Origin of the sequence: Bacillus tequilensis (genome assembly GCF_012225885.1) — a bacterium.
GTDB lineage: Bacteria > Bacillota > Bacilli > Bacillales > Bacillaceae > Bacillus > Bacillus tequilensis.
The window spans coordinates 2,161,289-2,616,518 of record NZ_CP048852.1 but is presented as its reverse complement, the minus strand read 5'-3'; the positions used below and the strand labels follow the sequence as shown (position 1 = coordinate 2,616,518).

The following is a 455,230-nucleotide window of genomic DNA, read 5'->3' as shown; positions in this document are numbered from 1 at the left end:
CGGAACAATTGGAAGAAGCTTTGGCTTCTGTAGAAGATTGGGTGAAATCCGTTTTATAATTTGCCCATGTAGTGTAGAATGATGGTAAGATTAGGACCCCAGGCTGAACTTTGCCTGCGAATTTGGGAAAGAGGTGCAAAACGGTGAGCTCGTTTGATAAAACGATGAAATTTAATTTCTCCGATGATTCTGCTGAGACTAACGTAAATGAGGTGCTGATTACAGTATATGACGCGCTTCAGGAAAAGGGCTACAATCCAATCAATCAGATTGTCGGATACTTGCTGTCAGGTGATCCCGCTTATATTCCTAGGCATCGTGACGCTCGCAATTTAATTCGGAAACTTGAAAGAGACGAATTAATCGAGGAATTGGTGAAGTCTTATTTAGAACAGCATAAAGAGGCGTAAAGAATGAGAATATTAGGACTCGATTTAGGAACCAAAACACTCGGTGTTGCTCTGAGCGATGAAATGGGCTGGACTGCTCAAGGCATTGAGACCATAAAGATAAATGAAGCGGAAGGCGATTATGGTTTATCTCGTTTATCTGAACTGATAAAGGACTATACTATAGATAAAATCGTGCTCGGCTTTCCTAAGAATATGAACGGAACAGTCGGCCCGAGAGGCGAAGCCAGCCAAATATTTGCTAAAGTGCTTGAAACAACGTACAATGTTCCTGTTGTGCTGTGGGACGAGCGTCTTACCACAATGGCGGCTGAAAAAATGCTGATTGCAGCTGATGTCAGCAGGCAAAAACGAAAAAAAGTCATTGATAAAATGGCGGCTGTTATGATTTTGCAAGGATATCTTGACAGCTTAAATTAAAGCCAGAGGTGAAGAAAATGGAACACGGCGAAAAAAATATTACAATTGTTGATGAACAAGGAAATGAACAGCTTTGTGAAGTGCTGTTTACATTTGAAAACGAAGAGTTTGGCAAGTCTTATGTGTTGTACTACCCTATCGAAACAAAAGATGACGAAGAAGTAGAAATTCTTGCTTCCAGCTTCACGCCAAACGAAGACGGTGAAAACGGTGAGCTGTTCCCAATCGAAACTGACGAGGAATGGGACATGATCGAAGAAACACTCAACACGTTTTTAGCGAACGAAGACGAAGAATAAAACACCGCGTAAGACTAAAGCCGGAGCCAAAATGCTCCGGCTTTTTTTCTGCTGTATGAAGGCCTCTTTCGCCCTTTTTTTGTAATAAATTGCCGAAATACAATGAATCATGTAGTATAAGAGCTGATGGGAGGAGACCTAATGTATATCAATCAGCAAAAAAAATCATTTTTTAATAAAAAAAGAATCGTACTGTCTTCCATTATTGTGCTGCTTCTCATCATTGGCGGGGCATTTTTATATGGGAAATCATTGCTTGAACCTGTAGAAAAAGACAGTAAAACGACAGTGAACATTAACATTCCGAGCGGCTCGTCTGTTTCGGCCATCGCATCGATATTAAAGAAAAATGATGTTATAAAAAGCGAAAAGGCATTTCAGTATTATGTGAAATATAAAGGTGCCTCCGGGTTTCAGGCGGGATACTACCATCTGAATAAAGGGATGGATTTAGACGCGATTATTCATAAGCTGACAAGCGGGGCTACAAGCTACGCCTTTCAAATTACGGTGACTGAGGGAGCTCAGCTGACCCAAATCGCGGCCGCTATTGCTGATGAAACAAAATACTCTAAAAAACAAGTGTTAGCGAAGCTTGACGATAAAACATTTATCAATCAGCTGAAGAAAGAATTCCCGGACACTGTGACAAACGATGTTTTCAATAAGAACATTAAGCATCCGCTGGAAGGGTACCTATTCCCGGCTACATACCCTTTTAACGATCCGGACACGTCACTTGACGACATGATCAAGGCAATGATCGAACAGACAAATTCTTATGTGGAAACCTACAAATCAGAAATGAAGAAAAAGAATCTTTCTGTGCATAAGCTGCTGACGATGGCTTCTTTGATAGAGGAAGAAGCGACTGAAAAAGCCGACCGTCATAAAATTGCGAGCGTCTTTTATAACCGTCTGAAGAAGAAAATGCCGCTCCAAACAGATCCGACCGTCCTGTATGCGGCAGGCAAGCATAAAGATCGGGTTCTTTATAAGGATCTGGAACTCGATTCGCCGTATAATACGTATAAAAACACGGGACTGACGCCAGGGCCGATTGCCAACGCCGGCTTGTCATCATGGGAAGCGGCGCTGTATCCAGATCAAACGGACTATCTGTACTTCTTAGCAAAGTCAAATGGTGAGGTCGTATTTACAAAAACGCTAAAAGAGCATAATAAAGCAAAAGAAAAATACATTTCCTCAAAAAGTGAGAAATAAAAGGAGAGCAAGAAGCTCTCCTTTTATTCGCTTTCCGTAAGGATTTATGATAAAATATATCGGGTTGTTTACCGATGTATCATGATGCATTCAGAGAGTGTCCTGTGTAAAAGACTGGGGCACTCCTTTTTAGAACGGGAGGCTGTTTGTTGTGACTGACCGGTATGAACAAATAAATGACTATATAGAAGCATTATTGAAGCCTCGGCCGGAAAACGTGAAGAAGCTTGAAGCATATGCAGAAGAACATCATGTCCCGATCATGGAAAAAGCGGGCATGGAGGTGCTGCTTCAAATTTTGTCTGTAAAACAGCCGAAAAAAATACTTGAAATCGGAACGGCCATTGGTTATTCCGCCATTCGAATGGCGATGGAGCTGCCATCTGCTGAAATATATACAATTGAACGCAATGAGAAGCGGCATGAAGAAGCGGTAAACAATATCAAGGAATTTCAGCTTGATGACCGGATTCATGTTTTCTACGGAGACGCGCTTGAATTAGGCGACGCCGTTCATGTAACTGCGCCTTACGATGTCATTTTTATTGACGCTGCAAAAGGCCAGTATCAAAACTTTTTTCATTTATATGAACCGATGCTTTCACCAGACGGGGTGATTTTAACGGACAACGTGCTGTTTAAAGGTCTGGTGGCAGAGGATTACAGCAAAATAGAACCGAAAAGAAGACGCAGGCTTATCACAAAAATTGATGAATATAATCATTGGCTGATGAATCATCCGGATTATCAAACTGCGATTATTCCTGTCGGGGACGGACTTGCGATTAGTAAAAAGAAGAGGTGAACGTCATGAAAAAACCAGAGCTCTTAGTGACGCCGACGAGTGTGGCAGACATTTTGCCGCTGATACAGGCGGGGGCAACTGCGTTTTTAGTTGGGGAACAGAGATACGGCTTGAGATTGGCCGGGGAATTTTCTCGTGAAGATGTAACAAAAGCTGTGGAGATTGCTCATAAAGAAGGAGCAAAAGTATACGTTGCTGTAAACGCAATTTTCCATAACGATAAAGTGGGTGAGCTTGGCGAATATCTGGCTTTCTTAGCGAAAGCCGGTGCTGATGCGGCGGTGTTCGGCGATCCTGCTGTGCTTATGGCTGCCCGTGAATCTGCGCCTGACCTGAAGCTTCATTGGAGCACAGAAACGACAGGCACCAACTACTATACATGCAACTACTGGGGACGAAAAGGCGCGGCGCGTTCAGTGCTCGCCAGAGAATTAAACATGGACAGCATTGTGGAAATCAAAGAAAATGCTGAAGTTGAAATTGAAATCCAAGTCCATGGAATGACGTGCATGTTCCAATCGAAGCGTTCTTTGATCGGAAACTATTTTGAATACCAGGGCAAAGTCATGGATATTGAAGGAAAGAAAAAAGAATCAGATATGTTCCTGCATGATAAAGAACGTGATAATAAATATCCGATTTTCGAAGACGAAAACGGCACGCATATCATGAGCCCGAACGATGTGTGCATCATTGACGAGCTCGAAGAATTAATAGATGCCGGCGTTGATTCTTTCAAAATTGACGGTGTTCTAAAAACGTCTGAATACTTAATAGAAGTCACCAAAATGTACAGAGAAGCCATTGATCTGTGTGCGGAAAACCGTGACGAATACGAAGCGAAAAAAGAAGACTGGATTGAACGTATTGAAAGCATCCAGCCAGTTAACAGAAAAATAGATACCGGATTCTTCTTCAAAGAAACGGTTTATTAATCAAAAGGAGGTTAAGCTATGACTGCCGTAAATGATAAGATATCCAAAATCGTCAATGGTAAGCGTGTGATTACGAAAAAGCCTGAGCTTCTCGCACCTGCGGGTAATCTTGAAAAGCTGAAAATTGCTGTGCATTACGGAGCGGACGCAGTCTTTATCGGAGGACAGGAATACGGGCTCCGCTCGAATGCCGATAACTTTACGATCGAAGAAATTGCAGAAGGCGTTGAATTCGCGAAACAATATGGCGCGAAGATCTACGTAACGACGAATATTTTCGCCCACAATGAAAACATGGACGGGCTTGAAGAGTATTTAAAAGCGCTTGGAGACGCCAATGTTGCCGGCATTATTGTCGCAGATCCGCTGATTATCGAAACATGCCGCAGAGTGGCGCCAAACGTTGAGGTTCACTTGAGCACGCAGCAGTCTCTTTCCAACTGGAAGGCTGTTCAGTTCTGGAAAGAGGAAGGCCTTGACCGCGTCGTGCTGGCACGTGAAACGAGCGCTCTCGAAATCAGAGAGATGAAAGAAAAGGTAGATATCGAAATCGAATCCTTTATTCACGGCGCGATGTGTATCGCATATTCCGGCCGCTGTGTGCTGAGCAATCACATGACAGCGCGGGATTCAAACCGCGGCGGCTGCTGCCAGTCATGCCGCTGGGATTATGATCTCTATCAAACAGATGGTGCCAATGCCGTTGCTTTGTATGGTGAAGATGATGCGCCATTTGCAATGAGTCCGAAAGATTTGAAGCTGATTGAATCCATTCCGAAAATGATCGAAATGGGCATCGACAGCTTAAAAATTGAAGGACGCATGAAATCCATTCACTATATCGCAACAGTTGTCAGTGTATACCGCAAAGTCATTGACGCGTATTGCGCTGATCCCGATAACTTTGTGATTCAAAAAGAATGGCTTGAAGAGCTTGATAAGTGCGCCAACCGCGATACTGCGACAGCTTTCTTTGAAGGAACGCCAGGCTATGAAGAGCAAATGTTCGGCGAGCACGCCAAAAAAACGACGTTTGATTTTGTCGGCTTAGTGCTGAATTATGATGAAGACACACAGATGGTCACGCTTCAGCAGCGAAATTTCTTCAAAAAAGGCGACGAAGTGGAATTTTTCGGCCCTGAAATCGAAAACTTTACACACACGATTGAAACCATTTGGGACGAAGACGGAAATGAGCTAGATGCTGCCCGCCATCCCCTGCAAATTGTCAAATTCAAACTAGACAAAAAGATTTATCCGAGCAACATGATGAGAAAGGGGAAGTAACAGCCCATGGGTAAGAGTCCAGTAGTCATTGGAATCGCAGGAGGTTCCGGTTCAGGAAAAACGAGTGTGACACGCTCCATTTATGAACAATTTAAAGGACACTCGATTTTAATGATCCAGCAAGACCTTTATTACAAAGACCAAAGCCATCTTCCATTTGAAGAAAGGCTGAACACAAACTATGATCATCCGCTTGCGTTTGATAATGACTATTTAATCGAGCATATTCAGGATCTGTTGAATTACCGCCCGATCGAAAAGCCGATTTACGATTATAAGCTTCACACACGTTCAGAGGAAACGGTTCACGTCGAGCCAAAGGATGTTATTATCCTTGAGGGCATTCTGGTTCTTGAAGACAAAAGGCTCCGTGATCTGATGGATATCAAGCTTTACGTTGATACAGACGCTGACTTGCGTATCATCAGACGGATTATGAGAGATATTAATGAGCGCGGCCGCTCTATTGATTCTGTTATTGAACAATATGTGTCCGTTGTCCGCCCGATGCATAACCAATTTGTCGAGCCGACGAAACGATACGCTGATATTATTATCCCGGAAGGCGGACAGAATCACGTTGCAATTGATCTAATGGTCACAAAAATCCAAACCATTCTTGAACAAAACGCGATTTTGTAATACCATAGCATAGACATAAATAACTCTGACCATATTATGTATAGGCAGGAAGGGGATGTGTAAATTCCCTTCTTTCCCTGTTTATAAACGCGAAATATTTGCAGAACGACAAGAATCAGTTTAAGATAAACAGTACCTATATGGGAGAGAAGAACGAGGACTGCCCTGTGTTCTCATTCTTGTATTTTTTAGTTTATGCTCTCATACATAATCGAAGATGTTGAGGGACAACCAGAAGGAGTGAAGGGACATGGCACAAGAGAAAGTTTTTCCTATGACTGCAGAAGGAAAACAAAAACTTGAACAAGAATTAGAATATTTGAAAACGGTTAAACGAAAAGAAGTAGTAGAGCGCATCAAAATTGCGAGAAGTTTTGGAGACCTTTCTGAGAACTCTGAATACGATTCAGCGAAAGAAGAGCAGGCATTTGTAGAGGGCCGTGTGACGACTCTTGAAAATATGATCCGCAATGCGAAAATCATTGAAGATGACGGCGGCTCTAACGTTGTCGGTTTAGGTAAAACCGTCACTTTCGTCGAACTGCCTGACGGTGATGAAGAGTCATATACAATCGTTGGCAGCGCTGAAGCTGATCCGTTTGAAGGAAAAATCTCAAATGATTCACCAATCGCCAAAAGCCTGCTGGGCAAAAAAGTGGATGATGAAGTTACAGTTCAAACACCGGGCGGAGAAATGCTCGTGAAAATTGTGAAAATTTCATAATATCCGTTTAGTAAAGAAACACCTCGTCCACAATGTGGGTGAGGTGTTTTTTTATGAAGATATCAAAACGAATGAAGCTGGCCGTCATTACTTTTTTGATCGTGTTTTTTCTCCTTCTGCTGCGGCTGGCGGAAATCCAGCTGTTTTTCACAGAATCCTTTTCAAAAAAGAACATCAATTTGATCCAGGAAAGTGTAAACCAGCGGACGGAGGAAGTGCTCATTTCGGACGGAAGAGGCTCTTTTTTAGATCGAAACGGGCAGGCGCTCACAGGCAAAAGCGAGCCTGCCGTTGTTTTGTTCCCTTTTTTGCTGACGCAGGATTGGCCAATTAAAAAGGTTGCGGACATCCTTGGCATGTCTGAAGATGAACTGCATCAGGCACTTGCAAAGGCAAAAAAACCGGTCATTTTGCAGCAAAAGAAAATCAAAACACTTTCGAAACAATCCATCACAAAAATCAATTCTTTGAAATATCCCGGCATTTACGGCGTATATATGGAGAATGAAGACAAGCCCAGCCTTGCTTCACATACAATCGGTAGCACGAATCAAGATCCGGCGCTTCTCCGCAAAAAATATCCTGGTAAAGAGAGTCTTCCAATTACAACAGAAATCGGTACAACCGGTTTAGAACGGACATTTGATGAGTTTTTGCTTCCGGAACAGGACACAAAGCTTTTATATCATGTGGACGGAAAAGGAAACCCTTTGTTTGGCATGGACGTCAAATATACAGCTGAAGCCAATACATTTTATCCGCTCCAGATCAAAACAACGATCGACCAAAGCATTCAAAAAGCGATGGAGGAGGTATTGAATGAGCAGGGGCTGAAAAAAGGAGGAGCCGTGCTGCTGGATATCGAAAACAGCAGTATTATGGGAATTGTGAGCAAACCGGATGCCGATGCCTCACGACAAAACACGCTTCAAAACTATATGCTGACGCCAATCTACCCCGGTTCTGTTTTTAAAACAGTCATTGCCGCAGCTGCAATCGAAAATGATACGGTGAAGCCGAGCCAAACCTTCAATTGTAACGTAAACCTGTACGGAGAGCCGGGGGACGATAAAGGAACCTTGTCATTTGATGAGAGTTTTGCCCAAAGCTGCAATTACACATTTACGAGTCTTGCAGAACAATTAATGAAAAAAGACAGATCAGTCATTGAAGATATGTCAAAAAAACTGGGACTTACAGATCGGGCAGGCTGGGAAGGAAAACTATATCACGAAACGGATTTCCGCCAGTTGTATAACGAAAAAAGCGGCATGATTTGGGGGGATGAAAAAGACAAATCAGTCAAAAAAGCCATTGCACAAACAGCGATCGGGCAGAAAAACGTAAAGGTAACGCCGCTCGAGGTGGCTAACATGATGGCGACAATCGCCCGCGGCGGAGAAAAGCGACAGGTGAGAATCGCTGATCAGATTGAATATAAAAACGGCACAACCCTCGTTACGTTTAAAGATCAGAAGCTTAAAGGAGAAACGATAGACAAATATACGGCACAGCAGCTTCAAAAAATGCTGCGGCGAGTGGTGGAATCTCCTGCCGGAACGGGCAGAAGGTTTCAAGATCTTCCGTATACTGTAGCAGGGAAATCTGGCACAGCCCAGACAGGCAAGCTCTCACAAAAGAAAGAAACGCTCTATGAAAAATGGTTTGCCGGATATTTCCCCGCTGATAAGCCGAAATACGCTCTTGTCGTTTTACACATGGATACGCCGGGGGATAAGGCTCTGACAAATTCGGTGTTTTATGATATTGTTAAAAACGTACACGAAATTGAAAGCAATCAGAAATAGAACAACTTCTCAGCACATGGTAAAATATATGCTGAGCCAAGAGTTATAAAGGAGTGCAGAATTATTGAGCAATAATCAATCTCGTTATGAAAACCGTGATAAACGCAGGAAAGCTAATTTAGTGCTTAACATTTTAATCGCAATCGTATCCATACTAATTGTCGTAGTAGCGGCGAATCTCTTCATTAACAGTCCTTCCAGCAAAGATGTCAGCAAGGATTCTGAAACGGCGCAAAAACAGGAATCTCCGGCTTCAGGAAAGACGGAAAAGAAATCGGATGAGGATATAAAAGACAGCAAGAAAGACTCATCTGACAGCGAAAAGGATTCTGAGAAGTCTTCAGATTCCAAAAAAGATGATTCTTCTAAAAGTGATGATTCAGACTCAAGCTCAAATTCAGATGCCCCGCTTAAAGACGCCAAAGTAACAGAAGGCGGCTCATCAAGCGACGTGGAAAAAACGTATGAAAATTCTGACTGGAAAGCAGTCGGAACCGAGCAGACAGGCGAGCATGCCGCCACTTATGATTCAAGCTCACAAGACTGGGCTGAGATGCTGAAAGCCATGTCATATGCGACTGGTGTTTCAAAAGATAACATGACGGTGCTCTGGCTCGGAAATAACGGCAGCCCTCAGGATGCCAAAGGCAAGATTTTAGACAAGACGACTGGAGATAAATATCAAGTAACCATTACATGGGTTGATAAAAAAGGCTGGAAGCCGACAAAAGTAGAAAAACTAAAATAAACAAAAGCAGCCGGATGAGAGCCCGGCTGCTTTTGTTTTAGGCTTCAGCTGCGAAATGAACGACCGCGCTGTACAATATTCTTCCGTCTGCCACAGCGGTTTGGTGTGAAACAGATTTCACCCGGAGCATGATGGCTTTATTGTTTTCAATCTGTGTATTGATTTTCTTTTCAAGCTCCTGCAATGAAGCCGCTTCGAAAAATTCCACTTTGTCTTTTATCAGATCTAATTGAAAATTCATATCTCGGCCCTCCAGCTTTCACAAGTCATATGAAGTATAAGCTTTTTTGCGGTAAACGCGCAATATAGATGGCATAAAATACACAAAGTGTTTTAGTACCTGCTTTTTTAGAAGATGTGGTATGATAGGAACTGTTCCATCATTAATTCATAGTATACTTATGGGAATTATAAAATATGGAGTGTGACAAATATGGGACGTGAATTTATCCCTCTCTTTGAAGATTGGGCAGCAACTTATGATCAAACAGTCCAAGGTTTTGATATTCAGTATAAAGAAGCGTTCAGAGGCTATGATGATATCCTTGATGCCATCGTCAGCAGGTCTGGAACGCATGTGTTAGAATTCGGCCCGGGGACGGGGAATTTGACAGTGAAGCTGCTGGAGGCGGGCAAAGCTGTATTTGGAATCGAACCGTCTCCCGCAATGCGCAAATTGGGTTCTGACAAGCTTTCAGGCAGGGCAGAATTCGTTGACGGAGACTTCCTGACATTTCCCGAGCCGCCATTTCATGCTGACACAATTGTCAGTTCTTATGCGTTTCATCATTTGACAGACGATGAAAAAAGGACTGCCATAAAGCAATATGGCAAATACCTTCACTTGCATGATAAAATAGTGTTTGCCGATACCGTCTTTGAAAATGCAGAAGCGTATCAACAGGCTATTGATAAAGCCCGTTCTCAAGGCTTCTATCAGCTGGCAAATGATTTGGAGACGGAGCATTATTCCACATTGGATGCGCTGAAAGAGATGTTTACAGCTGAAGGTTTTGCAGTCCAATTCACTCAGCAAAACGACTTCGTGTGGATAATGGAGGCGATCAAACGGTAAAGTGAAGGGAATGTGAATAGATGAAACTAGCAGTCATCGGAGCAATGGAAGAGGAAGTCACCATCCTAAGAAACAAACTTGAAAATGCAAAAACAGAAACAATCGCATACTGTGAATTTACAACAGGTGAATATGAAGGAACCGAAGTAATTCTTTTAAAATCTGGAATTGGAAAAGTAAATGCTGCTATCAGCACAACGCTTTTGCTTGACCGCTATAAGCCTGATTATGTGATTAACACAGGCTCAGCGGGCGGATTTCATCATACACTGAATGTAGGAGATGTCGTCATTTCAACTGACGTTCGCCATCATGATGTAGATGTAACTGCCTTTGATTATGAATACGGCCAGGTTCCGGGTCTTCCGGCTGCTTATGCCGCAGACGAAAAGCTGATCAGCATCACTGAAACTGCGATTTCTGAACTTGACGGCATTCAGGTTGCAAAAGGAACGATCGCCACAGGTGATTCTTTTATGAACGATCCGAAGCGGGTTGAAGAAGTGCGTGCGAGATTTTCTGATCTGTATGCGGTTGAAATGGAGGCAGCGGCAGTGGCTCAAGTGTGCCATCAATTTAAGACGCCGTTTGTCGTCATCAGAGCGTTATCTGATATCGCGGGAAAAGAATCACATGTATCATTTGACCAATTTTTAGAGCAGGCGGCTGTCAATTCCACAGAGCTTGTGTTAAAAGTGATCAAACGAATTCATTAAACGGGGGAGAGTTCTCCTCCGTTTTCCCTAAAAACAACCTCTATCAAGGAGGAGGACATATATGACTGTTATTACGGACATTACCGAGCTGATCGGGAATACGCCGCTTCTCCGTCTGAAGAACTTTGATGTTCCGGAAGGAGTTGCAGTGTATGCCAAGCTTGAAATGATGAATCCCGGCGGAAGCATCAAAGACAGACTGGGAGATATGCTGATCCGTGACGCATTGGAATCGGGCAAGGTGAAGCCCGGCGGCGTGATTATCGAAGCTACGGCAGGCAATACAGGAATTGGTCTCGCGCTGAGTGCCAGAAAATATGGCTTACAAGCGATTTTCTGTGTCCCTGAACATTTCAGCATGGAGAAACAGCAAATTATGCAAGCGCTTGGCGCATCGATCATTCATACACCGCGTCAAGACGGAATGCAGGGAGCCATTCAAAAAGCCATTCAGATGGAGACGGAAATTGAAAATTCTTATTGCGTTTTGCAATTTAAAAACCGAGTAAATCCATCGACTTACTATAAGACGCTTGGACCCGAAATTTGGGAAGCGCTTGACGGCAATATTCATACATTTGTCGCAGGGGCAGGGTCAGGAGGCACATTCGCAGGAACTGCTTCCTTCTTAAAAGAAAAAAACCCAGCCGTTAAAACGGTGATTGTCGAACCGGAGGGCTCCATTTTAAACGGAGGAGAGCCTCACGCTCATCAAACAGAAGGCATCGGTATGGAGTTTATCCCTGATTATATGAATAAGAGCCATTTTGATGAGATCTACACCGTAACAGATGAGAATGCATTCAGGCTTGTGAAAGAAGCGGCAGAAAAAGAGGGCCTGCTGATCGGAAGCTCTTCAGGTGCAGCGCTTTATGCAGCATTGGAGGAAGCGAAAAAAGCATCCGCAGGCACAAATATTGTCACAGTATTTCCTGACAGCAGTGATCGATATATCAGCAAACACATATACGAAGGAGGCATTTGATATGAAGAAAAAAACTTTGATGATTCACGGCGGAATCACGGGTGATGAGAAAACAGGCGCAGTGTCCGTGCCTATTTATCAAGTGAGTACGTACAAGCAGCCGAAAGCAGGACAGCATACGGGTTATGAATATTCAAGAACGGCCAATCCGACCCGAACCGCTCTCGAAACACTTGTGACAGAGCTTGAAGGCGGAGAAGCAGGCTATGCGTTCAGCTCAGGAATGGCAGCCATTACAGCGGTGATGATGCTGTTTAACAGCGGAGATCATGTCGTGCTGACTGATGATGTGTACGGCGGAACATACCGCGTCATGACAAAGGTACTCAATCGTCTTGGCATTGAATCAACATTTGTCGATACAAGCAGCAGGGAAGAAGTTGAAAAAGAGATTCGTCCTAACACAAAAGCCATATATATTGAGACACCGACAAACCCGCTGCTCAAAATCACCGACTTGGCGCTCATGGCTGATATCGCAAAAAAAGCGGATGTTCTGCTTATCGTAGACAATACCTTTAACACGCCTTATTTTCAGCAGCCGCTTGCTTTAGGCGCTGATATCGTGCTACACAGTGCGACAAAATATCTTGGCGGGCACAGTGACGTCGTCGGCGGTTTAGTTGTGACAGCTTCGAAAGAGCTTGGGGAAGAACTGCATTTTGTGCAAAATTCTACTGGCGGCGTGCTCGGTCCTCAAGATTCCTGGCTGTTAATGAGAGGAATCAAAACATTGGGACTCAGAATGGAAGCGATCGATCAAAATGCGCGGAAAATCGCAAGCTTTCTTGAGAATCATCCTGCTGTTCAAACGTTATATTACCCCGGTTCTTCAAAGCATCCCGGACATGAGCTTGCAAAAACGCAAGGGTCTGGGTTCGGCGGCATGATTTCCTTTGATATCGGCAGTGAAGAGCGAGTTGATGCGTTTTTAGGAAGCCTGAAACTGTTTACCATTGCTGAAAGTCTGGGCGCGGTGGAAAGCTTAATTTCTGTTCCCGCAAGAATGACACATGCCTCTATTCCGAGAGAGCGCCGGCTTGAACTCGGTATTACGGACGGACTGATCAGAATTTCTGTAGGGATTGAAGACGCGGAGGATTTGCTGGAAGATATCGGGCAAGCACTTGAAAACATATAACAAATGGATAGAATTACTTTCTCTGTAAGCTGCCAGATTATATTATAATAGTCGTATCCTATGAATCTGGCAGGTGATTCTTTTGAATAAAAATCGAATGAAGTCTTTAAAAGAAGACTACAAACATTTTGCTTTTACATTGCTTGCAGTCTGCACTTTTTTATATATAGGCGCAGTTCTCCCCGATCAAGGCTTAACGTTAGGCCAGAAATCGACGATGTTTTTAGCGGATTGCGTATTTTTAGCCGGCGCCTTCTTTTGCGCTGATCGTTCATTGATTTACAAGAAGCGTTTGGAGGAAGCTGACGAATAAAAAACAGCTATCTTCAATAGATGGCGGTGTGCCAAGAATAGGCGAATCTGATCGCTTGGCTTATCAAAAAATACCAGACAAAAGATAAAGAAATGAAGTTAGAGGAGCAAACCGTATGTTTGCTCCTCTTTTTTTCTGTTAATAAAAGGATTGTTATGGATAGCATCAAGTGATGCTAAATATGAGCATATATCGGAATGATCAGAGGGGTATTCGACATTTTATATTAAAACTATTTTGACATTTTAATGAAAATGCTTTATATTATTATATGAGCATATGATCATATATAGGTATGTATCATGTTAGAGTGCTTATTAACAGATAAGAAATAATAAATGCGTATGTATCAAGAAGCTTTAGTTAAGGAGGAGATCTTTATGGGGCACAATCATACTGAAGGATCCAACAAAAAGGTTTTATTAATCTCTTTTATCATCATTACAGGTTATATGATAATAGAAGCTGTAGGCGGATTTTTAACAAATAGTCTGGCGCTCTTATCGGATGCGGGCCATATGCTAAGCGATTCAATCTCATTAATCGTTGCCCTGCTTGCTTTTAGAATAGCTGAAAAAAAGGCAAGTCACAATCATACATTCGGCTATAAACGATTTGAGATTCTTGCAGCTGTGATAAACGGGGTTGCATTAATTCTTATTTCTCTTTATATCATTTATGAAGCAATCGAACGTTTCTCTCATCCACCAGAAGTAGCAACAACCGGCATGCTTACGATTAGTATTATCGGGTTAGTTGTGAATATATTGGTCGCTTGGATTATGTTGAGAGGCGGAGACACAGAGAATAATCTGAACATAAGAGGAGCTTATTTACATGTGCTAAGCGATATGCTTGGCTCTGTAGGCGCCATTTTAGCTGCTGTACTTATCATCTTCTTTGGCTGGGGCTGGGCAGATCCATTGGCTAGTATCATTGTGGCTATTCTTGTTTTAAGAAGCGGTTACCATGTGACAAAAGACTCCATTCATGTATTAATGGAAGGAACTCCGGAACATATCGATGTCACTGACATCATTCATACCATTGAAGAGACAGAGGGAATTCAAAACATTCATGATTTACACATATGGTCTATCACAAGCGGATTAAATGCTCTTTCTTGCCACGCTGTTGTTGACGATCAACTGGCAATTTCAGAAAGTGAAAATATTTTACGCAAAATTGAACATAAGCTTGAGCATAAAGGCATTACGCATGTAACCATTCAAATGGAAACAGCAGCGCATCATCACGACAATACGATCCTTTGCCAGGCCAAAATTGAAAAGCGGTATGATCACCATCATCATTAGACAGATTTATGCCTTCTAAATGAAAAGGCATTATAGCTAGTGTTAGACTATCTCTCGTGTAAACAAAATTGGCGGGGTGAGAATATGTACGACACAATAGTAATCGGAGCTGGCCAGGCAGGAGTTTCAATAGGATATTATCTTAAGCAGTCCAAACAAAAATTTATCATTTTGGATAAAAGTGATGAGGTGGGGGAAAGCTGGAAAGATCGGTATGACTCATTAGTTTTATTTACTTCTCGAATGTATAGCTCTTTGCCTGGAATGCATCTTGAAGGAGAAAAACATGGATTTCCTTCAAAAGAAGAAATTGTTGCTTATCTAAAGAAATATGTTGAAAGATTTGACATTCCAATCCAATTACGGACAGAAGTGATAAGTGTCCTAAAATTAAAGAATCATTTCTTAATCAAAACAAATCAGCAAGAATATCAAGCGAAGAATCTTGTAATTGCTACAGGCCCTTTTCATATCCCTAATATTCCATCTATATCAAAGAATTTAGCCGCTCATATTCATCAAATACACTCTTCACAATATAAGCATCCAAAACAACTGATACCCGGAAATGTACTAGTTGTTGGTGGCGGGAATAGCGGTGCTCAGATAGCTGTTGAATTATCCAAAGAAAGAGTTACATATTTAGCTTGTCGTAATCAATTAATTTATTTCCCTTTAGTGGTTGGAAAAAGAAGCATCTTTTGGTGGTTTGATAAATTAGGAGTCTTAAATGCAAGCAATACATCAATATTAGGCAAATTCATGCAAAAGAAAGGTGATCCTATTTTTGGGTGTGAACTAAAACATGCAATAAAACAGAAGGAGATCATCTTAAAAAAAAGAGTCATATCCGGAAAGCAAAATGAAATTATTTTTGAAGATTCATCTACATTAGAGGTAAACAATATTATTTGGGCTACCGGTTTTAGGAATCCTTGTTGGATGAAAATAGAAGGTGTTTTTGATAAAGAAGGCCGAATCATACATCATAGAGGTGTTTCGGCTGTAGAGGGATTGTACTTTATTGGTTTGCCTTGGCAGCATAGGCGGGGTTCAGCGCTCCTTCAAGGTGTAGGAAATGATGCTGAATACATTGTAAAACGAATGAACGGTAAATAAACTGAGCAGTAACTCACATGTTACTGCTCTATTTTTTGTGTTGAATAAGTCTGGCTATGTTACTGTGTAAAGCCGCAAAAGTATCGTTCATGTATCTCTTGTCTTATGAATGAGGAGAACCTGGTTCTTGTGCAACCTTCCGCCATACTTTCCCGTGCTAAATGCGTAGCGCGTAATGTTGCCTCTTAAATAGCTGGATTAATTGCAGGATGACTGACGTCTACCGATGACGCGATTGTTGATCAGATGCTCTTTGCTGGCCTGCTACAGCGCAAGGAGGTTTGGCCATAAAATAGAAACCAATCATACAGCCTGCCAAAGAAGGAAATGAGGGGTCCGTCGTTGTCCGGAGGTTAAAAGCTCAGCTGCACCTAAGACAGAATACACGTGATGACTCAATGGAGTATACAATATGAAGTTCACATAACCTCTAGGTTTCTGGAAGACATCTGAATTCTGAACTCATACCACATCTCAGAGCAAGAGCCCTGCTAAAAACTCTCAGGGTTTCACACTGTTTAGGACTTGGGAAGAGGGGGAGTGTATTGGAATGTGGTGAATAGTAGATAAAAGGCTTCGTATTTCATTATTTGCCTGACTTAAATCATAATATTGCACTTTCGTAATCCTTTTACTTACGCAGTAGCGGTGTTAACTAGTGTTCTGTCCTTTTCAGTTTTTGATGTAGGGAATCTATAAAGATTGCTTCGGATAGAGTGGCAGCATAAATAAAAAATCCTTCAAACGTTCCCATTGAACGAAAGAAGGATTTTTTAATACTCACCAATTGTACTCCAAAACAGGTGAAAAAATATAAAAAACAAGAGATTTAAAAGCAAAAAATGCCTTAAAAGCCAATATAATTAACTATTTGAACCCATATACAATCATAAGTGATGGCTGTTTTTTGTTATTTCTCTTGCAATTCTTTTCCCATGCCTTTTAAAAACTGAAGGCCAAAGCCGACGGCTCTGTTGATATCAGGATCGTTCATTGCTTTTAAAAGGTCGAAAATCCCGACTTTCTTGTCTTCTTTTAAAAAGCTTTGCGCCTGTTCAGTTCCAGCCATCACACTTTCTAAAAGTTTTGCTGTAAACTCAGGATCTGCTTTTGTTAATGCGCCTCCGGCGGCCATCATCGTGTTAATGAGGTTGGTGACGGGCTCACGTGAAACCTGGCCGAGCGCAATCTTAGCGATGTCTTCCTTCGCTCTCAGCATGCTTGTTGCCGCGTCAAAAATTCCAAGTTCATTAAGTTCATTCATGATTGTCATCGTTTTAGAGACGGCATCCTCATTTTCCGCCAGAAGTTCTTTCAGCTCTTCTATTTTTTCAAGCTTCATTTGCTCGGCTGTTTTTGTTTCTTTTTTGATTGTCGTAATCGGAGCAGCCATTCGTTTTTCCTCCTTTCGTTTAATCAGTCAGATGGACATAGCCCGGACGGTTCCATTTTCTTTCGGCTTCGACTCCGTTTTGCGGGTGCCGCTTTTTGTTGCGCGGATTTGTTTTCGGAAGCGGCGTTGTTTCACAGCCTCCAAGCACCTCCATGCGGACCTTTGTCTGTTTATACGCAGGCGTGTTCGTCCGTTTATCAGCCGCAGGCCCTGTCAGGAAATTAATCGCTGACTCTTTGTCTGTAGAGTTCATTGGCAGATAGAGTTCGTTTTTTCGTACACGGTCTGTGATCAGCGCGTTTAATTTGACTGCCCCGAACGGAGAAACGAGCCGGACAAGCGAACCGTCACAAACACCTCGTTCCTGTGCAAGCTCAGGCGAGATTTCAACAAATACATTCGGCACTTTTGCTTGAATGCCTTTTGATTTATTTGTCATGTTTCCTTCGTGGAAATGCTCCAGCATCCGGCCGTTATTGATATGAAGGTCATATTCTTCCGGAAATGCCGCCGGCTCAGTCCAATCAGAAAGGGCAAAGCGGGCTTTTTTGTCAGGGAAATTAAACCCGTCTTCATACAGAAGCGGTGTGCTTTCACCTGTGAAACTGCCCCATAGGAAGCTGTTCCAGCCTTCAAGCACCTCATAGCTTGCTTTGCCAAACAGAGGAGAAAGGCTAACCATTTCTGAGAAAATGTCACTCGGATGGCTGTAATTCCAGTTTGCTCCTAAGCGGTTCGCCACCTCTTGAATAATCCACCAGTCCGGTTTCGCATCACCAAGCGTTGGAAGCGCCTGATACAATCGCTGCACGCGGCGTTCTGTATTGGTAAATGTCCCGTCCTTCTCAAGAGAAGGAGTGGCAGGCAAGATGACATCGGCATATTGAGCTGTTCTTGACATGAAGATGTCCTGAACGACAAAGAAATCAAGGCTTGATAAAATATCATGCACACGGTTTGCGTTTGAATCGACAAGCGCCATATCTTCACCGACAAGGTACATTGCTTTCATATTGCCATCTTCAATGGAATGAAGCATTTGAATATTATCTAAACCAGGCTTACCGTCAATTGTGACACCATATGCCTCTTCAAATTTTGCACGGGCCATGTCATCCGTAATATGCTGATATCCCGGCAGCCAGCCTGGCAGTGTACCCATATCACAAGCGCCTTGGACGTTATTATGACCGCGCAAAGGATAAGCGCCTGCGCCAGGACGGCGATAGTTGCCTGTAGCGAGAAGCAGGTTTGAAATCGCTGCTGATGTATCAGAACCGCCTGTATTTTGTGTGACACCCATTCCCCAAAGGATACAAGTGCCGTCAGCGTCACGAATCATTTCAGCCATTTCAATCATGTTTTCTTTTGAAAGGCCTGTGACGCGCTCTGCATATTCAAGTGTATACGTTTTAAGCGTTTCTTTATAATCTTCAAAGTAATTCACGTTCTCATCAATAAATGCCTGATCGTGCCAGCCTTGGTCAATCATATATTTCGTCACAGCCATGAGCCAAACTTGATCTGTGCCTTGTTTAGGGCTGATGAACAAATCAGACCGCTCAGCCATCTCGTTTTTACGCAGATCGGCCACAATCAGTTTTTGCCCATGGAGCTTGTGAGCCCGTTTGACACGCGTTGCAAGCACTGGATGTCCTTCCGCTGGATTGGCGCCGACGATGATGACGAGGCCGGCTTTGGCAATATCTTTAATCGTGCCTGCGTCACCGCCCATGCCGACAGTGCGGAATAATCCGTCTGTAGCAGGAGACTGGCAGTAGCGTGAGCAGTTATCGACGTTGTTCGTCTCAAATACCTGCCGCGCTAATTTTTGGATAACATAGTTTTCTTCATTCGTAATTTTAGAAGAAGAAATAAATCCGACAGAGCCATTGCCGTGCTGCTCTTTAATCGTTCCTAATCTGCTTGCGACAAGGTCAAGGGCTTCTTCCCAAGAAGATTCAACAAAAGCTCCGTTTTTACGGATTAAAGGTTTTGTGATCCGCTCTTCAGAATTGACAAAATCCCATCCGAATTTCCCTTTGACACATGTGGAAATTGCGTTCACCGGAGCATCAGAAACAGGCTGGATTTTTAAAATATCCCGTCCTTTTGTCCATACTTCAAAAGAGCATCCGACACCGCAGAACGTACATACCGTTTTTGTTTTCTTCGTTCTTGTTTCGCGCATTGCCGCTTCGACCTCAGAAATGGCAAAAATGCTGCTATACCCCGGTTCAACGTTTTTTACGAGGTCAATCATCGGCTCCATGACATCTTCTTTGATGCCTGTCATAAAGCCAGCCTGTCCGAGCATTGATTTTTCCATCAGCGCATTACATGGGCATACAGTGACACATTGGCCGCAGCTGACACAAGAAGACTCATTAATCGAAACTCCCTCATCCCAAATGACGCGCGGACGTTCGCGCTCCCAGTCAATTGAGAGTGTTTCATTTACCTGAAGGTTTTGACATACCTCAACACACTGGCCGCAGGCAATACATTGGTTTGGATCATAGCGGTAAAACGGGTGAGACATATCAACCGCGCAAGATGGATCTTCTTTTGGCGTATAAGGGTATTTTTGATGCTCGATTCCCATCATTTCCGCTGTATTATGCAGCGTACAGTTCCCGTTGTTATTATCGCAAACCGTGCAATATAGCAAATGATTTTCAAGAAGGCGGTCCATTGCTTCCGTTTGCGCTTCTTTTACCCGGTTGCCCGAAAGGTCAATTGACATTCCGTTTTCTGCGACAGTAGAACATGAACGAACCAGTTTGCCGTTCACTTCTACAATACAAGTATCACAAGTTTGAATTGGATCAACCTCTGGGACGTGGCAAATCTGCGGGTACTCAATCCCATTTTCATTTAAAATATCTAAAATTGTGGCCCCTGCCCGTGCTTGGATTTCTGTTCCGTCTACACGGACACTGATCGACTTAACGTCCATCATATTCATATTCCCCTCCATCTTTCTTCCAAGAAGTCAAAAAAGCCATGTATAGATACACCTGTCTTTTATTCTGAGAAGGTGTAAACACACATGGCGGAATAGTTCACTAGCAAGTCTTACTAACAGACCAATCCTTGATTTTTATAAAACGATAGACTCATAACAAGACCTATTACAAATCCATCAACACTGCTTTTATTATAAAGTGATATTTATTATAATACAATATAGCAGGAAAATTTTAACCAAGTGAAATGTCCTGAGGGGAACCGGGAAAAACCTTATGAGGCAATGTCGGAAGGGGTAACCAGCATGTCTAAAAAAATTCATGAGTTTAACGATATTATTCGAAAACTTCGCAAAGAACTGTTCGGAAAAGGACCTGAAAGGATTCATACTGTATTTGTAGAAAACATGGCTGTCTCCACATTATATGGAAATTTGAGTGCAAGCGAGCAATTTATCGCCCGCACACCAGAAGGAAGAGAAATGGTGCATGCGGCCCGGACAAGCCTGATTCAAGATCTTTATTCCAAACAAACGCCTGAAGGAATGGAGGAACTGATCGGGGCTAAGCTTGTCCATTTGTTTTCTGATATCAAAATTGAGGAAAATATCGCTGTATCTGTGTTTGTCTTTGATCAAAAAATAGATGATCAAAAAGAAGCTCTGCAAAGCTAGCATATTTGTCATTGACACAATTTTGTCACATTTGATATGATGTTTCTACAGTTATAGAAGGCTTAAAGCAATGGAATGTATGCACGAACTGTATATATTCTCTTTCAATATCTTACATTCTGCTTGATATTGTTGTATGGGTATGCATACAAGTTAGGCAGCATTCAAACGCCTGGATCGCACAGGTTATTTGAGTGCTGCCTTTTTTATTGCCTTTTTGCTGTAACTGGAGAATAGAAGAAATAATGGAGGCGTTTTAGTATGGCTTTTCGGAAACCGGATGAAATAGCAGATGCAGCAATTGAAGCAGGGATGAATAAAATAAAGCTCCCGCTGCCGTCCCTGCTTGTGCTGGGATTTTTAGGAGGCGCATTTATCGCGCTTGGGTACTTGCTTGATATCAGAGTCATTGGCGATCTTCCGAAAGAATGGGGAAGCCTGTCCAGCTTGATTGGAGCTGCAGTATTTCCCGTCGGTCTGATCCTTGTGGTTCTTGCTGGCGCTGAACTGATCACAGGAAATATGATGTCAGTTGCGATGGCTTTATTTTCGAGAAAAATATCAGTCAAAGAATTAGCGGTTAACTGGGGAATCATCACGATTATGAACTTAATCGGCGCATTGTTTGTTGCTTACTTTTTCGGGCATTTGGTTGGATTGACTGAAACAGGCCCTTATTTAGAGAAAACAATTGCCATTGCGCAAGGAAAGCTTGATATGAGCTTCGGCAAGGTTCTCATTTCCGGCATCGGCTGTAACTGGCTTGTATGTCTTGGTGTGTGGCTTTCTTTCGGCGCTCAAGACGGAGCGGGAAAAATCCTTGGTATTTGGTTCCCGATTATGGCTTTTGTGGCAATCGGATTTCAGCACGTTGTCGCCAACATGTTTGTGATTCCCGCTGCGATTTTTGCAGGCTCATTCACGTGGGGGCAGTTTATCGGAAACATCATTCCGGCTTTTATCGGGAATGTCATCGGCGGAGCGGTGTTTGTCGGTTTTATTTATTTTATCGCATATCATAAGAAAAACAGCTCCAGAAAAGAAATGAAGCAGGTGTCATGACCAACGTGCAAATCCATTCGATGATTCGCACAATTTCTGTCCATTTTTAGAAAAAGATGTTTACAAAATGGAATTTCGTGGATATACTTACAAAGTAAGAAAAAGCAAAGGAGGCTGAACAAAATGACAATGAGACAACAACGTCAACCTGTACGTGATACACAAGTAACAGTTCATGATTCATTCAGCCTGTGGAAGAGTTTGTGTCCTTCCTTAACCGATGCTTATCGCACGCATTAAATTCGGAATAGTCGGACATACGCAACTCCCCGCAGGCAGCAGAGACATTTGTGTCTTCTTTTGTCTGCGGTTTTTATTTGCCCGCGGCAGAAAGAATGATGCCGCGGGCTATTTCGCTTGAAGCGGACTTTGAAAGGGGGTGAGCGATATGACGATAAACCTATTCTTTTTAACATTAACGATTAACAAACGGGTTAAAAGCCTGGATGAAATCGAACGAGAACAGCAGATTGAGCAGATTTATGATGAATTGAAAGAGTCTCAGCTAAAGCATCTTTATTTAACAAACTGGCGCTAAAAACAATGAAAAAAACTGAAGGAGGAGATGGCATATGTTTAGAATGGAATTATTGATGCATTATACGATGGAGAAGGACCAAGTTTAGCGAAACAGCTGTCAAGAAAATGCCGGCCTGCATATGATAAATCAACGTTACGGTAAGGCAGGTGATGGCATGATGAACGATGATCAAAAAAGGCTGCCGTCGATAGGCCATGGTTATGCGTCCATCCCGCATTCCTTCAAACATGGTTATGGAAACCCATTCCGACAGCAGAGGCTGATGGCCATGCAGCAGCAAAGGCTGTATGTATCCCCTTATCATTGGTATTAGAACGAGGGCAGAAAACATGTTGTTTTCTGCTTTTTTTTTGCGAAAAAATGAAAAAGTTCAGTTCTATTGAAACATTTTTAAACACATTGCCGTCTAGTTGATACCTTCATTCACTTTTAGAAAAGAAGGGAACATTTATTTTTTGAATATAATAAATAAACATAGGAAACCAAAAGCAGGTGTTTAAAATGCTAGAAAATAGACTCTATAAACGATCGGTTTTTTGGAAATTATTTTCTCGGAAATATAAGCAAGCTAAAACAATTGAGCATATGATGATTGACTCTATAGACATACAAGGAAATGACAGAATTTTAGAAATTGGAATCGGAAATGGCACTGTCTTTAAGAACATAACCGACAAACTGGATAAGGGAAGCCTAAAAAGCATTGATCCTTCAAAGCGAAAGGTAAGACAGATATCACGTGCGACTCGAAAAAACATGGGGAAAGGGGAAGTTTATCATGGCTATCCAGAGAATATTCCCTTTGCTGACCGTACCTTTAATAAAGTGTTTTCTTTACATACGGTTCAGAGCTGCACTGATATTAAGCTTGCATTAAGAGAAATTTACCGGGTGCTTCAAATTGACGGCCGGTTTTATATCAATATTGATGAAAACACCGGTGAGAAAGAGAAAATGTATATTCAACTGCTGAAAGACCAGCATTTCAGGGATCTTTCTGTCGTCAGACGTGATACTTGTCTTTGTATTGTGGCCGTTAAATAAAATCATTTCTCGGGAAATATATCCAGATCGCCTCTTTTTGGGATTTGGGTATATTTTCTTATTTTTTTATTTTTTGCATATTCTTTATATTAAAAAAAGTTTTTTTCATATAAACTGATAACATAAGAACGGGCAAAGAGGTGATAGCGGACGATTAGACAGACATGATGAACAAGCGGAATGAATATTCATTCCGCAAGAAATCGGAGGTTGTAACATTACATGTTATCCGCATCCAGCAGTAAATACGACATGATTATGAAAGCGTCGGTTTCACTATTTACGGAAAGGGGATTTGACGCTACCACTATCCCAATGATAGCTGAACGAGCCCGTGTGGGGACTGGAACGATCTACCGCTATTTTGACAGCAAAGAAACACTTGTCAACGTATTGTTTCAAGAAAGCATCCAGCGCTTTACGGAAAAGCTAAAGCAAGATTTTTCGGAATTGCCTGTCAGATCAGGCTTTCACCACGTATTTTGCTGCCTCGTTCAATTTACAAATGAGAGCGACTATGCGCTTTTTTTTCTTGAAATGAAGAAAGACGCTCATTATTTAAATGACACAAGCAGAAAAATGATTGAAAATCTGATGCACATGCTTGATGACTATTTTAACAAGGGAAAAGCGGAAGGCGTGATTCGCAGCCTGCCCTCTAATGTGTTAATAGCGATTGTGTTAGGGGCGTTTCTCAAAATATATCAGCTTGTTCAAACGGGCGATATACAGATGGACATGGATTTAATGACCGAATTGGAACAATGCTGCTGGGACGCCATTAAGCTTCATTCATTTACTTCACAAAAATAGGAAAGGAAGATGTTAATGAAACAGGCAAGCGCATTACCACAGCCCAAAACATACGGACCTTTAAAAAATCTTCCGCATCTGGAAAAAGAGCAGCTTTCGCAATCCTTATGGCGGATCGCTGATGAATTGGGGCCGATTTTCCGGTTTGATTTTCCAGGCGTATCCAGTGTTTTTGTATCCAGCCACGATCTTGTGGCGGAGGTGTGTGATGAAAGCCGCTTTGACAAAAACCTTGGCAAGGGCTTGTTAAAGGTGCGCGAGTTTGGAGGAGACGGCTTATTTACAAGCTGGACCCACGAACCAAATTGGCAAAAAGCCCACCGCATTTTGCTGCCGAGCTTCAGCCAAAAAGCGATGAAAGGCTATCATTCTATGATGCTGGATATCGCGACCCAGCTGATTCAAAAATGGAGCCGGCTTAATCCCAATGAGGAAATAGACGTAGCGGACGACATGACCCGTCTGACGCTTGATACGATCGGGCTATGCGGGTTTAATTATCGCTTCAACAGCTTTTATCGTGATTCTCAGCATCCGTTTATCACCAGCATGCTTCGTGCTTTAAAAGAGGCAATGAATCAATCGAAAAGATTGGGCCTGCAAGATAAGATGATGGTGAAAACGAAGCTGCAATTCCAAAAGGATATAGAGGTCATGAACGCCCTTGTCGATAGAATGATTGCGGAGCGAAAAGCGAATCCGGATGAAAACATTAAGGATCTTTTATCACTGATGCTTTATGCAAAAGATCCAGTAACGGGTGAAACGCTGGATGATGAAAACATCAGATACCAAATCATTACGTTTTTAATTGCAGGGCATGAAACAACAAGCGGTTTGCTTTCATTTGCGATCTACTGTCTGCTTACACATCCCGAAAAACTGAAAAAAGCTCAGGAGGAAGCCGATCGTGTGCTAACGGATGACACGCCGGAATATAAACAAATCCAGCAGTTGAAATACATTCGAATGGTTTTAAATGAAACGATCAGGCTGTATCCAACAGCTCCGGCCTTTTCTCTCTATGCTAAGGAAGATACTGTTTTAGGCGGGGAATATCCGATCAGCAAAGGGCAGCCTGTCACCGTTTTGATTCCAAAGCTGCACCGAGATCAAAACGCATGGGGGGCGGATGCGGAAGATTTTCGCCCGGAACGGTTTGAAGACCCTTCGCGTATTCCTCACCATGCGTATAAGCCGTTTGGAAACGGGCAGCGCGCTTGTATCGGCATGCAGTTTGCTCTCCAAGAAGCGACGATGGTCCTCGGTCTTGTATTGAAGCATTTTGATTTGATGAACCATACTGGATACGAACTGAAAATCAAAGAGGCATTAACAATCAAGCCTGATGAATTTAAAATTACGGTGAAACCGCGGAAAACAGCGGCAATCAATATACAGAGAAAAGAACAGGCTGACATCAAAACAGAAATAAAGCCAGAAACAAAACCTAAGCACGACACACCTTTACTCGTTCTTTACGGTTCAAACCTAGGAACAGCAGAAGGAATCGCCGGTGAACTGGCTGCCTACGGCCGCCAGATGGGCTTTACAGCCGAAACAGCCCCGCTTGATGATTATGTCGGCAAGCTTCCTGAACAAGGCGCAGTCGTTATCGTTACCGCTTCTTATAATGGGGCGCCGCCTGATAATGCGGCCGGCTTTGTAGAGTGGCTGGATGAGCTTGAGGAAGGACGATTGAAAGGCGTCTCATATGCGGTATTCGGCTGCGGAAACCGGAGCTGGGCCGGCACGTATCAGCGGATTCCCCGCCTCATAGATGACATGATGAAAGCAAAGGGCGCATCACGTTTAACAGCGATTGGGGAAGGCGATGCGGCTGATGATTTTGAAAGCCATCGCGAATCGTGGGAAAAGCGCTTCTGGAAGGAAACAATGGAGGCATTTGATATAAACGAAGTATCTCAGAAAGAAGACAGGCCTTCATTATCAATTACTTTTCTTAATGAAGCGACGGAAACACCGCTTGCCAAAGCCTATGGCGCGTTTGAAGGGAATGTTTTAGAGAACCGGGAGCTTCAAGCGGCTGACAGTCCGCGTTCCACCCGCCATATTGAATTGCAGCTTCCTGATGGCAAAACATATAAAGAAGGCGATCATATCGGGATATTGCCAAAAAACAGCCAAAAGCTTGTTCAGCGGGTCCTCAGCCGATTCGGTCTGCAGTCTAGTCATGTGATAAAAATAAGCGGAAGCCTTCATATGGCTCATCTTCCGATGGATCGGCCCATTAAAGTGGCAGATTTGTTGTCGTCTTATGTGGAGCTGCAGGAACCGGCTTCAAGGCTTCAGCTTCGGGAACTGGCTTCTTATACAGTCTGCCCGCCGCATAAAAAAGAGCTGGAACAGCTTGTGTCAAATGATGGGATTTATAAAGAGCAGGTATTGGCAAAACGTCTCACCATGCTTGATCTTTTAGAGGATTACCCTGCCTGCGAAATGCCGTTTGAGCGGTTTTTAGAGCTCTTGCCATCACTTAAACCAAGATATTATTCCATTTCAAGCTCCCCGAAGATCCATGCCAATATCGTGAGCATGACGGTAGGCGTTGTGAAAGCCTCAGCATGGAGCGGGCGAGGCGAATACCGGGGCGTCGCCTCTAATTATTTAGCAGAGCTGGGTACAGGTGATGCAGCAGCCTGCTTTATCAGAACGCCGCAATCCGGATTCAAGATGCCAGATGACCCTCAAACGCCTATGATTATGGTCGGGCCAGGTACAGGAATTGCGCCATTCAGAGGTTTTATTCAGGCAAGATCTGTTTTGAAGAAGGAAGGAAGCACGCTTGGTGAAGCACTTTTATACTTTGGCTGCCGCTGCCCAGACCATGACGACCTTTACAGAGAAGAGCTGGATCAAGCGGAACGAGATGGCTTGGTTACAATCCGCCGATGCTACTCACGCGTTGAAAACAAACCAAAAGAATATGTACAGCACCTGCTCAAACAAGATACGCAGAAATTGATATCGCTCATTGAAAAAGGGGCTCACATTTATGTCTGCGGTGATGGATCGCAAATGGCTCCTGATGTAGAGAATACGCTGCGACTGGCATATGAAGCTGAAAAAGGAGCAAGCCAGGAAGAATCAGCCGAATGGCTGCAGAGGCTGCAATCCCAGAAACGTTATGTAAAAGACGTTTGGACAGGTATGTAAAAAACAAAATCCCGCCATCAGATTGGCGGGATGTTTTTGTATGTGTGAAAACCGGCACGATAATGAAATCTACTGAAAAGGATGTTATAGGGAGTATCGCGCCGGCCTTACTGTTAATATCGACATATAGGGACAAAAGTTTAGGTTTTTTCCTTGTTTTTTAGAAATTTTATAGTTCTAAAGACTTATTTTCAATTCGGATATTTTGTTTTCCACTATTCCTTAAAACCGCCCACCTCTTGGTGATTGATGTTTCAATTGACTTTCTACATGTTTTCGATAATGGAAGTCATGAATCAGCCAAATCGTGGGCTGATTAACAGCATGATGCTTTCGATCACAAACAGCCATATCCCTGCCGATATTAATCGGTTATAAAACCCCGACGAGAAACAAAGCTCCAATGATAACATGTTTACTGTATAAAGAACCTTATATCGTTTTTTTAGCTCGTATCGATCGAGTTTGTTTTTGATCTCGTTTTTTGCGTGAGGTGCAATTATTATTCCTCCATTCAATCATTCCTTACCCCTGCTATAAATTCTAGGTAAACATAACAGATGAAAGGAAATCACCTTTATTTCTTTTCTAGCAGGCATTAAAACTTGAGCAGAAACCCTGCGTACTCACCAACTGACCGCGATGGCTACCCTTTATATAATTGAAATCGTTTGTCGGTTCAATGCAGACAGAATGCAGGATAAACAAATGTCCCACAGCTGTGTAATAGACTGATCAATCTGTAAAAAAGGGGCAAAAAAAGCTTGCCGAAAAAACATAGTTTTCTCAGGCAAGCCCTATGACTTTGGTTAAATGATGGCTTGAAACACCATCGCTCTATTCCAAATAATGTTTTTTGAAATCAGAGTGGATAGAAAATTTGCGGCGCAACTTGATGAGATTTTCTCCAAAGCTTTCTTCTAAAAGCCCTCTATGCTTTTTCAGAATTTCCATAAGGTACAGATCATGAATAATGACTTCAGTAATAGGCATGACCAAACCTACATGCATTGTCCATGCAGCACGGCTGTCGCTGCCAAGAGAGACAATACCCGCTACTACTTCTGAATCATCTCCGCTATAGACAAGCCACCGCCCGTCATACTCCTCTGTAATTTCACTGCTCATATCATGAAGGTAAACAGCCGCAAAATCAGATATGATGTCGCCGTATGCAATAATGGTGACGATTACACCTTGATTTGCCGCCTGCCTCAGCTCTGATTCTATCTCTTCATAATCTTCTTTCCATATTTCTAAAAGAATTCTTTTTTTGGCGGATAAGATACAAGCTTTCACCTTTTCTAGAATGTCACTGCGTCCGGTGATATTCCAGATATTTTCCCGGTCATTTGCAGTATGCTCGAATTTTTCAAAGTATTTCTCAGCCTGATCAAAATGCTCTTCCGCTTTGAGCCGGCGGTTTTTAATCAGTTCCTTAGCGGGGACAGGGACATACTGAGGCGTATTTCCGTGACTTACAAAAACATCTCCTCTTAGAACAAGACTTTCCAATACTTCATAAATTTTAGAGCGGGGCACTCCGGATTTTTTGGCGACGGCATAGCCAGTTAAAGGTGATTCTTGCAATAAGGCCAAATAAGCTTTTGATTCATATTCTGTAAAATTAAGGTTTTTTAAAATGTCTAACATGTTTTCCTTCATACATCCTCCAATATAAAAACAGTCGCTGTCTTTGTAATCGCTATTTTAACAAACCATATTGATTTATTCCAAACGCATTGATACAATTTTATAAGTAGTTACTATTGTAGTCACTATATGAAGGAGGAGAAGAAATGCACAGCTTACTCGCATACATACCAATCGCTGCCATGATGGTCATTATACCGGGTGCAGATACGATGCTTGTTATGAAAAATACCCTTAGATATGGCGCGAAGGCTGGCCGTTATAACATTCTCGGATTGGCAACAGGGCTTTCCTTTTGGACGGTTATTGCCATTTTAGGTTTATCAGTTGTTATTGCAAAGTCGGTGTTTCTTTTCACTACAATCAAATATTTGGGAGCGGCATATTTGATTTATTTAGGAATCAAAAGTTTTTTTGCCAAAAATATGTTCTCTATCGATGACATGCAATCCCAAGCAGCAACCGCGGAAAAGTCTCCGAAACGTTATTATAAAACGTCCTTTATGCAAGGGTCACTTAGTAACATTCTCAATCCTAAAACTGTTTTGGTTTATGTGACAATCATGCCCCAATTTATCAATCTGAACGAAAATATAAACCAGCAGCTCATCATTTTGGCTTCGATCTTAACTTTATTAGCGGTGCTGTGGTTCCTTTTTCTCGTTTATATCATTGATTTTGCAAAAAAATGGATGAAAAACTCGAAGTTCCAAAAAGCTTTTCAAAAAGTAACCGGAATGATATTAGTTGGTTTTGGCATTAAAACGGGCTTGAATTAATCCCCGTCTTCTTTTCGTTTCGGCAGTGTCATTTTATCAGTGTGTGGTGACAAAAAAAGACAAGGGAGTGAGGGACTGACCCCCGTTTTTGAGACAGGGATCAAAACACCTTTTAAACAGCCAATTGCCGATAGTTTATCGGTGATTGGTTGTTTAGTTTAGTTTGGATACGAATATTGTTATAATAATGAATGTATTCTATGACAGTGCGTTCTACGATGGCGGTCGTAGTTCGATCAATGCTGTTAAGATAGAACGTTTCAGACTTTAGTGAGGAATGAAACGATTCGATGGAGGCATTATCAGCGGGCGTCCCTTTGCGGGACATGCTCATGGTAATGCCTTTTGTTTTAACAGCTTTTTGATACTCGTAAGATGTATACACAGAACCTTGGTCACTATGTAACACGCAGTTCTCAGGCAACATTGGCAGCTGATCAAGTGTGTCTAAGACAAAGGCTGTATCCTGCTTATCCCCAATCGTAAAAGCAATCACTTCTCCATTGTATAAATCCAATATACTGGAAAGGTACAATTGTTTCTGTCCATAAGGCAAATACGTAATGTCCGTTACTAGTTTTTCAAGAGGGCGATCAGACTGAAAGTTCCGATCCAATATATTATCGACCACGGCATATGGCTGCCCATCCTTCTTGCGCTTTTTCACCTTAACCCGGCACTGCCATTGATTTTTCTGCATAATACGTTGAACCGTTTTATGGTTAATATGCATACTCTTTTTTAGTATAGCTGTGATTTTTCGATATCCATATCGATACTTGTGCTCTCGGCACAACGTGCCGATTTGTTTTTCCAAATGGCGCTTGGGATGATCCTTCATCGGATTCTTCTTCCAGCGATAATAAGACGCTCGAGAGATACCTAAATGAATACAGATATCCTGTATGGTCATTGTGCTGTTCAATATTTCTACAAGTTCGACTGACGTTTCGCTATCAACTTCCTTTCCAATTCGTTGTACTTTTTTAAAACTTCATTCTGTTGTCTCAGGTAACGAATCTCTGCCTGCATTTTCTCTAATTCGGAAGAATACTCCGGACCTTTTCCGTAAGTGTATTGCTTTCCAACAGGCTGTTCGAATCGATGTGTATCCCCAGCCTTATGCCATCTAACCCATGTCTGAACCTGTGTCTTATTCTTAATATTCAACTCCTGCATGATCTCTTTCATAGGTACGCCTGCCAATCTCATTTCTACAGCCTTCTGTTTCACTTCAACCGGATAACTCACTCTTGTCCCCATAGAAAAAACACCTCCAAGTCTAATTTCGGATAACAATCATCCGTATTCAAACTTGAAGGTGTTTTTTATTTGTCTCATCTTATGGGGTCAGTCCCGTGAGCCCTTGTCTTTTTATTATTTTTGTCCTCTCATGGTCAGTAGCTTATACATCATCATCAATAAAATAAACCAGACTGGAGTGACAAACAAAGCAACACGCGTATCATTCGCCAATGCCAATATGACAAGAATAAACGCGAGAAAGGCGAGAGTGAAGTAGTTGGATAATGGGTAAAAAGGCATTTTAAATTTGCTTTTCTTCGCTGCTTGCGGCCTTGTTTTTCGATATTTCAAATGGCAAATTAACGTAATGCCCCAAATAAAAATGAAGCATATTGTAGAAACACTTGTAATCAGTGTAAAGACTTGCTCCGGCATCACATAATTCAGACTAACGCCAATCAGAATGGCGATGGTTGAAAAAAACAGCGCATTACTTGGCACTTTAGAGGAAGTCAGCTTCTTCAATAATCCAGGTGCGTGATGATCCTTTGCGAGAGAATAGACCATTCGGCTTGTGCTGAATAAAGCGCTGTTAGCCGCTGATGCCGCTGAGGTTAGTACAACAAAATTGATCATACTGGCAGCGGCAACGATGCCTACTGCAGAAAAGACTTGAACAAATGGGCTTTCATTTGGATTCAAAACATTCCAAGGATAGATACACATGATCACAAAAAGTGCGCCGACATAAAAAAGTAAAATCCGGACAGGAATTTGATTGATAGCTTTAGGGATCACTTTCTGGGGATTATCTGTTTCACCTGCTGTCAGCCCAACAAGTTCAATTCCCACAAAAGCGAAGACAACCATTTGAAAGGAAAGGATAAACCCATGCCATCCATTTGGAAACATGCCGCCGTGGCTCCAAAGATTTGTGAGGCTGGCTGAGCCGGAAGCCGCGGAAAATCCTTTCGCAATCAAGACAATACCAGTTACGATAAGAGCCAGTATGGCAATGATTTTGATTAATGCAAACCAGAATTCTAATTCCCCGAACAGTTTAACCGTGGCAAGATTCATGATCAGCAGGATGATAAGCGCAAGAAGACCCGGCAGCCATTGAGGCACATCGGGAAGCCAATATTGCGTATAAATCCCGACGGCCGTTAAATCAGCCATTGCGAGAGAAATCCAGCAGAACCAGTAGGTCCAGCCAGTAATAAACGCTGCCATATTGCCTAAATAGTCCCTCACAAAATCAACGAAAGAGTGATAGCCTGAATTTGATAGGAGCAATTCTCCGAGTGAACGCATAATGAAAAAGCAAAAGACTCCAGTGATCAAGTAAGCAAATAAAATGGATGGCCCCGCAAAGTGGATGGATTTTCCTGAACCCAAGAATAAGCCTGTTCCGATTGCCCCCCCAATCGCCATTAGTTGTATATGCCTGTTTTTAAGGCCTCTAGACAATTTTTGCTGTTGTTCCAAATTGTCTTTGTTAGAATTGCCTGTCAATTTTCTTTTCCCCCAAGAATTAAAGTTTTTATCGGATATTATAACATTTAAAAGAATAGATTGTTTACATTTTAAATTTTAAAAATATTTTTAAGTTTATTACTAAACTTCAAGGGGTTCCGATTTTGATGAAAAGATGACAATGATCTGAAAGGTTGTTTTGACGATGTCTTTTTTGGTTTGCTAGGATATATGATGACCGTATGCTAATTATAGGATACAGGTGAAATGTATGACACGAGGCAGGGCATAGAATGAAATTACAAACAGCACAGCTATTCACCATCTTATCAGAATATCAGTTTTTTGATTGGGAGGACCATGAGAATAATAAGCATCTCATGATGATAGGGCTTCCGGAGAATACGCTTGAGATAAAAGGTTTTTATCAATCATTCGGTTTTGATTCAGTCGAAAATCCGTTTTCGAACATAAAAATCTCGAAAAAACAGTGGGTCCAAATGGAGGATTTATTTTTTCCATGGGTATCTCCTTATCTATCGACTTTCGGCCAAACGGTAGTTACGCCATTTTTAAGTAATGACTGGGAAGGAGAATGTGACCTGGACGATATAATGGATGATGAGTTTGCTCACGCTTATAAAGCGTATAAGGCTTTTCTAATAAACAACGATTTGTATGTTCATGGGCCCGCTTTGATTGAGACCAGCAGGGGGTATCAAATCGATCATATCGGAGATTTTTCAATTCTGGGCAGGATGGCCGCAAGAAATCATCGTTATTTATTCTTTGCTGATGAAGATAAAGTTTTTATGTTTACAGATTCATTGACTTTGCAGATGTATTGTAAAGATGAAGAAGTTCTGCATCAAGAAAAGAAAAAAATCAAGCAGATGCTGCATCCTGATTTTTTATCATGAAATGGCGGACACATAGATGTCCGCCATTTCTTTATTTTCAGATACTGCGGGAATGCTTTTGGGTAAATAGTCCTGATCTTTATGATTCATTTTTTGGCATTCATGATTTTGCCATCATTCGATTCCTTAAGAATGATAAACTGTTTACTGATTATTACTTTGGAAGGGGACCGGCCTTGAAGACTTCGAATCTAAAATACTAATATAAGACGTAAATGATTCGGAATAATATACAATTAAGCATAAGAGGCAACGTTGTCAATCTGCTATAGAGACCTTTTTGGCAGTATCAATAGATAAAACCATGCTGTCCGCCATAAAGTTTCGGAATATTCTTGTTAAGGGCTTATCTAATAAGGACAAAGGATGATAGATGTGAAAAGGATAGACAAAATATACCATCAGCTCATACATAATTTTCGTGACTCCAGCTTAGATCATCTGTTAAAAGTACAGGGAAACTCAGCAAAGGAAATTGCTGAGCAGCTGAAAATGGAGCGGTCCAATGTCAGTTTTGAATTAAATAATCTTGTTCGGTCCAAGAGGGTCATAAAAATCAAAACGTTTCCAGTGCGATATATCCCGGTCGAAATAGCGGAAAGATTATGCAACAGGAAATGGGATACAGAGATGATGGAAGTGAAAGACCTGAAGCCGTTTTCCGGGGATGAAAAACAGAATCATCAATCGATTTCCACGAATCCTTTAGAGCTTATGATTGGGGCAAAAGGCAGTTTGAAGAAAGCAATCTCCCAGGCGAAAGCAGCTGTCTTTTATCCGCCGAATGGCCTGCATATGCTCCTTTTAGGGCCGACGGGTTCTGGTAAATCCCTTTTCGCGAACCGGATTTACCAGTTTGCCATATACTCTGACATTTTGAAGGCCGGCGCACCGTTTATTACATTTAACTGTGCAGATTACTACAACAATCCTCAATTATTGCTTTCTCAATTATTCGGACACAAAAAAGGTTCGTTTACAGGTGCCGGCGAAGATAAGGCGGGGTTAGTCGAACAGGCCGATGGGGGCATTCTTTTTATGGATGAAATCCACCGTCTCCCTCCAGAGGGACAGGAAATGCTGTTTTATTTTATTGACAGCGGCTCTTATAACAGGCTTGGCGAATCTGAACATAGACGCACATCGAACGTATTGTTTATTTGCGCCACTACGGAAAATCCAAGCTCTGCACTATTAAAAACATTTCTGCGAAGGATTCCAATGACCATTCATATCCCTTCGCTTGAAGAACGATCGCTAAAAGAAAGAGTGGATCTGACGACGTTTTTATTAGGGAAAGAAGCAGAGCGAATTAAGAAAAACCTGAGTGTGCACATCGATGTCTATAATGCACTTATTCATTCCGCCAAATTAGGGAATGTCGGACAGCTGAAATCAAATGTCCAGTTAGTCTGCGCACACGGGTTTTTACATAATCTCGATCGAAGTGAGATGATTGAACTGACTGTTCGGGATCTTCCAGATGAAATCAAGCAAGAATGGATGTCCAGCAGTAAAAACATGCAAAGAAGCAAAGTCATTTCTGAATATGTCAATATTACAACGATCATATCTCCGATTGTAGAAGATGAAACGACAAAAATTGACGAAGACCTCTCGTTTAACTTATATCACTTGATCGAGGAAAAAGTGAAAACCCTCAAGAAAGAAGGATTATCCAAAAAGGATATTAATCAATACATCCTGACTGATGTCCATTTGCATGTCAGAAGTTTTTTTCATCACCGGGCGTTTCAAAAGGACAGCCTGCTGACATTCGTTGAAGACGACGTGATTCAATTGACAAAACAGTTAAAAGAAATAGCTGAACATGAGCTTGATTGCACGTTTGACCGTAAATTTATTTATTTCTTAAGCATGCATATTGACGCGTTTTTAAAGCGCGGAAAGCAAATTGATGTTTTAAATACACAGGAAACTGATGAAATCCGTGAGACTCATGTAAATGAATATCGGGTGGCGATGATTTTTAAAGATAAAATTCAAGAACATTTTAAAGCAGCCATCCCGGAAATAGAGGTCATCTACTTAACGATGCTGATTCATTCCATCAAATCGTTAAGGGAGAACAAAAGAGTCGGTATTATTGTGGCTGCGCATGGAAACAGCACAGCGAGTTCAATGGTTGAAGTCGCAACAGAGCTGCTGGGGAGCACTCCGATTGCGGCAGTCGATATGCCGCTTACGGTTTCACCTTCAGAAATCACAGAATGCTTAGCTGAAAAAATGAAGCAGGTTCATGAAGGCGAAGGTGTTTTAATGCTGGTAGACATGGGGTCACTTGCGATGCTTGAAAGCAAACTGGAGGAAAAGACAGGCATTCCCATCAAAACCATCAGCAATGTTACAACATCAATGGTGCTTGATGCTGTCAGAAAGGTGAACTATTTGAATTTGAATTTGCATGCGATTTATCAATCGGTCACGAAGGATTTTATTGAGTTATGGGAGCGGCAGCCAGCTGCATCCGGTAAAAAGAAGGCATTGGTCTCCATCTGCACGACAGGCGGCGGAACGGCCAAAAAGCTGGAAGACATCCTGACAACGATCGTAAACAAGGCTTCAGATACCCCGATTCACATCTTGACCGTTTCATCTCTTAAATTAGCAAACAGCATAAAAGAAATCGAAAAAGAATACGAGATCCTTGCGACAGTCGGAACGAAAAACCCTAAAATCAATGCTCCGCATGTCTCTTTAGAAGTATTAATTGAAGGGGAGGGGGAGAGGCTGATTCAACAGGCGATTACAAAGGGCAGCATTCCGTTGAGCAAAGGGTTAAACGAAGCGAATATTATTGTCAGGGAGCTTTGTGAGGACAGCTTGAAAAAGTACCTTGTCTTCTTAAATCCCCACCATATGATCGCCATGTTATTAGAATGGCTGCAAGCCGTTCAGGATGAGCTCGGAGTCATTTTCAATAATGCCGTTTTGATTAAAGTGATTATACATACGGCGTTCGCCTTTGAAAGGGTGATTAAGCAGAATCCGATTGCTTTCACAGAGGAAGAAGAAATCAATGATCAGCTGTATGAAATGGTGAAGGTGGCAAATCGGACATTAGCTCCGTATGAAGAAAAGCTTGGACTTCGCATAAGTGATGATGAAAAATTATTTATAGCCGCCATATTCGCTGAAGAAATGCATGGCCAGCTGTTTTAAAACTGATTTTTTTATATGAACCTGTATTAAATAGAAACCCATTTTAATACAGGTTTATTTTTTTTGTTTCAAGTGTTTCAACAACAAACTGTCATTTGCTGAAATATAAATGAAAGCGCTTAACACAACTATGTTGGCACGATTCTTGCATGATATATGGATGTACAAAACAAAGAAAGGAGCAATGGATATGATTTCAGTTATTATCAGCGGTCATGGAGATTTTCCTGTAGCATTAAAAGAATCTTCAGGGATGATATTCGGTGAAGAAAATAGCTTGATTGCAGTGCCGTTTTTGAAAGGGGAAGGCATTCAAACGCTGCAAGAAAAATATCATCAGGCGCTCAAAGACATTCCGAAAGAAAATGAAGTGCTTTTTTTAGTTGATATTTTTGGAGGAACCCCATACAACGCGGCCGCTTCCTTCATTGCCGAGAGTGAAAGAATGGATATGGCAGCCGGCGTCAACCTGCCGATTCTGCTGGAGGTATTAAGCCTGAGAGAACATGTGACACTGAAAGATTTATTGAACAACTTAAAAACAATGAGCCAGCAAAGCTTTCAAGTGTGCAGTGAACATTTAGAAAAAGTAAAAACAGCCAATCAAGAAACAAGAGAGGATGAATTGTAATGAACATTGTGTTAGCAAGAATTGATGACCGCTTTATTCACGGCCAGATCCTGACAAGATGGATTAAAGTCCATGCGGCAGACCGAATCATCGTTGTCTCCGACGATATTGCACAGGACGAAATGAGAAAAACACTGATCCTTTCTGTTGCGCCTTCAAATGTAAAGGCGAGTGCCGTCTCGGTTTCAAAAATGGCAAAAGCGTTTCATAGTCCGCGTTATGAAGGAGTAACGGCAATGCTCTTGTTTGAAAATCCGTCGGATATTGTATCTCTTATAGAAGCAGGCGTGCCGATCAAAACAGTAAACGTCGGAGGTATGCGTTTTGAAAATCAACGCAGGCAAATCACAAAGTCAGTCAGCGTCACAGAGGAAGATATAAAGGCGTTTGAAACATTAAGCGGCCTGGGTGTCAAACTGGAATTGAGGCAGCTGCCTTCAGATGCCAGCGAAGACTTTGCACAGATTTTACGGAATGTAACAAAATAATCAAGGGGATGAGAATATGTCTTCAATACAAATTATTTTGTTGTTAATCATTGCAGCAATCACCGGCATTGCAAGTGTATTGGATGAAGGGCAGACACACCGGCCGCTTGTAGCCTGCACGCTAGTTGGCTTGGTGCTGGGAGATTTAAAAACGGGAATTATTCTCGGAGGCACACTGGAACTGATGGCGCTGGGCTGGATGAACGTCGGCCTTGCGATGGCGCCTGATACAGCGATTGCCTCTGTCATCTCAACCATTTTAGTGATTACCGCTGATCAGGGAATTGGCGAGGGCATTGCCGTTGCTGTTGCTTTGGCAGCTGCGGGCCAGGCGCTGACGATTTTTGTGCGGACGATCACTGTCTTTTTCATTCACCGGGCAGATCGATATGCAAAAGAAGGGAATATAAAAGGAATTGAAATTATGCATATTACTGCGATGGTGTTTCAAGCCCTGCGCGTCATGATCCCGACATTGATTGTCGCATTGATCAGTGTCAGCGCTGTTCAGGCGTTCTTGGGCAATATTCCTGATGTCATTACAAAAGGACTGCAAATAGGCGGAGGCATTATCGTTGTTGTCGGGTATGCCATGGTGATCAATATGATGAATATCCCTTATTTAAAGCCATTTTTCTATATTGGATTTTTATTAGCGGCGTTTACCGATTTCAACTTAGTCGGATTTGGAGCACTTGGTCTCTGTCTGGCGCTTTTATACCAGCAGGTGATGCAAAAACATACCGCTCACGGAGCAGTCGCCGCCGCATCAGACAGCGGCAGTGTCGCTGTTTATGATGACGATGATGATGACCTTGATGCCTAAACAATGAGGGGGGATGAAAAGATGGAAAAAGAAAAACGATTAACGAAAAAAGAAATTTTCAGCATGTTTATTCGTTCAAATTTTTTGCTCGGCTCCTTTAACTTCGAACGTGTGCAGGCCATGGGATATTGCTATGTCATGATACCGGCAATCAAAAAATTGTACGGTCCCGGAGCGAAAAGAAATGAAGCATTGCAGCGGCATTTGGAATGGTTTAATACACACCCGTGGCTGACAGCGCCTATATTTGGCGTGACAGCTGCCATGGAAGAAGAAATGGCGAACAATAAAGGAATTGATGGAAAAGCGATAAGCGGGATGAAAATCGGTTTGATGGGCCCGATAGCGGGTGTAGGCGATCCGATTTTCTGGGGGACGGTTCGCCCGGTCTTAGCTGCGCTAGGGGCCTCACTCGCTTTAGGAGGTAACATTGCCGGCCCTTTGTTATTCTTTTTCTTACTGAACGCCATAAGATTAAGTACAAAATATTACGGATTAAAGTACGGCTATGTGAAAGGTATGGAAATTCTGCAGGATTTAGCGGGGAATCGCATTCAAAAGCTTACAGAGGGCGCTTCGATTCTCGGGTTATTTGTAATGGGAGCCCTCGTTTCCAAATGGACCACCATCAACATTCCAATCGTTGTGTCCAGAATTAAGGATGAGAGCGGAAAAGTGGATGTTCAAACCGTACAAAATGTGTTAGACAGCATCATGCCGGGGGCACTGCCTCTAGGGTTAACGTTATTGGTGGCTTGGATGCTGCGCAAAGGGGTGAATCCTCTTCTCATTATCTGCGGCATCTTTATCATCGGGATTCTTGGGTATTGGGCTGGTTTCTTAGCATAAGCTGTGTGATGTAAGAAAAAAAGAGGGAAGCTGCAGCATTCTATCATATATCAATCATTCGGTAACAGCAAAACAAAGGAGAATGGCCAGAAACGGTTCCAACTTGTGCAGCAGTCTCTCTTGGAGTGTTCGAACCTAAAGAGAGGAGCGAAGAAACAAATGAAAAAAAGACTTTCGCAAGTCAGCATCATGTTCACCCTGCTGTTCACGATGGCATTTCCGGTAAAGGCGGCAGATTCAGGCTACTATGATGAGGATTACCGTCCTCAATATCATTTCACGCCGGAGGCTAACTGGATGAATGATCCAAACGGGATGGTGTATTATGCTGGAGAATATCACTTGTTCTATCAATACCATCCATATGGGCTTCAGTGGGGCCCCATGCATTGGGGGCATGCCGTGAGCAAAGATTTGGTGACGTGGAAGCACCTTCCTGTTGCGCTGGAACCGGATGACAAAGGCACAATCTTTTCTGGAAGCGCAGTTGTAGACAAATATAACACAAGCGGTTTTCAAACAGGCGAAGAGAAGCCGCTTGTGGCCATTTATACACAGGATCGTGAAGGTCATCAAGTGCAGAGTATTGCCTATAGCAATGACAAAGGAAGAACGTGGAAGAAATACGCTGGCAATCCTGTCATTCCGAATCCGGGAGAAAAAGATTTTCGAGATCCAAAAGTATTTTGGTATGAAAAAGAAAATAAGTGGGTGATGCTGCTTGCGGCCGGTGACCGAATCCTTATTTATACATCCAAAAACCTGAAGCAGTGGACGTATGCAAGTGAGTTTGGACAGGGGCAAGGGAGTCATGGGGGAGTATGGGAGTGTCCGGACTTGTTTGAGCTCCCGGTAGACGGCAATCCGAATCAGAAAAAATGGGTGATGCAGGTCAGTGTCGGAAACGGAGCGGTTTCGGGAGGGTCAGGCATGCAATATTTTGTGGGGGACTTTGATGGAACACATTTTAAAAATGAAAATCCGTCAAACAAAGTTCTCTGGACGGATTACGGCAGAGACTTTTATGCCGCTGTATCCTGGTCTGATATCCCATCCTCAGACTGCCGGCGGCTGTGGTTAGGGTGGATGAGCAATTGGCAATATGCAAATGATGTCCCTACATCCCCATGGAGAAGCGCAGCGTCCATTCCAAGAGAGATAAAATTGAAAACGCTTACCGAAGGAGTTAGGGTCGTCCAAACTCCGGTAAAAGAGTTGCAAGCCATTCGCGGCACCTCTAAAAAATGGAAGAATCAAACCGTATCGCACGCAAGTCAAAATGTGTTTACGGGCTTATCTGGAGATGCATATGAATTACAAGCAGAATTTCAAGTGACCCCAGGATCAGCTGCCGAATTTGGTTTTAAGGTTCAAACAGGCGGAGGCCAATTTACGAAAGTCGGCTATGATCGAAAGAATGCCAAACTGTTCGTTGACCGGAGCGAGTCGGGGAACGTCACCTTTAATCCGACCTTCAACACCGGAAAACAGACAGCTCCGCTGAAGCCGGTAAATGGAAAGTTACAGATGCGCATTTTTGTCGACCGCTCTTCGGTTGAAGTATTTGGGAATGACGGACAGAAGGTCATAACCGATATCGTTCTCCCGGATCGATCAAGCAAAGGTCTTGAATTATATGCGGCGAAGGGCGGTGTAAAGGTAAAATCTTTAGCTATATACCCTTTAAAAAAGGTGTGGGGAACATCACCTTTCATTTCTAATTTAGGTGAGTGGACGGTTGTTAATGGCACGTGGGCCGACACAATTGAAGGAAAACAAGGGAGATCGGACGGCGATTCCTTTATCTTGTCATCAGCATCCGGATCAGACTTCACCTATGAATCTGATATGACCATTAAGGATGGCAACGGAAGGGGGGCGGGGGCGCTTATATTTCGCTCTGACAAAGACGCAAAAAATGCTTATCTTGCCAACGTCGATGCGAAGCATGACTTAGTGAAATTCTTTAAATTTGAGAACGGTGCTGCTTCTGTCATTGCCGAATACAAGACGCCGATAGACGTGAACAAAAAGTATCATCTGAAAACTGAGGCCAAGGGCAATCGCTTTAAAATCTATTTAGATGATCGTCTTGTGATCGATGCGAATGATTCCACATTCTCAGAAGGGCAATTTGGTTTGAACGTGTGGGACGCGACCGCTGTCTTTCAGAATGTAAACAAGGAGTCTTAACATGAACAAAGGCACAGACCAAAACAGTCTGTGCCTTCTCATTATTTCAATAAATTCAATGATTCGCGGTTAAATGCTTCCAAATCATCAGGTGTTCGGCTTGTGACAATGTTGTGGCTGACGACTACTTCTGCATCTTTGTAGTTAGCGCCGGCATTGATTAAATCTTTACGGATGCTGCGGTAGCCTGTGATATCTTTGCCTTTGAGAAGATCCGTATCAATCAGCACTTGCGGGCCGTGGCAAATTGCGAAAACAGGTTTATTGTTTTCAACAAATGCTTTCGCGAATTCACCCGGACGGTCATCGGCGCGAAGCAAATCAGGGGAGAATCCCCCAGGAATTAAAAGGGCATCAAATTCACTTGCCTCCACATCAGAGATGGCTTTGTCGATCTTTACTTTCTCACCATGCTTACCGGTTACTTCTTTGCCAGCTTCCAAATCGATAGTTGTGACACTATAGCCAGCTTCTTCGTATGCTTTTACCGGACTTGTATATTCGATATCTTCGAATTGGTCTGTAACGAGAACTGCAATTTTTTTGCTCATAAAAACCCTCCTAATCACTATCTATCCATAGAATAGCAGGAAGATGGCACGGTCTTCAAAATATTTGCTTAAAGAGCTCGTTTTTCATTCGTTTAACAGAAAAGCGGCTCAGCCTATGGAAGGAATAATCCATTTTTAAAAGGTTACAATGTGGAAATATCATTTCGGAGGACGTTCGGATATCTTCAATATTTTCCGCATCGTTACTCAAGTTACGATCTTGTCATCAAGCACCATAAGTATTGTGAAAAACCTTGTTGTTAAAAATAAGATCTAAAACTAAGGGCTCTGCGGGTTGCTTTTAAAATTTTACCAATGAACCTGAAATGTGATAGCAGCTTAAAAGAAAATAAAAAAATAGGAGGATGTAAAATGATCCTCTCTTTATATTTACCGCTGATTAGAACTGTGCCTCATGATAAGTTAATGACATAGCAAAACGCCATAAAAACTTCTTATGGCGTCTTCCGTACAGGAGGTATTTGCTCGCTTTGGATTGAAAAGCTTCAAGACTAATAAAGGAATGAAGCACCAACAATGATTAACAGAATGAATAGTACTACGATTAAAGCGAAGGTGCTGCCATAATTATTTGAGTTTCCCATATAGCTGCCTCCTTTAGTAGATTAGAAACATCTCAAGACTAATAAAGGAATGAAGCACCAACAATGATTAACAAGATGAATAGCACCACCACTAACACGAAGGAGCTGTTGTAACCATTTGACATGTTATCACCTCTTCCTTTGGAGATAGTATAAGATATGCAAAACAATAATTTTCGACATGGAGTTAAGTCTAATTAAGAAAAAATGAATATTTTGTCTAATTGTGTAATCAGAGAAATGTATAAGTATTAAAACAAACTCAAGTGTACCGTCTATGGAAAGAAAGCGATGGAACTCGCTTATGGGAGGATGATTTGCAATCGTAGTCTTTCAAAAACTAAAACTAGACGGCCTGTTTTTTAACAAGGGTCAGTTTCAATCCGCAATCTTTTTATTATTACTTTAGATTCAAAAATTTTGACAAAACAATGTATTTTCAACAATATCGCAGCCCCTTTATGTATACTGAGTCTATTATTACAATATGTAGAAGGGGGTTATAAAATGAAAATCAGTTTGAAGAAAAAAGCGGATTTCTGGAAGAAGGCAGCGATTTTATCCCTTGTTTTCACCATGTTTTTTACCCTGATGATGAGCGAAACAGTCTTTGCGGCGGGACTGAGTAAGGATCAAAAGCGCCGGGCGGAACAGCTGACAAGTATCTTTGAAAACGGCACGACGGAGATTCAATACGGGTATGTGGAGCCATTGGATGATGGAAGAGGCTATACATGCGGACGGGCAGGCTTTACTACGGCTACCGGAGATGCGTTGGAAGTTGTGGAAGTATACACAAAGGCGGTGCCGAATAACAAACTGAAAAAGTACTTGCCTGAATTGCGCCGTCTGGCCAAGGAAGAAAGCGATGATATCAGCAATCTCAAGGGATTCGCTTCTGCCTGGAAGTCGCTGGGGAACGATAAGGACTTCCGCGCTGCCCAAGACAAAGTAAATGACAGCTTGTACTATCAGCCTGCCATGAAACGATCAGATAACGCGGGACTGAAAACGGCACTGGCAAGAGCCGTGATGTACGATACAGTGATCCAGCATGGCGATGGCGATGACCCGGACTCCTTTTATGCCTTGATTAAACGCACGAACAAAAAAGCGGGCGGCTCACCTAAAGACGGAATTGATGAGAAGAAATGGTTAAATAAATTCTTAGATGTGCGATATGACGACCTGATGAATCCGGCAGATCCTGATACTCGTGATGAGTGGAGAGAATCTGTTGCGCGAGTGGACGTGCTTCGCTCTATCGCCAAGGAGAACAATTATCATCTAAACGGACCGATTCATGTTCGTTCAAACGAATACGGTAACTTCGTAATCAAATAAGCGGGGAGTGAAAAGAAACCGCTGCAGATGAACTAATCTAAAAGATACCAAGGATCTGGTATCTTTTTTTGTTTGCAGTAAAAAAGTATTCCATTTTCTCTATCATGATTAGGTCATGCGCAGATACCTTAAAAGATCTTAAGGTGTATGTCCGATTCGGTTTTTGGGAAGACCGCTGCTCCAAACCTCAACATGTTTGAAGCAGACAGTATAGGAAAGAAGCTGGATGATGTAAAGGGAGGCTTATTGCAGATTCCCCCTTCACATCATTTGGTAGTTGCGATGTGTATAAACTGCTCCGTTCATAATACGCCGTGCGGTACGGACGATCTTTATCCCAGAGGGCTCTAACATTGTTTCGATGATACCAGAAGAATGAGCTAGCCGAACCTTTGCAGAATGGATTTTTGCTAGTCTTGCAGGGATTGCACCTTCCAATGAAAGGGCTGTCGTCGTACATATCGCCCCAGTGACAGCCAGTGCTTGATGAGGCTTTTGCATGGACATCATCCTGATGTGTAAGTCCATCTCAACGTTTGAATGCCATACACCTGTACTATCCTTATATTTCTCTGGTTTTGATACTATAGCTAGTTTAGGGACAGCTGGTGATAACTTCGTAGCAGAAAATCGGCTGGCGAAGCCGCATTTCTCTGCAGCAATGGATCTTAATTCTTCAAATTGAGCCAGCTGCAGATCAGTAAATTCTTCTGCAAGTTCCGTTCCATTCAGGCCGATACTGCTTGCTTCCACAAAAACTAATGGATTTGCGTAGTCAATAATAGACACCTCTATTGGGCCTTGACTTGTATCTAAAAACTCCGAACGATTTCCAGTAGGCAATAATTGACCGGTAACCGAACCAGCAGCATCATGAAAGTTTAAATAGATTGGAGATCCAGATCCAGGCACTCCGGATATCGTAACGTCTCCGTCATACTTGACCTGACCGTCTTCCACCTCCACTTCCGCAATTATCATTTTATTCGTATTGGTATTCAGTATCCTTACCGCAGTCATTGGTTCAGTCGCTTTTACAAGTCCTTCTTCTATAGCAAATGGACCGACGGCGGCGGAGATATTTCCGCAGTTCCCCTTAAAGTCCACTTTTTCTTCCGAAATGCTGACCTGACCGAAAGTGTAGTAAACATCAATATCCGAAGGATCTGCTTTCTTTATTATTGCCACTTTACTAGTCAGGGAATTACCGCCACCCAAACCATCTATTTGTCTTTTATCAGGACTTCCCATGACATCAAGCAAAAAGGGCTCCCACTCGTTTTTATTGTGAGGCATGGCTGATTCATGGAAAAAAACGCCCTTGCTTGTTCCGCCTCTCATGATTGTTACATTCGTCTTAACCATCGTCATCATCCTCATCTTAAAGGTAGTATTTTATGTTTTTTAGTGTAGAAGGTAAAAAGGTGAAAATAAAATATAAATTTTCTTAATATTCAATATAAAAACTTTTATAATTGTGAAGAAGGGATGGAAAGGAAGATAAAAATGGATGAAAAAGATTGGGTTTTATTGAAAATTCTTCACGAAGAACAAAATGTAACAAAAACAGCAGAACGATTATTTACGTCACAACCTTCCATAACGTATCGATTGAATAAGATTGAAGAGATTTTCAACATTAAATTATTCACCAAAAGGCATAAAGGAATTACCTTTACTGCGGAAGGAGAACACTTAGTTACTTATGCAAAAAGAATGTTACAGGAACTCCAAGATACCAAGGATAATATCTCGAATCTAAGCAAAGAGGTGCAAGGGCATCTAAGGCTGGGGGTTTCAAGCAATTTCGCCCAATATAAGCTCCCTAAGTTACTAAGGGAATTTTCCATTATGTATCCTAAAGTCCAATATAGTGTGCAAACAGGCTGGAGCACAGATGTCATGAAATTATTAGATACTGGCATTGTACAAGTCGGTATACTGAGAGGAAGCCATCGCTGGAAAGGAGAGAAGGAGCGGCTGACACGGGAAAAAATACATATCATCTCAAAACAGCCAATAACGATAGATCAACTTCCTTTTTTGCCTTTTATAAAATATAAAACGGATGCTTCTTTAAAAACGATTATTGATGATTGGATGCATACGAATCTAAAACAAGCCCCCATTATTGCAATGGAAGTGGATCGACAAGAGACTTGCAAAGAGATGGTAAAGCATGGTCTTGGCTACGCCATAGCACCAGAAATTTGTCTGCGGGAATCTGATCATTTGTACACAATGGACCTATATAATGCTAAGGGTAAGCCGCTAATGAGAGATACTTGGCTAATGTACGATCAAAAATCATTGGGAATCAAAATCGTTAAAGCATTCATTGAGTTCTTAAAGGACGAACAAATCGTAACCATTTAATATGATGATAGAATTTTTTTTGCAACACAGTAAAAAAATATTTATTTAACTTATTACACCGTATAGGATATGCTAATCAAAATCCATTTGAAAGCGCATTCGCGGAGGTGTAATATGCTTACTATTTTAGGTTTTTCGATGGTAACAGTTTTTACAATATTAATAATGACAAAGAAAGTCTCGCCTATTGTTGCCTTGACCATCACGCCTATTGTTTTTGCTCTTATTGGAGGTTTTGGTAAGGATATTGGTGACATGATTTTAGATGGAATACAAACAGTTGCAAGTTCAGCGGCATTGCTATTGTTTGCCATTCTTTTTTTCGGAATTTTAATAGATACAGGTTTATTTGATCCACTAATAGAAAAAATCTTATCTATAGTAAAGGGCGATCCTGTAAAAATAGCGATAGGTTCTGCCGTCTTGGCAATGCTTATCGCTTTAGATGGAGACGGTACAACTACCTATATGATAACAGTCTCAGCAATGTTGCCTTTATATAAAAGAATTGGTATGAATCCCATGGTTATGGCGACATTAGCTATGCTGTCGTTGAGTATCATTAGCGGAATGACTCCATGGGGCGGACCAGCTACAAGAGCTGTTTCAGTGCTGGGTTTGGATCCTTCAGATTTCTTTGTGCCATTACTTCCGACCATGCTTGGAGGAATGGCATGTGTAATCTTTCTGGCCTTTTTAATGGGTAGGAAAGAAAGGAATCGAATAGGCATAGTGAAATTAGAGCATGGAAAAATAACAGAGGACAGCTCTCAATCTTATATGGCTGCTGCCTTGGATAGCGAGCAATTGAAAAGGCCGCGCCTCATATATCTTAATTTATTCCTCGTTATAAGTATCATGGTGTTTATTGTGCTTGGAACTAAGCATCCATCCGTTTTATTTTTAATTGGTTTTGTTCTTGCCCTTACTATAAATTATCCTAATGTAAACATGCAGAAGGAGCGAATCGCCGAGCATTCTGCTAATGCAATTACTGTAGTATTATTGGTATTCTCAGCCGGAGTATTTGCCGGCATATTATCCGGGACAAAGATGGTGGATGCCATAGCAGGATCATTAGTATCTATCATCCCCTCATCAATGGGTGAGTTATTCCCCGTTATTGTGGCACTCACCAGTATTCCGTTTACTTTTGTATTATCAAATGATGCGTATTACTTTGGAATGGTGCCTATCTTTGCAGAAGCTGCCTCAGCATACGGGATAGAACCAGTGGAAATTGCAAGGGCTTCAATAATGGGGCAGCCCGTTCATCTGATGAGTCCATTGGTTGCGTCAACACTGCTGTTAGTAAGCATGCTGAAAATTGACTTAGGCTCCTTTCAAAGGTTTGCCGTTAAGTCGGCTGTCATTACATCAATAGTTATTACGTTGTTAGCAATCATTACAGGGGCTATCACTATTTTGTAAAGAGACAATCGTTTAGACCGCAAGAAGAAAAGATCAAAACGGAGGAGACATGATGCGAAGCGAACAGGAAATGATGGATATATTTTTAGACTTTGCCTTGAATGACGGAAGAATCCGATTGGTCACTTTGGAAGGATCACGTACAAACAAAAATATTCCCCCTGACCCCTTCCAAGATTATGACATTTCATATTTTGTCACTGATATGGAATCTTTTAAAGAAAATGATCGGTGGCTTGAATCCTTTGGCACTCGCATTATGATGCAAAAACCCGAAGAGATGGAGCTTTTTCCTCCCGAATTAGGTAATTGGTTTTCATACATCATTCTTTTTGAGGATGGCAACAAATTAGATCTCACCCTTATTCCAATTCATGAAGCAGAAGCTTATTTTGCTGAGAGTGATGGTTTGGTTGAGGTCTTGCTTGATAAGGATACTTTCATCAAACATAAAGTGATTCCAAATGATCGTCAATATTGGATCAAAAAGCCGACGGCAAGGGAATTTGATGATTGCTGTAATGAGTTCTGGATGGTTTCGACTTACGTAGTAAAAGGATTAGCAAGAAAAGAAATCCTTTTTGCGATTGACCATGTAAATGAAATTGTCCGTCCTAATGTATTGAGAATGATGGCTTGGCATATCGCGTCGCAGCAAGGATATACATGTAGTATGGGGAAGAACTATAAATTTATGAATCGGTACCTTTCAAATAAAGAATGGGAAGAGCTAATGGCTACATATTCTGTGAATGGGTATCAAGAAATGTGGAAGTCTTTATTCAATTGCTATGCATTATTTAGAAAATATTCAAAAGCTGTATCAGAAAGTCTTGGATATCAGTATCCGGATTACGATGAAGGCATTACTAAGTATACGAAAAGAATTTATGAAACATTAAAGTGACTCCTTTTCCTTACAAACACTATCATTACAGGAATTTCATATGTAACGAAATACAATGAATCCACCACACTAGTTTGGGAGGCATATTCTATCGAATGTAAGACCTTACAGGGAGCGAAACTTTCGGTGCAGGGGCACTCGCTCATGCGTAAATAACAACACTTCAAAGGGCCGGCGGATATTTCCCTCGTTTAGAAACTATGTCAGCATATCATGAATGACATAAAAAAAACGCCATAAAAACTTCTTATGGCGTTTACCGGACAAGGAGGTGAAATTTAAAAAAGGCGGCTTTGGATGGAAATACCTAAAGACTAGTAAAGGAATGAAGCACCAACAATGATTAACAGGATGAATAACACTACAACTAACACGAAGGAGCTGTTGTAACCATTTGTCATGTTATCACCTCTTTTTCTTGGAGATAGTATAAGATATGCCAAACAATAAATTTCGACATGGATTTATGTTTAATTATGAAAAAATGAATATTTTGTCTAAAGATGTAAAAGAGAACGCATTAAAATCCGAAAGGGAAGGGCATTTGCAATGATAAGACGCAAAGGATCATGTTCGTGATAAGATCACATTCTGCTGTATCTTCTAAACATCCTTTTCAATATAGAGGTGCAGCACCGTTATTCTCAGTAACTGCTTCTATTTCAATACTCATTCTGCACTCTCCTTATTTGATCATATACACCCGCGGGTTTAAAAGCATGTTGGAGGGCGGTAATGACACTATGTCACAAATTCGTGCCCTTTATAAACATGTCGAGAGTCCTGTTCCTTTGTTCTATTTTTTGCCTAATATTTTGTTCTTTTTAACAGAATGGGGAACTATAATTGAATGATAGATTCATAAATCTACAAAAATTTTATAAGGAGGATTTTTGTGTTTCAAACCTTAGACCACTTTTTCCAATCTTGGGAGTTCGAAGCTGATGCCACACAGAAACTGCTAAATAGTCTAACTGATGAATCGCTTACACAAGAAATCACTTCACAGCATTGGACTTTAGGCCGTATTGCTTGGCATACTGTTGCGGCTATTCACATCATTACCTCAAACACAGACTTAACGTTTCAAGCTCCTGCTGAGGATTATCCTGTTCCTTCTTCAGCTCAGTTTATAGCTGACAGCTATCATGAAGCCAGTAAGGCATTTGTACAGGCATTAAAAAAACAATGGACTGACCATACCCTTCAAGAACGTATCAACTTTATTGGTCAGCAATTGCCAAATGGTTCACTTTTGATGTTTTTAATTCAGCATCAAGCTCATCATCGGGGACAAATGACTGTTCTTATGAGACAAGCAGGTTTAACTGTTCCGGGCATTTATGGTCCGGCAAAAGAGGAATGGGGAAAGTTTGGGTTGGAAGCCCCGTAATCAAACGCAAGCGATTACGACTTCTTTGATTTACTTTAAAAGGAATTCGAACTAACAAAGAAGATACAAAACGATAGTTTGTATTCTCTTTGTTTTTTCTTTTCAGAGTTTCTATGAAGAGGCATCTATGGCCACACGTTTCCTAATGAACGAAGGGAATTCAAAAAATAGCCATGCCGCATTTTGATGGCATATGATTGTATGTACGGAAGCTTAATATGAAGCAACATGAAAGTCGAGATGCAAAAGTGTTATGTCACATAATTCGACTGCCACTCAAATTGCAATCGCCTTCATGTCTATATGGTAAAATTTATGAGCGAAATCATCCCATTGTCTTGGCCGCGAAGCTTGTAGCAGGTTTAAACGAAAGCCTAATATAAGTTTTCAATCCAATCCTATACAGATGAAAAACCTCCTTAAAGACGACAATCTAAAAAATGGATAGAGAAGACACAACTTTTTTTATAGGAAAACGTCCAAAAGATGCAGGGATATCCAAATGAAATGGATTGTTGAACGGAGTTTCTTGTTGGAGGGGTTTAATATCAATAAAAACTTATTAAAAAGGGTAATGATTGTGCCAATATTATTCATCTGTTATGTTTTATTTTTACATCCTGAAGTTATACTTGAAGAGCAATGTCCTAATAAGCCTTATAGTTTCACAATCGTAAAGCACGGGACAGGGATATTCGATAAGAAAATTGTTTTAATATATTACAAGATCAACGGAAAAACAGTAGCTGTCGGAAATTTGGTGTTTTTTGAGAATTTCAGCAGAGATATAGATGTTATTTGGGATACGAATACGGATGATGGAACTTGGTGGATAGATAAAAGCGTACATTTAACCATGACTTATGCTGAAAATTTCAAGGGGGATTTAAACAAAAAAGATATTGATTTTGATTATGGTACTGTTCAATAAGAATGTAGCAGTTTGATTTAAAAGAGGAATATACACTTAAAGAACCGCCAGTCGCAGTTCTTCCTTTCCTGACAAATACCATGATTCCTGGGATGATCATAAGTGTAGCTGGTAATCAATACAGATAAGTTCTCCACTCCCTGAAATTCCAAAGAGGGTGAACAAAAAAGTTTCTATACAATGAATGAAATAGAGAAAGGACATCCTTAATAGAAATGATAGATCAGTAAAAAATAAAAGAGAGGATCTAAAGTGATCCTCTCTTTTATTTTTTAACTCTGATTTAGAAACTTTGTCCTGATTAATGAAACATAGCAAAACGCCATAAAAACTTCTTATGGCGTTTGTAGCATTACAGGAAGGTGATTCAAAAGGCTTTAGATTAACTCTGAGATTAGTAAAGGAATGTAGCACCAACAATAATCAACAGGATGAATAACACTACGATCAATACGAAGCTGCTGCCGCCTGAATATCCGCCGCCAGAGTATCCACCAGAATAGCCACCATAGAATCCCATAACGTCACCTCCTTTAGTGGAGATAGTATAAGGTATGCCAAACCATAATTTTCGACATAGATTTAAGTCTATAAAAAAAGAAATGAATATTTTGTCTAATAGCGCGACTGGGCACATCAACAAAAACTAGTAAAACAAACAGAAACTCAATGATGAGATCTAGAGGGGGATAAATGTAAAGCCGCTATTAAACGTAACAAGCAGCACTATCCGTAAATGGAAAGCAAACGGTAAGCGGGAAGAAAAATGAAAAGGAGCGCTCCTTTCATCCAGGCGCTCCAAAAGGGAACAAAAATGCAATAGGAAATAAAGGCGGTGCAGCTCCAGTCAGAATTCAACATGCTGTGACTCCCTTTATTTTGACCAGGTTACTTTTTACATCTTTGTATTCCTTCGCTTTGCTGCTGCGTTTCCGTCATAACAAAATATGACGGAAACGAACTGTTATGTGGGTTAAATGGCGGAAATGACTCGTTTAGGGTATAGAGCGATTCTTGAGGTCTAAAATTAGAAAAAGAAGTTAAGGAACGGCTAAAGGGAATTAAAGCTAACGTCGTTTATCGAATCAAACAAGGAATTTATGAGCAGGTGCTAGAGTTACATTTCGGGATGCTTCTTTCATTTCGCCATTTGACATAGATCCGAAAAAGGCAAGTCCGATTAAAACGGCGGATAAACTGATAAACAATTTAGATTTCATACATGCATTCCCCTTTCGATATTTGCTTTTGAGCATATACCATCTTCTTGAAACAGATGATACTATCCTCTATTTTTCCATTATAATCGAAAAGATTGCCTCCTAACAATGCCATCTCTTCCAGATAAGGGTATCCTTTGCCATTCTCTAATCGAGAAAAAATATTGAGGAGTTTAGGTGTATCGCCATTTCTTAAATAAAGAACGTCTAATGCTTCAAATAAGTTCATAAAAAGTTCGTCTTTAAAGGCTGCAGCACTTCTGATTCCCTTGTGGAAGCAATCCAATGCCAATTCTTTTTTGCCTTGTTTAAAATAAATCAACGCTAAATCATGATAGGCCTGCGGAAGTACGTCAGAGTTTATCTTTCTGTATTGAATCAAGGCTTGCTCAATATAACGTGCAGCCTTATTTAAGCTGTCCATTTTGTGATAGCAGTTGCCGAGATTGAAAAATGCAGTGGCATAGATGTGAGTATTTTTACTCTTAAGCAGCTCGGCACCCTGTAAAGCTTCTTGAAGGTGGGGAAGAGCTTTTTCATGATTTTCAAGGTCATCGTAGTTGCCGGCGATGACAAAATGGCACTGTATACGCCGGATAAGGTAAAGTTCATGTTTCTTATAGATATTGTATGAAAGTTCGGCGTAATGCATTGAGATATGTGTCATCTTCATATGATAATAGACTTCAGACAGTTTAAAATAAAACTCAGCCTTTTCAATCTTGTCGGAGATCGCAGGAATTTTGCGTTCAGCTTTTTTGTAATATGTAATGGCCTTTGTATATTTGCCATTTCTGAACTCATACATCCCGCGGAAGAAGTTATAATAATACGCGCGCATATTGTCTAGCTTCTTTTTATAGCCTTCGATTTTCTTTAAATATTCTGAAAGTTCCATTCGGTTTTCATCAGATGGCAACGTGTATTCCAGCATGATTTTATGGCGAAAGGCCATCAATTGATAATAAATAAGCAGATCTTGATCTTCTTCCATCACCTCTATGTCACGTTCTATTTCTGCCTTTAGCATTTCAGCATCAGTTACGTTGAACTTTTGAATATGCCTGTGCCATTCGTTAATCTTCATCCCCACTTCAGCAGATGTAATTGATATCAAGATATTCACCCTCCCCTTAACTCTACTAATAATGTAAATATTAACAAGTTTTCGTTTGCAGAAAAAGGCAATACGGCACCGCAATTAAAATTTTCGGTGAGACCGCAATAACTTTTTGGCTTCGTATTAGGAAGCTTGATTAACTGCAAAGGGTAACGAAACGAAGTTAGAGGAGTAAACCATGTGCTTGCTCCTCTTTTTCTGTTATCAGGTAGTCGTCGCGAGGTTGTAATCAAGTCGCAAATGTATTGAATTATTTGAATGCAAAAGAACCTTGCAGGGAGAACTTTCATAAAAAAATATTTTGACATTTCAGGAAAGGATATATATTCATATATGAACATGTAATCATATATCGTGTTGTTTATGTGAGTTTAGAAAGCCCAATAAAAGATAAAAAATAATAAACAGATAAAATCAAGAAGCTTTAGTTAAGGAGGAGATGTTTATGGGTCACAATCATACTGAAGGATCCAATAAAAAGGTTTTATTATTCTCTTTTATCATCATTACAGGTTATATGATAATAGAAGCTGTAGGCGGATTTTTAACAAATAGTCTGGCGCTTTTATCGGATGCAGGCCATATGCTAAGCGATTCAATCTCATTAATCGTTGCCTTGCTTGCTTTTAGAGTTGCTGAAAAAAAGGCAAGTCACAATCATACATTCGGCTATAAACGATTTGAGATTCTTGCAGCTGTGATAAACGGGGTTGCATTAATTCTTATTTCTCTTTATATCATTTATGAAGCAATCGAACGTTTCTCTCATCCGCCGGAAGTTGCTACAACCGGCATGCTTACGATTAGTATTATCGGGTTAGTTGTGAATATATTGGTCGCTTGGATTATGTTGAGAGGCGGAGACACAGAGAATAATCTGAACATAAGAGGAGCTTATTTACATGTGCTAAGCGATATGCTTGGCTCTGTAGGCGCCATTTTAGCTGCCATACTTATCATCTTCTTTGGATGGGGCTGGGCAGATCCATTAGCTAGTGTCATTGTGGCTATTCTTGTTCTAAGAAGCGGTTACAATGTAACGAAAGATGCCATTCACGTTTTAATGGAAGGAACTCCAGAACATATCGATGTCACTGACATTATTCATACAATTGAAAAGACAGAAGGAATTCAAAGCATTCATGATTTACACATATGGTCTATCACAAGCGGATTAAATGCTCTTTCTTGCCACGCTGTTGTTGACGATCAACTGGAAATTTCAGAAAGTGAAAATATTTTACGCAAAATTGAACATAAGCTTGAGCATAAAGGCATTACGCATGTAACCATTCAAATGGAAACAGTAGCGCATCATCACGACAATACGATCCTTTGCCAGGCCAAAATGAAGAAGCCGCATGACCACCATCATCATTAAATTTTTTATCTGAAGAGGTTCAGTTTTAGCAAGTCTCAAAATATCGGGACTTAATATGTATGACACTATAGGAATTGGAGTGGTCAAGCAGAAATTTCAATAGGGTAGATCTTAAGCAATCCGATCAAAAGTTTATCATTTTGAATAAAAGTCATAAGGTGTAGGAAAATTGTAAAACAAATGAATAAAAAAACTAAGCAAAATAGAGCAGTAACTCACATGTTTACTGCTCTATTTTTTGTGCGGATAAGTTTGGCTATGGTATAAAGCTGCAAAAGTATCGCGACTGTATCTCTTTCGTATTCATAAGAAGCTGCAGCCTTCTGCCGTACTTCTCATGTTAAATGTATAGTTTTTCATATGTATAAAATCCTTTGAGTAACAGAAACCTAATGAAAAAGGTTTTCTGAAAGGAGGCGTAATATGATGAAGAAAAAGAAAAAAATTGAAAACAAAACGTCCTTGATTTGGAAAATGGCGATTGCATCTGCTGTTTCTTGGGAAGCGGCAAAACTAGTGGGTTCTAACCACCCGTATTTAGCGCCTCTATCCGTTATTTTATGTTTGCAAACCACTATAGATCAGTCGATTCGATTTTCTCTTCATCGTATTGCGGGAACTGCAGTTGGAATCCTTTTAACAGCCTATCTCGTTAGTCATTTACATATCAACGGTTGGATGTTGGGTCTATTAATATTAGGCGGGACCTACATTGCAAAGTGGTTAAGATTAGATGAAACTGTTTTACATCAGGTAGCCCTCACCATTTTATTAGTATTTACGTTTGAAAGAAACTCTAAAGATTATGCACTTGATCGGATAGTCGATACGTTTATTGGAGTAATCATCGCTATTCTGGTTCATATGCTGCTTTTTCCGCCAGACTTTACAAAAAAGGCAGCGGAATCTTTTCAAACATTAGCCCAACAGCTTTCTGACATGCTTTTAGAACTTTCCAAATGGATTCAATTAGAGTGGGGGCAAGGAAAAGGGAGCATAATGGAGTATAAAACGAACAATCTCCTGCAGGAGTTGCATACGGCAAAAGAAATATTACAAACGGCCTCAAAGAGCTTAAAATTCAACCCAGTCAGTAAAAAGCATAAAATCATCCTTTCAAGATATCAAATAGAGATGCAAAAGATGAATGCAGGATATGAGTATGTATCCAATATAGTGAAAACGTTAAAAGATTGGGAAAAAGAAGGGGCTCTATCTTCAAGTGACAAACTGGAGTTGAGCAGTAATTTAAAAGTTTTAAGTGAATGTTTTGAAGATTTTAAAGGGATAGAACAAGGTGAAATAAACAATAGGAAACAGAAGGAACAGAACATGTTATTGGCATCTCTCCGTTCAAAAATGCTGTTATATCCACCGCCTAGTCATAAGGTCTATAAAGACTCTTTTTTTTTAGAAACAATGAAATTGCTGAGAAATTTATAATATTTCTTTGAAAAAAGAATATGGATATACAGATGTAGATATAACTTGGTAAAAGTGGGGAAATCAAATGGATGATATGCACAGAATTTTGGATGCAATCTCTAATTGCAAGGATGTTAAGGTTCTGGCGACCATAATTAAAGTAGAGGGGTCCGCTTATAAGAAAGAAGGGGCCTCCATGTTAATTTTAGGGGACAAAACAAGAGTCGGAATGTTATCCGCCGGTTGTCTGGAAGAAGATCTTGCTGAAAGGGCAGATCAGGTGTGGGCTGCGGGAGAGCCGTTGATTGTCCGCTTTGATATGAGCGCGGAGGACGATTTATCCTGGGGGCAGGGCGATGGCTGTAATGGTGTTTTGACGGTGTTGCTTGAGCCTGTAAAAGGAGAATTGGAACGAAATCTGATGACAGCCAAGACATGCTTAGATGAAAAAAAGTCTGTGACCCGAGTGAAACGATTCACTGAAATGTTAGAGCCAAAGGAAGATCTGTATATAGCAGAAGACGGCAGAGTGTTTGGAAGCATGGATGTTATGGAACAAGGCTGTATTCAAAAACTGAGACATAAGACGCCCCTTTACGAGACAGAAAAGGGGATCAAAAGGGATGAACATACATCTGATTTATTTTTTATCCATCAGATGGTCCCAAAACCTTGTCTATATGTCTTCGGAGCAGGAGAAGATGCGAAGCCGCTCGTTTCGTTGGCAGCTCGTGCGGGCTTTCATGTGACGGTGATTGACTGGCGTCCGGCTTTATGTCATCATGGCCATTTTCCTGAAGCCGGCCATTTGATAACAGGAGCACCGGAAGAAGTCATGGAAGGCCTGAGCATGACCAAAAGGGATTTTGTAGTCATTATGACGCACAGCTTTCAAAAAGATCAGATCATTTTACATACATTTAAAAACGAGAATGTGTTTTATAAAGGTGTATTAGGCCCCAGAAGGCGCACCGAGCGGCTATTAGGCGGAGCTGAGATCCCTGCGGATATTCATTCCCCCATTGGGCTTCCCATCGGGGCACAAGGGCCTGAGGAAATTGCTGTAAGTATTGTTGGCGAGATGATTAAAAAAATGCGAAAACAAAGGTCTGCTTCATGAAAACAGCGGCCATATACCTGGCAGCGGGTACAAGCAGACGTATGGGGACGGATAAGCGGAGTTTATTTCTCAATGGCGTCTCCCTCGGAAGTATGGCGCTTAAACATGCCCTGTTATCTGAAGTAGATCATATCTTCGTTGTAACGAGAAAGGGAGATTCACTGCATTGGCTTTCAGATTTTTTCTTTTTAAATCCCATCTCAAATAAGTGGAGCCAGGCAGAATGTGAGCAAGCGGGTAAGGGCCTGGGCCACTCTATACAATGCGGGGTAAAAAGAGTTGTAGAGTATGAGGCTGATGCCGTTATCATTCTCCTTGCAGATCAGCCGTTTGTCACCGCAGATATCATTAATACGTTAATTGATTCCTATCAAAGAGAGCGCCGCTATTCATTTATAGCTGCCGAAAATCAACATCTTCCTATGCCCCCTATATTATTCTCGAATCAATATTTTCCAGCATTGTATCAATTAAAGGGAGATCAAGGCGCTCGGCATGTCATCCGTGAAAGGATGATAAATAGGGGAAAATTAATCGACTTTCAAGACCCTTCGCTTTTTTATGACGTAGACACGGTTGAAGATTATACTTTCCTGCAGAATAAATTCGGGGAGTGAATGAGTTGGAGTATATCGGGAAAAGTGTGATTCGAAAAGACGCCCTTGAAAAAGTGACAGGTAAGGCGAAATATACAAATGATTTTGAAGAAACAGGTACATTACACGCAAAAATGCTGATTAGCCCGTATGCTCATGCCAATATTGCTTTTATTGATTTTTCAGAGGCTTGGAAAATTCCCGGAGTGAAAGCGATATTAGGTGATGAACCTTTTCCGCTTGTAGGTGAAGAAATTAAAGACAGGTCGCCGATTGCTTATAAAAGAGTCAGATACCATGGTGAGCCAGTTGCTGTTGTAGTTGCGGAAAATCCAATCATAGCCAAAAAGGCAGTGGATGCCATCAAAGTGTCCTATGAACCTCTTCCTGTCGTCAATTCCCCCCGTGAGGCCTTCCAAAAGAATGCCCCCCTCGTCCATGAACATGTGGACCGCTATGAGAAGAGGGAAGGTGTGTATCCTGTTCCGAAGACAAATATCGCAAACCTGGATAGAATCAGAAAAGGAAATATTGAAGACGGGTTTAGGGAAAGTGATGTGACAGCAGAGTTTCAAATTTCTTTTCATCCTTCTGATCACGCCGCCATGGAAACAAGATGTTCGACTGCTGAAATTCGAGCGGATGGGGAGATTATCATGACCACATCCTCTCAAGCTCCTTTTGCCATTAAAAGTTTAATGGAGTGGTATTTTGGAATTGAACCCGGAAAGGTTATCGTCAAAACGCCTTTAGTAGGTGGAGCATACGGGGGAAAAGCAGCCGTTCAGTTAGAGATTATTGCATATTTGGCATCAAAAGCAGTTGGTGGCCGGCCCGTCAAATTATTTAATTCGAGAGAAGAGGATATGATCACATCTCCTGTTCATATAGGATTGGACGCGATTGTCAAATTAGGGGCAACAAAGGATGGAATCTTAAAGGCGGCAGACATTCAGTTTTTATTTGATGGCGGAGCATATTCTGATAAAGGCGTTGACATCAGCCGTGCTGGAGCGGTTGATTGTACGGGTCCATACGCAATCGACCATATATGGTGTGATTCATATTGTATGTATACGAATCATCCATATCCCAGCGCATTTAGAGGCTACAGTCATGCTGAAGTGTTATTTGCCTTTGAGCGAACGATGGATGTATTGGCAGAAAAGCTAGACATGGACCCGTTAGAACTCAGATATAAAAATGCCATTCGTCCTGGTGATACGACACCCACTCAAGTTCTTCTCAATTCAAGCACGGTCGGAAATGTACCAAAATGCATTGAACGATTGAAGGAATTAATGAATTGGGACGAGGGACAGAGAATTGAAATCGATGGCCGGAAGATACGGGCGAAGGGGATCAGCTGTATTTGGAAAACGTCGACATTTGATACAAATGCAACATCCGGGGTGATTTTAACCTTTAATCCTGATGGAAGCATTAATTTGATGTCAGGGGTAGTGGAAATTGGAACAGGGACAAAAACAGTATTAGCCCAAATCTTAGCGGAACGAATGAAAATGGATATCAATAAAATTCACGTGAAAATGCTTGTAGATACACAAACAACACCTGAGCATTGGAAAACGGTAGGCAGCAGAGGAACGCTAATGGGAGGAAGAGCTGTATTACATGCAGCGGATGAAGCCATTCGAAAGCTTAAGGACGTAGCATCATGTGTGTTAAGAGTCCCTGTCGAGGAATTAGAAGTGGCTGATGGAAAGGTGTATTTTTTAGATCATCCAAATGTACATGTTGAAATAAAAGACATTGCTTACGGATATACGTTTCCAAATGGAAATACCATTGGCGGCCAAATCATTGCAAGCGGCAATTACACATTAACCCGGATGACTCATTTAGACCGGGAAACAGGAAAAGGAAAGCCGGGACCCGAGTGGGCTGTAGGTGCTCAGGGAATTGAAGTGGAGTTAGATAAACGGGATTATACGTATCGAATTACAAAAGCCTATTCTGTTGTGGATATAGGAACCGTCTTGAATGAAAAAGCTGCAAGGGGTCAAGTGATGGGGGCGATGAGTATGGGAATTGCATTTGGAGGAAGAGAAACCTTTGTATTCGATCCATATGGAAGAGTATTAAATCCTCAGCTTAGAACATACAGACCCCTTCGCTATGGAGAGCAGCCTGAATATATCATTGAATTTGTTGAAACCCCGCATATGATTGCGCCTTATGGGGCACGCGGCGGCGGGGAACATGGCTTGTTGGGGATGCCTGCAGCTCTAGGAAATTGCCTTTCTGCCGCGTTAGGTGTCCAATTGAATCATCTTCCTCTTATTCCTGAACAATTATGGAGGGCGCAAGAGGGGTGGAAAGATGATACCATTTGATTTTGACTATTTTAAACCGAAAACAATTCAAGAAACAATCAATCTATTTCACTCTCTTGCGGCTGGAAAGAAAACACCATTGTATTATTCCGGCGGTACAGAAATTATAACGTTAGGAAGGTTGAACCTCATCTATACGGATGCAGTTATAGATATGAACGCTCTTCCAGAATTTCATGCCATCCGTTTTGATGAAAACTACCTAGTGATCGGAGCAGGTGTGTCATTAACGAAAGTGGAGGAAGAAAATCCGTTTCCGTTATTAAGTCAAACAGTAAGTGAAATTGCGGATCGGACGGCTCGAAACAAAATCAGCCTGGGGGGAAATATTTGCGGGAACATCTATTACCGTGAGGCCGTTTTGCCGTTGTTAATTTCCGATGGTTTAGTAGGGGTTGCAGGGAGAGCAGGGCTTCGTTACCATCCTATTAATAAAGTATTTAACAAGGAACTACAATTACAAAAAGGGGATTTTTTATTCCATATCCTTATAGACCGAACATATGCGGACCTGCCATTTGTCAGTATAAAAAGAAGACAACAGTGGAATGTCGGGTATCCATTGGTGACAGTTTGTGCACTAAAAAAAGATGATGAGATCAGAACGGCCTTCAGCGGTGTCTGTCCATTTCCTTTTCGTTCTGCTGAAATGGAGGCTGTGCTTAACGATAAAAGCTATTCATTAGAAGATAGAGTGCGCAGGTCTTTACAGTATGTACCCAAACCCGTTCTTGATGATTCAGAAGGCTCAAGTGAATATCGGATATTTGTCTTGCAGCATACAATCTTAGATGCCTTACAAGAACTAGAAGGAGGTTCCAATGTCTGATTCTATTACGTTGAAAGTAAATGGCGAGGAAAGACAGATTACTGTCAGACCAGCCGATACTTTGTTATATGCTCTTCGTCTTCGGCTTGGATTAACTGGTTCAAAGCCGGGCTGCTTAAATGGGGATTGCGGCGCCTGTACGGTATTAACGGACGGGATACCGATGAAATCTTGCTTAATGCTTGCGGCAGAAGGTGAAGGAAAGGACATTACGACAATTGAAGGCCTTATCAATACGCCGATTCAAAAGGCTTTTATTGAAAAATTTGCGTTTCAATGCGGTTATTGTACATCAGGTTTTCTCATGAATTGCCATGCTTTAGTCAATACTGAACCGAATGCTAGTGATGAAACGATAAAAGATTGGCTGGAGTCCAATATTTGCAGATGTACCGGTTATAGGGAGATTGAAGAAGCGGTTAAATCTGTTTTACATGCAGCGAAAGGGACTCATTAGCCCGTGCACGCCTGTTACGGGAGAACTGTATTATATGGGGAAACAACCTGGCACTTCAATTGAAGAAATGAAAAGCCATTATTCATGCGAAAATGTGCTCTTTTATATTTTTTAAACTTAGGCCTTGATAAACGGTGTTTGATTGTGATGACTATACTATGACAGCTAAAGGTGTATTGCTCTCCTGTGTTCATCAAAAAATGCTTGAAACGAAAAAACAAATTCAGGGGGAATGCTTGAATGAATTTTAAAAAAGGCGTAATCATAATTCTTACTGCAGTTCCTCTTAAGTTTAGGTTTGGTTACTCCATTTACTGAAGAACACAGGGAAGCATATCATCAACTATCTGACCGGAATCAAACATGAAAGTTGATTAACCCCTCTAAAATGGAGGAGTTTTTATTGAATTGGTACACATTTGACAATTAAGTCAAAAGAGATGTTTATTTTTAAGCAGAGAAACAGATAATACTGCACTGCAATTTGCATTTTCGGTGTGGCCGAATAACCTTTTAGTACTCGTTCAATCAAAAAAGCTAAGAAAATTATCTTAGGACTTTTGCAAAGCTGAAATTCAGACAAACAGAAAAATGTTATGTGGGCTATATCGTTGTTTGTATTAGGACATATAGGTGAAAATAAAGAATGACTAACCTCGTTTGTGATGTTATGTAAATGTTTAAGAGCCATTTAGGAGCGAAGAATTTTGATCATTCATCATATAAAAGTGTCATCCGATGTATTGGATGATCTGTTAACAAAGGTCCGTGAAATTCAACTTGCAAAAAACAATTATAGGGTCGGCGATAAATTATTCATTCGTGAGTCAAACGGTGATCGAACAAAACGTTACTTAGAAGTAGATATTATAGAAGCATCTAATGTAAATAAAGCAGGGTTTATGAATATAGGTTTTATGAGAATTCATAAAGGAACTTACAAAGCAGATCTTTTTAAATGATTGTTTTACATCCTTTTAAGTACGTCCATTTTTATGTTCAATATAAATTTCCCTGATTTCGCACACTCTTTTAATAAGTGCATAGGATACTATCACAAAAATTTATAATTGTGGGGATCAAAAACATGTACTATATACCTTTTTCGCCTCAATGTTATTATTATGTGACTGTACCGATGTATAATGATGGAAGATCTGTTTATTGGACTGCTCCAAATGAGATGGAGCCTGCAAACAGATGTGATGAGTTGCGCTCTTCATACGAAGATAGAAACCCTCTCTTAAAGGATTATGGACCAAAACCATTTGTTGTTAATATCAATAAAGCCACAAAACAAAACAATACATTCCGTACTGCTTTATGGACAGGAAAACATTTTCAAATTACGTTAATGAGTATCGGTATTGGAGAAGATATTGGCTTGGAAATCCATCCTAACGTCGATCAGTTCTTACGGATTGAGCAGGGTCGAGGGATCGTTAAAATGGGAAAGAGCAAAGATAATTTAAATTTTCAAAGAAATGTCTACGATGATTATGCCATTGTTGTACCTGCTGGCACTTGGCACAATGTGATAAATACAGGTAATACGCCATTAAAACTATACTCCATTTATGCTCCTCCCAACCATCCATTTGGTACGGTGCATGTGACCAAAGCAGATGCAGCGGCTGCGGAAGGTGAGCGTGAAGATTCTGCAGAATTTTGAGCAATCTGGAGTGACGCATGGGAAGAAGCAGGATCACCATGTTTCTGCCAGTAGAGGATCGAGAGTGGTGCGTGAACCACTAGCAGAGCAAGTTTCTGAGTGAATGAGCAGCCCGGTACAATCGGCTTCTGAGTTATTTTGGTATGTACAATCGTCAGAAATGGTAATTAATCTAACAGCTCAAAGACATTCATTTTTGTTTAACTATATACCCCTAAGGGTATATAGTTATTTTGTTATTATTACATTCCTGCTTATTTTTCTTATTGTCATTACCATGTACAGACGTTATTATCCTGTAACAGGGGATTCACAAAGAAGAAATAGAGATGATTAACATGATAATATTAGATATTCGCCATTATAACGATGTGCCCAATTTTTCGGATGATAGAATGTTAAACATTCCATATGCTGGAACAATCATTCAATCTGTAAAACTGTCTTGTTGCATTTCCTGCGCGTGTGTCAGCGGCCACACTCGTTATGCTTCCAGCTGTGGGTATAATAAAATTCAATAGAGCTTATTAGTATGCAAAAACTGATTTTCATAACTCTTTCATCTATTCGTTCTCTATTTCTTTTAAAAGAAACTTTAGTGAAAATAGAGAAAAGCCGGAATGTCCGATCCGGCCTTTGCCAAGTTATTTCCCCTTCGCCTTCTTGCGCTTCTCCTTCTCCGCCCGATAAAACTCATGAAACATTTTCATCAGCGCCCGCTTTTCAATCCGTGATACATAGCTGCGCGAAATACCGAGTTCTTTGGCAATTTCACGCTGCGTTTTTTCCTTCTTCAAATCAAGCCCAAACCGCCCGACAATGACTTCCTTCTCACGATCATCCAAAATGTCAATGTATTGCTTCACTTTTTCAAGCTCCATATTGAGCTGGATCGTATCAATCACGTCTTCATTTTCTGATTTTAAAACGTCAATCAGGCTTATTTCATTCCCTTCCTTATCCTGCCCGATCGGATCATGAAGGGAGACGTCTTTTTTTGTTTTTTTCAATGCACGCAAATGCATGAGAATTTCATTATTCATTACAAAAGGGGGGTGCGCAGATTTCACGTCACTGATAAATGTTGAGTCAGCTTCCTGTAATAAATGCTCAAACGTTTCTTAGCAAATGGCTGTATTTTCAATTGCAGGTGATTGTATGTACGAAAGATTAATATTACGCAACATGAAAGTGGGAATGCAAAAGTGCATACCACGTTCAAAGCATATGTTATAAATTCCGCTGTGCTTAAGTGCGAAGCTTTAACAGGTTTAAATATCTAAGTATTATGATTTTAACACACATCTGGATTTCTCTAGAAAAGTAAAGGTCTTTAGGGATTTATGTCAAAATAATAGGAAATACCTTATGCAACAAATAGGGAGTTTGTTTGCTTAATAAGGAGGGGGAACTATGAAAAGAAATATTCACATATTGGGAGCCTCTGGTGTCGGAACTTCCACCTTGGGTGTTGCATTATCAAAGCGTTTGCCTCATACGCATCTTGATACTGATGATTACTATTGGAAAGATAAATTCACTAAAAAAAGAGAAATTCCTGAAAGAAGAAAGCTGCTTGAAAAAGACTTAACAATAAATGAGAAATGGATTCTTTCTGGCGCAGTGTGCCGCTGGGGTGATGATCTAAAAAGTTATTTTGACCTTGTCGTCTTCTTATGGATTCCACAAGATATACGGCTTGAGAGATTAAGGCATAGGGAATTTAAGCGTTATGGAAATGAAGTGTTAGCCGGCGGCAGTAAATATGAACAATCAAAAGCATTTTTAGAGTGGGCTTCTTTATATGACACTGCTGGAATGGAAGTTAGAAGTAAAGCATTACACGAACATTGGATGGCAGATTTATCTTGTCCAGTGTTAAAAATTGAAGGCGATTGCTCAGTCAGCGAAAGAGTTGACCGTGTCTTGGATTATCTGAATTCTAATTAAACTAACGGATAGCGATTGAAAAAGAAGAACACGCAGCAGATTCACTTGCTCTTGTTGGGGGCACCCTATTACTGGTTTAATTAAAGAAGGAGTATAAAACCTGTATCAAAGATGTTACTAGATATCTACGACACAGGTTTTATATGTAGGTAACACTAATATTCTTATGCATTTAACATTGCATGTTTTTATTATGCAATAGTCACTCTATTTCTGTTTTCAATTTTTCAAACCACTCTAAATTAACCAAGTGATGTGAACGGGAATTTTCGTTCATAAGGCGAAAGTAATCGATTGTGCCGGGAATTTCTTGAGTGATGGACAGGTATTCATCAAGGAGCTGGATTCGAGTTTTAGTCTGATCGATTTGTGATTGGATCAGATCCAGTAATTTATTTTTGTCGAATTCATCTGCAAAGAGTAACGCCCCATAAAATTGCAGGTTCACATATTCCGATTTGGTGCCGTATTTGATCATTAATTTTTCGAATTCTGCCCTTCCCGATTCAGTGACATTAAAGTTGCGAATTTCACGCCCGCTGGCTGAGGGTTTCTGCTGAATCTGTTCAATAAAACGCTTTTCTTCAAGTTGCTGCAGATTGTAATAAAATGAACCTTTCGTGAAGTTAACAATGTATTTGTAATGCCGTTTTTCCATTAAGGCCAGAAGTTCATAGCCGTGAGCTCCGGGGTTTTGAATTAGCAGGCCAAGGATAAGTAAGGGAATCATGGTTTCATCACCTTCGCCATCCGCGCCTCAAATTCCGCGTACGTAATTTTACCCGAAGCCAAATCCATACTATGAAGGTAAATCTGTTCTGTTTTAGAATAGTCACCATTCACTTCCAGTGATTGCTCCTCTCCCGAAATGGATTTCAGGATATGGTGCTTTTTCGAAAAAGCCTCGAAATAGCGGTAACCGAATTTGCGTTGTGAAGCTGCGTCTAAATGAATGCCATCAGGATTCGCAGTCAAACCTGCTGCAGTAACAAAATAACAATTCTGTTGTTCATTGGCGAAACGCAGCAATTGTTCATTAACCTGTCGAAATTCAGTCGCGTGCTGTCCAAAACCGGTCTTCCCAAGAAAGTCACCAAGCCCTCCAATAATCAACGGTACCTCATCAAGTTCCAGCTCGTTTCTTAGCGTCTCGATGATAAGAGTTAATTTCTCGTAATAAGTTTCATATAGCGAATGATAACTGTCACTCTCCCCTTGGTGCCAAAGGATTCCACAAATTTGACTGGATCGGAGGGCGAAGCGGGCTTCGGACAAAGCATGCTGAAAAAGGATGCCTTCCGGATGCCAGTCATTCAATGAACTGCCACCTTCGGCACAAGGGATCAAGCCAATTTCTTCATCGGGATGAGCTTTCGACCATGCATCTGCAAAAGATGCCGCCAGACCAACGCCGGAAACCGGACGATCGTAATTAATCGGCTCTGTCATCATCTGCCACTGTCCATTGCGAAGCATTTTTATTTTTTCATTATAGATAGGGTCTACTTCATTCAAAAATCCACGGCCCGCCATATTCGACTGCCCCAACATTAAAAAAGCCTTTATCATCTAATTTTTCACTTCTTCACATAAATATTTAGTCTAATTAGACTATAGTCGATTCAGTTTGTCTTGTAAAGGTGACCAGTTAGATCTTATGGTTCCAGAAGATATGGTATCGGAGGATGATTTTCTTTTGGGAAAGCTTTGCCCGCCGGACAAAGCTAGTGAATGGAAAGATACTTATTCAAAGCAGTGCGAATGTGTGAGGCGAAAGAAAATAGCCAGACTTATGGCAGCTAGTGGCATTACAGAAGAATTTGAAAAGCAACTCCATTACAGATGGTAAACCTGACATGATCAAAGACGTTTATGAGTGTGCAGTGGAATACTATAAAGAATTTCAAAAGATCAAAGGAGAAAGGCAAAACAGTATTCATTACTTGGACAGCCAGGCAGCGGCAAAACTCATTTGCTCACGGCGATTATGAATAATTTGATCAAGAAAAAATCAGTACACTGTATGTATTTCCCTTACGTAGAGGGCATGGGTGATTTGAAAGCTGACTTTGATAACTTAGAAGCGAAACTCGATGCCATGAGAAAGGTCGAAGTTCTATTCATTGATGACTTATTCAAACCAATAAACGGTCAGCCAAGGGCAATCGATTGGCAGGTTGAACAAATCCAGTCAGTCTTAAACTACCGGTATTTAAATCATAAGCCTTTGCTGATTTCTTCGGAGTTAACAATCGATGAGATTTTGGATATAGACGAGGCTCTTGGTTCACGGATTCACCAGATGTGCCGTGATTACATAGTGATTATTAAAGGCGATCGAATGCAATTAAATCATAGGTTAGGTGATTGGGAATAAAGGAGAAAACGAATGTAAAAGCAGCTGATGGACTTTATATATTCGGACCTCTCAGTACTACAGAAGGTAAAGATCTTACGCCAATTATCCGTTTACTTGAGGAAAAAATAAAGCAAATGGAGCGGATGCTGAGTGCTTAAAGCAGTCGTGTCTCTGCTGACAATTTTACTCTCCGAACCGAGAATAGAAAAAGAAATTCAGCTATGGGAACAGCTTGACGGGAGGTAAGGACAGTTGGATTGCATTAAGTTCACTGTTTATGGTGAGCCAGTCGCACAGGGGCGGCCGCGTGGATCAATACGAAATGGGAAGGTGCATATCGTGATCCAGCAAAATCAAAGTATTTCAAACAGTATGTAGCTTTGGTTGCGTCTCAGCATCGACCAGAAACAATTATTACTGGTCCTGTCTCAATGGATGTCAAAGTGTACAGACCAATGCCAAAATCAGTTTCAAACACATTAAAGAAGAAAGAGAAAGCTGAAAATGGTCTTCTGCGGCCTACTACAAAGCCTGATGTTGATAACTATGTAAAGGGTGAACCATCTTATTTATAAAGATGATAGTCAGGTTGTGGATCTGAAAGTTAGCAAGTTTTATAGCGAAGAGCCGAGAGTGGAAGTCATGATAAAAGAGATTTCTGCCTGAAAATAAAAAACACTGAAGCGCTTGGCCTCAGTGTTCTTGATATGAACTGGTACTTCTATCATAACACAGGGGGCGCTTTGAGTGTACAATCCAAGAGAAATAAACATCAAAAAAGACTTCACTATTCAGCAGAAGATTGACCCAGGAAAAGTTAAGATCATTGTTTTAGATGGGAATCAAGGCACAGCACATATCTTAGATGCTCCTGAGCACGGTAAAACGGTGATCCAGACGGTAAAGGGCAACTTTGCGTGGGTTGATCATGAGATAGGTTACAAAGTTAAGTAACAGGGTTTTTATCTGCGAGGGAGGAACGGACATGAAAGCGAAACTTGCAATGGTAGGGGCAAACATTTTATTCCTGCTATTGCTTAAATTAAAAATATTGAAAAGTATTTAGATCGAAAGAGGTAGTTATGGTGTGCTTAGTTGTGTTTAAGAAGGAATTGCTGATCCATATAAAACTATTAGATAAATATTATTACCTAAATTAAGTGAAACTTTTTATGTTTTTCTTCGTAGGAAGAATAGAGGTGGTGTAATACTATGGTGGATATAGATAATGAACTATTCGAGCTTTATAAGGAAGTGAGCAAGGTAAAGAAAATAAAATACTTCTTTATAGATTCCCCTTTTTTAGAGGAAGATGAAGAGAAAGTGCAAGAAAAAAACAAAATTTTTTTAAAGCTTTTATATAAAATAATTTTTTATTTACTTGTAGTATTATCTTGTGGTTTTTTCTTATATAAATGCCTTCATGGAAAAATGTTTTTAATTGTATTTGGGGCTATTTTCTTGCTTGTTTTTATTTTTGCTATTTTAAGTGTGAGTAAGGCTCTAACAAAATTTGCGAAGTTATCAGGATATAGTGGGTTTCATAAGTTAAGAAGAGAAATTATTTATAAAGCTTTTAAAAAAAATTTGGAAACTCGTAAATATTCTATAAACCAAATCGAAAATTATCTCTTGCCTTATCTGAAATCGATTAATGAAGATAGAAAAGCAGCTTCTATAACAACATATTTAAAAATTATCATCCCATCTATTTTAGTTTCCATGATTACCAGTTGGTTTACACTAATTATTAATACTGCTGTTGAAGAACCAAATCTAAAACAAGAAGAGTTTAATCAAGTCATGATTTTATGGTTATCACTAGGAATTGAAGTAATTATATTAGGAGCTTTTATATACTCAGCGATACATCAATTCCAAAATGGATCGAGTTACAATAAAAATTACAGGTTGCTGGAAACTCTTTTTTATAATTATCTTTTAGAACAGGGAGGGAATCCCTCAAACAAATCAAAAAAGAAATCTAAGAAGAAAAAATAGTTAAGTCCAAGACGGAAAGCCTGCGGACACTGAACTCACAGCATTTACGCAGTTTGTTTGGTGTCCTTTTTATTTTAATAATCAGGAGGTAAATATGAATCAATTAACATTAAACCTGCCTAAAATTGACGAAGAAGCCACTAAAGCAAAAGTAGAGCAATTGCTGGATCAATACCGGTTATATCTCTTACAGGTGCCAGATGATTTTTTACCAAGGGTTACATCTACTTACAGCATTGTTCCGCCAAGCATCACAAATGAGTTTCATTCTTCAACAGAAGAGGCAGCATTAAAGCGTTTTGATTGGGAGATTCAGCGTGACAAATTCTTAAAAAGGATTCAAAGGGCTGTTAACCGGCTTTCTCAAAGAGAACGGCAGATCATTGTCATGCTCTATATGCAATCGGAAGAAATGTATGATTATGAGGTATATGCAGAAATGGGCTTGAGTCAGCGCAGCTATTATCGTATAAAAGCAAAAGCTTTCTATCGGCTGGCGTTTGCTCTGAGAGAAGAAGTCTACAAGAAAGGGGGGGCTTCTTAATGAATTTTGTTCAGCCTATACGTGATCCGGAATGTATCTTCTACATCAAAAGATTTTTAAAAGAGCAAAACATGAGGAATGACATGCTATTCGTGATCGGTATCAACACAGGGCTCCGCATATCGGATATTCTGCAGCTGAGAGTAAGAGACCCAATCGTCCTTATTTCAATCTTATAGAGAAGAAAACGATAAAGAGAATCGACATGACGCCAGCTCTTCAAAGAGATTTAAGGCCTATGTCGAAGAGAAAGAGGATCAAGAGTTTCTCTTTAAAAGCCGTGAAGGGATTCACAAGCCAATATCCCGGATGGCATACAAGATCTCAGGGCGGCTTACGTGGGTTTAGATGACAATGGCACGCATACATTGAGGAAAACATTTGGCTATCACTTTTACAAACAACAAAGGACGTCGCTATGCTTCAGGAGGTATTTAATCACTCGGACCAACGCACAACCCTGCGGTATATGGGAATCAATCAAGACGCTATGAACACTATGAAGAAATTTAAAATATAACCAGGCTCATCCTAAACAACAAGGATGGGCCTTTTTCTTTGCATTTTTCGTCAATTCCTCAAAAATAACAAGCGTGTAATCATTTAGGGATATTGGTTAAAAACAGAGAGGCCAAGGGGTTGGCTCAGTTCGACGAGTTGCACTGTATAAAAAATACAGGTAATTTGTGGGTAATGTGGATTAATTTGTTTTTTGTCCTTATAATAGTATTGCTAATTTAAATTTGTTTAAAAGGAATGAAAAACATGAAAAAAAAGAAGTAGAAATCAACACTATAGGAGTGTCTCATCTCGTATATAACATAGTCATACTTGTTTTGTTAATGTCAGGATTTATAGTTTACTCATTCGGAGGGGACGCAGAGGCTGGGAACAAAATGAATTTAGCTGCTACTGTAACATCAATAATTTTGGCTGTAATTGCAATTGTACTTACATTAATAGATGTAGCTGGACAACGTCATTCTGTTATGGATCTTAAAGAAACTGCAGATAACTTAACAACTACTGCAGAATTATTAAAAGATTCGAACCAGTCAGCAAACGATTTAATAAAAGAAGCTATTCAAAGAATAGAAGAATTAGAAAATACAAAAAATGTTATGGGAAAAGCTATCGAATCAAATATGGCTTTTGTGGATGCAGTTAAAAATGGTCAAAGCAGCGATGTTTCTAAATTGGCAGATGAAATGAGCAAAAAGAATGAACTCTATATTAATAGGATTTTTAATGTAACAGGGCGTCCTAAAGTGAGAGATGAATTCCATAGAATCCGAAATGCAAGTAGATTAATTGAAATTTATTTAAGGGAACACTATGAACCTGGTGAATCGTGGACGGATGAAGGACTTGGTTGTGAAATAGAAGAGAAGTTCCCAGAATTAATCTTTAATAATAAAGTAATTAAAAACTTAATTGATCATAAGGTTCTTAAAGAAAAAATAGGAGATGACGTTATATGGTATACACTTTTGGCAGAAAAATGACACCTTAAAGGCACACCATTTTGTTTTCCATGATGTAATATGGTAATAGATAATAAGAGTAAAATGCATAAAGGCTTTGTCGGAATAGAAAGGGTGTCGTAATAGTGAATTGGGATTTTTTGAGGTTTATTATTATTCCAATAATTGTGGTCATATTAACTGCAGCCTTAAGTCATATCCTAACAACTAAGGCTGAGACGAAAAGAAGAATTTTTGACAAAAAATATGATTTGTATTTGGAGTTCGTTCAGATAATATCTTCAGCTGTAAGAGCGCAAGCCCCTGATAAGATGGCCCTGGCCAGTGATTTACTTGCAATAAAAATGAAAGTAACTTTGATTTGTAACAAAGAAATTATTGATTTGTTTCTAGACATTGGTGAATTGGATCTAAGAGATACTAAAAAGTTGAGATTATTTTATGAAGTTATGTTACTAATGAGAAAAGAACTTGGTCTAAGTAATGATTCACTTGATATACAACAGCTAGATAGATTATTAAACAACAAAGCAAATAGTTCTTTATAAAAGTTCTCAGCTACTAAATTATTGTTTTAACCGGAGCTGCACAAAAGGTTCGACAAATTCTGCAAATCATTCCTTTGTTCTCTTTGTTCACCGATAATAAAGGTAGGGGAGGAGACAAATGAAAAAAATTTGTTTTTTATTTATGTTAATTGGCATTGTAGCGGTAATTGGTGCATGTTCTTCAGAAGATCCGACTGACGATACATCGGTAAACTCTGTCGATTCATCAACAGATGATTTAACGGACGATACATCTGATGAATTAGATACAGATAATGGTGAATCTGATAGCTCAATTTATACTGAAGAAGAATTAGAGAGTGATCCAAAAGCACCTTCTTCAAATCCAAATGATTACAATGATGATGGAGAGTATGTACCAAAGAATGGGGTTTCAGATAACCCAGCTGATTATAATGCCAACGGAGAATATAAACCAGTTGAAGACATGACTCAAGAAGAGATTGAAAAAGAATTGGAAAGTATGGTTGGAGATAGCATAAATCAATAATTTTTTCATTGGGCACCTTATTAGGTGTCTTTTTTATGTTTAATCGTTCGACAAATTTTGCAAAATGTTCTTTGTCATAATCTCTTGCCGAAATTAAGGTGGGAGGGAATATAATGGCTAAGATAATTAATTATAGTATTCTTGGGATATTTACTATCTTAACAGTTGGATCATTATCTTATATAGCTTATACTGGGAAAGATCTAATATTTGCAAAGTACCTCACATCTTTAACCGCAAAATTTAGTTTGTGGTACTCTGTGTTACAAGCTCAAAGAGCAGCTAGAGAAAAAGAAGTCAAAGTTATAATTTCACTTTATTCAACAAGTTATGGAGTTGGTTTTTCTATAAAAAATAACTCCAATATTGATCTTTTGAATTTAACATTAAACTTATCAAAACCATTATTTTTCGATGAAGAGAACATCGAACTCTCAGTAGAAAATAGGGATATACATAAAGGAAAAGAAGATTCATGGATATTGAGTGATTCTAACCAAATTTCGTCAACGGATAAAGTCTCTTATATACTTTATTTTAATGACGAAAAAGGGGTTAGAAAAAAAATAAAAGGAAGAGTTGTAAACCGTTTAAGATAGCATTCCTTAGGGGATGCTTTTTTGATTTAATTTGGATTATATCAAAAAACTGGTTTTGTCCCGATATAAAAAAGGAAGGAGTTGAAAAAATAAAATGACAAAAGAAGATTTAGAAATTTTAATCTACACAAGTACTGAAAAAGATTCACTTAATTTTTTTTAAGAAAAATTTTGGTTTAGGTAATCCTTTAAGTGATTATAAAGACAGTCAATCACTGATTTATGAGTTAGATATTGAATGTCTCGAGTATGCAATAGGTCGTTTAACTACTATAGAAAGTAAGTATGACCATTCGAAGTTTTTATCTGCTTTAATTACACTGTTTGCTGGATATCTACAGATTTACAACAGTATTCAACGAAGCTACTTTGCTCTGTTTTATGCAGGGATAACGTTAATCAGTATAGTTTGGATAGTAAGCATTGAACGTAAAAAAAGAGTAAAAGCAGCATCAGTCCTAAAATTTTTTGAGTTAATTAAGATGAGAAAAGAAAAGGAGTATATGGTCAAGAATTAAAACTAAATCATAGAAAGTGACATTTTTTATTTACAATATAAGGATTGATTGAGGTGGGGAAAATGGAAAAGACCATTAATGTTAATCAGCAACATTTGCTTGAACAACTAGCAGGCGGATCGGTAAACTGTCAATGCACAATAGAAGCTCTAATTGATATTCTCATCGATAAAAAGGTGTTTACTGAAGAAGAAGAATTCGTTAAATATCAAATGCATCATTTAGAACATTCAGCTGATGAGCATTCTGCAGAGCTTTTAGGTATCAGTAAGGAAGATTACATAAAGAGCAGAAAATAAAGCATCCTGTAGGGTACTTTTTTTGCTTCAAATCTATATAAATCACTATTAAAATAAAAGTTGCTTGTTTTCTTCAAATTTCATTAGAATAAGGACAGGGGGCTATAATGAACAATATTGATATTTCTATGCTGAAAGAAGAAGAACTACGCAGATTTTATGAGATTTTACCACATATGGATGACCACGAAATAAACGTTTTATATCATTATACAAATATTAATGGATTAAAAGGGATATTAGAGCATAAGAAGTTTTGGGTTTCTCACGCTCACTTTTTAAATGATAAAACAGAAATTAATTATACATTAGATTTAAGCAATAAAGTCTTTGAGGAATTTTGTGAAAAACTCCCGAAAAAAAAGAATATTTCTGGAATAGATTTCTCAAAAAAAGATTTAACTGACTACTTAAAGGAATACTATGAGGCTATTATAGATTCTATTTTTCATCAACAAAATTACTCTATCTATACTTTATCTTTTTGTACAAATGGTGATTCTAATCTTTTATGGTCAAATTATTCTAATAATGATGGTTATTGTATACAGGTCAACTATCAAAAACTTATAGGATACTTAAATAAAAAATCAGAATTTAAAGATTTGGTGAATGCTGGACGTGTCATTTATGATAAGCAAGTACAAAAAAAGTTGCTCGAAGAAATATTTGAAAAATTGTTTGTTGTCATTAAAACCATTTTAAATCCACCTTTTGAACCATCAGAAGCTATTAGGCATATTGTTTTTCTCCTGAGGCAATACTCCATCTTCTTTAAGGATGAATGTTTTTCACAGGAAGAAGAATTTAGAATAGCCATCAGCTTACCTAATGATTTTGAAAATTATCTTTGTAGAGTTTCTAATGGTGTCTTTATACCTTACATAGAAGCAGATTTTGAAAAAGATTGTGTCGAAGGTATTACAGTTGGACCTAAAAATAATATGGATATCTCTATAGACGGTCTAAAACAATTTTTGAAGTTAAATCAATTTAACAGTATTCAAGATAAGAATATATTAAAGTCATCTATTCCATATAGGTATTAATTTTAATTACAGTTGAATACAATGCACATGAGGTAGGCAGTAAAATCGTTAACCATCGTTATTAAAAAGACACCGTAAAGGGTGTCTTTCTTATATTTCTGTAAATGGTTCCGCTAAATGTAAAGTCTTTTCCAAAACAACTCAATCAAAAAGGAGGCGGCATGAATGTAGATGGTTGAAAAGCACATACAGGCGTATAAGGATTACCTCAAAGGTATGAAATACAAGGAACTTGCCGAGAAATATGGAGTATCTGTGAACACCATTAAATCATGGAAACAGCGGCATGGTTGGCAAAGAAAAAAGGGTGCACCCTTAAAAAAGGTGTGCACACAAAAAAAGTTGGTGCACCATTCGGTAACAAGAATGCATTAGGTAATAAGGGAGGCGCACCACAGAGAAACCAAAACGCTGTGACTCATGGATTCTTCTCAAAGTTCTTGCCAGAAGAAACTCTCTCCATCATGGACGAGATTCAGGAATGCTCACCTGTTGATATGATATGGGATCAGATACAGATTCAATATGCTGCAATTATAAGGGCACAAAAAATCATGTTCGTTTCTGATAAGCAGGAAATGATTAAAGAACTGAAAAAGAAAAAGTCTGTTCTATCTGAGACAAACGAAGTCGAAGAGGAAGAATACGAATTCCAATTTTCTTGGGATCGTCATGCAACGTTTTTGAACGCTCAATCTCGTGCAATGGCAGAGCTCAGGAACTTAATTAAACAGTTTGATGAATTAGCCCATTCGGAAGACGAACGACGCCTTAAATTGGAGCATATTCGTTTAAATATCAACAAGAAAAAATTAGAGATTGAAGAACTTACAGAAGAAGATAAATCTTTTGAGATCACCATTGTGAACAAAGGTGATGACAGTGATTAAACAAGTAAATCCTCATTTTAAAGAATTTCTTTTTGACTGGAATCAAAAGTTTCAATTCTTAGTAGGCGATTATGGATCATCCAAAAGTTATCATGTGGCACTCAAGATTGTTCTGAAATTGCTAATAGAAAAGCGTACTGCACTTGTTATTAGAGAAGTGTACGACACACATAGGGACTCCACATTTTCTCTTTTTGATGAACTTGTAAGTGATCTGAAATTAGATCATATCGTTAGGTGTGTATCTTCTCCTATGCAGATTCGATTTTCAAATAGCAGCCGCATCATCTTTAAAGGGATGGATAAGCCAGCTAAATTGAAATCAATCAATAATATTTCTCTCATTTGGATTGAGGAGTGTTCTGAAGTGAAGTATGAGGGATTCAAGGAGCTGTTAGGACGTCTTCGTCATCCGTCATTGCCGCTTCACATGATACTTTCGACAAATCTAGTCGGAGAGGACAATTGGACTTTTAAACATTTCTTTAAAGATGATCGAGAGAAACGATTTGTACTGGATGATAAGGAGCTTTATGAAAAGCGGATAATCGTTAGCAATGACACCTATTATCATCACTCAACGGCAGACGATAATCTTTTTCTGCCAGAAAGCTATGTGCAACAACTTGAAGAATTGAAGGAATATGATCCAGACCTTTACCGAATTGCGCGGAAAGGTCATTTTGGCGTGAATGGAATTCGGGTACTGCCACAATTCGAAGAGCGACCGCATGAAGAGGTTATGACTGCAATCTCTAATATTAACCGTCCACTTAAAAGAGTTGGCATGGACTTTGGTTTTGTGGAATCGTATAACGCCGTTGTTAGGGTTGCTGTAGATCATGAAAAGAATATCTACTGGGAGTATTACAAAAATGGGCTGACGGATGATAAGACTGCCGAAGAACTCAAGGAATTTGCAGAGACTAAAGAATTAATCAAAGCGGATTCTGCAGAGCCAAAGACATTCCGTTATTTTCAGCAACACGGTTTCAATATGGTGGGTGCCCGTAAGTACCAAGGATCACGCCTCCAATACACAAAGAAGATCAAACGGTTCAAGAAGATCATTTGCTCTGACAGTTGCGAGAACACGATTTATGAACTTAAACCGCTCACTTATGCTACCGATAAACTGGGGAACATCATAGAAGACGAATTTACTATAGACCCGCATACACTATCAGCTATCTGGTACGCTCTCGATGATTATGAGGTAACTCATTTGAAAGAAGAATCTAAAGGAAGACCGCAAAGATCAAGACCAGGAAGGAGGTAGAGCATGTCAAAACAATCTGTTAAAGCACGGGTGGTCAAAGCTTCTCCACCTACTGAATCAACGAAACAAATTTATGAAGATGAATTTGCGGACAGTTATGACAGCAATATTTTGCCGCCTCCGTATACCCTTAAAGAATTAAAGATGATTGCTGAGTATTCAACCATTCTACAGCAATGCGTTGATGCTACAGGACAAATATGGTGGGCTTTGGGTTTGATTTTGAGTACTCGTTTGATGTGAATTCGCCAGATGTGACAAACAAAGAAAAAAATGAAGCTGAAAGTGAATGGACAACACTTGAAGAGTTCGTTAAATATCTTCACTTTGATGAGTCAGCTGAGACTTTACTCGGCTTTGTTATTGAAGACCGAGAAAAGACAGGGAATGGCTTTATCGAAGTGATTCAAAACGGTAAAATAAGCCAGCCGACAATTGAATACATGGATGTTCAAAATGTTCGGGTTTGTAATTGTCTGACCTAATAGAAGTGGATTTTACATACTTCTAACAAGGATAAATGAAATCAATCAGGGAGAAACGATTTCGAATAGTATGTTGCGTATGGTTTATTCAGCATATTTTAAGAGCAGCCCAAGAAGGAGTTGCGCTAACAAAAGAACAAAAGTCAGTTCCATCAACTAGCACAGTTAACTTAAGCACAAAAGAAGTAATTGCTGAAGTTACAATACCTCTGACACACTTGAAAACAACATCGAACAAGAAGCCGCATACAGATGCGACTTCTATCAATTTATATTAATAGAAAGTAACCTTAAGGACTTGCAGCCCTATAGCCGTATATAAACAAATTTAATCCCTCATAATATGTCATCAAACTTAGCATATTCAACATGGATTCCAATTTAGAAGTTTAAAAGCGATTGATGTGCTCATGAATATCTCTCACCTCTACCGGACAGTGGGTGAGTAAAATACGTCACTATGCATATGCTGTATTTTTTCCCAGTTGGCGGGGTTAGTTGTATCAGGAGAGCGGTGCTCCATAATGGCCTGATATAGGGCGGTTTTTTGTTCCAAATGGGCAATGTGCTGTTTGGCTTCTTCGAGCTGGGCGAGCGCATCTTCTTTATGCTCCATCATGAGTGTGTACCGTTGTGGAATGGTCGAATCTCCTTCAAGACAGAGATTCACGTACGTTTTAATGACTTCAATCGGCATCCCGGATTGCCTGAGGCATTTGACGCCAAACAGCCAGTTGATTGATTCTTCGTCGAACAAACGAATATTGTTTTTATTGCGCTGTACGCTCGGCACCAGGCCTTTATCCGTGTAAAAGCGCACCGCATGCTCGGTGAGTCCGGTTATCATCGCTGCTTCTTTGACTGTATGCATATGTAATCCTCCTTTAAAAAATTGTTAAAAAGTGCTTGCCTTCGTGTTACACGAAGGTAATAAGCTTATTATAACGCAAACCAACCGTAGCGGAATTCATTCTGCAGTGCCCGATTTTCGGGACGCGTGCCGTTTGTCGTTCTACATTTGAACAATAGGAGGAATTACAATGCAAACCGTAACATTAAACAATGGAGTGAAAATGCCAATTATCGGCTTCGGTGTATACCAAGTCCTCGATGCTCAAGAATGTGAAAACGCTGTATATGAAGCACTGATGGCCGGTTATCGCCTGATTGACACCGCTTCCGGTTACCTAAACGAGGAAGCGGTGGGACGTGCAATCAAGCGGAGCGGCGTGCCGCGTGAGGAGCTATTCATTACGACCAAGCTCTGGATTCAGGATGCCGGCTATGAAAGCGCCAAAATAGCATTTTCCAAATCATTGAGTAAGCTACAGCTGGATTATCTTGATTTATACCTTATTCACCAACCATACGGCGATTACTATGGCGCTTGGCGTGCGATGGAGGACCTGTACCGCGAAGGAAAAATCAGGGCAATCGGAGTCAGCAACTTCCACCCCGACCGTCTAATGGATCTCATCCTGCATAATGAAATCGTGCCAGCAGTCAATCAAGTCGAAACACATCCATTCTACCAGCAAAAAGAAAGTGCTGCTTTTATGAAAGAGCAGGGAGTACAACACGAGTCGTGGGCACCGTTCGCTGAAGGACGCAATAACATGTTCAGCAACGAAGTATTGACTTCCATTGCGGAAAAACACAATAAATCTGTCGCCCAGGTCGTGCTGCGTTGGCTTGTTCAGCGTGAAGTCGTTACGATTCCAAAATCGGTGCGCAAAGAACGGATTGTCGAAAACTTTGACATTTTCGATTTTGAGTTGAGCTTAGAGGATATCGAACAAATTTCCACTCTTGATAAAGGAGAAAGTCTTTTCGGATCGCACCGAGATCCTCAAATTGTAAAAACAATAAGTGCTATGAAATTCGATCTGTAACCTTTGTTTGTATCGTAAAGTCATCACTCATGTATCCTTATATTTATGAATAAAGGACAGAGGGCGCTCTGTCCTTTATTATTTGCTAGGGCAGAGGAGATAATTACCATTGTATGTAAGTGAACAAGATTCGCTTATCTTTCTAAGAAATAAGAAAAAGCCGTTATGAAACGGCTAAAGGGAATGAGAACTAATGTTGTTTATCGAATCAAACAAGGAATTCATGAGTAGGTGCGAGAGTTACATTCCGGGATGCTTCCTTCATTTTGCCATTAGACATAGATCCGAAAAAGGCAAGTCCAATGAAAACGGCGGACAAACTGATAAACAATTTAGATTTCGATATTTGCTTTTTAGTATATACACTATTTTTGGTAAGGATAGACCTACTGCTGTTCGCGCTACGCATATCATGTTGCACCTTTTATGATGAAAACATTTTCAGAATGTTTATGAATAGTATCATACTGTAAGTAATTCTATCATGAGGATTATCACAGTAAGGTGCAACAGATAAAATGCGTGAATAGCCAATTTCAATTGTTTAGTCCCTTTTTTTCATCATCTTTACAAATCTGAAAAAGTCATCATCATCCGGCAGGGGCTTGTCATCTTCGCGTCCATTGCGATGCATATGCGGATCAGAGTGATGTTCATTGTAGAACTCTACGATATGGAATCCACACTTATTCACATAGAAGTTGATATTTCGCTTTTCGAAATAAGGTGTCACGGTTTCCCAAAGCACAGTATCCGGATACTGTGCTTCAATAGCTTTCCAAGCAGAAAGACCAATCCCTTGGCTGTGATATTCTGGAGATATATAGAATAAGTCTAGCGAATTATGATGGGTTTGGCTGTTGATACGTACTACTGCACCGCCGACCTTCTTACCATCCTGAAGAATTTGATATACCACTGCTCCGGGAGCATTGAAAGACTCCTGAACCTCATTGTCCGATGGAATCGGTCCATCTTCGCAATCACCGAACGTTTCAATCACGGCGATCGCAAATGCTTCTTGTAATTTTTTTTGGAATTCTGGCAGATCAGGCTCCTTTGCTAGTTCCAGAATAACTTTTGGTTCCTTTTTTGTTTTCATGATTGCTCACTCCTTCATTTGCTGACATATCGAGTCCAGTCGTTCAGTAAAACATTCCAGCTGTTCTACGAGCCCTTTTCACAAAAAGTGATTCCATCGCTTTTTCTTCCGCAGTAAATTTGGCGTTAAAAGACTTGCTGCAAGGGATTAGTCATTCTTCTCAAATTTTTCCTATCACAAATCACATAAAATAGTCGAATGTGTTGCCCTTGACTATAGGCATGCGCAAAAGATTCATTTTAGATTCGATCACGAGCTATGCACATTGAGTAAACTCTGGTGAATTTTCTGTCAGAGTTAGCCCAAAGAAGCACTAAATAATATAAAAGTTTAATACCCACTTCCGTCAACAACTAATTTGAAGTCCGTGCAATCTGGGAAAAGGGGTTATTTCTGAATTGATTTTGCCGCATGTGGATTTGCTTTAGAGCGCTCGTTTACTTTGCCGTACGTCAGCTTGCGCCATATCAATTCCATCGGACCATACTTAAACCGTCTCAACCACAATGTACTAAAGATCATTAGCACGAAATACACGGCCAGGCTGAACATGAACGTGCCGGCAGATTGAATATGACCCGCAAGTCCGAATCCGTACCTGAGGAACAGAACTGTTCCAATGATAGAGTGAAGCAGATAACAGGTCAATGACATCCGTCCGACTTTAGTGAATATCATCATAGGGCCTCGCAGCTGAGGAACATACAGAAACAGCATTGCAAAAGTGCTCATATAAAACATACTTCCGGTTAAGCCGCCATTTTGACCCAAGACAGAGGAAATGTCCGCAAAATTAAACATGTCTAGCAATATACTGCTTTGTGTTATGAGAAAAGCGATTGTGCTAATGATCCAGATACGCTTCCATATAGGTTTTTTCGCTTCCATATCTTTGAAAAATTCCATCTTAACAAAGTACACGCCCAGCAGAAACATGAGAAACATGGAATAGATCATATGGAAGGAGCTAGCAGCCATTGTGACCATATCGGTCCACCGAGCGCTGATGGATTCTATGTAGGTAAGGCTGCTGTGGCTAAACAAAGTAAACTCTGAAAAATTCGGGTTTTTTTGCCCTGCAGGATTGATGACATTGTACAACATTGTGAAAACTGGAGTCAGGAATTGAAACACGATAAGTGCAATAATCCATCTAAGCACCGTTTTGGCTGTGCGTTTATAGAAGGCGAGTAGCAGGAAGCCGCTTACGGCGTAAAAGGTCAATATGTCACCGACCCAAACAAATGTGATGTGCAAAATGCCAAATATCAACAGGATAGATAACCTACGGGCAAACAGCTTGTTGGGACTATCTACCTTCTGCGCGGCTCGATCCATAAAGATCATAAACCCAACCCCGAAAAGGAAGGAGAATAACGTAACGAATTTCCCTTCGGCAAACCAGGAAACCAGATTGTGCAGTACGTCATCGGAGGTCATTTCGAATCCCTTTACTGAATCTACGATCAGAAAATAATTGACAATCATAATGCCCAGCAAGGCAAATCCACGTACGATGTCCAGAAAATGAACCCGTTCCTGCAGACTCACCGGTTGTCCGTATCCTTCTTTTTGTACAGTCATATCAACGCTCCTTTTCCATTTATCATCGCAATGTATGGTTCGGATCTGAAAAACCTGAGCCTTACAATGGATCACTATAAAGACCGAATCTTAACAATTTATGAAGAGTCATCATTTTTTTAGAAAATGTGACAAGTTTGTGGCGGACATCAGCTTTCATAAATTGTTAAGATTTACGTAGTATCTTATAACGTACTTAACTATGAACGATATATAGTAAGGACATACGAGAAATAACATCAAGAATCATGAGGTGAGAGAGACATGACCCATCGAATATTAGTCGTAGAGGATGATCAGGATATTGGTGATCTTTTGGAGGAATCCCTTATGCGTGCAGGCTACGAGGTGCTAAGAGCCAAGGATGGAAAGCGAGCATTGCAACTTGTGAATGACTCGCTTGATTTGGTTATTTTGGATATTATGATGCCAGGCATTTCGGGAATTGAAACATGTCAGCACATCAGGAAATCCTCTAACGTCCCGATTCTGTTTCTGACGGCCAGATCGAGTACACTCGATAAAACTGAGGGGTTACTCGCCGGCGGCGATGATTATATGACTAAACCATTCTCGGAAGAGGAACTTCATGCTAGAGTGATTGCTCAATTACGCAGATATACGATCTATCAGGAAAAGAAGGAGCAGGAAGAAACATTTCTTATCGGAGGCAAACTAAGAGTGAGCGAAGAATTTAATGAGGTCTGGAAAGAGGAGCAGCAAATCAAGTTGTCAGATCTGGAATATCGTATCCTGAAACTTCTGATGAGCAAACGCAACAAAATATTTTCTGCCCAAAATATATATGAGAGTGTGTGGGGACAGCCTTACTTTTACTGTTCCAACAATACGGTGATGGTGCATATTCGGAAGCTGCGCTCCAAAATTGAGGATGATCCGGCACGTCCGGTTTATATAAAAACTGAATGGGGAAGAGGATATCGATTTGGCGCATCGTAAATTTACGCTAACCAAAAAACTGGCTTTGCTGATCATGGTTGCTGCGATTGTGAGTGGTGTGATCTTTCTGACGTTGCAAAAGATCACAGATGATCTGATCGAGGGATATCTGAGTTCGGATGAGTATTATCACGAGGAGTCAGCAAGATACATTCAAAAATTCAGCAAGTACGTTTCAGAAAATGAGTTGTCTTCATCAGATAGAAAAGCGTTTGGCGAGTGGGTCAAAAAAGAAAATTACATTAACCTCACCATATTCAAGGATCAGGAGCTGAAATATGATTCCATTTATTCCGAATCGGATTATGGAAAGGAAAAGCTGACTCAGTACGCTCAAAATCATTCACATCCTGTCAAGTTTAGAGATGGTGAAGGACGAGTCATTATCGACGGTTTCTACTCTTCCCGATATTATGATCTGGCCTTTACATTGGAATTGCTCGGTGCAACCCTCATCTTTTTAATCATTGTTCTCTTGGGCATTCGCCAAAGTCTTCGCTACCTTAAAACGCTTCACCAAGAGATTCATATTCTTGAAGGGGGCCAACTGGACTACGAGATGACGATAAAAGGGCATGATGAATTAGCGATGATTGCAAAGAGCATTGAGGATCTGCGGAAAGCTTTCTTGGACAAACTTAAAGCTATCGAAGAATTGCAAGCAGAGAGCCGCAGCCTGGTTGCCGAAATGTCGCACGATATGCGCACACCGCTGACGTCGCTGATCATGAATCTGGAGTTTGCCAAAAAAGAAGGAGGCGAAGCGGGTACCAGCAAAGATCGGTATGTAGCCAATGCTTATAGTAAAGCACTGCAATTAAAAAGCTTGTCTGACAATCTGTTTGCGTATTTCCTGCTGGACAGGGAGTATGAGGCTGATCTGGAGACCGTTGCAGTGAAAGAAGTGATCTACGATCTAATATCAGATCAGATTGCTATCCTTCATCAGAAGCATTTCCGGGTCCGTATTTCAGGCGAGCTGCCGGAAACCTATATTAACGTGAATTTGGAGGAGCTTGGTCGTGTATTTGATAATGTGATGTCAAACTTATGCAAATACGCAGATCCGGAAGAAGAAATCAGCATCACGTTTGTATCGGATCAAGAGATATTTGAGATCCATGTTAGCAATACGATTAAACTTGCGGATATAACACCGGAAAGCAACGGACTCGGTGAAAGAAGCATTGCGCGAATGATGTCCCGCATGCAGGGACAGTTTCACAGTATACAAAAGAATTCTAAGTACTACATTGTGCTACGATTTTGGAACACCAAGATGTAGGCTGGAAATAAAAACCACGAATATATTGAAATAGGAGACAACATGATGAGATTTTCGAACAAATTCAAAAAGGTGCCTTACCTGTTACAAGCGCTTCTCAATGTCTGTCTGTTCTTCCTGGCGATAGCCTTAAGCGCACTTCTGATCAGCGAGACATGGTACATTGTGCAATTCGTATACAAGTCACTGTTCAACAAAGTGGACAGCTATTATGAGATGCTTGGAGAACTGCTTATATTTTTCATGTACTTTGAGTTCATTGCTTTGATTATCAAATACTTCAAATCAGACTTTCATTTTCCGCTTCGCTACTTCATTTATATTGGCATCACAGCTGTCATTCGTTTGATTATCATCGATCATGATCAAGCGATCTCAACGTTCTGGTGGGCGATGGCCATTCTTGCAATGATTTGTGGATTCTTTATTGCCAATAGACGGAATTCTGTTGTTGAAAATGAATAAATTAGTTCACTTTATGCCGATACGCCGCCGAAATGTCCTAATTGTGAATGGGAACTGGAACAGAATAAAAAAATTGATAATCGGTATTTATAAGTCTAGCTGTTTAATATCAGTTCAGAAATCTGTAGTGGATCAAAGTGGATATCTGAATGTATTTTTTTGCTACTTTAACAGACATGTCCCGATGCCATAGCATTACCTGTCTGGAAATGAAAAATAGCTTCTTTATTTTACAAGGAAGAGGGTTAAAATTCTTAATAAATAAGATGGGAAAAATCGGAGGCAAAAGCTCAGTCGTCTTCAGGCAGCTCTTCAGGATCCGGAATAACGTATACAGTGAAAAAAGGCGATACTCTTTCTGTAATTGCAAAAGAGCACGGGGTGAGTGTGGCAAGTCTTCAGAGCTGGAATAACATTAAAGATCCGAATAAAATGGAATAGATACTATGTACCTTCCTTATATTTTGGCATTAACATAAAGTAAGTTATAAGAAGTAAAGGAATTCCTGTGGAAAATCCCTTTACTATCCTTTTAAGACATTGTTTCATCTTTAGCCACTGGATGAGTTCTGATGAATAATCATACGATTTTTACAATCGTTCTCCCTCTTACTTGTCCTTCCAATATTTCAGGAAGAACGTTAGGAAGTTGATCTAAAGTAATTTCTTGTGAAATAAATTCCTCTAAATTAGATGGTTTAAAATCTGTTGCTACACGATGCCATGTTTTTAACCGTGTTTCCATTGGACAATATACAGAATCAATCCCAAGTAAATTAACACCTCTTAAGATGAATGGAAAAATAGTAGTTGGCAGTTTTGTTCCAGCTGTTAATCCACTAACAGCAACGGAACCTCCATATTGAATTTGGCTTAAGATAGAGGCAAGAGGTTCCCCACCTACAGGATCAACAGCTGCCGCCCATTTTTGTGACCCTAAGGCTTTAACCTTCCCTCCATAGGTCATATCCCGTGAAATAATTGTACTAGCTCCAAGTTTTCGTAAGTAATCATATTCTGATTCTTTACCTGTACTAGCTTCTACTTGATACCCGAGAGAGTTAAGGAATGAAACAGCAAAACTACCAACGCCACCTGTTGCTCCTGTTACCAGAACTTTTCCTTTTTCAGGAGATAGGTTATTTTCTTCTAGACGTTGAATAGATAGTGCCGCTGTGAAGCCAGCTGTTCCTACTATCATTGCTTCTTTGAGGGTCAAATTATCAGGTAAAGGTACAATCCAGTCTCCAGGGAGACTTGCATATTCGCTAAAACCGCCAAAATGAGAAACACCTATATCATAACTTGTGGCAATCACCTTATCCCCCTCTTTAAAGCGAGGATCATTAGAAGAAATGACTAAACCTGCTAAATCTATACCCGGTATAAATGGGTATTTTCTTACGATTTTCCCATTGGGGTTCCCTGCAAGTCCATCTTTGTAGTTAATTCCAGAGTAGTGTACTTGGATGTGGACATCACTTTCTGGTAAAAACGCTGGAGAAACATTCTTTACTTTAATTGAAAATTCATCATCAACTTTGTTTACAACTAGAGCCTTGAATTCGTCTTTCATTTTATAAATCCTCCAATATGCTATCTTGATGTGAAACCACTTTAAGTATACACAATTATTCTGACCGGTCAAATTATTTTGTCTGGTCAGAATAATTTTGTGTGGATTTCATGAACTGTTGTATACTAATTGAAGGTTAGCTTTCTGGAGGTTTATTATGAAGAAAAAAGCAGAAGAAAGAAAGAATCAAATATTAAGGGCAGCTTTCCAAGCTGTGTCAACACAAGGTTATAATTCAGTTACACTACAAAGTATTGCTGATCACGCAGGAGTTAGTAAGGGCGTCGTGCATTATTACTTTGATAATAAGGAAGATACCCTTTCTCAACTACTTGAGTGGATTACAAATAAAATTTATAAACATGAATTGAAAGCAGTGGATTCGGAATCTACGCCACTGGATAAGTTGAAAGCTTATGTAAATTCAATATTTGTCTCTCCCGAGGAAAATGAAAAGTTTTACAAGGTTTATTTAGATTTCTTGTCTCAGGCAACCCGAAATGAAACGTACAGGAAAATTAACCATAGCTTTTATCAACAGTGCTGGGGCATCACATCTAACATTATTATTTTTGGACAGGAAACAGGCGTATTTGACCAAAGTATAGATGTTGAAAAAGCTTCAAAAACAATGCGATCTATTGTAGATGGATTGCTCATTCAATGGCTAATGAGTGAAGATATAAATTCACATGAATATTATAAAGAGATTTGTTATCAGAGCTTTTTGAAGCATTTAAAGATCACTTAATTCTATTGGTTTATCTCCATTCTTACGTAATAGAAAAAGACATAACGAATCTATGTCCCTTAATTAAGAAGTTAAATATAACAAGCGTTGATGAAGTAAGAAGGGGGCTATAGTGTTATCTTTACAACCATATAATGAATGACTTCAGTGCTTCAAATAAAAGTTTTTTGTAATTATGATAAGCATCCACTTTATTGAGGGACTCAAACTAATAAAGAAGATACCAAACTGTATTGATATCCCTTTTGTTTTGGGAGTTTTATTAAATCTCCTTTATGAGTTCATGAATTGGCATCATTGACACATGCAATGTCATAAAAATATTCAGTGGTTTACATTTATTGAGGTACTTGAAGAATGAGGATACTAAATGAACAGGTTGGTATCTTTATCGTTTTAGCTCACCATTTTTTAACCATATTTCATATAAACGTATAGAAATGATGGCAAATAAATATAAGGAGTATAGTGAAAATAAGCTTTCATAACCAATGATATGCTTTTACTTTTTGAGGGCCTAGTCGATGTCGAAAAACCGATGGTTTTAACTATCGGTTTTCTTCAGTGCTTTTTTCGCACTCATTGAAAATCATCTCATTAGGACAAACAGTTATTACATAGCATTACCCAAGGGGTGATGCATTTAATGAAGGTGATAATCATCGAGGGACCGCAAGCCGACAAATGCATGAACGATTGCTATCATTATTTAATAAAACTTTATAGGAAGGAGATCCAGGGTGATAGCAATATATGTAAGGGTATCGACCGAGGAACAAGCGATCAAGGGATCGAGCATCGACAGCCAGATCGAGGCCTGTATTAAGAAAGCAGGGACTAAGGATGTGCTGAAGTATGCCGATGAAGGAATTTCTGGAGAGCTTTTAGAACGTCCGGCTTTGAATCGCTTGAGGGAGGATGCAAGCAAGGGACTTATAAGTCAAGTCATTTGTTACGATCCGGACCGTCTTTCTCGGAAATTAATGAATCAGCTTATCATTGATGATGAACTCCGAAAGCGAAATATACCCTTAATTTTTGTTAATGGAGAGTACGCCAATTCTCCAGAAGGACAATTGTTTTTCGCTATGCGCGGGGCAATCTCAGAATTCGAAAAAGCCAAAATCAAAGAACGGACATCAAGCGGCCGACTTCAAAAAATGAAAAAAGGCATGATCATTAAAGATTCTAAACTATATGGCTATAAATTTGTTAAAGAGAAAAGAACTCTTGAAATATTTGAAGAGGAAGCAAAAATCATTCGGATGATTTTCAACTATTTCACCGATCATAAAAGCCCTTTTTTCGGCAGAGTAAATGGTATTGCTCTGCATTTAACTCAGATGGGGGTTAAAACAAAAAAAGGCGCCAAAGTATGGCACAGGCAGGTTGTTCGACAGATATTAATGAACTCTTCTTATAAAGGTGAACATAGACAGTATAAATATGACACTGAGGGTTCCTATGTGTCAAAACAGGCAGGGAACAAATCTATTATTAAAATAAGGCCTGAAGAGGAGCAAATCACTGTGGCAATTCCAGCAATTGTTCCAGCTGAACAATGGGATTATGCTCAAGAACTCTTAGGTCAAAGTAAAAGAAAGCACTTGAGTATCAGTCCCCACAATTATTTGTTATCGGGTTTGGTTAGATGCGGGAAATGCGGAAATACCATGACAGGTAAGAAAAGAAAATCACATGGTAAAGGCTACTATGTGTATACTTGCCGGAAAAATTATTCTGGCGCAAAGGACCGCGGCTGCGGAAAAGAAATGTCTGAGAATAAGCTAAACCGTCATGTATGGGGTGAAATTTTTAAATTCATCACAAATCCTCAAAAGTATGCTTCTTTTAAAGAGATTGAGCAATCAAATCACCTGTCTGAAGAATTAGAACTTATTCAAAAAGAGATAGAGAAAACAAAAAAAGGCCGCAAGCGTCTTTTAACGCTAATCAGCCTAAGCGATGACGATGATTTAGACATAGATGAAATAAAAGCGCAAATTATTGAGCTGCAAAAAAAGCAAAACCAGCTTATTGAAAAGTGTAACGAAATTCAATCAAAAATGAAAGTCCTGGATGATACAAGCTCAAGTGAAAATGCTCTAAAGATAGCGATCGACTATTTTCAATCAATCGGTGCAGATAACTTAACTCTTGAAGATAAAAAAACAATTGTTAATTTTATCGTGAAAGAAGTTACCGTTGTGGATACTGACACCGCACATATTGAAACGTATTAAAGAGGGTATTGCCCTCTTTTTGTAATTACAACCTTTGTAGTAGATCCTAGACATCGAAGAAAACAGATAGCCCATCAAATTATAATTGCCTTTCTAAATGGGCTTATGAAAACGGTGCACACCACATGTATCACAAGTTATCCAAACAAATTATTCGGCAGTCGAGTATTCAAGTGCAGATTCTTTACTGTGCATGCTTTTTATGTGTGAGAAATAGACTTGGGATGAAGAGTACCGCAAGGACAATGGTTGATACTAAGAATCCGGCATGGTAACCTTTTAAACCATTGGCAATCGTTGGTTGCAATCCCTGCATGACAGTTGCGACTACAGTTGCGATAACAGCTGTACCAAAGCTTGAACCAAGGTTTTCAATAATATTAATACCGACACCTGCTTCTGGAAGTTGTTTGCTGTCAAGTCCTGTATAAGCATCACTTGTCAACGGAAGCATAATCCCTCCAAAGCTGGTCCCGCGGATGAATAATATGATAGAAATCCAAATCATACTTGTTTTATCGGTGATAAAGATAAGCGGAATAGATCCGATAAGCGACAGAACAAGACTGACCATAACCACGTATTTTGCACCAATCTTATCAATCATTTTTCCGATCATTGGCCGAGTAACGAGCATCCCAACTCCTTGAGGGATTAATGCAAGCGCAGCTTCGATTGCCGTGAAATGACCCCCGAAGTTTTGAAAGAACAATGGAAGTATTAACATGGGTCCCATGACGGCAATATTCGCTAATAATAACCCGATGCTGGATGCTAAGAAGTTCTTGTGTGCAAACAAATTTAAAGGGAGTACGGTTTGATTTTTTCTGATTCGATTATATACGATGTAAATTACAGCTAAAGCGAGGCCGACGCCCGCCCATAGGATTGTTTCGCTATTGTTAAATGATGCATGGTCCGCTGCTTTCGTAATTCCGTATATCAATGCTGCACTCATTAAGGATAAATCGATAATTCCAAAAATATCAAGTTTGCTATCTTTGTTGAATGGCTCAAAGTTTGGGAGAGTTTTCATCATCAGTGGTGCAGCAATCATAACAATGAACACGTTGATGAAGAAAATCCAATGCCATGATGCAGCTTGAACGATGAAGCCTCCGATTACAGGTCCTAAGATTGGTCCCAAAATCATAGGTGTGCTTACGATAGCCATAACTTTCCCTATATTCTCTGGACCTGCTGTTTTAACCAAGAGTGTTGACATAAGCGGAGTAATAATCCCAGCGCTAAATCCTTGAAGCAAACGGAATAAGATAAAGCTGGAAATATCCCAACTAATTCCAGTGAAAACGGAAATTACACCAAAGGCGATGACTGCCCCGATTAAGATTTTCTTTCCGTTAAATTTGTTCATAAGCCATCCGGATACCGGAACTGCAATAGCAAGAGCTAAAACATAACCTGTAATGGACCATTGAATAGTATCCAACGTCGTACTGAAATCCTGATTTAATTTGTCGATGGCAATGTTCACCATAGTTGAGTCAAGCATTGGGGCAATTGCTCCAAGTGCAATAGCCCAGGCAGCCATGAGGATTTCTTTTGGTATTCCTGGCTCCTTTACTTTGTCTTTTAACATATTATTCTCCTCTCAAAGGGTGTGTTTTTGTTTCCTTTTCAACAAAAAATAACACAATTTTGTTTCCTGGTCAACAAAATAACGGTAATAAAAAGGCAGCCGAAACTCCATAGAGTTGGCTGCCAGTGGTTGCATTTTCATTATTTGAATTTTATTCCGACTTAATATCAACACCATGTTTTTTGATTTCTACATCCAAATGTTTATTATACTTTTCCGCAAAGCTAATCATAAAGTCAAATTGTTCCTCGGTTACCTGTTCAAATACTGCCTTATCACGCTCTAGAAACTCTTTGTGAAGTTCATCATGGATTTTATAAATTTCTTTCCCTTGCTCGGTAAGTCTAAAGTGAATTTCTTTCTTGTTATCTGGCTTTTGATAGCTTTCAATTAAGCCTTTTTCTATGAGCTTTTTAGTCATTTTACTTATGGCGCCCCTCGTCATATAAAGGGCCTCAGCTAGTTTTGTCACATTAGTATTTCCGTGTTCAATGGATTCTACACAATGTACTTCAGAAGGCTTATACCCTTTAAGACAGGCTTCCATCTTTGGCTTATTAAGCCAAGCCATCTTGTTGAACAAATCCCTGAAATTCATTAGGAGCAGTTCTTTTTTGTTCATGGCGAGTCCTCCCACCTGTTGGTGCATCAGCAATAGTGTAATCGATTTTTGTTTCCGTTTCAATAATAAACCACGAGAGGAGAAGAGATCACCGAATATATGTAAACGTATTAAAGAGGAGTATGCACCCCCCTTTTGTCATTACAATCTCATTTTCAATACACCGCGCGGCATACGTCGCCAGCTTTGTCCCTTTTCCGGCGGAATAGCTTTCAATTCCTTTGATCAGCCCGATTGTTCCGATGGAGATTAAGTCCTCTGCATCTTCACCTGTATTTTCGAACTTTTTCACAATATGGGCGACCAAGCGAAGATTATGCTCAATCAGCATGTTTCTGGCATGTTCATCCCCTTTAGCCATTAGCTCTAAGTATTTTTTTTCCTCGCTGCTTGAAAGCGGTTGTGGAAAGGCATTGTTTTTCACGTAAGATACTAAAAAGACAAGCTCTTTAACAACAAAGCCGAGCGCTGCGAAAACACCTGTCACCATCGTCACCTCCACAAAAGTATGTAGGCAAAAGCCTATATGTAAATGTATGTGAGCGGGAGGCTGTCTGTGTCTGTACCGGGAAATTTCTCGCAGGGGAGTTTGGCTTTTGTTGCAGCAGGCCAGCTTCAAATTTTAAAAATAATCTTTGCCATCCCCCCATACATTGAAATGAACAAATGTATGGGGGGATGGGAATGAAAAAATGGCTGGCAGGCCTGTTTCTTGCTGCGGCAGTGTTGCTTTGTTTAGTGACACCGCAGCCGATCAAAGCGGCTTCTTTGTATGACAAAGTGCTGTATTTTCCGCTGGCTCGTTATCCGGAAACGGGAGATCATATTAGATATGCGATTGCAGATGGGCATTCTGATATTTGCACCATTGACAGGGATGGGGCGGACAAAAGGCGGGAGGAATCATTAAAAGGAATTCCGACGAAGCCGGGTTTTGATCGGGATGAGTGGCCGATGGCGGTTTGTGAGGAAGGCGGGGCAGGGGCTGACGTCCGATATGTGACGCCTTCAGACAATCGCGGGGCCGGATCGTGGGTAGGGAATCAAATGAGCGGTTATCCTGATGGCACCAGAGTGCTGTTTATTGTGCAGTAATAAGAAGAGGCTCTTTCTTGAGCCTCTGTTGCTATGATCCTTCGCGGTGCTGAATGTTCGGCTGATAGGTTGCTGCTTTTCGCCAATACTGGCGTGTTCCTTCGTCTCGGACAACGATGCCCAGCTGTGCAAGTTCGAGACGGAATTCTTCCACATCGTCTGTTTCCTCGCCTTTCAACGCTTTGTGACGAGCTTTCAACAACGCATGGGCGCCCGGCGAGAGGTCTGGTGCATCAGGTATCCACCTGCGAAATTGATCTTTAAACGGATCACCATCTGCTGCCCATTCGTAATGATGCTGTCTAAAGGCTTTCTCGACTTTTCCAGGTTTTTCATCAATTTCTTCCCGTACCAATTCATATCCGGCTGTTCCCAAGAGGACAAGCCGTTTGTGATCGATAAACACAAGAGCAATGTCGGCGGAACGAATCGTTTGCACGTTCTTTCCTTTAATTAATTCGACTGTGTCATCTGTAATTTTTACAGACAGCAGCATTGCCATAACAGTATGGGCGAACCATAACCCCGCAGACATGCCGAGCAGCGCAGTGATAAATGCAGCTGGTGATCCGTGAAAAGAGGTGACCAGCCGGAGCAGTCCTTCAAAAGGTATCCATGGAAGAAATAACGCCCATTTCGCAAACTGAGGGATAAAATATCCGATTGTAAGTCCAATGATTGCAAGTATGGCGTAAAAAAAATATACAGCGGTTTTCGTAACTCCAATGGTAGTGTGAGGTTGATCGTGCAACATGTCACCTTCTTTTACTGAAATATTCTATTTCTCTTCCCATATTTTAGCTTAATAAGTTGGAAAATCAAGGATAAGTTAATGGTTTTATAAAAGGATTCTCAGAATCGATGATGGGAGAATGCTGAAAACAGCCAATTTGATTTTGACGACGAAAAGGTTGCGAGACTGTGGAATCATGGCTCTGCCATTCGCTCTTGGCTTATGGGGCGCTTTCTCTAAAGGTGTGAAACTGGATCAGAGCAAAGGCATTCCTCAGATGAAGGGAAATGGACGTAGGAAACAGCGCTCGATCTGCAGACGGCAACTCCCGTGATCGCCATACCGCTCTTTAATAGACGGTACGTTTACAGGAAAGGCTGTCGCTGTGCTTCAAAATGAATGTGGAGGCCATGCGACAGAAAAAAAGTAAGGGGCGAATCGCCTCCTTACTTTTTTTGCACTTTCAGCAGATGTGGGAACTTTTTGTAAATGATCAGCATAATGATCAGAATATAGGCTCCGTAAATGCTGAAAGACAGTAATTTATTGCTGGCAAAATTGGCACCCGCAATCGTGACAACGACAATATTAGGGATTTTTCCTATGAAAGACGCGAGGAAAAAAACATGCCAGCGAACCTGACTCAGTCCGCATATCACATTCATTACAAGAGAAGGAATGACCGGAATGAGCCGTCCTAATAAAACTGCGGCAAAAGCATTTTTATGGAAGGAAGCCTCGTAGCTTTGAATGGCAGGATAGGCCTCAACTTTTTTTCTGGCCCAATCTCTAAAACTGTACCTTGCGAGAAAAAAAAGCATCATGGTACCAAGCATTGAGCCGGTCAGTGTAATCCAAATTCCATTTGCCATTCCGAACACAGCGCCATTTAAAGCGGCAACCAAAGCAAACGGCACAATGGGGAAAAAGACATCCGCGGCAATCAGCAGCATACTGAATAAAACAGAAAGCATCCCTCCTGCTTTGATCGCATCAAGCCAAGCTTCTTTCTGAAAAAAACCAACTGCAATGATCGTAATGATCACGGCGATACCTATTATCTTTTTTAACACTTTTCTATGGTCACTCCCAACTTAGGTGATGCCAGGAGCCAAAACCTCCGTCATCTAGAGTTAGTATAACTGGTGTTATTACAGCGGTTCAACTGAAAATCGTATTTGGGCTGGAGACACAATTCTTTTATATCTTGTAAAATAGCCCTTAATAGTCAAGGATTATCAAACTTACTTCGCCTTATCGAAAGGGCACAAAAGTCCTGCAGCTGCGCTATTTTCACCCTGATAGGGGAGCTGGAAATCATGGAATAGACGAAGTTTACGGATCGAAAACGGCGAATGCCGTCAAGCGTTTTCAGCTCATTCGTGGATTAACTCGAGACGGTATCTGTGGACCCAAAATAAAGGCCAAGCTTAAATCAAAGTTGAAGGTGAATATTGGGGGGAGGGATAACCTGTTTCCAGTCGGATTCAGGTTATACTCTTTCACATTGGTTTGCGGGTTTTTTCAATTGAGAAGAAGGGAATTTTAAAAAAATCACCTGATATGCCGAAAGAATAGCAGAATGATTTTGACTGAGAGGGACACGTTAACTTTAGGGAAAAACAGCGGCAAATGAAAAAACTCTTCGTTGAATGAAGGAAACCAGAGGTATAACATTAAGGTGAGGCTTTTGGGGGTGTAAAGATGAAGCATGTTTTCATTCTCTTCCTTCTGCTGTTCGTTACAGCAGGATGCGAGGGAAGGGGATACGAAGATGTTGTAGCATTTGGTGACAGCAATACGCGAGGCTCTAATTGGGATTATCGCGATTATCCAAAAGCACAGCAGTGGGTTAATATATTAAAAACAGCTGAACGCGGAAAGCTTGAAATACTCAATGCGGGGATCGGCGGACAGACGACAGAGGATGCACGTCTGCGGTTTCAGACAGATGTGCTGGATCAAAAACCGAAGCATTTGTTTATTATGTTTGGCACCAATGACGCCGCAATCCTGACTGAGGGGAAACCGAGAGTGTCGAAGCAGCGTTTTAGAGAAAATCTGGTTTATTTTATTAAAGAAAGCAGAAAATACGGGATCAAGCCAATTTTAATGACGTGTATTCCAATTATTGAAGGAAACAGGAAGCACCATTTGTTTTACTATTCCAGATATAAAGCAGCTGCCTTTGAACCGAAAGGCGGGGCGAGGAAATGGCACAACTCATACAACGATATTACAAGAGATGTGTCGAAGCGGCTTGATGTCCCTCTTGTAGACAACTGGAAGCATTTTATAGAAGCAGACGGCGGAAAAGCAACTGATGAAGCGCTAATTCAATCCGGTCTGATAGATCCTTCAGGCAATCATATGACACCTAAAGGAGCAAGGATCGTATATGAAGCGATACAAGATGGGCAGGTTCTGAAGCGCTGAGGCGGACAAAGGCCTAAACCGTTTTATTTCTTCTACATAGGCTGTATAAAACCTAATATAAGGAGGCGCTTCACCATGTGCAGCGGTTATTCCTATTCGTACCCTTTCGGCAGCTGGCCATATGGAGTTGGCAGAGCATATGGATACGCTTTTATCGTTGTTTTAGTTGTTGTTCTCCTGGTTGTGGGCGGCATATATTGGTTAGCATAGTAACCAGCCCTTTAAAACACCTCTTTTTAGGGGTGTTTTTTACTGAAAACAGTAGTAAAGCCCGTAACCGAAGTGATATAATATCAGTCATCTGAGTAAAAAAAGGAAAATACGCCCGGAAAAAATAGACAAATTCCTATTAAGAAGATACGGAAATAATATGTCCGAGCGATCTTCTTTTTATTTCGTTTTCAATTAATTCGATAAAGTCGCGGTTTAAATTCATTTCGGTGGCTTTGAAATAAGATTCTATGAGTAATTCATCAGACAGTTTTCTCATGCTAGGAACCCAATTAATGGGAGAGGCACCTCCTTAAAAGTTGGAATCATTCATGACTTTTATGCATACATTGGTAAGTTGCGTTTATCTGAGGCTGAAGTTATCTTTAATCTACCATGAATTCCATATAAGAACAATCGTTCTGTTATCCACACCAAAAAGTGGATAACTTGTGAGTATCATGTTTATAATTTGTCTAAAGAGTGATGTAATAAGAGTGGATAGTGTGTGTAATTTTATCCACACCTGGTGAAGAAACCCAATTTTTGTCGAAATTTTTTTGCTCAGTTTTTCTTTAATCGCAAGTTCGATTTTTTTCGACAATCATTTGAAAGAGAAAGAAAAGGGAAGGGTGCGGGTTTTGTTAAAAAAGTTTTTTTTACCTGACGAATTTGTAAAAAATATTTTTCATATTACACCTGAGAAATTAAAAGAACGAAATGTAAAAGGAATTATTACTGACCTGGATAATACGCTTGTTGAGTGGGACAGACCGAACGCGACGCCGCGTTTGATCGAGTGGTTTGAAGAAATGAAGGAGCACGGCATTAAAGTGACGATTGTCTCTAATAATAATGAAAGAAGAGTAAAACTTTTCTCAGAACCGCTCGGAATCCCATTCATCTATAAAGCGAGAAAACCGATGGGCAAAGCCTTTAACAGAGCGGTGCGCAATATGGAGCTGAAAAAAGAGGACTGCGTTGTCATTGGAGACCAGCTGCTGACCGACGTGCTCGGAGGAAACCGAAACGGCTACCATACAATTTTGGTGGTGCCTGTCGCTTCCTCTGACGGATTCATTACGCGTTTTAACCGCCAGGTCGAACGCAGAATACTGAGTGCTCTTAAACGAAAAGGGCACATTCAGTGGGAGGAGTAAGAAATGGAAAAGGTTGTTTGTATCGGATGCGGAGTTGCCATCCAAACCGAAGACAAAACAGGTCTGGGATACGCGCCGCCTGCATCGCTTACGAAAGAAAATGTGATTTGCCAGCGCTGCTTCAGACTGAAAAATTATAATGAAATACAAGACGTTTCCTTAACGGATGATGATTTTTTAAACATCCTGCACGGCATTGGGGAGACGGATTCTCTCGTTGTGAAAATTGTTGATATTTTTGATTTTAACGGCAGCTGGATCAATGGGCTGCAGCGTTTGGTAGGAGGAAACCCTATTCTGTTGGTTGGAAATAAAGCAGATATATTGCCTAAGTCATTGAAAAGAGAGCGTCTGATCCAATGGATGAAGCGGGAAGCGAAAGAGCTTGGCTTAAAACCGGTTGACGTATTTTTGGTCAGTGCCGGCCGCGGTCAGGGGATCAAAGAAGTGATTGATGCGATTGAGCATTATCGCAACGGCAAAGACGTCTATGTTGTCGGTTGTACCAATGTAGGGAAGTCAACCTTTATTAACCGGATTATTAAAGAAGTGTCAGGTGAAGAAGATATTATTACGACATCCCAATTTCCAGGCACAACCCTTGACGCGATTGAAATTCCGCTTGACGATGGCTCAGCGCTTTATGACACACCGGGTATTATCAATCATCATCAAATGGCGCATTATGTTAATAAAAAGGACTTAAAAATACTTTCGCCTAAAAAGGAGCTGAAGCCGCGCACATTCCAGCTTAACGATCAGCAAACACTATATTTCGGCGGACTTGCAAGGTTTGATTATGTATCAGGGGATAGAGCTCCTTTTATTTGCTATATGCCGAATGAGCTGATGATTCATAGAACAAAGCTGGAAAATGCAGCCGCGCTTTATGAAAAGCATGCAGGGGAATTGCTCACACCTCCGGGAAAAGACGAAATGGATGAGTTCCCGGAATTGGTCGCCCATACGTTTACGATCAAAGATAAAAAGACAGATATCGTTTTCTCTGGGTTAGGCTGGGTAACAGTGCATGACACCGATAAAAAAGTAACGGCTTACGCGCCAAAAGGCGTTCACGTATTTGTTCGGCGCTCACTAATTTAATGAAAAGGGGAGAGGAGTATGAAAAAGCTGTACGGGGTTATCGGCAATCCGATTGGCCATTCTATGTCACCTGATATTCATAACGCATCATTGAAAGACCTCGGTTTGGACGGACATTACCACGCCTTCAAAGTAGAAGAGGATGATCTGGAAGATGCGGTAAAAGGAATAAAAACACTTGGCATACAAGGAATCAATGTGACGGTGCCGCATAAGGTTTCCATTATGGATTACCTGGATCATATTGATGAGAGCGCAAAAGTGATCGGTGCCGTAAACACGGTCAGAAGAGAGGGGGACAAGCTTGTCGGATACAATACCGACGGGGAAGGCTTTGTGAAGTCATTAATGAAGGTATTGGACAAGCCCATCCCTGAACTGTCTTTCTTAATGATCGGTGCAGGCGGAGCAGCAAGAGCCATTTTCACAACAATTGCCCGTCACACTCCGAAAAAGTTTGACATTTGCAACCGGACGCTGGAAAAAGCCAAACAGCTCACAGAATTCACTCCCTCATTTCACAATAAAGAAGTGTTAAGCATAAAAGAAGCGGAAGAGCGGCTTGAGAGGTATGATGTTATTATCCATACAACGTCTGTAGGCATGCATCCGAACGTGGACGACGCACCGCTTTCATTACAGCGCGCAGCCCGCAGTGCCGTCGTATGCGATATCGTGTATAATCCAATTCAGACGGCTCTGTTAAAAGAAGCAAACCAAAAAGGCCTGAAAACACTCGATGGAGTGGGCATGTTTGTTGAACAGGCAGCATTGTCCTTCCAATTGTGGACTGGACAAGAGCCCGATATTGAAAAAATGAGATCAATTGTAATAGGAAAATTAGGAGGAACAGAATGTTAACTGGTAAACAAAAACGTTTTTTGCGTTCAAAAGCGCATCATTTAACACCGATTTTTCAAGTAGGAAAAGGCGGAGTAAACGACAACATGATTAAGCAAATTGCTGAGGCGCTTGAAGCGAGAGAGCTGATTAAAGTCAGCGTGCTTCAGAATTGCGAAGAGGATAAAAACGATGTTGCGGAAGCTTTAGTAAAAGGAAGCCGCGCTCAATTGGTGCAGACTATCGGCAATACGATTGTGTTATATAAGGAATCAAAGGAAAATAAACAAATCGAGCTTCCTTAAAGGTGGTTGAAATGAAGAAAATCGGAATTTTTGGAGGAACGTTTGATCCTCCTCATAACGGTCACCTCTTAATGGCGAATGAGGTGCTGTATCAGGCGGGGCTTGATGAAATTTGGTTTATGCCCAATCAAATTCCGCCGCATAAACAGGACGAAGACTATACGGACAGCTTTCATCGTATAGAAATGCTGAAGCTTGCCATTCAGTCTAATCCCTCCTTTAAGCTAGAGCTGGCTGAGATGGAAAGAGAAGGGCCTTCATATACCTTTGATACTGTTTCTTTACTGAAGCAGCGTTATCCGAATGATCAGCTGTTCTTTATTATCGGTGCTGATATGATTGAATATTTGCCGAAATGGTATAAGCTGGACGAGCTGATGAATCTCATTCAATTTATTGGTGTAAAGCGCCCCGGTTTTCATGTTGAAACCCCTTATCCGCTTCTCTTTGCAGACGTTCCGGAATTTGAGGTATCATCAACTATGATAAGGGAACGATTTAAAAGCAAGAAGCCCACTGACTACTTAATCCCTGATAAAGTGAAGAAGTATGTAGAGGAGAATGGTTTATATGAATCGTGAGGAGGCACTTGCCTGCGTTAAGCAGCAATTGACCGAACACCGGTATATCCACACGATTGGCGTGATGAACACGGCGATCGAACTTGCGGAGCGTTTTGGAGCCGACTCTAAAAAAGCGGAAACAGCGGCAATCTTTCATGATTACGCCAAATTCCGCCCAAAAGAAGAAATGAAACAAATTATCGCACGCGAAAAAATGCCTTCGCATTTATTGGATCATAATCCGGAGCTGTGGCACGCTCCAGTCGGCGCTTATTTGGTCCAAAGGGAAGCGGGGGTCCAAGATGAAGACATTCTTGACGCTATCAGGTACCATACCTCTGGACGGCCTGGCATGACACTTTTAGAAAAAGTGATTTACGTTGCCGATTACATTGAGCCCAACCGGGTGTTCCCTGGTGTCGATGAGGTGCGTGAGCTTGCTGAGACAGATTTGAATCAAGCGCTGATTCAATCCATTAAAAATACAATGGTTTTTCTTATGAAAAAAAATCAACCGGTTTTCCCAGACACATTTTTAACGTATAACTGGCTTGTGTCTGGCAACTGAACAGGAGGAATTTGTGAATGAACCAAAAGTCCATTTTAAAAATTGCGGCTGCGGCTTGCGATGATAAACGGGCAGAAGATATTTTAGCACTGGATATGGAAGGCATTTCTCTAGTTGCTGATTATTTTCTGATCTGCCACGGGAATTCAGATAAACAGGTGCAGGCGATTGCACGGGAAATCAAGGATCAGGCTGAAGAAAGCGGCATTGAAGTGAAAAAGATGGAAGGCTTCGATGAAGCGAGATGGGTGCTCGTTGACCTTGGTGATGTGATTGCGCATGTCTTCCACAAGGACGAAAGAAGCTACTACAACCTTGAAAAGCTGTGGGGAGACGCTCCGCTCGCAGATCTTGAGCTTGGAATGAACCAATGATTTACCAAGGCTTTGCAAGCGTGTATGACGAGTTAATGTCACACGCGCCTTATGATCAATGGACAAAGTGGATTGAAGAATCTCTCCCGGAAAAAGGCCGTATCCTCGATCTGGCATGCGGCACGGGGGAAATCTCAATTCGGCTTGCCGAAAAAGGCTTCGAGGTTACGGGCATCGATCTCAGTGAGGAAATGCTTTCTTACGCACAGCAAAAGGTCTCAAGTAACCAGCCGATTCTTTTTCTTCAGCAGGATATGCGGGAACTTAGCGGCTTTGACGGCCAGTTTGACGCAGTTGCAATATGCTGTGACTCATTAAATTATTTAAAAACGAAAAATGATGTGATCGAAACCTTTAAAAGTGTATTTCAGGTGCTGAAGCCTGAAGGCATTTTGCTGTTTGATGTTCATTCATCTTATAAAATGGCCGAAGTCTTTCCGAATAGCACATTTGCTGATCAAGACGAAGATATCAGCTATATTTGGCAGAGCTTCGCCGGAAGTGAAGAGCTTTCTGTCATTCATGACATGTCCTTTTTTGTGTGGAACGGAGAAGCGTATGACCGCTTTGATGAAACCCACGAGCAAAGAACGTTCCCTGTGGATGAATACGAAGCAATGCTGAAGAGCTGCGGCTTTCAGCTGCACCATGTGACAGCTGATTTTACGGATTCAGAGCCATCAGGTCAATCAGAACGCCTATTTTTCAAGGCGCAGAAGTCAAAAACCATCGTTTCCTGAAACGATGGTTTTTTAAAATGCTTTTTTATGCTTTTGCAGGACAGACAAAAGTATGGCATACTCATCTACACATGAAACTGCTTCTTCACTGCGGAAATATCCTCTTCATACTTCATATGAGTATTTTGAAAAACCCGGTGGAACATATCCTGTACACCGCTTTCGAGTGCTTTAATGCCTTCTCCTGTCACACCGCCTTTAACGCAAACCTTTTCCTGTAACGCAGGCAGGGTATACAATTCGGTTTCTAGCAGTTTCCCCATTCCGACAAGCATCTCCTTGCACATCACGATAGCATCATGTTTAGACACTGATGTTTCCGAAACGGCTGCATCTATGAACCGCTGAATCAAATAGCTCATAAACGCGGGGCCGCAGCTCACGATATCTGATGCGACTCTCGTGATGTTACTTTCAATTTGCAGCGGGTGAGAGATATGCCCCATCAGCTCATTGATTTTCACTTTTGCCGCTTCTCCGCAGCTTGCACCGAACGTGACGAGAGAAACGCCTGCCAGCGCCCTGTTCGTAATACTGGGGATCACTCGCGCCACTTGACACGGCACATACTCTTCGAGCTGTTCGGTTTGAACCGGGCTTGTAATAGAAATGAGAATATGATCCTTTCGTAAATGAGGCAACGCTCTTGCCAGTAAAGGATATATATCGAGCGGCTTAACACAAATGAAAATCATCTCGTTTTCAGAAACAAGCTTTTCCAGACTTTCTGTTACGTTTATGCTGTTATAGCGGTTTTTTATCTGTAACGCTTTTTCAATTGAGCGGTTTGTGATTGTCATATTTGAGGGAGCGGCTGCTTGTGATTCGATAAATGATTCTATAAGGATCGTACCCATATTTCCTGTGCCGATAAAGCCTATCTTCAATGGTTTTCCCTCCTTTGAGCTATTATCCTCTAAACCATATGTGAGATAGAAATAAAATATGACGAAAGCGGGGAATCTGCGCGATGAATTGGTTGAATCAGCATAAGACAGTAATTATTTTAACTGCTTCTGCGGCTGTTGTCATAACGATTATTTTCTTCTATGCCATCGGAAAAAACAAAGAGCCGGTGGAACACGCTGTATCAACTGAAACAGCAAATCCAGACGTAAAGCAGGAGGCGGCCAAAGACGAGTCAAAGGAAACAATTGTGATTGACATCAAAGGTGCTGTTCAGCGTCCCGGCGTTTATGAAATGCGAACAGGGGACAGAGTATCTCAGGCAATTGAGAAAGCAGGAGGGACAAGTGAACAAGCAGACGAACTGCAAGTGAATTTGGCAGAGCTGCTGCAGGACGGGACAGTTGTGTATATTCCGAAAAAGGGAGAGGAGAAAGCGGCACAGCAAGGAGCCGGGGTTGCTGTCAAAAGCGGTGGAGGGGAGGGAGCGCTGGTCAATATCAATACAGCAACTATAGAGGAATTACAAGATATCTCAGGGGTCGGGCCATCCAAAGCTGAAGCTATTGTTGCCTATCGGGAAGAAAACGGGCGTTTCCAGACAATAGAAGATATTATGAAGGTTTCAGGAATAGGCGAAAAGTCGTTTGAGAAAATAAAGTCTTCCATTACAGTAAAGTGATTTGACGGTCATGCATCATGATAGGTAAACTAAAGGTCAGGCAACACAACATTTGGAGGGAACACACGTGGAACGAATTTCATGGAATCAATATTTTATGGCTCAAAGCCATTTACTGGCGCTGCGCAGCACCTGTCCTAGACTATCTGTCGGCGCTACTATAGTCAGAGATAAACGCATGATTGCAGGAGGCTATAACGGGTCAATCGCGGGCGGCGTACATTGTGCAGACGAAGGATGCTTACTAATAGATGATCATTGCGCAAGAACGATTCACGCTGAAATGAATGCGATTCTTCAATGCTCTAAGTTCGGGGTGCCGACTGATGGAGCGGAGATTTATGTGACGCATTATCCTTGCATTCAATGCTGCAAATCTATTATTCAAGCGGGTATCAAAACAGTTTATTATGCTGAGGACTATAAAACAAATCCGTATGCACAGGAATTATTTGAACAGGCGGGTGTTACCGTTGAACAGGTTGAACTCGATGAAATGATCGTTGATCTGAAAAACAGGGAAAAGCTTTCATTTGTAGCAGGCCTTTTAGAAAAACTGGCGGATGCCGGTCTGGCAGAGGAAGATTTGAAGAAAATACATGAACAAGCGAATACACTATTCACGAGCTACGTGTGAGAATGCGTAATTCGCGTTTGTTATTGCCTCTGGCGGCAGCTTCAGCAACGGCTGGAATTTCTGCCGCCGTTTATTTCTCCGCTGTTATTCTTTTCTTCCTCTTTCTCCTCATCATTTTCATCAAAACGAGACACGCTTTTCTCATTTTTGTTTGTTTCTTCTCTTTTCTATTGTTTTTTGCACTGTATACGCTCACAGATTCTCGGAATGCCTCTTCATATCAGCAGGGCACCTATCATTTCAAGGCAGTGATTGATAGTATTCCTAAAATCGATGGCGACCGTATGTCTATGGTTGTTAAGACGCCTGATGGCGAAAAATGGGCTGCTTCGTATCGCATTCAGTCTGCTAATGAAAAAGATCGGCTGTCATACATAGAACCAGGAATGACATGTGAATTAACTGGTGCATTGGAAGAGCCTAAACACGCAACTGTGCCTGGCATATTTGATTATCACAACTATCTGTACAGGCAGCATATTCACTGGAACTATTCTGTCACATCTGTCCATAACTGCAGCGGACCTGTTAATTTCAAATATAGGCTGCTCAGCTTGAGAAAATACATCGTATCATTCACAAATGAATCGCTGCCCCCCGACTCGGCAGGGATCGTACAGGCTCTTACAGTGGGCGACAGATTTTATGTTGAGGACGATGTGCTTAATGCTTATCAAAAGCTTGGTGTCGTCCATCTCTTGGCGATTTCGGGGCTTCATGTCGGCATTTTGACAGCCGGGATGTTTTATATCATGATCCGTCTAGGCATCACAAGAGAAAAGGCGTCAATCCTGCTGCTGTTATTTCTGCCGCTTTATGTGATGCTGACAGGCGCAGCTCCTTCAGTGCTTCGCGCCGCTCTGATGTCGGGTGTTTATTTAGCGGGAAGTCTCGTTAAATGGCGGGTGCATTCAGCTGGTGCAATCTGTCTTTCATACCTTGTTCTATTGCTCTTCAATCCTTATCATCTCTTTGAGGCCGGTTTTCAGCTGTCATTCGCCGTCAGTTTTTCTTTAATTCTTTCTTCTTCTCTTTTTCTCCAGCTCAAAACCTCTCTGGGTCAGCTGTCAATGGTATCTCTGATCGCTCAATTGGGTTCACTTCCTATTCTTCTATATCATTTCCAGCAGTTTTCTATAATCAGCATACCGATGAACATGTTGATGGTTCCATTTTATACATGCGTTATTTTGCCGGGGGCTGTAGCAGGTGTTTTTCTGTTACTCCTATCCGCTTCGGCTGGCCGATTGTTCTTCAGCTGGTTTGATTTTTTGATGAGCTTGACCAACAGACTGATTACAAAAATTGCGGAGATTGATGTATTTACAGTTATTATTGCACGTCCCGAACCCGCTCTGCTCTTTTTATTCACAGTCACAATGATCCTATTGCTTATGGCGATTGAAAAACGTTCCTTCACGCACCTGATGGTAACTGGCGGTATGTGCTTCGCGGCGCTTTGTCTTCTCTTTGTTTATCCGCGGCTTAGTTCCGAAGGGGAAGTCGATATGATTGATATTGGGCAGGGGGACAGCATGTATGTAGGTGCTCCGCATCAGCAAGGGCACGTCTTAATTGATACTGGCGGCACTTTGTCTTACTCGTCAGAGCCTTGGCGCGAAAAACAACATCCGTTTTCACTGGGGGAAAAGGTGCTGATTCCGTTTTTAACTGCTAAGGGAATCAAACAGCTTGATGCTTTGATTTTGACGCATGCTGACCAAGACCACATCGGAGAGGCAGAGACTCTGCTGAGGCATCATAAAGTGAAGCGCCTCGTGATTCCGAAAGGGTTCGTTTCTGAACCAAAAGACGAGAAAGTGCTGCGGGCAGCCAGAGAAGAGGGCGTGCCAATTGAAGAGGTGATAAGAGGCGATGTATTGCAAATAAAGAATTTGCAGTTTCAAGTACTTTCACCGGGCACACCTGATCCGGAAAACAAAAATAATTCTTCTCTCGTTTTGTGGATGAAAACGGGCGATATGAGCTGGATATTGACGGGTGATCTTGAGAAGGAAGGGGAACAGGAGGTAATGAACGTGTTTCCGAATATAACAGCAGACGTGTTAAAGGTGGGTCACCATGGAAGCAAAGGCTCTACCGGTGAAGAGTTCATCAAACAGCTCCGGCCAAAAACGGCCGTTATCTCAGCGGGAGAAAACAATCGGTACCATCACCCCCATCAAGAAGTTCTGCAAATATTACAGAGACATTCCATCCGCGTGCTGCGCACGGATCAAAGCGGAACGCTCCAATATAGATATAAAAACAGAGTTGGAACCTTTTCTGTCTATCCCCCATATGATACATCAGATATAACAGAGACGAACTAAAAAAAGACTGCCGAGAAATCAGCAGCCCGGGCAGTCGCTGTTAGGAACCAACTAGGTGAATAACTGTTGCCATGACAAACAAGAAGGCGAAAAATCCGAAGGACACAACAAAACCAACAGCTGAATCTACAGCATCATTTCGTTTGCTTTGAACGTTTTTTTCAAAATCATTCAACCTTATCCCTCCTGACTGATTTAAGTATAATCGAATCGTTTTGAAAAATCTAGAAGCTAAGGTAACGTTTTCTGTTCTGGTGATTATCGCCTTTTTACAAGCTGTCCCGGGGGCTTGCGAATTGGCGTTTAATATAAATGGGGGAGCAGCAGTCAGGCTTCCTCTTTACTATTTTGCAAACTCAATTTAGGATAGAAGGGGATGATGAAAGAGAGGAAGTCGTACAATAATGGTATTTGATGTGTGGAAAAGCCTGAAAAAAGGAGATGTCCATCCGGTTTATTGTCTATACGGAAAAGAGACGTATCTGCTCCAAGAAACCGTCAGCAGGATTAGGCAGACGGTCATTGATCAGGAGACAAAGGATTTCAACCTATCTGTTTTTGATCTTGAAGAGGACCCGCTGGATCAAGCGATTGAAGATGCGGAAACGTTTCCGTTTATGGGGGAGCGCCGTCTTGTCATCGTGAAAAATCCATATTTTTTAACGGGTGAAAAGAAAAAAGAAAAAGTTGAGCACAACGTCAGTGCGCTTGAGTCATACATACAATCGCCTGCGCCTTACACAGTCTTTGTCCTGCTTGCCCCGTATGAAAAACTGGATGAGCGGAAAAAGCTGACGAAAGCGTTAAAGAAGCACGCGTTTATGATGGAGGCGAAGGAGTTAAACGCAAAGGAGACGACAGATTTCACAGTCAATCTGGCAAAATCCGAGCAGAAAACAATCGGGACTGAAGCGGCGGAACATTTGGTTCTGCTTGTGAACGGCCATCTGTCATCAATTTTTCAGGAGATTCAAAAGCTCTGCACGTTTATTGGAGATCGTGAAGAAATTACGCTGGATGATGTAAAAATGCTTGTTGCGAGAAGTCTTGAACAAAATATTTTTGAGCTGATCAATAAAATCGTCAACCGGAAACGGACGGAGAGTCTGCAAATTTTTTATGATTTGCTCAAACAAAATGAAGAACCGATCAAAATTATGGCGCTTATTTCGAACCAGTTCCGGCTGATTCTGCAGACAAAGTACTTCGCAGAACAAGGATACGGGCAAAAGCAAATTGCTTCTAATTTAAAAGTACACCCATTTCGGGTAAAGCTGGCGATGGATCAAGCAAGGCTTTTTTCAGAGGCCGAGCTCCGGTCAATTATTGAACAGCTTGCCGTTATGGATTATGAGATGAAGACCGGAAAAAAAGACAAGCAGCTCCTGCTCGAACTGTTTCTTTTGCAGCTGTTAAAAAGAAATGAAAAAAACGATCCCCATTATTGAGGATCGTTTTTATATTATGCAGAAAGTCCGTTCACTTTTTTCGCTAGTCTTGATTTGTATCGAGCTGCGGTATTTTTGTGTACAAGACCTGTTTTCACTGCTTTATCAATACGTTTAGCTGCTTCAGTAAGAGCAGTTTTCGCTTTGTCAGCTTCGTTGTTAGCAACAGAAGCTTCAACTTGTTTGATTGCAGTACGCATAGCAGATTTGATTGTCGCGTTATGAACGCGGCGTTCGTTGTTTGTTTTTGTACGTTTAATCGCTGATTTGATGTTTGGCATGTGTTTCACCTCCTAAGATACAACCTGTAGCACAGTGTCTTAAGGTTAAATCTTCTTCACAATAGAACAAATTGTATTCTATCAAACACATCTTTAGATTGCAATATAAATGTAAAGTATTTTTCGTTGAAGGATTACTTTTTAGCATGATTCATTCAGCAAATGGCAACAATATAGGTACTTAATGTGAAGGAGGCCCCTGTATGAAAAAGAGTGAGCTGGATGTGAATCAGTATTTGATACGTACCGATTTGGCAGTGGAAACAAAGGAAGCAATGGCCAATCAGCAGGCTGTGCCGACAAAAGATATTAAAGGATTTATTGAAAAAGAGCGTGATCGCGGCGGCATTAAAATCCGCACCGTTGATATTACAAAGGAAGGCGCGGAACTCTCGGGAAAAAAAGAAGGACGCTATTTAACTCTTGAGGCGCAAGGGATCAGAGAAAATGATTCGGAAATGCAGGAAAAGGTATCTGCTGTGTTTGCGGAGGAATTCTCGGCTTTTCTTGAAAGCCTTAAGATCTCAAAAGATGCGAGCTGTCTGATCGTCGGACTTGGCAACTGGAACGTGACACCTGATGCGCTGGGACCGATGGCTGTAGAAAATCTGTTGGTCACAAGGCACTTATTTAAGCTGCAGCCGGAAAACGTGCAGGAGGGGTACAGGCCTGTCAGTGCGTTTGCACCTGGTGTGATGGGGATTACAGGAATCGAAACAAGCGACATTATTAAAGGCGTGATTGAGCAATCGAAGCCTGATTTTGTCATTGCCATTGATGCATTGGCGGCGCGGGCGGTGGAAAGGGTCAACACAACCATTCAAATATCTGATACAGGCATTCACCCGGGATCAGGAGTGGGAAACAAACGAAAAGATTTAAGCAAAGACACACTCGGCGTCCCTGTAATCGCAATCGGAGTTCCGACAGTTGTTGATGCTGTGACAATTGCCAGCGATACGGTAGACTACATATTAAAACATTTTGGCAGAGAAATGAAAGATAACAGGCCGTCAAGATCACTTGTTCCGGCTGGTATGACGTTTGGGAAAAAGAAAGTGCTCACTGAAGAAGATCTTCCAGATCAAAAGGAGCGCCAATCGTTCCTCGGTATTGTCGGAACCCTTCAAGAAGATGAGAAACGGCAGCTCATTCACGAGGTGCTTTCACCTTTGGGTCATAACTTAATGGTGACGCCAAAGGAAGTGGACTCTTTTATCGATGATATGGCAAATGTGCTGGCGAATGGATTAAACACAGCGCTCCATGAAAAAGTGTCACAAGAAAACAAAGGCTCCTACAATCACTAAACAGTTCTACTTCCTCTAGCTTGTTCATAGAGTAATTACTAGACAAGCGCTGGAGGGATTCAATGAGAAACAAACGCAGAAACAGACAAATTGTTGTTACGATAAATGGCGGGAAAGCTGTAAAAGCCATCTTTCTGTTTGTCGCAAGCCTTATCGTGATTTTTGTTCTATCCGGTGTGCTGACGTCTCTCCGGCCGGAACTCAGGCCGTCGTCCGACTCTTTTTACGGGATTGCTGAAGAATTGCCGGGTGACGTGTTTGCGCACTTGCTGCGGATGGAAAACCATTATTTCGCTTCTGATCTTTCTCAAACTGACAGCTCATTTCATCTTTCGCGCCTTTCGCTGAAGCTCGCGACAAGCATTAACCTCGAAGATCCGCGGAGCTTTCTCGGCCGGGAGCTGCCGGGATTTGCGCAGTTTGATACCGAGATTCTGTTAGCTGGACGTGGCACGGACTATACGAATATGCCTGCAGAATCTCCGCCGCCGTCTAAAGTGATGGAAGAAGAAAGGGAAGCGAATGTGGCAGAGATTAAAAAGCAGCAAACACAATCAGACAATGCGAAAAAAGATCCGCCGAAACAAACAACCGGTGATAAAAAGGTTGTTTTTGTCTATCACACACACAATACGGAATCATATCTCCCTTTATTAAAAGGCGAGACCGACCCTGATATGGCGCGCCACTCTAAAGCCAACGTCACGCTCGTAGGAGATATGTTCGGAAAAGCGCTTGAATCCCAAGGCATCGGAGCCACAGTGAACAAATCCGATATACAGGGAAAATTGAACAAAAAAGGCTTAAACTATGCGAGATCCTACGATGAATCAAGGCCGGTCGTCAAAGATGCGCTCGCCTCAAACAAAAATCTGCAATATATCATTGATATCCACAGAGATTCACGGCGAAAGAAAGATACGACAACAACGATTAAGGGAAAAAGCTATGCCCGGGTAGCCTTTGTCGTCGGCAAAAAAAGCCAAAATTTCGAGGAAAACTATAAAATTGCGAGCGAGCTTCATAAGCTGATGGAGAAAAAATACCCCGGTCTCAGCACAGGTGTCTTTTCAAAAGGCTCATCAGGCGATAATGGTGTTTACAATCAGGATTTAACCGACAGAGCGCTTTTGCTCGAATTTGGCGGAGTAGATAATAATCTCGAAGAACTTCAGCGTGCGGCTGACGCGGCTGCAGACGTGTTCAGCGAAATGTACTGGGATGCTGAAAAGGTCAACGCGGACAACGGCGAGACGAAAAAACAATAAGAAATAGGTGGTTGATTTGATTGCTTACTTTGGCAAATGCCTGCTGATTGTCACGATTATGTTTTTCGGCGTCCTGCTCGGCATGCAGCAGGCAAATAACGGGATGCTCAGTATGAAAGGCTATCATGACCCTTCACTTAAGGGAGCGTTTACGCTTACAGACGGAAAAAATAATGAAAAAGAAGCCTCGATTTTAGGAGAAACAGTCACGGCAAAAAATGTAGAAGAAAAACAAAAAGAGCTGGAACAGGTGGAAACGTTCAATGTGTTCTCTAAAGCCGGAAAAGCGCTTTCTGACTCTGTAACCAGCACAGCCCAGTCGATGTATGAATGGATACGGGATTTGAATCAATAGGTGCGTAAAAGAGAAAAGCAGCCCAAGATTGACGGGGAACTTTTCTCTTTCTTGTTTTACATTGAATCTTTACAATCCTATTGATATAATCTAAGCTAGTGTATTTTGCGTTTAATAGTAGGAGTGATAGATTGTGACAGATAAAGAAAAGCGTTTAGAGAGGCAGTCGAGAATACGAAATTTCTCTATCATTGCCCATATTGACCACGGAAAATCGACCTTAGCGGATCGTATTTTAGAAAAAACGTCGGCAATCACTCAACGAGAAATGAAAGAACAATTGCTCGATTCTATGGATCTTGAACGTGAGCGGGGCATAACCATTAAATTAAACTCTGTTCAGCTTACATATAAAGCAAAAGACGGAGAGGAATATATTTTTCACCTGATCGACACGCCGGGACATGTCGACTTTACGTACGAAGTATCCCGAAGCCTTGCTGCCTGCGAAGGAGCGATTCTTGTCGTGGACGCGGCACAGGGAATTGAAGCGCAGACGCTTGCCAACGTTTACTTAGCGCTTGACAATGACCTTGAAATTCTGCCGGTCATTAACAAAATCGATCTCCCGAGTGCCGAACCGGAACGCGTGCGCCAGGAGGTAGAAGACGTTATCGGCCTTGACGCATCAGAAGCCGTGCTTGCTTCAGCAAAAGCCGGTATTGGGATCGAGGAGATTTTAGAACAAATCGTAGAAAAGGTGCCCGCTCCGACCGGAGATCCGGAGGCGCCGCTCAAAGCGCTGATTTTCGACTCGCTTTATGATGCCTATCGCGGTGTCGTGGCGTATATCAGAGTCGTTGAAGGAACGGTAAAGCCGGGGCAAAAAATCAAAATGATGGCAACCGGCAAAGAATTCGAAGTAACAGAGGTCGGGGTATTCACGCCGAAAGCGACTCCGACAAATGAACTGACGGTCGGTGATGTAGGCTTCCTGACTGCCTCAATCAAAAATGTCGGTGACACGCGAGTCGGTGATACGATCACGGGCGCTGCCAATCCTGCAGACGAAGCGCTGCCGGGATACCGCAAGCTCAACCCGATGGTGTACTGCGGCTTGTATCCAATTGATACAGCAAAATATAATGATTTAAGGGAAGCCCTTGAGAAACTTGAGCTGAATGATTCTGCTCTTCAATATGAAGCGGAAACGTCACAAGCGCTTGGGTTCGGCTTCCGTTGCGGATTTTTAGGTATGCTCCACATGGAGATTATTCAGGAGCGGATTGAGCGTGAGTTCAACATCGACCTGATTACGACAGCGCCAAGCGTTATTTATGACGTGTATATGACAGACGGCGAAAAGGCCGTTGTCGACAACCCGTCCAACATGCCTGACCCTCAAAAGATCGAACGGATTGAGGAACCGTACGTAAAAGCGACGATGATGGTGCCGAATGATTACGTCGGCGCTGTAATGGAGCTTTGCCAGGGCAAACGCGGCAACTTCATTGATATGCAATATTTAGACGCAAACCGTGTCAGCATTGTCTATGATATGCCGTTGGCGGAGATCGTGTATGAGTTTTTTGACCAGCTTAAATCAAGCACAAAAGGCTACGCGTCCTTTGACTATGAACTGATCGGCTACAAACCGTCTCAGCTTGTCAAAATGGACATTATGCTGAACGGAGAAAAAATCGATGCTCTATCCTTTATCGTGCACCGGGATTACGCGTATGAACGAGGAAAAGTGATCGTTGAGAAGCTGAAAGAGCTTATTCCGCGTCAGCACTTTGAAGTACCGATTCAAGCGGCGATCGGTCAGAAAATTGTGGCCCGCTCTACCATAAAAGCAATGCGTAAAAACGTATTGGCTAAATGTTACGGAGGGGACATCTCGCGTAAACGGAAACTTCTTGAAAAACAAAAAGAAGGAAAGCGCCGAATGAAGCAGGTCGGCTCAGTTGAAGTGCCGCAAGAAGCATTTATGGCAGTCCTGAAAATGGACGACAGTCCGAAAAAATAATAGAAGCCGCCGCAGTCTTGTACTGCGGCTTCTTTCTGTAAAGAAGGTGAATTCGTTGAAATCAGCTTATATCCATATCCCATTCTGTGAGCATATTTGCCACTACTGCGATTTCAATAAATATTTTATTCAAAGCCAGCCTGTTGACGAGTATTTAAATGCGCTCGAACAGGAAATGATAAATACCGTATCGAAAACAGGGCAGCCTGACCTCAAAACGATCTTTATCGGAGGAGGCACGCCAACCTCTCTGTCTGAGGAACAGCTCAAAAAGCTGATGGACATGATCATCCGAGTGCTGAAGCCTTCAAGCGCTTTATCGGAATTTGCGGTTGAAGCGAATCCGGACGACTTATCCGCTGGGAAATTAAACATTTTAAAAGAAGCAGGCGTCAATCGCCTTAGCTTCGGTGTCCAAACGTTCGAAGACGATCTGTTAGAAAAAATCGGCCGAGTGCACAAACAAAAGGATGTATTTGCCTCATTTGAAAGAGCGCGGGAAATCGGGTTTGACAATATCAGTCTTGATTTAATGTTCGGTCTTCCGGGACAAACCCTCAAGCATTTGGATCATTCCTTAAACACTGCTTTATCGCTGGATGCCGAGCATTATTCCATATACTCCCTCATTGTCGAACCGAAAACAGTATTTTATAATCTGATGCAAAAAGGCAGGCTCCATCTGCCGCCGCAAGAGCAGGAAGCCGAAATGTATGAAATGGTGATGAGCCGCATGGAAGCTCACAACATTCATCAATATGAAATCAGCAACTTTGCCAAGGCAGGTATGGAATCAAAGCACAATTTGACGTATTGGAGCAACGAGGAATATTTCGGCTTCGGAGCAGGGGCTCACGGATATATCAGCGGCACACGGACAGTAAACGTCGGACCTGTCAAACATTACATTGATCTGATAGCTGAAAAAGGCTTTCCGTACAGAGATACACATGAAGTGACAACAGAAGAACAAATCGAAGAAGAAATGTTTTTAGGTTTGAGAAAAACAGCCGGTGTCAGCAAAAAACGATTTGCACTAAAATACGGTCGTTCACTGAATGAACTTTTTCCAAGCATATTAAAAGACCTCGCTGAAAAAGGGCTGATTCACAACTCCGAGTCTGCCGTTTGTTTGACTCATCAGGGGAAATTATTAGGTAATGAAGTTTTTGGCGCTTTTTTGGGTGAGTTATAATTGACATTTTTCTTGTGGTTTGATACTTTTGTTATAGAATTAGCACTCGCTTATCGAGAGTGCTAACAGAGGTGATGATGATGTTAACAAATCGTCAGCTGCTGATCCTTCAGGTTATAATCAACGATTTTATTAAATCGGCGCAGCCTGTAGGATCAAGAACTCTTTCGAAAAAAGATGAAATCACATTTAGCTCTGCAACAATAAGAAACGAGATGGCTGACTTGGAGGAACTGGGCTTCATTGAAAAAACCCATTCATCCTCAGGGCGCGTTCCGTCAGAAAAAGGGTACCGGTACTATGTTGACCATTTGCTGTCACCCGTCAAACTGACAAAAAGCGATCTGGACCAAATCCACTCGATCTTCAAAGAGAAAATTTTCGAGCTGGAGAAGACAGTTCAAAAATCAGCGCAAATATTGTCCGATCTGACGAATTATACATCCATCGTCCTTGGACCGAAGCTGAGTGAGAATTACCTTAAACAGATTCAAATCATACCGATTCAGCCCGATATGGCGGTAGCGATTCTCGTTACCAATACGGGGCATGTGGAAAACAAAACGATTAATTTCCCAGCCAAAATGGATCTGTCTGATATTGAAAAACTGGTCAATATATTGAACGACCGTTTAACCGGTGTTCCAATGGATGAACTGAATGAGCGCATATTTAAAGAAGTCGTCTTGTACCTAAGACAGCACATTAAAAATTATGACAATATTCTTGACGCGCTGCGTTCAACCTTTCATTCCACAAGTCACGTCGAAAAGTTGTTTTTCGGCGGAAAAATCAACATGCTGAACCAGCCGGAGTTTCATGATATCACCAGAGTTCGGTCGCTGCTCTCATTAATCGAAAAAGAACAGGATGTACTAAAGCTCGTTCAATCCCCGCACGCGGGAATTTCGATTAAAATCGGAAAAGAAAACGACTATGAAGAGATGGAAAACTGCAGTCTGATTACGGCTTCATATACTGTTGATCAGAAACAGATCGGCTCAATTGCAATCATCGGCCCGACCCGCATGAATTATTCCAGGGTTGTCAGCCTGCTTCAGCATGTGACTTCAGACTTGTCAAAAGCATTAACAAATTTGTATGATGAGTAAGGGAATTTTGGCAAATTTTATCGAAGGGCGCCACCGCCCTTCTCTCTACACTTTGAGGGAGGTGAACACAATGTCAGAAGAAAAACAAACCGTTGAACAAAATGAAACAGAAGAGCAAGAAGTCATTGAAGAACAAGCTGTTGCTGAAGATCAGCAGGAAGAAACAAATGAAAGCGAACTTCTTCAAAACCAAATTAACGAATTGCAAGGTTTGCTTGAGGAAAAAGAAAACAAACTTTTGCGTGTTCAAGCAGACTTTGAAAACTATAAACGACGCAGCCGCTTAGAGATGGAAGCGTCCCAAAAATACCGTTCTCAAAATATCGTGGCTGATTTGCTGCCGGCTTTGGACAGCTTTGAAAGAGCGCTTCAAGTTGAAGCCGACAATGAACAGACGAAAAGTTTGCTCCAGGGAATGGAAATGGTCCACCGTCAGCTCGTAGAAGCCTTGAAAAAAGAAGGCGTGGAAGCCATCGAAGCTGTAGGGCAGGAATTTGATCCTAATCTTCACCAAGCCGTTATGCAGGCTGAAGATGAAAACTACGGCTCCAACATTGTTGTTGAAGAAATGCAAAAAGGCTACAAGCTGAAGGATCGTGTCATTCGCCCTTCCATGGTCAAAGTGAATCAATAATTACATAGCAGGAGGTTATTCAAGTGAGTAAAGTTATCGGAATCGACTTAGGAACAACAAACTCATGTGTGGCAGTGCTTGAAGGCGGAGAGCCTAAAGTTATTGCCAATGCTGAAGGAAACCGCACAACACCATCAGTTGTTGCATTTAAAAACGGCGAACGCCAAGTAGGGGAAGTGGCTAAACGCCAATCTATCACAAACCCAAACACAATCATGTCAGTTAAACGCCATATGGGTACTGATTATAAAGTTGAAATTGAAGGAAAAGATTACACTCCTCAAGAAGTGTCTGCTATCATCCTTCAACACCTTAAATCATACGCTGAAAGCTATCTTGGCGAAACAGTATCAAAAGCAGTTATCACAGTTCCTGCATACTTTAACGATGCTGAGCGTCAAGCGACAAAAGACGCTGGTAAAATTGCAGGTCTTGAAGTAGAACGTATCATCAACGAACCGACTGCAGCAGCGCTTGCATACGGGCTTGATAAAACAGATGAAGATCAAACGATCCTCGTATACGACCTTGGCGGCGGTACATTCGACGTTTCAATCCTAGAGCTTGGCGACGGTGTATTCGAAGTTCGTTCAACTGCCGGTGATAACCGTTTGGGCGGGGACGACTTTGACCAAGTGATCATCGATCACCTTGTGTCTGAATTCAAAAAAGAAAACGGCATTGATCTGTCAAAAGACAAAATGGCGCTGCAGCGTTTGAAAGACGCGGCTGAAAAAGCGAAAAAAGATCTTTCCGGCGTATCTTCTACGCAAATTTCTTTACCGTTCATCACAGCTGGAGAAGCAGGACCGCTTCACCTTGAACTTACATTAACTCGTGCTAAATTCGAAGAGCTTTCTTCTCATTTAGTAGAACGCACAATGGGTCCTGTCCGTCAAGCGCTTCAAGATGCAGGACTTTCTGCAAGCGAAATCGACAAAGTCATCCTTGTCGGCGGATCAACTCGTATCCCTGCTGTACAAGAAGCAATCAAAAAAGAAACTGGAAAAGAAGCGCATAAAGGCGTAAACCCAGATGAAGTTGTAGCGCTTGGTGCTGCGATTCAGGGCGGCGTTATCACTGGTGACGTAAAAGACGTAGTTCTCCTTGACGTTACACCGCTTTCTCTTGGTATCGAAACGATGGGCGGCGTGTTCACAAAACTGATCGACCGCAACACGACGATCCCGACAAGCAAATCACAAGTGTTCTCAACTGCTGCTGATAACCAAACAGCTGTTGATATCCATGTTCTTCAAGGTGAGCGCCCAATGTCTGCCGACAACAAAACACTTGGCCGCTTCCAGCTTACTGATATCCCGCCAGCACCGCGCGGCGTGCCTCAAATCGAAGTTTCTTTCGATATTGACAAAAACGGTATCGTAAACGTAAGAGCAAAAGATTTAGGCACAGGAAAAGAACAAAACATTACAATTAAATCTTCTTCAGGTCTTTCAGATGATGAGATCGAACGCATGGTAAAAGAAGCGGAAGAAAATGCTGACGCTGATGCGAAGAAAAAAGAAGAAATCGAAGTCCGCAACGAAGCAGATCAGCTTGTTTTCCAAACTGAGAAAACATTAAAAGATCTTGAAGGCAAAGTGGACGAAGAACAAGTGAAAAAAGCCAACGATGCCAAAGACGCTTTAAAAGCAGCGATTGAGAAAAACGAATTTGAAGAAATCAAAGCGAAAAAAGATGAGCTTCAAACAATCGTTCAAGAGCTTTCTATGAAGCTTTATGAAGAAGCTGCTAAAGCACAGCAAGCACAAGGCGGAGCGGACGCTGAAGGCAAAGCTGATGACAACGTTGTCGACGCTGAATACGAAGAAGTTAACGACGACCAAAACAAAAAATAAGTTCTTCTCAGAGTCAGTCCCGCTTCCGGGGCTGACCGAAAAGAACACATTTCATAATCTGATTCAATGATTAGAAAGTCAAAGTCAGGCATCTCTTGGCTTTGACTTTTTTTCTTGCCCGGGATAAAAGGAATTGAAAAATCATAATTCAAAATGATACAATCTAATTTATGTGAGAAATTCGGGAGAGTGAAGCGAGATGAGTAAGCGTGATTACTATGAAGTGCTGGGAGTAAGTAAGAGCGCTTCAAAGGATGAAATTAAAAAAGCTTATCGGAAGCTGTCAAAAAAGTATCATCCTGATATTAACAAAGAAGCGGGATCAGATGAAAAATTTAAAGAGGTAAAAGAAGCGTACGAAACGCTGTCAGACGACCAAAAACGTGCGCATTACGACCAATTTGGGCACACTGATCCTAATCAGGGATTCGGCGGCGGAGGTTTTGGCGGCGGCGATTTCGGCGGTTTTGGTTTCGATGATATTTTCTCAAGTATTTTCGGCGGAGGCACAAGACGAAGAGATCCAAACGCCCCGCGCCAAGGCGCCGATTTGCAGTATACGATGACTTTGTCGTTTGAGGATGCCGCTTTTGGTAAGGAAACAACCATCGAAATTCCGCGCGAGGAAACGTGCGATACATGTAAAGGTTCAGGTGCGAAACCTGGCACAACCCCTGAAACGTGCTCCCACTGCGGAGGTTCCGGCCAGCTAAACGTGGAGCAAAATACGCCGTTTGGAAAAGTTGTGAACAGACGGGTCTGCCACCACTGTGAAGGTACAGGCAAAATCATTAAAGACAAGTGTGCGGATTGCGGCGGCAAAGGAAAAATCAAAAAACGCAAAAAAATCAACGTGACAATTCCAGCCGGTGTAGATGACGGGCAGCAGCTTCGTCTCGCGGGTCAGGGTGAACCAGGAGTAAACGGCGGCCCTGCCGGGGATTTATTTGTCGTGTTCCATGTGCGTGCCCATGAGTTCTTCGAGCGTGACGGCGATGATATTTACTGTGAAATGCCGTTAACGTTTGTTCAGGCAGCTCTTGGAGATGAAGTGGAAGTTCCGACGCTGCATGGAAAAGTGAAATTGAAAATTCCAGCAGGCACACAAACAGGAACAAAATTTAGATTAAGAGGCAAAGGTGTTCAAAATGTCAGAGGCTATGGACAGGGTGACCAGCATATTGTGGTCCGTGTCGTCACGCCGACAAACCTGACAGATAAACAAAAAGACATTATACGCGAATTCGCTGAGGTCAGCGGAAACCTGCCTGACGAACAGGAAATGAGTTTCTTTGACAAGGTAAAACGCGCGTTTAAAGGCGATTAATTATTGGATGAGGAGTTGGTAGTTTTGAAATGGTCCGAATTAAGCATTCACACAACACATGAAGCGGTGGAGCCTATCTCAAATATATTGCATGAAGCTGGTGCAAGTGGGGTTGTGATAGAGGACCCGCTTGATTTAATTAAAGAACGTGAGAATGTGTACGGGGAAATCTACCAGCTCGACCCCAATGATTATCCAGATGAGGGTGTCATTGTCAAAGCATATCTGCCGGTTAACAGTTTTCTTGGCGAAACGGTGGATGGCATTAAAGAAACGATTAATAATCTGCTTCTTTACAATATTGATTTGGGCAGAAATCACATCACGATTTCTGAAGTGAACGAAGAAGAGTGGGCGACTGCCTGGAAAAAGTATTATCATCCTGTGAAAATTTCTGAAAAGTTTACAATTGTGCCGACGTGGGAGGAATATACGCCGGTCAATACTGATGAACTGATTATTGAAATGGATCCGGGAATGGCATTCGGCACAGGCACACACCCGACAACCGTACTCTGCATTCAGGCGCTTGAACGCTTTGTGCAAAAAGGTGATAAGGTGATTGATGTCGGTACAGGTTCCGGAATTTTAAGTATTGCGGCTGCAATGCTTGAGGCTGAATCGGTTCACGCCTACGATCTTGATCCCGTGGCTGTAGAAAGTGCACGCCTCAATCTCAAGCTGAACAAAGTGAGCGATATTGCTCAAGTAAAGCAAAACAATTTGTTAGACGGAATTGAAGGGGAACACGATGTGATCGTTGCCAACATTTTGGCTGAAGTCATTCTTCGCTTTACTTCACAAGCGTTCAGTCTGTTAAAAGAAGGCGGCCACTTTATTACGTCAGGAATCATCGGTCATAAAAAACAAGAAGTAAAAGAAGCACTTGAACAAGCTGGCTTCACCATTGTAGAAATCCTTTCAATGGAAGATTGGGTCAGCATTATTGCGAAAAAATAACAGTTAGTAGGTGTCACAGCGTATGCAACGATATTTTATCGAGCTCACGAAGCTGCAAATGGAGGAAGCGCCGGCTTTTTCGATTACCGGTGAAGATGTTCATCATATCGTGAACGTGATGAGAATGAATGAGGGAGATCAGATTATCTGCTGCTCTCAGGACGGCTTCGAGGCAAAATGTGAACTTCAATCTGTTTCCAAAGATAATGTGTCCTGCCTTGTTGTAGAATGGACGAATGAAAACAGAGAGCTTCCGATAAAGGTTTATATTGCGAGCGGCCTCCCGAAAGGAGATAAGCTTGAATGGATTATCCAAAAGGGGACTGAGCTCGGAGCTTATGCCTTTATTCCTTTTCAAGCCACCCGTTCTGTTGTCAAGCTGGATGACAAAAAGGCAAAGAAAAAGCGGGAAAGATGGACGAAGATTGCGAAGGAAGCGGCTGAACAATCTTACCGTAACGAAGTGCCGGAAGTAATGGATGTCCTTTCTTTTCAGCAGCTTCTTCAAAGGATGCAGGACTTCGATAAATGTGTCGTTGCATACGAGGAGTCATCAAAGCAAGGGGAAATAAGCGCATTCAGTGCGGCTATAAGCAGCCTTCCGAAAGGATCATCTCTTTTGATCGTATTTGGTCCCGAAGGCGGTTTAACAGAAGCGGAGGCTGAACGGCTCACAGAGAAAAACGGTGTGCTGAGCGGCCTCGGACCGAGAATTTTAAGGACAGAAACCGCTCCGCTATACGCGTTGAGTGCGATTTCTTATCAAACAGAGTTATTAAGAGGTGATCAATAATGGCAACTGTTGCTTTCCATACGCTTGGCTGTAAAGTCAACCACTATGAAACAGAAGCAATCTGGCAGCTTTTCAAAGAAGCGGGCTATGAAAGAAGAGATTTTGAACAAACCGCTGATGTATATGTCATTAATACATGTACGGTAACAAACACGGGAGATAAAAAAAGCCGCCAAGTGATCAGACGCGCCATTCGTCAAAATCCTGACGGTGTCATCTGTGTCACAGGCTGCTATGCGCAAACCTCGCCTGCTGAGATTATGGCGATCCCTGGTGTCGATATTGTAGTCGGAACGCAGGACCGGGAAAAAATGCTCGGCTATATCGATCAATACCGTGAAGAGCGCCAGCCGATTAACGGCGTCGGCAACATCATGAAAGCAAGAGTGTATGAGGAGCTCGATGTACCTGCATTCACGGACCGGACAAGAGCGTCATTGAAAATACAGGAAGGCTGCAATAATTTCTGCACATTCTGTATCATTCCGTGGGCGCGCGGCCTACTCCGCTCACGCGACCCTGAAGAAGTCATTAAACAAGCGCAGCAGCTTGTCGATGCCGGATATAAAGAAATTGTTTTGACTGGTATTCATACAGGCGGCTACGGCGAAGATATGAAAGATTACAACTTCGCTAAGCTTTTGAGCGAATTAGACACACGTGTTGAAGGTGTGAAACGGATCAGAATTTCTTCAATCGAAGCCAGCCAAATCACAGACGAAGTGATCGAGGTTTTAGACCGCTCAGATAAGATTGTGAACCATTTGCATATTCCTATCCAATCGGGATCTAACACAGTGCTTAAACGGATGAGACGTAAATATACGATGGAGTTTTTTGCTGACCGTTTAAACAAACTGAAAAAAGCACTGCCGGGCTTAGCTGTTACTTCTGATGTCATTGTAGGGTTCCCTGGCGAAACAGAAGAGGAATTTATGGAAACCTATAACTTTATTAAAGAACATCAATTCTCTGAACTGCATGTTTTCCCTTACAGCAAACGTACAGGAACGCCGGCTGCGCGAATGGAAGATCAAGTGGATGAAAACGTCAAAAATGAACGTGTGCATCGCCTGATTGCTCTTTCTGACCAGCTTGCGAAGGAATACGCATCTCAGTATGAAAATGAAGTGCTTGAAATCATTCCTGAAGAAGCGTTTAAGGAAACAGAAGAAGAGAACATGTTTGTCGGTTACACAGACAACTATATGAAGGTTGTTTTCAAAGGAACGGAAGATATGATCGGCAAAATCGTGAAAGTCAAAATTCTAAAAGCAGGCTATCCTTACAATGAAGGCCAATTTGTCCGTGTTGTTGAGGACGAAATAACGGAACATATGCGTTTGTCTTCTTAACCTAAAAACCGGTGCATTTACATGACATGTACCGGTTTTTTTATTTAGCTGGGATAAGGAAGTGAATGAAGCGGTAAAACAAGTTTGTAAGCGGAAGAAATAAAAGGGCTGTCACCACATTAAATAAAAGGCTGAAATGCGCGATCCTTTGTGCGGGATCAGCTGATAGCTGTTCTACATAACCTGTGGCTGCCGTCAGAAAAGGTAATACAATAGCTACCCCCAGTACGTTGAATACCACATGGGCATACGCTGTCTGCTTCGCCGCATATCCGCCGGATACAGCAGCCATGACAGCTGTCACGCATGTCCCGATATTTGATCCGAGAACAACGCTCATCGCCTGTGTCAATCCGATCATGCCTTCATTCATAAAGCTCATCAAAATGCCGATACAAACAGAGCTTGAGTGAATGATGGCCGTTAACACCATACCGATGAGCAAAGCGGACCAGTTTGAATCGTTCACGTGGTATAGAACCTCTGCTCCCGTTTTCAGCTTTGTCAGCGGCCCTGCAAGATGGCTGAATCCGCTGATGCAAAAAAAGATGATGCCGAGACCGAGAAAGCTTGTTCCCAGCTGTTTGAAAGGATATCTGCCCGTCAAAAAAAACAATGCCCCGCCTATCAAAAGAATCCAAATCAGAACATCCATTTTGATGGCAATAAATTCAGTAGTAAAAGTAGACCCGACGTTAGTTCCCAAAATCATCGGTATCGTCCGTTTAAAAGAAAGGACGCCCGCACTTACAAAGCCGATGACAATGACCATAAAGGCTGAACTGCTTTGAAGAATTCCCGTAAATACAATGCTGACAAGAAACGCTTTTAACGGATGGTCCGTAAACAAAAGCAAACGGTCTTCAATTTTTGAGTAAGCCATGGAAATTAAGCCTTTTCGAAGCATGTTCATGCCAGCGAGAAAGAATAATATAAGAGCAGTAAAACTGATCAGAATTAACATTTAATTCACCAACCCCTTTCCATCATTATATAGACAGGCAGTCACACTCATGACGGAAAAGTGAACTCACTTAGTTGACCTGACTCATGGCTTATATTATAATGTCAAAGTACATGTTTATATGTGTAACTTAAAGGTAGTCGATTGGTGTATTCGGAGGGAGGGAAAGAGAATGTCAAAAACGGTCGTTAGAAAAAACGAATCGCTTGAAGATGCTCTTCGTCGCTTCAAACGCAGTGTATCAAAGACAGGTACTTTGCAAGAAGCAAGAAAGCGTGAATTTTATGAAAAACCTAGCGTAAAGCGCAAGAAAAAGTCTGAAGCTGCTAGAAAACGCAAATTCTAAAAGAGGGTGGATTTATGAGTCTTCTTGAGCGTCTCAACCAGGATATGAAGCTGTATATGAAAAACCGTGAGAAAGACAAACTGACTGTCGTTCGAATGGTTAAGGCTTCACTTCAAAATGAAGCAATTAAGCTTAAGAAAGACAGTTTGACCGAGGATGAGGAACTCACTGTCCTTTCTCGTGAACTTAAGCAACGTAAAGACTCCCTCCAGGAATTTTCAAACGCTAATCGTTTAGATTTAGTAGATAAAGTTCAAAAAGAGCTGGACATTTTAGAAGTTTATTTACCTGAGCAGCTGTCAGAAGAAGAGCTGCGTACAATCGTAAATGAAACCATCGCGGAGGTCGGTGCGAGCTCAAAAGCGGACATGGGCAAAGTGATGGGGGCAATTATGCCTAAAGTAAAAGGTAAAGCTGACGGAAGTTTAATTAATAAGCTTGTGAGCAGTCAACTGTCTTAAATGGCAAAGAAAAGGACATCTTTCTAAGAGAGATGTCTTTTTTTATACATAAAAAAATGAAACCTTTGATACATTTGTTACGTATGAAGAGAAGGCAATGATTTTAAAAGGAAGGAGGGATACACCGCCCTTGCTTCACATCAAAGGATTCCGTGCTGCTCTGTTGAGCATATTTTTATTATCTTTATTAGGCGTACAGCTGAATGCAAAAGCAGAAAAACAAACGGTTTATGTGATCCCGGTTGAAAAAAATGTCGAACAGGGCCTTGTCTCATTTTTGTCCCGTTCGTTACAAGATGCAAAGGAAGAGCATGCAGATCATATTATTCTTGATATCAATACGCCGGGAGGCTTGGTCAAATCAGCTATTGATATCGCGGATTCGATAACTGAAAGCGAGATCCCAGTAACTGCGTATGTAAACAAACGCGCGTTGTCAGCTGGTGCATATATCGCCCTGCAAGCTGATCACATTTATATGGCGCCCGGCGGAAAAATGGGAGCGGCCGCGATTATTGACGGCAAAGGCAACGCCGCTGACCAAAAAACTGAATCACTTTGGCTGGCAGAAATGGAAGATGCAGCAGTGAAAAATAACCGCGATCCAAAATATGCGCTCGCAATGGCTGACCCGAATATAGATGCCAAGGAAGTCGGCGCACCGAAGGGAGATCTGCTGACACTTAACGCTGATAAGGCGATTGATGTAGGCTATTCAGAAGGCACTGCTGACAATTTATCTGCGCTCGTAAAGAAGCTTGGGTTTGAAAAAGCGCATATCAGTTATGCAAAGGAAAGCTTTGCAGAAAAGACAGCGAGATGGCTGACGAACCCGATTATTGTTCCTATTTTGCTGACCATCGCTTTTTTAGGTCTGACGGTAGAGCTCTTTTCCCCGGGCGTCGGCATTCCTGGAACGGTTGGATTCATCGCTTTGCTGCTGTTTTTTTACGGGCATCTCGCAGCAGGTCTTGCCGGATACGAGACGGTTCTCCTCTTTATAGCAGGGGTGATCCTCATCCTGCTTGAGATTTTCCTTCCCGGAGGAATCATTGGATTGCTTGGTTTGGGAGCGATTATTGCGAGCCTGTTTTTAGCCGCGGGGAGCTTCACTGTCATGGCGGTTTCTCTCTTGATCGCCTCAGCTGTTTCGATTACAGCTTTTATTTTACTGACAAGGGTGTTGGGAAAGCGTATGAAATTCTTTAAGAAATTGATATTAAATGATTCTACAAATACGGAAAGCGGTTACGTATCAAATCAAACACGCACGGACCTAATGGGCAAAGTAGGTGTCACCTTTACACCGCTGCGTCCTGCTGGCACCGTCATTATTGATGATGAACGTCTTGACGTTGTTTCAGAGGGATCATTTACTGAAAAAGATAAGAAAGTAAAAGTGATTAAAGTAGAAGGCTCACGCATTGTTGTGAGAGAAATTTAAATAGAAACGAGGAGAAGTTATATGGATCCGTCAACACTTATGATTTTTGCGATTGTCGCAGTCGCGATCATTGTCTTGGCTGTATTTTTTACATTTGTGCCTGTGATGCTTTGGATTTCAGCTTTAGCAGCAGGAGTAAAAATCAGCATTTTCACTCTAGTAGGGATGAGGCTTCGCCGCGTCATACCGAATCGGGTTGTTAACCCGCTGATTAAAGCGCATAAAGCGGGACTTAATGTTGGAACAAACCAGCTTGAAAGTCACTATCTGGCTGGAGGTAATGTTGACAGAGTTGTCAATGCGCTTATTGCCGCCCAGCGTGCGAACATTGAACTCACATTTGAACGCTGTGCTGCCATTGATCTTGCCGGCCGGGATGTATTGGAAGCTGTTCAAATGAGCGTTAATCCTAAGGTCATTGAAACGCCGTTCATTGCCGGTGTGGCGATGGACGGGATTGAGGTGAAAGCGAAAGCGAGAATCACAGTAAGAGCGAATATCGAACGTCTCGTCGGGGGAGCGGGGGAAGAAACTATTGTTGCCCGTGTCGGTGAAGGGATCGTCTCTACAATCGGTTCATCCGAAAATCACAAAAAAGTGCTTGAAAACCCCGACATGATTTCTCAGACGGTACTTGGAAAAGGATTGGACTCAGGAACGGCATTTGAAATTCTCTCGATTGATATTGCTGATGTTGACATCGGTAAAAATATCGGTGCGATTTTACAAACTGATCAGGCCGAGGCTGATAAAAACATCGCGCAGGCAAAAGCGGAAGAACGCCGTGCGATGGCTGTTGCCCAAGAACAGGAAATGCGCGCCCGCGTAGAAGAAATGCGCGCGAAAGTGGTAGAGGCCGAAGCGGAAGTGCCGCTTGCGATGGCGGAAGCTTTGCGTGAAGGAAATATTGGCGTCATGGATTACATGAATATCAAAAACATCGATGCTGACACAGAAATGCGTGATTCATTCGGCAAGCTGACGAAAGATTCGTCTGATGAAGACCGCAAATCATAATCTCTCTAAGAAGGGAGAACGCTGATGGAAGATATACTGACCAATCCGCTTATCATTGCAGCGATTATCGGAATTATTTCTGCGATTTTTGGCAAAAAAAGCAAAGAAGAAAAGAAGCACAGCCAAAACAGAAATAAGCCTCAGCAGGTGAAAACGGCTTCTCCTCAAAAGAAGCAGTCAACAGAAGAAGCTCCTATTCCTAACCGCATGGAACAGGTAAGCCGAGAAGCCGAAGAAAGACGCAGAGAAACAGAAAGAAACCTGAAAGGGCTGGAACGTGACCTTACTGCCGCTAAACAAAAAGCAGTATACACAAAACAAAAAATGCTCCAGGTGAATAAAGACACCGTGGTACAGGGGATCGTCTTAGGAGAGGTATTTGGACCTCCAAGGGCGAAAAAACCTCACCATACATTGCGCTCGGCCCGCAAAAATTAAAGTGTTAGAACCTCCTTTCAAATCATACATATGAGATGAAAGGGGGTTCTTTTTGTATGGGGCAAAGAAAGAATCGAGTGAAAGCTTGGCTGACAAGAGCATTGGAAATTCCCCCGGACGTTATGATGGATCTGCCGCGGATTACAATGGTTGGCAGACTTCATATCTACATAGAAAACCACAGAGGCCTTTTGCTTTTTAGTGAGAATGAAGTGAGGCTGATGCTGAAGCAGGGCCAGTGCATCATATCAGGAAAAAACTTTGTCATCAAGGCGATTCTACCCGAAGAAATTCTTTTGGAGGGTACGATTGATGTCGTTCGATATGTTGAGTCATAAAGCCGAGGGGGAAATGTTGTGAAAAATAAATGGCTGTCTTTTTTTTCGGGTAAGGTCCAGCTTGAATTGACGGGAAGAGGAATTGAACGGCTTCTAAATGAATGCATCAGACAGGGAATTCCGGTCTTTCATGTCGAAAAAAAGAAAGAAGCCGTATTGTTATATATACAGCTTCAGGATGTACATGCCTTTCGGCGGGTGAGAAGAAAATTTAAATGTAAAGCCCGATTTATTAACCGGAAGGGATTCCCTTTCCTATTGCTCAAATCAAAGCTGAATATAGGGTTTTCGATCGGTTTTGCGATGTTTTTTATCCTTTTGTTTTTGCTTTCCAATATGGTGTGGAAAATTGATGTGACAGGCGCTAAGCCTGAAACGGAACATCAAATGATGCAGCATCTTAAAGAAATCGGCGTTAAAAAGGGGCGTCTGCAGTTTTTAATGCTGTCACCAGAAAAAATACAAAAATCGTTAACCAATGGAATAGACAATATCACTTGGGTCGGAGTTGATCTGAAGGGGACGACCATTCACATGAAAGTCGTGGAAAAAAATGAGCCCGAAAAAGAAAAGTATGCCAGTCCGCGCAATATTGTCGCCAAAAAGAAAGCGACCATTACAAGAATGTTTGTCCAAAAAGGGCAGCCGATGGCACAAATCCACGATCATGTGGAAAAGGGGCAGCTGCTTGTTTCGGGGCTGATCGGCAGCGAAGAGCATCAGCAGGAAGTCGCCTCAAAAGCAGACATTTACGGAGAAACCTGGTACAGATCCGAAGTGACCGTCCCGCTTGAAACATTATTTAACGTTTATACGGGCAAAGTAAGGACAAAGCACAAGCTTTCTTTTGGCTCTTGGGCAATCCCGATCTGGGGGATGACGTTTAAAAAAGAGGAATTAAAGCACCCAAAAACAGAACAAGAAAAGCATTCGCTGAATTTTCTCGGATTTAAGCTCCCTGTATCCTATATCAAAGAGCAAACGAGAGAAAGTGAAGAGGCTTTGCGAAAATATACGAAAGAAGAAGCCGTTCAAGAAGGCATTAAAATGGGTAAACAGGATGTAGAGGATAAAATAGGCGAAAACGGCGAGGTGAAAAGTGAAAAAGTTTTGCACCAGACTGTTAGGAATGGTAAAGTAAAGTTGATTATTCTCTACCAAGTTATAGAAGATATCGTTCAAACCACACCTATTGTCAGGGAGACTGAAGAATGACAGAACATTTACTTGCGATGAATCAAAAACTGAAAAGTCCGGACGAGGCGCTTTCATTGTTCGGGAACCAAGATTCTTTTTTGAAATTGATGGAGAAAGATCTGAATGTAAATATCATTACGCGCGGCGAAACGATTTATGTTTCAGGCGATGAAGAATCGTTTCAGATGGCAGACAAGCTGCTGGGATCGCTCCTCGCTTTAATTCGCAAGGGGATAGAGATCTCTGAACGTGATGTGATTTACGCCGTCAAAATGGCAAAGAAGAATGAACTTGAATACTTTGAAAGCATGTATGAAGAAGAAATCACAAAGAACGCAAAAGGCAAATCAATCCGTGTAAAAACGATGGGACAGCGAGAATACGTGGCCGCTATGAAGCGGAATGACCTTGTATTCGGAATCGGCCCGGCGGGAACCGGGAAAACGTACCTGGCTGTCGTAAAAGCAGTCCATGCGTTAAAAAACGGACATATCAAAAAAATCATTTTAACAAGACCTGCCGTGGAAGCCGGTGAAAGCCTTGGTTTTCTGCCAGGTGATCTCAAAGAAAAAGTAGATCCTTATTTGCGCCCGCTGTATGACGCCCTTCATGATGTGCTTGGAGCAGATCATACAGAACGTCTGATGGAAAGAGGCATCATTGAAATTGCTCCCCTTGCGTATATGAGGGGACGGACGCTTGATGATGCTTATGTTATACTGGATGAAGCACAGAATACCACGCCGGCTCAAATGAAAATGTTTTTGACGAGACTGGGTTTTGGCTCTAAAATGATCATTACAGGTGACGTTAGCCAAATTGATCTGCCGAAAGGCGTCAAATCGGGACTTGCAGTAGCGAAGGAGATGCTGAAAGGAATAGACGGCATTTCTATGATTGAGTTAGACCAGACAGACGTGGTCAGACATCCGCTTGTTGCGAAAATTATTGAAGCATACGATAAGCAAAATTAATGCTTAATGACCCGATCGCGCGTTATCGGGTCATTTTTATGATTGCTTATGGGCTTGATGTTTCAAGAGGAGGTTCTTGTGTTGAAAAAAAAGGGGAAGACCGAAAGCAGACCAAACAAAAGGAGCAGCTTTAAAAACGCCCGCTCCATGAATGTCCTGCTGTATCTTCTGCTGGCTGCCATTATGTTTGCTTTGCTCTTTGTACATGTTAAGCCGGAAACACTTGATTTAGACCTGTTTTCAGTCAGCGACAAGACCATTTATGCTCCGGCAACCGTGGAAGACCAAAAAGCGACAGAGGAAAAAAAGCAAGCCGCTGAGGACGCGGTTGAAGATCAATATACATTGAAAAAAGAATATACAGACAATCGGATTGACCTTGTGTCATCTATATTCGACAGTATCAGCGAAGTGAAAAAATCAGCGGAAGAAGGCGGCAAATCACCATCCGAAAAATCAATGGTTAAGTCTGTAAAGGACAAATTGACTTCAGATGTGAATGATTCGATTTCAGAGGATTCCATCAAGACATTGCTGAAAGCGGACCGTGAAGACTTTTCTTTCGTCAGAGATACAGTCATAACGGCAGTGAATACGGTGATGAGCAGTGAAATCCCGTCGGATAAACTATCGGACGCGAAGGATAAAGTAGAAAAAGAGCTAAAGAGCAACTCTATCCCGTCTAAATACTTAGGAGCTGCAATAGAAATCGGGCGTTTTGCTATTATTCCGAATTACGTTTTTGATCCAAAAGCGACAGAGGCAAAGCGGCAGGAAGCGTCAGACAATGTCCAGCAGGTTCAGATCAAGCAGGGGCAGGTGCTTGTGGAAGAAAATGACCTCATTGATCGGGAAGTGTACAGAAAACTTGAACTGACTGGGTTATTAAATAACTCTAATCTCTTTAAGCCGATCAGCGGCCTTTTGATCATGATCGGACTTTTCATTGCAACCCTTGTGTATTATTTTGAAAAACAGAAACAAAATCTGAAATTTAAAAACCGATCCATCCTGCTGTTCTCTATTATCACAACGCTTTTGCTTGTGATCATGGAGGTCGTCAGTTTATTTCAAAAGATGGAATATAATAATATTGGTTATCTCGTTCCTATTGCGGCCGGTGCGATTTTAATCAAGCTGCTGATGAATGAACGCATCGCCATTTTGGGAAGTATCATTCTTGCGATTTGCGGAAGTATGATGTTTAATCAGGGTGTGACAGGTACATTCAATTATGTCATTGGGATTTATTATTTGATCAGCGGGATTTCGGGTGTTTTATTTTTAGGAAAACACAATGCCAGATCAAAGATTTTGCAGACCGGGCTTTTCGTGGCATTTATTAATATGGTTGTCGTTCTTTCCTTATTATTGATCCAAAACACCGCGCTGTCGGGTCTTGAAATTGGAACGCTAATGCTGATGGGCGTAGTGTCAGGGTTTGCTTCATCTGTACTGATCATCGGCTTGATGCCGTTTTTTGAAACTGGCTTTGGCATTTTATCCACTATGAGGCTGATCGAGCTGTCTAATCCTAACCATCCGCTGCTGCGCAAAATACTGACAGAAACACCAGGTACATATCATCACAGTGTAATGGTCGCCAATTTGTCAGAGGCAGCCTGTGAGGCAGTTGGGGCTAATGGTTTGCTTGCGAGAGTCGGCGCGTATTATCACGATCTTGGAAAAACAAAGCGTCCGCAATATTTTATTGAAAACCAAATGAATATTGACAATCCGCATGACAAGCTGTCTCCTCAGCTGAGTAAAAATATTATTATCTCGCATACGACTGATGGTGCGAACATGCTGAGAAGCTATAAATTTCCGAAAGAGCTTATCGACATTGCTGAGCAGCATCACGGAACCTCGCTTTTGAAGTTCTTTTATTATAAAGCGAAGGAAAAAGGCGACCAGATTACAGAAGAAGAGTTCCGTTATCCGGGACCGAAGCCGCAGTCAAAGGAAGCAGCGATTATATCTGTGGCAGACAGTGTTGAAGCGGCTGTCAGATCAATGCACAATCCAAACCCTGAACGAATTGAAAAGCTTGTCCGGGGGATTATTTCCGATAAGCTGCAGGACGGACAATTCAGTGAATGCGATTTGACATTTAAAGAGTTGGATACCATCGCAAAAACGCTTTGTGCCACATTAAAAGGAATTTTCCACTCCCGGATCGAATATCCGGAGGCTACTAAGAAGGTGAAATAGATGAGTTTACTGATTGATATCGTTGATGAAACGGGGAGTGTCTCAGAAGAGATGCTTAAAGAAGTAGAAAATCTGCTTCAATTTGCCGCTGAGCGTGAAGGCGTTCAGGATCAGGCTGAAGTTTCTGTCACGATCGTTACCAATGAAGATATACAACAGATTAATAAAGAATATCGCGGAAAGGATACGCCGACAGATGTCATCTCATTTGCTCTTGAAGAAGAGGGAGAAGGCGAGGTCGAGATCGTGGGCGCTGAAATACCGCCTGTTTTAGGTGATATTATCATCAGTGCAGATCGCACGAGAGAGCAGGCAGAGGAATATAATCATTCTTTTAAAAGAGAACTCGGATTTCTTGCCGTGCACGGATTCCTGCACCTTTTAGGATATGACCATATGACGAAAGAGGAAGAAGAGGAGATGTTTACTAAGCAAAAGGATTTGCTGGACGCCTATGGACTCAAGAGATCATAGAAATGAGCTGAGACGATTCTTCAAAAGCTTCGTCCATGCAGGCCGGGGCATCTGGGAAACAGCGCGGACGGAGCGGAATTTCCAATTTCATGCCGCTGCCGCCTGCGCAGTTCTCATTTGCGGCTTCCTCGTGGGGCTCAGTCCGATTGAGTGGGCGATTATTTTTCTTTTAATCGGAGGAATGTTTTCGCTAGAGCTTTTAAATACAGCCGTGGAACATACGGTTGATTTAATAACAGACAAACATCACCCTCTCGCTAAAGCGGCTAAGGACGCTGCCGCCGGGGCTGTTTGCGTTTTTGCCGTGATTTCGTGTATCATTGGTTTACTAATTTTTTTGCCAAAGCTGTAATAGCTGAAAATTCTTACATTTATTTTACATTTTTAGAAATGGGCGTGAAAAAAAGCGCGCGATTATGTAAAATATAAAGTGATAGCGGTACCATTAGAGGTAAGAGAGGAATGTACACATGAACAGACAAGAGTTAATAACAGAAGCTTTAAAAGCGCGAGATATGGCATATGCGCCCTATTCCAAGTTCCAAGTAGGAGCCGCTCTTCTTACCAAGGATGGAAAAGTGTACAGAGGCTGCAATATTGAGAACGCGGCATACAGCATGTGCAATTGCGCTGAGCGTACCGCTTTATTTAAAGCTGTTTCTGAGGGGGATACAGAGTTTCAGATGCTGGCCGTTGCGGCTGACACCCCTGGACCGGTATCTCCATGCGGAGCCTGCCGTCAGGTGATTTCTGAACTTTGCACAAAGGAAGTTATTGTCATACTGACCAATTTACAAGGACAAATAAAAGAAATGACTGTGGAAGAATTATTGCCAGGCGCATTTTCATCGGAGGATTTACATGACGAACGAAAGTTTTAAATCGGGATTTGTATCTATTATTGGAAGACCAAACGTAGGAAAATCTACATTTTTGAACAGAGTCGTTGGACAAAAAATCGCGATTATGAGCGATAAGCCCCAAACGACGAGAAACAAGGTGCAAGGAGTTTTGACGACAGGCACATCACAAACGATTTTTATTGACACACCAGGGATTCACAAACCTAAGCATAAGCTTGGGGACTTTATGATGAAAGTGGCGCAAAATACATTAAAAGAAGTTGATTTGGTTTTGTTTATGATCAATGCCGAGGAAGGGTACGGGAAAGGCGACGAATTCATCATTGAAAAATTGCAGAACATGTCTACGCCTGTATTTTTAATCGTAAACAAAATTGACAAAATTCATCCTGATCAATTGCTTCTGTTAATTGACGAATATCGCAAACGTTATCCTTTTAAGGAAATTGTTCCGATTTCTGCTCTAGAAGGAAATAATATCGAAACATTGCTTACGCAGATAGAAGCGTATTTGCCTGAAGGACCGCAATTCTATCCAAGTGACCAGGTGACAGACCACCCGGAACGGTTTATCATTTCTGAACTAATCAGGGAAAAGGTGCTGCATCTGACGAGAGAAGAAATTCCGCACAGTATTGCGGTGGCCATAGAGTCCATCAAAGGGCAGGACAACGGTTCCGTGCACGTAGCGGCAACGATTGTGGTCGAACGGGATTCCCAGAAAGGCATTGTGATCGGGAAAAAAGGAAGCCTGCTGAAAGAGGTCGGAAAAAGGGCGAGAGCGGATATTGAAGCGCTGTTAGGCTCCCGTGTCTACCTTGAATTGTGGGTCAAAGTGCAGAAAGACTGGCGTAATAAAATGTCCCAGCTTCGCGATTTTGGCTTTAAAGAGGATGAATATTAATTTCTTGCTGTGTCATGATCTCACAGGAACCGGGATACATTAGCAAATTTTGTTTAACATGAAATGGAGGACATCTGGTCAAGATAAAGGTAAGAATTTGGAGTTTAGGTAAGCTAGTTTAACTACAGAAAGGTGGGTTTCTTGTGTTGAATTTTACCTGGAACGTATTTTCTCAAACAGGAAATGTTGATACGTATCTTCTTTTTAAAGAACTGGAAAAAGAGAACATGGAAAGACCCGAAGAACTAGAAGATGAGCTAGCCCGATTTGATTATCCAATTTTATAGACCTCTTGGCCGCTCCTGCTTTAGGAAGGTGCGGAAATGCTGACAAAATGTGAAGGAATCGTTCTTCGCACAAATGATTACGGAGAGACGAATAAAATCGTTACTTTACTGACAAGAGAACACGGAAAAATAGGTGTGATGGCACGAGGCGCCAAAAAACCGAACAGCCGTTTATCAGCAGTCAGCCAGCCCTTTTTGTATGGTTCATTCTTAATGCAAAAAACAACGGGTCTCGGAACGCTTCAGCAGGGTGAAATGATCCTCAGCATGAGAGGCATTAGGGAAGATTTGTTTTTAACAGCATATGCTGCCTATATTGCTGAGCTAGTCGATAAAGGCACAGAAGAAAAGAAGCCAAACCCTTTTTTATTTGAATTTATTTTAGAGTCGTTTAAACAGCTGAATGAAGGAACAGATCCGGATGTCATCTTATTCATTGCTCAAATGAAAATGCTGGGTGTCATGGGGCTGTATCCTGAGCTGAATCACTGCGTGCATTGTAAAAGCCAGGACGGGACCTTTCATTTCTCTGTCCGCGATAACGGTTTTATTTGCCATCGCTGTTTTGAAAAAGATCCTTACAGGGTCCCGATTAAGCCGCAAACGGCAAGGCTGTTGAGGCTGTTTTATTACTTCGATCTTTCGAGGCTGGGCAATGTGTCCTTAAAACAGGAAACAAAAGCTGAATTAAAGCAAGTGATTGATTTATATTATGATGAATATTCAGGGTTATATTTAAAATCAAAGCGCTTTTTAGATCAAATGGAAAGCATGAAGCATCTTTTAGGTGAAAACAAAAGTTGACATCTGGTCCATCTTTTTATATGATCATTTATTATAAAATATGTTGCAGTGAGAGAAAGAAGTACTTGCGGTTACCTCATGAAAGCGACCTTAGGGCGGTGTAAGCTAAGGATGAGCACGCAACGAAAGGCATTCTTGAGCAATTTTAAAAAAAGAGGCTGGGATTTTGTTCTCAGCAACTAGGGTGGAACCGCGGGAGAACTCTCGTCCCTATGTTTGCGGCAGGCAAGCATAGAGACGGGAGTTTTTTGGTTGCCGCCGCAGTCATCTTATGAAAGAAAAGTGGAGGTGCTTGAAATGAATATTCAAGACATGATTCTAACCTTGCAAAAGCATTGGTCCAGTCAGGGCTGTGTGCTGATGCAGGCTTACGATGTAGAAAAAGGAGCCGGCACGATGAGCCCGTATACATTTTTGCGCAGTATTGGGCCTGAACCGTGGAAAGTGGCTTACGTGGAGCCTTCCAGACGTCCTGCCGACGGACGATACGGGGAGAATCCAAACAGACTGTATCAGCATCATCAGTTTCAGGTGATTATCAAACCGTCTCCGGATAACATTCAAGAGCTGTATTTAGATTCCTTGCGCGCACTGGGAATTGATCCGCTTGAGCATGATATCCGCTTTGTTGAAGACAACTGGGAGAATCCGTCTTTAGGCTGTGCGGGTCTCGGCTGGGAAGTATGGCTTGACGGAATGGAGATTACACAATTTACGTATTTTCAGCAGGTCGGAGGACTTGAGTGTAAACCGGTTTCAGTAGAAATTACGTACGGAATTGAACGTCTTGCGTCTTATATCCAGGATAAAGAGAATGTTTTTGATTTGGAATGGACGTCAGGATTTACAGTGAAAGATTTATTCATGATGGCGGAATATGAGCATTCCGTTTATACGTTTGAAACATCAAATGTCGATATGCTGTTCCAATTGTTCAGCACGTATGAAAAAGAAGCGATCAATCAAATGGACAACGGACTTGTTCATCCAGCATATGATTATGTGCTGAAATGCTCGCATACCTTCAACTTGCTTGATGCCAAAGGTGCGATCTCTGTTACTGAGCGGACAGGATATATTGCGAGAGTGCGGAATTTAGCGAGAAAAGTAGCAAAAACCTACTACGAGGAACGAGAAAAACTAGGGTTCCCAATGCTTAAAGGGGAGGGTTCTTCTCATGAGTAAACAGGATTTACTTTTAGAGATCGGATTAGAGGAAATGCCGGCGCGCTTTTTGAATGAAAGCATGATTCAGCTTGGCGAGAAGCTGACAGGCTGGCTTAAAGAAAAAAATATCACCCACGGTGAAGTGAAGCTCTTCAATACACCTAGACGTCTTGCTGTTTTCGTGAAAGATGTAGCAGAAAAGCAGGATGATATAAAAGAAGAAGCAAAAGGGCCAGCGAAAAAAATTGCCCTTGATGCAGACGGTAACTGGACAAAAGCGGCAATCGGCTTTTCAAAAGGCCAAGGCGCAGACGTAAAAGACCTGTACATCAAAGAAGTAAAAGGCATAGAGTATGTATTCGTGCAAAAATTCCAAGCCGGTCAAGAAACAAAGTCTCTTCTGCCGGAACTGGGCAGTTTAGTTACGAGCTTGCATTTCCCGAAAAACATGCGCTGGGGAAATGAAGATTTGCGTTATATCCGGCCGATCAAATGGATTGTTGCTTTATTTGGACAGGATGTCATCCCATTTTCGATCACAAACGTTGAGTCTGGACGGACAACACAGGGACACCGTTTCCTTGGACATGAAGTGTCAATTGAATCACCTTCAGCTTATGAAGAGCAGCTGAAGGAACAGCGTGTTATTGCTGATCCAGACGCCCGGAAACAAATGATTCAATCTCAGCTGGAAGCGATGGCTGCAGAGAACAATTGGAGCATTCCGGTTGATAAAGACCTTCTTGATGAAGTAAATCATTTAGTCGAATACCCAACAGCTCTTTACGGTTCATTTGAATCTGAGTTTCTGTCAATTCCTGAGGAAGTGCTTGTCACGACAATGAAAGAGCATCAGCGCTACTTCCCTGTCAAAGACAAGAACGGTGAATTACTGCCTCACTTTATCACAGTCCGAAACGGCAACAGCCACGCGATCGAAAATGTGGCCCGAGGCAATGAAAAAGTGCTGCGCGCGCGTTTATCTGATGCATCATTCTTCTACAAGGAAGATCAGAAACTAAACATTGATGCAAACGTGAAGAAGCTTGAAAACATTGTTTTCCATGAGGAGCTTGGTTCTCTTGCTGATAAGGTGAGAAGAGTCACTTCAATTGCAGAGAAGCTTGCCGTCCGTCTCCAGGCTGATGAAGATACAATAAAACATGTGAAACGGGCTGCTGAAATTTCTAAATTCGACCTCGTCACGCATATGATATACGAATTCCCTGAGCTTCAAGGAATTATGGGCGAAAAGTATGCGAGAATGCTTGGCGAAGATGAAGCTGTGGCTGCGGCAGTCAACGAACACTATATGCCTAGATCAGCGGGCGGAGAAACACCTTCTACTTTCACCGGAGCTGTTGTAGCAATGGCGGATAAGCTTGACACCATCGCGTCATTCTTCTCTATCGGCGTTATTCCGACAGGTTCTCAGGATCCTTACGGGCTGCGCCGCCAAGCGAGCGGTATTGTTGCGATTCTTCTTGACCGAAACTGGGGAATTTCGTTTGATGAGCTGCTTACTTTTGTACAAACAGAAAAAGAAAATGAACTGCTTGATTTCTTCACTCAGCGCCTGAAATATGTCTTGAATGCTGAGCAGCTTAGACATGATGTCATTGACGCCGTGCTGGAAAGCTCTGAGCTTGAGCCATATTCAGCACTGCACAAAGCACAAGTGCTGGAACACAAGCTTGGTGCGCCAGGCTTTAAGGAAACAGCGGAGGCTTTGGGCCGAGTGATCTCTATCAGCAAAAAGGGAGTCCGCGGAGATATTCAGCCTGATTTGTTTGAAAATGAATATGAAGCAAAACTGTTTGATGCCTACAAAACAGCGAAGCAAAATCTGCAGGACAACTTCAGCAAAAAAGATTACGAGGCGGCGCTTGCTTCACTTGCAGCCTTGAAAGAACCAATTGATGCTTACTTCGATCATACAATGGTTATAGCAGATAATGAGACATTAAAGGCAAACCGTTTGGCGCAAATGGTAAGCTTGGCGGATGAGATCAAGTCCTTTGCGAATATGAATGCCCTTATTGTAAAATAAAGAGAGAAAAGGCGGTTGCTGTGTGATCGGTAATCGTCTTTTCCCTATTTATAAGTTTTTTTGTTTGATGACAAGATATTTACGATATAATATGGATTATTATTTCTTTACATAGATATGAAGTGAAAAGGTGGTGAGTACGATCGAACTAAATAAACGGCAAGAACATATTTTGCAGATTGTAAAAGAAAACGGGCCGATTACAGGGGAGCATATTGCAGAAAAGCTGAACCTAACCAGAGCAACGTTGCGTCCGGATTTAGCCATACTCACCATGTCTGGATTCCTGGAGGCGCGCCCGAGAGTCGGTTATTTCTACACCGGGAAAACCGGAACCCAGCTTTTAGCAGATAAACTTAAAAAGCTTCAGGTGAAAGACTTTCAATCTATCCCCGTAGTCATTCACGAAAACGTTTCTGTGTATGATGCGATTTGCACCATGTTTTTAGAAGATGTGGGTACTCTGTTTGTGGTGGACCGCGATGCAGTTTTGGTCGGGGTGCTTTCACGAAAAGACTTGCTCAGAGCGAGCATTGGCCAGCAGGAGCTTACATCAGTCCCTGTTCATATCATCATGACAAGGATGCCGAACATTACGGTGTGCAGACGCGAGGATTATGTGATGGACATTGCAAAGCACTTGATAGAAAAACAAATTGATGCACTGCCTGTCATCAAAGATACCGATAAAGGCTTTGAAGTAATCGGCAGAGTGACAAAAACAAATATGACAAAAATACTTGTCAGTTTATCTGAAAATGAAATCCTATAAGATCGCAAACTAACGGGGGGATAATATGAATAACCGCATCATCTATGTTGTATCGGATTCCGTCGGGGAAACGGCTGAATTGGTCGTAAAAGCAGCGCTCAGCCAATTTAACGGATCAGCGGACGATACGCATGTAAGAAGAATACCTTATGTTGAAGACATAGGCACGATCAATGAAGTGATTTCACTTGCGAAGGCAGACGGCGGCATTATTTGTTTTACACTCGTGGTGCCGGAAATCAGGGAATATTTGATTGCCGAAGCGGATAAAGCGAATGTTTTATATTATGATATTATCGGCCCGTTAATTGACAAAATGGAAACAGCCTACGGCTTAACAGCGAAATACGAACCGGGGCGGGTGCGCCAGCTTGATGAAGACTATTTCAAAAAAGTGGAGGCCATCGAGTTTGCGGTAAAATACGATGATGGACGTGACCCGAGAGGAATTTTAAAAGCAGATATCGTTTTGATCGGCGTATCGAGAACGTCTAAAACACCGCTGTCTCAATATCTCGCCCACAAGCGCCTAAAGGTTGCCAATGTTCCGATTGTACCTGAGGTTGACCCGCCGGAAGAACTCTTCAACGTTGACCCGAAAAAATGCATAGGCTTGAAGATCAGTCCCGATAAACTGAATCATATCAGAAAAGAACGGTTAAAGTCACTTGGGCTTAATGACAAAGCGATCTATGCAAATATCAACAGAATTAAAGAGGAACTGGAATATTTCGAAAAAATTGTGGATCGGATCGGGTGCCAGGTTGTTGATGTTTCAAATAAAGCGGTTGAAGAAACAGCGAATATTATCCATCATCTTAAAACAAAGAACATGTAACTCAGGACGCTCTATCCTGGGTTTTTGGCTATGCCAAAAGGGAATAATGAAAAACAATAGCATCTTTATGAAGTTTGTATTATAATAAAAAATTGTGATAAAATGATTAATTTTAGGTTTAAGGTTCGTGTGATACGAATAAACTATTATGGGTAAGATGTCAAGAATTTCTCCCGGAAATTTTTCGACAAATCCATATAGACCCGTAATGATAATGGATGTGCGATTTTGCTTGCTTTTATGCAGGAGTTTAATGGAGGGATGGAGAATTACTCTTCTTAACGAACAAAAAAAGACGATTTTTGTCGATGCTGATGCTTGTCCGGTAAAAGATGAAATTTTACAAACGGCATCCGAATATGAAGTTCAAGTTCTTTTTGTCGCTTCATTTGAACATTTTCAGCTTTCCAGAAGTAAGGAAGAAAAATGGAAGTATGTTGATCCTCATAAAGAAGCTGCTGATTTATATATCGCAAATCATGTGAAAACGGGAGATATTGTTGTGACGCAGGACATCGGATTAGCATCCCTGCTGTTGAACAGAAATATCTCCGTCATGTCGGAAAGAGGGCGTCTTTACAAAGAAGACACTATTGATTTTGCGCTTGAGAGCCGTCATTTTTCCGGCAAACAAAGGAGAAAAGGCATATACGCCAAAGGGCCTAAAAAATTAAATAAAGAAGATCGAGAACGATTTATTACACTGCTGCAAAAAATCCTGTCGAACGATGAAGGGATTTTGCACTAATACATCGAATAATGTACGACGGAGTGTTATAAGATGGGAAATCGCATACCAGATGAAATTGTGGATCAGGTGCAAAAGTCGGCAGATATCGTTGAAGTCATAGGTGATTATGTTCAATTAAAGAAGCAAGGCCGAAACTACTTTGGACTCTGCCCTTTTCATGGAGAAAGCACACCTTCGTTTTCCGTATCGCCCGACAAACAGATATTTCATTGCTTTGGCTGCGGAGCGGGCGGCAATGTTTTCTCTTTTTTAAGGCAGATGGAAGGCTATTCATTTGCCGAGTCGGTTTCTCACCTTGCAGACAAATACCAAATTGATTTTCCGGATGATATAACAGTCCATTCCGGAGCCCGGCCAGAATCTTCTGCAGACCAAAAAATGGCTGAGGCCCATGAGCTCTTGAAGAAATTTTACCATCATTTGTTAATAAATACAAAAGAAGGTCAAGAAGCGCTGGACTATCTGCTTTCCAGGGGCTTTACGAAAGAGCTGATTGATGAATTTCAGATCGGCTATGCTCTTGATTCTTGGGACTTCATCACGAAATTTCTCGGGAAGCGGGGCTTTAGTGAGGCGCAAATGGAGAAAGCGGGTCTCCTGATCAGGCGCGAAGACGGGAGCGGATATTTTGACCGTTTCAGAAACCGCGTCATGTTTCCGATCCATGATCATCACGGAGCGGTTGTCGCTTTCTCAGGCAGGGCTCTTGGCAGCCAGCAGCCTAAATATATGAACAGTCCTGAAACGCCGCTTTTTCATAAAAGCAAACTGCTTTACAACTTTTACAAGGCCCGCCTTCATATCAGAAAGCAGGAAAGAGCAGTCTTGTTTGAAGGGTTTGCCGATGTCATATCGGCTGTCAGCTCGGGTGTAAAAGAAAGCATAGCCACGATGGGAACCTCTTTGACAGATGACCATGTCAAGATACTGAGAAGAAATGTCGAAGAAATCATTCTTTGCTATGATTCTGATAAAGCCGGTTATGAAGCCACTTTAAAAGCTTCTGAGCTTCTGCAAAATAAAGGCTGCAAAGTCAGAGTTGCAATGATTCCTGACGGATTAGATCCTGACGATTACATCAAAAGGTTCGGCGGGGAAAAATTTAAAAACGACATTATCGACGCCAGTGTCACCGTGATGGCCTTCAAAATGCAATATTTCCGAAAAGGAAAGAACCTGTCCGACGAAGGAGATCGCTTAGCATATATTAAAGACGTACTGAGAGAAATCAGCGCGCTTTCAGGGTCTCTTGAGCAGGAAGTTTATGTGAAACAGCTTGCTTCGGAGTTTTCGCTTTCACAGGAGTCTTTAACCGAGCAGCTGTCTGTTTTCAGCAAGCAAAACAAGCCTGCTGACAATAGCGGTGAAACGAAAACGCGGCGAGCGCATCTGACGACAAAAGCAAGGCAAAAGCGTCTGCGTCCGGCGTATGAAAATGCAGAAAGGCTGTTACTCGCCCACATGCTTCGAGATCGAAGCGTCATCAAAAAAGTGATTGACCGGGTAGGCTTTCAATTTAATATTGATGAGCACCGAGCATTAGCCGCCTATCTTTACGCTTTTTATGAGGAGGGAGCCGAGCTTACGCCTCAGCATCTGATGGCTAGGGTGACGGATGATCATATAAGTCAGCTCTTGTCTGATATTTTAATGCTTCAGGTTAATCAAGAGCTCAGCGAAGCCGAATTATCAGATTATGTAAAAAAAGTGTTGAATCAAAGAAATTGGTCAATGATAAAAGAAAAAGAGGCGGAGAGAGCCGAAGCCGAAAGGCAAAAAGATTTTTTGAGAGCTGCATCTTTGGCTCAAGAAATCGTTACATTGAACCGATCTTTAAAATAACCGCAAAATTGATGAGGAGCATGTATTGGCAATGATTCCTTGCGGAGGAGCAAATAGATCGCTTGACCTCATCATGAATTGTCATATCATTATTCGCACATTGTTAAAGGCAGCTCACAAAGAAAACGCCTGAATGGACCGAATAAGAATCATACCGCTTATAGAATTCGTTGCAAGCTTTGGAAGGAGGGATCCATAATGGCTGATAAACAAACCCACGAGACAGAATTAACATTTGACCAAGTAAAAGAACAATTAACAGAGTCTGGTAAAAAACGTGGTGTTCTGACATATGAAGAAATTGCCGAGCGTATGTCCAGCTTTGAAATTGAATCAGACCAAATGGATGAGTATTATGAATTTTTAGGTGAACAAGGTGTTGAATTAATTAGTGAGAATGAAGAAACAGAAGATCCTAATATTCAGCAGCTTGCCAAAGCCGAAGAAGAATTTGACCTTAATGACCTAAGTGTACCGCCTGGCGTCAAAATCAATGACCCAGTTCGTATGTATCTAAAGGAAATCGGCCGGGTTAACCTTCTTTCTGCAAAAGAAGAAATCGCCTACGCTCAAAAGATTGAGGAAGGTGACGAAGAATCTAAACGCAGATTGGCTGAAGCGAACCTGCGGCTTGTTGTCAGTATCGCAAAACGGTATGTCGGACGCGGAATGCTGTTCCTTGACCTGATCCAGGAAGGAAACATGGGTCTGATGAAAGCCGTTGAAAAATTTGATTACCGTAAAGGTTATAAATTCAGTACGTATGCTACGTGGTGGATTAGACAGGCGATTACTCGTGCTATTGCCGATCAGGCGAGAACGATCCGGATTCCCGTTCATATGGTTGAAACCATTAATAAATTAATCCGTGTACAACGTCAGCTACTTCAAGATTTAGGCAGAGAACCAACACCTGAGGAAATTGCGGAAGATATGGATTTAACACCTGAAAAAGTGCGTGAAATCTTGAAGATTGCCCAAGAGCCGGTATCTCTGGAAACGCCGATCGGTGAAGAGGATGACTCGCATCTTGGTGATTTCATTGAAGACCAAGAAGCTACTTCACCTTCAGACCACGCCGCATATGAGCTATTGAAAGAGCAGCTGGAAGATGTACTTGATACGTTAACTGATCGTGAAGAAAATGTATTGCGTCTTCGATTCGGTCTTGATGACGGCCGTACAAGAACTTTAGAAGAGGTCGGCAAGGTATTTGGAGTAACGAGAGAGCGTATTCGACAAATCGAAGCCAAAGCGTTGCGGAAACTAAGACATCCTAGCAGAAGTAAACGTTTGAAAGATTTCCTCGAATAAGATGGAACGGGTCGTGCAGATCCGTTCTTCTTTTTTTAAAAAAAGAGATATGGATAATATGCCTTTATTTTACTGAAAAATGATGTCATTTGCAAATGAACATTGTGGTAAAAAATTTCAAAATATGTTTCCATATTTTCTATTGTAAGCGTATACAATACATTATACAATAGTATAAAAAGGATATTAGAGAAATAGGCATGTTTCTATTCCATTTTGTATAAAGTGTGAATAAAAAACTTTTGTACAGCAATCCATTTACTTTATGTTAAAATAAGTTAGAATTAGAAGTGTTTACATAGGGGAAGGATCAAAAAGGGGGAAGGGAAATGAAATGGAATCCGCTTATTCCATTTTTACTGATCGCTGTTTTAGGAATTGGTCTGACTTTCTTTTTTTCAGTAAAGGGGCTTGATGACTCTCGAGAGATTGCAAGCGGCGGAGAAAGCAAATCTGCTGAAAAGAAAGATGCGAACGCTTCACCAGAGGATATATACAAGGCAAACTGCATCACGTGCCACGGTGAAAATTATGAAGGTGTTTCGGGTCCGAGCTTAAAGGGTGTAGGGGATAAGAAAGATGTCGCTGAAATTAAAACAAAAATTGAAAAAGGCGGTAATGGAATGCCTTCCGGTCTTGTTCCAGCCGATAAGCTGGATGATATGGCAGAGTGGGTATCAAAAATAAAATAAAAGATTATCTTTCTCCTTATATTGTACGTTCTCAGGCCGCCGAGATGATCTCGACAGCCTTTTATTTTTGTTTGCCGTATGAGAGCATTTATCAAAATAAAGTATCTGAAAATCATTCGCTCAGCTTGGATTCCTGGCTGATTTTTTATATGATAGAAAAGGAAAAAATGATTGAGAAAAGTTGTGATGACAAGTGAACGAATTAAAATTATCTAAACGGTTGCAAACAGTAGCGGAGTACATACCGAAGGGGGCGGTGATGGCCGATATCGGGTCTGACCACGCTTACCTTCCTTGTTATGCGGTGCTGAATCATAAAGCAAGCGGGGCAATTGCCGGAGAAATAACAGACGGGCCGTTGTTGTCTGCTAAGCGGCAGGTTGAAAAATCTGGCTTGAGCACACATATTTCCGTAAGGCAGGGGGACGGCCTCGAAGTGATTAAAAAAGGTGAAGCAGATGCCGTTACGATTGCAGGAATGGGCGGGTCTTTGATTGCTCACATTTTAGAAGCGGGTAAAGACAAATTAACAGGGAAGGAACGGCTTATTTTGCAGCCGAATATTCATGCTGTCCATATCAGGGAGTGGCTTTATAAAGAAGGGTATGCACTGATTGATGAGGTAATCCTTGAGGAAGACGGAAAGTGCTATGAGGTGCTTGTCGCCGAAGCGGGAGACAGAGACGCGGCTTATGCGGGTATTTCGGTAGCAGCCGGAATGCTCGTCGGCCCTTTCTTAGCAAGAGAAAAGAATGCTGTCTTCTTGAAAAAATGGACACAAGAGCTTCAGCATACACAAAACATTTATGAACAGATCAGCCAAGCTGCGAGTACAGAGCAAAATAAACAGAAATTAACGGAGCTCGCCGATCGAATGGAGCTGCTAAAGGAGGTTATTGATCATGGCTAAAAGCGTAAATGGGCAGCAGATTATCCAGCTGTTTGAACAATTTTCCCCGAAAGCCTATGCGGTTGAAGGTGATAAAATCGGCCTGCAAATCGGCACCTTAAACAAACCGATTAAAAATGTGATGGTTACACTTGATGTGTTGGAGAGTGTTATTGATGAAGCGATTGAAAAAGAGGTTGATTTGATCATTGCACACCACCCTCCGATTTTCAGGCCGCTAAAGCATATTGCAACAGACCAGCCTGCCGGAAGGCTCATTGAAAAGTGTTTGAAGCATGATATCGCTGTTTATGCAGCTCATACTAATTTAGACGTTGCGGACGGCGGCGTGAATGATTTGCTTGCTGAAGCATTAGAGCTGAGTGAGACGGATGTGCTGGCGCCTACTTATACTGATCCTCTAAAAAAGCTGGCCGTATACGTACCGAAGGAATATGAAGAGCAGGTCAGGGGAGCGCTCGGAAATGCCGGAGCCGGTCATATCGGCGAATACAGCCATTGTGCGTTTTCGTCTGAGGGAATCGGTAGCTTTAAGCCATTGGACGGCGCCAAGCCGTTTATCGGTGAAGTAGGGGAGCTTGAGCTTGTTCATGAAGTAAGACTTGAGACTGTGTTTCCTAAAAGCATCGAAAAAGCTGTAATAAAAGCAATGATAAAAAGCCATCCTTATGAAGAAGTCGCTTATGATATCTATCCTGTCGAGCAGTCTCCCGCCGAAAAAGGACTTGGCCGTGTGGGAACCCTTAAAAATGAGATGACACTCAAGGAATTTGCTTTATTTGTGAAAGACAAGCTTGACGTCAATGGTGTCAGAGTAGTGGGCGATGCTGACAGTATGGTGAAAAAGGTAGCTGTTCTTGGCGGAGACGGAAACAAGTATATTCATCAGGCGAAACGAAAGGGCGCTGATGTTTACGTCACAGGAGATTTATACTTCCATGTGGCCCATGATGCGATGATGCTTGGCCTGAATGTGGTTGACCCGGGCCATTACGCGGAAAAAATCATGAAAGAAGGCGTCACGAGAAAACTGACATCAATGTGCAACGATAAAAAGCTTGATGTAAATATCTTTGTTTCTGAAACAGATACTAATCCATTTATGTTTCTATAAAAAAACTGAGGCTTTTGCAGCCTCAGTTTTTTGCTTTTACTTTCGGAAGTATTTTTTTGAGCGGTACATTGTGTTCAGTTGTCCAAGTTGACGGATCTTCATGTTCGTACTGCTCCAAAAAGCGAATGACTTCTTTTGTGATGGGCGTTGGTGTTGAAGCCCCCGCTGTAACCGCAACGGTATTCACGCCTTTTAGCCATTCGAGCTTTAATTCGCTTAAGTCGCCGATCCGGTATGCTTTTGTGCCGGCTATTTCCTCTGATACTTGAGCAAGCCTATTAGAATTGTTGCTTTTCGGGTCGCCGACAACGATTGTTAAGTCCGCTTTTTTCGCCTGCTCTGATACAGCTTCCTGCCGCACTTGAGTAGCGAGGCAAATCTCTTGGTGATATTCGACATGGGGATATTTTTCTTTAACAAGCTCCATGATGTCGTGAACATCCCATTGAGACATTGTTGTTTGATTCGTCACGATTAACTTCTCTGCTTGGATATTCAGGTTTTTCACATCTTCTTCTTTTTCAACTAAGTGAACGATCTCTGGTGCTACGCCAACGGCTCCTTCAGGCTCTGGATGCCCTTTTTTGCCGATATAGATTACATGATATCCTTTTTCTTTCATCTCTAGAATTAAATTGTGAGTTTTCGTCACATCCGGACATGTCGCATCAATTGCGACTAATCCTTTTTCTTCGGCGATTCTTCTGACTTCGGGAGAAACACCGTGCGCAGTGTAAATGACGGTTCCTTTGTCAACCTGCTTTAGGATGTCCAGACGGTTAGCACCGTCCAATGTGAAAATCCCTTCCTCTTCAAAGGCATCAGTAACGTGTTTATTATGAACAATCATCCCGAGTATATAGATGGGCCTTGGCAAGCTTTTATCTAGTGCTGCGTTTTTGGCAATGACCATAGCATCAACAACGCCATAGCAATAGCCGCGCGGCGAAATTTTAATTACGTCCATTTTCGGTTGTCCTCCAATACTGAAGTGAGTAAAGGCAATATAAAAAGCCGTAATCAAACGGCTTTATTCTTGCATTCTTCTGATTTCATTATAGCCAATCTCACTTCAGATATCAAAGAATGTTAAATATATAATCTTGGTTTTGAACTGCCTGATGTTCTTTTCGGAGCAGGAGAAGCAGCTTCATTTTTCTTCGGGGCAGATGTTTTTGGTTCTTGTTCTTTATTGTCAGGTGTTTTTGATTTCTTTGGCAGAGAAGAACTTTTTGCTTTTGATTTTTTGTTTCCATCTGAGGTTTTTGTTTCATCCTCACCCTCTTTCTCTTTTTCTGTTGATTCTTCTGAATCTGTTTCTTTTTCACTTTCCTCATTGCTCTCTGTCTCTGTATCATCACTTTTACTTAATTGGCTGTACAGCTTCATTAATGACGGCAGATTGCGGACTAATGGGCCGTACTGCTGGATCATAGGGGTGACTTGCTGCGCCATGCCGAGCACTTTTTGCACATTCCCGAGCATACTTGATAAAGATGCAGGATTGGCGATATTTTGAATCCCTTGCAGGCCTGCACCTCCGCTCGCTGAGGCACCTGCTCCAGGAAAGCCGGCGCCCCCAGCGCCTCCTCCGCCGGGCAAGAACTTTGACAGCATTCCTTTTAAGCCTCCGCCTGCGCCATTTCTTGCTGCGGCATTTGCCTGAGGAAGAAATTGTCTGGCTTGCTGAAAACCTTGCTGCTGTGCTCCAAATGAAGGTCCTCGCATAGTAGGAAGTCCTCTACCCATCATTCGCTGATTTGGCATGGGGCGGGGCGGTCCGGGCCGTGGGAAATTTCTCATTGGCTGCTGCGGTGAAAACATACTTGTACCTCCTTTCAGCTCTCTCTGCTATTAGAATATGCATGGGCTGTGGTATTTGCTTTACAAAACTGAATAAACAAACGCCTTCCAAACGTGGTGTTTTTAAGCAAAATCGGGTATAATGTGATGATGGACACAGAATGTGCCGCTTTAAGGAGCTGGGAAAAATGAAAGAAACAAAATTTGAACTTTATGAATTGAAACCATTTATTATAGATGCAGTAAACCGCCTTGGTTTTTACGAACCGACTGATATTCAGAAAAGGCTGATTCCTGCAGTGCTAAAAAAAGAAAGCGTCATCGGCCAGTCTCAGACGGGTACAGGAAAGACGCACGCTTATTTACTGCCTTTATTAAACAAAATCGATCCTGCTAAGGATGTCGTTCAGGTTGTCATTACGGCTCCGACAAGAGAGCTTGCTAACCAGATTCATCAGGAAGCGCTTAAAATCACCCAGGGTGAAGAAGGCAGTCAGATTCGCTCGAAATGTTTTATCGGAGGCACAGATAAACAAAAATCGATTGATAAACTGAAAACACAGCCTCATCTTGTTGTCGGTACGCCCGGACGGATTGCCGATTTAATCAAAGAACAGGCGTTAAGTGTTCATAAAGCGGAAGCTCTAGTCATTGATGAAGCTGATTTAATGCTGGACATGGGATTTATTGCAGATGTAGATTACATTGGTTCCCGTATGCCTGAGGATTTGCAGATGCTGGTATTCTCTGCGACCATTCCGGAAAAGCTGAAACCATTTTTGAAGAAATATATGGAAAATCCGAAATACGCTCACGTTGAGCCAAAACAGGTGACTGCTGCGAAGATTGAGCATATCCTCATTCCTTCAAAACATCGTGATAAGGACAAGCTCCTTTTTGACATTATGTCTCACCTGAATCCATACCTGGGCATTGTGTTTGCCAATACGAAAAACACTGCTGATCATATCGCTCAATATCTGACTGAAAAAGGTATGAAAATCGGGCTGCTGCACGGCGGTTTAACGCCTCGTGAACGGAAAAAAGTCATGAAGCAGATCAATGATTTGGAATTTACTTATATCATTGCAACTGACCTTGCCGCAAGAGGGATTGACATTAAAGGTATCAGCCATGTGATCAACTATGAGCTGCCGGATGATCTCGATTTTTATGTTCACCGTGTGGGCAGAACGGCTCGCGCCGGCTCATCAGGGCAAGCGATGACCATTTACGAGCTTTCTGATGAGGATGCATTAGCCAGACTTGAGAAAATGGGCATCGAATTTGATTACTTGGAGCTTGAAAAGGGCGAGTGGAAAAAAGGCGATGACCGCCAGCGCCGCAAAAAGCGTAAAAAAACGCCAAACGAAGCGGATGAAATTGCACATCGTCTCGTGAAAAAGCCGAAGAAGGTAAAGCCTGGCTATAAAAAGAAAATGAGCTACGAGATGGAGAAAATCAAGAAAAAACAGAGAAGAAACCAATCTAAGAAAAGAAAGTAGGGGAACCTGTTGCTGAGAATAGGCTCACACGTCTCTATGAGCGGAAAACATATGCTTCTGGCTGCAAGCCAGGAAGCAGTCTCTTATGGAGCGAACACGTTTATGATCTATACAGGCGCACCGCAAAATACGCGCCGAAAGAAAATTGAAGATTTGAATATAGAAGCTGGCCGGGCACACATGCAAGAAAACGGCATTGACGAGATTATTGTACACGCGCCTTATATTATTAATATTGGCAATACGACAAATCCGTCCACTTTTGAGCTTGGTGTCGATTTTCTTCGTTCTGAAATTGAGCGGACAGCGGCCATCGGAGCGAAGCAAATTGTTCTTCACCCGGGCGCTCATGTAGGAGCGGGAGCTGAAGCAGGCATCAAGAAAATTATTGAAGGCTTAAATGAAGTAATTGATCCAAACCAAAATGTCCAGATTGCATTAGAGACAATGGCAGGAAAAGGATCAGAATGCGGCAGAAGCTTTGAGGAGCTGGCCCAGATTATCGAAGGCGTTACACACAATGAGCATCTCTCAGTGTGTTTTGACACATGCCATACACATGATGCCGGATATAACATTGTCGAAGACTTTGACGGAGTGCTGAATGAGTTCGATAAAACCGTCGGCATTGACCGTATTAAAGTGCTTCATATTAATGACAGCAAAAATGTCAAAGGCGCAAGAAAAGACCGCCATGAAAACATCGGCTTTGGCGAAATCGGCTTTGACGCACTGCAATATGTCGTTCACCATGAGCAGTTAAAAGACATCCCGAAAATCCTTGAAACGCCGTATGTAGGTGAAGATAAAAAGAACAAAAAGCCGCCATACCGTTTTGAAATTGACATGCTGAAAGAAAAACAATTTGATGGCACATTGCTCGAAAAAATTTTACAGCAATAAAAAATGGGGGATAGATCCCCCGTTTTTTTAGCTTGTAAATTGTTTGAATAGTTCATTAACGGTTTGGGCTGTTTGTTTTGATGTGATCGCCTCTACTTGTTTCAGCAGCCGCATTCGTTCACTATCATTAAAGATATTCACGTTTTTCCCGTATAACAGTTTTGCTACTTCTGTGGCTTGCGTTCTTGTCAAACTGATCCCGTATTGTTTTGAGTACTTCAGCAAGTCATCAGCAGTAGCCTGATTTAGCCGCTGTAAAATAATTCTTTGAAATAAAATCATCGCTCGTTCCACCTCCAGACTTAATGTATGGCAACTCAGTAAAATGTGTCAGTGTTTAATGGTAAAATAGATTTATAATATATTAAAAATAGTTATTGCAGGAAAGGAGATTTTATGACCCCAACAAAACAACATAAGAGAGAAACATTTTTCCACTTTATTTTCAGGGTATTCATGATTTTGGCAGGAGCTGCATCTGCGGCTGTAAGTATCGAATTGTTTTTAATCCCCAACGATTTTATTGACGGCGGGATTATCGGTGTATCGCTTATTTTAGACCACCTCTTTATATCAAACCCCTTTCTGAATTTCGCTTTTTTCGTTGTCGTTTTAAATATTCCTTTTATGATCTTCGGATATAAATATATCGGTAAGACTTTCCTTGTCTCTACAATGATTGGGATTGTCGGGCTTGCTGTTATTGAATCCTCGCTGCACCATGTAGATGCCATTACAACCCAGCCCATTTTGGCCACTGTGTTCGGAGGTCTTTTACTTGGCTTTGGAGTCGGGCTCGTGATCCGAAACGGAGGTTCAATGGATGGCACAGAAATTCTAGGTATTTTACTGACAAAAAAGCTGCCATTTTCAGTAGGTGAGTTCGTGATGCTCATCAATGTATTCATTTTCATTTGGGCCGGTTTTGTGTTTGGACCCGAGCAAGCGATGTACTCTTTCATGACTTATTATATTGCAATGAAAACCATTGATGCCGTGATTCAGGGGCTCGATGAAACAAAAGCTGTCATTATTGTGTCGGATCAGTACGACGAGATATCCGACGCGATTTTGCACCGTCTTGGACGGGGAACAACAAAGCTGAAAGGGAAAGGCGGATATACGGACGAGGAGAAGGACGTGATTTACGCCGTTGTCACAAGGCTCGAAGTGACCAAGCTTAAATCAATCGTGTTTGAAGTTGATATTAATGCATTCATTACGATTATGAATACCCATGAGACACGGGGCGGGAAATTCAAAAACGCAATCCACTAGGCTTTCATTTACTTTTATTCACTTTATGGGTATAATTTTATCTGCAGTAAAGAAAATGGCTTGCTGGTCAGACAGCTGCCATTTTCTTTTTCATACATGTCATACGTTCTTAAGCAAAGCGAAAAGGGGGACCCTTCATGAACGTACAAGAAGCGCTGAACCTGCTGAAAGAAAACGGATATAAATATACAAACAAACGGGAGGATATGCTGCAGCTTTTTGCTGATTCAGACAAATATCTTACTGCTAAAAATGTACTGTCTGCATTAAATGATGATTATCCCGGCTTAAGCTTTGATACAATCTACAGAAACCTTTCTTTATATGAAGAACTTGGTATTTTGGAAACAACCGAGCTGTCCGGTGAAAAGCTCTTCCGATTTAAGTGTTCATTTACCCATCATCACCATCACTTTATTTGTCTTGCCTGCGGCAAAACAAAGGAAATTGAATCATGCCCGATGGACAAGCTTTGTGATGATTTAGATGGCTATGAGGTCAGCGGGCACAAATTTGAGATTTACGGCACATGTCCTGACTGTACAGCGGAAACCCTTGAAAACACTACTGCATAATGAATTGCGTATATAAAAGAAAAAAGGGGCCCAGTTTTAAAGTGGGCTCCTTTTTCAGTTATTGACACGTATAAAATGATGTTTGTTTTTGTTTATCCATTGAACGGCTTCCAGCCAGTTGTTTACTCTGGTGATGTTTGAATCAATCGGGAGCTGATTATAAGGAGAATTGAACAAAATCACCGGTATGCCGGCTTCTTTCGCAATCATCATGGCGTTTCCGTGATGATCTTCAAAAAACAAGTCGATGTTGTGATTTCTGACTGCTTCAACTTTATGATGACCGCCAACGAGTTCGATGTGGTCGTAATGAATGTTTTGTCTGTCAAACCATTCATAAGTAATGTCTGTTAAATGAGTCCGTCTCGCTGTAATATAAATAAGCTTGTGCTCCTCTTTGAGGAGGTCAAGTGACTGTTTTGCATGCTGCGCAAGCAATGCTTCCTTATATATGATTGCTTCATGTTGATTCATCCAATCCCAAAATTCTTCCTGTGTAATATGTAACAGCTTTGTTAAATCATAATCCGTCATATCATTTAATGAAATGGAAAGATTAAACGAGCGGTTCAAATAAGGGACGAATGTATCCTGAGCCGTAATTGTGCCGTCAATATCTATTCCTAAGCGTAACATGCCCACACTCCTTCAGTTTCATCCCTTCAAGTGTAACATAAACAATTAACATTAACAGAAAAGTTTAGCAAACATGAATCAGGCAAAATAGATCAAACTATAAAAGCTCCTTTAATAAAAACAGAAGGGGGAATTGAAGGTGGCAAACGATTACGAAAATCGGGATAACAACAGCTACTATGTTGACCATGGTTCTGAGGGAACGAATATTACCCGCGACAATGATGATTTTTTTGAGGAAACAGCTGCTGAAATCGCTGAGCCTTACCGAGCTGCTGACCGCAGCAATGACCGAGATAAAGATCGCAGCGGCGGCAATGTCAATGAAGGACGGGGAATAGGATATATCGGTTTAGCCTTGTCCATTATTTCATTGTTTGTACTGCCTGTTTTATTGGGAGCTGCCGGTATTATTGTCGGCTATATCGCAAGAAGAAGAGGCGCCCAAGGCCTTGGCGCTTGGGCGATGGGCATCGGTGTCGTCTCATTAGTGCTTGGAATATTTATTATTCCATTTTTCTAACGCAAAAAGCTTGACGGGTTCCCGTCAAGCTTTTTGTGTCTCTTCTTTTAATTTTGCTTTTTCAGCTTCAAGCTTTGCATAGTGTTCCTCAGCAAGAATGTCAATTTCTTTCTTAAGTTCCTCTACCATTGTTTCCTCTGGAACCTTACGGACAATCTTCCCTTTCCGGAATAACAATCCTTCACCGCGCGCTCCGGCAATTCCGATATCAGCTTCTCTCGCTTCTCCGGGTCCGTTTACTGCACAGCCGAGAACAGCGACTTTAATCGGCGCTTTTATTTTAGAAATATATTCTTCCACTTCATTGGCAATGCTGATCAAATCAATCTCAATACGGCCGCAAGTCGGACATGAGATGAGCGTGGCAGCATTGGAGGCTAAGCCGAAAGATTTTAGAAGCTCCCTCGCTACTTTTACCTCTTCCACAGGATCTGCACTTAATGAAATACGCATGGTGTTACCGATGCCTTTGCTTAAAATCGCGCCGAGTCCAGCCGCGCTCTTTACTGTGCCGGCAAACAGCGTTCCTGATTCGGTGATCCCGAGGTGAAGCGGGTAGTCAAATGCTTTCGCCGCTTTTTCATAAGCCTCGATCGCAAGGTTAACGTCAGATGCCTTCATGCTGACAATAATATCGTGAAAATCGAGATCCTCAAGAATTTTAATGTGATGAAGTGCGCTTTCTACCATTCCGTCGGCAGTCGGATAACCGTATTTTTCTAAAATCCGTTTTTCGAGTGAGCCGGCGTTGACACCGATTCTGATCGGAATCCCTTTTTCTTTTGCCGCTTGAACGACCGCTTCGACTTTTTCGCGGCGGCCGATGTTGCCTGGGTTGATTCGGATTTTATCTGCGCCGCCTTCAATGGCTTTTAACGCAAGCTTATAATCGAAATGTATGTCAACAACGAGCGGAATGGAAATCCGTTTTTTAATATCGGCAATGGCGTTTGCCGCCCGTTCATCCGGACATGCCACCCGGACGATTTGGCATCCGGCTTCAGCCAAACGGTTAATTTCCGCAACCGTAGCTTCTACATCATGTGTTTTTGTTGTTGTCATGCTTTGGATGACAACTTCATTGTTGCCGCCTATTGTTAAAGGTCCCACTTTGACGGGACGCGTTTTTGTACGATGTGTGATTTCACTCACTTGCAATCGCTCCTTAATTGTAGTTGCCGCTTCTAGATATAACAATTCTAGTATGGTTTAAGTGAATTTATTTTACAAATTACATTGTAACAGTGTCTTCGCCGAACTGACAAGAAATTAACGCTAATTAAGGGTAGACTGGGAATTTGTACGCTGTTCCAGCTTGAATGGCGTTGGCTTTCACATTCGGATTCAGCGTTTCAAAATCCTTTACAATGTCGTCCGGTGAACCTGCTGATCCGACAATCGACATAACCGTATCACCCGGCTTTACCTTCACCGTTTTAAACGCAGGTTCCTGTGCAGCTGTTTTTGCTGATGCTTCATAGACAGGGAGGTCCTGAATGGGTATCGTTCCAATTTTAAGGTCATAAAAAAGAATAAAAAGAATAAAAACAATGCTGCATACTAAAGTGAGGCGCTTCATCGCTTTTCCTCCCGCATACGAAATTTTATACTATCGTATGCTTGTCCATTTGGATTCATGACAAAAGAAAAGAGACTGCGAATGCAGTCTCGGATTATACAGCAGCTTTTTTTGACGGAATCTCTTTTAAAACAAGGAATAGAATGACAAAGTTGACAAACCAGTTCAGCAAAAATTCACTTGGAACTGTCACTTCTAACGCACGCATGATCGTAAAGAATACAGTCGATAAGGTGACGGAATAGGCAGAAAGCCTCCAGAGCTGGTGATAGGACAGATGCTTTTTCTGTGAATTCTTAATGATTACTCCGATTAGCGCCAAGAATGATACTTCAATAAATTTTCCCGCGGCTGTTACGAGAAAAATGAGAATGGAAAGAACCGTTACGATCATCGTTTGATTTTGGTTTAAACCCGCAACAACGTCTTTTTTTGCCAAATCTGACGGCATCATGGAGTAAGGCATTTCTTGGGCTTGTCCGTCAATGGCCAACACAAATTTATCCTGAAGGATGCCGATCGCGTTTTGCTTCGCTTCAATTTGTTCGGTGCCGTAGGCGTCTGTCGGATCAAACACGATCACGAAACCATTTGCCTGTGATTCTGTGGCTTTTTTTTCATCCGTTTGAAGTTTGCCGTTTGAAATTGTGAAATCAGGGAAATCTTTGTTTACAACGGTTTTAAAACCGTTGATAGAATTTACGGTCCCTGCGCTTACATAATAAGCGGTAGGGATTGCAAAAAGGACAGAGAGCAAAAATACATAAAGAATCGCTTTCCCGATTCCTTGAAATCTTGTTTTTGCAATATCACGGGGAGAGTATGTACTTTTGATGAAAAGCTGAAATACATTCACTATCTTCACTTCCTAGCTATACTTAATATATGTTGCTTATTGTATCGTTGCCTGCGTGTGAATACAAGGAAGACATGAAGAAGATAGATGAAGAAAGGGAGGATGGATGCTATGGATTTGTTGTATTGGCTGTTGATTGCGGCGGTATTTATCATCGCTTTTGTCGGGCTGGTGTACCCAATTATTCCGAGTGTCGTATTTATTGTTGCCGGCTTTATCTTGTACGGATTTTTGTTTTCGTTCAGTCCGTATTCTTATATGTTCTGGCTCGTTGAAGCCGTTTTTGCCGCAGTATTATTCGCTGCTGATTACGTGTCTAATTTGCTTGGAGTAAAAAGATTCGGCGGAAGCAAAGCCGCCATATGGGGAAGCACGATCGGTTTATTAATCGGGCCTTTCGTCATTCCGATCGCAGGGATCATATTAGGTCCGTTTATCGGGGCTGTTTGTGCAGAACTGATCGTCCATCAAAAGGACGTAAAGTCAGCGTTTAAAATCGGTCTCGGCTCACTCATTGGTTTTTTGACAGGGGTTATCGCAAAGGGCATCATACAGCTCTTGATGATCGGATATTTTTTATGGACGGTCCTATAAGAATTGAGGGAGGCAGGTTTAAGGGCACGGATTATCGGTTAAAGTGAAATATGTTTGCTGAAATGGCCAACATGTGAGCTTTTTCATTGATTACAAAGCGTTCTTTTGTTACATTGAATGAAGAAAGGCTCGCTGTGAAGCGGCATTTCAGTACATATATATACTAAGGAGGAATTTATCATGTCTTACAAACTTCCAGAACTACCTTATGCGTACGATGCTTTAGAACCGCATATTGATAAGGAAACTATGACTATTCACCATACGAAACACCATAACACATACGTGACAAATTTAAACAAAGCGGTTGAAGGAAACACTGCCCTTGCAAACAAATCAGTTGAAGAGCTTGTTGCAGATCTTGATTCTGTTCCTGAAAACATCCGTACTGCAGTTCGCAACAACGGCGGCGGACACGCAAACCACTCATTATTCTGGACGCTTTTATCTCCAAACGGCGGCGGTGAGCCAACTGGCGCGCTTGCTGATGAGATCAACAGTGTATTTGGTAGCTTTGACAAATTCAAAGAGCAGTTCGCAGCTGCAGCAGCTGGACGCTTCGGTTCTGGCTGGGCATGGCTTGTTGTAAACAACGGCAAACTTGAAATCACGAGCACGCCAAACCAAGATTCTCCACTTTCTGAAGGCAAAACGCCTATCTTAGGTCTTGACGTTTGGGAGCATGCTTACTACCTTAACTATCAAAACCGCCGTCCTGATTACATTTCAGCTTTCTGGAATGTTGTGAACTGGGATGAAGTGGCTCGCCTATACAGCGAAGCAAAATAATGACTCAAGCAAGGTCCTCAATCAGGACCTTGTTTTTTTATGTCTTCTTTTTACATATCTCGGTTTGAGTGAGACAGACTAAGGGATAGTAAAGGGGAGTCAATAATGAGCAAACTAAAAAAAGTGATTGGCGATGTAGAAGTGAACAAAGGATTACTCTTTCTGCTGACCATTGGCGGGCTTTACTCGCTGGGAATTGCACTGTCCAATACATTTGTTAATGTGTATCTTTGGAAGCAGTCAGGGAAATTTATTGATTTGGCGATATATAATTTATCCATTGTGACAATGCAGCCGATAACCTTTTATTTGGCTGGACGGTTAGCCAAAAAAATAGACAGGGTGTTCATTTTAAGATTCGGTGTCATTTTTTTAGCTGCCTTTTATTTAAGTGTGCTTTTAGCCGGAGAAACGGCGGCCAGCCGGCTCGTGCTGATCGGCGCGGTGCTCGGAGTGGGCTATGGTTTTTATTGGCTTGCGTTTAACGTGCTGACCTTTGAAATAACAGAGCCGGATACGCGAGACTTTTTCAATGGATTTATGGGCATTCTGTCTTCCTCTGCAGGAATGATCGGCCCGATTGTAGCGGGATTTGTGATCTCAAGGCTTGAAAATAATACGGGTTATACAGTGATTTTCAGTCTCTCCCTCAGTTTATTTGCCCTGGCTGTCGTGATGAGCTTTTTCTTAAAACGGAGAGAATCGAAGGGGCGTTTTATGCTGAGCAAAGTATTTGGAGAGCGCCATAGCAATATGAATTGGCGGAGAATTACGAATGCGCATTTTTTTCAGGGTTTGAGAGAAGGGATTTTTGTCTTTTTAATCAGTGTATTTGTATTTATTGAGACAAACAGCGAACTGGCCCTCGGAACATTCGGTCTTGTCAACTCAGCTGTTTCCTTCTTTGCCTACTACTTTGCATCCAGGCTGATTAAGAAAAAGGCGAGAAAAAAATCAATTCTGCTGGGCGGACTTATTCTGTATGGCGCGCTGTTTTTAATTTTGTTTCATATGAGCTTTACAACATTATTGACGTACGGCGTTTTTATTGCCATCGGTTATCCTCTGCTGCTCGTGCCATATGTGTCCCTGACTTATGATGTGATCGGCCGGGCGAGGCACGCCAGAAAAGCAAGAATTGAATATATCGTGCTGAGGGAACTGTTTTTAAACGCCGGCAGAATTGTCTCCATATTATTCTTTCTCCTAATCGTGGTTCTTCTTAAAGAGGATGTGGGAATCCCTTTGTCACTTGCGATATTGGGCATAGGACATCCGCTGATTTATTACTTTGTCAAGGATATCCGTTTTAAGGAGAAAGAAGAGGAAAATGAGACCATGGAAGAAGACGGCCAGAAACGGGTAACTGAACCGAATCTTTTAAAAGGAGAAAGATAATTTTTTGTCAAAAAGGGGTTATCTGTAGAAAAAAGTCGAAAAAACCTTTAAAATGAAAAATGGCACTCTTACTTGAGTGTCTTTTCTTTCTGTAAATAGAAAAGGTGATGTTATGAGGAGAAATAAACCAAAAAAACAAAATCATAAAGAGAAAAAGAAGTCGCTTCCGATCCGGCTGAATATTTTATTTTTGGCGGCCTTTGTTATATTTACTTGGATCATTGTGGAACTGGGCATCAAGCAGATCGTGCAAGGCGATGATTACAAAAATCAAGCCAATAAGCAGGAACAAAGTGAAGTCAGCTCGGCGGTACCGCGCGGGAAAATTTATGATCGAAACTTTAATGCTATTGTGACAAATAAGGCTTTAAATGCCATCACATACACCAGATCTAAATCGACCACGCAAGACCAGCGCTTAAAGATCGCAAAAAAGCTGTCTGATATGATTAAAGTCGATACAAAAAAAGTAACAGAACGGGATAAAAAGGATTATTGGATGTTGACCCGGCCGAAAGAAGCCAAAAATTTGATTACCTCTGAAGAAAGACAGAAGGTAAAAGACAAAAAACTATCTGATGACGATTTATATCAGCTCCAGCTGAAGCGGATAACAAATAAGCAGCTGAATGAGCTGACGGATAAAGACATGCAGATCCTCGCCATCAAAAGACAGATGGACTCAGGGTATGCGTTGACCCCTCAATATATCAAAAATGAAGATGTATCAGCGAAGGAAATGGCAGTGGTGAGTGAACATTTAGACGATCTGCCGGGTGTTGATGTCACGTCAGATTGGGAACGTCAATACCCGTATAAGAATCTTCTCCGCTCAGTGCTCGGAAGTGTTTCCAGCTCTGATGAAGGCTTGCCGTCCAACTTGCTCGACCATTATCTGTCGCTTGGCTACAGCCGAAATGACAGGGTCGGAAAAAGTTATCTGGAATACCAATACGAAAGCCTGCTGCAGGGCCAGAAAGCAAAAGTGGAAAATATCACAGATTCAAAAGGCAATGTGACAGGAACGAAAACCGTATCTGAAGGCAAACCCGGTAAAGATCTCGTCCTTACGATTGATATTGATTTACAAAAATCAGTGGAAAAAATTATTGAAAAGAAACTTAAAGCTGCTAAAGCAAAACCGAGCACTGAATTGTTAGACCGTGCATTCGTTGTCATGATGGATCCAAGAAACGGTGAAGTACTGACAATGGCGGGTAAACAGATTAAACGAGAAAATGGAGCCTATAAGTTTGATGATTATGCATTAGGAGCCATGACTTCTTCCTACGCGATGGGATCAGCTGTAAAAGGTGCAACTGTCTTGACAGGTCTTCAAACAGGAGCCATTAACCTAAATACAGTGTTTCAGGATGAACCATTGTATATTGGTAGCCAGGATAAAAACGGTAAAAAGTCATGGAAGAACTTAGGAGCGGTAAATATTCAAAGAGCCTTAGAGCAGTCTTCTAACGTCTTTATGTTTAAAACTGCAATCGCGCTCGGAAAAGGTGAATATAAACCGCATCAAGCTTTACCTATTGATACGGCGGCTTTTGATACATTCCGTAATTACTTCAGCCAATTTGGATTGGGAGTTAAAACCGGAATTGATCTTCCGAATGAAATGACAGGCTATAAAGGAACAAACAGATTGACGGGATTCTTGCTGGACTATGCGATCGGCCAGTACGATACGTATACACCGCTGGAACTGGCGCAATACGTCTCAACGATTGCAAACGGAGGCTATCGCTTGAAGCCTCAGCTTGTAAAAGAAGTCAGACAGTCAGATGCGAAAAAAGGAATCGGAGCTGTCGTTGAATCTGTTCAGCCTGAAGTGTTGAATAAAGTTGATATGAAGAGTAGCTATATTGAAGAAGTCCAAGCTGGATTTAGACGGGTTGCCACTAAAGGGACTGCTGCAACCCAATTGGCTTCAGCATCCTATAAACCAGCTGCAAAAACAGGCACAGCCCAATCATTCTATGACGGACCGGATAAATCAAAAGCAGGCACAAGCACTTATAATACGACACTTGTCGCCTATGCACCTGCTGATAATCCTGAGGTCGCTATTTCTGTCGTAGTTCCATGGACTTACATTGATTATAATGATAGATACTCCATTACTAACGAAATCGGCAGAGAAGTATTGGATAAATATTTTGAGCTGAAATCGAAGCAGGACAAAGAAGATACCCAGCAAAAAAATAAAAACAAAATTGAAGAAAAAGCAGAAAACACAACGTCTTCTGATCACTAAAAAGAAACGCTCACATGATGTGGGCGTTTTTTTTATACAAAAAAACGCACTGATTTACAAAACCTTAACATTCGGTTCAAACCCTTTTTACATAGAACCTTTACGCTATACGTGTAGGACAAATTACACATTATACGCAGGGGGAATTCAGGAAATGAAAAAAAACAAATGGATGCTTATGTTTCTGACGGCTGCTTTTATGATGATTGCAGCTGCATGCGGAAATGCAGGAGAAAAAGAAAAATCGAATAGCGATTCTGCAAAAGGAGAAGAAAAGGCATCAGGTTCTTTAACCATTTCTGGTTCATCGGCTATGCAGCCATTAGTACTCGCGGCCGCAGAAAAATTTATGGAAGAAAACCCTGATGCTGATATACAGGTACAGGCCGGCGGCTCTGGAACAGGGCTTTCTCAAGTGTCTGAAGGAGCTGTTCAGATCGGGAATTCAGACGTTTTTGCTGAAGAAAAAGAAGGTATTGATGCAAAAGCGCTTGTCGATCATCAAGTCGCAGTGGTTGGTATGGCGGCAGCTGTAAACCCTGATGCCGGTGTAAAGGATATTTCAAAAGATGAATTGAAAAAAATCTTCACTGGCAAAATCAAAAACTGGAAAGAGCTTGGCGGCAAAGACCAAAAGATTACGCTTGTAAACCGTCCTGATTCTTCTGGCACACGTGCCACATTTGTGAAATATGCGCTTGACGGAGAAGAACCTGCTGAAGGCATTACTGAAGATTCTTCTAACACTGTGAAAAAAATCATTGCTGATACTCCAGGAGCGATTGGATATCTTGCATTCTCATATTTAACAGATAACAAAGTTACTGCTCTATCTATTGACGGCGTAAAACCTGAAGCGAAAAATGTTGCAACTGGCGAGTATCCGATCTGGGCTTATCAGCATTCTTACACAAAAGGTGAAGCGACAGACCTAGCTAAAAAATTTCTTGATTACCTAAAGAGTAAAGACATTCAAAAAAGCATTGTAACAGACCAAGGCTATATTCCGGTTACTGATATGAAAGTGACACGCGATGCTAAAGGGAAGCAAAGCTGATCTAAATAAAAAGAGGAGTGCGGGGACAGCCGTTTCTCCTCTTAACACATTCATAGGAGTGTAAAATCAATGATAAACAATAGAGAAAACATGTCTGTGAGCGAGCGTTTAATCAGCTCAAGGCAAAATCGGCAATTGGATGAAGTCCGGGGAAGAATGATAGTGACAGCTTGTGCGTTTATTATGATTGCGGCATCTGTTGCGATTACCATTTTCCTCGGCGTTAAGGGGCTGCAATCTTTTCTTGTAAATGGTGTAAGCCCAATTGAATTCTTAACGAGTCTACATTGGAATCCTACAGATGCTGATCCGAAATATGGCGTGCTGCCATTTATTTTTGGATCATTTGCAGTAACGATTCTTTCTGCTCTCATTGCTGCGCCGCTTGGCATTGCAGGTGCGATTTTTATGACAGAAATTGCGCCGAATTGGGGAAAGAAAGTGCTGCAGCCGGTAATTGAGCTTTTAGTCGGCATTCCATCTGTTGTTTATGGATTCATAGGTCTTACAGTATTGGTGCCGTTTATTGCCCAGTTCAAATCGAGCGGAACAGGGCACAGTTTATTGGCGGGAACGATTGTCCTTTCCGTCATGATTCTGCCGACCATCACATCGATCTCTGCCGATGCAATGGCTTCTCTCCCAAAGAGCTTAAGAGAAGGTTCTTACGCGTTAGGTGCGACAAGATGGCAGACGATCAGAAAAGTACTTGTGCCTGCCGCTTTTCCAACATTAATGACGGCTGTTGTGCTTGGCATGGCACGGGCATTTGGTGAAGCTTTGGCTGTTCAGATGGTCATTGGAAATACAAGAGTATTGCCGGAAAGCCTGTTTGACACTGCTGGAACACTGACAACGATCATCACGCTGAATATGGGCCACACGACATACGGCAGCGTTGAAAACAATACGCTGTGGTCAATGGGGCTTGTGCTTCTGCTTATGTCATTCTTGTTCATCCTGCTTATTCGCTACTTGTCATCTAGGAGGAAAGTGTAATGAACCGCAAACTAACAGATAAATTGGCGACTGGAATGTTTGGTTTGTGCGCAGGCATCATCGCTGCAATTCTCGTAGGCTTGTTTTCTTATATTATGATAAACGGTGTTTCTCAGCTCAGCTTTGATTTTATTACGACAAAATCGAGCGCCATTGCAGCTGGAGGAGGAATACGCGACCAGCTGTTTAACTCCTTTTACATTTTGTTTATTACGATGCTGATTACAATCCCGCTCGGTGTGGGCGGCGGAGTGTTCATGGCCGAGTACGCGCCTGATAACAAAGTGACTGATTTTATCAGAACATGTATAGAGGTGCTTTCATCTCTTCCGTCTATTGTCATTGGGATGTTCGGATTATTGATGTTTGTTAACTTAACAGGCTGGGGGTATACGATCATAGGCGGAGCGCTTGCTTTGACTGTGTTTAACCTTCCTGTCATGGTGCGTGTCACAGAAGACGCGATCCGTTCAGTCCCTAAAGATCTGAAAGAGGCTTCTCTCGCTTTAGGTGTATCACGATGGCATACCGTCAAAACGGTTTTAATTCCAAGTGCGATCCCTTCTATCATCACAGGAGCCATTTTAGCGTCAGGAAGGGTGTTCGGGGAAGCGGCGGCTTTATTATTTACTGCCGGTCTGACAACGCCGCGTCTTCATTTTACAGAGTGGAACCCGTTTTCTGAAACATCGCCGCTTAATATTTTCAGACCCGCTGAAACACTGGCGGTCCATATTTGGAACGTAAATACGCAAGGAATGATTCCGGATGCTGAGGCGATCGCCAACGGAGGTTCTGCAGTGCTGGTGATTTCTGTTCTTGTGTTTAATCTCGCAGCGAGATGGCTCGGCACGATGATCTACAAAAAGCTTACGGCAAATTAGAACGGAAAGAGGCGAAAAACATGTCTGAACAAATGGTAAAAGAAAAGCCTGAGCATGCTGTTTTCATACCGAAGCAGCACCACGTGCTCCAAGTGGAAGATTTGTCTATTTTTTATGGGAATAAACAAGCGGTTCACCACGTGAATATGGAGATTGAAAAGAATGCGGTGACCGCTTTGATTGGGCCCTCAGGCTGCGGAAAGTCTACTTTTTTGAGAAATATTAACCGAATGAATGACTTAATTCCTTCTGCAAGAGCGGAAGGTAAAATCCTTTATGAAGGATTAAATATACTGGGCGGAAATATTAACGTGGTCAGCCTGAGAAGAGAAATCGGAATGGTTTTTCAAAAACCGAATCCTTTTCCGAAATCAATCTATGCGAATATCACACATGCATTAAAATATGCGGGAGAGCGGAATAAAGCTGTTTTAGATGAGATTGTGGAAGAAAGCTTAAGAAAAGCGGCGCTCTGGGATGAGGTGAAGGATCGTTTACATTCATCTGCACTCTCGTTATCAGGGGGCCAGCAGCAGCGTCTATGCATCGCGAGAACGCTTGCGATGAAGCCCGCCGTTCTTTTGCTGGATGAACCAGCTTCAGCTCTAGATCCGATTTCAAATGCAAAAATAGAAGAATTAATGACAGAACTGAAAAGGGAATACTCGATTATTATTGTCACGCACAATATGCAGCAGGCACTGCGGGTTTCTGACCGGACGGCATTCTTTTTAAATGGCCAACTTGTAGAATACGGACCGACTGAACAGATTTTCACCAGTCCGAAACAGCAAAAGACAGAGGATTATATTAACGGGAAATTCGGATAGGAGGGCGGCAATGAGTATTGCTACTGAGGCTGTAATGAAACACGAAGTCTATCAAGTCAATGGAATGAACTTATGGTATGGACAGCACCATGCGTTGAAAAATATCAACTTGAGCATTCATGAACATGAGGTCACGGCGATCATCGGGCCATCAGGATGCGGGAAATCGACATTCATCAAAACCTTAAATTTAATGATCCAAATGACGCCGAATGTAAAGCTTGCAGGTGAGCTGAACTATAATGGCTGCAATATTTTAAAGGATAAAGTGGATATCGTCGATTTGCGAAAAAATATCGGTATGGTATTCCAAAAAGGGAATCCATTTCCGCAATCTATCTTTGATAATGTCGCTTACGGTCCGAGAGTCCACGGCACCAAAAATAAAAAGAAGCTTCAAGATATTGTGGAAAAGTCATTAAAAGACGTGGCGTTATGGGATGAGGTGAAGGATCGTCTGCATTCATCTGCACTCTCGTTATCAGGGGGCCAGCAGCAGCGTCTTTGTATTGCAAGAGCACTTGCGACAAATCCTGATATTTTGCTGATGGATGAACCGACATCTGCACTGGACCCAATCTCAACGAGGAAAATTGAAGAGCTCATTCTTGAGCTGAAAAATAAATATACCATTGTCATCGTCACGCACAACATGCAGCAGGCAGCAAGGGTCTCTGATCAAACCGCCTTTTTCTACATGGGCGAGCTTGTAGAATCCGGAAATACCAATAAAATGTTCTCTACCCCGCAGGATCAAAGAACTCTCGATTACATTACCGGAAAGTTTGGGTAAAAAAAACAGGCTGACAATCAGCCTGTTTTTTATCGTGTTAACGTTTTTACGATCTTTTTGAAACTCATATCTGATTTCACTTTAAACTCGCCGGCGCGGATTTCTTTGTGATAGCCGGCATCAATGACATAGTCATTAAAGTCTTGGGCAGAGGAGATGATGCCTTCTTTTTCAAGAATAGCTGATACATCTGCAGTGCTCATGCCGTCTTTAATTTTGAGCTTGTACGTTTTTACTTTGTCTGTTTTCGCGTCTGAGCTGCTGTCATTGGTCAGTGATTTCTCTTTTGAATCGAGAAGTTTTTGATATTCATCACGGTTCACAGAAACCATTTTTTTAGAATCAAGGTAATTGTTCACGTCTTGTTCGGTTACGGTTTTATTTTCTTTTACAGCAGCGGCCTGATCTTCATCTGTCAGATAAAACACAGCTGCAAGAACGGCAGTCGCTAAAATGATGCCGCCGGCAAATGCTTGAATGCCCCGTTTTGTCATACGAGCACCTTCTCGTTATCTTTGATAATCGTATTTACGTCTTCCACTGATACATGTTCAGCTTTAGCAATCGCTTCAGCGGACATGCCGTTGTTATATTTAGAAAGTATTTGTTTAGCGACCTTTTGATTGATATCGCTATGCTTTGATTTGCGGATGACAAGGTTGGTTTCCAATAATTCTTCCTCAAGCACTGTCATTTTCTTTTTGAGCTTGTAAATTTCCTGCATCGCAGAAAGCTGCAGGGTTTCGAGTTCCTGTTCTACATCTTTCATCGGATCTCTTTGAGAATATGAGAATGCAATTAGCGCTATACTGACGATAAACAACGCAATAATAGCAATTTCCACGTTTCATCACCTTCTATTCTTTTTTTATCCTTCTTTTTTATACCATAAAACCAATGGATTCTAAAGGAATTCGCGAAAAAAACGAGATTTTGTCGAGAAATCTTTCTTTGCTTCCTCTCTATGTAATGGTTTAATAGGAACACTGAGTGAACGATAGGAAAGGAGAGTGTTAGAAGTCCATGGATAAATACCCATTTCTCTATAATATACGGCATAGGCTTTCTTTTTTTAGGGACACATTCGACATGATCATTCAAAACGCTCACACCTTGACCGTACGCTGGGAAATTTCAGAAGAAACAATGCGGCTTGCTGAAGCTATGCTGTTCGAAAAATCGCAGGACATGATAAAAGAATTGCGCGTTGTCATCAAAAGACAAGGCATCGAAGCCGTCAGGACAAAACGCACAACGTATGATAAAGGGGAATGGACGATGAGCCAGGCGGCTGGTGATGCAGTATACCGGGCTGAATACAGAATGGTAAATGCAATGAATGTCTCTCTCAAGCTCACCGATACAAAGGACATTTATCTTGCTGAAAACGGGATTAGGGATATACACAGCTTTCAGAATGAGGACGCAAACACCAAGTGGGAGAAGCAATTTTCAGCCTACACCTGTTATGGGAGAGGGGAAAAAGAACGGTGAACATTCTCATGCTTTCCCTCGAACATCCTCATGAGCCGAAAAGCGGGCTTGGTGTCCATTTAAACCGTCTCATTTCTTATGTAAAGCCTTATATCAATGTTACCGTTTTTACGCCAAGCAGGCGGCTGATTTCATATGCGCAGTTTGAGGATTTCATAGCTGATGCCAACTTTACATTGGTTCAGCACGTCTTATCCTGCAAGGAACGTTTCGATTTGATTCATGCCCATGACGACATGACAGCCCCTGCTGCTCATTATTTGAAAGAACGGCTTGGCCTTCCGCTTGCTGCGACAATCCACGGTCTTGAAAGTGAAAGGAAGAAGGCGTGCCGAGAAGCACCACATCCATACAGACAGCAGACAGAACGGCTCCTTATAGAATCTGCTGATGAACTGATCGTATTAAGCACATTTATGGAACAGGCTTTTGATCAGGCAGCACATAAAAAAATAACCGTTATCCCGAGTCCTGCATCTATGGAGGAAGAAAAGGGGGAACTGCCACGGAGCATGAATAGAAGGTTCTTATTTTCGTTTGGAAGGTTTGTTCCGGAAAAAGGGTTTTCCCAGCTGTTAAAGGTGTTTGCCGTTTTGAGGCGGCGTCAGCCTGACCTGCATTTGGTGCTGGCTGGGGAAGGGCCGTCTCTCTCCTCCTATGAGAAATTATCTGCGGCATTGAACTTGAAGGAACGCGTTATCTTCCTGCCGTTTCTGCATAGAAGGGATATTAGAGCGTTGCTGTCTCAGTGTGAAATGTCGGTTTTCCCTAGTTTTTATGAGCCGTTTGGGCTTGCTGCGCAGGAAAGCATGGAACAAGGTGTGCTGACTGCCGTTTCTCAGTCGGGCGGTTTTTGTGACTACGCCGTTCATGACAAAACGGCAATTACCGTTGATTTTACTCGCGAACAGGAAGCGGCTGATCTGCTGGACAGGGTATTGAAAGACCGGGAAAAGGCCCGCCGCATAAAAGAAGCCGGCAGACAACAAGTAATCAAACTCCACAATCCCCGGGTCATTACAGGATCATATTTGCAGCTTTATAGGAGAATCCTCAATAATTCAGCAATTCATTGAAAAACAGCCTAGCATTCCGTCGATTATAGTGGTATTATATATAAGTCTGAATAAGTAAATGATTTTAGTTTGGAGGGAAAATAATGCGCGTTAATATTACTTTGGCTTGCACTGAATGTGGTGAGCGTAACTATATTTCTAAAAAGAACAAACGCAACAATCCAGACCGCGTTGAATTTAAAAAATATTGCCCACGTGATAAAAAATCTACGTTACACCGTGAAACAAAATAACAGCCCAGCTGTTTGAGGTGTGAGAAAGAAGCCAGAGCTTTGAAAAAGGTTCTGGCTTTTTTCTATTCCAAGGGGGGATGAGAGATGAAATCACAAGTAAGAAAAAAAACGATAGAGGCACTATCTGCTGTATCAAATGAAGAGCTTCTTCAAAAAACCGCACGAATATACAAGGATTTATTTTCCATTCCTGAGTGGCAAAATGCCAGCACCATTGCCGTCACCATTTCCAGAGGTCTGGAAATACCGACTCGTCCCATAATTGAGCAGGCTTGGGAAGAAGGGAAACAAGTTTGCATTCCAAAATGCGACCCGGAAACGAAGAATATGCAATTTCGCACATATCAGACCGATGATCAGCTTGAAATCGTTTACGCCGGACTTCTTGAGCCGGTGATTGAAAAAACAAAAGAAGTAAAGCCCTCACAAATTGACCTGGTCATTGTTCCGGGCGTTTGTTTTGATACTGCCGGGTTTAGGATCGGCTTTGGCGGCGGATATTATGACCGTTATTTATGCGGGTATAAAGGGAAGACAGTCTCATTGCTTTTGGAGTGTCAGCTGTTTGCACATCTTCCCCGTCAGTCCCATGACATCCCGGTACATAAGCTGATAACAGAGAATCAAATGATTTCTTGTTTTTCATAACTTTCCTGCTCCTTATTCAAGAATAAATAAGAAAGAATAACAAATCCTATTGACAGGAGGGATATGATGAAAAAATTTATGATTTATGCCATTTTCGCCGTTTCTGCCGTCATGTTTTATCAAAACCGCTACCGGCTTATGAATACTGTACTCAGCCAGCCGGGAATCAGACGGTCTTTTATTCATCTCTTTTTAAGAATTCCGTTTATCCGCAATAAGTTTATACAGCAAGCTTTCTAAAATCCCGTCAAACGGGATTTTTTGCTTTTAGTAGGCGTTTTTTAGCGCCAGCTGTTATAATGAGAAAAAACCATTGGAGCGGTAAACATGTATTTGCTGGAGTATACATACTGGAACATCGCGGCTCACCTAGTGAATAGCGGGTATGGCGTCATACAAGCCGGTGAGTCTGATGAAATATGGATGGAAGCACCGGACAAGTCCTCTCATGATCTGGTTCGCCTTTTTAAGCATGACCTTGATTTCCGTCAAGAAATGGCAAGAGATATCGAAGAGCAGGCTGAACGGGTAGAGCAAGTCAGAAAGCAACTTGGCAGACGGAAGATGAAGCTGCTGAATGTATGTTTTTCACAAGAAGCCCCTGTCGATGACTGGGAAGAGATTGCCGAAAAGCCTTTTGAGAAGGGCACTGTGTCAGTTGAACCGGCGATTGTGAGGGGGACAATGCTTCGTGATGACCTTCAAGCTGTTTTTCCATCATTTCGTGCAGATGCCCGCGATTCGTTTGAAGACGCGCAAATGGCGAGAGAACGCTTCCTGTCGCTCGTGCTGAGACAAGAGGAACAGAGAAAAAAGGAAGCGGCGTTTTTTCAAAATGGAAAACCGATCTTTACATATGTATTCATCGCGCTTCAGATCTTGATGTTTTTCTTGCTTGAACGAAACGGAGGCAGCACAAATACGGAGACGCTGGTCGCCTTTGGAGCGAAGGAAAACAGCCTCATTGCATCAGGAGAATGGTGGCGGCTTCTGACTCCGATCGTGCTTCATATCGGCATTGCGCATTTAGCGTTTAACACACTGGCTTTATGGTCGGTCGGTACAGCCGTTGAGCGGATGTACGGATCGGGCAGGTTTCTGCTGATTTATCTGGCGGCTGGCATTACGGGTTCGATCGCAAGCTTTGTGTTCAGCCCGTATCCTTCAGCAGGAGCTTCGGGAGCCATATTTGGATGCTTAGGCGCATTGCTGTATGTTGCTTTGTCAAATCGGAAAATGTTTTTAAGAACAATTGGCACCAATATTATTGTCATTATTATCATTAACCTGGGCTTTGGTTTTGCAGTTTCGAATATTGATAATTCGGGACATATCGGCGGCTTGATTGGCGGCTTTTTCGCAGCAGCCGCACTTGGATTGCCAAAAGCCGGAGCCTTTGGAAAAAGAGTGCTGTCAGCGGTTTTGCTGATCGCTTTGACGGTCGGGTTTTTATATTACGGATTGCATTCGCCTTCTCATCAGGAGTCAGCGCTGATTCAGCAGGCAAGCGAGCTTTATCAGGAAGGAAAATATGAAAAAGTAACGGAATTGCTGAATGGAGAAGCGGAGCAAAAAGATGCTTCAGCCGATCTGTTGAAAATTCTGGCTGTTTCAGATATTCATATCGGCGAATATGACCAAGCGATTTCTCTTTTGGAAAGAGCAGTGAAAAAAGACCCTAAAGACCACGCCTCATATTATTATTTAGCCTCGTTGTATGCTGAAAAAAATGAGCTGGGTCAAGCTGAAAAGGCGATCAAATCGGCTCTGAACTTAAAGCCGAAGGAGCAGCACTACAAAGAGCTGCAGCAGCAAATTGAACACAGTAAAGAATCATAAACGGAAATGCCTAAGAGGGAGGCTTTGCTGTTTGTCAGGGGTTTCTACTTGACTGGCCGCTTCCATATGAATACGCTTAAGATAGTTAAAATCAAGAATGGTGAAGAAAATGAATACATTTTATGATGTGCAGCAGCTGTTAAAAACATTTGGCCACATCGTTTACTTTGGAGACAGAGAGCTTGAAATTGAGTTTATGCTAGATGAATTAAAGGAATTATACATGAACCACATGATTGAGAAGGAGCAGTGGGCCAAAGCCGCGGCTGTCCTTCGGAAAGAATTGGAACAAACAAAAAAACGAAAGAGATAGATGTAAAGGTTAAGGTGATAAAAATGGACGAAATATGGTTTGCAGGCATTGACCTGGGAGGAACGACGATTAAACTCGCTTTTATTAATCAATATGGTGAAATTCAACATAAGTGGGAAGTCCCGACTGATAAAACCGGTGACACCATTACAGTTACAATCGCAAAAACAATCGACAGCAAACTGGATGAGCTGCAAAAACCGAAGCATATCCTCAAATACATCGGAATGGGCGCACCAGGCCCTGTAGATATGGCGGCAGGAGTCGTTTATGAAACGGTAAATCTGGGCTGGGAAAACTATGCATTGAAAAATCATCTGGAGACAGAAACAGGCATTCCGACTGTTATCGAAAACGACGCGAATATAGCAGCGCTCGGAGAAATGTGGAAGGGAGCAGGTGACGGTGCAAAAGACGTCATTCTCGTGACACTTGGCACTGGAGTTGGCGGCGGCATTATTGCAAATGGTGAAATTGTCCATGGCATCAACGGCGCCGGCGGAGAAATCGGCCATATTTGCAGCATTCCTGAAGGCGGGGCGTCTTGCAATTGCGGTAAAACAGGCTGTATCGAAACGATTGCGTCAGCAACGGGAATTGTAAGAATTGCAAAAGAAAAAATAGCAAATGCTAAAAAGACGACACGTTTAAAAGCAACTGAACAATTGTCAGCGCGGGATGTGTTTGAAGCGGCGGGTGAAAATGATGAAATTGCCCTTGAGGTGGTTGATTATGTAGCCAAGCACCTTGGTTTGGTGCTAGGAAATTTGGCAAGCTCGCTTAATCCGTCAAAAATCGTTCTTGGCGGCGGTGTTTCGAGAGCCGGAGAACTGCTGAGATCAAAAGTCGAAAAAACATTCCGCAAATGCGCATTTCCGCGGGCAGCCCAAGCAGCTGATATTTCAATCGCAGCACTTGGTAATGATGCCGGTGTTATCGGAGGCGCTTGGATCGCTAAAAATGAATGGCTGAAACACCAAAATTGTTAAAATTGTGTAAATGAAATTGATTTTTTGTTGTGCTCAGGTTAAGATTTAATTTGATGTGTTAATGAGAATGTTGGGAATAGACTGATTTTTTGAGCGTGCTGCATAGGAGGTTGAAATGCGAAAAACGTTTTTTTCGAAGATTTCATTTATGCTGATTGCCATTTTATTGATGTGGCTGAAAACGTATGCTGTTTACAAAACCAGTTTTCATATTAAAATCGACAATCTAACGCAGGAATTTATTCTGTTTATCAACCCATTGAGCTTTTTGCTGCTCATCTTTGGCTTTGGCCTTTTTTTAAAAGGCAAAAACAGAAATCGCTACATGATCGCGGTGAGCTGTCTTGTTACGTTTGTATTGCTGGCTAATATGGTTTTTTACCGTTTTTACAATGATTTCTTAACCATCCCTGTCCTTTTTCAAACGAGCAATATGGGTGATCTCGGAAGCAGCATCGGAACACTTCTTGAGCCGACAGACCTCCTATTGGCTGTAGATATCGCTGTTTTAATATGGCTTCACATCCGGCAGAAAGCTTTTCAATCGGACATTCCCTCCACGAAAAATGACCGGGCCGCATATTTTCTATTCGTTGCGTCTGTTTATTTCTTCAATCTGGGGCTGTCTGAAGCGGAAAGACCTCAGCTGTTGACACGCTCATTTGACAGGGAAATGCTTGTTAAAAACATCAGCCTGTTTAATTTTCATATTTACGACGGTGTTCTTCAGTCAAAGCAGTCCGCACAAAGGGCGTTGGCTGACAGCAACAGCCTCACGGAAATTGAAAACTACGTAACGGCTAATGCGAAAGATGCCAACAAAAGCTTGTTCGGCGCTGCAAAAGGAAGAAACGTCATTCTTGTATCCTTAGAGTCGACGCAAAGCTTTGTGATCAATGAAAAGGTGAATGGAGAAGAGATCACGCCTTTTCTGAATGACTTTATTAAACAGAGCTATAACTTTACTAATGTTTACCACCAAACCGGCCAGGGGAAAACATCGGATTCTGAATTTATCGTGGACAATTCATTGTATCCGCTTGGACGAGGCGCTGTATTTTTTACAAATGCGGGCAACCAATATATGGCCGCACCTGAAATATTGAAAAGCAGCGGCTATTACTCGGCGGTGCTTCATGCTAATAATAAAAGCTTTTGGAATCGTGACTTAATGTACGACTCGTTTGGATATGATTCGTTTTTTGATATTCAGTCGTATGACGTAACCGACAAAAATTCAGTCGGCTGGGGACTTAAGGATAAAGAATTTTTTGAGCAGTCTTCAGAGCTGATGAAAAACTTGCCTCGGCCGTTTTACTCGCGGCTGATCACACTGACGAACCACTTCCCGTTTGATCTTGATGAAGAGGATCATTTGATTGATGAATATGATTCAAGCAGCCAGACGCTAAATAAATATTTCCCGACAGTGCGCTATCAGGATGAGGCGCTGAAACGGTTTATCGAAAAGCTGAAGGAAGACGGGCTATACGACAACTCTATCATCGTATTGTACGGTGATCATTACGGAATATCGGAAAACCACAATGAAGCGATGGGGCAATTTTTAGGGAAAGAGATTACACCGTTTGAAGAAGTGCAGCTCCAAAAAGTGCCGCTTGTCATTCATATTCCCGGGATGACCGATAAAAAGCCGCAAACCATTGAAACAGTAGGCGGACAGATTGATATCAGGCCGACGCTGATGAATCTTTTAGGAATTGATACGAAAGATCACATTCAATTCGGCAATGACCTGCTTTCAGATGAAAAACTGGACTTTACGGTGCTTCGGGACGGGAGCTTTATTACGGATCAGGTCGTTTACACAGATGGTGCTTGTTATGACAAAGAGACCGGAAAGCCGCTAAAAGAGGCAACACAATGTGATGCTTTTGCCGATAAAGCGAAACAGGAGCTATCACTTTCCGATGAAATCATTTATGGGGATTTGTTACGCTTTTATGATCAGAAACGGCTGGACAATACGCCAAAACGAAAAGAAAAACAAATGCTAGATCAGGCATCATAACCACAATGTCTCCCGCATCAAAGTGAGCGGGAGGCTTTCTTTTTTTTAACACGCTGTCATATAGTAACAAAAAAGGGGGATAATGATGGCGTTTATTACGGTGAAACCTGAGATCAAGCACAATTTAGCCAAAGTGGCGAGAGAGCTGAAGATAGACGAGGAATTGCTTAACATTGCAAATCGCTTTGCACAGAAAGATCAATTGTATTGTCCTGGTTACATTATAGAAGAGCAGAACGACAAGGAGCTGCAAACCATTGAGGACATAAAGAGCTTTTTGCAGCCTTGGCAGCTGGACCTTTCTGATAGCTGGGTGAAGCAAGAAAAAATCTATGATCATTCAGCTGTTGAAAAGGAGATAAAGAAAATCATTGATGTGTTTCCGTTTGTTTCATGCCGGGAAATCGGCCGGTCTGTACTCGGCAGGCCAATCTGGGAGCTGAAGACTGGCGGGGAGCATGCCGCAAAAAAGGTCCATATGAACGCCTCATTTCATGCGAATGAGTGGATTACAACGTCAGTCCTGCTGAAATGGTTTAAGGAATACTGTATGTCATTATGCTGCGGCTCTTCTTTTTTCGGCTTTTCTCCCATGAAGCTGTTCAGCAGCACTTCCTTGTCTCTCGTGCCTCTTGTTAATCCGGATGGCGTTGATCTTGTCTTATGCGGAACAGAAGGTATGGGGGCCAGGAAGGATGAGCTCGAAAGGCTAAATGGCCATCGTCCGAATTTTAATGAATGGAAGGCGAATATAAACGGGGTCGATTTAAATAAACAATTTCCGTCGCTATGGGAAATTGAAAAATACCGCAAACCGAAAGTGCCCAGCTACCGTGATTTTCCGGGAATTTCTCCGCTTACGGAACCGGAATCCATTACGATGTACCGGCTGATAACGGAGAATCCGCCTGACAGACTGCTGGCTCTCCATACCCAGGGAGAAGAAATTTATTGGGGCTATAAAGGACTTGAGCCAGAAGAATCTGCTGCTGTCATAAAGGATTTTGAGAAGGTAAGCGGGAACATTTATCAAGGAATAAGGGATATAGACAGCTATGCTGGATTTCGCGATTGGTTTATTCACCATTATTTTAAAGAAGGGTATACGGTGGAACTTGGAAAGGGTCAAAATCCTTTGCCGTTTCAGCAGTTTTCACATATTTATAACGCGACAAACGGCATTTTGTGGAGGGCGTTATTTTTTCATGTGTAACTGAAACTTTTTCTTTTTTCTGCCGAAGTAAATATGAGACAATAAAAGATGATCGGGGGGAAGGCTGATGAGATCAGTTTGTTTTATTCTGCTGTCAGCGTTGCTGTTTAGTTTGTCGGCATGCGAACCATCTCATCAGCAGCAACAAGCATCAGCGGCAAAAGATGAGGGAAAAGATATCATACCGCTTTCCGCAGAAAAAGCAGACGGAGCGGAAGGATGGCTTAATGACAGCACAATATTATATACCGCGTCTGATCCGACGAAAACGGAGCTTTATACGTACCGCATCTTTACCGGGAAAGCGAAAAAGCTCTATCAAACAAATGGCCAGATCGTTGATGTTCAAATCAATCCAAGGAAGCAGATGATTCTGCTGCAAATCACACACAGCCATAAGACTGCAGTGGTTTTGCTTAATGCAAAGGGAGAGCTGCTCTACCAAAAAGATTATGAAACGTATGAGCTGGAGGCTGCTTGGAATCAATATGACCCTTATCAAATGATGGTTACGGTATTCTCTGAAAACTGGGACTTCCATACATATCAGGTGAATGCTAAAAAAGACGAGTCTAACTTAAGTCCGGTACAGGTTCCGTTTATTCATTGGACATCGAAAAACACATTTGATTATGTAAAAGAGGGAAGAGATGATAAGTCAGGCTCTTTATATACGTTTGATACAGAAACGAAAACGGAACAGAAGCTTGAGGATGACGTTCTTTTCTTTGATTCTTTCCATCAAATGAGTTTTACTGTCAAAGCAGATTCCAAAGAAAAAGGGATGTATCAGTTTAAAACACCGCAAACAAAATATCCAGTTACAGTGGAATGGCCGCTCCAAACGAAATATACTAGTTTGGCTCCGATGGAGTATGACTATGATGAAGGAGAAGGCCTGTTTTATACGTTTAGGGAAAGCGGCGATGCGTATAAGCTCGCAGCTGTCAATGTAGCAACGGGGAAGGCTAAAGATCTTTTTTCTTTGCCGGAAATGGAGCCGATTCAAATATCTCCGAACGGGAAATATGCATTATACGGCTTTCATTTTGAGCAGATTATGTTATTGAAATCACATGAAACGAAGCAACTCATCATTGATCACAAGGAGATGGAATAACGATGGCTATCGCAGATGTAACCATTATCCCAATCGGTACGGAAACACCTAGTGTCAGTGCTTATGTGGCCGATGTGCAAAAGATTTTAGAAGAGTATAAAGCTGAAGGGAAAATCAAATATCAGCTGACACCTATGAATACGCTGATCGAGGGAGAACTGAGTGACCTTTTCACAGTCATTCAGGCTATTCACGAAGCGCCGTTTCAACAAGGGCTGCACAGAGTGGCAACTAACATCCGCATCGATGACAGGCGTGACAAAAAAACAACGCTTGAAAGCAAAATAGAAAGTGTCAATAAACATTTACAGCAATAAAATAAACCTGTATCCGATCGGATACAGGTTTTAATGTGCGGTTGGATAGCCGCTGTTTATCACCGTCATCACGGTAAACCAGCCAAAGACAAATAAAGTGGCTCCGGCCAATAAAAATCCAAGTATATTTCTATTCTTCACAGAACGCAAGACTCCCCATAAAGCGAAAAGAGCGACAAGGCCGAAAATCACGACAAGTAACATTACGCAGCCCCCTTTTACATTGAAAAACCTGCAATTCTTTCCAGTTTTATTCTACCTGTTTTTTATAGGTTTGTCGATAGCGTTTTCATTGCGATTGATTGAATCTTTTTTCAAAAACCTTCATAATAGGAGGATAAAAAAGAAAAAGGTGATAAAAGTGAAATGGAGACGAATGCCGGTAGGGCCGATTCAAGCGAACGCATATTTTCTCATCAATGAGGATCAATGCCTGATTTTTGATCCGGGCGGTGAAGGAAATAAAATCAATCAATACATAAAAGAAAAAGGGCTGACGCCTTTAGCCATTTTACTTACACATGCCCATTTTGACCATATTGGGGCGTTAGACGAAGTGAGAGAAAAATGGGATATTCCTGTTTACCTGCATCAGAATGAAAAGAATTGGCTTACGGACGCCTCTTTAAACGGGTCCGGCATGCTGCGGGGGATAGAAGTCACAGCTAAGCCCGCAGACCATCTGATTGAAGGAGACGGTGAACTGAATATCGGGCCGTTTCATTTGAAAACATTATTTACGCCGGGACATTCGCCAGGCAGTGTTTCTTACTATGTGAAGGATGCAGACTTGGTGATCTCTGGAGATGTCCTGTTTCAAGGCGGCATCGGGCGTACAGATTTAATAGGCGGTGATCAAGAGACGCTGCTGACGTCCATTCATGAAAAACTGCTTACGCTGCCGGAGGACACGCTGGTGTTAAGCGGCCATGGCCCTGAAACAGACGTGCGGACAGAGCAGGATCAAAATCCGTTTTTAAATGGGTTTTCACTGTGAAAAAGAGACAAACCGATAAGGTTTGTCTCTTTTTGCATTTAATGCCCTCCGCCGCCGGGCACCATAATAAAAATCGAGTAATATGTAAAGCCGGCGAAGAAGATCGTTAAATAGGCGCCAAAAATATAAATATACATGCGTTCAGTTAAGTTCAAATACGATAGGAATACAAATAAGATTGTCTGACCAAAAAATAAAAGGGAAGCATCTTTCATATCACCCAAATAAAACATGACTGCAAAAATTCCTGTCCAAAATCCTAACACCCGGAACATGCGATTCATTTTTATCCCCTCCCGAGAGTCCCTCTGATGTTTATTATAATAGATCGCATCTAAAAATGTAAACATTTTCATTACTTATATACAAATGGAATTTATCTTTCTATTATATGAATGATTTTTTTAAAATAACTCAAAAAAACTTTTCCTAAATGGTTTAAATGAAAAATGATCCGGGTAGTTATTCTACAAAGAGATGGTTAACTGAGGAGGAAAAAAAAGAATGGAACAAATCATTTTTTACTCATATCCAAGCTGTACGTCATGCCGGAAAACAAAACATTGGCTAAAGGCGCATCAAATTGAATTTAATGAACGGCACTTATTCAGAGAAACTCCCACTGTAGAAGAATTAAAGTACATTTTATCGTTAACGACAGAGGGAATCGATGAAATTTTAGCAACAAGAAGCCAGACATTCAAAAATTTGAACTTAAACATTGAAGAGATGACGGTAAATGAGGTGCTGGAACTTTTAGTTGATAAGCCGAAGCTTTTGAGACGGCCGATTCTTGTGGACAACAAAAAACTGGTGATTGGTTATAATCCGGGAGAACTGTTGAAATTATCAAAAAAGAAAACGGTTCATCAATCTGCATGATGAAAAACCGAAGATCCGCTGATTTAGACGAATCAGCTTATCTTCGGTTTTTCACCTGTTCAGAAACTGGGCTAGCTGGATTCGAACCAACGATCACGGAGTCAAAGTCCATTGCCTTACCGCTTGGCTATAGCCCAGTGATGTAAACATAGTATGTGCAGAGGCAGACGCGTTATACACATATGAAAATATATTTTCAAAAGACAGGAGGGAGCTCATTAAGATGATGGCTCTTGATCAGCATATAACAGAGCATAAAGAAGATATTATAAAACAATGGCTGGAAGCTTGCACGGCAAAAGGAAGCCGGCTGCATTCCGCTAAAGATCAGCAAAAATTAGAAAAAAAGTTAAAAGACCAGCACGAAGCATTAGTGACCATCGTGGCGAAATCCCTTAGAAAGGCAGAAGGCGTAAAGGATGAGCTCAATCGATGGTCTCTTCAATGCGCCAGAGACCGTGCCGTTCATGAAGTGACTGTAACAGAAAGTGTCGGTCAGTTTAACGCGTTCAGGCAGATCATGTTTGAATGGATTTTGAAATTCAGCGAAGCGTCTTCTCAGGAGAACAGCATTCGGAATATGTATGAGTGGAGCAGGATGTTGAACCAAACCATTGATGAGATCATCGAAGTGTTTACTGAAGAGTATCACCAGGTCACCATGATCCAATTAAACGCGCAAAAAGAAATGATTAATGAATTGAGTGCGCCGATTATTCCGATAACTGAGGGGGTAGGGATCCTTCCGCTTGTCGGTGAAATTGATACGTACAGAGCGAGAACGATTTTGGAATCGGTGCTGCAACAATGTTCGGCGTTAAAGCTCTCGTATTTGTTTTTAGATATTTCAGGCGTACCTATCGTCGATACAATGGTGGCCTATCAAATTTTTAAAGTGATTGACAGCACCAAGCTGCTTGGCATTGAGACGATTATTTCAGGAATCAGGCCGGAAATTGCCCAAACTGTGGTGAAGCTTGGTCTGGATTTTTCGAATGTGAAAACCGAGCAAAGTCTCGCTAAAGCCTTGGCCAATAAAGGATTTAAGATAGAAGAGCGTTGATGGCGTTCATTTATCTTATAATAAAGAAGCTGAACAGCCACCTTCAGGCTATTCAGCTTTTTTAACTTCTATAAATGAAATGTGGTGGCTGTCGATGTCTTTTACCTTAAAAGAGTAGCCGTCATAGTCAATGATACTTTCAGGCTCGGCGTCTATGTTTTGTGTCAGAAACCAGCCGCCCAAGGTATCCACTTCTGTATCTGATAAATCTGTTCCAAGCAGGTTGTTTACATCGCTGATTAATAATTTTGCGTTTAATAAGTAGTGATCCTTTCCAAGCTCGCGAATAGGAGGCACTTCATCCGCATCAAATTCATCGCGGATTTCTCCAACAATTTCTTCGATAATATCCTCGACAGTGACCAAACCGGAAGTCCCGCCATATTCATCAATGAGGATGGCCATATGAGTGCGTTCCTTTTGCATTTTCACCAGTAATTTATAAACAGGAATCGTCTCAATCACGTGGATAACAGGTTGAATGAAAGGTTCGATTTGCTGTTTTTTGAGTGAAAAATCTTTCGTCAGCATGGAAAACAGCACTTCTTTCATATTGATTACACCGATGACGTTATCTTTATCCTCTTTAACGACTGGGTACCGTGTATATTTTGTTTGCTTCACTGTTTCCTTCAGATGAGGAATGGAATCTTCATCAAGTGACAAACTGACCATCTCATTTCGCGGCACCATGATTTCCTTTGCCATCCGTTTGTCAAACGTGAAGATATTATTCATATATTTCAATTCACTTTTTCTGATTTCACCGCTTTTATAGCTTTCAGCCAAAAGAACCCGCAGCTCTTCCTCCGTATACGCCAGTTCATGCTCTGATGCAGGCTTCAGTCCAAACGCCCCTGTAATCAACCGGGCAGAGTGGTTCAGCAGCCAAATGAATGGAAACATGATCTTATAAAACCAAATAAGCGGTTTGGCGAATAGCAAGGTAATGCTTTCAGCTTTTTGAATGGCGAAGCTCTTTGGCGCCAGCTCTCCGATGACAACATTTAAATACGTCACCGCTAAAAAGGCGATAACAAGTGAAAGAAGATGAGTAAGCGACTCATTTAACCCTGCTTTATGAAAAAGCGGCCGAAGCATGGTTTGCACAGTCGGTTCCCCAAGCCAGCCCAGTCCTAAAGCTGCGACTGTGATGCCCAGCTGGCAAGCTGATAAATATTCATCAAGGTGAGTGATGACATGCTTTGCTGCTTTAGCGCCTTTCTTGCCTTTAGCAACAAGCTGATCAATTCTCGATCGCCGGACTTTTACGATCGAAAATTCTACGGCAACAAAAAATCCTGTTAACAAAATGAGAATAGCGACTGCTAGTAAATTGATAAATTCCAAAATAACTGCCTTCTCCAAGGAAGGCATGCACCTCCCTTTTCCGATGTCTTTCTACATTCCATACCACCGCAAACTGCTCACAAAACATGTGTTAAAGAGGCTGATTGGTTTAGTAATGCTTTTCTTGGGCAATTAAAGAATAAAGAACAAAAGTTTGGAGGAGCTTGTTATGAAGGCACATACGGGAAAGGATTGGTTTTGGTACCAAATGGGCCCGCAGGAAAGAAATAAGGCAAGAGATCTGATCCATTTTTCTCACTGGCCTCAATGTGAAAAGTGGTTTGAAAATAATCATCATATTAATTTTTTGCGAGTAGACACGACTGAAACGGATAATGAAGCGGTATTTGGCTCGATTGTATATGATCAGGGGCTTGGTGAGGAAAAAGACCATACCGTTTTTCACTTTTATATTACCAGACAATATTTCTTTACCATTAACTTTGATTTTTCGATTTTGAAGGGGATCAAGGGAAAACAAGTTGTTCAGCAAATGGAAAGAGCCGACAATGCGATAGAGGGATTTTTGATTCTTCTCGGGGAGTTAATGAATGCGTACCTAATCGGTGTTGATGAATTTGAAGTAAAGCTGAGAAAGCTAAGATGGCAAATCAAAGACGACAATAGCAAAAGCATTTTAAACCGCGTTCATCTTCTGCGCCATGAGCTGATGATCTGGAAAAACTTAATCCTAAGCGCTAAAAAAATTGAAATGGCGTTGAAAGAAACCTTTTTGCCGGAAAATGAAGAAAAAAAGGACTATCAGCGAACCCGCCTGAAAATCGACAGGGGATTTACATACATCAGTGAATTTGAAGGAGAGCTTAACAATCTGCTGCATTCAGAGGAAGTCATTACCTCTCACAGGGGAAATGAAATTGTAAAAGCACTGACCATTTTCACAACGCTTTTTACGCCGATTACAGCACTGGGCGCTCTCTGGGGGATGAACTTTTCAGTGATGCCTGAGCTAAATTGGAAATACGGATATCTCTTTTCTCTCTTATTGATTATCACGTCTACGGTTCTCATCTACCTATATTTGAAGAAGAAAGGCTGGACGGGAGATATGCTGCAGGAACGGAAGGAGAAAAAGAAATCTCGTAAAAGGCGGATACTGTAGAGTATTTGATTTTTTGTGCAGCGAATAAAAAATAAATCGAACCCGGTAAAGGAGGAGTGGGTAGAATGCTGTAAACCAACCGCTTCAACTGCAATATCGGTTCTATTCATGGGACACTTCAAGGGATTGTTTCTGACCGGGATACTGTGACGAGATGCTTAGCTGAAATTTAGATGAATGCAAAGCAAGTGACATCATGAGGGGTGACATCGTATACGGCCATCTTGATATGTCTGCTGAAGAAGCGGAGCAGCTTATGGCAGAACGCCCAAATTCCCGGTTTACCGATTCTTGAAAACGAACGAATCGCCGGCATTGTTGCATTAGGCGATCTTTCCGTTAAGAAAGATACTGATCAAAAAAACGGAGAAGCATTAAGTGAAATTTCAAATCAGCATAATAAAAGATGAAGTGAAGCAGGCGTGATGATGATCATGCCTGCTTTTTGGAGAAAATAATGAAATCAAGCAGGTCATGTAGCTAAAAACCATCTTTTCTTCCATCAGAAAATGATTTTCGTCATATAACACCTTCAGGAAATCACTTTTTCCCAGTTTGATTATGGGTCCTTCTTTTTCTACAATACGAATTGAAAGGAGGGGGAATCAATTTGGATTCAATAGAAAAGATAAGCAGAACCTTGATTGAAGAGGCATATATAACGAAGGCTTCTGATATTCACATTGTGCCGAGGGAGCGTGACGCTATCATTCATTTTCGAGTGGATCATGCCTTGCTGAAAAAAAGGAACATGAAAAAAGAAGAGTGTGCAAGACTGATTTCCCATTTTAAATTTCTCTCAGCAATGGACATAGGAGAAAGACGAAAACCGCAAAATGGCTCCCTTACGTTAAAGCTTGAAGAGGGACATGTTCATTTAAGAATGTCAACGCTCCCCACAATTAATGAAGAAAGTCTCGTAATCAGAGTGATGCCTCAATACAATATCCCTTCAATAGACAGACTGTCACTATTTCCAAAGACAGGAGCCACCTTACTCTCTTTCTTAAAACATTCCCACGGCATGCTCATTTTTACCGGGCCGACTGGTTCGGGCAAGACCACCACATTATATGCTCTCGTTCAATATGCAAAAAAACACTTTAATCGAAATATTGTCACACTGGAGGACCCTGTTGAAACAAGGGACGAGGATGTTCTTCAAGTACAGGTGAATGAAAAAGCAGGCGTGACCTATTCCGCAGGGCTGAAAGCGATTTTGCGCCATGACCCGGATATGATTATTTTAGGTGAGATCAGAGACGCGGAAACCGCTAAAATTGCTGTGCGGGCAGCGATGACGGGGCATCTGGTGCTGACGAGCCTTCATACGAGAGATGCGAAGGGCGCGATTTACAGGCTGCTTGAATTCGGCATCAATATGAATGAAATCGAGCAGACTCTCATTGCAATAGCTGCTCAGCGTTTAGTTGATTTAGCTTGTCCGTTTTGTGAAAACGGTTGTTCATCGGTGTATTGCCGCCAGTCACGGAACACCAGGAGAGCAAGTGTTTATGAGCTCCTTTACGGAAAAAATCTTCAGCAATGCATTCAGGAGGCAAAAGGAAATCATGCAAATTACCAATATCAAACACTCCGTCAAATTATCCGAAAAGGAATTGCGCTTGGCTACTTGACGACCAACAACTATGACCGGTGGGTTTATCATGAAACAGATTAGAAAAACTTGGACGTTAAAGGATCAAGCACAGTTATTAAAGCGGCTCGGTGAAATGACGGCGGGCGGATATACACTTCTGGATGGATTGCATCTGATGGAACTCCAGATGAATAAGAGGCAGGCTGATGCCTTGGCTGACGCGGTCACACGTTTGAGGGAAGGGGCTCCGTTTTATCAAGTATTACAGAGCTTGTCATTTCATAAGGAAGCCGTAGGTATTTGTTATTTTGCTGAAACACATGGAGAACTGCCTGCTTCCATGATCCAGAGCGGAGAGCTGCTGGAACGAAAAATGGCACAGGCGGATCAGATGAAAAGGGTGTTGCGGTATCCGCTTTTTCTCATCTTCACTGTTGCTGTCATGTTTTATATATTACAGTCGATCATCATTCCTCAGTTTTCCGGTATTTATCAATCGATGAATATGGAAACCTCACATTCAACTGACATGCTTTTTGCTTTTTTTCAGCATTTTGATCTTGTGATCATTTTGCTGGTTCTTTTTGCAGCAGGTATCGGGCTTTATTATTGGCTTGTGTTTAAGAAAAAATCACCTGCCCGGCAAATGCTTATTTGTATCAGGTTACCTTTGATTGGACAACTGATCAGGCTGTTTAACAGCTACTTTTTTTCTTTGCAGCTAAGCAGCCTTTTACAATCAGGTCTCTCCATTTATGACAGCCTTAACGCATTTAAACATCAAACGTTCCTCCCTTTCTACCGCAGCGAGGCCGAACAGGTGATTGAACGGCTGAAAGCTGGTGAATCAATTGAAGCCGCTATTTGTAAAAGTCCTTTTTATGAAACTGATTTTTCAAAAGTCATATCTCACGGACAGCTGAACGGCCGTCTTGATCGGGAGCTGTTCACATACAGCCAATTCATATTGCAGCGGATGGAGCACAAGGCGCAAAAATGGACAGGCATCCTGCAGCCGATCATTTATGGGTTTGTTGCAGCAATGATCGTCATTGTGTATTTATCTATGCTTTTGCCCATGTATCAGATGATGAATCAAATGTGAAAGGAAGAGGCTGATGAACGAAAAAGGATTTACACTTGTTGAAATGCTGATTGTGCTCTTTATTATTTCGATATTGCTTTTAATTACGATACCGAACGTCACAAAACATAACCAAACCATTCAGAAAAAGGGCTGTGAAGGCCTGCAAAACATGATTAAGGCCCAAATGACCGCATTTGAGCTCGATCATGAAGGGCGAACACCGAGCCTGGCTGATTTGCAGTCAGAGGGTTATGTGAAAAAGGATGCAGTTTGTCCAAACGGGAAGCGCATTATCATCAGTGGCGGAGAAGTTAAGGTTGAACATTAAATTAAACGAGGAGAAGGGATTTACTCTTTTAGAAAGCTTGCTTGTGTTAAGTCTCGCCTCTATCCTCTTGATTGCCGTGTTTACCACACTTCCTCCTGTTTATGCTAATACTTCTGTTCGTCAGGCTGCATGGCAGCTAAAAAACGACATTATGCTTGCGCAGCAGACCGCAATGTCCACTCATCAAAGAACAAACATTCTCTTTCAGAGAAACAATTATCAATTAGTCATGGGTGATACGGTAATTGAACGGCCGTATGCATTGGGACTTTCTATAGAACCACAGACATTAAAAGACCGTTTGGAATTTAATGAGAAAGGTCACCCGAATTCAGGCGGAAAAGTAAGAGTAAAAGGACATACTGCCTATGACATAACAGTTTATTTAGGGAGCGGGAGAGTCAATGTGGAGAGAAAATAAAGGTTTTTCTACAATTGAAACAATATCTGCACTAAGCCTGTGGCTGTTTCTGCTGCTGACAGTCGTTCCTTTATGGAACAAGCTGATAGCCGATGAAAATATGGCAGGATCTCGTGAAATCGGCTACCAGATGCTGAATGAAAGCATTAGCAAATATATGATGACTGGTAAAGGAACTGCTCCAAAAACGGTTACAAACAACAATATTAATTATGAAATGAAGTGGGAGGAGGAGGGGGAGTATCAAAACGTGTGCATCTCAGCATCAGTTTATAAAGAAAAACCATTTTGCCGCAGCATTCTGCGGACAGACTGGCTATACGCTTCTTAACGTCTTGTTTTCACTTTCCGTCTTTTTGCTCATATCAGGTTCGTTAGCTGCTATCTTTCAGCTGTTTTTGTCACGACAGCAGGAACATGACGGTTTCACACAGCAAGAATGGATGATATCGATGGAACAGATGATGAATGAGTGCAAGCAGTCACACGCTGTTAAGACAGCCGAGCATGGGAGCGTGCTGATCTGCACCAATCTGTCCGGCCAAGATATCCGTTTTGAAACCTATCATTCCATGATAAGAAAAAGGGTAGATGGTAAAGGGCATGTTCCGATTCTAGATCATATTACAGCCATGAGAGCTGATATTGAAAATGGGGTTGTTTTGCTCAACATTAAGAGTGAGAACGAAAAAATGTATCAAACTGCTTTTCCGGTTTACCCGTATTTAGGAGGAGGATAAATGTACCGCACGAAAGGGTTTATTTATCCAGCTGTTCTGTTTGTCTCCGCACTTGTATTGCTCGTTGTGAACTTTACTGCTGCTCAATATGTTTCACGCTGCTTGTTTGAAAAGGAAACAAAAGAATTTTACACAGGAGAGAATTTGCTTCAAAATGGCGCTCTTCTATCAATTCGGCATGTTCTTGAACAGAGGAAAGGGCAACAGGGTTCACAGCAGTTTACATATGGGCAGGTTTCTTATCGTATTCACGATACGACCAAAAAAGAGCAAAAAGAAATCAGCCTAAGAGCGTTGACGGAGTCTGGAACAGAAAGAACTGCACAGATCGTGTTTGATCAAAAGCAGAAAAAACTGCTGAACTGGACTGAATAAAGCAGAGAAAAGAGTATAAAAAAAGTCATGTGAGCCGACACTTTATAATAATTGAATGATGAGGTGATTACGTGAAAACGAATGATTATGTCAAATATATGACTCAGCAATTTGTCAAATATATAGATACCCCGAGGGATGAGCGGAAAGAAAGAAAAGAGGTTCGGAAAGAAATAAAAACGCCTGTTTCCCAGCACTGGTTCGGTATTTTACCCTATGGTTTCAAGCTATGGCTGAAGCGGAAAAAATAATAGCGAATATAACGAGTAAGGTCCTTCAACAATGGAGGACCTTATTGATATTCTTCTAATATGACAATTTTATTAACTTTTTGGCTATAGGGATCGAATGAAATTGTCACAAAAACGCCGAATTCCTTTGATCCTTCCCTCAGCGTTAAGTGATATTGCTTCACGGCTTCATCTTTTCTTTTGCGGTCCCATACCTTTTGTTTGAACAGTACCTGTGCGAGCGGGTACCTTTTTTTTGCTTCTTTTACTGCAAGAGCTTCCCATTTGGACATGTGGCGGGCGGTTACAAGCGGTGTTTCTTCTGCGTGAGCGGCAGCGGTGCCGAAAACGAGAAGAGAAAGACAAATCACACATTGTTTGATCATCATGCTGTCACCCTTTCTTTGTTTATGATTACCAAATCAAAAATCGATATGCATTTCGTTATCCACTTGTAGTTCCAAAAATTTCAAAAAACAAAAAGGTGAGCAATATGGAGCAAGACTTTGTAATATGGCGGAAATATTCTTTTTAACGAACAAAATGAGCGATTTTGGTAGTTTCCAATCGATTAATCGTTGATTATACTCTAGTTGCATGGTTCTTTAAAAAGAACAATTGTCATATCCAGTGACAGTGTTTTACAGGGGGTAAGATATGTTTCGATTGTTTCGCAATCAGCAACAGGCAAAGACGAAACAGAAAGTTCTGCTTATGTTTCAGCTTTCAGTCATTTTCAGTCTGACTGCCGCCATATGCTTACAATTTTCCGATGATACAAGCGCCGCTTTTCATGATATTGAAACATTTGACGTCTCGTTTCAAACGTGTACAGACTTTCAGCATACAGATAAAAGCTGCCATTATGATAAACGCTGGGATCAAAGTGATTTGCACCTATCAGATCAAACGGATACGAAAGGCACTGTATGCTCACCTATCGCTTTATTTGCTGAGCTCGAAAATACAGGTGAGAAACTTAGCAAATCAAAGTGGAAGTGGGAGCTTCATAAGCTGAAGAATGCCCGCAAACCGTTAAAGGATGGGAACGTAATCGAAAAAGGATTCGTTTCCAATCAAATTGGCGATTCACTTTATAAAATTGAGACGAAGAAAAAAATGAAACCCGGCATTTATGCATTTAAAGTATATAAACCGGCCGGCTATCCAGCAGACGGCAGTATTTTTGAGTGGTCGGAGCCTATGACGATTGCAAAGTGCGATGAAAAACCGACAGTCCCGAAAAAAGATACGAAGGCGGCCGTCAAAAAGAAGAAGGAAACAGCACAAAAAGATAGACAAGAAAAACCAAATAAAGAAGATACCTCTCAAGAAGCAGTAACAGATGAAAAAGAAGCCAAATCAGTTCAGAAAGAAAGTGGTGAAGAAGATGAAAAAAGCAATGAAGCTGATCAGTAATATTCTCTACGTGATTATCTTTACTCTCATTATTGTGCTGACACTTGTCGTGATTTCAACACGTTCATCCGGGGGGGAGCCCGCAGTGTTTGGATACACGATGAAATCAGTTCTGTCAGGTTCGATGGAGCCGGAGTTCAACACAGGGGCCTTAATATTGGTTAAAGAAATCACTGATGTGAAGGATCTCCAAAAGGGTGACGTTATTACATTTATGCAGGATGCAAATACAGCGGTCACCCACAGAATAGTTGACGTGACGAAGCAAGGAGACCATTTGTTATTTAAAACAAAAGGGGACAATAACGCGGCAGCTGATTCAGAGCTTGTATCAGACGAAAATGTCCACGCGCAATATACAGGTTTTCAGCTTCCGTATGCGGGCTACATGCTTCATTTTGCCAGTCAGCCGATCGGGACTGCTATTTTATTGATAGTCCCCGGCGTGATGCTGCTGGTGTACGCTTTTGTGACGATCACAAGCACGATTAGAGAAATTGAAAGAAAGACAAAAGCCTTGGAAACAGATACAAAGGACAGCACGATGTCTACTTAACATCAGTTGTAAACCTGGCAACAGGTTTCGATATAATATCATTTTAATAAAAGGGGAGTTTGCCATGAGTATGAAAAAGAAATTAAGTTTAGGAGTAGCTTCTGCGGCGCTAGGATTGGCTTTAGTTGGAGGAGGAACTTGGGCAGCATTTAACGACATTAAATCAACGGATGCTGCTTTTGCATCAGGTACGCTTGATTTATCTGCTAAAGAAAATTCAGCGAATGTTAACCTGTCAAATCTTAAGCCGGGAGACAAATTGACAAAGGACTTCCAATTTGAAAATAACGGCTCTCTTGCGATCAAAGAGGTGTTAATGGCACTGAATTATGGTGAATTTAAAGCAAACGGGGGCAGCAATACATCTGCAGAAGATTTTCTCAGCCAGTTTGAAGTGACCTTATTGACAGTTGGAAAAGAGGGCGGAAATGGATACCCGAAAAACATTATTTTAGATGATGCCAATCTAAAAGACTTGTATTTGATGTCCGCCAAGAATGATACAGCGGCCGCTGAAAAAATCAAAAAACAAATTGATCCTAAGTTCTTACATGCAAGCGGTAAAGTCAATGTAGCAACAATTGACGGTAAAACCGCTCCTGAATACGATGGTGTTCCAAAAACACCGACTGATTTCGATCAGGTTAAAATGGAGATCAAATTTAAAGATGACAAAACAAAAGATGAAAAAGGGCTAATGGTTCAAAATAAATACCAAGGCAACTCTATTCAGCTTCACTTCTCGTTTGAAGCGACACAATGGAATGGTTTGACAATTAAAAAGGAACATACGGATAAAGACGGTTACGTGAAGGAAAATGAAAAGGCGCACAGTGAGGATAAAAATTAATAGCAGCATTAAAAAAGAGACGGCCCGGTATATCATATACCGGGCTGTTTCTGTGTTTATTGACAAAAGAGGAGTTAGCGCCTCTGCTCAGGCACTACTCCTCTTTTTGGGATTTTTTCCATTTTTGATAATCTAAAAATTCACGAAATTGTTTTTTCGATACCCCGGATGTCATTGCATCCCGAACCAATTTCTCCCATTCACTATCTAATTGACCATCGTATTCGGTTTCATGTTTCTCATCGAGCAAAGTATGAACCGAGACGTCCAGAACAGCGGAGACTTTTTCGAGAAATTGAATGGAGGGGTTCGTTTGTAGATTTCGTTCTATTGAGCTTAAATAAGACTTCGCTACCCCAGCCTTTTCGGCTAGTTCTGATAGTGAGTAGCCTTTTTCTTTACGGTATTGTTTAATACGCTGGCCAATCAATGTCATCACCTTCCTTGTGATATTATAGCACATTCAGAAAGGATTTACGGTATGACTTCTAGCTGCCGGACCAGGATGAGAAGACTTTTTGTTTAAAAGTAAATATTTTCGTATTTCTTCAGGGCTGATATTTGCCTCTTTGGCTTTCAGCATTAATTCAACCCATTCTTGATCTAATTCGAAGTGCTCTTGTTTTGCATTTTTCATGCAGTTTCTCCTCCTAAAATACTTGTTTATGTATTTCAGCCAGTCCGGCCATGCCTCATTGTATGCCTTCATTGGTCTCTGGAAGTCATTTCCCATTAAATTGCCAGAATTTTTTTCCAATATATCTTTATTATAAACGCATTTTTTCAAAAAAAACGAGAATGATGTCGAATGGTAAAAAAAGTTAGCCTGACATATTATTTTGCAAATAAAATAATCCGCCATTTTCAATTCCAACTGATATCTTTGGTTGATACAAGGCTTTCAGCGCCTGTTTTTCCAGATGATACTCTTCTGGTTTTTCTTCTATATGCTCATAAAACTTGTCAAGCAATATCATATCGTTTTTCCACCTGGTTACCGCCTGCTCTGCCCAGTCTGACGGCTCCTGCATGGCGGATTTGGCAATATAATGTTCCATCCGTTTAAGGCCGCTTTCTGGTTTGATCATAGGTGATATGGTGAAGCAATAATCACATATTTGAGACGTGAGTGAAAGCTGTGTCAGCTTGCTTTGAAAGTCTTCAATGATGGTTCCAGAGACTAGGTGAAGACCTAGTGACAATAGCTTATCCTTTTTCATGTCGGACTGGTATGAAATCGTGACGTTTATACCAAGCCAAGGCTGAAGTGGGACTTTAGCTCCGGCTGATTCAATTTTCTCATACATTCTGGTAAATCTCCCATTTTGTTTAACTGCTTTAAATATTTGAAAGAGACGGGGCGCCCCAAAATAAATAAATTCTCCGTCTAGGTCTTTTGGTGTGTTTTCTTTATCTGTAATAAAAGTGATTTTCATCGGATTCGGATCGCCGCCAGTCTTCTCGCGCCAGTGCCAGTAGAAAGGGCGGTTCATGATTTGTTTGTCCATTTCAACTGTAAGCTGCACTGTCATATAGCCTAAGCTTTGATCGATGATTTGGCAGCTGTTTGCTTGGAAAAAACGCAGCAGAAAATCGTGAACCTCTTGCTGTCTCACTCGTAAAACCTCCTCACAGGCTAAGATCCTCTTTTTTCAGCAGGCTGCTGTTCTTTATAAGATAAAAATGAGGTTAAGTTATCCATTTTTATTTTCATTTCTTCTTCAGTTGCTGAATGGTACAAAATGTCGTGCAGGTGCTCTTCAAAATTGTTCACTTGAATTTTCGTTAAAATATCATCAAGTTCACCGACCACTTTTTCAAACAAATGAATTTTCTCATATAACAGCTTTAAAATATGCTCCTCCACCGTATGTTTTGTCGCCATGTTATAAATGTGCACGTCACGCTCCTGCCCGAGCCTGTGGATTCTTCCGATTCTCTGCTCCAAACGCATCGGATTCCATGGCAGGTCATAGTTGATCATGTGATTGCAAAATTGCAGGTTGATTCCCTCACCGCCGGCTTCAGTTGCAATCAGAACTTGGATTTTCCCGCGGAAAAGATCCTTCATCCAGTCTTTTTTCCCGCGTTTAAATCCGCCTCTGAACGGCACAGAACTGATGCCGTTTTGCTGTAGAAACCATTGCAGGTAAATCTGGGTTGCCCGGTATTCTGTGAAAATGATGACCTTATCGTCTATCTTTTTGATCAGGTCAACCACTTGAAGCGCTTTAGAGTTTTGTGTCACTTGATTGATGCGATCTATTAAAATCGATATGGTGTGCTCATCAATGGCTGGTGCTTGTTTGTCTTTTTGATCGAGCATTTTTTTCAGCGTCATATAGACTGCTTCTCTGCTCGAACAGCACTCCCTTTGCAAGGTCATAATCGAGAACATGCTGGCCGGCTTGTTGATGGCTTCCTTCAGACTGGAAATCTCATCGTAAAGCGCCTGCTCCGTTGGAGAAAATTCGATTGGCACTGTTTCAACATGACGCTGTTTCCAATTCAGTCCGGTGTCATGCCGCCTGTTGCGGATCATCACCTTATTCACAAGATCTTTTAAATGCTCATGCGCTTCTAAACTGGATTTCTTCTTGGCGAACTCTTCCTGAAAGTGATTCTGGCTGCCTAAATGGCCCGGCTTTAATAAGGACACTAAATTGAAAATTTCTTCGATACGATTTTGGATCGGCGTCGCGGTAAGAAGCAGGCAATATTTTTTTACGAGATTCTGGACGAATTCATAGTTCTTCGTTTTGCTGTTTTTCAGTTTGTGCGCCTCATCAATAATGACGAGATCGTATGGAATTGACAGGACGATTTCGCGGTGGGGCGAACGCTTTGCGGTGTCGATTGATGAGACGACAATATCGCATTGCTCCCACACATAGCTTTTCTTTTGTTCAACAGCCGGGATCAAAAATTTTTCCTGAAGCTCTTTGACCCACTGTGAGACAAGGGAAGCAGGCACAAGGATCAATATTTTTTTTGCTAAACCGCGAATCATGTATTCTTTTAGAATCAGGCCGGCTTCAACAGTTTTCCCGAGACCCACCTCATCTGCTAAAATTGCTTTCCCGTTCATTTTTTCAACCACTTTTTGCGCCACCTCAAGCTGGTGGGGGAGCGGTGTAAAGGAAGGCAGGTATAAAGGGGCCCGTAAGCCTTCAAATTCAGGAATGGCTAATGTTTTCTGGATTTCCGCAGAAAGCTTGTACAGTTCCCAGTTCGCCCACGGTCCATCATTTTTCAGTCTTTCGGCGAATTCGTCAGGCCATTTTGCATCGTAGATCATTTCTGTGTCCATTGCTTTGAAACCGCCTTTCTTATTCTTCGATTCTTAAAATGAACAATATAGAAAATCTGCCCAAATTGCTGTTGCCCAGCATATCATGATGATGGTAGGATATGAGTATGTATTTGATGTAAGATATTGCTATAGTATGTCCATAACAGCATGAAAATATGAGCGGATGACAGCAAGGGGAGAGACCTGACCGAAAAACTCGGGATACAGGCGCCGAAGGAGCAAACTGCGGAGTGAATCTCTCAGGCAAAAGAACTCTTGCTCGACGCAACTCTGGAGAGTGTTTGCGTGAATGCGCAAGCCACCAAAGGGGACGTCTTTGCGTATGCAAAGTAAACTTTCAGGTGCCAGGACAGAGAGCCTTCATTTTATATGAGGTGTTTCTCTGTCCTTTTTTGTATCGTTTTTTAGCTGCACCGTTGAAAAAGGGGAGGAATTTGATGCTGAAAAGAACGCCGTTATTTGAACTGTATAAAGAATATGGAGGGAAAACAATTGATTTCGGAGGCTGGGAGCTTCCTGTTCAATTTTCTTCTATAAAAAAGGAACACGAGTCTGTCCGGACTGCGGCCGGACTGTTTGATGTTTCTCATATGGGAGAAATCGAAGTGTCCGGAAACGACAGTCTGTCATTTTTGCAAAAGCTGCTGACAAATGACATTTCCGCATTAACGCCGGGCCGTGCGTTATATACGGCGATGTGCTATCCGGATGGCGGAACCGTCGATGATTTACTTGTCTATCAAAAAGGAGAGAACCGCTATCTGCTTGTCATTAATGCTTCTAATATAGATAAAGACCTGGCATGGATGAAAGAACATGCAACAGGTGATGTGCAGATTGATAATCAGTCAGATCAAATTGCGCTCTTGGCTGTTCAAGGGCCGAAAGCAGAAACAATTTTTAAAAAACTGACAGCATCAGAGGTGTCTGCTTTAAAGCCGTTTTCGTTTATTGATGATGCTGATATCAGCGGCTGCAAAGCACTCATTTCGCGCACCGGCTATACGGGTGAGGACGGGTTTGAAATTTACTGCCGTGCTCATGATGCAATGCCTTTGTGGAAGCAAATCATTGATGCGGGTGAGGATTACGGACTGATTCCATGCGGACTCGGCGCACGTGATACGCTCCGGTTTGAAGCGAAGCTCCCGCTCTACGGCCAGGAGCTGACACGGGATATTACACCGATTGAAGCAGGTATAGGCTTTGCCGTAAAGCACAAAAAAGAGTCTGACTTTTTCGGTAAGTCAGTATTGAGTGAACAGAAAGAAAACGGGGCGAAGCGGAAGCTTGTCGGCCTTGAAATGATTGAAAAAGGAATACCGCGGCACGGGTATGAAGTGTTCCATAATGGTGCTTCCGTCGGAAAGGTGACAACCGGCACGCAGTCACCGACATTAGGGAAAAACGTCGGCCTTGCCCTAGTTACTGCGGAAGCGAGTGAAATCGGGACAGTTGTAGAGGTGGAGATTCGTACAAAATTAGTGAAAGCAAAGGTTGTCAAAACACCATTTTATAAACGCTAATATTTTTTCTTGGGGAGAGGAGTCAACACATGAAGCACCGTTATTTGCCCGCAACAGAAAAGGATAAACAGGAAATGCTCGCTGCTATCGGCGTAAGCGGCATTGATGAATTATTTGCTGATATACCGGAAAACGTCAGATATAAAAAAGAGTATCAAATCAAAAAAGCGAAATCAGAAACAGAATTAACAAAAGAACTGACAAAGCTGGCCTCTAAAAATCGTGATACCGTGCAACACGCATCTTTCTTAGGAGCGGGTGTATATGACCATTATCAGCCTGTCATTGTGGATCATGTCATTTCACGCTCTGAGTTTTATACCGCGTATACGCCTTATCAGCCGGAAATTTCACAAGGGGAGCTTCAGGCCATTTTTGAATTCCAAACGATGATCTGTGAACTGACAGGAATGGATATCGCCAACTCCTCTATGTATGATGGCGGTACAGCCTTGGCGGAAGCGGCAATGCTTGCTTCAGGACACACGAAAAAGAAAAAAATTGTTGTGTCAAAAACCGTGCATCCTGAATCGAGAGAAGTGCTGAAAACATACGCAAAAGGTCAGTATATTGAAGTCGTTGAAATTCCCGCTCCAGATGGCGTTACTGATCTTGATGCTTTGCGCCAAAATGTTTGCGAGGATACAGCCGCAGTGATCGTTCAGTACCCGAATTTTTTTGGCCGGATCGAGCCGTTAAAGGATATTGAACCTATCGCTCACCAAGGGAAATCCATGTTTATTGTGTCATCCAACCCGCTTGCGCTAGGCCTTCTCACGCCGCCGGGCAAGTTTCAGGCTGATATCGTCGTCGGTGATGCGCAGCCTTTCGGTATTCCTTCAGCATACGGCGGCCCCCATTGCGGATTTTTTGCCGTCACCAAAAAATTAATGAGAAAGGTGCCTGGCCGCCTCGTTGGACAAACGGTAGACGAAAATGGGAAAAGAGGCTTTGTGCTTACTTTACAAGCTAGGGAGCAGCATATCCGCCGGGATAAAGCAACATCAAACATCTGCTCGAACCAAGCTTTAAATGCGTTGGCAGCTTCTGTGGCCATGACGGCTCTCGGGAAAAACGGGGTAAAAGACATCGCCCGCCAAAACCTTCTAAAAGCCAGCTACGCAAAGGAAGAAGCAAAAAAAGCAGGCCTTACCGTGATATTTGACGGCGCGATGTTTAATGAATTTGTCATCAAACTGAATGAACCGGTGAAAGCTGTGAACCAGCGTTTGCTGGCAAAAGGCATCATCGGCGGATATAATCTTGGGCTGACGTATCCGGAGCTGGACTGTCATATGCTGATTGCTGTCACGGAGCTGAGAACAAAAGAAGAAATTGACGCACTCATTCAGGAATTGGGGGATCGCCATGAGTAATCAGGATCAGGCACTTATATTTGAACTTTCCAGAGAAGGCCGTATCGGCTACAGTCTGCCGGAGCTCGATGTACCAGAAATCAAATTGGAGGACCTCCTGTCAGACACCTATATCCGTGACGAGGACGCAGAACTGCCGGAGGTGTCCGAGCTGGATATCATGCGCCATTTTACAGCGCTTTCCAAACGTAATCACGGGGTGGATTCCGGATTTTACCCGCTCGGTTCCTGCACGATGAAATACAATCCGAAAATAAATGAAAAAATTGCGCGCATTCCTGGATTTGCTGCGATACATCCTTTACAGGACGAGGACACGGTGCAAGGTGCTTTAGAGCTTTTATATGATTTAAGCAGGCACCTTGAGGAAATTACGGGTATGGATGAAGTCACGCTTCAGCCCGCTGCCGGGGCGCACGGTGAATGGACGGGGCTGATGATGATCCGGGCCTATCATGAAGGGCGCGGCGATTTTAAGCGGACGAAGGTCATCGTTCCTGATTCTGCGCACGGGACGAATCCTGCTTCAGCGACAGTAGCAGGCTTTGAAACCATAACGGTGAAATCAAATGAAAATGGGCTTGTCGATCTGGAGGATTTAAAAAGAGCGGTGAATGAAGAAACTGCGGCTCTTATGCTGACGAATCCGAACACGCTCGGCTTGTTTGAGGAACAGATCACCGAGATGGCGGACATTGTTCACCAAGCGGGCGGAAAACTGTACTATGACGGTGCGAATTTAAATGCCGTTTTAAGTAAAGCGAGACCGGGGGATATGGGGTTTGACGTGGTGCATCTCAACTTGCATAAAACATTCACCGGACCTCATGGAGGCGGAGGCCCGGGTTCAGGTCCTGTCGGTGTAAAAAAAGACCTGATTCCTTATTTGCCAAAACCAGTTTTAATCAAAAAAGAAGACCGCTTCACGTTTGATCATGACCGCCCTCATGCGATCGGCCGCGTGAAGCCGTATTACGGCAACTTCGGCATCAATGTCAGAGCGTATACGTACATTCGCTCCATGGGGCCTGACGGGTTAAAGGCTGTTACTGAGAACGCAGTGTTAAACGCTAACTATATGCTGAGAAAGCTTGCGCCTTATTACGATCTTCCATTTGATCGCCATTGCAAGCATGAATTTGTTTTGTCAGGGAAGCGGCAGAAAAAGCTGGGGGTGCGTACGCTTGATATAGCAAAACGGCTGCTTGACTTCGGCTATCATCCGCCGACGATTTACTTCCCTCTTAATGTTGAAGAATGTATCATGATTGAGCCGACAGAGACGGAATCAAAGGAAACACTGGATGCGTTTATCGAGGCTATGATTCAAATCGCAAGGGAAGCGGAGGAAAATCCGGAGCTTGTCCAGGAGGCGCCTCATACGACGATTGTAAAAAGAATGGATGAAACAAGAGCGGCGAGGCAGCCGGTGCTTAGATACGAAGCGGAAAAGAGTTAAATAAAAACAGCTGTCTGTTAGACAGCTGTTTTTATTTAGTTCTTCGCTTTAATCTTTCCGCCCCACTTTTTAAAGCCGCCTTTTAAGTTGTAAATCTCAGTGCAGCCGTTTTTGCGCAGGGTTTGTGCCGCGCGTCCGCTGCGGACACTGTTTTGGCAGTACAGGTAGACAGGCTTGTCCGGACGGATTTCGTTTTTTCTCTGTTTCAGCTGGGAAAGCGGAATGTTGCGTGCGCCTAAAATGTGTCCGCCCTCAAACTCGTTCGGTTCACGAACATCAATGAGCTGCGCTTTTCGGTAACCCGCGCGGAATTCTTCTTCCGTAAGTGTTTTCATAATTCGCTGCTGATACACATATGAAGCAATCATATAGACGAGAAACGCAGCAAAAATAATCAAAACGATCATATTAGACAATGTGATTCTACTCCTTTAGCATATAAAATCAAAGCCTTGCTTCTTAAAACAAGGCCATAGAGCCGTTTTCGACACATACTATTATAGTAAAGCACGGCGTGATTGTCATCCATAATGGAACGAAAATATTTTTCATTTTCCCGGCAGTTTGATAAACTGATTCTATTAAAACGGTAAGGAAGGTCTCAAAATGGAAAAAGAAACTTGGCGGTTTATAGACTCAGGCAACGCAAGTCCGGCATTCAATATGGCGCTTGATGAAGCGCTTTTATATTGGCATAGCGAAAAGAAAATTCCTCCGGTTATCCGTTTTTACGGCTGGAATCCGGCGACACTTTCTGTAGGGTATTTTCAAAATATTAAAAAGGAAATCAATTTTGAAGCAGTACATAAGTATAATCTCGGATTTGTCAGACGCCCGACCGGCGGAAGAGGTGTGCTGCATGATCAGGAATTGACATACAGCGTGATTGTTTCAGAAGAGCATCCCGAAATGCCGGCGACTGTTACTGAGGCATACCGGGTCATTTCAGAAGGCATACTCCAAGGCTTTAGAAATCTCGGCTTGGACGCTTACTTTGCCATCCCGAGAACTGAAAAAGAAAAAGAAAGCTTAAAAAATCCGCGGTCATCTGTTTGTTTTGACGCGCCTTCGTGGTATGAGCTGGTGGTCGAGGGACGCAAGGTAGCAGGTAGCGCGCAAACGAGACAAAAAGGCGTGATTCTCCAGCACGGCTCCATTCTGCTTGATTTGGATGAGGACAAGCTGTTCGATCTGTTCTTGTATCCGAGTGAAAGAGTCAGAGAACGCATGCAGCGCAATTTCAAAAATAAAGCGGTTGCCATTAATGAACTCACTGAAAAGCGGGTAACGATGGATGAGGCCCGTAAAGCATTTAAAGAAGGGTTTGAAACAGGACTTAACATTCTGTTGGAGCCGTACGAGCTATCTGGGGAGGAACTTGATTTTGTTCATCATTTGGCAGAAACAAAATACGCCTCAGATGAATGGAATTATAAGCGGTAAACAGGGCTTTTGGCCTGCCGGGCATCCTTGTTTTTTCAAGTTCATTAGTGTAAACTTGTAATGGTTTATAAAGTTAAGGTGCTTTTTGGGAGGGTTTCGATGACAACACCAAGTATGGAAGATTATATTGAACAGATTTATATACTGATTGAAGAAAAAGGATATGCACGGGTTTCTGATATCGCAGAAGCATTGGCAGTCCATCCCTCCTCTGTAACAAAAATGGTTCAAAAACTAGATAAAGACGAATATTTAATTTATGAAAAATATCGCGGTCTCGTGTTAACGTCTAAAGGGAAAAAAATAGGCAAACGGCTGGTATACAGACATGAATTGCTTGAGCAGTTTTTAAGAATCATTGGTGTTGATGAAGAGAAAATATATAACGATGTCGAAGGAATCGAACATCATTTAAGCTGGAACAGCATTGATCGCATCGGAGATCTTGTGCAATATTTTGAAGAAGATGATGCTCGTAAAAAAGATCTGAAATCAATCCAAAAGAAAACAGAACATCATAATCAGTAAAAAGACGGTCTCAAAGGAGGCCGTCTTTTTTGATGCGTGCGCCGCATGTCATTCGTTGGTCTATTTCTTCGCGTATTTTCTTAAAATGATAGTACACGATCGGATGGAGGGGGAGGGAATGAGATGTATATTGACGGCGTGTTTTCCGGCGGCGGAGTAAAAGGCATTGCGCTCGCAGGCGCTTATGAAGCGCTTGAGGAAAAAGGATTTCGCTTTAAAAGGATTGCGGGTACAAGCGCGGGTGCCATTATCGCCGCTTTCATTGCGTCAGGTTACACCAGTAAGGAAATCCGCGCTTTGATTGAAGAAGTGGAAGGAGAGAAATTGCTGGACCAGAGATACTCATGTCTCCCCTTAAAAATGCTCCAGTGGGTGTCCATCTACTGGCGTCTCGGCTTATACAAAGGCGACACGATGGAAAAGTGGATTGCTGATCTGTTAAGAGCGAAAGGCATAAGGGTTTTTGGTGATTTGCCAAAAGGGTCCCTGCGCCTTATCGCTTCTGATCTGACAAACGGCACCATGATTGTTTTGCCGGACGATTTAGTCCGTTACGGGTTAAATCCTGATATGTTCCCGGTTGCCAGAGCGGTCAGAATGAGCTGCAGCATTCCGTATTTCTTCGAACCGATCAAGTTAAAAACGGCAACAGGCACCGCTACGGTTGTTGACGGAGGCGTGTTAAGCAATTTTCCAATCTGGCTGTTTTCAAAGGAAAGAAAGCGGCCTGTAATCGGTGTAACGCTTGCGCCGCGGGAAAGGGAGCGCCCGAAAAAAAATATCCGCAACGCTTTCGAGCTGTTTGGCGCCCTGTTTGAAACGATGAAGGATGCACATGACGCAAGGCATATTGCGTCACGCTATGAACAAAACATCATTTTTCTCCCTGTTGATGACGTAATGGCGACGGAATTTCATTTAACACAACAAAAAAAACTAGCCCTGATTGAGCTAGGTAAAAGACGGACAGAGCTATTTTTAAAACAGTGGACCTATTAAAAAAGCGCTCTGTTTTTCTTTTTATTCTTTTTCCCTTCTATAACAGTCAGCTGAGTCTGGCTTTTCTTCTTGAGAATCATCGGTTTAGGCTTGCTGGCGCTCGGAACGCTTCGCAGGTGGCTGACACGCCCCTTATGTCCGGCGCGGTGCTTTGCTTTTTGTTCTTTCATTCGGCGCCGCGATTGTTTCGCCGCTTTTTTGAAGGCTGCCCCTTCGCTGCCCGCATTTCGATTCATTACATATTTCATAATAAAATAAATAATGATGCCTGCCACGATGACGGTTACCGCCATTTTTGCCAATTCTCCGGGATTGGTTACCAGCACATAGAGGAACCCGAACGCTCCCAGCGCAATTAATACAGCAATAATAGGTTGTACACGATGATTCATAACTGTCCACCTCCGAAAGTAATAGCAGGGCAACGGATACTAGATGACGTTGTGAGAAGGCTTCTGATTTTGCTCAGATATGTCTTCCAGTCTGAGAAGCTCGTTAAAGCTTTCGATGGCAACTTCAACCTGGTCATCCTTAGGTTCTTTTGTTGTTAACAGCTGAAGCCAGAGACCGGGGTAGCCAAGAAATTTCAGTCCGGGAATATCACGAACTTTGTTTGTCAGCTGCAGAACTTCAAATGATATGCCGAGTACGACCGGTATCAGTGCAACACGATCTATAACACGCAGCCAAAGCGGATCTGTCGGAACAAGCAAATAGACAAACATGCCGACAATAATCGTAAATAAGATAAAGCTTGATCCGCAGCGGTAATGAAACCGGGATTGATTTTGAACATTCTCCACTGTAATTGGCAAATTCTGTTCATAACAGTTTATGACTTTATGTTCGGCTCCATGATATTGAAACACTCTTTTAATGAGCGGTGTCATGGACAGAAAGTAAATGTAGCCAAGCAGCAAAATCAACTTAAACAGGCTTTCAACCGCAATTTGTGCTGTGTCTGAGGAAAAAATTGGCCTTGTCAGTTCAGCTAAGAAAACAGGAACCAATGTAAATACGAATTTACTGAACAAAAATGATAAGACGCCGATTACCGCAAGGCTGAGATACATAGACAGCCCGGTGGATTTTTTTTCTTTCTGCTCAAGTGTCCCGTCCTCAGATGGATCGAGCCCGTAGCGTTCGCTTGAAAAATTCAAATGCTTTGTGCCGTTTGCGCTCGCTTCAATAATGGCCGCGATCCCCCGTAAAAACGGTATCTTTTTCACGATGTTCAGTTTCGGATTGTGTTTGCGGGGAAGCTTAAAGAAGTCAATGCTTCCATCCGTTCTTCTAATAGCCGTAACGTAATGATGCTTTCCGCCAAACATAACGCCTTCCACAACTGCCTGCCCGCCGTAAGCGGGCGGAATTTTATGTTTTGACATATTATCAACCTGCCTATTTCTTTAGGATTGCTAACCATTTCCTTTCACTCTATTGTACAGGAAACAGTGCTAAACCTCTAGATTGACAGGCTGAAAAATTGCCATAGCCTTGCTTTTTCTACATGCATTATACCCGTTATTTTCAAATTTTACTCACAGATGTCAAAAAGTGTGAGCTTTTTTATTGACATTTCATTTTTTGGGCACACTTTAACTGGAGGTGCCGAGATGACAAGCGAAAAAGATACAGAACAAAATGAAGAATTGAATGAGAAGCAAGGGCCGCCTGTTTCAATGGCCGGCAGGGTGGCTGCAACGGGTTTTTGCGGAGGTGTATTATGGAGTTTCATTGCTTATATCGCATATCTGTTTCATTTTTCTGAAATCAGCCCGAATATGATTTTGCAGCCGTTTGTTCTCGGAGAGTGGAAAAAACATGGACTGGGAACCATAATCAGCATCATTTTGATCGGAGTGATTTCGATTGGTGCAGCATTTCTTTATTTTCTTCTATTGAAACGGTTAAAAACAATGTGGCCTGGTATTTTATACGGCTTGCTGCTTTGGCTGCTCGTGTTTTTTGTTTTTAATCCGATTTTTCCTAATGTGCGCGCGGTGACCGAACTGAAATCAGATACCATTATTACGACCATTTGCATCTATTTGCTTTACGGGCTGTTTGTTGGTTATTCCATTTCCTTTGAATACAACGAGCTGAATTCGGAAAAGCTGGCACGTGCGCTGGGAACGTATAGAGAATAGTGTATTATCCTTTTCCAGTATGATAAAATGTTCACGAGAAGTGAACATTTTTTACATGAGAAACCCTCGCGAAAAGGAGAGATTCATGTGCCTCATTTTTTGATTTTGAACGGACCGAATGTCAATCGGCTGGGAAAGCGTGAGCCGGAGGTATTCGGCCGCGGGACACTGACCGATATCGAAACAGATCTTTTTCATTTTGCTGAAGCCTTACATATCCAGCTTACTTTCTTCCAGTCAAACCATGAAGGCGATTTGATAGATGCGATACATGAGGCTGAGGAGCAATACGACGGGATTGTTCTGAACCCTGGCGCTCTGAGCCATTACAGCTACGCGATCAGAGATGCTGTTTCAAGCATCAGTCTTCCCGTGGTTGAGGTGCATTTATCAAACTTATACGCCAGGGAGGAATTCAGGCATCAGTCGGTCATCGCTCCGGTTGCGAAAGGGCAGATTGTCGGTCTTGGAGCTGAAGGCTACAAGCTTGCTGTTCGCTACTTATTAAGCCAGCAAGGGGGAGAATAAAGATGAAGCTAGAGAAATTAAGAAACCTGTTTGGACAGCTGGGTATTGACGGTATGCTGATTACAAGCAGCACAAATGTACGCTATATGACTGGATTCACTGGTTCGGCCGGCTTGGCTGTTATTTCAGGTGACAGGGCAGCGTTTATTACGGATTTTCGGTATACAGAGCAGGCGAAGGTTCAGGTAAAGGGCTTTGAGATCATTGAGCATGGCGGCAGCTTGATCCAGACTACGGCCGACACAATTGAAGTGTTCGGGATCAAGCGCCTCGGCTTTGAGCAGAACAGTATGACATACGGCACATACGCCTCATACAGCGCGGTTATCAGTGAGGCTGAATTAGTGCCTGTGGCTGAATCCGTAGAAAAGTTGCGCTTGATTAAGTCTAGTGAAGAGATTAAGATATTAGAGGAAGCTGCGAAGATTGCAGATGATGCCTTTAGACATATCTTGACGTTTATGAAACCCGGCATTTCTGAAATCGCTGTTGCCAATGAGCTGGAGTTTTATATGAGAAGTCAGGGGGCAGACAGCTCTTCTTTTGATATGATTGTCGCCTCAGGCCTTCGGTCAAGCCTTCCGCACGGTGTGGCCAGCGACAAACTGATTGAAAGCGGAGACCTCGTTACGCTTGATTTTGGCGCTTATTATAAAGGATATTGTTCTGATATTACCCGTACGGTCGCTGTAGGTCAGCCTAGTGATCAGTTGAAGGAGATGTATCAGGTCGTATTTGATGCTCAGGCACTCGGCGTCGCACATATCAAGCCGGGAATGACAGGAAAAGAGGCTGACGCCCTCACTAGGGATCACATTGCTGCAAAAGGCTACGGTGAGTATTTCGGCCATTCAACAGGGCACGGGCTCGGCATGGAAGTTCATGAATCGCCGGGATTGTCCGTCAGATCTTCAGCTATCCTTGAACCGGGCATGGTGGTCACAGTGGAGCCGGGCATTTACATACCAGAAACAGGCGGTGTCCGCATAGAAGATGACATCGTCATTACAGAAAACGGCAACCGGACAATCACCCATTCCCCAAAAGAACTTATTATTTTGTGATTGGAATATAGGAGGACATTAAACATGATTTCAGTTAACGATTTCCGTACAGGATTAACTATCGAAGTAGACGGCGGCATTTGGCGCGTCGTTGACTTCCAGCACGTAAAACCTGGTAAGGGCGCGGCGTTTGTCCGCTCTAAACTTCGCAACCTGCGCACTGGTGCAATTCAAGAAAAAACCTTCCGCGCTGGTGAAAAAGTAGCGAAAGCGCAAATCGAAACAAAAACAATGCAATACCTTTATGCAAACGGAGATCAGCACGTATTTATGGATACCTCTTCTTATGAGCAGCTTGAACTGGGCGCGGCTCAAATCGAAGAGGAATTAAAATACCTGCTTGAAAACATGTCTGTGCATATCATGATGTACCAAGATGAAACGCTCGGTATCGAACTTCCAAACACAGTTGAGCTGAAAGTTGTTGAAACCGAACCCGGTATTAAAGGTGATACGGCATCAGGCGGTACAAAACCTGCGAAAACGGAAACCGGCCTTGTTGTCAACGTGCCGTTCTTTGTGAACGAAGGCGACACACTTGTTGTCAATACATCAGACGGTTCTTACGTTTCAAGAGCGTAGAAAGAAAAAAGAAGTCTGTTCCCAAATGGGAGCAGGCTTTTTTTTGTGCCCAAAAACAGAATCTTTCTTTTATACGAAAATGACAAGACTACTTCCGGAAGCTAGAGCATATCATATAAAAAAATGGGAGGTTGGGAGAGTGTCATGAAATTTTTGCTTGGAAACATCAATTCTACGGTTTTAACGATGGCCGGCTTGCGCGTTTTATCCTCTATGATTGAGCTGACGGCAGCGATTATCATGCTTGTGACAAACGATGTTCGGAAGGCGGTTGTGGTAAACAGCATTCTTGCTATTGTCGGTCCGCTGATATTTATCATCACCATGACTGTCGGAATCTACCAAATTGCCGGGCAGTTGTCGTATGCAAAGCTGATTCTGATTTTTACGGGTGTTGTTTTGATTTTAGCGGGTGTTCATAAATAAAGAGAGCTTGTCATAAAGTCTGCCTCACATCATACATTTTAAAGAAGCCGATCGGTAGAAAGGAGGAGGCTCTGTTGAATGAAATCGCTGAGGTTCTCCCTGAATCCATGAAAAACGCCCTTTCTGAAATACCGGAACATCAATGGCTGGAAATCGAAGAAGTCAGAATTCGCGTCAACCGCCCTGTTGAATTGACTCGAAAAGGACAACCTGTTTTTTTGTCCTATGCGGGCACGGTCGAGGATGCCCATCTGATCCTCAGCCGGCTCAGCAATTATAGTATGTATACGCTCGAGGAAGAGCTGAAGAAAGGATATGTCACGATCAGAGGCGGCCACAGAGTCGGACTGGCAGGCAGAGTCATTACGGAAAACGGAGGTGTGAAAGGCCTCCGTGACATCACATCTTTTAATATACGAATTGCCCGGCAAAAGCTGGGGATTGCGGAACCGCTGCTTCCATACTTATATCAAAACAGCTGGCGAAATACGCTGATTATCGGACCGCCGCAAACCGGTAAAACAACACTTCTCCGGGATCTTGCGAGACTCTCGAGCACCGGTAAAGACGGCATGTTGCCCGTGAAAACAGGAATCGTCGACGAAAGGTCAGAAATTGCCGGATGCCTGCGCGGCATTCCGCAGCATCAATTTGGACGGAGGGTTGACGTATTAGACGCCTGTCCGAAGGCTGAGGGGCTGATGATGATGATTCGTTCGATGAGCCCCGAGGTGATCATTGTTGATGAAATCGGGCGTATGGAAGATACAGATGCCCTTCTTGAGGCGCTCCATGCAGGTGTTTCAGTAATCGTATCGGCGCATGGCTGGAGCTTATCCGACCTGATGAAGCGGCCTTCATTGAAGCATTTGTGGGAAGAAAGAGCCTTTGACCGCTATTTGGAATTATCGAGAGCAAAGGGGCCGGGCACAGTAAGCCGCATGTATGACAAAGATGGACATGTGCTGTCTGGGACGATGGATGTGAAGACATGCTGAAGCTGCTGGGCGCTGTATTCATTGTAGTAGCGACAACATGGACGGGTTTTGAGATGGCGAAGATTTATACGGAACGGCCGCGGCAAATCCGTCAGCTGCGTGCGGCGCTCCAATCCCTCGAGGCTGAAATCATGTATGGCCATACACCGCTGCATATTGCTTCACAGCAGATTGCCAAGCAGCTTGCACAGCCTGTTTCGGCTCTTTTTATTACGTTCAGTGATCAGCTGGACAAGGGAAGCGATTCCGCGAAAACAGCGTGGGAGCAAAGCTTAAAACAGGTGTGGAATGCCATGTCTCTGAAAAAAAACGAATACGAAGTGCTGAAGCAGTTTGGCGAGACGCTCGGGATTCATGATCGAATCTCGCAGCAAAAGCATATCAAGCTGGCGCTGACACATTTGGAAGCCTCGGAAGCGGATGCTGAACAGGCACAAGCAAAAAATGAAAAGATGATAAAAAGTTTAGGCTTTTTAGCAGGCTTGTTACTCATTCTTCTATTGATGTAAACGTGAGGGGAGCAAAAATAAAATGGGAGTAGACGTGAATGTCATATTTCAAATCGCCGGAGTGGGGATCGTAGTGGCATTTTTACACACGATTTTGGATCAAATGGGCAAAAAAGAATACGCCCAGTGGGTGACGCTGTTGGGTTTTATCTATATTTTATTTATGGTTGCCACGATTGTAGATGACCTTTTTAAAAAGATCAAAGCTGTGTTTTTATTTCAAGGATAGGGGGGCTTGCAGATTGACATTGTTCAAATTGTAGGTTTAGGGTTGATTGCCACCTTCCTTTCTTTAATTGTCAAAGAACAAAAGCCGACCTTTGCGTTTTTAATCGTCGTGTTTGCCGGCTGTGCCATTTTTCTTTATTTGGTAGACCAAATCTATGACATTATTCGAATGATAGAAAAAATCGCGATGAATGCAAATGTCAACATGGTTTATGTTGAGACGATTTTAAAGATTATCGGAATCGCCTATATTGCTGAATTCGGGGCCCAGCTCACCAAAGACGCCGGACAAGGGGCTATCGCTTCGAAAATAGAATTGGCGGGGAAAATTTTAATTCTCGTGATGGCTGTGCCGATTTTAACAGTCATTATCGAAACAATTCTCGGACTTATACCTTCTATGTCATAACCGAAAGGAGGCGGTAGATTGAAGCGTTTTCAATGGGCTTTTCTTCTGGCTGTGCTGCTCATAGCGGGACGTGCTGACATTGTACAAGCAGCCGGAGACGCTGAACAAACGGAAAACCATGCTGAAACGGCTGAGCAACTAGCGGAAAGGACAGCGGCCTCGCTTGAAACAGATAAGATCGGTGAATTTTGGAATGATATTATGACAGAGTACGGCGGACTGCTGCCGGAAAGCCAAAAAGGCAGCTTAATTGAGTTTATCAATGGCGATAAATCATTTTCACCGCAAGAATGGCTGAAAGCTCTCTTTTCTTATTTGTTCCATGAAGTGCTGGCCAATGGTAAGCTGCTGGGCACATTGATTTTGCTCACGATTTTTTGCGTCATCCTGCAGCTTCTGCAAAATGCGTTTCAACAAAGCACCGTCAGTAAGGTCGCCTACTCAATTGTGTATATGGTGCTGATTATCCTTGCGCTGAACAGTTTTCATGTGGCAATCAATTATGCAACAGAGGCCATTCAGACGATGACCAGCTTTATACTGGCGCTCATTCCGCTCCTCTTGGCGCTTTTGGCTTCCTCAGGCGGAGCTGTATCTGCTGCCTTCTTTCATCCTGTTATCCTCTTTCTGATGAATACGAGCGGTCTCTTGATTCAGAATATTGTCATGCCGTTGATTTTCTTATCAGCGATTTTAAGCATCGTCAGCACAATGACCGAGCAATATAAAGTCACGCAGCTGGCCAACCTGCTCAGAAATATCGCCATCGGAGCACTGGCCGTCTTTCTCACCATCTTTCTCGGCGTCATTTCTGTTCAAGGGGCTTCAGCTGCAGTGACAGACGGCATTACGCTCAGGACAGCTAAATTCATAACCGGAAACTTTATTCCTGTGCTTGGCCGAATGTTTACAGATGCGACAGATACAGTGATCAGCGCTTCCTTATTGCTGAAAAATACAGTAGGAATTCTCGGTGTCGCGATTTTGATCTGTATTGCGGCTTTTCCGGCAATCAAAGTGCTCTCCCTCGCTTTTATTTATAAGCTGGCAGCCGCAATTCTTCAGCCGCTTGGTGGCGGGCCCGTCATTACCTGCCTGGACGTTATCAGCAAAAGCGTGATTTATATTTTTGCCGCTCTCGCCATTGTGTCTCTCATGTTTTTTTTAAGCCTTACCGTCATAATCACAGCCGGAAACCTCACGATGATGATGAAATAAAGGAGGCTGGCAGATGAGTTTTTTAACTGAATGGCTTACCACCATCGTGTTGTTTATCCTATTTGCAATTGTGATCGATATGCTGCTGCCGAGCTCCAGCATGCAAAAGTACGCAAAAATGGTAGTCAGCCTGCTCTTGATTGTCGTCATGCTCACTCCGATTTTTAAGCTTTTCAATACAGACCCCGAAGTCATCTTTGAATACCTCACAAAAAACGGGCAGTCAGAGTCTGCCGATATAAAAAATCAAGTCAATTCAAAAAAAATAGAAATACAAGCTTCCCAGCGCGCATATATTTTAGAAGAAATGGCTGTCCAATTAAAACAGAAAGCGGAGGAGAGATTCAGTCATGATGAATACAAAGTAGGCCGCATCAAACTGATGGCGGGAGAAAAGGTAGATTCAGAAGAGGATATTAAAACAATCAGCGTGTACATGGCCCCGTCTTCTGAAGAAACAGTCCAAACGGTCGCGCCGGTCAACATTGATACAGATCACGCATACGTAACGAAAGAAGCAGCAGAACAAAAAGAAGCCAAACAAATCCAGTCGCAGCTTGCGGACATTTGGGAAATCGGAAGTGAGAAAATTACGGTTCATATGGAAGGCGGGGAGAGTGTCGGCAATGAATAAAAACGGATTATGGAATGTATTGAAAAAGCAGTTTCTCCCGGGGCAAACGAAGGACGGTGAAAAGCCGAAGCTGACCAAATATCATTACTTTCTGTTCGTTTTTGTTCTCGGAGTTTCCTTTATGCTTGTCAGCCAGCTGTTTTCTTCACCTGAGAAAACAGAAAGCGCCAAAACGATAACGGCCGTATCATCACAAGATGCCGCAGACGGCAAAGAGAAAACAGCCGAAGTGTTTAAAGCCTCTAAATCTGATAAACCTAAAGACTCGATCGATGACTATGAAAAAGAATACGAAAATCAGCTGAAAGAAATTCTTGAAACCATCATAGGTGTAGAGGATGTTTCGGTTGTCGTGAATGTTGACGCAACGTCGCTGAAAGTATACGAAAAAAACAAATCAAACAAAAATACAACCACTGAAGAAACAGACAAAGAAGGCGGAACCAGAAGTGTTACTGACCAGACATCAGAAGAGGAAATCGTCATGATCAAAAACGGCGATAAAGAAACACCCGTCGTCGTCCAAACGAAAAAGCCTGATATACGCGGTGTACTCGTTGTTGCTCAAGGAGTGGACAACGTTCAAATAAAACAAACCATTATTGAAGCGGTGACACGGGTCCTGGATGTTCCAAGCCACCGGGTTGCGGTTGCCCCTAAAAAAATAAAGGAGGATTCATAAATGCTCAAAAAACAAACCGTTTGGCTATTAACAATGCTCAGTCTTGTCGTGGTGTTAAGCGTCTACTATATCATGTCGCCGGAAAGCAAAAATACCGTGCAAATGCAAAGTGAAAAAAGCGCATCTGACTCAGGAGAGGTCGCAACTGAAAAAGCGCCTGTTAAACAAGACACGAAGGAAAAAAGCGGTACAGAAACTGAAAAAGGAAAAGAAGATGGAACAAAGGGCACGAAAGATTCATCAGCAGATAAGGAAACCTCCGCTGAAGCCAATGAAAAAGGAACTGTTGTAACAGAAACAGCCGACGATGATCTGTTTACGACATACCGCCTTGATTTAGAAGATGCCAGAAGCAAAGAAAGAGAAGAGCTGAACGCCATTGTGTCAAGCGATGACGCAACAGCAAAAGAAAAGAGCGCAGCATATGATAAAATGACGGCTCTCAGTGAAGTGGAAGGAACAGAAAAACAGCTGGAAACCCTTATTAAAACACAAGGCTACGAAGACGCGCTTGTTAATGCTGAAGGAGATAAAATCAACATTACAGTCAAATCAGACAAACACTCCAAATCGAAAGCGACAGCTATTATAGACCTTGTGGCAAAAGAAATTAAAACAATGAAAGACGTCGCTGTTACATTTGAGCCGTCTAAGTAAATAAGAGAAAAACACGCCCGCTTAAGCAGCGGGCTTTTGGCGTGACAATGATATTAGAGTTGAATTCAAAAGTCCGCTCCTGTAAGATAAACATAGTATGTACTTTTAGTAGTAACCTATAAAAAAGAAATTTCATACATAGGAGTGCGATTGAATGTTAAATATGAAAGAAATCCACGAGCTGATAAAAGCAATTGATGAGTCTACAATTGACGAATTCGTATATGAAAATGAAGGTGTATCCTTAAAACTGAAAAAACATGAAGCAGGAACTGTTCAAGTCATGCAGCAGGCACCTGCTGCACCTGTACAGGCACAGGCTCCGCAGGCGGTTCAGCAGCAAGCAGCGCCTGCACCTGCTCAAGAAGCACCGAAGCAAGATGAGAATTTGCATAAAATCACTTCACCAATGGTAGGGACGTTTTATGCATCTTCATCACCGGAAGCAGGCCCGTATGTAACAGCCGGTTCAAAAGTAAATGAAAACACAGTTGTCTGCATTGTAGAAGCGATGAAGCTTTTCAACGAAATCGAAGCCGAAGTAAAAGGTGAAATTGTTGAAGTATTAGCAGAAAACGGCCAGCTGGTTGAATACGGACAACCTCTATTTCTTGTGAAAGCAGAGTAAGGAGACTTAACATGATTAAAAAGCTATTGATCGCCAACCGAGGAGAAATTGCTGTCAGAATCATCAGAGCCTGCAAAGAGCTCGGAATTGAGACTGTCGCTGTTTATTCAGAAGCTGATAAAGATGCCCTTCATGTTCAAATGGCCGATGAAGCTTTTTGTATTGGACCGAAAGCATCAAAAGACAGCTATTTAAACGTTACTAATATTGTGAGTGTTGCGAAACTGACAGGCACGGACGCTATTCATCCGGGATATGGATTTTTAGCTGAAAATGCCGATTTCGCTGAATTATGTGAAGAAGTTAACGTCATATTTGTCGGTCCGAGTGCTGACGCCATTTCAAAAATGGGAACAAAAGATGTTGCGCGGGAAACGATGAAGCAGGCTGGCGTGCCAATCGTGCCGGGATCACAAGGAATTATAGAAAATGTGGAAGAAGCGGTTTCGCTTGCTAATGAAATTGGGTATCCTGTTATTATAAAAGCCACTGCAGGCGGAGGCGGAAAAGGGATCAGGGTTGCCCGCACTGAAGAGGAACTGATTAACGGCATTAAGATTACACAGCAGGAAGCCGCAACAGCATTCGGCAATCCAGGTGTATACATCGAAAAATACATAGAAGATTTTCGCCATGTTGAGATCCAGGTGCTTGCCGATAACTACGGAAATACCATTCATTTAGGGGAACGCGACTGCTCGATTCAAAGACGCCTGCAAAAGCTTTTGGAAGAATCGCCATCTCCTGCCCTTGATTCAGAAATCCGGGAGCAGATGGGAGATGCAGCGGTAAAGGCTGCAAAAGCGGTTGGCTATACAGGTGCTGGAACAGTTGAATTTATTTATGACTACAATGAACAGCGCTATTACTTCATGGAAATGAACACGAGAATCCAGGTAGAGCACCCAGTCACAGAAATGGTAACGGGAACTGATTTGATTAAGGAACAAATCAAAGTGGCATCGGGAATGGAACTGAGCCTCAAGCAAGAAGATGTTGAATTTGAAGGCTGGGCTATCGAATGCCGAATTAACGCAGAAAATCCAAGTAAAAATTTTATGCCGTCACCTGGTGAAATTAAAATGTACCTGCCTCCTGGCGGTCTTGGCGTCCGTATTGATTCAGCTGTGTACCCGGGCTATTCCATTCCACCGTATTACGACAGCATGATTGCAAAAGTAATCACATACGGAAAAACGCGGGAGGAAGCGATTTCCCGCATGAAGCGCGCGTTAAGCGAATTCGTCATCGAAGGCGTTGAGACGACAATCCCGTTCCACTTAAAACTGCTTGAACACGAAACATTTGTGAGCGGAGAGTTTAATACGAAATTTTTAGAAACATATGATGTAATGGGCTCATAATTTTTATGGAGGTGAATTGAATGAAAGACAATAGCTTGCTTAAAATGGATCAAGAAGATACGCATTTGGGTAAGGTTGAGATTGCACCGGAAGTCATTGAAGTTATTTCCGGCATTGCAGCCTCTGAAGTTGACGGTGTTGCCGAAATGCGAGGAAACTTTGCGACAGGCGTCGTCGAACGCTTCGGAAAAGTGAATCATGGCAAAGGTGTCAAAGTCGACCTGGCGGATGACGGAATTACGATCGATGTTTACTGTGTCGTGTCATTCGGTGTTTCCATTCCGAAAGTTGCAGCGTCCGTTCAGGAAAACATTCGTCAAACCTTATTAAATATGACGTCTCTTGCGATTAATGAAATCAATATTCACATCGTCGGCATTCAATTTGACACAAAAGCCCAGGAAGTCCAAATCGACGAAGAAATGTAAATGGCTTAACACGAAACCAAGGGGAGGGCGGCCCTTTGGTTTTTTTACACGTTACCCTTTATTTCAAAGCATGAAGAAAGCCGGCTCAAGGCAGCCGAGTTTCTTCATGATCGTGAAATCCGAATGATCATATTAAGGTGTTTGAAAATATTCGGTAATAGGGCGGAAAACCTTGATTTCAATATGCGGATGCGAAAAAAATATGTTATGATCTCTTTGTGGCTTAACGACAAGCGGATAAAGAGGATCAAAGGAGAAAGAAAATGAAAAGAAGAACAGCAAGAGAAAAAGCTTTGCAGGCACTATTTCAAATTGATGTCAGCGATATTGCAGTGAATGAAGCCATCGAACACGCACTGGATGAAGAAAAAACAGATCCTTTCTTTGAACAGCTTGTACACGGGGTATTGGAACACCAAGTCCAGCTGGATGAAATGATCTCCAAGCATCTTGTGAATTGGAAGCTTGATCGGATTGCCAATGTTGACCGTGCGATTTTACGTTTGGCAGCATACGAAATGGCATATGCTGAAGACATTCCGGTGAATGTCTCTATGAACGAAGCAATTGAGCTGGCAAAACGGTTTGGTGATGACAAAGCGACAAAGTTTGTAAACGGGGTTCTTTCTAACATTAAATCTGATATTGAACAATCATAGGAGGAAAGAAAATGACTGCAACAATCATCGACGGAAAAGAAACGGCTAGAGAAAAACGCGAACAATTGGCAAAAGAGGTAGAAGAGCTTAAAAAGCAAGGCGTCACTCCAGGGCTTGCGGTTATTTTGATTGGAGATGATCCTGCTTCTCACTCTTACGTGCGAGGAAAGAAAAAAGCGGCTGAAACGATGGGAATGAATTTCAAGCTCGATCAATTTGACAACAGCCTCACAGAAGCTGAACTGCTTTCCATTATCGATCAGTACAATCAAGATCCTGAGTTTCACGGCATTCTCGTTCAACTTCCGCTTCCAGACCACATTTCTGAAAAAGCGGTGATTGAACGTATCTCTCCTGATAAAGATGTAGACGGTTTTCATCCATTAAACGTAGGGAAAATGCTGCTTGGCGAAGATACGTTTCTTCCTTGTACGCCTCACGGAATTGTTGAGCTTTTGAAGAAAACCAATATTGACCTTTCCGGTAAAGAAGTTGTTGTAGTCGGCCGAAGCAATATTGTCGGCAAACCTGTCGGCCAGCTTTTATTAAATGAAAACGCGACGGTTACTTACTGTCATTCAAGAACAGAAAATATGACAGAACATACGAAAAAAGCGGACATCCTGGTGGTGGCAGTCGGCAGAGCCAATTTCATCAGCGCAGACCAGATCAAAGAGGGCGCTGTTGTCATTGACGTCGGTGTGAATCGTCTGGAAAGCGGAAAGCTTTGCGGAGACGTTGAATTTGAAGGGGCGAAGGAAAAGGCATCCTTCATCACGCCGGTTCCGGGCGGAGTAGGTCCGATGACCATCACGATGCTTGCGCATAATACTGTTAAATCTGCGAAACGTACGTTATCATAGATCATTGGAGATATTCACAGGCGAAATGTTTACCAGCTGTGAATATGAGCACGATACCCGCTTCTTCAGGCTCCTATGCCAGAGCGGGTTTTCTTTAGTTATGGTGCAGGAATGCTTATGAGAGGAGTTTGAGACATGGGCGAAACAGCGTATGTTACTGTCTCAGCGCTGACAAAGTATATAAAACGAAAATTCGATGTAGATCCTCACCTTGAAAATATTTGGATTAAAGGCGAATTATCGAATGTCAAAATACACACAAGAGGCCACATTTATTTCACATTGAAAGACGAAAACGCCAGAATGCAGTCGGTGATGTTCGCGAGGCAAAGCGAGCGTCTGCCTTTTAAGCCTGAAAACGGCATGAAGGTGCTGGTCAGAGGCGGAATTTCTGTATATGAACCGAGCGGAAACTATCAGCTATATGCCAAAGAAATGCAGCCTGACGGGGTCGGAGCGCTTTATTTAGCGTATGAAGAGCTAAAAAAGAAGCTTGCCGGAGAAGGTTTATTTGACGACCGTTACAAAAAACAAATCCCCGCATTTCCAGCCACAATCGGGGTTGTGACATCTCCGACGGGTGCCGCTGTCAGAGACGTCATTACAACTCTAAAAAGAAGATATCCCCTTGTAAAAGTCATTGTTCTTCCAGCGCTCGTACAAGGCGAAAATGCGAGCAGATCTATCGTAAAGCGCATAGAAGAGGCAAATGAAAAACAGATTTGCGATGTATTAATTGTCGGGAGAGGCGGCGGTTCGATAGAAGAACTGTGGGCGTTTAATGAAGAAATTGTAGCACGCGCGATCTTTGCATCCGGCATTCCGATTATATCGGCGGTCGGGCACGAAACGGACTTTACGATCAGTGATTTTGTCGCTGATATCAGAGCCGCAACACCGACAGGAGCAGCTGAGATTGCTGTACCGCATACCACTGATTTAATCGAACGGACAAAAACAGCGGAAGTCAGAATGACAAGAGCGATGCAGCAGCACCTTGGCCAGAAAAAAGAACGGATTCAATCGCTGCAATCCTCGTATGCCTTTCGTTTTCCAAAACGGTTGTATGCACAAAAAGAGCAGCAGTTTGATCTTGCTTATCAGCAGTTTCAGGCACAGCTTACCGCTCTTTTAGATCGAAAAAACAGACAGCTTGAGCGTGAAACATACAGATTAGAGGCCCTTCATCCTCATGAACAGCTGAAGCAAGCAAAAACACGCTACGAAGAACAAACAAACCAGCTGAGAAAAAATATGTCCATCCAAATGAAGCAGCTGCACTCCCAATTTCAATCCGTTCTTGGCAAGCTGAATGCGTTAAGTCCTCTTCAAGTGATGGAAAGAGGATACAGCTTGGCTTATAAAGAAGACGAACTCATTAAAAGTGTCAGTCAGATAGAAGAGAAGGACCAGCTTGAGGTCAAGCTGAAGGATGGCGTTGTGACCTGTGAAGTATTAGAAAAGAGAGGGGAAGAAAAATGACAGACGTGAAAAAAAATGAAAACATGACATTTGAAGAGGCGATGAAAGGGCTTGAGAGCATTGTGTCAAAGCTTGAAGAGGGCGATGTGCCTTTAGAGCAAGCAATTAACTATTTTCAGGAAGGAATGGCTCTTTCAAAAATGTGTCACGAAAAGCTGCAAAAAGTTGAAAAGCAAATGGACTTCATTTTGAAAGAAGACGGCGAACTGGCACCTTTTAGTGTTCAGGAGGAAGACGAAGGTGACAAATAATTTAACGAGCTTTCTGGCGGAGCGGAAAGAAACGATTGAAAAACAGCTTTATGTCTATACAGAAAAGCTTGATATGCCGGACTCATTAAAAAAATCTATGCTCTATTCCCTTGAGGCTGGAGGAAAGCGGCTGCGTCCTCTCATTGTACTGGCCGTTTTAAACGCATATGGGAAAGGTGAAAAAGACGGTATACCGGTCGGATGTGCCGTTGAAATGATTCATACGTATTCGTTAATTCATGATGACCTTCCTTGTATGGATGATGACGATTTGCGCCGCGGGAAGCCGACAAACCATAAAGTGTTTGGTGAAGCGACAGCGGTATTAGCGGGTGACGGGCTTCTTACAGAAAGCTTTAAGCTGATCACCTCCCACGTGTCAGACGAGGTGTCAGCAGAGAAGCGCCTTCGGCTTGTGAATGAACTGATTTCAGCGGCAGGCACTGAAGGCATGGTTGGGGGACAAGTAGCTGATATGGAAGCGGAAAACCGTCAAGTTACGCTTGAGGAACTCGAATCCATTCATGAGCGGAAAACGGCCAAACTTCTTGGTTTTTGCGTAATCGCCGGTGCTATTTTGGCGGATGCGCCTGAGGAAGACATCGAAACGCTGCGTACCTTCAGCAGCCACATTGGAATTGGCTTTCAAATCAGAGACGACATTTTAGATCTAGAAGGCAGTGAAGAGAAAATCGGCAAGCGTGTCGGCTCGGATACAACAAACGACAAATCGACTTACCCGTCACTTCTGTCACTGGAAGGGGCCAAACATAAATTGGATGTTCATATAAAAGAGGCGAAGCGTTTGATCGGCGGGCTCTCTCTTCAAAAAGACCTTTTATATGAGCTTTGTGATTTAATTGCGGCACGAGATCATTAAAACGATCCTAATTTGAAGCGGCTGCACGAGATATGGTAAAATGTAAGCAGTTTATATGAAAAGTGAAAAGGAAAAGTGCGTTTGTCTTTTTTTATGTCTGAGATTGGCCATTGGCAGCTCGGCATACGGAAGACATGTATCATTGCAGAAATTCATGCTGAAAGTGAGTTGATCCGCTTTGGATCTTTTATCAATACAGGACCCGTCGTTTTTAAAAAACATGTCCATTGATGAATTAGAAAAATTAAGTGATGAAATCCGTCAATTTTTAATTACAACTTTATCTGCTTCCGGCGGCCACATCGGTCCAAACTTAGGTGTCGTTGAGCTTACTGTTGCATTGCATAAGGAATTTAACAGCCCGAAAGACAAATTTTTATGGGATGTAGGCCATCAATCGTATGTCCATAAGCTGCTGACAGGACGCGGAAAAGAATTTGCGACGCTTCGCCAGTACAAAGGGCTTTGCGGATTTCCAAAGCGGAGTGAAAGCGAGCATGATGTGTGGGAAACCGGACACAGCTCAACTTCTCTTTCAGGCGCGATGGGAATGGCAGCAGCTCGTGATATTAAGGGAACGGATGAATTTATTATTCCGATCATTGGGGACGGCGCGCTGACCGGCGGAATGGCGCTTGAAGCCCTGAATCATATCGGCGACGAGAAAAAAGACATGATTGTCATTCTAAATGACAATGAAATGAGTATTGCACCGAATGTGGGCGCCATTCATTCTATGCTTGGGCGGCTGCGCACTGCCGGAAAATACCAGTGGGTGAAAGATGAGCTCGAATATTTGTTTAAAAAGATTCCGGCAGTTGGAGGCAAACTTGCCGCCACGGCGGAACGTGTCAAAGACAGCCTGAAATACATGCTCGTATCCGGAATGTTTTTTGAGGAGCTTGGTTTTACGTATTTAGGCCCGGTGGACGGACATTCTTACCATGAGCTGATTGAAAATCTTCAATACGCCAAAAAAACGAAGGGCCCTGTTCTCCTGCATGTCATCACGAAAAAAGGGAAGGGGTACAAACCGGCTGAAACCGATACGATCGGTACATGGCACGGGACCGGCCCTTATAAAATTAATACCGGTGACTTTGTAAAGCCGAAAGCCGCAGCTCCATCATGGAGCGGCCTTGTCAGCGGCACTGTGCAGCGAATGGCACGCGAGGACGGACGGATTGTAGCCATTACGCCGGCTATGCCTGTCGGCTCAAAGCTTGAAAGCTTCGCGAAGGAATTCCCTGATCGCATGTTCGACGTAGGAATCGCAGAACAGCATGCCGCAACGATGGCAGCAGCTATGGCAATGCAGGGAATGAAACCATTTTTGGCGATTTATTCAACCTTCCTGCAAAGAGCGTATGACCAAGTGCTTCACGACATCTGCCGCCAAAATGCCAATGTGTTTATTGGAATAGACCGTGCAGGACTCGTAGGCGCGGACGGAGAGACACATCAAGGCGTGTTTGATATTGCGTTTATGCGCCACATTCCAAACATGGTCTTAATGATGCCGAAAGATGAAAACGAAGGACAGCATATGGTTCATACCGCACTCAGCTATGACGAAGGCCCGATTGCGATGCGTTTTCCGCGGGGAAACGGACTCGGCGTAAAAATGGATGAACAGCTCAAAACGATTCCGCTTGGGACGTGGGAAGTGCTGCGCCCGGGAAACGATGCTGTCATCTTAACATTTGGAACAACGATCGAAATGGCGCTTGAAGCTGCTGAAGAGCTGCAAAAAGAAGGCCTCTCCGTGCGCGTTGTGAATGCGCGTTTTATTAAGCCGATTGATGAAAAGATGATGAAGAGTATCCTAAAAGAAGGCTTGCCGATTTTAACGATTGAAGAAGCGGTCTTAGAAGGCGGTTTCGGAAGCTCGATTTTAGAATTTGCTCATGATCAAGGTGAATATCATACACCAATCGATAGAATGGGTATTCCCGATCGATTTATCGAACACGGAAGTGTAACGGCGCTACTTGAAGAAATTGGACTGACAAAACAGCAGACGGCAAACCGCATTAGATTAATGATGCCGCCGAAGACACACAAAGGAATTGGATCATGACGTCAAAGAAAGAACGATTAGATGTATTACTAGTAGAAAGAGGGCTGGCCGAGACGCGGGAAAAAGCCAAGAGAGCCGTTATGGCGGGGATCGTCTATTCAAACGAAAACCGCTTGGACAAGCCTGGGGAAAAGATTGACCGCGACCTTCCTTTAACGGTTAAAGGAAACCCGCTGAAATATGTAAGCAGAGGCGGTTTGAAGCTTGAAAAAGCGCTGAAGGAGTTTCCCGTCTCTGTGAAGGACAAAATCATGATTGATATTGGCTCTTCCACTGGCGGTTTTACGGACTGCGCCCTGCAAAATGGAGCGAAACAGTCATATGCAGTAGATGTAGGCTACAATCAGCTTGCATGGAAGCTCAGACAGGATGAACGGGTCGTCGTGATGGAACGGACGAACTTCCGTTATGCAACACCGGCAGACTTTACTAAGGGCATGCCGGAGTTTGCCACAATTGATGTGTCCTTTATTTCACTGCGGCTCATCCTGCCCGTTCTCAAAACATTGCTTGTACCGGACAGCGACTGCATGGCTCTTGTTAAGCCGCAGTTTGAAGCGGGACGGGAATCAGTCGGCAAAAAAGGGATTGTCAGAGACCCTAAAGTGCATGCTGATGTTCTGAAGCGAATGATCAGTTTTTCTGCGGCTGAAGGCTATATCTGCCAAGGCCTGTCATTTTCACCGATTACGGGAGGAGACGGAAATATCGAATTCCTCCTTCATTTGCATTGGCCGGGAGAAGGACAGGAAGGACAGGAGCTGTCGGAAGAAGAGATCAATCGCGTTGTTGAAGAGGCGCATAAGACGTTAAAAGAAAAAAAAGCAGATGTACCGGAATAATAGGGCGCTATTATTCCTTTTTTCTGCATTCATGTACAATTTGCAGAGAATCATATAACATAAAAGAACAGATAAGCTGGAAATAGAGGTGCTTACATGAACAAAGGCCAGAGGCATATTAAAATCAGAGAGATCATTACAAGCAATGAAATCGAAACGCAGGATGAATTGGTCGACATGCTGAAGCAGGATGGATACAAAGTAACACAAGCCACGGTTTCACGTGATATTAAAGAACTTCACCTTGTGAAAGTGCCTACGAATAACGGCTCATACAAATACAGTCTTCCGGCAGACCAGCGTTTCAACCCGCTGTCCAAGCTGAAGCGGGCATTGATGGACGCATTTGTGAAAATAGACTCAGCAAGCCATATGATTGTGCTGAAAACGATGCCAGGCAACGCTCAGGCAATCGGGGCGCTGATGGATAACCTGGACTGGGATGAAATAATGGGGACCATTTGCGGAGATGACACGATTTTAATTATTTGCCGGACTCCTGAAGATACAGACGGCGTAAAAAACAGGCTGCTTGAGCTGCTGTAAGAGAAATCTAACAAAGATAAGAGGTGTAATGCTGTTTGTTAGCTGAACTATCGATTAAAAACTTTGCCATTATTGAGGAACTGACGGTTTCTTTTGAACGAGGGCTTACGGTATTAACAGGAGAAACCGGAGCCGGCAAATCCATTATCATAGACGCCATTTCTCTTTTAGTCGGCGGCCGCGGATCGTCTGAATTTGTCAGATATGGAGAGGCGAAAGCCGAGCTTGAAGGGCTGTTTCTATTGGAGAGCGGCCATCCTGTTTTTGGTGTATGCGCTGAGCAGGGAATCGACGTTTCAGACGAAATGATTGTCATGAGAAGGGATATCAGCACGAGCGGAAAAAGTGTTTGCCGTGTGAATGGCAAGCTTGTCACGATTGCCTCGCTAAGAGAGATCGGAAGGCTTTTATTAGATATTCACGGGCAGCACGATAACCAGCTGTTAATGGAGGACGAAAATCATCTCCAGCTTTTGGACAAGTTTGCCGGAATCGAAGTGGAAAGCGCACTCCAAGCGTATCAGGAAGGGTACCAGCGGTATATGAAGCTCCTTAAAAAGCTAAAGCAGCTTTCTGAAAGCGAACAGGAAATGGCCCATCGTCTGGATCTGATTCAATTTCAGCTGGAAGAAATTGAATCGGCAAAGCTTGAGCTTAATGAAGATGAACAGCTCCAAGAAGAACGCCAGCAAATTTCAAACTTTGAGAAGATCTATGAATCGCTGCAAAATGCATATAACGCGCTGCGCAGTGAGCAGGGCGGACTGGACTGGGTCGGAATGGCATCAGCGCAGCTTGAAGATATATCTGATATTAATGAACCGCTTAAAAAACTGTCCGAAAGTGTTTCGAATTCTTACTATCTTCTGGAAGACGCTACATTTCAGATGAGAAATATGCTGGATGAGCTTGAATATGATCCGGATCGGCTGAACTATATTGAAGCTCGTCTCAATGAGATGAAACAGCTGAAGCGAAAATACGGTGCTACTGTTGAGGACATTTTAGAATATGCTTCTAAGATTGAAGAAGAGATTGACCAAATAGAAAACAGGGACAGCCATCTTCAAACTTTGAAGAAGGAGCTTGACTCAGTCGGCAAAGATGTTGCAGTGGAAGCGGCAAATGTTTCGCAAATTCGGAAAGCATGGGCAAAAAAACTGGCTGATGAAATTCATCGGGAATTAAAAAGCCTGTATATGGAAAAAACAACGTTTGATACGGAGTTTAAGGTCAGAACAGCGTCTCACAATGAGGAGGCGCCGGTTGTAAACGGCCAGCCTGTTCAGCTGTCTGAACAAGGGATTGATTTGGTGAAGTTTTTAATTTCAACCAATACAGGCGAACCATTGAAATCTCTTTCGAAAGTTGCTTCCGGAGGAGAGCTGTCACGGGTCATGCTTGCCATAAAAAGCATTTTTTCTTCTCAGCAGGACGTGACATCGATTATTTTTGATGAAGTCGATACCGGTGTAAGCGGCAGAGTCGCACAGGCAATCGCTGAGAAGATCCACAAAGTGTCAATAGGATCACAAGTGCTGTGTATTACACATTTGCCTCAGGTAGCGGCCATGGCAGATACGCATCTTTATATCGCGAAGGAATTAAAAGACGGCAGAACGACGACCCGTGTCAAGCCGCTTTCTCACCAGGAAAAGGTGGCGGAAATCGGGCGCATGATTGCCGGAGTCGAAGTGACAGACTTAACAAAACGCCATGCGAAAGAACTTTTAAAACAAGCGGATCAAGTCAAAACAACAGGGTAAGCTGCGCGGGAAGCGCAGCTTATTTTTTTCGCACACATCCATTCGTTCATCAGTATATCCAATGTTTTTCTTTATATGACAGTTATAAATAAGCCGTCGGAAGGCAAAATTAAATGATGTAGCAGCAAGTCAAAGAAGGTGTGGGATAGGAGCGAGGAGAGTGAAGTAGTGAATGCCCGATAACATCAGAAAAGCAGTAGGTTTAATTCTCCTTGTTTCGTTATTAAGTGTAGGTTTATGCAAACCGCTAAAAGAGTATTTACTGATTCCAACGCAAATGAGAGTATTTGAAACGCAAACACAAGCGATTGAAACGGGTTTATCAGTAGACGCTCATGCACAAGAATCGTCAGAAGCGTTTACAGTTAAGAAAGACCCGCATGAAATCAAGGTGACAGGCAAAAAATCAGGGAAGTCTGAATTAGTATATGATTTAGCCGGATTTCCCATTAAAAAAACAAAAGTGCAAGTTCTTCCTGATTTAAAGGTCATACCCGGCGGACAATCAATCGGTGTAAAACTTCATTCCGTCGGTGTTCTCGTCGTCGGGTTTCACCAAATCAATACAAGTGAAGGTAAGAAATCTCCGGGCGAAACGGCCGGTATTCAAGCAGGCGACATCATTATCGAGATGAATGGACAGAAAATTGAAAAAATGAATGATGTTGCCCCATTTATCCAGAAAGCCGGTAAAACTGGGGAATCGTTAGACTTGCTGATTAAACGTGAGGAACAGAAAATCAAAACAAAGCTCATTCCGGAAAAAGATGAAGCTGAAGGCAAGTACAGAATTGGTTTATACATCAGGGATTCTGCCGCTGGCATCGGCACCATGACCTTTTATGAACCAAAAACAAAAAAATACGGAGCACTTGGCCACGTGATTTCCGATATGGACACAAAGAAACCAATCGTAGTGGAGAATGGAGAAATCGTTAAATCCACTGTAACATCCATTGAAAAAGGGACAGGCGGAAATCCGGGAGAAAAACTGGCGCGATTTTCCTCAGAACGCAAAACGATCGGCGATATAAACAGAAACAGCCCATTTGGCATTTTCGGCACACTGCATCAGCCGATTCAAAACAACATTTCAGATCGAGCATTGCCGGTTGCGTTTTCTACTGAAGTCAAAAAAGGGCCTGCTGAAATTTTAACGGTCATTGATGACGACAAGGTAGAAAAATTTGATATAGAAATCGTCAGCACAACGCCGCAAAAATTCCCTGCGACAAAAGGAATGGTTTTAAAAATAACTGATCCAAGGCTGTTGAAAGAGACAGGCGGGATCGTACAGGGAATGAGCGGAAGTCCGATCATTCAAAATGGAAAAGTGATCGGCGCTGTCACCCATGTATTTGTAAATGATCCGACAAGCGGCTACGGCGTTCATATTGAATGGATGCTGTCAGAAGCGGGAATCGATATTTACGGAAAAGAAAAAGCAAGCTGACTGCCGGAATTTCCGGCAGTTTTTTTGTTTTGATCCCTCTTCACTTCTCAGAATACATACGGTAAAATATACAAAAGAAGATTTTTCGACAAATTCACGTTTCCTTGTTTGTCAAATTTCATTTTTAGTCGAAAAACAGAGAAAAACATAGAATAACAAAGATATGCCACTAATATTGGTGATAATGATTTTTTTTAGAGGGTATATAGCGGTTTTGTCGAATGTAAACATGTAGCAAGGGTGAATCCTGTTAACTACATTTGGGGAGGAAGAAACGTGGAGAAAATTAAAGTTTGTGTTGCTGATGATAATCGAGAGCTGGTAAGCCTGTTGAGTGAATATATAGAAGGACAGGAAGACATGGAAGTGATCGGTGTTGCCTATAACGGACAGGAGTGCCTGTCGTTGTTTAAAGAAAAAGATCCCGATGTGCTCGTATTAGATATTATTATGCCGCATTTAGACGGACTTGCGGTTTTAGAGAGGCTAAGGGAATCAGATCTTAAGAAACAGCCGAATGTCATTATGCTGACAGCCTTTGGGCAGGAAGATGTCACGAAAAAGGCCGTCGATTTAGGTGCGTCCTACTTTATTCTCAAACCGTTTGATATGGAAAACCTTGTCGGACATATCCGCCAGGTCAGCGGAAATGCCAGCAGTGTGACGCATCGTGCGCCATCATCCCAAAGCAGCATTATACGCAGCAGCCAGCCTGAACCAAAGAAGAAAAATCTCGATGCGAGCATCACAAGCATTATCCATGAAATCGGCGTCCCAGCACATATTAAAGGTTATCTCTATTTACGCGAAGCAATCTCAATGGTATACAATGACATCGAATTGCTCGGCAGCATTACAAAAGTCCTCTATCCAGACATTGCCAAAAAATTCAACACAACTGCAAGCCGTGTTGAAAGAGCAATCCGCCATGCGATTGAAGTGGCATGGAGCAGAGGAAACATTGACTCCATCTCCTCGTTGTTCGGGTATACCGTCAGCATGACAAAAGCTAAACCTACCAACAGTGAATTTATTGCGATGGTTGCGGATAAGCTGAGATTAGAGCATAAGGCTTCTTAAGCATGAACATATGAAGCGGTAATTAAATCAAACGTCTTTTATTTATTGGTTCGCACTGATAAATAGGAGGCGTTTTGTTTTTGCAGACATTTGCTATGATAGATGATGGAAATGAAAAAATTATTTTCCGTAAGGAGTGATGCTTGTGTTTGAAAAGTATGGATTGGTGATTGCACTATTTATTCTTGCGCTTTGCGTCAATTCGAACATCATGACAGAATCACGAATACTCGGCATGTTTATCGACTTTATCTCATTTACGGTCATGGTTTCATGTGTCCTCGCTGCTTGGAGAATCAAAACCAAACAATCAGAATCAAATTGAAACCTTCCTCCTCTAAAATCGTAAGTAAGGTGTATTTTATTTAAAGGAGACGTATGAATGAAAAAGAAAAAAACAAGAAAGCGTGATGGGCTTTTCCTAGACTTTCTTTTCGAAGCGGGTGGGGAACTCATACTTTTATTGTTTAGATGTGTACATAAATTATTTATATAAAGGGAAAAAAGACTGCCGAATCCGTTTCGGCAGTCTTTATATATTAGTCTTTATAAGGCACCCAGCCAGACGTGTTTACAATCGCTTGCCACAGCGGTTCAGGCAAGTGGTATTTTTCTTTATCTGTGCCTTTGATCACTGTTTCGATTTGTTTTTCCCGGCCATCTTTTACTTTCACAGCCCAGTCAGGGTCAACTAAAATTTCGCGTCCCATAGCGACTAGCGGAATGCCGTTTTCGATCACAGCCAGTGCGTCATCTGCAGAATGAATGGAACCGACAGCGATCAGCGGCACTTTGTTTCCGACACGTTCTTTCAATAAATCCATGCGTGTGCGAGTTGGATCTGCGCCGCGGCGCGCTTTTGAGTTCACATCCATCAGTGAGATATGAAGGTAATCCAATTCTTTATCCCCTAAAGCGTCAACAAGCGTAAAGGTTTCAGTCATTGTCAATCCTGGTGTCTCAGGTTCTTCAGGAGACAGACGGTAGCCGACTAAGAATGCACCCTTCGCATGTTCTGCAATGGCTTTTTTGACTTCATCGACAATAGCAAGCGGGAAGGCTAATCGTTTTTCGTCGCTTCCTCCCCAGCGATCTGTGCGCTGATTGGTTTTCGGAGAATAAAACTGCTGAATCAAATAGCCGTTTGCACCGTGAATTTCAACACCGTCAAAGCCGGCTTCAATAGCGCGTCTTGTTGCTTCTCCAAATGCCTTTACAATGTTTTCCGTTTCCTCTTCTGTTAAGGCGCGGGCGATTTTCTTGCCGTTATCAAACACGTCACTTGGTGCTACAACATCTTGTTGTGGGACGAGCTCAGGCGGGCATTCAATGCCGCCGTGATGAATTTGCACAACTGCTTTAGCGCCTTGTGCCTGAATGGCTTGTGCTAATTTTTTCAAACCTGAAATGTTGGAATCATCATGGATGGCCGGCTGTCCGGGAAAAGCTTTTCCGTCAGGTGTGACATTTGCGCATGCTGTAATCACCATTCCCATCTCTTTTGAGCGGGGAATGATATAGTCAAGCTCTGCATCAGATATCGTGCCGTCATCATTAGATGAATAATGAGTCATGGGTGCTACTGTGATCCGGTTGTCGATTGTAACGCCGCTTTTAAACGTAAACGGTTCAAAGAGCGCTTTATACTTAGGGTTCATTTCATCATCTTCTTTCGTTAGATTCGCACATATTCTAGCCTATATGTAAAAATTAATGCAAATGATCTGCTTCACCGGCTGAATATCTTGAGTACAGAGTGATGTTTTCTTCGCTCTTTTTCAGGAGCTTTGTAGCCGCCGCTGATTTGGTGGCCAATGGTGCAAGTGATGACCGCTGCAGCGAGCAGCAGAACGAATTTTTTCATGGCTGTAACTTCTTTCTGTAAAGTGAATATCCTTTAAAAGGTTACGCCTCGCTGATTCAGCCGTCAAACGATTTGCTCGCATATTCCTCACATTTTTTAAAATGAATAAAAAGTTGCTTCTTTCCGTCAATTTTTTCTAATATGCGCCTCAATTAGAGCTATCCTCATAGACAAATACGATTGCTTTCTTTCTAACAACAGGAAATGATCAGGTCGGATAGCCCCTTTGAAAAATGTGGAACCGCAGTGCGGGCTTTCGCACCTGCTTTACAAATCTGCCATTCTGGTCAAAGATAAAAGCCAAACATCAGGAAGAGGTGATCATGTGAAACAAACGGTTCTTTTGCTGTTTACTGTGCTCCTTCTCTCAGGGTGCAGTGTTGCAAGTGCGGATGATTCGGTCCCGAGGTTTACTGAAGAGGGAAAATACATTGGCTCTGCTGATCCTCATACGATCGCTGTTTCTCTGAATGGAGAAGAAACTATGATTCAAGTTCCGAAAGATAAGCGTGATGAATGTGAATCACTGCCAGGTCACACAAATGTCCAGGTGAAATATATCAAAAAGGATAATGGAACCTTACAGCTGGAAGATATTCAGCTGCAGAGGAATGCATCATAAAAAGACCGGGGGGAGAAAGTTGAGAATGTTATGGAGGAGTTTGGCGATATGCGGATTGGCTTTGACGCTCGCGCCTTGTGCTCAAGCGGCGGAGCCGATAAAAGGGAAAACAGTTTACATTGATGCCGGACACGGCGGGGAAGACAGCGGAGCAGTCGGGAACGGGCTCTTTGAAAAGGATATAAATTTAGCTGTTTCCGAGCAGGTGACGGACAAGCTGAAAGCGGAGGGGGCTAATCCTGTTGCGTCCAGGTCTGACGATCATTTTCTGACCTTGGAGGACAGAGTAGCAAAAGCAAGTGCCAATCAGGCCGATCTTTTTGTCAGCATTCATGTGAATTCAGGGGTTGCTTCAGCGTCTGGAACAGAAACATATTTTCAGTCTGACTATGAAGCGGAAAGCAGCCGGCGTCTGGCAGCCAATATTCAGTCACAGCTCGTCTCATCCTTACAGACGAGAGACAGAGGCGTAAAAGAATCAGGCTTTTATGTCATTACATATTCTCAAATGCCGAGTGTTCTCGCGGAGCTTGGATTTATCACAAACAGCTCTGATGCGGACAAGCTCGGAAACGAAGGTTACCAGCAAAAGGCAGCGGATGCGATTGTCAATGGCATTGATTCTTATTACGATTAGAAGATTGCTACAGCCTTAATCCTAGAGTGGAAACGCCAAAATCAGTATAATAGAGAAAACTGTAGGGCTTGAGGTGAAACGATGACAAAGATTTTTGCCCATCGAGGGGCATCAGGTCAATATCCCGAAAATACAATGCTTGCATTTGAAAAAGGAATTGAAGCAGGGGCGGACGGAATAGAGTTTGATGTACAGCTGGAAAAAGACGGACGAATTGTTGTGATCCATGATGAAAGGCTCGATCGGACGACATCACTCAAAGGATTCGTAAAGGATACAGCGTATGATGTGATAAAAACGGCGAATGCGGCCGCAAACCACCACCATACGTACAGTGATACCAAAGTGCCGCTGCTTGAAGACGTGCTCTTTTGGGCAGAGAAAAAGCATTTTCTCCTCAACATTGAATTAAAAAACAGTGTGATCCGCTATGAGGGAATGGAGGAAAAAGTACTTGAGGAAGTGAAGCGGTTCAATTTAGAGGAAAGGGTCATCCTATCTACGTTTAATCATGAAAGCTTGGCGCTATGTGCCCGGCTTGCTCCTCATATCGAAAGGGCGGCATTAACTTCAGATGTGCTTTATCAGGCTGATCGGTATATCACATCAATTCCGGCTTCCGGCTATCACCCGAGACTGAACAGTCCGGCTGCAGCTGATGATGTACTGAAGAAAATGAGGAACAGTTCGATCAAGGTCAGACCATATACGGTCAATCGGCCGGAAGATATGAAACGCCTCATCGAAGCGGGGGCAGACGGCATTTTCACCGATTTTCCTGCAAAGGCTGCGGCCATGCTGAAAAATGAATAGTTGTTTCAGAGGAAGGCTGTTCGCTCAGCCTTCTTTTTTCATTCATTCATGCCCGCTTCAGAGCATACATTCATAGAAGACAACTAGAAATTGTAAGCGCTGTCTATTTTCTGAATGAGGTGAAACCATGAGAAAAACAGTCATTGTAAGTGCCGCAAGAACGCCATTTGGCAAATTCGGCGGAGCATTGAAAGAGGTGAAAGCTGTCGAGCTTGGGGGCATTGCGATGAAGGAGGCGTTACATCGGGCCGGAGTATCTGGAAATGAGGTGGAAGGAACTGTCATGGGCATGGTTGTTCAAGCAGGCTCAGGACAGATCCCTTCCCGACAGGCTGCCCGTCTGGCTGGAATGCCGTGGGGTGTGCCGTCAGAAACGCTGAATAAAGTCTGCGCATCCGGACTGCGCGCCGTCACATTATGTGATCAAATGATCCGGGCGCAAGATGCGGACATTCTTGTCGCCGGAGGAATGGAAAGCATGAGCAATATTCCGTATGCCGTTCCCGCCGGGCGCTGGGGAGCGCGGATGGGGGACGGTGAGCTTAGGGACTTAATGGTATATGACGGATTAACGTGCGCGTTTGATGAGGTGCATATGGCTGTTCACGGAAATACAGCAGCCCGGGAATATGGAATTTCACGCAGGGAGCAGGATGAATGGGCGCTAAGAAGTCATGTGCGGGCTGCTAAGGCAGCTGATGAAGGAAAGTTTCAGGATGAAATTGTTCCCGTCAGCTGGATCGGCCGAAAAGGAAAACCAAACACGGCAGAAATGGATGAAGCGATTCGCCGTGACACAAGTCTGGATCAGCTTGCAACACTTTCTCCGATTTATACAAGTGACAGTTCTATCACAGCCGGCAATGCTCCCGGGGTCAATGACGGAGCTGGCGCGTTCGTGCTGATGTCTGAGGACAAAGCTGCTGAGCTTGACAAACGGCCTCTGGCTACAATTCTTGATTTTTCAACGACGGGAATGCCCGCGCACCAGCTGGCGGCAGCCCCGGGATTTGCAATGAACCAACTCTTGAAAAACAATGGATTAACCGTCCATGATATTGACTTGTTTGAAGTAAATGAAGCGTTTGCTTCTGTTGTTTTGACATGCGAAAAAATTGTCGGTTTCGACCTGGAAAAAGTAAATGTAAACGGCGGGGCGATCGCGCTTGGCCACCCGATCGGCGCAAGCGGGGCGAGAATTCTCATGACGCTCGTTTACGAATTAAAGCGTCGGGGAGGGGGACTGGGTGCTGCCGCCATTTGCAGCGGTGCGGCTCAGGGAGACGCCGTCTTGGTGCAGGTTCATTAAAACATGATGAAAAAGGGGATTTAAATGGAAATCAAACAAATGATGGTAGCTGGTGCAGGCCAGATGGGAAGCGGAATCGCGCAAACAGCTGCCAGCGCGGGCTTTTATGTGCAGTTGTATGACGTAAATTCTGAGGCTGCGGAGGCAGGGGTAAAGCGGATGAAGAAACAGTTAACCCGTGATGTCGAGAAAGGGAGAAAGACTGAAGCGGAAGTGAAGGGTGTAATCAGCCGTATTTCGATTTCTCAAACGCTTGAAGAGGCGAAGCATGCGGACATTGTGATAGAAGCTATCGCAGAAAATATGGCGGCTAAAACCGAGATGTTTAAAACACTGGATCGCATTTGCCCGCCACATACGATTTTGGCCAGCAATACGTCTTCCTTGCCTATTACAGAAATTGCTGCGGTGACAAACCGGCCTGACCGAGTCATCGGCATGCATTTTATGAATCCCGTTCCCGTGATGAAGCTGGTTGAATTGATTCGCGGCCTGGCTACGTCAGAGGAAACGGCTTCAGATGTTAAGGGATTAGCGGAAAAGATGGAAAAAACAGCGGTAGAAGTCAATGATTTTCCGGGGTTTGTTTCCAACCGCGTGCTTCTTCCGATGATTAATGAAGCCATCTATTGCGTGTATGAGGGGGTGGCAAAGCCTGAGGCGATAGACGAGGTGATGAAGCTGGGCATGAATCATCCGATGGGCCCGCTTACTTTAGCGGATTTTATCGGGCTGGATACGTGTTTGTCGATTATGGAAGTTCTTCATTCCGGCCTAGGTGATTCCAAGTACCGTCCTTGCCCGCTGCTCCGCAAATACGTCAAAGCGGGCTGGCTTGGCAAAAAGAGCGGGCGCGGCTTTTATCAATATGAGGAGAGGACTTCCTGAAAGTCAATTCCATCCGGGGGTGGCCGAGTTGTATGTAACCCAAGAGCAAGTCATGATGCGAAAAATGGTGCGTGATTTTGCCCGAAAAGAAATTGCTCCCGCTGCGGAAATTATGGAGACAACGGATGAATTTCCGTTTCAGCTGATCGAAAAAATGGGTAAGCACGGCCTGATGGGGATACCGGTGCCGGAACGATATGGCGGCGCTGGGGCGGATGTTGTTTCTTATATTTTGGCGATTCATGAGATTTCCAAAATCAGCGCGGCTGTCGGCGTCATTCTTTCCGTTCATACCTCGGTCGGCACAAATCCGATTCTGTATTTCGGCAACGAAGAACAAAAGATGAAATATATACCAAAGCTCGCATCAGGAGAACATGTGGGTGCATTTGCACTGACGGAGCCTCATTCAGGATCGGATGCTGGAAGCCTCCGCACAACGGCAATCAAAAAGAACGGCAAATACTTATTAAACGGATCGAAAATATTCATTACAAACGGCGGAGCAGCCGATATCTATATCACGTTTGCTTTAACGGCTCAAGATCAAGGCAGGCACGGGATTTCGGCTTTTATTGTTGAAAAAAACACACCCGGCTTTACCGTTGGAAAAAAAGAAAGAAAGCTGGGGCTTTATGGCTCTAATACGACGGAACTGATGTTTGATAACGCAGAAGTGCCTGAAGAGAATTTGATTGGCAAAGAAGGTGATGGCTTTCACATTGCCATGGCGAATTTAAATGTCGGCCGCATCGGCATTGCGGCACAGGCGCTCGGAATTACAGAAGCGGCTCTTGATCATGCCGTAAATTATGCGAAGCAGCGAGTGCAATTTGGAAGGCCAATCGCAGCCAATCAAGGCATATCTTTTAAGCTGGCTGATATGGCGACTAGGGCTGAGGCGGCAAGGCATCTGGTTTACCACGCCGCAGACCTTCATAACCGCGGGCTGGCCTGCGGAAAAGAAGCGTCAATGGCTAAACAATTTGCTTCAGACACAGCAGTGAAAGCGGCGTTAGACGCCGTCCAAATTTTCGGCGGATATGGCTATATGAAGGATTATCCGGTTGAGCGGCTGCTTCGCGACGCAAAGGTAACGCAAATCTATGAAGGGACGAATGAGATTCAAAGACTGATTATTTCCAAGCATCTGCTTGATGGAACCTGATTGACAAAAAACGCAAAACGGGGGTTGAGGATATGGAGGAGAAACAGCGATATTCTCCGGGATTGGACGGTGTCATTGCGACAGAAACGCACATTTCTTATCTTGACACGCAGTCCAGCCAGATTTTGATAAGAGGCTATGACTTGATGGAACTTTCTAAAACAAAAAGCTACCTGGAGCTTGTCCATTTATTGCTGGAGGGCCGGCTTCCGGCAGAAAGTGAAACGACAACGCTGGAAAGAAGCATAAACAGCGCATCAAATCTGCCGGCTGATATTCTCCGACTGCTTGAGCTGCTCCCTGTGCACACGCATCCGATGGATAGCCTGCGTACCGGCCTGTCGGCACTTGCAGGCTATGATCGGCAAATTGATGATCGGTCTCCTTCCGCAAACAAAGAACGCGCTTATCAGCTTCTTGGGAAAATGCCTGCCCTCACTGCTGCCAGCTACAGAATCATCAATAAAAAAGAGCCGATTCTTCCGCAGCACCCCCTATCCTACAGTGCGAATTTTCTATACATGATGACAGGGAAATTGCCGTCCTCACTGGAAGAACGAATCTTTGACCGGTCGCTCGTCCTGTACAGTGAGCATGAGATGCCGAATTCAACCTTTGCGGCAAGGGTCATCGCTTCTACACATTCGGATCTTTATGGCGCTTTGACAGGGGCTGTCGCCTCCCTGAAAGGAAACCTTCACGGTGGAGCAAACGAAGCCGTGATGTATATGCTTTTGGATGCGGAAACAACGTCCGATTTTGAACAGCTTCTGCAAACAAAACTGAAAAGAAAAGAAAAAATTATGGGATTCGGCCACAGAGTGTATATGAAAAAAATGGACCCGAGAGCACTCATGATGAAAGAGGCACTCCAGCAATTATGCGACAAAGCCGGTGACCATCGTTTATACGAGATGTGTGAGGCAGGCGAGCGGCTGATAGAGAAAGAAAAAGGGCTTTATCCGAATTTAGATTACTACGCTGCACCGGTGTATTGGATGCTCGGCATACCGATTCCTTTGTATACGCCTGTCTTTTTCAGCGCGAGAACGGCCGGTTTATGCGCCCATGTCATTGAACAGCATGCCAATAACCGTCTCTTTCGCCCTCGTGTCAGCTATTTGGGCCCGCGTCAACAGACGAAATCTTAATGATGAAAGGAACTGGTAGAATGCTAAAAACGGATCACGTCATTGAAGAAATCACTGACTATGTGCTGGAGAAAGAGATTACAAGTTCTGAGGCGTTTACAACAGCCGGGCATGTGCTGCTGGATACGCTGGGCTGCGGGATTTTGGCGCTCCGGTATCCCGAATGCTCAAAGCTGCTCGGCCCGATTGTTCCCGGAACAATTGTGCCGAATGGAAGCAAAGTGCCGGGAACGTCATATGTTCTCGATCCGGTAAGGGCGGCATTTAATATCGGCTGCATGATTCGCTGGCTCGATTACAACGATACGTGGCTGGCGGCGGAGTGGGGGCATCCGTCTGATAATCTGGGAGGAATCCTTGCTGTTGCTGATTATGTATCGAGAGTAAGGCTGTCTGAAGGAAAAGAGTCTTTAACGGTACGCGACGTACTTGAAATGATGATCAAAGCACACGAAATTCAAGGTGTGCTCGCGTTAGAAAACAGCTTAAACCGAGTTGGCCTTGATCATGTGCTGTTTGTCAAAGTTGCGACAACCGCTGTTGCAGCAAAGCTATTAGGCGGCGGGAGAGAAGAAATCAAAAATGCACTTTCGAACGCATGGATTGATAACGCAGCCTTGAGGACATACAGGCATTCACCGAATACAGGCTCGCGCAAATCGTGGGCGGCAGGGGACGCAACGAGCAGAGGCGTTCATTTGGCGCTGATGGCGTTAAAAGGAGAAATGGGTTATCCGACTGCTTTGAGCGCACCGGGGTGGGGCTTCCAAGATGTTTTATTCAATAAACAAGAGATCAAACTCGCCCGTCCGCTCGATGCTTATGTTATGGAAAATGTGCTGTTTAAAGTGTCATATCCTGCGGAATTTCATGCTCAGACAGCAGCCGAGTGCGCTGTCATACTTCATCCGCAGGTAAAGGACCGGGTTGATGAGATTAACCGTATTGTGATCAGAACACACGAATCCGCTATCCGAATCATTGATAAAAAAGGACCGCTTCACAATCCGGCGGACCGTGATCACTGCCTCCAATACATCACAGCGATCGGTTTGCTGCTTGGTGATATCACCGCGCAGCATTATGAGGCTGAGACGGCAAGTGATCCGAGAATCGATCAACTTCGTAATAAAATGGAAGTGACTGAAAATAAAACATATACCGAGGATTATTTGAAACCCGATAAGCGTTCGATTTCAAATGCCGTACAGGTTCATTTTAAAGATGGAACAAGCACGGAAATGGTGGAATGTGAATTTCCGCTAGGCCATCGTTTTCGAAGAGACGAGGCGGTGCCGAAACTGTTGGAAAAGTTTTCTGTCAATCTCAAAGCCCATTTTGCTGATAAACAGCACAAACACATTTATGAGCGCTGTACCAGCTATGAGACATTACAAACGATGCGCGTCAATGAATTTGTAGATATGTTCTGCGTATAAAAAAGGAGGCTTGCGTCATGTCGTGGATCGTCAATAAGCAATCGTCACAAGAGGAGCTTGCCGGGCGCTTCCGCAAGCTAATGTCAGCGCCGGACATTCTTCAAATCCCCGGTGCCCATGACGGGATGGCCGCCTTGCTTGCGAAGGAGGCCGGTTTTTCTGCTATGTATTTGTCTGGTGCGGCATATACAGCCAGCAGGGGGCTTCCTGATTTAGGAATCATCACGTCGGCAGAGATGGCTGAGCGGGCCAAAGATCTTGTGCGTGCAGCTGATCTCCCTCTGCTTGTCGATATCGATACGGGATTTGGCGGTGTGTTAAATGCCGCCCGAACCGCCCGTGAGATGTTTGAAGCGAGGGCTGCCGCCGTTCAAATAGAAGACCAGCAGCTCCCGAAAAAATGCGGGCATTTAAATGGCAAACAGCTCGTTCCGACAAAGGAAATGGCGCAAAAAATAAAAGCGATCAAGCAAGCGGCACCCTCCCTTATCGTTGTTGCCCGTACAGATGCCAGGGCGCAGGAAGGGCTTGATGCCGCGATGAAACGGTCAGAGGCTTATATGGAGGCTGGAGCGGACGCGATTTTCCCTGAAGCACTTCAGGCGGAGAACGAATTCCGCCAGTTTGCCGAGCGCATCTCTGTTCCGCTCCTTGCGAATATGACCGAGTTTGGGCAAACACCGTATTATCGCGCCGAAGAATTCGAAGATATGGGGTTTCAGATGGTGATTTATCCTGTCACGTCGCTTCGGGCGGCGGCAAAAGCTTATGAGCGGATGTTTCGTTTGATGAAGGAGAGCGGCTCACAAAAAGAAGGCCTTCACGATATGCAGACACGAAAAGAACTGTACGATACGATTTCCTATTATGACTATGAAGCGTTAGATAAAGCGATCGCCAAGACCGTTTTGCCTGATGAATAGTTTCGAGCAAAAAAGCCGGAGAACACTCCGGCTTTTTTGCTGCTATCGTTTTCTGAATCGCGGGCTGACTTGATTGCGTTTTCTGTCTCTGTATAAAATGAACCCGGCCAGCACATAAAGGCCGAACGCAAAAAAGATGAATCCTGACAAAGCTTGGAGCCAAAGAGCTGCAAACGGCTTTATTGTATGGCCGAAAAGCGAATCCCTCATCAGCTTAATGCCTAAAGCGGAAATGGCGCCGGGGAGGACTAATATCAAAAGCGCAAGAAGTCGGCTCATCCTCAGAAAACCCCTTTATCTTTATATTTCCTTTATTGTCCAGCGGAAAAAATATTTTGTCAAGAGAAGAAAACGTGGTAACATAGGATTGTGCAAATTATTGCAACGGAATAATTAGGTGTGCAAATTTTTTCATATAAAGGGGTAACGGGATGCAAAAGGTACTGATTGTAGGTGCCGGTAAAAGGGGAACGGCGTTATTACATATGCTGATCAAAACAGCCATCATAGAGATCATTGCCGTTATTGACAAAGACCCCGAGGCGCAGGGATTGAAAGAAGCAAAACAGTATGGGATTGCCGTTTCATCTGATTGGAGACCTTACATACAGCAAAAACCGGATATCGTCATTCATACGGCCGGCGATCAAGCGGTGTTTGACGAACTCTTGCAGGAAAAGCATGAAGAGACCATTGTCATGCCGGGAAAAATGGCGTACATCGTTTTTCAGTTGATGGAAGAAAAGCAGCACCTGATTCAAATGCTGAAAGAGCAAACATACAAACACGACAGAATTTTTAACTCCACCCATGACGGGATGATTTTTATTGATATCAATGAAGAAATCATTCTTTTTAACCATATGGCTGAAAAAATAGTTGGGAAAAAGCGTGAGGAAGTGATCGGGAAACCGATAAAAGAAGTCATTCCGAGCACGAAGATGCCGCGGATTTTAAAAACAAGAGTGCCTGAATATAACCAGAAGCAGCTTTTAGACGATCATTTGCAAATTGTAACGACAAGACTGCCGATTATTGATGAAGGCGGACGCCTGCTCGGGGCGCTTTGTGTATTTAAAGATATCACAGACGCGGTCGAACTGGCAGAGGAAGTGACCAACTTAAAGCAGGTCCGTACGATGCTTGAGGCGATTATTCAATCCTCCGATGAAGCGATTTCTGTCGTTGATGAAAACGGCATCGGCCTCTTGATCAATAAAGCGTATACGAAAATGACGGGGCTTTCTGAAAAAGAAGTCATCGGCAAGCCAGCAAGCACCGATATTTCTGAAGGCGAAAGCATGCATTTAAAGGTGCTGGAAACAAGACGCCCTGTCCGCGGTGTCAGAATGAAGGTCGGCCCGAATAAAAAAGAGGTCATCGTCAATGTAGCGCCGGTGATTGTGGACGGGATTTTGAAGGGCAGCGTCGGTGTGATTCACGATGTGTCCGAAATTAAAATGCTGACAGCTGAGCTGGACCGCGCCAGACAAATCATTCGCACGTTAGAAGCAAAATACACTTTTGACGACATTATCGGCAAAAGCGAGCAAATGCTGGTGGCGCTTGAGCAGGCGAAGCTCGGGGCGAAAACGCCGGCAACCATTTTGCTGCGCGGAGAATCAGGAACGGGAAAAGAACTGTTCGCCCATGCCATCCATAACGAAAGCGACCGGAAATACAATAAATTTATTCGCGTGAATTGTGCAGCCCTTTCTGAAAACCTGCTCGAATCAGAATTGTTCGGCTACGAGGATGGAGCATTTTCGGGAGCGAAACGCGGCGGCAAAAAAGGCTTATTCGAGGAAGCGAATAATGGCAGTATTTTCTTAGATGAGATCGGCGAGCTGACACAAAATATGCAGGCGAAATTGCTCCGCGTCCTCCAAGAGAAGGAAATCGTCAGAGTGGGCGGCGCGAAAGCAATCCCTGTCAACGTCAGAGTGATTGCTGCTACAAATGTAAATATTGAAAAAGCGATGGCGGATGGAACGTTTCGCGAGGACCTGTATTACCGGATTAATCGCTATCCGATCTCGATCCCGCCTTTGCGGCAGCGGCTGGAGGACATTGAGGTACTCAGCGTCAGGCTTATTCAAAAGATTAACAGGGATTATGGCAGGAATGTAAAGGGGCTTACAAAGCAAGCCCTGCGTGCCTTATCCGCTTACCACTGGCCCGGCAATGTCCGCGAACTGGAAAATGTCCTTGGACGAGCCATGATTTTTCTGAATCCGCATATGGAATGGATTGAAAAAGATCACTTGCCTGTATTCGAACTTAAGCAAACAGAAAGCGTCACAGAACAGGGGACAGGCTTTGATTTTCCGGATATTGAAGGCGAAAAGCTGTCTGTTGCAGTAGAAAAATTTGAAGCGCATTTGATCCAGCAAACGCTCGAAAAGCATCATTTTAACAGGACAAAAACAGCGAAAGCTCTCGGTGTCAGCATTCGGAACTTATATTACAAAATGGATAAATACGGCCTTGCAAATGAAGGCATGCAATAATTTGCAGAATAAACGCAAGCATCTGCATGAGTCTTCAATACATCAGGTATGACAGCGCAGCGGGGAGCTGGCATGGAACTTGCATAATAAAAGGCGGAGTCGAAATAAGAAAGGTGGTAACAGATGAAGCTGAAAGATCTGATCGGCAAAGCGTCGATGTACAAAAACAAGACCATTGCGGTTGCCCATGCTGAGGATGAGGAAGTGATTCGGGCTGTAAAGCTGGCAGCCGAGCACTTATCCGCCCGTTTTTTGTTAATGGGGGACAGCAAAAAACTGAACGAGCTGACAGCATCCATGCAAGGCCATCAAGTGGAAATCGTTCATGCCGACACACCTGAGGAATCGGCAAAATTAGCCGTTCATGCTGTCCATCACAAAACAGCGGACGTTTTAATGAAAGGAAATGTACCGACTTCTGTTTTGCTTAAAGCGGTATTGAACAGACAGGAGGGCCTTCGGTCATCCAATGTCCTTTCCCACGTGGCTGTGTTTGATATACCGGACTTTGACAAATTGATGCTTGTGACAGATTCGGCAATGAATATTGCGCCTTCGCTGGAAGAGCTTCGGCACATTTTGCAAAATGCCGTTCATGTGGCCCGTGCGGTAGGGAACAATATGCCAAAAGCAGCTGCTCTGGCAGCGGTCGAAATGGTGAACCCGAAAATGGAAGCGACAATGAATGCAGCCGCTCTTGTTCAAATGTGCAAAAGAGGCCAGATCAAAGGCTGTATTGTTGATGGCCCGCTTGCTTTGGATAACGCAGTATCACAAATTGCCGCAGCCCAGAAAAACATTTCAGGAGACGTAGCGGGCAGCGCTGATATCCTTCTCGTCCCAACAATTGAAGCCGGCAATATTTTATATAAATCACTGATTTATTTTGCGAAGGCCAGTGTGGCGGCAGTGATTTCAGGAGCTAAAGCGCCGATTGCCTTAACGAGCAGAGCGGACTCCGCTGAAAATAAATTGTATTCGATTGCGCTGGCGATATGCGCATCTGAAGAATACACACACTAGGAGGAACAAACATGGAACTTTTTAAATATATGGAGAAATACGATTACGAACAATTGGTATTCTGCCAAGATGAACAATCAGGCTTAAAAGCGATTATCGCGATTCATGATACAACACTAGGTCCTGCGCTTGGCGGAACAAGAATGTGGACATATGAAAATGAAGAAGCGGCAATTGAAGATGCGCTCAGGCTGGCAAAAGGCATGACCTATAAAAACGCGGCGGCAGGCTTAAACCTTGGCGGCGGAAAAACAGTCATTATCGGCGATCCGCGCAAAGATAAAAATGAAGAAATGTTCCGCGCGTTTGGCCGTTTTATTCAAGGTCTGAACGGCAGGTACATTACAGCTGAAGATGTGGGCACAACGGTTGAGGATATGGACATCATTCATGATGAAACAGACTATGTCACAGGGATTTCGCCTGCCTTCGGGTCTTCCGGAAATCCATCCCCGGTTACGGCGTATGGAGTGTACAGAGGAATGAAGGCAGCAGCTAAAGCCGCTTTCGGAACCGATTCTCTTGAAGGAAAAACCATCGCTGTGCAAGGTGTGGGGAACGTGGCCTACAACCTATGCCGCCACCTGCATGAAGAAGGGGCGAATTTAATCGTTACGGATATCAACAAACAATCCGTACAGCGTGCAGTTGAAGATTTTGGCGCCCGTGCCGTTGATCCGGAAGAGATTTATACACAAGACTGCGATATTTATGCGCCGTGCGCCCTTGGTGCGACAATCAACGATGACACCATTAGACAGCTGAAGGCGAAAGTCATCGCGGGTGCGGCAAACAATCAATTAAAAGAAACACGCCATGGCGATCAAATTCACGAAATGGGCATCGTGTACGCACCGGATTATGTCATTAACGCGGGCGGCGTCATTAACGTGGCAGATGAGCTAAACGGCTATAATGCAGAACGCGCATTGAAGAAAGTTGAAGGCATTTACGGCAATATTGAGCGAGTGCTTGATATTTCTCAGCGTGACGGCATTCCGACGTATTTAGCGGCTGACCGCTTGGCAGAGGAACGGATTGAACGCATGCGTCGCTCAAGAAGCCAGTTTTTGCAAAACGGCCACAGTGTATTAAGCAGACGTTAAGAAATTGAACTGGGGGTTATGGAAGTGCTACATGAGGAAAAGCGCATTCTCACAATTAATCCAGGCTCAACTTCAACGAAAATTGGTGTTTTTCATAACGAACGTAGCATTTTTGAAAAAACATTGAGACACGACATTGAAGAGCTGCAGCGATTTGACCATATTATTGATCAGTATGAGTTTCGAAAATACCAAATTCTTGAAACGCTTCATGAACAAGGAATCAATATCTCAAAGTTTGATGCAGTCTGTGCCAGAGGCGGCCTTATCCGGCCGATTGAAGGCGGAACTTACGAAGTGAATGATGACATGATTGAGGACTTGAAAAGCGGCTATGCCGGCCAGCATGCTTCTAATCTCGGCGGCATTATCGCGCGGGAAATCGCTGACGGCCTGAACATCCCTTCATATATCGTCGATCCTGTTGTCGTAGATGAAATGTCAGAGCTCGCAAAAATCTCAGGCATGCCTGAGATTGAACGGAAAAGCATTTTCCATGCGTTAAACCAAAAAGCTGTCGCCCGTAAGGCGGCAGCCTCTCTTGGCAAACGGTATGAGAATACAAAATTGATTGTTACCCATATGGGCGGCGGTATTACAATTGGCGTCCATGACCATGGGCGAGTGGTCGATGTCAACAACGGCCTTCACGGAGAGGGGCCATTCAGTCCTGAACGTGCAGGAACAGTGCCTGCGGGCGACCTTATCAATTTATGTTTTTCAGGACAGTATGCAAAAGAAGAAATGATGAAAAAATTGGTTGGGACTGGCGGGCTTTTCGGCTATCTCGGTACGAATGAGGCAGAAAAAGTGGCACAAATGATTCAGAGAGGCGATGAAAAAGCACGCTTCATTTTTGATGCCATGGCATATCAGGTAGCAAAGGAAATTGGGGCAGCCAGTGCTGTTTTAAAAGGTGAAGTGGAAGCGATTGTGCTGACGGGAGGCCTTGCGTACGGCAAAAGCTTTGTTTCCAGTATCAGATCATACATAGATTGGATTTCAGATGTTTTCGTCTATCCGGGAGAAAATGAATTGCAGTCTCTGGCGCAAGGGGCACTCAGGGTATTGCTGGGCGAAGAGCAATCTAAACAATATCGTATTGAATAGACAGACGAGGAGTGAGTCACCATGGCAACTGAGTATGATGTAGTCATATTGGGCGGTGGTACCGGCGGTTATGTCGCGGCCATCAGAGCCGCTCAGCTCGGCTTAAAAACAGCCGTTGTAGAAAAGGAAAATCTCGGAGGAACATGTCTGCATAAAGGCTGTATCCCGAGTAAAGCGCTGCTTAGAAGCGCAGAGGTATACCGGACAGCCCGTGAAGCCGACCAATTCGGAGTGGAAACGGCTGGCGTATCCCTCAACTTTGAAAAAGTCCAGCAGCGTAAGCAAGCTGTTGTTGATAAGCTTGCGGCCGGCGTGAGTCATTTAATGAAAAAAGGAAAAATCGACGTGTATAACGGATATGGCCGTATCCTCGGTCCGTCAATCTTCTCTCCGCTGCCGGGAACGATTTCTGTAGAACGGGGAAATGGCGAAGAAAATGATATGCTGATCCCGAAACAAGTCATCATTGCAACAGGATCAAGACCGAAAATGCTTCCGGGCCTTGAAGCGGACGGCGAGCATGTCATGACTTCGGATGAGGCTCTCCAAATGGAGAAGCTCCCTAAATCGATCATCATCGTCGGAGGAGGCGTTATTGGGATTGAGTGGGCGTCTATGCTTCATGATTTTGGCGTGAAGGTTACGGTTATTGAATACGCGGACCGCATATTGCCGACTGAAGATCAAGACATTTCAAAAGAAATGGAAAGTCTTCTGAAGAAAAAAGGCATTCAGTTCGTCACAGGGGCAAAAGTGCTGCCTGACACAATGACAAAAACGCCGGATGACATTAGCATACAGGCTGAAAAAGCTGGAGAAACGGTTACCTACTCCGCAGAAAAAATGCTCGTTTCCATCGGCAGACAGGCAAATATCGAAGGCATCGGCATCGAAAACACCGATATTGTCACTGAAAATGGTGTCATTTCAGTTAATGAAAGCTGCCAAACGAAGGAATCTCATATTTACGCAATCGGAGACGTGATCGGGGGCCTTCAGTTAGCACATGTTGCATCACATGAAGGAATCATTGCCGTCGAGCACTTTGCGGGCCTCAATCCGCACCCGCTTGAGCCAGCACTTGTACCGAAGTGCATCTACTCAAGCCCTGAAGCTGCCAGTGTCGGCTTAACCGAAGAAGAGGCAAAGGCGAACGGACATAATGTCAAGATCGGCAAATTCCCATTTATGGCCATTGGAAAAGCGCTTGTATACGGAGAAAGCGACGGATTTGTAAAAATCGTGGCTGATCGTGATACCGATGATATCCTTGGCGTGCATATGATCGGCCCGCATGTCACTGACATGATTTCAGAAGCGGGGCTTGCCAAAGTGCTGGACGCGACGCCGTGGGAGATTGGACAAACGATTCATCCGCATCCAACGCTTTCTGAAGCAATTGGAGAAGCTGCGCTTGCCGCAGACGGCAAAGCCATTCATTTTTAAAAGCATAAAGGAGGGGCTTGAATGAGTACAAACCGACATCAAGCACTAGGGCTGACTGATCAGGAAGCCGTTGATATGTATAGAACCATGCTGTTAGCAAGAAAAATCGATGAAAGAATGTGGCTGTTAAACCGCTCTGGCAAAATCCCGTTCGTGATCTCTTGTCAAGGACAGGAAGCTGCACAGGTAGGAGCTGCTTTCGCTCTTGACCGCGAGATGGATTATGTACTGCCGTATTATAGAGACATGGGCGTTGTGCTGGCGTTTGGCATGTCGGCAAAGGACCTAATGATGTCCGGGTTTGCTAAAGCGGCAGATCCGAACTCAGGAGGCCGTCAAATGCCGGGGCATTTCGGGCAAAAGGAAAACCGCATCGTGACAGGATCATCTCCGGTTACAACGCAAGTGCCGCACGCAGTCGGCATTGCACTGGCGGGACGGATGGAGAAAAAGGATATCGCAGCCTTTGTTACGTTTGGTGAGGGCTCTTCGAACCAAGGCGATTTCCATGAAGGGGCAAACTTTGCCGCTGTCCATAAGCTGCCGGTTATTTTCATGTGTGAAAACAATAAGTACGCAATCTCAGTCCCATACGATAAGCAAGTCGCATGTGAGAACATTTCCGACCGTGCTGTAGGCTATGGGATGCCTGGCGTAACCGTGAATGGAAATGACCCGCTGGAAGTTTATCAAGCGGTCAAAGAAGCGCGTGAACGGGCGCGCAGAGGAGAGGGCCCGACATTAATTGAAACCATTTCTTACCGCCTTACACCGCATTCCAGTGATGACGATGACAGCAGCTACAGAGGCCGTGAAGAAGTAGAGGAAGCTAAAAAAAGTGACCCTCTGCTTACTTATCAAGCTTACATAAAAGAAATAGGCCTGCTGTCTGATGAGACAGAACAAACCATGCTGGATGAAATCATGGCAATCATCAATGAAGCGACAGATGAAGCGGAGAACGCTCCTTATGCAGCTCCTGAGTCAGCGCTTGATTATGTGTATGCGAAGTAGGGAGGAAGAACAAATGTCAGTAATGTCATATATTGATGCAATCAATTTGGCGATGAAAGAAGAAATGGAACGAGACCCTCGCGTTTTCGTCCTTGGGGAAGATGTAGGAAGAAAAGGCGGTGTGTTTAAAGCCACAGCCGGACTTTATGAACAGTTCGGAGAAGAGCGCGTGATGGATACGCCGCTTGCTGAATCAGCGATCGCCGGAGTCGGTATCGGAGCGGCTATGTACGGCATGAGGCCGATTGCCGAAATGCAGTTTGCCGATTTTATTATGCCGGCGGTCAACCAAATTATCTCCGAGGCTGCTAAAGTCCGTTACCGAAGCAACAATGACTGGAGCTGCCCGATTGTCGTCAGAGCGCCATACGGCGGAGGCGTGCACGGGGCACTTTATCATTCTCAATCAGTCGAAGCGATTTTCGCCAATCAGCCCGGACTGAAAATTGTCATGCCTTCAACGCCGTATGACGCGAAAGGACTCTTAAAAGCCGCGGTTCGTGATGAAGATCCGGTGCTGTTTTTTGAGCATAAACGCGCGTACCGTCTCATAAAAGGAGAGGTTCCGGCAGATGACTATGTCCTGCCGATCGGCAAGGCTGATGTAAAACGGGAAGGCGACGACATCACGGTGATCACTTATGGCCTGTGTGTCCACTTCGCACTACAGGCTGCAGAACGTCTCGAAAAAGATGGTATTTCAGTGCATGTAGTTGATTTAAGAACAGTCTATCCGCTTGATAAAGAAGCTATCATCGAAGCCGCATCCAAAACAGGTAAAGTCCTTTTGGTCACAGAAGATACAAAAGAAGGCAGCATCATGAGTGAGGTGGCCGCGATTATATCCGAGCATTGTCTGTTCGACTTAGACGCGCCGATCAAACGGCTTGCAGGTCCTGATGTTCCGGCTATGCCTTATGCGCCGACAATGGAAAAATACTTTATGGTCAACCCTGATAAAGTGGAAGCGGCGATGAGAGAATTAGCGGAGTTTTAAAGACGTAAGGAGGATACAATCATGGCAATTGAACAAATGACGATGCCGCAGCTTGGAGAAAGCGTGACAGAGGGGACGATCAGCAAATGGCTTGTCGCCCCAGGTGATAAAGTGAACAAATACGATCCGATCGCGGAAGTCATGACGGATAAGGTAAATGCAGAGGTTCCGTCTTCTTTTAGCGGGACGATTACAGAGCTTGTTGGCGAAGAAGGCCAGACTCTGGAAGTCGGGGAAGTGATTTGTAAAATCGAAATAGAAGGCGCAGATCCGGCCGAACAAAAACAGGAGCAGCCAGTGGCATCAGCAGCTGAGACGCCTGTCGCAGAAAGCAGCGCCGAAGCAAACGATCAGCCCAATAAAAAGCGCTACTCGCCGGCTGTACTTCGTTTGGCCGGAGAGCATGGCATTGATCTTGATCAAGTGACAGGAACAGGTGCCGGCGGCCGCATTACGCGAAAAGATATTCAGCAAGTCATTGAAACAGGCGGCGTGCAAGAACGTGCTGAGGAGCCGAAGACAGCAGCTACCGCATCAGAAGCTGGACCAAAACCGGAGCCGAAGGAAGAAATTTCATATCCTGCGTCTGCCGCCGGAGATCAAGAAATCCCAGTTACAGCTGTAAGAAAAGCGATTGCTTCTAATATGAAACGGAGCAAAACAGAAATTCCGCATGCTTGGACGATGATGGAAGTTGATGTCACAAACATGGTGGCATATCGCAACAGTATAAAAGATTCCTTCAAAAAGACAGAAGGATTTAATTTAACGTTCTTCGCCTTTTTTGTAAAAGCAGTCGCTCAGGCGTTAAAAGAATTCCCGCAAATGAATAGCATGTGGGCGGGCGACAAAATCATTCAGAAAAAGGATATCAATATTTCAATCGCGGTTGCCACAGAGGATTCTTTATTTGTTCCTGTGATTAAAAACGCTGATGAAAAAACAATTAAAGGCATTGCGAGAGAAATTACGGATCTCGCCAAAAAAGTAAGAGAAGGAAAACTTTCAGCAGACGACATGCAGGGAGGGACGTTTACCGTCAACAACACAGGTTCGTTCGGATCTGTTCAGTCGATGGGCATTATCAACTACCCTCAGGCTGCCATCCTTCAGGTGGAATCTATCGTCAAACGCCCGGTAGTCATGGAGCATGGCATGATTGCTGTCAGAGACATGGTCAATTTGTGCCTGTCCTTGGATCACAGAGTGCTGGACGGCCTTGTGTGCGGTCGATTCTTGGGACGGGTAAAACAAATTTTAGAATCGATTGACGAGAAAACGTCAGTTTACTAAATAGCAGAAAGAGCATTTTTTGAAACATACATTCAAAAAATGCTCTTTTTCTATAGATGTTATTCAGCAATTCGGATTTTCATTTCGACCCGATATTCTTCTTGTTTTTTCGGTGAGTAATGAATCGGTATGATTAACTCGTAGACATCACTGACAACAGTCAATTGGCGGTCAGTGACATACTTGATAAGCTTCTGTAAGTTGAGAAAATAATGCTCAGGTGAAAAGTTATATGCGATACAAACATACCTGCCCTTAGGAATCGTTGTGATTTCCATATCCGGCGTAATCGCAGAAATTTGTTTATTCGTTAATACAGGCGTGAAGATATGCCGGTACTTCATTTCATCAATGCTGGTGTACGGCTGAAACGAGAAAGTGGCGCCATAGCTGTTGTTTGTAAATCCATCTGCTGATTCGATAAATTTTTTCAATTTGCTATAGGAGGCGTTGAGCACATTTTCAGGCCCGATTCCATCTGCCTCTGTTTGAATGATGCGTGTTTCTTCTTCATCTAAAAGAAACACCTCGCCGAGCGCGGGAAATTCCATCTGCCGTTTCATTCGCTTTTTTACCATTGCGATGGTTTGCTCCAATGCTGATAAAAAGTCTAATTTCTCCCTGATTTGCTTCTCCTGCTCCGAATAAAAAGCAAACAGTTCTTCCATTTCTAAGTCCTGTGCCTTTTTCATCTCTTCTAAAGGTGTGCCGATGTATTTCAATGATTTGATCAAATCCAGATGAATGAGCTGAGAATCAGTATAATAGCGATAGCTGGTATCCGGATCGACGTAGGCCGGTTTAAATAAATCAATTTTATCATAGTAACGGAGCGCCTTAATTGACACGTTTGCCAGTTTTGAAACTTCTCCAATTGAATAATAAGATTCCTCCATGCCATCACTCCTTCTATATCAGTATAATAAAGAAGCGCATTCTTTGCAGTATACAAAGAATACGCTTTTATCATGTGCTGGCTTTTGCATGTGCAGGCGCTTTCCAAGCAATGGTCAGCGCAATGCCTATGGCTAAAGAAACTGTTGCAAAGTAGAATGGATAGTTTACATCAATATCGAACATCATTCCGCCGATAATAGGCCCGAATACATTGCCGATGCTTGTAAACATTGAATTCATACCGCCGGCAAACCCCTGTTCATTTCCCGCAATCTTTGACAGATAAGTCGTTACCGCAGGACGCATGAGATCAAATCCGACAAACACGGTGACTGTAACTAGCAGAATCGCAGTATAAGAATTCACGATTGTCATCAAGAATACCAGACTCGTCGAGAGAAGTAAGCTGTACCGAATTAAATGAATTTCGCCAAACCATCTTGTGAAGCGATCGAATAAGACGACTTGTGTAATGGCGCCGACAATCGCTCCGCCTGTAATCATAATGGCGATGTCGCTTGCCGTAAATCCGAATTTATGGTCAACGAATAACGCGAATAACGATTCAAATGACGCTAAACCGAAAGACGAAATCAGGATAATAAGAAAAGCAATGAAATACATAGGGGCAAAAATCCGTTTAAAGCCTGTTTTCTGCCCCGTTAGTTCCTGATTCTCTGGATTTCGCTCCGGCTCGCGCAGCGTGAAGATTGATAAAATGGCTGCCAGCAATGCAAAGGCCGCCGCAAAGAAAAACGGGAGGCGGGAATGGATTTCCGCCAAAAATCCCCCGATCCCGGGGCCGATAATAAAGCCTGTTGAAATGGCTGCTGACATATATCCGAGCGCTTTCGGCCGTGTTTTAATGGTCGTGATATCTGCAATAAAAGCCGTGACCCCGGGCATAATGAAGGCCGCGCTGATACCGCCGAGCATACGGGATATAAACAGCATCTCAACTGTTTTTCCGATGCCGAATAATAACTCCGAAACACTAAAGAAAAACAGGCCGATCACGATCATGATTTTACGTCCAAAGCGGTCAACCCATCGGCCGGCTATTGGTGAAACAATGAGCTGTGTAACAGCGAAGCAGGCGACCATATAGCCCACCGCGGTACCCGATAAATGCAATTCATTCATTATGGTAGGTGTTACCGGAATGACAAGTCCGATCCCCAAAAAAGCAATAAATAAATTGATCAATAATATGGTTAAGGTGATATTTTGTTTCTCCATGTGACTTCCCCTTTTTTAAAGTGTATCCCTTATACTGTAAAGCCTCCTCTTAGGGGAGAGTCAACGGATTTGCAAAATCTTTCTAAGCGCGCAAGACAGTTATTCATTTGCAGGAACAAGCATGTCGATGTGCTGCGGCAGGACTTGAATCACCGCGGGCGTATGTGTATAAACTTCTCCATCCATATCAGCCTTTTTGGCCGGGGCTGTTTCAATTTCGATACGAGAGGCCTGGATATAAGACAGCTCTCCGGAAAAACGGTCAATTGTGCCCTGTTCCATGCTCATCAGCTCCCGCAATGCAGTGAGGCTGGTGTTGCGGCAGATGAGGATATCAAGTAAGCCGTCTTCTATACTGGCATCAGGCAGAGGAATTCGATTCGTTCCAATGTATTGGCCGTTCATAACAAGCAGCATAACGGCTTCTTCTTTAATTTCTTCTCCGTCAATTGTTAATGTCATCGGAAATGATGCAGCAGATGAGACACTTCGTAAAGCACTAGTAAAATAGCTGATTTTTCCCAATAATGCTTTTTCCGTTTCGTTAATTTGATTTGACGTTTCTGTAATCAAGCCGATCCCCCAGAAATTTAAAAAGTAGCGGTCGTTCATCTGACATACGTCTATGCGTGTTTTTTTTCCTGACACAAGTGCTTCTGCTGCTTTTGCGAGGTTTTGAGGGATGCCAAGCACTCTCGAAAAGTCATTGCAAGTGCCGCCTGGCAAAATCCCGACTACTGGCCTTTTTTCTAAAGCACTGATGCCGTTTATGCATTGATGGACCGTGCCGTCGCCGCCGAGAATAAAGATGGTGCCGACAGTATCATCAATGGATTGGCAAAAATGATAGGCATCGTCTTCTTGCTTTGTCTGTTTAATGATCACCTCATCTAAAGATTGTGATAATACCGGCACCACAGTCCCTAATGCTTTTTCTATATTTTTGTTGCCGGCATTTCCGTTATGAATCAGTAATGCTTTCCGGTGGCTCATAAAAACTGCTCCTTTATTTTTACATCTGGTAATATCATCCCCTTTTTCTCTCAGCAGTAAACGGAAAGCGAAAAAAGTGCACGGCCAAGCAATGTCATTTGCCGATATGGGCGTTTCCTTGCTATCATAGGAACAGATGATGAAAAAGGAGAGGTCTTCATTGAATATGGACTTTAATTTATTTATGAATGATATTGTCCGCCAGGCGAGACAAGAAATTACAGCTGCCGGATACACTGAGCTGAAAACAGCTGAAGAGGTGGATGAGGCACTTGCGAAAAAAGGCACGACGTTAGTCATGGTAAACTCTGTTTGCGGATGCGCCGGAGGAATTGCGAGACCTGCAGCATACCATTCGGTTCACTATGATAAAAGACCTGATCAGCTCGTTACCGTTTTTGCCGGACAGGATAAAGAAGCGACAGCGCGAGCGCGTGACTATTTTGAAGGTTACCCGCCATCTTCTCCGTCCTTTGCGATTTTGAAAGACGGAAAAATCATGAAAATGGTAGAGCGTCATGAAATTGAAGGCCATGAACCGATGGCGGTTGTGGCAAAGCTGCAAGAAGCCTTTGAAGAATATTGTGAAGAAGTATAAGACGAAAAACCCGGAGCCTTTTAGGCACCCGGGTTTTTTTTATGTATAAAATTCCAGATGAACATGAATAAATATTAAGAGATTATACAATTTGATTGTACAATGAATCTATTTTTATCTCGTATGATCAAAAAAGAGAGTACTAGAAAAATAAGCTTGAAGATAATTTTTAAAAATAGTATTGCATAAAAATAAGAAACTGTTTAAAATACAAATTAACGAATAAATATTCAAACACACTAAACGTAATGAATATGGGGGAAATGGATCATGAAAAAATGGCTCTTATTACTTGTGGCTGCCTGCATCACTTTAGCACTATCCGCTTGCGGGTCAAGCAACTCTGGTTCAGGTGAAGGCAAGAAAAAAATTATAATGGGCACTTCGGCGGATTACAAACCGTTTGAATATAAAGAAGGCGATAATATTGTCGGCTTTGATGTGGATTTGGCAAAAGCGCTTGCGAAGAAGACTGGCTATGAAATTGAAGTTCAGGATATGGACTTCAACAGCTTGATCACAGCGCTGAAATCAAAACAGGTGGATCTGGTTCTGTCAGGAATGACACCGACGCCTGATCGTAAAAAACAAGTTGATTTTTCCGATGTGTATTACACAGCGAACCATATGATTGTCAGCAAAAAAGACAGCGGCATTTCATCTCTGAAAGACCTGAAAGGAAAAACAGTCGGCGTTCAGCTGGGTTCTATTCAGGAAGAGAAGGGGAAACAGCTTTCTGCGGAATATGGTTTTAAAACAGAAGACCGCAACAGAATTTCCGATCTGGTACAGGAAATCAAATCAGACCGCTTTGATGCCGCGATTATCGAAGACATGGTAGCAGAAGGGTATTTCAAATCAAATGACGACCTGCAAGGGTTTGTAATTCCTGATGCGAAAGCGGAGGAAGCCGGCTCAGCAATTGCTTTCAGAAAAAATAGTCAACTGACAGACAAATTCAATAAAGCACTCAAGGAAATGAAAGAGAACGGAGAGCTTGAGAAATTGAAGAAGAAATGGTTCACTGGCGAGAAGTAAAAAAAGCGGCTCAACTTTTTTCGTTGAGCCTTTTTATTGAATAGGAAAATCTTTTTTCCTGTAAGAAAAGGAGACAAAGACTATGAATTTGGATTTTACCGCAACGATCCCCCAAATTCCTTTTATATTAGAAGGCCTGGCAATTACGTTGAAAATTGTCATTGTATCAGCCATTATCGGACTTATACTGGGTATTGTGCTAAGCTTATGCAAGATCAGCACGTTCCGTCCGCTGATCTGGATCGCTGATTTTTATACATCAGTGTTCCGCGGGACGCCTTTAGTGCTGCAGCTTATGATTGTCTATTTCGGGCTTCCTCAGCTGCTCGGCTTTCAAATTGACCAGTTTTGGGCTGCGGTTGTTGCACTGTCATTGAATTCCGCCGCTTATGTATCGGAAATTATCAGAGCCGGAATCAATGCCATTGATAAAGGGCAAAAAGAGGCGGCTGTCGCACTGGGTGTCCCATACGGCAAAATGATGAAGGATTTGCTTTTGCCGCAGGCCTTCAAAAATATATCACCTGCAATTGTGAATGAATTAATTACGTTAACAAAAGAATCTGCGATCGTCACTGTCATCGGGCTTGGTGATGTCATGAGACGCGCATATCAAGCTGGCGCAGCCACTTATAATTACCTTGAGCCGCTCATTATCGCCGGATTGATTTATTATGTGCTTGTCCTGATTTTAACGTTTATCGGCAAGGCTGTAGAAAGGAAGCTGAAATCCAATGATTAAAGTTGAAAAGCTGTCAAAATCATTTGGGAAACACGAAGTATTAAAACATATATCAACAACGATCGCTGAAGGTGAGGTTGTTGCCGTAATCGGTCCCTCTGGCTCAGGCAAATCAACATTCCTTCGCTGTTTAAACCTGTTGGAAAAGCCTAACGGCGGAACCATTACAATCAAAGATAAGGAGATCACGAAGCAGAAAACCAACACATTAAAAGTCCGGGAAAACATCGGAATGGTTTTTCAGCATTTTCATCTTTTTCCGCACAAAACGGTTCTCGAAAACATCATGTACGCGCCTGTCAATGTCAAAAAGGAGCCAAAACAGACTGCACAGGAAAAAGCCGAAGAGCTGCTCCGCAAAGTCGGTTTGTTCGAAAAGAGAAATGACTATCCAAACCGTTTATCAGGCGGGCAAAAACAGCGTGTCGCCATCGCCCGGGCTCTTGCGATGAATCCGGACATCATGCTGTTTGACGAGCCGACCTCTGCACTTGATCCGGAGATGGTCAAAGAAGTGCTCCAGGTGATGAAAGAGCTGGTCGAAACCGGCATGACTATGGTGATTGTCACGCATGAAATGGGCTTCGCAAAAGAAGTGGCAGACCGAGTGCTGTTTATGGATCAAGGAACGATTGTCGAGGACGGCAATCCGAAAGAATTTTTTCTTGCGCCAAAATCCAAAAGAGCGCAGGACTTTTTAGAGAAAATATTATAGAATATAGAAAAAAGAAGAAGGCTGATGGCTTCTTCTTTTTTATTGAAGAAACAAATAGAAATGGAGTCCGACATGTTTAAAATTGGTTACCGCACAATAAAGACAGCGCTTGGAACGGCTTTGGCTATTTATCTAAGCCAGCTATTGCATTTGCAAAACTTCGCTTCAGCAGGAATCATCACCATTTTGTGCATTCAAATTACGCAAAAACGGTCGCTTCAGGCGTCATGGGCCCGCTTTGCGGCATGCTGTCTGGCAATTGTTTTTTCTTATCTCTTTTTCGAGCTGATTGGCTATCATCCGTTTGTGATCGGAGCGCTTCTCTTGATATTCATTCCGATAACGGTCCTGTTAAAAATTAACGAGGGAATTGTCACCAGTTCCGTTATTATCCTTCATTTATACATGTCCGGCGGCATTACGCCTGCTTTCATTTGGAATGAAGTTCAGCTGATTACGGTTGGCATCGGTGTCGCTCTATTGATGAACTTGTATATGCCGAGTCTGGACCGGAAGCTGATTGCCTATCGAAAAAAGATAGAGGATAACTTCGCTGTCATTTTCGCAGAAATAGAGCGGTATTTGTTAACTGGTGAGCAAGATTGGAGCGGAAAAGAAATTCCGGAAACGCACCGGCTCATTTCGGAGGCGAAAAACCTGGCATACCGAGATGTGCAAAACCACATTCTGCGCTACGAAAACCAGCATTATCATTATTTTAAAATGAGAGAAAAGCAATTTGAAATTATCGAACGCCTTCTTCCTAAAGTGACTTCGATCTCGATTACGGTAGAGCAGGGGAAAATGATCGCTGAATTTATTCACGATTTGCGGGAAGCGATACACCCGGGAAACACGGCGTACAAATTTTTGAAAAGACTTGCTGACATGAGAAAAGAATTTGAAGAGATGCCGCTTCCGGCGACTAGAGAAGAATTTGAAGCACGAGCCGCTCTCTTCCATCTTCTCGGGGAAATGGAACAATATCTAGTCATCAAAAGTTATTTCAAAGGAATAAAAGCACAAAAATCACTCGCATGATTCGCATGAGCTCCTCCTTCATTGGTCAACCTAATGAAAAAGGAGGAGCTCATGCGTTTTTTCTTATATTCGATTTTTATGATGATGATTTCACCGATTTGGCCGCTTGGCGAAAACCCGCTTCCGGGCGATCCGTATGTCATTGTCAACAAGAGAACAAACGAACTGGCTGTCATCCTCGACAATAAAGTAGAAGGCGTGTATAGCGTGGCGACCGGAAAAACAGACGATCTGACCCCTGAAGGAGAATTTTCGGTAACGGTAAAAGCGGCGAATCCTTACTACAGAAAGAAAAATATTGAAGGGGGAGCTCCTGACAACCCGCTTGGGGCAAGGTGGATCGGCTTTGACGCGAAAGGAACAGACGGCCGGATTTACGGAATTCATGGGACGAACCGGGAAGAATCAATAGGGAAATTTGTGTCTAACGGCTGTGTCCGTATGCATAATGATGATGTCGTTCATCTGTTTCAAATGATTCCGGTGGGGACGAGAGTGCTGATTACGGACGACTCCCGCTCTTTTGAAGAGGTTGCTATCGAGCATAAAGCTTTGATAAAAAAGCAGGATGTTCCTATTCAATAAGGCCCGCCTGCTTTTTTATCGTTAGAAAAACATAACGATTCCTGAGAGTACAGTTGAAAGAATAAAAACTCCCAAAATCACGATCAAAACGCTTTTCATCAGTTTTTGAGACATGATTTCACTCCTTAGACAATCTGTCTATATTTTAGCGTGTTTTGAATGGGCGGACAAGCGATATCTATTTGGAAAGCAGGGATGAAAATGAACAGGCTTGACCATATTGGGATAGCTGTTTTTTCGATAGAGGAAGCAAGAAACTTTTATGAGAATATACTGGGGCTAACATTTCTTCATCAAGAAACGGTGGAAGAGCAAAAGGTGAATGTCGCTTTTTTTCAAGCAGGAAGCGTCAAACTGGAGCTGATAGAGCCGCTGACAGCTGACAGCCCCGTCTGTTTATTTTTAGAGAGGAAAGGGCAGGGGCTGCATCATATTGCGTTTTTGTGCAACGGCCTATCTGAACAGCTTCAAGCATTGTCTGACCGGAAAGTTCAATTGGTCGACCGGTATCCGAGGCAGGGAGCAAACGGGAAAAAGATCGCTTTTCTTTCTCCGCGGGAAACAAACGGCGTTCTTGTAGAGCTTTGTGAACCGAAAGGAGACCAGCACAATGAACATGAATGAGCATATTGATCATTTATACACGAAACGCAGGCAGGCAGAAGAAGGCGGAGGACAGGAAAAGCTTTCTCAGCAGCGGCAAAAAGGAAAGCTTACTGCTCGGGAAAGGATTGCATTTCTTCTGGATCAGGACAGCTTTATCGAGTTGCATCCCTTCATGGAAAGTCAAGTGTTAACAAGAGAACAGTGCATATTAGGGGATGGAGTCGTGACAGGATACGGTACAATTGACGGCCGCCCAGTTTATGTATTTGCGCAAGACTTCACAGTGTTCGGCGGAGCGCTTGGTGAAACCCATGCCAAGAAAATCTGCGCTCTGATGGATCTGGCGGCAAAAAATAAGGCGCCGATTATCGGACTGAATGACTCAGGTGGTGCGAGAATTCAAGAGGGTGTGGTATCATTAGATGGATACGGTCACATATTTTACCGAAACGTCTTATATTCCGGAGTCATTCCGCAGATCTCGGTTATTTTAGGACCGTGTGCTGGAGGCGCTGTATATTCTCCGGCACTCACAGATTTTATTTTTATGGCTGAGCAGACCGGCCGAATGTTTATTACAGGGCCGAAAGTGATTGAAAAAGTGACAGGAGAACAGGTTGATGCGGAGAGCTTAGGCGGAGCGGGAATACATAATGCCGTCAGCGGAAACGCCCACTTTTCCGGACATACGGAGAAGGAGGTTCTGACAGGGGTGAGAAAACTGCTGTCTTATTTGCCGCTGAATGGCCGGACAACAGCGCCAAAGCCAGAGAAAGAGGCCTCCAGACCGTTATTCAACCGTCTCGTGCCCGCTGACACAACAAAGCCGTATGATGTTCGGACGGTGATTAAGGAGCTGGCTGATCCGCAGTCTTTTTTTGAGATTCAGCCGTTTTTCGCGAAAAATATTGTCATCGGATTTGCCAAGCTGGGTGAAAAAACGATCGGCATTATTGCGAGCCAGCCGAAGCATCTGGCGGGCAGTCTGACGATTGACGCTGCTGATAAAGCGGCAAGATTCATCCGTTTTTGCGACGCCTTTGATATACCGCTGCTGACTGTCGAGGATGTTCCGGGATTTCTTCCCGGTGTACAGCAGGAGCATAACGGAATTATCAGGCACGGAGCAAAATTATTGTTTGCCTATGCAGAAGCGACCGTCCCAAAAGTCACGCTCATTATCAGAAAAGCGTACGGCGGCGCCTATGTCGCTATGAACAGCAAAGCAATCGGAGCGGATTTTGTGTTTGCGTGGCCGAATGCTGAAATCGCAGTGATGGGTTCAGAAGGCGCGGCATCTATTTTGTATGAAAAGGAAATAAAAGCTTCGGCAGACCCGCAAAAGACAAAGCGCGAAAAATCAGCTGAATACAAAAAGCAAAACGCCGGCCCATACAAAGCGGCGGCCTGCGGAATGGTCGATGACATCATTTTGCCGGAAGAATCAAGGAAAAGACTGATTCAAGCTTTCCACATGCTTGCACATAAGACAGAAGAGAGACCGAAAAAAAAGCACGGTAACATACCGCTTTAATATGGAGGGACTTACAAATGGTGAATGAAAAACGCCTGCTGGAAGAATTTTTAGAACTTGTCCAAATTGACTCAGAAACAAAACACGAAGCAGAAATCTGCAAAGTGCTGAAACAAAAATTTTCTGATTTAGGTGTGGACGTAAAAGAAGACGATACAATGGATATCACTGGCCACGGAGCCGGTAACCTGATCTGTACATTAAAAGGGACAGCACAAACAGATACGATCTATTTTACATCTCACATGGACACAGTTGTACCCGGAAACGGCGTAAAACCGGTTGTTGAGGAAGGCTATGTCAAAACAGACGGCACGACGATTTTAGGCGCTGATGATAAAGCGGGACTGGCTGCAATGTTTGAAGCGATTAAAGTGCTGAAAGAAGAAAACATTGCACACGGCACCATTGAATTCATCATCACAGTAGGGGAAGAATCAGGTCTGATCGGAGCAAAGGCGCTTGACCGTTCTCTGATTACTGCATCCTACGGCTATGCCCTTGATTCAGACGGAAAAGTCGGAAATATTATTGTAGCCGCACCGACACAGGCGAAAGTAAGAGCGGCAATTTTCGGGAAAACCGCACACGCCGGGGTTGAACCTGAAAAAGGCATCTCAGCCATTACAATCGCTAGCAAAGCAATTTCAAAAATGCCATTGGGCCGCATCGATGAAGAAACAACAGCAAATATCGGCCGGTTCGAAGGCGGCACACAAACAAACATTGTGTGTGACGAAGTCCATATTCTTGCTGAAGCTCGTTCTTTAGTTCCTGAGAAAATGGAAGCTCAGACCCAAAAAATGAAAGCTGCTTTTGAAGAGGCCGCTGCCGAGATGGGCGGACGCGCAGAAGTCGAAATTGAAGTCATGTACCCGGGCTTCAAATATCAGGACGGCGACCAAGTTGTTGAAATCGCGAAAAAAGCGGCAGCTAAAATCGGCCGTCCGAGCGAACTGCAAACAAGCGGCGGAGGTAGCGACGCAAACGTGATTGCTGGTCATGGCATTCCGACGGTTAACCTTGCTGTCGGTTACGAGCAAATTCATACAAAGAATGAAAAAATGCCTGTCGAGGAACTCGTTAAAACAGCAGAAATGGTTGTCGCCATTATTGAAGAGGCAGCAAAATAAAAAAAGAAAACCCGAGTGCGCTCGCGCGCATCGGGTTTTTTCTTGCATTCAGTGCCATTGTCTAAGCGGCCAAAATAACACGTCCTGTTTTTTAGCGAAATGAAGCAAGGGATCTGACCCTGGCAATGTAATACCGTGAGCATCAGCCACCGTATTAACTGAAATTTCCGCTTCGGCATGCTGCAGCAGCCAAGGATGATGATGAATGTCTTCGTAAAAGAGCTTGCTGCGGTAAGTGGTGTAGAGTCTGTATCGTTCCGTCAGCCAATAATCGAGCGAATCCTGTTCTGCTGTAAAAGGAGCAGAAACGGGCCGGTACGCGGCGCAGAAAGCTGCTTCTCCGCCGTCTCTCCGCTTGCTGACATAGTCAATGCCATCACCGTTTTTGTCAGCTTTCATATCCGCGTAAAAATAAGGTAAATGAAAGAACGTACGAGCGCCCAGAACCGCCAGCCGATGATCAGCATCTAAACTGAAAAAATAAATGCCGGGCTTGCCTTTATACGTGACATAGGTGCGGAGGTTAAGCTCGGGAAACGTACGCGCACCGGGAATGGCAGGAAGATAACGCGCTCTCAGGTTTGTGAGCATAAAGGGAAGCATGCTTATCCAAGCTTGTCCGTTATATGTATCTAATTCTAAAACCGGCGGAATCATAGCCCGAAGGATCGAAACATCAACAGGCCAGTGGGCAAATAAGACATCGTTCCATGTTTGTCTCATGATCCAGATTCCCTCAGGCACAGAAATATTTTTTTGCTGAAAGCCTTCCGTCACGTATATCTTCCTTTCAGTTGGATGTGAATAAAGGTATTCCCTATTTTCTTCTTTTTAAAACGATACGTCTTTTAGCCGCGACAGAAAAGGGTGCGATGAAACAAAAAAACACCCCCGGCTTTTCATCGGGGGTGTTTCATTATTTCACCGGCTCAGTAAGAGCGGCGTCTTTTTTACTTTTATGGTGGGTCAGCTGCAGGACAACATTTTGCACTGTCAGAAACAGTCCGCTTGTGAACCAGTACAGCGGAAGCGCTGCGGGAACATTAAGCGAGAAAATCGTCATCATCACAGGGAAGATGAACACCATTAGTTTTGCAGATTGCTGTGCCGCAGGGTTTTGCGGGACAGCGGAATATTTCGCGCTCAGTTTTTGAGCGACATAGGCTTGAATAAAGTACATTGCACCCGCACTAAGAGACACGAGAATGTCAGATTGTCCTAAACTGAACCATAGAAACGAGTGTGACGCAATTTCGGGTGTGGAGCGAATCGCATAATAAAACCCAATCACAATAGGAAACTGAATCAGCATTGGGAGACATCCCATGGCAAGCGGATTAATGTTGTGCTCCTGATACAGCTTCATCATTTCCATTTGCAGTTCTTTTTGCTTTTCAGGGTCCTTCGTCTTTTTCAACTTGGCCTGAATGCTGTCAACCTGAGGTTTAATAACGGCCATTTTCTCTTGGAACATGCGCTGTTTTTTAAACTGATTGACAAACAAAGGCAGTACAACCACACGCACAATAATGGTGACGAGAATAATAGAGAGTCCGTATTCTCCGTGAAAGAACCCGGCAACCCCCTTAAGCAGAGCAGAAAACGGTTCGATTAAATAGTCGTGGAAAAAACCGACGTTGCTGAGGCCTCCCACCTGATTCGTCGCCGCAAACGCAGCATTACCCGAGCATAATACGATGAAAAAGACACCCATAGCCAAAAGTTTTTGATATGTTTTTACCAATTTGTTCTCCTCCTTTTTATAAATGCGGTTTATAAAAGAAGGGGACTGGCGTCTTCATCATCGTTCACAGGTGAATTCATGCGGAAGACTTTACGTATCCAAGTTGTAATGCGATGATATATAATAATAAGAAAGTCTGTTCGGTTAATGTGAAAGACTGTCTGATGTTCATCAGTTCGTTTAGATTTCCATTGCTCGCCGGCACGGCACTCGCGTAAGAGGAATGCAATCCCGATTGCCGTCAGAGCAGGAAGAATAATTGTGAAAAAATCGACTAAGAATAAAACGTCATTTATCGATTCCACAAACATTATAATCACATCCATTCAATACCTTCATTTTACTATATGTACAAGCCGTTGTCTAATGAACGAAAAGGAGATTTATTTATGCCGGGAAAGGGCCGAATTATTTTCCATATTGATATGAATAGCTTCTACGCATCGGTGGAAATGGCATATGATCCGGCTCTCCGGGGGAAGCCGGTCGCAGTAGCGGGAAACGTAAAGGAGCGCAAGGGAATCGTGGTGACATGCAGCTACGAAGCGAGAGCGCGCGGCGTGAAAACAACGATGCCGGTTTGGGAAGCGAAACGCAATTGTCCGGAGCTTATTGTTCTTCCGCCGAACTTTGACCGCTATAGAAGCTCTTCAAGAGCGATGTTTAACATCCTCCGTGAATACACTGAGCTGGTTGAGCCTGTCTCCATCGACGAAGGCTATATGGACATGACTGATACACCATACAGCAGCCGCGCGTTGGAGACGGCAAAAGAAATCCAAAGCAGGCTGCAAAAAGAGCTGCTGCTTCCGTCAAGCATAGGGATCGCGCCGAATAAATTTCTCGCTAAGATGGCGTCTGACATGAAAAAGCCGCTTGGCATCACGGTTTTAAGAAAGAGACAGGTGCCTGATATCCTTTGGCCGCTTCCGGTGGGAGAGATGCACGGGGTTGGCAAAAAGACAGCGGAAAAGCTGAAGGGACTCGGCATTCATACGATTGGAGAGTTAGCGGCCGCTGATGAGAACTCGCTGAAACGCCTGCTTGGCATCAACGGTCCGCGCCTTAAAAATAAAGCAAACGGCATCCACCATGCGCCGGTTGATCCTGAGCGCATTTACGAATTTAAAAGCGTCGGCAACTCATCGACGCTTTCGCATGATTCCAGTGATGAAGAAGAGCTGCTAGGCGTTTTCAGAAAGCTTGCCGCTTCTGTTAGCGACCGCTTACAGCGCAAGGAAGTCATGGCTTCGAAGCTATTTATCATGATTAGATATGCAGATTGGAAAACCATCACAAGAAGCATAACGCTGAAAAATCCGATCGATCAAAAAAATGAAATTATGAATGAAGCGGAGAATCTCTTTTTTAAGCATTGGAATAAAAATCCCGTCAGGCTGCTTGGCATTACCGGAACGGATTTAGTAGAAAAAGAGCAGGCCTATAAGCAGCTCGATTTGTTCAGCTTTAATGAAGATGCGAAGGATGAGCCGATTCAGCAGATGATGGAAAAGCTGAATGAAAAATACGGCTCCAAGCTGATCAGAAAAGGGGCAAAGATCAAAAAAGAGGAAAGCAAAACGAAAGGAACAAGCTTTAACAAAGATTTCTTTCAGGATGAAAAGAAAAGCTGAATCGCTTGAAAAAAAGGGTCAAAGTATGGTAATTTCTTTATTATAAATATCATTTTATTTTAATTTAAATTTTAAAATGATGAAACGTTTTCAGAAGGGACGTTAGAATATGTCAAAACAACAAATCGGCGTTATCGGGCTTGCGGTCATGGGTAAAAATCTGGCTTTAAATATCGAAAGCCGGGGATTTTCTGTTTCTGTTTACAACAGATCAAGCAGTAAGACTGAGGAGTTTTTGCAGGAGGCAAAAGGAAAAAATGTTGTTGGCACATACAGCATTGAAGAGTTTGTCCAATCCTTGGAAACACCGCGCAAAATCTTATTAATGGTTAAAGCGGGAACTGCAACAGATGCGACAATTCAATCTCTTCTTCCTCATCTAGAGAAGGATGATATTTTAATTGACGGCGGAAATACATACTATAAAGATACACAGCGCCGTAACAAAGAACTCGCTGAAAGCGGCATTCATTTTATCGGAACAGGCGTTTCCGGCGGAGAAGAAGGAGCGCTTAAAGGTCCTTCTATCATGCCTGGCGGACAAAAAGAAGCACATGAGCTTGTGAAGCCGATTCTTGAAGCGATTTCTGCAAAAGTTGACGGAGAACCTTGTACGACATATATCGGTCCAGACGGTGCAGGCCATTATGTAAAAATGGTCCACAACGGCATTGAATACGGAGATATGCAGCTGATTTCTGAATCTTACTTCATTCTGAAACAAGTGTTAGGGCTTTCAGCTGATGAGCTTCATGAAGTCTTCGCTGAATGGAATAAAGGCGAGCTTGACAGCTATCTGATTGAGATTACGGCAGATATCTTCACGAAAAAAGACGAAGAGACAGGCAAACCGCTTGTTGATGTGATTCTTGACAAAGCAGGACAAAAAGGAACAGGAAAATGGACAAGCCAAAGCGCGCTTGATTTAGGTGTTCCGCTTCCGATTATTACGGAGTCTGTATTCGCGCGCTTCATCTCAGCTATGAAGGAAGAGCGTGTGAAAGCGAGCGGCCTTCTTTCAGGACCGGAAGTGAAGCCTGTTACAGAAAATAGAGAAGAGCTGATTGAGGCAGTCAGAAAAGCGCTGTTCATGAGTAAAATCTGTTCTTACGCGCAAGGATTTGCCCAAATGAAAGCTGCTTCTGAAGAATATAACTGGGATCTGAAATATGGCGAAATCGCTATGATTTTCCGCGGCGGCTGTATCATCCGTGCGGCGTTCCTTCAAAAGATTAAAGAAGCTTACGATCGCGAACCTGAGCTTGATAATCTTCTTCTTGACAGCTACTTCAAAAATATTGTAGAAAGCTATCAAGGAGCGCTTCGCCAAGTGATTTCACTTGCAGTAGCACAAGGTGTGCCGGTGCCGTCGTTCTCAAGCGCATTGGCTTACTATGACAGCTACCGCACAGCCGTGCTTCCAGCAAATTTAATTCAAGCGCAGCGTGACTATTTTGGCGCCCATACTTATGAGCGTACTGATAAAGAAGGCATCTTCCATACTGAATGGATGAAGTAATGAATAGAAATCCCCGAAGCCTTATGGCGTCGGGGATTTTGTTTTTAAATGTTCCTATGAAAAAAGCGGGAAATGCTCATGAGCATTTCCCGCTTCCGTCTTATATATTCCACCAGTGCAAGCCGTCTTTCGCCAAAAGATCATCAGATGCTTTCGGTCCCATAGAGCCTGATTCATAGTTAGGAGATAAGGTTTTGTTTGCTGCCCATGATTCAGAGATGGAGTCGACAAAGCTCCAAGAAAGGGCAACCTCATCCCAGTGTGCAAAGTTTGTTGCATCGCCAAGTAGACAATCGTGAATTAATTTTTCATATGCTTCAGGTGTATTCATCTCGTCATTGCAATTGCTGCAGTAATCCAGTTTGATTGGCTGAGCGTGTGCTGCTCCGCCAAGCTTTTTGGCATTTAAGTAAAGTGTAATGCCTTCGTCAGGCTGAATATGGATGACGAGCAAGTTTGGATTCATGTTATTTTCATTGCCGTAGTACAGGTTCATCGGAATGTCCTTAAATTGGACGACGATTTTTGTGGACTTTTCTTTCATTCGTTTTCCGGTGCGGATATAGAATGGAACACCAGCCCATCTGAAGTTATCGATCAAAAGCTTTCCTGAAACAAAGGTCTCTGTATTGGAGTCAGGATCTACATTGTCCTCGTCCGTATAAGCAGGAACCGGCAAACCGTCAATTTCACCGGCTTGATATTGCCCGCGAACAAAATACTCATCCACTTCGTGTTTTTCAATAGGGCGCAGCGCTCTCAGAACCTTCACTTTTTCGCTGCGGATTTCTTCTGTGCTTAATTTGATCGGCGGCTCCATTGCAAGCAGGGCAACCATCTGCATCATGTGGTTTTGCACCATGTCGCGCAAGGCGCCTGATTTTTCATAATATCTCGCACGGTCCTCGACGCCAAGTGATTCGCTTGATGTAATTTGAATGTTTGAGATGTAGCGGTTTGTCCAAAGCGGTTCGAAAATCGCATTGGCAAATCGAATCACTTCAATGTTTTGAACCATTTGTTTGCCTAGATAATGGTCGATTCTGTAAATTTGGTCTTCTGTAAACGCTTGGCGGATCTCCTTGTTCAATGCCTGTGCGCTTGGCAGGTCATGGCCAAACGGCTTTTCAATGACAAGGCGCGACCAGCCTGTTGTTGCTGTAACACCTTCTGATTTTAGTGTTTTTGCAATTGTCCCGAAGAATTCAGGAGCCATTGCCAGGTAGAACATTCTATTGTTTGGAATTTGATATGTATCTTCCAGCTGATTAAGCAATACGTTAAGCTCTTGATAAGAGCTTGGGTTTGTCACGTCAAACGGGTGATAGTAAAAATGGGACGTGAAATCATCTATATGTTTATCTGCAGATGAGGAGATGGATGTTTTAACAGTTTGGCGAAGTTCCTCATTAGACCAAGGTCTTCTTCCAACTCCTACAACTGCAAACTCTTCTCCGATTTGTCCGTTTTGGTATAAACGGTGGATAGACGGATACAGTTTTCGTTTTGCTAAATCTCCAGTTGCACCGAATATGACAATTACTGCTTTTGGCTGTTGGCTTGTTTTCACTAAAAGTACCTCACTTTATTCGAAGCTTTATTTTAGTACACCCCGTATATTTCCTTCATTTTAAATCTAAAATTCAACGAAAGCAAACATTTCAGCCCATTTTTTGCTGAACGACGTAAAAATGTTTCTAGAACAAAAGGATTGTTCCTTTCAAGGGCAAGATTCACATTTTGCGCATGATCCTGTATTCTTGTAGGTAACTAGTTCTAGTAGGAGGAAGGAAACGTGGAATTACTTTTTTTAGGGACGGGAGCCGGCATTCCCGCTAAGGCGAGAAATGTAACGGCGGTGGCATTAAAATTGCTTGAAGAAAGGCGTTCGGTATGGCTGTTTGACTGCGGGGAAGCCACACAGCATCAAATTTTACATACAACGATTAAACCTCGTAAAATTGAAAAAATCTTCATTACCCACATGCACGGCGATCATGTATACGGGCTTCCGGGACTTCTGGGGAGCCGTTCTTTTCAAGGCGGAGAGGACGAGCTGACAGTGTACGGCCCTAAAGGGATTAAGGCGTTTATTGAAACAAGCCTTGCTGTCACGAAAACCCATTTGACATATCCGCTTGTGATCAAGGAAATCGAAGAAGGCATTGTGTTTGAAGATGATCAGTTTATGGTTACAGCAGCAACTGTTATTCATGGAGTAGAAGCGTTCGGGTACCGTGTGCAGGAAAAAGACGTACAAGGCTCCTTAAAGGCGGAGTTATTGAAAGAAATGAACATCCCGCCCGGACCTGTGTACCAAAGAATCAAAAAAGGCGGAACGGTAACGCTTGAAGACGGGCGCATCATCAGTGGGAATGATTTTCTGGAGCCTCCTAAAAAGGGAAGGGCTGTAGTGTTTTCCGGAGATACGAGAGTAAGTGACAAACTAAAAGAGCTTGCGAGAGATTGTGATGTGCTTGTTCATGAAGCGACCTTTGCTAAGGAAGATCGGAAACTTGCTTATGATTATTTTCACAGTACGACAGAACAGGCGGCTGTAACAGCGAAAGAAGCCGGGGCGAAGCAGCTTATTTTAACCCATATCAGCGCCAGATATCAGGGGGATGCCTCTTTGGAGCTTCAAAAAGAAGCGGCTGAGGTTTTCCCAAACAGCGTGGCGGCGTATGATTTCTTAGAGGTAAACGTCCCGCGAAGCTGAAGGAAAAGCTCTTATTTGACAATTTGTGTTGACGTTGTATAATAAAACGTAATTATTACGCTTTGTGAGAGGATGTTCATGATGAGAGTTAATGTTACTTTAGCTTGTACTGAAACGGGAGACCGGAATTACATCACAACAAAAAACAAACGCACCAATCCAGACCGTTTAGAGCTGAAAAAATATTCACCGCGCTTAAAGAAATATACCCTTCATCGCGAAACAAAATAACATAAAAGGAGACCGGGCGATGTACACCCGGTCTTTTTATGTTAATTCACTGCCTGATAAAGAGGAGCGGCCTGCTGGCACGCTGCGCACCATACATCATAAATAGCCAAATGAACGATGTGTGGTTCATCATGATGGATGTTGTGCGAGCTGTTTTTAGCTTGAATCCAGCCGCTTTGGTTAGAGAGAGACAATATGCTGCTGTGCAGGTTTTGCCACTCCTGTTCAGCAGCGAATTTTTCAGTTCGTTCACCTGATGACAACACAAGGAGAGGCATGTTTCCTAAATGGATTTGCCGCTGTTTGAGAACCTGCAGGCTTTTTGAAAACTCCGCATGTGTGCCCTCAAGCATCATCTTTCTTGTGTATGCTTTGTGCATTTCTTCAGGAATAAAGGAGAAGTTTGCGCAATCTCCCAAAGCTGGGTCAAGGAGGACCATGCCGATAATATCACGCCTGTTTTTGCAGGCCCATAAACCGGTGATCACAGCTCCGTATGAATGTGAAACAGCCAGATAAGGAGGTTTTACATCTGCTGCTTTAAGCAGACACTCCAGTTCCTTCACCTGTTGTTCAGCTGTTCGTTTAGCGCTGCTTTGTCCGCTTTTCCCTATTCCTGCGCGATCATATGTAAAGATGCCAAATTCATCATCAATGTCCGCCATTAATGGTCTCCACGTTTCAGAAGAAGTACCGTAGCCGGCCTCAAAGACAATCGTTACACCATTTGATCCTTTCCGGTGTTGCGTATGAAACGCACACCCGTCAATCGTATATGTCTTTTCCATCCAAGCTGAGTTCATTGGAGTCATCTCCTCTAATTGGTTCTACTAGGGAGACGGAGAACCTGCGCAGATCGTTTCTCTAAAATTCAAAAAAGAGATATCCGGTTGGGGATATCTCTTTTTTGGCTTACCAGCCTCTTTCGTATTGAACAGGGGCCGGAATCTCTGTATTCAGCTGTTTCGCAGCAGTTCTTGCAAAGAATGGATCCCGTAAAAGCTCTCTGCCGATGAAGATCAGATCGGCACGTTCGTTTTGCAGAATTTCTTCAGCCATTGAACCGTCTGTAATCATGCCGACAGCGCCAGTTGCCAATTCAGCCTGTTCTCGGATTTTTTCAGCAAAGCTGACCTGATAGCCAGGAAACACGTTAATGTCCGCATGAACAAGAGCGCCTGAACTGCAGTCAATTAAATCAACACCCTGCTCCTTCATCCATTTTGCAAAACCGATGTGGTCGGCGATGTCTAAGCCTTTGTCTGTGTAGTCAGAAGCAGATACTCGAACAAATAGAGGGCCGTCCCATACCTGTTTAACTTCATCAATAATCTCTCTTAAGAAACGATAGCGGTTTTCTGGTGAGCCGCCGTATTCATCTGTGCGATGGTTGGAAAGCGGAGATAAAAATTCGTGAATTAAATATCCGTGCGCCGCATGAATTTCAATTACATCGAAGCCGGCTTCTTTTGCGCGCAGGGCCGCTTGTTTGAACTCCTGGATCGTTTCTGTTATTTTTTCTGCTGACATTTCCACAGGCGTTGCTGATTGTTCGTCAAACGCAATCGCCGATGGCGCGAAAATATCTCCTTCAAGCTCGGCTTTCCGTCCGGCATGGGCAAGCTGAATGCCGATTTTTGAACCTTGTTCTTTGACCTGCTCAGTCAGTTTCGCAAAGCCTTCAATATGCTCGTCGCTCCAAATTCCTAAGTCTTGGTCAGTGATTCGTCCTTGAGGGTGAACTGCAGTTGCCTCCACAATAATCAGTCCGACCTGGCCGATTGCGCGCGATATGTAATGCGCCATGTGGAACGGTGTCAATTTTCCGTCCTTTTCATGAGAAGAGTACATGCACATCGGCGACATGACAATGCGGTTTTTTAACGTCATATCTTTGATTGTAATTGGTGTGAATAATTTTCTGGCCATTTCTTTCGCCTCCCGTAAGGTTTTTAGAGATTGATTATATCAAGTCATTTCTTTCCCGTCATATAAACTGCTCAAACGATCTGTTTTTGTCAAACTTTTCTGTATAATAGACAGGGAATCATCTTATTTTTCAGATTAGAAGCGTTTTTATACATAGGAGGGGCGGAGATCGATGAATTGGCAGACGAAGGATGAATTGCTGACCCTTTTAACTTCTCTTGTGCAATACGAAAGCATCACCGGTTCGAAGGGAGAGGCTGCACTTGCAGAATATCTTTATTTCATTTTGAAGGATAAGCCTTATTTTCAAAAACATCCTGATGATGTAACACTTCATCCGATGGACGATGGCAGATTCTTTCTTACGGCTCTTGTTAAAAAGAAGAATGTCAAAAAAACAGTGCTTTTGCTGAGTCATTTTGATGTCGTGGACATAGAAGATTACGGAGAATTCAAACATATGGCTTGTAAGCCTGCTGAGCTTTTGAGCTCTTTTTTAGAGAAAAAAGAGCTGCTTCCGGAACAGGTGAAAAGAGACGCTGAAAGCGGAGACTGGCTGTTCGGGAGAGGAACGATGGATATGAAAGCGGGGCTTGCGGTTCAGCTGTCGATGCTTGAGCGGGCGATGAACGGCGAATTTGAGGGCAATTTGCTGCTGGTTACGGTTCCTGATGAGGAGGTAAATTCCAGAGGCATGATTGAAGCTGTCCCTGTATTGAAGGAGATGGAGAAAACGCATGATATCACATTAACAGCTTGCTTAAACGCTGAACCAATGTTTGAAAAATTTCCCGGCGACCAGCAGCAATATTTTTATTCGGGAAGCATTGGCAAGGTGCTAGCCGGATTTTTCTGCAAGGGGATTGAAACCCATGTCGGAGAGCCGTTTTCGGGCATCAACGCAAATTTAATGGTATCTGAGATTAACCGCTTGCTTGAACTGAATGCGGCTTATTGCGAAAAGGTTGATGGTGAAGTCACTCCGCCGCCGGTAAACTTGATGCAAAAGGACTTGAAAGAGTTGTATTCGGTTCAGACACCGCATACAGCTGTCACGTTATTTAATGTGCTGTCCATGAAACGCTCGGCCAGTGAGCTGCATCAGATGCTGCTGAAAACCGCAGAACAGGCGGCCGAGGAAATCATTGCGAACATTCGGAAGAAAACACAGGAATTTCAGCAATTTGAGGCATTTACGCCGATAGAGCGCTCCGTCACTGTTTTGACATTTGCTGAGCTGATCGCGCGTGCGAAAAAGCGCACTGGAAACTCGGAAACAGAGCGGGTTATGAATGATGCCTTTGCCAACAGGGGAGATCTTGGAGACAGGGATTTTTCGACCAAAATGGTGTCTGAGCTTGCTTCGCTTTGTAAGGAGGATGCACCGCTCATTGTTCTTTTTTACAGCCCGCCGTTTTATCCGGCCGTTTCTTCAAAGGACGATCAATTGATTAGAAATACAGCTGAGCAGCTTATGCATTATGCGGCTGACAGATATGGCATTGCGCTGCGGGAGGTTCAGTACTTCCCTGGACTTTCAGACTTAAGCTATCTTCAGCTGGAAAAGCAGGAGGTCGACGCGTACACAAGCAATATGCCGCTCTTTAACAGAGGATATTCACTGCCAAGCGGCAAAGGCCAGACTTTATATGTCCCGGTTTTAAATGTAGGCCCGGCTGGAAAAGACCCGCACAAATGGACGGAAAGACTGTATGTGCCTTATTCCTTTGAAGTGCTTCCCGACCTGCTTTCATTTACGATCTCTGCGCTATTCAAACAATCAGAAACAGCGGATCAGCTGTTGTAGGAAAAAGAAAAGACAGAAGACCCTGTGCCTTCTGTCTAACGCCTCTCTAATGCCGCTCCGGCAAACTGCTCTTTGATTTCCGCGCTCCGTTTAGCGGTTTCTTCAATACAGTGAATAATCGCTTCTTCAAAGCGGGAGTCCTGTAAAGCGCGAAGGCCTGCCTCTGTGGTGCCCCCCGGACTCGTGATTTCCTTGCGAAGCTGTGCGGGCTGTTTGCCGCTTTGAAGGAGCATATCTGTTGCCCCAGCCATTGTCTGCAAAATGAGTGCTTTTGCCGTTTCCTGATCCAAACCTACTTTTTGCGCCGCTTTTTCCATTGCCTCAATATAACGGTACACGTAGGCCGGACCGCTTCCGGCGATCGCCGTGACTGCATCAAGCTGTCGTTCCTCAACCAGTGTGGCATCACCGATTGTTTCCAATAAAGCTGTTGCGTCGAGAATATCATCCTGGCTTGCTTCCGTGCTTACGGAAAAACCGGTTGCTGATTTTCTGATCGCTGCTGATGTATTAGGCATGACGCGAATAACCGCGAGCTTTTTGCCAAAATAATGCTGAATTGTTTCAATGGTAAGACCTGCAAGCACTGAAATCACAAGCTGGTCCTTGATATACGGACGGATGCTGTCAATGCTTTCCGCCGCGTCCTTAGGCTTAAAAGCGAGAATAATAATGTCGGTTTGAGAGAAAAACTCATGTTTATCTCTGCATGGACGCACGCCGTACGTTCCCTTTAATTCAAGCAGACGCTCGTCATTTGAGCGGTTTGTGATATAGATATGTTCCGGCTTTGTAATGCCGCTTTGCAAAAAACCGTTAATCATTGCTTCTGCCATGGACCCGGCGCCGACAAATCCTATTTTTTTCATTGATATCCTCCTTTATCAGAACAACAAAAAACCCTTTCATCTCGTAAAGGACGAAAAGGTTCGCGGTACCACCCTTATTAACACAGATTGTGCTCAGTCAAATCCCTTAACGCGGGAAACGTTTAGGTTTTCCTAACCGCGACTTGAAGGCAGGTTCACAAACAAGCGGGCGGCCATACCTTTCAGCCGGGGATATCGCTCTCTTTGGCCATTGCCTCGTATCCTATTCCTCGTCATAGCGTTCCAATTGTTCTCGTTTTAGTTTGTTGTTCATTATGCAATGGCGGACAAGCTAATGTCAATAGCTTTTTTAAAAAGGGCCGTTCTCGTTCAGCAATAATGACACAAGACCGAGAAAAAGCTAAAATATGAATAATGAATGAAGACAAGGAGCGAAAGGATGACAACTGCAGATGTAATTGCGATCCGCGTCCCGACACCATTTGCGGTCGGCGATGTTCTCGTTTATCTAGTAAAAGGCGATGCGCTGACATTGATCGATGCCGGGCCGAATACAAAGGAGGCTGTCAGAGCCCTTCAAGAGCAGCTTGCCGCTGTAGATGTGAAATTGTCAGATATCGAGCAGGTTGTACTGACTCACCATCACGCTGATCATGCAGGCTTGCTTGATGTCTTTTCTGATGAAATCGAGGTGATTGGACATCCGTTCAACGAACCTTATATCAGCCGAAACCAAGCTTTTATGGATTGGCAAAAACGTTTTTTTCAAAAACTGCTGCCAGAATTAGGCGTTCCTTTTGATGCGGGCAAGGAGGAAAAGCTCATTCGGTCCGCGTACGCATTTTCGTGTACAAGATCCCTGACGAAAACAGTCAGAGAAGGCATGAGCATTGATGGGCTTCAGGGCTGGTCTGTTTTGGAGATGCCCGGACATGCCGAATCGCATATCGTGCTTTTCCATGAAAAAAGCGGGCGAATGCTTGGCGGCGATCTTCTGCTTGCCAACAGCTCATCTAATCCGATTCTGGAAGCGCCGAAAACAGGAGACTTAAGATCAAGGCCTTTAGTGGATTATCAGCGGTCATTGAAAAGACTGTCTGAACTTGATCCGGCAATTGTGTTTCCGGGTCACGGTGAGATCATCACCAGCGTACAGGAGCTGATTGAGAAGCGGTTTGACAAGCAGAGAAACAGGACGGAGGATGTGCGGCGCATGCTGGAAGAAAAGCCGATGACCGCTTTTCAGGTCTGTCAGCAGCTTTTTCCAGCTGTGTATGAAAAAGAATTATTTTTAACGATGTCAGAAACGGCGGGGCATCTTGATGTGCTGGAGAGTGAAGGAGCCATCACATCATATCAGGAAGGAAATACCGCATACTTTAAAACAATGAAGAGGTGAAGTGGGTGAAACAATTAGCGGGAAAGCGAATTTGGATAACCGGTGCTTCCGGAGGGCTCGGTGAAAGAATCGCATACTTATGCGCGGCTGAAGGAGCCCATGTCCTGCTGTCAGCAAGACGTGAGGACCGTTTGGCAGAAATCAAAAGGAAAATAACCGAGGAATGGAGCGGACAGTGTGAGATTTTCCCGCTGGATGTTGGACGTATAGAGGAGGTTGCTTTTGTCCGCGATCAGATCGGACCGGTTGATGTGCTGATCAACAATGCGGGTTTCGGTATATTTGAAACGGTTTTAGACTCGACACTGGATGACATGAAAGCGATGTTTGATGTGAATGTCTTCGGCCTGATCGCCTGTACAAAAGCTGTGCTTCCGCAAATGCTTGAGAAAAAAAGGGGCCATATCATCAATATCGCTTCTCAAGCAGGGAAAATTGCAACACCGAAGTCGAGCCTTTATTCCGCGACAAAACATGCCGTGCTCGGCTACTCAAACGCTTTGCGGATGGAGCTTTCGGGAACAGGCATTTATGTGACAACAGTCAATCCGGGACCGATTCAGACGGACTTTTTTTCTATTGCTGATAAAGGCGGGGACTACGTCGATAATATCAGCCGCTGGATGCTTGATCCCGATGACGTGGCAGCTCACATTACAGCTGCAATTTTCACCAACAAACGGGAAATCAACCTTCCGCGCTTAATGAATGCCGGCACCAAGCTGTATCAGCTGTTCCCTGCTCTCGTTGAAAAGCTGGCAGGACGCGTATTTATGAAAAAATAACGCTGGAACTGCCTGCGGCGTGATGGCTTGTTGGCATGCTCACAGGCAGTTTGATAGAGAAAGGGAGAAATCATTAAGATGTCGATCAATCAAGAAGCCCTTCATGCTCTGCTCAAAGATCCGTTCATTCAGAAATTGATTGACGCAGAGCCTGTTTTCTGGGCAAACCCTGGGAAGAAAGAGGGACCGTTATTCCATGCGAATGAGTGGGAACGGGAGATAGCTGAGGCGGAAAAAAGGCTGCGGCGGTTTGCTCCTTACATTGCCGAGGTGTTTCCTGAGACGAAAGATGCCAAAGGAATGATTGAGTCTCCGCTTTTAGAAATGCAGCATATGAAGGGAAAGCTGGAAGCGGCATATCAGCAGCGATTGCCGGGAAGATGGCTTTTAAAGTGCGACCACGAGCTTCCGATTTCAGGCTCGATTAAAGCGCGGGGCGGGATTTATGAAGTATTAAAGCATGCAGAAATGCTGGCGCTTCAGGAAGGAATGCTTCAGGAAACTGATGATTACCGCATTTTACAGGAAGAGCGGTTTGCCGCGTTTTTCTCTCGCTATTCGATCGCTGTCGGTTCGACTGGAAACTTGGGGTTAAGCATCGGCATGATCGGCGCCGCACTCGGATTTCGCGTGACAGTGCATATGTCTGCTGACGCTAAGCAGTGGAAAAAGGATCTCCTTCGCCAAAAGGGTGTCACTGTCATGGAGTATGAATCGGATTACAGTGAAGCGGTGAAAGAAGGCAGACGGCAGGCGGAACAAAATCCATTCTGTTATTTCATTGATGATGAACATTCCCGCCAGCTGTTTTTAGGATATGCTGTGGCAGCCAGCCGATTAAAAACGCAGCTTGACTGTATGAATATACAACCTAGTCTTGAGACGCCGCTGTTTGTCTATCTGCCGTGCGGTGTCGGCGGAGGACCGGGCGGTGTGGCATTTGGGCTGAAGCTTTTATATGGAGACCATGTTCATGTGTTTTTTGCAGAGCCGACTCATTCACCGTGTATGCTGCTGGGGCTTTATTCCGGCCTTCACGAGCAGATTTCTGTCCAGGATATCGGCCTTGATAATCGGACGGCTGCTGACGGGCTTGCAGTCGGGAGGCCGTCAGGATTTGTCGGCAAGCTCATTGAACCTCTTCTGAGCGGCTGTTATACGGTAGAGGACGATACGCTTTATACCTTGCTTCATATGCTGGCTGTATCTGAAAATCAATATTTAGAGCCCTCTGCTCTTGCGGGCATGTTCGGACCCGTTCAGCTTTTTTCGACAGAAGAGGGAAGACGCTGCGTTCGGAAACATCACATGGAACATGCCATACATGTCGTCTGGGGAACGGGAGGAAGCATGGTTCCGCCAGAAGAAATGGCCGCGTATCACCGAATCGGCGCGGATTTGCTGGAAAACGAAATAAAAAAATAAGCAGACAGTGAAAGGGTTTTCCGTTACAATCTTTGTAAGGGTTTTAACCTACAGAGAGTCAGGTGTAAACAGTGAAAAATAAAGAGCTTAATTTACATACTTTATATACACAGCACAATCGTGAGTCTTGGTCTGGTTTTGGGGGACATTTGTCGATTGCAGTTTCTGAAGAAGAAGCAAAAGCTGTGGAAGGGCTGAATGATTATCTTTCTGTCGAGGAAGTGGAGACGATTTATATCCCGCTTGTTCGCTTACTTCATTTGCATGTCAAGTCTGCCGCTGAACGCAATAAGCATGTGAATGTGTTTTTGAAGCATCCTCATTCAGCCAAAATTCCGTTTATTATCGGGATCGCCGGAAGTGTGGCCGTCGGAAAAAGCACGACGGCGCGGATCTTGCAGAAGCTGCTTTCGCGTTTGCCGGACCGCCCTAAAGTGAGCCTTATCACGACAGATGGTTTTTTATTTCCTACAGCCGAGCTGAAAAAGAAAAATATGTTGTCTAGAAAAGGGTTTCCCGAGAGCTATGACGTAAAGGCGTTGCTCGAATTTTTGAATGACTTAAAATCAGGTAAAGCCAGCGTAAAGGCCCCGGTGTATTCTCATCTTACCTATGACCGTGAGGAAGGTGTGTTCGAGGTTGTAGAACAGGCGGATATTGTGATTATTGAAGGCATTAATGTTCTTCAGTCGCCCACTTTGGAGGATGACCGGGAAAATCCGCGCATTTTTGTTTCCGATTTCTTTGATTTTTCGATTTATGTGGATGCGGAGGAAAGCCGGATTTTCACTTGGTATTTAGAGCGTTTTCGTCTGCTCCGGGAAACAGCTTTTCAAAATCCCGACTCTTATTTTCATAAATTTAAAGACTTGTCTGATCAGGAGGCTGATGAAATGGCAGCCTCGATTTGGGAGAGTGTCAACCGGCCGAACTTATATGAAAATATCCTGCCGACTAAATTCAGGTCGGATCTCATTTTGCGTAAGGGAGAGGGGCATAAGGTTGAAGAAGTGCTGGTAAGGAGAGTGTGATATCGTGCATCATATCGAACTGTATGTCTCTGATTTGGAAGTGTCTCGACGATTTTGGGGCTGGTTCTTAAAAGAACTTGGCTATAAAGAATATCAAAAATGGGACTCAGGCATCAGCTGGAAGAAAGACCGTTTTTACCTTGTGATTGTACAGGCGAAAGAGCGATTTCTAGAACCGGAATACCACAGAGGCCGTGTCGGGCTGAACCATCTCGCATTTCACGCTGAATCCAAGCTTCAAGTTGACCTGATGACCGAAAAATTGATGGCAAAAGGCTATTGTGTGTTGTACCGAGACAGGCACCCTTTTGCCGGAGGAGAGGGGCATTATGCGGTCTATTGTGAGGATCCGGATCGGATAAAGGTAGAGCTCGTTGCCCCAAGCGATTGATCATGATTTTTGCCAGCTTCGCTTTTCGGTTCTCCGCGTACTTGAAGCTTGTCACAGCTGCAAAGGTAACAGCGGCGAACACGATACATCATATTCATCACCTCATTTTTAACGGGAGAGATTGGTTCTCCCCCGTTTTTTGGTTAAAGCGATTTTTCCAGAGCGGACCGGTGTTTTGTCATTTCCGTTTTCATCTGCCGATAGGCGAACGCTAAAAATGGCAGGCCGAGCAGGGTGATGCCGCTCAGGACAGAAAAAATAAAAATCGGCCGGCCTGCGCCAAACAGGTCTATACATATGCCACCGACCCAGGGGCCGATGACGTTTCCGAGCTGTGAAAACCCGATTGCCCCGAAATAAGTGCCTTTTAAACCCGGTTTTGCAATCTGGTCTACAAACAAATCCATCATTGAGAATAAAAGCACTTCGCCGATTGTGAATGTGACCACAATCATCACAAGCGATGAAACACCATGTGATATGGTGAAAATGGCCATGCTGATACTCACCATCACATTGCCGAGCATTAGGGAGCAAAGCGGCGAAAACCGTTTTGCGAAATGGACGATGGGAAATTGCGTGGCCAGCACAACGATTGCGTTTAATGTCAGCATCAACCCATACAGCTTCGTTCCATTGCTGATCAAGGGGTTCTGCGCCATATACTGCGGGAATGTCGAACTGAATTGTGAGTAGCCGAAGGTGCATAGCGCGATGCCGACCAGAGCAATTGTAAAAAGATGATCCTTTTGCGTCACCATAAACGCTTCCCGCACGCTCATATTTCGGGATTGGTCTGAGCCTGATGAAGATGGATGCTTTTTAAATTGCGCGGCGAGCACTAGGCCGTATAGCCCGTAAATAATGGCAGGAACCAAAAAGGGTGCGGTCGATTGCGACGAGCCAAAATACAGGCCGAGCACCGGTCCGAAGACAACGCCGATATTAATGGCTGCGTAGCGCAAATTAAATACGAGCAGTCTCGTTTTTTCTTCTGTCATATCAGACAGCAGCGCCTTTGAAGCGGGCTCAAACAATGATTTGCAAAGGCCGTTTAATGCGTTGACCACAAAAAACATCCACAAATGAGAGGCCGCCGCAAATCCTGCAAATACCAGCATCCAGCCGAAAATGGACACAAGCATCATGTTTTTTCTGCCGAATTTGTCCGAGATATATCCGCCGTAAAAGCTTGCAAGGATGCCGACTGACGAGCTTGCGGCGATGACCAGCCCGGCGTAGGATGCTGATGCGCCTTGGACGGCTGTTAAATAAATCGCTAAAAATGGGATGCTCATCGATGTGGCCATCCTGCCGAAAATAGTACCGATTATAATTGTCCAGCTGATGGGGTGGATATCTTTCCATTTCTTCATGAATCTGATTCTCTCCTATATGTAAGATCATTTTCTATCATATATGAAATTATTTCCTTATCCAATGGGAATTCAAAATATTTTGTCATTGACATTTACTATAAAACATGTCTGATGTATGGATTGGAATAAACCGTGTGTGGAGGATGGGGTGACATCGTTTAAAGCATTCGAAGGGAGAGTGCCGATACGTTCGACTCTTATCTATGTGTGGAAACACAATATGAATTGATGCTGAATGCCGCGCATTTTCAAGCAACTAGTCAGAGTATGGAAGGATACGAATGTCTTTTGATGCATGAAAGTCAGTCGGTGTAACACGTCAGGATACGGATTGGGTTTCGGTAATGCTCAGTGATGACAGACCTGAAATCAAGATTTACGCGCGCGAACCGACTAGAGCCGCGTGACAGAAGGAGAGGCCGGGGCTTTCCAAACGTTTTGAGGGAGCATTCTCCGCAGGGACATTGGCAAGCCGTATGAATCTATAGCGTGAACACATCCAGCTTTGTTTTCTCGGCAAGATTTTCTGCCGTAGGCCGCCTGAAACTGTTATTTGTGATCCCGGCGGTGTTTTTCAAAGGCAAGCCGCATCAGCTGCTGAAAAACTGACAGTCAGATTCGGGGCGCTATGCGGTGTGCCTGCTTTTAAGAGAACAGTCCTTGGTTTGTGACATAGTCATAAATGATATCTTCTATATGCGCATACAGATCTTCATCGGGTTCTTCATTCTGTCTTTCTTTTAAGGCGGCTATCAGGCTTTGTTTTTCATACGGACTTAACGGATCTATGGCAACATTTCTCCCATATTGGCGCAGGGCCTGTCCCAGCATTTTTTCGACAAATTTCTCCATCATGACTCTCCTATCTTTATGCTTCACTTTTATTCTACTAAATGTTTCTCTTCTCTCAAACCCTGGGATCATATTTTCTGTCAGACAAGAATCATTTACCAGTATAAAACGAACATACTTTCGCATATAATAGAAAAACGAACATAAGTTCTTTTTTAGAGGTGTGTATGATGAAAGAAAAAGTGATTTTTCTCGTTGACATGCAATCGTTTTATGCATCTGTAGAGAAAGCGGAAAATCCACATTTGAAAAATAGGCCCGTCATTGTTTCGGGTGATCCTAAAAAAAGGGGCGGAGTCGTATTGGCTGCCTGCCCGCTGGCGAAACAAAAGGGCGTCACGAATGCCTCTCGGCTGTGGGAGGCGCAAGAAAAGTGCCCTGAAGCTGTTGTGCTCCGGCCCCGTATGCAGCGGTATATTGATGTATCACTGCAAATCACGGCCATTTTAGAGGAATATACGGACCTTGTAGAACCGTATTCCATCGATGAACAGTTCATGGACATTACAGGCAGCCAGAAGCTGTTTGGGACGCCGGAAGAGATCGCAAAAAGCATTCAGGGCAGAATCATGCGGGAGATCGGCATTTATGCGCGGGTCGGAATCGGTCCTAATAAAGCGCTAGCCAAAATCGCGTGCGACAATTTTGCCAAAAAGAATAAGAACGGTATTTTTACCTTAACGAAAGAAAATATAAAAACCGATATGTGGCCGCTTCCGGTGGGCAGCATGTTTGGCGTCGGGAGCCGCATGAAGCATCATTTAACCCGAATGGGCATCAGCACGATCGGCGGGCTTGCGGATTTTCCGCTTGATCTTTTAAAAAAGAAATGGGGCATTAACGGCCACGTGCTGTGGATGACGGCGAACGGGATCGACTATTCCCCTGTGTCAACTTCATCTCTGGACGGACAAAAAGCGATCGGCCATGGAATGACTCTCCCGAGAGACTATGAACACTTTGACAAAGAAATCAAAGTCGTGCTGCTGGAGCTGAGTGAAGAAGTGTGCAGGCGAAGCCGAAACGCCGGAGTAATGGGACAGACGGTGTCCGTGAGCTGCCGGGGGGCTGATTTTGACTGGCCGACGGGCTTCAATCGGCAAGTGAAGCTGGCGGAGCCGACGAATTCAACACAGGACGTATATGAGGCTGTATACGGGCTGTTTCTTAGATTTTGGGACGGGAAGCCTGTCCGCCGCCTCGGAGTCAATCTGTCTCAGCTCTCATCTGATGACGTATGGCAGCTTAATTTATTTCAGGATTATGCAAAAAAAATGAGCCTCGGCTATGTGATGGACGGCATTAAAAACCGATTCGGCGACACAGCAATCGTCAGAGCGGCATCACTGACAGCGGCAGGCCAGGCATTTGAACGTGCGGCTAAAATAGGAGGGCACTATAAATGAACGACCATTTAAAAAGAGGCAACCTGCTGTGGGAAGGGAGCAGGATGTTTCTGCCGGAACATAAGCAAAGCCTGCTTGAGAGAAAGCGACATAAACAGAAGCTGCAAAAGCCGATTCTTGATCGTGATAAGCTGGAGGAAATGAATCAAACGCTTTGTGCCGCGATGGAGTTCGCTCAGAATATCACTGTCAGCTGCTTTCAGGACGGTGAAATTGTCCGCTGCACCGGGAAAATCTGCCGGTATGAAGAGTTTGAAAAAACAGTATGGATAAAAGGAGACGAAGATCGGCTTTATAAACTGAAGCTTGATCAGGTGCTTGATATTGTGCTGTAAAGTCTCTCCCTCCTGCACAGGAGGGAGAATATGTGTAAAAATATTAAACAAATCTGCAGATGTATGATAAAGGAAAGAAGGCATTTACAATTCCAGCCAGGCAAAATATAATTTTTATATTGTGAGAAAAAAAGAGCTGACATTCGTTTTGCCAGACGGAGGGAGATCAAATCGTAATGGATATTCGAACAATCACGTCTTCAGATTATGAAATGGTAACGTCTGTATTGAATGAATGGTGGGGCGGCAGGCAGATGAAAGAAAAATTGCCGAGACTATTTTTTGAGCACTTTCAGGACACAAGCTTTATTACATCTGAATATAACAGCATGACCGGATTTTTAATCGGATTTCAATCGCAATCAGACCCTGAAACGGCATACATTCATTTTTCCGGTGTGCATCCGGATTTCAGAAAAATGCAAATTGGAAAACAATTATATGATGTCTTTATTGAAAAAGTAAAGCAAAGAGGCTGCACCCGGGTCAAGTGCGTCACTTCACCGATGAATAAGGTATCAATCGCGTATCACACCAAATTGGGTTTTAACATTGAAAAGGGCAACAAAACGATAAACGGCATCTCAGTATTCGCAAACTACGATGGCCCGGCCCAAGACAGGGTACTGTTTGTCAAAAACATATGAGGGGGAAATATGATGGATTTTTTTTCAAAAACACCTGAGCCTCCTTACTATGCAGTTATTTTTTCATCTGTCAAAAGCGAAAATGACACAGGTTATGGAGAGACAGCAAAGCGGATGGTATCGCTTGCGGCGGATCAGCCGGGATTTTTAGGCGTCGAAAGCGTTCGTGCAGCGGATGGAAGAAGCATAACGGTTTCCTATTGGAACAGTATGGACGCCATTAACAACTGGAAGCATCACACGGAACATCAAGCGGCAAAAGAAAAAGGAAAAAGCGTTTGGTATGAGTCGTATGCAATCCGCATCGCAAACGTCGAGAAGCAGCGGCTGTTTTCAGGAGAAGGAAATGATTGAATGTCTTCAGCATAAGGAGGACATCACAGCGCGTGAGATTATTGCCGTACAGCAGCCTGCCTACACAAAAGAAGCAGAGCTTATCGGTTTTGACGGCATTCCCGCCTTACAAGAAAAGGCGAGGGACATTCAAGCATCTCTTGAACAGTTTGCGGGATATCGGAAAGACGGCAAATTGATCGGTGTCATTTCCTATGAGAAAAACATGCATCATCTCACCATTTGCAGGCTTGTTGTGCACCCCGACGGTTTCAGAAAAGGAATTGGACGAGCACTTCTGCAATTCGTCATTGAGCAGAACGAAGACGCTGAGAAATTCGAAGCCGTCACAGCCGAGAAAAATACACCTGCCGTATCGCTCTATACACAGGCGGGGTTTCAAAAGATAAAAACCGTCAAAGCAGAGGAGGATCTATTCCTGTCGGTTTTTCATTTATATCCGAAACGAAACGTGAAAGTCGTTCACTACAACGAAAAATGGGCGAACCTTTTCGAGAAAGAAAAAGAACGGCTGAAGCTTGTGTTCGGACCGGAGATCATCGCAGTTCATCATATCGGAAGCACATCGATACCGAACATGGCGGCAAAGCCAATCATTGATATTCTGGTTGAAGTCAGAAGCATAGAAGCTGTGAACCGGTATGATGCAGAAATGAAGGCAATCGGCTATACACCGAAAGGAGAAAACGGCATAGCGGGCAGGCGTTACTTCCAAAAGGGCGGAAATAAGCGCACCCATCATGTCCATATGTACGAAAAAGGGGACCCTGCTATTGAAAGGCACCTGTTATTCAGAGATTATCTCAGAGCCCATCCAAAAACAGCGGAGGAATACGCCATTCTTAAAAAACGGCTGGCGGCACGGTATCCGGACAGCATCAATCAGTACATACAAGGGAAAGATGAGTGGATCAAGACTGCAGAAGAACATGCGAAGCGGTGGGAAGAAGGCAGAAACAATGCGAATGGAAGCGTTGTATGCTACAATAGCGAAAATGATGAAAATGGGGGTCTCACCTTATGAACATCCATGTGACAGATGCAGCAAAACAGGCACTGCAGCAGGCGTTTGACGCCAACCCGGGAAAAAAAGCCCAGCTGCGTTACGATTCAGAAGGATGCGGCTGCGCGGTAAGCGGTGTACCGACAATCTGGCTGGCAGAAGAGTTAACGGGACAGTGTGAGCAGCTGGAAACGAACGGCGTCCCGCTGTATATCCAATCGTCGCAAAAAGTGTTTTTTGACGATCAAATGACGATCGATTACAATGAAAAAGCCAAAACGCTGGCGCTGAAAAGCCCGGCTGAAATGCTCAGTCCCAGAATGAGCATATTAGTAAAGTAGGGAGACACGAACGTGGAACAAAAGCTGAAGTCAATAAAGAACACAGCACAGAATAAAACGTGGGTATCCTTCTTGAATCAAAACCATCCCTATACCTTGCTCCACTGGTCAATTGGGGGAGCAGAATCCGTCAAGAAAGACGTTTGGCTATTGCAGGATGAAATGACATTCGAAACGCAGGAGTTTACAACGATAGATCTTGCGATTGATTGGATCAGAGAAAATATGGATGGCATTACCGACGTTTTATGAAATGGAAAAGCGAAAGAGCCGAAGAGGCCTTTCGCTTTTTTATTCTGTTGAATCCCTTATTTTATCTAAAAACTCCTTCACTGTTCTTCGGTATGTGTCGCGATTTTTTGTATACGACATGGCATGTTCTCCGTTTTCAGCAATGTACAGCGCCTTCGGTCCGGGTTTCTTTTCATAAAGCCGCTCGGTTGAAGAAACCGGAATGTAATCATCATCCTTGCTGTGAATAAAGAGGACCGGATTTTCGATTTTATCAATAACAGCAAGCGGAGATACTTCGCGCGCACGGTAGCCGTCCCGCCGCTTCAAAAAGAAGTCGGTGATGGGAAGCAGCGGCCAAGACGGGAGCCTGTATTCCACTTTCAGCCGATAGGCAAGCTGTTCATCAAAACGAGCGAACGGGCAATCGGCAATATAAAAATCAGCGCCATCATCACAGTGTTCGCCAGCGTAAAGCAGGGCAGTCGCAGCACCCATTGATTCTCCGTGAATGCCGATCAACCCGCGATGGCCTGTTTTGTTCTTGACCCAGCTGACAACCTCGTTCAGATCATCTTTTTCATAAAACCCGTAGCTAGTTGTCTTTCCGCCGCTTTGTCCGTGCCGGCGGTGGTCGTAAACAAGCACATTCCAGCCGAGATCGAGAAATAAATGCATATATTTAAGAGAATTCAGGACATTCATCGTCACTCCATGGCAGATGATCATGGTGTTTGATGTGTCGTGCGGTGCGACATAGTAGCCTTTTATATCATAGCCGTAAGCGGATGGAACGACAAAAGCGGTTTTTTCCATTCGTTCAAATGATTCAAACACATCATGTCCGTCGTCCGTCTCTCTTTTTACAATATCTTCATCCGTTTTTTTCTTGATGAACATAATGATATTTGAAAAAACCATTCCGATTGCGGTTGCAGCAGCTAAGAAAGCGCCAATGGCCAAAAGGATTTTCTTCAAAAGTCACAGCACCTTTCAACTAAATATAGATATCATTATATCAAACCCTGCTCGCTGGCCGAAAAAGTTCACACAAGCGAGTCCGCTTGTTCAGTCTGCATGCTCCGTGATAAACTGGCTTCAAAACAAACATGGGGGAAGCCTAAATGAAAAAACAAAAATCAGCTGATAAACATCAGTTAAAAGATGACCTTCAATCCGACATCAAAGCAAAGCTTCTGGAGATGAAGAGTCAGTTGAAGGAAGAGGATGAAAAGAGGCAGGAAAGAGAAAAAGCGGAACAGATCAGAAAGAAAAAAGAGATCGAAAAAAACAAGAGCTTTGAAGAACTCTTTAATGAAAGCCAAATGGATTGGCACAAATATAAATAAACCAGCACCCAAAAAGGGGCTGGTTTTTCTGTTATGAGCGGTGAGCCTCGTAAATGTCTTGTTTCGTATAAGATTGGAGCGCTTTGATTTCTTCTTCTTGTAAACGCCGCGCGTTTGCAGCCTCAACATTTTCCCGTAACTGCTCCATTTTACTGGCGCCTGTAATCACAGAGGCGACAGCGGGCTGGGCTAACAGATATTGCAGCGATTTTTCAGTCATGGAAAGATCGGGCGCAACATTCTCTATCGACGTGCGGGCATTTGCCAACTCCTCGAACGAATAGGACAAGTACCCGTTTTGTTTGATGCTGTCTGCGGCTTGATCAAGCGGTTTTTCAGTTAATAGCCCTTTGGCAACAGGTCCTCTGGCGACGACGCTGATTTGATGTTCTTCTAAGAGCGGAAGCCATTCCTCAGGGCGTCGGTCAAACAAGCTGAATTGCATCATAATACTCACGATATTTGATTTTTTCACATACTCTTTGATCACATTCGGGCGGATGGAAGAAATGCCATAGTAACGGATGACACCTTCTTGTTTTAATTCTTCAAACGCTTCGATCGTTTCCTCAATGTTGTCCTCTATCGTGCCGCCGTGAAGCTGATAAAGATCGATATAATCTGTTTTCAGACGCGCAAGGCTCTTTTTTACGGCTTCTTTTATGTACGCTTTTGAAGGGTCCCAATACCAGCCCTCGGTTTCCTCATTCCAGCGGTTTCCCGCTTTCGTTGCTAAAATAATGTCTTGGCGTCGGTTTTGAATCGCATCACCGACGATTTCTTCGTTTCGTCCGCGGTCGTACAAATCCGCTGTGTCCAAATAGTTGATGCCAAGCTCGATCGCTTCATCCAGAATGGACAATGCTTTGTTTTTTTCTGTCCCAAGAGACATACAGCCGAGTCCGACTTCGCTTATTTCTAAATCAGATGTACCCAGTTTGCGCTTTCTCATGTGCACACTCCTTTTTTTAGGATTTGTATTGACCGTAATATAAAGGAGCTAAAGTTTCAACTTTTACGGCTCAGAGATCCAATCTTTCACATATTGGAATGTGCGGCCGTATTCCCTTAGTTTCGCCCGAATCTCCCATGCTTTTCCGACTAAGACAACACCTTTTGGCATGCGGTGTACTTTCACGAAAAAGCCCCCCTTTTCTCTAGTATGATAAAATGTATGGGGCATCATATAGAGACAGAACGGGAGATGAAGAAATGAAGTCATTAGAAGAAAAAACAATTGCCAAAGAACAGATCTTTTCAGGAAAAGTCATTGATCTATATGTAGAGGACGTTGAACTGCCAAACGGAAAAACGAGTAAACGTGAAATTGTGAAGCACCCTGGAGCTGTAGCTATATTAGCTGTTACAGATGAAGGGAAAATCATCTTGGTGAAACAATTCCGTAAGCCGCTTGAGCGGACGATCGTTGAAATCCCGGCCGGAAAGCTGGAAAAAGGTGAGGAGCCGGAGTACACGGCACTTCGGGAGCTTGAAGAGGAAACCGGTTATACAGCGAAAAAACTGACAAAAATCACGGCGTTTTATACATCGCCAGGCTTTGCAGATGAAATTGTTCACGTATTTCTTGCTGAAGAGCTGGCTGTACTCGAAGAAAAACGAGAGCTTGATGAGGACGAGTTTGTTGAAGTGATGGAGGTGACGCTTGAAGATGCGCTGAAGCTGGTTGAATCGCGCGAAGTCTATGATGCTAAAACAGCCTATGCGATTCAGTATCTTCAGCTGAAAGAAACGCTCCAAGCACAAAAATGAAAAAGATTTACGCGGATTTGCACATTCATATCGGCCGGACCTTTACAGGAAGGGCTGTCAAAATCACAGGCGCCAAAACATTAACGCTGGACCGAATTTTGGTTGAAGCCAGTGAACATAAAGGAATTGAACTTCTTGGCATTATCGACTGTCATTCTCCGGAAGTCATTTTAGAGCTTGAGGAAGGCATTTCATCTGGGAAATATCGCGAGCTTGACGGCGGGGGAATTCGCTACCGCAGCACGACGCTTTTATTGGGAAGCGAGCTGGAGATTTATGATGAAGCCTGCAGCGGGCCGATTCATGTGCTCGTATTTATGCGGACGCTGGCAGATATGAAGCGGTTTTCTAACTGGCTGTCAGCACGGCTGAAAAATATCCATTTAAGCTCGCAGCGGATATATGAAACGGGCTTGAACCTGCAAAAAAGAGTGAAGGAAATGGGCGGGCTGTTTATTCCTGCCCATATCTTTACACCCCATAAAAGCTTATACGGAAAAGGGGTTAAAAACAGCTTAACCGAGGTTTTTGATCCCTCTATGATAGATGCGGTGGAACTTGGATTAAGCTGTGATACAAACATGGCTTCACACGTATCTGAATTGAATCAGTATCCTTTTTTAACAAATTCTGATGCGCATTCGTTAGGGAAAATCGGCAGAGAATATAATGAACTATATGTACAGTCAGCTGATTTTACCGAATTTGCTCTTGCATTAAGGGGACAGGGTAAAAGGACAATTGCCGCAAATTACGGCTTGGATCCGTTATTAGGGAAATATTATCAGACGGCCTGTGAAGCGTGCGGAGAACCTGCTGTGAACGGGGAAACGACGTGCGCGAATTGCGGAAACACCAGATTTACAAAGGGAGTCAGCGAAAGATTGCGTGAATTGAGTGATCAGGCTGAAGTTCGCGTCTCGCGTCCGCGGTATGTTCATCAGATCCCGCTGCAATTTGTTCCGGGTGTCGGTCCGAAAACACTGGACAAACTAAAAAAAGCCTTCGGAACAGAAATGGCTGTTCTTCATGAGGCTGCAGAAGAAGATTTGGCTCGCGTTGTTCCGACGAAAACAGCGGGGCTTATTGTAAAAGCGAGATCCGGAAAGCTAAAAGTGAAAGCCGGAGGAGGGGGAACCTACGGAAAAGTGAAACCGTGAGTTAAAGATTAACTCAGTTCCTCCTGTACTTTTCTTTTTGTCCGGATAAAGGTGATCAGCTGGATGATTTCATCTTCATTCAGCGGCTTGTCATCAACAGAAATGTGAAAGTCAAGGCTGCTCCACGTGGTCAATTCAATGGTCTGAGGGGCAGTCTGTTTTGGTTTTTCGCGGCCCAAAAGTTCATCGCAGGTTGTGTCAAAGAGGTCTGCCAGCATGGCCAGCGCTTCAAGTGAAGGCCGGCGGTAGCCAGACTCGTAGCCGGCATATGTGCTTTTTGCGATACCCAGAAGGTCTGCTGTATATTGAAGCGACCAATTTTTCTTTTTTCTCAATTCAGTTAAACGATCTAGATTCATGAACTTCCGCTCCTTTTTCACCTTGAGCTGATTATATCATATAGGTATTAGGAAGTGTACGCGAATTGAATAATAATCTCTTGCGTATTTTATTTTCCGTGTCTATAATTGCATTAAAAGTATGCGAAAAGCGAATACCTTCTCGCAACCCATCTTTAGATACAGTGAAGAGGTGCATGGTATGAAAAAATTATTGATGTTGACAACTGGGGGAACGATTGCTTCAGTTGAAGGGGAAAATGGGCTGGCTCCCGGAGTTAAAGCTGATGAATTATTAAGTTACGTATCAAAACTTGATAACGATTACACGATGGAAACTCAGTCGCTTATGAATATAGACAGCACCAATATGCAGCCTGAATACTGGGTGGAAATAGCGGAAGCCGTTAAGGAAAATTATGATGCCTATGACGGTTTTGTTATTACACACGGTACGGATACAATGGCCTATACATCTGCCGCACTATCGTATATGCTGCAGCATGCTAAAAAACCGATTGTCATCACCGGCTCGCAGATTCCGATCACGTTCCAAAAAACGGATGCCAAAAAAAATATTACAGACGCAATTCGCTTTGCATGTGAAGGGGTAGGCGGAGTATACGTCGTGTTTGACGGCAGAGTTATTCAAGGAACGCGTGCGATCAAATTAAGAACGAAAAGCTATGACGCATTTGAAAGCATCAATTACCCATATATCGCTTTTATCAATGAAGACGGGATCGAATACAACAAACAAGTAACGGAACCTGAGAACGACACCTTCACAGTTGACACTTCACTATGCACAGATGTATGTCTGCTGAAGCTGCATCCGGGCTTAAAGCCCGAAATGCTTGATGCCCTCAAAAGCATGTACAAAGGAGTTGTCATCGAGAGTTATGGCAGCGGAGGCGTGCCATTTGAAGGCAGAGACATTTTGACAAAAGTGAATGAGCTGATCGAAAGCGGCATTGTCGTCGTGATCACAACTCAATGTCTGGAAGAAGGGGAAGACATGAGCATTTACGAGGTCGGCCGCAGAGTCAACCAAGATTTAATTATCCGATCCAGAAATATGAACACAGAAGCGATTGTGCCAAAATTGATGTGGGCACTCGGCCAGTCTTCGGATCTTCCTGTCGTCAAGAGAATTATGGAAACACCGATCGCTGATGACGTTGTCCTTTAAAATATCAGAAACGATGACCAACAAAGAGAAAGTAGGTTAATGATTATGTTAAACGGCCAAAAAGAATACCGCGTGGAAAAAGACTTCCTCGGAGAAAAACAAATTGAAGCAGATGTTTATTACGGAATTCAGACGCTCCGTGCTTCTGAAAACTTTCCAATTACGGGATACAAGATCCATGAAGAAATGATTAACGCGCTGGCGATTGTAAAAAAAGCTGCGGCTCTTGCCAACATGGACGTGAAACGGCTGTATGAAGGAATTGGCCAAGCTATCGTACAAGCCGCTGACGAGATTTTGGAAGGCAAATGGCATGATCAGTTTATCGTCGATCCGATTCAGGGCGGTGCCGGAACTTCTATGAACATGAATGCGAATGAGGTTATCGGAAACCGGGCGCTTGAAATCATGGGTCATAAAAAGGGAGATTACATCCATTTAAGTCCAAACACACATGTGAATATGTCACAGTCGACAAACGATGTGTTCCCGACTGCGATTCATATTTCCACATTGAATCTTTTGGAAAAACTGCTGAAGACAATGGAAGACATGCATAGTGTGTTCCAACAAAAAGCACAGGAATTTGATTCAGTTATCAAAATGGGACGGACACACCTTCAAGACGCTGTTCCGATTCGTCTCGGCCAGGAGTTCGAAGCGTACAGCCGTGTTCTTGAGCGTGATATCAAACGGATCAAACAATCACGCCAGCACCTGTATGAAGTCAATATGGGCGCAACCGCTGTCGGTACAGGCCTAAACGCAGATCCTGAATATATCAAACAGGTTGTAAAGCACCTTGCAGATATTAGCGGTCTTCCGCTTGTCGGCGCAGATCATCTTGTTGATGCCACACAAAACACAGATGCCTATACAGAGGTATCAGCAGCATTAAAAGTCTGCATGATGAACATGTCGAAGATCGCCAACGATCTCCGTTTAATGGCATCAGGCCCGCGCGCCGGACTTGCGGAAATATCTCTGCCTGCCCGCCAGCCGGGATCATCCATTATGCCGGGGAAAGTCAATCCGGTTATGGCGGAGCTGATCAACCAAATTGCGTTCCAGGTTATTGGAAACGACAATACAATCTGTCTTGCTTCAGAAGCCGGCCAGCTTGAATTGAACGTTATGGAGCCAGTGCTTGTTTTCAACTTGCTTCAATCCATCAGCATCATGAACAATGGCTTCCGTTCGTTCACTGACAATTGCCTAAAAGGCATTGAAGCCAACGAAAAACGCTTGAAGCAATACGTGGAAAAAAGCGCAGGCGTAATTACCGCTGTCAATCCGCATCTTGGATATGAAGCGGCTGCACGAATCGCCCGGGAAGCGATTATGACAGGCCAATCAGTCCGTGATCTTTGCCTGCAGCATGATGTGCTGACAGAAGAAGAGTTGGATATTATTTTGAATCCATTTGAAATGACAAAACCTGGGATTTCTGGGAAAGAACTATTAGAAAAATAAAATTTGAACAAAAATACAGCTTATTCATCTCCGAATAGTCGGGTGAATAAGCTGTTTACAACATAGGGATGAGAAAGTATAGTATACGTGTTGCACTATTTATTGAAAGCGTTTTAGCTTTTTACATGAAGGGGGACTTCTTTTGAAGGATGTAAGATTGCCAACACTATTCGAAATTATTATTGTACTAGGATCATTTTTAGCACTTGTCATGTCGTTTACAGTCTTTTTAGACTTGCCGATACAGCTTGCGCTCTTCATTTCCTGGTTTATTGCTATGATTCTCGGAATCAGACTCGGTTATTCTTATAAAGATATGCAAAATGCGATTCTGTATGGAATATCAAATGGGCTTGAAGCCGTTCTGATTCTCGTTTCAGTCGGGGCGCTCATTGGGACATGGATCGCCGGAGGCGTTGTGCCGACACTGATTTATTACGGATTAGAATTTATTCACCCTAGTATCTTTTTACTGGCAACATTGATTATTTGTTCTATTATGTCTGTGGCAACAGGAACGTCATGGGGAACAGTCGGAACTGCCGGCATCGCCATGATCGCAATTGGAGAAGGTTTAGGTATTCCGCTTCCTCTCGTAGCAGGAGCTATTCTTTCAGGCGCTTATTTTGGGGACAAGCTTTCTCCTTTGTCTGACAGTACAGTTCTGGCTTCTTCACTATCCAAAGTCGATGTATTAGACCACGTGAGAGCAATGCTTTATTTATCAATACCTGCATATGTGATTACAGCTATTTTATTTACTATTACCGGCTTTATGTACGGCGGAAAAAATATTGATCTTGATAAAGTTGAATTCTTAAAATCTTCTTTGCAAAATACGTTTGACATCCATATTTGGATGCTGATCCCGGCTGTAGTGGTCATTGTCTTATTGGCGATGAGAAAGCCGTCTATGCCGGTTATCGTGATCGGTGCTTTACTCGGCGCAATCTGGGCTGCTGCTTTCCAAGGCATGAATATTGCGGATGCGATTGCTACAGCGTACAATGGATTTTCTATTAAAACAGATGTTGAATTTTTGAATGGCCTGTTAAACCGCGGCGGGATTGTCGGAATGCTCAGTTCCCTTGTCGTGATTATCTTTGGTCTTGGTTTTGGCGGTTTGCTTGAGAAACTCGGCGTGCTGAAAGTCATCGTCTCACTATTTGAAAAGAAATTAACATCTGCCGGCAATGTCACTTTATCTACGCTGATTGTAGCGTTTTTAGCAAACATCTTCGGCTGCGCGATGTATGTATCTCTTATTTTGACTCCGAAAATTATGGAAGACAGCTATGATCGCCTGCATCTGGACCGAAGAGTGCTATCACGTAACTCGGAGGTCGGGGGAACATTAACTTCAGGTATGGTTCCTTGGTCTGATAACGGGATTTACATGGCGGGAATCCTCGGGGTTTCTACCTTCTCTTATTTGCCGTTTATGTGGCTTAGTTTTGTTGCAATAGGTCTTGCCATTATCTATGGTTATACAGGAAAGTGTATATGGTACACGAAAAACAATACAGTCAAAGCCGAAAAACTAGGCTAATAGGGGAGGGTCACTGAATGATAGCGAAACACATGATTCGGACACTGATGATTGAAACGCCGTCGGTTCCCGGAAATCTTGGAAGGGTTGCTACGGCAATCGGTCTTCTGGGCGGGGATATTGGTGAAGTGGAGACGGTAAAAGTCGGCCCCAATTACACAATGCGGAATATTACCGTTCAAGTGGAGAATGAAGAACAGCTTCAGGAAGTGATCACGGCCGTACAGGATCTTGGAGAAGGGATCAGGCTTCACACCGTATCCGATGAAGTCCTGTCCGCACATGAAGGCGGAAAAATCCAAATGAAAAGCAAAATGCCGATCCGCTCGCTTGCAGAGCTTGGGCGTGTCTATACACCAGGTGTTGCAGACGTATGCAGGCTGATCGAAAAAGAACCAGAAAAAGCGTCTATTTATACAACGATCAGCAATTCTGTTGCGATTGTAACGGATGGAACGGCAATTCTCGGTCTTGGGAATATCGGCTCCGTGGCAGGCATGCCTGTCATGGAAGGAAAGGCTGCTCTGTTTGATCAGCTGGCGGGTATCAGCGGCATTCCGATATTGCTTGATACGAGTGATCCTGAAGAAATCATCAAAACGGTAAAGCATATTTCTCCGGGTTTTAACGGCATCCTGCTTGAAGATATCGGCTCGCCGCATTGCTTCGAAATCGAAGACCGCCTAAAAGAGGAGCTGAACATCCCTGTTATGCACGATGATCAGCATGGTACTGCTGTTGTGACGCTGGCAGCTGCGATCTCGGCATGTAAGAGTGCGGGAGTTGCTCTGAAGGAAGCGAAAGTGGGGCAAATCGGACTGGGCGCAGCAGGTGTTGCTATCTGCCGGATGTTTATGGCCTACGGTGTGAAAGCTGTGTACGGAACAGACAAATCAGAGGCAGCCATGGACCGTCTTGAACAATACGGCGGACAGGCAGTAGCCAGCATCGAGGAGCTCATGGAAACTTGTGACGTTATCATTGCCACAACGGGCGTTCCAGGTTTAATTAAACCGGCGTTTGTACGTTCCGGCCATGTGATTTTAGCTTTATCGAATCCGAAGCCTGAAATCGAGCCGGAGGCTGCGCTGCAAGCCGGCGCAGCATATGCAGCTGACGGCCGTTCTGTTAATAATGTGCTTGGCTTCCCGGGAATTTTCAGAGGAGCGCTCAACGCAAAAAGCAAGGAGATCAATCACGATATGCTTGTGGCAGCAGCTGAGGCTATCGCCGCCTGTACAAAACAAGGCGATGTAGTTCCTCAGCCGCTTGATTCGAAAGTTCATCATGAGGTAGCGGCTGCGGTCGAGCACGCGGCTCTTAATCCAGTGAAATAAAACTACGTAAAACAGCACCTGACATAAACAGGTGCTGTTTTTTCTCATCGTATGATGATTTTTGCTATAATGGCAGTGAATCATTAAAGGGAGTGATCAGCATGGCGAAGAGCCGAGCGAAAAAGAAGCGGGAACATCTGTTGAGAAACGGCGGACGTGACGTTTTATTATCAAGAGGAAGTTCACCATCTTTCAGCACACATGAAAGAAAGACAAAAAGCAAAAAAGAGATTTTGAATAAAAGAAAGGGTAAGAATCCTTATGATCATACGGCATTTGATGATAAGGATTTTTTTGTGCCCGCAAAAGCCGCCTAGTATCTTTCTCTATCGTTTCTTTTTGAAAAAGGGCATGTTTTTCCGTTTCTTTCATACAATCTATTAAATCAAATCACTAGATCGTGCGGGAGGAAACGGTATGCGAAAAATCTCTTATAAGGACATGTTTCTCGGACATGTCAAAGATCATCTCTCTCTTTATATATTTGTCTCAGTGCTGTTTTTCATGGGTGTCATCTTTGGGGCGATTATTGTCAACAGCATGACCATCAGCCAGAAAGAAGATTTATATTACTACTTAAGCCGATTTTTCGGACAGCTTTCGGATGGAAAACAAGCAAGTGCATCTGATATGTTTGGGCAAAGCATCTTCCATAACGCAAAATATTTAGGGCTGATGTGGATATTGGGCATTTCCGTCATCGGGATGCCGATTATTTTTATCATGATCTTTCTGAAAGGCATCGTCGTCGGCTTTACTGTCGGGTTCCTTGTCAATCAGATGGGCATCAGCGGTTTTTTCTTATCCTTTGTCTCCGTTTTGCCGCAAAATGTGCTGCTGATCCCGGCATATCTCATTATGGGTACGTGTGCGATCGCATTTTCTTTAAAACTAATCAGGCAGCTGTTCGTGAAACGCAGCCTGCATGACGCGCCGATTCAGTGGTTCGGGCGGTATGCTTTCGTGCTTCTGGTCATCCTGTTTTTAGCGCTGATCTCCTCTCTTTTTGAAGCATATTTATCTCCGGCTTTAATGGAAAAGCTTACATCGAGACTTTTTTAAAATCATTATTAAAAGGAAATCGTTTTATTTATCAGTTTATAATAATTATAGTTGGAACTATGCGCGTATTTTGTTATAATGAGTCATGGAATGCGGCGTAGGAGGGAAAGACATGGAAAACCGTATCGATCGAATTAAGAAACAGCTGCACTCATCCAGCTACAAACTTACGCCTCAGCGTGAAGCGACAGTAAGAGTGCTGCTTGAAAACGAAGAAGACCATTTAAGCGCAGAAGATGTATACCTCCTCGTAAAAGAGAAATCTCCTGAGATCGGTCTCGCTACAGTATACCGTACGCTTGAATTATTAACTGAATTAAAAGTCGTTGATAAAATTAACTTTGGAGACGGCGTGTCCCGTTACGACCTTCGGAAAGAGGGCGCAGCTCACTTTCATCACCACTTGGTGTGCATGGAGTGCGGAGCCGTTGATGAAATTGAAGAAGATTTGCTTGAAGACGTGGAAGAAATCATTGAACGTGATTGGAAATTTAAGATTAAAGATCATAGATTGACATTTCACGGCATTTGCCACCGCTGTAACGGAAAAGAAACTGAATAGACGGTGCCGAGCGCGAACCTTTTCTCATGGGGAAAGGGTTTTTTGCTGTTTCTATGTATAAAACCTCTCTGATTTGGCATATGGTTTAAATAACTGGAACCATAGGGAAAGGATCGATTAGGACATGGGAAGATTCCTAAAAACAGCTCTTGATGCATTGAAAGTTTTCATCCTGTTTACCGGTTTTACCGCCTTGTTCTATTATGCTATGATATGGGTGAATCAAGAGTATGAAAACTATCATCGGTACGATAAACCGGAAGGCTCCGCTGTAAAAGTTGTTGAAATGGACCAGAATGAAAAAGGCGGATGGTTCGACCGGTTAATCTTTTTTTACCAAAACGGGGAGTAGATCAAGAGTGAAAGATCAAATAAAGGATTTCATCCACTACGTTGTTGTAGAGAGAGGGCTTTCCCAAAACACGGTGGTATCCTATGAACGTGACTTGAAAAGCTATTCTCTCTATTTAACAGAAACCCTTCACGTTACGAATTGGAATCACGTAACTCGCATACATATAATCCAATATTTAAAGCACTTGAAGGACTCTGGGAAATCCGGCAAAACATCAGCGCGGCATTTGGCATCCATTCGCTCTTTTCACCAATTTCTCCTCAGGGAAAAAATAACGGACAAGGACCCTTCTGTTCATATCGAAACACAAAAGACTGAACGGGCGCTTCCGAAGGTGCTCGCACTCAATGAGGTCGAGCGATTATTGGACACGCCTAAACTGACAAGCCCTTTTGGCTATCGGGATAAAGCGATGCTGGAGCTGCTTTATGCGACAGGTATACGAGTCAGTGAAATGATTGAATTGACAACAGCTGATGTTCATTTGTCCATGGGTTTTGTCCGCTGCTTCGGGAAAGGAAGAAAAGAACGGATTGTGCCAATCGGTGAAGCCGCCGCTTCCGCCATTGAAGAATATATCACAAAAGCCAGGGGGAAATTGCTGAAGAATAATGTGTCTGACGCTCTCTTTTTAAATCATCACGGCAAACAGATCAGCCGTCAGGGTTTTTGGAAGAACCTGAAGAAAATTGCGCTGGAAGCCGGGATCAAAAAAGAGCTGACCCCGCATACGCTCAGGCATTCCTTTGCGACGCATCTGCTTGAGAATGGGGCGGATTTAAGAGCGGTGCAGGAAATGCTCGGTCATGCGGATATATCCACAACGCAAATCTATACGCATGTGACGAAAACAAGGCTGAAGGATGTGTACAAGCAGTTTCATCCGCGGGCCTAGCCGCAGGGGGTGCGGCTTTTTTGTTTAGAAAGGCAGAAAATAATGAAGTTTCTCATTATTTCCAAATGCATTGTCAACGGAAATGAAAACGATTTATACTTGAGTTGTCTGACCTCTTAGCGATACAATAGACGTATAGAAAAAAAGGAGGCTTTCAAGATGCCTGCATACAAATATAATCGTGTGTTTTTAATTGTAATGGACTCAGTCGGAATCGGCGAAGCGCCGGATGCCGCTGATTTTAATGACGAAGGCGCCAATACGCTCGGACATATAGCCGAGCATATGAATGGATTACATATGCCGAATATGGCAAAACTCGGCCTTGGTCTCATCGAGGATATTAAAGGTGTGGAAAAAACGGAACAACCGCTTGCGTATTATGGGAAAATGCAAGAGGCGTCAAACGGCAAAGATACAATGACCGGCCATTGGGAAATCATGGGCTTATACATTGATAAACCGTTTAAAGTGTTTCCAGAGGGTTTTCCTGATGAATTGCTTCAGGAACTGGAAAAGAGATCCGGACGCAAAATTATCGGAAACAAGCCGGCTTCCGGCACAGCGATCTTGGATGAGCTTGGCCAAGAGCACATGGAGACGGGAGCTTTAATTGTATACACATCTGCTGACTCTGTGCTGCAAATTGCCGCTCACGAAGAGGTTGTGCCGCTTGAAGAGCTGTACCGTATTTGTGAAACGGCGAGAGAGCTGACGCTTGATCCGAAATATATGGTTGGCCGCATTATCGCACGACCGTTCGTCGGAGAGCCGGGACAATTCAAACGGACGCCAAACCGCCATGATTATGCGCTGAAGCCGTTTGACCGAACTGTCATGAATGAATTGAAAGACAGCGGCTTAGATGTGATCTCAATCGGTAAGATCTCTGATATTTACGACGGAGAAGGCATTACTTCTTCACGGAGAACGGTTTCCAATATGGACGGAATGGACAAGGTGATTGATACGCTGGGTGAAGACTTTACGGGTCTGAGCTTTGCGAATCTTGTTGATTTTGACGCTTTATTCGGACACCGCCGTGACCCGGAAGGCTACGGACGCGCGCTTGAAGAATTCGATGCGCGGCTTCCGGAAGTATTTGAGAAAATGAAAGAAGACGATCTGTTACTCATTACAGCCGACCACGGCAATGATCCGATTCATCATGGAACCGACCATACACGCGAGTACGTGCCGATCCTCGCTTACAGCAAAAAACATAAGAAAGCGCAAATGCTGCCGCTTGCAGATACATTTGCCGATATCGGCGCAACAATCGCTGATAATTTCCAGACGAATCAACCGAAATACGGGAAAAGCTTTTTATCTTTATTACAATAGGGGGACTGTTTCTTGAAAGACAGAATCGAACGCGCAGCCGCTTTTATTAAGCAAAACCTGCCGGAATCTCCGAAGATCGGCCTTATTTTAGGCTCAGGTCTTGGCATTTTGGCGGACGAAATCGAGAATCCGGTGAAGCTGAAATATGAAGACATACCTGAATTCCCGGTATCTACTGTTGAAGGCCATGCGGGACAGCTTGTGCTTGGCACACTTGAAGGAGTTTCCGTTATTGCGATGCAGGGCCGTTTTCATTTTTATGAAGGCTATTCAATGGAGAAAGTTACTTTCCCTGTACGCGTGATGAAAGCGCTTGGCGTGGAAGCGTTGATCGTCACAAATGCCGCTGGCGGTGTCAATACTGAATTCCGTGCGGGTGACTTAATGATCATTACCGATCATATCAACTTTATGGGAACTAACCCTTTAATCGGGCCAAACGAAGCCAAGTTTGGCGCCAGATTTCCAGATATGTCTCAAGCCTATGACAAAGACCTTTCCAGCCTGGCTGAAAAGGTTGCGAAAGACCTTAACATCCCAATTCAAAAAGGCGTGTATACCGCTGTGACAGGGCCTTCTTACGAAACACCGGCTGAAGTCCGTTTCTTAAGAACGATGGGCTCTGACGCAGTCGGCATGTCTACTGTACCGGAAGTCATTGTAGCGAATCATGCGGGAATGCGGGTCCTTGGCATTTCCTGCATCTCTAACGCGGCAGCCGGAATTCTGGATCAGCCTCTAAGTCATGATGAAGTAATGGAAGTGACTGAAAAGGTAAAAGCAGGATTCTTGCAGCTTGTTAAAGCGGTCGTCGCTCAGTACGAATAAAAATTGAATGAATGCAAGATCAAAAGACAGCTGTGTCTGATATGACGCAGCTGTCTTTTTTATGCCCAAAAAAGATACGAAACATTTTCCATCAGTGGCGTATAAAACCATCTCGCTTGGAAAAAATAAAAAAGATTATGAAATGGAGGGCTTTTGAGATGAAACGTCTTTTATCCACTTTGTTGATTGGTATCATGCTGCTTACATTTGCACCGTCTGCATTTGCAAAACAAGACGGAAAACGTACATCGGAGCTTGCTCATGAAGCGAAGTCTGCGGTGCTGATAGAACGTGACACAGGAAAAGTGCTTTACAACAAAAACAGCAATGAGAGACTGGCGCCTGCAAGCATGACGAAAATCATGACGATGCTTTTAATTATGGAAGCTTTAGATGAAGGCAAAATCAAAATGAGTGATAAGGTTCGTACAAGCGAGCATGCTGCTTCAATGGGCGGCTCACAGATTTTCCTTGAGCCCGGAGAGGAAATGACTGTCAAAGAAATGCTGAAAGGCATCGCAATCGCATCGGGAAATGATGCTTCCGTAGCGATGGCTGAATTCATTTCCGGCTCTGAAGAAGAATTTGTGAAGAAAATGAACAAAAAAGCGAAAGAGCTGGGTTTGAAAAACACATCCTTCAAAAATCCGACCGGACTGACTGAGGAAGGGCATTACAGTTCTGCATATGACATGGCCATCATGGCTAAGGAATTATTGAAGTACGAATCAATCACGAAGTTTACCGGCACATATGAAGATTATCTTCGTGAAAATACAGATAAAAAGTTTTGGCTGGTGAATACGAATCGGCTGATCAAGTTTTATCCTGGCGTAGACGGTGTAAAAACAGGCTATACAGGTGAAGCGAAATATTGTCTGACAGCTTCGGCTAAAAAAGGAAACATGCGGGCCATTGCGGTTGTATTCGGAGCGAGCACGCCTAAAGAACGAAATGCACAAGTGACAAAGATGCTTGATTTCGCCTTTAGTCAATATGAAACGCATCCTTTATATAAACGAAATGAAATAGTAGCAAAAATAAAGGTCAAAAAAGGCAAACAAAAATTTGTTGAACTCACTACATCTGAGCCGATTTCAATCTTGACGAAAAAAGGCGAGGATATGAACAATGTGAAAAAAGAAATTAAAATGAAAGACAATGTAAGCGCTCCGATTCAAAAAGGCCAAGAGCTTGGCACGCTCATTTTAAAAAAGGACGGAGAAGTACTCGCTGAAAGTCCTGTTGCTGCGAAAGATGATATGAAGAAAGCCGGGTTTATCACATTCTTGAAGCGGACGATGGGAGACTGGACAAAATTTAAGTAATTATGCCGAATGCCCACTAGTTTTGTCACGGTGAAGGAATTCATTCCGTCGAAATCGAAACACTCATTATCCGATCATATCAAGGAGGAATGAGCATGAGCCTTGGAATTGACATGCATGTCAAAGAATCTGTGCTTTGTATTCGATTAACAGGCGAACTCGATCACCATACGGCAGAAACCCTGAAGCAAAACGTGACCCAATCATTAGAAAAGGATGATATCCGCCATATCGTGCTGAACTTGGAGGACCTTTCCTTTATGGACAGCTCGGGGCTTGGCGTTATTTTAGGAAGATACAAGCAAATTAAGCAAATTGGCGGGGAAATGGTCGTTTGCGCCATCTCTCCTGCGGTGAAGCGGCTGTTTGATATGTCGGGTCTGTTTAAAATCATCCGATTTGAACAATCTGAGCAGCAGGCGCTGCTGACACTGGGGGTGGCATCATGAAAAACGAAATGCACCTTGAATTTTCTGCCCTCAGCCAAAATGAATCATTTGCCCGTGTGACAGTTGCTTCATTTATAGCTCAGCTTGACCCGACAATGGATGAACTGACCGAAATCAAGACAGTTGTGTCAGAGGCTGTCACGAATGCTATTATCCACGGATATGAAGAGAACTGCGACGGAAAAGTTTACATTTCAGTGACGCTGGAAGATCATGTCGTATATATGACCATTCGTGATGAAGGCAGGGGCATTACAGATCTCGAAGAAGCCCGTCAGCCCTTATTCACGACGAAGCCTGAGCTTGAGCGCTCTGGCATGGGCTTTACCATTATGGAGAATTTCATGGATGATGTCAGCATCGACTCATCGCCTGAGATGGGAACGACGATTCGCTTAACAAAGCACTTATCAAAAAGCAAAGCGCTTTGTAATTAAGGAGATTTGTTATGGATGTGGAGGTTAAGAAAAACGGCAAGAACGCTCAGCTGAAGGATCATGAAGTAAAGGAATTAATCAAACAAAGCCAAAATGGCGACCAGCAGGCAAGAGACCTCCTCATAGAAAAAAACATGCGTCTTGTTTGGTCTGTCGTACAGCGGTTTTTAAACAGAGGATACGAGCCTGACGATCTCTTCCAGATCGGCTGCATCGGGCTGTTAAAATCTGTTGACAAATTTGATTTATCCTATGATGTGCGCTTTTCAACGTATGCAGTGCCGATGATTATCGGTGAAATCCAGCGTTTTATCCGAGATGACGGGACCGTAAAGGTGTCAAGGTCATTAAAAGAGCTCGGAAACAAAATCCGTCGCGCGAAGGATGAACTTTCAAAAACACTGGGCAGAGTGCCGACGGTGCAGGAGATCGCCGACCATTTGGAGATTGAGGCAGAAGATGTCGTACTCGCCCAAGAGGCGGTAAGGGCTCCGTCATCGATTCACGAAACTGTTTATGAGAATGACGGAGATCCGATTACCCTTCTTGATCAAATTGCTGACAACTCGGAAGAAAAATGGTTTGACAAGATTGCGCTGAAAGAAGCGATCAGCGATTTGGAGGAAAGAGAAAAACTAATCGTCTATCTCAGGTATTATAAAGATCAGACGCAGTCCGAGGTGGCTGAGCGGCTTGGGATCTCTCAAGTTCAGGTTTCGAGGCTTGAAAAGAAAATATTAAAACAGATCAAGGTTCAAATGGATCATACGGATAGCTAGTCTGCGATGCAGGCTGGCTTTTTTTGTGCGTGAAAGCGTGGTAATTTATGGTCTTTTCAAGCGGATGAATGAGAACAACATCGAACCACATACTACATATATAACCACCGAAAGATGGTGATCAATGATGGAACGACGTATATTTATCCGACTTCGCCACCGGGTGCTGGCTCATCCGGGGGATATCATCACAGTTGGAGATGCCGCACAAATTGAAGGACAGCTTCAGCTGAAAAACAAACTTTCAGCTATGCCGCTTTACCAGGTGAGCGAAAAAGATAAAAATATCGTAATTTTGGATATCATACAAGTCCTCAAAGCCATTCATTTACAGGATCCGACACTTGATGTTCAAACGGTAGGCGGAGCAGAAACCATTGTTGAAATTCAGTACCGGAAACGGCAATTATCAACAGTTCTGTTTGTCGGTGTTTGGCTGCTTTTGTTTATCGGATCGTGTCTGGCTATCATGAACTTTCATGAAGATGTAAGCATGAGAGATGTTCATATCGCACTGTATGAAATCATAACCGGAGAGAAGAATGACTATCCATATTTGCTCCAAATCCCATACAGCATCGGTTTGGGACTGGGAATGATCGTGTTTTTTAACCACATATTTAAAAAACGTCTTAATGAAGAGCCCAGCCCGCTGGAGGTTGAGATGTTTAACTATCAGCTCGATCTCGATCAATATGTGGCCATGCATGAGAATCGAGAAACATTAAAGGACCTGCATGATCGTTAGTGTATTGTTCATTATTTTTGTCGGGCTCGGCGGAGGCATCACGGTGGGGGCGGGCTTCGTTGCTTTTTTAACCGTAATGGGAATCATTCCGCGGCTGATGCAGCTCACCAAAACGATGAGATTTGTTCAGGCTTATGAAGCGGCTGTTATACTAGGCGCGGTTTGCGGGGGATGGGAGACGCTCCATATGCACCATCTTTTTTTGACAAAATGGATTGCCGTGCCGGTCGGGCTGTTGGCAGGTTTGTTTGTCGGGATGCTTGCGGCTGCTCTTACAGAGGTTTTGAATGTGCTGCCGATTTTAGCAAAACGAATCGGGCTCAGAAGTAAAATTATTATTCTGTTGATGGCCATCGTGATTGGGAAAATCGCGGGATCTTTATTTCACTGGCTGTATTTTATTGATCATTCATAGGGAGGCTTTTAAGATGACAAACATAAAAGAAAACTACAAATCAAAAGTGAAAACATATCAGCCTAAGCCGCCTTACGTCTGGAACTGTGTAAAAGCTTTTCTGGTAGGCGGTCTGATCTGCGCGATCGGGCAAGGTCTGCAAAATTTTTATATCCATTTCTTTAATTTTAATGAAAAAACAGCGGGAAATCCGACTGCGGCAACATTGATATTAATTTCAGCTTTGCTTACCGGATTCGGCATCTATGACAGAATTGGACAGTTTGCAGGAGCCGGTTCAGCCGTACCGGTCACAGGTTTTGCCAACAGTATGGCCAGTGCTGCTCTTGAATATAAAAGCGAAGGGTTAGTGCTCGGAGTAGCGACAAACATGTTTAAACTGGCGGGGAATGTCATTGTTTTCGGTGTTGTGGCCGCGTATATTGTCGGAATGATACGGTTTGCTTTTGAGAAACTGATGTCATAGGAGGAGAAGAAAATGAAATTAACAGGAAAGCAAACCTGGGTGTTTGAACATCCCTTATTTGTCAACTCAGCGGGAACGGCAGCGGGTCCAAAGGAAAAAGACGGACCGCTCGGGTCTTTATATGATAAAACCTACGACGATATGCACTGTAATCAAAAAAGCTGGGAAATGGCTGAACGCCAGCTGATGGAAGATGCGATTACGTCAGCGCTTCAAAAAAATAATCTGACAAAAGATGATATTGATCTATTGCTGGCAGGTGACTTGCTGAATCAAAACGTGACCGCCAATTATGTGGCAAGACACTTAAAAATTCCGTTTCTTTGTATGTTTGGCGCCTGTTCAACATCAATGGAAACAGTGGCTGTCGCATCGGCCTTGGTTGACGGCGGGTTTGCCAAAAGGGCCCTCGCTGCTACCAGCAGTCATAATGCCACAGCGGAAAGGCAGTTTCGCTATCCGACAGAATATGGAGGTCAAAAACCGGACACTGCCACCTCTACTGTAACCGGAAGCGGTGCAGTTGTCATCAGTCAGACACCGGGTGATATCCAAATCACAAGCGCGACGGTCGGAAAGGTTTCTGACTTGGGGATAACAGATCCGTTTGATATGGGATCGGCCATGGCTCCGGCTGCAGCTGATACGATTAAACAGCATTTTAAAGATCTCAACCGGACAGCGGATGACTATGATCTTATCCTGACAGGTGACCTGTCAGGCGTCGGCTCTCCCATCGTAAAAGATATCTTAAAGGAAGATGGCTATCCGGTCGGCACAAAGCATGATGATTGCGGTCTTCTGATTTACACTCCGGATCAGCAGGTCTTTGCCGGAGGGAGCGGCTGCGCTTGTTCAGCGGTTGTCACCTACTCTCACATTTTTAAGCAGCTGAGAGAAGGGAACTTAAACCGTGTATTTGTCGTGGCAACCGGGGCGCTGTTAAGCCCGACGATGATCCAGCAAAAAGAAACCATTCCAACCATCGCCCATGGGGTTGTATTTGAGCGTGCAGGAGGTGCATCTTAACATGGACTACCTTTTGGCTTTTGTATGCGGCGGGGCCATTTGTATTGTCGGCCAGCTGCTCTTGGACATTTTTAAGTTGACGCCAGCCCACGTCATGACAACCTTTGTAGTGATTGGCGCGATCTTAGATGGATTCGGCATTTACGATAAATTTATTGAATTTGCCGGAGGAGGAGCCACCGTTCCGATCGTCAGCTTCGGCCATAGCCTTCTCCACGGTGCCATGCACCAGGCTCACATACACGGATTTATCGGAATCGGCATGGGGATTTTTGAGCTGACCTCCGCAGGTATTTCAGCAGCCATTCTCTTCGCTTTTATCGTAGCTGTTATTTTCAAACCGAAAGGATAATGCCGACATGACGACAAAACGCAAGGTCATACTGGTAACAGACGGGGATGTGTACGCCGCTAAAACAATTGAATACGCCGCAAGCAAGGTGGGCGGGCGATGTATTTCACAATCAAAAGGAAATCCTTCCATCCGCAGCGGCACGGAGCTTGTCAAGCTGATCACCTCAACTCCGTATGATCCTGTATTTGTCATGTTTGACGACTCCGGCCTGCAGGGAGAAGGTCCGGGAGAAACCGCTTTGATCTATGTCGCCACCCATCCGTCAATTGAAGTGCTCGGAGTGATTGCAGTTGCGTCAAAAACCCATCAGGCTGAATGGACCAGAGTTGACGTAAGCATTGACCGCAATGGAGACATAACTGAATACGGCGTAGATAAAGTCGGTGAAAGAGAATTTGATGAACACAGAATGAGCGGAGATACAGTCTATTGCCTTGATAAACTTGATCTCCCGCTTATTGTCGGCATCGGGGATATCGGCAAAATGGGCAGAAAAGACGATATTTCAAAAGGATCGCCGATCACGATGAAAGCGGTCGAGTTTATTTTAGAAAGGAGCGGATATCATGCCGGATCACAAGGAAGAAAAAATTCGGGTTTATCGGAATCCAGCTAAAAATGAAGCGTACTTCAAAAATCGCGTCGGGATGGGGACAAGCTATGATGTAGGGGTTCGAAAGCTCACCATTTTAGACCAAGAAATTCAGCTTTACTACTTAAATGGATTATGCGATACGGCCTATATCATTCATTTAATGAGAGAGCTTGTGGCCATTAACAATCGGAAAGAAGATCCTGATGAACTGGTCGATATCGTCGAAAACAGGCTGTTAAACGCCCAGGTCGAAAAAGTAAAAACCTTGGATGAAACGACTGACCAAGTTCTGTCTGGGCTGGTCGCGGTCATTGTTGAAGGCGCAGGCTTCGCATTTATTATTGATGTCAGAAGCTATCCGGGCAGAAATCCGGAAGAACCCGATACGGAAAAGGTGGTCAGAGGGGCCAGAGACGGTTTTGTTGAAAATATCGTCGTCAATACGGCTCTTCTCAGAAGGCGGATCAGAGACGAACGACTTCGCGTCAAGATGACAAAGGTAGGCGAGCGGTCAAAAACGGATCTGAGTGTTTGTTATATAGAAGATATTGCAGATCCGGATCTGGTTGACATCGTGGAAAAAGAAATCGCGGCCATTGATGTCGATGGATTAACAATGGCTGACAAAACAGTCGAGGAATTTATCATTAAACAAGGCTACAACCCATATCCTCTCGTCCGCTATACAGAAAGGCCGGATGTGGCTGCTAATCATGTGCTTGAAGGCCATGTCATTATTATGGTTGATACATCGCCGAGTGTGATTATCACCCCGACGACTTTGTTTCACCATGTACAGCATGCCGAGGAATACAGACAGGCGCCTTCAGTCGGCACTTTTTTAAGATGGGTAAGATTTTTCGGCATCATTGCTTCCACTTTACTTCTCCCGATCTGGTTTCTATTTGTTCTTCAACCGGACCTGCTGCCCGAGAATATGAAATTTATCGGTTTAAATAAAGATACACATATCCCGATCATTCTGCAGATTTTCTTAGCTGACTTAGGGATTGAGTTTCTCAGAATGGCGGCCATTCACACCCCGACGGCCTTATCGACAGCAATGGGACTCATTGCCGCTGTTCTGATCGGCCAGATCGCCATTCAAGTCGGCCTGTTTTCGCCAGAGGTGATTTTGTACGTCTCACTTGCAGCAATTGGAACCTTTACGACGCCTAGTTATGAATTAAGCTTGGCTAACAAGATGGGCCGTCTTGCTATTATGGTACTTGTTGCCTTATTTCATATAAAAGGGCTCGTAATCGGATTAACATTGCTGATTATCGCCATGGCAAGCATCAAATCCCTCCGTACACCGTACTTATGGCCGATGATTCCCTTTAACGGCAAGGCGCTGTGGCAGGTGCTGGTCCGCACAGCGAAGCCTGGCGCAAAAGTAAGGCCTAGTATCGTTCACCCTAGAAATCGCTTAAGACAGCCTACCAATTCATAATCGCATTGAAACTGACTGAAGAGTATGATAATGTATGTCTTAATTATGAAAGGACAGTCCATAAAACTGTCCTTTCATCCATAAGCGGAGAAAGAGGGAATGACATTGTTCTTACATGGCACAAGCAGGAAAAATCAACATGGGCATTTAGAAATCGGAGGTGTGGATGCTCTCTATTTAGCGGAAAAATATGGCACACCTCTTTACGTATATGATGTAGCTTTAATACGTGAGCGTGCTAAAAGCTTTAAGCAGGCATTTATGACTGCAGGCCTGAGAGCACAGGTGGCATATGCGAGCAAAGCATTCTCATCAGTCGCGATGATTCAGCTTGCTGAGGAAGAGGGGCTTTCTTTAGATGTTGTGTCAGGGGGAGAGCTTTATACAGCTGTTGCGGCAGGCTTTCCGGCAGAACGCATTCACTTTCATGGGAATAACAAGAGCAGGGAAGAACTGCGCATGGCGCTTGAGCACCGCATCGGCTGCATTGTGGTGGATAATTTCTATGAAATTTCCCTGTTGGAAGACTTATGCAAAGAAACGGGACACTCTATTGATGTTCTTCTTCGGATCACACCAGGGGTAGAAGCGCATACGCATGACTACATTACAACCGGTCAGGAAGATTCAAAGTTTGGTTTCGACCTTCATAACGGACAAACTGAACGGGCGATTGAGCAAGTATTACAATCAGAGCATATTCAGCTGCTCGGTGTCCATTGCCATATTGGCTCGCAAATTTTTGATACGGCCGGATTCGTGTTAGCCGCGGAGAAAATCTTCAAAAAACTGGACGAGTGGAGAGTGTCATACTCGTTTGTATCCAAGGTATTGAATCTTGGAGGGGGGTTCGGCATCCGTTATACGGAAGATGATGAACCGCTTCATGCTACTGAATACGTTGAAAAAATTATTGAAGCTGTGAAAGAAAATGCTGCCCGTTACGGTTTTGCCATTCCGGAAATTTGGATCGAACCGGGCCGTTCTCTCGTGGGAGACGCAGGCACAACTCTTTATACGGTCGGCTCTCAAAAAGAGGTGCCGGGTGTCCGCCAATATGTGGCTGTAGACGGAGGCATGAATGATAATATTCGTCCCGCGCTTTATCAGGCTAAATATGAAGCTGCAACAGCCAATCGTATCGGAGAAGCGCATGATAATAAGGTATCGATTGCCGGAAAATGCTGTGAAAGCGGTGATATGCTGATTTGGGATATTGACCTGCCGGAAGTAAAAGAAGGTGATCTTCTTGCCGTTTTTTGTACAGGCGCATACGGATACAGCATGGCCAACAATTACAATCGAATCCCGAGACCTGCCGTTGTATTTGTAGAAAATGGTGAGGATCACTTAGTCGTAAAGCGAGAAACATACGAAGATATTGTAAAACTTGATCTGCCTTTTAAAACGGGTGTAAAGCAATAAAGAAAGCGCCGATTTCTCGGCGCTTTTTCTTATTTAAATATAGAAACGATCGCGTTCCAGATGGATACGAAGAAATCAATCACTTTTTGGATGAAGTTTTTGCCATCATCGGATTCTATGAATTTCGTAATCTTATCTTTCGCTTTATCAAGCTGGTCGCTGACCTGTCCCCAGTCAATGTGAGCGTTTTTCATCTTATTGAATAGGGAGACAAGCTGATCTTTTTGGCTGTCTGTAAGTGTAACGTTTAGATCAGAAGCTGCATCGTCCACTTGTTTTTCAATGTCAGCCTTATTGTCAGGTACACCGTTTTTGGCAAATTTTTCTTTGATTTTTGCAATGAGAGCTGCCGCATTTTCGTTACCGATTTTGTCCCCAAGCTCTGATGTCGTGACAAGCTCTTGGTTGGCTACTTGCTTCACATCTTCCGAGATTGCTTCGTCAGACGAAACCTCATACGCCTTAATCAATCCGGTTAAAGCAGCAGTCCCGGAGACCTCAAACGGTGCTGTAACATACACCTTCGCATCTTTAACACCGGCTGTCATCAGCGCATTCAGGTACATTTCATCTGTAATGCCGCTGATATTATGTGTCTCAACATTCAGTCCGGAGCCTTTTTTGGCAATCGTTATCGACGATGAAGAAATCGCTCTTGATCCGATTTGAGCGTTCGATATATATTTTCCTAAATATTCATGTTCTTCCTTATTGGTCACAGTTACCGTTGTTGCATTGTCAGGGACATTCATTTCATCAAGCACTTTTTGTTTATCAGATTCTGATAAATCTGCACCAAGTGTTACAATGACATCTCCAACTGCGGCATCCGCGAGACTGACTTTCGGAACCGTCAGCAGCAAAACGGCCGCTGCCAGCATTCCAATCCATATTTTTTTCAAAGCAGTTTGACCTCCTTCAATTTCACAAGCAGCTGGATAGAGCTGCTTTGCGAGGACCTGAATCGTGATGGAAATACAGCTCCGTTAGGTTAGACGGAGATAAAGTGATCCGGGTTTCATTTTTATTTTTTGTAAAGCAGGGAGATTCGTTTTCCCCTGAAAGGTGTGGTATAATAGCCGCGACAAGGAGAGGCAGGCTATAACCTATCATACATAATCTCCTTTGAAAATTAAAATAAAGAAAGTAGGCATACAATTGAAAACAGGTTACTTTTTATTAGAAGACGGCAACAAAATTGAATTTGAACTTTACCCTGAAGCTGCACCGGGTACTGTCGCAAACTTTGAAAAGCTTGCGAACGAAGGCTTTTATAACGGCCTTACATTCCACCGAGTGATTCCAGGCTTCGTCAGTCAAGGCGGATGCCCGCATGGAACTGGCACAGGCGGTCCAGGATACACAATCAAATGTGAAACAGAAGGAAACCCTCATACACATGAAGCGGGTTCTCTTTCGATGGCACATGCTGGAAAAGACACAGGCGGCAGCCAATTTTTCATCGTCCATGAGCCGCAGCCGCATTTGAACGGTGTTCACACTGTGTTCGGTAAAGTAACAAGCGGATTAGAATTTGCAAAAAATATGTCTAACGGTGACGTCATGAAAGAAGTTCGTGTAGAAGGCTAATAGGCAGGCAGAAGGCTTCCTCGTATCGGGGGGCCTTTTTTATTTAGCAAAAATGTTCAATAAAAAAACCGCCCGAGTATGGATGGCGGTTGGCAAACCAGTCGTTTAGTTAGTGGTAAGTAGGGTGACATCTTAAGTGGTCTCTCCTGTAATGAATAGACTAAAATGTTTTGGTCACGTTCTGATCCGTAAATTGATGATTAATCATTTTAGCCTTGCTTATAAAGTTATTTTCAAAGACAATTCCTGTGTTTAAACCTCCGGAACCATACACCGATTTGGACAAAGTTAATGGCCTGATCATAAAAGCGCCTCCTACGTTTACTACGCCGTTCCCGGAAATGTTGTTTATATTAATAGGATAATCAATCATACTATCAAGTCTCCTTTCATCGTATTCTATTTTTTATATGTATTACTGCTAGAGTCAATCAGCATAAACTTATTGGCAAAAATATTTTAAAGGCGGCTGTTTTCATTGATTTATAAAAAATTGCTCAAGAAGAGCTTTCTTTAAAAACTTTCCTAGCTGTGCTTTAAATACGCTGAATGCGGCAGCTGCTTTTCTGGCAAATATAATAGGATCATCCTTCGTTGACTCAAGGTGGTGCATAACCATTGTCCCCGGCTCTTCGATCACCAATGGTTATGCGATGCTGTATCGGTGATGTTCCGATTGCGAACTGCTTCTCCTAAGTTAAATACTCTGTCGTGGGCGACCTCAAACGAGAAAAATTGGAGCATGAACAAAGGAGATGAGGCAGGCACTCTCTTAATATGAAATGTTGAACCGAATAAACATCTGACTCTGGGACCGCCCAACAATTTAGCAAACTCCCTGCACGTATCTTTTGTTTCTTCGCATTTCATCCTGTTTTGCCTTCTCTTTCATAGGAAGTTGTCAAAGAAGAATGTCTGTCTGAAGGGATGAGTATAGTCTCCGTTTGAGAGCGTGGTGTGCTGATTATAAAAAAAGCGGATAGGGAATAATAAGAAAATAAAAAATTCAAGGAGAGTCTCATGCATGTTTTAACGAGTTTGCTCGAACAGTATGGATATATCGTCTTGTTCATTGCCTTGATGTTAGAGCTTATTGCTGTACCCGGGCCGGGGGAATTTCTGATGGGCTATGCCGGTGTTCTTGTGTTTCAAGGGAAGTTAAACTGGATGTTAAGCATATTAGCGGCTGGATTGGGAAGCTGTGCGGGAGTGAGCATTTCGTATTGGATCGGATACACACTTGGCCCCGCTACAGTGCAAAAATATGGAGAACGAATTCATTTTGGAAAGGACAGGCTGGAAAAAACATCACGCTGGTTTAAGCATTACGGTAATAAATTATTGCTCATTGCTTATTTTCTACCAGGCGTGCGCCATATTGCCGGCTATGCTGCAGGCATCACGCGAATCCCTTATAGACTGTATGCCATCTATGCGTATTGCGGTGCTTTTCTGTGGGCAGGCACGTTTATTTCCCTTGGAAAGCTACTCGGACCAGAGTGGGAGCAGTTTCATGCCTCAATCAAAAAGTATTTATTAATCGGGAGCTTGTTTGCTATCATTGTGTTTCTTCTGTTTTATCTGATCAAGACCCAAAAAAGCAAGATCAGAGAGTTGATGATAGCGGGATTGGTGAAGGGGGCAAGACAATTTCACACCCTACGCCGTTTAAGGCTGCTGATCGTGTTCACAGCGTTATTTTTTTTGGTTTTTTTGATGGTAATGGGAAGTTTGGTTGAAAATTACATCAATAATGAATTTAAGCCGTTTGATACGATCGTTACACTCGTGGTGACAGTTCTTTTTAACTCACAGTGGAAGTATGGGATGGAAGTATTCGGGGCTTTTGCGTCGAGAGATGTTCTATTAGCCGTTATGGTTGTCACTTTTCTATGGATAGTATTCAAAGGGCAAGACCGTAAAATCGAACTCTCTTTCTTATTTTTCTTAGTCATTGGCGGAGAGCTCTATGAAGAGGGAATCAGACGGCTCTTTCATTCCCTTCATCCTGTTCACGCGCCTTTGGCAAGTCATGCATTATATTCATTTCCAAGTGAACAAACGTTAACGGCATTTGTCATTTTTGGTTTCTGTGCTTATCTTTTTGTTCGGCATTCACATAAGGCGCGTCTGCAAGCTGTTGCATTTTTCTTGTTTATGATCGTTTTATTTCTCATAGGGCTGAGCCGTGTGTATTTTAATGAGCAGTATCCGAGTGATGTTGCTTCCGGGTACGCCTTCGGCGGTGTTTGGCTGAGTTTGAACGTTTTGGTCATGGAACTCTTCCGTTTCTCCAGAAGATTTAGCAAGCTGAGAAATGAATCAAATTATATAAAGTACCGGTGAAAAACGAAGCAAACTTTAAAATTGGTCAATTGATCAGAGATGGAATTTTGTAGTAAAATAAAATGATAAAAAAGAAACATTTTGAGAAGAAGCTGCGATTTGACGAATAGTAAAGGCTGTATAAAATGCGGCAGCACTAAAGCGGGCCAAAAAGAAATAGCTACAACCGGCACGGGATTGTCGAAGTTGTTTGACGTGCAGCATAACCGTTTTCTAGTCGTGTACTGTAAAAATTGTGGGTATTCCGAGTTTTATAATAAAGAGTCCTCAACTGCCGGCAATGTATTGGATTTGTTTTTTTGGAGGCTGATCCATGATTTCGAACTTCGATGATTTTAAACATATAATGAAAGCAAAACGGGATACTGGCTATGTCACCTGTGAAATAGGCTGCCGCAAACATTCCAGTAACCTTCATGAAGTGAATCGTTTCGTTAAGCACCATGGGTATCATGGACTTGAAGATCAATGGAATGCAGTAAATGAACAGACCGCCCGTAACCTCATGACCTATATACTATCTAAAGATTTAGCATATGAGAGCTCTCTTTCTTCCGAGCCCATCGCTTTTGAATGATGCGATTATTTCTTTCATTGCTTTTCGGATGATCCTATGTATTATACAAACGCTGATGTTGATGTTCAGTCCGGTGATGTTAGATTAAGCAGCTGGAGTCCTATTACCCAAGCGACATTTGATGCAGGGCTGGTTGTGATCGACACGAAAAAGATAGGCATGTTTTGGGTGGAAGATGAAGATTAACAGACTGTAAAGCACTTCAATGGTCCTGATGGGATTTCTTTTCGATTCGTGATAACATAAATTGAAGATTGTTGTTTATTGGAGGAAATCAGTTGAAAGCAGAAGATAATTCAAAGAAAAAAACAATAGTAGAATGGACAAAAGCAATTGTGATTGCTGGCGTTCTCGTTTTGCTCATCCGTCATTTTATTTTTTCACCGTATATCGTTGATGGTGAGTCCATGGAGCCTACTCTGCATAACCGTGAGAGGGTCTTTGTCAATATGACTGTCAAATACATCGGCGAGTTTGATAGAGGAGACATCATCGTATTAAACGGAGATGATGTTCACTATGTCAAGCGTATTATCGGCCTGCCCGGAGATACAGTTGAGGTGAAAAGCGACCAGCTTTATATCAACGGGAAAAAGGTAGCTGAGCCTTATTTGGCTGCTTACAAAAAGATAGCGAATCAGAATGGTGAACATTTGACCGATGATTTCGGGCCGGTGAAAGTGCCTGATGACAAATATTTTGTGATGGGCGATAACCGGCAGAAATCAATGGACAGCCGCAACGGCCTTGGTCTCTTCACGAAAAAACAAATTGCGGGCACGTCAAAGTTTGTCTTCTTCCCATTTAACGAAATGCGCAAAACAAATTAGGATCATGCAGCTTCCTGAACAGGAGGCTGCTTTTTTTATTTGTTTTTTTCGTTCATCCCCCAAAAACAGAACATAAATTCGTATAACTATAGAAAAGAAATTTTTGCAGAAATGTGAAACATATTCCCGTAATGCATCGTTATATTAATAATTTACGAGAATTAACGGTTTTTTATTCATGAAAAAAAGGAATAACTCATATGAATGAATACATTCATATTGGCTGGAGGTTTAAATATGGGAAGAATAAAAACCAAGATTACCATTCTGTTAGTGCTTTTGCTTTTACTTGCAGGCGGTTATATGTACATAAATGATCTTGAACTGAAGGATGTTCCGACAGCAATTGGACAAACCTTGTCCTCGGAAGAAGAGGAATACACCATCCAAGAATATAAAGTGACGGAAATTGACGGCTCAGAGTATCACGGAGAAGCGGAAAACGGCACAAAAATCATCTTCAACGGAAAAAATTTAAATCAGGATTTGTCTGATATAAAAGAAGGCGACAAGATTAAGGCATACTTCAGCAAATCAAAGCGGATCGATGGATTAATCAAGGTTGCAAAAGTAAATGATTAACGGAACATCACCTTTCGGATCGAAGGGTGATGTTTTGCTTTTCTCAAATTGTGAGTTTATTTCATTGCACACTTCAAAAAGGATCGCTATAATAGCCAATAAGGACAAATGAATAAAGATTGTATCCTTCGGGGCAGGGTGGAAATCCCGACCGGCGGTAGTAAAGCGAATGTGCTTTAGAGCCCGTGACCCGTGTGCATAAGCGCGCGGTGGATTCAGTTTTAAGCTGAAGCCGACAGTGAAAGTCTGGATGGGAGAAGGATGATGAGCCGCTATGCAAATGTTCAAAAATGCATAGTGTTATTTCCTATTGCATAAAATGCCTAAAGCCCCGGATTTTTTATTAAATTCGGGGCTTTTTTGACGGTAAATAACATAAGAGGGGAGGGAAATAAATGGAAGAGTATTATATGAAGCTGGCATTAGATCTTGCCAAGCAGGGCGAAGGACAGACCGAATCCAATCCGCTCGTCGGCGCTGTTGTCGTAAAGGATGGACAAATCGTAGGAATGGGCGCCCATTTAAAATATGGCGAAGCTCATGCGGAAGTTCATGCCATCCGAATGGCCGGATCACATGCAAAGGATGCTGATATTTACGTTACACTCGAACCGTGCAGCCATTACGGAAAAACGCCGCCATGCGCAGAACTCATTATCAACTCAGGAATCAAAAGAGTGTTCGTGGCGATGAGAGATCCAAACCCGCTTGTAGCTGGAAAAGGGATCGGCATGATTGAAGAAGCCGGTATAGAAGTAAAGGAAGGCATCTTGGCAGACCAGGCTGAGAAGCTGAATGAAAAATTTCTGCACTTCATGAGGACAGGCCTCCCTTACGTCACACTAAAAGCTGCCGCAAGCCTTGACGGGAAAACGGCTACCAGCACAGGCGACAGCAAATGGATCACGTCAGAGGCCGCAAGACAGGATGCTCAGCAATACAGGAAAAATCACCAAAGCATTCTAGTCGGAGTCGGCACGGTGAAAGCGGACGATCCGAGCTTAACCTGCAGGCTGCCGAATGTGACAAAACAGCCCGTTCGGGTGATACTTGATACCGAACTCTCGATTCCTGAGGACGCCCAAGTGATTTGCGATCAGGCAGCGCCGACATGGATTTTTACAACGGCACGTGCAGACGAGGAAAAGAAAAAACGTCTTTCAGGTTTTGGAGTGAACATATTTACGCTTGGAACGGAGCGTATTCAAGTTCCCGATGTTCTGAAAATCCTTGCGCGCGAAGGCATCATGTCGGTGTATGTGGAAGGCGGATCAGCTGTTCACGGAAGCTTTGTCAAAGAAGGCTGTTTTCAAGAAATCATCTTCTATTTTGCCCCTAAACTAATCGGAGGAACGCATGCTCCCAGCTTAATCTCCGGTGAAGGTTTTCAATCAATGAAAGATGTCCCCTTATTACAATTCACAGATATAACCCAAATCGGCCGTGATATCAAACTGACGGCAAAACCGACAAACGAGTAGGATGGTGACCATGTTTACAGGAATAATTGAAGAAACAGGCACAATCGAATCCATGAAAAAAGCAGGGCATTCCATGGCCTTAACGATTACATGTTCAAAGATTCTAGAAGATGTTCATCTTGGCGACAGCATTGCAGTAAACGGCATTTGTCTGACAGTCACTGATTTCACAAAAAATCAATTTACAGTAGATGTGATGCCTGAGACAGTCAAAGCGACGTCACTGAATGATTTATCAAAAGGAAGCAAAGTAAACCTGGAACGAGCGATGGCGGCAAACGGCCGTTTTGGAGGCCATTTCGTCTCAGGTCATGTCGACGGAACTGCGGAAATCACCCGAATAGAAGAGAAAAGCAACGCTGTTTACTATGATTTAAAGATGGAGCCGTCTTTAACAAAAACATTGGTTTTAAAGGGATCCATCACCGTGGACGGCGTCAGTTTAACCATATTTGGCCTGACAGAAGATACAGTGACCATTTCTTTAATACCGCATACGATCAGCGAAACAATTTTTTCTGAAAAAACGATCGGCTCTAAAGTGAATATCGAATGCGATATGATCGGAAAATATATGTATCGCTTTTTGCATAAAGCCAATGAAAATAAGACCCAACAAACCATTACAGAAGCCTTCTTAAGCGAAAACGGCTTTTAGAGAGGAAGATTTGTATGTTTCATCCGATAGAAGAAGCACTAGACGCTTTAAAAAAAGGCGAAGTCATTATCGTTGTAGATGATGAAGACAGAGAAAATGAAGGAGACTTTGTGGCTCTAGCCGAGCATGCATCGCCGGAAGTCATTAACTTTATGGCGACACACGGAAGAGGACTGATTTGCACGCCGCTTAGTGAGGAGATCGCAGACAGGCTTGATCTTCACCCTATGGTTGAGCATAATACAGATTCTCACCATACTGCCTTTACGGTAAGTATTGACCATCGTAAAACGAAAACGGGCATCAGCGCCCAAGAAAGATCTTTTACCGTTCAGGCATTGCTGGACAGCAAATCCGTCCCATCTGATTTTCAGCGTCCGGGACACATTTTTCCGCTGATTGCGAAAAAAGGAGGTGTCCTGAAAAGAGCGGGCCATACAGAAGCCGCTGTTGATCTTGCTGAAGCTTGCGGGTCTCAAGGAGCCGGCGTCATTTGTGAAATTATGAATGAAGACGGAACGATGGCGAGAGTGCCTGAGCTCATTGAAATTGCGAAAAAACATCAATTAAAAATGATCACCATTAAAGATTTAATTCAATACCGTTACAACCTAACAACACTTGTCGAGCGTGAAGTCGACATTACGCTGCCCACTGATTTTGGCACATTTAAGGTTTACGGATACACAAATGAGGTAGATGGTAAAGAACATGTCGCATTTGTGATGGGGGATGTGCCGTTCGGAGAAGAACCGGTATTGGTCCGGGTGCATTCAGAATGTCTCACAGGTGACGTGTTTGCATCTCATCGCTGTGACTGCGGCCCGCAGCTGCATGCTGCGCTGACACAAATTGCAGCAGAAGGCCGCGGAGTGCTCTTGTACCTGCGCCAAGAAGGCCGGGGAATCGGTTTAATCAATAAATTAAAAGCTTATAAGCTTCAGGAACAAGGCTATGATACCGTAGAAGCCAACGAGGCGCTCGGATTTTTGCCTGACCTTCGCAACTATGGCATCGGCGCACAAATGTTACGGGACCTCGGTGTGCGGAATATGAAGCTTTTGACGAATAATCCGCGCAAAATCGCCGGCCTTGAAGGCTATGGACTCAGTATTTCAGAACGAGTGCCGCTTCAAATGGAGGCGAAAGAGCACAATAAAAAATATTTGCAAACCAAAATGAACAAGCTAGGTCATTTGCTTCATTTCTAAACACAAATATCACAAAAAAGGATGGGAATCATATGAATATCATACAAGGAAATTTAGTTGGTACAGGTCTTAAAATCGGAATCGTAGTAGGAAGATTTAATGATTTTATTACAAGCAAACTGCTGAGCGGTGCAGAAGATGCGCTGCTCAGACACGGCGTAGACACAAATGATATCGATGTGGCTTGGGTTCCAGGCGCGTTTGAAATTCCGTTTGCTGCGAAAAAAATGGCGGAAACAAAAAAATATGACGCTATTATCACATTAGGCACTGTCATCCGAGGCGCGACGACACACTACGATTATGTCTGCAACGAAGCTGCAAAAGGCATCGCGCAAGCAGCAAACACTACTGGCGTGCCTGTCATCTTTGGAATTGTGACAACTGAAAACATCGAACAGGCAATCGAGCGTGCCGGCACAAAAGCGGGCAACAAAGGTGTAGATTGTGCTGTTTCTGCCATAGAAATGGCAAATCTAAACCGTTCATTTGAATAATTTGCTGAAAACAGTTTAAAAATATGGCGAAAATGATATAATGTGAGAAAACGGATCACCTATTCGTATCCGTTATTAGCAGGCTGGACATTTTGGATATAGAGGGGTTTTTATGTTAATTCGTTATAAAAAATCGTTTGAAAAGATTGCGATGGGGCTTCTTTCGTTTATGCCGAGTGAAAAAGACCTTAAGCAGCTTCAGCAGACAATTAAGGACTATGAAACGGATACAGACCGCCAGCTCTTTCTTTGGAAAGAGGACGAGGATATCGTCGGAGCAATCGGAGTCGAAAAAAAGGATTCCGAGGTTGAAATCCGGCATATCAGTGTGAATCCTTCTCATCGCCATCAAGGAATCGGAAAACAGATGATGGATGCTTTAAAGCATTTATTCAAAACGCAGGTACTGGTTCCGAATGAATTAACGCAGAGCTTTTTCGAACGTTGTCAAGGTCAGCAGGATCAAGACATTTCATACAATAATTAAACAGAGGCTGTGATCAGCCTCTGTTTTTTTTTCTCCGTTCTATTTCTTTTTCACGTTCCAGAATGACATCAGTCCGATCCCGCAAACGGTGTTTGTCGATCAGAAATGTGTTGGTGAGTGTGCTTGGCTGTCCCCATGTGTACTCTTTTTTCTTGCATTCGATGCGGCATGCTTCCTCCAGCTTCTCATCTTTGATCGGCAGCATAACGCTTCGATAGGAAGAGCCCATTACGATTTGTTCATAAACCGACTGCATAAGCTCGAGCAAACGGCCATGATCAAGCCCCAAGCCTTCGACCGCTTGTTTTTCTGTTTGAAGAATCCGGATGCTGTTCGCCATCAGTCTGTTTGCCCCGGCCATATTTTGCCTTCTGTAATGATACAATGCAACCGCAAGCTGAATAAAGCCGACCCAATGGCGTTTTCGTTTCTTTGGCGGATCTTCTTTCCAATATTCTTCTAATATTTCATGGCATTCAAAATAATCCCGTGTCGCGTGAAATTCAACGAGATAATCAATATAAGCTTTCGGATACAAGGTGCTTCCTCCTTTAATCTGCCTTTAGTGTAACACAGGAAAGTTAAAAGGAAAAAAGAACGCTGAGCGCCGGTTGCTTCTTTGTGTCAGCACAACAAGGGTAAATCACCGATAACACTGTTTCCTCTCATCTCTATTGTTATGAACGGATGCCTTTGTTGTTTTGAATATTCTGTACAAATTGCTTGAAACGGGAAATGAAATAGTATTGGACGAGAGCTTTTTGGTGGCTTATACTAAAGGGTAGCCAGTTTATCCGGCAATGAGAGTGATACTTGAAAATGGTGAGATGATGGAAGAATATCAAGTGAAAATTGATACGTTTGAGGGCCCATTGGACCTGCTGCTTCATTTAATCAATCGTCTTGAAATTGACATATATGATATACCTGTGGCGAAGATCACTGAACAATATTTATTATATGTACATACGATGCGTGTGCTTGAGCTCGATATTGCCAGCGAGTATTTGGTCATGGCTGCCACGCTGCTCAGCATAAAAAGCAGAATGCTGCTCCCGAAGCAAGACGAGGAGCTTTTTGAAGATGAATTACTTGAAGAAGAAGATCCGCGGGAAGAACTGATTGAAAAGCTGATTGAGTATAGAAAATATAAAGATGCGGCGAAGGATTTAAAAGAACGGGAAGAAGAAAGACAAAAATCGTTCACGAAACCGCCGAGTGATTTGAGCGAATTTGCAAAAGAAGTAAAACAGTCTGAGCAAAAGCTCTCTGTCACTGTTTATGATATGATCGGGGCTTTTCAAAAAGTGCTGAAACGCAAAAAAATAACTAGACCGATGGAAACAACAATTACCAGACAGGAAATACCAATTGAAGACAGAATGAACGAAATTGTGCACAGCCTGAAATCAAGAGGAACGAGAATCAACTTTATGGATCTGTTTCCCTATGAGCAAAAAGACCATTTGGTTGTCACGTTTTTAGCCGTTCTCGAGCTGATGAAAAATCAGCTGGTTCTCATTGAACAGGAGCACAATTTCTCAGATATTTACATTATGGGGAGTGAATCCATTCATGGGGCTTGATATCGTGAATTGGAAAGCTATAGTGGAGGCCCTTCTTTATGCGGCAGGCGATGAAGGGCTCACAAAAAAGCAGCTGTTAACAGTGCTGGAGATCGAAGAACCTGAACTAAACACCATCATGGCCGAGGTGGCGGAAGAATACCGCGGGGATACAAGAGGCATTGAACTGATTGAATATGCAGATACGTATATGCTTTCTACCAAAAAAGACTTTGCGCCGTACTTGAAAAAACTGATTGAAGTGCCGTCAAAGGGCCTTTCTCAAGCATCTTTAGAAGTGCTGGCCATTGTTTCATATAAACAGCCGATTACAAGAGCAGAAATTGAAGAAATCAGAGGCGTGAAATCAGAGCGGATTTTACACAGCCTCGTCGCGAAGGCGCTATTGTGTGAAATCGGTCGGGCTGACGGTCCGGGCCGGGCTATTTTATACGGCACAACACCGACTTTTCTTGAGCAATTCGGACTGAAAACGCTGGACGAGCTTCCGCCGCTGCCTGAAAATGCGGAAGAAGACGTCCTTCAAGAAGAAGCAGATTTATTTTTTGAAAACTTTAACCAAACCTTCGAAGATATAAAATAGAAGTTTAATGAATCGCGCTTTTTCATCATCATAAGATATAAGGAATAAGCTATCATGAAAGAAGCAAAATGTGAGAAACAAAGACATGAGAGGAAGATACCAAGCGAAATGGGACATTCGATTGTGCGAGCGCAGACTCAAAAAACAGGCGAATTCTTATCAATGGTTGTCAATACCGTTAACGATTACTTAAATCAAACGACCCTGGAATCCTTACAGGCTGAATTGCCTATTGAGAAAGGATACTGCTGTGATGTACTGAGCACTCTGCGAAGAATAACAGTAGTTTGTGAAGGAGGCGCAGAAGCGTGCCGCCGTCTCCTCATGCAGGAGCCTTTTCAGGATGCCAGAGCGGAAAAAACACTTTACAATGTGTATCACCAATGCATTGAAGAGTTCTTTATGCCGAAAAAAGACACGTGGTGTGAAAATAGCCGGGCGTCTTATACGGGAGTCAGCGCAATTGAGTTTTACCATACTGTTCCTGCGTCGCTTGAGCAATTATTATTGCCGCTGAGCGCAGCCTTTCTGAAGATGAGGGAAGAGCTGGCTCATTACGAAGCGTCCGGATCAAACATGGCGTCAATCAGATAACCTTTACTCTCCCTTTTCAGGGGGAGTTTTTTTATGTTTGATGCGTGCAGATCAATAATTGTTATTCATAACTGATGGACATGCGCATAAACTTGTACAAACCACCACAAGGACGTGAGCAAACATGCGCAATTTCAAAAAAGCAGTCTTCATGGTCATGATTTTTTTTCTATTTGCAAATGTAAATGTGAACGCAGCACATGCGGCTATAGATGTTAGTGCGAAAAGCGCGATCGTGATTGACGGAGCGTCAGGCAGAGTGTTATTTGCCAAGGATGAGCATGCAAAAAGGCGGATTGCAAGCATCACAAAAATCATGACAGCCGTACTCGCCATTGAATCCGGCAAAATGGATGAAACGGTGACGGTTTCGGTAAATGCTGTCAAAACAGAAGGCTCTGCCATTTATTTAACAGAAGGGCAAAAAGTGAAATTAAAAGATCTTGTGTATGGCCTGATGCTGAGATCAGGAAACGACTCCGCTGTAGCAATTGCCGAGCATGTCGGGGGCAGCCTCGATGGCTTTGTTTATATGATGAATCAAAAAGCGGAGCAGCTTGGCATGGAGAATACCCGTTTTCAAAACCCGCACGGCTTGGACGACCATGAAAATCATTATTCTACAGCTTACGACATGGCCATTTTAACCAAATACGCTATGAAGCTGAAAGAGTATCAAAAAATTTCCGGCACAAAAATATACAAAGCAGAAACGATGGAAAGTGTCTGGAAAAACAAAAATAAACTGCTGACCATGCTTTATCCATACAGCACAGGAGGGAAAACAGGCTATACAAAACTTGCAAAACGGACATTGGTTTCAACAGCTTCAAAAGACGGCATTGATCTTGTCGCCGTCACGATAAATGACCCTGACGATTGGGATGATCATATGAATATGTTTAACTATGTATTTGATCATTATCAAACTTATTTAATCGCAAAAAAAGGGGATATTCCAAAGCTGAAAGGCACATTTTATGAATCGAAGGCTTTTATTAAAAGAGATGTCACCTATTTGCTAACCGAAGAGGAAAAGGAAGACGTCAAAATTAAAACCACGCTGCTTAAACCGAAAAAAGGATGGGAAAAAGACGTCTCGAAGATTCCCGACATCGTAGGGCACATGAACATCATGTTCAACAATGAAACGATCGCAAAAGTGCCGATCTATTATGAAAATGAACGACACCCAAAACCGAAAAAACAATTTTTTGAAACGTTTAAATCAATCTTTCTGAATGCGGCTGGCGGGGCAAAATGGTCAATATAATTTGGGTCTGCTTAACTGTGATTGGACTTGTTTTTGCGATGTGCAATGGAACGCTGCAAGATGTAAATGAAGCTGTATTTAAAGGGGCAAAAGAAGCCGTTACGATTTCATTCGGACTGATGAGCGTGCTTGTTTTCTGGCTTGGCTTAATGAAAATAGCCGAGCAGTCAGGGCTTTTGGATATTTTCAGCCGGATGTGCAGACCCTTTATATCTAAGCTGTTCCCTGATATACCACCGGATCATCCGGCGATGGGCTACATTTTATCTAATCTTATGGCGAACTTCTTCGGCCTCGGAAATGCGGCAACTCCGCTTGGCATAAAAGCAATGGAGCAAATGAAAAAGCTGAATGGAAACCGATCGGAAGCAAGCCGGTCGATGATTACTTTTTTAGCTGTCAATACGTCCTGCATCACGCTCATTCCAACAACGGTGATCGCTGTTCGAATGGCCTATTCCTCCAAAACGCCTACAGATATCGTCGGACCAAGCATTTTAGCGACACTCATTTCTGGAATCGGCGCTATTATCATTGACCGGTATTTTTATTACCGCCGCAAAAAGAAGGGAAGGTGAGCGGGTGGAAATCATCAATTGGCTGTCTTTAGCCATGATTCCGATCATTATTGCCGGAATTCTTCTTTATGGAACAATCAAAAAGGTTCCCACATATGAATCGTTTGTCGAAGGCGGAAAAGAAGGGATAGAAATCGCCTTTTCCATTATCCCCTACTTAGTCGGAATGCTTGTCGCCATAACGGTTTTTAGATCATCGGGTGCGCTTGATTTTATCATGGACCATTTAAAGCCGGTTTTCGCCGCTGTAGGCATCCCCGCTGAGGTGGTTCCGCTTGCGCTGATCCGTCCGATCTCCGGGACGGCCGCACTCGGCATGACGACAGATTTAATTGCAGTATACGGGCCGGATTCCTTTATCGGCAGGCTGGCTTCTGTCATGCAGGGATCAACAGATACAACGCTTTACGTACTGACTGTGTATTTCGGAGCGGTCGGCATTAAAAAAATGGGTGATGCATTAAAGGTGGGACTTCTTGCTGATTTTATCGGCGTAGTTGCATCTATCATCATCGTTACGTTATTATTTGGGAGCGCCTGAAAAAGGCGCTTTTTTGGATTTGGCATAGGAATTTGAAAAAGCTTGTTTGTTCAGGTTGAAAAAAGTAAGATAATACTTGAGGTGAAAGACATGGAAAGACTGCAAAAAGTAATTGCTCATGCCGGTGTTGCATCGCGCAGAAAGGCAGAAGAGCTGATTAAAGAAGGAAAAGTAAGGGTGAACGGCAAAGTAGTAACAGAGCTTGGTGTAAAGGTCACCGGTTCTGATCAGATTGAGGTAAACGGATTAAAGGTGGAACGCGAAGAGCCGGTTTACTTTCTCTTATATAAGCCAAGAGGCGTTATTTCCGCAGCGCAAGATGATAAAGGACGTAAAGTCGTGACGGACTTTTTTCAAAATATCCCGCAGCGTATTTACCCGATTGGGCGTCTGGACTATGATACGAGCGGTCTTTTGCTTTTAACCAATGACGGTGAGTTTGCCAATAAGCTGATGCACCCTAAGTATGAAATAGACAAAACATACGTAGCAAAGGTGAAAGGCATTCCGCCTAAAGAACTGCTCAGAAAGCTGGAGCGCGGCATTAGGCTGGAGGAAGGCAAAACGGCGCCTGCTAAAGCGAAGCTGCTGTCTCTAGATAAGAGAAAGCAAACAAGCATTATTCAGCTTACGATTCATGAAGGACGCAACAGACAGGTGCGCCGCATGTTCGAAGCGATCGGGCACGAGGTCATCAAGCTGAAGCGTGAAGAATACGCGTTTTTAAACCTGAGAGGCCTGCACACGGGAGATGCCAGAGAGCTTACGCCGCATGAAGTGAAAAGACTCAGAGCACTGGCGGAACACGGTAAAAACGCTTTCTAAATTTCACATAACCTTCAAAAAGTACGAAATGTGAAATGAATGTGCAATGATATAATTGAATGGATCTGCAATAGGGGGAAGGGGGCAGTGGACAATGAAGAAAAAAAGGCGTTTATTCATTCGGACCGGCATCCTTCTCGTTTTAATCTGCGCACTTGGCTATACCGTTTACAATGCTGTATTTGCCGGCAAAGAGAGTATATCCGAAGGGTCCGCCGCACCGAATTTTGTTCTGGAGGATACGAATGGGAAACGTATCGAACTCAGTGACTTAAAAGGAAAAGGTGTTTTTTTGAATTTCTGGGGAACATGGTGTGAACCGTGCAAAAAAGAATTTCCTTATATGGCGAACCAATATAAGCATTTTAAAGACCAAGGCGTTGAAGTTGTCGCGGTAAATGTTGGGGAGTCAAAGATAGCAGTACATAATTTTATGAAATCCTACGGAGTCAATTTCCCGGTTGTTCTGGATACCGATCGTCAAGTGCTTGATGCTTATGACGTATCTCCGCTTCCGACAACCTTTCTCATCAATCCGGAAGGAAAAGTTGTCAAGGTGGTGACCGGCACTATGACTGAAAGCATGATACACGATTATATGAATCTGATAAAACCCGGAGAGACTTCGGGATGAAGCAAGTCAAATGCGAATGCGGACATGTAAACCCGGTCGGAACCGTTCTATGTGAATCATGCGGAAGAGCGCTTCAGGAAACTCAGCCACCGCTTGCTGATATGAGATATGACGGAAGCGCGAGACGTTCACAAACCTATAATAAGACAATCATTGATAAAGTTTGGAATTTCTTTTCTTCGGTCAAGGTGGGTATATGGCTTATCGTCATCACCCTTGCCGCATCTGCGTTCGGCACCATTTTCCCCCAAGAAGCTTATTTGCCGCCGGGCGCACAGGCTGATACTTATTACAAAGAGCAGTACGGCACGTTCGGACAGCTTTATTATTTGCTGGGGTTTCATCATTTATATGGTTCCTGGTGGTATTTGCTGCTCATAGCCTCGATTGGCATTTCACTCGTGATTTGCAGCCTCGACCGGGTCATTCCGTTATATAGGGCATTAAAAAATCAAGGTGTCAGAAGGAGCCCTGCTTTTTTAAGAAGGCAGCGCTTGTTCAGTGAAACCGGTACGATACTGAACGGGGAAGCAAAAGAAAAGGTTGTTGCTCTCTTAAAGAAAAAGCATTATAGAGTCAGAGAAAAAGAGGGAAGCATTCTTGCGGAGAAAGGGCGATTTTCCCGCTGGGGCCCATATGTCAACCACATTGGATTGATTATTTTTCTGATCGGTGCGATGCTGAGATTTGTGCCTGGCATGTACGTCGATGAAACGCTTTGGGTCAGAGAAGGCGAAACCGCCGCAATTCCGGGAACAGACGGAACATATTATTTGAAAAACAATCAATTCAGCGTAGAGACCTATAACAGCAAAACGGAAAAAAAGGTATTTGCAGATGCCATTGACAGAGTCGGGGACGGAAGAGTGGCAAAGAACTTTCAAATAGATGCCGTACTCTACAAGAGAGAAGGAAAAATCGTTTATGGCGAGAAGCCGAAGCTGAAAAAAGTAACAGAAGAGGACATCCGTGTCAATCAGCCGCTGCGTTTTGATTCTTTTTCCGTTTACCAGGTGGATTATAAAGAGAATCAGCTTGATCAAATGGTGTTTCAGCTGATCGATAAAAAAACAAAAAAATCCTTTGGGAGCTTAAAGATCAACCTTCTGGATCCAGATTCGGTTTATGATCTTGGTAACGGTTACAAAGTTGAAATCGCCAGCTATCTGCCAGACTTCTATTTTAATCAGGACGGAGAGCCGAGCACGAAAACAAAGGTTCCTAACAATCCGGCTTTTGTCTTTAATATCATAACACCCGACAAACCGAAGGGTGAAAAAAGCTTTGTCGCCATTCAAGAAACAATCGAAGGTTCCGGCAGCAATAAATACAAGCTGAAATTTGACCATGTCGAAACGAAAAACATTACCGGACTCACAGTCAGAAAGGATCTGACGCTCTGGGTGCTTGCCGTCGGCGGAGCCATTTTTATGATCGGTGTCATTCAGGGTATGTACTGGCAGCACCGAAGAATCTGGCTTCATTCACAGGACGGCGCTGTCTTAGTGGCAGGGCATACAAATAAAAACTGGTATGGCCTAAAGAAGGATCTAACCTTTGTATTGGCTGATTCCGGTCTGACTGAACCAGAGGACCAAAAAGAATTAATGAAAACACAGAAATAGGCGAAGAGGGAGTGATGTCATGGCAGAGCTGAGCGGAAATTTTCTTTATGCGGCCTTTCTTGTGTATTTAATCGCTGTCCCGATTTTTGGCGGGGCCATACGCGGAAATAAAGATAAAAAGGGCAAGCCAAACCGGTGGGCCAATATCGGGATCACCCTATCCATTGTTGGTTTTCTTTGCCACCTGGGATATTTCATCACGAGGTGGGCTGTCAGCGGCCATGCGCCTGTCAGCAATATGTTTGAATTCACCACCGCCTTTGGCATGATGCTTGTTTTGGCGTTTATTATTCTTTATTTTATCTACAGATTGCCTTCATTAGGCCTGTTTACGCTGTCAATCGCTTTATTGCTGATTGCTTACGCCAGCATGTTTCCGACGGATATATCGCCCTTAATTCCATCGCTGCAAAGCAATTGGCTGTATATTCACGTTACAACAGCCGCGCTTGGGCAAGCTATACTTGCTATCAGCTTTGTCGCCGGTGTTATCTTTCTTTTGAAGCATGTAGACCAGACCAAACCTAGCAAAAAAACGTTCTGGCTTGAAGGGATTATGTTTATCCTGGTCACAACCGTCGCCTTTATTGCGATCACATCTGCATTTCGTCTCGCAGGCTATGAAGCAGAGTTTAACTGGGTGGATAAAAATAAAGAAAAAAGCGTGATGGTGTATGAAATGCCTGCGCTTGTCGGCCCGCATGAGGGAGAGCTTTTGACCGAAGGAAGAATGGAGCCGCTTGCTGAGCTTCCCGCTCTTTTCTCAGGCAGAAAGGTGAACACTGTCATTTGGTCATTTGGAGCAGGTCTTGTTTTGTACGGGGCCCTTCGTCTGATCATCAGAAAAAGAATCAGCGCTCTATTCCATCCGCTGGTGAAAAACGTCAATCTTGATCTGGTGGATGAGGTTGGGTACAGGGCCGTATCCATCGGGTTTCCGATCTTTACGCTCGGCGCGCTGATCTTTGCGATGATTTGGGCTCAGCTCGCGTGGACCAGGTTTTGGGGCTGGGACCCTAAGGAAGTATGGGCGCTGATCACGTTTTTGTTTTATGCCGCTTACTTGCATTTAAGACTGTCAAGAGGCTGGCACGGTGAGAAGTCAGCATGGCTGGCCGTAATCGGTTTTGCTATTATTATGTTTAATTTAATATTCGTAAATCTTGTGCTTGCCGGACTTCATTCTTATGCATAGTCCTTTGAAAGCGACACAGTTCTCAAACTTTCTCATGATTTGATAAAATGAAAGTAACAGAAGGAAAGCAGGGGGAAAACATGGACCAAACGAACGAAACAAAAATATTAGTAGTTGATGACGAAGCCAGAATTCGCCGCCTTTTAAGAATGTATCTTGAACGTGAAAATTATGTCATAGACGAAGCGGAAAATGGTGATGAAGCCATTGCCAAAGGACTTGAAGCCAATTATGACTTGATTTTGCTTGATCTGATGATGCCGGGGACAGATGGAATTGAAGTGTGCCGGCAAGTTCGAGAAAAAAAAGCGACGCCAATCATCATGCTGACTGCAAAAGGAGAAGAAGCAAACCGGGTGCAGGGGTTTGAAGCGGGAACAGATGATTATATTGTCAAGCCGTTCAGCCCGAGAGAAGTTGTGCTGCGGGTAAAGGCTCTTTTGAGAAGAGCATCTCAAACCTCTTATTTCAATGCCAATACACCGACGAAAAATGTGCTCGTGTTTTCACATCTGTCCATTGACCATGATGCCCACCGCGTAACGGCTGACGGAACAGAAGTAAGCCTGACGCCGAAAGAGTATGAGCTTCTTCACTTCTTAGCGAAAACACCAGACAAAGTATATGATCGGGAAAAGCTTCTGAAAGAAGTGTGGCAGTATGAGTTTTTTGGTGATCTGCGGACAGTGGACACTCACGTCAAACGTTTGAGAGAGAAGCTGAACAAGGTATCACCGGAAGCTGCGAAGAAAATAGTCACCGTATGGGGTGTAGGCTATAAATTTGAGGTAGGCGCTGAATGAAATTTTGGAAAAGCGTAGTAGGCAAGCTGTGGTTTACGATCCTTTCACTCGTCTTGATCGTATTGTTCATTTTAACGGTTCTTTTGCTGGAATTCATTGAAAATTACCATGTGGAAGAAGCTGAGAATGATTTAACACAGCTTGCGAATAAAGTTGCTGTCATCATAGAAAATCACGAGGACCAGGCACTGGCAAGATCAATCACATGGGAACTTGCTGATAACTTAACAAGCATTGCCATCATTCAGAATGAGAAAAAATACTGGTATTCTCCGAATGATAAAAATCGCCTGTCGTCCATTACAGTTGAGCAAATACAGCATGACAAAGACTTGAATAAAGCTCTTCAAGAACATAAAAAAGTAAGCAAACGTACGGTGCTGAGCGATGCGGACACGAATAATGAACGTCTGATTGTAGGTGTCCCGTATGAGAAAGACGGAAAGAAAGGCATGGTGTTTTTATCTCAGTCTTTGCTTGCCGTTAAAGATACAACAAAACATACAACCCGCTATATTTATCTGGCCGCGGGGATTGCGATTGTGCTGACCACGTTTTTCGCTTTCTTTTTATCAAGCAGGGTCACGTACCCGCTTCGAAAAATGAGAGAAGGCGCACAGGATTTGGCGAAGGGCAAGTTCGATACAAAAATTCCGATTTTAACCCAGGATGAAATTGGTGAACTGGCAACCGCTTTTAATCAAATGGGGCGGCAGCTTAATTTTCATATTAATGCGCTCAATCAAGAAAAAGAGCAGCTCTCTAATATTTTAAGCAGTATGGCCGACGGGGTCATCACCATTAATATTGACGGTACGATCCTTGTGACAAACCCTCCGGCTGAACGCTTTCTTCAGGCATGGTATTATGAACAGAACATGAATATCAAAGAAGGCGATAACCTGCCGCCTGAAGCAAAAGAGCTGTTCCAAAACGCTGTCAGCACTGAAAAAGAACAAATGATTGAAATGACGCTGCAAGGGAGATCATGGGTGCTCTTGATGTCGCCGCTTTATGCGGAATCTCATGTCAGAGGAGCAGTTGCCGTGCTGCGCGACATGACTGAAGAACGCCGCCTTGATAAGCTGCGGGAGGATTTTATTGCAAATGTCAGCCATGAGCTGAGAACACCAATCTCCATGCTTCAGGGATATAGTGAAGCAATTGTTGATGACATTGCAAGCTCTGAAGAAGACCGGAAAGAAATTGCGCAAATCATTTATGACGAATCCCTGCGAATGGGCCGCTTAGTCAATGACTTGCTTGATTTAGCCCGAATGGAATCAGGTCATACAGGCTTGCATTATGAAAAAATCAATGTCAATGAATTTTTAGAGAAAATCATTCGGAAATTTTCCGGTGTTGCGAAAGAAAAACATATTGCTTTACATCAAGATATTTCTCTCACAGAAGAGGAATTTATGTTTGATGCAGACAAGATGGAGCAGGTATTTACCAATTTGATCGATAACGCGCTGCGGCATACTTCATCCGGCGGGAGTGTTTCCATTGCAGTCCATTCTGTGAAGGATGGATTGAAAATTGATATCAAAGACTCTGGATCAGGTATACCGGAAGAAGATCTGCCGTTTATCTTTGAACGTTTTTATAAGGCAGATAAAGCGCGGACAAGAGGCAGAGCAGGAACCGGGCTTGGGCTGGCTATTGTTAAAAATATTGTGGAAGCGCACAACGGAACAATTACAGTGCACAGCCGAATCGATAAAGGAACGACATTTACATTTTATATTCCGACAAAACGATAAAATGGAGTCTGAATTTGCCGAAGAATCTTGTTCCATAAGAAACACCCGCTCAATTGAGCGGGTGTTTTTTTAAAAAGCCAATATTAATAAAATTTAAGAATATGTTAATATAAATTCCCTTCCAAATTCCAGTTTATCGTAATATAGTTGTAATGTAACTTTTCAAGCTACTCATACGACAAAAAAGTGAACGGAGGGGTTTCAAATGGAAGAAACCTTTCAATTATTATATGATACATATCATCAAGATTTGTACCAATTTTTATTTTATATGGTAAAGGATAAAAGCCAGGCAGAAGATCTTCTTCAAGAGGTTTATATCCGTGTATTAAATTCTTATCATACGTTTGAAGGAAGAAGCAGTGAAAAAACATGGCTTTTGTCGATCGCGCGCCATGTTGCGATTGACTGGTTCCGTAAACAGCAGACGATCAGACAGCGTATACTCGGCACATTTGATTGGGACACACAGGATGTCAGAGATCAGGAATTGCTTCCGGACGAACTTGCGGTTCAACATGAAAATGTCCGGGAAATTTATGCTGCGCTTGACCAATGCACGATTGATCAAAGAGCTGTGATTATCTTGCGGTTTATTCAGGGATATTCAATTCAGGAAACAGCCAATGCTCTGCGCTTCTCGGAAAGTAAGGTGAAAACGACCCAACACAGGGGACTCAAAGTACTTCGGAAACATATGGAGCTTTTGAGGGAGGAGCTAATGGATGATGAAGTCAGAATGGAACGAAGAACAGATAAAGGAGTTGTTAAATCAACTTCCGGCAGTTAAAGACCATCGTTCGCCTCAGGATATTTACAAGCGGCTGACGATGGCAAGTAGCAAAAAAAAGCCCGCTGTCAGGTGGATTGGCCCCGCGTGCGCCGCTGCAATTGCGGTTTATATCGCCTTCATTATTTCTCCTCATTTCCTTGATCAGACACAGCCTCAACAAAAAGAAGCGTCCCAAGAGAACGCTGTAACAAACGCTGAGACAGCAGACAGCCCAAAAGCTGCATCATCTCTGGATCAGACTTCGTTTGTTGTTCCTGAAAAGGAACGGAACAATTACGTCACTGTTGCGATTGCTGATGCTGAAACATCCGCCATTATACCCATCAGCATCAAAAAAACAAACGCAGACCAAACGATACAGGATATGCTGTCAGAAAGCAGTGAATTGGGGATCATTAATCATGCTATTACGATTCCGTCCTTCATAGATGAAGTAGAGGTAAAGGAAAAACCAAAGCAGAAGGAATTAAGTGTACGAGTTCATCAGCTCATTACGGCTTTTTCTGTAAAAGATGATACACTGTTAAAAAAACTGCTGAAAGAATCTTTAGAATGGAGTCCTTTTGAAAAAATAACATTTTTATCGGATGAAAATGAGAGCGGCGTTCGTATTGGCTCATATGGCACTTCTACTGAAATTTCGATTCCCAAACAGTCAAAAAGAGCCTTCTATTTATACCAAAATAAAGAAGGACAAGACCTTCTCGTTCCGTCAGAAAAAACATTTCATACAGTAAAAGAAGCCATTAAGAATATGGAATCGAGCAATCAAAAAGGTGTAGCACCTCTTATTAAAACGGGTGCTGTCCAATCTGTAACGAAGAAACAGAAACACTTATATATCCGATTCTCAAAAGACTCAGAAGTTGAGGATTCTATTGCCGGTATCTTAATGCTGGAGGGCCTTCTTTTAACAGCAAAAGAGTTTGGCTTTACAGAAGTGACCTTTACGGAAACCAGAACAAAAAAAATCGGCAGATATGACGTATCAGATGCAATTCCGGTACCGTATGCCCCAAATCCGATCACTTTAAACTAAAAAGGGCCCTCTGAGGCTCTTTTTTAGTTGCTTTTCGTATTATAAAAATTTTCAAAAAAAAGTGACGCGTGTATAATAAAACAAGGTAACGATTGAAAGGATTTGAGACGAGTGAACGTACTAACAATCAAAGGAGTTTCCATCGGTGAAGGGATGCCGAAAATCATTGTTCCGCTGATGGGAAAAACAGAAAAACAAATTTTGAACGAAGCAGAAACCGTAAAAACATTAAACCCTGACATTGTCGAGTGGCGAGTCGACGTATTTGAAAAAGCAAATGACAGAGAAGCCGTCACAAAGATGATTTTTGAGCTTCGGGAGTCTTTAGCGGACAAGCCGTTTTTGTTTACATTCAGAACGCATAAAGAAGGCGGCAGGATGGAAATGGACGAAAGCTCTTATATTGCTTTGCTTGAAGCGGCAGTCCAAACAAAAGGCATCGATCTTATTGACATTGAATTATTTACAGGAGATGCAAATGTGGAAGCGTTAGTGTCGCTGGCGGAAAAAAACAATGTCTATGTGGTGATGTCAAATCATGATTTTGAGAAAACACCAGCGAAAGATGAAATTCTTTTGAGACTTCGGAAAATGCAGGATTTAGGGGCGCATATTCCCAAAATAGCTGTCATGCCGAATGATACAGGAGATCTCTTAACACTGCTTGATGCGACGTATACAATGAAAACAAAATATGCAGACCGTCCAATCATTACGATGTCAATGGCTGCAACAGGGCTGGTCAGCAGGCTGAGCGGTGAGGTTTTTGGATCAGCTTGTACGTTCGGCGCGGGAGAAGAGGCATCCGCCCCTGGTCAAATACCTGTTTCTGAGCTGAGAAATGTCTTAGAGGTTTTGCACAAAAACACACGAAAATAGAACAATAAAAAAACTCAAGCTTATAAAGCTTGAGTTTTTTTGAGGTTAGGGAAGATCAATGAGCTTTACAGACACAATATCAGGTATATCTGTTAGCTCTTTCACAATTTTATCTTCAAGATGTCTGTCAAAGGAAAGCATCATGATGGCTTCTCCGCCTTTTTCTTTACGGCCAACCTGCATGGTTGCAATGTTAATATCGTTATCACCGAGAATACGTCCAACTCGGCCGATGACACCCGTTGTATCCTGATGCTGGATATATACCAAGTGACCCGACGGATAAAAATCGATATTAAATCCGTTGATCTCGACAATGCGCTCGCCGAAATGAGGAATATACGTAGCCGTTACAGTAAAGGTGCTGCGGTCTCCTGTCACTTTTACGCTGATGCAGTTATCGTATCCAGATTCAGAAGAGGAAATTTTTTCACTGAAGCTGATGCCGCGTTCTTTCGCGACACCTCCCGCATTGACCTCGTTAACAGTTGAGTCAACGCGCGGTTTTAAAAAGCCTGACAGAAGGCTTTTTGTAATGAACGATGTTTCAAGTTTGGCAATTGTGCCTTCGTATTGAATGGCAACATCCTGTACCGGCTCTTTCATGCATTGTGATACCAGGCTACCGATTTTCCCTGCGATTTGATGGTAAGGTTTAATTTTAGCGAATTCATCTTTTGTCATGGCAGGAAGGTTGATAGCTGACATCACAGGAAGACCTTTTGCGAACTGCAGAACTTCTTCTGACACTTGAGCTGCGACATTTAACTGAGCTTCTTTAGTCGATGCCCCGAGGTGAGGAGTGGCAATGACTAATGGATGATCAACGAGTTTATTGTCAACTGGCGGTTCAACTTCAAAAACGTCAAGCGCCGCTCCGGCAACATGCCCGCTGTCCAAAGCTTCGAGAAGCGCTGCTTCATCGATAATACCGCCTCGCGCACAGTTAATTAAGCGAACGCCTTTTTTCGTTTTTGCAATCGTTTCTTTATTTAATAAGCCCTTTGTTTCTTTTGTTAAAGGCGTGTGAACGGTAATGATATCCGCGCTTTCAAGCACTTCTTCAAATGTACGGCTGTTTACGCCGATTTTTTTCGCTCTTTCTTCAGTTAAGAACGGATCGAAAACGTGAACAGTCATACCAAACGCTCGCGCACGCTGTGCAATTTCGCTTCCGATTCGGCCTAATCCGACAATCCCAAGCGTTTTTCCGTAAAGCTCTGAACCGACGTAAGCTGTGCGGTTCCACTCTCTGGATTTCACTGAGATATTAGCCTGAGGGATGTGTCTCATTAAAGAAGAGATCATCGCAAATGTATGCTCAGCTGTCGAAATGGTGTTGCCGTTTGGAGCGTTAATCACAATTACCCCGTGTTTAGTCGCCTCGTCAATATCGATATTATCTACACCGACACCCGCTCTTCCGACAATTTTTAAAGAAGTCATTTTTTTGAAAAGATCTTCTGTTACTTTTGTTGCGCTTCGCACCAAAAGAGCATCAAAAGTATGTAATTCATCTTCTGCATCTGCTGCGTTTTTTTGAACGATTTCAATAAAGTCTGATTCAATTAGTGGCTGCAAGCCGTCGTTGCTCATTTTGTCTGAGACCAATACTCGAAACATCGTTGATTTCCTCCTAAATTGGCAAACTAAATATCTGATAATTTAACATATTCCTAATAGAGTGTCAATGTGTATTGACGCAGTAAAGGATAAAAGAAAAGCCTGAAAATCAATATTCTTACGACTTTATGGGATTATATATAATTTGAAGCAATTCTCTATACAGCCAACCAGTTATCGTTTATAATGAAACTAAATTCATAGATCAATCTTCGGGGCAGGGTGAAATTCCCTACCGGCGGTGATGAGCCGATGGCTCTAAGCCCGCGAGCTGTTTTTACAGCAGGATTCGGTGAGATTCCGGAGCCGACAGTACAGTCTGGATGGGAGAAGATGGAGGTTCATAAGCGTTTTGAAATTGGATTTTCAAACGTTTCTTTGCCTAGCCTAATTTTCAAAACCCCGCTTTTATACATGAAGCGGTTTTTTTATTGGCTGGAAAAGGACCTTTCCGTTTTCGAGTAAGATATGATCGAAAAGGAGAGAGTGAAGTGAAAGTAAAAAAATTAGTTGTGATTAGTATGCTGAGCAGTATTGCATTTGTTTTGATGCTGTTAAATTTTCCGTTTCCGGGTCTTCCGGATTATTTAAAAATTGATTTTAGCGACGTGCCCGCTATTATTGCCATTTTGATTTACGGGCCATTAGCTGGTATTGCTGTAGAAGCGATAAAAAATGTTCTTCAATATATCATTCAGGGAAGCATGGCCGGGGTTCCTGTAGGGCAATTGGCGAATTTCATCGCAGGATCACTCTTTATATTGCCGACCGCTCTCTTATTTAAAAAGCTCAACTCAGCAAAGGGATTAGCTGTCAGTCTGCTTCTGGGAACTGCAGCGATGACGGTCTTGATGAGTATTTTAAATTATGTTCTGATTCTTCCCGCCTACACATGGTTTTTGCATTCACCGGCATTATCAGACAGCGCGCTGAAAACTGCGGTTGTCGCTGGTATTCTGCCGTTTAACATGATAAAGGGCATCATCATTACGGTTGTATTCTCACTTATTTTTATTAAGCTTAAGCCGTGGATTGAGCAGCAGCGAAGCGCGCAAATCCATTAAATAAAAAAGCTCCCGCAGGGGAGCTTTTTTTGTTGCTTCTATTCAAATTTAAGCGGGTCGCCTTCAAATGGCTCATCCGCCACTTTGATGGAATCAGTAGGGCATCCTTCAAATGCGTCAATCATATCTTCTTCCAGTACCTCAGGAACTTCGACAACACCTTTGTTTTCATCAAGCGTTACGAACGCGATGCCTTCATCATCGTAATCGTAAATGTCTGGTGCAGCAGCTCCGCAAGCGCCGCATGCAATACATGTATCTTTGTCTACGATTGTGTACTTTGCCATGAATAAAACCTCCCAGATTGTTCTTGGTGGAACAAATGGATCAATCTTTATAGTTAATCAATTTAACACCTATTCCTCTTACTTATTGTAATGATGTTCTTGTCACATTTCAACAGAAAAATGATTGAGAATGCTTATCACATAAGGGGTTATCTACATAACATCCCCCTTAATGATGACATTAAACGTCGATTTCTGTTTAAAATCTGTTAAAATAAAAAGAGCAAATCAACGATTTTTGTCAGGAAGAATGTGGGTGAATAGGTTGTCATTAAATTATTTCGATATTATGGCTCTCGATTGCCTTTGCAAAATAAATGGAGAACGTTCGGGAAGCGCTGTTTTTCACCTATTCAAAGGCAAAAGATCGTCACAAACCATTCAAGATGCCGGCTTATTTCAGCTTGCAAAATACTTTGGAATGGCAGCGCAATGTTCAAGAAGCGATATTTCAGCGTCGCTCAAAAAGCTCGAACAGCATTCATATCTCAATCCGATGTCTGAAACAGATACGTACAAAGTAACAGCCAGCGGCAGAGCCGCTTTGAAGCATGCTTTCAGTGAGCGGCCTTGGCCCGTCCATTGTCACGGCGCTTATTATCAGCAGGCTGCCGGCGTGCTCTGGAAAAGGCTTTCACTGCTTGTGCAGGTCTTATCTCATAAACTGCGGGGGAGCCGGCAGTATTTCCCTGTTACAAAGGATCATAAAACACTTCACTGGGTAAAGAAGTACCTGTCCCGGCATTCGGATCATATAGAGATGGCAAGGAGCCTTTTTGCCATGCTGGAGTCCCATTTGTATAAGATTGATGACAAAGCAGCGCAAATTTTTGTCTACTCCTTAACCTCGCATGACAGGATCGGTTATACGAGCAGGCAGCTTGCTGATACGCTGAAAGATGATGAGTGGTATGTGTACATCATGTTTTGGGCTTCGGTACATTATTTTATTCAATCTCTCCCGGAGTGTGAAGATGCCTTGTTAAAGGATCTCCTCTCTGATGTGCATGTAGATAATGCCCTGACAGAGTCAACGAGGAAAACTTGGCAGATGATCAAACGAGGGATTCCGATACATCGAATTGCTGAAATCAGAAAGCTGAAAACAGCGACGATCGAAGACCATATTGTTGAGATTTCTCTCCATGAGCCTGCGTTTATGATTAACGACTATGTATCAGCGGAAGAGCAGCTCCAAATTGCAGAGTTTGCCAAACAGATGAGAACGAACAAAATCAAACAAATTCGCGACGGGCTGGAGCAGCGGTTCAGCTACTTTCAAATCAGACTGGCATTGACAAAGCAGGTGCAGCAATATGACTAAATTACAGCAAACGTTACACCAGTTTTTTGGTTTTACTTCCTTTAAAAAGGGACAGGAAGACATTATTAGAAGTATACTCAGCGGGAAGGATACCATTGCGATGCTCCCGACTGGGGGAGGAAAATCGCTTTGCTACCAGCTGCCTGGCTATATGCTTGACGGCATGGTATTAATCGTTTCTCCATTGCTTTCTTTAATGGAAGATCAGGTACAGCAGCTGAAAGCACGGGGAGAAAAGCGTGCGGCGGCGTTGAACAGCATGCTTAGCAGGCAGGAAAGACAATTTGTTTTGGAGCATATTCATCGCTATAAATTTTTATACTTGTCCCCTGAGGCTTTGCAGTCGCCATATGTATTGGAAAAATTGAAAAGTGTCCCCATCAGCTTATTTGTTATTGATGAAGCGCATTGTATATCAGAATGGGGGCATGATTTCAGACCTGACTATTCAAAGCTCGGACAGCTTAGAAAAAAACTTGGGCACCCGCCGATTCTTGCATTGACCGCTACAGCTACAAAAGATACGCTGCTAGATGTCATGAACCTGCTGGAACTGCAGCACGCCGAACGGCATCTCAACTCAGTCAACCGCCCAAACATCGCACTTCGTGTTGAAAATGCGGCGGATACGACCGAAAAAATAGATAGGGTTATTCAGCTGGTTGAAAACCTGCAAGGGCCGGGAATTGTTTATTGTCCGACACGGAAATGGGCTGAGGAACTAGCGGGTGAAATTAAAAGCAAAACGAGCAGCAGAGCTGACTTTTATCATGGCGGTATGGAGTCTGGCGACAGGATTTTAATTCAGCAGCAGTTTATTCATAATCAGCTTGATGTCATATGCTGTACGAATGCGTTTGGAATGGGTGTCGACAAACCTGATATCAGATATGTGATTCATTTTTACCTCCCGCAGACGGCTGAAGCATTTATGCAGGAAATTGGCAGAGCAGGCCGCGACGGAAAACCAAGCGTTAGTATTTTGCTTCGGGCGCCAGGAGATTTTGAATTGCAGGAGCAGATTATTCAAATGGAGAGTGTCACAGCTGAAGACATGGCCAATGTGATCCGTGTGCTTGAAAAGACAGATGAGCGGGATGAGAGAAGGCTGCGTGACGTAGTAATGCAGTATGGTGTCGGAGAGACAGAAGCCCGTATGATGATTCACCTCTTTATGCAGGGAAAAACCTCCATTGAACTGATGAAGCAGGAGATTTCATATCGAATGGAGCTGAAGATGGAAAAAATGCGCCGCGTATCTTTTCTGCTTCAGCGTGACGGCTGTTTAAGGGAATCACTGCTAAGCTATTTTGATGAATCATACGAGCCTGATGGCGGAAATCAGCCATGCTGTTCACAATGCGGTTTTGAACTGTCCTTGTATGAACAAAAAGGAGAACGGAGTAAAATGGCGCCACTAGACAGCTGGAGTTCGGAATTGCACCGCATATTCAGCATGCAGACTGTAGGTGAGCTGAACTGAAACAGCAAAAGGATTTCATTCAGCATATGTCTGACCGTGATATGCTGACGCAGTTATACTTGACGCAGCTTATCGTCATCATCGCAGCAGCTGGAGCGGGATTGTTCTTTTTTGAGGATGTAAGAGACGTACTAAAGCTCTGGGATATTCGCGATATGCGAATCATATGGTATGGTGTTTCTCTTTCGGTTATTGTTATTTTAGCTGATCTGGCAGTGATGAAATGGTGCCCGCCTCATTTATATAATGACGGCGGAATTAATAAAAAAATATTCAGTAAGAGGTCAATCCCTCATATTATATTTTTAACGCTTCTGATTGCTTTCGCGGAAGAAATGTTATTCAGGGGAGTGCTGCAGACACATATCGGTTTATGGGCGGCCAGCCTAATATTTGCCGTTCTTCATTTTCGGTATTTGTCAAAATGGCTGTTATTTATCATGGTGACAGCAATCAGCTTTTTGCTCGGTCTGATATATGAATGGACCGGTAATTTATTTGTTCCGGTGACGGCGCATTTTATCATTGATGCCGTGTTTGCCTGTCAGATTCGTTTTGAACATGTGAGGAGGGATATACATGACGAACATGTCAAGAGTAGAGAGAAGAAAAGCCCAGGATCTTTATGAAGATCAAAACGCCGCATCGGCGGAAGATTATTTCGATGATGATGGAGAAAGCCTTCCGACAAGACAATCTGTGAAAAATCAAAGAGAACAGAAAAAAAAGCAAGGCAAAACAAAAACGCCACTATTCACTGTACTGGCTGTATTATTTGTATTTGTGCCGGTTATTGTTTTAGTCACCTTGTTTTATCTAAAAAGCCACCCGGATAACCATGATGATTATGAAGATGTGTTTTATGACAGCAGCCAAAGCAAATATGAGATTTTGCCCAAATCAGAGGATGAAAAAGGTACAGCAGACACTGACAAAAACACCAAAGAGACCGCATTGCAAAAAGAGTCAAAAAAAAAGTCTGAAGATGCTAAGGCAAAAGGGCCTGCAAACATAACAACTGATAAGAAACAGCCTGCTGTAGCGGAAAAAGAAGACTCAGCAAATCAGGAGGAAGCAGCCGCCGAGGCTGCTTCCTCTTCCCAAGAACAGCAGCCGGCTGAGCCGGTTCAATCTGAGCCGAAGCGCGTTGTCAAACACACTGTGCAAAAGAAAGAAACATTGTACCGCATTTCTATGAAATATTATAAAAGCCGAGTGGGGGAGGAAAAAATCCGCGCGTATAATCATTTGAATGGGAATGATGTTTACACCGGACAAGTTTTGGACATCCCCTTAATGGATGAGTAGGGCATTTTTTTTATTTTACGCTCATATATTGTAGCAATGAAATGGACAAGGTGTGAAGCGTATGGAATCCCTATGGAATCAGCTGGATCGGTTTACAGATGCGCCGACCAAACAGATGCTGCAAGCGCTGGTGAAACGAAAACAAAAATTTGAAAATTATGCGGCACAATGCCGCAGGTGGCGATGGACTTCCCTCATTTGCCTGGGCTTATTTTGTCTTATGATCATGATCAAAAGCCCGGCGCCTCGGCTCGTTCTTCAAGAGATGCTGAGCCATACCTTTTATTTATTTTGGATGATGGCAACGGCTTTTGCATACTGCACTTCATATTATTTTAAGAAAAAGGAAGAAAAAGCTGAGGGTGATTTCCATAAACTGAGATGCGAAATTATTCAGAAAAGCACTGATCTTTGGCCGCAGCCGGATAAATGGAAGGCGAGAGAGTCTGTTTTTCACATGATGAAGCACAAATATGACATCAATTTATATTTTGAAAGTAAATAAATTCGGACGTTTTCTCAAACGATAGAAACGTCTTTTTTTATTGTCCGTCTTATTGATAAGTTCTAAAAAAAGAATGGAGAGTTTTTATGAAGCTATCAGTGAAAATTGCCGGTGTGCTGACTGTTGCGGCAGCGGCAATGACGGCAAAAATGTATTCAACTGCAAAAGGCAACCATTTAAAAACACATACGTTTCCTCTATCAAAAATGAAGGGCAAGCCGCCTCTTACCATTTTTTTTATTTCGGACATTCACAAACGTCTTATCGATCAAGACCTTTTGGAAAAAGCGATAAGCCAAGCCCCTCATTTGGTTATCATCGGCGGTGATTTAGCTGAGGGCGGAGTGCCCAGTGCGAGAATTGAGGAAAACATCAAAAGGCTCGCTGATTTCGGGGTTCCTGTTGTATTTGTGTGGGGGAATAATGACTATGAAGTCAGGCAGCATAAGCTTTATTCCATATTTAAAGCGCACGGCGTCATCTCTTTAAGGAATGAGTCAGTTCCGTTTTCGTACAACGGAAATACGGTTTCAATCGCCGGGGTTGATGATATCAGAATGGAGATGGATCATTATGAGGAAGCCATTAAAGAACTCGACAAAAGCCAGCTGAATATTCTGGTTTGCCATAACCCTGAGATTCACGAACAAATCGATGAAGCTGACGGCATTGATGCGATATTCAGCGGACATACCCACGGCGGTCAGATCAGGTTTGGGAAAATTGGTCCGTATGAACTTGGGAAAACAGGCATTGTTAAAAATGCAGCGTATCTCATCAGCAATGGATATGGCACGACAAAAGTGCCTCTTCGTTTAGGCGCTGAACCGGAAACACATATTGTGACTCTTTGCGCGCCAGAATAACTTTTCAAAAGCAAAAATCCATAAGGCAATAAAAACTGCATTGTGCTTGTCTTACTAGTGAAGTCAGTGTAAACTGATAACAATTAAGAACCTATGACTCATCATCTCATATAATGTGTTATATGATTTGTGTGCAAGTAGAGGCAGGAGGGAACGTTATGCGGCTTGAGCGTCTGAATTATAATAAGATCAAAATCTTTTTAACCCTCGATGATTTGACAGACCGAGGATTGACAAAAGAAGACCTCTGGAAGGACTCTTTTAAAGTCCACCAGTTATTTAAAGATATGATGAATGAAGCGAACACAGAGCTCGGCTTTGAAGCGAATGGACCGATTGCAGTGGAAGTGTATTCTCTCCAAGCACAAGGGATGGTTGTGATCGTAACAAAGAATCAAGACGCCGATTCAGAAGAAGATGAGTATGATGATGATTACATCGAAATGCAAGTCAAGCTTGATGAAAGTGCGGACATCATTTATCAATTCCATTCCTTTGAAGATATCATTCAGCTTTCAGAAAGCTTACAGCGAATCGGTATCACTGGGGGAACTGTCTACCACTATAACGGACAGTACTTTTTAAGCCTTGAAGACCTGGGGTCACATACGGCTGAGGGGGTTGTGGCGGTTCTGGCTGAATACGGCAATCCGACAACTTTAACGATTTATCGCTTGCAAGAGTATGGTAAGCTCATTATGGACGGTAATGCCGTTGAGACGATACAGACTCATTTTTCATAAGGATGCAACGGAAAACTGCTGATTTCACAGCAGTTTTTTTTCGTTAAAAACATGGAAAAACATAACGTTTATTCTATGCACAGATCATATGAAGGTGTATACTATTCTCTGAAAGGGAGCATGTGAGAAACAGAAGATTCTAGGAGGTTAACTCAAATGGCAGCCGATCGAAACACCGGTCATACAGAAGAGGACAAACTTGATGTATTAAAATCAACCCAAACCGTGATACATAAGGCTCTGGAAAAATTGGGATATCCAGAAGAAGTGTACGAATTGTTAAAGGAGCCAATGAGATTATTAACGGTAAAAATACCTGTTCGTATGGACGACGGTTCAGTAAAGATTTTTACAGGTTATCGTGCGCAGCACAATGACTCTGTCGGTCCGACGAAAGGCGGGATCCGTTTTCACCCGAACGTAACAGAAAAAGAGGTGAAGGCGCTTTCAATTTGGATGAGTTTAAAATGCGGCATAATTGATCTTCCATATGGCGGTGGTAAAGGCGGAATTGTTTGTGATCCAAGGGATATGTCGTTTAGAGAGCTGGAGCGTCTGAGCAGAGGATATGTCAGAGCAATCAGCCAAATTGTCGGCCCGACGAAAGACGTGCCGGCGCCGGATGTATTTACAAACTCACAAATCATGGCATGGATGATGGATGAGTATTCAAGAATTGATGAATTTAATTCGCCTGGATTTATTACAGGAAAACCGCTCGTGCTTGGCGGTTCTCACGGAAGAGAATCTGCGACGGCAAAAGGTGTCACTATCTGTATTAAAGAAGCGGCTAAGAAAAAAGGCATCGATATTCATGGTGCGCGTGTCGTAGTCCAAGGCTTTGGAAACGCGGGAAGCTATTTGGCGAAATTTATGCATGATGCGGGAGCGAAGGTTGTCGGCATCTCGGATGCGTATGGCGGACTTTATGATCCGGAAGGCCTCGATATCGATTACTTACTTGACCGCCGCGACAGCTTCGGTACTGTAACAAAGCTTTTCAACGATACCATTACGAACCAAGAGCTATTGGAACTGGATTGTGATATCCTTGTTCCAGCTGCGATTGAAAATCAAATTACAGAAGAAAATGCCCATAATATACGAGCTAAAATTGTCGTTGAAGCGGCAAACGGCCCAACAACGCTTGAAGGAACGAAAATTCTTTCAGATCGGGACATTTTACTTGTTCCAGACGTTCTGGCAAGTGCCGGCGGCGTAACAGTTTCATATTTTGAATGGGTTCAGAATAACCAAGGCTTCTACTGGAGTGAAGAAGAAGTAGAAGAAAAATTGGAAAAAATGATGGTCAAATCATTTAACAACATTTATGAGATGGCTAACAACCGAAGAATTGACATGAGACTCGCTGCTTATATGGTCGGCGTTCGCAAAATGGCTGAAGCTTCGCGTTTTAGAGGCTGGATATAAGTTGATGATTTGCATAAAAATAAAAAATCTCCTATGATAAAATAGGAGATTTTTTTATTCGGAAATAGAAAAATATGAATTGAAATGCCAATCGCAGGAGTTGACGGAAATGATTCAAGAAAAAGCAATAATTATAGGCGGAGGGCCTTGCGGACTATCTGCTGCCATTCACTTAAAACAAATTGGCATTGATGCCCTCGTCATCGAAAAAGGAAATGTCGTTAACAGCATTTACAATTATCCGACGCATCAAACCTTTTTCAGCTCAAGTGAAAAGCTTGAAATCGGAGACGTGGCATTTATTACGGAAAACAGAAAGCCTGTCAGAATTCAGGCGTTGTCGTATTACCGGGAAGTCGTCAAACGGAAAAACATCCGTGTAAATGCGTTTGAAATGGTGCGAAAAGTGACAAAGACGGAAAACAATACATTTGTTATAGAGACATCAAAAGGGACTTATACGGCGCCTTATTGCATTATTGCCACAGGCTACTATGATCATCCAAACTATATGAACGTACCCGGTGAGAATTTGCCGAAAGTATTTCATTATTTTAAAGAAGGCCACCCGTATTTTGATAAAGATGTCGCGGTCATCGGCGGGAAAAATTCAAGCGTAGACGCTGCACTTGAACTCGTGAAATCTGGCGCGCGCGTCACAGTTTTATACAGGGGCAATGAGTATTCGTCAAGCATTAAGCCGTGGATTTTGCCTGAATTTGAATCGCTCGTCAGAAATGGTACAATCCGTATGGAGTTTGGTGCCTGTGTCGAAAAAATCACCGAAGACGAAGTTGTCTTCCGCTCCGGTGAGAAGGAACTCATTACGATTAAAAATGATTTTGTATTTGCCATGACTGGCTATCATCCCGACCATCAATTTCTTGAAAAAATGGGTGTTGAAATTGATAAAGAAACAGGACGTCCATTTTTCAATGAAGAAACGATGGAAACAAACGTTGAAGGTATTTTTATTGCCGGGGTCATTGCTGCAGGGAACAATGCAAATGAAATATTTATTGAAAACGGCAGATTTCACGGGGGACATATCGCTGCAGAAATCGCAAAAAGAGAAAAACAGTAGAGATGGGGGAGCATATGATGAATTCGTATGCTCTTTTTGTTTTTTTATTTCAGACAGATGTAAAATTGTAAGCAACATGGTAGGATAGACTTAGGAATATAAAGGAAAGAGGTTGCCTGATGTTTGCAATCATCTCTGCAGGAATTGCTCCCGGCATCGCGCTGTTAAGTTACTTTTATTTAAAAGATCAGTATGATAATGAACCTGTACATATGGTGCTTCGGTCGTTTTTTCTAGGGGCTGTTCTTGTATTTCCCATCATGTTTATCCAATACGTGCTTGAAAAAGAGAATGTGGGAGGCGGAAGCTTTTTCGTTTCTTTTCTATCTTCAGGATTTTTGGAGGAATCACTAAAATGGTTTATTCTGATGGTCAGTGTATACCCGCACGCCCACTTTGATGAGCATTATGATGGGATTGTATACGGGGCAAGTGTTTCGCTCGGTTTTGCAACCCTCGAAAATATTCTTTACTTAATTGGCCACGGTGTGGAGCATGCGTTTGTCAGGGCGCTCCTGCCTGTTTCATGCCATGCTTTAATAGGCGTTATAATGGGATTTTACCTTGGGAAAGCCCGTTTTTCCGCTGAAAAGGCGCGTGTGAAGTGGCTTATTCTTTCTTTAGCTGTCCCGTCTCTGTTACATGGATCGTATGATTTTATCCTGATGGCACTGAGTAATTGGATTTATTATATGTTTCCATTTATGTTATTTTTGTGGTGGTTCGGTTTGCGCAAAGCGAAAAAAGCCCGTTCCGTCAATATGATGCAAGTATAGAAGCCGCACAGAAACCGTGCGGCTTTTTTTGTGCTGTTTTATCAATAGTGATTTTGTGTTTTGAGGGATAACAAGGAAAGTGTGTATAAAAATAACCTCGTGACAGAAAATACGATTACACTTAAAAAATTTGCTGTAGGAGGCTTGAAAAGATGAAGTCCAAAGGATCGATTATGGCATGTTTCATCCTTTTTTCCTTTATAATAACGACGTTTATCAATACTGAAACCATCTCTGCCTTTTCGAATCAGGTCATTCAAAGAGGGGCAACGGGAGACGATGTGGTCGAGCTCCAGGCGCGTCTTCAATACAATGGATATTATAACGGAAAAATTGACGGGGTTTATGGATGGGGAACGTACTGGGCAGTTCGAAATTTTCAGGATCAATTTGGGCTAAAAGAGGTCGACGGCCTTGTTGGGGCTAAAACAAAGCAAACCTTAATATGTAAATCTAAATATTATCGTGAATATGTTATGGAACAACTCAATAAAGGAAACACATTCACGCATTACGGGAAAATTCCGCTCAAGTATCAGACGAAACCATCAAAAGCAGCAACACAAAAAGCAAGGCAGCAAGCAGAAGCGCGTCAGAAACAGCCAGCGGAAAAAATAGCGCAGCAGCCTAAAGCGAATCAACAGCAAAACAATCAACAGCAAAACAATCAACAGCAAAACAATCAAAAACAAAACAATCAAAAACAAAACAATCAACAGCAAAACAATACACCTGCAAAAACAAGAAAGCAGGATGCGGTCGCTGCTAACATGCCTGGCGGATTTTCCAACAATGATATCAGGCTGCTTTCACAAGCGGTTTATGGCGAAGCGCGAGGCGAGCCGTATGAAGGGCAGGTCGCCATTGCAGCAGTCATTTTGAACCGAATGAACAGCCCGTTATTTCCGAATTCTGTGGCGGGGGTTATTTTTGAGCCGCTTGCCTTCACAGCAGTAGCAGACGGGCAAATTTACATGCAGCCGAATGCAACGGCCAGAAAAGCAGTGCTGGATGCGATCAATGGCTGGGATCCATCAGAGGAAGCGCTGTACTACTTTAACCCGGATACGGCTACAAGTCCGTGGATTTGGGGGCGCCCGCAGATTAAAAGAATTGGTAAACACATTTTCTGTGAGTAGCAGAAATAATGAGAAAGCATAAAAAGAGGTGTGATAAATGATCAGAGGAATTTTAATCGCCGTGCTTGGTATTGCAATTGTCGGTACAGGCTACTGGGGATACAAAGAACACCAGGAAAAAGACGCAGTTCTTCTTCATGCTGAAAATAACTATCAGCGGGCGTTTCATGAGCTTACCTTTCAGATGGATCAGCTTCATGACAAAATTGGAACAACACTTGCAATGAACAGCCAAAAATCACTGTCGCCTGCATTGATCGATGTGTGGAGGCTTACATCTGAAGCACATAACAGTGTCAGTCAGCTTCCGCTAACATTAATGCCGTTTAATAAAACGGAAGAGCTATTATCAAAGATCGGCGATTTCAGCTATAAAACATCTGTCAGAGACTTGGACCAAAAGCCGCTTGATCAAAAAGAATATACATCACTGAATAAGCTATATCAGCAGTCCGAAGATATCCAAAATGAATTGCGCCATGTTCAGCACCTTGTCATGAGCAAAAACCTTCGATGGATGGACGTAGAGATGGCGCTGGCTTCCGACGAAAAACAAAGTGATAATACAATTATCAACAGCTTTAAAACGGTCGAAAAAAATGTCGGTGCATTCTCCACCGGAACTGATCTAGGCCCAAGCTTCACCAGCACGAAAAAAGAAGAAAAGGGCTTCAGCCACCTGAAAGGAAAACAAATTTCCGAACAAGAAGCAAAACAAATTGCTGAGCGCTTTGCCCCAGATGATAATTATTCAATTAAAGTGGTAAAGAGCGGAAAAAAAACAAATCGTGACGTATACAGCATCAGCATGAAAGACCCAGACCATAAAGCAGCGATTTATATGGATATTACGAAAAAGGGCGGGCATCCGGTATATTTAATTCAAAACAGAGAAGTGAAAGATCAGAAAATCAGTTTGAATGACGGATCGAACCGCGCACTTGCCTTTTTAAAGAAAAACGGCTTTGAAACAGATGATTTGGAAATTGATGAAAGTGCCCAATATGATAAAATCGGCGTATTTTCATATGTTCCTGTTGAAAACAAAATCCGGATGTACCCGGAGGCAATCCGCATGAAAGTGGCCTTGGATGACGGTGAGGTTGTCGGCTTTTCAGCAAGAGACTTCCTAACATCCCACAGAAAAAGAGATATATCTAAGCCGGCTATTACAGAAGCGCAAGCGAAATCTAAATTAAATAAAAATGTACAAGTGAGAGAAACAAGGCTCGCTTTGATTACAAATGAACTTGGCCAAGAAGTGCTGTGCTATGAGATGCTCGGAACAATTGAAAATGATACATTTAGAATGTATATAAATGCTAATGATGGTTCGGAGGAAAAGGTTGAAAAACTAAAAAACGCCGAACCTGTATATAAAGACCTATAAAAACAGGAGGAAAGGACTAAATGTCTTTTCCTTTTTTTCATTACGTGCTTTAATAAAAAAGTGAGTATTTGAATACGAAAGAGTGAAGTCAATGATAGAAATTGGAGAAAATGTAATTTTAGAATATATTGAAGAAAATGAATTGAAAAAAGCAAAGAGCAAGGCAGTCAGCGTCGAAAACGATGAGCTTTTGATCGCGTATCCTGTCGATATTGTTACAGGACGAACGGTGATTTTACATAACGATATGGAAGTAACAGTGGAGTTTGTGGGCAAAGACGAAGTTCCTTACCGCTTTACAAGCCGTATAAAAGGCAAAGTGAAGGACAAACTTCAAATGATTTGTCTAGAAGTGCCTCCCCGTGAAAAAATGAAACGAATCCAGCGCCGCCAGTATGTAAGAACTGATGCAGTATTGGATGTTCTTATTCAGCCGGCAAATACAAAAGAGTTTCGCACGCTTTCCTATAATATCAGCGCAGGCGGCATCGCCGTGATTTTAGCTGAAGGCCAGTCTTTTCAATCCGGTGAATCATTTCGTCTCATCATCAATCTTTCTGCTGAAGAGGAACGCACACGCGAAATAGAAACAGAAGCGGTTGTCAGACGAATCTTTGACGACCCCAAATCAGGAAAACGTAAAATGACGCTAGAGTATACGGCGATCTCAGCAAGTGACCAGCAGTTTTTGCTTCAATATTGCATCCGGCGCCAGTTAAATAAGAGAAGAAAGGCCCGGATGGAATAAACATCGGCAAACACTTCCATACTATTTATGATGGAGGTGCTCCGATGAAAACATTTGAACGGCTGCTTGTTAAAATATTATTCATTCAGGCCATCATTTTACTTGGTGTCCAGGTTCTTTTTCACTATCAGCATATTGAACCTTATGTATCAAAAGTGATTCAATATGAAGGGGTGGATAAAATGGAAGAGAGCAACAGGATTGAAACCTTCAAACATTAATTATTCATCAATTTTTCACCCTTTTTCATAAAGTTCATGATACAATCCATAGAGGAGAAAAGAGCAAGGAGAGGAATTATGGAAAAGAAATTATCGATTGCAATCGACGGCCCGGCAGCTGCGGGGAAAAGCACCGTTGCTAAAATTGTGGCTGAGAAAAAATCGTACATATATATTGATACGGGAGCAATGTATCGGGCAATCACGTACGCAGCCTTACAAGAAACCGTTGATCTGACAAATGAAGAAAAACTGGCTGAACTGCTTAAGCGGACAAACATTGAACTGATTACAACAAAAGAAGGACAAAAAGTGCTCGTTAACGGTGCTGATGTGACTGAAGCGATCAGAACAGATGAAGTCAGCAACCAAGTTTCAATTGCGGCCAAGCACAGAAGCGTCAGAGAAGAAATGGTGAAACGCCAGCAGCAGCTCGGGGAAAAAGGCGGTGTCGTCATGGACGGGCGTGACATCGGAACTCACGTGCTTCCGAATGCAGAAGTGAAGATTTTTCTTTTGGCATCTGTTGAAGAGAGAGCGAAACGCCGTTATGAAGAAAACGTCAAAAAAGGCTACGACGTCAACTATGAAACATTGATCGAGGAAATTGCAAGAAGAGACAAGCTTGATTCAGAACGAGAAGTATCACCGCTTCGTAAAGCAGAAGATGCTCTTGAAATCGACACGACGTCCCTTTCCATTCAAGAGGTGGCTGATAAAATCCTCGAGGCAGTGGAGCAAAAGTCCCGCTGATTAGACGAATGCCACTTTTTTTGAATTTTTCAACGAAGAAAGAATGTTATTGCTTGACAAACCTGTCCTTTTATTAGAAGTTAATACTAATAAAACTTTTTATTGATCATTCAAAAAACTCTTTTGGATGATTCTTTAATACATATTCGGCTAAAAAGCGGACAGTTTAATGTTCAGCTTTCAAACCGTTTTAATTAAGCTGTGTAGGTTTGGACCAAGGAGGTTATTCAAATGACAGAGGAAATGAATCAAATTGATGTTCAAGTACCAGAGGTTGGAGATGTAGTGAAAGGGATTGTGACAAAGGTAGAAGACAAGCATGTGGATGTTGAAATTATCAATGTCAAACAGTCCGGCATTATTCCAATCAGTGAATTATCAAGTCTTCATGTAGAGAAAGCATCGGATGTTGTAAAAGTAGACGACGAGCTTGACCTGAAAGTAACAAAAGTGGAAGACGATGCTTTGATTTTATCTAAACGTGCTGTTGATGCAGACCGCGCTTGGGAAGACCTTGAGAAAAAATTTGAAACAAAAGAAGTGTTTGAAGCTGAAGTGAAAGATGTCGTGAAAGGCGGCCTTGTCGTTGATATCGGCGTTCGCGGTTTTATTCCGGCATCACTTGTCGAAGCGCATTTCGTTGAAGATTTTACTGACTATAAAGGAAAAACACTGTCTCTGCTCGTTGTAGAGCTTGACCGTGACAAAAATCGCGTAATCCTTTCACATCGTGCAGTTGTTGAAAGTGAACAAGCGAATAAAAAACAAGAACTTCTTCAGTCTCTTGAAGCTGGAAGTGTGCTTGATGGCAAAGTGCAGCGCCTGACTGATTTTGGTGCGTTTGTTGATATCGGCGGTATCGACGGACTTGTACACATTTCACAGCTTTCCCACTCTCATGTGGAAAAGCCGTCAGATGTTGTTGAAGAGGGACAAGAAGTAAAAGTGAAAGTGTTATCGGTTGACCGTGATAATGAACGTATCTCTTTATCGATCAAAGATACACTGCCTGGACCGTGGAGCCAAATCGGCGAGAAAGTGAAATCGGGTGATGTGCTTGAAGGAACAGTGCAGCGTCTCGTTAGCTTCGGTGCTTTTGTAGAAATCCTTCCGGGTGTTGAAGGTCTCGTTCATATTTCTCAAATTTCCAATAAACACATCGGCACGCCGCATGAAGTCCTTGAAGAAGGGCAGACCGTAAAAGTGAAGGTTCTTGATGTGAATGAAAATGAGGAACGCATCTCATTAAGCATGCGTGAACTTGAAGAAGCACCTAAAGCCGATCAGGAGGATTACCGTCAATATCAGGCGAAAGAAGAAACTAGCACTGGCTTCCAGCTTGGAGATCTGATCGGAGATAAGCTGAATAAACTAAAATAATTGGTGATAAACGTGACTCGAGCAGAACGGAAAAGACAACACATTAATCATGCCCTGTCAACCGGCCAAAAACGGGAAACAGGTCTTGATGATATTACGTTAGTTCATGTCAGTCTGCCCGATCTTGCATTAGAACAAGTAGATATTTCCACTAAAATCGGCGAACTTTCAAGCAGTTCGCCGATTTTTATCAATGCAATGACTGGCGGCGGCGGACAACATACATATGAAATTAATAAATCGCTTGCACGAGCGGCTCGTCAGGCCGGAATACCTCTTGCTGTCGGATCGCAAATGTCAGCATTAAAAGATCCCTCAGAGCGTTTTTCGTATGAAATCGTTCGAAAGGAAAATCCAACTGGACTGATTTTTGCCAACCTTGGAAGTGAGGCGACAGCAGATCAGGCAAAGGAAGCAGTTGATATGATTGAAGCAGATGCCCTGCAGATTCACTTGAATGTGATTCAGGAAATTGTGATGCCTGAAGGGGACAGAAGCTTTAGCGGCGCTCTGGACCGCATTGAGCAGATTTGCAGCGAGGTCAGTGTGCCAGTCATTGTGAAAGAAGTCGGCTTTGGTATGAGCAAAGAATCGGCAGGGAAGCTGTATGAAGCTGGTGCAGCAGCGGTTGATATTGGCGGTTACGGAGGGACAAATTTCTCGAAAATCGAAAATCTCCGAAGGCAGCGGCACATCAGCTTTTTTAACTCGTGGGGCATTTCGACAGCTGCGAGTTTGGCGGAAATCCGCTCTGTGTTTCCCGGCAATGCAATGATCGCGTCTGGCGGCCTGCAGGATGCTCTTGATGTGGCAAAGGCAATTGCGCTTGGGGCATGCTGTACCGGAATGGCAGGACATTTTTTAAAAGCGCTGACTGGCAGCGGGGAGGAAGGACTGCTTGAGGAAATTCAGCTGATCCTTGAGGAATTAAAAATGATTATGACCGTGCTGGGGGCTAGAACGATTGCTGATTTGCAAAAGGCGCCTCTTGTGATCAAAGGTGAAACCCATCACTGGCTCACAGAAAGAGGGATTGCTACGTCCAGCTATAGCGTGCGATAAATAAAAAAGCCCAAAACCAAATGAGTTTTGGGCTTTTTGTGTATTAAGATTTCCGCTTTTTGAACCTTCCGTTTTGTTCAAGGCTTGTCGCACCGTCATAGTGAATGGATTGATCGCGATCTGATTCGACTCTGCGTGAAGCTTTGAGTTTTTTCTCCTGCCTGTCTTTTCCCATGATCATGCTCCTTTATGTGAGATGGATTGTTTAAAAAATAAGCTTAGGCTCCATACTGGGGGTATGGAGGAAGCGAAATGGAACAATTTTATTACTATTGGTCAATGTGGTTTCTATGGGTTCTGACAACCTTTATTTTTGAAAAAACGAAAAGACGATTTGCCGTCTCTGTCTTTATTTTGACTAATATCATTCTAAGCATACATGACATTCCTTTATATTTTTCCCTGAATGCTGCTTTTTTGATGTTTTTCATCTTCGGGTGTGTCTATGCCGGGTATTTAGGGATGTATCGTTTTCGATATCTCATGGTCTTTCTGACGCTTGTTGGCGGGTATGCGTTTGTCTATCTGTTTGCATTATATGATCCGGTTTGGTTCATCATAAAACCTGAGTGGGCTGCCGTTATATTATTAGTGCTTTTGACCGCCTCGGTGGAAAGGGATTTCGAGAAGCAGCTTGCCTTATTTGTCCTAGGGATGTGTCAAGGCGAACTGGTGTATTCAATTGTGATTCAGAAGTTGGCCGGGACTTTGGCTGTCGGCGGTTTTCAATGGCTGAATACGTGTTCCGCGGGAATGATATTGTTATTCGGCATATCCAAATACGAACAGCTCGCAAGCCAAATCGGTCAAAAAAGCAAGAGATCTAATAAAGGAGCTACCAAAATGTCATGAGTGATTACATCTATCCGATTATCGCCGGAGTGATTGCCGGAGTTGCGACAAGGCTTTATATGCTGAAAACGGATTACCGGCAGTATCCCACCTATATTCATGGAAAAGTCATTCACGTCGCTTTAGGATTGATAGCGGCTGGTTTAGGGGCCATTATTATGCCGGCGCTTTTGCAAGAGGAATTTACGGCTATCACATTTTTAACATTGGCAGCGACGCAATTTAGAGATGTCCGAAATATGGAGAGAAACACGCTGACGCAAATGGATTCGAATGAACTTGTCTCAAGGGGAAGCACATATATTGAGGGGATTGCCATTGCATTTGAAAGCAGAAATTACATAGTGATTTTCACATCGCTTTTGACAACCTCTGCGTATGTGTTTTTATCTATTTGGGCTGCGGTCATAGCAGCTGTTGTTTGTTTTTTGCTGGCGATGAAATTTATGTCGGGCAGTGTATTGAAGGATATTGTAGACATCAAGTACATACAGCCTCACTTTGACGGTCCGGGTTTGTTCGTTGATAATATTTATATGATGAATATCGGGCTTTCTGAGAAACAGGAGCTGATTTTAAAGTATGGCATGGGCTTTATTTTAACGCCAAAAAATTTTAATTCAGCAGCCACGATTGCCAACTTAGGGCAGCGCCAAGCTATTCTATTTGACGTTTCCAATGTGCTCGGGGTTTATCGTGACTCAGGCGAGCCGTCTTTGACACCGATTGCAAAACGGGATTTAAATGATGGGAGAGTGGCAGTCTTTGTTCTGCCGCAAATTCATCACCCCGACACGGCAGTTCAGATCATCAGCAATGTTCCTACCTTGGAAAACGCAATCAGAATGCCGACGGAATTTATCAAGGACCAGGATAAGGTGATAGGATGAGTGAATCTCTCACGAATGTGATTTTGTCTGTGATCACGACGAACAGGAACCGGGCTGCAGGGGGAGCGCCTGTCTTTTTTTGCAATGACCAAAAGGAGATGGAGCTTTTCGCCAAAAATCTAGAAGCGATCCTTGATGGAATCGCGCATAGAATTGGAGATGACGTGTATTTGATCGTGAAACATTTTTAAGAATAGTTGTGATCCCAGTAAAAACTGATATAATAAATGAGTTAAGCCCTTCCTCTGAAGGGTTTCTTTTCATAAAAGTGAATGAAATGATTTTAATAACCGGTTGAAAATTTATGTAAAAATGAAAGCGGCTGGATCGAAAGGAAGGGTACTATGGGTAAACCTGTCGTAGCCATTGTCGGGAGACCAAATGTAGGAAAATCCACAATCTTTAACCGGATTGCGGGAGAAAGAATTTCAATAGTAGAAGATACCCCTGGAGTGACAAGGGATCGGATATACAGCTCGGCTGAGTGGCTGAATTATGATTTTAATTTGATTGATACTGGCGGTATTGATATCGGTGATGAGCCGTTCTTAGCGCAAATTCGCCAGCAGGCAGAAATCGCCATGGATGAAGCGGACGTCATTATTTTTATGGTGAACGGCCGTGAAGGCGTGACAGCTGCTGATGAAGAAGTAGCGAAAATTTTGTACCGCACGAAAAAGCCAGTTGTTTTGGCGGTTAATAAACTGGATAACACAGAAATGAGAGCGAATATTTATGATTTTTATTCGCTTGGCTTTGGCGAGCCGTATCCTATTTCGGGAACACACGGACTCGGACTGGGTGATTTACTGGATGCCGCTGCAGAGCATTTTAAAAACATTCCTGAAACGAAATACGATGAAGAAGTGATTCAATTTTGTCTCATCGGGCGTCCGAATGTCGGAAAGTCGTCACTTGTGAATGCGATGCTCGGCGAAGAGCGCGTCATTGTGAGCAATGTGGCAGGAACGACAAGAGATGCTGTTGATACGTCGTTTACGTACAATCAGCAGGAGTTTGTCATTGTCGATACTGCCGGTATGCGAAAAAAAGGGAAAGTCTATGAAACGACTGAAAAGTACAGTGTGCTGCGCGCGCTGAAAGCAATCGACCGCTCAGAAGTCGTTGCGGTTGTTCTGGATGGCGAAGAAGGCATTATTGAACAGGACAAGCGCATCGCCGGTTATGCGCACGAAGCGGGCAAGGCTGTCGTGATCGTCGTAAACAAATGGGATGCCGTTGACAAAGATGAAAGCACGATGAAAGAATTTGAAGAAAATATTCGTGACCATTTTCAATTTCTTGATTATGCGCCAATCCTGTTCATGTCAGCCTTAACGACAAAACGGATCCATACGCTGATGCCTGCGATTATCAAAGCAAGCGAAAACCATTCGCTTCGAGTGCAGACGAATGTCTTAAACGATGTCATCATGGATGCGGTGGCAATGAATCCGACGCCGACTCATAACGGTTCTCGCTTAAAAATTTATTATGCGACTCAAGTGGCTGTGAAGCCCCCGAGTTTCGTTGTGTTTGTAAACGATCCGGAATTGATGCATTTTTCGTACGAACGCTTTTTAGAAAACCGAATCAGAGATGCGTTCGGTTTTGAGGGGACACCAATTAAAATATTTGCAAGAGCTAGAAAATAAAAAGGTGTGAAGCAAATATGAAAAGAGTCACTATGCTCGGAGCGGGAAGCTGGGGAACGGCATTGGCTTTAGTGTTAGCCGATAATCATCACCATGTAACCATGTGGGGCCACCGTGCAGATCTGATTCATCAAATCAATGATCAGCATGAGAATAAGGACTATTTGCCGAACGTCAAGCTTCCAGAATCAATAGAGGCAACAACGGATATCGATAAAGCTGTTTCGGATGCAGATTTCATTATCGTTGCGGTTCCGACAAAAGCAATTCGGGAAGTGCTGAGACAGGCCGTGCCTTTTCTAACGAAAAAGGCAGTCTTTGTTCATGTCAGCAAGGGGATAGAGCCTGATTCGCTTCTGCGGATTTCTGAGATTATGGAAATTGAGCTCCCGAGCGATGTCAGAAAAGATATTGTTGTCCTTTCTGGTCCGAGCCATGCGGAAGAAGTTGGGCTGCGGCACCCGACGACCGTTACTTCATCTTCAAAAAGCATACGGGCTGCAGAAGAGGTGCAGGATTTATTTATTAATCACAATTTCCGTGTGTACACAAATCCTGACATTATCGGAGTTGAAATCGGTGGGGCTTTAAAAAATATTATTGCCCTTGCCGCAGGAATCACAGACGGTTTAGGGTATGGCGACAATGCCAAAGCTGCCTTGATTACGCGCGGACTTGCTGAAATTGCGAGACTCGGAACGAAAATGGGCGGGAATCCTTTAACGTTTTCTGGATTGACTGGAGTAGGCGATCTGATTGTGACGTGCACAAGCGTCCATTCCAGAAACTGGCGTGCCGGCAATTTGCTCGGAAAAGGGTACAAGCTTGAAGATGTTCTTGAAGAGATGGGAATGGTAGTCGAAGGCGTCCGGACGACAAAAGCGGCTTACCAGCTTTCGAAGAAATATGATGTGAAAATGCCAATTACAGAAGCGCTCCATCAAGTTCTATTTAATGGACAAAAAGTAGAAACTGCTGTTGAATCTTTAATGGCGAGAGTTAAAACCCACGAGATGGAGGATCTGGTCAATACGTTTGGAAATCAAGTGAAGTAAATGTATCAATCGTATGGAAGACCGCATATCTTAATTGAACGAAAGCCCGAAAAAACAGAGGAACACCCAAGTCTTGGGATCTCCTGAAACATTTTGCCGATTTAGGCAATAGAGGATGCATCTGTATGCCAAATCGCATACTATAGCATCGAAGTCCAAGAGAGTGTTTCTTAAACGTGCAGGTGAATATAGTCAAGTTGACTGAAGCGAAGGTCCCCCTCTTTGCTTCAGTTTTTTTTGTTCTATCAAAGGCTGGAAAATTTGGTTGATCTTTTCTGGGGCTGTATATTAAAATTAAAATATAACGCTTACATCATACATATCGGGGAGGCGCAGGTCATTGAGTCTGGCATTGATGAAAATGTGGTTTGCACTAGGGTCTATGGGTCTGATGTTTTTGGCTGTAGCTTCCATCTATTTGAGCCGCTTTAAGTTCCGAAGCCGTTTTCTGAAGATTGCGGTTTCGTCATTCGCTTACATGTGTATGCTCATATCCGGAATTATTGTGTTTGTCGTGGTCTTCAGCGGCCCTGTCAATGAATAAAGCTGTAAAAGGAAGTGCTGTATGGGTAAACTGAAGTGCGCTATGATTTTTGCGGCCGTCGTGTTTTTATCGGGCTGTCTATATCCAAATGAGCGGAAAAGCAGTGGGCACGCTATTCCTTATCAGGACCAGCTAAAGCAGGTTCAGTCTGCTGTTGATGAATTTCAAAAGGCAAATGGGGGGCTGCTTCCCATTCAAACAAAAGATATGTCGACACCGATTTATCAAAAATATCCGATTGACTTTAAACGTTTAGCACCGAGATATATGGCCGAGCCCCCAAGCACGGCATATGAAAGCGGGGGAGACTATCAATACGTGCTTGTTGACGTAGAGAACGATCCGACTGTTAAATTGATTGATCTCAAGATGGCTGAACAAATCCGCGACGTAAAATTACGTGTCCAAATGTACCGCCAGAAACATCAATATCCGCCTTACAAAGAGGTGCTGTCACGCGATTTGTTTACACTTGATGGGAAGAAGCTCGGGGATGGAAGCTCTCTTACAGTGACAAGCCCAATCTCAGGAAATTCCTTGCCGCTCATGATTGACGGAAACGGAGAAATATATGCCGATTACCGGACTGAGCTCGCTTCTTGCCTCAAAAAAAACAAAAAAACGTTTAAACCCGGGGCGGAAATTCAGGATATGATCTGGCAAGAAACCCCCTTTGTCCCCGCATTTTCTGTGAATTATACGGTAAATGACAAACAGGAACCTGTTTTTTTAGAAAATGATATGAAAAAGGAATGAACCTTTCTCCGGTGCATACAAATAGGGAGAAAGGTTTTTTTATACTTTGATAGATTGAGGATGGGAAATTTTCTAAAACTGTCATATTGAAATAGGACAACGTCATACACATATAGTGTCCTGTGTTTGATTGAAAGAGCTTAATAAAATTGATAAGGATAGGAAGTCCGGGAGGGGATCACTTGGAAAAGGTCGATATTTTCAAGGATATCGCTGAACGAACAGGAGGCGATATATACTTAGGAGTGGTAGGTGCTGTCCGTACAGGGAAATCCACGTTCATTAAAAAATTTATGGAGCTTGTGGTGCTCCCGAATATCAGTAACGAAGCAGACCGGGCCCGTGCGCAGGATGAACTGCCGCAGAGCGCGGCCGGCAAAACGATTATGACTACAGAGCCTAAATTTGTTCCGAATCAGGCGATGTCTGTTCACGTGTCAGACGGACTCGATGTCAATATAAGATTAGTAGATTGTGTAGGTTACACAGTGCCCGGCGCAAAAGGATATGAAGATGAAAACGGGCCGCGGATGATCAACACGCCTTGGTACGAAGAACCGATCCCATTTCATGAGGCTGCTGAAATCGGCACGCGAAAAGTCATTCAGGAACACTCGACTATCGGGGTTGTCATTACGACAGACGGCACCATTGGAGATATCGCCAGAAGTGACTATATAGAGGCTGAAGAAAGGGTCATTGAAGAGCTGAAAGAGGTTGGCAAACCCTTTATTATGGTCATCAACTCGGTCAGGCCATATCACCCGGAAACAGAAGCCATGCGCCAGGATTTAAGCGGAAAATATGATATCCCGGTATTGGCAATGAGCGTGGAAAGCATGCGGGAAACAGATGTGCTGAGTGTGCTCAGAGAGGCTCTCTACGAGTTTCCGGTGCTTGAAGTGAATGTCAATCTTCCAAGCTGGGTAATGGTGCTGAAAGAAAACCATTGGCTGCGTGAAAGCTACCAGGAATCCGTGAAGGAGACCGTTAAGGATATTAAGCGTCTCCGAGACGTTGACAGGGTTGTCGGCCAATTCAGCGAGTTTGAGTTCATTGAAAGTGCGGGATTAGCCGGAATTGAACTGGGCCAAGGGGTGGCTGAAATTGATTTATACGCGCCGGACCATTTATATGATCAAATCCTGAAAGAAGTGGTCGGGGTTGAAATCAGGGGAAGAGATCACCTGCTTGAGCTCATGCAGGACTTCGCACATGCGAAAACAGAGTATGATCAAGTGCAAGATGCCTTAAAAATGGTCAAACAGACTGGATACGGTATTGCAGCACCTGCTTTAACTGATATGAGTCTCGATGAGCCGGAAATTATACGGCAGGGCTCACGATTCGGTGTGAGGCTGAAAGCTGTCGCTCCGTCGATCCATATGATCAAAGTAGACGTCGAAAGCGAATTTGCGCCGATTATCGGAACGGAAAAACAAAGCGAAGAGCTTGTACGCTATTTAATGCAGGACTTTGAAGATGATCCGCTCTCCATCTGGAACTCCGATATCTTCGGAAGATCACTGAGCTCAATTGTGAGGGAAGGAATTCAGGCAAAGCTGTCATTAATGCCTGAGAACGCACGGTACAAATTAAAAGAAACGTTAGAAAGAATCATAAATGAAGGATCAGGCGGTTTAATCGCCATCATCCTGTAATGCCGGAAGACCTCTTTATAGAATGGGAGGTCTTTTTTCTTTGCTCTTAATAATGGAAAAGGATCAAGGAATAGGATGAAAAAAGGAAAAAAAGGAATATTTGTTCGGTAAATCACGTTAAATCCTTGACGAGCAAGGGATTGACGCTTTAAAATGCTTGATATGGCTTTTTATATGTGTTACTCTACATACAGAAATTCTTCACTTTGTTGGACAAACATTCCTTAGAGTGCAGTTTTTCTTAAAAAGCCGTTTTATTGTCTTTCTCTTGCCTGCTCTGATTTTTTCTGAGACAGGTTTAGAATCAGACTGAACTGTGAAGAAATGATGATAAACGAACTTAACTTTCCTTTTGGGAGGAGGTGAAAGGCATGAACAAAACAGAACTTATCAATGCGGTTGCAGAAGCAAGCGAATTGTCTAAAAAAGACGCTACAAAAGCAGTTGACTCTGTTTTTGATACGATCTTAGATGCACTTAAAAACGGTGATAAAATCCAACTGATCGGTTTTGGTAACTTCGAGGTGCGTGAACGTTCTGCACGTAAAGGACGCAACCCTCAAACAGGTGAAGAAATCGAAATTCCAGCAAGCAAAGTACCTGCTTTCAAACCAGGTAAAGCGCTTAAAGACGCAGTTGCCGGAAAATAATTGTGAATATAGATCGTGTATGCATCTAGCTTACATACACTTTATTTCTTCACAAAAAAGCCCCTTTCTAAGGGGCTTTTCATATTTCAAGGGCGTGGGCTTTCTGACAGGGCATTCACTTTGCTTTTAGCGGGGCATGTGTGCTAGAATCGAAATTAAATGTATTCATTGGTGGAGGACATAGAACATGAAAGAAGTTAATAAAGAGCAAATCGAACAAGCTGTTCGTCAAATTTTAGAAGCGATCGGAGAAGACCCAAATAGAGAAGGGCTTCTTGATACTCCGAAAAGAGTCGCAAAGATGTATGCCGAGGTATTCTCCGGCTTGAATGAAGATCCAAAAGAACATTTCCAGACTGTCTTCGGTGAAAACCATGAGGAGCTTGTTCTTGTAAAAGATATCGCGTTTCATTCTATGTGTGAGCATCACCTTGTTCCCTTTTATGGAAAAGCACACGTTGCATATATACCGCGAGGCGGGAAGGTCACAGGACTCAGCAAACTGGCACGTGCCGTTGAAGCCGTTGCAAAGCGTCCGCAGCTTCAGGAACGTATCACGTCTACAATTGCGGAAAGCATTGTAGAAACGCTTGACCCCCATGGCGTAATGGTGGTGGTTGAAGCAGAACACATGTGCATGACGATGCGCGGTGTAAGAAAACCGGGTGCAAAAACTGTCACTTCAGCAGTCAGAGGCGTTTTTAAAGATGATGCCGCTGCCCGTGCGGAAGTATTGGAACACATTAAACGCCAGGACTAATAAAGATAGAGGGTGCTATAAATGAACGAAAAGCATTCAAGTGATTTTGTCGTCATTAAAGCGGTTGAGGACGGAGTGAATGTGATCGGCCTGACAAGGGGAACAGACACAAAGTTTCACCATTCCGAAAAACTCGACAAGGGAGAAGTGATCATCGCTCAGTTTACAGAGCATACTTCTGCCATTAAAGTCAGAGGAGAAGCACTCATTCAAACCGCATACGGAGAAATGAAAAGCGAAAAAAAATAAGCTGGCTGTCCCCGCTGTTAAAAGCAAAATGCTCGCAAACAGCGGGACGATACAGCCAATTTCTTTTTTTTATGCTATAATGATATCTGCGTAAGTGAATGAAAAGATAAAACTCATACATAGATTAGAAATAAATGTGAATTTGGGGACAAGGGTGATATTTTTGCAAGACATCTACGGAACTTTAGCCAATTTGAACACGAAATTAAAACAAAAGCTGTCTCATCCTTATTTAGCGAAGCATATTTCCGCGCCGAAAATTGATGAGGATAAGCTTCTTCTTTTTCATGCTTTATTTGAAGAAGCTGACATAAAAAACAACGACAGAGAAAATTATATTGTAACAGCGATGCTTGTGCAAAGCGCCCTTGATACCCATGATGAAGTGACGACAGCCAGAGTCATAAAACGAGACGAAAACAAAAACCGCCAATTGACTGTTCTCGCAGGCGATTATTTCAGCGGGCTGTACTACTCTTTACTATCTGAAATGAAGGATATCTACATGATTAGGACGCTTGCTACAGCCATCAAAGAAATCAATGAACATAAAATTCGGCTGTATGACCGTTCTTTCAAGGACGAACACGATTTTTTTGAGAGTGTCGGCATCGTTGAATCAGCTTTATTCCATCGGGTGGCGGAACACTTCAACCTCCCTCGCTGGAAAAAGCTGTCAAGTGATTTTTTTGTATTGAAGCGGCTTATGAACGGGAATGATACATTTCTGGATGTGATCGGCAGTTTTATACAGCTTGGAAAAACAAAAGAAGAGATACTGGAAGATTGTTTTAAAAAAGCGAAAAACAGCATTGAGTCACTTTTGCCTCTAAATTCACCTATTCAGCATATTTTATTAAACCGTCTGAAGACAATCAGCCAAGATCAAACCTATCATCAGAAAGTGGAAGAAGGGTAAACCATTATGCAGGACTCAAAAGAACAGCGCGTACACGGAGTATTTGAAAAGATATACAAAAACTACGACCAAATGAACTCTGTCATCAGTTTTCAGCAGCATAAAAAATGGCGCGACAAAACGATGCGCATCATGGATGTCAAAGAAGGCGCCAAGGCACTTGATGTCTGCTGCGGAACAGCTGACTGGACGATCGCTCTTGCAAAAGCAGCCGGCAAAACCGGCGAGGTCAAGGGCTTAGACTTCAGTGAAAATATGCTGAGTGTCGGCCAGCAGAAAGTGAAAGCTGGCGGATTCAGCCAAATTGAACTGCTGCACGGCAATGCGATGGAGCTTCCTTTTGATGATGATACATTTGATTATGTCACGATTGGCTTCGGTCTCCGCAATGTCCCTGATTACTTGACTGTACTGAAAGAGATGAGACGTGTGGTAAAGCCGGGCGGCCAGGTGGTATGTCTGGAAACATCCCAGCCGGAAATGTTCGGATTCAGACAGGCTTACTTTATGTACTTTAAGTATATTATGCCGTTTTTCGGTAAACTGTTTGCCAAAAGCTATAAAGAATATTCTTGGCTTCAAGAATCAGCCAGTGAATTTCCTGGAATGAAGGAACTGGCAGGCCTGTTTGAAGAGGCGGGCTTAAAAAATGTCAAATATCATTCGTTTACTGGCGGAGTCGCTGCCACGCATATCGGATGGAAATGAAAACACAGATGTTTGGGTGAATGATATGAAATTTAAAATGGCCTACTCTTTTTTAAATGACGATATTGATGTGATCGAACGAGAGCTTGAACAAACCGTACGTTCTGACTACCCGCTTTTAAGCGAGGCGGGTCTTCATCTGCTGCAGGCAGGAGGAAAACGCATTCGGCCTGTTTTCGTGCTGCTTTCCGGCATGTTTGGCGATTACGATATTAATAAGATTAAATATGTCGCCGTCACTCTGGAAATGATTCACATGGCCTCTTTGGTACATGATGATGTCATTGATGATGCTGAGCTTCGCAGAGGAAAGCCGACAATCAAAGCAAAATGGGACAATCGCATTGCGATGTACACAGGCGATTATATGCTGGCGGGATCTCTTGAAATGATGACGAGAATTAACGAGCCAAAAGCCCATCGGATTTTGTCACAAACGATTGTTGAAGTGTGTCTTGGAGAAATTGAGCAAATCAAAGACAAATACAACATGGAACAAAATCTCAGAACATATCTCCGCCGGATCAAACGTAAAACGGCCCTCCTGATTGCGGTCAGCTGCCAGCTTGGTGCTATTGCGTCCGGAGCAGATGAAAAGGTTCATAAGGCGCTGTACTGGTTTGGGTATTATGTCGGTATGTCTTATCAAATCATTGATGATATTCTGGATTTTACCTCAACTGAAGAAGAGCTGGGCAAACCCGTTGGAGGAGATTTGCTTCAAGGGAATGTCACATTGCCAGTGCTGTACGCCTTGAAAAATCCAGCACTAAAGAACCAGCTTAAATTGATTAACAGTGAGACAACGCAGGAACAGCTCGAACCGATCATTGAAGAAATCAAAAAAACAGATGCGATTGAAGCATCTATGGCAGTAAGCGAAATGTATTTGCAGAAAGCCTTCCAGAAATTAAACACGCTTCCTAGAGGGCGCGCACGTTCATCTCTTGCAGCCATCGCGAAATATATTGGTAAAAGAAAATTTTAATTTTTGTAGATATTAAGAATTTTCTCCGCCCCGGATTGATTAATAATCAGAAAGATGTTACGATTTCGGTGTGCAGTGTAAAGCCTATACATACATAATGATGGGGTGGAGAATATGATGGAAAAGACTTTTATCATGGTGAAACCAGACGGTGTCCAACGTCAGCTCATTGGTGACATTTTATCCAGATTCGAACGTAAGGGCTTACAATTAGCTGGCGCCAAGCTAATGAGAGTGACTGAACAAATGGCTGAGAGACACTACGCTGAACATCAAGGGAAGCCTTTCTTCGGAGAGCTCGTTGAGTTTATTACTTCAGGACCTGTATTCGCAATGGTGTGGGAAGGCGAAAATGTCATTGAAGTGACGAGACAGCTGATCGGAAAGACAAATCCTAAAGAAGCTCTACCTGGCACGATTCGGGGAGATTATGGCATGTTTGTCGGAAAAAACATCATCCACGGCTCTGATTCTCTCGAAAGTGCAGAACGTGAGATTAACATTTTCTTTAAGAATGAAGAATTAGTATCATATCAGCAGCTCATGGCAGGCTGGATCTATTAATCATTGTGAAAATAAGCTACAGAGCCGGCATCATGTAACACCGCCGGTTTTTGATTTTTCTTGTAAAGGTTTACATTGAAGTGAATAAAGGGTTCAATCGCAGTGTGCATCAGACCGCTGCTGTCCCCAATCATCTAAAATCAGCTGAAAAGCTGATTTTTTTATTGAAATAATACAATTTCCTGATAAAACAAGCTATACTAGGACAAAAAGACAGCGAGATTGGGAGAGTAGAGATGGATACATACAGCGTATTTACAGCGAAATGGAAACAATTAACCGGGGTCGATTTGACACTATATAAAGAAGCACAAATGAAGAGAAGGTTAACGTCACTTTATGAGAAAAAGGGATTTCAAAACTTTAAGGACTTTGCGGCGGCGTTGGAAAAGGATCAAGCTCTTTTAAATGAAACATTGGACAGAATGACAATCAATGTTTCAGAATTTTATCGTAATTATAAAAGATGGGAAGTTCTTGAGACTGCTATTCTGCCGTTAATCAAGACGTCTAAGCCTTTAAAGATTTGGAGTGCCGCCTGCTCAACGGGTGAGGAGCCATACACGCTTGCCATGCTTTTGGATCAGCAAAAAGGTCTGTCAGGCTATCATATTATGGCGACTGATATTGATGAAAAGGCATTGGAAAAAGCGCAAAAAGGCGTCTATCAGGAGCGGTCTTTACAGGAAGTCCCGTCATCTGTGAAGGATCGTTATTTTATTCAAAACGCAAATAGAAGCTATGAAGTAAGACCGGAAATCAAAAAGAATATTACATTCAAAAAACACAATCTGCTGGCGGATCGTTATGAACAAGATTTTGACTTAATTGTGTGCCGCAATGTATTTATCTATTTCACTGAAAGCGCGAAGGAAGAGCTTTATTTTAAAATGGCACATAGCTTGAAAAAGAATGGCGTTCTTTTTGTCGGCAGCACCGAGCAAATTTTTAATCCTGAGAAGTTTGGACTTGTGCCAGCCGATACATTCTTTTATCAAAAAAGATAGACTGACTTTTTGCTGAAAAATATGTTATAGTAGTTTTACTTAAAAGCGTTAATGCGATGAAGGGAGAAGGAGTCATGAGATATTTAACAGCCGGAGAATCACACGGCCCGCAACTGACAGCCATTATTGAAGGAGTGCCTGCCGGGCTTTACATAACGGAGGAAGATATCAATTTTGAGCTTGCCAGACGCCAAAAAGGCCATGGGCGCGGCCGCCGTATGCAGATCGAAAAAGACCAGGCCAAAATTATGAGCGGGGTGCGCCATGCCCGTACGCTCGGCTCACCCATTGCTCTTGTGGTAGAAAATAACGACTGGAAACATTGGACGAAAATTATGGGTGCTGCTCCGATTACAGAGGATGAAGAAAAGGAAATGAAGCGCCAAATTTCCAGACCGAGACCTGGGCATGCTGACTTAAACGGTGCGATTAAATATAATCATCGTGACATGAGAAATGTACTTGAGCGCTCTTCAGCAAGGGAAACAACTGTCAGAGTGGCGGCAGGCGCTGTTGCTAAAAAGATTCTTTCCGAACTCGGCATTAAGGTGGCGGGTCATGTGTTGCAAATTGGTGCAGTTAAAGCTGAAAAAACAGAATATACGTCAATTGAAGATCTGCAGCGTGTAACGGAAGAGTCTCCAGTCAGATGCTACGATGAAGAGGCAGGCAAAAAAATGATGGATGCCATTGATGAAGCGAAGGCAAACGGAGATTCCATCGGCGGAATTGTAGAAGTCATTGTCGAAGGAATGCCGGTAGGCGTTGGCAGCTATGTCCATTATGACCGCAAGCTGGACAGTAAGCTTGCTGCTGCTGTGCTGTCAATTAATGCGTTTAAAGGTGTGGAATTCGGCATCGGATTTGAAGCGGCGGGCCGAAATGGAAGCGAAGTCCATGACGAGATCATTTGGGACGAGGAAAAAGGGTATACACGCGCTACCAACAGACTTGGAGGATTGGAAGGCGGCATGACGACAGGAATGCCGATAGTCGTCCGCGGAGTCATGAAGCCGATTCCGACTTTGTATAAACCGCTGAAAAGTGTGGATATTGAAACGAAAGAACCGTTTTCTGCCAGCATTGAACGCTCAGACAGCTGTGCAGTGCCTGCGGCAAGTGTTGTAGCTGAAGCGGCTGTAGCATGGGAAATTGCGAACGCAGTCGTTGAACAATTCGGCTTAGATCAAATCGACCGCATTAGAGAAAATGTGGAGAATATGAGAAAACTGTCGAGGGAATTTTAATGAAAACACTGCATGTTCAAACTGCTTCCTCGTCGTATCCTGTTTTTATCGGAAAAGGCATCAGAAAAGAGGCTTGCGAACTATTAACCTCTTTAAACAGGCCTTTAACACGGATCATGCTTGTCACGGATGAAGAGGTAGACCGCTTGTATGGTGATGAAATGCTTCATTTGCTGCAAGAAAAATGGCCCGTGAAAAAAGTGACCGTGCCGAGCGGAGAGCAGGCGAAATCCATGGACATGTACACAGACCTGCAGAGTGAAGCGATTCGTTTTCATATGGATCGCTCCTCATGCATCATCGCTTTTGGTGGCGGTGTTGTTGGAGATCTTGCCGGTTTTGTGGCGGCCACTTTTATGCGCGGCATCGATTTCATCCAAATGCCGACAACTCTCTTGGCGCATGACAGCGCAGTTGGAGGAAAAGTAGCTGTGAATCATTCGCTCGGAAAAAATTTAATCGGTGCGTTTTATCAGCCGAAGGCAGTGTTATATGATACAGACTTCCTGCGTTCTCTGCCTGAAAAAGAGCTTCGGTCCGGAATGGCAGAAGTGATTAAGCACGCTTTTATCTATGACAGAGCGTTTCTGGAAGAGCTGCTGAATATCCGCTCGCTGCACGATATCACCAGTGATCGGTTGAATGACATGATATTTAAAGGTATTTCAATTAAAGCCTCTGTCGTTCAGCAGGATGAAAAAGAAGAGGGAATCAGAGCTTACTTGAACTTTGGACATACGCTCGGCCATGCCGTTGAGGCTGAATATGGATACGGACAGATCACCCATGGTGATGCTGTAGCCCTCGGAATGCAGTTTGCTTTATATATAAGTGAAAAGACCGCGGGCTGTAAAATGGACAGAAAGCGTTTGGTCAGCTGGCTGAAAAGCCTGGGCTATCCGAGTTCACTTAAAAAAGAGACGGAAACATCGGTTTTATTGGACCGTATGATGAATGATAAGAAAACCCGCGGCGGGAAGATTCAGTTTATCGTGCTCAACGAATTAGGAAAAGTTGCTGATCACACATTTTCCAGAAATGAACTTGAGAGCTGGCTGAACAAATGGCGATTGGAGGAGACATCATGATGATTCGCGGAATTCGCGGAGCAACTACTGTTGAACGGGATACTGAAGAAGAAATTTTACAAAAAACAAAACAGCTGTTAGAGAAAATCATAGAAGAAAATCATACAAAACCGGAAGATGTTGTTCAAATGCTTCTTTCGGCTACACCTGACTTGCACTCTGTTTTCCCGGCAAAAGCTGTTCGCGAGCTTTCAGGATGGCAGTATGTACCGGTAACATGTATGCAGGAAATGGACGTAATAGGCGGTCTGAAAAAGTGCATAAGAGTGATGATGACCGTCCAGACTGATGTTCCTCAGGATCAGATCAGACATGTATATTTAGAAAAAGCGGTCGTATTAAGACCCGATTTATCATTGACAAAAAATACTGAATTGTAATACGATAGGAACAGCTTAGAAATACACAAGAGTGTGTATAAAGCGATTGAATGAGTTGAGTTAGAGAATAGGGTAGCAGAGAATGAGTGTAGTTGAGCTGAGACATGTATGTTTATTCTACCCAAAAGAAGCCTTTCTTTTGGGTTTATTTGTTATATTATCGTTTATCCTCTCATGCCATCTTCTCATTCTCCTTGCCATAAGGAGTGAGAACAATGAATTTCCAATCAAACATTTCTGCATTTTTACAGGACAGCTTGTCCTGCCACACGATACCGATTGTGGAGACCTTCACAGTCGATACACTGACACCCATTCAAATGATAGAGAAGCTCGACAGGGAGATTACGTATCTGCTTGAAAGCAAGGACGATACATCCAATTGGTCAAGATATTCGTTTATCGGTCTGAATCCATTTCTGACAATTAAGGAAGAACAGAGCCGCTTTACAGCTGTTGATCAGAACGGCAGATCTCTTTACACAGGAAATGACCTAAAAGAAGTACTGAATTGGATGAATACAACGTACAACATCAAAACACCAGAGCTGGGCATTCCTTTTGTCGGCGGAGCTGTCGGGTACTTAAGCTATGATATGATCCCGCTGATTGAACCTTCTGTTCCTTCGCATACAAAAGAAACAGAAATGGAAAAGTGTATGCTGTTTGTTTGCCGGACATTAATCGCGTATGATCATGAAACCAAAAACGTCCACTTTATCCAATACGCAAGCCTCAATGGACGGGAAACAGAAAAAGAAAAAATCGATGTGTTTCATCAAAATCATCAAGAGCTTCAAGATCTCATAGAAAAAATGATGAATCAAAAAAACATAAAAGAGCTGTTTCTCTCTGCTGATTCATATAAAACGCCCAGCTTTGAGAACGTATCTTCCAATTATGAAAAATCTGCTTTTATGGCTGATGTAGGAAAAATCAAAGAATATATAAAAGCGGGAGATATCTTCCAGGGCGTGCTGTCACAAAAATTTGAGGTTCCGATAACAGTAAATGCCTTTGAGTTATACAGAGTGCTTAGGATCGTCAATCCTTCTCCGTATATGTATTATATGAAACTCCAAGACAGAGAAATAGTCGGCAGCTCTCCGGAACGATTAATCCGTGTTCAGGACAGACACCTGGAAATCCATCCGATTGCCGGTACGAGAAAACGCGGCGCGGACAAAGAGGAAGATGAAAAACTCAAAGTTGAGCTGATGAAGGATGAAAAAGAAAAAGCGGAGCACTACATGCTCGTTGATCTTGCCCGGAACGATATCGGCAGAGTAGCGGAGTATGGATCTGTTTCTGTGCCTGAGTTCACAAAAATTGTTTCCTTTTCACATGTCATGCATATTATCTCGGTGGTTACAGGCCGATTGAAAAAAGAGGTTCATCCTGTCGATGCATTGATGTCCGCTTTCCCGGCGGGAACTTTAACAGGCGCTCCGAAAATCCGCGCCATGCAGCTTTTGCAAGAGCTCGAGCCGACACCGAGAGAGACATACGGAGGCTGCATCGCCTACATCGGATTTGACGGAAATATCGACTCTTGTATCACAATTCGCACGATGAGCGTAAAGAATGGTGTCGCATCGATACAGGCGGGAGCTGGAATTGTTGCCGATTCAGTTCCGGAAGCTGAATATGAAGAAAGCTGCAATAAAGCAGGTGCGCTGCTGAAAACGATTCATATTGCAGAAGACATGTTTCATAGCAGGGAGGCTGAAGCTGATGAACAAATATCTACAATTGTGCGTTGATGGAAAAACACTTACTGCCGGTGAGGCTGAAGCGCTGATGAATATGATGATGACAGCGGAAATGACGCCTTCTGAAATGGGCGGTATATTGTCTGTTCTTGCTCATCGGGGAGAGACGCCAGAAGAGCTTGCGGGCTTTGTGAAGGCGATGCGGGCGCGCGCCCTTACAGTCGATGGGCTTTCTGATATTGTGGACACATGCGGAACCGGAGGAGACGGTATTTCCACTTTTAATATCTCAACGGCATCGGCAATTGTTGCCTCAGCAGCAGGTGCGAAAATTGCTAAGCACGGCAATCGGTCTGTCTCTTCTAAAAGCGGAAGCGCTGATGTGTTAGAGGAGTTAGAGGTTCCGATTCAAACCACTCCCGAAAAGGTCAAAAAAAGCATTGCAGCCAACAACATGGGATTTCTTTTTGCACCGCTTTATCACGCGTCTATGAAACATGTAGCAAGTACTAGAAAAGACCTAGGTTTCAGAACGGTATTTAATCTGCTTGGTCCGCTCAGCAACCCCTTACAGGCGCAGCGGCAGGTGATCGGGGTCTATTCCGCTGCAAAAGCTGGACTGATGGCAAGCGCACTGGAGATATTTCAGCCGAAGCACGTCATGTTCGTGTCAAGTCGTGACGGTTTAGATGAGCTTTCAATTACGGCACTGACCGACGTGATTGAATTAAAGGACGGGGAGCGCCGGGAATATACCGTTTCACCCGAAGATTTCGGTTTTACAAATGGCAGACTTGAAGATTTGCAGGTGCAGTCACCGAAAGAGAGTGCCTGTCTCATTCAGAATATTTTTGAAAATAGAAGCAGCCGCTCCGCTTTATCAATTACAGCTTTTAATGCAGGAGCTGCGATATACACAGCGGGGATCACCTCCTCACTGAAGGAAGGAACAGAGCTGGCGTTAGAGACGATTACAAACGGAGGCGCTGCTGCGCAGCTTGAACGACTAAAGCAGAAAGAGGAAGAGATCTATGCTTGAAAACATTATCAGACAAAAGAAAGAAGAAGTAAGAACATTAGTCCTGCCGGAAGAGCAGCCTTTCGAAAAACGTTCATTTAAAGAGGCACTGTCAAGCCCGAATCGGCTGATTGGGTTGATTGCCGAAGTGAAGAAAGCATCGCCGTCAAAAGGGCTCATTAAAGAGGATTTTGTCCCTGAACGGATTGCAAAAGATTATGAAGCTGCGAAGGCAGATGCGCTTTCCGTTTTAACAGACACCCCGTTTTTTCAAGGGGTAAACCGTTATTTGTCAGACGTAAAGCGTGCTGTTTCGATTCCTGTACTCAGAAAAGATTTTATTATTGATTCTCTTCAAGTGGAGGAATCAAGAAGAATCGGAGCGGATGCCATATTGTTAATCGGCGAGGTGCTTGATTCCTTGCACCTTCATGAATTATATCTTGAAGCTGGTGAAAAGGGGATGGACGTTTTAGTAGAGGTTCATGATGCAACAACGCTGGAACGAATACTGAAGGTGTTCACGCCTGGTATTCTCGGCATAAACAACCGAAACCTAAAAACTTTCGAAACATCTATAAAACAGACAGAACGAATCTCATCCCTTGTCCCGAAAGAATCACTTCTTGTCAGCGAAAGCGGAATCGGTTCTTTAGAACACTTAATATTTGTCAAAGAACATGGGGCGAGAGCTGTGCTTGTTGGTGAATCATTGATGAGGCAAACATCACAGCAAAAAGCCATCCATGCTTTGTTTGGAGAGTGAGGGTGTGAAGAAGCCGGCATTAAAATATTGCGGTATCCGGTCACTGCAGGATTTGCAGCTTGCAGCGAACTCACATGCTGATTATCTGGGCTTTATTTTTGCAGAAAGCAAACGAAAAGTATCTCCGCAAAATGTGAAAAAGTGGCTGAGTCAAGTTCGTGTCGAAAAACAGGTTGCAGGCGTTTTTGTTAATGAATCGATAGAGACGGCGGCGCGTATTGCAGAAGATTTGAATCTTGATGTTATTCAGCTTCACGGTGATGAGGAACCGGCGGATGCCGATGCGCTTCGCGTATTGACAGATTGTGAAATATGGAAGGCGCTTCATCATCATGAGAACACAACTCAAGACATAGCCCGCTTTAAAGACCATGTGGATGGCTTTGTGATTGATTCGTCAGTAAAAGGGGCAAGAGGGGGCACTGGTGTTGCTTTTTCTTGGGACTGTGTGCCGGACTACCAGCAGGCGGCTATTGGCAAACGCTGCTTTATAGCAGGCGGTGTGAATCCGGACACCATCACAGGCCTATTGAAATATCACCCATTGGGAATTGACCTTGCCAGCGGGATCGAAAAAAACGGACAAAAAAATCAAAATCTGATGAGGCTTTTAGAAGAGAGGATGAAGCGATATGTATCCATATCCGAATGAAATAGGCAGGTACGGCGATTTTGGCGGAAAGTTTGTTCCGGAAACACTGATGCAGCCGTTAGAAGAGATTGAAACCGCATTTAAAGAGATCAAGGATGATCCCGCATTTCGTGACGAATATTACAAGCTGTTACATGACTATTCCGGGAGGCCGACTGCATTAACATTCGCTGATCGAGTTACTGAATATTTAGGTGGCGCGAAAATTTATTTGAAACGAGAAGATTTAAATCATACAGGTTCTCATAAAATCAATAATGCGCTAGGTCAAGCACTGCTTGCCAAGAAAATGGGCAAAACGAAAATCATTGCTGAAACCGGTGCCGGTCAGCATGGCGTTGCCGCTGCAACAGTCGCAGCCAAATTCGGCTTTGCCTGCACTGTGTTTATGGGCGAGGAGGATGTTGCCCGTCAATCTCTGAACGTTTTCCGAATGAAGCTTCTTGGAGCGGAGGTTGTGCCTGTAACAAGCGGAAACGGTACATTGAAGGATGCCACAAATGAGGCGATAAGGTACTGGGTTCAGCATTGTGAGGATCATTTTTACATGATTGGATCTGTTGTCGGACCGCATCCTTATCCGCAGGTCGTCCGTGAATTTCAAAGAATGATCGGAGAGGAAGCGAAGGATCAATTGAGCCGCATGGAAGGCACTCTGCCTGATAAAGTAGTGGCATGCGTAGGCGGAGGAAGCAATGCAATGGGTATGTTTCAGGCATTTCTAGATGAAGAGGTTGAACTGATCGGCGCTGAAGCAGCAGGAAAAGGAATTGATACTCCTCTTCATGCCGCTACTATTTCGAAAGGAGCGGTAGGCGTTATTCACGGTTCATTGACTTATCTCATTCAGGATGAGTTCGGGCAAATTATTGAGCCTTACTCTATTTCAGCAGGTCTCGACTATCCTGGGATCGGTCCTGAGCACGCTTACTTGCATAAGAGCGGCCGTGTGACTTATGACAGTATCACAGATGAAGAAGCGGTGGATGCCTTAAAACTGTTGTCAGAAAAAGAGGGAATTTTGCCGGCGATCGAATCTGCTCATGCGTTAGCGAAAGCATTTAAACTCGCCAAAGAGATGGACCGCGATCAAACCATTCTCGTCTGTTTATCAGGACGGGGAGATAAGGATGTCAACACATTAATGAATGTGTTGGAAGAGGAGGGGAAAGCCCATGTTTAAATTAGACCTTCAAGCGTCAGAAAAATTGTTTATCCCGTTTATTACGGCGGGCGATCCATCGCCTGAGGTTTCGGTTAAACTGGCGATATCTCTTCAAAAAGCGGGCGCCACGGCACTGGAGCTTGGCGTTGCATACTCAGATCCGCTTGCAGATGGTCCGGTGATCCAGCGGGCTTCGAAGCGGGCGCTTGATCATGGAATGAATATCGTCAAGGCCATCAAATTAGGCGGAGAAATGAAAAAAAACGGCGTGAATATTCCGATTATCCTCTTTACGTATTATAATCCTGTGTTACAATTGAACAAAGAATACTTTTTCGCTTTACTGCGGGAAAATCATATTGACGGTCTGCTTGTTCCGGATCTGCCATTAGAAGAAAGCGCCAGCCTTCAAGCTGCATGCAAAAGCCATGAAGTGACGTATATTTCTTTGGTTGCGCCGACAAGCGAAAGCCGTTTGAAAACCATTATTGAACAAGCCGAGGGCTTCGTCTACTGTGTATCTTCTCTAGGTGTAACCGGTGTCCGCAATGAATTCAATTCATCCGTGTACCCATTCATCCGAGCAGTGAAGGATCTCAGCACTGTTCCGGTTGCTGTAGGGTTTGGGATATCAAACCGCGAACAGGTTATGAAGATGAATGACATTTGTGACGGTGTCGTAGTGGGAAGTGCGCTCGTCAGAAAAATAGAAGAATTAAAGGACCGGCTCATCAGCGCTGAAACGAGAGATCAAGCGCTGCAGGAGTTTGAAGATTACGCAACGGCGTTTGGCGGCTTGTACAGTTTAAAATGAGGTGACTGATTTGCGTATCAAAGAACATTTAAAACAGCTGAAGCCTTATCAGCCAGGAAAGCCGATTGAAGCAGTGAAAGCAGAATATGGCTTGAATAAAGTTGTGAAGCTTGCTTCAAACGAAAATCCTTACGGCTGTTCGGAAGCTGCAAAAGAGGCGCTTCATCATGAGATTCAGCAGCTTGCCCTTTATCCAGACGGGTACAGCGCAGCTTTGCGGACTAGGCTCAGTGAACACCTCAATGTCAGTGAAACATCACTTATTTTCGGAAACGGTTCAGATGAAATCATCCAGATCATCTGCCGGGCATTTTTAAACGATAAAACCAACACGATAACTGCTGCTCCGACTTTTCCGCAATATAAACATAATGCGGTCATTGAAGGCGCCGAAGTTCGTGAAATTGCACTTCGTCCTGACGCCTCACATGATTTAGACGCCATGCTTGAAGCGATTGACGAACAGACACAAATCGTTTGGATATGCAGCCCGAATAACCCGACTGGCACATATACATCAGAAGGGGAATTACTCGCTTTTCTGGAGCGCGTTCCTTCTCGTGTCCTCGTTGTTCTTGACGAAGCATATTATGAATATGTAACAGCAGAGGATTATCCGGAAACCGTGCCGCTCTTAAACAAGTATCCCAATCTGATGATATTGCGGACATTTTCAAAGGCTTACGGTCTGGCTGCACTCAGAGTCGGATACGGAATTGCTGAGGAGAGCCTGATTCGCCAGATTGAGCCGGCAAGAGAGCCGTTTAACACGAGCCGTCTGGGTCAGGCTGCGGCGATTGCGGCGCTTGATGATCAAGCATTTATTGCTTCCTGTGTCGAGCAAAATAAAGCAGGCCTTCAGCAATATTATGATTTTGCGAAGACTCATGGTTTAAAGTGCTACCCTTCACAGACAAACTTTGTGTTAATCGACTTTAACCGTCCGGCCGATGAACTGTTTCAGGCTCTGCTGGAAAAAGGCTATATCGTCCGGTCAGGAAATGCATTAGGCTTCCCGACATCACTCCGGATTACGATCGGAACAAAAGAGCAAAATGAAGAAATTCTTGCTATTTTAGCTGAAATTTTATAAGAGGTGATCAAATATCACCTCTTTAGTCTATAAACCAGGTGATGACGTATGAATCGAATGAAAGATACAATATTGCTCGCTGGTCTCGGATTGATAGGCGGTTCGATTGCGTTAGCGATCAAAAAAATGCATCCCGGCAAACGGATTATCGGAATCGACATCTCTGATGAACAAGCAATAGCCGCATTAAAATTAGGTGTGATAGACGAGCGTGCTGATTCATTTATCAGCGGTGCGAAAGAGGCAGCTACGGTGATCATTGCGACGCCTGTCGCGCAAACGCTGCTTATGCTTGATGAACTGGCCCACTCAGGAATTGAACAACAGCTTTTGATTACCGATGTAGGCAGCACAAAGCAAAAAGTGGTTCATTACGCTGATCAAGTGCTGCCTAGCCGCTATCAATTTGTCGGAGGGCATCCGATGGCGGGTTCACACAAGTCAGGAGTTGCCGCTGCCAAGGATTTCCTGTTTGAAAATGCATTTTATATATTAACGTCAGGTCAGAAAACGGACAGACAAGCGGTTGAACAGTTAAAACACCTGCTGAAGGGAACGAATGCCCACTTTGTGGAAATGACACCTGAAGAGCATGACGGCGTGACAAGCGTAATCAGTCATTTTCCGCATATTGTCGCAGCGAGCCTTGTTCACCAAACCCATCAGTCGGAAGAGCTTTATCCGCTTGTTAAGCGTTTTGCTGCCGGCGGGTTCAGGGATATTACAAGGATTGCATCAAGCAGTCCGGCAATGTGGCGGGATATTTTATTACATAATAAAGATAAAATCTTGGACCGTTTTGATGAGTGGATTCGCGAAATTGAGAGGATCCGGACATATGTAGAACAAGAAGATGCGGAAAACCTGTTTCGTTATTTTAAAACGGCCAAGGATTATCGCGATGGGCTGCCGCTGCGGCAGAAAGGCGCAATACCTGCATTTTACGATTTATACGTGGATGTTCCCGATCATCCGGGTGTGATTTCCGAGATAACGGCTATATTAGCTGCGGAGCGCATCAGTATCACGAATATCCGCATTATTGAAACACGAGAAGATATTAACGGAATTTTACGGATCAGTTTTCAGTCTGATGACGACCGCAAACGGGCTGAACAATGCATTGAAGCTCGCGCGGAATATGAAACTTTTTATGCTGATTGAGGTGGAAAATAATGAAAAGAGAAAAGGTGCATGCCTTAAACGGAGAAATACACATTCCCGGTGATAAATCCATTTCACACCGCTCCGTCATGTTTGGCGCGCTGGCGAAAGGTACAACAACTGTGAAAAACTTTCTGCCGGGAGCGGATTGTTTGAGCACGATCGATTGCTTTAGAAAAATGGGTGTTCAAATTGAGCAAAACGGAAGCGATGTGGTGATTTACGGAAAAGGAATCAATTCCCTGAGCGAGCCAGCAAGCCTTTTAGATGTCGGGAATTCAGGGACAACGATTCGCCTGATGCTCGGCATTTTGGCGGGACGTCCTTTTTACAGTGCGGTAGCCGGAGATGAGAGCATTGCCAAGCGTCCAATGAAACGTGTGACTGAGCCTTTGAAGCAAATGGGTGCTAAAATCGACGGCAGAGCAGGGGGAGAATTTACGCCGCTGTCCGTAAGTGGATCTTCTCTTAAAGGGATTGATTATGTATCACCTGTCGCGAGCGCACAAATTAAATCTGCTGTTTTGCTGGCCGGTTTACAGGCTGAGGGCACAACAACTGTCACAGAGCCTCATAAATCTCGGGACCATACTGAACGGATGCTTTCTGCTTTTGGTGTTGAACTTTGTGAAGATCAAACGAGCGTGTCCATTACAGGCGGCCAGAACCTGACAGCTGCAGATATTTTTGTTCCGGGAGATATTTCTTCAGCAGCGTTTTTCCTTGCTGCGGGTGCAATGGTACCGAACAGCAGCATTGTATTGAAAAACGTAGGGTTAAATCCGACTCGGACAGGTATCATTGACGTCCTTCAAAACATGAGGGCGAAACTTGAAATCAAACCGTCTGCTGACAGCAGTGCAGAGCCTTACGGAGATTTGGTCATAGAAACGTCATCTCTAAAAGCTGTTGAAATCGGAGGAGACATCATTCCGCGTTTAATTGATGAAATTCCTATCATCGCGCTTCTTGCGACTCAGGCGGAAGGAACCACTGTGATCAAGGATGCAGCAGAGCTTAAAGTCAAAGAAACAAACCGCATTGATACCGTGGTTTCCGAGCTTCGTAAGCTGGGTGCTGAGATTGAACCGACAGAAGATGGAATGAAGATATACGGCAAACAGACATTGAAAGGCGGCGGAACAGTGTCCAGCCATGGAGATCATCGGATCGGCATGATGCTTGGCATTGCTTCCAGTATAACAGTGGAGCCAATTGAAATTGAACAGGCAGATGCCATTCACGTTTCTTATCCAACTTTCTTTGAGCATTTAAATAAGCTTTCAAAAAAATCCTGAAGTTTTGCTTCAGGTTTTTTTTGCGGAGTGATTGTGAGAGTCATAAGCCGTGGTCAAAAAACATAGCTTGTCTTATAGAGGAAAAAGAAAAACGAAAAGGGGGGATGCGCTTTACTTACAAGATGGCAGATCAAAGCTGCTTTACTGTACAGAGGGCGATCTTCTTTTTTTCGTTTTCTTTTGGTAAACTTATATCACTCAATAATTCCCCGCCGTACAGCAAGCATCTTATTTGCCGGGGGCATTCGTCTGAATTATGATAGGATTAAACCGAACAAATAAAGCTTTTTGTATGGTTGTGTTGTATAGGAAAAGAAAGGACCGGTCCGATTTGAATACATTGATTCAAGAAGCCATAAAATTAGTTGAAGCAGGCGAAACAGAAAAAGGTCTCAACACGCTCTCGAAGGCTGAACATCAGCTCCATGATGAAGATAAAGCCATTGCAGCCCAGCTTTATTACGAGTGGGGTAATGTAGAAAAAGCGATTTCACTCATCAGTGATTTACATGATTTATATCCAGATGAAACAGAACTGACGAATTTTTACGCTGAACTTTTAATAGATATTGACGAAGAAGAAAAGGCCCTAGCTGTGCTGGAAACCATCCCGGAAACAGATCCATCGTATCCGGAAAGTTTGCTGCTTATGGCGGATCTTTATCAGATGCAAGGATTATTTGAAGTCAGTGAACAAAAGCTTTTGCAAGCAAAGTCCATTCTGAACAATGAACCAGTTATTGATTTTGCATTGGGAGAACTTTACTTTACACAGGGAGCCTATGCAAAAGCGGTTCAATATTTCAAAACAACGGCTGAGGAGCAGAGTGAGATTGGAGGCGTTAATGTCTATCAGAGACTGGCCGAATCGTTAAGTGCCTCAGGTGAATTTGAGGATGCCATTTCGTGGTACGAGAAAGCTGTTGAAGAGAATCCTGAGCCTAATACGATTTTTGGCTATGGATTTACAGCTTTACAGGCAGGGCTTATGAAAACAGCTATTAAGCAGCTGTCTGATTTAAAAGAGCTTGATCCATCTTATTCCTCACTTTACATGCCGCTCTCGAAAAGCTATGAAGCTGAAGGAATGTATGAAGAGGCATTAAAAACGGCAAAAGAGGGTATCAGATATGATGAATATAACAAAGAGCTTTTCCTCTATGCCGCAAAAATGGCCTTGAAAATCGGGAAGTCAGAAGAGGGGAAAAAGCTGCTTCAAGAGGCGCTTGCGCTTGATCCGGGCTTCGTCGAGGCGCTTCATACACTTCTTGCTGTGTACCATAAAGAAGAGGATTATGAACAGATTATTGATCTTATTCAAGAGGTGCGCGGCTACGGAGAAGAGGATCCGAAATACAATTGGTATCTTGCGAGCGCGTATACTGAATTAGAGCAATACGAGGAAGCGAAACAATCCTTTGAAGCTGCCTATCTTCATTACCGGGAGGATAGAGATTTCTTATATGAATACTCAAGCTTCCTATTAGAAGAAGGCCTCCAAAAAGAAGCGCTGCCACTTTTGAAAAAGGTTGTGGAAATGGACGGCGCCAATGAAGAGCTGGAAGAAACGATTTTGCGAATCGAGGATGAATTTTCTAGATAAGCAGGAATATTCACCATTCATGTGGAACATATAAGTATATAGATTATACGAACGATAGAGGAGGGAATTACATGCAGACCCCTGTTTCTGTCAATGAGAAAAAGGATTTTATCCGCTGGTTTTTAAACCATTATCAGTTAAAGCGCCGAGAGTGCGTTTGGATCTTGAACTACTTAATGAGCCATGATTCTCTCATGGAGAAGGTTCATTTTGTGGAACAAGCTGAGTTTTGCCCGAGAGGCATTATCATGTCAACACACTGTGTTGAAGAAGTTCCGTTTCGGTTCTATAAAGAGAATATCATGACAACCGACGCGGAAAAATCTTTTCATGATATTAGATTAAATAAACAGCAGGATTTGTTTATCCAGCTTAATTTCCGTTCAGCTTACAGTTCACCTGAATATGCGGCAGTGCTGGAATCCAACCCTCATATTCCGAAGAATCTCTTTGAGAACAAAAAAGATCAGGGGTTGGCTGAACAAATTTTGGAGCACGCTATCTCCACATTCCAAAGAGAAAAATTATTAAAAGACATTGACGACGCGTTAGATCGTCATGATAAAGAAGCATTTGAACAATTATCACGCCAATTGAATCAGCTCACATAATTTGACCAGCCTTGCAGCGTATTGCAAGGCTTGTTGTCATAAGGGGGAGAACGATGAAGTGGAGAATCACTGATGCCAAGGACTATTTACAAGCTAAAGATTACATTGATACCGCTGTCATTCCATTAATTGGTGTAAAAGTAGGTGTCCATTTCCAAATGGCTGCGGAGAAAGGCGAATTCACACAGCTTCTGTCAGAAGAACTGGAAAGGCAGTTAAAGGGACGGGTATATTTACTGCCCCCTTATACATATGTTGATAGAAATGAAAAAACCGTTCAAGGACTAAAGGATTTGCGGGAAGAACTTCTATCAGAATTTTCGCATGTGGTGCTGCTCACATCTGACGAAAGTTGGAATGGAGAGGAGGCATTGGGCAAAATCATTGTTGCCCCGTCTGTTCCGTTGGAGCATTTAAATGACTCCTTGAAAAGAAAAATATTGGATGAACGCACTGCGGAAATTTTGAACGTTTTGTTACAGTTGTGGAACGTTTCATAAAAACACTTACATTTCCTTATGAACAATATTTTGGCTATATTGACCTTGCTGAGAGATTCATATATTATGAGGGTGTCTAAAGGTATTGCAATATTTTCTATTTTAGTCAGTTTGCAGGGGTGACCTAGAGGGGGGAGAAGAGATGGGCGGTAAACATGATATATCCAGACGTCAATTTTTGAATTATACGCTCACAGGCGTAGGGGGGTTTATGGCGGCTAGTATGCTCATGCCTATGGTTCGCTTTGCACTCGACCCGGTATTAAAATCGACAGGGAAACAGGACATGGTTCAGGTTGTCAGCGTAGATGAGCTGACAAAAGAGCCGCAGCGCTTTGATTTCAAAATAAATCAAGTCGATGCCTGGTATGAGTCAGAAGAGTCAAGATCAGCCTGGGTCTTCAAAAACGGGGATGAAATTGTAGCGCTTTCTCCAATTTGTAAGCATTTAGGGTGTACGGTGAACTGGAACAGCGATCCTAAAAATCCGAATAAATTCTTTTGTCCATGCCATTACGGACTCTATGAAAAAGACGGCACCAATGTCCCGGGCACGCCGCCGCTTTCGCCTCTTGATCATTATGAGCAAGAAGTAAAAGACGGATTCCTGTATCTCGGAAAAGCAAAGCCTAAGGGGGAAGGGTGACATGCTGAACAAAATTTATGACTGGGTAGATGAGCGGCTTGATATTACACCGATGTGGAGGGATATTGCCGATCACGAAGTACCGGAACATGTAAATCCCGCCCATCATTTCTCTGCATTTGTGTATTGCTTTGGGGGACTGACGTTTTTTGTAACCGTTATCCAAGTGTTATCTGGAATGTTTTTAACGATGTATTATGTGCCTGATATCAAAAATGCTTGGGAATCAGTATATTATTTGCAAAATGAAGTGGCGTTTGGCCAGATTGTGAGAGGAATGCACCACTGGGGTGCGAGCCTGGTCATTGTGATGATGTTTTTACATACGCTGAGGGTCTTTTTCCAAGGAGCGTATAAAAAGCCGCGTGAGCTGAACTGGATTGTGGGTGTCTTGATCTTTTTTGTCATGCTCGGGCTTGGCTTTACAGGCTATCTGCTTCCTTGGGACATGAAGGCTCTGTTTGCAACAAAAGTCGGGCTGCAGATCGCTGAAGCCACGCCTTTGATCGGGACGCAAGTCAAAACACTCCTTGCGGGGCATCCGGATATAGTAGGCGCCCAAACGCTGACCAGGTTTTTTGCGATCCATGTATTCTTTCTTCCGGCTGCATTGTTCGGGCTGATGGCTGCACATTTTATCATGATCCGGAAGCAGGGGATTTCAGGACCGCTTTAAACTCTTGATCTGCGAAAAAAAGGAGGGGATGACATGCACCGGGGCAAAGGGATGAAATTTGTAGGCGATTCAAGGATACCGGCTGAAAAAAAGCCGAATATACCGAAGGATTATTCGGAGTATCCGGGTAAAACAGAAGCTTTCTGGCCAAATTTCTTATTGAAGGAATGGATGGTCGGCGCTGTCTTTCTAATCGGTTTTCTTGTTTTGACGATTGTGCATCAGCCGCCTTTGGAGCGGATGGCGGACCCGACGGATACTGGTTATATTCCGCTGCCGGATTGGTATTTTCTTTTCTTATACCAGCTGTTGAAGTATGAATATGCCGCTGGAAGCTTTACAGTGGTCGGCGCCATGATTATGCCGGGACTCGCTTTTGGCGCGCTGCTTTTGGCGCCATTCCTTGACAGAGGAACAGAAAGAAGGCCTTGGAAACGCCCTGTTGCTGTTGGAATGATGCTTCTGGCCCTTTCTGCTGCTGTATTTTTAACGTGGCAGTCAGTTGCTACTCACGACTGGGCTAAAGCAGAGGAGCAAGGGAAAATCACAAAAGAAGCCGACATTGACACCAGCGCAGAAGGCTATAAGGTTTTTAAGGAGCAGGGCTGTATTTCTTGCCATGGGGATAACCTCCAAGGAGGAGCAGCCGGGCCTTCATTGGTTGACAGCGGCCTGAAACCCGATGAAATCAAAAAAATCGCTGTTGAAGGGAAAGGCAAAATGCCGGCGGGTGTGTTTAAAGGGAATGATAAGCAGCTTGAAGAACTGGCGAAATTCATTTCTGAAACAACCGCAAAATAGCGTATTGTGAATTGTGAAATGGAAGGATATACTTTTATTATCAAAAGCTGACCCGGCGTCAGCTTTTTTATATGGACACATTCTTTTACAGACTGAGAGTTGATTTGATGTGAAATGGTTTCAATATGTATTAGGACAGCGGCCGATACTTATTCTTGTCTTAGCTGTCAATTTTCTGGGGACGGTTTACGGTTACTATTGGTACTTGCCGCAGCTTCTGGAGACACCGGCCCGATTCCTGATTTTTGTTCCGGACAGTCCGACAGCAACATTTTTCTTTCTGTTTGTGCTGCTCGCCTTTATCCTGAAACGGAACGCTCCGCTTTTTGAGGCGCTTGCGCTGGTCACCCTCGTAAAGTACGGCCTATGGGCGGTTGCCATGAATTTTCTTGTGCTGGCTGTAACAGGTGACTTGCCGTGGGAAGGATACATGCTGATTGCCTCGCATTTTGCAATGGCAGTCCAAGGCGTATTGTACAGTCCGTATTTTCGTTTTTCATTTTGGCATCTTGCCATTGCTGCGGTTTGGACGCTGCATAACGATGCCATTGATTATTTGTTTAAGATGATGCCGCAGTACTCTATGCTTTCTGATTATATGACTGATATAGGGTACGGAACATTTTGGCTGAGCATCTTTTCAATCGGGCTTGCTTACTTCCTTGTGGTCTCGAAAAAGCAAACAAAGCTAGAGCTGATGTAAAGACAATGTTGGTCTATCCTTGTCCCTTTCTTCATATTCTGTAAGGAGAGAGAGTGGGAGGGACCTGCATGAAACGAAAGCTGACGATCTGTCTGTTGATTGCTCTTATTTTTTATAATGGAAATGCCAAGGCTGCAGAGCGGGGAAGCCTCGAAGAATTGAACGACTTATCCGATACAGTCTTTCAAATGACCCGTCAGTCGAAATACGAAGAGGCGCTGCAAGTCCTTGCTTATTTTGAAAAAACATTAAAATCGACTGAGAAAAAACAGCAAGCCCCTATGCTAACGGGAGCCCAAATTCGTCAAATCACGCTGGGCTATAACGATATGGTACGGAGTTTAAAGCAGGCTGATACTTCAGATACACAAAAACTCAGAGCGGCCGCACAATTCAGAATGCTGATGGATGCCGTTGACAATCGGTCTGATCCGCTTTGGAGCTCACTGGAAAAACCGATTATGGAGGCCTTTGCTGAACTGAAGCAGGATGTACAAAAGAATGAAAGCACGAGCTTTCATGAAAAATGGAACGAATTTATCAGTTTATATGATTTGATTTACCCCAGTCTTACAATCGATGTAGCAGAAGATCAGCTTGAAACGGTCGGGAAACATATAGGGGTTATTGAGCAAGAGGAATTTCAGCAAATGACCGAAAGCACGAAGCTTGAACGGCTTTCTCTTCTTCAGCATGATCTGAAAAATGTATTTGACAGAGCGGAGGAGGATGATGCCGATCCGTCTTTGCTCTGGGTGATCATCACAACCGGCGGTATCATCATTACAGCTCTCACCTATGTCGGATACAGAAAGTACAAAGCGGAGAAAAACAAGCTGAAAAAACGGGACTACCCTAAATAAGTATGAGGGGCGGCGGCAGCCGCCTTTTTTCTATTGAATTCAACGCGGAAGCGGATTTTTATTTTCGTCAAGCGTAAATCCTTCTCCGAGCACATCATGGACATCGCTTACCGCTACAAAGGCATGAGGATCAACGGAGTTAATCACACTTTTCAGCATCACCAGTTCGTTTTTCGGCACAACACAATAAAGCACATCTATGTCCTCTTTTGTATAGGAACCTTGTCCTTTCAAAATGGTGACGCCCCGTTCCATTTCTTCAAGAATTTTTTTCTGAATCAGGTCGTTTTTCGAAGAGATGATTGTAGCGCCTTTAGCTGCGTATCCGCCTTCCTGGATAAAATCAATTAATCTTGCAGCCACAAATACAGCCACCAAGGTATACATCGCTTCCTTATATGAGAGATAAGTCAGCAAGGACAAAACGATGACACAGGCATCGAAAGCAAACATCGTTCTGCCCATCGGAATCCCGAAATATTTATTAACTAAACGGGCGATGATGTCTACTCCGCCTGTCGTACCGCCAAATTTAAAAATAATGCCTAATCCGGCTCCGATAAATACGCCGGCAAATAAAGCAGCGAGCGCTAGGTCGTGCTGAAGAGGCATATGTATTTCATATCGCTGGAAAATGCTGAGGAACAGAGACAAGGCTACAGTGCCCACAAGGGTGTAAACAAACATTGTCCTGCCAAGCAAACGCCAGCCGATAAAAAAGATCGGAATATTCAGCACCAGGTTCGAGATAGAGGGGCTGATATGGAAAAGGGCATAAAGCAAAAGTGTAATACCTGTAAAACCGCCCTCAGCCAAATTGTTCTGCATATTGAAATGAACCAAGCCAAATGAAAAAATCGCCGCTCCGATTAAAATAAAACATATGTTTTTTAATCTAATTTCTCCAAGCATCACACAAAACCCCTTTTCCTTCCATTAGATAGCGTTTATATTATAGTGGATGAAAAAGAAAACAGCAAACGTGCTTAAACATTTGTCAAACGTATCTGAATTAGCTAACATGTAAGAGGATGATAGGAGGTTTCGTTCAGTGAGTGATAAAACAATGAAAGATATACAGGCTGAAGTAGACCGTTACATCGGCCAATTTAAAGAAGGATATTTCAGCCCGCTAGCCATGATGGCGAGACTGACCGAAGAACTGGGCGAGCTTGCCAGAGAAGTAAATCACCGCTATGGAGAAAAACCAAAAAAAGCGACTGAAGATGATAAAAGCATGGAAGAGGAAATGGGCGATGTGCTGTTTGTATTAGTTTGTTTAGCCAACTCTCTAGATATCTCTTTAGAGGAAGCCCACGATCGAGTCATGCATAAATTTAATACGAGAGATAAAGACCGCTGGACCAGAAAAGAAGAAGGAAAGTAGAGGAGATCTAGATGTCAAACGAAACAATTAAAGTAGTCATTGCAGGACCGCGTGGAAGAATGGGGCAGGAAGCTGTTAAATTGGCGGAAAGAACACCTCATTTTCACCTTGTCGGGGCCATCGACCATACATACGACCAGCAAAAATTATCCGATGTGATGTCTGTTGAGTCAGATGCTCTTATTTACACAGATATCCGTGCCTGTTTTACAGAAACACAGCCGGATGTCTTAATTGATTTAACGACGCCTGAAATCGGAAAAGTACATACAAAAATGGCATTAGAGCACGGAGTTCGTCCAGTTGTCGGAACAACCGGATTTTCAGAAGCTGACTTAAATGAGCTCACGTCTTTAACAGAAGAGAAGGGTATCGGAGCCATCATTGCTCCAAACTTTGCGCTTGGTGCGGTGCTGATGATGAAATTTTCGAAAATGGCCGCCAACTACTTTGAGGATGTTGAGATTATTGAGCTTCACCATGACAAGAAGCTTGATGCACCAAGCGGAACGGCGCTTAAAACAGCGGAAATGATTTCAGAAGTCCGCAAAGAAAAGAAGCAAGGACATCCGGATGAAAAAGAAATCCTCCCAGGAGCGAGAGGAGCAGAGCAAAACGGTATCCGCTTGCACAGCGTCCGTCTTCCGGGACTGATCGCACATCAGGAAGTCATGTTCGGCATGGATGGCCAAACGCTTCAGATCCGCCATGATTCCTATAACAGGGCTTCTTTCATGTCAGGTGTTAAACTGTCAGTCGAACAAGTCATGAAGATTGATCAGCTTGTGTACGGGTTAGAAAATATCATTGATTAGACAGGGGGATGAATGATGAAAATTGCTTTGATCGCACATGACAAGAAAAAACAAGATATGGTTCAATTTACGACTGCCTATCGGGATATTTTGAGTCATCATGATCTATACGCAACCGGTACAACAGGATTGAAAATTCAAGAGGCGACAGGTCTTCAAATTGAACGTTTTCAATCAGGCCCTTTAGGGGGAGACCAGCAAATCGGAGCATTGGTCGCGGCCAATGCACTCGATCTTGTCATCTTTTTGCGTGACCCGCTGACCGCGCAGCCGCATGAACCGGATGTCTCGGCATTAATCCGGTTATGTGATGTGTATTCCATTCCGCTCGCCACAAATATGGGTACTGCGGAGATTCTTGTCCGTACACTTGATGAAGGTGTTTTCGAATTTCGCAACCTGCTACGGGGGAAAGAGCCGAATGTATAATACTGACGTTCTTGCTTTTGGCGCCCACAGTGATGATGTCGAGATCGGAATGGGCGGCACAATCGCGAAGTTTGTCAAACAGGGAAAAAAAGTAATGATATGCGATTTAACCGAAGCGGAACTTTCTTCAAACGGAACGGTCAGCTTACGTAAAGAAGAAGCAGCTGAAGCAGCCAGTATATTAGGTGCAGAAAAAAGAATCCAGCTGACGCTTCCAGACCGCGGACTGATGATGAGTGATCAGGCCATTCGGACGATTGTCAGTGTCATCAGAACCTGCCGGCCAAAAGCAGTCTTTATGCCGTATAAAAAGGACCGCCATCCGGATCACGGAAATGCGGCCGCATTGGTGGAAGAAGCGATTTTTTCCGCGGGTATTCATAAATATAAAGACGAAAAAAACCTTCCCGCGCATAAAGTAAGCAAAGTTTATTATTATATGATAAATGGTTTTCATCAGCCTGATTTTGTGATTGATATTTCGGAAACAATAGAAGCCAAAAAACAAAGCCTCAACGCCTATAAAAGTCAGTTTGTACCGTCTGAGGATTCAGTTTCAACTCCTCTGACGAATGGCTATATCGAGATCGTTGAAGCGAGAGAAAAGCTTTATGGCAAAGAAGCGGGAGTGGAGTATGCCGAGGGTTTCTTCTCCAGAAGAATGCTGATGCTTGAACATGATGTGCTTGGGGGCGAACAATGAAAAAACTAAAAATAGGGATCACATGCTATCCGAGCGTCGGAGGCTCAGGTATCATTGCGACAGAACTGGGGAAGCAGCTTGCTGAAAAGGGACATGAAATCCATTTCATCACGTCAAGCATTCCGTTTAGACTGAATACATATCATCCCAATATTCATTTTCATGAAGTTGAGGTTAATCAATATGCTGTTTTTAAATATCCGCCATATGATTTGACATTGGCTAGCAAAATCGCGGAGGTGGCTGAACGGGAGAATTTAGACATTATCCATGCGCATTATGCTCTCCCGCATGCGGTTTGCGCCTATCTTGCCAAACAGATGCTAAAGCGCAATATCGGCATTGTCACCACATTACACGGCACAGATATCACGGTGTTAGGCTATGACCCATCTCTAAAAGATCTTATCCGTTTTGCCATCGAGTCATCAGATAGGGTGACAGCTGTTTCTTCAGCGCTTGCAGCTGAAACATACGATTTAATTAAACCTAAGAAAAAAATCGAAACGATTTATAACTTTATAGATGAGCGCGTGTATCTGAAGAAAAACACAGCGGCGATTAAAGAGAAACATGGGGTTTTACCAGACGAAAAAGTTGTCATCCATGTGTCCAACTTCAGAAAGGTCAAACGTGTGCAGGATGTCATCCGTGTGTTCCGCAATATCGCCGGGAAAACAAAAGCGAAGCTGCTTTTAGTCGGAGACGGTCCGGAAAAATCGACAGCTTGTGAGCTTGTCAGAAAATATGGATTGGAAAACCAAGTCTTAATGCTTGGAAATCAAGATCGTGTTGAGGAGCTTTATTCTATTAGCGATCTAAAGCTGCTGCTGTCTGAAAAGGAGAGCTTCGGTCTTGTTCTGCTAGAAGCGATGGCTTGCGGGGTGCCTTGTATCGGAACAAACATTGGCGGTATCCCGGAGGTTATTAAGAACAATGTGAGCGGATTTTTGGTGGATGTCGGCGATGTTGCAACTGCAACAGCCCGAGCGATGAGTATTTTAGAAGATGAACAGCTGAGTAAGAGGTTTACAGAGGCGGCAATGGAGATGCTCAAAAATGCATTTTCTTCCCGAAAAATTGTCAGCCAGTATGAACAGATTTATGCCGATTTAGCAGAACCGGAGTGATCACATGGAACAAGTTTTTATCAAAGCGCTTCCCGTGCTCCATACCTTAATCGAAGCGGGACATCAGGCTTATTTTGTTGGAGGCGCAGTTCGTGACAGCTATATGAAACGAGCGATCGGGGATGTCGATATCGCGACTGATGCGGCACCCGATCAAGTAGAACGGCTGTTTCAGCGGACGGTTGATGTAGGCAAAGAGCATGGGACGATTATTGTGCTCTGGGAAGATGAAACCTATGAAGTCACGACGTTCCGTACTGAATCAGAGTATGAAGATTATAGAAGGCCGTCAGACGTGCAATTTATCACATCTTTAGAAGAGGATTTAAAACGCAGGGATTTGACGATTAATGCGATGGCTATGACAGCGGATGGGAAGGTGCTTGATTATTTCGGCGGCAAGAAAGATATTGATCAGAAGCTGATTCGAACCGTCGGAAAACCCGAGGACAGATTTCAAGAAGATGCGCTTCGCATGCTGAGAGCTATACGCTTTATGAGCCAGCTCGGCTTCACGCTATCACCACAAACAGAAGAAGCCATCACGCAAGAAAAATCACTCCTATCCCATGTTTCAGTTGAACGAAAAACAATAGAGTTCGAGAAGCTGCTGCAGGGAAGAGCATCACGCCAGGCGCTTCAAACCCTCATTCAAACAGGGCTGTATGAGGAGCTGCCCGGTTTTTATCATAAACGAGAGAACCTGATGGCGGCGAGCAAGTTTCCGTTTTCCGCTTTACCCTCCCGAGAGGAGTTGTGGGCTGCGCTTCTAATAGATCTTGACATAAATACAAAAGATGCGCCGCTTTTCCTGAAAACATGGAAGCTCCCGGGAAAAGTGATGAAGGAAGCGATTCATATTGTCCATACGTTTAAGCAGAACCTTAACGTGATGACGATGTATAAAGCTGGAGAAAAGTCACTGCTCTCGGCGGTCAAAATATCGCAGCTTCGGCAAAACGGTAAACTGGATGAAGAAAAGCTGAAGGACATTCAAAACGCTTATCAAAGCCTCCCGATCAAAAGCCTTAAGGATCTTGATATCACGGGCAAGGATTTGCTTGCGCTGCGAAACCGGCCCGCCGGAAAATGGGTGTCGGAAGAATTACAGCGGATCGAGCACGCTGTTGTGACGGGAAAGCTCTCCAATCAAAAGAAATACATAGAGGAGTGGCTGAAGAGATGCGGTCAACATTAAGAAAAGACCTAATTGAATTATTTTCTCAGGCCGGACGTGAATTTATTTCCGGCCAAAAGATCAGTGATGCCCTCGGCTGTTCCAGAACTGCAGTATGGAAACATATTGAAGAGCTTCGGAAAGAGGGCTATGAAGTAGAAGCCGTCAGAAGAAAAGGATATCGGCTTGTCAAAAAACCCGGAAAGCTCAGTGAAAGCGAAATTCGCTTCGGACTGAAAACGGAAATGATGGGCCAGAATCTAATTTACCATGACGTTATTTCAAGCACACAAAAAACAGCGCATGAGCTTGCGAATGATAACGCACCGGAAGGCACTCTCGTAGTGGCTGACAAACAAACAGCAGGCAGGGGGAGAATGTCAAGAGTATGGCATTCTCAAGAGGGGAACGGCATTTGGATGAGCCTGATCTTACGCCCTGACATTCCGCTCCAAAAAACACCGCAGCTGACACTGCTTGCTGCAGTAGCTGTTGTGCAGGGAATTGAAGAGTCAGCAGGCATCCAAACGGATATTAAATGGCCTAATGATATTTTGATAAACGGAAAAAAAACAGTCGGCATCTTAACAGAAATGCAGGCCGAGGAAGACCGCGTACGTTCGATTATCATCGGAATTGGCATTAATGTTAATCAGCAGCCGGATGATTTTCCAGATGAACTAAAGAACATCGCGACAAGCCTCAGCCAAGCTGCCGGAGAAAAAATTGACAGGGCCGGCGTTATTCAGCATATTTTACTTTGCTTTGAAAAACGGTACCGGGATTATATGACGCACGGTTTTACGCCGATTAAGCTTTTGTGGGAAAGCTATGCGCTGGGCATCGGCACGAATATGAGGGCCAGAACGTTAAACGGAACGTTTTACGGGAAGGCGTTAGGTATAGATGATGAAGGTGTTCTTCTTTTAGAAACGAAGGAGGGCATGAAAAAAATCTATTCTGCCGATATCGAATTGGGTTAATGTGTTGGTACATGCCCGTTGATTTTGGTATACTTCCATTGGGCAGTATCGCCTGCGAACTGCACCTATTATTAAAATAGATAGACATTGCAGCAGTCTGCCTTGATCCAAAAAAGGACTGGGACAGAGGGATGAAACTCGCCGAACTTTAGAAAGTGAAGAATCCTTCTCGTTGTAACGGAAGGTTTTTTGGCTTGCAGAAGAAAACGGCAGCTCATCTCCTCTAAATATGAGGAGGAGAAAACATGAAAACAAAACTCGATTTTCTAAACATGAAGGAGACTGAAGAACCGATCGTCATGCTGACCGCTTATGATTACCCGGCAGCTAAGCTTGCTGAACAAGCGGGAGTCGACATGATTTTAGTCGGTGATTCACTCGGGATGGTCGTTCTCGGCCTTGATTCAACTGTCGGTGTGACAGTTGCAGATATGATTCATCATACAAAAGCGGTGAAAAGGGGCGCGCCGAATACATTTATTGTAACGGACATGCCGTTTATGTCCTATCACCTGTCCAAGGAAGATACACTGAAAAATGCAGCCGCTATCGTTCAGGAAAGCGGAGCTGACGCACTGAAGCTTGAAGGAGGAGAAGGCGTATTTGAATCCATTCGCTCATTGACGCTCGGAGGCATTCCGGTAGTCAGTCACTTAGGCCTGACACCGCAGTCAGTCGGTGTGTTGGGCGGTTATAAAGTACAGGGCAAAGACGAACAAAGCGCCAAAAAATTAATAGAAGACAGTAAAAAATGCGAAGAAGCAGGAGCAATGATGCTTGTGCTGGAATGTGTGCCTGCGGAACTCACAAAAAAAATTACCGAGCTGCTAAGCATACCGGTCATCGGAATCGGGGCTGGTGTGAATGCGGACGGACAAGTTCTCGTTTATCATGATATTATCGGACACGGTGTAGAGAGAACACCTAAATTTGTAAAGCAATATACGCAAATTGACGAAACAATCGAAACAGCAATCAGCGGATATGTCCATGATGTAAGACATCGTGCTTTCCCTGAACAGAAGCATTCCTTTCAAATGAATCAGGCAGTGCTTGACGGCTTGTACGGAGGAAAATAAGATGAGACAGATTACAGATATTTCACAGCTGAAAGAAGCCATAAGACAGTATCAGTCAGAGGGGAAGTCAATTGGATTTGTTCCGACAATGGGATTTTTGCATGAGGGGCATCTAACACTGGCAGACAAAGCAAGACAAGAAAATGACGCCGTTGTTATGAGTGTTTTTGTCAATCCCGCGCAATTCGGTCCTAATGAAGATTTTGAAGCATACCCTCGGGATATAGAGCGGGACGCGGTCCTCGCAGAAAATGCCGGAGTCGATATTCTTTTTACGCCTGATGCTCATGATATGTATTCTGGCAAAAAGAATGTCACGATTCATGTCGAAAGACGCACAGATGTTTTATGCGGACGCTCAAGAGAAGGACACTTTGACGGGGTTGCAATCGTATTGACGAAGCTGTTCAACCTTGTGAAGCCGACCCGTGCCTACTTCGGTTTAAAGGATGCACAGCAGGTTGCGGTTGTCGATGGCTTAATCAGCGATTTCTTCATGGATATTGAATTGGTTGCAGTCGATACAGTCAGGGAGGAAGACGGCTTAGCCAAAAGCTCCCGCAATGTATATTTAACAGCTGAGGAGAGGAAAGAAGCTCCTCAGCTGTACCGGGCCCTTCAAGCCGGTGCGGAGCTGATCAGAGCCGGGGAAAGAGACCCTGAAGCGGTGATAAAGGCTGTGAAAGAAATGATTCAGTCGACAAGCGGCATGATTGACTATGTGGAGCTTTATTCCTATCCGGAACTCGAGCCTGTGAACAAAATGGAAGGAAAGTTAATTCTGGCTGTTGCAGTTGCTTTTTCAAAATCGCGTTTAATAGATAATATCATTATTGATATTCGAGAAATGGAGAGAATATAATATGTATCGCACGATGATGAGCGGCAAGCTTCACAGGGCAACCGTTACGGAAGCGAACCTGAATTACGTAGGAAGCATTACAATTGATGAAGATCTCATTGATGCGGTTGGAATGCTCCCTAATGAAAAAGTGCAAATTGTGAATAATAATAATGGAGCACGTCTTGAAACGTATATTATTCCTGGTAAACGCGGAAGCGGCGTCATCTGCTTAAACGGTGCAGCCGCACGCCTTGTACAGGAAGGAGATAAGGTCATTATTATTTCCTACAAAATGATGTCTGATCAAGAAGCGGCAAGCCACGAGCCAAAAGTGGCTGTTCTGGATGATCGAAACAAAATTGAACAAATGCTGGGCAACGAACCAGCCCGCACAATTTTGTAAAAGAAAAAGCCCCCCCTTTATCGGGGGTTTTCTTTTAAGATTTTGAGAGTAAAACGGTTTTGCCGCTCCATTTCCGTTCAAAACGTGTTACACTTTTGTCGTATGCAAGAATTGAGGTGTCCATTTTAATGAATAAGCAACGGTTCGTTGTTATAGATGTAGAAACAACAGGGAATTCGCCGAAGAAAGGCGATAAAATCATACAAATCGCAGCGGTTGTAATTGAAAATGGACAAATTACTGAGCGGTTTTCAAAATACATCAATCCAAATAAACCCATTCCTGCTTTTATTGAGCAGCTTACTGGAATTTCTAATCAAATGGTAGCGCATGAGCAGCCGTTTGAAGCAGTCGCTGAAGAAGTGTTCCATCTGCTTGATGGCGCCTATTTTGTCGCCCATAATATCCATTTTGACCTCGGATTTGTCAAGTATGAGCTACATAAGGCGGGCTTTCAGCTCCCGGATTGTGAAGTGCTGGATACTGTTGAGCTCTCCCGGATTGTGTTTCCGGGATTTGAAGGGTATAAACTGACCGAATTAAGCGAGGAGCTTCAGCTGCGGCATGACCAGCCGCATCGGGCTGACAGCGATGCTGAAGTGACCGGGCTTATTTTTTTGAAAATCCTTGAAAAGCTGAGACAGCTTCCTTATCCGACATTAAAGCAGTTAAGGAGGCTTTCCCAGCATTTTATCAGTGATCTGACACATATGTTGGATATGTTCATTTATGAAAACAGACATACCGAGATACCGGGCTATGCGCGCTTCTCTTCCTTTTCTGTCAGAGAACCTGAAGCAATCGATGAACACATTAGTGAAGACGTGAACTTCTCATTTGAGATCGAAAGTTGGGAAGCTGGAAATGAAAAAGCGCTGTCAGAGCTAATGCCTGGGTATGAAAAGAGAGACGGCCAAATGATGATGATGAAAGAGGTCGCTGAAGCGTTTGACAATCGTGAGCATGCCTTGATTGAAGCTCCTCCGGGAATCGGAAAAACGATTGGCTACCTTATTCCGGCTGCGCTTTTTGCTAAGAAAACAAGAAAGCCGGTCATTATCAGTACGTATTCAACGCTTTTACAGCAGCAGATTCTGACAAAGGATTTGCCGATTGTCCAAGATCTGTTTCCATTCCCGGTAACAGCGGCGATTTTAAAAGGGCAATCGCATTATTTATGCCTGTATAAATTCGAGCAGGTGCTTCATGAAGATGATGATAATTATGATGCCGTACTGACAAAAGCACAGCTTCTCGTTTGGCTGACAGAGACAAACACAGGGGATGTAGCTGAACTGAATTTGCCTTCAGGCGGAAAGTTGCTGTGGGACAGGTTGGCTTATGACGATAACTCCAATAAAAGAAGCCGCAATGAAAATGTGACAGGCTTTTATGAGCGGGCAAAGCAGATTGCCATGCGTTCCGATTTGGTGGTCACCAACCATTCTCTTTTACTGACTGATGAAGGCAGCCAGAAAAAAAGGCTCCCTGATAGCGGCACATTTATTATCGATGAAGCACATCATTTTGACCGGGCTGCAAGCGAGCATTTAGGAAAACGAGCCACATACATAGAATTGCATGCTACTTTGAGCAGAATTGGCACTCTGAAAGAACAAGGTCTTCTAAAAAAGATGAGGCAGCTATTCCAGCGAAACAGCCTGCCGGTTGATTCCTTTTTCGAAGCAGAAGAATGGATTCAGCACATTCTAGCAGAAAGTGATGCTTTCTTCAGCTCAGTGCATTCTTTTGTCAAACGAAGAAAACCTAAAGAAGACTTAAACCGTCTAGTTTTTAAGGTGAACAAAGACAGTCAGGATAAAAGCTGGCCGATTTTAATGGATGGAGCGGAGAGGCTTTGTTCCATGCTGACACATGTACATCAGCTTTTTGAGGCACAGTCTGCCCTGATGGAAAAACATCTGACCGGTATGAAGAGCAAAAGTGTCTTTTTGGCCGATGAATATCAAAGAAGCATGAAAGGCTTGCAGCAGTACTGTCAGACGTTGCAGAAGCTGTTCTTTGAGTCTGATGATGACGAAGCTGTTTGGATTGAAATAGACGCAAAGGGAGCAAAAAATGCGGTGGCCATTTACGCTCAGCCGCTTGAACCCGGTGAACTTCTGGCTGATCAGTTTTTCGCGCGCAAAAACAGTGTGGTGCTAACATCTGCAACTCTTACAGTTGAAGATTCATTCCAATTTATGATTGAGCGACTGGGACTTGGTGACTTTTTCCCGCGCACCATGAGAATTAAGTCGCCTTTTTCCTACGATGAGCGCATGCGTGTGATCATTCCGAAAGAAATGAAATCCATTCAAGATACGGGGGAAATTGAATTTATACAGGATACGGCCCGTTATATCGAACTGATGGCAAAGGAAAAACAGCCCAAAATCCTTGTGCTGTTAACATCCCATGATATGCTGAAAAAAGTTCATCAGGAGCTAAAGCACGGGATGAGCGCTTCCGGCATTCAGCTCTTGGCGCAAGGAATTACAGGCGGAAGTCCCGGCAAACTGATGAAAACTTTTAAAGCATCGAATCAGGCCATCTTGCTTGGTACAAATCACTTTTGGGAAGGCGTTGATTTCCCTGGTGACGAGCTGACAACAGTCATGATCGTGAGGCTTCCATTCCGGTCTCCTGATCACCCGCTTCATGCTGCAAAATGTGAGCTAGCCCGCAAAAAGGGGCGGAATCCGTTTCAAACCGTATCACTTCCAGAAGCTGTACTGACCTTCAGACAAGGAATCGGCCGCTTGCTGCGGACAGCCGGGGACAAAGGGACGATTGTCATATTGGACAGAAGGGTTAAAACGGCTGGATACGGCCGATTGTTTCTGGATGCCCTGCCGACAGCCTCCGTATCTGAAATGACTGACAGCGAGCTTTTTGCCTACGTTTCAGAGAAAAATGAATAAAAGCCGCATAAAGCGGCTTTTGCGGTGTGGGAGTAGGATGGTGTTTTATTTAAAAAGCGGTTTTGCCGCTCTGTGATACTAGTATGGCGTGTCCTGAAATGGAGTATGACTAACAATATTTGTTCAAACTGGAGGATGAAAAAATGGAAAGCAAAATCGAAATACTTTCGACAATTACTGTAGAGCATTCTGATGACCTGTATAAAATTGTAGACACACTGAATCGAACGTTAAAACGAGACAATTTGATGTTCGGTCTTGCGCTGGATGAAGAAAACAAAAACCAAGCCATTTTTACCATTTATCGTACGTAGGTGAGAAGATGAGAAAAAAAGCATTAATATTTACCGTCATTTTTGGTATTATTTTTTTAGCAGTACTTCTTGTCTCGGCAAACATTTATAAATCAGCCCTGGCACAAAAGGAAGAGGGGCACGATGCAGCAGCTGCTGAAGCTAAAAAAGAAACGGACCTCGCCAACGTTGATCAAGTCGAAACATTTGTCGGAAAAGAAAAATATTATGTCGTAAAAGGAACGGATAAAAAAGGCACTGCATTATATGTATGGGTTCCTGATGATAAAAAAGCAAAAATTCTCTCAAAAGAAGCTAAAGAGGGAATTTCAGAAGGCAAAGCGGCGAAGATCATACAGGATGAAGGGCTGGTTTCAAAGCAAAAAGAGGTTCACCTGGGAAGAGAAGGAAATGTTCTGCTTTGGGAAGTGACGTACTTAGACAAAGAAGGGCAATACAGTTTAAGTTATGTGGACTTTACAACTGGAAAGATTCTCAAAAATATCACGCCTTAAGACGAATTAGGGGGAGTTCAAGTTGAAACTGGCAAAAAGAGTATCCGCATTAACACCATCTACCACACTGGCAATCACAGCGAAAGCGAAAGAACTGAAAGCCGCAGGCCATGATGTCATTGGCTTAGGAGCAGGCGAACCTGACTTCAATACACCGCAGCACATTATTGATGCCGCTGTGCGTTCAATGAACGAAGGCCATACGAAGTACACGCCTTCAGGTGGTCTGGCTGAACTGAAAAACAGCATTGCAGAGAAATTTAAACGTGACCAGAACATTGAATACAAACCGTCTCAAATTATTGTCTGCACTGGTGCCAAGCATGCTTTATACACCCTTTTCCAAGTGGTTTTGGATGAAGGAGATGAAGTCATCATTCCAACGCCTTACTGGGTCAGCTATCCAGAGCAGGTGAAACTCGCTGGCGGAAAACCTGTTTATGTAGAAGGGCTTGAGGAAAATCATTTCAAAATTTCTCCTGCACAGCTGAAAAAGGCGATCACGGAAAAAACAAAATCGATCGTCATCAACTCTCCGAGCAACCCGACTGGTGTCATGTATACGGAAGAAGAGCTGGCTGCGCTTGGTGAAGTGTGTCTTGAACATGACATCCTGATTGTGTCTGATGAAATTTATGAAAAACTTACATACGGCGGAAAGAAACACGTTTCCATCGCACAGCTTTCTGACAGACTGAAAGAGCAGACGGTTATTATTAACGGCGTGTCGAAGTCGCACAGCATGACGGGCTGGAGAATCGGTTATGCTGCTGGGGCTGAAGACATCATTAAAGCGATGACGAATCTCGCCAGCCACAGTACGTCAAACCCGACATCAATTGCCCAGTACGGAGCAATTGCTGCTTATAACGGGCCTTCTGAGCCGCTGGAAGAAATGAGAAAAGCATTTGAACATCGATTAAACACGATCTATGCTAAGCTCGTTGAAATTCCGGGGTTCAGCTGTGTGAAGCCGGAAGGTGCTTTTTACTTATTCCCGAATGCAAAAGAAGCTGCGCAATCATGCGGTTTTAAAGATGTAGATGAATTTGTTAAAGCGCTTCTTGAGGAGGAAAAAGTAGCGATTGTTCCTGGATCTGGATTCGGCTCTCCTGATAATGTTCGTCTGTCTTACGCAACATCGTTAGATCTTCTTGAAAAAGCGGTTGAAAGAATCAAACATTTTGTAGAAAAACATAGCTAACAGATCAAAAAGCGGCTGACAGAAAAGCCGCTTTTTATCTGCATTGACCCGGTTAGTTAAGAGCGGGTATAATAAAGTGATGATAAAAGAGTTCGCGGGGCAATCAGCTTCCGAATGTCTTTCTTGTTTTGGAGGGAAATATGTTGAAAACAACAATCAACCAAGTGTATAAGCACGTAGGTGAGGAAGTAACAATCGGAGCTTGGGTCGCTAATAAGCGTTCAAGCGGGAAAATCGCGTTTTTACAGCTGCGGGACGGTACTGGGTTTATTCAAGGTGTCGTAGTAAAAGCAGAAGTGGAAGAAAGCATTTTCCAAACAGCTAAATCAGTGACGCAGGAAACGTCACTCTATATAAAAGGAATTGTTAAAGAGGACGAGCGTTCTCCGCTTGGTTATGAACTAGCTGTGACAGGTATTGAAGTCATTCACGAAGCGACTGACTATCCAATTACACCAAAAGAGCACGGAACGGAATTCTTGATGGATCACAGACATTTATGGCTGCGTTCAAAACGCCAGCATGCGATCATGAAAATCCGTAATGAAATCATTCGTGCGACTTACGAGTTCTTTAATAACGAAGGCTTCGTAAAAGTGGATCCGCCGATTCTGACTGGAAGCGCACCTGAAGGAACAACAGAGCTCTTTGCGACAAAGTACTTTGATGAAGATGCTTACCTGTCTCAAAGCGGTCAGCTTTACATGGAAGCTGCGGCTATGGCGTTAGGAAAAGTATTCTCCTTCGGACCTACATTCAGAGCGGAAAAGTCTAAAACAAAGCGTCACTTGATCGAATTCTGGATGATCGAACCGGAAATGGCGTTTGTTGAATTCGAAGAAAACCTTCAAGTACAGGAAAATTACGTTTCTTTCATTGTGCAGTCAGTTCTTAAGAATTGCAAAATTGAATTAAACATATTAGGAAGAGACACGTCAAAACTTGAGCAAATCAAAGCGCCGTTCCCAAGAATCACGTATGACGAAGCGATTGATTTTCTAAAAGAAAAAGGCTTTGACGATATCGAGTGGGGAGACGACTTCGGAGCGCCTCATGAAACAGCGATTGCTGAACACTATGACAAACCGGTTTTCATCACTCGCTACCCAACATCTCTAAAACCGTTTTATATGCAGCCGGCTGCTGACCGCGAGGATGTCGTGCTTTGCGCTGACCTGATTGCGCCGGAAGGCTATGGAGAAATTATCGGCGGATCTGAACGGATTCACGATATGGAACTTTTGGAAGCGCGTCTTAAAGAACATGGACTGGATTCTGACGCATATAAATGGTATGCTGAACTTAGAAAATACGGATCAGTTCCTCATTCCGGCTTCGGCCTTGGATTAGAGCGGACAGTAGCTTGGATCAGCGGAGCGCCTCACGTGCGTGAAACCATTCCGTTCCCAAGACTGTTAAACCGTCTTTATCCGTAATACCAATACATTCAAATGAAACAAAAAAGAGTCTCCTGCAAGGGAGACTTTTTACAGTAAAGGGGAAACCACGATCCTTTACAGTAAGAGGTGTAACGATGAAAAAACAGCAATTTATTGACATGCAGGAGCAGGGAACGTCAACAATCCCCAATCTTTTGCTTACGCATTATAAACAGCTTGGACTTAATGAGACAGAGCTTATTCTGCTGTTGAAAATTAAAATGCATTTAGAAAAAGGCTCTTATTTCCCAACACCGAATCAGCTGCAGGAGGGTATGTCTATTTCTGTTGAGGAATGTACAAACAGATTGCGGATGTTTATTCAAAAAGGTTTTCTGTTTATTGAAGAATGCGAAGACCAAAACGGCATCAAATTTGAAAAGTATTCTCTTCAGCCCTTATGGGGCAAGCTGTACGAGTATATACAGCTTGCACAGACTCAGACACAGGAAAAAAAAGCAGAAGGGGAACAAAAAAGCCTTTATACCATCTTTGAGGAAGAGTTCGCAAGGCCATTATCACCTTTGGAGTGTGAAACACTGGCTATCTGGCAGGATCAAGATCAGCATGACGCACAGCTGATCAAACACGCGTTAAAAGAGGCTGTGCTATCAGGTAAACTCAGTTTCCGCTACATTGACCGGATTTTGTTCGAATGGAAAAAAAACGGGCTGAAAACTGTGGAGCAGGCAAAAATCCACAGTCAAAAATTCAGGCGAGGACAATCGAAGCAGAATGAACCTCAAAAAGAGTATAAAAGGCAGGTTCCTTTTTACAATTGGCTTGAACAATAAAGTGAAAAGGTGACAAACGTGTTAAATCTTAAACAAATTGAATTCTGTTTAGAGAAGATAGGCGACATGTTTCCCCATGCGGAGTGTGAATTGGTTCATTCCAATCCTTTTGAATTAGTGGTGGCTGTCGCTTTATCGGCGCAATGTACAGATGCACTTGTAAACAGAGTGACCAAAACATTATTTCAAAAATATAAAAGACCTGAAGACTATTTGGCTGTTTCGCTTGAAGAGCTTCAGCAGGATATTAAATCAATTGGTTTATACCGTAATAAAGCAAAAAATATCCAAAAACTAAGCAAAATGATTATTGAAGATTACGGCGGAGAAGTGCCGAAAGACCGCGATGAGCTTGTTAAACTGCCAGGTGTGGGAAGAAAGACTGCCAATGTCGTAGTATCCGTTGCCTTTGGCGTGCCGGCCATTGCTGTAGATACTCATGTGGAGCGAGTCAGCAAACGTTTGGGCATCTGCCGGTGGAAGGACTCGGTGCTGGAAGTTGAAAAAACACTGATGCGCAAGGTACCGAAAGAAGACTGGTCTGTTACGCATCACCGGCTTATTTTCTTCGGCAGATATCATTGTAAGGCTCAGTCACCGCGCTGTGCGGAATGTCCGCTGCTTTCTCTGTGCAGAGAAGGGCAGAAGAGAGAGAAAAAAGGACTGGTGAAACGATGACGCAAGCAAGAGAAGTGTTGGCTTCCTATGAGCAATTTTTGTGCAGTCTTGGACCAATGAGCGCCTCGGATATGAAAGAAGTCTTGCGGATTAACCCGGTGTATTTTGACTTCTGTACAGACTCTCAAGGCGTTTTACCATGGAAGGACAACGGCAAGTACGTTCCGCTTTTATTCAATGTGTGGGATGACATCAAAGAATCACTTCTGCCTGTCTTTCAAACACGAAAATCAAGATGCGACCAAAACGACATGCTGAAGGGCATTGTATGTTTGCTTGCTTCGTTTCACTGGACGGCAGGTGAGCGGGTGGAATCACTCGATTGGGCTGAACTGACGGAGAAGTCGTTTCCCGCAAAGCCGATCAATTGGGCTGAACGAGTGGAGTTTATTCTTCTAAAGCCGACCCAATACCATTGCTTTATTCAGCTTGATGAACTGTTTACTGAAATGAAAAAGCATTTTTATAAATATCATGCGATGAATCGTTAAAAAACCTCCCTCTAATAGGGGAGGTTTTTTAATATGAGCAAAAAGCCATCACCTTTTGGGTGACGGCTTTTTGTCTAATTTGTTTTTTCAGCTTTTGGTGATGAGTTTGTTTGTGTTTTGTCGGTAGGATTTGTTTTGTTTTTGTTTGTATCAGTACCTGATGAATCATTCTTACCTGAGTTTGAATCACCATCCGACGTATCCTGATTGTTGCCGTTGTTGTTATTGGTATCGTTTGACTGGTCTTGGTTGTTGTCTGATGGGTTGGTATTGCCTTGGTTTTTGTCTTGATCGTTTGTTGAATCGTCTGTCTGATCTTGATCCGTCTGATTGTTATTTGAATCATCAGTTTGTGTGTCATCCTGAGGCTTCTCATCATCTTTATTTTTATCATCCGTTTGTTGCTGGTCTTTTTGATCTTTGTCGTCTTCAGCTTTCGGAACTTCATAGGATGTGGAAGCTGTACTTTTGCCATCATCGCTGACGGCTGTTACTTCGAATTTGTAAACCGATCCTGGCTGCACGCCCGAAATCACTGCCTCTTTTGCAGAGCTGTTTTGAATTTCTGAGTAGCTGCCGCCATCAACAGATTGCTTAACAGCAAAGGACGCATCTCCGTCGTAATTCCAGCTTAATGTCAATGATTGCTTGTCTTTATCATATTTCACGCTTAAGCCAGACAGCTTTTGGGTATCTTCTTTTTCTTCTTTCTCATATGTCTTAGAAACAGCAGAAGGAGCCGTACCTTTTACAAAGTACTCTGTGAGCTTTTTATCACTTGGCGTATTCGGTCCTGCCAGTTTTGCAGGATTAGAGCCTTTTTCCACAGTAGCTTCCACTACGCTGTCAGGCTTCTCGAATGATCCGCTTCCGTCATCGACATCGGCGATGAGTTGGGCGAAGATACGCTTTGCAACTTTTTGCTCTTCAGTTGAAAGTGATTTCTTTCCAGCTTCGTTTTCTTCCATACCCGTCCAGACGGCAGCTGTATATTGCGGTGTGTAGCCGACGAACCAAGAATCTCGGGCGCCGTCCTTTGCAATATTGTACCTTTGGATTTCGTTTTCATCAAAGTTAGTCGTTCCTGTTTTACCTGCGACTTCCACACCAGGTACCTGTGCGAGTTTTCCAGTACCTGACTTAACAGCTGTTTTCAGCATATCTGTAATCATAAACGCAGTATAATCGCTCATGGCTGATTTAGATTTTGGTGTTAAGTCTAGCTTCGTGCCATCGTTAAACTCGATAGACTTTACAAAATGCGGTTCATTATATGTTCCGTTATTTCCGAACGCGCTGTAGGCGCCTGCCATTTTCAAAGGAGAAACACCATCGTCTCCACCAAAACCGCCAATCGAATAGGCCTCTGATACATTATCTTTTGTTAATCCAAGTCCAAGCCCATTTGCAAAGTCTACAGCAGTATCCTTACCGGCTGCCTGAAATGCTTTTAGAGCTGGGATATTTCTTGATTGTGCAAGGGCGTAACGCATAGTGATAGGTCCTAGATATTCGCGGTCAAAGTCACGGATCGGTGTTCCATCTGAATACGTGTAAGCAGAGTCGTCTATTTGCTCGTAAGTAGACCATTTTTTGTTTTCGATGACTGGTCCATAGTCGAGAATAGGTTTAATGGTAGACCCGGGCTGTCGCTTAGCTTGAGTCGCGTAATTGTAGCCCCCAACCTTAGAATTTCTTCCTGCGCCAATCGCGCGGACTTCTCCGGTTTTTGTATCGAGAAGCGATACACCGCCCTGCATGGCTTCAGTAAATCCGACAGTGTCTCCGTCCATTAATTCATCAAGTTTGTCTTGTGCTTTTGTATCTAATGTCGTATAAATCTTTAATCCGTCAGTACCTGGATTGACATCAGATTTTTCTTCAATTTCTTTCATGACTTCTTCAACAAATGCACTGTATTTATTTGAATTTGTTTTTTCATATTCCTTCTGTGACACAACGCCTTCATCTTTCACTGCCACTTTTTTCGCTTTGTTATATTGAGAATCAGAAATAAATCCTTGTTTTTTCATCAGACTGAGTACAATGTTCCGTCTTTTTTCTGCTTTATCCGGGTTTTTAACGGGATTGTACGCTGTTGGGCTTTGCGGCATACCGGCAAGTGTCGCAGCTTGTTCCACAGTCAGTTTGCTTAAATCTGTGACGCCGAAAAATTCTTCCGCCGCTTTTCCGATTCCGTATGCTCTAGGAGAAAAATAAATTCGGTTTAAATACATTTCTAAAATTTCATCTTTAGAGTAATTGCGCTCCAGCTGGAGTGAAAGCCATACTTCCTGTACTTTCCGTTTCAGCGTCTTCTGATGGGAAAGAAGGGAGTTTTTGACGACCTGCTGGGTGATTGTACTTCCGCCTTCAGCCCCGAAGCCGTCTGTAAAGTTGGCGACTAAGGCGCCTCCGATACGGACAGGGTCAATCCCGTGGTGCTCATAAAAACGCGCATCTTCTGTCGCGATAAAAGCTTCTTTTACAACATCGGGAATTTCATCTATCGAGACGTAGGACCGCTTTTCGGAGCCGTATTCAGCGATTTCTTTTCCATTTTTATCGTAAATTGTTGATGAATAAGGTGTTTTCAATTTGCTTTCGTCCAGTTTTGGCGCATCTGAAATCATGACGGCAAATGTAACGGCACCGCCGACTACGCCTAAAACAAACAGAATGAGTAAAGTGAAAAGGGTCTTTTTAAACAATCCACCTTTTTTTCGTTTCTTGCCTTTTTTCGGTGAAGGACTCGATTTGCTGTTGGCTTTTCGTCGAGCTTCACGGCTGTTAAATTGATCTGACATAACATCTCAACCTTTCGTTAATCAACCTTTCGCACTTGATGACGGCGAAAAATAAAGCTGTTCAATAATACTAATATAATCAATTCTAGGTGCGTATCCAAGAGAAATCGGATACGCTGCTTCCTCTAACTCATCTTTGCGAATTGATTTTCTGCCGTTTTTTTCTTTTCTGTCCCAGAAATAAAACAGCTTATCGGCTTCCAAAAAATAAACTTGGTCGAAAGCGGATATAATAACAAAACAAATACCGTCTTGAGCCTTTACCTGTTTCATATGCTCGATTTGATGGTCATGGAAATTCTGCAGGGGGAAAGAGGTCTTGTTTTTCGTTTCTTTCGCCTCAAAATCAATATACCGCCCTTTGTAAATCCCGTTATAATCTGTTGTCGATGACTGTTTAAAGTAAGCTTCTTTAATCACTGCGGCGCTTCTTTTTGGATAATGGACATTTACAATTTGAACAGGTGTCGGCTTTTTGTGTATGACGGCAATTTGGTTTGTCAGATAATACTTATTCGTTTCGTTTAAGTCATCTTCGAGGGTCATTCCGCGATTACTGTACGACGGAGCCCTTTTCTGACTGTTTTGGGATGAAACCGAATGTTTCGGCTGAAACGTTTTTCCGTTAGGATACCGAATCACTTTCTCATCCTCCTTATTAAACTATTCATGACGGAAGTGAATGAACGTGAAAGAACAACAGACCATCAGAAAGCTTTTGAGCCGGATTGAGCGGCAGACAAAAGCAAAAAACGCAGATAACATTTCAAGAACGAATGCATATAAAGCATTTTATGATCGTCATCCGGAGATCAAATGGTCGCTCTTGGCATCTTTCGTTTCTCGCAATGCCGGCTGGTCAATGACTGACTTAAAAGGCAGTCTGTTTCAGCTTGGACTCCGTGAGAGACAGCAAAAGTGGTTCTTTTTAGCCTATGAAAGAGCGAACTGGCTTATTTTTTCGGATGCCTATCCGCAACTTCTTTTGTACCACTGGTCAAAAAAAATCGGGAAACCGCTGTTCCATCATCTGCATATGTTTGGCGTCTCACGATTTATGATGGAAGAATGGGCCCGTTTTTGGCATGAGCACGACACGGAGCGGCTGATGTATGCTCTCATTATAAATGAACAAAACACTATCCAAACACCTATTATACAAAATCCTTCGTTTAAAAAGAACGTTTTTGACACGATTCCTTTTTATTTAAGTGACTGGTTTCATTTTAATACCGTTCTATTTCCTGTTGCAGATGGTTTTCTTTACGGCATTTCAGTGAAACGCTTTTCAAGGACTGAGGAAAGGATAAGGCTGGGAAAGCAGCTGTCTCAATTGCTGTTCAGTCCAGAGCTATTCGCTTCTTTTTATCACTTTTTGCACAATGTGCCGCACACAGGCTCCCGTTTTGATATGGAAAAAATGATGGGGATTACAAAAAGAACATCTCCAATGCTAAGGACATGCTACCCTGAGTTAATCCACTCATTAGACGGCAGGAAAACAGATTGGTTTCATGGAAAGATAAAGAAAACGTTGTTTAGGCGTGAGGAATTGCCGAAGCAGATTGAATTGACAGACTGGTACTTACATAAAAAACGCCAGCTCCATGCCCTTTTTGCAGTCGAGCATTGGCTGAAAAAATAAAGAAGCAAGGAATTTCCCTGCTTCTTACGTAGAAGGACGGTTCGGGCCGCCTAGTTTTTTATCTAAAGAATCGATTGCTTTTGATTCAGACTTTTTTTGCTGGCCGGCTTTTTTTGGTCTTGTTTTCATACGGCACCTCCTCATAAGTATCGTTTGCATTAAGAGCGAGGATCATACAATGTTTGCGGGTATTTTTGTCGAAAACTTCAGCTTTTCGTGGAATATCTGTTTGTTTGGCGATTAGCTTCTAGTTTTGTCATGAGGAAGGATTGAGCCTGAAGAATACAGAATTTTACCTGGAGAGACGAGGAAAGGGAGGTACACGAATGTCCGGTTTCGTAAGCAAGACAGATATTCTCCATATGCTTTCTGATATAGAAGACGAATTAACCCGAGCTGAGCAGAGCTTGAATCATTCTATAAACGCATTTGAGGCTGAGATGCGGGAAACGGAAAGTGAGCGTCTGAGTGTGCTGGAAGAAGAAATGAGAGATCTTCATTTTTGTATAAATGAGCTGTATCACTCACCTGAACACAGGTATGCATTTGAAAAGGTATACCGCATCGGCTGAATTTGGTACGATATGCATTGAGGTGAAAGGTATTGCAATCACAAACATTGCTGGAAATGACAGAGCAAATGATTGAAGCTGCTGAAAAAGGCGCTGATCGGTATCAGGAAGGGAAAAAAAGTGATCATTCCTATGATTTTTTTGAGACGATAAAGCCAGCCGTTGAAGAGAATGATGATCTGGCGGTTCGATGGGCGAAAGGGGCGCTTGAATTGATAGAAGCCCGCCGGCCAAAATATGTGCATAAAGAGCAAATCGAAACTGCGAAAGATCATTTTCTGGAATTGATCCTTCAATCATATGTTCATCATATTCATAAAAAACGATTCAAGGATATCACGGAGTCAGTTCTTTATACATTGCACGCAGTAAAGGATGAGCTTACAAGAGAAGACAGCCGGTGAAGGCTGTCTTCTTTTATGTTGGTTATAGGGGGCCGGACGTTAATTCAGCTCATATGCCGGGCTTTCTGCTCCATTTGCTTCGAGAACCTTCATACTGTTACGAAACTCAATTGTGCTAAGATGTCCTTGAATATAGAGGAACTTGGCAAAGTCCATCAGTTTATTCATACAGTCTGTTTCATATTTCTTCATTTCTGCAAAACGTTTGCTTAAGTATGATACGTTCATTATGGTGCATCCCCTCTCATCTGTATTGAAAATATGGTACCATAATGATTCGACTTTTTTCTGTTTTTAAAAAATTTAAACTTTCGACACAATTTGACAAACGTGATTCAGGACCTGTGACACAAACGATAGACTCCATTCATACATATATAGAAGAGAAACATGTTGAGTTTAGGGGGAATCGCAATGAACAGGAGTTTTCAAAGCTATCCTCAGCAAATGGGCTATTATGATCCTCAGCAGATGCAAGGATATTATCAGCAGGCCTCACCAGTGCAATACTTCCCGCAGCAGCATTATGGGCAGCAGGATTATTATCAGCCGTATGTCCCGATCCAATCTATGCAACCTATGCAGCCGCCTGTATTTTCCAACCCTTATCCAATCCCGCAGCCTAATCAGCAGCAGCCCTCACAATTTCAGAGTATTATGTCGCAGTTCAAAAAAGCCAACGGGCAGTTTGATTTTAATAAAATGATGGATACTACTGGTCAAGTGATGAGTGCAATGAATCAGGTCGGATCTTTAATAAAAGGATTGACCAGCTTTTTTAAATGATAGGAGCATGAATGAATTGATCATTCATGCTTATTTTTTGGAAAGAAAAGGGTCATTGTCTGCTCATTCCAAGATGTTTCCATATCTTCTTGGCGTACTTCATAAGGCAGCTGAACCGTTCTTGTCATGCTTGTAAAAGTGGCTTCATGATGCTGTTTTTGTTTTTCTTGGAGTGTTACATGCAGATACATGGATTTAACATCAACGACGATCTCGCCATCTCGAAATGTCGCCGGAATGGTGATATCGACATACAGCCCGGCATCTCTTTCTCTGACATCTATGGTCGTCTGTACATCCTTTAAACTCGAATTGATCAGGTTTTGAAATCCGCTTAAAAGGTTGCCAAAAGCTGAGGATTGGAAAAGTTGGTCTATTGCCTCCGTGATAATATCTTCCTTCTTTTGCAGTTCGTTCTTTTCGTCATCATAGAATTCCAAATTTGCCACCGCCTTTTTTATTCAGATTATGCGCCTGTGCCAGATGTTGTTATAAATTGAAGCAAAATTGAAAGTGTGGTTAAATAGTGGTGAATGAAGGGATAACGGTTGTAGTGAATGAGAAGGGAGAAAACACAGTGCTGAAAAAATTATTCGGAATGGGCAAAACTCAGGAAAAAGTGACAGAAGAGGTTATTTATTCTCCGGCTGACGGTACGGTAATGGACCTGACAGATGTACCTGACCCTGTTTTTTCACAGAAAATGATGGGGGAAGGAATAGCGGTTGAACCCTCAAACGGCGAAATCGTTTCACCTGCTGAAGGGGAAGTGATTCAGATTTTCCACACCAAACACGCAGTTGGCATTCGGACTCGTTCAGGAATTGAACTGTTAATTCATGTGGGGCTGGAAACGGTTAATATGAACGGAGAAGGTTTTACTGCTCACATTAAAGAGGGAGACAAAGTGAAGATCGGTGACCCGCTGATTACGTGTGATTTGGAGCTGATAAAAGAAAAAGCGAGCAGCACAGTCATCCCGATTGTTATCATGAATGGTGAAGCTGTCGAATCTATCGTGCCGGCAGGCGAAAAGGCTGCCCGTAAAGGCGAGACAAAGCTCTTCGCAATAAAAGTGAAATAAGCAGGGCGTATGCCTTGCTTTTTTTGTGCGATTGTATAAAATTTGCACCTAGCCATGCAAACAAATATTCGGTAAACTGTACTTGACAAAGAGGTGTAAAGAATGAAAAAGAAATCACTGACTGAGCTCATTTCTGAGTTAAAAGGAAATGAAAATGTGGTGAATTGGCATGAAATAGAGCCTCGTGAAGCAAAAACAAGGCCAATGCCTGAAAATATCGACGAGAGAATAAAAGCAGCCCTTTCGAAAAGGGGCATTGATGCACTATATACCCACCAATACTCCGCTTTCCAATATGTGCAAAAAGGAGAAAGCATCGTTACCGTAACGCCAACCGCATCGGGAAAAACGTTATGCTACAATCTCCCTGTCCTGCAGTCTATCGCTCAAGACGAAACAAACCGGGCGCTATATTTATTTCCGACAAAAGCGCTGGCACAAGACCAAAAGAGCGAGCTAAATGAAATGATTGATGAAATGGGCATTGATATTAAAAGCTTTACATATGACGGGGATACGTCTCCTGCAATCAGGCAAAAGGTGAGAAAAGCAGGTCATATTGTCATTACAAATCCCGATATGCTGCATTCTGCCATTCTTCCGCATCATACGAAATGGGTCAGTTTGTTTGAGAATCTTAAGTATATCGTCATCGATGAGCTTCATACGTATCGAGGTGTGTTCGGGAGCCATGTGGCGAATGTGATCCGGCGGCTGAAGCGGATCTGCCGGTTTTATGGCAGTGATCCGGTTTTTATCTGTACTTCCGCAACGATTGCCAACCCGAAGGAATTGGGGGAGCAGCTGACGGGTCAGCCGATGCGGCTGGTTGATGACAATGGTGCCCCGAGCGGACGCAAGCACTTCGTATTTTATAATCCGCCGATTGTAAACAAACCGCTGAATATTAGAAAGAGCGCAACCGCAGAAGTGAATGAACTGGCGAAAGAGTTTCTGAAAAACAAAGTGCAGACGATTGTTTTTGCCAGAAGCAGAGTACGGGTGGAAATTATTTTAAGCCATATTCAGGAGCTTGTGAAAAAAGAGATTGGAACAAAGTCAATCAGAGGCTATCGGGGAGGCTATCTTCCGAAAGAGCGAAGAGAAATCGAAAGAGGTCTGAGAGAAGGCGAGATTGTAGGGGTAGTCAGTACGAATGCCTTAGAGCTCGGTGTTGATATCGGCCAGCTGCAAGTGTGTGTGATGACGGGTTATCCCGGAAGTGTGGCAAGTGCTTGGCAGCAGGCGGGACGAGCTGGCAGAAGGCATGGAGAGTCTTTGATTATTATGGTCGCCAATTCAACGCCGATTGATCAATATATTGTGCGCCATCCTGAATATTTCTTTAACCGGTCGCCGGAATCTGCAAGAATCAATCCGGAGAATTTGATTATTTTGGTAGACCACTTAAAGTGTGCGGCTTATGAGCTTCCTTTTAGAGCTGATGAAGAGTTCGGGCCGATGGATGTAAGTGATATTCTTGAGTACCTTCAAGAAGAGGCCGTTCTACACCGGAACGGCGAACGGTATCATTGGGCAAGTGAATCATTTCCTGCATCCAATATCAGTTTGCGTTCCGCATCACAAGAAAATGTCGTCATTGTTGATCAATCAGACATTGCGAGTGTAAGAATTATCGGTGAAATGGATCGTTTTAGCGCGATGACGCTTTTGCATGATGAAGCGATTTATTTGCATGAAGGGGTTCAATATCAGGTAGAAAAACTCGATTGGGACCATAAAAAAGCTTATGTTAGAAAAGTCGATGTCGAATATTATACGGATGCCAACCTGGCAGTACAGCTGAAGGTTTTAGAAATTGATAAAATGAAGGAAAAAAGCCGTACGTCATTGCACTACGGTGATGTTACTGTCAATGCCCTGCCGACCATTTTTAAAAAAATTAAAATGACCACTTTTGAAAACATTGGGTCTGGTCCTATTCATTTGCCGGAAGAAGAACTGCATACAAGTGCGGCTTGGCTCGAAATCAAAACCGCAAACGAAGACATCGGGGAAAAGACGCTGGAACAGCTGCTTCTCGGCATTTCAAATGTACTGCAGCATATTGTCCCTGTGTATATCATGTGTGACCGAAACGATGTTCATGTTGTTTCTCAAATTAAAGCAGCGCATACCGGATTGCCGACGATCTTTTTATACGATCATTATCCGGGCGGTATCGGTTTGGCAGAGGAAGTTTTCAAACGTTTTTCAGACATTAATGAAGCGGCGAAACAGCTCATCAAACAATGTCCTTGTCATGACGGCTGCCCGTCTTGTATAGGTACCGAAATAGACGGAATAAAAGCAAAGGAAGGAATTTTGCAGCTGCTGGATCAAATGTCGTAAGGAGGGAGGTCAGAGATGTCATTAAAAGGGAAGCTCCAGCGAATGAAAAAGCATATGGTGCTCGACGAAGGAGAACATACAATAGAAGCGGGCAAACAAGAAAACCAATTCGCTCAAAATCATGCTGATATCCCGTTTTTAGAAGAGTGGGAGGCTTTTGGCATGAAACCTTTTTTCTTTGAAGATGAATACTGCCTCATCAGAGAAGTAGAATATCCGCTTTCTCACCACCACGGATTATACAGTTTTTCTGAGCTTGATGAAGTGATCACATTGTGGAATCAAAGCAGCCTGTCGCATACGTTGTCAGCAAAAGGGTATAACAAAAACAGCCTCTTTTTCTTTGATACAGAAACAACCGGTCTTGGAGGCGGCGCTGGAAACACCATCTTTTTGCTTGGCCATGCGAGAGTATATGAGGACCGAGTGACAGTCAAACAGCATCTTTTGCCTAAACCGGGGAATGAAGTCGCCTTGTATCAAAGCTTTTTAAGCGAGGTTGACATTACATCACTTGTGACCTACAACGGAAAAGCCTTTGATTGGCCGCAGGTGAAAACAAGGCACACCTTGATCCGTGACAGACTTCCGAAGCTTCCGGAGTACGGCCACTTTGACCTTTTGCATGGAGCGAGACGCCTGTGGAAACATAAAATGGACCGCGTATCTCTCGGCACGGTTGAAAAAGAGGAGCTCGGCATCCGCAGACAAGAAGACACACCGGGCTACTTGGCGCCAATGCTTTACTTTCATTTTATTAAAGCGCAAGAGCCGGACCTTCTAAAAGGTGTCCTGCATCATAACGAAATGGATGTGCTATCGCTTATTTCATTGTACATTCATATGTCTAAAAAAATTCTTTCAGAATCAGCCCCAAAAGAACACAATGAGGCTTATGCCATGGCCAAATGGTTTTTGGCCCATAAAGAAACGGATCAAGCGGTCAAACAGCTCGAAAAGCTTATAGAAAAACCGTTTGCGGATCAGGATAGTGCACGGCTGGATTTATCGCTCCTGTATAAAAAACAAAACCGGCTGGAGAAAGCAGTGCCGCTTTGGGAAATGCTGTCCCGCTCGCAAAATCAGAAATGCAGATACGCTGCTGTGATAGAGCTTGCGAAATATTTAGAGCACAAGAAAAAAGCGTTCGGGAAAGCATTGAATTTAACAGAGAAATTACTTAGCGATTCGGCATTTTTATCAGAAAAAGAAACCGAAAAACTGTATGTGAGAATCGCCAGGCTGAAGAGGAAATATTCTTCTTAAATATTCCCCGGGAAAGCGCAAAAGACGACTTGTTTCGCCATGAATTTTTTTTGCTGAATTCACATTGATTTTGTTGTAGAATAGCGGCGAATCCTGTAAAATAACGTTAGTTATTTTTAAAGGGAGAGTTGGTATGTATAAGGGTGTTTTTTACTTGTTCTTTGTTGTGGTATTTTTGATTGCTTTTGTGTTTACAAACTTTAAAGACAGTTTAATTGTACACTTTTAAAATAGGTCTTTGTATTAGAACATGTACCCCTTATTTTTCATAGCATAGTATTGTAATAAAGTTATGGAAAGGGGATCTTATCATGTACCACTGCAGACCGCACGTGATGGCGCCGATTGTCCATCCTACGCATTGCTGTGAGCACCATACGTTTTCCAATACTGTCGTGCCGCATATTCATCCACAGCATACGACAAATGTAAATCATCATCATTTTGATCATGTTCACTACTATCCACACACTTACTCTAGCTATGATCCGACAACACATCAGCATTTTCAGGCAGGAAAACCTTGCTGCTAGTATTGAATCGGCAGACTGATTGCTGAAACACGCAACAATAAAAATGGGGCCCTAAAGGGGACCCCATTTTTTAAAAGCAGGTGAAAATTTGAAAGTATTGGCTATTACGGGATATAAACCGTTTGAATTGGGGATTTTTAAGCAGGATGATAAAGCGCTGTATTACATAAAAAAAGCGATCAAAAACCGGCTGATCGGATTTCTTGATGAGGGCTTAGAATGGATTTTAATATCGGGCCAGCTTGGAGCCGAACTGTGGGCAGCTGAAACTGCTTATGACCTGCAGGAGGAATACCCGGATTTAAAGGTAGCTGTGATTACCCCTTTTTACGAGCAGGAAAAGAACTGGAAAGAGCCTAATAAAGAGCTTTATGAAGCGGTTCTGGCACAGGCCGACTATGAAGAGAGCTTGACTCACAGGCCCTATGAAAGCCCGCTTCAGTTTAAACAAAAAAATCAGTTCTTTATAGAAAAATCAGACGCCTTGCTGCTGTTATATGATCCTGAGAAGGAAGGATCTCCAAGGTACATGCTTGAAACGGCTGAAAAGAGACGCGAACACGATGGTTATCCCATTTACTTTATTACAATGGATGACTTGAGAGTGACAGTAGAGGAAGACAGCTACTAAATAACAACAAGAGAAATTTGACAACCGTTCAGATTTCTGAAAAAATAGATGTGATGATTCACGATACGAGGTGAAAATGATGCTTGCTGATAAAGTAAAGCTTTCTGCGAAAGAAATTTTGGAAAAAGAATTTAAAACAGGCGTTAGAGGCTACAAGCAAGAAGACGTTGACAAATTTTTAGATATGATTATTAAGGATTATGAAACCTTCCATCAAGAAATCGAAGAACTGCAGCAGGAAAATCTGCAGCTGAAAAAACAGCTTGAAGAAGCCAGCAAGAAACAGCCTGTGCAATCTAACACAACGAACTTTGATATTTTAAAACGGCTGTCCAACTTAGAAAAACACGTTTTTGGCAGCAAGCTTTATGATTGATCGCGCTTGAAAAAAATGGCGCTTGTAAATTGCAATCAGTTGTTATATAATAATTGATGTTCTTAACGTTCGGGTAATCGCTGCAGATCTTGAATCTGTAGAGGAAAGTCCATGCTCGCACGGTGCTGAGATGCCCGTAGTGTTCGTGCCTAGCGAAGTCATAAGCTAGGGCAGCCTTTTAGAGGCTGACGGCAGGAAAAAAGCCTACGTCCTTTGGATATGGCTGAGTATCCTTGAAAGTGCCACAGTGACGAAGTCTCACTAGAAATGGTGAGAGTGGAACGCGGTAAACCCCTCGAGCGAGAAACCCAAATTTTGGTAGGGGAACCTTCTTAACGGAATTCAACGGAGAGAAGGACAGAATGCTTTCTGTAGATAGATGATTGCCGCCCGAGTACGAGGTGATGAGCCGTTTGCAGTACGACGGAACAAAACATGGCTTACAGAACGTTAGACCACTTACATTTAAAATGATGAAAACAAGCTCTCCCGTATAAGGAGAGCTTTTATCTTGAAAAGAGAAAAGTTTTAACAGACAGGGTGATACGATGAAGAAGTATACACTAATTGCAACGGCGCCGATGGGCATTGAAGCTGTTGTCGCAAAGGAAGTACGAGATTTAGGATACGAATGCCAGGTTGATAACGGAAAAGTGATTTTTGAAGGTGATGCGCTTGCCATCTGCCGTGCAAACCTTTGGCTTAGAACAGCCGACCGGATAAAGGTTCAGGTTGCCTCTTTTAAAGCGAAAACGTTCGATGAACTGTTTGAAAAAACGAAAGCGATTAACTGGCGCTCATTTATACCTGAAAACGGGAAGTTCCCTGTCATCGGGAAATCAGTGAAATCAACACTTGCAAGCGTCCCTGACTGTCAGCGGATCGTCAAAAAAGCAATTGTCGAAAAGCTCAAGCTGCAGTCCGGCAAAGCCAATGACTGGATTGAAGAAACAGGTGCCGAGTATAAGGTGGAAATTTCTTTATTGAAAGATCAGGCCGTTATTACGCTGGATTCGTCAGGAACAGGTCTTCATAAACGAGGATACCGTATCGATCAGGGCGGCGCGCCGATAAAAGAAACACTTGCTGCTGCTTTAGTGCAATTAACCAATTGGACGCCGGATCGTCCATTTGTCGATCCTTTCTGCGGTTCCGGAACGATCGCGATTGAAGCCGCGTTAATCGGCCAAAACATCGCTCCGGGATTTAACCGTGATTTTGTCTCAGAGGATTGGGAATGGATCGGCAAAGAGCTGTGGGACAAAGCGCGGCTTGAAGTCGAAGAAAAGGCGAACTATGACCAGCCGCTTACGATTTTCGCAAGCGATATAGACCACCGCATGGTTCAAATCGCAAAAGAAAATGCAGAGGAAGCTGGCTTGGGAGATTTAATTGAATTTAAGCAGATGCAGGTCAAAGACTTCACGACCAATCTGGAGTTTGGCGTGATTGTCGGCAATCCCCCATACGGAGAGCGTCTCGGCGAGAAAAAAGCTGTTGAGCAGATGTACAAAGAAATGGGACAGGCGTTCGAACCGCTTGATACCTGGTCTGTGTATATGCTGACATCAAACGAGAATTTTGAGGAAACATACGGCAGAAAAGCGACAAAGAAACGAAAGCTTTTTAATGGCTTTATTAAAACAGATTATTATCAATACTGGGCTAAAGTTAGGCCGCAGCGCAAGAAAACAGAAAACGAATAAAAAGAAGACGCTCTGCATGCGTCTTCTTTCATCTTTCACCATATTCTATCGTTACCAACGGTGTGCTTTCGCGTTGCTTCTCAATATAATGTTGGTTTGGGACATTTCAGTGTGACCGTTTACTTGAGACTTAGAACGTTTAGGCCGCGTCCAATTGTGATGAAACAGTTCAGAATGCTGATCTAATCGATTTCTATAACTCATGTCAACATCACTCCCTGATAGAATATTGTTGATAAGACGGATAATCCGGATATGGAATATCGAGTGTAGTTTGTGCATGTTTCAGTGATAACATGCGGAAAGCATGTATATATAATAAAAAGTTCGCATACAATGATGATTATTTCCATCAGAGGTGATCTCATGCTGAACAGTGAACATTTTAATCTAATTCAAAGGGCGCTTGACGCAACAGCAAACGAGCTGAAGGAGCTCGGGGTTGATTCGTCTCCGTATGTGATGTCGCATGCGAAAAATGATTTAGAAAAAGCGGTGGAACATATTTATTCAACAGACCATCCTTTCTTATCATCGCATGTGATCAATCGAAAGTAAGCTGCAAAAAAACTTGGCATTGCCAAGTTTTTTTATTGTATTCATCAGCGGGAAATGATATTATTGGTGGTCTGAATGTCGAATAGTTGGGGGTTGAAACTAGGTGACAACATCACGTTTGCCTTTTTCTTTAACAAAAACAAAGAATTTTTATGAAGAATTGAACAATTGGATTGGTGACGTGTTTTACGATATCCTTCCCGAAAAAGGCTTTGATCTTCGGGATGAGCAGATATTTATGGCTTTTCAGCTGGAGCGGGCGTTTAAAGAGAAAAAAGTCATGTTTGCCGAAGCTGGAGTGGGAACAGGGAAAACGCTCGTGTATCTTCTTTTCGCGATCAGCTATGCAAGATATGTCGGTAAACCCGCCATTATCGCTTGCGCTGATGAAACATTAATCGAACAGCTGGTGAAAAAAGAGGGCGATATCTCAAAGCTCGCTGAGCATTTGGATCTAAAAATAGATACAAGGCTGTCAAAGTCGCATGAACAATATTTATGCTTGAAGAAGCTTGAAAAAACAATGCAGCGATCTGATGATGATAAATGGCTGGATCTTTATGAATCCTTACCGTCATTTGTCCATGAATCACAGGCGATGCAACGCTTTTATCCGTATGGAGATCGAAAGCAGTACGCAAATCTATCGAATGAAGAATGGTCTGACGTGAGTTACGACTCGTTTCAGGATTGTCTGACTTGTGATATGAGACACAGATGCGGTCTGACGCTGTCCAGAGATTACTACCGCAAGTCAACGGACTTAATCATATGTTCCCATGATTTTTATATGGAGCATGTATGGACGGAAGAATCACGTAAACGAGAGGGCCAGCTGCCGCTTTTGCCTGATCATAGCGCAGTTGTATTTGATGAAGGGCATCTGTTAGAGTTTGCCGCACAAAAAGCGCTGACCTACAGAGTGAAGCAGTCCACTCTTGAATTATTTTTAGAACGTTTGCTGCAAAATGACATCAGAGAAGAGTTTGCAGAACTGATTGAAGATGCGCTTGCTGCGAACGATGAATTTTTCTATGTTCTTTCTGATGAATCAAAAGAAGTAGCCGGTTCACACCGTTTAGAAATAAAAAATGACCAGCGTGTGAAAAAGGCGGCGGACGAGCTATGCCGTTTGCTTGATAAAATCGGTGAAGCACTTGTATTTGAGTCTGAGATGTACACGATTGATCAATATGAGCTGTCAGTTGTGGAAGAATATGTTGAACAAATGGCGTATTCATTATCTCTATATCAAAAGGATGCCATCAGCTGGCTGGAGCAAAAGGAAACAGAATCAACCTTCGTTGTGATGCCGAGAACGGTAGCGGAAGTGCTTGGCGAGAAAGTGTTTTCTAAGAAAATTCCTTATATCTTCTCTTCTGCTACGCTGTCAGAAGGCGGTTCGTTTGATTATATTGCCGACAGTCTCGGGATTCGGGACTATTTGTCATTAACCGTTGATTCACCTTATGATTATGACGAGCAAATGGCTGTTAATCTGTATGCGAAAACAGAGATGGCCGCTGAACAAAAAACGGCTGAAACGATTGAAGCGATCAAGCGTTATAAGGGCAGAACGCTGGTGCTTTTCCCTTCTTTTGAGGAACTAAACAGGTTTAAACAGCTGTCGGCGGCTTGGGAGCTGCCGTATCCGATTTTCTTTGAAGGTGATGAAGAAATCAGCAGCTTAGTGGAGAAATTCCAAGTGGAAGAGGAAACAGTACTTTGTTCGGTTCATTTATGGGAAGGACTCGATATTCCTGGTGACGCATTAAAGAATGTTACCATTTGGTCATTGCCGTTCCCGCCTCATGATCCTGTATTTACAGCGAAACGCAACGGGGCGAAAAAAGATCCGTTTGAAGAAGTGGATCTGCCGTATATGTTATTACGCGTACGGCAGGGCATCGGGCGTCTGATTCGTTCGAACCAAGACAGCGGCTCGATTCACATTTATGCTGGCGGAGAAAATGAACGCATCATTGCAGAAGTCAAAAAGGTTTTGCCTGTTGAACCTCAAATGATGTAATGGAAAAAAGCTGACGATCCATTTCGTCAGCTTTTTTTATTTGTTTAGCAATTGTCGCGTTCATGAATCATATCGGAAGAAAAGAGGAAGCGAGCATCAGTACGGAATCAGGGCCTTTTATGACTATAGTGACGTTGGGGTAACAGGACTTGCCGCATTCCCTTCGGAAACGCTGGCAACGACAGTCATCCCGTTTTTACTCGGCTGTATACTCGGAATCTTGATTAGGATCTTAGAAACTTATTCAGCAAGGTTGTGCCGGCGATCATCTCATTCTTTGCCTTTTCGCTGGGCAACACCTTGAATTTCGGAATGCTGATCAAATCAGTGCTACTCGGTATATTTATCGGTGTTTTTGCCGTCATTTTATCGGGCGATTCCTTGTTTTTACTTGATCACTTTGTCGCATGTGGAGACGGCGTTGCGGAAGCGGCTGTTGCTATGCCATACGCGTTAGCGGAAGCGAATACCTCATTTGCGCCAATTGCTGAATCAGCAGCTGCGATCATAGCGACGAGCGTGATTGTCGCCTCGCTGTTAACATCGCCGCCAAACAATAAAATGCCGATTAACTGAATAAAGAAGGCTGCTGTCAAAACAGGCAGCCTCTTATACAAACAATTTGACTTTCATACCCCCTTCCATTAGCCTGTAATGGAACGGCTAGAATAGGGAGGGAATGGACATGGAGATACATACATATGAAAAGGAATTTTTTGATCTTTTAAAAAAAATCTCACATTACAGCGAAGCAGTTGCATTAATGCACTGGGACTCCAGAACCGGAGCGCCGAAAAACGGCTCAGAGGATCGTGCCGAAAGCATTGGTCAGCTTTCAACAGATATATTCAACATCCAGACATCAGATCGAATGAAGGAGCTGATCGATGTCCTGCATGAACGATTTGATGACTTATCTGAAGATACAAAAAAAGCTGTGGAGCTGGCGAAAAAAGAGTATGAAGAGAATAAGAAAATCCCTGAGGCTGAATACAAGGAATACGTGATTCTGTGTTCAAAGGCGGAAACAGCGTGGGAAGAGGCGAAAGGAAAATCTGATTTCAGCTTATTTTCCCCTTATTTAGAGCAGCTGATTGAATTCAATAAACGCTTTATTACGTATTGGGGTTATCAAGAGCATCCTTATGATGCACTGCTTGATTTGTTTGAGCCAGGTGTCACGGTGAAGGTGCTTGATCAGCTGTTCGCGGAGCTCAAAGAAGCGATTGTTCCACTCGTTAAACAAGTGACAGCTTCAGGAAATCAACCTGATACAAGCTTTATTACGAAAGAGTTCCCTAAGGAAAAGCAAAAAGAGCTCAGCCTGTATTTTTTACAGGAGCTTGGCTACGATTTTGACGGCGGACGGCTTGATGAAACAGTTCATCCGTTTGCGACCACGATGAACCGAGGAGACGTTCGGGTCACGACGCGATTCGATGAAAAAGATTTCCGTACGGCGATATTTGGCACCATTCATGAGTGCGGTCACGCGGTATACGAGCAAAATATTGATGAAGTACTGAGCGGCACGAACTTGTCAGACGGTGCATCAATGGGAATCCATGAATCTCAATCATTATTTTACGAGAATTTTATCGGCCGCAACAAGCATTTTTGGACATCATACTATAAGAAGATTCAAGAAGCATCACCTGACCAGTTCAAGGACATCTCTCTGGAAGATTTTGTCCGGGCAATCAATGAATCAAAACCTTCCTTTATCCGGGTTGAAGCGGATGAATTAACGTATCCTCTTCATATCATGATCCGCTATGAAATAGAAAAAGCGATTTTCAGCAATGAAGTGTCAGTGGAAGAACTGCCATCTCTCTGGAATCAAAAATATCAGGATTATTTAGGGATTACACCGCAGACGGATGCAGAGGGGATTTTACAAGACGTCCATTGGGCCGGAGGAGATTTCGGCTACTTCCCATCCTATGCGCTCGGTTACATGTATGCGGCTCAGCTGAAACAAAAAATGCTCGAGGATCTGCCTGAGTTTGACACTCTCTTGGAAAGAGGAGAATTTCACCCGATCAAACAATGGCTGACGGAAAAGGTGCATATTCACGGAAAACGGAAAAAGCCGTTAGATATTATCAAAGATGCGACAGGAGAAGAGCTGAATGTGCGCTATTTGATTGACTATTTGTCAAACAAATACTCCAATCTCTATCTATCATAATCAAAAGCCTGGCGGCGTGGCCGTCAGGCTTTTTTAGGTGCAGGAAACACAAAATACGAATAATAATCAAAAAAATAAAAATAAAGTTCGGAAACTTTCGTTTTCTTCTATGCAAGAGATTAGAATCTTGCTATAATTTATTACAATATCATAGGAACACTCATATAATCGCGTGGATATGGCACGCAAGTTTCTACCGAGCACCGTAAATGTTCGACTATGGGTGAGCAATGAGACCGCACATGTACGGTTTTTTGTTATATCAGCATTGCTTGCTCTTTATTTGAGCGGGCAATGCTTTTTTTCATTCTCATAACGGAGGTAAGACAGGATGGAAGCACTGAAACGGAAAATAGAGCAAGAAGGCGTCGTATTATCTGATCAGGTATTGAAAGTGGATTCGTTTTTGAATCACCAAATTGACCCGATGCTTATGCAGAAAATCGGTGACGAATTTGCAGCCAGATTTGCAAAAGACGGTATTACCAAAATCGTGACAATCGAATCATCCGGAATTGCTCCTGCAGTGATGGCGGGCTTGAAGTTGGGTGTTCCGGTCGTCTTCGCGAGAAAGCATAAGTCATTAACACTTACTGACAACTTGCTGACAGCATCTGTTTATTCCTTTACGAAGAAGACGGAAAGCCAAATCGCAGTTTCAGGAACCCATCTGTCGGATCAGGATCATGTGCTGATTATCGATGATTTTTTGGCAAATGGGCAAGCCGCGCATGGGCTCATCTCGATTGTGAAGCAGGCGGGAGCTTCTATTGCGGGACTTGGCATTGTCATTGAAAAGTCATTTCAGCCGGGAAGAGAAGAACTGGTGAACCTTGGTTACCGGGTCGAATCTTTGGCAAGAATTCAATCTTTAGAAGAAGGAAAGGTGTCCTTCGTACAGGAGGTACATTCATGAAAAACGGATTCGGCAAAACGCTGTCTCTAGGAATCCAGCATGTGCTCGCCATGTATGCCGGTGCCATTGTCGTTCCTCTAATTGTGGGAAAAGCGATGGGCCTGACTGTCGAACAGCTGACCTACTTAGTGTCGATTGATATTTTTATGTGCGGTGCGGCCACACTTCTGCAAGTGTGGAGCAACCGATTTTTCGGTATTGGGCTTCCGGTAGTGCTTGGCTGTACATTTACAGCTGTATCGCCGATGATTGCGATTGGATCTGAGTACGGGGTTTCAGCGGTTTACGGAAGCATTATTGCGTCAGGTATTCTTGTCATTCTTATTTCATTTTTCTTTGGAAAGCTTGTAGCGTTTTTTCCGCCCGTCGTGACAGGCTCAGTTGTTACAATCATCGGCATTACTCTTATGCCGGTAGCCATGAATAACATGGCTGGCGGTGAAGGAAGTGCAGACTTCGGAGATCTTTCCAATCTTGCTCTCGCCTTTATCGTATTGAGTGTCATTGTGCTTCTATACCGTTTTACGGAAGGGTTTCTCAAATCCATCTCCATTTTGATCGGTATTTTGATTGGAACTTTCATTGCGTATGTTATGGGGAAAGTCCAGTTTGATAACGTTTCGGACGCGGCAGTTGTTCAAATGATCCAGCCGTTTTACTTCGGAGCGCCGTCTTTTCACGCAGCACCTATTATTACGATGGCTATCGTTGCAATTGTCAGCCTTGTAGAATCAACCGGTGTTTACTTTGCCTTAGGTGATCTGACGAACCGCCGTCTGACAGAGAAAGATTTATCTAAAGGCTATCGTGCTGAAGGGCTGGCCGTGCTTTTGGGCGGTATTTTTAACGCTTTTCCTTACACGGCGTTTTCTCAAAATGTCGGGCTTTTACAGCTTACGGGAATCAAAAAAAATAACGTCATTGTTGTCACGGGCGTGATCTTAATGGCATTTGGGCTATTTCCGAAGATCGCTGCCTTCACGACCATTATTCCATCTGCCGTTTTGGGCGGCGCAATGGTGGCGATGTTTGGAATGGTGATTGCTTACGGAATCAAAATGCTCAGCCGCATCGATTTTGCAAAACAGGAAAATCTGCTGATTGTTGCCTGCTCCGTCGGTTTGGGTCTCGGTGTGACCGTTGTGCCGGATATCTTTAAACAGCTTCCGAGCGCCTTAGCACTCCTTACAACAAACGGCATTGTTGCCGGCAGCGTTACTGCAGTCGTCTTGAATATTGTATATAACGTATTTTCTAAAGCCGAAAAAACAGAAAAAGCTGAAATCACAAAGCAAAAAACAGCAGTCTAAGCTCCGCCGCGGCGGAGTTTTTTTGCATATAAAAAAGAGTGTTGCGGCACAATGTATGCAAAGAGGTGATCGCATGGCGTATATTTTATCCATCGGAACAAGTCTTCCTGCGTACGATGTAAACCAAGAGAAAGCGGCTGAGTTTGCCCGCTGTATGTTTGAGCATTCCTTTAAAGACATTGATCGGCTGTTAACCTCCTTTAAAAACGGGCAGATTCAATCGAGGCAATTTGTCAAACCGATTGACTGGTATAAAGAGCGTCACAGCTTTGAAGAAAAAAATCAAATTTTCATAGAAGAAACGACTAAGCACAGCAAAGAAGCTGTTCGCGACTGCCTCTCTCATCCTGCATTTTTCCATGAAACCATCGCTTATGAGAAAGTAGACGCTGTTTTTTTCGTCTCCAGCACGGGCCTCTCCACACCGAGCATCGAGGCGCGGCTCATGAATGAACTTCCGTTTTCTCCATATACGAAGCGGATTCCGATTTGGGGGCTGGGCTGTGCAGGGGGAGCCAGCGGACTCGCGCGTGCAGCAGAATATTGCAAAGCGTATCCGGAGGCTTTCGTGCTTGTCATCGCTGCTGAGCTATGCAGTCTGACATTCCAGCCGGAGGATAAGACGAAAAGCAATCTGATTGGCACGTCGCTATTTGGAGATGGCATTGCAGCAGCCTTAGTATGCGGTGAGAAGGCAGACCGCAGGATGTCAAAATTAAAACTTATGCCGAAGTTAACAGATTCCCAATCTGTTTTGATGAAACAATCTGAAGATGTCATGGGCTGGGACTTTACTGATCAAGGATTCAAAGTGATTTTCTCAAGAGATATTCCGACTTTGGTGGAAAAATGGCTTAAAACAAATGTACAGGTTTTTTTGGACAAACATCAGCTGTCCTTTAGGGATATCAGTGTGTTTTTGGCACATCCAGGCGGAAAAAAAGTGATCGATGCATACAGCAAAAGTCTTGAGCTGTCACCAGAAAAGCTTTCATCTGCACAAAGCATTTTACAAAAGCATGGAAATATGTCTTCAGCCACAATATTGTTTGTGATCAAAGACCATCTGCTGAACGGATATAAAAAGGAAGCTGAACGGGGGCTTATCGGCGCATTAGGGCCGGGATTTTCATCAGAGCTGCTGTTATTCAGCTGGGAGGAGGGGGCTTGACTCATGTTTTGGTTGTTAATCGTCATTCTCATTGCGCAAAGAACAGCTGAAATGGCAGTAGCCAGACAAAATGAACAAAAGGTAAAGCAACAAGGGGCGATCGAATTCGGCGAGAGCCATTATCCATATATCATCATCACGCATATTCTTTTTTTTCTGTCTTTAATTGCAGAAGTGCTGCTGATGAATAAACAGCCGTCAAGCTGGTGGATCGGTATCGCTGCAGCTATTGTAACCGTGCAGGCAGTACGGTATTGGGCGCTTTGTTCCTTAGGATCATATTGGAATACGAAAATCCTTGTCGTTCCAGGTGCGGAGCTTGTGAAAAAAGGCCCTTATAGATGGATGAAGCATCCAAACTATACCGTTGTGATATTAGAATTCTTATTGATTCCGCTTCTGTATCATGCGTACATGACCATGTGTCTGTTTTCTATTTTAAATGCCGTATTGTTAACAGTCAGAATTCGTACAGAAGAGAAAGCATTAGAAGAATACAGCATAAAATAGAGATTGAAAATCATTCTCACTCATGTTAAAATGAATATGAAAAAGATTCTCAATCAGGATGGTGAAGCAAATGACAATGCTGTTTTTGCTTGGGGCGGTCTGTACATATAGTGTGTTAATTGGTTTTGTATTAAAAGGAATCTCAAATAAATCTGTTTCATGAATCTGGAACTTGATAAAGTTGCAGATTTTCTTTTTTAGAAGCTGCCGTAATGGCGGCTTTTTTCTATTCTCTTAAAGAAATTTGGCTCATTCTTGTGTAAAATGAAAGGGGAATGTATTCAGATCTTTCGAAAAAGATTCACAATTGAAATGGCACAAAGGGGTTCAGACTGATGACAGAACATAACAGAAAAGAGCTTTTGCACAAAACTGGGGAACTTTATAAGCAACTCATAGAGAATCAAGATGAACAAAGGGCTGCTAAACTGGCTGCAGTGGTGCAAAAAGCGGCTGATGAGGAGATTTATATCGCGTTTACCGGGCATTATTCAGCAGGGAAATCGTCCTTGCTGAACTGCCTGTTAATGGAGAATATTTTACCGACAAGCCCCATCCCGACAAGTGCTAACCTTGTTGTGATCAGAAACGGGGAAAAGCGTGTACGGCTTCATACAACAGACGGAGCATGCGCTGAGCTGGATGGGGCTTATCAGAAAGAAAAGGTGCAGCAATATTGCAAAGACGGCGAACAGATTGAAAGCGTTGAAATTTTTGATCGGTATACTGAGATCGATTCCGGGGTTGCTTATATTGATACTCCTGGGATTGATTCAACTGACGATGCCCATTTTCTGTCGGCAGCATCTATTCTCCATCAGGCTGATGCGCTGTTTTATGTCGTTCACTATAATCACGTGCACGCTGAGGAAAATGTAAAGTTTCTCAGATCGATAAACAAAAGCATTCCAAAGGTGTATTTTATCGTCAATCAAATTGATCGGCATGATGAAGCGGAGACTCGTTTTGAAGACTATAAAGCGCAAGTAGAGGAGATGCTGTGCAACGAAGGCATTTCAAAGGAAGCGCTCTATTTTACGTCAGTAACAGAAGCAGACCACCCGTTCAATCAGATTGGGGTTCTGAGAGAAGAATTAAAACGAATAGAACAGCAATCCAAAATCAATTTGCAGGCTTTAACAGAACAAAAAGTCCGCAATCTGCTGAAGGAACATACGGACATGCTGTTGAAAGACGAAACAGACGGTCCGAGCTTTGCTGAACAGCTAGACAAACAAACTAAACTTGTTCAATCGCTGAGAAATCAATTGGATGAGGCGGCAAAACAAGCGAATAAGGCAGAAAACAGAATGCAGGAAGAAGTCAATGGCATTTTAAAAAACGCCAACCTGACGCCTTTTGAAATGCGTGAGCTGGCAGCTGCATACCTAGAATCGCGGGAGCCTTCTTTTAAAACCGGTTTTTTCTTTTCGAAAGCAAAAACTGCACAGGAAAGGGATAGAAGAAGGACTGCTTTTTTCTCTGATGTGACAAAACGAACAGAGGCCGAAGCAGATTGGCACATGATAGACACATTCGATAAACTCGCCAAGGCATTTGATGTTCATACAGCTGAAAGTGAAAAGCTGATTCAGGCCTATCGAACTCCGCTTGAAATTGACAACCTTGAGCATGCTGTCAAGCATGGTGCAGCCTTTTCTTCTGAATATGTATTGCAATATACAAAAGACTTGGCAGAACTCATCCGGAAAAAGGCGAAAAGAGAAGCGGCAGACATCATTAAGGCGCTTTCCGCGATGGTGAAAGATCGTGTTTCCAATGACTTGCAAAAAATCAACGACCGGCTCAGCCAGGAATCAGAAAAACTCGGCCTTCTTCAAGAACGGGCCCGTTTAGAGAATAATGCCCGCGAGAAAGCCGATCGTATGCGGGCCATTTGGGAAGAGGAATCCGCATGTCCTATGCACATAGACACCGACTGGTTTAAAACGAAGAAAAAAACAGTGGCAGCTCCAGAACAAAAACGAAGCCTAGGCAAGCAGACGCAGCAGCCCATGCAGAAACAAGAAATCAAAATGGAGCAAGAACGGCCGCTTCAAGACCAAATCGAACGCTTTTACACATTGTCTGGCCTTTTAGGTAAATACAGCATGCTGTCAAAGCAAACCTCAGCTTTTCGAGAAAGAATTAAAAGACTTGAGGAACGGAAATTTATACTTGCTCTTTTTGGAGGCTTCAGTTCGGGGAAATCATCATTTGCCAATGCGCTTGTCGGCGAAAGGGTGCTGCCTTCCTCGCCAACGCCAACCACAGCCACAATTAATAAAATCACAAAACCAACCAATGGCAGCATCAACAAAACAGCGGATGTGGTGTTTAAGACCGATGATGACCTAACGGCTGATATTTTGCAGCTCACTGGAATGCAAAAAGAACCGGCAGGCCGCTCTTTCACAGAGAAGTGGGAAAAAGCAGTCAAGAAAAACCGGCTGCAGGAAGAACACATCAAATTGATCAGCAGCTTTCTGCTTGCCTACGAAAAGTATAAGGAATATATACGGGAACAAAAGACATTAACGATACCGCTGTCTGAATTAAAGCCGTATGTGGCAGAGGAGGCAACGGCCTGCGCTGTGAAAGAAGTAACGGTCTATTATACATGCCCGCTCACTGAAAAAGGGATTACGATCGTTGATACGCCCGGCGCCAGCAGCCTGAATAAACGGCATACAGAGCTGGCGTTCCAATATATTAAGGATGCCGATGCGTTTTTTTATATGACCTATTATCAGCACTCCTTCTCGAAAGGAGATCGTTCCTTTTTGCGAAAACTCGGGCTTGTAAAAGAATCGTTCAGCATGGATAAAATGTTTTTCGTCATTAATGCAGCAGATCTTGCGAAAGATAAAACAGAGCTGGAAACAGTGACCGATTATGTCAGCGCAGAGCTTGTAAAAGAAGGAATTCATGATCCGCAGCTCTTTACCGTATCAAGTAAGGAAGAACTGCTGGGAAAACCGGAATCATTTTATAATCAGTTCCCGAAAGTAAGAAAACATGTAGACCGTTTTATTGAAGCGGATGTAAAAAAAACGGCAGCTGCACAGCTCAGTTCGGAAGCAGACAAACTATGTGAAACTGTTATTCAGCTTCATCAATCCCAGCATCAGTCCAAGGAAGAAAAGGAAGCGCAAAAACAGCGCCTTATGCTGTCATTTGAGCGGACAGCAGCCGAAATCGAGAAACGGCGGAGCTCAGACACCATCATTGAGAAAGTAAAAAAAGATACAAAAGAACAGCTTTATCACATTACACAGCGATTATCCTATTTTGCGAATGATTTATTAAAATCGGCATTCCATCCCGGCCTTCAGAACGGGGATTGGAAAAAGAACGTCGGTCAGGCGATGACAGCCGCATTACGTGAATATCAGTTTGAATATGTGCAGGAAATCAAAACGCTTGATGTTCGCATGAGCGGTTTCATCGAGCGGCATATTGCAGAAGAGTGGCTGGAAAGCTTTCAAAAAACATTAAACGAGGATGGTTATTTTTCTATTTATGCGAGTCCTCACCATTCGAATGGCATACAGTTGAAGGAAGTGGCACCTGACATAGATGAACGTGTCTTTGAACAGAAAAAAAAAGAAATCAAATCACCAAAACACTTTTTTGAACAGAAAGGAAAAGCCGCCTTCATCGAAGCAGCGCGCACGAAACTGACAAAAATCACGGGAAATTGGGTGAAAAATGAAGAAGAAAGCCTTATTTCACATTACACAGATTACCTCAGCCGCTTGCAGGAAGAGATGGCTGAAAAAGCAATGGAACAAATAAAGGATCAAAAAGATACGTATATAGAAGGATACGCGGATGGGGAACATGCGAAAGAGATTGAAAAGGCGTACCAAGCTTGCATCTCTTGGCAAAGATCGGGCAATACAATAAAAATGTAAAAATTCAGTTGGCTTGTATATCAAGTCATGATAGACTAAATAGAAAAAAAGCGAGATGAACGATTCATGTCAGAGGTACATAAAGCAATTTCAGCACATTCATCAAAACAGCACGAGCATATTAAAGCATTTATGCGTCTTGAAAACATGCGTGAAATGGCCATTGAAGAAGCGGTTTTAAAATGCAAAAACGATGAACCTTTTACAACAGAACTGATTAATGAAATTACCGGGCAAATGAATCAGCTCGCCAAAAAAGGCATCGTACCGCCAAGACGTCTTGTATCAGCAGAAATGGTCAGGGAATATGTAAGCCGCATGTAAGCTGGATGATCCTGTCGCGAGTGAATCTCTTGCCGGAGCATATACTATATGTATCCGACGTAAGGGGGGATTCATGTTGGGCAGAACAAAGCTTGGAAACAGAAATGCACAGGCGAATAACAATGCCAAAAAGAAAAACGGATTTCAAACCCATTTTGACTCTTACGCAGGACGAGAGGCTGAAAAGCTGATCGCCAGTAACAAAAGACATAACGACTGATGATACACAAAACAGTATCTCTGATTGAAGAGATGCTGTTTTTTATTTTTGCGCGGCTTTATGGTAAAATAGAAGGAATGAAAAAAGAGGGAGTTATCTTATGAATCATAATAAACTATTGCTGGTTGACGGCATGGCTTTATTATTCCGGGCGTTTTTTGCCACGGCCGTGCACCGCAACTTTATGATAAATGAAAACGGAGTGCCGACGAACGGCGTCAATGGATTTTTAAAGCATTTAATCACAGCTGTGGAAACATTCCAGCCGACCCACGTCGTCTGCTGCTGGGACATGGGGAGCAAAACGTACCGGAATGACCTGTTCCAAGATTATAAGGCGAACCGCAGCGCACCGCCTGTGGAGCTGATCCCGCAGTTTGATTTAGCGAAGGAAGCGGCAGCTGAGCTTGGGATTATGAATATCGGTTTTGCCGGGTATGAAGCGGATGATTGCATCGGAACGCTTGCCGCTTTGTTTGCAAATGAAGCTGACATTACGATCGTAACAGGGGATAGAGATTTACTTCAGCTGTTAACAGATAAAGTAAGCGTAGCATTGCTCCAAAAAGGAATAGGAAATTATAAAGTCTATACAAAAGAGACGTTTTATGAAGAAACGGGAGTTCTGCCGAAGGCTTTGATTGATATTAAAGCGCTTATGGGTGACTCCAGTGATAACTATCCTGGTGTCAAAGGGATTGGAGAAAAAACAGCTTACAAACTGATTCGTGAATATGAAACGATTGAACGTTTATTAGAAAATCTTTCTCTTCTTACGAAGGGGCAGCAGGGAAAAATTCAGCAAGGTTTGAGCGATTTGGAGATGTCGAGGAAGCTTGCGGAAATTCACTGCTCTGTACCGCTGGTCTGCACATTGGGAGACGCTCTATTTACCCTGCAAATGGAACAGGCGGCTGACATGCTTCGCCGCCACCAAATCAAAGGAATTGAGCGCATGCTTGAAAAACTGAACGCTAGAGAGATCGTATAAGATCTTCTCTAGCGTTTTGTATTGCTTTTTTTGGCTCTTTCCTCAAGCTCTGTTTTAGGGTCATTGTGAGTATTGCCTTCCAGGTCGCCTTGCGGAGTAACACCACCGGTCAGCCGGCCTTTATCTTTCTTTTTCATGTTAGTCACCTCGACATTAGGATGACCATTGATCGAGATTTAATTCTTATCATTTAGCCGAATCGCTTCTTTTGCCAGCTGATCGGCTTTTTGGTTTTGCTTCCCTGGTATCCATTTGATGAAAAAAAGAGGGAAAGCCGGTTTTAATCGGATGATTTCTTCCACATACGGATGAAATGTTTTATTTTTAACCATTTCAAGCTCAGCGGCGCGTTCCACGATATCTGAATCGGTTCGAAAGGAAACAGATTGATACCCGCGCTTTGCACATAACCTCATCCCTTCAATTAATGCAAGGAATTCCGCTTCCTGATTTGTATGCATTCCGATCGGGATAGAGAAAGCTTCTGCTTTTCCTTCATGTTTGATAAAAATGCCGATACCGGAAGGCCCGGGATTACCGGCGCTTGCGCCGTCTACATATATTTCTGTGGGCATTATAAACTCCTTTCATCATTCGGTATCATTTTCTTTGCTGCATAAGCATAAGGCAATGAAATCAAAGATACCGCAAACTTAATCAAATATGTGGAAATAAAAATATGAAGCCAAACGCCTGCCGAATAAATGCCGAAAAAGGCGACAGCAGTGAATATGAATGTATCAAACAACTGGCTGACTGCTGTACTGCCGCCGTTTCTGAGCCATAAAAGCCGATCGGAAGGAAATATCCTTCTAATTGCCGAATATACATAAACATCCAGCGTTTGGCTGAAGATAAAGGCAAGCAGACTTCCTAACGCAACTCGTGGAAGGAATCCGAAAATTGTTTCCAGCGCTGTTTGTGATATGTCGCTTGAAGCCGGTTCAAAAAGCAGCACGCCCTGCATGACGCATGTCAGCGTCAGGAGCGTTGAGAATCCGAGCCATACCGCTTTTCTGGCTTCAGCTGGTCCGTATTTTTCATTCAGCACATCTGTCGCAAAAAAGATTGTGCCATACATCACATTCCCGAGTGTTGCTGTTAGGCCAAACAGTTCCACTGTTTTGACGACTTGAAGGTTGGCGCAGACTGTCGCAAAACCGATCCAAACAAATAGTCCTGTTTTGCCAAATCCTTTATAAAATAAAAGAACAATGATAAAATGAATGATCGCAAAAATGATCCAAAACGAGTTATTAAACAAAATGAAAAAGCTTCCTTTCCGGGATAAGATTGGTTTGATTATAGCACAAGCCCGGCAACTAATGAATGGTAAGGTGATTGTAATGAAACTCAGACCGCATATGAAAATAGAAGCAAAAGGAACGGGATCCGTCTCATTTTTGGGCGAAGACTGGCTGACAGCACAGCAGGCACGTATGCTCGCCAGAGAACTTGGCCGTTTTCCATACATGAAAGAGCTTATGTTCGAAGACGAGAAAGGCGGCAGCTGGACATTGAAGGAATTGGAAAAGCTGACAGAGGAGCTTGCCCAAGAGCCTGACGAAATTACTGTTTATTTTGATGGCAGTTTCGATAAGGAGAGCGAACTGGCCGGACTCGGAATCGTCATTTATTATTCATTGGGAGGAACACGGCACCGCTTAAGAAAAAATAAAAGCTTCCGGCTGAAAACCAATAATGAAGCTGAATACGCGGCGCTTTATGAAGCGATTAGAGAAGTAAGAGAACTTGGGGCAAGCAGAAATTCAATTACGATCAAAGGTGACTCGCTTGTTGTGCTGAACCAGCTTGACGGCAGCTGGCCTTGCTATGATCCGTCTCATAATGAATGGCTGGACAAAATAGAAGCACTCCTTGAATCGCTGAAGCTCACTCCAACCTACGAAACCATACAGCGGAAAGACAACCAGGAAGCTGACGGCCTCGCTAAAAAAATTCTATCCCATCAATTCGTAGAAAGCCACACGAAATTAGACCGTAACGGAGATGACGATATTGGATAAGAAAATGATCTTTAAAGAACTGACAGAACTGCAAGATGAATATTGCAAAGACTGTTTTATTAAGAAGCAGTTTCGGAAGGAATTTGGCAAAACCTATGCGCATTCATTTTGTATTAATAAATGTACAGTTGGTGAAAAACTGAAGGCATACGGCGATGTTTTAACCAATCATTAAAAAATAAAAACCGCAGAAGCTGCGGTTTTTATTCTTTGAATTCATCAAGCTGATGCTGACTGTCATCCAGCAGCTGCTTTTGCTGCTGAACAAATTCAGGATCATCGAGAGCTGCCAGCTCTTCAGATTGTGACAGTTCTCTTGCATCTTCAATCGATTGGTATGCAGAATCGACTAATGTTGTGCTTTGACCTCTCGTCGCAGCTCCTGTCGTTTTCTGCGCTGTTTCCACCGCTAGCTCCAGCTGCCGCTTATCCGTAAAGCCAGTCTGATTCTTATCATGAAATTCTGATGTCACAAAAAACACCTCCGCAATTATTTTGCTGAGTTTTTTTGAAATTTATGTACCAAAATAGAAAATAAAATGAAAATAAGCCGATATAACTATTGAACCAGAATAAATAGGACTGTTTTACTATTTGAGGTATCTTGGCAGAGAAGGGGAACGTAGCTATGGACGATAAAGACTTGAAGTCGATCCTTCACAAAACATTTATAGAAATATACAGTGACTTAGAGGAACTGGCGGATATCGCGAAAAAAGGGAAGCCGTCAATGGAAAAGCATGTTGAAGAGATTGAACAGAGGTGCAAACAAAACATCTTAGCGATTGAAATCCAGATGAAAATCAAATAGGAGAGGCGTTCGCCTCTCCTATATTTGTCATCTCATCATCATGTATTCAGTTTAGAGTTTTACAACATTAGAAGCTTGAGGTCCACGATTACCTTCGACAATTTCAAAAGAAACTTCTTGTCCTTCTTCTAATGATTTGTATCCTTCTCCTTCGATAGCTGTGAAGTGAACAAATACATCGTCTCCGCCTTCAACTTCAATGAAGCCGAATCCTTTTTCGTTGTTGAACCATTTTACTTTACCGTTTTGCATATTGCTTAATTCCTCCTAGTACTGTAGCACCCGCGTGCTAAAAAAAATTTTGTCATCATTTAACTTTGATTCATTGTTAAATGATGGTTCAACTATACACCATCTGTGAGCACCCGTCAAGTTGCGAAACGGCTTATTTTTCAAAAGAAGGACAAGATCATAAAAAAATGTAACCGTTTTTATTAATAGCTGAATATAAATAAAAAGAGCACACGAATTCGTATGCTCTCACGTAGCCATTAAGATAACGCTTTGGCTTTTTGTTTGGCTGTCATCATTTCTGATTCCTTCAGGATATCCTCTAAAATCACTTCAGAGGAGTTTGCTAAATGCAGGTCCTTAATGTTTTTCTTCATGCGCTGTAAGGTATCTTCATCTGCAAGAAGGGAAGTGACTGATTCGAGAATCTCTTCATGACGGTTCACGACAATGGCCGCTCCGCGGTCTTCAAAGAAGTTTGCATTTTCTTTTTCCTGCCCAGGCACGGGTTTGTACAAAATGACTGGCACACCGATGGCAGTTGCTTCTGTCAATGTAATGCCGCCAGGTTTTGTAATCATGCAATCTGTGACCCGAAACAGCTCATCAATGCGTTCCACGTAGCCAAGAACCTTCAATTTGTCACCGTTTTCTGCTTCAAGCATGCTTAAAGATTCTTTGAGCACTGTATTTTTCCCGCACACGACAACCACTTGCACTTGGTCATCTTTGACTAGGTTTTCGCACAGTTCTTTAACGTTTTTTAATACACCGTGTGCACCTGCCATGATCAAAAGCACTTTTTTGTTTGGGGAAAGATTGTACTTTTTATATATCGGCTCCACCGGCTTGGATTCTTCAAATTGCGGCCTGATTGGAATCCCGGTGATTTTTACGTTGCTTGGATGAGTGCCGATCTCCAGCAGTTTTTCCTTCACGTAATCTGTCGCCACATAATATTTATCTACGTTTTCGTGAACCCAAATTTTATGAAGGCAAAAATCGGTCATCACGTTAAAAGTAGGGATGACTCTTCCTGTTCGTCGTCTGTATTCCGGCACGACGATCATCGGAAATGTATTAATAATAATATCGGGCTGGTGTTCATCGACAAGTTCGCCCAATCGTTTATTTCCCATTTTAAAGTAAATATTAAATTTACGTTTATTATAGATTTTGTCAACTCCGTAATAAAACAAACGATAAAACTGTTTCCCGATTGAGAAGCTTTTTAAATAGAGGTATTGAGTTACCTCTGAAACAATCGGATTTGACTCTTGGTACAAATTAGAAACTGTTACATGCTGAAAACCAAGCCGTACACATTGCTCATAAAGCGTTTTGGCTACCTGCACATGTCCATTTCCATAATTTGCAGTCAAAATTAATACTCTTTTATTGGTATTCAAGTAAATTCACCTCAATGTAATCAACAACAAGCAAGCTTCATGCATCGTAAGGAGTTATTGTCTATACATAAACATAACACAAATACATAATTGAATTATTAATGCAGTGAAAAAGTTAAGCTAATTTTAAATGATGATTCCAGTATTTAAAATTTTTGTTATACGCAAACTGAATCAGATGTATTTTATCATATTTTTTGCTCAGCGTATCACTAAAAAAGAAAAATTAGTCCCATTCATAAGGAGTTTCTTGGTAAACGTAATAATTCAGCCAGTTCATAAACAATAATGTGGCATGGGCTTTCCAGCGATTCACTGGCTGGCTGCTGTCTTTCGCAAAATAATGTTTAGGCGCTTCGACAGTAGAAAGGTTTCGTTCCAAATCTCTTTCGTACTCTTGAAGAAGCGTATTTGTATCATATTCAGGGTGCCCTGTCAAAAAGACTTGTTTTTCGTCTTTAGACACTATTAAGCAAACCCCGGCTTCCCTTGATGCGGTAAGAATATTTAACTCAGGCACTGCTTGAAGCTGTTCCATATTTATATCTGTATGCCGGGAATGCGGCACGTAGTATAGCTCGTCAAAACCTCTGACTAATCTTTCGTGTTTTGAAAGAACTGTATGTTCAAACACACCGAAGATTTTTTTAGGCATTTGAATTTTTTCAACACCGTAATGATAATACAAGCCTGCTTGAGCACCCCAGCAAATATGCAGGGTTGAAGTGACATTTGTTTTGCTCCACTCCATAATCTCCTTGAGCTCTTCCCAATATGAAACATCTTCAAACGCCAAGTGCTCGATCGGCGCACCGGTGATAATCATGCCGTCAAATTTCTTGTGACGGATATTGGAAAAAGTCGTGTAAAATTCGTCAAGGTGTTCTCTTGCAGTATTTTTCGGCGTGTGTGTGCTTGGGATTAAAAATGTAAAATGAACCTGTAAAGGCGAATTTCCAAGCAATCTGAGAAGCTGGGTCTCTGTTTGGATTTTTTTCGGCATCAAATTCAATATGATGATTTTTTGCGGCCGGATATCCTGATGAAATGCTCTGCTTTCATCCATTACAAATATATGTTCACTCTCAAGCACCTGTTTTGCCGGCAGGTGTGTTGGTATATTAATAGGCAACGTGCCACCTCCATCATTTCCCCGTGTAATTTTCTTCATTATAGGAATTTTCACGCCAATTTTCAATCTATCTCTAAGTGTTGAGGGGAAACAACAGAAAACTCTTTAGATAAAACGAATAAATACACCTGTTGGTTTCACAGGAAAATGATTTTCAGTGATGATGGATCTCAGAAGGTATTTGTAACGTTTTATTGAATGGAAGATAAAAAATGAGCAGGCGTTTGCATTTTGAATTGGGAAATAAAAAAGGTAAAATAATCAGATGCAGGGACATAGGAGGGACTTAGATGTCTATATATCATATGAAGGTACGAACCATAACAGGAAAAGACATGACACTTCAGCCTTTTGCCGGGAAGGTATTGATGATCGTGAATACAGCAAGTAAATGCGGGTTTACTCCTCAACTAAAGCAGCTTCAGGAGTTATATGATACATATCAGCAGGAGGGCTTGGAGATTCTAGGGTTTCCTTGCAATCAATTTATGAACCAAGAGCCTGGCGACGAGACAGACATACAAAATTTTTGTGAAACAAATTACGGGGTTACGTTTCCTTTGTTCTCAAAAGTGGAAGTGAATGGAAAAAACGCCCACCCGCTGTTTGTGTATTTAACAGAGCATGCGAAAGGGATGCTGGGAACTAAGGCAATCAAGTGGAATTTCACGAAGTTTATAGTGGACAGAAACGGAGAAATCGCTGGCCGTTATTCTCCAAATACAAATCCGAAAGAGCTGGAAGACGCTATCGTGAAGCTGCTAGGGATATAAAGAGGGTGTTTTTGTGAAAAAGATAAAGCAAGCAGAGCAAATCAGGACATGGGTTCAATCAGTCCTAACAGGCGAAAGCTCTGGACATGATTGGCACCATGTATCAAGAGTTGCGGATCTTGCTGTATATATTGGAGAAAAGGAAAAAGCGGATTTGTTCATTGTTGAAACGGCGGCGCTCGTTCACGATGTAATTGATATTAAACTCCCTGACACGGTCAGGCTTTCAGTGAGCGAAGTATATGAACAGCTCGTTTTTTTCGGAGTTGGAAAAGAGGATGCCGACAGAGTGATTCACATTATCACAAGGATGTCCTTTCGAGACAGAGAAAAGCTGGCGGACGAGCCGCTCTCAATTGAAGGGAAAGCCGTACAGGACGCTGACAGACTTGATGCATTAGGTGCTGTCGGTATTGCGAGAACGTTTATGTTTGCGGGCGCAAAAGGGCACAGCCTTTATGGAGATGATAAAAGCGCGTACGCTCATTTTTTTCATAAACTGCTGCGGCTGAAAGATATGATGAATACAGACACCGCACGGGAACTTGCGGAAGAAAGACATGATTTTATGCTTCAGTTTGTCCGTCAATTAGAAAAAGACGTACCAGGTATTGAAGCCAAAACGTCGTAATAGAAGGCTTGGAGCGACTATGATAGAATAATTCACAGATATGCTATAGGAGGACGATCATGAAGATAAAATCAATTGAACCTACGCCAAGCCCGAATACAATGAAGGTCATCTTAACGGAGGAGCTTCCGGCGGGGAAAAGCAATAACTATAAACCGGATCAAGCAGAAGGCGCACCGCCTGTTATAGCGGAGATCCTTAATATAGAAGGAGTCAAAGGGGTATATCACGTCGCTGATTTTCTCGCTGTTGAACGGAACGCAAGATACGACTGGAAAGACATCTTACCGCAAGTCCGCACTTCGTTTGGAATGGAAAGTGCAGAAAGCGCGGAACAAAACCGCTCTGACCAAGAGTCTTTTGGAGAAGTGAAAGTATTTGTACAGATGTTCAGCGGCATTCCAATGCAGGTCAAATTGACGGATGGGGAACGGGAAGAGCGCTTCGGCTTGCCTGAACGCTTTCAGCAGGCAATCTTAAAACTCAGATCTGAAGCTTCAAATGTTGTATTTGAGCGGGTCTGGAAAGAACAGGGCGTCCGATTCGGCGATTTTAATGAAATCGGTCATGACGTGACAGAAGAGCTTCAGGCTGCATATAGTGATGAACGGCTGAAACGGCTGACAGAAGCAGCCGCTCAAGGAACGGGCGAAGCAAAACAATTTGTACAGCGCAAAGCGTATAAAGTAACGCTCGACATGATGGATGATGAGGACTGGAAAAAGCGTTATGCACATCTGGAGCAGATGGATCCGAAAGAGGAGGATATCCCGGTTTTACAGAAGGCATTGGATGATCCGAAGGTGTCTATCAGAAGACAAGCTGTTGTGTACTTAGGAATGATTGAAACACCTGATGTTCTGCCTCTATTGTATAAAGCGCTTGAGGACAAATCTGTCTCAGTCAGAAGAACGGCCGGAGACTGCCTGTCGGATATCGGTGACCCTCAAGCCATTCCTGTTATGATCAAATCGTTAAGCGACTCGAGCAAGCTTGTTCGCTGGCGTGCGGCTATGTTCCTGTATGAAGTCGGCGATGAAAGTGCAATTGGAGCTTTGCGCGCTACCGAAGACGATCCCGAATTCGAGGTCAGCCTTCAAGTGAAAATGGCGCTTGAACGGATTGAGCATGGAGAAGAAGCAAAAGGTTCGGTTTGGAAACAAATGACAGAAAGCAGAAAAAAAGGTGAATGAAAGAATGAAAAAGGTGCAGATCAGGCACCTTTTTTATGTGAATTCACTTTTTATAAAAATTATTGCGAATATTGTTGAAAAATATCCGAAAACTATTTATAGTAAGTAACAATATTAATAGTTGGAGGGTTCACATCGACAGAAAGCTATATAAATATAAAAACATGCAGGAAACAATCAAGGAAAGGGCAGCCGGATTGTCATCTATTCACAAAAACAGCCCGAAAATAAACTGAAAATTGTTAAAATAAAATCCAATCTAACAATTAAAAGTATTTAGGAGGATCACCATGGCAGAATTACGCAGTAACATGATCACACAAGGAATCGATAGAGCTCCGCACCGCAGTTTGCTTCGCGCAGCAGGTGTAAAAGAAGAGGATTTTGGCAAACCGTTTATCGCGGTTTGTAATTCATACATTGATATCGTTCCCGGTCATGTTCACTTGCAAGAGTTTGGGAAAATCGTAAAAGAAGCAATCAGAGAAGCAGGGGGCGTACCGTTTGAATTTAATACCATCGGAGTAGATGACGGAATCGCGATGGGGCATATCGGTATGAGATATTCGCTGCCGAGCCGTGAAATCATCGCGGACTCTGTTGAAACTGTTGTATCTGCGCACTGGTTTGACGGAATGGTCTGTATTCCGAACTGTGACAAAATCACGCCGGGAATGCTTATGGCGGCAATGCGCGTCAACATTCCGACCATTTTTGTCAGCGGCGGACCGATGGCGGCAGGAAGAACAAGTGACGGGCGGAAAATCTCCCTTTCCTCTGTATTTGAAGGGGTAGGCGCTTATCAAGCCGGAAAAATCAACGAAAGCGAGCTTCAAGAATTAGAGCAGTTCGGATGCCCGACGTGCGGATCTTGCTCCGGCATGTTTACGGCGAACTCAATGAACTGTCTGTCAGAAGCACTTGGTCTTGCTTTGCCGGGGAACGGAACCATTCTCGCGACATCACCGGAACGAAGAGAGTTTGTCAGAAAATCGGCTGCTCAATTAATGGAAACCATCCGCAAAGATATCAAACCGCGTGATATCGTGACAGTAAAAGCGATTGATAACGCGTTTGCACTCGATATGGCGCTCGGCGGTTCAACAAATACCGTTCTCCATACGCTTGCCCTTGCAAACGAAGCTGGCGTTGAATACTCTTTAGAACGCATTAACGAAGTTGCTGAGCGTGTGCCGCACTTGGCCAAGCTGGCGCCCGCATCAGATGTGTATATTGAAGATCTCCATGAAGCGGGCGGTGTGTCAGCTGCGCTGAATGAGCTTTCCAAGAAAGAAGGAGCGCTTCATTTAGATGCGCTGACTGTTACAGGAAAAACACTTGGAGAAACCATTGCCGGACATGAAGTAAAGGATTATGACGTCATTCATCCGCTGGAGAAACCATTCACTGAAAAGGGCGGCCTTGCCGTTTTATTCGGCAATTTGGCTCCAGACGGCGCTATCATTAAAACAGGCGGTGTACAGAACGGAATTACGAGACACGAAGGACCGGCTGTCGTATTTGATTCTCAGGATGAGGCGCTTGACGGCATTATCAACCGGAAAGTAAAAGAAGGCGATGTCGTCATCATTCGATACGAAGGGCCAAAAGGCGGACCAGGCATGCCGGAAATGCTTGCGCCTACATCTCAAATTGTAGGAATGGGACTAGGACCAAAAGTAGCATTGATTACGGACGGGCGTTTTTCCGGAGCATCTCGGGGACTCTCAATCGGTCACGTATCACCAGAGGCCGCAGAGGGAGGACCGCTAGCCTTTGTTGAAAACGGAGACCACATCATCGTAGATATTGAAAAACGCATCTTGGATGTACAAGTGCCGGAGGAAGAATGGGAAAAACGGAAAGCGAACTGGAAAGGATTTGAACCAAAAGTGAAAACCGGCTATTTGGCACGTTATTCTAAACTTGTGACAAGCGCCAACACCGGCGGGATCATGAAAATTTAGGCAGCGGGAATTACTTTCTCCTAATGTAAGTTGTGAACATTTGAAATCCGGCCCTCTCTATAGTATCCTTTACTTCAGAAGAAGGATACTAGAGGGGGCTTTTTTTATGTCAATGGCTTATGAAGAATATATGCGCCAGCTTGTCGTACCGATGCGCCGCGAGCTGACCGGAGCTGGTTTTGAAGAATTAACAACAGCGGAAGAAGTAGAAAACTTTATGGAAAATGCTGAGGGAACAACTCTTGTAGTCGTAAACTCTGTGTGCGGCTGCGCGGCAGGTCTTGCGCGTCCTGCGGCAACACAGGCAGTCCTTCAGAATGACAAAACACCTGACAATACGGTGACTGTATTTGCTGGCCAAGATAAAGATGCCACAGCAAAAATGCGTGAGTATTTTACTGGGCAGGAGCCTTCTTCACCGTCGATGGCTCTTTTAAAAGGCAAAGAAGTTGTACATTTTATTCCGCGTCATGAAATTGAAGGACACGATATGGAAGAAATTATGAAAAACCTGACTGCTGCCCTCGATGCGCACTGCTAAATGCCCGTTTTCCGGGCATTTTCTTTTTGGGAGAATAGAAGATGATAACAACAAGCTATAGACCGTCCGAACACACCATAAAAACCGCAAAGCGGCTTTCTAAAGAGCTGAATATGCCATATTGCAGCCGAAATAAACAAACGGTTGAACATCTGCTGAAGTCAGCTGAACGTGATTTGCTTGTGGTCGGAAAAGAGCGGTTTGAACTTTATACGAAACAAGGAGCCAAATTCTTTTTTCACCCGAATACAGCGATGTTCAGAGCCAAACGCTTCATTCGGGGCGAGCAGGAACCGATGCTTCGGGCAGCTGGTTTATCGGAAGGAGACACGTTTTTAGATTGCACACTCGGGCTGGGTTCTGATGCCATTATCGCAAGTATGGCAGTAGGCGAAACGGGTTCTGTCATTGGGATTGAACAGAACCATCTTGTGTCCGTTTTGGTGAGGACGGGACTTCATTCATGGGAAACGGACATAGCTGAGCTTCAAGCTGCAATGAGAAGAATCCAAGTGAAGCATGGGGATTGTTTTGAATACATTAGGCAGCTTCCTGACGACTCTGTTGATGTGGTTTATTTCGATCCAATGTTTCATGAGCCTGTAGAGACGTCTGATGGTATCGCGCCTTTACGGGATTTGGCAGAGGATTCAGTTTTGCATGAAGGGTATATCAAAGAAGCGGTGCGTGCCGCCAGAAAATGCGTGGTGTTAAAAGATCACTGGAAAAGTCCGCGATTTGAACAATTTGGTTTTCACGTTATGAAAAGAAAAACCGCACTGTTTCATTACGGCGTCATTCAAGCCGCAAACAAAACAAGCCCGTGATATTATGATATCACGGGCTTTCTGTTAATCGGTGACTTCCATGACGACAAAGTATAACAATGTTAAGAGTGAAACTGTGGCAAACAAGGCGTCAATCATGCGGAAAGCCTCCTTTCAGAGAATATTGTAAGCGTTTTTACAAAAAACGCAAAGCAACGAATCTCCTAATTTGCATATCAAAGTCATATAGTACATGACTTGCATGTTTCAGGTGTGCTAAAATAAAAGAAAGATGACAATAAAATAGAGAGGATTAAGCAGTCATGAAATTGTGGATGAGAAAGACCCTTGTGGTTTTATTTACCATCGTAACGTTCGGGCTCGTATCTCCTCCGGCTGCTCTTATGGCGGACAAGCCCTCCGGACAGCCGAGCAGTGTTGAGCAGAATGAATACACCGCTTTTTATGATGAGCATGACCTGTACGATGATTATGAGTCGGAAAACAGGCGGGACCCTGAGCTGCTGTTTCAATCGTACAAGGAACAGCTTATTGACAGTGCCGAGGATCAGTCCTTTTTGAAATTCGGTAGCAAAATCTCTCCGGTCATTGAGGATGACTACCGGAAAGAGATCCTCCCGAAAATTGAAAATGTGATTAGTGATTATTTAGCGACATTGCAAGATGATGAGGCGTATCAAGATGTGGTGATCTCAAGCACGCCTTCAGCTGGAAAAACGGAAAAGATTTTCAACGTATACAATCGGGCGACTGGAGAGGACCTCCTTAGATTCCATGTGCGGAGAGACCATCCGCCTCATGACGGCTACTGGTTTAATTTTCACTATCATACAGCAGAAGATGGATTTCAATCACATCATGAGCTTGGGAGCATTTACTGGGACCGCAACACGCCTCCCAACTGGATGAGTGCCTAAAGGAGATGCCATTAGACATGAAAAAGTACACAATGAATGAAATGGTCGATATAACAAAAGATATGCTGAACAAACGGGGCGTTATGATAGAAGATATTGCACATATTGTTCAAAAACTTCAGGAAAAATACAATCCCAACCTGCCGCTCAGTGTTTGCATGGAGAATGTGGAAAAAGTCCTGAATAAACGTGAAATTATTCATGCTGTTTTGACAGGCCTTGCGCTCGATCAGCTTGCTGAACAGAAACTTCTCCCTGAACCGCTGCAGCATCTTGTTGAAACGGATGAACCGCTTTACGGCATAGATGAAATTATCCCGCTTTCAATCGTTAATGTGTACGGGTCGATCGGTTTAACCAATTTCGGTTATTTGGATAAAGAGAAGATTGGAATTATTAAGGAACTTGATGAAAGTCCAGACGGTATTCACACTTTTTTGGATGACATTGTGGCAGCTCTTGCTGCAGCAGCGGCGAGCAGAATTGCTCATACACATCAGGATCTGCAAGATGAGGAAAAAGAACAGGGTGAAAAACCTGTCGTCAGCTAACGATAAAAAAATCATTTCTGAGTTCAGAAATGATTTTTTATTGTGTTACACTACTAGAAGACTACTTTTAAAGGATGAAAAAAATGAAACAGTATCAGGATTTATGCAGGTATGTTTTAGAGCATGGTGAGAAAAAGGGAGACCGGACAGGGACTGGAACAATCAGCACTTTCGGATATCAAATGCGATTTAATTTACAAGAGGGCTTTCCGATGCTCACCACTAAAAAACTCCACTTTAAATCGATTGCGCATGAACTGCTGTGGTTCTTAAAAGGAGATACGAATGTACGTTATCTGCAGGACAACGGAGTGCGGATCTGGAATGAGTGGGCTGATGAAAATGGTGAACTTGGACCTGTATACGGTTCACAATGGCGGTCTTGGCGGGGGGCTGACGGCGAAACTGTTGATCAAATTTCCCGTCTTATTGAAGAGATTAAGACAAATCCGAATTCCAGACGCTTAATCGTCAGCGCTTGGAATGTTGGTGAAATTGATAAAATGGCATTGCCGCCGTGCCATTGCCTGTTCCAATTCTACGTGTCTGACGGCAAGCTGTCCTGTCAGCTATATCAGCGCTCAGCCGACGTTTTCTTAGGTGTGCCGTTTAATATTGCTTCTTATGCCCTTTTAACTATGATGATTGCTCATGTGACTGGGCTAGAACCGGGCGAGTTCATCCATACATTTGGTGATGTCCATATCTATCAAAATCATATTGAACAAGTCAATTTGCAGCTGGCAAGAGACGTTCGATCGCTTCCAAAGCTTCGTTTCGCCAGAGAGGTTGATTCTATTTTCAACTTTGCATATGAGGACTTTATCATTGAGGATTATGATCCGCATCCTCATATAAAAGGGGCTGTCAGCGTATGATTTCATTCATTTTTGCAATGGATGCCAACAGGCTTATCGGCAAAGACAATGATTTGCCGTGGCATTTACCCAATGATCTGGCATACTTTAAGAAAGTAACATCGGGTCACTCAATCATTATGGGCCGGAAAACATTTGAATCGATCGGACGTCCGCTTCCAAATCGGAAAAATATTGTCGTTACATCTGCGCCTGCTTCAGAATTTCCGGGGTGCACGGTTGTCAGTTCATTGAAGGATGTACTGGACATTTGTACAGGCTCTGAAGAATGCTTTGTAATCGGAGGGGCTCAGCTCTATACAGCACTGTTCCCTTATGCAGACAGATTGTATATGACGAAAATTCATCACGAGTTTGAGGGTGACCGTCACTTCCCCGATTTTGATGAAACCAATTGGAAGCTGGTTTCTTCTGAGCAGGGGATCAAGGACGAAAAAAACCCGTACGATTACGAATTTTTAACGTATGAAAAAAAGAATTCTTCTGAAGCGGGAGGATTTTAATTGGTTCGCTGCAGCTGGTTAGTGATTTATATTGTGTATATGCTGTTAAAAAATATAAAACAATTATTTAATCAAAGGATGCTTGACCCTCGTCTGTCATACAAAAAGCAGATGACTCTTGTCTACGAGCAGCCAAAGGCGTTTTTGGAGGGCTGTATCGGCATCACCGGCTCAGTTGTGACAATCCATCAGCCTGAGCCAATCCCCGAAGGTCCTGTTTTGTATGTGCATCCACGTTTGCGTTTAGCTGAACTGGCCTTAATTGCTGGATATATTGAGGAGCCGGCCGGATTTATTGCCAATCCAACATTATTTCGCTTGCCTTTTATCGGACAGTGGCTTAAACGGATGGATGTGATTGCAGGCGGCAGTTCAGAAAAGGTGTATGAAGATCTGACGAAACAGCTGGAAAAAGGGCAAAGTCTGATTCTTTCATTAGATGGTTGTATAGATCCTGTTGAACTTGCGGCACACTTCCACCTTCCATTGGTGATGGTGGAAACGAAAGGAACAGATGACATGCAAAAGGGGTCGTTTTTTAAACGTTTAACACCCGCGGATGTTGAATTGTCCTTTTCAAAAGCTTATATACCTGCAAATGAAAAACAATTGCGTGCATAAAAAAAGCGCAGTCTTTAAGACTGCGCTTTTCTGTTACGAAATGAACGGCACCTTCACACAATAAAACAGCACACAGAAAAACATTGCAGCGCTTCCGCCTAGTACAAAACTGTGCCAAATGGCGTGGTGGAAGGGGACCTTTTTCCAAATGTAAAAGATCGTTCCGACAGAGTATAAAATGCCGCCGAGAAAAAGAAGGCTGAATCCCGCTCCGCTCAGTGAAGCGTACAAAGGTTTAACCGCGATAATCATCAGCCACCCCATGATCAAATACACCAAGGTTGACAATAGGATAAAGCGTTTCACAAAGAAAATTTTAAAAACGATTCCCCCCAGGGCAAGAGACCATACGATAGCCAGCAGAGTGAAGCCGAGCGTGCCTTTCAGCGGTCCGAGCAAAAAAGGCGTATAGGTTCCTGCGATCAGAACGTAAATGGCGCTATGATCAATAATCTCCAAAATGTCCTTCGTCTTTTTATGTGTAATGCTGTGAAGCAGTGTGGAGCTCAAATATAACAGCAGCATAGAGATACCGAATATCGTAAAGCTGACGATGTCCCATGCGGACCCGTAATCGGTCGCAAAAATGACCAGAAACACTAATGCAGGTATAGATAGAAGCACACCGATACCGTGTGTAATTGCATTGGCGATTTCTTCTTTGATTGTAAACAAGTGAATTCTCCTTTCGATCGCTAGATCATTTGATTTTTGAGCGTTTCTAAAAAGTCCAAGCCCTCTAAAGTAATTTTAGTTCCGGCCCGTCCGCGGCTTTTGGTGACATAATCTTTCTTCTCCAAATAATCGAGGCGGCTTCTAACCTGCTGAGGAGTTAACGAAGTTTGGGTATTTTTACTGTGCTCAGAAATGATCCGTCTGCTGGCAGGTTCTCCTTTTTCGTTTAATGCTTTTATTGTTTCCAAAATAAACAAAAACTCGGCTTTTTCCATTAAAGTCAGCAGCTTCGCTTTTTTCTTCGATGTTTTTCCGTCTATTGCCCCCCTAATGTATGGAGGCAGGTCATAAGGATGGATCGTTCCTCCGCTTGATACTGCCGCCATATAATCTGCGGCGTTTTTTAATTCTCTGACATTGCCTTCAAAAGTGTGCTGTTCAAGCATTGGAAAGACGGTGGGCTCGATTAACAATTGCTGACCGGAATTTGTGAGAAAAAACTGAGTCAAAAGCGGTATATCGCTTTTTCGTTCAGATAATTCGGGCAGTGTGAGTGTTAAAATGTTCAGTCTGTAAAATAAGTCTTGCCTGAATGTATGATCCGTGCATTCATCTGTGGAAGCACAGATTATTCGCGGTTTCTCCATGACTGAATCAAGCGCTTTTAGAAGCTGAGCTTGTACAGAAGCCGGCATGTGCCATACTTCATCAAGAAAAAGGGTTCCTCGTGCCGTTTTCTGAAAAGCGCCGGAGTTTCCATTTGAGCCAAAAAGCTCTTGCATAAGGCTTTCTTCCGAATGGGTGCTGCAATTGACGCTGATAAATGGTTCGCTGCTTCTTGATGATCCCAGATGTATTGCTTGTGCGAAGTGATCTTTTCCTGTTCCAATTTTTCCTGTTATGAGGACAGGGAGCTCCGATAATGAGAACTGCTTGGCGATTCGTTTCGCTTCCAGAAAAGTTTGATGTTCTCCGATTAGATGTTGAAATGTGTTAAGTATTGGTGCGGCAATCATTAATTGGCTCCTTTTGGTTCTAATTGGTTTTATTATATCATGTCTTTTGGTTAAAAACATCTTATATTTGTGATCAATTTTTTTCTTAGGTTTGCAGAATGCCGCTGATTCAGATGTTTCAACAAGGTGCGCTAAACGTCGTCTGTATTTTTTTAATAATTAAATAAAATAATTGTCTTATTTTTTGAATATTCATGTTATAATGGCATATTAAATAGGGATTTAAAACAAGAAAGGAATCTGTACATGAAACCGTTGCTTAAAGAAAACTCTCTCATCCAAGTGAAAGACATTTTGAAGGCTCATCAAAACGTGAAGGATGTTGTCATTCACACACCTTTGCAAAGGAATGACAGACTTTCTGAGAGATATGAATGCAATATCTATTTGAAACGTGAAGACTTGCAAGTTGTCAGATCTTTTAAGCTCAGAGGGGCTTATCATAAAATCAAACAGCTTTCCAGCGAGCAGACAAAGAACGGAGTTGTGTGTGCGAGTGCCGGAAACCACGCCCAAGGCGTGGCATTCTCGTGTAAACACCTTGGCATTCACGGGAAGATTTTCATGCCGTCTACAACACCGAGACAAAAAGTATCTCAAGTTGAACTATTCGGAAAAGGGTATATCGATATTATTTTGACAGGGGATACGTTTGACGACGCGTATAAAAGTGCTGTTGAATGCTGTGAGGCGGAATCTCGGACATTTATCCATCCGTTCGATGATCCGGATGTGATGGCCGGTCAGGGAACGCTGGCGGTCGAGATTTTAAACGATATTGATACAGAGCCGCATTTTCTTTTTGCAAGTGTCGGGGGAGGCGGTCTTCTTTCAGGAGCAGGCACATATTTAAAAAATGTGTCACCTGATACAAAGGTAATTGCTGTGGAGCCGAAGGGAGCGGCATCCTATTTTGAATCAAACAAAGCCGGGCATGTCATCACACTTGATAAAATTGATAAGTTTGTAGATGGAGCAGCTGTTAAAAAAATTGGAGAGAAAACGTTCCGGACACTGGAAACCGTCGTCGATGACATTCTCCTTGTGCCTGAAGGGAAAGTATGTACATCCATTCTTGAATTATATAACGAATGTGCGATTGTTGCGGAACCGGCTGGAGCTCTTTCTGTCGCAGCGCTTGATTTGTACAAGGATGAAATTAAAGGCAAAAATGTGGTGTGTGTGGTCAGCGGGGGCAATAACGATATCGGAAGAATGCAGGAAATGAAGGAGCGGTCCTTGATTTTTGAAGGACTTCAGCATTATTTTATCGTCAATTTTCCGCAAAGAGCGGGGGCGCTCCGCGAATTTCTTGACGAAGTCCTCGGGCCTAATGATGACATTACAAGATTTGAATATACGAAGAAAAATAATAAAAGCAACGGACCTGCTCTTGTCGGCATCGAGCTGCAGAATAAGGCCGACTATGGTCCGCTGATTGAACGGATGAACAGAAAACCGTTTCATTATGTAGAGGTGAATAAGGATGAGGACTTGTTCCATTTGCTGATCTAATTTTTTGACACAACCGCGTAAAATGACAGACAGCCCGGCTGGCATTGTATATAATAGAAGAAAAACAAAAAAGAGGATTGATAGCTTGTTACTCAAAAGCCTAGAGTTCAAACGCAGTGACGGGATTCAGGTGAAAGTGACAGAAATACCTGTATTAAAGGAAGATGAGCACTATTTCTTTATGTTACATCACCATTTGCAATTCTACTTAAAAGAAGTGTTTTCATCAAACAGCAGGGCAAAAGTATATTCATTCCGACAATATATGAAGCGCCGGATGAAATGGGCAGATTATCAGGCTGTTTTTCATCAAGAGGTGCTAAAGCACAACGCGTAATTGCCGTTAATACCTGTGTGTCCCCCTATTGTAACCGTTGATTGGGAGGCATGCAGGATTTTTTTTGCCCGGTATCGAATATAAACATGGGGCGCAGCAGGTAAGGGTGGTTTCAGAAAGCGTTTTTATGCTGGCGGGAAAGGGTGAATGTCATGAAGGTGATCAAGGGTTTAACGGCAGGGCTGTTTTTTCTGCTTTTGTGTGCCTGTGGAGGACAGCAGATTAAAGATCCGCTCAATTACGAGGTGGAGCCTTTTACATTTCAGAACCAAGACGGCAAGACCGTTTCGTTAGAAAGTTTAAAAGGAGAAGTATGGCTGGCGGATTTTATCTTTACCAATTGTGAAACTGTGTGTCCGCCGATGACTGCTCATATGACCGAGCTGCAAAAAAAGCTGAAAGCTGAGAATATAGATGTCCGTATCGTTTCGTTTAGCGTTGATCCAGAAAACGATAAGCCGAAACAGCTGAAGAAATTTGCTGCAAACTATCCATTATCTTTTGATAACTGGGATTTCCTCACGGGATACAGCCAGAGGGAGATTGAGGAGTTCGCGCTAAAGAGTTTTAAAGCGATTGTGAAAAAAACGGAGGGCGAGGACCAAGTCATTCATTATTCTACTTTTTATTTAGTAAGCCCGGACGGCAAGGTGCTGAAAGATTATAATGGAGTGGAAAATACACCCTACGATGACATTATTGCCGATGTGAAATCAGCCAGTGCCTTCAAGTAAGCTGGCAGACTAGGCATTTTCAAATCTTCTAAAACATGATACACTTTCCACTAGTAGAATGGGAAGGAGCAACAAGATTGAAGCTGCGCATTTTTTCACTCATGGCCAGTATGATTTTGCTTCTTACTGCATGTACAAGCGTACGTACAGCATCTGAGGGAAAACAAAAAGCACATGAACCGAAAACGAAAGAGCACATTATCATTGCGGCTGTCGGAGATTCGCTGACAGAAGGTGTCGGAGATCCCGAAGGAAAGGGATATGTCGGCATGGTGGCGGATTCTATCCGGTCAGATAGACAAGTCAAAACGGTAGACGTAAAAAATTATGCCGTCAAAGGGAACCGTTCGGATGATTTATTAGAGAAGCTAAAAGATAAAAAGGTTCAAAAAGGCATAAAGGACGCAGATTATGTCTTTTTTACCATTGGCGGTAATGATTTAATGAAAGTTCTTCGCCAAAACTTTCTGCAATTAACCGTTGAACCGTTTCAGGAAGCGGAAAAGCCGTACGAAAAGCGTTTTGAAAAAATTATTTCTGACATTCGGAGGCTGAATGATCACGCTGAGCTTATTTATGTCAGCATGTATAATCCGTTTACGTTTACGTTATCTGAATTAAATGAAATAAACGGAGTCGTCACTGATTGGAACCATATTGCTGAAAAAGAACTCAAAAAAGATAAACAGGCAAAAATCATTCATATCGAAGACCTGTTCAATAAAAAAAGTGACAGCGGCCGAATTTCCGAAGAAGATGATTTTCATCCTAATGGTACGGGTTATTCCCTTATTGCAAAGCGTGTCTATCAAGCCATTAAAAAAGAAGGATTACCGAAAGAGTAGGGTGACATCATGAATAAGTGGAAACAACTGTTTTTTATATTGCTTGCAATCAATTTGATCCTTGCCGTTGGGGTTATGGCACTTGTTATGCTGCCGGGTAAACAAGCTCAGGTGAAGGATTCAACTGATAGCGAGTATGGATTTCAAGTGACAAGCACAAAAGAATCATTAGCAGCGTTTGTCAACTCATATTTAAACGACAAAGCATCAAACAAGCTTGATTATAAAGTAGAGATTGATGACGATGTTCATGTCGCAGGGAAAATCAAGGCATTTTCCACGTCCATTGATGCGTTTATCGCTTTTGAACCGACTGTGAAAAAAAATGGTGATGTGGAGCTGAATGTTACTCAATTTTCGTTAGGAAAATTGAGTATACCGATTAGCTTTGTGTTAAATTATATGGACAGTTTTTACGAACTGCCGTCATTTGTCCACGTTCATCCCGGCGATAAGAGCATTGAAGTGCGTCTGTCAGAAATGCCTTTAACGAATGGAATGTATGTCAAAGCGGATAAAATAAATTTGGAAAAAGATGAAATTGAGTTTTCCTATTACCATCCTAAACACTAGAGGTGACTGAAAATGAGACGGATTTACCAGTATTTCAGTTTATTGTCCTTTACATTTTCCCTGTATTTCGGCTGGCTTGCTTATCATCATCTGGCCGCTGAAGATATGGATCAAATGTACTTGAACATTTCCTATTGTGCCTTGTTCCTAAGTGTGATGGTGCTTACATTCGGTATGAGAGACCGGAAAAAAACCGATAAATCATGAAAAAAGAGACATGAAACACCGTCTCTTTTTTCATGCGGTCTGACGAAAATTTGAGAACATAAGGAGAAATAATGAAAGCATACGATTTTACACAGGGAAACGTGCTGAAACAGCTTGTGCTGTTTTCAACGCCGATTATGCTCGGAAACGCTTTGCAGGTTTCCTTTCAATTGATAGACAGTATGTGGATCGGCAATTTACTGGGGGCAAAGGCCCTTGGGGCAGCGGCGGTATCAAGTACGATTGTATTAACCGTGCTGTCTTTCATTTTGGGCCTTAACAATGCGACGTTAACGATTTTGTCACAGCAAAAGGGAAAAGATGATGAAAAAGGAATGGCGTCTTATATTAACGCTTTTGTTGTTTTATTAACGGGCCTAAGCATCGGTTTCGGCACGGCTGGTTTTTTTCTGTCAGAGCTTTTGCTCCGCCTTCTAAAAACGCCGGAGTCTATGATCCCGCTTGCTGAGTCTTATTTACAGATTCAATTTATCGGCATATTGTTTTTGTTTGGTTATAACTTTATCAGCACTGTGCTTCGGGCGCTTGGCGACAGCAGGACACCGCTTCGGTTTATAGCCTTTGCCGTTGTGCTGAACACAGTGCTGGCGCCGCTCTTTATTTCTGTGTTCCGCATGGGAATAGCGGGAGCTGCTTATTCGACGATTTTGTCACAGGGCATTGCGTTTCTGTATGGATTGTTTTATGTCATCAAACACAAGCTTGTGCCGTTCTCTATCCCCCGGCTGCCTAAATGGGAGGAATCTGCGCTGATTTTGAAACTCGGAATTCCGGCCGGTCTGCAGATGATGGTGATTACGGGCGGAATGATGGCAATTATGAGTGTTGTCAACTCATACGGGGAACACGTGGTGTCAGGGTTCGGCGCGGTGCAGCGGCTCGACAGCATCATCACGCTTCCCGCTATGGCTGTCGGCACGGCAGTCAACAGTATGGCGGGGCAAAATATCGGAATGGGAAATGAGAAAAGAGTGGGAAAGATTGCGAGACTGGGTGTGATGGCTGTTATTTCTTGCATGCTGGTCATTGCAGTGATGATTTGGGTATTTGGTAAATACCTCATGAGGTTATTTATCAGCGAGCCTGATGCTGTTGCATTTGGGGAACAATATTTACGGTGGATCGCTTTTTTCTATCCTTTTATCGGAATTAATTTCGTGCTGAACGGAATCGTCAGAGCGGCGGGGGCGATGCTGCAGGTGCTCGTTTTAAACTTGATATCGTTTTGGGTTTTGAGATATCCTTTCACTGCTCTATTTTCGGCTTGGCTTGGACAGAAAGGAATCGGTCTTGGGATCGGAATGAGTTTTTTATTAAGCAGCTGTGCGGCATTTTTGTATTACAGATACGGCCGCTGGAAAACAATGAAACTGTTTACTGAAAAATAAGTGAAGCGCTGCGAAAAGCACATACCCATATGAGCGGTATGTGCTCTTTTTCATCGTTTTTTATCAAGTTTGCTGAATAGCTCGATTAATGAAGCAAGTTCGGCATCACTGTAGCAGTCGAAGCGTTTAAAGAAATATTCCGTTTTTTTCTCGTTGAAATGCTGAAGGACTTTTTCGCCTGCTTCGGTGATATGAATGCGGATGATGCGTCTGTCTTCCTTCGATCTGATTCTCGTAATCCATTCCTTTTCTACCAGCGCATCAGTCACAGCAGTAATGTGGCTTGCCGATACCTCTAAAATTGGCGCAAATTCGGTGACTTTTTTAGGACCTTGCTCGCTGAGGATCCGCAGAATGGTAAATTCATTCCGCGACAGTTCTTTATCTAGAATTTCATTGATTTCATTCCGTATTTGTTTAAAGACTTTACGAAGTAAAGTTTCCATATCATACATCATCTGTGTTCTTACTTTCAAATTTGTGAACCTCCATTACATAAGCATATTGCTTAAAACCTATAAATTTTATTGAAAAGCAGAATCATTTTCATTCTATTTTTACATGCTATAATATAATAATACCACGTATTAACAAAGGAGGCACCAGTATGTCTGAAAAAAAAGAAATCGCCACATTTGCAGGAGGCTGTTTTTGGTGTATGGTTAAACCTTTTGACGAACAGCCGGGGATTGAAAAAGTGGTGTCCGGGTATACAGGCGGCCATACTGAAAACCCTACGTATGAAGAAGTGTGCAGTGAAACGACGGGACATCGTGAAGCCGTTCAAATCACGTTTGATCCTGATGTATTCCCATATGAAAAACTGCTTGAATTATTTTGGCAGCAAATCGATCCGACAGATGCTGGCGGGCAGTTTGCTGATCGCGGCAGTTCCTACCGCGCAGCCATTTATTATCATAACGATAAGCAAAAGGAGCTTGCGGAGGCTTCCAAACAGCGTCTGGCGGAAAGCGGCATCTTTAAAGATCCAATTGTAACGGACATTTTAAAGGCCGAACCTTTCTATGAAGCGGAAGGCTACCATCAGCATTTTTATAAAAAGAATCCAGCACATTATCAGCGCTACCGGACAGGTTCCGGACGTGCCGGATTTATTCATCAGCATTGGGGGGCGAAATAAATGGCGCACAATAAAGAAGAAAAAATAAAGTCACTAAACCGCATGCAATATGAGGTGACGCAAAATAACGGCACGGAGCCGCCGTTTCAAAATGAATATTGGGATCATAAGGAAGAAGGGCTGTATGTCGACATCGTGTCAGGCAAGCCATTGTTTACATCTGAGGATAAATTTGATTCCCACTGCGGCTGGCCAAGCTTTACAAAACCGATTGAGGAAGAAGAAGTAGAAGAAAAGCTAGACAAGAGCCACGGCATGATCCGCACAGAAGTCAGAAGCCGTACTGCTGATTCTCACCTCGGCCATGTATTCAATGACGGGCCGGGGCCAAGCGGGCTTCGTTACTGCATAAATTCAGCAGCGCTGCGGTTTGTGCCGAAGGAAAAGCTAAAAGAAGAAGGATACGAAAGCTATCTGCATCTCTTTGATAAATAAAACACCAAAAAACAAGCCTGCCTATTGGATAGACAGGCTTGTTTTTATGCCTTTTTTTCTTGATGCAATTCTTCAATAATCTGATAATCTGGGTAATTCTTTCGTAATGAGAGTGGCTTGATCCGATTGATACCCTGGAAAGTTGACTTTGCGAAAATCAGGATGTTTTTCCGGCTCTGGAAGGATCGCATAAAGGTTGCCCCATTCATACCCAACTTCATGAGGAGATGTTAGTTCTTCGTGAAGTTTTTCACCTTAGCGCTTGCTGACTTCTACTGCAGCCGGCCGCGGGAGCCCGTGCTGCGAGGCATATTCTTCAAAACATGAATCAGTTCTTCAAGTTTCAATGATTCCATTTTGTAGTTTTGCAATAGCTGCTGATTGCAATGTCAGTATAGCCGCATCGACTATGCTCATAAAAAATCTGGTCATGTTCTTGTCTGTGATGGTCAGTGGTTCGCCCTCCATCATTTGTTCAAATAAAATAGGAATGACCGCCCCCTTGAGCCGAGAACATTACCGAAGCGGACAGAACAAAGCATGGTTCCTCTGTTTTGAACGTGGCGGTTTGCTTGATGAAACAGCTTTTCAGATAACAGCTTGGTGGCCCCCATTGTGTTCATAGGAGATACACTGTTTATCTGTACTGATATTGACGACATGATTCACACGATGTAACAGGGCAGCCTTCACCACATTCTGCCCGCGATGAGATTGGTCTCTTCACATGTCGGAACCTGTTTCAGCGCAGCCGCGTGAAAGACGATACCTACGCTTTTCATTACCTATTCACCCTTCTGCGATCACACACATCTCCGAGTGCAAATAAAAGCCGCTTATCCTCCGCATACTTTTGGCTCATGACAGTTTACTGTTCTTCAGCTGAATACAATCACTTGTTTGGGTGTAAGCAGCAAAAGGCATTTGTCAAAACAGAAAAATAAACAAAACTGCAGAATAATTTAACTAAATGAATAATGTACTAAATATTCATTGTAGATTTATTTCGCACAGCAAAAACAACTCTGTCAATCTCTTCTCACGTGCCATGCAGGCAAAAGTGATTTAAGAGTCAGGAAAACTATAAAAAAGGTTCATGCAATAAACGGGGATAAAGGAAAATTGAAAAGCATTACAGCTCCTAAACATCCTATTTCACTGATTTTTCTAAGGTTTACGGATTCAGCCTGTATCACAGCAAGGAAACGGGAGCTTTTCATGCATTAGTGACCGGCAAACAAGGCGAATTTGAGCAGTATGAAATTGTGATAATGGAAAGGGGGATGTGACAGGGAAAAGAGTGCGTGAATGTAAGCTGAGAATGAAAAAATCGTTCATAACAATGAACGATTTTTTAAGAAAGCGCCAGATGAATCGCCTTTAGTTTTACAGGGAGCTCATCAAACGTATTTGCGGGTACGGTCTCTTTGTAATTGGATGCTGCTGCTTTATGCCGTTCCTCAGGATGGTTAATATAGAAAGCGGCTTTTTCCTTAAAGTCGTTGATGCTGTGATAAGAAATAAAGGATGAAAAAGGAGGGGCCGCGGGTAAATCTGTTAATTGAAATGCTTCGCATGCAGCGATATCAAATGTTCGGTTATTAAAACTGACGTTTTTGATGCGCATATGATTTTTGTTGAAAGCGAAATGATAAGGACGATGTGCATTGATCACGATGTCCGCCCCGTTATAATAATGGACAGCCTGTTCGGGCGGAACCCATGTGCTGACGACATCGATATGCGGCTGTTTGAGTACTTTTTTAGGCAGATATTTTCTCCATTCCGTACCGATTACTCGAATCGTGTAAGGCAGATGTACCGCTTCTTTCATAAGCTGAACCCGATTAGGGTAAGGATAGCCGATCAGAAGCAGATTTGAATGGAAGGAATGTTTTGTGTCCATTTTTTTAAACAGCCGATGATTAACCGGAATGGGAATGTAATAGACGTGCCGCCAGCCAAGCTCACGATAATAAAGAGCGGCGTTTTGTTCAATTGTTAATATGGCGTCAGCGTGCTTCATCACCTGAAGACTGATATCAATATAAAACGGGTCTTCGGTCAGCCAAACGTATACGGGAATACCCTTACCCTTTAACCAGGTCAGCCAGTCGTGAGGAACGTGGTCTCCAACCATCATAAGTGCGAAGTCCGGCTGAAATGTTTCGATCTTCATCAAAGATTCTCTTTCAGGTTTATATGCAATCATATACTCTGTATGAGTGTTCTGAAAACACTCTTCAGCCCAGCGATCAAAATAACTGTATATTCCTCCGTATCCCGACTGGATATACAAGACTTTCATCGGGTGTTATGAAAAGAACGTTACGCTTTCTACTTTATCTACATCAATTAATGTTGTAGCTTGGCCTGCCGGAGTGACGGAGCTTTCCTGTGTGACATAAACAATACCATGAACCTGATCAAAATCAACGAAGACAACCGGTCCGATCATGTCACCAGAATCAGTCACAATGCTGAGTGTCGTGCCTGGCGTAACTCTGGCAAAAATCCATCTTGGCGGAAGGGAAGGGTCTAAAAGAGATTCTGTCGTAACCGTTTCACTTTCATCTACTTTTTGATCGATGGCAGCTTCAAGCAAGGCTTTAAGATTACTATCCATGTTTTCTCCTCCTTCTGTTGCAGTTGGAAATAAAGGACTTAAAACGGTTTTAATCAAATCCTTTTTTAACTGTGCATTTTCAGAGCTCATTACATACACCTCCTATTCAATAGTGAACTCACGTTAATCATATTCTTCTGGCTGTTATTTGGTATGAGTCGAACGCCGTACCTGATCTATTTTTCATGTATTTAAGGAAAATGCTGATTTTTTAATGGAATGGACATAGTCCTATACCATAAATCAAAGTTACTCATATTGTGAAACAGAGACAAGGATAAGGGA

General features: G+C 43.1%; 507 protein-coding genes, 1 tRNA gene, 1 other RNA gene, 20 pseudogenes, 4 riboswitches and 1 other annotated feature (2 of these 534 cut by a window edge). Of the genes and pseudogenes, 427 read left to right on the top strand and 102 right to left on the bottom strand.

The features are described from left to right. The 12 genes from alaS to G4P54_RS13955 all read left to right on the top strand — a co-directional run. Positions 1–59 carry the final stretch of an alanine--tRNA ligase gene (gene alaS, locus G4P54_RS14010; protein ID WP_167872976.1) on the top strand. Its footprint begins 2,578 nt before the window's first position, so only the last 59 of its 2,637 coding nucleotides appear in the window; its start codon lies beyond the left edge, outside the window; it ends in the stop codon at positions 57–59. A gap of 84 nt (positions 60–143) precedes the next feature. Then, positions 144–410 (top strand): IreB family regulatory phosphoprotein, encoded by a 267-nt coding sequence (locus G4P54_RS14005; protein ID WP_003225903.1) that lies wholly within the window; start codon positions 144–146, stop codon positions 408–410. 3 nt (positions 411–413) lie between these two features. After that, a complete protein-coding gene (gene ruvX, locus G4P54_RS14000; protein WP_024714907.1) occupies positions 414–830 on the top strand; it encodes a Holliday junction resolvase RuvX in 417 nt (138 codons plus the stop codon). A gap of 17 nt (positions 831–847) precedes the next feature. Further along, positions 848–1,129, top strand: a complete 282-nt coding sequence (locus G4P54_RS13995; RefSeq protein WP_024714908.1) for a DUF1292 domain-containing protein — start codon at positions 848–850, stop codon at positions 1,127–1,129. A gap of 141 nt (positions 1,130–1,270) precedes the next feature. Further along, positions 1,271–2,353, top strand: coding sequence for an endolytic transglycosylase MltG (gene mltG, locus G4P54_RS13990; RefSeq protein ID WP_167872975.1), 1,083 nt, complete (start codon positions 1,271–1,273; stop codon positions 2,351–2,353). Between the two features lie 151 nt (positions 2,354–2,504). Continuing rightward, positions 2,505–3,158: an O-methyltransferase gene (locus G4P54_RS13985; RefSeq protein WP_024714910.1), complete on the top strand. Its 654-nt coding sequence runs from the start codon at positions 2,505–2,507 to the stop codon at positions 3,156–3,158. Positions 3,159–3,163: 5 nt separating this feature from the next. Next, positions 3,164–4,093 carry a peptidase U32 family protein gene (locus tag G4P54_RS13980; protein WP_024714911.1) on the top strand — a complete coding sequence of 310 codons (930 nt, stop codon included), beginning with the start codon at positions 3,164–3,166 and terminating at the stop codon, positions 4,091–4,093. A gap of 18 nt (positions 4,094–4,111) precedes the next feature. Continuing rightward, entirely contained in the window at positions 4,112–5,380 is a 1,269-nt protein-coding gene (locus tag G4P54_RS13975) for a peptidase U32 family protein (RefSeq protein ID WP_024714912.1), read from the top strand. Between the two features lie 6 nt (positions 5,381–5,386). Continuing rightward, positions 5,387–6,022, top strand: coding sequence for a uridine kinase (udk, locus tag G4P54_RS13970; RefSeq protein ID WP_010335100.1), 636 nt, complete (start codon positions 5,387–5,389; stop codon positions 6,020–6,022). A 250-nt stretch (positions 6,023–6,272) separates the two neighbouring features. Continuing rightward, positions 6,273–6,746 (top strand): transcription elongation factor GreA, encoded by a 474-nt coding sequence (greA, locus tag G4P54_RS13965; RefSeq protein WP_003237373.1) that lies wholly within the window; start codon positions 6,273–6,275, stop codon positions 6,744–6,746. Between the two features lie 53 nt (positions 6,747–6,799). After that, entirely contained in the window at positions 6,800–8,554 is a 1,755-nt protein-coding gene (locus G4P54_RS13960; RefSeq protein WP_167872974.1) for a peptidoglycan D,D-transpeptidase FtsI family protein, read from the top strand. A gap of 64 nt (positions 8,555–8,618) precedes the next feature. Further along, positions 8,619–9,302, top strand: a complete 684-nt coding sequence (locus tag G4P54_RS13955) for a YrrS family protein (protein ID WP_167872973.1) — start codon at positions 8,619–8,621, stop codon at positions 9,300–9,302. Between the two features lie 37 nt (positions 9,303–9,339). On the opposite strand, the gene G4P54_RS13950 is transcribed toward G4P54_RS13955, so the two are convergent. Further along, the gene (locus G4P54_RS13950) at positions 9,340–9,543 is read right to left on the bottom strand and encodes a YrzA family protein (protein ID WP_003225924.1); all 204 of its coding nucleotides are present in this window, start codon (positions 9,541–9,543) and stop codon (positions 9,340–9,342) included. A 192-nt stretch (positions 9,544–9,735) separates the two neighbouring features. Between G4P54_RS13950 and G4P54_RS13945 the strand changes: the two genes are divergently transcribed. The 7 genes from G4P54_RS13945 to G4P54_RS13915 all read left to right on the top strand — a co-directional run bounded on the left by G4P54_RS13945 (position 9,736) and on the right by G4P54_RS13915 (position 15,967). After that, positions 9,736–10,377, top strand: a complete 642-nt coding sequence (locus tag G4P54_RS13945; RefSeq protein ID WP_167872972.1) for a class I SAM-dependent methyltransferase — start codon at positions 9,736–9,738, stop codon at positions 10,375–10,377. A gap of 20 nt (positions 10,378–10,397) precedes the next feature. Next, the gene (gene mtnN / locus G4P54_RS13940; RefSeq protein ID WP_167872971.1) at positions 10,398–11,093 is read left to right on the top strand and encodes a 5'-methylthioadenosine/S-adenosylhomocysteine nucleosidase; all 696 of its coding nucleotides are present in this window, start codon (positions 10,398–10,400) and stop codon (positions 11,091–11,093) included. 61 nt (positions 11,094–11,154) lie between these two features. After that, positions 11,155–12,078 carry an O-acetylserine dependent cystathionine beta-synthase gene (locus tag G4P54_RS13935; RefSeq protein WP_024714917.1) on the top strand — a complete coding sequence of 308 codons (924 nt, stop codon included), beginning with the start codon at positions 11,155–11,157 and terminating at the stop codon, positions 12,076–12,078. A gap of 1 nt (position 12,079) precedes the next feature. After that, on the top strand, positions 12,080–13,219 hold the full coding sequence (locus G4P54_RS13930) for a bifunctional cystathionine gamma-lyase/homocysteine desulfhydrase (RefSeq protein ID WP_167872970.1): 1,140 nt from the start codon (positions 12,080–12,082) through the stop codon (positions 13,217–13,219). Positions 13,220–13,301: 82 nt separating this feature from the next. Further along, the gene (locus G4P54_RS13925; RefSeq protein ID WP_024714919.1) at positions 13,302–13,532 is read left to right on the top strand and encodes a YrhC family protein; all 231 of its coding nucleotides are present in this window, start codon (positions 13,302–13,304) and stop codon (positions 13,530–13,532) included. A gap of 380 nt (positions 13,533–13,912) precedes the next feature. Then, the gene (locus G4P54_RS13920; protein ID WP_167872969.1) at positions 13,913–14,848 is read left to right on the top strand and encodes a cation diffusion facilitator family transporter; all 936 of its coding nucleotides are present in this window, start codon (positions 13,913–13,915) and stop codon (positions 14,846–14,848) included. 84 nt (positions 14,849–14,932) lie between these two features. Continuing rightward, positions 14,933–15,967: a flavin-containing monooxygenase gene (locus G4P54_RS13915; RefSeq protein ID WP_167872968.1), complete on the top strand. Its 1,035-nt coding sequence runs from the start codon at positions 14,933–14,935 to the stop codon at positions 15,965–15,967. Positions 15,968–16,877: 910 nt separating this feature from the next. Here the strand turns inward: G4P54_RS13915 and G4P54_RS13910 are convergent. Together G4P54_RS13910 and fdhF are read right to left on the bottom strand one after the other, a co-directional pair. Continuing rightward, the gene (locus G4P54_RS13910) at positions 16,878–17,360 is read right to left on the bottom strand and encodes a helical membrane plugin domain-containing protein (protein WP_024714922.1); all 483 of its coding nucleotides are present in this window, start codon (positions 17,358–17,360) and stop codon (positions 16,878–16,880) included. Between the two features lie 19 nt (positions 17,361–17,379). Further along, positions 17,380–20,322 (bottom strand): formate dehydrogenase subunit alpha, encoded by a 2,943-nt coding sequence (gene fdhF / locus G4P54_RS13905; protein WP_167872967.1) that lies wholly within the window; start codon positions 20,320–20,322, stop codon positions 17,380–17,382. Between the two features lie 312 nt (positions 20,323–20,634). Here fdhF and G4P54_RS13900 point away from each other — a divergent pair, with 312 nt between their 5' ends. The 7 genes from G4P54_RS13900 to cypB all read left to right on the top strand — a co-directional run bounded on the left by G4P54_RS13900 (position 20,635) and on the right by cypB (position 27,640). Next, positions 20,635–21,003, top strand: coding sequence for a Na-translocating system protein MpsC family protein (locus tag G4P54_RS13900; RefSeq protein ID WP_024714924.1), 369 nt, complete (start codon positions 20,635–20,637; stop codon positions 21,001–21,003). A gap of 261 nt (positions 21,004–21,264) precedes the next feature. After that, positions 21,265–22,065 (top strand): formate/nitrite transporter family protein, encoded by an 801-nt coding sequence (locus G4P54_RS13895; RefSeq protein WP_167872966.1) that lies wholly within the window; start codon positions 21,265–21,267, stop codon positions 22,063–22,065. Between the two features lie 388 nt (positions 22,066–22,453). Further along, positions 22,454–22,603, top strand: coding sequence for a YrzI family small protein (locus G4P54_RS13890; RefSeq protein WP_167872965.1), 150 nt, complete (start codon positions 22,454–22,456; stop codon positions 22,601–22,603). A gap of 157 nt (positions 22,604–22,760) precedes the next feature. Next, positions 22,761–22,919, top strand: a complete 159-nt coding sequence (locus G4P54_RS13885) for a hypothetical protein (protein ID WP_142675242.1) — start codon at positions 22,761–22,763, stop codon at positions 22,917–22,919. Positions 22,920–23,107: 188 nt separating this feature from the next. Then, the gene (locus G4P54_RS13880; RefSeq protein ID WP_167872964.1) at positions 23,108–23,650 is read left to right on the top strand and encodes a class I SAM-dependent methyltransferase; all 543 of its coding nucleotides are present in this window, start codon (positions 23,108–23,110) and stop codon (positions 23,648–23,650) included. 222 nt (positions 23,651–23,872) lie between these two features. After that, on the top strand, positions 23,873–24,463 hold the full coding sequence (gene fatR / locus G4P54_RS13875) for a transcriptional regulator FatR (protein ID WP_167872963.1): 591 nt from the start codon (positions 23,873–23,875) through the stop codon (positions 24,461–24,463). A gap of 15 nt (positions 24,464–24,478) precedes the next feature. Beyond that, a complete protein-coding gene (cypB, locus tag G4P54_RS13870; protein WP_167872962.1) occupies positions 24,479–27,640 on the top strand; it encodes a bifunctional cytochrome P450/NADPH--P450 reductase CypB in 3,162 nt (1,053 codons plus the stop codon). Between the two features lie 222 nt (positions 27,641–27,862). Here cypB and G4P54_RS21380 read toward each other — a convergent pair. After that, positions 27,863–28,140, bottom strand: a pseudogene (locus tag G4P54_RS21380) (YrhK family protein). 337 nt (positions 28,141–28,477) lie between these two features. Further along, positions 28,478–29,305: a TrmB family transcriptional regulator gene (locus G4P54_RS13865; protein WP_024714929.1), complete on the bottom strand. Its 828-nt coding sequence runs from the start codon at positions 29,303–29,305 to the stop codon at positions 28,478–28,480. A gap of 134 nt (positions 29,306–29,439) precedes the next feature. Here G4P54_RS13865 and G4P54_RS13860 point away from each other — a divergent pair, with 134 nt between their 5' ends. After that, positions 29,440–30,072, top strand: a complete 633-nt coding sequence (locus tag G4P54_RS13860; protein WP_167872961.1) for a LysE family transporter — start codon at positions 29,440–29,442, stop codon at positions 30,070–30,072. 112 nt (positions 30,073–30,184) lie between these two features. On the opposite strand, the gene G4P54_RS13855 is transcribed toward G4P54_RS13860, so the two are convergent. Together G4P54_RS13855 and G4P54_RS13850 are read right to left on the bottom strand one after the other, a co-directional pair. Beyond that, positions 30,185–31,335 (bottom strand): IS3 family transposase gene (locus G4P54_RS13855; RefSeq protein WP_167871594.1). Its coding sequence is split into 2 segments (ribosomal slippage): positions 30,185–31,062 and positions 31,062–31,335, totalling 1,152 coding nucleotides; the frame shifts between segments, so codons are not numbered across the junction. Between the two features lie 114 nt (positions 31,336–31,449). Next, positions 31,450–32,832: an amino acid permease gene (locus G4P54_RS13850; RefSeq protein ID WP_167872960.1), complete on the bottom strand. Its 1,383-nt coding sequence runs from the start codon at positions 32,830–32,832 to the stop codon at positions 31,450–31,452. Between the two features lie 254 nt (positions 32,833–33,086). On the opposite strand from G4P54_RS13850, the gene G4P54_RS13845 reads away from it, so the two are divergent. From G4P54_RS13845 to sacC, 7 genes are all read left to right on the top strand, one after another. After that, a complete protein-coding gene (locus tag G4P54_RS13845) occupies positions 33,087–33,713 on the top strand; it encodes a hypothetical protein (RefSeq protein ID WP_167872959.1) in 627 nt (208 codons plus the stop codon). Positions 33,714–34,088: 375 nt separating this feature from the next. After that, on the top strand, positions 34,089–36,896 hold the full coding sequence (gene levR, locus G4P54_RS13840) for a transcriptional regulator LevR (RefSeq protein ID WP_167872958.1): 2,808 nt from the start codon (positions 34,089–34,091) through the stop codon (positions 36,894–36,896). Positions 36,897–37,086: 190 nt separating this feature from the next. Further along, complete coding sequence (gene levD / locus G4P54_RS13835; protein WP_167872957.1) at positions 37,087–37,527, top strand: PTS fructose transporter subunit IIA; 441 nt, start codon at positions 37,087–37,089, stop codon at positions 37,525–37,527. Further along, on the top strand, positions 37,527–38,015 hold the full coding sequence (gene levE / locus G4P54_RS13830; protein ID WP_167872956.1) for a PTS fructose transporter subunit IIB: 489 nt from the start codon (positions 37,527–37,529) through the stop codon (positions 38,013–38,015). The genes levD and levE overlap by 1 nt, the downstream gene beginning before the upstream one ends. A 16-nt stretch (positions 38,016–38,031) precedes the next feature. After that, the gene (levF, locus tag G4P54_RS13825) at positions 38,032–38,841 is read left to right on the top strand and encodes a PTS fructose transporter subunit IIC (RefSeq protein ID WP_024714936.1); all 810 of its coding nucleotides are present in this window, start codon (positions 38,032–38,034) and stop codon (positions 38,839–38,841) included. Positions 38,842–38,862: 21 nt separating this feature from the next. Beyond that, positions 38,863–39,690 carry a PTS fructose transporter subunit IID gene (levG, locus tag G4P54_RS13820; RefSeq protein ID WP_024714937.1) on the top strand — a complete coding sequence of 276 codons (828 nt, stop codon included), beginning with the start codon at positions 38,863–38,865 and terminating at the stop codon, positions 39,688–39,690. 159 nt (positions 39,691–39,849) lie between these two features. After that, on the top strand, positions 39,850–41,883 hold the full coding sequence (sacC, locus tag G4P54_RS13815) for a levanase SacC (protein ID WP_167872955.1): 2,034 nt from the start codon (positions 39,850–39,852) through the stop codon (positions 41,881–41,883). Between the two features lie 41 nt (positions 41,884–41,924). Here sacC and yraA read toward each other — a convergent pair whose 3' ends face one another. From yraA to G4P54_RS13800, 3 genes and pseudogenes are all read right to left on the bottom strand, one after another. Further along, a complete protein-coding gene (yraA, locus tag G4P54_RS13810; RefSeq protein WP_167872954.1) occupies positions 41,925–42,434 on the bottom strand; it encodes a cysteine protease YraA in 510 nt (169 codons plus the stop codon). 512 nt (positions 42,435–42,946) lie between these two features. Continuing rightward, a complete protein-coding gene (locus G4P54_RS13805; protein ID WP_024714940.1) occupies positions 42,947–43,039 on the bottom strand; it encodes a YjcZ family sporulation protein in 93 nt (30 codons plus the stop codon). A 38-nt stretch (positions 43,040–43,077) separates the two neighbouring features. Next, a pseudogene (locus tag G4P54_RS13800) lies at positions 43,078–43,155 on the bottom strand (YjcZ family sporulation protein); the annotation flags it as partial. A 391-nt stretch (positions 43,156–43,546) separates the two neighbouring features. Here G4P54_RS13800 and csn point away from each other — a divergent pair. Further along, the gene (gene csn, locus G4P54_RS13795; RefSeq protein ID WP_167872953.1) at positions 43,547–44,383 is read left to right on the top strand and encodes a chitosanase; all 837 of its coding nucleotides are present in this window, start codon (positions 43,547–43,549) and stop codon (positions 44,381–44,383) included. A gap of 261 nt (positions 44,384–44,644) precedes the next feature. Here csn and G4P54_RS13790 read toward each other — a convergent pair whose 3' ends face one another. Further along, complete coding sequence (locus tag G4P54_RS13790; protein WP_167872952.1) at positions 44,645–45,748, bottom strand: 2-methylaconitate cis-trans isomerase PrpF family protein; 1,104 nt, start codon at positions 45,746–45,748, stop codon at positions 44,645–44,647. A 141-nt stretch (positions 45,749–45,889) separates the two neighbouring features. Between G4P54_RS13790 and G4P54_RS13785 the strand changes: the two genes are divergently transcribed. The 3 genes from G4P54_RS13785 to aadK all read left to right on the top strand — a co-directional run bounded on the left by G4P54_RS13785 (position 45,890) and on the right by aadK (position 49,097). After that, positions 45,890–46,759, top strand: coding sequence for a LysR family transcriptional regulator (locus G4P54_RS13785; protein ID WP_167872951.1), 870 nt, complete (start codon positions 45,890–45,892; stop codon positions 46,757–46,759). A 114-nt stretch (positions 46,760–46,873) separates the two neighbouring features. Beyond that, positions 46,874–48,190 (top strand): citrate:proton symporter, encoded by a 1,317-nt coding sequence (locus G4P54_RS13780; RefSeq protein WP_167872950.1) that lies wholly within the window; start codon positions 46,874–46,876, stop codon positions 48,188–48,190. 52 nt (positions 48,191–48,242) lie between these two features. Next, positions 48,243–49,097, top strand: coding sequence for an aminoglycoside 6-adenylyltransferase AadK (gene aadK, locus G4P54_RS13775; protein WP_167873885.1), 855 nt, complete (start codon positions 48,243–48,245; stop codon positions 49,095–49,097). 314 nt (positions 49,098–49,411) lie between these two features. Here aadK and G4P54_RS13770 read toward each other — a convergent pair whose 3' ends face one another. Further along, a complete protein-coding gene (locus tag G4P54_RS13770) occupies positions 49,412–49,498 on the bottom strand; it encodes a YjcZ family sporulation protein (protein WP_081719797.1) in 87 nt (28 codons plus the stop codon). 494 nt (positions 49,499–49,992) lie between these two features. Here G4P54_RS13770 and G4P54_RS13765 point away from each other — a divergent pair, with 494 nt between their 5' ends. Next, positions 49,993–50,490 carry a DinB family protein gene (locus G4P54_RS13765; protein ID WP_167872949.1) on the top strand — a complete coding sequence of 166 codons (498 nt, stop codon included), beginning with the start codon at positions 49,993–49,995 and terminating at the stop codon, positions 50,488–50,490. 502 nt (positions 50,491–50,992) lie between these two features. Then, entirely contained in the window at positions 50,993–51,421 is a 429-nt protein-coding gene (locus G4P54_RS13760) for a hypothetical protein (RefSeq protein WP_032682096.1), read from the top strand. A 394-nt stretch (positions 51,422–51,815) separates the two neighbouring features. Here G4P54_RS13760 and G4P54_RS13755 read toward each other — a convergent pair whose 3' ends face one another. Next, the gene (locus tag G4P54_RS13755) at positions 51,816–51,941 is read right to left on the bottom strand and encodes a YjcZ family sporulation protein (protein WP_024714949.1); all 126 of its coding nucleotides are present in this window, start codon (positions 51,939–51,941) and stop codon (positions 51,816–51,818) included. A gap of 169 nt (positions 51,942–52,110) precedes the next feature. Here G4P54_RS13755 and G4P54_RS21665 point away from each other — a divergent pair, with 169 nt between their 5' ends. Then, entirely contained in the window at positions 52,111–52,191 is an 81-nt protein-coding gene (locus G4P54_RS21665; protein WP_420809528.1) for a phage terminase small subunit-related protein, read from the top strand. 315 nt (positions 52,192–52,506) lie between these two features. On the opposite strand, the gene G4P54_RS13750 is transcribed toward G4P54_RS21665, so the two are convergent. Together G4P54_RS13750 and rapE are read right to left on the bottom strand one after the other, a co-directional pair. Further along, positions 52,507–52,641 carry a hypothetical protein gene (locus G4P54_RS13750; RefSeq protein ID WP_167872948.1) on the bottom strand — a complete coding sequence of 45 codons (135 nt, stop codon included), beginning with the start codon at positions 52,639–52,641 and terminating at the stop codon, positions 52,507–52,509. Further along, positions 52,631–53,758, bottom strand: a complete 1,128-nt coding sequence (rapE, locus tag G4P54_RS13745; protein WP_024714951.1) for a response regulator aspartate phosphatase RapE — start codon at positions 53,756–53,758, stop codon at positions 52,631–52,633. Before rapE ends, G4P54_RS13750 begins: the two co-directional genes overlap by 11 nt. Positions 53,759–54,206: 448 nt before the next feature. On the opposite strand from rapE, the gene G4P54_RS13740 reads away from it, so the two are divergent. The 10 genes and pseudogenes from G4P54_RS13740 to G4P54_RS13700 all read left to right on the top strand — a co-directional run bounded on the left by G4P54_RS13740 (position 54,207) and on the right by G4P54_RS13700 (position 63,598). Next, complete coding sequence (locus G4P54_RS13740) at positions 54,207–55,142, top strand: cation diffusion facilitator family transporter (RefSeq protein ID WP_167872947.1); 936 nt, start codon at positions 54,207–54,209, stop codon at positions 55,140–55,142. Positions 55,143–55,197: 55 nt separating this feature from the next. Next, positions 55,198–55,303, top strand: a pseudogene (locus G4P54_RS21660) (oxidoreductase); the annotation flags it as partial. A 265-nt stretch (positions 55,304–55,568) separates the two neighbouring features. Beyond that, positions 55,569–56,585: an FUSC family protein gene (locus tag G4P54_RS13735; RefSeq protein WP_167873884.1), complete on the top strand. Its 1,017-nt coding sequence runs from the start codon at positions 55,569–55,571 to the stop codon at positions 56,583–56,585. 67 nt (positions 56,586–56,652) lie between these two features. After that, complete coding sequence (locus G4P54_RS13730) at positions 56,653–57,687, top strand: XdhC family protein (RefSeq protein ID WP_167872946.1); 1,035 nt, start codon at positions 56,653–56,655, stop codon at positions 57,685–57,687. Beyond that, positions 57,684–58,304 carry a nucleotidyltransferase family protein gene (locus G4P54_RS13725; RefSeq protein WP_167872945.1) on the top strand — a complete coding sequence of 207 codons (621 nt, stop codon included), beginning with the start codon at positions 57,684–57,686 and terminating at the stop codon, positions 58,302–58,304. Before G4P54_RS13730 ends, G4P54_RS13725 begins: the two co-directional genes overlap by 4 nt. Before the next feature lie 5 nt (positions 58,305–58,309). Then, positions 58,310–60,640, top strand: a complete 2,331-nt coding sequence (locus G4P54_RS13720) for a xanthine dehydrogenase family protein molybdopterin-binding subunit (RefSeq protein WP_167872944.1) — start codon at positions 58,310–58,312, stop codon at positions 60,638–60,640. After that, positions 60,627–61,469, top strand: coding sequence for an FAD binding domain-containing protein (locus G4P54_RS13715; RefSeq protein WP_167872943.1), 843 nt, complete (start codon positions 60,627–60,629; stop codon positions 61,467–61,469). Before G4P54_RS13720 ends, G4P54_RS13715 begins: the two co-directional genes overlap by 14 nt. Beyond that, positions 61,462–61,926 (top strand): (2Fe-2S)-binding protein, encoded by a 465-nt coding sequence (locus G4P54_RS13710; protein WP_167872942.1) that lies wholly within the window; start codon positions 61,462–61,464, stop codon positions 61,924–61,926. The genes G4P54_RS13715 and G4P54_RS13710 overlap by 8 nt, the downstream gene beginning before the upstream one ends. Before the next feature lie 707 nt (positions 61,927–62,633). Then, positions 62,634–62,888 carry a hypothetical protein gene (locus G4P54_RS13705; RefSeq protein ID WP_205781564.1) on the top strand — a complete coding sequence of 85 codons (255 nt, stop codon included), beginning with the start codon at positions 62,634–62,636 and terminating at the stop codon, positions 62,886–62,888. A gap of 125 nt (positions 62,889–63,013) precedes the next feature. Continuing rightward, positions 63,014–63,598 carry a cupin domain-containing protein gene (locus tag G4P54_RS13700; RefSeq protein WP_167872941.1) on the top strand — a complete coding sequence of 195 codons (585 nt, stop codon included), beginning with the start codon at positions 63,014–63,016 and terminating at the stop codon, positions 63,596–63,598. Between the two features lie 644 nt (positions 63,599–64,242). Here the strand turns inward: G4P54_RS13700 and G4P54_RS13695 are convergent. Together G4P54_RS13695 and G4P54_RS13690 are read right to left on the bottom strand one after the other, a co-directional pair. Next, positions 64,243–64,641: pseudogene (locus G4P54_RS13695) on the bottom strand (sigma-70 family RNA polymerase sigma factor); the annotation flags it as partial. A 23-nt stretch (positions 64,642–64,664) separates the two neighbouring features. Further along, positions 64,665–64,809: pseudogene (locus tag G4P54_RS13690) on the bottom strand (ImmA/IrrE family metallo-endopeptidase); the annotation flags it as partial. 202 nt (positions 64,810–65,011) lie between these two features. On the opposite strand from G4P54_RS13690, the gene G4P54_RS13685 reads away from it, so the two are divergent. After that, entirely contained in the window at positions 65,012–65,548 is a 537-nt protein-coding gene (locus tag G4P54_RS13685) for an ATP-binding protein (RefSeq protein ID WP_024714960.1), read from the top strand. Between the two features lie 202 nt (positions 65,549–65,750). Here the strand turns inward: G4P54_RS13685 and G4P54_RS13680 are convergent, their stop codons facing one another. Beyond that, positions 65,751–66,278 carry a PadR family transcriptional regulator gene (locus tag G4P54_RS13680; RefSeq protein WP_167872940.1) on the bottom strand — a complete coding sequence of 176 codons (528 nt, stop codon included), beginning with the start codon at positions 66,276–66,278 and terminating at the stop codon, positions 65,751–65,753. Next, entirely contained in the window at positions 66,275–67,117 is an 843-nt protein-coding gene (locus tag G4P54_RS13675) for a sialate O-acetylesterase (protein WP_167872939.1), read from the bottom strand. Before G4P54_RS13675 ends, G4P54_RS13680 begins: the two co-directional genes overlap by 4 nt. Positions 67,118–67,448: 331 nt before the next feature. Between G4P54_RS13675 and G4P54_RS13670 the strand changes: the two genes are divergently transcribed. The 18 genes and pseudogenes from G4P54_RS13670 to G4P54_RS13590 form a co-directional block, all read left to right on the top strand. After that, the gene (locus tag G4P54_RS13670; protein ID WP_277348624.1) at positions 67,449–67,925 is read left to right on the top strand and encodes a DnaA ATPase domain-containing protein; all 477 of its coding nucleotides are present in this window, start codon (positions 67,449–67,451) and stop codon (positions 67,923–67,925) included. After that, positions 67,916–68,065 carry a hypothetical protein gene (locus tag G4P54_RS13665; protein ID WP_167872938.1) on the top strand — a complete coding sequence of 50 codons (150 nt, stop codon included), beginning with the start codon at positions 67,916–67,918 and terminating at the stop codon, positions 68,063–68,065. Before G4P54_RS13670 ends, G4P54_RS13665 begins: the two co-directional genes overlap by 10 nt. A gap of 94 nt (positions 68,066–68,159) precedes the next feature. Further along, a pseudogene (locus G4P54_RS13660) lies at positions 68,160–68,573 on the top strand (RusA family crossover junction endodeoxyribonuclease). A gap of 81 nt (positions 68,574–68,654) precedes the next feature. Then, positions 68,655–68,861: an XtrA/YqaO family protein gene (locus G4P54_RS13655; protein WP_167872937.1), complete on the top strand. Its 207-nt coding sequence runs from the start codon at positions 68,655–68,657 to the stop codon at positions 68,859–68,861. 258 nt (positions 68,862–69,119) lie between these two features. Next, entirely contained in the window at positions 69,120–69,908 is a 789-nt protein-coding gene (locus tag G4P54_RS13650) for a hypothetical protein (RefSeq protein WP_167872936.1), read from the top strand. Positions 69,909–70,002: 94 nt separating this feature from the next. Continuing rightward, complete coding sequence (locus G4P54_RS13645) at positions 70,003–70,452, top strand: ArpU family phage packaging/lysis transcriptional regulator (RefSeq protein WP_167872935.1); 450 nt, start codon at positions 70,003–70,005, stop codon at positions 70,450–70,452. After that, positions 70,452–70,972, top strand: a pseudogene (locus tag G4P54_RS13640) (tyrosine-type recombinase/integrase). The gene G4P54_RS13645 and the pseudogene G4P54_RS13640 overlap by 1 nt, the downstream one beginning before the upstream one ends. 376 nt (positions 70,973–71,348) lie before the next feature. After that, positions 71,349–71,957, top strand: a complete 609-nt coding sequence (locus G4P54_RS13635; RefSeq protein ID WP_167872934.1) for a hypothetical protein — start codon at positions 71,349–71,351, stop codon at positions 71,955–71,957. Positions 71,958–72,061: 104 nt separating this feature from the next. Further along, positions 72,062–72,484 carry a hypothetical protein gene (locus G4P54_RS13630; RefSeq protein ID WP_167872933.1) on the top strand — a complete coding sequence of 141 codons (423 nt, stop codon included), beginning with the start codon at positions 72,062–72,064 and terminating at the stop codon, positions 72,482–72,484. A gap of 118 nt (positions 72,485–72,602) precedes the next feature. After that, positions 72,603–72,995 carry a hypothetical protein gene (locus G4P54_RS13625; RefSeq protein WP_167871452.1) on the top strand — a complete coding sequence of 131 codons (393 nt, stop codon included), beginning with the start codon at positions 72,603–72,605 and terminating at the stop codon, positions 72,993–72,995. 113 nt (positions 72,996–73,108) lie between these two features. Continuing rightward, entirely contained in the window at positions 73,109–73,594 is a 486-nt protein-coding gene (locus G4P54_RS13620) for a hypothetical protein (protein WP_167872932.1), read from the top strand. A gap of 134 nt (positions 73,595–73,728) precedes the next feature. After that, positions 73,729–74,112: a hypothetical protein gene (locus G4P54_RS21790; RefSeq protein WP_489687041.1), complete on the top strand. Its 384-nt coding sequence runs from the start codon at positions 73,729–73,731 to the stop codon at positions 74,110–74,112. Between the two features lie 62 nt (positions 74,113–74,174). Continuing rightward, positions 74,175–74,411: a hypothetical protein gene (locus G4P54_RS13615; RefSeq protein ID WP_167872931.1), complete on the top strand. Its 237-nt coding sequence runs from the start codon at positions 74,175–74,177 to the stop codon at positions 74,409–74,411. Between the two features lie 107 nt (positions 74,412–74,518). After that, positions 74,519–75,460 (top strand): DUF2971 domain-containing protein, encoded by a 942-nt coding sequence (locus G4P54_RS13610; RefSeq protein WP_167872930.1) that lies wholly within the window; start codon positions 74,519–74,521, stop codon positions 75,458–75,460. A 171-nt stretch (positions 75,461–75,631) separates the two neighbouring features. Beyond that, positions 75,632–76,350: pseudogene (gene terS, locus G4P54_RS13605) on the top strand (phage terminase small subunit). Beyond that, positions 76,343–77,629 carry a PBSX family phage terminase large subunit gene (locus G4P54_RS13600; protein WP_167872929.1) on the top strand — a complete coding sequence of 429 codons (1,287 nt, stop codon included), beginning with the start codon at positions 76,343–76,345 and terminating at the stop codon, positions 77,627–77,629. Before terS ends, G4P54_RS13600 begins: the two are co-directional and overlap by 8 nt. 3 nt (positions 77,630–77,632) lie before the next feature. Continuing rightward, positions 77,633–78,137, top strand: a pseudogene (locus G4P54_RS13595) (phage portal protein); the annotation flags it as partial. A 54-nt stretch (positions 78,138–78,191) separates the two neighbouring features. Continuing rightward, a pseudogene (locus tag G4P54_RS13590) lies at positions 78,192–78,355 on the top strand (phage major capsid protein); the annotation flags it as partial. 186 nt (positions 78,356–78,541) lie between these two features. Here G4P54_RS13590 and G4P54_RS13585 read toward each other — a convergent pair. Next, on the bottom strand, positions 78,542–78,985 hold the full coding sequence (locus G4P54_RS13585) for a MerR family transcriptional regulator (protein WP_024714968.1): 444 nt from the start codon (positions 78,983–78,985) through the stop codon (positions 78,542–78,544). Positions 78,986–79,154: 169 nt separating this feature from the next. Here G4P54_RS13585 and G4P54_RS13580 point away from each other — a divergent pair, with 169 nt between their 5' ends. Beyond that, a complete protein-coding gene (locus tag G4P54_RS13580; protein ID WP_167872928.1) occupies positions 79,155–80,006 on the top strand; it encodes an aldo/keto reductase in 852 nt (283 codons plus the stop codon). A gap of 208 nt (positions 80,007–80,214) precedes the next feature. Here G4P54_RS13580 and G4P54_RS13575 read toward each other — a convergent pair whose 3' ends face one another. The 3 genes from G4P54_RS13575 to G4P54_RS13565 form a co-directional block, all read right to left on the bottom strand. Further along, positions 80,215–80,352 (bottom strand): hypothetical protein, encoded by a 138-nt coding sequence (locus G4P54_RS13575; RefSeq protein ID WP_167873883.1) that lies wholly within the window; start codon positions 80,350–80,352, stop codon positions 80,215–80,217. A 198-nt stretch (positions 80,353–80,550) separates the two neighbouring features. Further along, complete coding sequence (locus tag G4P54_RS13570; protein ID WP_167872927.1) at positions 80,551–81,108, bottom strand: GNAT family N-acetyltransferase; 558 nt, start codon at positions 81,106–81,108, stop codon at positions 80,551–80,553. Between the two features lie 387 nt (positions 81,109–81,495). After that, positions 81,496–82,692: a DUF418 domain-containing protein gene (locus G4P54_RS13565; RefSeq protein ID WP_167872926.1), complete on the bottom strand. Its 1,197-nt coding sequence runs from the start codon at positions 82,690–82,692 to the stop codon at positions 81,496–81,498. Positions 82,693–82,956: 264 nt separating this feature from the next. Here G4P54_RS13565 and yrkP point away from each other — a divergent pair, with 264 nt between their 5' ends. The 4 genes and pseudogenes from yrkP to G4P54_RS13545 form a co-directional block, all read left to right on the top strand. Continuing rightward, positions 82,957–83,652 carry a two-component response regulator YrkP gene (gene yrkP / locus G4P54_RS13560; protein ID WP_167872925.1) on the top strand — a complete coding sequence of 232 codons (696 nt, stop codon included), beginning with the start codon at positions 82,957–82,959 and terminating at the stop codon, positions 83,650–83,652. Next, positions 83,639–84,937 carry a two-component system sensor histidine kinase YrkQ gene (yrkQ, locus tag G4P54_RS13555; RefSeq protein ID WP_167872924.1) on the top strand — a complete coding sequence of 433 codons (1,299 nt, stop codon included), beginning with the start codon at positions 83,639–83,641 and terminating at the stop codon, positions 84,935–84,937. Before yrkP ends, yrkQ begins: the two co-directional genes overlap by 14 nt. 45 nt (positions 84,938–84,982) lie before the next feature. Next, on the top strand, positions 84,983–85,402 hold the full coding sequence (psiE, locus tag G4P54_RS13550; RefSeq protein WP_167873882.1) for a phosphate-starvation-inducible protein PsiE: 420 nt from the start codon (positions 84,983–84,985) through the stop codon (positions 85,400–85,402). 269 nt (positions 85,403–85,671) lie between these two features. Beyond that, positions 85,672–85,837 (top strand): annotated as a pseudogene (locus tag G4P54_RS13545) (LysM peptidoglycan-binding domain-containing protein); the annotation flags it as partial. Positions 85,838–85,982: 145 nt separating this feature from the next. Here G4P54_RS13545 and G4P54_RS13540 read toward each other — a convergent pair. Then, the gene (locus G4P54_RS13540) at positions 85,983–86,978 is read right to left on the bottom strand and encodes an NADPH:quinone oxidoreductase family protein (RefSeq protein ID WP_167872923.1); all 996 of its coding nucleotides are present in this window, start codon (positions 86,976–86,978) and stop codon (positions 85,983–85,985) included. A gap of 157 nt (positions 86,979–87,135) precedes the next feature. On the opposite strand from G4P54_RS13540, the gene G4P54_RS13535 reads away from it, so the two are divergent. From G4P54_RS13535 to spoIVCA, 3 genes and pseudogenes are all read left to right on the top strand, one after another. Next, the gene (locus G4P54_RS13535; protein WP_167872922.1) at positions 87,136–87,729 is read left to right on the top strand and encodes a TetR/AcrR family transcriptional regulator; all 594 of its coding nucleotides are present in this window, start codon (positions 87,136–87,138) and stop codon (positions 87,727–87,729) included. A gap of 646 nt (positions 87,730–88,375) precedes the next feature. Then, positions 88,376–88,581, top strand: a pseudogene (locus tag G4P54_RS21375) (hypothetical protein). Further along, a complete protein-coding gene (gene spoIVCA / locus G4P54_RS13530; RefSeq protein ID WP_240939786.1) occupies positions 88,512–89,972 on the top strand; it encodes a site-specific DNA recombinase SpoIVCA in 1,461 nt (486 codons plus the stop codon). The pseudogene G4P54_RS21375 and the gene spoIVCA overlap by 70 nt, the downstream one beginning before the upstream one ends. Positions 89,973–90,156: 184 nt before the next feature. Here spoIVCA and G4P54_RS13525 read toward each other — a convergent pair whose 3' ends face one another. From G4P54_RS13525 to G4P54_RS13515, 3 genes and pseudogenes are all read right to left on the bottom strand, one after another. Then, positions 90,157–91,572 (bottom strand): MDR family MFS transporter, encoded by a 1,416-nt coding sequence (locus tag G4P54_RS13525; protein ID WP_167872920.1) that lies wholly within the window; start codon positions 91,570–91,572, stop codon positions 90,157–90,159. 151 nt (positions 91,573–91,723) lie between these two features. Beyond that, entirely contained in the window at positions 91,724–92,194 is a 471-nt protein-coding gene (locus tag G4P54_RS13520) for a MarR family transcriptional regulator (RefSeq protein WP_167872919.1), read from the bottom strand. 139 nt (positions 92,195–92,333) lie between these two features. Beyond that, positions 92,334–92,684, bottom strand: a pseudogene (locus tag G4P54_RS13515) (sigma-70 family RNA polymerase sigma factor); the annotation flags it as partial. A gap of 194 nt (positions 92,685–92,878) precedes the next feature. Between G4P54_RS13515 and nucB the strand changes: the two are divergent. Continuing rightward, on the top strand, positions 92,879–93,289 hold the full coding sequence (gene nucB, locus G4P54_RS13510; RefSeq protein WP_167872918.1) for a sporulation-specific Dnase NucB: 411 nt from the start codon (positions 92,879–92,881) through the stop codon (positions 93,287–93,289). A gap of 31 nt (positions 93,290–93,320) precedes the next feature. Here the strand turns inward: nucB and G4P54_RS13505 are convergent, their stop codons facing one another. After that, on the bottom strand, positions 93,321–94,043 hold the full coding sequence (locus tag G4P54_RS13505; RefSeq protein ID WP_167872917.1) for a YqeB family protein: 723 nt from the start codon (positions 94,041–94,043) through the stop codon (positions 93,321–93,323). Positions 94,044–94,154: 111 nt separating this feature from the next. Here G4P54_RS13505 and G4P54_RS13500 point away from each other — a divergent pair. Beyond that, positions 94,155–94,452, top strand: a pseudogene (locus tag G4P54_RS13500) (phosphogluconate dehydrogenase (NAD(+)-dependent, decarboxylating)); the annotation flags it as partial. Between the two features lie 16 nt (positions 94,453–94,468). Here the strand turns inward: G4P54_RS13500 and G4P54_RS13495 are convergent. Further along, positions 94,469–95,095 (bottom strand): TVP38/TMEM64 family protein, encoded by a 627-nt coding sequence (locus G4P54_RS13495; RefSeq protein ID WP_167872916.1) that lies wholly within the window; start codon positions 95,093–95,095, stop codon positions 94,469–94,471. Positions 95,096–95,250: 155 nt separating this feature from the next. On the opposite strand from G4P54_RS13495, the pseudogene G4P54_RS13490 reads away from it, so the two are divergent. Together G4P54_RS13490 and G4P54_RS13485 are read left to right on the top strand one after the other, a co-directional pair. Continuing rightward, a pseudogene (locus tag G4P54_RS13490) lies at positions 95,251–95,469 on the top strand (peptidoglycan-binding domain-containing protein); the annotation flags it as partial. Between the two features lie 257 nt (positions 95,470–95,726). After that, the gene (locus G4P54_RS13485; protein WP_167872915.1) at positions 95,727–96,458 is read left to right on the top strand and encodes an SGNH/GDSL hydrolase family protein; all 732 of its coding nucleotides are present in this window, start codon (positions 95,727–95,729) and stop codon (positions 96,456–96,458) included. Positions 96,459–96,807: 349 nt separating this feature from the next. Here G4P54_RS13485 and G4P54_RS13480 read toward each other — a convergent pair whose 3' ends face one another. Next, complete coding sequence (locus tag G4P54_RS13480) at positions 96,808–96,948, bottom strand: sporulation histidine kinase inhibitor Sda (RefSeq protein ID WP_003226124.1); 141 nt, start codon at positions 96,946–96,948, stop codon at positions 96,808–96,810. Positions 96,949–97,309: 361 nt separating this feature from the next. Here G4P54_RS13480 and G4P54_RS13475 point away from each other — a divergent pair, with 361 nt between their 5' ends. From G4P54_RS13475 to G4P54_RS13440, 8 genes are read left to right on the top strand one after another with little or no spacing between them, the layout of a single operon-like run. Next, positions 97,310–97,828 (top strand): YqeG family HAD IIIA-type phosphatase, encoded by a 519-nt coding sequence (locus tag G4P54_RS13475; protein WP_003226126.1) that lies wholly within the window; start codon positions 97,310–97,312, stop codon positions 97,826–97,828. A 3-nt stretch (positions 97,829–97,831) separates the two neighbouring features. Then, entirely contained in the window at positions 97,832–98,932 is a 1,101-nt protein-coding gene (yqeH, locus tag G4P54_RS13470) for a ribosome biogenesis GTPase YqeH (RefSeq protein WP_167872914.1), read from the top strand. An 18-nt stretch (positions 98,933–98,950) separates the two neighbouring features. Next, positions 98,951–99,793 (top strand): shikimate dehydrogenase, encoded by an 843-nt coding sequence (gene aroE / locus G4P54_RS13465; protein ID WP_167872913.1) that lies wholly within the window; start codon positions 98,951–98,953, stop codon positions 99,791–99,793. Further along, on the top strand, positions 99,787–100,077 hold the full coding sequence (yhbY, locus tag G4P54_RS13460; RefSeq protein WP_024714984.1) for a ribosome assembly RNA-binding protein YhbY: 291 nt from the start codon (positions 99,787–99,789) through the stop codon (positions 100,075–100,077). The genes aroE and yhbY overlap by 7 nt, the downstream gene beginning before the upstream one ends. Positions 100,078–100,088: 11 nt before the next feature. Next, complete coding sequence (locus G4P54_RS13455) at positions 100,089–100,658, top strand: nicotinate-nucleotide adenylyltransferase (protein ID WP_024714985.1); 570 nt, start codon at positions 100,089–100,091, stop codon at positions 100,656–100,658. Continuing rightward, a complete protein-coding gene (yqeK, locus tag G4P54_RS13450) occupies positions 100,648–101,208 on the top strand; it encodes a bis(5'-nucleosyl)-tetraphosphatase (symmetrical) YqeK (protein WP_167872912.1) in 561 nt (186 codons plus the stop codon). Before G4P54_RS13455 ends, yqeK begins: the two co-directional genes overlap by 11 nt. A 17-nt stretch (positions 101,209–101,225) precedes the next feature. Further along, a complete protein-coding gene (rsfS, locus tag G4P54_RS13445; RefSeq protein WP_167872911.1) occupies positions 101,226–101,582 on the top strand; it encodes a ribosome silencing factor in 357 nt (118 codons plus the stop codon). Beyond that, positions 101,579–102,322 carry a class I SAM-dependent DNA methyltransferase gene (locus G4P54_RS13440; RefSeq protein ID WP_167872910.1) on the top strand — a complete coding sequence of 248 codons (744 nt, stop codon included), beginning with the start codon at positions 101,579–101,581 and terminating at the stop codon, positions 102,320–102,322. The genes rsfS and G4P54_RS13440 overlap by 4 nt, the downstream gene beginning before the upstream one ends. A gap of 65 nt (positions 102,323–102,387) precedes the next feature. Here G4P54_RS13440 and comER read toward each other — a convergent pair whose 3' ends face one another. Next, positions 102,388–103,209 carry a late competence protein ComER gene (comER, locus tag G4P54_RS13435; RefSeq protein ID WP_167872909.1) on the bottom strand — a complete coding sequence of 274 codons (822 nt, stop codon included), beginning with the start codon at positions 103,207–103,209 and terminating at the stop codon, positions 102,388–102,390. Between the two features lie 83 nt (positions 103,210–103,292). On the opposite strand from comER, the gene G4P54_RS13430 reads away from it, so the two are divergent. The 3 genes from G4P54_RS13430 (at position 103,293) to G4P54_RS13420 (ending at position 106,880) form a co-directional block, all read left to right on the top strand. Continuing rightward, entirely contained in the window at positions 103,293–103,910 is a 618-nt protein-coding gene (locus G4P54_RS13430) for a helix-hairpin-helix domain-containing protein (RefSeq protein WP_167872908.1), read from the top strand. Between the two features lie 67 nt (positions 103,911–103,977). Continuing rightward, a complete protein-coding gene (locus G4P54_RS13425) occupies positions 103,978–104,547 on the top strand; it encodes a ComE operon protein 2 (protein WP_024714990.1) in 570 nt (189 codons plus the stop codon). A gap of 2 nt (positions 104,548–104,549) precedes the next feature. Beyond that, positions 104,550–106,880 (top strand): DNA internalization-related competence protein ComEC/Rec2, encoded by a 2,331-nt coding sequence (locus G4P54_RS13420; protein WP_167873880.1) that lies wholly within the window; start codon positions 104,550–104,552, stop codon positions 106,878–106,880. A 40-nt stretch (positions 106,881–106,920) separates the two neighbouring features. Here G4P54_RS13420 and G4P54_RS13415 read toward each other — a convergent pair whose 3' ends face one another. After that, positions 106,921–107,055, bottom strand: a complete 135-nt coding sequence (locus G4P54_RS13415) for a YqzM family protein (RefSeq protein WP_003229983.1) — start codon at positions 107,053–107,055, stop codon at positions 106,921–106,923. Between the two features lie 40 nt (positions 107,056–107,095). On the opposite strand from G4P54_RS13415, the gene G4P54_RS13410 reads away from it, so the two are divergent. Further along, the gene (locus tag G4P54_RS13410; RefSeq protein WP_167872907.1) at positions 107,096–107,245 is read left to right on the top strand and encodes a hypothetical protein; all 150 of its coding nucleotides are present in this window, start codon (positions 107,096–107,098) and stop codon (positions 107,243–107,245) included. 39 nt (positions 107,246–107,284) lie between these two features. Continuing rightward, entirely contained in the window at positions 107,285–108,328 is a 1,044-nt protein-coding gene (gene holA, locus G4P54_RS13405) for a DNA polymerase III subunit delta (protein WP_024714992.1), read from the top strand. A gap of 14 nt (positions 108,329–108,342) precedes the next feature. Here holA and rpsT read toward each other — a convergent pair whose 3' ends face one another. Continuing rightward, positions 108,343–108,609, bottom strand: a complete 267-nt coding sequence (gene rpsT, locus G4P54_RS13400; RefSeq protein ID WP_003229989.1) for a 30S ribosomal protein S20 — start codon at positions 108,607–108,609, stop codon at positions 108,343–108,345. Between the two features lie 203 nt (positions 108,610–108,812). Here rpsT and gpr point away from each other — a divergent pair, with 203 nt between their 5' ends. From gpr to mtaB, 12 genes are all read left to right on the top strand, one after another. Continuing rightward, positions 108,813–109,919 carry a GPR endopeptidase gene (gene gpr, locus G4P54_RS13395; RefSeq protein ID WP_024714993.1) on the top strand — a complete coding sequence of 369 codons (1,107 nt, stop codon included), beginning with the start codon at positions 108,813–108,815 and terminating at the stop codon, positions 109,917–109,919. 62 nt (positions 109,920–109,981) lie between these two features. Further along, positions 109,982–111,187, top strand: a complete 1,206-nt coding sequence (gene spoIIP, locus G4P54_RS13390) for a spore autolysin SpoIIP (RefSeq protein WP_167872906.1) — start codon at positions 109,982–109,984, stop codon at positions 111,185–111,187. Positions 111,188–111,203: 16 nt separating this feature from the next. Continuing rightward, a complete protein-coding gene (locus tag G4P54_RS13385; protein WP_024714995.1) occupies positions 111,204–111,542 on the top strand; it encodes a YqxA family protein in 339 nt (112 codons plus the stop codon). 133 nt (positions 111,543–111,675) lie between these two features. Further along, complete coding sequence (gene lepA / locus G4P54_RS13380; protein WP_024714996.1) at positions 111,676–113,511, top strand: translation elongation factor 4; 1,836 nt, start codon at positions 111,676–111,678, stop codon at positions 113,509–113,511. A gap of 55 nt (positions 113,512–113,566) precedes the next feature. Continuing rightward, positions 113,567–114,706, top strand: a complete 1,140-nt coding sequence (gene hemW, locus G4P54_RS13375) for a radical SAM family heme chaperone HemW (protein WP_024714997.1) — start codon at positions 113,567–113,569, stop codon at positions 114,704–114,706. An 80-nt stretch (positions 114,707–114,786) separates the two neighbouring features. Further along, positions 114,787–115,818 carry a heat-inducible transcriptional repressor HrcA gene (gene hrcA / locus G4P54_RS13370; RefSeq protein WP_024714998.1) on the top strand — a complete coding sequence of 344 codons (1,032 nt, stop codon included), beginning with the start codon at positions 114,787–114,789 and terminating at the stop codon, positions 115,816–115,818. 70 nt (positions 115,819–115,888) lie between these two features. Next, positions 115,889–116,452 carry a nucleotide exchange factor GrpE gene (grpE, locus tag G4P54_RS13365; protein WP_024714999.1) on the top strand — a complete coding sequence of 188 codons (564 nt, stop codon included), beginning with the start codon at positions 115,889–115,891 and terminating at the stop codon, positions 116,450–116,452. 23 nt (positions 116,453–116,475) lie between these two features. After that, positions 116,476–118,311 carry a molecular chaperone DnaK gene (dnaK, locus tag G4P54_RS13360; RefSeq protein WP_024715000.1) on the top strand — a complete coding sequence of 612 codons (1,836 nt, stop codon included), beginning with the start codon at positions 116,476–116,478 and terminating at the stop codon, positions 118,309–118,311. Positions 118,312–118,510: 199 nt separating this feature from the next. Then, entirely contained in the window at positions 118,511–119,638 is a 1,128-nt protein-coding gene (gene dnaJ, locus G4P54_RS13355) for a molecular chaperone DnaJ (protein WP_024715001.1), read from the top strand. A 24-nt stretch (positions 119,639–119,662) separates the two neighbouring features. Beyond that, positions 119,663–120,598, top strand: coding sequence for a 50S ribosomal protein L11 methyltransferase (gene prmA / locus G4P54_RS13350; RefSeq protein ID WP_167872905.1), 936 nt, complete (start codon positions 119,663–119,665; stop codon positions 120,596–120,598). 22 nt (positions 120,599–120,620) lie between these two features. Next, a complete protein-coding gene (locus G4P54_RS13345) occupies positions 120,621–121,391 on the top strand; it encodes a 16S rRNA (uracil(1498)-N(3))-methyltransferase (protein WP_024715003.1) in 771 nt (256 codons plus the stop codon). Beyond that, on the top strand, positions 121,391–122,746 hold the full coding sequence (gene mtaB, locus G4P54_RS13340; protein ID WP_024715004.1) for a tRNA (N(6)-L-threonylcarbamoyladenosine(37)-C(2))-methylthiotransferase MtaB: 1,356 nt from the start codon (positions 121,391–121,393) through the stop codon (positions 122,744–122,746). The genes G4P54_RS13345 and mtaB overlap by 1 nt, the downstream gene beginning before the upstream one ends. Before the next feature lie 40 nt (positions 122,747–122,786). On the opposite strand, the gene G4P54_RS13335 is transcribed toward mtaB, so the two are convergent. Continuing rightward, the gene (locus tag G4P54_RS13335) at positions 122,787–123,710 is read right to left on the bottom strand and encodes a Na/Pi symporter (RefSeq protein ID WP_167872904.1); all 924 of its coding nucleotides are present in this window, start codon (positions 123,708–123,710) and stop codon (positions 122,787–122,789) included. Positions 123,711–123,882: 172 nt separating this feature from the next. Between G4P54_RS13335 and rpsU the strand changes: the two genes are divergently transcribed. The 25 genes from rpsU to G4P54_RS13210 all read left to right on the top strand — a co-directional run bounded on the left by rpsU (position 123,883) and on the right by G4P54_RS13210 (position 146,921). Then, positions 123,883–124,056: a 30S ribosomal protein S21 gene (rpsU, locus tag G4P54_RS13330; protein ID WP_003152957.1), complete on the top strand. Its 174-nt coding sequence runs from the start codon at positions 123,883–123,885 to the stop codon at positions 124,054–124,056. A 14-nt stretch (positions 124,057–124,070) separates the two neighbouring features. Beyond that, positions 124,071–124,517 (top strand): GatB/YqeY domain-containing protein, encoded by a 447-nt coding sequence (locus G4P54_RS13325; RefSeq protein WP_003230022.1) that lies wholly within the window; start codon positions 124,071–124,073, stop codon positions 124,515–124,517. 130 nt (positions 124,518–124,647) lie between these two features. Continuing rightward, the gene (locus G4P54_RS13320; protein ID WP_167872903.1) at positions 124,648–125,961 is read left to right on the top strand and encodes an NfeD family protein; all 1,314 of its coding nucleotides are present in this window, start codon (positions 124,648–124,650) and stop codon (positions 125,959–125,961) included. Positions 125,962–125,982: 21 nt separating this feature from the next. Continuing rightward, a complete protein-coding gene (gene floA / locus G4P54_RS13315; RefSeq protein ID WP_024715007.1) occupies positions 125,983–126,978 on the top strand; it encodes a flotillin-like protein FloA in 996 nt (331 codons plus the stop codon). 24 nt (positions 126,979–127,002) lie between these two features. Further along, positions 127,003–127,416 carry a YqfB family membrane protein gene (locus tag G4P54_RS13310; protein WP_167872902.1) on the top strand — a complete coding sequence of 138 codons (414 nt, stop codon included), beginning with the start codon at positions 127,003–127,005 and terminating at the stop codon, positions 127,414–127,416. A gap of 56 nt (positions 127,417–127,472) precedes the next feature. Beyond that, a complete protein-coding gene (gene yqfC, locus G4P54_RS13305; protein ID WP_003237082.1) occupies positions 127,473–127,754 on the top strand; it encodes a sporulation protein YqfC in 282 nt (93 codons plus the stop codon). Between the two features lie 18 nt (positions 127,755–127,772). After that, positions 127,773–128,969, top strand: coding sequence for a sporulation protein YqfD (gene yqfD, locus G4P54_RS13300; protein WP_167872901.1), 1,197 nt, complete (start codon positions 127,773–127,775; stop codon positions 128,967–128,969). Continuing rightward, positions 128,966–129,925, top strand: coding sequence for a PhoH family protein (locus G4P54_RS13295; protein ID WP_167872900.1), 960 nt, complete (start codon positions 128,966–128,968; stop codon positions 129,923–129,925). Before yqfD ends, G4P54_RS13295 begins: the two co-directional genes overlap by 4 nt. Before the next feature lie 78 nt (positions 129,926–130,003). After that, positions 130,004–132,139 (top strand): cyclic-di-AMP phosphodiesterase PgpH, encoded by a 2,136-nt coding sequence (pgpH, locus tag G4P54_RS13290; RefSeq protein ID WP_167872899.1) that lies wholly within the window; start codon positions 130,004–130,006, stop codon positions 132,137–132,139. Next, complete coding sequence (gene ybeY / locus G4P54_RS13285; protein ID WP_024715012.1) at positions 132,140–132,613, top strand: rRNA maturation RNase YbeY; 474 nt, start codon at positions 132,140–132,142, stop codon at positions 132,611–132,613. Continuing rightward, positions 132,594–132,965, top strand: coding sequence for a diacylglycerol kinase family protein (locus G4P54_RS13280; RefSeq protein WP_024715013.1), 372 nt, complete (start codon positions 132,594–132,596; stop codon positions 132,963–132,965). The genes ybeY and G4P54_RS13280 overlap by 20 nt, the downstream gene beginning before the upstream one ends. Before the next feature lie 118 nt (positions 132,966–133,083). Then, on the top strand, positions 133,084–133,494 hold the full coding sequence (locus G4P54_RS13275; RefSeq protein WP_167872898.1) for a cytidine deaminase: 411 nt from the start codon (positions 133,084–133,086) through the stop codon (positions 133,492–133,494). Next, positions 133,475–134,380 (top strand): GTPase Era, encoded by a 906-nt coding sequence (gene era / locus G4P54_RS13270; protein WP_024715015.1) that lies wholly within the window; start codon positions 133,475–133,477, stop codon positions 134,378–134,380. Before G4P54_RS13275 ends, era begins: the two co-directional genes overlap by 20 nt. 143 nt (positions 134,381–134,523) lie before the next feature. Continuing rightward, positions 134,524–134,667, top strand: coding sequence for a YqzL family protein (locus G4P54_RS13265; protein WP_003230053.1), 144 nt, complete (start codon positions 134,524–134,526; stop codon positions 134,665–134,667). Between the two features lie 36 nt (positions 134,668–134,703). After that, positions 134,704–135,471: a DNA repair protein RecO gene (gene recO, locus G4P54_RS13260; RefSeq protein WP_024715016.1), complete on the top strand. Its 768-nt coding sequence runs from the start codon at positions 134,704–134,706 to the stop codon at positions 135,469–135,471. Positions 135,472–135,510: 39 nt separating this feature from the next. Next, positions 135,511–135,686 (top strand) — a binding site (T-box leader). Positions 135,687–135,768: 82 nt separating this feature from the next. Beyond that, a complete protein-coding gene (glyQ, locus tag G4P54_RS13255; protein WP_024715017.1) occupies positions 135,769–136,656 on the top strand; it encodes a glycine--tRNA ligase subunit alpha in 888 nt (295 codons plus the stop codon). Continuing rightward, positions 136,649–138,688 carry a glycine--tRNA ligase subunit beta gene (gene glyS, locus G4P54_RS13250; RefSeq protein ID WP_167872897.1) on the top strand — a complete coding sequence of 680 codons (2,040 nt, stop codon included), beginning with the start codon at positions 136,649–136,651 and terminating at the stop codon, positions 138,686–138,688. Before glyQ ends, glyS begins: the two co-directional genes overlap by 8 nt. Before the next feature lie 133 nt (positions 138,689–138,821). Then, on the top strand, positions 138,822–139,460 hold the full coding sequence (gene ccpN, locus G4P54_RS13245; protein ID WP_003237058.1) for a transcriptional regulator CcpN: 639 nt from the start codon (positions 138,822–138,824) through the stop codon (positions 139,458–139,460). A gap of 25 nt (positions 139,461–139,485) precedes the next feature. Beyond that, the gene (locus G4P54_RS13240; protein ID WP_003226219.1) at positions 139,486–140,298 is read left to right on the top strand and encodes a pyruvate, water dikinase regulatory protein; all 813 of its coding nucleotides are present in this window, start codon (positions 139,486–139,488) and stop codon (positions 140,296–140,298) included. 253 nt (positions 140,299–140,551) lie between these two features. Continuing rightward, entirely contained in the window at positions 140,552–141,046 is a 495-nt protein-coding gene (locus tag G4P54_RS13235) for a YaiI/YqxD family protein (RefSeq protein ID WP_167872896.1), read from the top strand. A 33-nt stretch (positions 141,047–141,079) separates the two neighbouring features. Beyond that, a complete protein-coding gene (dnaG, locus tag G4P54_RS13230) occupies positions 141,080–142,891 on the top strand; it encodes a DNA primase (protein WP_024715020.1) in 1,812 nt (603 codons plus the stop codon). A gap of 198 nt (positions 142,892–143,089) precedes the next feature. Continuing rightward, positions 143,090–144,205: an RNA polymerase sigma factor RpoD gene (gene rpoD / locus G4P54_RS13225; protein WP_003226225.1), complete on the top strand. Its 1,116-nt coding sequence runs from the start codon at positions 143,090–143,092 to the stop codon at positions 144,203–144,205. Positions 144,206–144,534: 329 nt separating this feature from the next. Continuing rightward, positions 144,535–144,897 carry a cytochrome c550 gene (gene cccA / locus G4P54_RS13220; protein ID WP_024715021.1) on the top strand — a complete coding sequence of 121 codons (363 nt, stop codon included), beginning with the start codon at positions 144,535–144,537 and terminating at the stop codon, positions 144,895–144,897. A 259-nt stretch (positions 144,898–145,156) separates the two neighbouring features. Beyond that, the gene (gene trmK / locus G4P54_RS13215) at positions 145,157–145,807 is read left to right on the top strand and encodes a tRNA (adenine(22)-N(1))-methyltransferase TrmK (protein WP_240939669.1); all 651 of its coding nucleotides are present in this window, start codon (positions 145,157–145,159) and stop codon (positions 145,805–145,807) included. Then, entirely contained in the window at positions 145,800–146,921 is a 1,122-nt protein-coding gene (locus tag G4P54_RS13210; RefSeq protein WP_167872895.1) for a Nif3-like dinuclear metal center hexameric protein, read from the top strand. The genes trmK and G4P54_RS13210 overlap by 8 nt, the downstream gene beginning before the upstream one ends. 22 nt (positions 146,922–146,943) lie before the next feature. On the opposite strand, the gene G4P54_RS13205 is transcribed toward G4P54_RS13210, so the two are convergent. After that, on the bottom strand, positions 146,944–147,888 hold the full coding sequence (locus tag G4P54_RS13205) for a 4-hydroxy-3-methylbut-2-enyl diphosphate reductase (RefSeq protein ID WP_024715024.1): 945 nt from the start codon (positions 147,886–147,888) through the stop codon (positions 146,944–146,946). Positions 147,889–148,010: 122 nt separating this feature from the next. Beyond that, positions 148,011–148,745: a VrrA/YqfQ family protein gene (gene vrrA, locus G4P54_RS13200; RefSeq protein ID WP_024715025.1), complete on the bottom strand. Its 735-nt coding sequence runs from the start codon at positions 148,743–148,745 to the stop codon at positions 148,011–148,013. 167 nt (positions 148,746–148,912) lie between these two features. Here vrrA and cshB point away from each other — a divergent pair, with 167 nt between their 5' ends. Both cshB and G4P54_RS13190 read left to right on the top strand, forming a co-directional pair. Beyond that, the gene (gene cshB / locus G4P54_RS13195; RefSeq protein ID WP_167872894.1) at positions 148,913–150,229 is read left to right on the top strand and encodes a DEAD-box ATP-dependent RNA helicase CshB; all 1,317 of its coding nucleotides are present in this window, start codon (positions 148,913–148,915) and stop codon (positions 150,227–150,229) included. Positions 150,230–150,238: 9 nt separating this feature from the next. After that, on the top strand, positions 150,239–151,132 hold the full coding sequence (locus G4P54_RS13190) for a deoxyribonuclease IV (RefSeq protein ID WP_167872893.1): 894 nt from the start codon (positions 150,239–150,241) through the stop codon (positions 151,130–151,132). Between the two features lie 27 nt (positions 151,133–151,159). Here the strand turns inward: G4P54_RS13190 and G4P54_RS13185 are convergent, their stop codons facing one another. Continuing rightward, positions 151,160–151,414 (bottom strand): DUF2624 domain-containing protein, encoded by a 255-nt coding sequence (locus tag G4P54_RS13185; protein ID WP_024715028.1) that lies wholly within the window; start codon positions 151,412–151,414, stop codon positions 151,160–151,162. Between the two features lie 114 nt (positions 151,415–151,528). Between G4P54_RS13185 and G4P54_RS13180 the strand changes: the two genes are divergently transcribed. Both G4P54_RS13180 and zur read left to right on the top strand, forming a co-directional pair. After that, positions 151,529–152,410, top strand: coding sequence for a YitT family protein (locus G4P54_RS13180; RefSeq protein ID WP_167872892.1), 882 nt, complete (start codon positions 151,529–151,531; stop codon positions 152,408–152,410). Between the two features lie 137 nt (positions 152,411–152,547). After that, positions 152,548–152,985: a zinc uptake transcriptional repressor Zur gene (gene zur / locus G4P54_RS13175; RefSeq protein WP_024715030.1), complete on the top strand. Its 438-nt coding sequence runs from the start codon at positions 152,548–152,550 to the stop codon at positions 152,983–152,985. Positions 152,986–153,039: 54 nt separating this feature from the next. On the opposite strand, the gene G4P54_RS13170 is transcribed toward zur, so the two are convergent. Further along, positions 153,040–153,621: a hypothetical protein gene (locus G4P54_RS13170; RefSeq protein ID WP_167872891.1), complete on the bottom strand. Its 582-nt coding sequence runs from the start codon at positions 153,619–153,621 to the stop codon at positions 153,040–153,042. Between the two features lie 133 nt (positions 153,622–153,754). On the opposite strand from G4P54_RS13170, the gene G4P54_RS13165 reads away from it, so the two are divergent. Beyond that, positions 153,755–154,144, top strand: a complete 390-nt coding sequence (locus G4P54_RS13165; RefSeq protein WP_167872890.1) for a DUF308 domain-containing protein — start codon at positions 153,755–153,757, stop codon at positions 154,142–154,144. Positions 154,145–154,168: 24 nt separating this feature from the next. Here the strand turns inward: G4P54_RS13165 and ispG are convergent, their stop codons facing one another. From ispG to G4P54_RS13150, 3 genes are all read right to left on the bottom strand, one after another. Then, positions 154,169–155,302, bottom strand: coding sequence for a flavodoxin-dependent (E)-4-hydroxy-3-methylbut-2-enyl-diphosphate synthase (gene ispG / locus G4P54_RS13160; RefSeq protein WP_072181759.1), 1,134 nt, complete (start codon positions 155,300–155,302; stop codon positions 154,169–154,171). Between the two features lie 121 nt (positions 155,303–155,423). Further along, positions 155,424–155,723, bottom strand: a complete 300-nt coding sequence (locus G4P54_RS13155) for a LysM peptidoglycan-binding domain-containing protein (RefSeq protein WP_167872889.1) — start codon at positions 155,721–155,723, stop codon at positions 155,424–155,426. A gap of 94 nt (positions 155,724–155,817) precedes the next feature. Continuing rightward, positions 155,818–156,579 (bottom strand): DUF1189 domain-containing protein, encoded by a 762-nt coding sequence (locus G4P54_RS13150; protein WP_167872888.1) that lies wholly within the window; start codon positions 156,577–156,579, stop codon positions 155,818–155,820. Between the two features lie 111 nt (positions 156,580–156,690). On the opposite strand from G4P54_RS13150, the gene G4P54_RS13145 reads away from it, so the two are divergent. The 9 genes from G4P54_RS13145 (at position 156,691) to pstB (G4P54_RS13105) (ending at position 166,189) form a co-directional block, all read left to right on the top strand. Continuing rightward, positions 156,691–157,173, top strand: a complete 483-nt coding sequence (locus G4P54_RS13145) for a DUF456 domain-containing protein (protein ID WP_167872887.1) — start codon at positions 156,691–156,693, stop codon at positions 157,171–157,173. 180 nt (positions 157,174–157,353) lie between these two features. Further along, complete coding sequence (gene sodA / locus G4P54_RS13140) at positions 157,354–157,962, top strand: superoxide dismutase SodA (RefSeq protein ID WP_024715037.1); 609 nt, start codon at positions 157,354–157,356, stop codon at positions 157,960–157,962. A 105-nt stretch (positions 157,963–158,067) separates the two neighbouring features. Further along, the gene (locus G4P54_RS13135) at positions 158,068–159,360 is read left to right on the top strand and encodes an MFS transporter (RefSeq protein WP_024715038.1); all 1,293 of its coding nucleotides are present in this window, start codon (positions 158,068–158,070) and stop codon (positions 159,358–159,360) included. A gap of 112 nt (positions 159,361–159,472) precedes the next feature. Continuing rightward, positions 159,473–161,626 (top strand): penicillin-binding protein 2A, encoded by a 2,154-nt coding sequence (gene pbpA / locus G4P54_RS13130; protein ID WP_167872886.1) that lies wholly within the window; start codon positions 159,473–159,475, stop codon positions 161,624–161,626. A gap of 154 nt (positions 161,627–161,780) precedes the next feature. After that, on the top strand, positions 161,781–162,683 hold the full coding sequence (locus G4P54_RS13125; RefSeq protein ID WP_167872885.1) for a phosphate ABC transporter substrate-binding protein: 903 nt from the start codon (positions 161,781–161,783) through the stop codon (positions 162,681–162,683). A gap of 69 nt (positions 162,684–162,752) precedes the next feature. Beyond that, entirely contained in the window at positions 162,753–163,682 is a 930-nt protein-coding gene (pstC, locus tag G4P54_RS13120) for a phosphate ABC transporter permease subunit PstC (RefSeq protein WP_167872884.1), read from the top strand. Next, a complete protein-coding gene (gene pstA / locus G4P54_RS13115) occupies positions 163,682–164,566 on the top strand; it encodes a phosphate ABC transporter permease PstA (protein WP_024715042.1) in 885 nt (294 codons plus the stop codon). Before pstC ends, pstA begins: the two co-directional genes overlap by 1 nt. A 20-nt stretch (positions 164,567–164,586) precedes the next feature. Next, positions 164,587–165,396 carry a phosphate ABC transporter ATP-binding protein PstB gene (gene pstB, locus G4P54_RS13110; RefSeq protein ID WP_167872883.1) on the top strand — a complete coding sequence of 270 codons (810 nt, stop codon included), beginning with the start codon at positions 164,587–164,589 and terminating at the stop codon, positions 165,394–165,396. Positions 165,397–165,406: 10 nt separating this feature from the next. Next, positions 165,407–166,189 carry a phosphate ABC transporter ATP-binding protein PstB gene (pstB, locus tag G4P54_RS13105; protein WP_024715044.1) on the top strand — a complete coding sequence of 261 codons (783 nt, stop codon included), beginning with the start codon at positions 165,407–165,409 and terminating at the stop codon, positions 166,187–166,189. Between the two features lie 29 nt (positions 166,190–166,218). Here the strand turns inward: pstB (G4P54_RS13105) and G4P54_RS13100 are convergent, their stop codons facing one another. Together G4P54_RS13100 and G4P54_RS13095 are read right to left on the bottom strand one after the other, a co-directional pair. After that, positions 166,219–166,683: an endolytic transglycosylase MltG gene (locus G4P54_RS13100; RefSeq protein WP_024715045.1), complete on the bottom strand. Its 465-nt coding sequence runs from the start codon at positions 166,681–166,683 to the stop codon at positions 166,219–166,221. Further along, positions 166,680–167,033 carry a hypothetical protein gene (locus G4P54_RS13095; RefSeq protein WP_024715046.1) on the bottom strand — a complete coding sequence of 118 codons (354 nt, stop codon included), beginning with the start codon at positions 167,031–167,033 and terminating at the stop codon, positions 166,680–166,682. The genes G4P54_RS13100 and G4P54_RS13095 overlap by 4 nt, the downstream gene beginning before the upstream one ends. 179 nt (positions 167,034–167,212) lie before the next feature. On the opposite strand from G4P54_RS13095, the gene G4P54_RS13090 reads away from it, so the two are divergent. The 12 genes and pseudogenes from G4P54_RS13090 to G4P54_RS13035 all read left to right on the top strand — a co-directional run bounded on the left by G4P54_RS13090 (position 167,213) and on the right by G4P54_RS13035 (position 177,463). Beyond that, a complete protein-coding gene (locus G4P54_RS13090; RefSeq protein ID WP_167872882.1) occupies positions 167,213–167,683 on the top strand; it encodes a hypothetical protein in 471 nt (156 codons plus the stop codon). After that, entirely contained in the window at positions 167,680–168,759 is a 1,080-nt protein-coding gene (locus tag G4P54_RS13085; protein WP_167872881.1) for a glycosyltransferase family 4 protein, read from the top strand. Before G4P54_RS13090 ends, G4P54_RS13085 begins: the two co-directional genes overlap by 4 nt. Positions 168,760–168,842: 83 nt before the next feature. Continuing rightward, positions 168,843–168,992: a 50S ribosomal protein L33 gene (rpmG, locus tag G4P54_RS13080; RefSeq protein ID WP_003153056.1), complete on the top strand. Its 150-nt coding sequence runs from the start codon at positions 168,843–168,845 to the stop codon at positions 168,990–168,992. An 84-nt stretch (positions 168,993–169,076) separates the two neighbouring features. Further along, complete coding sequence (locus G4P54_RS13075; protein WP_167872880.1) at positions 169,077–169,640, top strand: 5-formyltetrahydrofolate cyclo-ligase; 564 nt, start codon at positions 169,077–169,079, stop codon at positions 169,638–169,640. Between the two features lie 66 nt (positions 169,641–169,706). After that, positions 169,707–169,880, top strand: coding sequence for a hypothetical protein (locus G4P54_RS13070; RefSeq protein ID WP_032682100.1), 174 nt, complete (start codon positions 169,707–169,709; stop codon positions 169,878–169,880). An 87-nt stretch (positions 169,881–169,967) separates the two neighbouring features. Next, positions 169,968–171,479 carry a rhomboid protease YqgP gene (gene yqgP, locus G4P54_RS13065; protein WP_167872879.1) on the top strand — a complete coding sequence of 504 codons (1,512 nt, stop codon included), beginning with the start codon at positions 169,968–169,970 and terminating at the stop codon, positions 171,477–171,479. Positions 171,480–171,588: 109 nt separating this feature from the next. Continuing rightward, positions 171,589–171,805, top strand: a pseudogene (locus G4P54_RS13060) (YqgQ family protein). 10 nt (positions 171,806–171,815) lie between these two features. Next, positions 171,816–172,781, top strand: a complete 966-nt coding sequence (glcK, locus tag G4P54_RS13055) for a glucose kinase GlcK (protein WP_024715052.1) — start codon at positions 171,816–171,818, stop codon at positions 172,779–172,781. 115 nt (positions 172,782–172,896) lie between these two features. Beyond that, positions 172,897–174,813, top strand: coding sequence for an LTA synthase family protein (locus tag G4P54_RS13050; RefSeq protein ID WP_167872877.1), 1,917 nt, complete (start codon positions 172,897–172,899; stop codon positions 174,811–174,813). Between the two features lie 82 nt (positions 174,814–174,895). Then, positions 174,896–176,026, top strand: coding sequence for a M14 family metallopeptidase (locus G4P54_RS13045; RefSeq protein WP_167872876.1), 1,131 nt, complete (start codon positions 174,896–174,898; stop codon positions 176,024–176,026). A gap of 67 nt (positions 176,027–176,093) precedes the next feature. Beyond that, the gene (locus tag G4P54_RS13040) at positions 176,094–177,146 is read left to right on the top strand and encodes a YqgU-like beta propeller domain-containing protein (RefSeq protein ID WP_167872875.1); all 1,053 of its coding nucleotides are present in this window, start codon (positions 176,094–176,096) and stop codon (positions 177,144–177,146) included. Between the two features lie 2 nt (positions 177,147–177,148). Next, positions 177,149–177,463 carry an MTH1187 family thiamine-binding protein gene (locus tag G4P54_RS13035; protein ID WP_167872874.1) on the top strand — a complete coding sequence of 105 codons (315 nt, stop codon included), beginning with the start codon at positions 177,149–177,151 and terminating at the stop codon, positions 177,461–177,463. A 30-nt stretch (positions 177,464–177,493) separates the two neighbouring features. On the opposite strand, the gene G4P54_RS13030 is transcribed toward G4P54_RS13035, so the two are convergent. After that, the gene (locus G4P54_RS13030) at positions 177,494–177,667 is read right to left on the bottom strand and encodes a DUF2759 domain-containing protein (protein WP_014114408.1); all 174 of its coding nucleotides are present in this window, start codon (positions 177,665–177,667) and stop codon (positions 177,494–177,496) included. 157 nt (positions 177,668–177,824) lie between these two features. Between G4P54_RS13030 and G4P54_RS13025 the strand changes: the two genes are divergently transcribed. Continuing rightward, a complete protein-coding gene (locus G4P54_RS13025) occupies positions 177,825–178,460 on the top strand; it encodes an MBL fold metallo-hydrolase (protein ID WP_167872873.1) in 636 nt (211 codons plus the stop codon). 38 nt (positions 178,461–178,498) lie between these two features. Here the strand turns inward: G4P54_RS13025 and G4P54_RS13020 are convergent, their stop codons facing one another. After that, positions 178,499–178,744 carry a DUF2626 domain-containing protein gene (locus G4P54_RS13020; RefSeq protein ID WP_003226300.1) on the bottom strand — a complete coding sequence of 82 codons (246 nt, stop codon included), beginning with the start codon at positions 178,742–178,744 and terminating at the stop codon, positions 178,499–178,501. Positions 178,745–178,964: 220 nt separating this feature from the next. Here G4P54_RS13020 and mgsR point away from each other — a divergent pair, with 220 nt between their 5' ends. Beyond that, on the top strand, positions 178,965–179,342 hold the full coding sequence (mgsR, locus tag G4P54_RS13015; protein WP_032682101.1) for a transcriptional regulator MgsR: 378 nt from the start codon (positions 178,965–178,967) through the stop codon (positions 179,340–179,342). A gap of 66 nt (positions 179,343–179,408) precedes the next feature. Here the strand turns inward: mgsR and G4P54_RS13010 are convergent. Beyond that, positions 179,409–179,479: transfer RNA gene (locus tag G4P54_RS13010), tRNA-Gln, on the bottom strand. Positions 179,480–179,565: 86 nt separating this feature from the next. On the opposite strand from G4P54_RS13010, the gene G4P54_RS13005 reads away from it, so the two are divergent. Then, positions 179,566–180,405 carry an STAS domain-containing protein gene (locus G4P54_RS13005; RefSeq protein WP_024715059.1) on the top strand — a complete coding sequence of 280 codons (840 nt, stop codon included), beginning with the start codon at positions 179,566–179,568 and terminating at the stop codon, positions 180,403–180,405. Positions 180,406–180,453: 48 nt separating this feature from the next. On the opposite strand, the gene G4P54_RS13000 is transcribed toward G4P54_RS13005, so the two are convergent. Then, entirely contained in the window at positions 180,454–181,782 is a 1,329-nt protein-coding gene (locus G4P54_RS13000) for a hemolysin family protein (RefSeq protein ID WP_024715060.1), read from the bottom strand. A 142-nt stretch (positions 181,783–181,924) separates the two neighbouring features. On the opposite strand from G4P54_RS13000, the gene corA reads away from it, so the two are divergent. From corA to G4P54_RS12950, 10 genes are all read left to right on the top strand, one after another. Further along, positions 181,925–182,878, top strand: coding sequence for a magnesium transporter CorA (gene corA / locus G4P54_RS12995; protein ID WP_024715061.1), 954 nt, complete (start codon positions 181,925–181,927; stop codon positions 182,876–182,878). 203 nt (positions 182,879–183,081) lie between these two features. Further along, positions 183,082–183,288: a CBS domain-containing protein gene (locus G4P54_RS12990; protein WP_240939667.1), complete on the top strand. Its 207-nt coding sequence runs from the start codon at positions 183,082–183,084 to the stop codon at positions 183,286–183,288. A 200-nt stretch (positions 183,289–183,488) separates the two neighbouring features. Beyond that, positions 183,489–184,559: a competence protein ComGA gene (comGA, locus tag G4P54_RS12985; protein ID WP_167872872.1), complete on the top strand. Its 1,071-nt coding sequence runs from the start codon at positions 183,489–183,491 to the stop codon at positions 184,557–184,559. Continuing rightward, the gene (gene comGB, locus G4P54_RS12980; RefSeq protein ID WP_167872871.1) at positions 184,546–185,583 is read left to right on the top strand and encodes a competence type IV pilus assembly protein ComGB; all 1,038 of its coding nucleotides are present in this window, start codon (positions 184,546–184,548) and stop codon (positions 185,581–185,583) included. Before comGA ends, comGB begins: the two co-directional genes overlap by 14 nt. 13 nt (positions 185,584–185,596) lie before the next feature. Next, positions 185,597–185,893: a comG operon protein ComGC gene (comGC, locus tag G4P54_RS12975; RefSeq protein WP_024715064.1), complete on the top strand. Its 297-nt coding sequence runs from the start codon at positions 185,597–185,599 to the stop codon at positions 185,891–185,893. Then, positions 185,883–186,314 carry a competence type IV pilus minor pilin ComGD gene (gene comGD / locus G4P54_RS12970; RefSeq protein ID WP_167872870.1) on the top strand — a complete coding sequence of 144 codons (432 nt, stop codon included), beginning with the start codon at positions 185,883–185,885 and terminating at the stop codon, positions 186,312–186,314. The genes comGC and comGD overlap by 11 nt, the downstream gene beginning before the upstream one ends. Further along, a complete protein-coding gene (gene comGE / locus G4P54_RS12965) occupies positions 186,298–186,645 on the top strand; it encodes a competence type IV pilus minor pilin ComGE (protein ID WP_167872869.1) in 348 nt (115 codons plus the stop codon). Before comGD ends, comGE begins: the two co-directional genes overlap by 17 nt. A 4-nt stretch (positions 186,646–186,649) precedes the next feature. Continuing rightward, positions 186,650–187,054: a competence type IV pilus minor pilin ComGF gene (gene comGF / locus G4P54_RS12960; protein ID WP_476693165.1), complete on the top strand. Its 405-nt coding sequence runs from the start codon at positions 186,650–186,652 to the stop codon at positions 187,052–187,054. After that, on the top strand, positions 187,055–187,429 hold the full coding sequence (comGG, locus tag G4P54_RS12955; RefSeq protein ID WP_167872868.1) for a competence type IV pilus minor pilin ComGG: 375 nt from the start codon (positions 187,055–187,057) through the stop codon (positions 187,427–187,429). It begins immediately after the preceding gene. A 71-nt stretch (positions 187,430–187,500) separates the two neighbouring features. Further along, a complete protein-coding gene (locus G4P54_RS12950) occupies positions 187,501–187,680 on the top strand; it encodes a YqzE family protein (RefSeq protein WP_024715069.1) in 180 nt (59 codons plus the stop codon). 41 nt (positions 187,681–187,721) lie between these two features. On the opposite strand, the gene G4P54_RS12945 is transcribed toward G4P54_RS12950, so the two are convergent. Next, entirely contained in the window at positions 187,722–188,048 is a 327-nt protein-coding gene (locus G4P54_RS12945) for a YqzG/YhdC family protein (protein ID WP_167872867.1), read from the bottom strand. Positions 188,049–188,316: 268 nt separating this feature from the next. Between G4P54_RS12945 and tapA the strand changes: the two genes are divergently transcribed. The 3 genes from tapA to tasA all read left to right on the top strand — a co-directional run bounded on the left by tapA (position 188,317) and on the right by tasA (position 190,484). After that, positions 188,317–189,078, top strand: a complete 762-nt coding sequence (tapA, locus tag G4P54_RS12940) for an amyloid fiber anchoring/assembly protein TapA (protein ID WP_167872866.1) — start codon at positions 188,317–188,319, stop codon at positions 189,076–189,078. Beyond that, positions 189,062–189,634 carry a signal peptidase I SipW gene (gene sipW, locus G4P54_RS12935; RefSeq protein ID WP_167873877.1) on the top strand — a complete coding sequence of 191 codons (573 nt, stop codon included), beginning with the start codon at positions 189,062–189,064 and terminating at the stop codon, positions 189,632–189,634. Before tapA ends, sipW begins: the two co-directional genes overlap by 17 nt. Before the next feature lie 64 nt (positions 189,635–189,698). Beyond that, positions 189,699–190,484, top strand: coding sequence for a biofilm matrix protein TasA (gene tasA, locus G4P54_RS12930; RefSeq protein WP_024715073.1), 786 nt, complete (start codon positions 189,699–189,701; stop codon positions 190,482–190,484). A 94-nt stretch (positions 190,485–190,578) separates the two neighbouring features. On the opposite strand, the gene sinR is transcribed toward tasA, so the two are convergent. The 4 genes from sinR to G4P54_RS12910 all read right to left on the bottom strand — a co-directional run bounded on the left by sinR (position 190,579) and on the right by G4P54_RS12910 (position 193,794). Further along, positions 190,579–190,914, bottom strand: a complete 336-nt coding sequence (sinR, locus tag G4P54_RS12925; RefSeq protein WP_024715074.1) for a transcriptional regulator SinR — start codon at positions 190,912–190,914, stop codon at positions 190,579–190,581. A gap of 33 nt (positions 190,915–190,947) precedes the next feature. Continuing rightward, the gene (sinI, locus tag G4P54_RS12920; RefSeq protein ID WP_024715075.1) at positions 190,948–191,121 is read right to left on the bottom strand and encodes an anti-repressor SinI; all 174 of its coding nucleotides are present in this window, start codon (positions 191,119–191,121) and stop codon (positions 190,948–190,950) included. A 184-nt stretch (positions 191,122–191,305) separates the two neighbouring features. Beyond that, the gene (locus G4P54_RS12915) at positions 191,306–192,100 is read right to left on the bottom strand and encodes a YqhG family protein (protein WP_167872865.1); all 795 of its coding nucleotides are present in this window, start codon (positions 192,098–192,100) and stop codon (positions 191,306–191,308) included. A 20-nt stretch (positions 192,101–192,120) separates the two neighbouring features. After that, positions 192,121–193,794: a DEAD/DEAH box helicase gene (locus G4P54_RS12910; protein WP_167872864.1), complete on the bottom strand. Its 1,674-nt coding sequence runs from the start codon at positions 193,792–193,794 to the stop codon at positions 192,121–192,123. 166 nt (positions 193,795–193,960) lie between these two features. Continuing rightward, positions 193,961–194,062, top strand: a riboswitch (glycine riboswitch). Positions 194,063–194,234: 172 nt separating this feature from the next. Here G4P54_RS12910 and gcvT point away from each other — a divergent pair. From gcvT to gcvPB, 3 genes are read left to right on the top strand one after another with little or no spacing between them, the layout of a single operon-like run. After that, positions 194,235–195,323 (top strand): glycine cleavage system aminomethyltransferase GcvT, encoded by a 1,089-nt coding sequence (gcvT, locus tag G4P54_RS12905; protein WP_167872863.1) that lies wholly within the window; start codon positions 194,235–194,237, stop codon positions 195,321–195,323. 29 nt (positions 195,324–195,352) lie between these two features. Further along, the gene (gene gcvPA, locus G4P54_RS12900) at positions 195,353–196,699 is read left to right on the top strand and encodes an aminomethyl-transferring glycine dehydrogenase subunit GcvPA (protein ID WP_167872862.1); all 1,347 of its coding nucleotides are present in this window, start codon (positions 195,353–195,355) and stop codon (positions 196,697–196,699) included. Continuing rightward, complete coding sequence (gcvPB, locus tag G4P54_RS12895; protein WP_167872861.1) at positions 196,692–198,158, top strand: aminomethyl-transferring glycine dehydrogenase subunit GcvPB; 1,467 nt, start codon at positions 196,692–196,694, stop codon at positions 198,156–198,158. The genes gcvPA and gcvPB overlap by 8 nt, the downstream gene beginning before the upstream one ends. Before the next feature lie 35 nt (positions 198,159–198,193). Here gcvPB and G4P54_RS12890 read toward each other — a convergent pair whose 3' ends face one another. Further along, complete coding sequence (locus G4P54_RS12890) at positions 198,194–198,574, bottom strand: rhodanese-like domain-containing protein (protein ID WP_024715081.1); 381 nt, start codon at positions 198,572–198,574, stop codon at positions 198,194–198,196. Positions 198,575–198,764: 190 nt separating this feature from the next. Between G4P54_RS12890 and lipM the strand changes: the two genes are divergently transcribed. The 3 genes from lipM to G4P54_RS12875 all read left to right on the top strand — a co-directional run bounded on the left by lipM (position 198,765) and on the right by G4P54_RS12875 (position 201,128). After that, positions 198,765–199,601: an octanoyltransferase LipM gene (lipM, locus tag G4P54_RS12885; RefSeq protein WP_024715082.1), complete on the top strand. Its 837-nt coding sequence runs from the start codon at positions 198,765–198,767 to the stop codon at positions 199,599–199,601. Between the two features lie 99 nt (positions 199,602–199,700). After that, positions 199,701–200,129 carry a transcriptional regulator MntR gene (gene mntR / locus G4P54_RS12880; protein WP_024715083.1) on the top strand — a complete coding sequence of 143 codons (429 nt, stop codon included), beginning with the start codon at positions 199,701–199,703 and terminating at the stop codon, positions 200,127–200,129. A 123-nt stretch (positions 200,130–200,252) separates the two neighbouring features. Next, positions 200,253–201,128 carry a patatin-like phospholipase family protein gene (locus tag G4P54_RS12875; RefSeq protein ID WP_024715084.1) on the top strand — a complete coding sequence of 292 codons (876 nt, stop codon included), beginning with the start codon at positions 200,253–200,255 and terminating at the stop codon, positions 201,126–201,128. Here G4P54_RS12875 and G4P54_RS12870 read toward each other — a convergent pair. Both G4P54_RS12870 and G4P54_RS12865 read right to left on the bottom strand, forming a co-directional pair. Continuing rightward, the gene (locus G4P54_RS12870; RefSeq protein WP_024715085.1) at positions 201,125–201,520 is read right to left on the bottom strand and encodes an SA1362 family protein; all 396 of its coding nucleotides are present in this window, start codon (positions 201,518–201,520) and stop codon (positions 201,125–201,127) included. The genes G4P54_RS12875 and G4P54_RS12870 overlap by 4 nt on opposite strands. Before the next feature lie 39 nt (positions 201,521–201,559). Beyond that, entirely contained in the window at positions 201,560–202,516 is a 957-nt protein-coding gene (locus G4P54_RS12865; RefSeq protein WP_167872860.1) for a DUF1385 domain-containing protein, read from the bottom strand. 228 nt (positions 202,517–202,744) lie between these two features. Between G4P54_RS12865 and G4P54_RS12860 the strand changes: the two genes are divergently transcribed. The 28 genes from G4P54_RS12860 (at position 202,745) to G4P54_RS12725 (ending at position 225,860) form a co-directional block, all read left to right on the top strand. After that, the gene (locus G4P54_RS12860) at positions 202,745–203,278 is read left to right on the top strand and encodes a YqhR family membrane protein (RefSeq protein WP_024715087.1); all 534 of its coding nucleotides are present in this window, start codon (positions 202,745–202,747) and stop codon (positions 203,276–203,278) included. Between the two features lie 87 nt (positions 203,279–203,365). Next, positions 203,366–203,806, top strand: coding sequence for a type II 3-dehydroquinate dehydratase (gene aroQ, locus G4P54_RS12855; protein WP_024715088.1), 441 nt, complete (start codon positions 203,366–203,368; stop codon positions 203,804–203,806). Between the two features lie 2 nt (positions 203,807–203,808). Then, on the top strand, positions 203,809–204,870 hold the full coding sequence (papA, locus tag G4P54_RS12850; protein ID WP_024715089.1) for an aminopeptidase PapA: 1,062 nt from the start codon (positions 203,809–203,811) through the stop codon (positions 204,868–204,870). A 24-nt stretch (positions 204,871–204,894) separates the two neighbouring features. After that, positions 204,895–205,452: an elongation factor P gene (efp, locus tag G4P54_RS12845; protein WP_024715090.1), complete on the top strand. Its 558-nt coding sequence runs from the start codon at positions 204,895–204,897 to the stop codon at positions 205,450–205,452. Between the two features lie 144 nt (positions 205,453–205,596). Then, positions 205,597–205,878 (top strand): YqhV family protein, encoded by a 282-nt coding sequence (locus tag G4P54_RS12840; RefSeq protein ID WP_003226379.1) that lies wholly within the window; start codon positions 205,597–205,599, stop codon positions 205,876–205,878. A 74-nt stretch (positions 205,879–205,952) separates the two neighbouring features. Then, the gene (gene spoIIIAA, locus G4P54_RS12835; RefSeq protein WP_167872859.1) at positions 205,953–206,876 is read left to right on the top strand and encodes a stage III sporulation protein AA; all 924 of its coding nucleotides are present in this window, start codon (positions 205,953–205,955) and stop codon (positions 206,874–206,876) included. Further along, a complete protein-coding gene (gene spoIIIAB, locus G4P54_RS12830; protein WP_024715092.1) occupies positions 206,870–207,385 on the top strand; it encodes a stage III sporulation protein SpoIIIAB in 516 nt (171 codons plus the stop codon). Before spoIIIAA ends, spoIIIAB begins: the two co-directional genes overlap by 7 nt. 22 nt (positions 207,386–207,407) lie before the next feature. Next, positions 207,408–207,614: a stage III sporulation protein AC gene (spoIIIAC, locus tag G4P54_RS12825; protein ID WP_003153142.1), complete on the top strand. Its 207-nt coding sequence runs from the start codon at positions 207,408–207,410 to the stop codon at positions 207,612–207,614. A 6-nt stretch (positions 207,615–207,620) separates the two neighbouring features. Next, complete coding sequence (gene spoIIIAD / locus G4P54_RS12820) at positions 207,621–208,022, top strand: stage III sporulation protein AD (RefSeq protein WP_024715093.1); 402 nt, start codon at positions 207,621–207,623, stop codon at positions 208,020–208,022. Positions 208,023–208,040: 18 nt separating this feature from the next. Further along, entirely contained in the window at positions 208,041–209,240 is a 1,200-nt protein-coding gene (gene spoIIIAE, locus G4P54_RS12815; RefSeq protein WP_167872858.1) for a stage III sporulation protein AE, read from the top strand. Between the two features lie 13 nt (positions 209,241–209,253). Further along, positions 209,254–209,874 (top strand): stage III sporulation protein AF, encoded by a 621-nt coding sequence (gene spoIIIAF / locus G4P54_RS12810; RefSeq protein ID WP_167872857.1) that lies wholly within the window; start codon positions 209,254–209,256, stop codon positions 209,872–209,874. Beyond that, the gene (spoIIIAG, locus tag G4P54_RS12805; protein ID WP_024715096.1) at positions 209,867–210,556 is read left to right on the top strand and encodes a stage III sporulation protein AG; all 690 of its coding nucleotides are present in this window, start codon (positions 209,867–209,869) and stop codon (positions 210,554–210,556) included. The genes spoIIIAF and spoIIIAG overlap by 8 nt, the downstream gene beginning before the upstream one ends. Further along, a complete protein-coding gene (spoIIIAH, locus tag G4P54_RS12800; RefSeq protein WP_024715097.1) occupies positions 210,557–211,213 on the top strand; it encodes a stage III sporulation ratchet engulfment protein SpoIIIAH in 657 nt (218 codons plus the stop codon). Positions 211,214–211,367: 154 nt separating this feature from the next. Next, on the top strand, positions 211,368–211,841 hold the full coding sequence (accB, locus tag G4P54_RS12795; protein ID WP_024715098.1) for an acetyl-CoA carboxylase biotin carboxyl carrier protein: 474 nt from the start codon (positions 211,368–211,370) through the stop codon (positions 211,839–211,841). A gap of 11 nt (positions 211,842–211,852) precedes the next feature. After that, positions 211,853–213,205, top strand: a complete 1,353-nt coding sequence (accC, locus tag G4P54_RS12790) for an acetyl-CoA carboxylase biotin carboxylase subunit (protein WP_167872856.1) — start codon at positions 211,853–211,855, stop codon at positions 213,203–213,205. Positions 213,206–213,225: 20 nt separating this feature from the next. After that, a complete protein-coding gene (gene yqhY / locus G4P54_RS12785; protein ID WP_024715100.1) occupies positions 213,226–213,633 on the top strand; it encodes a fatty acid biosynthesis protein YqhY in 408 nt (135 codons plus the stop codon). Positions 213,634–213,896: 263 nt separating this feature from the next. Continuing rightward, positions 213,897–214,292, top strand: coding sequence for a transcription antitermination factor NusB (nusB, locus tag G4P54_RS12780; RefSeq protein ID WP_003226401.1), 396 nt, complete (start codon positions 213,897–213,899; stop codon positions 214,290–214,292). Positions 214,293–214,303: 11 nt separating this feature from the next. Further along, the gene (folD, locus tag G4P54_RS12775; protein WP_167872855.1) at positions 214,304–215,155 is read left to right on the top strand and encodes a bifunctional methylenetetrahydrofolate dehydrogenase/methenyltetrahydrofolate cyclohydrolase FolD; all 852 of its coding nucleotides are present in this window, start codon (positions 214,304–214,306) and stop codon (positions 215,153–215,155) included. Between the two features lie 135 nt (positions 215,156–215,290). Beyond that, entirely contained in the window at positions 215,291–216,637 is a 1,347-nt protein-coding gene (gene xseA, locus G4P54_RS12770; protein WP_167872854.1) for an exodeoxyribonuclease VII large subunit, read from the top strand. Then, on the top strand, positions 216,634–216,888 hold the full coding sequence (locus G4P54_RS12765) for an exodeoxyribonuclease VII small subunit (RefSeq protein WP_003226409.1): 255 nt from the start codon (positions 216,634–216,636) through the stop codon (positions 216,886–216,888). Before xseA ends, G4P54_RS12765 begins: the two co-directional genes overlap by 4 nt. Beyond that, positions 216,878–217,768, top strand: a complete 891-nt coding sequence (locus tag G4P54_RS12760) for a polyprenyl synthetase family protein (protein WP_167872853.1) — start codon at positions 216,878–216,880, stop codon at positions 217,766–217,768. Before G4P54_RS12765 ends, G4P54_RS12760 begins: the two co-directional genes overlap by 11 nt. Before the next feature lie 178 nt (positions 217,769–217,946). Next, positions 217,947–219,848: a 1-deoxy-D-xylulose-5-phosphate synthase gene (dxs, locus tag G4P54_RS12755; protein ID WP_167872852.1), complete on the top strand. Its 1,902-nt coding sequence runs from the start codon at positions 217,947–217,949 to the stop codon at positions 219,846–219,848. Next, positions 219,845–220,690, top strand: coding sequence for a TlyA family RNA methyltransferase (locus G4P54_RS12750; RefSeq protein WP_024715104.1), 846 nt, complete (start codon positions 219,845–219,847; stop codon positions 220,688–220,690). Before dxs ends, G4P54_RS12750 begins: the two co-directional genes overlap by 4 nt. Positions 220,691–220,786: 96 nt before the next feature. After that, positions 220,787–221,236, top strand: a complete 450-nt coding sequence (gene argR, locus G4P54_RS12745) for an arginine repressor ArgR (RefSeq protein ID WP_014114358.1) — start codon at positions 220,787–220,789, stop codon at positions 221,234–221,236. 35 nt (positions 221,237–221,271) lie between these two features. Then, on the top strand, positions 221,272–223,002 hold the full coding sequence (recN, locus tag G4P54_RS12740) for a DNA repair protein RecN (RefSeq protein ID WP_167872851.1): 1,731 nt from the start codon (positions 221,272–221,274) through the stop codon (positions 223,000–223,002). 172 nt (positions 223,003–223,174) lie between these two features. Further along, on the top strand, positions 223,175–224,455 hold the full coding sequence (gene spoIVB, locus G4P54_RS12735; protein ID WP_167872850.1) for a SpoIVB peptidase: 1,281 nt from the start codon (positions 223,175–223,177) through the stop codon (positions 224,453–224,455). Positions 224,456–224,731: 276 nt separating this feature from the next. Beyond that, positions 224,732–225,535 carry a sporulation transcription factor Spo0A gene (gene spo0A, locus G4P54_RS12730; RefSeq protein ID WP_003226427.1) on the top strand — a complete coding sequence of 268 codons (804 nt, stop codon included), beginning with the start codon at positions 224,732–224,734 and terminating at the stop codon, positions 225,533–225,535. A gap of 145 nt (positions 225,536–225,680) precedes the next feature. Next, positions 225,681–225,860, top strand: a complete 180-nt coding sequence (locus G4P54_RS12725; RefSeq protein WP_024715107.1) for a hypothetical protein — start codon at positions 225,681–225,683, stop codon at positions 225,858–225,860. Positions 225,861–226,074: 214 nt separating this feature from the next. Here G4P54_RS12725 and G4P54_RS12720 read toward each other — a convergent pair whose 3' ends face one another. After that, positions 226,075–227,193, bottom strand: coding sequence for an NADH-dependent flavin oxidoreductase (locus G4P54_RS12720; protein WP_167872849.1), 1,119 nt, complete (start codon positions 227,191–227,193; stop codon positions 226,075–226,077). Between the two features lie 71 nt (positions 227,194–227,264). Beyond that, positions 227,265–227,399, bottom strand: a complete 135-nt coding sequence (locus G4P54_RS12715) for a hypothetical protein (RefSeq protein ID WP_003236876.1) — start codon at positions 227,397–227,399, stop codon at positions 227,265–227,267. A gap of 325 nt (positions 227,400–227,724) precedes the next feature. Here G4P54_RS12715 and G4P54_RS12710 point away from each other — a divergent pair, with 325 nt between their 5' ends. From G4P54_RS12710 to prpB, 9 genes are all read left to right on the top strand, one after another. Further along, positions 227,725–228,021: a lipoprotein YqiH gene (locus tag G4P54_RS12710; protein ID WP_167873876.1), complete on the top strand. Its 297-nt coding sequence runs from the start codon at positions 227,725–227,727 to the stop codon at positions 228,019–228,021. A gap of 19 nt (positions 228,022–228,040) precedes the next feature. Beyond that, positions 228,041–228,658 carry an N-acetylmuramoyl-L-alanine amidase family protein gene (locus G4P54_RS12705; protein ID WP_024715110.1) on the top strand — a complete coding sequence of 206 codons (618 nt, stop codon included), beginning with the start codon at positions 228,041–228,043 and terminating at the stop codon, positions 228,656–228,658. A gap of 81 nt (positions 228,659–228,739) precedes the next feature. After that, positions 228,740–229,471, top strand: a complete 732-nt coding sequence (locus G4P54_RS12700) for a glycerophosphodiester phosphodiesterase (RefSeq protein ID WP_167872848.1) — start codon at positions 228,740–228,742, stop codon at positions 229,469–229,471. 127 nt (positions 229,472–229,598) lie between these two features. Next, positions 229,599–230,780 (top strand): acetyl-CoA C-acetyltransferase, encoded by a 1,182-nt coding sequence (locus G4P54_RS12695; protein ID WP_167872847.1) that lies wholly within the window; start codon positions 229,599–229,601, stop codon positions 230,778–230,780. A gap of 24 nt (positions 230,781–230,804) precedes the next feature. Beyond that, positions 230,805–231,668, top strand: a complete 864-nt coding sequence (locus G4P54_RS12690) for a 3-hydroxybutyryl-CoA dehydrogenase (protein WP_167872846.1) — start codon at positions 230,805–230,807, stop codon at positions 231,666–231,668. 28 nt (positions 231,669–231,696) lie between these two features. Continuing rightward, positions 231,697–232,836 carry an acyl-CoA dehydrogenase gene (locus G4P54_RS12685; protein ID WP_167873875.1) on the top strand — a complete coding sequence of 380 codons (1,140 nt, stop codon included), beginning with the start codon at positions 231,697–231,699 and terminating at the stop codon, positions 232,834–232,836. Positions 232,837–232,868: 32 nt separating this feature from the next. Then, the gene (mmgD, locus tag G4P54_RS12680) at positions 232,869–233,987 is read left to right on the top strand and encodes a citrate synthase (RefSeq protein WP_167872845.1); all 1,119 of its coding nucleotides are present in this window, start codon (positions 232,869–232,871) and stop codon (positions 233,985–233,987) included. A 20-nt stretch (positions 233,988–234,007) separates the two neighbouring features. After that, the gene (locus G4P54_RS12675; protein WP_167872844.1) at positions 234,008–235,426 is read left to right on the top strand and encodes a bifunctional 2-methylcitrate dehydratase/aconitate hydratase; all 1,419 of its coding nucleotides are present in this window, start codon (positions 234,008–234,010) and stop codon (positions 235,424–235,426) included. Between the two features lie 17 nt (positions 235,427–235,443). After that, the gene (gene prpB / locus G4P54_RS12670; protein ID WP_167872843.1) at positions 235,444–236,349 is read left to right on the top strand and encodes a methylisocitrate lyase; all 906 of its coding nucleotides are present in this window, start codon (positions 235,444–235,446) and stop codon (positions 236,347–236,349) included. Positions 236,350–236,391: 42 nt separating this feature from the next. Here the strand turns inward: prpB and G4P54_RS12665 are convergent, their stop codons facing one another. Continuing rightward, complete coding sequence (locus G4P54_RS12665; protein ID WP_024715118.1) at positions 236,392–236,628, bottom strand: DUF2627 domain-containing protein; 237 nt, start codon at positions 236,626–236,628, stop codon at positions 236,392–236,394. A gap of 152 nt (positions 236,629–236,780) precedes the next feature. On the opposite strand from G4P54_RS12665, the gene G4P54_RS12660 reads away from it, so the two are divergent. The 8 genes from G4P54_RS12660 (at position 236,781) to G4P54_RS12625 (ending at position 246,848) form a co-directional block, all read left to right on the top strand. Then, positions 236,781–238,859, top strand: coding sequence for a sigma-54 interaction domain-containing protein (locus G4P54_RS12660; protein WP_167872842.1), 2,079 nt, complete (start codon positions 236,781–236,783; stop codon positions 238,857–238,859). Positions 238,860–238,982: 123 nt separating this feature from the next. Beyond that, the gene (gene yqiS / locus G4P54_RS12655) at positions 238,983–239,882 is read left to right on the top strand and encodes a phosphate butyryltransferase (protein ID WP_167872841.1); all 900 of its coding nucleotides are present in this window, start codon (positions 238,983–238,985) and stop codon (positions 239,880–239,882) included. An 11-nt stretch (positions 239,883–239,893) separates the two neighbouring features. Then, entirely contained in the window at positions 239,894–240,988 is a 1,095-nt protein-coding gene (gene bcd, locus G4P54_RS12650) for a branched-chain amino acid dehydrogenase (RefSeq protein ID WP_024715121.1), read from the top strand. Between the two features lie 18 nt (positions 240,989–241,006). Next, on the top strand, positions 241,007–242,098 hold the full coding sequence (buk, locus tag G4P54_RS12645; RefSeq protein WP_024715122.1) for a butyrate kinase: 1,092 nt from the start codon (positions 241,007–241,009) through the stop codon (positions 242,096–242,098). A gap of 21 nt (positions 242,099–242,119) precedes the next feature. Next, positions 242,120–243,544 (top strand): dihydrolipoyl dehydrogenase, encoded by a 1,425-nt coding sequence (gene lpdA, locus G4P54_RS12640; protein ID WP_167872840.1) that lies wholly within the window; start codon positions 242,120–242,122, stop codon positions 243,542–243,544. A gap of 21 nt (positions 243,545–243,565) precedes the next feature. Next, a complete protein-coding gene (gene bfmBAA, locus G4P54_RS12635) occupies positions 243,566–244,558 on the top strand; it encodes a 3-methyl-2-oxobutanoate dehydrogenase subunit alpha (protein ID WP_024715124.1) in 993 nt (330 codons plus the stop codon). A gap of 13 nt (positions 244,559–244,571) precedes the next feature. Continuing rightward, positions 244,572–245,555: a 3-methyl-2-oxobutanoate dehydrogenase subunit beta gene (bfmBAB, locus tag G4P54_RS12630; RefSeq protein ID WP_167872839.1), complete on the top strand. Its 984-nt coding sequence runs from the start codon at positions 244,572–244,574 to the stop codon at positions 245,553–245,555. A gap of 21 nt (positions 245,556–245,576) precedes the next feature. Further along, positions 245,577–246,848 carry a dihydrolipoamide acetyltransferase family protein gene (locus tag G4P54_RS12625; protein ID WP_167872838.1) on the top strand — a complete coding sequence of 424 codons (1,272 nt, stop codon included), beginning with the start codon at positions 245,577–245,579 and terminating at the stop codon, positions 246,846–246,848. 59 nt (positions 246,849–246,907) lie between these two features. Here the strand turns inward: G4P54_RS12625 and bmrR are convergent, their stop codons facing one another. The 3 genes from bmrR to G4P54_RS12610 all read right to left on the bottom strand — a co-directional run bounded on the left by bmrR (position 246,908) and on the right by G4P54_RS12610 (position 249,977). Next, on the bottom strand, positions 246,908–247,744 hold the full coding sequence (gene bmrR, locus G4P54_RS12620) for a multidrug efflux transcriptional regulator BmrR (protein WP_024715127.1): 837 nt from the start codon (positions 247,742–247,744) through the stop codon (positions 246,908–246,910). Positions 247,745–247,814: 70 nt separating this feature from the next. After that, entirely contained in the window at positions 247,815–248,984 is a 1,170-nt protein-coding gene (gene bmr / locus G4P54_RS12615; RefSeq protein ID WP_167872837.1) for a multidrug efflux MFS transporter Bmr, read from the bottom strand. Between the two features lie 99 nt (positions 248,985–249,083). Beyond that, positions 249,084–249,977, bottom strand: coding sequence for a YegS/Rv2252/BmrU family lipid kinase (locus tag G4P54_RS12610; protein WP_167872836.1), 894 nt, complete (start codon positions 249,975–249,977; stop codon positions 249,084–249,086). Between the two features lie 160 nt (positions 249,978–250,137). Here G4P54_RS12610 and brxB point away from each other — a divergent pair, with 160 nt between their 5' ends. The 6 genes from brxB (at position 250,138) to G4P54_RS12580 (ending at position 254,696) form a co-directional block, all read left to right on the top strand. Continuing rightward, entirely contained in the window at positions 250,138–250,575 is a 438-nt protein-coding gene (brxB, locus tag G4P54_RS12605; protein WP_024715130.1) for a bacilliredoxin BrxB, read from the top strand. Positions 250,576–250,845: 270 nt separating this feature from the next. Next, entirely contained in the window at positions 250,846–251,613 is a 768-nt protein-coding gene (gene artP / locus G4P54_RS12600; RefSeq protein ID WP_167872835.1) for an arginine ABC transporter substrate-binding protein ArtP, read from the top strand. A gap of 82 nt (positions 251,614–251,695) precedes the next feature. Further along, on the top strand, positions 251,696–252,355 hold the full coding sequence (artQ, locus tag G4P54_RS12595) for an arginine ABC transporter permease ArtQ (RefSeq protein ID WP_024715132.1): 660 nt from the start codon (positions 251,696–251,698) through the stop codon (positions 252,353–252,355). Beyond that, positions 252,348–253,070 (top strand): arginine ABC transporter ATP-binding protein ArtM, encoded by a 723-nt coding sequence (gene artM, locus G4P54_RS12590; RefSeq protein WP_167872834.1) that lies wholly within the window; start codon positions 252,348–252,350, stop codon positions 253,068–253,070. Before artQ ends, artM begins: the two co-directional genes overlap by 8 nt. 72 nt (positions 253,071–253,142) lie before the next feature. Further along, the gene (locus G4P54_RS12585; RefSeq protein ID WP_167872833.1) at positions 253,143–254,111 is read left to right on the top strand and encodes an aromatic acid exporter family protein; all 969 of its coding nucleotides are present in this window, start codon (positions 253,143–253,145) and stop codon (positions 254,109–254,111) included. 51 nt (positions 254,112–254,162) lie between these two features. Continuing rightward, entirely contained in the window at positions 254,163–254,696 is a 534-nt protein-coding gene (locus G4P54_RS12580) for a L,D-transpeptidase (RefSeq protein ID WP_167872832.1), read from the top strand. Positions 254,697–254,717: 21 nt separating this feature from the next. On the opposite strand, the gene prli42 is transcribed toward G4P54_RS12580, so the two are convergent. Beyond that, on the bottom strand, positions 254,718–254,810 hold the full coding sequence (gene prli42 / locus G4P54_RS12575; RefSeq protein WP_019258837.1) for a stressosome-associated protein Prli42: 93 nt from the start codon (positions 254,808–254,810) through the stop codon (positions 254,718–254,720). Between the two features lie 87 nt (positions 254,811–254,897). On the opposite strand from prli42, the gene mce reads away from it, so the two are divergent. The 3 genes from mce to G4P54_RS12560 are packed head-to-tail and all read left to right on the top strand — an operon-like array spanning position 254,898 to position 257,969. Next, positions 254,898–255,320 (top strand): methylmalonyl-CoA epimerase, encoded by a 423-nt coding sequence (gene mce, locus G4P54_RS12570; protein WP_167872831.1) that lies wholly within the window; start codon positions 254,898–254,900, stop codon positions 255,318–255,320. Continuing rightward, complete coding sequence (locus G4P54_RS12565) at positions 255,313–256,836, top strand: acyl-CoA carboxylase subunit beta (protein ID WP_167873874.1); 1,524 nt, start codon at positions 255,313–255,315, stop codon at positions 256,834–256,836. Before mce ends, G4P54_RS12565 begins: the two co-directional genes overlap by 8 nt. Positions 256,837–256,853: 17 nt before the next feature. After that, positions 256,854–257,969, top strand: coding sequence for a M20/M25/M40 family metallo-hydrolase (locus G4P54_RS12560; protein ID WP_024715138.1), 1,116 nt, complete (start codon positions 256,854–256,856; stop codon positions 257,967–257,969). A 48-nt stretch (positions 257,970–258,017) separates the two neighbouring features. Here the strand turns inward: G4P54_RS12560 and G4P54_RS12555 are convergent, their stop codons facing one another. The 3 genes from G4P54_RS12555 to mifM form a co-directional block, all read right to left on the bottom strand. Next, complete coding sequence (locus G4P54_RS12555) at positions 258,018–258,746, bottom strand: YqjF family protein (RefSeq protein WP_167872830.1); 729 nt, start codon at positions 258,744–258,746, stop codon at positions 258,018–258,020. A gap of 139 nt (positions 258,747–258,885) precedes the next feature. Further along, on the bottom strand, positions 258,886–259,713 hold the full coding sequence (locus tag G4P54_RS12550) for a membrane protein insertase YidC (protein ID WP_167872829.1): 828 nt from the start codon (positions 259,711–259,713) through the stop codon (positions 258,886–258,888). Positions 259,714–259,742: 29 nt separating this feature from the next. Then, entirely contained in the window at positions 259,743–260,030 is a 288-nt protein-coding gene (gene mifM, locus G4P54_RS12545; RefSeq protein WP_167873873.1) for a membrane protein insertion/folding monitor MifM, read from the bottom strand. 72 nt (positions 260,031–260,102) lie between these two features. On the opposite strand from mifM, the gene G4P54_RS12540 reads away from it, so the two are divergent. Further along, positions 260,103–261,347 (top strand): DNA polymerase IV, encoded by a 1,245-nt coding sequence (locus G4P54_RS12540; protein WP_167872828.1) that lies wholly within the window; start codon positions 260,103–260,105, stop codon positions 261,345–261,347. A gap of 109 nt (positions 261,348–261,456) precedes the next feature. Then, the gene (gene gndA, locus G4P54_RS12535; RefSeq protein WP_167872827.1) at positions 261,457–262,866 is read left to right on the top strand and encodes an NADP-dependent phosphogluconate dehydrogenase; all 1,410 of its coding nucleotides are present in this window, start codon (positions 261,457–261,459) and stop codon (positions 262,864–262,866) included. A 100-nt stretch (positions 262,867–262,966) separates the two neighbouring features. Here the strand turns inward: gndA and zwf are convergent, their stop codons facing one another. Continuing rightward, positions 262,967–264,436 carry a glucose-6-phosphate dehydrogenase gene (gene zwf / locus G4P54_RS12530; RefSeq protein ID WP_024715143.1) on the bottom strand — a complete coding sequence of 490 codons (1,470 nt, stop codon included), beginning with the start codon at positions 264,434–264,436 and terminating at the stop codon, positions 262,967–262,969. Positions 264,437–264,661: 225 nt separating this feature from the next. Between zwf and rnz the strand changes: the two genes are divergently transcribed. Both rnz and rpmG (G4P54_RS12520) read left to right on the top strand, forming a co-directional pair. After that, complete coding sequence (rnz, locus tag G4P54_RS12525) at positions 264,662–265,585, top strand: ribonuclease Z (RefSeq protein ID WP_167872826.1); 924 nt, start codon at positions 264,662–264,664, stop codon at positions 265,583–265,585. A gap of 81 nt (positions 265,586–265,666) precedes the next feature. Continuing rightward, on the top strand, positions 265,667–265,816 hold the full coding sequence (gene rpmG / locus G4P54_RS12520) for a 50S ribosomal protein L33 (protein WP_003226511.1): 150 nt from the start codon (positions 265,667–265,669) through the stop codon (positions 265,814–265,816). Between the two features lie 41 nt (positions 265,817–265,857). Here the strand turns inward: rpmG (G4P54_RS12520) and G4P54_RS12515 are convergent, their stop codons facing one another. Both G4P54_RS12515 and namA read right to left on the bottom strand, forming a co-directional pair. Further along, the gene (locus G4P54_RS12515; protein ID WP_167872825.1) at positions 265,858–266,619 is read right to left on the bottom strand and encodes an alpha/beta fold hydrolase; all 762 of its coding nucleotides are present in this window, start codon (positions 266,617–266,619) and stop codon (positions 265,858–265,860) included. 109 nt (positions 266,620–266,728) lie between these two features. Beyond that, positions 266,729–267,745: an NADPH dehydrogenase NamA gene (gene namA / locus G4P54_RS12510; protein ID WP_167872824.1), complete on the bottom strand. Its 1,017-nt coding sequence runs from the start codon at positions 267,743–267,745 to the stop codon at positions 266,729–266,731. 172 nt (positions 267,746–267,917) lie between these two features. Here namA and G4P54_RS12505 point away from each other — a divergent pair, with 172 nt between their 5' ends. After that, positions 267,918–269,552 (top strand): M20/M25/M40 family metallo-hydrolase, encoded by a 1,635-nt coding sequence (locus G4P54_RS12505; RefSeq protein ID WP_167872823.1) that lies wholly within the window; start codon positions 267,918–267,920, stop codon positions 269,550–269,552. Positions 269,553–269,587: 35 nt separating this feature from the next. Here G4P54_RS12505 and proC read toward each other — a convergent pair whose 3' ends face one another. Next, a complete protein-coding gene (gene proC / locus G4P54_RS12500; protein ID WP_167872822.1) occupies positions 269,588–270,421 on the bottom strand; it encodes a pyrroline-5-carboxylate reductase in 834 nt (277 codons plus the stop codon). Between the two features lie 400 nt (positions 270,422–270,821). Here proC and G4P54_RS12495 point away from each other — a divergent pair, with 400 nt between their 5' ends. From G4P54_RS12495 to G4P54_RS12475, 5 genes are all read left to right on the top strand, one after another. Then, positions 270,822–271,781 carry an MBL fold metallo-hydrolase gene (locus G4P54_RS12495; protein WP_167872821.1) on the top strand — a complete coding sequence of 320 codons (960 nt, stop codon included), beginning with the start codon at positions 270,822–270,824 and terminating at the stop codon, positions 271,779–271,781. A gap of 5 nt (positions 271,782–271,786) precedes the next feature. Next, a complete protein-coding gene (locus G4P54_RS12490) occupies positions 271,787–272,566 on the top strand; it encodes an SDR family NAD(P)-dependent oxidoreductase (RefSeq protein ID WP_167872820.1) in 780 nt (259 codons plus the stop codon). Positions 272,567–272,644: 78 nt separating this feature from the next. Next, a complete protein-coding gene (dsdA, locus tag G4P54_RS12485) occupies positions 272,645–273,991 on the top strand; it encodes a D-serine ammonia-lyase (RefSeq protein ID WP_167872819.1) in 1,347 nt (448 codons plus the stop codon). A gap of 71 nt (positions 273,992–274,062) precedes the next feature. Further along, positions 274,063–275,022, top strand: coding sequence for a type I pantothenate kinase (coaA, locus tag G4P54_RS12480; RefSeq protein ID WP_024715152.1), 960 nt, complete (start codon positions 274,063–274,065; stop codon positions 275,020–275,022). 4 nt (positions 275,023–275,026) lie between these two features. Beyond that, positions 275,027–275,413 carry a VOC family protein gene (locus tag G4P54_RS12475; protein WP_167872818.1) on the top strand — a complete coding sequence of 129 codons (387 nt, stop codon included), beginning with the start codon at positions 275,027–275,029 and terminating at the stop codon, positions 275,411–275,413. Between the two features lie 143 nt (positions 275,414–275,556). Here G4P54_RS12475 and G4P54_RS12470 read toward each other — a convergent pair whose 3' ends face one another. Both G4P54_RS12470 and G4P54_RS12465 read right to left on the bottom strand, forming a co-directional pair. Further along, complete coding sequence (locus G4P54_RS12470) at positions 275,557–276,789, bottom strand: MDR family MFS transporter (protein ID WP_167872817.1); 1,233 nt, start codon at positions 276,787–276,789, stop codon at positions 275,557–275,559. A gap of 648 nt (positions 276,790–277,437) precedes the next feature. Next, entirely contained in the window at positions 277,438–277,644 is a 207-nt protein-coding gene (locus G4P54_RS12465) for a YqzH family protein (protein ID WP_024715155.1), read from the bottom strand. A 167-nt stretch (positions 277,645–277,811) separates the two neighbouring features. On the opposite strand from G4P54_RS12465, the gene G4P54_RS12460 reads away from it, so the two are divergent. From G4P54_RS12460 to G4P54_RS12430, 7 genes are all read left to right on the top strand, one after another. After that, a complete protein-coding gene (locus G4P54_RS12460; protein WP_167872816.1) occupies positions 277,812–279,050 on the top strand; it encodes a DNA polymerase IV in 1,239 nt (412 codons plus the stop codon). Beyond that, positions 279,047–279,385 carry a YolD-like family protein gene (locus G4P54_RS12455; protein ID WP_167872815.1) on the top strand — a complete coding sequence of 113 codons (339 nt, stop codon included), beginning with the start codon at positions 279,047–279,049 and terminating at the stop codon, positions 279,383–279,385. The genes G4P54_RS12460 and G4P54_RS12455 overlap by 4 nt, the downstream gene beginning before the upstream one ends. 176 nt (positions 279,386–279,561) lie before the next feature. Next, on the top strand, positions 279,562–280,032 hold the full coding sequence (locus G4P54_RS12450; protein WP_167872814.1) for a GNAT family N-acetyltransferase: 471 nt from the start codon (positions 279,562–279,564) through the stop codon (positions 280,030–280,032). A gap of 9 nt (positions 280,033–280,041) precedes the next feature. After that, positions 280,042–280,386: an antibiotic biosynthesis monooxygenase family protein gene (locus G4P54_RS12445; RefSeq protein ID WP_167872813.1), complete on the top strand. Its 345-nt coding sequence runs from the start codon at positions 280,042–280,044 to the stop codon at positions 280,384–280,386. Then, on the top strand, positions 280,379–281,410 hold the full coding sequence (locus G4P54_RS12440) for a bifunctional GNAT family N-acetyltransferase/GrpB family protein (RefSeq protein WP_167872812.1): 1,032 nt from the start codon (positions 280,379–280,381) through the stop codon (positions 281,408–281,410). Before G4P54_RS12445 ends, G4P54_RS12440 begins: the two co-directional genes overlap by 8 nt. Continuing rightward, entirely contained in the window at positions 281,407–281,730 is a 324-nt protein-coding gene (locus G4P54_RS12435; protein WP_024715161.1) for an iron-sulfur cluster biosynthesis family protein, read from the top strand. Before G4P54_RS12440 ends, G4P54_RS12435 begins: the two co-directional genes overlap by 4 nt. 12 nt (positions 281,731–281,742) lie before the next feature. Further along, entirely contained in the window at positions 281,743–281,982 is a 240-nt protein-coding gene (locus tag G4P54_RS12430) for a YqkC family protein (RefSeq protein WP_167872811.1), read from the top strand. A gap of 39 nt (positions 281,983–282,021) precedes the next feature. Here the strand turns inward: G4P54_RS12430 and G4P54_RS12425 are convergent, their stop codons facing one another. Continuing rightward, on the bottom strand, positions 282,022–282,939 hold the full coding sequence (locus tag G4P54_RS12425; protein ID WP_167872810.1) for an alpha/beta hydrolase: 918 nt from the start codon (positions 282,937–282,939) through the stop codon (positions 282,022–282,024). A 146-nt stretch (positions 282,940–283,085) separates the two neighbouring features. On the opposite strand from G4P54_RS12425, the gene G4P54_RS12420 reads away from it, so the two are divergent. Next, positions 283,086–283,310, top strand: a complete 225-nt coding sequence (locus G4P54_RS12420; protein ID WP_024715164.1) for a YqkE family protein — start codon at positions 283,086–283,088, stop codon at positions 283,308–283,310. Between the two features lie 31 nt (positions 283,311–283,341). Here G4P54_RS12420 and G4P54_RS12415 read toward each other — a convergent pair whose 3' ends face one another. Continuing rightward, the gene (locus G4P54_RS12415) at positions 283,342–284,262 is read right to left on the bottom strand and encodes an aldo/keto reductase (RefSeq protein WP_167872809.1); all 921 of its coding nucleotides are present in this window, start codon (positions 284,260–284,262) and stop codon (positions 283,342–283,344) included. 63 nt (positions 284,263–284,325) lie between these two features. After that, on the bottom strand, positions 284,326–284,448 hold the full coding sequence (mciZ, locus tag G4P54_RS12410; protein WP_024715166.1) for a Z-ring formation inhibitor MciZ: 123 nt from the start codon (positions 284,446–284,448) through the stop codon (positions 284,326–284,328). Positions 284,449–284,522: 74 nt separating this feature from the next. Between mciZ and nudF the strand changes: the two genes are divergently transcribed. Beyond that, positions 284,523–285,080, top strand: a complete 558-nt coding sequence (nudF, locus tag G4P54_RS12405) for an ADP-ribose pyrophosphatase (protein WP_167872808.1) — start codon at positions 284,523–284,525, stop codon at positions 285,078–285,080. Beyond that, positions 285,077–286,240 (top strand): TIGR00375 family protein, encoded by a 1,164-nt coding sequence (locus tag G4P54_RS12400; protein ID WP_167872807.1) that lies wholly within the window; start codon positions 285,077–285,079, stop codon positions 286,238–286,240. The genes nudF and G4P54_RS12400 overlap by 4 nt, the downstream gene beginning before the upstream one ends. An 8-nt stretch (positions 286,241–286,248) precedes the next feature. On the opposite strand, the gene G4P54_RS12395 is transcribed toward G4P54_RS12400, so the two are convergent. Continuing rightward, entirely contained in the window at positions 286,249–286,599 is a 351-nt protein-coding gene (locus tag G4P54_RS12395) for a helix-turn-helix domain-containing protein (RefSeq protein WP_024715169.1), read from the bottom strand. Between the two features lie 181 nt (positions 286,600–286,780). Here G4P54_RS12395 and ansA point away from each other — a divergent pair, with 181 nt between their 5' ends. The 23 genes from ansA to lysA all read left to right on the top strand — a co-directional run bounded on the left by ansA (position 286,781) and on the right by lysA (position 306,654). Beyond that, positions 286,781–287,770 (top strand): asparaginase, encoded by a 990-nt coding sequence (gene ansA / locus G4P54_RS12390; RefSeq protein ID WP_024715170.1) that lies wholly within the window; start codon positions 286,781–286,783, stop codon positions 287,768–287,770. Positions 287,771–287,815: 45 nt separating this feature from the next. Beyond that, entirely contained in the window at positions 287,816–289,243 is a 1,428-nt protein-coding gene (aspA, locus tag G4P54_RS12385) for an aspartate ammonia-lyase (RefSeq protein ID WP_167873872.1), read from the top strand. A 142-nt stretch (positions 289,244–289,385) separates the two neighbouring features. Further along, positions 289,386–290,792 (top strand): malate-H+/Na+-lactate antiporter MleN, encoded by a 1,407-nt coding sequence (gene mleN / locus G4P54_RS12380; RefSeq protein WP_167872806.1) that lies wholly within the window; start codon positions 289,386–289,388, stop codon positions 290,790–290,792. Positions 290,793–290,809: 17 nt separating this feature from the next. After that, positions 290,810–292,129, top strand: a complete 1,320-nt coding sequence (locus G4P54_RS12375; RefSeq protein ID WP_167872805.1) for an NAD-dependent malic enzyme — start codon at positions 290,810–290,812, stop codon at positions 292,127–292,129. A gap of 101 nt (positions 292,130–292,230) precedes the next feature. Further along, positions 292,231–292,446 (top strand): ribosome rescue factor BrfA, encoded by a 216-nt coding sequence (locus tag G4P54_RS12370; RefSeq protein ID WP_167872804.1) that lies wholly within the window; start codon positions 292,231–292,233, stop codon positions 292,444–292,446. 100 nt (positions 292,447–292,546) lie between these two features. Next, a complete protein-coding gene (spoIIM, locus tag G4P54_RS12365; protein WP_024715175.1) occupies positions 292,547–293,191 on the top strand; it encodes a stage II sporulation protein M in 645 nt (214 codons plus the stop codon). A 112-nt stretch (positions 293,192–293,303) separates the two neighbouring features. Next, the gene (gene fur, locus G4P54_RS12360; protein ID WP_003223972.1) at positions 293,304–293,753 is read left to right on the top strand and encodes a ferric iron uptake transcriptional regulator; all 450 of its coding nucleotides are present in this window, start codon (positions 293,304–293,306) and stop codon (positions 293,751–293,753) included. A 124-nt stretch (positions 293,754–293,877) separates the two neighbouring features. Continuing rightward, the gene (locus G4P54_RS12355) at positions 293,878–294,105 is read left to right on the top strand and encodes a YqzK family protein (protein WP_024715176.1); all 228 of its coding nucleotides are present in this window, start codon (positions 293,878–293,880) and stop codon (positions 294,103–294,105) included. A 7-nt stretch (positions 294,106–294,112) separates the two neighbouring features. Beyond that, positions 294,113–295,003 (top strand): site-specific tyrosine recombinase XerD, encoded by an 891-nt coding sequence (gene xerD, locus G4P54_RS12350; protein ID WP_024715177.1) that lies wholly within the window; start codon positions 294,113–294,115, stop codon positions 295,001–295,003. Positions 295,004–295,162: 159 nt separating this feature from the next. Beyond that, positions 295,163–296,347 carry a phosphopentomutase gene (gene deoB, locus G4P54_RS12345; RefSeq protein WP_024715178.1) on the top strand — a complete coding sequence of 395 codons (1,185 nt, stop codon included), beginning with the start codon at positions 295,163–295,165 and terminating at the stop codon, positions 296,345–296,347. 12 nt (positions 296,348–296,359) lie between these two features. Next, positions 296,360–297,175, top strand: coding sequence for a purine nucleoside phosphorylase I, inosine and guanosine-specific (locus G4P54_RS12340; protein ID WP_024715179.1), 816 nt, complete (start codon positions 296,360–296,362; stop codon positions 297,173–297,175). 158 nt (positions 297,176–297,333) lie between these two features. Continuing rightward, positions 297,334–298,503 (top strand): D-alanyl-D-alanine carboxypeptidase DacF, encoded by a 1,170-nt coding sequence (gene dacF / locus G4P54_RS12335; protein ID WP_024715180.1) that lies wholly within the window; start codon positions 297,334–297,336, stop codon positions 298,501–298,503. Between the two features lie 95 nt (positions 298,504–298,598). Continuing rightward, a complete protein-coding gene (gene spoIIAA / locus G4P54_RS12330) occupies positions 298,599–298,952 on the top strand; it encodes an anti-sigma F factor antagonist (protein ID WP_024715181.1) in 354 nt (117 codons plus the stop codon). Further along, complete coding sequence (gene spoIIAB, locus G4P54_RS12325; RefSeq protein WP_003223955.1) at positions 298,949–299,389, top strand: anti-sigma F factor; 441 nt, start codon at positions 298,949–298,951, stop codon at positions 299,387–299,389. The genes spoIIAA and spoIIAB overlap by 4 nt, the downstream gene beginning before the upstream one ends. Before the next feature lie 11 nt (positions 299,390–299,400). Continuing rightward, positions 299,401–300,168 carry an RNA polymerase sporulation sigma factor SigF gene (gene sigF, locus G4P54_RS12320; protein WP_024715182.1) on the top strand — a complete coding sequence of 256 codons (768 nt, stop codon included), beginning with the start codon at positions 299,401–299,403 and terminating at the stop codon, positions 300,166–300,168. Positions 300,169–300,295: 127 nt separating this feature from the next. Further along, positions 300,296–300,916 (top strand): stage V sporulation protein SpoVAA, encoded by a 621-nt coding sequence (gene spoVAA / locus G4P54_RS12315; protein WP_024715183.1) that lies wholly within the window; start codon positions 300,296–300,298, stop codon positions 300,914–300,916. Beyond that, on the top strand, positions 300,906–301,331 hold the full coding sequence (spoVAB, locus tag G4P54_RS12310) for a stage V sporulation protein SpoVAB (protein ID WP_024715184.1): 426 nt from the start codon (positions 300,906–300,908) through the stop codon (positions 301,329–301,331). Before spoVAA ends, spoVAB begins: the two co-directional genes overlap by 11 nt. Positions 301,332–301,344: 13 nt before the next feature. Beyond that, a complete protein-coding gene (gene spoVAC, locus G4P54_RS12305) occupies positions 301,345–301,797 on the top strand; it encodes a stage V sporulation protein AC (RefSeq protein WP_019714841.1) in 453 nt (150 codons plus the stop codon). A 12-nt stretch (positions 301,798–301,809) separates the two neighbouring features. Continuing rightward, entirely contained in the window at positions 301,810–302,826 is a 1,017-nt protein-coding gene (spoVAD, locus tag G4P54_RS12300) for a stage V sporulation protein AD (protein ID WP_024715185.1), read from the top strand. Position 302,827: 1 nt separating this feature from the next. Beyond that, entirely contained in the window at positions 302,828–303,178 is a 351-nt protein-coding gene (gene spoVAE, locus G4P54_RS12295; protein ID WP_014664475.1) for a stage V sporulation protein AE, read from the top strand. Between the two features lie 7 nt (positions 303,179–303,185). After that, positions 303,186–303,797 carry a stage V sporulation protein SpoVABEA gene (gene spoVAEA / locus G4P54_RS12290; RefSeq protein ID WP_024715186.1) on the top strand — a complete coding sequence of 204 codons (612 nt, stop codon included), beginning with the start codon at positions 303,186–303,188 and terminating at the stop codon, positions 303,795–303,797. Next, positions 303,748–305,229 carry a spore germination protein SpoVAF gene (gene spoVAF / locus G4P54_RS12285; RefSeq protein WP_167872803.1) on the top strand — a complete coding sequence of 494 codons (1,482 nt, stop codon included), beginning with the start codon at positions 303,748–303,750 and terminating at the stop codon, positions 305,227–305,229. Before spoVAEA ends, spoVAF begins: the two co-directional genes overlap by 50 nt. 105 nt (positions 305,230–305,334) lie before the next feature. Beyond that, positions 305,335–306,654: a diaminopimelate decarboxylase gene (gene lysA / locus G4P54_RS12280; RefSeq protein ID WP_167873871.1), complete on the top strand. Its 1,320-nt coding sequence runs from the start codon at positions 305,335–305,337 to the stop codon at positions 306,652–306,654. A 29-nt stretch (positions 306,655–306,683) separates the two neighbouring features. Here the strand turns inward: lysA and G4P54_RS12275 are convergent, their stop codons facing one another. Beyond that, positions 306,684–307,556: a DUF1002 domain-containing protein gene (locus tag G4P54_RS12275; RefSeq protein WP_024715189.1), complete on the bottom strand. Its 873-nt coding sequence runs from the start codon at positions 307,554–307,556 to the stop codon at positions 306,684–306,686. Between the two features lie 256 nt (positions 307,557–307,812). On the opposite strand from G4P54_RS12275, the gene G4P54_RS12270 reads away from it, so the two are divergent. Further along, positions 307,813–308,244 carry a peptidylprolyl isomerase gene (locus tag G4P54_RS12270; RefSeq protein ID WP_024715190.1) on the top strand — a complete coding sequence of 144 codons (432 nt, stop codon included), beginning with the start codon at positions 307,813–307,815 and terminating at the stop codon, positions 308,242–308,244. Positions 308,245–308,404: 160 nt separating this feature from the next. Here G4P54_RS12270 and G4P54_RS12265 read toward each other — a convergent pair whose 3' ends face one another. Further along, complete coding sequence (locus tag G4P54_RS12265; RefSeq protein ID WP_024715191.1) at positions 308,405–308,617, bottom strand: spore germination protein; 213 nt, start codon at positions 308,615–308,617, stop codon at positions 308,405–308,407. Positions 308,618–309,264: 647 nt separating this feature from the next. Between G4P54_RS12265 and G4P54_RS12260 the strand changes: the two genes are divergently transcribed. The 11 genes from G4P54_RS12260 to ribT all read left to right on the top strand — a co-directional run bounded on the left by G4P54_RS12260 (position 309,265) and on the right by ribT (position 316,913). Further along, the gene (locus G4P54_RS12260) at positions 309,265–310,590 is read left to right on the top strand and encodes a bifunctional DedA family/phosphatase PAP2 family protein (RefSeq protein ID WP_167872802.1); all 1,326 of its coding nucleotides are present in this window, start codon (positions 309,265–309,267) and stop codon (positions 310,588–310,590) included. A gap of 99 nt (positions 310,591–310,689) precedes the next feature. After that, the gene (locus tag G4P54_RS12255) at positions 310,690–310,923 is read left to right on the top strand and encodes a zinc ribbon domain-containing protein (RefSeq protein ID WP_167872801.1); all 234 of its coding nucleotides are present in this window, start codon (positions 310,690–310,692) and stop codon (positions 310,921–310,923) included. After that, positions 310,904–311,167 carry a hypothetical protein gene (locus tag G4P54_RS12250; RefSeq protein ID WP_167872800.1) on the top strand — a complete coding sequence of 88 codons (264 nt, stop codon included), beginning with the start codon at positions 310,904–310,906 and terminating at the stop codon, positions 311,165–311,167. Before G4P54_RS12255 ends, G4P54_RS12250 begins: the two co-directional genes overlap by 20 nt. A gap of 36 nt (positions 311,168–311,203) precedes the next feature. Next, positions 311,204–311,353: a hypothetical protein gene (locus G4P54_RS12245; RefSeq protein ID WP_167872799.1), complete on the top strand. Its 150-nt coding sequence runs from the start codon at positions 311,204–311,206 to the stop codon at positions 311,351–311,353. 92 nt (positions 311,354–311,445) lie between these two features. Continuing rightward, positions 311,446–311,997, top strand: a complete 552-nt coding sequence (sipS, locus tag G4P54_RS12240) for a signal peptidase I sipS (protein ID WP_167872798.1) — start codon at positions 311,446–311,448, stop codon at positions 311,995–311,997. Between the two features lie 237 nt (positions 311,998–312,234). Then, positions 312,235–312,579 (top strand): hypothetical protein, encoded by a 345-nt coding sequence (locus G4P54_RS12235; protein WP_024715194.1) that lies wholly within the window; start codon positions 312,235–312,237, stop codon positions 312,577–312,579. A gap of 120 nt (positions 312,580–312,699) precedes the next feature. Then, a riboswitch (FMN riboswitch) is annotated at positions 312,700–312,845 on the top strand. A gap of 129 nt (positions 312,846–312,974) precedes the next feature. Then, positions 312,975–314,060 carry a bifunctional diaminohydroxyphosphoribosylaminopyrimidine deaminase/5-amino-6-(5-phosphoribosylamino)uracil reductase RibD gene (ribD, locus tag G4P54_RS12230; RefSeq protein ID WP_167872797.1) on the top strand — a complete coding sequence of 362 codons (1,086 nt, stop codon included), beginning with the start codon at positions 312,975–312,977 and terminating at the stop codon, positions 314,058–314,060. A 10-nt stretch (positions 314,061–314,070) separates the two neighbouring features. Beyond that, entirely contained in the window at positions 314,071–314,718 is a 648-nt protein-coding gene (gene ribE, locus G4P54_RS12225) for a riboflavin synthase subunit alpha (protein WP_167872796.1), read from the top strand. A gap of 14 nt (positions 314,719–314,732) precedes the next feature. Beyond that, a complete protein-coding gene (locus tag G4P54_RS12220; protein WP_024715197.1) occupies positions 314,733–315,929 on the top strand; it encodes a bifunctional 3,4-dihydroxy-2-butanone-4-phosphate synthase/GTP cyclohydrolase II in 1,197 nt (398 codons plus the stop codon). A 32-nt stretch (positions 315,930–315,961) separates the two neighbouring features. Next, positions 315,962–316,426, top strand: a complete 465-nt coding sequence (ribH, locus tag G4P54_RS12215; RefSeq protein WP_003223915.1) for a 6,7-dimethyl-8-ribityllumazine synthase — start codon at positions 315,962–315,964, stop codon at positions 316,424–316,426. 112 nt (positions 316,427–316,538) lie between these two features. Then, on the top strand, positions 316,539–316,913 hold the full coding sequence (gene ribT / locus G4P54_RS12210; RefSeq protein WP_024715198.1) for a GNAT family N-acetyltransferase RibT: 375 nt from the start codon (positions 316,539–316,541) through the stop codon (positions 316,911–316,913). A 13-nt stretch (positions 316,914–316,926) separates the two neighbouring features. Here the strand turns inward: ribT and G4P54_RS12205 are convergent, their stop codons facing one another. Next, complete coding sequence (locus G4P54_RS12205) at positions 316,927–317,451, bottom strand: DUF309 domain-containing protein (RefSeq protein WP_167872795.1); 525 nt, start codon at positions 317,449–317,451, stop codon at positions 316,927–316,929. 292 nt (positions 317,452–317,743) lie between these two features. Between G4P54_RS12205 and G4P54_RS12200 the strand changes: the two genes are divergently transcribed. The 15 genes from G4P54_RS12200 to aroD all read left to right on the top strand — a co-directional run bounded on the left by G4P54_RS12200 (position 317,744) and on the right by aroD (position 331,627). Continuing rightward, positions 317,744–318,499, top strand: coding sequence for a segregation/condensation protein A (locus G4P54_RS12200; protein ID WP_167873870.1), 756 nt, complete (start codon positions 317,744–317,746; stop codon positions 318,497–318,499). Beyond that, positions 318,489–319,082 carry an SMC-Scp complex subunit ScpB gene (gene scpB / locus G4P54_RS12195; RefSeq protein ID WP_167872794.1) on the top strand — a complete coding sequence of 198 codons (594 nt, stop codon included), beginning with the start codon at positions 318,489–318,491 and terminating at the stop codon, positions 319,080–319,082. Before G4P54_RS12200 ends, scpB begins: the two co-directional genes overlap by 11 nt. 54 nt (positions 319,083–319,136) lie before the next feature. Then, the gene (locus G4P54_RS12190) at positions 319,137–319,676 is read left to right on the top strand and encodes a YpuI family protein (protein WP_024715202.1); all 540 of its coding nucleotides are present in this window, start codon (positions 319,137–319,139) and stop codon (positions 319,674–319,676) included. Between the two features lie 124 nt (positions 319,677–319,800). Further along, positions 319,801–320,949, top strand: coding sequence for a D-alanyl-D-alanine carboxypeptidase family protein (locus G4P54_RS12185; protein WP_167872793.1), 1,149 nt, complete (start codon positions 319,801–319,803; stop codon positions 320,947–320,949). Continuing rightward, positions 320,937–321,527, top strand: a complete 591-nt coding sequence (gene spmA, locus G4P54_RS12180) for a spore maturation protein SpmA (protein ID WP_024715204.1) — start codon at positions 320,937–320,939, stop codon at positions 321,525–321,527. The genes G4P54_RS12185 and spmA overlap by 13 nt, the downstream gene beginning before the upstream one ends. Positions 321,528–321,531: 4 nt before the next feature. Further along, on the top strand, positions 321,532–322,068 hold the full coding sequence (gene spmB / locus G4P54_RS12175; RefSeq protein ID WP_167872792.1) for a spore maturation protein SpmB: 537 nt from the start codon (positions 321,532–321,534) through the stop codon (positions 322,066–322,068). A gap of 90 nt (positions 322,069–322,158) precedes the next feature. Next, positions 322,159–322,893: a 23S rRNA pseudouridine(2605) synthase RluB gene (gene rluB, locus G4P54_RS12170; protein ID WP_024715206.1), complete on the top strand. Its 735-nt coding sequence runs from the start codon at positions 322,159–322,161 to the stop codon at positions 322,891–322,893. 94 nt (positions 322,894–322,987) lie between these two features. Further along, positions 322,988–323,527, top strand: a complete 540-nt coding sequence (gene resA, locus G4P54_RS12165) for a thiol-disulfide oxidoreductase ResA (RefSeq protein WP_167872791.1) — start codon at positions 322,988–322,990, stop codon at positions 323,525–323,527. Further along, positions 323,524–325,152, top strand: coding sequence for a cytochrome c biogenesis protein ResB (resB, locus tag G4P54_RS12160; protein ID WP_167872790.1), 1,629 nt, complete (start codon positions 323,524–323,526; stop codon positions 325,150–325,152). Before resA ends, resB begins: the two co-directional genes overlap by 4 nt. Positions 325,153–325,171: 19 nt before the next feature. After that, positions 325,172–326,347: a cytochrome c biogenesis protein ResC gene (resC, locus tag G4P54_RS12155; RefSeq protein ID WP_024715209.1), complete on the top strand. Its 1,176-nt coding sequence runs from the start codon at positions 325,172–325,174 to the stop codon at positions 326,345–326,347. An 80-nt stretch (positions 326,348–326,427) separates the two neighbouring features. Beyond that, positions 326,428–327,150, top strand: a complete 723-nt coding sequence (gene resD, locus G4P54_RS12150; protein WP_024715210.1) for a DNA-binding response regulator ResD — start codon at positions 326,428–326,430, stop codon at positions 327,148–327,150. Then, positions 327,147–328,916, top strand: a complete 1,770-nt coding sequence (resE, locus tag G4P54_RS12145; protein ID WP_167872789.1) for a sensor histidine kinase ResE — start codon at positions 327,147–327,149, stop codon at positions 328,914–328,916. The genes resD and resE overlap by 4 nt, the downstream gene beginning before the upstream one ends. Before the next feature lie 205 nt (positions 328,917–329,121). Next, entirely contained in the window at positions 329,122–329,706 is a 585-nt protein-coding gene (gene sigX, locus G4P54_RS12140) for an RNA polymerase sigma factor SigX (protein WP_024715212.1), read from the top strand. After that, a complete protein-coding gene (locus tag G4P54_RS12135) occupies positions 329,642–330,748 on the top strand; it encodes a sigma-X negative effector (protein WP_167872788.1) in 1,107 nt (368 codons plus the stop codon). The genes sigX and G4P54_RS12135 overlap by 65 nt, the downstream gene beginning before the upstream one ends. Before the next feature lie 111 nt (positions 330,749–330,859). Further along, positions 330,860–331,627: a type I 3-dehydroquinate dehydratase gene (aroD, locus tag G4P54_RS12130; RefSeq protein WP_167872787.1), complete on the top strand. Its 768-nt coding sequence runs from the start codon at positions 330,860–330,862 to the stop codon at positions 331,625–331,627. A 45-nt stretch (positions 331,628–331,672) separates the two neighbouring features. Here aroD and serA read toward each other — a convergent pair whose 3' ends face one another. Then, positions 331,673–333,250 (bottom strand): phosphoglycerate dehydrogenase, encoded by a 1,578-nt coding sequence (serA, locus tag G4P54_RS12125; RefSeq protein ID WP_167872786.1) that lies wholly within the window; start codon positions 333,248–333,250, stop codon positions 331,673–331,675. 204 nt (positions 333,251–333,454) lie between these two features. Next, a riboswitch (FMN riboswitch) is annotated at positions 333,455–333,589 on the top strand. Positions 333,590–333,741: 152 nt separating this feature from the next. Between serA and fmnP the strand changes: the two genes are divergently transcribed. After that, complete coding sequence (gene fmnP, locus G4P54_RS12120) at positions 333,742–334,314, top strand: riboflavin transporter FmnP (protein ID WP_167872785.1); 573 nt, start codon at positions 333,742–333,744, stop codon at positions 334,312–334,314. 38 nt (positions 334,315–334,352) lie between these two features. Here the strand turns inward: fmnP and G4P54_RS12115 are convergent, their stop codons facing one another. Then, positions 334,353–334,601 carry a ferredoxin gene (locus G4P54_RS12115; RefSeq protein ID WP_003225461.1) on the bottom strand — a complete coding sequence of 83 codons (249 nt, stop codon included), beginning with the start codon at positions 334,599–334,601 and terminating at the stop codon, positions 334,353–334,355. A gap of 265 nt (positions 334,602–334,866) precedes the next feature. Between G4P54_RS12115 and G4P54_RS12110 the strand changes: the two genes are divergently transcribed. From G4P54_RS12110 to fni, 17 genes are all read left to right on the top strand, one after another. Beyond that, positions 334,867–335,925 carry a YpbB family protein gene (locus G4P54_RS12110; protein ID WP_167873869.1) on the top strand — a complete coding sequence of 353 codons (1,059 nt, stop codon included), beginning with the start codon at positions 334,867–334,869 and terminating at the stop codon, positions 335,923–335,925. Beyond that, positions 335,918–337,408 carry a RecQ family ATP-dependent DNA helicase gene (locus G4P54_RS12105; protein WP_167872784.1) on the top strand — a complete coding sequence of 497 codons (1,491 nt, stop codon included), beginning with the start codon at positions 335,918–335,920 and terminating at the stop codon, positions 337,406–337,408. The genes G4P54_RS12110 and G4P54_RS12105 overlap by 8 nt, the downstream gene beginning before the upstream one ends. 26 nt (positions 337,409–337,434) lie before the next feature. After that, a complete protein-coding gene (locus tag G4P54_RS12100) occupies positions 337,435–338,037 on the top strand; it encodes a CPBP family intramembrane glutamic endopeptidase (protein ID WP_167872783.1) in 603 nt (200 codons plus the stop codon). Next, positions 337,988–338,716, top strand: a complete 729-nt coding sequence (locus G4P54_RS12095) for a LysM peptidoglycan-binding domain-containing protein (RefSeq protein WP_167872782.1) — start codon at positions 337,988–337,990, stop codon at positions 338,714–338,716. Before G4P54_RS12100 ends, G4P54_RS12095 begins: the two co-directional genes overlap by 50 nt. A 61-nt stretch (positions 338,717–338,777) precedes the next feature. Beyond that, positions 338,778–339,221, top strand: coding sequence for a YpbF family protein (locus tag G4P54_RS12090; RefSeq protein ID WP_024715222.1), 444 nt, complete (start codon positions 338,778–338,780; stop codon positions 339,219–339,221). An 86-nt stretch (positions 339,222–339,307) separates the two neighbouring features. Then, positions 339,308–340,087 carry a metallophosphoesterase gene (locus tag G4P54_RS12085; protein WP_167872781.1) on the top strand — a complete coding sequence of 260 codons (780 nt, stop codon included), beginning with the start codon at positions 339,308–339,310 and terminating at the stop codon, positions 340,085–340,087. A gap of 158 nt (positions 340,088–340,245) precedes the next feature. Further along, the gene (locus tag G4P54_RS12080; protein ID WP_024715224.1) at positions 340,246–340,830 is read left to right on the top strand and encodes a genetic competence negative regulator; all 585 of its coding nucleotides are present in this window, start codon (positions 340,246–340,248) and stop codon (positions 340,828–340,830) included. Between the two features lie 156 nt (positions 340,831–340,986). Next, positions 340,987–342,261, top strand: coding sequence for an NAD-specific glutamate dehydrogenase (gene gudB / locus G4P54_RS12075; protein WP_024715225.1), 1,275 nt, complete (start codon positions 340,987–340,989; stop codon positions 342,259–342,261). 109 nt (positions 342,262–342,370) lie between these two features. Then, positions 342,371–343,345, top strand: a complete 975-nt coding sequence (locus G4P54_RS12070; RefSeq protein ID WP_024715226.1) for a YpdA family putative bacillithiol disulfide reductase — start codon at positions 342,371–342,373, stop codon at positions 343,343–343,345. A 119-nt stretch (positions 343,346–343,464) separates the two neighbouring features. Continuing rightward, a complete protein-coding gene (gene prsW / locus G4P54_RS12065) occupies positions 343,465–344,121 on the top strand; it encodes a glutamic-type intramembrane protease PrsW (RefSeq protein ID WP_167872780.1) in 657 nt (218 codons plus the stop codon). A 152-nt stretch (positions 344,122–344,273) separates the two neighbouring features. After that, positions 344,274–345,260: a spore cortex-lytic enzyme gene (gene sleB, locus G4P54_RS12060; RefSeq protein WP_167872779.1), complete on the top strand. Its 987-nt coding sequence runs from the start codon at positions 344,274–344,276 to the stop codon at positions 345,258–345,260. Between the two features lie 37 nt (positions 345,261–345,297). Then, a complete protein-coding gene (ypeB, locus tag G4P54_RS12055; protein ID WP_167872778.1) occupies positions 345,298–346,650 on the top strand; it encodes a germination protein YpeB in 1,353 nt (450 codons plus the stop codon). A 91-nt stretch (positions 346,651–346,741) separates the two neighbouring features. Next, on the top strand, positions 346,742–347,398 hold the full coding sequence (gene dgrA, locus G4P54_RS12050) for a cyclic di-GMP receptor DgrA (protein ID WP_167872777.1): 657 nt from the start codon (positions 346,742–346,744) through the stop codon (positions 347,396–347,398). A 44-nt stretch (positions 347,399–347,442) separates the two neighbouring features. Beyond that, entirely contained in the window at positions 347,443–347,619 is a 177-nt protein-coding gene (locus tag G4P54_RS12045) for a YpfB family protein (RefSeq protein WP_032682111.1), read from the top strand. Positions 347,620–347,697: 78 nt separating this feature from the next. Next, positions 347,698–348,372: a (d)CMP kinase gene (cmk, locus tag G4P54_RS12040; RefSeq protein WP_024715231.1), complete on the top strand. Its 675-nt coding sequence runs from the start codon at positions 347,698–347,700 to the stop codon at positions 348,370–348,372. A gap of 231 nt (positions 348,373–348,603) precedes the next feature. Then, on the top strand, positions 348,604–349,752 hold the full coding sequence (rpsA, locus tag G4P54_RS12035; RefSeq protein ID WP_024715232.1) for a 30S ribosomal protein S1: 1,149 nt from the start codon (positions 348,604–348,606) through the stop codon (positions 349,750–349,752). A gap of 12 nt (positions 349,753–349,764) precedes the next feature. Next, positions 349,765–350,814 carry a type 2 isopentenyl-diphosphate Delta-isomerase gene (gene fni / locus G4P54_RS12030; protein WP_167872776.1) on the top strand — a complete coding sequence of 350 codons (1,050 nt, stop codon included), beginning with the start codon at positions 349,765–349,767 and terminating at the stop codon, positions 350,812–350,814. Between the two features lie 43 nt (positions 350,815–350,857). Here the strand turns inward: fni and G4P54_RS12025 are convergent, their stop codons facing one another. Then, a complete protein-coding gene (locus tag G4P54_RS12025) occupies positions 350,858–350,989 on the bottom strand; it encodes a YpzI family protein (RefSeq protein ID WP_032682112.1) in 132 nt (43 codons plus the stop codon). Positions 350,990–351,066: 77 nt separating this feature from the next. Between G4P54_RS12025 and G4P54_RS12020 the strand changes: the two genes are divergently transcribed. The 36 genes from G4P54_RS12020 (at position 351,067) to ypjB (ending at position 382,872) form a co-directional block, all read left to right on the top strand. Beyond that, positions 351,067–351,666: a YphA family membrane protein gene (locus tag G4P54_RS12020; protein ID WP_167872775.1), complete on the top strand. Its 600-nt coding sequence runs from the start codon at positions 351,067–351,069 to the stop codon at positions 351,664–351,666. Then, the gene (locus tag G4P54_RS12015; RefSeq protein ID WP_024715235.1) at positions 351,663–352,556 is read left to right on the top strand and encodes a YIEGIA family protein; all 894 of its coding nucleotides are present in this window, start codon (positions 351,663–351,665) and stop codon (positions 352,554–352,556) included. The genes G4P54_RS12020 and G4P54_RS12015 overlap by 4 nt, the downstream gene beginning before the upstream one ends. Then, a complete protein-coding gene (locus G4P54_RS12010; RefSeq protein ID WP_024715236.1) occupies positions 352,553–352,747 on the top strand; it encodes a capping complex subunit for YIEGIA in 195 nt (64 codons plus the stop codon). The genes G4P54_RS12015 and G4P54_RS12010 overlap by 4 nt, the downstream gene beginning before the upstream one ends. A gap of 153 nt (positions 352,748–352,900) precedes the next feature. After that, complete coding sequence (gene der / locus G4P54_RS12005) at positions 352,901–354,211, top strand: ribosome biogenesis GTPase Der (RefSeq protein ID WP_024715237.1); 1,311 nt, start codon at positions 352,901–352,903, stop codon at positions 354,209–354,211. A 17-nt stretch (positions 354,212–354,228) separates the two neighbouring features. Continuing rightward, positions 354,229–355,266, top strand: a complete 1,038-nt coding sequence (locus G4P54_RS12000; RefSeq protein ID WP_024715238.1) for an NAD(P)H-dependent glycerol-3-phosphate dehydrogenase — start codon at positions 354,229–354,231, stop codon at positions 355,264–355,266. A gap of 340 nt (positions 355,267–355,606) precedes the next feature. Further along, on the top strand, positions 355,607–355,810 hold the full coding sequence (locus G4P54_RS11995; protein ID WP_024715239.1) for a DUF2768 domain-containing protein: 204 nt from the start codon (positions 355,607–355,609) through the stop codon (positions 355,808–355,810). A 21-nt stretch (positions 355,811–355,831) separates the two neighbouring features. Then, the gene (locus G4P54_RS11990) at positions 355,832–356,566 is read left to right on the top strand and encodes a YphF family lipoprotein (RefSeq protein WP_024715240.1); all 735 of its coding nucleotides are present in this window, start codon (positions 355,832–355,834) and stop codon (positions 356,564–356,566) included. Positions 356,567–356,748: 182 nt separating this feature from the next. Continuing rightward, complete coding sequence (spoIVA, locus tag G4P54_RS11985; RefSeq protein ID WP_024715241.1) at positions 356,749–358,227, top strand: stage IV sporulation protein A; 1,479 nt, start codon at positions 356,749–356,751, stop codon at positions 358,225–358,227. Between the two features lie 371 nt (positions 358,228–358,598). Further along, entirely contained in the window at positions 358,599–358,877 is a 279-nt protein-coding gene (hbs, locus tag G4P54_RS11980) for a non-specific DNA-binding protein Hbs (protein ID WP_003153447.1), read from the top strand. A gap of 187 nt (positions 358,878–359,064) precedes the next feature. After that, positions 359,065–359,637 (top strand): GTP cyclohydrolase I FolE, encoded by a 573-nt coding sequence (gene folE / locus G4P54_RS11975; protein ID WP_024715242.1) that lies wholly within the window; start codon positions 359,065–359,067, stop codon positions 359,635–359,637. A gap of 21 nt (positions 359,638–359,658) precedes the next feature. Next, a complete protein-coding gene (gene mtrB, locus G4P54_RS11970) occupies positions 359,659–359,886 on the top strand; it encodes a trp RNA-binding attenuation protein MtrB (protein ID WP_003225517.1) in 228 nt (75 codons plus the stop codon). Between the two features lie 163 nt (positions 359,887–360,049). Further along, positions 360,050–360,805: a heptaprenyl diphosphate synthase component 1 gene (hepS, locus tag G4P54_RS11965; RefSeq protein ID WP_024715243.1), complete on the top strand. Its 756-nt coding sequence runs from the start codon at positions 360,050–360,052 to the stop codon at positions 360,803–360,805. Between the two features lie 6 nt (positions 360,806–360,811). Next, complete coding sequence (gene menG / locus G4P54_RS11960; protein WP_024715244.1) at positions 360,812–361,513, top strand: demethylmenaquinone methyltransferase; 702 nt, start codon at positions 360,812–360,814, stop codon at positions 361,511–361,513. 25 nt (positions 361,514–361,538) lie between these two features. Beyond that, positions 361,539–362,501, top strand: coding sequence for a heptaprenyl diphosphate synthase component II (gene hepT, locus G4P54_RS11955; RefSeq protein WP_024715245.1), 963 nt, complete (start codon positions 361,539–361,541; stop codon positions 362,499–362,501). A 114-nt stretch (positions 362,502–362,615) separates the two neighbouring features. Beyond that, positions 362,616–363,065 carry a nucleoside-diphosphate kinase gene (gene ndk, locus G4P54_RS11950; protein ID WP_081719866.1) on the top strand — a complete coding sequence of 150 codons (450 nt, stop codon included), beginning with the start codon at positions 362,616–362,618 and terminating at the stop codon, positions 363,063–363,065. Positions 363,066–363,301: 236 nt separating this feature from the next. Continuing rightward, positions 363,302–364,072 carry a protein-glutamate O-methyltransferase CheR gene (gene cheR, locus G4P54_RS11945; protein WP_167872774.1) on the top strand — a complete coding sequence of 257 codons (771 nt, stop codon included), beginning with the start codon at positions 363,302–363,304 and terminating at the stop codon, positions 364,070–364,072. Between the two features lie 74 nt (positions 364,073–364,146). Next, on the top strand, positions 364,147–365,319 hold the full coding sequence (gene aroC / locus G4P54_RS11940) for a chorismate synthase (RefSeq protein ID WP_024715248.1): 1,173 nt from the start codon (positions 364,147–364,149) through the stop codon (positions 365,317–365,319). Beyond that, positions 365,319–366,407, top strand: coding sequence for a 3-dehydroquinate synthase (gene aroB / locus G4P54_RS11935; protein ID WP_167872773.1), 1,089 nt, complete (start codon positions 365,319–365,321; stop codon positions 366,405–366,407). Before aroC ends, aroB begins: the two co-directional genes overlap by 1 nt. Beyond that, positions 366,404–366,787: a chorismate mutase gene (gene aroH / locus G4P54_RS11930; protein ID WP_167872772.1), complete on the top strand. Its 384-nt coding sequence runs from the start codon at positions 366,404–366,406 to the stop codon at positions 366,785–366,787. The genes aroB and aroH overlap by 4 nt, the downstream gene beginning before the upstream one ends. 215 nt (positions 366,788–367,002) lie before the next feature. Then, entirely contained in the window at positions 367,003–368,550 is a 1,548-nt protein-coding gene (gene trpE / locus G4P54_RS11925) for an anthranilate synthase component I (RefSeq protein ID WP_167872771.1), read from the top strand. Further along, the gene (gene trpD, locus G4P54_RS11920) at positions 368,522–369,538 is read left to right on the top strand and encodes an anthranilate phosphoribosyltransferase (protein WP_167872770.1); all 1,017 of its coding nucleotides are present in this window, start codon (positions 368,522–368,524) and stop codon (positions 369,536–369,538) included. Before trpE ends, trpD begins: the two co-directional genes overlap by 29 nt. Then, positions 369,531–370,283 (top strand): indole-3-glycerol phosphate synthase TrpC, encoded by a 753-nt coding sequence (trpC, locus tag G4P54_RS11915; RefSeq protein ID WP_167872769.1) that lies wholly within the window; start codon positions 369,531–369,533, stop codon positions 370,281–370,283. The genes trpD and trpC overlap by 8 nt, the downstream gene beginning before the upstream one ends. Before the next feature lie 4 nt (positions 370,284–370,287). After that, positions 370,288–370,935 carry a phosphoribosylanthranilate isomerase gene (locus tag G4P54_RS11910; RefSeq protein ID WP_167872768.1) on the top strand — a complete coding sequence of 216 codons (648 nt, stop codon included), beginning with the start codon at positions 370,288–370,290 and terminating at the stop codon, positions 370,933–370,935. Then, entirely contained in the window at positions 370,916–372,118 is a 1,203-nt protein-coding gene (trpB, locus tag G4P54_RS11905; RefSeq protein ID WP_167872767.1) for a tryptophan synthase subunit beta, read from the top strand. Before G4P54_RS11910 ends, trpB begins: the two co-directional genes overlap by 20 nt. Next, complete coding sequence (gene trpA / locus G4P54_RS11900) at positions 372,111–372,914, top strand: tryptophan synthase subunit alpha (protein ID WP_167872766.1); 804 nt, start codon at positions 372,111–372,113, stop codon at positions 372,912–372,914. The genes trpB and trpA overlap by 8 nt, the downstream gene beginning before the upstream one ends. A gap of 10 nt (positions 372,915–372,924) precedes the next feature. Beyond that, entirely contained in the window at positions 372,925–374,007 is a 1,083-nt protein-coding gene (gene hisC, locus G4P54_RS11895; protein ID WP_167872765.1) for a histidinol-phosphate transaminase, read from the top strand. Positions 374,008–374,055: 48 nt separating this feature from the next. Then, positions 374,056–375,171 carry a prephenate dehydrogenase gene (locus tag G4P54_RS11890; RefSeq protein WP_167872764.1) on the top strand — a complete coding sequence of 372 codons (1,116 nt, stop codon included), beginning with the start codon at positions 374,056–374,058 and terminating at the stop codon, positions 375,169–375,171. 11 nt (positions 375,172–375,182) lie between these two features. Next, entirely contained in the window at positions 375,183–376,469 is a 1,287-nt protein-coding gene (gene aroA, locus G4P54_RS11885; RefSeq protein ID WP_167872763.1) for a 3-phosphoshikimate 1-carboxyvinyltransferase, read from the top strand. A 331-nt stretch (positions 376,470–376,800) separates the two neighbouring features. Then, on the top strand, positions 376,801–378,072 hold the full coding sequence (locus G4P54_RS11880; RefSeq protein WP_167872762.1) for a tetratricopeptide repeat protein: 1,272 nt from the start codon (positions 376,801–376,803) through the stop codon (positions 378,070–378,072). 71 nt (positions 378,073–378,143) lie between these two features. Next, the gene (locus G4P54_RS11875; protein ID WP_024715261.1) at positions 378,144–378,683 is read left to right on the top strand and encodes a ReoY family proteolytic degradation factor; all 540 of its coding nucleotides are present in this window, start codon (positions 378,144–378,146) and stop codon (positions 378,681–378,683) included. Between the two features lie 53 nt (positions 378,684–378,736). Further along, positions 378,737–379,183, top strand: a complete 447-nt coding sequence (locus G4P54_RS11870) for a YpiF family protein (protein ID WP_167872761.1) — start codon at positions 378,737–378,739, stop codon at positions 379,181–379,183. 142 nt (positions 379,184–379,325) lie between these two features. Continuing rightward, positions 379,326–379,829, top strand: a complete 504-nt coding sequence (locus tag G4P54_RS11865) for a Rieske (2Fe-2S) protein (RefSeq protein ID WP_004398062.1) — start codon at positions 379,326–379,328, stop codon at positions 379,827–379,829. Between the two features lies 1 nt (position 379,830). After that, complete coding sequence (gene qcrB / locus G4P54_RS11860; RefSeq protein ID WP_003225560.1) at positions 379,831–380,505, top strand: menaquinol-cytochrome c reductase cytochrome b subunit; 675 nt, start codon at positions 379,831–379,833, stop codon at positions 380,503–380,505. Between the two features lie 33 nt (positions 380,506–380,538). Continuing rightward, entirely contained in the window at positions 380,539–381,306 is a 768-nt protein-coding gene (locus G4P54_RS11855; RefSeq protein WP_024715263.1) for a menaquinol-cytochrome c reductase cytochrome b/c subunit, read from the top strand. 109 nt (positions 381,307–381,415) lie between these two features. Continuing rightward, the gene (gene lhaT / locus G4P54_RS11850; RefSeq protein WP_024715264.1) at positions 381,416–382,009 is read left to right on the top strand and encodes a lipoprotein heptaprenylglyceryl N-acetyltransferase LhaT; all 594 of its coding nucleotides are present in this window, start codon (positions 381,416–381,418) and stop codon (positions 382,007–382,009) included. 68 nt (positions 382,010–382,077) lie between these two features. Next, entirely contained in the window at positions 382,078–382,872 is a 795-nt protein-coding gene (gene ypjB, locus G4P54_RS11845) for a sporulation protein YpjB (protein ID WP_167872760.1), read from the top strand. 39 nt (positions 382,873–382,911) lie between these two features. Here ypjB and G4P54_RS11840 read toward each other — a convergent pair whose 3' ends face one another. Then, positions 382,912–383,784, bottom strand: coding sequence for a YitT family protein (locus G4P54_RS11840; protein ID WP_024715266.1), 873 nt, complete (start codon positions 383,782–383,784; stop codon positions 382,912–382,914). A gap of 139 nt (positions 383,785–383,923) precedes the next feature. On the opposite strand from G4P54_RS11840, the gene G4P54_RS11835 reads away from it, so the two are divergent. From G4P54_RS11835 to G4P54_RS11750, 18 genes are all read left to right on the top strand, one after another. Next, positions 383,924–384,259: a nucleotide pyrophosphohydrolase gene (locus G4P54_RS11835; RefSeq protein ID WP_004398044.1), complete on the top strand. Its 336-nt coding sequence runs from the start codon at positions 383,924–383,926 to the stop codon at positions 384,257–384,259. A gap of 11 nt (positions 384,260–384,270) precedes the next feature. Then, complete coding sequence (dapB, locus tag G4P54_RS11830; RefSeq protein WP_167872759.1) at positions 384,271–385,074, top strand: 4-hydroxy-tetrahydrodipicolinate reductase; 804 nt, start codon at positions 384,271–384,273, stop codon at positions 385,072–385,074. Between the two features lie 15 nt (positions 385,075–385,089). Further along, on the top strand, positions 385,090–385,503 hold the full coding sequence (gene mgsA, locus G4P54_RS11825) for a methylglyoxal synthase (RefSeq protein WP_024715268.1): 414 nt from the start codon (positions 385,090–385,092) through the stop codon (positions 385,501–385,503). Continuing rightward, a complete protein-coding gene (bshB1, locus tag G4P54_RS11820) occupies positions 385,496–386,206 on the top strand; it encodes a bacillithiol biosynthesis deacetylase BshB1 (RefSeq protein ID WP_167872758.1) in 711 nt (236 codons plus the stop codon). The genes mgsA and bshB1 overlap by 8 nt, the downstream gene beginning before the upstream one ends. Further along, the gene (gene bshA / locus G4P54_RS11815) at positions 386,203–387,336 is read left to right on the top strand and encodes an N-acetyl-alpha-D-glucosaminyl L-malate synthase BshA (protein WP_167872757.1); all 1,134 of its coding nucleotides are present in this window, start codon (positions 386,203–386,205) and stop codon (positions 387,334–387,336) included. Before bshB1 ends, bshA begins: the two co-directional genes overlap by 4 nt. A 4-nt stretch (positions 387,337–387,340) precedes the next feature. After that, positions 387,341–388,534 (top strand): CCA tRNA nucleotidyltransferase, encoded by a 1,194-nt coding sequence (locus tag G4P54_RS11810; protein WP_167872756.1) that lies wholly within the window; start codon positions 387,341–387,343, stop codon positions 388,532–388,534. Beyond that, entirely contained in the window at positions 388,519–389,496 is a 978-nt protein-coding gene (locus G4P54_RS11805; RefSeq protein ID WP_167872755.1) for a biotin--[acetyl-CoA-carboxylase] ligase, read from the top strand. Before G4P54_RS11810 ends, G4P54_RS11805 begins: the two co-directional genes overlap by 16 nt. A 245-nt stretch (positions 389,497–389,741) precedes the next feature. Further along, a complete protein-coding gene (gene panB, locus G4P54_RS11800) occupies positions 389,742–390,575 on the top strand; it encodes a 3-methyl-2-oxobutanoate hydroxymethyltransferase (RefSeq protein WP_167872754.1) in 834 nt (277 codons plus the stop codon). 1 nt (position 390,576) lies between these two features. Beyond that, on the top strand, positions 390,577–391,437 hold the full coding sequence (gene panC, locus G4P54_RS11795) for a pantoate--beta-alanine ligase (RefSeq protein WP_167872753.1): 861 nt from the start codon (positions 390,577–390,579) through the stop codon (positions 391,435–391,437). A 1-nt stretch (position 391,438) separates the two neighbouring features. Then, positions 391,439–391,822: an aspartate 1-decarboxylase gene (panD, locus tag G4P54_RS11790; RefSeq protein WP_167872752.1), complete on the top strand. Its 384-nt coding sequence runs from the start codon at positions 391,439–391,441 to the stop codon at positions 391,820–391,822. Positions 391,823–391,950: 128 nt separating this feature from the next. Then, on the top strand, positions 391,951–394,746 hold the full coding sequence (dinG, locus tag G4P54_RS11785) for an ATP-dependent DNA helicase DinG (protein ID WP_167872751.1): 2,796 nt from the start codon (positions 391,951–391,953) through the stop codon (positions 394,744–394,746). A gap of 143 nt (positions 394,747–394,889) precedes the next feature. Then, positions 394,890–395,060 carry a YpmA family protein gene (locus tag G4P54_RS11780; protein ID WP_032682113.1) on the top strand — a complete coding sequence of 57 codons (171 nt, stop codon included), beginning with the start codon at positions 394,890–394,892 and terminating at the stop codon, positions 395,058–395,060. Positions 395,061–395,068: 8 nt separating this feature from the next. After that, on the top strand, positions 395,069–395,554 hold the full coding sequence (tseB, locus tag G4P54_RS11775; protein ID WP_167872750.1) for a cell wall elongation/penicillin-binding protein regulator TseB: 486 nt from the start codon (positions 395,069–395,071) through the stop codon (positions 395,552–395,554). A 22-nt stretch (positions 395,555–395,576) separates the two neighbouring features. Further along, positions 395,577–396,758, top strand: a complete 1,182-nt coding sequence (gene aspB, locus G4P54_RS11770; protein ID WP_167872749.1) for an aspartate transaminase AspB — start codon at positions 395,577–395,579, stop codon at positions 396,756–396,758. Positions 396,759–396,901: 143 nt separating this feature from the next. Beyond that, complete coding sequence (gene asnS / locus G4P54_RS11765; RefSeq protein ID WP_024715279.1) at positions 396,902–398,194, top strand: asparagine--tRNA ligase; 1,293 nt, start codon at positions 396,902–396,904, stop codon at positions 398,192–398,194. A gap of 98 nt (positions 398,195–398,292) precedes the next feature. Next, a complete protein-coding gene (gene dnaD / locus G4P54_RS11760; RefSeq protein WP_024715280.1) occupies positions 398,293–398,991 on the top strand; it encodes a DNA replication protein DnaD in 699 nt (232 codons plus the stop codon). An 18-nt stretch (positions 398,992–399,009) separates the two neighbouring features. Then, positions 399,010–399,669, top strand: a complete 660-nt coding sequence (gene nth / locus G4P54_RS11755; protein WP_167872748.1) for an endonuclease III — start codon at positions 399,010–399,012, stop codon at positions 399,667–399,669. Next, positions 399,666–400,160: a YpoC family protein gene (locus tag G4P54_RS11750; RefSeq protein WP_024715282.1), complete on the top strand. Its 495-nt coding sequence runs from the start codon at positions 399,666–399,668 to the stop codon at positions 400,158–400,160. Before nth ends, G4P54_RS11750 begins: the two co-directional genes overlap by 4 nt. A 74-nt stretch (positions 400,161–400,234) precedes the next feature. Here G4P54_RS11750 and G4P54_RS11745 read toward each other — a convergent pair whose 3' ends face one another. Both G4P54_RS11745 and recU read right to left on the bottom strand, forming a co-directional pair. After that, entirely contained in the window at positions 400,235–402,967 is a 2,733-nt protein-coding gene (locus G4P54_RS11745; protein ID WP_167872747.1) for a PBP1A family penicillin-binding protein, read from the bottom strand. 21 nt (positions 402,968–402,988) lie between these two features. Continuing rightward, a complete protein-coding gene (gene recU, locus G4P54_RS11740; RefSeq protein ID WP_004398007.1) occupies positions 402,989–403,609 on the bottom strand; it encodes a Holliday junction resolvase RecU in 621 nt (206 codons plus the stop codon). A gap of 40 nt (positions 403,610–403,649) precedes the next feature. Here recU and G4P54_RS11735 point away from each other — a divergent pair, with 40 nt between their 5' ends. Next, complete coding sequence (locus G4P54_RS11735; protein WP_032682114.1) at positions 403,650–404,612, top strand: DUF2515 domain-containing protein; 963 nt, start codon at positions 403,650–403,652, stop codon at positions 404,610–404,612. A 24-nt stretch (positions 404,613–404,636) separates the two neighbouring features. On the opposite strand, the gene sspM is transcribed toward G4P54_RS11735, so the two are convergent. Continuing rightward, the gene (gene sspM / locus G4P54_RS11730) at positions 404,637–404,741 is read right to left on the bottom strand and encodes an acid-soluble spore protein SspM (RefSeq protein ID WP_024715286.1); all 105 of its coding nucleotides are present in this window, start codon (positions 404,739–404,741) and stop codon (positions 404,637–404,639) included. A gap of 197 nt (positions 404,742–404,938) precedes the next feature. On the opposite strand from sspM, the gene G4P54_RS11725 reads away from it, so the two are divergent. Together G4P54_RS11725 and G4P54_RS11720 are read left to right on the top strand one after the other, a co-directional pair. Then, positions 404,939–405,184: a YppD family protein gene (locus G4P54_RS11725; RefSeq protein ID WP_024715287.1), complete on the top strand. Its 246-nt coding sequence runs from the start codon at positions 404,939–404,941 to the stop codon at positions 405,182–405,184. Between the two features lie 32 nt (positions 405,185–405,216). Further along, positions 405,217–405,588, top strand: coding sequence for a YppE family protein (locus G4P54_RS11720; RefSeq protein WP_167872746.1), 372 nt, complete (start codon positions 405,217–405,219; stop codon positions 405,586–405,588). 39 nt (positions 405,589–405,627) lie between these two features. On the opposite strand, the gene G4P54_RS11715 is transcribed toward G4P54_RS11720, so the two are convergent. Beyond that, entirely contained in the window at positions 405,628–405,816 is a 189-nt protein-coding gene (locus tag G4P54_RS11715) for a YppF family protein (RefSeq protein WP_167872745.1), read from the bottom strand. 186 nt (positions 405,817–406,002) lie between these two features. Between G4P54_RS11715 and G4P54_RS11710 the strand changes: the two genes are divergently transcribed. Continuing rightward, on the top strand, positions 406,003–406,374 hold the full coding sequence (locus G4P54_RS11710) for a YppG family protein (RefSeq protein ID WP_024715290.1): 372 nt from the start codon (positions 406,003–406,005) through the stop codon (positions 406,372–406,374). Positions 406,375–406,394: 20 nt separating this feature from the next. On the opposite strand, the gene G4P54_RS11705 is transcribed toward G4P54_RS11710, so the two are convergent. Further along, complete coding sequence (locus G4P54_RS11705) at positions 406,395–406,814, bottom strand: Hsp20/alpha crystallin family protein (protein ID WP_024715291.1); 420 nt, start codon at positions 406,812–406,814, stop codon at positions 406,395–406,397. Between the two features lie 137 nt (positions 406,815–406,951). On the opposite strand from G4P54_RS11705, the gene G4P54_RS11700 reads away from it, so the two are divergent. The 9 genes from G4P54_RS11700 to G4P54_RS11660 all read left to right on the top strand — a co-directional run bounded on the left by G4P54_RS11700 (position 406,952) and on the right by G4P54_RS11660 (position 414,322). Continuing rightward, the gene (locus tag G4P54_RS11700; protein ID WP_024715292.1) at positions 406,952–407,458 is read left to right on the top strand and encodes a PTS sugar transporter subunit IIA; all 507 of its coding nucleotides are present in this window, start codon (positions 406,952–406,954) and stop codon (positions 407,456–407,458) included. A 102-nt stretch (positions 407,459–407,560) separates the two neighbouring features. Beyond that, the gene (gene mrfA / locus G4P54_RS11695; RefSeq protein WP_167872744.1) at positions 407,561–409,810 is read left to right on the top strand and encodes an ATP-dependent helicase MrfA; all 2,250 of its coding nucleotides are present in this window, start codon (positions 407,561–407,563) and stop codon (positions 409,808–409,810) included. A gap of 15 nt (positions 409,811–409,825) precedes the next feature. Next, positions 409,826–411,076 (top strand): ribonuclease H-like domain-containing protein, encoded by a 1,251-nt coding sequence (locus G4P54_RS11690; RefSeq protein ID WP_167872743.1) that lies wholly within the window; start codon positions 409,826–409,828, stop codon positions 411,074–411,076. Positions 411,077–411,176: 100 nt separating this feature from the next. Beyond that, positions 411,177–411,305 (top strand): hypothetical protein, encoded by a 129-nt coding sequence (locus tag G4P54_RS11685; protein ID WP_142675241.1) that lies wholly within the window; start codon positions 411,177–411,179, stop codon positions 411,303–411,305. 82 nt (positions 411,306–411,387) lie between these two features. Further along, entirely contained in the window at positions 411,388–411,609 is a 222-nt protein-coding gene (gene cotD, locus G4P54_RS11680) for a spore coat protein CotD (RefSeq protein ID WP_081719867.1), read from the top strand. 88 nt (positions 411,610–411,697) lie between these two features. Then, positions 411,698–412,240: an SLOG family protein gene (locus tag G4P54_RS11675; protein ID WP_167872742.1), complete on the top strand. Its 543-nt coding sequence runs from the start codon at positions 411,698–411,700 to the stop codon at positions 412,238–412,240. Positions 412,241–412,319: 79 nt separating this feature from the next. Further along, positions 412,320–412,616, top strand: a complete 297-nt coding sequence (gene gpsB, locus G4P54_RS11670) for a cell division regulator GpsB (protein WP_003225629.1) — start codon at positions 412,320–412,322, stop codon at positions 412,614–412,616. A gap of 65 nt (positions 412,617–412,681) precedes the next feature. Then, positions 412,682–413,064: RNase P RNA component class B (rnpB, locus tag G4P54_RS11665), an RNA gene on the top strand. 100 nt (positions 413,065–413,164) lie between these two features. Beyond that, positions 413,165–414,322, top strand: a complete 1,158-nt coding sequence (locus G4P54_RS11660; RefSeq protein WP_167872741.1) for a THUMP domain-containing class I SAM-dependent RNA methyltransferase — start codon at positions 413,165–413,167, stop codon at positions 414,320–414,322. A 51-nt stretch (positions 414,323–414,373) separates the two neighbouring features. On the opposite strand, the gene G4P54_RS11655 is transcribed toward G4P54_RS11660, so the two are convergent. Next, the gene (locus tag G4P54_RS11655; RefSeq protein WP_010327933.1) at positions 414,374–414,526 is read right to left on the bottom strand and encodes a YpzG family protein; all 153 of its coding nucleotides are present in this window, start codon (positions 414,524–414,526) and stop codon (positions 414,374–414,376) included. A 162-nt stretch (positions 414,527–414,688) separates the two neighbouring features. Here G4P54_RS11655 and G4P54_RS11650 point away from each other — a divergent pair, with 162 nt between their 5' ends. The 13 genes and pseudogenes from G4P54_RS11650 (at position 414,689) to exnP (ending at position 428,459) form a co-directional block, all read left to right on the top strand. Then, the gene (locus tag G4P54_RS11650) at positions 414,689–414,880 is read left to right on the top strand and encodes a hypothetical protein (RefSeq protein ID WP_167872740.1); all 192 of its coding nucleotides are present in this window, start codon (positions 414,689–414,691) and stop codon (positions 414,878–414,880) included. 103 nt (positions 414,881–414,983) lie between these two features. Beyond that, entirely contained in the window at positions 414,984–416,909 is a 1,926-nt protein-coding gene (locus G4P54_RS11645) for an ATP-dependent DNA helicase (protein ID WP_167872739.1), read from the top strand. A gap of 53 nt (positions 416,910–416,962) precedes the next feature. Further along, positions 416,963–417,485, top strand: a pseudogene (locus G4P54_RS11640) (2-keto-3-deoxygluconate permease); the annotation flags it as partial. Between the two features lie 109 nt (positions 417,486–417,594). Further along, positions 417,595–419,100, top strand: coding sequence for a carboxypeptidase (gene ypwA / locus G4P54_RS11635; protein ID WP_167872738.1), 1,506 nt, complete (start codon positions 417,595–417,597; stop codon positions 419,098–419,100). Positions 419,101–419,240: 140 nt separating this feature from the next. Further along, positions 419,241–419,340: riboswitch (purine riboswitch) on the top strand. A 91-nt stretch (positions 419,341–419,431) separates the two neighbouring features. Continuing rightward, entirely contained in the window at positions 419,432–420,016 is a 585-nt protein-coding gene (xpt, locus tag G4P54_RS11630; protein WP_024715301.1) for a xanthine phosphoribosyltransferase, read from the top strand. After that, positions 420,013–421,326, top strand: a complete 1,314-nt coding sequence (pbuX, locus tag G4P54_RS11625) for a xanthine permease PbuX (protein ID WP_167872737.1) — start codon at positions 420,013–420,015, stop codon at positions 421,324–421,326. The genes xpt and pbuX overlap by 4 nt, the downstream gene beginning before the upstream one ends. A 73-nt stretch (positions 421,327–421,399) precedes the next feature. Further along, positions 421,400–422,497, top strand: a complete 1,098-nt coding sequence (locus tag G4P54_RS11620; protein WP_240939663.1) for a type III polyketide synthase — start codon at positions 421,400–421,402, stop codon at positions 422,495–422,497. 3 nt (positions 422,498–422,500) lie between these two features. Next, the gene (locus G4P54_RS11615) at positions 422,501–423,007 is read left to right on the top strand and encodes an alkylpyrone methyltransferase (protein ID WP_167872735.1); all 507 of its coding nucleotides are present in this window, start codon (positions 422,501–422,503) and stop codon (positions 423,005–423,007) included. Between the two features lie 70 nt (positions 423,008–423,077). Continuing rightward, the gene (gene fbpC / locus G4P54_RS11610; RefSeq protein WP_100740084.1) at positions 423,078–423,170 is read left to right on the top strand and encodes a Fur-regulated basic protein FbpC; all 93 of its coding nucleotides are present in this window, start codon (positions 423,078–423,080) and stop codon (positions 423,168–423,170) included. 172 nt (positions 423,171–423,342) lie between these two features. Beyond that, positions 423,343–426,924 carry a dynamin GTPase gene (gene dynA, locus G4P54_RS11605; RefSeq protein ID WP_167872734.1) on the top strand — a complete coding sequence of 1,194 codons (3,582 nt, stop codon included), beginning with the start codon at positions 423,343–423,345 and terminating at the stop codon, positions 426,922–426,924. A gap of 66 nt (positions 426,925–426,990) precedes the next feature. Next, on the top strand, positions 426,991–427,248 hold the full coding sequence (locus tag G4P54_RS11600) for a YpbS family protein (RefSeq protein ID WP_167872733.1): 258 nt from the start codon (positions 426,991–426,993) through the stop codon (positions 427,246–427,248). Positions 427,249–427,321: 73 nt separating this feature from the next. Continuing rightward, complete coding sequence (locus tag G4P54_RS11595) at positions 427,322–427,468, top strand: hypothetical protein (RefSeq protein ID WP_003230761.1); 147 nt, start codon at positions 427,322–427,324, stop codon at positions 427,466–427,468. A gap of 100 nt (positions 427,469–427,568) precedes the next feature. After that, positions 427,569–428,459, top strand: coding sequence for a 5'-3' exonuclease ExnP (gene exnP / locus G4P54_RS11590; protein ID WP_167872732.1), 891 nt, complete (start codon positions 427,569–427,571; stop codon positions 428,457–428,459). Positions 428,460–428,467: 8 nt separating this feature from the next. On the opposite strand, the gene sspL is transcribed toward exnP, so the two are convergent. From sspL to G4P54_RS11575, 3 genes are read right to left on the bottom strand one after another with little or no spacing between them, the layout of a single operon-like run. Further along, a complete protein-coding gene (sspL, locus tag G4P54_RS11585; RefSeq protein WP_003218255.1) occupies positions 428,468–428,596 on the bottom strand; it encodes a small, acid-soluble spore protein L in 129 nt (42 codons plus the stop codon). Between the two features lie 39 nt (positions 428,597–428,635). Then, entirely contained in the window at positions 428,636–429,034 is a 399-nt protein-coding gene (locus G4P54_RS11580; protein WP_024715308.1) for a reverse transcriptase-like protein, read from the bottom strand. Continuing rightward, positions 429,034–429,723, bottom strand: coding sequence for a queuosine precursor transporter (locus tag G4P54_RS11575; protein WP_167872731.1), 690 nt, complete (start codon positions 429,721–429,723; stop codon positions 429,034–429,036). Before G4P54_RS11575 ends, G4P54_RS11580 begins: the two co-directional genes overlap by 1 nt. Before the next feature lie 82 nt (positions 429,724–429,805). On the opposite strand from G4P54_RS11575, the gene G4P54_RS11570 reads away from it, so the two are divergent. Continuing rightward, positions 429,806–430,486 (top strand): ribonuclease H family protein, encoded by a 681-nt coding sequence (locus G4P54_RS11570; protein WP_024715310.1) that lies wholly within the window; start codon positions 429,806–429,808, stop codon positions 430,484–430,486. Beyond that, entirely contained in the window at positions 430,479–430,661 is a 183-nt protein-coding gene (locus G4P54_RS11565) for a zinc-finger domain-containing protein (RefSeq protein WP_024715311.1), read from the top strand. Before G4P54_RS11570 ends, G4P54_RS11565 begins: the two co-directional genes overlap by 8 nt. Before the next feature lie 28 nt (positions 430,662–430,689). On the opposite strand, the gene G4P54_RS11560 is transcribed toward G4P54_RS11565, so the two are convergent. Next, the gene (locus tag G4P54_RS11560; protein ID WP_024715312.1) at positions 430,690–430,959 is read right to left on the bottom strand and encodes a DUF2564 family protein; all 270 of its coding nucleotides are present in this window, start codon (positions 430,957–430,959) and stop codon (positions 430,690–430,692) included. Between the two features lie 155 nt (positions 430,960–431,114). Between G4P54_RS11560 and degR the strand changes: the two genes are divergently transcribed. Continuing rightward, positions 431,115–431,297 carry a transcriptional regulator DegR gene (gene degR / locus G4P54_RS11555; protein WP_003218247.1) on the top strand — a complete coding sequence of 61 codons (183 nt, stop codon included), beginning with the start codon at positions 431,115–431,117 and terminating at the stop codon, positions 431,295–431,297. Between the two features lie 51 nt (positions 431,298–431,348). On the opposite strand, the gene cspD is transcribed toward degR, so the two are convergent. The 4 genes from cspD to metA all read right to left on the bottom strand — a co-directional run bounded on the left by cspD (position 431,349) and on the right by metA (position 434,069). Continuing rightward, positions 431,349–431,549, bottom strand: coding sequence for a cold-shock protein CspD (cspD, locus tag G4P54_RS11550; RefSeq protein WP_003153604.1), 201 nt, complete (start codon positions 431,547–431,549; stop codon positions 431,349–431,351). Positions 431,550–431,564: 15 nt separating this feature from the next. Beyond that, complete coding sequence (locus tag G4P54_RS11545; RefSeq protein ID WP_142675240.1) at positions 431,565–431,732, bottom strand: hypothetical protein; 168 nt, start codon at positions 431,730–431,732, stop codon at positions 431,565–431,567. A 56-nt stretch (positions 431,733–431,788) separates the two neighbouring features. Next, entirely contained in the window at positions 431,789–432,937 is a 1,149-nt protein-coding gene (locus G4P54_RS11540; RefSeq protein ID WP_167872730.1) for a diglucosyl diacylglycerol synthase, read from the bottom strand. A 226-nt stretch (positions 432,938–433,163) separates the two neighbouring features. Next, positions 433,164–434,069: a homoserine O-acetyltransferase MetA gene (gene metA / locus G4P54_RS11535; RefSeq protein WP_024715314.1), complete on the bottom strand. Its 906-nt coding sequence runs from the start codon at positions 434,067–434,069 to the stop codon at positions 433,164–433,166. A gap of 290 nt (positions 434,070–434,359) precedes the next feature. On the opposite strand from metA, the gene G4P54_RS11530 reads away from it, so the two are divergent. The 11 genes from G4P54_RS11530 (at position 434,360) to G4P54_RS11480 (ending at position 443,432) form a co-directional block, all read left to right on the top strand. Beyond that, positions 434,360–434,842, top strand: coding sequence for a glutathione peroxidase (locus G4P54_RS11530; RefSeq protein ID WP_167872729.1), 483 nt, complete (start codon positions 434,360–434,362; stop codon positions 434,840–434,842). Between the two features lie 13 nt (positions 434,843–434,855). Next, positions 434,856–435,473: an HD domain-containing protein gene (locus G4P54_RS11525; RefSeq protein WP_024715316.1), complete on the top strand. Its 618-nt coding sequence runs from the start codon at positions 434,856–434,858 to the stop codon at positions 435,471–435,473. A gap of 59 nt (positions 435,474–435,532) precedes the next feature. After that, positions 435,533–436,666 (top strand): conserved virulence factor C family protein, encoded by a 1,134-nt coding sequence (locus tag G4P54_RS11520; RefSeq protein ID WP_167872728.1) that lies wholly within the window; start codon positions 435,533–435,535, stop codon positions 436,664–436,666. 290 nt (positions 436,667–436,956) lie between these two features. Continuing rightward, positions 436,957–438,633 carry a dihydroxy-acid dehydratase gene (gene ilvD, locus G4P54_RS11515; protein WP_167872727.1) on the top strand — a complete coding sequence of 559 codons (1,677 nt, stop codon included), beginning with the start codon at positions 436,957–436,959 and terminating at the stop codon, positions 438,631–438,633. A 106-nt stretch (positions 438,634–438,739) separates the two neighbouring features. Beyond that, the gene (gene brxA / locus G4P54_RS11510; RefSeq protein WP_167872726.1) at positions 438,740–439,174 is read left to right on the top strand and encodes a bacilliredoxin BrxA; all 435 of its coding nucleotides are present in this window, start codon (positions 438,740–438,742) and stop codon (positions 439,172–439,174) included. A gap of 41 nt (positions 439,175–439,215) precedes the next feature. After that, positions 439,216–440,001, top strand: a complete 786-nt coding sequence (locus tag G4P54_RS11505) for a class I SAM-dependent methyltransferase (protein WP_024715320.1) — start codon at positions 439,216–439,218, stop codon at positions 439,999–440,001. A 263-nt stretch (positions 440,002–440,264) separates the two neighbouring features. Continuing rightward, positions 440,265–440,879, top strand: coding sequence for a YpjP family protein (locus tag G4P54_RS11500; RefSeq protein ID WP_024715321.1), 615 nt, complete (start codon positions 440,265–440,267; stop codon positions 440,877–440,879). Positions 440,880–440,896: 17 nt separating this feature from the next. Continuing rightward, complete coding sequence (locus G4P54_RS11495) at positions 440,897–441,430, top strand: phosphatidylglycerophosphatase A family protein (protein WP_024715322.1); 534 nt, start codon at positions 440,897–440,899, stop codon at positions 441,428–441,430. An 83-nt stretch (positions 441,431–441,513) separates the two neighbouring features. After that, positions 441,514–442,308, top strand: a complete 795-nt coding sequence (locus tag G4P54_RS11490) for a thymidylate synthase (RefSeq protein WP_167872725.1) — start codon at positions 441,514–441,516, stop codon at positions 442,306–442,308. Further along, the gene (gene dfrA / locus G4P54_RS11485) at positions 442,305–442,811 is read left to right on the top strand and encodes a dihydrofolate reductase DfrA (RefSeq protein WP_024715324.1); all 507 of its coding nucleotides are present in this window, start codon (positions 442,305–442,307) and stop codon (positions 442,809–442,811) included. The genes G4P54_RS11490 and dfrA overlap by 4 nt, the downstream gene beginning before the upstream one ends. Then, on the top strand, positions 442,812–443,432 hold the full coding sequence (locus G4P54_RS11480) for a lysophospholipid acyltransferase family protein (RefSeq protein ID WP_167872724.1): 621 nt from the start codon (positions 442,812–442,814) through the stop codon (positions 443,430–443,432). A gap of 33 nt (positions 443,433–443,465) precedes the next feature. On the opposite strand, the gene trhA is transcribed toward G4P54_RS11480, so the two are convergent. Further along, the gene (gene trhA / locus G4P54_RS11475) at positions 443,466–444,107 is read right to left on the bottom strand and encodes a PAQR family membrane homeostasis protein TrhA (protein ID WP_024715326.1); all 642 of its coding nucleotides are present in this window, start codon (positions 444,105–444,107) and stop codon (positions 443,466–443,468) included. A gap of 20 nt (positions 444,108–444,127) precedes the next feature. Then, positions 444,128–445,123: a sigma 54-interacting transcriptional regulator gene (locus G4P54_RS11470; RefSeq protein ID WP_167872723.1), complete on the bottom strand. Its 996-nt coding sequence runs from the start codon at positions 445,121–445,123 to the stop codon at positions 444,128–444,130. Between the two features lie 246 nt (positions 445,124–445,369). Between G4P54_RS11470 and ilvA the strand changes: the two genes are divergently transcribed. The 7 genes from ilvA to G4P54_RS11435 all read left to right on the top strand — a co-directional run bounded on the left by ilvA (position 445,370) and on the right by G4P54_RS11435 (position 450,743). Next, complete coding sequence (gene ilvA / locus G4P54_RS11465; protein ID WP_167872722.1) at positions 445,370–446,638, top strand: threonine ammonia-lyase IlvA; 1,269 nt, start codon at positions 445,370–445,372, stop codon at positions 446,636–446,638. An 85-nt stretch (positions 446,639–446,723) separates the two neighbouring features. After that, positions 446,724–446,975, top strand: a complete 252-nt coding sequence (locus G4P54_RS11460) for a DUF2535 family protein (RefSeq protein ID WP_024715329.1) — start codon at positions 446,724–446,726, stop codon at positions 446,973–446,975. 152 nt (positions 446,976–447,127) lie between these two features. Then, complete coding sequence (locus G4P54_RS11455; RefSeq protein ID WP_167872721.1) at positions 447,128–447,709, top strand: SCO family protein; 582 nt, start codon at positions 447,128–447,130, stop codon at positions 447,707–447,709. Positions 447,710–447,786: 77 nt separating this feature from the next. After that, positions 447,787–448,554, top strand: coding sequence for an SGNH/GDSL hydrolase family protein (locus tag G4P54_RS11450; RefSeq protein ID WP_024715331.1), 768 nt, complete (start codon positions 447,787–447,789; stop codon positions 448,552–448,554). A gap of 9 nt (positions 448,555–448,563) precedes the next feature. Continuing rightward, positions 448,564–449,127 (top strand): YpmS family protein, encoded by a 564-nt coding sequence (locus G4P54_RS11445; RefSeq protein ID WP_024715332.1) that lies wholly within the window; start codon positions 448,564–448,566, stop codon positions 449,125–449,127. Positions 449,128–449,139: 12 nt separating this feature from the next. Next, positions 449,140–449,334, top strand: coding sequence for a protein YpmT (gene ypmT / locus G4P54_RS11440; RefSeq protein WP_024715333.1), 195 nt, complete (start codon positions 449,140–449,142; stop codon positions 449,332–449,334). A 71-nt stretch (positions 449,335–449,405) separates the two neighbouring features. Beyond that, entirely contained in the window at positions 449,406–450,743 is a 1,338-nt protein-coding gene (locus tag G4P54_RS11435; protein WP_167872720.1) for an MATE family efflux transporter, read from the top strand. Positions 450,744–450,793: 50 nt separating this feature from the next. On the opposite strand, the gene G4P54_RS11430 is transcribed toward G4P54_RS11435, so the two are convergent. Beyond that, a complete protein-coding gene (locus tag G4P54_RS11430; protein WP_003241533.1) occupies positions 450,794–451,219 on the bottom strand; it encodes a MarR family transcriptional regulator in 426 nt (141 codons plus the stop codon). Positions 451,220–451,350: 131 nt separating this feature from the next. Between G4P54_RS11430 and msrA the strand changes: the two genes are divergently transcribed. Both msrA and msrB read left to right on the top strand, forming a co-directional pair. Continuing rightward, on the top strand, positions 451,351–451,884 hold the full coding sequence (gene msrA / locus G4P54_RS11425; RefSeq protein WP_024715335.1) for a peptide-methionine (S)-S-oxide reductase MsrA: 534 nt from the start codon (positions 451,351–451,353) through the stop codon (positions 451,882–451,884). Next, on the top strand, positions 451,885–452,319 hold the full coding sequence (gene msrB / locus G4P54_RS11420; protein WP_167872719.1) for a peptide-methionine (R)-S-oxide reductase MsrB: 435 nt from the start codon (positions 451,885–451,887) through the stop codon (positions 452,317–452,319). Between the two features lie 336 nt (positions 452,320–452,655). Here the strand turns inward: msrB and G4P54_RS21370 are convergent. Continuing rightward, positions 452,656–453,101: pseudogene (locus G4P54_RS21370) on the bottom strand (polysaccharide biosynthesis protein). A gap of 268 nt (positions 453,102–453,369) precedes the next feature. On the opposite strand from G4P54_RS21370, the pseudogene G4P54_RS21365 reads away from it, so the two are divergent. Next, positions 453,370–453,670, top strand: a pseudogene (locus tag G4P54_RS21365) (phytase); the annotation flags it as partial. A 3-nt stretch (positions 453,671–453,673) separates the two neighbouring features. Here the strand turns inward: G4P54_RS21365 and cgeB are convergent. Together cgeB and cgeA are read right to left on the bottom strand one after the other, a co-directional pair. Further along, complete coding sequence (gene cgeB, locus G4P54_RS11400) at positions 453,674–454,627, bottom strand: spore maturation protein CgeB (protein ID WP_167872718.1); 954 nt, start codon at positions 454,625–454,627, stop codon at positions 453,674–453,676. Between the two features lie 6 nt (positions 454,628–454,633). After that, entirely contained in the window at positions 454,634–455,035 is a 402-nt protein-coding gene (gene cgeA, locus G4P54_RS11395; protein ID WP_024715338.1) for a spore crust protein CgeA, read from the bottom strand. A gap of 187 nt (positions 455,036–455,222) precedes the next feature. Here cgeA and cgeC point away from each other — a divergent pair. Further along, positions 455,223–455,230: pseudogene (gene cgeC / locus G4P54_RS11390) on the top strand (spore maturation protein CgeC); it runs 314 nt beyond the window's last position.

Excerpts from the sequence above, each read along its gene's own strand:
- ilvA (WP_167872722.1), top strand. The coding sequence starts at position 445,370 with ATGAAACCGTTGCTTAAAGAAAACTCTCTCATCCAAGTGAAAGACATT.
- G4P54_RS11715 (WP_167872745.1), bottom strand. The coding sequence starts at position 405,816 with ATGAACGTATCATACTTAAGCAAACGTTTTGCAGAAATGAAGAAATAT.
- prli42 (WP_019258837.1), bottom strand. The coding sequence starts at position 254,810 with ATGTCTCAAAAACTGATGAAAAGCGTTTTGATCGTGATTTTGGGAGTT.
- G4P54_RS13020 (WP_003226300.1), bottom strand. The coding sequence starts at position 178,744 with ATGAATCGCATGTTCCGGGTGTTAGGATTTTGGACAGGAATTTTTGCA.
- G4P54_RS12610 (WP_167872836.1), bottom strand. The coding sequence starts at position 249,977 with ATGAGCCACCGGAAAGCATTACTGATTCATAACGGAAATGCCGGCAAC.
- exnP (WP_167872732.1), top strand. The coding sequence starts at position 427,569 with ATGAATCATAATAAACTATTGCTGGTTGACGGCATGGCTTTATTATTC.
- G4P54_RS13700 (WP_167872941.1), top strand. The coding sequence starts at position 63,014 with ATGTACTATATACCTTTTTCGCCTCAATGTTATTATTATGTGACTGTA.
- G4P54_RS12565 (WP_167873874.1), top strand. The coding sequence starts at position 255,313 with ATGAATGAGCATATTGATCATTTATACACGAAACGCAGGCAGGCAGAA.
- levD (WP_167872957.1), top strand. The coding sequence starts at position 37,087 with ATGATTTCAGTTATTATCAGCGGTCATGGAGATTTTCCTGTAGCATTA.
- G4P54_RS13960 (WP_167872974.1), top strand. The coding sequence starts at position 6,800 with ATGAAGATATCAAAACGAATGAAGCTGGCCGTCATTACTTTTTTGATC.
- G4P54_RS11805 (WP_167872755.1), top strand. The coding sequence starts at position 388,519 with ATGCGGTCAACATTAAGAAAAGACCTAATTGAATTATTTTCTCAGGCC.
- glyQ (WP_024715017.1), top strand. The coding sequence starts at position 135,769 with ATGAATATTCAAGACATGATTCTAACCTTGCAAAAGCATTGGTCCAGT.
- G4P54_RS13235 (WP_167872896.1), top strand. The coding sequence starts at position 140,552 with ATGGAGGGATGGAGAATTACTCTTCTTAACGAACAAAAAAAGACGATT.
- G4P54_RS12660 (WP_167872842.1), top strand. The coding sequence starts at position 236,781 with ATGCAAAAGGTACTGATTGTAGGTGCCGGTAAAAGGGGAACGGCGTTA.
- G4P54_RS13295 (WP_167872900.1), top strand. The coding sequence starts at position 128,966 with ATGACAGAACATTTACTTGCGATGAATCAAAAACTGAAAAGTCCGGAC.
- G4P54_RS13790 (WP_167872952.1), bottom strand. The coding sequence starts at position 45,748 with ATGGTTAAGACGAATGTAACAATCATGAGAGGCGGAACAAGCAAGGGC.
- deoB (WP_024715178.1), top strand. The coding sequence starts at position 295,163 with ATGCCTGCATACAAATATAATCGTGTGTTTTTAATTGTAATGGACTCA.
- pstB (WP_024715044.1), top strand. The coding sequence starts at position 165,407 with ATGAGTATTGCTACTGAGGCTGTAATGAAACACGAAGTCTATCAAGTC.
- rpmG (WP_003153056.1), top strand. The coding sequence starts at position 168,843 with ATGCGCGTTAATATTACTTTGGCTTGCACTGAATGTGGTGAGCGTAAC.
- G4P54_RS13420 (WP_167873880.1), top strand. The coding sequence starts at position 104,550 with ATGCGTAATTCGCGTTTGTTATTGCCTCTGGCGGCAGCTTCAGCAACG.
- G4P54_RS13075 (WP_167872880.1), top strand. The coding sequence starts at position 169,077 with ATGAAATCACAAGTAAGAAAAAAAACGATAGAGGCACTATCTGCTGTA.
- G4P54_RS13520 (WP_167872919.1), bottom strand. The coding sequence starts at position 92,194 with ATGAACAAAAAAGAACTGCTCCTAATGAATTTCAGGGATTTGTTCAAC.
- G4P54_RS12085 (WP_167872781.1), top strand. The coding sequence starts at position 339,308 with ATGAAGCTATCAGTGAAAATTGCCGGTGTGCTGACTGTTGCGGCAGCG.
- G4P54_RS13860 (WP_167872961.1), top strand. The coding sequence starts at position 29,440 with ATGCACAGCTTACTCGCATACATACCAATCGCTGCCATGATGGTCATT.
- pbuX (WP_167872737.1), top strand. The coding sequence starts at position 420,013 with ATGAAAAACGGATTCGGCAAAACGCTGTCTCTAGGAATCCAGCATGTG.
- gcvPB (WP_167872861.1), top strand. The coding sequence starts at position 196,692 with ATGAGTAATCAGGATCAGGCACTTATATTTGAACTTTCCAGAGAAGGC.
- nusB (WP_003226401.1), top strand. The coding sequence starts at position 213,897 with ATGAAAAGAAGAACAGCAAGAGAAAAAGCTTTGCAGGCACTATTTCAA.
- G4P54_RS13880 (WP_167872964.1), top strand. The coding sequence starts at position 23,108 with ATGCTAGAAAATAGACTCTATAAACGATCGGTTTTTTGGAAATTATTT.
- trpB (WP_167872767.1), top strand. The coding sequence starts at position 370,916 with ATGTATCCATATCCGAATGAAATAGGCAGGTACGGCGATTTTGGCGGA.
- yqfC (WP_003237082.1), top strand. The coding sequence starts at position 127,473 with ATGGGGCAAAGAAAGAATCGAGTGAAAGCTTGGCTGACAAGAGCATTG.
- sspL (WP_003218255.1), bottom strand. The coding sequence starts at position 428,596 with ATGAAAAAGAAAGATAAAGGCCGGCTGACCGGTGGTGTTACTCCGCAA.
- G4P54_RS11810 (WP_167872756.1), top strand. The coding sequence starts at position 387,341 with ATGGAACAAGTTTTTATCAAAGCGCTTCCCGTGCTCCATACCTTAATC.
- dinG (WP_167872751.1), top strand. The coding sequence starts at position 391,951 with ATGAATAAGCAACGGTTCGTTGTTATAGATGTAGAAACAACAGGGAAT.
- G4P54_RS11725 (WP_024715287.1), top strand. The coding sequence starts at position 404,939 with ATGTCCGGTTTCGTAAGCAAGACAGATATTCTCCATATGCTTTCTGAT.
- G4P54_RS13050 (WP_167872877.1), top strand. The coding sequence starts at position 172,897 with ATGCGAAAAACGTTTTTTTCGAAGATTTCATTTATGCTGATTGCCATT.
- G4P54_RS11445 (WP_024715332.1), top strand. The coding sequence starts at position 448,564 with ATGAATAAGTGGAAACAACTGTTTTTTATATTGCTTGCAATCAATTTG.
- resB (WP_167872790.1), top strand. The coding sequence starts at position 323,524 with ATGAAGCAAGTCAAATGCGAATGCGGACATGTAAACCCGGTCGGAACC.
- G4P54_RS13540 (WP_167872923.1), bottom strand. The coding sequence starts at position 86,978 with ATGAAAGACGAATTCAAGGCTCTAGTTGTAAACAAAGTTGATGATGAA.
- G4P54_RS13205 (WP_024715024.1), bottom strand. The coding sequence starts at position 147,888 with ATGGACGTAATTAAAATTTCGCCGCGCGGCTATTGCTATGGCGTTGTT.
- G4P54_RS12095 (WP_167872782.1), top strand. The coding sequence starts at position 337,988 with ATGACGAACATGTCAAGAGTAGAGAGAAGAAAAGCCCAGGATCTTTAT.
- G4P54_RS12870 (WP_024715085.1), bottom strand. The coding sequence starts at position 201,520 with ATGAATCATCGTGTACAACCTATTATTGCTGTATTAATTGCGCTGGGA.
- G4P54_RS11595 (WP_003230761.1), top strand. The coding sequence starts at position 427,322 with ATGTTGGGCAGAACAAAGCTTGGAAACAGAAATGCACAGGCGAATAAC.
- comGC (WP_024715064.1), top strand. The coding sequence starts at position 185,597 with ATGAACGAAAAAGGATTTACACTTGTTGAAATGCTGATTGTGCTCTTT.
- cypB (WP_167872962.1), top strand. The coding sequence starts at position 24,479 with ATGAAACAGGCAAGCGCATTACCACAGCCCAAAACATACGGACCTTTA.
- bmrR (WP_024715127.1), bottom strand. The coding sequence starts at position 247,744 with ATGGAGGAATCTTATTATTCAATTGGAGAAGTTTCAAAACTGGCAAAC.
- gcvT (WP_167872863.1), top strand. The coding sequence starts at position 194,235 with ATGCTGAAAAGAACGCCGTTATTTGAACTGTATAAAGAATATGGAGGG.
- G4P54_RS12865 (WP_167872860.1), bottom strand. The coding sequence starts at position 202,516 with ATGTCAAAACATAAAATTCCGCCCGCTTACGGCGGGCAGGCAGTTGTG.
- xseA (WP_167872854.1), top strand. The coding sequence starts at position 215,291 with ATGGGCGAAACAGCGTATGTTACTGTCTCAGCGCTGACAAAGTATATA.
- dnaG (WP_024715020.1), top strand. The coding sequence starts at position 141,080 with ATGGGAAATCGCATACCAGATGAAATTGTGGATCAGGTGCAAAAGTCG.
- G4P54_RS12260 (WP_167872802.1), top strand. The coding sequence starts at position 309,265 with ATGCATGTTTTAACGAGTTTGCTCGAACAGTATGGATATATCGTCTTG.
- comGG (WP_167872868.1), top strand. The coding sequence starts at position 187,055 with ATGTACCGCACGAAAGGGTTTATTTATCCAGCTGTTCTGTTTGTCTCC.
- G4P54_RS11865 (WP_004398062.1), top strand. The coding sequence starts at position 379,326 with ATGGGCGGTAAACATGATATATCCAGACGTCAATTTTTGAATTATACG.
- G4P54_RS13900 (WP_024714924.1), top strand. The coding sequence starts at position 20,635 with ATGTCTAAAAAAATTCATGAGTTTAACGATATTATTCGAAAACTTCGC.
- era (WP_024715015.1), top strand. The coding sequence starts at position 133,475 with ATGACGAACGAAAGTTTTAAATCGGGATTTGTATCTATTATTGGAAGA.
- G4P54_RS12100 (WP_167872783.1), top strand. The coding sequence starts at position 337,435 with ATGTCTGACCGTGATATGCTGACGCAGTTATACTTGACGCAGCTTATC.
- G4P54_RS12445 (WP_167872813.1), top strand. The coding sequence starts at position 280,042 with ATGATGGATTTTTTTTCAAAAACACCTGAGCCTCCTTACTATGCAGTT.
- dynA (WP_167872734.1), top strand. The coding sequence starts at position 423,343 with ATGACAGAACATAACAGAAAAGAGCTTTTGCACAAAACTGGGGAACTT.
- sacC (WP_167872955.1), top strand. The coding sequence starts at position 39,850 with ATGAAAAAAAGACTTTCGCAAGTCAGCATCATGTTCACCCTGCTGTTC.
- degR (WP_003218247.1), top strand. The coding sequence starts at position 431,115 with ATGGACGATAAAGACTTGAAGTCGATCCTTCACAAAACATTTATAGAA.
- bfmBAB (WP_167872839.1), top strand. The coding sequence starts at position 244,572 with ATGTCAGTAATGTCATATATTGATGCAATCAATTTGGCGATGAAAGAA.
- G4P54_RS12200 (WP_167873870.1), top strand. The coding sequence starts at position 317,744 with ATGGAAGAATATCAAGTGAAAATTGATACGTTTGAGGGCCCATTGGAC.
- bcd (WP_024715121.1), top strand. The coding sequence starts at position 239,894 with ATGGAACTTTTTAAATATATGGAGAAATACGATTACGAACAATTGGTA.
- G4P54_RS13100 (WP_024715045.1), bottom strand. The coding sequence starts at position 166,683 with ATGACAAAACGGGGCATTCAAGCATTTGCCGGCGGCATCATTTTAGCG.
- G4P54_RS12250 (WP_167872800.1), top strand. The coding sequence starts at position 310,904 with ATGATTTCGAACTTCGATGATTTTAAACATATAATGAAAGCAAAACGG.
- G4P54_RS13535 (WP_167872922.1), top strand. The coding sequence starts at position 87,136 with ATGAAGAAAAAAGCAGAAGAAAGAAAGAATCAAATATTAAGGGCAGCT.
- G4P54_RS13910 (WP_024714922.1), bottom strand. The coding sequence starts at position 17,360 with ATGGCTGCTCCGATTACGACAATCAAAAAAGAAACAAAAACAGCCGAG.
- G4P54_RS13675 (WP_167872939.1), bottom strand. The coding sequence starts at position 67,117 with ATGATAAAGGCTTTTTTAATGTTGGGGCAGTCGAATATGGCGGGCCGT.
- G4P54_RS12470 (WP_167872817.1), bottom strand. The coding sequence starts at position 276,789 with ATGAAGAAATGGAAAGATATCCACCCCATCAGCTGGACAATTATAATC.
- mntR (WP_024715083.1), top strand. The coding sequence starts at position 199,701 with ATGACAACACCAAGTATGGAAGATTATATTGAACAGATTTATATACTG.
- spoVAD (WP_024715185.1), top strand. The coding sequence starts at position 301,810 with ATGAAATTAACAGGAAAGCAAACCTGGGTGTTTGAACATCCCTTATTT.
- G4P54_RS13930 (WP_167872970.1), top strand. The coding sequence starts at position 12,080 with ATGAAGAAAAAAACTTTGATGATTCACGGCGGAATCACGGGTGATGAG.
- cspD (WP_003153604.1), bottom strand. The coding sequence starts at position 431,549 with ATGCAAAACGGTAAAGTAAAATGGTTCAACAACGAAAAAGGATTCGGC.
- G4P54_RS11855 (WP_024715263.1), top strand. The coding sequence starts at position 380,539 with ATGCACCGGGGCAAAGGGATGAAATTTGTAGGCGATTCAAGGATACCG.
- G4P54_RS12375 (WP_167872805.1), top strand. The coding sequence starts at position 290,810 with ATGATAGCGAAACACATGATTCGGACACTGATGATTGAAACGCCGTCG.
- G4P54_RS12750 (WP_024715104.1), top strand. The coding sequence starts at position 219,845 with ATGACGTCAAAGAAAGAACGATTAGATGTATTACTAGTAGAAAGAGGG.
- G4P54_RS12465 (WP_024715155.1), bottom strand. The coding sequence starts at position 277,644 with ATGGAGAAATTTGTCGAAAAAATGCTGGGACAGGCCCTGCGCCAATAT.
- serA (WP_167872786.1), bottom strand. The coding sequence starts at position 333,250 with ATGTTTCGAGTATTGGTCTCAGACAAAATGAGCAACGACGGCTTGCAG.
- artP (WP_167872835.1), top strand. The coding sequence starts at position 250,846 with ATGAAAAAATGGCTCTTATTACTTGTGGCTGCCTGCATCACTTTAGCA.
- G4P54_RS12455 (WP_167872815.1), top strand. The coding sequence starts at position 279,047 with ATGAACGACCATTTAAAAAGAGGCAACCTGCTGTGGGAAGGGAGCAGG.
- G4P54_RS13505 (WP_167872917.1), bottom strand. The coding sequence starts at position 94,043 with ATGTTGCACGATCAACCTCACACTACCATTGGAGTTACGAAAACCGCT.
- cshB (WP_167872894.1), top strand. The coding sequence starts at position 148,913 with ATGAAAGAAACAAAATTTGAACTTTATGAATTGAAACCATTTATTATA.
- G4P54_RS13210 (WP_167872895.1), top strand. The coding sequence starts at position 145,800 with ATGGCTAAAAGCGTAAATGGGCAGCAGATTATCCAGCTGTTTGAACAA.
- G4P54_RS13975 (WP_024714912.1), top strand. The coding sequence starts at position 4,112 with ATGACTGCCGTAAATGATAAGATATCCAAAATCGTCAATGGTAAGCGT.
- spoVAE (WP_014664475.1), top strand. The coding sequence starts at position 302,828 with ATGGACTACCTTTTGGCTTTTGTATGCGGCGGGGCCATTTGTATTGTC.
- sigF (WP_024715182.1), top strand. The coding sequence starts at position 299,401 with ATGGATGTGGAGGTTAAGAAAAACGGCAAGAACGCTCAGCTGAAGGAT.
- G4P54_RS12625 (WP_167872838.1), top strand. The coding sequence starts at position 245,577 with ATGGCAATTGAACAAATGACGATGCCGCAGCTTGGAGAAAGCGTGACA.
- G4P54_RS12370 (WP_167872804.1), top strand. The coding sequence starts at position 292,231 with ATGGCGAAGAGCCGAGCGAAAAAGAAGCGGGAACATCTGTTGAGAAAC.
- G4P54_RS13635 (WP_167872934.1), top strand. The coding sequence starts at position 71,349 with ATGAATTTAGCTGCTACTGTAACATCAATAATTTTGGCTGTAATTGCA.
- G4P54_RS13890 (WP_167872965.1), top strand. The coding sequence starts at position 22,454 with ATGACGATAAACCTATTCTTTTTAACATTAACGATTAACAAACGGGTT.
- G4P54_RS11710 (WP_024715290.1), top strand. The coding sequence starts at position 406,003 with ATGAACAGGAGTTTTCAAAGCTATCCTCAGCAAATGGGCTATTATGAT.
- fbpC (WP_100740084.1), top strand. The coding sequence starts at position 423,078 with ATGACAATGCTGTTTTTGCTTGGGGCGGTCTGTACATATAGTGTGTTA.
- G4P54_RS12505 (WP_167872823.1), top strand. The coding sequence starts at position 267,918 with ATGAATTGGCAGACGAAGGATGAATTGCTGACCCTTTTAACTTCTCTT.
- G4P54_RS13455 (WP_024714985.1), top strand. The coding sequence starts at position 100,089 with ATGAAGAAAATCGGAATTTTTGGAGGAACGTTTGATCCTCCTCATAAC.
- G4P54_RS11495 (WP_024715322.1), top strand. The coding sequence starts at position 440,897 with ATGAAAAAGTACACAATGAATGAAATGGTCGATATAACAAAAGATATG.
- G4P54_RS11620 (WP_240939663.1), top strand. The coding sequence starts at position 421,400 with ATGGCGTATATTTTATCCATCGGAACAAGTCTTCCTGCGTACGATGTA.
- G4P54_RS13000 (WP_024715060.1), bottom strand. The coding sequence starts at position 181,782 with ATGCCTTCCTTGGAGAAGGCAGTTATTTTGGAATTTATCAATTTACTA.
- lpdA (WP_167872840.1), top strand. The coding sequence starts at position 242,120 with ATGGCAACTGAGTATGATGTAGTCATATTGGGCGGTGGTACCGGCGGT.
- G4P54_RS11570 (WP_024715310.1), top strand. The coding sequence starts at position 429,806 with ATGAAACTCAGACCGCATATGAAAATAGAAGCAAAAGGAACGGGATCC.
- G4P54_RS13090 (WP_167872882.1), top strand. The coding sequence starts at position 167,213 with ATGGATAAATACCCATTTCTCTATAATATACGGCATAGGCTTTCTTTT.
- zur (WP_024715030.1), top strand. The coding sequence starts at position 152,548 with ATGAACGTACAAGAAGCGCTGAACCTGCTGAAAGAAAACGGATATAAA.
- aroH (WP_167872772.1), top strand. The coding sequence starts at position 366,404 with ATGATGATTCGCGGAATTCGCGGAGCAACTACTGTTGAACGGGATACT.
- G4P54_RS13780 (WP_167872950.1), top strand. The coding sequence starts at position 46,874 with ATGCTTACTATTTTAGGTTTTTCGATGGTAACAGTTTTTACAATATTA.
- msrA (WP_024715335.1), top strand. The coding sequence starts at position 451,351 with ATGTCTGAAAAAAAAGAAATCGCCACATTTGCAGGAGGCTGTTTTTGG.
- spoIIAA (WP_024715181.1), top strand. The coding sequence starts at position 298,599 with ATGAGCCTTGGAATTGACATGCATGTCAAAGAATCTGTGCTTTGTATT.
- dfrA (WP_024715324.1), top strand. The coding sequence starts at position 442,305 with ATGATTTCATTCATTTTTGCAATGGATGCCAACAGGCTTATCGGCAAA.
- gpr (WP_024714993.1), top strand. The coding sequence starts at position 108,813 with ATGAAAAAGAGTGAGCTGGATGTGAATCAGTATTTGATACGTACCGAT.
- panC (WP_167872753.1), top strand. The coding sequence starts at position 390,577 with ATGAGACAGATTACAGATATTTCACAGCTGAAAGAAGCCATAAGACAG.
- G4P54_RS13480 (WP_003226124.1), bottom strand. The coding sequence starts at position 96,948 with ATGAGAAAACTGTCTGATGAATTACTCATAGAATCTTATTTCAAAGCC.
- G4P54_RS12720 (WP_167872849.1), bottom strand. The coding sequence starts at position 227,193 with ATGAACCCTAAGTATAAAGCGCTCTTTGAACCGTTTACGTTTAAAAGC.
- papA (WP_024715089.1), top strand. The coding sequence starts at position 203,809 with ATGAAGCTAGAGAAATTAAGAAACCTGTTTGGACAGCTGGGTATTGAC.
- G4P54_RS13585 (WP_024714968.1), bottom strand. The coding sequence starts at position 78,985 with ATGCATACAGTCAAAGAAGCAGCGATGATAACCGGACTCACCGAGCAT.
- menG (WP_024715244.1), top strand. The coding sequence starts at position 360,812 with ATGCAGGACTCAAAAGAACAGCGCGTACACGGAGTATTTGAAAAGATA.
- rluB (WP_024715206.1), top strand. The coding sequence starts at position 322,159 with ATGGAAAGACTGCAAAAAGTAATTGCTCATGCCGGTGTTGCATCGCGC.
- dgrA (WP_167872777.1), top strand. The coding sequence starts at position 346,742 with ATGATAGAAATTGGAGAAAATGTAATTTTAGAATATATTGAAGAAAAT.
- dnaJ (WP_024715001.1), top strand. The coding sequence starts at position 118,511 with ATGAGTAAGCGTGATTACTATGAAGTGCTGGGAGTAAGTAAGAGCGCT.
- G4P54_RS13915 (WP_167872968.1), top strand. The coding sequence starts at position 14,933 with ATGTACGACACAATAGTAATCGGAGCTGGCCAGGCAGGAGTTTCAATA.
- gcvPA (WP_167872862.1), top strand. The coding sequence starts at position 195,353 with ATGAAGCACCGTTATTTGCCCGCAACAGAAAAGGATAAACAGGAAATG.
- ribH (WP_003223915.1), top strand. The coding sequence starts at position 315,962 with ATGAATATCATACAAGGAAATTTAGTTGGTACAGGTCTTAAAATCGGA.
- ndk (WP_081719866.1), top strand. The coding sequence starts at position 362,616 with ATGATGGAAAAGACTTTTATCATGGTGAAACCAGACGGTGTCCAACGT.
- G4P54_RS12015 (WP_024715235.1), top strand. The coding sequence starts at position 351,663 with ATGAGTGATTACATCTATCCGATTATCGCCGGAGTGATTGCCGGAGTT.
- sspM (WP_024715286.1), bottom strand. The coding sequence starts at position 404,741 with ATGAAAACAAGACCAAAAAAAGCCGGCCAGCAAAAAAAGTCTGAATCA.
- G4P54_RS13920 (WP_167872969.1), top strand. The coding sequence starts at position 13,913 with ATGGGGCACAATCATACTGAAGGATCCAACAAAAAGGTTTTATTAATC.
- G4P54_RS13310 (WP_167872902.1), top strand. The coding sequence starts at position 127,003 with ATGGAAGATATACTGACCAATCCGCTTATCATTGCAGCGATTATCGGA.
- hbs (WP_003153447.1), top strand. The coding sequence starts at position 358,599 with ATGAACAAAACAGAACTTATCAATGCGGTTGCAGAAGCAAGCGAATTG.
- G4P54_RS11870 (WP_167872761.1), top strand. The coding sequence starts at position 378,737 with ATGAAGTGGAGAATCACTGATGCCAAGGACTATTTACAAGCTAAAGAT.
- brxA (WP_167872726.1), top strand. The coding sequence starts at position 438,740 with ATGTCAATGGCTTATGAAGAATATATGCGCCAGCTTGTCGTACCGATG.
- spoIIAB (WP_003223955.1), top strand. The coding sequence starts at position 298,949 with ATGAAAAACGAAATGCACCTTGAATTTTCTGCCCTCAGCCAAAATGAA.
- G4P54_RS11840 (WP_024715266.1), bottom strand. The coding sequence starts at position 383,784 with ATGCTTGGAGAAATTAGATTAAAAAACATATGTTTTATTTTAATCGGA.
- nucB (WP_167872918.1), top strand. The coding sequence starts at position 92,879 with ATGAAAAAATGGCTGGCAGGCCTGTTTCTTGCTGCGGCAGTGTTGCTT.
- G4P54_RS11490 (WP_167872725.1), top strand. The coding sequence starts at position 441,514 with ATGAAACAGTATCAGGATTTATGCAGGTATGTTTTAGAGCATGGTGAG.
- G4P54_RS12235 (WP_024715194.1), top strand. The coding sequence starts at position 312,235 with ATGGGAAGAATAAAAACCAAGATTACCATTCTGTTAGTGCTTTTGCTT.
- aspA (WP_167873872.1), top strand. The coding sequence starts at position 287,816 with ATGTTAAACGGCCAAAAAGAATACCGCGTGGAAAAAGACTTCCTCGGA.
- ansA (WP_024715170.1), top strand. The coding sequence starts at position 286,781 with ATGAAAAAATTATTGATGTTGACAACTGGGGGAACGATTGCTTCAGTT.
- mtnN (WP_167872971.1), top strand. The coding sequence starts at position 10,398 with ATGAAACTAGCAGTCATCGGAGCAATGGAAGAGGAAGTCACCATCCTA.
- prpB (WP_167872843.1), top strand. The coding sequence starts at position 235,444 with ATGTCGTGGATCGTCAATAAGCAATCGTCACAAGAGGAGCTTGCCGGG.
- ilvD (WP_167872727.1), top strand. The coding sequence starts at position 436,957 with ATGGCAGAATTACGCAGTAACATGATCACACAAGGAATCGATAGAGCT.
- levG (WP_024714937.1), top strand. The coding sequence starts at position 38,863 with ATGGAAAAAGAAAAACGATTAACGAAAAAAGAAATTTTCAGCATGTTT.
- resC (WP_024715209.1), top strand. The coding sequence starts at position 325,172 with ATGGCAGAGCTGAGCGGAAATTTTCTTTATGCGGCCTTTCTTGTGTAT.
- G4P54_RS13980 (WP_024714911.1), top strand. The coding sequence starts at position 3,164 with ATGAAAAAACCAGAGCTCTTAGTGACGCCGACGAGTGTGGCAGACATT.
- G4P54_RS12860 (WP_024715087.1), top strand. The coding sequence starts at position 202,745 with ATGACAAGCGAAAAAGATACAGAACAAAATGAAGAATTGAATGAGAAG.
- sipW (WP_167873877.1), top strand. The coding sequence starts at position 189,062 with ATGAAGCTGATCAGTAATATTCTCTACGTGATTATCTTTACTCTCATT.
- artM (WP_167872834.1), top strand. The coding sequence starts at position 252,348 with ATGATTAAAGTTGAAAAGCTGTCAAAATCATTTGGGAAACACGAAGTA.
- G4P54_RS12540 (WP_167872828.1), top strand. The coding sequence starts at position 260,103 with ATGCCGGGAAAGGGCCGAATTATTTTCCATATTGATATGAATAGCTTC.
- nudF (WP_167872808.1), top strand. The coding sequence starts at position 284,523 with ATGAAGTCATTAGAAGAAAAAACAATTGCCAAAGAACAGATCTTTTCA.
- G4P54_RS12440 (WP_167872812.1), top strand. The coding sequence starts at position 280,379 with ATGATTGAATGTCTTCAGCATAAGGAGGACATCACAGCGCGTGAGATT.
- levE (WP_167872956.1), top strand. The coding sequence starts at position 37,527 with ATGAACATTGTGTTAGCAAGAATTGATGACCGCTTTATTCACGGCCAG.
- holA (WP_024714992.1), top strand. The coding sequence starts at position 107,285 with ATGGTATTTGATGTGTGGAAAAGCCTGAAAAAAGGAGATGTCCATCCG.
- G4P54_RS13645 (WP_167872935.1), top strand. The coding sequence starts at position 70,003 with ATGAATCAATTAACATTAAACCTGCCTAAAATTGACGAAGAAGCCACT.
- artQ (WP_024715132.1), top strand. The coding sequence starts at position 251,696 with ATGAATTTGGATTTTACCGCAACGATCCCCCAAATTCCTTTTATATTA.
- G4P54_RS12560 (WP_024715138.1), top strand. The coding sequence starts at position 256,854 with ATGGTGAATGAAAAACGCCTGCTGGAAGAATTTTTAGAACTTGTCCAA.
- rpsT (WP_003229989.1), bottom strand. The coding sequence starts at position 108,609 with ATGCCAAACATCAAATCAGCGATTAAACGTACAAAAACAAACAACGAA.
- G4P54_RS12515 (WP_167872825.1), bottom strand. The coding sequence starts at position 266,619 with ATGAACTCAGCTTGGATGGAAAAGACATATACGATTGACGGGTGTGCG.
- G4P54_RS13030 (WP_014114408.1), bottom strand. The coding sequence starts at position 177,667 with ATGTTACTTGTCGTGATTTTCGGCCTTGTCGCTCTTTTCGCTTTATGG.
- aadK (WP_167873885.1), top strand. The coding sequence starts at position 48,243 with ATGCGAAGCGAACAGGAAATGATGGATATATTTTTAGACTTTGCCTTG.
- aroE (WP_167872913.1), top strand. The coding sequence starts at position 98,951 with ATGAAAAAGCTGTACGGGGTTATCGGCAATCCGATTGGCCATTCTATG.
- comGE (WP_167872869.1), top strand. The coding sequence starts at position 186,298 with ATGTGGAGAGAAAATAAAGGTTTTTCTACAATTGAAACAATATCTGCA.
- recO (WP_024715016.1), top strand. The coding sequence starts at position 134,704 with ATGCTGACAAAATGTGAAGGAATCGTTCTTCGCACAAATGATTACGGA.
- tasA (WP_024715073.1), top strand. The coding sequence starts at position 189,699 with ATGAGTATGAAAAAGAAATTAAGTTTAGGAGTAGCTTCTGCGGCGCTA.
- G4P54_RS13995 (WP_024714908.1), top strand. The coding sequence starts at position 848 with ATGGAACACGGCGAAAAAAATATTACAATTGTTGATGAACAAGGAAAT.
- G4P54_RS12400 (WP_167872807.1), top strand. The coding sequence starts at position 285,077 with ATGAAAAAGATTTACGCGGATTTGCACATTCATATCGGCCGGACCTTT.
- cheR (WP_167872774.1), top strand. The coding sequence starts at position 363,302 with ATGGATACATACAGCGTATTTACAGCGAAATGGAAACAATTAACCGGG.
- trpD (WP_167872770.1), top strand. The coding sequence starts at position 368,522 with ATGAACAAATATCTACAATTGTGCGTTGATGGAAAAACACTTACTGCC.
- G4P54_RS12020 (WP_167872775.1), top strand. The coding sequence starts at position 351,067 with ATGGAACAATTTTATTACTATTGGTCAATGTGGTTTCTATGGGTTCTG.
- G4P54_RS13040 (WP_167872875.1), top strand. The coding sequence starts at position 176,094 with ATGAGATCAGTTTGTTTTATTCTGCTGTCAGCGTTGCTGTTTAGTTTG.
- yqeK (WP_167872912.1), top strand. The coding sequence starts at position 100,648 with ATGAATCGTGAGGAGGCACTTGCCTGCGTTAAGCAGCAATTGACCGAA.
- G4P54_RS13525 (WP_167872920.1), bottom strand. The coding sequence starts at position 91,572 with ATGTTAAAAGACAAAGTAAAGGAGCCAGGAATACCAAAAGAAATCCTC.
- G4P54_RS13485 (WP_167872915.1), top strand. The coding sequence starts at position 95,727 with ATGAAGCATGTTTTCATTCTCTTCCTTCTGCTGTTCGTTACAGCAGGA.
- yhbY (WP_024714984.1), top strand. The coding sequence starts at position 99,787 with ATGTTAACTGGTAAACAAAAACGTTTTTTGCGTTCAAAAGCGCATCAT.
- G4P54_RS11470 (WP_167872723.1), bottom strand. The coding sequence starts at position 445,123 with ATGATTGCCGCACCAATACTTAACACATTTCAACATCTAATCGGAGAA.
- G4P54_RS13755 (WP_024714949.1), bottom strand. The coding sequence starts at position 51,941 with ATGGGATTCTATGGTGGCTATTCTGGTGGATACTCTGGCGGCGGATAT.
- hepT (WP_024715245.1), top strand. The coding sequence starts at position 361,539 with ATGAAATTTAAAATGGCCTACTCTTTTTTAAATGACGATATTGATGTG.
- G4P54_RS12945 (WP_167872867.1), bottom strand. The coding sequence starts at position 188,048 with ATGATGATCAAACAATGTGTGATTTGTCTTTCTCTTCTCGTTTTCGGC.
- G4P54_RS12000 (WP_024715238.1), top strand. The coding sequence starts at position 354,229 with ATGAAAAGAGTCACTATGCTCGGAGCGGGAAGCTGGGGAACGGCATTG.
- G4P54_RS11600 (WP_167872733.1), top strand. The coding sequence starts at position 426,991 with ATGTCAGAGGTACATAAAGCAATTTCAGCACATTCATCAAAACAGCAC.
- psiE (WP_167873882.1), top strand. The coding sequence starts at position 84,983 with ATGAGATTTTCGAACAAATTCAAAAAGGTGCCTTACCTGTTACAAGCG.
- G4P54_RS12910 (WP_167872864.1), bottom strand. The coding sequence starts at position 193,794 with ATGGACACAGAAATGATCTACGATGCAAAATGGCCTGACGAATTCGCC.
- greA (WP_003237373.1), top strand. The coding sequence starts at position 6,273 with ATGGCACAAGAGAAAGTTTTTCCTATGACTGCAGAAGGAAAACAAAAA.
- ruvX (WP_024714907.1), top strand. The coding sequence starts at position 414 with ATGAGAATATTAGGACTCGATTTAGGAACCAAAACACTCGGTGTTGCT.
- G4P54_RS11615 (WP_167872735.1), top strand. The coding sequence starts at position 422,501 with ATGTTTTGGTTGTTAATCGTCATTCTCATTGCGCAAAGAACAGCTGAA.
- ribD (WP_167872797.1), top strand. The coding sequence starts at position 312,975 with ATGGAAGAGTATTATATGAAGCTGGCATTAGATCTTGCCAAGCAGGGC.
- comGB (WP_167872871.1), top strand. The coding sequence starts at position 184,546 with ATGAAACAGATTAGAAAAACTTGGACGTTAAAGGATCAAGCACAGTTA.
- yqiS (WP_167872841.1), top strand. The coding sequence starts at position 238,983 with ATGAAGCTGAAAGATCTGATCGGCAAAGCGTCGATGTACAAAAACAAG.
- sigX (WP_024715212.1), top strand. The coding sequence starts at position 329,122 with ATGGAAGAAACCTTTCAATTATTATATGATACATATCATCAAGATTTG.
- scpB (WP_167872794.1), top strand. The coding sequence starts at position 318,489 with ATGGGGCTTGATATCGTGAATTGGAAAGCTATAGTGGAGGCCCTTCTT.
- G4P54_RS13785 (WP_167872951.1), top strand. The coding sequence starts at position 45,890 with ATGGATGAAAAAGATTGGGTTTTATTGAAAATTCTTCACGAAGAACAA.
- glcK (WP_024715052.1), top strand. The coding sequence starts at position 171,816 with ATGGACGAAATATGGTTTGCAGGCATTGACCTGGGAGGAACGACGATT.
- G4P54_RS12185 (WP_167872793.1), top strand. The coding sequence starts at position 319,801 with ATGCGCAATTTCAAAAAAGCAGTCTTCATGGTCATGATTTTTTTTCTA.
- cmk (WP_024715231.1), top strand. The coding sequence starts at position 347,698 with ATGGAAAAGAAATTATCGATTGCAATCGACGGCCCGGCAGCTGCGGGG.
- ybeY (WP_024715012.1), top strand. The coding sequence starts at position 132,140 with ATGAGTTTACTGATTGATATCGTTGATGAAACGGGGAGTGTCTCAGAA.
- G4P54_RS13735 (WP_167873884.1), top strand. The coding sequence starts at position 55,569 with ATGAAGAAAAAGAAAAAAATTGAAAACAAAACGTCCTTGATTTGGAAA.
- mtaB (WP_024715004.1), top strand. The coding sequence starts at position 121,391 with ATGGCAACTGTTGCTTTCCATACGCTTGGCTGTAAAGTCAACCACTAT.
- G4P54_RS11435 (WP_167872720.1), top strand. The coding sequence starts at position 449,406 with ATGAAAGCATACGATTTTACACAGGGAAACGTGCTGAAACAGCTTGTG.
- resA (WP_167872791.1), top strand. The coding sequence starts at position 322,988 with ATGAAGAAAAAAAGGCGTTTATTCATTCGGACCGGCATCCTTCTCGTT.
- G4P54_RS11735 (WP_032682114.1), top strand. The coding sequence starts at position 403,650 with ATGAACGTGAAAGAACAACAGACCATCAGAAAGCTTTTGAGCCGGATT.
- G4P54_RS13895 (WP_167872966.1), top strand. The coding sequence starts at position 21,265 with ATGGCTTTTCGGAAACCGGATGAAATAGCAGATGCAGCAATTGAAGCA.
- G4P54_RS13770 (WP_081719797.1), bottom strand. The coding sequence starts at position 49,498 with ATGACAAATGGTTACAACAGCTCCTTCGTGTTAGTTGTAGTGTTATTC.
- G4P54_RS12265 (WP_024715191.1), bottom strand. The coding sequence starts at position 308,617 with ATGATTGATTATCCTATTAATATAAACAACATTTCCGGGAACGGCGTA.
- G4P54_RS12045 (WP_032682111.1), top strand. The coding sequence starts at position 347,443 with ATGAAAACATTTGAACGGCTGCTTGTTAAAATATTATTCATTCAGGCC.
- sodA (WP_024715037.1), top strand. The coding sequence starts at position 157,354 with ATGTCTTACAAACTTCCAGAACTACCTTATGCGTACGATGCTTTAGAA.
- G4P54_RS13185 (WP_024715028.1), bottom strand. The coding sequence starts at position 151,414 with ATGATTTTATTTCAAAGAATTATTTTACAGCGGCTAAATCAGGCTACT.
- udk (WP_010335100.1), top strand. The coding sequence starts at position 5,387 with ATGGGTAAGAGTCCAGTAGTCATTGGAATCGCAGGAGGTTCCGGTTCA.
- aroB (WP_167872773.1), top strand. The coding sequence starts at position 365,319 with ATGAAAACACTGCATGTTCAAACTGCTTCCTCGTCGTATCCTGTTTTT.
- G4P54_RS13170 (WP_167872891.1), bottom strand. The coding sequence starts at position 153,621 with ATGTTACGCTTAGGAATAGATATTGACGGCACAATTACGGCTCAGGAT.
- ypjB (WP_167872760.1), top strand. The coding sequence starts at position 382,078 with ATGAAACGAAAGCTGACGATCTGTCTGTTGATTGCTCTTATTTTTTAT.
- efp (WP_024715090.1), top strand. The coding sequence starts at position 204,895 with ATGATTTCAGTTAACGATTTCCGTACAGGATTAACTATCGAAGTAGAC.
- xpt (WP_024715301.1), top strand. The coding sequence starts at position 419,432 with ATGGAAGCACTGAAACGGAAAATAGAGCAAGAAGGCGTCGTATTATCT.
- rpsA (WP_024715232.1), top strand. The coding sequence starts at position 348,604 with ATGACAGAGGAAATGAATCAAATTGATGTTCAAGTACCAGAGGTTGGA.
- accB (WP_024715098.1), top strand. The coding sequence starts at position 211,368 with ATGTTAAATATGAAAGAAATCCACGAGCTGATAAAAGCAATTGATGAG.
- pbpA (WP_167872886.1), top strand. The coding sequence starts at position 159,473 with ATGAGGAGAAATAAACCAAAAAAACAAAATCATAAAGAGAAAAAGAAG.
- glyS (WP_167872897.1), top strand. The coding sequence starts at position 136,649 with ATGAGTAAACAGGATTTACTTTTAGAGATCGGATTAGAGGAAATGCCG.
- mmgD (WP_167872845.1), top strand. The coding sequence starts at position 232,869 with ATGGAGGAGAAACAGCGATATTCTCCGGGATTGGACGGTGTCATTGCG.
- vrrA (WP_024715025.1), bottom strand. The coding sequence starts at position 148,745 with ATGTTTTCACCGCAGCAGCCAATGAGAAATTTCCCACGGCCCGGACCG.
- G4P54_RS13725 (WP_167872945.1), top strand. The coding sequence starts at position 57,684 with ATGAAAACAGCGGCCATATACCTGGCAGCGGGTACAAGCAGACGTATG.
- G4P54_RS12190 (WP_024715202.1), top strand. The coding sequence starts at position 319,137 with ATGAAAGAAGCAAAATGTGAGAAACAAAGACATGAGAGGAAGATACCA.
- G4P54_RS11750 (WP_024715282.1), top strand. The coding sequence starts at position 399,666 with ATGACGCAAGCAAGAGAAGTGTTGGCTTCCTATGAGCAATTTTTGTGC.
- G4P54_RS13945 (WP_167872972.1), top strand. The coding sequence starts at position 9,736 with ATGGGACGTGAATTTATCCCTCTCTTTGAAGATTGGGCAGCAACTTAT.
- rpsU (WP_003152957.1), top strand. The coding sequence starts at position 123,883 with ATGTCAAAAACGGTCGTTAGAAAAAACGAATCGCTTGAAGATGCTCTT.
- spoVAC (WP_019714841.1), top strand. The coding sequence starts at position 301,345 with ATGACAAACATAAAAGAAAACTACAAATCAAAAGTGAAAACATATCAG.
- G4P54_RS12115 (WP_003225461.1), bottom strand. The coding sequence starts at position 334,601 with ATGGCAAAGTACACAATCGTAGACAAAGATACATGTATTGCATGCGGC.
- G4P54_RS13125 (WP_167872885.1), top strand. The coding sequence starts at position 161,781 with ATGAAAAAAAACAAATGGATGCTTATGTTTCTGACGGCTGCTTTTATG.
- G4P54_RS11745 (WP_167872747.1), bottom strand. The coding sequence starts at position 402,967 with ATGTCAGATCAATTTAACAGCCGTGAAGCTCGACGAAAAGCCAACAGC.
- spmA (WP_024715204.1), top strand. The coding sequence starts at position 320,937 with ATGGTCAATATAATTTGGGTCTGCTTAACTGTGATTGGACTTGTTTTT.
- G4P54_RS13180 (WP_167872892.1), top strand. The coding sequence starts at position 151,529 with ATGACCCCAACAAAACAACATAAGAGAGAAACATTTTTCCACTTTATT.
- yqhY (WP_024715100.1), top strand. The coding sequence starts at position 213,226 with ATGAAAGACAATAGCTTGCTTAAAATGGATCAAGAAGATACGCATTTG.
- hrcA (WP_024714998.1), top strand. The coding sequence starts at position 114,787 with ATGTTAACAAATCGTCAGCTGCTGATCCTTCAGGTTATAATCAACGAT.
- lipM (WP_024715082.1), top strand. The coding sequence starts at position 198,765 with ATGGAAAAAGAAACTTGGCGGTTTATAGACTCAGGCAACGCAAGTCCG.
- G4P54_RS11500 (WP_024715321.1), top strand. The coding sequence starts at position 440,265 with ATGAAATTGTGGATGAGAAAGACCCTTGTGGTTTTATTTACCATCGTA.
- G4P54_RS13950 (WP_003225924.1), bottom strand. The coding sequence starts at position 9,543 with ATGAATTTTCAATTAGATCTGATAAAAGACAAAGTGGAATTTTTCGAA.
- G4P54_RS13620 (WP_167872932.1), top strand. The coding sequence starts at position 73,109 with ATGGCTAAGATAATTAATTATAGTATTCTTGGGATATTTACTATCTTA.
- G4P54_RS13710 (WP_167872942.1), top strand. The coding sequence starts at position 61,462 with ATGTCTGATTCTATTACGTTGAAAGTAAATGGCGAGGAAAGACAGATT.
- G4P54_RS13035 (WP_167872874.1), top strand. The coding sequence starts at position 177,149 with ATGGCTATCGCAGATGTAACCATTATCCCAATCGGTACGGAAACACCT.
- G4P54_RS13155 (WP_167872889.1), bottom strand. The coding sequence starts at position 155,723 with ATGAAGCGCCTCACTTTAGTATGCAGCATTGTTTTTATTCTTTTTATT.
- G4P54_RS12840 (WP_003226379.1), top strand. The coding sequence starts at position 205,597 with ATGAAATTTTTGCTTGGAAACATCAATTCTACGGTTTTAACGATGGCC.
- G4P54_RS11520 (WP_167872728.1), top strand. The coding sequence starts at position 435,533 with ATGAAGATAAAATCAATTGAACCTACGCCAAGCCCGAATACAATGAAG.
- trmK (WP_240939669.1), top strand. The coding sequence starts at position 145,157 with ATGGCCGATATCGGGTCTGACCACGCTTACCTTCCTTGTTATGCGGTG.
- csn (WP_167872953.1), top strand. The coding sequence starts at position 43,547 with ATGAAAATCAGTTTGAAGAAAAAAGCGGATTTCTGGAAGAAGGCAGCG.
- yqeH (WP_167872914.1), top strand. The coding sequence starts at position 97,832 with ATGGAAAAGGTTGTTTGTATCGGATGCGGAGTTGCCATCCAAACCGAA.
- mce (WP_167872831.1), top strand. The coding sequence starts at position 254,898 with ATGAACAGGCTTGACCATATTGGGATAGCTGTTTTTTCGATAGAGGAA.
- G4P54_RS12135 (WP_167872788.1), top strand. The coding sequence starts at position 329,642 with ATGATGAAGTCAGAATGGAACGAAGAACAGATAAAGGAGTTGTTAAAT.
- G4P54_RS13145 (WP_167872887.1), top strand. The coding sequence starts at position 156,691 with ATGGATTTGTTGTATTGGCTGTTGATTGCGGCGGTATTTATCATCGCT.
- ypeB (WP_167872778.1), top strand. The coding sequence starts at position 345,298 with ATGATCAGAGGAATTTTAATCGCCGTGCTTGGTATTGCAATTGTCGGT.
- grpE (WP_024714999.1), top strand. The coding sequence starts at position 115,889 with ATGTCAGAAGAAAAACAAACCGTTGAACAAAATGAAACAGAAGAGCAA.
- spoVAEA (WP_024715186.1), top strand. The coding sequence starts at position 303,186 with ATGACGACAAAACGCAAGGTCATACTGGTAACAGACGGGGATGTGTAC.
- resE (WP_167872789.1), top strand. The coding sequence starts at position 327,147 with ATGAAATTTTGGAAAAGCGTAGTAGGCAAGCTGTGGTTTACGATCCTT.
- ribT (WP_024715198.1), top strand. The coding sequence starts at position 316,539 with ATGTTAATTCGTTATAAAAAATCGTTTGAAAAGATTGCGATGGGGCTT.
- bshA (WP_167872757.1), top strand. The coding sequence starts at position 386,203 with ATGAAAAAACTAAAAATAGGGATCACATGCTATCCGAGCGTCGGAGGC.
- G4P54_RS12395 (WP_024715169.1), bottom strand. The coding sequence starts at position 286,599 with ATGAATCTAGATCGTTTAACTGAATTGAGAAAAAAGAAAAATTGGTCG.
- G4P54_RS13610 (WP_167872930.1), top strand. The coding sequence starts at position 74,519 with ATGAACAATATTGATATTTCTATGCTGAAAGAAGAAGAACTACGCAGA.
- spoIIM (WP_024715175.1), top strand. The coding sequence starts at position 292,547 with ATGCGAAAAATCTCTTATAAGGACATGTTTCTCGGACATGTCAAAGAT.
- G4P54_RS12245 (WP_167872799.1), top strand. The coding sequence starts at position 311,204 with ATGTATTATACAAACGCTGATGTTGATGTTCAGTCCGGTGATGTTAGA.
- prsW (WP_167872780.1), top strand. The coding sequence starts at position 343,465 with ATGTTTGCAATCATCTCTGCAGGAATTGCTCCCGGCATCGCGCTGTTA.
- G4P54_RS12450 (WP_167872814.1), top strand. The coding sequence starts at position 279,562 with ATGGATATTCGAACAATCACGTCTTCAGATTATGAAATGGTAACGTCT.
- spoIIIAG (WP_024715096.1), top strand. The coding sequence starts at position 209,867 with ATGAATAAAAACGGATTATGGAATGTATTGAAAAAGCAGTTTCTCCCG.
- G4P54_RS11530 (WP_167872729.1), top strand. The coding sequence starts at position 434,360 with ATGTCTATATATCATATGAAGGTACGAACCATAACAGGAAAAGACATG.
- bfmBAA (WP_024715124.1), top strand. The coding sequence starts at position 243,566 with ATGAGTACAAACCGACATCAAGCACTAGGGCTGACTGATCAGGAAGCC.
- dacF (WP_024715180.1), top strand. The coding sequence starts at position 297,334 with ATGAAACGTCTTTTATCCACTTTGTTGATTGGTATCATGCTGCTTACA.
- G4P54_RS12435 (WP_024715161.1), top strand. The coding sequence starts at position 281,407 with ATGAACATCCATGTGACAGATGCAGCAAAACAGGCACTGCAGCAGGCG.
- corA (WP_024715061.1), top strand. The coding sequence starts at position 181,925 with ATGAAGGCACATACGGGAAAGGATTGGTTTTGGTACCAAATGGGCCCG.
- fdhF (WP_167872967.1), bottom strand. The coding sequence starts at position 20,322 with ATGATGGACGTTAAGTCGATCAGTGTCCGTGTAGACGGAACAGAAATC.
- cgeB (WP_167872718.1), bottom strand. The coding sequence starts at position 454,627 with ATGAAAGTCTTGTATATCCAGTCGGGATACGGAGGAATATACAGTTAT.
- G4P54_RS12580 (WP_167872832.1), top strand. The coding sequence starts at position 254,163 with ATGCGTTTTTTCTTATATTCGATTTTTATGATGATGATTTCACCGATT.
- dapB (WP_167872759.1), top strand. The coding sequence starts at position 384,271 with ATGTCAAACGAAACAATTAAAGTAGTCATTGCAGGACCGCGTGGAAGA.
- rpmG (WP_003226511.1), top strand. The coding sequence starts at position 265,667 with ATGAGAGTTAATGTTACTTTAGCTTGTACTGAAACGGGAGACCGGAAT.
- aroA (WP_167872763.1), top strand. The coding sequence starts at position 375,183 with ATGAAAAGAGAAAAGGTGCATGCCTTAAACGGAGAAATACACATTCCC.
- tapA (WP_167872866.1), top strand. The coding sequence starts at position 188,317 with ATGTTTCGATTGTTTCGCAATCAGCAACAGGCAAAGACGAAACAGAAA.
- der (WP_024715237.1), top strand. The coding sequence starts at position 352,901 with ATGGGTAAACCTGTCGTAGCCATTGTCGGGAGACCAAATGTAGGAAAA.
- tseB (WP_167872750.1), top strand. The coding sequence starts at position 395,069 with ATGAGAAAAAAAGCATTAATATTTACCGTCATTTTTGGTATTATTTTT.
- spoVAB (WP_024715184.1), top strand. The coding sequence starts at position 300,906 with ATGATCGTTAGTGTATTGTTCATTATTTTTGTCGGGCTCGGCGGAGGC.
- yqgP (WP_167872879.1), top strand. The coding sequence starts at position 169,968 with ATGTATTTGCTGGAGTATACATACTGGAACATCGCGGCTCACCTAGTG.
- G4P54_RS13070 (WP_032682100.1), top strand. The coding sequence starts at position 169,707 with ATGAAAAAATTTATGATTTATGCCATTTTCGCCGTTTCTGCCGTCATG.
- G4P54_RS13440 (WP_167872910.1), top strand. The coding sequence starts at position 101,579 with ATGATTTACCAAGGCTTTGCAAGCGTGTATGACGAGTTAATGTCACAC.
- G4P54_RS12495 (WP_167872821.1), top strand. The coding sequence starts at position 270,822 with ATGACAACTGCAGATGTAATTGCGATCCGCGTCCCGACACCATTTGCG.
- G4P54_RS12460 (WP_167872816.1), top strand. The coding sequence starts at position 277,812 with ATGATGAAAGAAAAAGTGATTTTTCTCGTTGACATGCAATCGTTTTAT.
- G4P54_RS12220 (WP_024715197.1), top strand. The coding sequence starts at position 314,733 with ATGTTTCATCCGATAGAAGAAGCACTAGACGCTTTAAAAAAAGGCGAA.
- G4P54_RS13750 (WP_167872948.1), bottom strand. The coding sequence starts at position 52,641 with ATGAAATCTAAATTGTTTATCAGTTTATCCGCCGTTTTAATCGGACTT.
- spoIIIAB (WP_024715092.1), top strand. The coding sequence starts at position 206,870 with ATGCTGAAGCTGCTGGGCGCTGTATTCATTGTAGTAGCGACAACATGG.
- gndA (WP_167872827.1), top strand. The coding sequence starts at position 261,457 with ATGTCAAAACAACAAATCGGCGTTATCGGGCTTGCGGTCATGGGTAAA.
- cccA (WP_024715021.1), top strand. The coding sequence starts at position 144,535 with ATGAAATGGAATCCGCTTATTCCATTTTTACTGATCGCTGTTTTAGGA.
- G4P54_RS13325 (WP_003230022.1), top strand. The coding sequence starts at position 124,071 with ATGAGTCTTCTTGAGCGTCTCAACCAGGATATGAAGCTGTATATGAAA.
- G4P54_RS13715 (WP_167872943.1), top strand. The coding sequence starts at position 60,627 with ATGATACCATTTGATTTTGACTATTTTAAACCGAAAACAATTCAAGAA.
- msrB (WP_167872719.1), top strand. The coding sequence starts at position 451,885 with ATGGCGCACAATAAAGAAGAAAAAATAAAGTCACTAAACCGCATGCAA.
- mgsA (WP_024715268.1), top strand. The coding sequence starts at position 385,090 with ATGAAAATTGCTTTGATCGCACATGACAAGAAAAAACAAGATATGGTT.
- spoIVB (WP_167872850.1), top strand. The coding sequence starts at position 223,175 with ATGCCCGATAACATCAGAAAAGCAGTAGGTTTAATTCTCCTTGTTTCG.
- G4P54_RS13570 (WP_167872927.1), bottom strand. The coding sequence starts at position 81,108 with ATGAAAACAAAAAAGGAACCAAAAGTTATTCTGGAACTAGCAAAGGAG.
- sinI (WP_024715075.1), bottom strand. The coding sequence starts at position 191,121 with ATGAAAAATGCAAAACAAGAGCACTTCGAATTAGATCAAGAATGGGTT.
- G4P54_RS12010 (WP_024715236.1), top strand. The coding sequence starts at position 352,553 with ATGAGTGAATCTCTCACGAATGTGATTTTGTCTGTGATCACGACGAAC.
- G4P54_RS12070 (WP_024715226.1), top strand. The coding sequence starts at position 342,371 with ATGATTCAAGAAAAAGCAATAATTATAGGCGGAGGGCCTTGCGGACTA.
- accC (WP_167872856.1), top strand. The coding sequence starts at position 211,853 with ATGATTAAAAAGCTATTGATCGCCAACCGAGGAGAAATTGCTGTCAGA.
- floA (WP_024715007.1), top strand. The coding sequence starts at position 125,983 with ATGGATCCGTCAACACTTATGATTTTTGCGATTGTCGCAGTCGCGATC.
- mtrB (WP_003225517.1), top strand. The coding sequence starts at position 359,659 with ATGAACGAAAAGCATTCAAGTGATTTTGTCGTCATTAAAGCGGTTGAG.
- G4P54_RS12675 (WP_167872844.1), top strand. The coding sequence starts at position 234,008 with ATGCTAAAAACGGATCACGTCATTGAAGAAATCACTGACTATGTGCTG.
- folD (WP_167872855.1), top strand. The coding sequence starts at position 214,304 with ATGACTGCAACAATCATCGACGGAAAAGAAACGGCTAGAGAAAAACGC.
- pstC (WP_167872884.1), top strand. The coding sequence starts at position 162,753 with ATGATAAACAATAGAGAAAACATGTCTGTGAGCGAGCGTTTAATCAGC.
- G4P54_RS11655 (WP_010327933.1), bottom strand. The coding sequence starts at position 414,526 with ATGAGTTATAGAAATCGATTAGATCAGCATTCTGAACTGTTTCATCAC.
- G4P54_RS13275 (WP_167872898.1), top strand. The coding sequence starts at position 133,084 with ATGAACAGACAAGAGTTAATAACAGAAGCTTTAAAAGCGCGAGATATG.
- pstB (WP_167872883.1), top strand. The coding sequence starts at position 164,587 with ATGTCTGAACAAATGGTAAAAGAAAAGCCTGAGCATGCTGTTTTCATA.
- mgsR (WP_032682101.1), top strand. The coding sequence starts at position 178,965 with ATGGAACAAATCATTTTTTACTCATATCCAAGCTGTACGTCATGCCGG.
- namA (WP_167872824.1), bottom strand. The coding sequence starts at position 267,745 with ATGGCCAGAAAATTATTCACACCAATTACAATCAAAGATATGACGTTA.
- G4P54_RS13680 (WP_167872940.1), bottom strand. The coding sequence starts at position 66,278 with ATGATTCCCTTACTTATCCTTGGCCTGCTAATTCAAAACCCCGGAGCT.
- G4P54_RS12355 (WP_024715176.1), top strand. The coding sequence starts at position 293,878 with ATGGGAAGATTCCTAAAAACAGCTCTTGATGCATTGAAAGTTTTCATC.
- cotD (WP_081719867.1), top strand. The coding sequence starts at position 411,388 with ATGTACCACTGCAGACCGCACGTGATGGCGCCGATTGTCCATCCTACG.
- fatR (WP_167872963.1), top strand. The coding sequence starts at position 23,873 with ATGTTATCCGCATCCAGCAGTAAATACGACATGATTATGAAAGCGTCG.
- G4P54_RS13565 (WP_167872926.1), bottom strand. The coding sequence starts at position 82,692 with ATGACTGTACAAAAAGAAGGATACGGACAACCGGTGAGTCTGCAGGAA.
- G4P54_RS12690 (WP_167872846.1), top strand. The coding sequence starts at position 230,805 with ATGGAAATCAAACAAATGATGGTAGCTGGTGCAGGCCAGATGGGAAGC.
- yraA (WP_167872954.1), bottom strand. The coding sequence starts at position 42,434 with ATGAGCAAAAAAATTGCAGTTCTCGTTACAGACCAATTCGAAGATATC.
- G4P54_RS12080 (WP_024715224.1), top strand. The coding sequence starts at position 340,246 with ATGCGGCTTGAGCGTCTGAATTATAATAAGATCAAAATCTTTTTAACC.
- G4P54_RS12765 (WP_003226409.1), top strand. The coding sequence starts at position 216,634 with ATGACAGACGTGAAAAAAAATGAAAACATGACATTTGAAGAGGCGATG.
- spoIIP (WP_167872906.1), top strand. The coding sequence starts at position 109,982 with ATGAGAAACAAACGCAGAAACAGACAAATTGTTGTTACGATAAATGGC.
- G4P54_RS11455 (WP_167872721.1), top strand. The coding sequence starts at position 447,128 with ATGAAGGTGATCAAGGGTTTAACGGCAGGGCTGTTTTTTCTGCTTTTG.
- trpE (WP_167872771.1), top strand. The coding sequence starts at position 367,003 with ATGAATTTCCAATCAAACATTTCTGCATTTTTACAGGACAGCTTGTCC.
- pstA (WP_024715042.1), top strand. The coding sequence starts at position 163,682 with ATGAACCGCAAACTAACAGATAAATTGGCGACTGGAATGTTTGGTTTG.
- rpoD (WP_003226225.1), top strand. The coding sequence starts at position 143,090 with ATGGCTGATAAACAAACCCACGAGACAGAATTAACATTTGACCAAGTA.
- spoIIIAC (WP_003153142.1), top strand. The coding sequence starts at position 207,408 with ATGGGAGTAGACGTGAATGTCATATTTCAAATCGCCGGAGTGGGGATC.
- gpsB (WP_003225629.1), top strand. The coding sequence starts at position 412,320 with ATGCTTGCTGATAAAGTAAAGCTTTCTGCGAAAGAAATTTTGGAAAAA.
- mltG (WP_167872975.1), top strand. The coding sequence starts at position 1,271 with ATGTATATCAATCAGCAAAAAAAATCATTTTTTAATAAAAAAAGAATC.
- G4P54_RS12700 (WP_167872848.1), top strand. The coding sequence starts at position 228,740 with ATGACAAAGATTTTTGCCCATCGAGGGGCATCAGGTCAATATCCCGAA.
- G4P54_RS13740 (WP_167872947.1), top strand. The coding sequence starts at position 54,207 with ATGGGTCACAATCATACTGAAGGATCCAATAAAAAGGTTTTATTATTC.
- G4P54_RS11660 (WP_167872741.1), top strand. The coding sequence starts at position 413,165 with ATGAAGAAGTATACACTAATTGCAACGGCGCCGATGGGCATTGAAGCT.
- aroC (WP_024715248.1), top strand. The coding sequence starts at position 364,147 with ATGAGATATTTAACAGCCGGAGAATCACACGGCCCGCAACTGACAGCC.
- G4P54_RS13045 (WP_167872876.1), top strand. The coding sequence starts at position 174,896 with ATGATGGCGTTTATTACGGTGAAACCTGAGATCAAGCACAATTTAGCC.
- G4P54_RS12875 (WP_024715084.1), top strand. The coding sequence starts at position 200,253 with ATGTATATTGACGGCGTGTTTTCCGGCGGCGGAGTAAAAGGCATTGCG.
- fur (WP_003223972.1), top strand. The coding sequence starts at position 293,304 with ATGGAAAACCGTATCGATCGAATTAAGAAACAGCTGCACTCATCCAGC.
- G4P54_RS13885 (WP_142675242.1), top strand. The coding sequence starts at position 22,761 with ATGATGAACGATGATCAAAAAAGGCTGCCGTCGATAGGCCATGGTTAT.
- bshB1 (WP_167872758.1), top strand. The coding sequence starts at position 385,496 with ATGTATAATACTGACGTTCTTGCTTTTGGCGCCCACAGTGATGATGTC.
- G4P54_RS13730 (WP_167872946.1), top strand. The coding sequence starts at position 56,653 with ATGGATGATATGCACAGAATTTTGGATGCAATCTCTAATTGCAAGGAT.
- trpA (WP_167872766.1), top strand. The coding sequence starts at position 372,111 with ATGTTTAAATTAGACCTTCAAGCGTCAGAAAAATTGTTTATCCCGTTT.
- G4P54_RS12665 (WP_024715118.1), bottom strand. The coding sequence starts at position 236,628 with ATGAGCCGACTTCTTGCGCTTTTGATATTAGTCCTCCCCGGCGCCATT.
- spoIIIAH (WP_024715097.1), top strand. The coding sequence starts at position 210,557 with ATGCTCAAAAAACAAACCGTTTGGCTATTAACAATGCTCAGTCTTGTC.
- levF (WP_024714936.1), top strand. The coding sequence starts at position 38,032 with ATGTCTTCAATACAAATTATTTTGTTGTTAATCATTGCAGCAATCACC.
- G4P54_RS11650 (WP_167872740.1), top strand. The coding sequence starts at position 414,689 with ATGCTGAACAGTGAACATTTTAATCTAATTCAAAGGGCGCTTGACGCA.
- rsfS (WP_167872911.1), top strand. The coding sequence starts at position 101,226 with ATGAACCAAAAGTCCATTTTAAAAATTGCGGCTGCGGCTTGCGATGAT.
- spoIIIAF (WP_167872857.1), top strand. The coding sequence starts at position 209,254 with ATGAGTTTTTTAACTGAATGGCTTACCACCATCGTGTTGTTTATCCTA.
- G4P54_RS13580 (WP_167872928.1), top strand. The coding sequence starts at position 79,155 with ATGCAAACCGTAACATTAAACAATGGAGTGAAAATGCCAATTATCGGC.
- gudB (WP_024715225.1), top strand. The coding sequence starts at position 340,987 with ATGGCAGCCGATCGAAACACCGGTCATACAGAAGAGGACAAACTTGAT.
- dsdA (WP_167872819.1), top strand. The coding sequence starts at position 272,645 with ATGTCGATCAATCAAGAAGCCCTTCATGCTCTGCTCAAAGATCCGTTC.
- G4P54_RS13280 (WP_024715013.1), top strand. The coding sequence starts at position 132,594 with ATGGACTCAAGAGATCATAGAAATGAGCTGAGACGATTCTTCAAAAGC.
- folE (WP_024715242.1), top strand. The coding sequence starts at position 359,065 with ATGAAAGAAGTTAATAAAGAGCAAATCGAACAAGCTGTTCGTCAAATT.
- G4P54_RS13135 (WP_024715038.1), top strand. The coding sequence starts at position 158,068 with ATGAGCAAACTAAAAAAAGTGATTGGCGATGTAGAAGTGAACAAAGGA.
- G4P54_RS11875 (WP_024715261.1), top strand. The coding sequence starts at position 378,144 with ATGCAGACCCCTGTTTCTGTCAATGAGAAAAAGGATTTTATCCGCTGG.
- ribE (WP_167872796.1), top strand. The coding sequence starts at position 314,071 with ATGTTTACAGGAATAATTGAAGAAACAGGCACAATCGAATCCATGAAA.
- G4P54_RS12105 (WP_167872784.1), top strand. The coding sequence starts at position 335,918 with ATGACTAAATTACAGCAAACGTTACACCAGTTTTTTGGTTTTACTTCC.
- G4P54_RS13685 (WP_024714960.1), top strand. The coding sequence starts at position 65,012 with ATGAAAAGAAATATTCACATATTGGGAGCCTCTGGTGTCGGAACTTCC.
- G4P54_RS13240 (WP_003226219.1), top strand. The coding sequence starts at position 139,486 with ATGAATAACCGCATCATCTATGTTGTATCGGATTCCGTCGGGGAAACG.
- argR (WP_014114358.1), top strand. The coding sequence starts at position 220,787 with ATGAACAAAGGCCAGAGGCATATTAAAATCAGAGAGATCATTACAAGC.
- buk (WP_024715122.1), top strand. The coding sequence starts at position 241,007 with ATGGAAGTGCTACATGAGGAAAAGCGCATTCTCACAATTAATCCAGGC.
- proC (WP_167872822.1), bottom strand. The coding sequence starts at position 270,421 with ATGAAAAAAATAGGATTTGTCGGCGCCGGGTCCATGGCAGAAGCAATG.
- bmr (WP_167872837.1), bottom strand. The coding sequence starts at position 248,984 with ATGGAGAAACAAAATATCACCTTAACCATATTATTGATCAATTTATTT.
- G4P54_RS11580 (WP_024715308.1), bottom strand. The coding sequence starts at position 429,034 with ATGCCCACAGAAATATATGTAGACGGCGCAAGCGCCGGTAATCCCGGG.
- yrkP (WP_167872925.1), top strand. The coding sequence starts at position 82,957 with ATGACCCATCGAATATTAGTCGTAGAGGATGATCAGGATATTGGTGAT.
- G4P54_RS11780 (WP_032682113.1), top strand. The coding sequence starts at position 394,890 with ATGGAAAGCAAAATCGAAATACTTTCGACAATTACTGTAGAGCATTCT.
- G4P54_RS13430 (WP_167872908.1), top strand. The coding sequence starts at position 103,293 with ATGAATTGGTTGAATCAGCATAAGACAGTAATTATTTTAACTGCTTCT.
- G4P54_RS11690 (WP_167872743.1), top strand. The coding sequence starts at position 409,826 with ATGTCATTAAAAGGGAAGCTCCAGCGAATGAAAAAGCATATGGTGCTC.
- resD (WP_024715210.1), top strand. The coding sequence starts at position 326,428 with ATGGACCAAACGAACGAAACAAAAATATTAGTAGTTGATGACGAAGCC.
- sleB (WP_167872779.1), top strand. The coding sequence starts at position 344,274 with ATGAAGTCCAAAGGATCGATTATGGCATGTTTCATCCTTTTTTCCTTT.
- G4P54_RS13935 (WP_024714917.1), top strand. The coding sequence starts at position 11,155 with ATGACTGTTATTACGGACATTACCGAGCTGATCGGGAATACGCCGCTT.
- G4P54_RS13345 (WP_024715003.1), top strand. The coding sequence starts at position 120,621 with ATGCAACGATATTTTATCGAGCTCACGAAGCTGCAAATGGAGGAAGCG.
- qcrB (WP_003225560.1), top strand. The coding sequence starts at position 379,831 with ATGCTGAACAAAATTTATGACTGGGTAGATGAGCGGCTTGATATTACA.
- panB (WP_167872754.1), top strand. The coding sequence starts at position 389,742 with ATGAAAACAAAACTCGATTTTCTAAACATGAAGGAGACTGAAGAACCG.
- cgeA (WP_024715338.1), bottom strand. The coding sequence starts at position 455,035 with ATGAGCTCTGAAAATGCACAGTTAAAAAAGGATTTGATTAAAACCGTT.
- dnaD (WP_024715280.1), top strand. The coding sequence starts at position 398,293 with ATGAAAAAACAGCAATTTATTGACATGCAGGAGCAGGGAACGTCAACA.
- G4P54_RS13005 (WP_024715059.1), top strand. The coding sequence starts at position 179,566 with ATGATGGCTCTTGATCAGCATATAACAGAGCATAAAGAAGATATTATA.
- spoVAF (WP_167872803.1), top strand. The coding sequence starts at position 303,748 with ATGCCGGATCACAAGGAAGAAAAAATTCGGGTTTATCGGAATCCAGCT.
- G4P54_RS12025 (WP_032682112.1), bottom strand. The coding sequence starts at position 350,989 with ATGGGAAAAGACAGGCAGGAGAAAAAACTCAAAGCTTCACGCAGAGTC.
- G4P54_RS11505 (WP_024715320.1), top strand. The coding sequence starts at position 439,216 with ATGATAACAACAAGCTATAGACCGTCCGAACACACCATAAAAACCGCA.
- G4P54_RS13845 (WP_167872959.1), top strand. The coding sequence starts at position 33,087 with ATGAAATTACAAACAGCACAGCTATTCACCATCTTATCAGAATATCAG.
- G4P54_RS12090 (WP_024715222.1), top strand. The coding sequence starts at position 338,778 with ATGGAATCCCTATGGAATCAGCTGGATCGGTTTACAGATGCGCCGACC.
- G4P54_RS12695 (WP_167872847.1), top strand. The coding sequence starts at position 229,599 with ATGAGAAAAACAGTCATTGTAAGTGCCGCAAGAACGCCATTTGGCAAA.
- G4P54_RS11990 (WP_024715240.1), top strand. The coding sequence starts at position 355,832 with ATGGGTAAACTGAAGTGCGCTATGATTTTTGCGGCCGTCGTGTTTTTA.
- G4P54_RS13615 (WP_167872931.1), top strand. The coding sequence starts at position 74,175 with ATGGAAAAGACCATTAATGTTAATCAGCAACATTTGCTTGAACAACTA.
- spoVAA (WP_024715183.1), top strand. The coding sequence starts at position 300,296 with ATGGAACGACGTATATTTATCCGACTTCGCCACCGGGTGCTGGCTCAT.
- ypwA (WP_167872738.1), top strand. The coding sequence starts at position 417,595 with ATGGAGATACATACATATGAAAAGGAATTTTTTGATCTTTTAAAAAAA.
- G4P54_RS13625 (WP_167871452.1), top strand. The coding sequence starts at position 72,603 with ATGAAAAAAATTTGTTTTTTATTTATGTTAATTGGCATTGTAGCGGTA.
- G4P54_RS12415 (WP_167872809.1), bottom strand. The coding sequence starts at position 284,262 with ATGAGAAAGCGCAAACTGGGTACATCTGATTTAGAAATAAGCGAAGTC.
- G4P54_RS12715 (WP_003236876.1), bottom strand. The coding sequence starts at position 227,399 with ATGAAAAAATTCGTTCTGCTGCTCGCTGCAGCGGTCATCACTTGCACC.
- trpC (WP_167872769.1), top strand. The coding sequence starts at position 369,531 with ATGCTTGAAAACATTATCAGACAAAAGAAAGAAGAAGTAAGAACATTA.
- G4P54_RS12420 (WP_024715164.1), top strand. The coding sequence starts at position 283,086 with ATGAAAAAACAAAAATCAGCTGATAAACATCAGTTAAAAGATGACCTT.
- G4P54_RS13760 (WP_032682096.1), top strand. The coding sequence starts at position 50,993 with ATGAAATGGATTGTTGAACGGAGTTTCTTGTTGGAGGGGTTTAATATC.
- G4P54_RS13335 (WP_167872904.1), bottom strand. The coding sequence starts at position 123,710 with ATGTTAATTCTGATCAGTTTTACTGCTCTTATATTATTCTTTCTCGCT.
- G4P54_RS13865 (WP_024714929.1), bottom strand. The coding sequence starts at position 29,305 with ATGAAGGAAAACATGTTAGACATTTTAAAAAACCTTAATTTTACAGAA.
- G4P54_RS12585 (WP_167872833.1), top strand. The coding sequence starts at position 253,143 with ATGTTTAAAATTGGTTACCGCACAATAAAGACAGCGCTTGGAACGGCT.
- G4P54_RS13805 (WP_024714940.1), bottom strand. The coding sequence starts at position 43,039 with ATGGGAAACTCAAATAATTATGGCAGCACCTTCGCTTTAATCGTAGTA.
- G4P54_RS11890 (WP_167872764.1), top strand. The coding sequence starts at position 374,056 with ATGAATCGAATGAAAGATACAATATTGCTCGCTGGTCTCGGATTGATA.
- mrfA (WP_167872744.1), top strand. The coding sequence starts at position 407,561 with ATGAAAAAGAAATCACTGACTGAGCTCATTTCTGAGTTAAAAGGAAAT.
- ypmT (WP_024715333.1), top strand. The coding sequence starts at position 449,140 with ATGAGACGGATTTACCAGTATTTCAGTTTATTGTCCTTTACATTTTCC.
- G4P54_RS13650 (WP_167872936.1), top strand. The coding sequence starts at position 69,120 with ATGGTGGATATAGATAATGAACTATTCGAGCTTTATAAGGAAGTGAGC.
- panD (WP_167872752.1), top strand. The coding sequence starts at position 391,439 with ATGTATCGCACGATGATGAGCGGCAAGCTTCACAGGGCAACCGTTACG.